Origin of the sequence: Haladaptatus sp. AB618 (assembly GCF_024136965.1) — an archaeon.
Classification (GTDB): domain Archaea; phylum Halobacteriota; class Halobacteria; order Halobacteriales; family Haladaptataceae; genus Haladaptatus.
The window spans coordinates 54,151-506,561 of the sequence record NZ_JAMYJX010000001.1 but is presented as its reverse complement, the minus strand read 5'-3'; the positions used below and the strand labels follow the sequence as shown (position 1 = coordinate 506,561).

Below are 452,411 nucleotides of genomic sequence, written 5' to 3'. Positions count from 1 at the left end.
CCTCTCAGCGTTGACGAATGCGATTTTGCCCGTTCTCGCGGTTGCGGCCGTCGGCTTTCTCCTCGGAACCGTTCGTGATATCGAAGTTAGCGCCTTGGGTACCGTCACGATTTACGTGTTGAACCCCGCGTTGGTCTTCTACAGTCTCACGACATCGTCGCTCGACGGGGGGACGGTCGCAACGCTCGGCGTCGGCGTCCTCGTCTTCACGGTCGGGATGGTCGTCGTGGCGGAACTCGTCGGCCGCGCACTCGGCGAGACCGAACCCGTCCTCGGTGCACTGGTTCTGACGAGCGCGTTTCCCAACGCCGGAAACTACGGAATCCCCCTCTCACAGTTCGCGTTTCACGATGTCGGACGGAGCACCGCCATCCTCTACATCGCGATGCAATCGGTGCTCACCTACACGCTCGGCGTCTACGTCGCCTCGCGCGGTGACGAAACGTCGAGCCTCGCCGCGCTCCGCGAGGTGTTCAAACTGCCGCTCGTGTACGCGGTTCTCGCGGCCGGGTTGGTCCGGTTTCTGGGTCTCGTTCCGCCGACCGACTCCGCGGTGATGAGCACGCTGAACCTGACCGGTAACGCCGCCATCCCCATCATGTTGCTCATGCTCGGCATCCAGTTGGCGAACACGGATTCGGGGGCGGCCATCGCGCGTGTCGGGGTATCGAACGCCCTGAAACTGGTCGTCGCTCCGGCGCTCGCCGTCGGTATCGTCTTCCTGCTCGGGTTTCAGGACGTCACCGTCGCACGCGTGTTCGTCCTCGAGTGCGCGATGCCTGCCGCCGTGACGCCGCTCATCCTCACTATCGAGTACAATCGAGGGGCGAGCGGAATCTCCGGGCCGGAGTACGTGAGCACCGCAATTTTTGTCAGCACGTTACTCAGTGTCCCCGTTCTGACCGTTCTGATCGCTATCCTGCAGTCGGGTGCGGTCGTCTAGGGGTTTATAGCGATTCGTTCCGTAGTGTGGACGAATGGCTTCAAGGGAGCCGCCAAACGCAGGACCATCGCTGGAACGGTTGCACTCGGTATTTCGGGTGTACGATGTCCGAACTGATGGCGAGCAGTTAGTTTACTATGGAGAGCCACTCGTCGCTCAAGAGCGTCTGATGCAGACGTTATGGCCGCTTTTCCGCGAGCAGGGGTACGAAGTCTCGCTTTCGACGCGAATGGGGGAGTACGTGCTGGTCGCCGAACCGATTCATCTCGGTCCGGACGGAATCCCGTGGAAGAACGTCGTTCTCTTCGTCGCCACCGTCCTCTCGACGCTCATTGCGGGTGCCTCGTGGTATCACGTTCACCCCTTTTCACAACCCGTGAAGGCCGTCCTGACCGCGTGGCCGTTCGCGTTTGCCGTGATGGGTGTACTGGGAACGCACGAACTCGGCCACTACGTGATGAGCCGCTACCACGGCGTGGACGCGACGCTTCCGTACTTCATCCCGATGCCGACCCTCATCGGGACCATGGGGGCGGTCATCCGGATGAAAGGGCAGATGCCGGACCGGGAAGCCCTGTTCGACATCGGTGTCTCGGGGCCGCTCGCCGGACTCGTCGCGACGGTCATCGTCACCGCCGTCGGTCTGACGCTCGATCCAGTTACAGTCCCGCAGTCGGTGATGAACAGCGCGAACCTCGTGGAAATTCAGTTCGGCTATCCGCCGCTACTCAAGGGAATCGCCTGGGTGATGGGTCAACCGCTCACGTTCGATAACCCCGCGAAATCCGTCAACCCCGTCGTCATCGGCGGCTGGGTCGGCATGTTCGTCACGTTCCTCAACCTCATTCCGGTCGGGCAACTCGACGGCGGGCACATCGTCCGCGCGATGATCGGCGAACGCCAGGAGAGCATCGCCGCGCTCGTTCCGGCAGTCCTGTTCGGTCTCGCCGCGTACGTCTTCTACGTCCTCGACGTGAGCAACGCCACCGTTCTCTGGGTCATCTGGGGATTCCTCTCGATGTTCTTCGCGTACGTGGGTCCCGCGACGCCCATCGACGACGGCGACCTCGACACTCGCCGGAAGATACTCGGGTTGCTCACGTTCGTGCTCGGCATCCTCTGTTTCACGCCGACGCCCATCAAAATCATCCCTTGAGCCGAGGACGCTCTACTCTCCGTCCGTCCGCCCGTGCGTGTACCCGCGGTCGGGTAACGGTTCACCATCGATCGTGATTTTCGGCTCCGAACCGTCGCCCCCGTCAGTGACTTCGCCGACGACCGAAATCGTCGTCGGCGCGGCCGTCCGTGCGTCAGCCAACCGCGATTCGGGAACGGTGAACACGAGTTCGAAATCCTCGCCGAAGAAGAAGCTCAAATCACGTTCGTCCCCCTCATCCGCCGCAACCTCCCGAACGCTTTCGGCGACGGGAACCGATTCGCCGTCGAGTTCGAAACCACAGCCACTGGCTTCGGCGAGTTGATGGACCGACCGCGCGAGGCCGTCGCTCGAATCCATCATCGCGGTCGCAAACGGGGCGAGTGCCCGTCCATCCTCGACCCGTGGCTGGAACCGAAACAGATCGTTCGCTCGTTCCACGTCACCCGCTTCGAACAGTCGAAGGGCCGCTCCGCTTCGGCCGAGCGTTCCGGTGACACAGAGCAGGTCGCCTCGGGTCGCTCCCGAACGCAAAACGGGGTCGTCAGTTCGACCGAGGACCGTCGTGGACGTGGTGAACTCCTCGAACGTGTCCAAGTCGCCGCCGACGTACCGCGCGCCGACGGACTTGCAGACGTCGCTCGCACCCTCGACGAAGGATTCCAGTTCCGCCGGTTCGAATTCGGGAGCCGCGTAGACGGCGACGCCAGCGACAGCGCTTGCGCCCATCGCCGCGACATCGGAGAGGGACGCGCCGACTGCTCGCCAGCCAGCGGTATATCGGGTCGTTCCACGCGGGAAGTCCGTCGTCTCGTGGAGCATGTCCGTAGTCAGCACGTGTCCGTCGATGACGGCGGCGTCATCTCCCGCGTCGGGGAGCTCGCCCGCAAGTAGCCGGAGCGCGGCGCGTTCGTCCATACACGTGGTTTGCTCGCGGCGGGGGAAAAAGCCGAACGGTCTTCGTTGGCTTCAAGCCACCCCCGCGAGATTAGGAACGTGATGCGTCTCGACTTGGGTGACATGCGAACGATAATCGTCGGCTTCGTAGCGGCGATTGCCGTTCTGCTCGTCATCTTTTCACTCGCTGGTATCAACGAGATTATGACGTCGCTCACGATGGCCGATGGACGAATCGTCATCGCCGTCGCCGTCGTCGCCCTAGCGTGGCTTTTCTCGTGGTCGATGTCGCTCCGTACCGTCCTCCGGGTTCTCGGGATTCGTATCTCCGTGCTGCGCGCGTTTTCGCTCTACGCCGGTGCGACGTTCGCCAACAACGTCACTCCGTTCGGGCAAGCGGGCGGCGAACCGTTCGCCGCGCTGCTCATCTCGCGGACGACGAACGCCGATTACGAGTCGAGTCTCGGCGCTATCGCCAGCGTGGACTCCATCAACTTCGTCCCGTCCATCTCTTTCGCGCTCGTCGGTGTGGCCTACTACGCGACAGTGCTCACGCTCGGACACGCCCTCGTGATGGTTGCGCTCACTCTCGTCGCAGTCGCCATCGCCGTCCCTATCGTCGCAATCTTCGGATGGCGGAACCGTAACCAAGTCGAGATGAAGATTGCCGACATCGTCGTGAGGGTCGTCGGTGCCTTGGCCCGGTTCGTGCCGCGGCTCACGCCGACGAGCAAAGCGGCGGTAGTTCACCGCCTTCGAGGGTTTTTCGACGCTATCGAACGCGTCGCAGGGAACCGTCGTGGCCTCGCGCTTTCGATGTTTTTCTCGGCGTTCGGATGGTTTCTCTCGGCGGTGTCACTCTGGCTGTCGTTTTACGCGCTCGGATACACCGTTCCGTTCGCGGCCGTTCTGTTCGTAATCCCCCTCGGAAGTATGGCCAGTATCACCCCACTTCCCGGTGGTCTCGGCGGAGTCGACGCCGTGCTGGTTATCCTCCTCGTCCCCATCGCCGGGGTCTCAGCGACGACGGCGAGCGCGGCAGCGCTGATTCACCGCGGGGCGACGTACTTCCTTCCGGTTCTCATCGGCGGTTCGACGACGGCGATGTTGGAAGCCGACAACGCGAAGACCGGCAGCATCAGGAGCGACTGACGGTAGGTCCCTACTCCGTAACGATGGCTTTAAACGCCGTCGCAAGGAAATCTGTCCTATGACGACGCTCTACGACGTTCCGGCGGATGCGCTTATCGACGCGCTCGCCGACGACCTCGAAGAACGATTCGACCGACCGGACTGGGCAGAATTCACGAAGACGGGTTCCCAACGCGAACTGCCTCCGGAACAGGAGAACTTCTGGTACATCCGCGCCGGAAGCCTCCTTCGCAAGGTCGCCATGAACGGCCCCATCGGTGTCGAGCGCCTCTCGACCGAATACGGCGGCAGCAAGGACGGCTCGAACCGCTACGCCGTCGCCCCGAGCCACCGATCGGACGGCAGCAAGAAGGTCATCCGAACCATCCTCCAACAACTCGAAGAGGAAGACCTCATCCAGTCCAATGAACACCGTGGCCGCGAAATCACGGCTGACGGTCGAAGCCTTCTCGACGACACCGCCGGGGAAGTCCTCTCCGACCTCGACCGACCGGAACTCGAACGCTACGCCTGAATACGTCCGTTTTTCCGTTTTTCATCTTCCCTCGTCCAGTCGTGGGTATTCGACTCCACATCACGGTGTCCGAGAGAAAACGTCCGTAATTGTTTTTGGTCGTGCGGGGTAAACAACCGATAAGAGATGAGTGGAAATCCCGACGACGAACGATTGGAAGAGCTTCGAAAGCAGCGGATGGAAGAGCTACAGGACCAACAACAACAGGAAGAATCCCAGCAACAGGCACAACAACAGGCGAACGCCCAGAAACAGGCGTTGCTTCGACAGTACTTGACCGACGGCGCGCGAAAGCGGTTGAACTCGGTTCGCATGAGCAAACCGCAGTTCGCGGAACAGGTCGAACAACAGATACTGGCGATCGCACAGAGCGGCCGTATCAACGGAAAAATAGACGACGCGAAGATGAAGGAGTTGCTACGCGAACTGAAGCCCGAGAAGACGAGCTTCAACATCAAGCGCCGCTGAGATGGAGCTCGGACTCCTCTACAGCGGTGGCAAGGATTCGACCCTTGCCGCACTCATACTGGACGACTTCTACGACATCACCCTCGTAACGGCTCACTTCGGCGTCACGGACGATTGGCAATACGCCCGTGACACCGCCGAGGCGACCGGTTTCGACTTCGAGGCGGTCGAACTTGACCGGGAGGTCGCGGACGAAGCCGTCGAGCGGATGGTCGATGACGGCTACCCGCGAAACGGCATCCAACACGTCCATCTTCACGCGTTGGAAGCCGTCGCGGCGATGGGGTTCGACGCGATTGCCGACGGCACGCGCCGTGACGACCGCGTGCCGACCGTCTCGCGTGCACAGGCCCAGAGCCTCGAAGACCGCCACGGTATCGACTACATCGTTCCGCTCTCCGGATTCGGCCGGGGTGCCGTCGACCGTCTCGTCGCGGCGACGCTCGACGTGGAGTCCGGGCCGAGCGACGAGATTCGGAAGGCCGACTACGAGGCCGAGCTTCGAACGCTCCTCGCCGATGGACACGGGGACGAGACCATCGCCGACGTGTTCCCTGCCCACGAACAGACCTACGTTACGGGATTCACCGGGGAACGTTAACCCCGGATTTCGAATATACTCCGAGGATACTCGATTCGAACAACGGCCCTGTTTTCCGGTACGATTTCCCAGCGAACCTCCGCAGAGGCGGTAACAACCGACGAACTAAAGGCTCGGCTCGTGTACCGACTGTCGATGCGCGCCTTTCGAGTCGCCTACGACGGTAGCCCGTTTTACGGATTCCAGCGACAGCCGGACGTCCCGACCGTCGAGGATACCCTGTTCGATTCCCTGTGTGCCCTCGGCGTCGCGGACAACGTACCGGAGGGGTACGCCGCCGCCGGAAGAACCGACGCGGGCGTGTCCGCCCTCGCACAGACGGTCGCCTTCGAGTGCCCAGAGTGGCTCTCCCCGTCGGCGTTCAACAGCGAACTCCCGGGCGAGATTCGCGTCTGGGCCAGCACGGACGTCGATCCGGCGTTTCACGCGACTCACGACGCCTACTACCGGGAGTACGTCTATCATTCACATGCGCCACGAGCCAACCTCGGGCTGGCAAAGGACGCATCGAGACGGCTCTCGGGCGAACACGACTTTCACAACTTGACCCCGGACACCGAGGGAACCGTCCGCGACCTCGATATCGACGTGCTCCAGGACGACGACTACCTCGTCTTCACGCTTCGCGCCGGCGGCTTCGCCAGAAACCTCGTCCGGCGTGTCGTCTCGCTGATTCACGCCATCGCGACCGGCGAGGAGGAGATGGCGAAGATAGACCGCGTGCTCGCGTCGGAACCGCTCGACGGGAAGGAAGGCGTTCCGTGCGCACCCGCCCATCCGCTCTACCTCGCGGACGTGGGCTACGATCTCGAATTCGCGGTGGACGGCGCGGCGACGAAAAGCCTCCACGACGTGTTCGGCGACCTCCGAGTGGAACGGCGGACGAGGAGCCGTGTGGCACGGGACATCTGTCGAACTATCGAGTAGATATATATACCGAACTCCCTTTTCTTTTCGGTATGGTCAATGATGGATTGCTGTGGGAAGTAACGGTAAATATCGTGCTGGGGCTGTTGGCGATGTTTTTGGGACGAACGCTCGGCGTGTTCGTGATGGGAGCGTTCGGATTCCTCGGAACCCTCGTCTTCGCCCTCCTCGCGCTCGCGTCGCTCGTCGGTGGCGTGTATCTCATCGTTCGCGGGCTTGCAATACTCGTCGAAGAGATCGTTCGGGCGGAAATCACGAACCGAGCCTAGTTCCAGCCGTCGGGCCAGATACCCGCCGCTCGCATTCCCTCCTCGTACTCCTGTTCACGGAGGTTTTCCACGATTTCGTCCGGCACCGGACGCGGAATCTCGCCGCGCGATGCGACCTCCCGGATCAACAACGCCGCCAGCATGGCGTGTTCGCGGAGGTTGCGGTCGTCGACCTTGTCCCGCGTGTCGGCGTGAGTGTGACCCCACCCGCGTCCCCGAAGGCCGGGTGCGCTGACGTCGGCTTCACTGTGGAGTTGGAGCGCCGGAACGCCTGCCTTCAGGAACGGCCAGTGGTCGCTGAACGGATGCACGCCCTCCTGAATCGAGATCGGTTGGTTCGCGTCATCGGAGACGGTTTCGATCACCGAACGCATCGTCTCGGAGCCGTGCATGTACGCCAGCATGTCACGGAACCGCCCGGCACCGTCGACGTTCACGACGGCTTTCGTCCGCTCCGTATCGAGCGACTCGACCAACGCCTGTGCGCCCAGTAGCCCGATTTCCTCACAGCCGACGCCCACGACCCGGACGCGCGTGTCGAGGTCCATCTTCGCGAGCACGTGGGCCGCCGCGACGACGGTGGTGATGCCACAGCCATTGTCGAGTGCTCCCTCCGCGATGTCGTGTGAATCCAAGTGGGCGACGACGACGACCTCCTCGTCGGTCTCGGGACCGAGTTCCGCCACGGCGTTGTGACTGGTTCCCGGTTCGGTCGTCGCGTCGACGACCAGCCTCGCGGTCGCGCCCGTTTCGGCGTACTCGGTCAACCACGCGCCGGTTTCCTTGCTGACGCCGACGGCGGGAAGCGCGGCTTCGTCCCCGAACGTGAGCGAACCGGTCGGCGGAAGTTGTCCCGGAACGTGGTTGTGGAAGATGAACGCCTCCGCACCCGCGGCGGCGGCGTGTCCGAACTTCTCCATTCGATGGATGAACCGGCTTCCGTCGGGCGTCGTCGTGCTGGCAACGGCGATCTTTCCGGCCACGTCGACCGCGTCTATCTCCTCGGGCATACCATGACCGACGTCTACCAGTTCTCCCTGCACGTCACCCGCCAGCGAGTACGGGAGCGCGATGGTTTCGAACGACCGTTCGATCGGGTCGGTGACGGCGAGTTCGGCCGACCCGCGGGTCCAACAGTTCATGTCGAACGCCTCGGTATGTGCGTTTCGTGCCCCGGCACGTTCGAACGCCTCCACGACTAGTTCCGCCGCTCGTTCCTCACCGGGATGGCCACCCATCCTGTTTTCGAGTTCGGTCAGTTTCGTCAGGAAAGTCCACGGATAGTCGTCCTGCCACATTTCGCCGAGCGCGCGTGCCGTCTCGTCGGTCATACAGCCACTGCGTCGTCATCGGTTAAAAACCTCGTTTCAGCGGAAATCCCCTCATTCCGGAATATCAACGTTTACGGCGGGGCTAGTCGTAGGTCGTGGTATGAGTTCTGTTCCCGAACGGAGCGATATCGACGCCCAATACAAGTGGGATCTGGAGAGTATCTACGCGACCGACGACGAGTGGGAGGACGCATACGAGGACGTGGAGGAGCGGCTAAACGAACTCGAAGAGTACGAGGGACAGGTCACCGAGGACGGCGAGACGCTCCTCACGGTACTTCGACTCACCGACGAACTCGGACGCGAAGTGTCGATGGTCGCTTCCTACGCTCGGATGCGAAGCGACGAGGACACGTCCAACCAGGAGTACCAAGCGCTCGCCTCGCGTGCCCAGTCGCTCGCGTCCCGTGCGGGAAGCGCGACGAGTTTCATCGAACCGGAGATTCAGTCGCTCGACCGCGAGGAACTCGACCGGATGATCGCGGAAACGGACGGACTCGAGGAGTACGAACACGCGTTGGACGACACGATCCGGATGAAAGAGCACACCCGCTCGGCCGAGATCGAGAACCTGCTCGCGGAGTTCGGCGAAGTCACCGGCGCCCCGAACGAGATTTACAGCATGCTTTCGAACGCCGACATGACGTTCCCGACGGTCGAAAACCCCGACGGGGAGTCGGTCGAAATCACCCAGAGCAACTTCACCAACCTCCTCAAAAATCAGGACCGCGAGTTCCGTCAGACCGTCTACGAGAACTACTTCGACGAGTGGAGCGACGTTCGAAACTCGGTCGGTGCGGCGTACAAAAACAGCGTCAAATCCGACGTGAAGTACGCCCGTGCCCGGAACTACGACACCGCACGCGAGGCCGCGTTGGACGGCCCGAACGTTCCCGTCGAGGTGTACGACAACCTCCTCGATACCGTCCGTGACAACCTCGACAAACTCCACAAGCACGTGGAACTCAAACGCGAGAGTCTCGGCGTGGACGAACTGCAGATGTGGGACGTGTACATGCCGATGACGGACACGGAAAGCCCGGACCTCGATTACGACCAAGCGATCGAGTACGTCGTGGACGCAGTGGGAGTGCTCGGAGACGACTATCAGTCGCGTGTCGCCGAGGGGATCGAATCGCAGTGGATCGACGTGTACGAGACGAAGGACAAGCGGGCGGGTGCCTACAGCGGTGGAACCTACGACACCCAGCCGTTCATCCTGATGAACTATCAGGACGACATCTCCTCGATGTACACGCTGGCACACGAACTCGGTCACTCCCTTCACTCGCAGTTGACGAGCGAGGAACAACCCTACGCGTACAGCGGGTACGAAATCTTCGTCGCCGAAGTCGCCAGCACGGTCAACGAAGCGCTGTTGACCCACCACCTCCTCGAAACGGTCGAAGACCCCGACCTCCGCCGACACATCCTGAACGAGTATCTGGAACGATTCCGTTCGACGCTCTACCGACAGACGCTGTTCGCCGATTTCGAACATCAAGTACACCAACTCGCGGAAAACGACGAGGCGCTCACGCCCGACAGGATCGACGGGGTGTACGGCGACCTGAAGCGCGAGTTCTACGAACCCGCCGTCGTCGACGACCGAATCGAGCGCGAATGGATGCGTATCCCGCACTTCTATCGTGCCTACTACGTCTATCAGTACAGCACGGGGATCAGCGCCGCCGTCGCGCTGGCTGACAAGATTTTGGAGGAAGGCGAACCCGCCGCGGAACGGTATCTCGACTTCCTGCGTAACGGGTCGCGCGAGTACCCGCTCGAACTGCTCCAGGGTGCGGGCGTCGATATGAGTTCGCCCGAACCCATTCAGCGCGCGCTGGACGTGTACGGTGAGCGACTGGACGAGATGGAAGAACTGCTCTAACGCGCGTCGTTTTTCCCACTCGTCAGCGCTTTTTTTGCGTGGAATTTCCCGGCAATCCGCGCCGATAGATGCAGCTATACCAACTTTGTGGATACCCCGCGACCCAAAGGCACTTTTAATGTGGCGCCTTACGGACGAACAACAAATGTCACGTAGTCCATCCGTTCCCGACCGTCCGACGCTTGAACTGGACCCGGACATGTCCGACGATGAGCGCCTGTCGGCGCTTCAAGATCATTTTACGGATATCACCAAAGTCAACGACAAACTGCGTGAGCGCGTCGATGCGGCCGCGGAGCGACACGACAACCTCTCCGAAGAGGTCGACAAACTACAGCGCGAAAACGAGATGCTGAAAACGACTTCGCTGTACGTCGCGACCGTCGAGGATGTTACCGACGACGGCATCATCATCAAACAACACGGCAACAACCAGGAAGTGCTGACCGAGGTGGCGGTCCAGATGCGGTCCGACATCGAGGCAGGGGACCGCGTCGCGGTCAACGATTCGTTCACCATCCAACGGGTGTTGGACACCGAAAAGGATGCCCGTGCACAGGCGATGGAAGTCGACGCGTCGCCGAGCGTCACCTACGAGGACATCGGTGGCATCGGCGACCAGATTCGGGAAGTTCGGGAGGCGGTCGAGGAACCGCTCGTCAACCCGGAACAGTTCGAGGAGGCCGGTATCGAACCGCCGAGCGGCGTCCTCCTCCACGGCCCACCGGGAACCGGGAAGACGATGCTGGCGAAAGCGGTCGCCAACGAAACCGACGCCACGTTCATCAAGATGGCCGGGTCGGAACTCGTCCAGAAGTTCATCGGCGAGGGTGCGAAACTCGTCCGCGACCTGTTCTCGCTCGCGGCCGAACGCGAACCCGCCGTCATCTTCATCGACGAAATCGACGCCGTTGCCTCGCGGCGCACCGACTCGAAGACGTCGGGCGACGCCGAAGTCCAGCGGACGATGATGCAACTGCTCTCGGAGATGGACGGCTTCGAGGACCGTGGCAACATCCGCATCATCGCGGCGACCAACCGCTTCGACATGCTCGACAGCGCCATCCTCCGCCCCGGTCGCTTCGACCGCCTCATCGAAGTGCCCAACCCGGACGCGGAGGGCCGTCGCCGTATCCTCGAAATCCACACCCAGCGCATGAACCTCGCCGACGACGTGGACTTCGACCGCCTGTCCGAGGAAACCGACGGCTTCAGCGGTGCGGAGATAGAGAGCCTGACCACCGAATCCGGCATGGTCGCCATCCGCGACGAGCGGACCGAAGTGACCATGGCCGACTTCGAAGACGCGCTCGAAAAGATGGAAGCCGGTGACGACACGACGGTCCCGAACCTGCGGTACGCCTACTAAGAACCCACCTTTTTATTGCGAGGGTCGCTCCGCGACCCTCGATAAAAATCTGGACCAAAAGCGCTCCTCACCCCCTCAGTCACTCGGGGACTCGCTTCGCGAGTCCCCATCGTTCCTTCGAGGGAGTCGTCGGCCCGGAAAATCTCCGATTTTCCGGAGATGATACTGGTCTCCGCGGTTGCGTCAATCGCTGATACTTGTCGCTCGTGTCGGTTGCCGATTCCCGTTGTTTGCGTCGGTTGCTGTTCTCTTGCGGTTGTCTCAATTGCTGATTCCGGCGGTCGTGTCCGTCCGAGAAACGACGACGGTTGTCGGATTTCATCTCGACGGAAAATCGACCTGCCATTCGAGAATTATTTTTCCCGCCTCGAAGGAGGTGTCTTTTTTACGTCCGACGGTGGGTAATTTCGTATGCGAGTTGATCTCGGCAACGCTCTCGACAGCGTCGCCTCGCCCGGCGTCTCGCGCGACACATTGTCCCGATTGGACGACCGCGTCGCGGACGCCCACGAGCGAATCGAAACAGGACGAGCGAACGACGAACACGGCTACGCGGCCCTGAACCTTCCGGAGACGACGAACCCGGAGGAGATTCGGACCGCAGTCGAACCGTTCGCCGACGTCGAGACGGTGCTGACGGTCGGCATCGGCGGCAGCGCGCTCGGCGCGGCGACGCTCGCGCACGGACTGGAGTCGGACGTGGACGCCTACTTCCTCGACAACGTGGACCCCGAACACGTCGCATCCCTGCTCGACCGGATTTCGCTCGCCGACACCGCGGTCAACGTCGTCTCGCGTTCCGGAACGACGGCGGAGACGCTGGCGAACTTCCTCGTCGTCCGCGACGCGATGGAGTCGGCGGGCGTGGATTGGACCGAGCAGACGTTCGTCACGACGGGCGCGGAGGGGAACCTCCGCGACCTCGCCGACCGTCACGACCTGCCCGCGCTCGACGTTCCCGACGGCGTCCCGGGTCGATTTTCGATGCTCTCGACGGTCGGATTGGCGTGTGCCGCGATCCAGGGCCACGACATCGAGGCGGTCCTCGACGGCGCGCAGGCCGAGGCTGACCGACTGTCAGGGTCGCTGTTCGAGTCGCCAGCGTACGCCTACGGGGCCATCACCTACGCGCTGGACGAACGCGGCGCGGGGATCAACGCGATGATGCCCTACGCCGAATCACTGGAGACGTACGCGGAATGGTTCGCCCAACTGTGGGCCGAAAGTCTGGGGAAGGACGGCGTGGGACAGACGCCGGTGCGTGCTCTCGGTGCGACCGACCAGCACTCACAACTCCAACTGTACCGGGCCGGACCCTCGGACAAGATGGTGACGTTCGTCCGCCCGACGGAACGGGAGGACCGTTCGATTCCCGAGACCGACCTCCCCGGTCTCGAATATCTGGGCGGGAGCAGCCTCGGAACGCTCCTGTCGGCCGAGTTCGAGGCGACCGAGGCGAGTCTCGCGGCGTCCGGGCAACCGAACGTCCGTCTGGAAATCGACCGCGTCGACGAGTACGGACTCGGCGAACTCTGTTACTGCTTGGAAGCGGCGTGTGTCCTCGCGGGCGAACTGTACAGCGTCGAGACCTTCAACCAACCCGCCGTCGAATGGGGCAAGCGCGCCGCCCGCGGCCTTCTCGGTGGCGGTGAGTTCGAGGAGGCGGAAGCGGTAGCCGAGAAATCAAGATTGGTTGTCGAATAACTCACGCGTTCACAAAGCATATACCGGACCACGGATTTTCATTCGATATCAACTGCGTCGTCCCCTAAACGGCGCGTTCCAGTATGAACAGACGAAAATCACTCTGTATGACACTCGTGGCATTTCTCACTCTCTCGCTCGTCACGGGTGTGACGACGGCCCACGGACGGTACGCCCCCGATTCGGTGGGGAGTACGCCGTTTACCCACGACAAAACACCGGCAAACAACAGTTCCGTTTCGATCCGGCACGAAGGGGAGTCGATCTCCCTCGACGCTGCGTCCAATCAGACGGTCCGCGGGAACACCACGCTCGATCCCGGGACGAATCTCGAAGTGCAAGTCCACGCCACGAAGCAGTTCTTCATGTCCGATTCGGTGACCGTGCAACCGAACGGCAGCTTCAACGCCTCGTTCAACTTCAGCGAATACGAACCCGGCACGGAGTTCGGCGTCTCCGTCGGTTTACCACGGAACAACTCGACGGAAATCGACGTGCTGGCGACTGCCGACGGGGTCCTCCAGCGACCGGAGAAATCGACCACCGGTTCGACAACCACGGGGAACACGACAGCCACGACGACCGCGACGACGGCGACGACACGGACGGACGCGACGATGGCATCGACCACGTCGAGCACCACGCCGACCGACCGAGCGATAAACGACACCACCGACACGGATTCCGTGACCGAAACGATGGCGAACGAACGGACGGCGAGCGACGGTCAGCCGGGATTCGGAATCGTGATCGCGCTGTTCGCGCTCGTCGGAATCGGTCTCGTCCGTCGAAACGCATAGCGGTCGGAGCACATTTACGACCCAACTCCTAGTTTTTCGCATGGAAGACGGTACCGCGACGAGTTCGGGCGAGTCCTCGAACCACCCCTCACACGCTCGGATGGTGCAAGCGGTGCTCCGAAGCGGTGCCCTCGGGGCGCTTGGTCTCTTCGCTATCTCCCTCTGGGCGACCGTGCTAGTCGCCCTGGCAGGGGGAACAAGCGTCGGCGTGATGGTACAATCCGCGCTGAGCATCGTTTCGCTCGGACTCGGAACCGGGACGATTGCGCTGGCCGTCATCGCCAAGCGTGGACTCGATTACGTCGATTTCGAGGTTCCGAGTAGGCGTGATATCGGCTACGCCCTCGCGGGGATCGTGGCGATATTGCTACTGACGTATCTCAGCTCCGCGCTCCTGTCGCTGTTCGGTGTCCAAGAGGCGAGTCACAGCGTCGAGCAGACGGCGAAAAGCGGGAATCCGGAGATACTCCTCCTTTTCATCCCGCTCTCGTGGCTCATCATCGGGCCGTGTGAGGAACTGTTGTACCGGAACATCATTCAAAAGTCGCTGTACGATACGTTTTCCGGCTACGGTGCCGTCGTCGTCGCGAGCGGTATCTTCGCGCTCGCACACGTCTTCGTGTACAGTTCGGGGTCGACGCCTGCACAACTGGGAGGGACACTCGCCACGATATTCCTCCTCTCGCTCGTGCTCGGGACGGTGTATCTCAAAACGGAGAACCTCACCGCGTCTGCGCTCGTTCACGGCACGTTCGACGCCATCGCTTTCGCCACGATATACCTCCAGTTCACGAGCTAACGGGTCAGTTCGGGTTTTTCCGCGTGAGAGGGCTGCCACAGATCGGACAGCGCTCTTTCTTCTCGTCGAACTCCCGACCACAGCCCGCACATTGGAACGACCAGTTTCGTTGTTCCTCGATGCCGTCCTGCGCGATGACTTCGACGGAAACGTCGAGTCGGTCGGAGACGTTCTGCATCGCGTAGTCGTCGGTGACGAGCGTTCCGTCGAGTTCGAACGCGGACGCGATGAGCCGGATGTCCGTGTCCGAGAGCACGTTCAAGTCGCCCGTGTGGTCCGCCGCGCGCCGGACTTTCTCGACGGCGTCGTCTCTCGGGATGTGAATGTGCATTCCCGAACCCTCCATCGCGTCGAACCGGAAGGCGTGTTCCCCCTCCAGTTCCTCCTGAACCATCGGAATTGACGCGGTCTGTTGGGTGGTGTGGTACTCGTTGATAAACGCTGAGGAATCTAGGATGTACATTTACCGCTGAACGACGATGTAATCTTTGACCGCCTGCACTCGGTTTACGGGCAGTTCGAAATGACCATCCTCGTTCATATCGAGGTTCACGGTGTCGGTGTCGAGCTGTTCGTCGGGTTCGACGACGAGACTCGACAGCCCCCCCCGTCTTCAGGTTCATGGTGATGTTGTAGAGCATTCCCAGTTCCGTACCGTCAGAACCCATGACGGCCTTCCCCGAGAGGTTTTCAGCGAGTATGCTCGGCATACGAGGTGATTACCGAGCGCTACTACATAAACTCCACGGGGAGGACTTGCCTCCCGACGAATTCGGATGAATGGAGTTCGAAGGCCACACAGGCGTGGCGATGGAGTTAAATGCCGTGCGGGGCTGTTCTGTGATAAGAACTTCTCCCGGGTGGTAGGTATGTCGGACACAGATACACACGAAACGGAAACTCAATCCCTCAGGACTCCCATCGTCGCAGTCCTCGGTCACGTCGACCACGGCAAGACCAGCCTGCTCGACAAGATTCGAGGCTCGACGGTCATTGAGGGTGAGGCGGGAGCGATTACACAACACATCGGCGCGACGGCCGTGCCACTCGACGTGGTGTCGAAAGTCGCCGGGAAACTGGTCAACCCGGACGACTTCGACCTGCCGGGGCTACTGTTCATCGACACCCCGGGACACCACTCGTTCACGACCCTTCGGTCGCGCGGCGGCGCGCTCGCGGACATCGCCATCCTCGTCGTGGACGTCAACGACGGCTTTCAGCCACAGACCGAGGAGGCCATCAACATCCTCAAACAGTCACAGACGCCGTTCGTCGTCGCGGCGAACAAGATCGACACGACGCCGGGGTGGAACCCCCAAGCCGATGCGCCAGTGCAGCAAACGTACGAGGCCCAAAGCGACCGTGCGCGCTCGACCCTCGACGGAAGCCTCTACGAACTGATCGGCGAACTCAGCGACGCGGGATTTTCGGCCGACCTCTACTGGCGCGTGCAAAACTTCCAGAACAACATCGGCGTCGTCCCCGTCAGTGCGGAAACGGGCGAGGGCGTCCCGGACGTACTCACGGTGTTGATGGGGCTGGCCCAGCGCTACATGCGCGAGGACATGGAAATCGACGTGACCGGACCGGGTGCCGGAACCGTCCTCGAAGTCAAGGAAGAGAAAGGGTTCGGGACCACCATCGACGTGGTTTTGTACGACGGTATTATCCGCGCCGACGAAACCATCGTCGTCGGCGGGAAGAACGAACCCATCGTGACGGACGTCCGTGCCCTGTTGAAGCCGCGACCGCTCGCCGAAATCCGAACCGAGGACCGATTCGAGAAGGTCGATTCCATCGCGGCGGCATCAGGGGTGAAGATCGCCGCACCCGACCTCGACGACGCGATGGCCGGGGCACCGGTCAGGGTCGTCCGTGACCGTGAGATCGACGACGTCATCGCCGAGGTGCAAGCCGAATTGGCCGAGGTCGAAGTCACAACCCAAGAGGAAGGGATCACGGTGAAAGCCGATACCCTCGGAAGCCTCGAGGCCATCGTGAGCACGCTCGAAGAGCAAGAGATTCCTGTCATGCGTGCGGAAGTCGGCGACGTCGCCCCGCGAGACATTCGCTTTGCGACGACCGCCGACGAGCCGAAACACCGGACGATCCTGGCGTTCAACGTGGACACGCTCGCCGAAGCCGCCGACGAGGCCGACCAGCGGGACGTTCGGATGTTCGACAGCGACGTGATCTACCAACTCATCGAGGAGTACGAGGAGTACGTGGACGAGATGGAGCGTGCCCAACAACAGACCGTCCTCGACAACATCACCCGCCCGGCCCGCTTCCGTATCCTCGAAGACCACGTCTTCAGACAGAACGACCCCGCCGTCGTCGGCGTGGAAGTCATGTCGGGAACCGTGCGGAACAACTCCTTCGTCGCCAAGTTCGAAGCCAACGAGCCGAAACGCGTCGGTAGCATCAAAGGCATCCAAGAACAGGGCGAGGACGTGGACGAGGCGCGCGCCGGAAGCCGAGTCAGCATCGCCATCGACGGACCGACCGTCGGCAGGCAGATAGACGAGGGCGACGAGTTGTGGATCGACCTCCCCGAAAAACACGCCAAGATTTTGGAACAGGAACTCTCGGACGACATCCCGGCCGACGAACTCGAAGCGTTGCAGATGTACCTCGACAAGCAACGAAAGCGCGACCCGTTCTGGGGCAAGTAAGGATTCAACGCGGTCGATTTCGGCCAAAGAGTTACGTTTTAGTTTTCGGCAGTAATACATCCTCCCGGAGGGATGCATAGTGAGTATACAGGACAAGTTCCAGAGTCGTATCGCTCGCTGGTCGATTTCGTACTACGACATCGTTCTGTTCGCCTTACCGGCCGTGTTGCTCGTCGGAGTGGTCGCTGAAGTCCTCCTTCCGGTACCGTCTCACGCAGGAATAACTGCTGCAGGTATCGTGTCGGCGCTCGTGCTCGGCGACGCGATGTTCAACCGGCCGCCTAGCGGGCGGTCGGTGTGACTTGGTCCTCGATGGCCTGTTTCACTTGCAACGCGGCACTGGCCGCGAGGCCGCGAGCGACTTCGTCGCGTTCTTCCTCGCCGATGAGTTCCTCATCGTCGAGTTCGTCTCGTTCCGGTTCGAACCCGGCGCTGACGATGTGACCGACCGGCGGTTGCACCGACACCGACGCCTGCGGCCCGGTCATGCTGTTCGTCACCTGCGAGCCGATGATGTACTCTTCGGGGAGATATTTGCGGGTCAAAGTGGCGATATCGGAGACGCTGTCCCGCAGAAGGCGGCGCTGTTTTGGAGTGAGTTCTTCGACATCCACGGACGCGCGCTGTCCGGCCTGCGTCACGTCGGGAATGCCAGCGTAGGGAGTATTTCCATTCATGCGGTCAACTACCCTCTGATAAGTTAGAGCACGGTATAAACCCGTCGCCCCCGGAAACTAACAAATCGGCTCGCTCCGTCCGTACACCGCGAGAACGACGGCAGTGACGTACGTCCCCGATTCGGCGTCCGCGGTGACGACCTTCGTCGTCTCGTCGGAGAACTCCCAGTCGCGCAGGGCACGGCCCGCTTCCAATCCGGCGCGGACCCGTTCCTCGATTTCCGTCGCGTCGGTGTCGCCGGACGCCTCGTAGAACAGTCCTGCGCCGTCGCTTTCGCTCCATCCGAGTCCGGCGGAGACGTGACCCGGCCCCGGGCGCGTCGCCCGCGCTTCCACGACGGTCAGACGGTTTCCGGCGGGGCCGAGGTCGGGCGCGGTGCCGACCGCTTCGACCGGCGTGTCGGCGGGGATGACCGACGATACCGAGACGAGATTGTAGTTGTGGACGTTGGCTTCGGCCAGTGCAGCGTCGTACGACGACATCTTCGTCGGTCCGCTCGCGGTTCCCCAGACGACCCGAATCGTGCTCATGGTCGGTGGTCGGTCCGTCGCGGGAAAGGGTCTGTCGATTAGCGTTCGACTTCGACCGAACTCCCGAGGTATTTCGATATCACTTCCGACACCGAATCCGCCTTGAACGTCGCCAAACCCGCCGCGATTTCCGCCTTCAACGCATCATAGTACTCCTCGTCGGTTTCGAAGGCGCGGTACTCGACGTTCGTCACGGGGACGCCGAGCGCCTCGCTCGTCAGCTTCCTGAAGTAGCGTTCGTCGCCGACGTCCCCCCGCCAGAGGTTGTCCCGGAAGAACCGCCACCCGTCCTCACCGGGTGGGTCGGCACGACGAAAGAGCCGCGTTTCGAACTCCTGGGGTTCGAGCGAGACTCCGGAAACGTCCGGTTCGAGGCGGAACCGAACCGCGAACACGTAGCGAGCGTCCATCAGCGCAGGTCGTCGAAGCGCTCGGCCATCTCGATGTCTTGATCCGTAATTCCACCCTCCTCGTGGCTGGTCAACCGAACCTCGACTTCCTTGTAGCCGATTATCATCTCGGGATGATGGAACTCCTCCTCGGCGACCTCCCCGACTTCGGATGCGAACGCGACGCCGTCCAAGTAGTCGTCGAACTCGTAGGTGCGAACGATTTCGTCACCGTCACGCTCCCAGTCGCTCGGTTTTCGATTCTCCACCTCGTCATCCGAGAGCAAGCTTGCCATACGTCGCCTCACGGCAGGGGTGTAAATAAAGCCTCTCGCCCCACCTTTTACGACGGTCGAACGTCAGCGGTCGCGTGCCGTAGCGCGCGACCGCTAGCTGTCTCCCTGTAAAAGCTGGACCAAAAGCGCTCCTCCTTCACTTCGATGGTTGACTCGCGCCGCGAGTCAACCACTCCATTCAGTCGTCGGCCCGGAAAATCGGAGATTTTCCGGAGAGATGCCAGTGATTAGCGGTTGTGTCATCGGCCGTTTTCGGCGGTCGTGTCGCCTGCCGATTCGAGAGGGAGAATCCTCTGTTCGCCTTCTAACGGTCGTGAAAATTCGGTAGCTCAGTCGTCGGCCGTCGATTCGAGGTGTTCGGTGACGAACGCGGGCGCTTCGTCGCGGAACTCGGGGTCGAACAGTTGGAGCGCGGTGTTGATGGTCGTCCAGTCGTCGTTCGCGGCGGCGTCGCGGAGGCTTTTCGTTGGGGGTGCGAGCATTTGTGAGATCAGCGCGTCGGCCATCGACTCCACGATTGCTCGTTGATCCTCGTCCAACCCCTTGGCTTCGAGGCGCGAGAGCGCGGTCTGCAGTTCGCGCTCCTTGACCCGTTCTGCACCCTCGTACATCCCGGCGATGACCTCGTCGGCCCGCTTTCGTTTGTACTGTTCGAGCAAGTTCTCGAACTCACGGTCCACCATTACCTCGACCGATTCGGCGGCGGCGCGTCGTCGCGCGCGGGTCTCGTCCGTCACGGATTCGAGCGCCTGCATATCGTGGACGGTGATTCCGTCGAGTGCCGAGACGGCCGGGGACACGTCACGTGGTTGGGCGATGTCCACGACCAAGGTCTCGCCACAGTCGTCGAGCAGGGTTGTGTCGAGGATGTGTCCGTCGCTTCCGGTCGCGGTGACGACGACGTCCGCGTACGACAGACAGGCCGGAAGCGCGTCCAAGCCGACGGCGCGGGTATCGGTCAGGTTCACGGCTTCGGCGATGGTTTCGGCGCGTTCGATCGAGCGGTTGGCGACGATGAGCGTCTCGACATCCGAATCGGCGAAGGCGTGGGCCGCGATGGTCCCCATCTCGCCCGCGCCGACGACGAGAGCGGTCGCGCCGTCCAATCCCGACTGGTCGGTTGCGAGCGCCACGGCGGCACTGCCGACCGAGACGACCCCTTCGTTGATCGCCGTCTCGGTCCGGGCGCGCTCGCCGACGTGGAGCGCCTTCGTCAGCGCCTCCTCCAGCGTCGGGCCGACCGCACCGATGGTTTGTGCCGAGGTGTAGGCGTCGCGCACCTGCCCGATGATCTGGTCCTCGCCGAGGACGAGCGATTCCAACCCCGCGGCGACGCGGAGGAGGTGTCGAAGGCTCTCCTCGTGGCTCATCTCGACGGCCACCTCGTTTACTCCGGGAACGAAATCGGCGAGCACCGCTCGGCCCGTCGACGGTGCGCCGGTGACGACGTACGCCTCGAACCGGTTGCACGTCTGCAACACGAACGCCTCCGATACCTCGGACTGCGCGGCGAGCGCGGCGACGGTGTCCTGCTGGTCGTCGTGGCAGGCGGCCGCCACGTCATCGAGGCTGGCCCGGTCGTGGGAGATGCGGATACCAGAGATGACGCCGGTACTCGGTGTCACTGGTTCTGCCCCCGGTGAATAGAAGATACACAGTTCATACGAAACACTCCGACGGTCTTATCACGTGATTAGAAAGGAACGTACGTAAAGCCTTCTAACTCGGCGTGGATATCTACCCTTCGACACCCGTGACCTCGAAGCCGAGGTCGCGGATGCCCTCCAGAATCGCCTCCTGGTCGGCGCTCGCCTCGTAGTAGAACACCATGTCGAACGTGCCGTTCCGAAGCAGTTGTTGACACTCCCAGACGAACTCCTCGCCGTCGAGGGTGAGCCCTTGGTGCTGGTTCGATGCGAAGTTCGTGTCGTCGGTCCCGGAGTAGACGTAGGTGTCGCGCGGGTCGTGACCCGCGTGTTCCGCGATGACGTCACCGATATCTACCGACGCTTGGTGCATCTGGATGTCCTCGTCGCTACCGAGATCGGTGTGAACGATGGCCCCGTTGAGTTGTATCTCTCCGGGTTCGAGCAGTTTCAGTGTCCGCTGATACAGGTCATCGTCGATGGCACTGTCCATATTCACGGATACGCGTCCCGGGTTATACGGCCTACGGTTGTCACCGTGGTTCAAAAATCGTTGTTTTCGCGCGGCAGCGTCAACTCCCGCGAGAATCAGTTACTACTGATACCGTTTACAGGCGCTGGACGTTCGTCGCGCGCGGTCCTTTGTCAGCCTGTTCGATGTCGAATTCGACTTCTTGCCCCTCTTCGAGGTCAGGGCCACCGACGTCTTCCATGTGGAAGAAAACGTCTTCGTCAGAGTCCTCTGTGTCGATAAAGCCGTAGCCACCGGTGTCGTTGAAGAAGTCAACCGTACCTTTCGCCATTGCGTTCTACCAAAGCAATCCCATACTTAAAAATCTATGCAACCACCAATGCGATATGTGAGCAATGCACATGGCCACCAGAGGACAAGGCTGATACCCGTTGGGTGAGTGGAAACGAACAAGACGATGTTGACGCGGCTTCGGCGACAATTGGAAACGGCGTACGAACGACAGTTACAACGCAGTGTTTCCGGTGCGCCGACACACGTCGCGGTCATTCAGGACGGCAACAGACGCTACGCCAGCAAGCAGGGCGACGAAGCGTCGGACGGTCATCGAGAAGGGGCAAAGACGACCGAGCGCGTCCTCGACTGGTGTGACGATATCGGCGTCGAGGAACTGACGCTGTACACGTTCTCCACCGAGAACTTCGAGCGGCCCGAACACGAACGCGAGGCCTTGTTCGACCTGCTTGAGGACAAACTGTACGAGTTCGCCGATGCTGAACGCGTTCACGACAGCGGCGTCTGCATCCGCGCAATCGGTGACGTTCCACAACTCCCCGACCGCGTCAGGGAGGCCATCGACTACGCCGAGCAACGAACCGGGGAGTACGACAACTTCGTCCTCAATATCGCGCTGGCGTACGGCGGCCGGAACGAGCTCCTCAGCGCGGCCCGCGACGTGGCCCACGAGGTCGAATCTGGGGACCTCGACCCCGACGAGATTTCCGTCGAAACCATCGAATCCAGACTCTACGCCCGGCCGCTCCGCGACGTGGACCTCATCATCCGAACCGGCGGGGACGAGCGAACCAGCAACTTCCTCCCGTGGCACGCCAACGGCAACGAGGCCGCCGTGTTCTTCTGTACGCCGTACTGGCCCGAGTTCTCGAAGATCGACTTCCTGCGCGCGGTCCGAACGTACGAATCCCGCGAACAGTCGTTTCGGCAGGCAAAGGTTCAGCGCGCGCTCGCGCTCGTGCGCGCCATCGGCGGTGTCGAACTGGATGAAGCGCGCTCGATCCTGCGGAAATTCAAGGAATACGTTCCCGATAGCGTTTCGATGGAGGAGATCGAGAGCGGGGAAGAGCGCCGAACGACCGAGTAGACGGACGATTGCTGACTACCCGTTTTTTCGATTCGTACTCCGTTACAGGGTATCGAACAGGGAGTCACCCAACTTCGAGAGCGATCCGATTCCGCCCGTCTCGACGTTTTTCGTCGTCGGCATCGGACCGGACGTGACGATGGGGGTACCGCTCACCCGCAGACGGGCGTCGTGAATTGTCGTCCGTCGACCGTTCTCTATCGTGATCCCGTCCCGATTGCCGAAGTGGTGTTGGACGGAAACCCCCGAAAACCGACAGCCGTCCCGTCCAGTGAGCAGAATGGCGGTTCCGTCCGGGGCCGCGCCGTAAATCGAGAGGTTCTCACAGGTGACGTCGTGGTTCGATGGAAGTGCTTGCATGCTCGGCATCGTGGTCGGGTCGTATTCGGTAGCCGGAGAACGCACGTTGACGGCCGGGACGCTGTGGTTGGTCTGAATCGTGGTGTTCGTGATCCGTGCGGTGCCGAACTGCTTTCCCACGACGATACCGCCGGAGCTGTACGTTCCACTCAAGTCGGTAATCTCGACGGTACAGTTGTCGATTTCCGCGTTCGTTCCCTCCTCCATCCAAATCCCGCGCATGTTCGGTTTCGCGTCCGGATTCCGCGGGTTATCGATTCGGACGGTCGCGCTTTCGACGCGCGCACCGCTCGTTCCCCCGCCGATGCGTATCTGGTCGATGCCGTTGTTCGCGTACGTCCCGCCCCGAACGAGCAGCGGGCCGGAGTGGGGGGACGCGTAGAGACCTTCGGTCCAGTGTTCGACCTGACAATCGACGAACCGTAGCGATCCCTCTCCCGTATGCGTGAAAATCGCGTTTCCGCCCCGTGATCCACCTCGCATGTGAACCCGTTCGACGAGCAGGGACGCCGACCGCTCGGGCACCTCCAGTTCGAGACCGCTCCGGGAGGACGTTCCGTGGTCACCCTCGAACCGGAGGTTTCGCAGGACGTTCCGGGAACCGGCGACCGAGAACGCGACGACCGGGGAGGCGTCGGGCTTCGTGTAGTCGAAGGTGAACCCGTCGAGCACGAAATTCCGAACCGGTTCACCGTACAGCCAGTTACCCTGGTTCCCCGCCGGAATGTGGAGCGTGGCGTCGTTTCCCACGAGTCCACAGTTCTCGTGGCGGGAGCAATCGAGGTTCGAAAGCCGGTACGTTCCGGGAGGGAAGTATAGCAACCGCCCGTCCCGTAGCGCCCGACGGACCGCCGCATCGACGGGTTCGGTACCCGTGTCGTCCACACCCAGCGTTCCGATATCGACGACTTCCTCGAACCGGTCACGATAGGGACCGACGACCGACTCCTTGCTCCGCCCGGAGTTCATGTCACATCCCGCAATCGTCGCCGCGAGGGCGACACCGGCCGCTCGGAGGTACGACCGTCTCGTAGTCCTGTCGCTCGGCGTTCCCATCCCAGTCGGAGTCACAGCGGTGCGCTATTTTACGGTTGCGGGGGTAGAGGAAGTCTACAACCGCGTTTCAGGGAGTAATCGGTCCCTTCGAAGTCGAAGCGTGATGCGCCGCGGAGTCACACGGTGCCTACCGTGGGAGCGATTCGTTCACGAATCCGAACACGACACCGGGACGAACACGAATCGGAAGTTACAGTCGTGGCAGGGCGTACGCCCCGACGAGAACGCCGATTCGGCTCACGGTGTACGCGATGGCATACAGCGTGCTCGCGGCGGGTTGCAGAACGAGTAAGAGAACGAACGTCCCGAACGTGAACGAGAAGCCAACGGTTCGAGCGGAACGGGAATCGCTCATCTCCTTCCCGATAGCGTCGATTCGTTGCATGAGAACGGGAACGGCCCCGCCGAGCACGAGGCCGATGAGGATTCCAACGACGGCGACGAACGTCAACGATGGAACACCGGTGTCGAGCAGTCGGACGACGTTCTCCAGATCGTCTATCAAGTAGGCGAGAAGCACGAAGACCACGAGCACCAGTACCAACTGGAAGACGTTCACGACGAACGAGGGGGACTCGGTGAGATCGAACTCGATATCGGAGTCGGCAACCCGGAAGAACCGAAGGGAAATGACGCCGGAGAGGACGACGACGACGCCGAGAACGATGTCCACACTATCGTCGGTGAGGACGCTGAACCCGACGAAGACCGCGCCGAGCAGAACCAACAATACCGACAGATACCGCGCGAGTCGTCTTGCTCGTGTGTCGTCCATAGGCGATTATGTTAAATTGAACACAAAAGATTTCGGATATCGTCGTTCGAAAACCGTTCTCGGAATGTGAGTCGGAACGCTTCGCAAAATCGGGGTTCCTACCGGCCGAACCGCCGCTGTCGGTTCTTGTAATCCAGAATCGCCCGCAGGTAGTCACGCTTGCGGAAGTCGCGCCAGTTCACGTCGGTGAAGTACAGTTCGGAGTACACCGACTGCCAGATCATGAAGTCGGAGAGGCGTTCCGCGCCGGTTTTGATGACGAGGTCGGGGTCGGCCGGGAACACCAATCGGGATTCGATTTCCTCCTCGCCGACCTCGTCGGCCGAGACCGTCCCGGCCTCCACGTCCTCCGCGACCGCACGCACCGCTTCCGCGAATTCGTGTTTGCCGCCGAGGCCGATGCTCACCTGAATCGGTGCGTCGGCGGGGGTGAGGTCTTCGGGTCCGCGAACCGCGATTTCTCGCGGTGCGCGGACGTTTTCGAGTTCGCGTTGAAGGGTCGGTACTGCGCCGGAATCCAGCACGCTCACGTAGACCGTGATGCGTTCCGCGCCGTAGTCGAACGCCCACTGGAGGAACGATTCGAGCGTTTCGTACGCGCCTTGTTCCAGCAAGTCGCGTTCCGTGATGACGACGGCTATGTCGCTCGGCGGGTCGGCGTTCTGACGGCGAACGCGGGCCATGAGGTACTGGTCGTAGAGTCCCACTGGAACGGAGTAACCACCATCGACGCATAAACGTCACGCCCCGCGCCGTTCGCTTCCTTCGAGAATATTAAGTGGCCCTCCGCGAAAACGAAACTCGTGACTTCGAGCATTCGGCGGGCGGCGGCGTTCGCAGGGGTTGCGACGCTATCGCTCGCCGCGTCGGTGCTGGTGGCGGCCGTAGCGGCGTTGTTCGCCGCGATCGGTGCAGTCGCGCTCGTCCTCGACGAAGGGACGTTGTTCGACCTCTTCGCGCGGCCGAGCGACCGGAACGAGGGACGCCTACGCGGATTGGCCGCGTTCTCCTTTGCAACTGCCGCGCTCGCCATGCTCGTCATGCTCGTCGGGTTGCCGACGAGCGTCTTCGTCGCAGCGGTCTGTCTGCTCGCGTACGGGAACCTCACGGAACAGGTCGTTCGAACGCGGAGCAGCGCGACCATCGCCGCGACCGCCGGGTTCACCACCGGCGGCTTCGTCGCCGCTGTTTTCGCGCAAATGATCGTCCGAGGTATTCAGGGGAACCCGGTCGGACCGGTACTGCCGGAACTCGTCTTTCTCGCGGCGAGCGGCGCGCTACTGGCGGGGTTGCTCCGCTCGGTTCTCTTCGAGCGGGACGACCCGGTAGTGATGTTTTCGGTCGCGGTCCTGCTGTGGCTGTTCACCGACCTCACGATGACGGTGACGAAGTGGGACATCATCCTCGCCATCGCCATCACGGTCGGCTTCGGCTACGTCTCGTGGGCGCTCGACACGGCGTCCGTCACCGGCATGCTCACCGGCATCCTCCTCGCGTTGCTCACCATCGTCCTCGGGGGCTACCCGTGGTTCGCCGTCCTCATCTCCTTTTTCGCGCTAGGGGGCCTGTCCACGAAGTTCAAATACGAACAGAAACGCAAAAACGGCGTCGCGGAAGCCAACGAAGGCGCTCGCGGCGGTGGCAACGTTCTCGGCAACGCCGCGGTGGCGCTGATTGCGGTGCTCGCGTTCGCCGCCAGCGATCGACTCCATGTCGCGGAAAGCGTCTTCCTCTACGCGTTCGCGGGAAGTATCGCGGCCGCCATGAGCGACACCCTGTCGAGCGAAATCGGCGGCGTGTTCGACAACCCCCGACTCATCACGACGTGGCGGCGGGTCGACCCCGGCACCGACGGCGGCGTGACGTGGCAGGGCGAACTGGCCGGAGCGACCGGGTCGTGTATCGTCGCCCTCATCGCCGTCTCCCTCTTCGGCTCCATCGGTTCGCTCGGCGGCGGCGTCATCGCGCTGGCCGGAATCGGCGGCATGACGGTGGATAGCCTCCTCGGTGCGACCGTGGAGGGAGAGGGACTCGGCAATCAGAGCGTCAACTTCCTCGCAACGCTTGCCGGGGGACTCATCGGTGCCGGGTTGGCGTTGGCGGTGGGCCTGGCGACGTGATCCGACCGGCGACGCCCGACGACCTTCCCCGACTCCGGGAAGTTCGGTCGTGGCTTTCCGAACCGACCCCGGAACTCCTCGAAACGACGATTTCCGAACCGGGCTCCGTCTTCGTCTCGACTGCTGCCAACGATCCAGTCGGATACATCCTCACCCTCGTCGGCACTGATGCGTACATCGCCGAACTCGTCGTGGAACCGGTACACCGCAGGGAAGGTCGGGCGAGACGGCTCCTCCAAACCGCGCTCGATTCGGCCCGTGACCGCGGTTGTGCTCGCATCTCGCTCACAGTTCACGAGAAAAACGAAGCCGCCCGGTCGCTCTACGAATCGATGGGGTTCGAACTCGTCGGGCGCGAATCGGGATACTACGCCGACGGCGGAGACGGGTTGCTGTTCGAGAACCCACTGCAGTGAAAAGGGAACGCTACTCCTCGTGGAACTGATCGGCCGTGATGATACGGACCGTCGTCGGTTTTTTGACGAACTCGCCTTCGTCGCGGGAGACTATCTGCTCGACGCCGCGCTGGGCGGCGACGTCGAGGACCCGCTGGCTGAGCGTGCCATCGAACACGACGGCGTGTGGCACCGTCTCCGACCCTTCGATGGCCGCGAACGTCTCGTCGGCCGGTGCTTCGGCCAGGATACCGAAGTCGTCATCGAGTAGTCGAACCGTCGCCGTCCCGTCATCGATGACCGCTCCGACGTGACTGCGAAGCGTCGTCGGTTCGTCTGCCGCGGCCGAATCGGTCGCTTCGGAGTCGGCCATCTCGGAATCCACCGTCTCGGAGTCTGCCGTCTCGCCCGTTTCCGACCCGTCAGGCGTTTCGGCCGTCCCGTCCGTTTCAGCGTCTTCGTCGGTTTCAGCGCTTTCCGTCGGTTCGACGATCGTGTCAGTTTCCTCGGTAGACGGTTCGCTCGTGGACGTCGTGTCCGCTTCCGAGGCGTTCGTTTCGGTGGACGATTTCAGCGGTCGAACGGTCGAAGATTCGTCTATTTCGGGTGCAGGAAGCGTGCTTCCGTCAGTCGCGGCCATCACCGTATCGTCCGCGTCGAAGCGGTCGAACCGACGTTTCCCTCGAAGGGACGCCATCACTTCGTCGCGCGAGAGATCCTCGACGGATTTTCCCGTCGGCGCGACGGCGACGTAGTCGATGTCGCCGACCTGATCGAGTTCCTTCAAGATCAGGTCGCCGCCGCGGTCGGCGTCGAGAAAGGCCGTGGTCGTCCGCGCCTGTGTGAGGTCGGCGACGGTGTCCGGGACGTTCGTTCCCTCCACCGCGATGGCGTTTTTCACGCCGTAACGGAGCAAGGTCAGTACGTCGGAGCGACCTTCGACGACGATGATGGCGTCGCTGTCGACGACGTTCGGCCCGGCCGGGAACCCTTCGTATTCGGTGATATCTTCGACGCGGATGCTCTGTCGGACTTCGTCCAGAATCTCCTGGCTCGTCATGACGCTGTCGTCGAACGACGACGACAGCAGGTCTTTCGCACGGTCCACGACTTCGCGTCGTTTCGCCGCCCGCACGTCTTCGATGCTCGCAATGCTGACGCTGGCGCGACACGGCCCGACGCGCTCGATGGTTTCGAGCGACGCCGCTAAAATCGCCGTCTCGACCTTGTCGAGGCTGCTGGCGATAGTGATGGTCCCGAACGACTGGCCGTGTTGGCTCTCGACGTGCACGTCGATTCGACCGACTTTCGAGGACTGTTGGAGGTCGCGTAGATCGAGGTCGTCTCCGAGCAAACCCTCTGTCTGCCCGAAAATCGCCCCGACGACATCACTGCGTTCTACCACCCCGTCGGCGGTAATGTCTGCGTGAATGAGGTATTTCGCTGTATCGTCCATGAGTGATGAACTGCCCTCCGGGAGGGCGTGATTGTACCGTCCATGAGCGTGGCCATGGATACGTCTCAGTGTGGCGCTCCAACGCCCAAATACCTGTCGTCACGGGGGTTCCCTCCTGCGATCCTACCACAAATTCGCGTGTAAAATCATCACCATTGATGGTCGGATTGATGATCGGCCCGCTACTCGTTCAACTTCCGGAGATGTTCCGCACCGTGAGCGAGCGACGCCAGCGGGTCGCTCGGCGCGTCGTGTTCGTAGACGAGCCAATCGGTCCCCGCGTTCCGCGCCGCGTTTACGCAGGCGGACAAATCGACGTCACCCTCGCCGAGTTCGACGGGTTCCCCGTCGAGCGTGTCCTTGACGTGAACCAACGGGGTACGATCCCCGAGCGAGTCGATGAGCGCGACCGGGTCCCGTCCCGCCGCCACGGTCCACCCGAGGTCGAGTTCGATTTCGAGTTCGGACTCGTCGAGGAAGACCTCGAACCCGGTCTTCCCACCGACGTCCACGAACTCGTGGTCGTGGTTGTGATAGCAGAGCGACGTGCTGTGGCCCTCCATCCGCGCCGCGAGTTCGTCCAGTCGCCGCGCCGTCCGCGTCGCCGCCTCCTCACTCTCGAAATGCGACGCGTCGAGATACGGCACGACCGCCCACTCACAGCCGATTTCGTGATAGATGCGCGCCGCCCGCCCCGGGTCGTCCTCCAACTCGTCGATGGGAACGTGGGCGGCGGCGACCTCCAACCCGGCATCGTCCAGCGCGTCGGCCACGTCCGCCGGGTCCGCGTCGCCGAGTCCTGCGAATTCCACGCCGTCGAATCCCACCTCGCCGACTCTCGCAAGTATTTCCGGGAGGGGTTCGTCGATCTCACGGAGCGTGTACAACTGAATCGCCGTTCGCATCATACGTTCCCGTGCGCGGGCCACGGAGTTAGTGATTGTTCCTCCCACGATGACGTGAGAGAGACTCCTGCAATCCAAACAGTCACGCCAGTAGACCCGACACGACTCCGAACTCCTGCTCCCGAAATCCACGAACGTTTTACCCGGCGACCCGAAGGGGTGGATATGTTGCTAACGCTGGAGGGACTGGACGGGAGCGGAAAGACGACCGTCTGGGAGGTGCTTCACGAGGAGTTTCCCGAAGCGGTGTTCACCCGTGAGCCGACGAACACGTGGTACGGCGATGCGGTCAACCGCTCGATAGGGGACGACGACGCCGACTCGATCGCCGAACTGTTTCTCTACACGGCGGACCACGCGGCCCACCTCGCGAACACCGTTCGACCCGCGCTGGAGGAGGGAAAACTCGTTATCTCCGACCGCTACTCCGATTCGCGGTACGCCTACCAGGCGGTCGCACTGGACGGGGCCGTCACTCGCCCGATGGAGTACATCATCGGCGTGCACCGACCGTGGACGCGGCCGCCGGACTGTACCATCTATCTCGACGTGGACCCGGAGACGGGCGCGGCGCGAAGCGGCGCGACGAACAAGTTCGAACAGGCCGGATTCCTCGCGCAGGTACAGTCGAACTACGAACGACTGATGGAAGCCGAACCGGGGCGGTTCGTTCGCGTCGATGCGACCAATTCGCCCGAGACGGTCATCGACAACGTCGTCTCGACGATCGAGCGCGTGCTCGACAAAGCCGACGAGTAGGACCCGTCAGACCGCGCCGCCGCTTCCGAAACCGGGATGGCGACGCTGGAATCCGATAAGCTGTTCGACACGATCCGCCTTCGCCAACAGGACTTCCTTCAGTTCGGGAGGGTTGCGAATACGGGTGTTGTCGAGCAACTCGTCGGGAATCACGAGCGTATTGTCCGGGATATCGTCCTCCGCGTGAACGGAGAAGTGTTGCTGATCGATTTTCATCACGAGTGGCCAGTCCAGTCGCTCGATACCTTCGCCGGAGGAGTACAGGGCTTTGTTGACGGATTCGTGATCGTCACGACACATGACGGCGTGATCACCCTCGTATGGCTCGACGTAGAGCCGACCGAGGTAGTATCCGCTGGAAAACGACTCGAACATGAGTGACAATAACACACAAGGAGGGATAGTTATATAGGAGTTATGCGGAAGCGTTATGTCGAACGGCAATCACTCGGGTTTTCGTTCCGTGGGTTTCGGGGACGCAACGGTGATAGCAGTTCTTTTAATAACTCGCTACGCGGGTAGAATATGGCAGTTCCCGAACGCTATGCCCGCTACTATCTCGAAAACGCTCCGAGTTTGGTGGTGCTTATCATTCTCAACCTCGCGCTCGTCCTCGTCGGCGTCAACTTCTACGTGGAGACGATGCCGGGCGTTCCGCTCTTTCTCTGGCCGTTGTATGCCGATTCGCCGACTGCAGTTGCACTGTTCGCCGCGTCGCTTTTCACCCTCCTGCCGAACCTCGGCAAGCGTCTTTCGGACTCCCCGCAGAACCTGCCGCTCGCGTATCTCAACACCATCGCGTTCGTCTGGCTCGTCCAATTCGGCCTCTGGACCTTCACCGCGCTCAACCTCGGCTTCTCGCACTACTACGCCCCACCGTGGACCGACCCGGGTATCCTCGACTACTGGGGCATCATCATCGCCCACCTCGCGTTCATCCCGGAGGCGTATCTCATTCCGAACTACGGAAAGACGACGAGAGGTGCGCTGGTGGCGGCATTCGTGTTGATGATGGCGAACAACGTTTTCGATTACGTGTTCGGTTACCACCCTCCGCTTCGCTACAAAGTCGGAATCGTACTACCGATTCTCTCCGTCGGAATTACGTTCCTGTCCGTCTTCGCCGCTTCACACGCTATGGACCGGTTAGAGTGATTGAGATGTCTTTTTAAACGTTCTTCCCTCCTCTCGATTCCTCGTTACGAGATGTGAACAGAACGAACGAATTACCCCCTTTTTAAGTGATGACTGAGTATTACACTGGTAGATGAACGCCCTTCGTGCCATCCTGTTAGCCGTCCTCATCGTTTGTGGATGTGCCGTCACCATCCCAGCGGCGGCGGCCCCGACGCCGAACACTCCGGCAGATGTCACCTCCATCCAACGGCAGCAACAAGCGAACAACAGTACGGTCCGAATGAACAACAGCACGCTCGGTGCCGAAATTTCGTCGTTCATGCAGGTCAGTACGTCCCAGGCCGAAGGCTCGGTCGATACCGGTCTCTGGGTGGCCAGGTTCAACCAAACAAAAAACAAATCCGCCCAGCAGGCGCTCGTTCGACATCGCGTCGACAACATGCAAAAACAGCTATCGGACCTGCGAGATAGGAGGCAAACGCTCGTCACGAAGTACAAAAACGACCGTATCAGCCAACTCAAATATCAATCCGAGATGAGCAGGCTGATCGGCGAAATCAGTTCGCTCCAACACTCCATCAAGGCGACACACCCCCGAGCCGTCACCGTCGGAGCACGGGTGAACAAGTTGAACAAACTGGACAAGCAGACGAAAACCGCAGGGGGTCCCGAAGCAAGGGAGATCGCCAAATCGATGCACGGCGTCACTTTCGACGAGGAGGATTCGATCCCCGGAGGGGATTCGAACAACACCACGCAGGGGACCGATACGGGAACGCAGATCGGCGCAGGGAATGGAAGTCTCAGCGGGAACCACACGGTCAACACTAACGGAACGGTCAGCACCGGAAGTGGGTCTGTCAGCGTTGGAAAAGGAAACGGACGAAGCAACGGGAATGGAAACGAGGGCGGGAACTGAAACGGAAACTAAAACGACCGCTGGATCGAGGAAATCGGACGCGATACCCTATATTTCACCTGAAATCGACGTTTACTACCGAGAGACACCCTTTTCCGTTCGGGTTGCCAAGATGAAGACGCGAATGGACTCCGCCGCGTTGCTCGATATACTCGGAAATGAAAACCGACGGCGTATCCTGCGGCTCCTCTCACACAAGCCTTGCTACGTGACCGAGATCAGCGATTATCTCGGCGTCAGTCCGAAGGCGGTCATCGATCACCTTCGGAAACTGGAGGAGGCAGGACTAGTCGAAAGTCGGACTGACGACCAGCGTCGCAAATACTTCAACATCTCACGGAACCTCCGACTCGAAGTGGACGTCTCTCCCTACGAGTTCGGAATGAAGAGCGCGTATCCCGCGAGCGCCAACCTCGACGTGAGTTCGTGCCAGTATCTCTCCTTGAACGTCAAATACCTCAACGAGCAGGTCGAGGACGAGGACGACGAAGACGGCGAGGATGTCGAGCAGATGAGCGACTCGGAGGCGAGCAAGATCGCCGACCTCGCGTCCGAGCTCAACAGTTTGGAGGAGTTGAAGAGCGAGTTATCGCTCGCACAACGCTGGGTGCACGGGCGGATGACGAGCGTTCTGGACTCGCTGAGCGACGCGGTGGACGGCAACGGCGAAAATCGGATTCGCGCGGAGATTTTGGCCGCGCTCGCCGCCGGTTCGGAGACCACCCGTGAGATCAGTCGGGAGGCGAACGCGCCGGAACACATCGTCGAGAACCACCTCGGGAGCATGGCGGAGCGCGGAGTCGTGGAACAGGACGGCGAAAGCTGGACGCTGTCCGGATAACGGATCGAATTCTACGCACGGACATCTAAGGAACCATTCCCGACGAGTGCACACGCCGTCGTATGGAATCACGAACCGGGTACGAGTGACGCGACGAAAACGAGTAACAGAATCGACCGACTACAGGTCCTTGGTCAAGCCATCGCGCAGGTCGCCGCCGAAGTACGCGCCGAGACCGCCAGCGACGAGACCGGCGACGAGACCGATGGCGAAGATGGGGAATCCGGCGACCGAGAGCGCGACGATGTTCTTGAGCGCGAAGACGACCCCGCCAGCGATGCCACCGGCGACCGCCGTCTCCACGATCTTCGAGTCGCTCGTCACCGCCCCGAGGACGAACGAGACGGCGAACACGGCGACGAGGCCAGCCACGCTACCGAGAATTGGGATGACGCCGCCGAAGAACATCGCCACGCCGAGGAGGAGCGTCGCAAGGCCGAAGTAGCGAACCGAGAACAGGTTCCCAGCGCGCTTTTTCGCTCGGGTCGTGTAGCTTTCGCTGCTCGTCGCCTCGGTCCCCTCCCCGCCGTCGATGTCGTTGAGGAGGTCTGAGACATCGGTATCGGTTTCGCGCGTCCGAGTGCGCTGAGTCATGTTTCCGAATTGACGCCGTTAGGTAATGTGCCTTTCCCCGAAACGAGTGGATTGAAGTCGAACGCCGCGCTACCCCGAGATATGAATCCGGGAGACCGCGTTCGCGTCGAGCGAGCGGACGAAACCTACGAGGGAGTTTTGCTTCCATCCACGACGGCGGCGAACCTCGTCGTCAAACTCGATGGTGGCTACAACGTCGGTATCGACCGCGGCGACGCGACCGTCGATGTGCTCGAATCGGGAGTGTACGACATCGAAGACAAGGAATCGGACGACTCGTCGGTCGTGGAGTTCGACCCCGACCTGCCGACGATTTCTCTCATCAGTACCGGCGGAACCATCGCCTCGACGGTCGATTACCGAACCGGCGCGGTGACGGCCCAGTTCGACGCCAAAGACGTGCTTCGTGCGGTCCCCGACCTCGCCGGACGGGCGAACTACCGCGGCCGCGTCGTGGCCAACATCCTCTCCGAAAACATGACGCCCGACGTGTGGCAGGAGTTGGCCCACGCGGTGTACGAGGAGATCGAGAACGGGGCGGACGGCGTCGTCGTCATGCACGGGACGGACACGATGCAGTTCAGCGCATCCGCCCTCTCGTTCATGCTCGACACGCCGGTTCCCATCGTGTTCACCGGCAGTCAGCGCTCGGCCGACCGACCGTCCTCGGACAACGTGATGAACGCGGTCTGTTCGGTCGAGGCCGCGAAAGCCGACTGCGCGGAAGTGCTCGTCTGCATGCACGGGAGCGAAAGCGACGACGTGTGTTCGCTTCACCGCGGCACGCGCGTCCGGAAGAACCACACCTCTCGCCGGGACGCCTTCGAAACCATCGGCGCGAAACCGCTCGGGGAAGTGGACTACAGCACCGATGACGTCACGGTCCGTTTCCGACGGGACTACGACGAACGCGGCGCACAGCAACTGGCGCTCGACGACGACATCGAAAGCGAAGTCGAACTCATCAAGTTCACGCCGGGCATGACCGTCGATTCGCTCGATTACGCCGAAGGCAAGGCCGGACTCGTCCTCGAAGGGACCGGATTGGGCCACGTCCACTCGGAGTGGGTCGACCGAATCGGCGAACTCGTGGACGACGGAACGACCGTCGTCATGACCAGCCAATGCATCGGCGGGCGCGTCTGTGATCGCGTGTACGACACGGGCCGCGACTTGCTCGATGCGGGTATCGTGGAAGGCGAGGACATGCTCCCCGGAACGGCGAAGGTGAAACTGATGTGGGCGCTCGCGAACAGCGATACGCCCGAGAAGACCATGCGGACGCCAATCGCGGGCGAGATCACCGAGCGGTCGGTACCATGGGAGTAAGCTGCATCGAACTCCGTGAGGCCACGCACGACGATTACGATGACGTCGTGGCGTTCACGGAGGACACGTGGTCCGACCGGGACAGCAGCGACTACATTCCACACGTCTACCACGACTGGATAGACGGCGACGACCGTTACACCGTGGTCGCCGACGCCGGGGACGCCATCGCCGGAATCGTCCAGTGTGTCATGCTCTCCGAGTGGGAAGCGTGGGGACAGGGAATGCGTGTCAACCCCGACTTCCGTGGCCAAGGCATCGCAAACCGCATGACGAGCGAACTGTTCGACTGGGCACGCGAACAGGGTGCGACCACGCTCCGCAACATGGTCTTCTCGTGGAACATCGCGGGACTCGGACAGTCACGGGCGACCGGATACGAGCCGATTACCGAATTCCGGTGGGCCTACCCCGAACCCGACGCGAACGCCGACCCGGCCATGACGGTGACCGACGACCCGGACGCCGCGTGGGGATACTGGACCAAAAGCGACGCGCGGTCACACCTTCAGGGCCTCGCCCTTGACTTCGAGGAATCGTGGGCGCTCTCGGAACTGACCCGCGACGACCTCGAACGCAGTGCCGAAAACGACGAACTGCTCGTCGTGCGGGAGAACGGAACGCGCGGATTCGCTAGCTTCTTCCGGGAGGAAGAGCGGAAAAACGAGGACGGCGAACCCGAACTGTGGGCCGAGTATACCATCAGCGCGTGGGAGGATGCCGACGCCGCCCGGTCGCTGTTCGCCGCGATGGCCCGCGACGCCGCGATGCGCGGCGCGGACAGGATACGAACGCTCGTCCCCGAAACGCCGCGGTTCGTGAGCGACACGGCCTACTGCCGCGTAGAAGTCGATGGGGAACCGGACTTCGTGATGGGAATGGATCTGACCAAGGACTACCGCTGATCGACCGCACCGGCTATTTTCGAGGCGATTTCCGTATCCCGTAACTCGTGTGCGATGCCGAGCGGCGAGATACTTATCTCCCCGTCCGCGAGCGCCCGGCGGTCGGTTCCGACCGGGTCCTCCAGCGGTTCGGGTCGGTCCGGCCGAAGCGGGTCGTAGAACTCGTCGACGAGTGCGATAGCATCGTGGTCGTCTCCGTCGAGGTCCTCGATTCGTACGTCGAAATCGTGTGCCGGGTACGTGATTCGAACGTTCGGAGAGCCGTCCGAAACGGGGGCATTGACGTTCAGATACGTCCCCGAATCGATGGCCTCGGCGTGTTCGACGAGCGCGCGGGTGATTCGGGCCGCCTGTGCGAAGTTTTCACGGTCGAGTCGGGGGAGCGCACCATCGACGGGGTCGTAGGCCGAAACCGCGATTCCCGGGATGCCGAGGAACGCGGCTTCCTTCGCGGCCCCGACGGTCCCCGAGCGGTCGAGTTTGTGTGCGCCGAAGTTCGGCCCGTCGTTACAGCCCGCAACGACGACGGCGGGATCCGTATCGAGCGTTCGGACACCGACAGCGACACAATCACAGGGAGTCCCGTGAACGACGAGACCACGCTCGTGGTCGTCCACTTCGACGGTGTGGGAGTTCGACCGGCCGACCCCGCTCTGGTCCTCCGCAGGGGCGACGAGAGTCACGTCGGCGACGGTCGAAAGTTCGTCGTACAGGGCGTCGATGCCGGGCGCATCGACGCCATCGTCGTTCGTCAGGAGAACGTCCACGCGCTACCCACCACTCACTGGGGGAAAGAGCGCCAGCTCGTCGCCCGGTTCGAGCGGGGTTTTCAAGCCGTCTTCGGAGAAGACGTCAGTCCCGTTTCGGAGAACGTTGATGTGGTCTTGGAGGCGGCCATCGTCGTCCAGAACGCGATGTTCGAGTTCCGGCCGCGGTGCGAGAAGGGCGTCCAACGCGTCGCCCACGGAATCGCCCGGCTCGGCGTCCACGGGCACCTCCTTGTCGCCGGCGATCTCGGCCAGATCCGCGAAGAGTTTCCACTGCATAGTCGGTACGACGGTCGGAGACGGGAAGTGAGTTTCTTTCCCACGAAAGACCGTGGAGAAGCCAGTGAGCGAATAGGACCACGAGGGCAGTGACGACCATCGAACCGGTTTGGTTCCGGTATCCTACATAAACGCCCGGGGAAGGCGATGACGACCGAGAGGATAGTAGCCATCGCCTACGGCATCGTAGGGACGCCCTGATTCGCGTCGAGAATGGACGATCACGGCGTTCGACCGGTGGGGCCGTGATGTCGTTGGCTCGGGAGCGGTCGGTCAGGCACGCTGACGGATATCATCACGAAAACGTCCGTTCCCGTTTCGTTGTAGCGGCGTCCCGTGAATACCGTTCCGTCGATGGATGACACATCGACCACCCCATTTATCCCACCGGGCGTTGCACCCATGGTCGTATGGCGGGGGGGTTCCGACGGCGGTTCACGTCGGCACGTGTCGTAGTGTGGTTGGTAATCGGGGTCGCGCTCCTCTCGATAGCGACGGGTCTCGTCACGACGGCGACGGGGTCGACCGGCGGTAGATTGTTCGGCGGACTGATTCCGGAGGCCGTCCGGCAAACGACGTCGTACACCGGAACCATCGTCGGGTTTCTGTTGCTCATCGCCGCGATGGGACTGCGGCGGGGGTTCCGCGCCGCGTGGTACTCGTGTGCCCTGTTGGTGCCGATCACCGTCCTTCACGGATTCTTACAATCGACGCCGTACTCGCTTCCGCTCGTCGCGTTCGCGCTCGTGACGGTGCCCGTGTTGTTCCTCGTCCGCGGGCGATTCCAGCGGCCGATAGAGCTCTCCACCGCCCAAATAGCCACCGCGGTCGCCGTCGTCGGGGCGCAACTGTACGGCACCATCGGCGCGTACGCGCTCCGCGGGGATTTCAACAACCTCAGAACGTGGTTCGACGCGTTCTACTTCACCCTGCTCACCGCCAGCACGGTGGGGTACGGGAGCATTCAACCGACAACTCCGGCTACCCGAGCGTTCGCGATGACCGTCGTCGTCTTCGGAACCGGCAGTTTCGCGGCGGCGTTGGGGGTGCTCTTTGCGCCCATCGTGCAGAACAGTTTCGCCAGCGCGCTCGGCAAATCACCGAACTCGAACATCGACCTCATGGAAGACCACTTGCTCGTCCTCGGCTACGGACACCTGCTCACGGAATCGATACTCGACGAACTCGGCGGCACGACCGAGTACGTGGTCGTCGTGGAGGACTCCGACCTCGCGGACGAACTCCGCGAGCGGAAGAAGGTCGTCGTCCACGGCGACCCGAGCGACGAGGACGTGCTCCGGCGCGTCGGCATCGACCGAGCGAAGTCGGTGCTCGTCGCCACGGAGGACGACGCCGCCGACTCGCTCGGGGTGCTGACCGCCCGGCAGTTGAATTCCGATATTCGAATCGTGGCGGCGGCCACCGAACGCGAAAACGTGAACAAACTGCGTCGGGCGGGAGCGGACATCGTCGTCAGTCCGACACTCATCGGTCGCATGTTGGTGCAAGCGGCGCTCGGTGGCGAGCACGTCGAGGAGATGGCCGAACAGTTGTCCGGCGACGCATCGAATCGAACGCTGACGGATTTCGAGCGTTAGCCCCGGTGTACGACCGCCACGTCGCACTCGATCTCCTGCAGTCGCTCGAACGTCGGTGGCGAGATGAACCGCGATGCGGCGCTCCTGTCGGTGCTCGCCCCGATGATGATGAGGTCGTAGTGGGAATCGTTCGCGGAGAGGAATTGTAGAATTTCGTGGCGGGAGATTCGCGTCTCGAACGACCCCGAAAACGCCTCGACGAGGTCGGCGAGGGTCGATTCCGCGCTTCGCCGCTGGGATTCGCGGTCGATGCAGGTGCAGACGCTCACCGTTCCGGTCTTCCCGGCTAGTCGCTGTGCGAAATCGAGCATCACGTGGGAAGTATCGCTCGCTCTCCGGACGGGAACGAGAATCCGTTTCCAATCGAGTCGGGTGGAATCAGTCGGCTCGGGTGCCACGCTGGGACGGTACACGATGGCGTCGGTTCGCCCGCGGAACAGCGTCCGGACGAACGACGAGAGTCCACCGTGTTCGTCCTCGTACGGAACGACGACGAGGTCACAGTTCTCCTCCCGGACGGTCCGCAGTATCGTCCGTGGCCGCGTTTGGTCGTCGCTCGCGACGATGACTTCGCAGGCGACACCCATCCGAGTTCGAATCCGTTGGGCCTGTCGTTCGAGGGCGGTCGCCGCTTCGTCCGCCGCCTGTGTCTCGGCCTCGTCGTCGGGTTCCATGACGAGCGTCTCCGTTTCGCTCGATTCCCCGCTTCCCCTCGCCTCCTCAATGGCGTCCTCGTCCACGATGTCCATGAGGACGACCTTACCGGCGTCGTGTGCCGCCGCCAGTTTCGCGGCGAACATCGCCGCCCCTTCTGCGTACTCGCCGCGCATCGGAACCAGAACGTGGTCGTCGCCGCTCGTGGACTGATACAGGTAGCGCGATCGTTTCTGGTACACCTCGGTGTGCCACACGCTGAAAATCGAGATGACGATGAGGCTCGAAATGATGACGCTGAGGACGTACGTCGGTTGGTGGACGCCGACGACGACGGCGAGTAACGCGGTCGAGAACGCCGCCGGGAGTTCGAGCGAGAGCGACCACGTCGTCACGAGCGTCAGAAACACGGCCAGTGCGGCGGTTATCGGATGTGCGTGTAACGGCTGTAGGTCGGGAATGTGGAGGTACGTCTCGGAGAAGTAGACCGAAAACCAGCCACACACCGCACCCGTTCCGAGACTGCCGACGAAGTTTCGAGGCGAAGCGTATCGTCCGTTCGGGTCGCTGAACAGGGTGTACGTTCCCGAAGCGAGCGGCGGATAGAGCAGAAACGACAGCATCGACACGCGGTCCGAAATCGCCGTGATCCCGGCGATGAGAAGCGGAAGCGCGAAGAGCGCGGTCAGGTGACGAAGGTTCGCGCTCGTCTCCAACCAGCGACGAAATTCCTCCGTCTCACGGCGTCTGGTCCGGCGAAGGCGGGACAGCACGCGCTCGTACATCGTCCGCAGCGATTCTCGCATCGGAGAAGAGTTGTCCACCCCGGGGCATATTCGTTTCTGCCAATTCGCCCCTGACCGAATCCGCTCCGTTCGTCCACCCAAGTCGAGAATCCGCTTCGTTCGTCCGCCCGAGTCGATTTACTTGTCCGTGCTGGTGTTGGGGAGTTTCGGGTCGGTGACGACCGGGATTTCCACCTCGTTGCGCGACAGTTCGGGCACGTTGTCGTAGGCGTCGAGGATGTCGCTTCGAGTGACGATGCCGACGGGGTGGTTGGACTCGTCCACGATCGGAATGCGACCGACGTCCAGTTTCTCCATGATATCGACGACGGAAAGCAGGTTCGCAGACGGCGGCACGGTCAGCACGTCCGTCGACCCGATCTTCTCGACCGGTGACCGGTCCTCGTCGGGCAGGTCGATCTCCTCACGGCCTTCGATGGTGTGGATGATGGAGTTCGTGAGTTCGGATTCGAGGTCGGTGAGCGTGATGATTCCGACGAGGCTTCCGTCCTCGTCCACGATGGGAAGCCCGTGATGTTTCGTCTGTTGGAACATCATGAGGGCGTCCTCGCAACTGCCCCCGACCGATAGCGTATCGACCTTCGTCGTCATCACGTCCTTTGCACACAAGTCCTCCAGGCTCCCGATACGTCGTTCCTGAACCGTGATACCGAGTTCGCGGAGCTTCTCGGTGAAGATCGTTCCACGGTTGAGCAGTCGTTGGGTGACGATACTGCCGATGACCGTGACGACGAGGAGCGGAAGGATGATGGTGTACTGCCCGGTCAACTCGAAGATGATGAGCGTCGCCGTCAGCGGCGCGCGTGCCGTCGCCGCGAACACGCCACCCATCCCGACGAGGGCGTAGGCTCCAGCCCCGGCGATTGCGAGGGCGGGGACGAACGCGAACGTGTGGGAGATATCGGTGAATAGTATGCTGAAGAGGATACCGAACCCGCCACCGACCATCGCGCCGATGTAGAGTCCCGGTGAGAAGACCCCTCCGGAACTGCCACTGCCGACCGAAAAGGAGAACGCCAGCAGTTTCAGCAGTGCCAGCGCGAGGATGACCTGCAGCGAGAGGTGGCCCGCGATGGCCGTGTGGATCGTCGTATATCCCACACCGAACAACCAATCGGCGGTCGTGATCGGCGTCTCGTGAAGGAAGACGGCACTCAAGAGGACGGTTCCCCCGAGGAGCAGGCCGCCGACGGCCGGTTTCACGTACTCGGGCACGTCGAGGCGGTCGAAGACGTGTTCGGTGCCGTAGAGGGTTTTCACGATGACAGCGCCGATGACTCCGATAATGAAGCCGAACACGATGTACAGCGGGAACTCCAACGCGGGCGTCAGCATGTGATAGTGAATGCCGTTTCCGTTGTTGACGCCGTGGACGAGGAACTCCTGAACACCGGGACTCGGGGTGAACTGGAGGATCGTCCGCGCGACTGCGGTGGACATCACGGAGGCCAGTACGACGACGATGACGTTCTGGAGGTAGTATTCGGCGAGCAGGATCTCCAGCGCGAACATGACGCCCGCCAACGGCGCGTTGAACGTCCCCGCGATCCCGGCCGCCGCCCCGGCGGCCACCAGGGTTCGGGTGTATTTCTGATCCATGAATCGACCGAAGAACGAACCTGCCGCGCTGCCGATCTGAATGATGGGCCCTTCACGGCCGAGCGATCCACCACTGCCGATGGCGATGGACGATGCAACGGTCTTGTACACGGATATTTTCGGGTCGATCTTCCCCCCACGGACGAGCATCGATTCCATGACCTTCGGCACGCCGCTGCCCTTGACCTCCGTCGTCGTGAGTTTGATGACGATACCGACGAGCAACCCACCGATGGTCGGAATCAAGAGCAGTTCGAGCGGGCCGAGAAACGAGAGTACGGCGTAGACGTTGGGGATATCGATGAGGTTGAACTGAACGCTGCCGGGGTTGAGCTCCTGTCCGAAGAAGACTTCCTGTGCCGCCCAGATACTCAGTCGAAAAAGAACAGCGCCGAGTCCGGCGATAACGCCGATGACGATTGCGATGAGGTTCATCCGGATTTCTTCGTCTTTGAGTGAGAGCCCGGATGAACTATCACCTGACTTCGAATTTGAGCTGGAAAGGATAGGTAATGCGCTCGATAACCCCATTTATGTGCCTATACTGAGCCAGGGGGGAATTCCCTTTCGGTATAGAGACGACGCGAGAAGTGGACAATCCTAAACGAAAGACGGCATTCGGTCGTACGCATCCAGCACGTCGCTCCGTGTGACGATACCGACCACGGTACCGTCGTCCACCACTGGCAATCGACCAATATCTAGCGATTCCATCCGGTCCACGACCGAGAGCAGGTTCGTGTCCGGGTGGACGGTACAGACGTCCGTAGTACAGACATCGCCGACCGTTTGTTCCGCCTCAGGTCTGTCGGTTTCCCCCTCCACACGCCCGGTCATGAACGGTTCGAGGTCGGTCAACGTGATGATACCGACGATGTGATCGTTTTCATCGGTGACCGGAAAACCGCCGTGGTCGCTGGTTCGAATCGTCGGTATCGCCTCCTCGATGGACAGGTCCTCCGAAAGCGTCTCGACCTTCGTCGTCATCACGTCGCTCGCACACAGGTCTTCCAAACTCCCGATACGCCGCTCTTGGACCGTGATTCCACGCTCACGGAGTTTTTCGACGTAGATGGTACTGCCGTGGAGAAGACGGTCCGAGAGTTCGTTGCCGAGAACGCAGACGAGCAAGAGCGGGAGGATGATGTCGTACTGGCCAGTCAACTCGAAGATGATGAGTGTCGCCGTCAGCGGCGCGCGTGCGGACGTCGCGAAGATACCGCCCATCCCGACGAGGGCGTAGGCACCCGGCCCGGCAGTTCCGGGCACGAACGCGTGGACGATGGTGCCGTACGTCCCGCCCAGCATTGCGCCGATGTAGAGGGAGGGAGAGAACACGCCGCCGGAACTGCCGCTGCCGACCGAGAGGGAAAAGCCGACGGCTTTCATCAGCGCGAGTACCAACAGCAACCCGATGCCGAAGTTCCCGAGGATACTGTGACGTATCGTATCGTATCCGACGCCGAACAGCCACGTCGCACTCCGAAGGTCGGAGACGCCGAACACGGCCGCCGTGATGAGTGCCGAAAGGCCGAGCAACGCTCCACCGAATGCGGGTTTCGTCGCGGCGGGAACGTCGAATCTGTCGAACACGTGTGCGGTACCGTAAAGCAGTTTCACGACGCCAGCACCGACGACGGCGACGAGCAGACCGAGTACGATGTACAGCGGGTATTCGACCAGCGGGGAGACGAGGTGGTACTGAATAGGCACCAGGAACGCACGAACACCGGGTTTCGGTGTGAAATCGAGGAACGCCCGAGCGACTGCCGTCGCCGTCACCGCACTCAACACGACCGCGATGACGTTTTGGAGGTAGTATTCGGCGAGCAGGATTTCCAACGCGAACATGACGCCCCCGAGCGGTGCGTTGAACGTTCCCGCGATTCCCCCCGCTGCTCCCGCCGCGACCAACGTCCGGGTGTAGGCGTGACGCTCCACGTACCGCTCGAAGAACGACCCGGCCGCGCTGCCGATTTGGACGACGGGTCCTTCGCGGCCGAGCGACCCACCACTCCCGATGGCGATGGACGACGCGACCGTTTTGTACACCGCGACTTTCGGGTCGATTTGGCCGCCGCGAACGAGGATGGATTCGAGCACTCTCGCGACCCCGGTTCCCCTGACCTCCGGCGACGTCAACTTGATGACGACGCCGACGATGAGACCGCCGACGGCGGGAAGCAGGAGGAACCGAACGGGACCGAGGGCCGCGAGGACCGAAAAGGCGTTAGGAACCGCAACGAGCGGGAACTCGACGCTGCCGGGATTGAGTGCCGGTCCGTAGAACAGTTCCTGGACGATCCAGATGGCGAATCGAAAGACCACTGCGCCGAATCCGGCGACGATTCCGGTCGCGAGGGACAGAACGAGCATCCGAAGGTCGCCGTCCAACGGGAACGACCGTAGGGACGATGGAGACAGGGACGGAACACCGTCCACTGCCGGGTCGTCGCCCCCTCGCCCTCCAGCCATGGACACCAACACGACGGGGAGTTGCTACACTCTTGTGGTCCGCCAGACGAAAAACGGCCGTACTTACGACAGCGAGACGACCGCGTCGAGCGTGATTCGGATCGCGCGCTCGACGTTGTTCTTCGCCTTCTCCGGCAGTTCGTCGTCCTCGGTGTCGGTTCCCTTCTGGGTCCCTTTCACGAGGTTGCCATCGACGGTACAGATGGCACCCGAGCGCATGCCCTTCCGGCGCGCGACGGAGAAGACGGCGGCCGCCTCCATCTCGACGGCGAGGATGTTCGCTTCCTCCCACGCTTCGACGTACTCGTCGGTCTCGGCGTAGAACGCGTCGTCGGACGCGATGGGACCGACGTGAACGTCCTCCTCGTTGCTCTCCGCGGAATCCACGAGCGCCGAGAGGACGTCGTAGTCCGGCACCGCCGGATAGGTGTCCTTCTCGTAACGGCGGGTCGTCCCCTCGTCCTTCGCCGCACCCGTGGCGACGATCATGTCGCCGATTTCGATGTCCTGCTGGAGCGCGCCGATGGTCCCGACGCGGATGACCGTCTCGACGCCGACGGCGTGCATCTCTTCGAGCGCGATGGTCGCCGAGGGACAGCCGATACCGGTCGAACAGATCGTGAGCGGAACGCCGTCGTACTCCGCGTTGACGACCTTGTATTCGCGGTTCTCGGCGACGACTTCCGAGGAATCACACTGGGCCGCGATTCGGTCCACGCGCCCGGGGTCGCCGGGGATCAGCGCGATGTCGTTCAGGTCGCCCTCGTCAACGAGCAGGTGCGGTTGCATTGCCATGGCCGAGGGTTTTCAGGTGAGATAGAAAAGGTTAGCTGTAGCGAGTGAGGATGTCGCGTTCTCGAAGTTCCGAGTACCCCTAACAAATACTGTTATGTATTTTGAATGAAAACCGGAATCCGATGTCACACTGCCCTGATTGCGGCGATGAGATAGAGAACTTGGCCAAAGGAAACGCGACCGCCCGCCACACGTTCAGCGCGGCGACGGTGTGGGAGTGTCCCCACTGCGGCGTGATCCTCGGCGTGAGCGACAACGGGTGAAGAAGACTTCTACGGCAAGTACCGAACGCTCACCGTTCCGTCCTCCGAGCGGATTTCGACGCGGTTGACTCCCAATCGGGCGGCGCGTGCGAGCGTCCCCTTGTCGTCCAGCACGTCAGCGACGGCGTGCTCGGTCTCCTCCGGCGGAACGGATAGAACGTGAATCTCGCCGATTCCGGCGCGTTCGGTTCGTTCGAGGTCGCCGACGTCCTGTTCGGCGGCGACCTCCCGTTCGTGGCTGGTCGGCGGTTCGTCGCTCTCGTGGACGGTGAGGGGCCGTCGTTCGTCGAGTTCGACGACTTCCCACGTCACTTCCATCGGCGGTTCCGGGGCGACGGTCGCCTCGACTGCGTCGTCCGTTTCGACGCCGGGGTTGGTCGAGAGGGTGTGTACCTGTCCGTCGTGAACGTCCTTCAGCACTGCCGACTCCTCTTCGGCGTGGGTGACGAGGAACGTGCTCGTCTTCTCGGTCATGGCGGGTGGTATGACGCGGTGCCTTTTCCGGGTTGCGCTCCCGTCCAACGGGACATCGCGGAACGCTCTCCGACGATTTGTCGATGGTTTCCGAAGAACGTTTGAAACGGATGGTTCTCTATAGCGGTATGAGCACTGAGAATGCCGCCGACTCGCCGGATGACAGCGCCGAGAGCGCCGCGACCGACGAGCGCCACGAGAACGCCCGACAGAACGTCGTCGCCGTGGACGGGGACGACAACGAACTGGACATCGTCAACCGACTGGACGCCCACATGGGCGACGGCATCCGCCACCGCGCCTTCACCGCCCTCATCTTCAACGAGGACGGGGACATCCTGCTCGCCCAGCGGTCGCCGACGAAGCGCCTCTGGGACACCTACTGGGACGGCACCGTCGCCTCCCACCCCAACCCCGGCCAGTCCCAGGAGGAGGCCACCCGCCAGCGCCTCGAAGAGGAACTCGGCATCTCGCCCGACCAATACGACGACCTGCGCGTGACCGACAAGTTCGAATACAAACGCTACTACCCGCAGGAGGGCGTCGAACACGAGGTCTGTTCAGTGCTCAAACTCACCCTGTCGGACACCTCGCTCGACCCCGTCGAGGAGGAGGTCGGCGGCCTGATGTGGGTGCCCTACGAGCGCCTGTACGAGAACCCGCGCTGGTACCGTCAGCTACGGTTGTGCCCGTGGTTCGAAATCGCCATGCGGCGAGATTTCGAGTAACGTCCACGGAATTTGTTTTTCGTTCCGTTTCGTCGCGGTGGTGAGTAGGACGACAGGGATTCCTTCCGAGAACGAGGTCCAAAGACGGTTGTGTCACGTTCACACACTCACCGAAGATAATTGTCAGGCTGCGAGGAACAGACTGGAAGATGGCTAAAACACGCGACCTCACCCCCGACGATGCGGAAGAACTCACGGAACTCTACGAGGAGTACGAGTGGTGGGAGGACCGCGAGGTGGACGACGTTCGAACCGCGCTCTCGAAAACCGAAGTCGTTGTCGGCGTCGAGTGCGAGACATCCGGAAAATCCGGTGGCGGCAACCTTGTCGCCGCCGCGCGGGTGTTGACCGATTACACGTACTACGCGAACGTGTTCGATGTCATCGTGCCGCGGACCACCGGGGCGAGGGGTTCGGTGAAATCCTGATGGAGGCGGTCGTTGACCATCCCGACCTCCAGAGCGTCGTCGGCCTGTCCCTGCTCTGTCGCCGTGGTCTAGTGCCGTACTACGAGTCGGTCGGCTTCGATTTGTTCGACCCGGAGATGGAAATCCCAGGGTGACGTCGAGAGGCTGGTTCGGATGACGTACGAACAAACCGACTGAACTGATGGCCGGGCGAGCGAGTCGCTCTCGACGGGAGAAAAATATCGAAAACGGAATTCGCTGCGTTCTCAGTTGCCGCGGCCCTGGAACTTCTCCTCGTCCGGGAGCGAGACGTTGGCCTCGCCCTTCATGCCCGAGCCGATGTCCTTGCTGATGTCGGCGAGCGCTCCGGGTCGTCCCAGTTGTTCGTCGCTTCCACGATGGCGTTGCCCATCAGTACGGGGTCCTCTGCACCGAAGATGCCCGAGCCGACGAAGATGCCGTCACAGCCGTGGTGCATCATCAGCGCCGCGTCGGCGGGCGTCGCGATGCCACCGGCCGCGAAGTTGACGACGGGGAGTCGTCCGGCTTCGGCCGTCTCGTGGACGAGTTCTGCAGGGGCTTCGAGTTCGCGGGCGATCATCTCGCGCTCCTCGTGGGTCTTGCCCTGAAGCTCCCGAATCGCGCCTTTGATCGTGCGCTGGTGGTGGACGGCTTGGTTCACGTCGCCGGTTCCGGCCTCGCCCTTCGTGCGGATCATCGCCGCGCCCTCGTTGATGCGGCGAAGTGCCTCGCCGAGGTTGCGCGCGCCGCAGACGAACGGCGAGGTGAACTCGCGCTTGTCGATGTGGTACGCCTCGTCAGCGGGGGTGAGGACCTCGGACTCGTCGATCATGTCCACGCCGATGGATTCGAGGATCTGAGCTTCCGTCGTGTGGCCGATTCGCGCCTTGCCCATCACGGGAATCGAAACCTCGTCGATGATCTCCTCCACGTCGGCGGGGTCGGCCATCCGCGCCACGCCGCCGCGCTTCCGGATGTCCGCCGGGACGGCTTCGAGCGCCATGACGGCGACCGCGCCCGCGTCCTCCGCGATGCGGGCCTGTTCGGGGTTCACGACGTCCATGATGACGCCGCCTTTCTGCATGCGGGCGAAGCCGCGCTTGACCAGTTCCGTGCCGCGCTTCAGTTCCTCGATGTCGGTTGGCTCTGCCATGGTGGACCCTAACGAAGCCGGGGGTTAAGACGTACCGATTGCGACACGGGGAAACCAGTCAAAACGCCAATCGAAGCCTCTTTGGGACGACAATTCCTCGCCGAGGGTATGACGAGCCTTCCGGCCCGCGAAACCCTCCCGCGGTACGTCGCGCCGCTACCAGAGTGGCTGGAGGATTTCGGCCTGCGAATGGCGTGGCCAATCGTTATCATCAATCTCATCGGCACCGCGTTCGGTTTCTGGTACTACGGCTTTCATCCGTACCCCTTTTCCGACCCGCTCATGACGTGGCAGTTCAGCGTCGAACCGGTGTCGATGTGGCTCTTCGTTCCGGACAGCCCGATGGCCACGCTGTTCATCGCGATATCGCTCGCCCTGTGGAAACTCGGGCGAAACAACGAGTGGATGAACATGCTCGCCTTCTTCGGCTGTCTCCAACTCGGCCTCTGGACGCCGTTCGTGCTGGCCGTGTTCCACAACGGGTTCCTCCAGGACACGAGCGGGCCGATGTACGCGTTCCTGTTCTGTAGTCACCTCTCGATGGTCGTGGAGGCGTTCCTCATCTATCGCTACAGTAGCTTTCCGGTCGGAGCCATCTCGTTCGCCGTCCTCTGGTACGGCTTCAACGACGTCGTGGACTACTTCATCCCCATCGTCGGAACGCCCCACCACACCGCACTGCCAGCACAGAAACTGATGGCGAACGGCTGGTTCAACCACCCCGTCCACACGCACCGAATCGCCGCGGCGGGCGCGGTGGTGATAACGTTGCTGGCGACGTTCCTGGCTCTCACGACGCGAATCGAGAAGTTGGAGTCGAGGGTGAAAGACTGAAGAATCGGAGTTATTCGTCGTTCGTGTGCGAGCGAACCCACAACTCCCCTATTCGTGAGAGTCGCGTGCGGTAGGATTTCCCCTCCTCTTCCTGTTCGATGTAGCCCTTTCCGCCCGGGCCGAGGCGGTCCACGTTGTAGATGACCTTCGACCGAAAGCTGTCGGTGTACTCCTCGTTCAGGTCGCGGGCCAGCGTCTGTGCGAGTTCGCTCACGCTCTCGAACTGGCCGTGCTCGCCGAGCGTGAACAGGATGAGTTCCTCGAACGGTTTGACGTTCGAGAACGACGCCACGGGGAGTTCCACGATGTGACCCGTTCCGACCCGTTTCGCGCCGATGGTCGTCCCGCGCTCGTCGAACTCCGAGAGCAGGTCGCGGGCGTGTTCGAGGTGCGTCTCGATGCGCTCCTCGTCCACCTCGCCGTTCAGCACGGATTCGAGCAGTTCCGTCTCCTCGCGCAGTTCCTCGGCGAGTTCCGTCTCCAGATATTTCTCGGGTGCGGTGTAGTAGGTGTGAATCTTCTCGCGGTCCTCCTGTCGCTCGACCATGATGGAGTGGGCCGCGGTGGCGAACGCGAAGCTCACCGTCCGGGGCATGGCGCTGACGTTCACCCACACCTCGCCGCCAGCGTCGAGTTCGGCGTTGATGCGCTCATAGGCCTGCTCGAACGCCGTGTCGTAGTCGTACACGTCCTCGATGACGACGCGTTCCGTTTCCGCCCCGAGCAGGTTTTCGAAGTCCTTGCCGAGTTTCCGGGAGAGGTTACGGGAGTACTCCACGTTCGCCTCGCTCCCCACCGCGCCCTCCAACAGGATGACCCGGTCAACGTCCAGTTGGTCGCGCACCAGCGGCGCGATAAGCCGGTCGTAATCGAACCCGACCGGGACGATGTGTGTCTGCATGGGCGGGGATTCTCGGGAAACGGGTTTAAAGTCGTCGTCAACGGGTCTCGGAAAGACGACTTCGAGTGCGGGACGGACGGCGTTGGAGGACCAAATTCGTCGGATTTCGTACCCGTCAGTACCAATAGAATTAGCTCCCCATAGTCAATAATCCCATACGAAGCAGACGAGGTATCCGCCGAAAGGCCAGTGTTCAAGGCACTGACCTCGTGTGCTTCGAGGCTATCGAAGCATGCCAAACAACGAAACTTCTGATGAAAAACGTATCGCCACCACACAAACCGTTCTCTGTCTCAAAGGCATTGACCGCGAGGATGTAGACGAGCAGTTGTTGGAACTGATCCACGAGCATTTCAAGCAGCGAGGGCTGCTCGTCCGGGATATCTCGGTTCACGCCCAGCGACGGTACGCGTCCGGTCGTTCGTGGCGTGAAACACCGTGAAGCGGGCTAGGAGATGCTAGAGGCGGCTGGATATTCTTTTTTGGTGCGAACTGGCGACACCGGTTCGAGCTCAGAAGCGACCAAGAAGGCCCAGAAAGCTCCCGACCGTCCAACTGGGCGGCGCGCGCGAGGGATGAGCGGAACGACTGTAGGGAGTGGAGCGCATCGGCTGGGGAGGGTGTGGCAGACGAGGTTCCTCCGGAACCTCGCAAGCGAGCGGGCACGGCCCGCGAGCAAGCGATGCGGTGGCGGTGTGGGGTGGGATTGAAAGGGGCCGCCCGCTCGCGTTTACCTGGTCGTCTCGTCAACCCCTCTTCCCGAGGCGAACGAAGTGAGCCGAGGGAAGATGTTGGCGAGCGGTCGCGAGCGGGCGGGGGCTTTCGAGGTCTGCTTCCCAGTAACTGCAATCGCAGAATTACCAAGTACGTCTATTCGGAGTGAACGGGATTTTGTGTGTCGTCGTGTTCGCAGAAGGTTGAACACGGATGGGACACCAACTCACGGTATGTACAGTGTCGTGGGTTGCAACGGCTGTAGCAACCTGTGGATCGTCGAGGGGCGGCCGAAGACGACGAGTTGCCCGCGGTGTGGAAAACAACGGCAGTTCCGGAAGTTGAAGAAGTTCGTGGAGACGGACGACGAGGACCACGCCCGGGAGTTGCGGGCGTCGATGCTCGCCAATCGGCAGGGACAGGGCGAGGCGTTCGCGGAACTCGACTCGTTTTCGGCGTTGGACGAACAGGCCGACGAGGCGGGGATGGACGACGAGGAGTTCCTCGACCATTCGGGACTGAACACGGAGGAGGTCGCCGCCGCCGGGGAGCGAACGAAGCGCCGGGGAAACAAAACGAGCAAGAAGCAAGTCGTGTTGGACGCTCTCGACGTGTTGGACGAACCGACCGAGGAGGAGATTCTCGACTACGCGAGCGAGCGACGGGTTTCGGGGGAGTACGTCGAGAAGGCACTCGTCAAACTCGCTCGGCGGGGAGAGATCAGCGAGAGTCGGGGCCGGTACCGCCGTATCTGAAATCGACTCCCCCTCTTCTTCATCGACGAAAGTCGGGACGGACCCGACTTACGGGAACGGGCCGCTCAGCGCTTTCCACACCGCGACGAGCAGTGTGACGACTGTGAGCAACAGCTTCAGGAACTGGAGGACATGATATGCCCGGGAGTCGGTTATCGGCGCGTCCCCGTCGTGGGAGGATGTTGCCATCGGGAGTCACCATTTGGTGGTACGGCGGGAGCCGTTCCCCCACACGCACCGACAGCACCTTCGAGGTCCCGTACAATAAATTTCTAGTATTTTTTTCTTGATTTTATGTTGTTTTTCGTGCCGGTCCGTCGGCAAGGAGTCCTTACAATCCGTTCTCAAAAACTGATAATAAAGTGCGATCCTACCGACGGCCGTCCACCGATCACCGACTTCGCCGAGTACCAACTTTACCGGCTACTAATTTTACCGGCTACCAACTTTACCGGCTACTAGTTTTAGCGACTACCAAATTTAGCGGCTACCGACCCAGTTCCTCGTGTGCGCTGGAGAGGTGGCGTGCGGCCAGCGCGGCGAGGAGGGAGAGTTCGCCCGCCAGCGCGCCGACGGTGATGATTTCGGCGAGGGCGTCGGCGTTGCTTCCGGCGGGGTCGCCGCCGCCGCGGAGACCCAACACGTCGAGCGCTTCCGCCTGGGTGGGGAGTTTCGTCCCGCCGCCGACCGTGCCGACCTCCAGACTGGCGATGCTGACGCTGGCGTACAGTTCGTCCTCGCGGGCCTGAACGGTCGTGATCGCGTTGCTCCCTTCGACCACCTGCGCGGCGTCCTGCCCGGTCGCGAGGAACGCCGCCGCCACGACGTTCGCGGCGTGGGCGTTGAAGCCGAGCGCCCCGGCCTTCGCGCTGCCGACGAGGTTCTTGCGCGTGTTCGCCTCCTCGATGGCCTCCGGCGTGGTGTGGAGTCGCTCCTCGACGACTTCACGCGGAATCTTCACGTCGGCCGTGACGCTCCGGCCTCGGCCCTCGATAGCGTTGATGGCGGCCGGTTTCTTGTCGGAACAGAGGTTGCCCGACAGCGCGACGAGGCTCGCGGGGGTCTCCTCCTCGACGAGCGAGGCGGCCTCGCGCGTCGCGATGGTCGCCATGTTCATCCCCATCGCGTCCTTGGTGTCGTAAACGAACCGCAGGAAGACGGAGTCGCCGACGACGTACGTCGTCACGTCCAGCAGTTCCCCGTGGTTGGTCGTGGATTCGGCGACCGCGGCGAGTTCGTCGCGGTTGTCCCGAACCCAGTTCACGACCGTCTCGGCCTCCGCGATACCCTGCACGCGGAAGACGGGAGCGCGGGTCATCCCCTGCTTCGTCACGCGGGCGTCCGCGCCGCCCGCGGAGTCGATGACGGAACAACCGCGGTTGACGCTGGCGAGGAGCGCCCCCTCCGTCGTCGCGAGCGGAAGGTAGTACTCGCCGTCGGCCGACCCGCCGTTGACGGCGACCGGTCCGGTCACACCCAGCGGAACCTGAATCGTCCCGACCATGTTCTCGATGGCGGTCTCGGCGTCCTCGGCCGGGAAGGCGTACTCACCGACCGTGTCGAGCGTCACGTCCGTCTCCGATTCGAGGAGTTTCCGGCGCGCCTCCGTCGCCGTATCGGCATCCGTGTGGTCTTCGAGTTCGTGCAGGCGCAGGTCTCCCGCCAATACCTGCTCCGCGAGGTCGTCTGCATCGGTCATGATTCGCCGGTTGTCGTTCCATCCCCTAACAGTTGCCCATTCAGTGCCGTTCCTTATCCATTCGGGGCCGTTCCATGCCCATTCGGTGCCGTTCCATTCCCCGAGTACGGCAGAACCGTTCCAAACCACCGCCAACGCTATGATTCAGCGTGGAATCATATTCCGTATGGAAATCAGACCCGCGACGACAAGCGACGCGGCCGACATCCGCCGAGTCGCACGCGCGGCGTGGCAGGAGGCCTACGACTTTCTCCCTCCCAAGGAGCACGATGCCGCGTTCAACCAATGGTATACCGTCGAACAGATCGAAGCCCGAATGGCCGACGACGAGGCGGAAACCCTCGTCGCCACCACGGACGACGAACTCGTCGGGTACGGTCACGCCACCGCACAAACCCACGCCGACAGCGTCGGCGAGGGCGAACTGACCGACATCTACGTCGACCCCGACCACTGGCGGACCGGGATCGGCACCGCCCTCCTCTCCGGGGTCGAGGACCGACTCCACGAACGCGGCCTCACCCGACTGAAAGCCCCCGTCCTCGCCGACAGCGAATCCGGAACCGAGTTCCTCGAATCCAACGGCTTCGAACGCATCGAGGAGCGCATCACCGACCTGTTCACCGGCGGGACGAGGGAACAGTACGTCTACCACCACCAATTCACGGGATAACGTTGCGCCGGAGGGATCTGGAACTGTAGTCGCGGTAAACTCGATCCTTTCGTAGCGACTTTCCACGGAGCTACCGGTACAGTCACGCGAATCGTGCGAGCGTGGCTCGGAGGGGGCTTTCGAGGGCTACACCCCACCAACGACGGCCGTGAGAACCGCCACTTGCTCAGACAAGCGACCCGCTCAAGTAGCTCGAATTCCTACGAAAGATACCATGAGCGACACCCAGTCCGGCCCGCTTCGGCCGGACAACCCCGACGCCGAAACCGACTTTCGAGTTGACGCGCCGTTCGACCCGGCGGGCGACCAACCCGAGGCCATCGAGCAGTTGGCGACGGGGTTCAACCAGGGGATGGAAAAACAGACCCTGTTGGGCGTCACGGGGTCGGGAAAGACGAACACGGTTTCGTGGACGATAGAGGAAATCCAGAAACCCACGCTCGTCATCGCACACAACAAGACGCTGGCGGCACAACTGTACGAAGAATTCAGAAACCTCTTCCCGGACAACGCGGTGGAGTACTTCGTCTCCTACTACGACTACTACCAACCGGAGGCCTACGTCGAACAGACGGACACGTACATCGACAAGGACGCGTCCATCAACGAGGAGATCGACCGCCTGCGCCACTCCGCGACCCGCTCGCTGTTGACCCGTGACGACGTCATCGTCGTCGCCTCGGTCTCCGCGATTTACGGCCTCGGTGACCCGCGAAACTACGAGGACATGCGGCTACGGCTGGAGGTCGGCGAGACCATCGAACGCGAGGAACTGCTCGCCCGGCTCGTGGACCTGAACTACGACCGAAACGACATGGACTTCACGCAGGGGACGTTCCGGGTTCGCGGCGACACCGTCGAAATCTTCCCGATGTACGGTCGGTACGCCATCCGCGTCGAACTGTGGGGTGACGAGATCGATCAGATGGTGAAGATCGACCCGCTCGAAGGGGAAGTCAAATCGCGGGAACCCGCCGTGCTCGTCCACCCGGCGGAGCACTACTCGATTCCGGAGGAGACGATGGCGGAAGCGATCGCGGAAATCGAGGGTGATTTGGAGCGACGAATCCGCTACTTCGAGCGCAACGGGGACCTGGTGGCCGCCCAGCGGATCGAGGAGCGGACCACGTTCGACCTCGAAATGATGAAGGAGGCGGGCTACTGCTCGGGTATCGAGAACTACTCGGTGTACTTCACCGAGCGGGAGGTCGGCGACGCGCCGTACACCTTGCTGGACTACTTCCCCGACGACTTCCTCTGTGTCATCGACGAATCCCACCAGACGGTGCCCCAAATCAGGGGGCAGTTCGCGGGCGACAAATCCCGAAAGGACTCGCTCGTGGAGAACGGTTTCCGCCTCCCGACGGCCTACGACAACCGCCCGCTCACGTTCGAGGAGTTCGAGGAGAAGAGCGACAAAACGCTCTACATCTCCGCGACGCCCGCCGACTACGAACGCGAGCAGAGCGAGCAGATCGCGGAGCAGATCGTTCGCCCGACGCACCTCGTGGATCCGAAAGTGAAGGTCGCGTCCGCGTCGGGCCAAATCGACGACCTGATGGATCGTATCGACGAGCGCATCGAGAACGACGAGCGCGTCCTCGTGACGACGCTGACCAAGCGGATGGCCGAGGACCTCACGGAATATCTGGAGGAAGCAGGCGTGGCAGTCGAGTACATGCACGACGAGACGGACACACTCGAACGGCACGAACTCGTTCGTGGACTCAGGTTGGGCGAGTTCGATGTGCTCGTCGGCATCAACCTACTCCGCGAAGGGTTGGACATCCCGGAAGTGTCGATGGTAGCCATCCTCGACGCCGACCAGCAGGGCTTCCTGCGTTCGGAGACGGCACTCGTCCAGACGATGGGCCGGGCGGCCCGGAACGTCAACGGCGAAGTCATCCTTTATGCCGACGAGGTGACGGACGCGATGGAGAGCGCGATGGACGAAACCCAGCGCAGGCGGCAGATTCAACAGGAGTTCAACGAGGAACACGGCAACACGCCCGAAACCATTCAGAAGGAGGTCTCGGAGGCGAATCTGCCGGGGAGCAAGACGGACACGGGCGGCATCTCACGGAGCGAACCGGAAACGGACGAGGAAGCGGCCGAGCAGATTCAGCAACTCGAAGACCGCATGGAGGAGGCCGCAAATAACTTGGAGTTCGAACTGGCCGCCGACATCCGTGACCGGATTCGCGCCATCCGCGAGGAGTTCCACATGGACGAGGAGATGGGCGGCGTCGAACCCGAGCGCGGGGAGTTCTGACCGGATTTTCTGCTTCATCGTTCACCGGGATTTTCACGAACATCAACCTTTTTCAGTGCCAACGGGTGTGTAGCAGTCACGATGTCACGATTACACCGAGCGACCGCACTACGTCGTTCGTCAGTCGATTCCAAGGAAGAATGCGGAATCCGATGCTGGAACTCCCCGAACGAAGGTGTTAGCTGAGATGTCGCTTCCGTTGGGATTCTCTCCGACCGGACTCGGCGTTTTCGTCTTGCTGACCTTCCTCATCGCGACGACGGTCAACACGTTCGCCATGGAGGCGGCGGTGCTGTTCACGCCCGCGTTCCTGTTCGTCTACCCGGAACTGGTGCCAGCGTTCCCCGACCTGGCGTTGCAGGGTGCCATCGGCCTCGCGCTGTTCGTCGAACTGTTCGGGTACACGAGTAGCGTCTCGGCCTACTGGTTCCGCGGGCAGGTGGATTGGACCGTCGCCAAATCCATTCTCTTGGTCAGCATCCCGATCGCAATCCTCGCGAGGGCGGTGTCCTACTTCGTCCCGTCCACCGCGCTCAAGTTGCTGTTCGGCGGGATGTTGCTCGTGCTATCGACCGTCCTCTATCTCTCACACCGGGACGGGAAATCGCTCGGTGACTTGGTCGATGAAAGCCGACTGTCGGGAGTGCTTTCCCGGGACTCGAATCGGATACGGACGGACGGGGGAGCACGAACCCCCCGGTTCGACCGCTTCGACCGCACCATCGCGGGCGTCGGCGGGGCGATGGCGGGCCTCGTCGGCATCGCCATCGGCGAACTCGCACAGACGCTGTTGACGGTTCGGAAGAACGTGTCCATCCGCATCTCCACGGGGACGAGCGCGCTCATCCTGCACGGGACCGTCGTCTCCGCGCTCGTCGCGAACCTCGTCCTCCTGCGCTACGCGCCCGAATCGCTGAGCGGTCACAACTTCACCGTCCCGTTCGAGTACGGTCTCGTCGCCGGGGTGACGTGTGCAGTCGGCGGCCAGATGGGGGCGTTCCTCAATAGCCGCGTTCCGGAGCATCGGACCGTCCAGACGATGATGGTCGTCTATTCGCTCGTCGGTATCTTCACGCTCGTCCGCGTGTTCGCCCTGGGGTGACCGGACGAGCGCTTTTTAGAATCAGTCCGATTCGGTAGCCGTCTTCCCACCCAGTTGCGAGGATTCGTCCATCTGGGTGTCGAGTTCGACCAGCATTTCGTCCACATCGTCCAGTCCCAGCAGTTCGCGCGTCTCCGTGTCGAACGTATTCGATTCGAGGAGGATGGTGTCCTCGCGCACGTCGCTTCCGGAGAGGTGTTTGCCGTAGCGACCCAACAGCGAGGAGAGTTCCTGCGGGAAGACGAACGTGGACGACTTGCTCTCGCCGACGCTCCGAAGCGTTTCGAGTCCGCGGTCGATGACGGCCCGCTCGCCCATCGATTCGGCGGACTTCGCACGGAGCACGGTCGAAACGGCGTCCCCCTGCGCTTCGAGGATTTGGCTCTGTTTTTCCCCCTGTGCCCGCGTGATGTTGGCCGTCTTCTCACCCTCCGCACGTTCGATGGCACCGCGGCGTCGGCCTTGCGCTTCGAGGATCATCGCACGGCGTTGCCGCTCCGCGCTCGTCTGTTGTTCCATCGCGCCGACGACGGAACGGCTCGGCATCACCTCACGCACTTCGACGCTCTCCACGCGAATCCCCCACTCGTCCGTCGGCGGGTCGATCTCCTCCCGGATTCGGGTGTTGATGACGTCGCGGCGCGACAGCGTCTCGTCCAGTTTCATGTCGCCGAGGACGGCCCTGAGCGTCGTCTGCCCGAGGTTAGAGACGGCGCGCTCGTAATCGTTGACGCCGAGAAACGCCCGCTTTGCGTCCATCACGCGAACGTAGAGGACGGCGTCGGCGATGACGGGCGAGTTGTCCTTCGTGATCGCTTCCTGTTTCGGCACGTCGAACACGCGGGTTCGCATGTCGAAACGGTGGGTCGCGCTCACGAACGGCGGGACGAAGTGAATGCCGGGGTCGAGGAGGCGTCGGTACTCGCCGAACACGGTCAGGACGCGTTTCTCGTACGGACCGACGATTTCGATGGCGCTGTTGACCGTGGCCGCCGCGAGGACGAGGATGAGAAGCCCCGCTATCGCCGTCGTGTCGAGAAACGGAAGCGCGAGAAAGAAGAACGCGACGAATCCGACGGCGAACAGGGACTTCCCTGCACTGGTCCCCGACGAGAGTTTGCCGAGGACGTAGAAGGGGTTGTCCATGTGAAAGGTTACGCCACGAGTCGCTTAACAGTTACGTGCTAACAAACCACATTGGTGGCGTGAATCCAACGACGCCACGGGGAAAATAGAAGTCCTACTCCGCCTCGACTGCCTACTCGGCCTCGACGGGTTCAATCGGCTTTGGTTCCGGTTCGTCCGGCGATTCGAGTTCCGCCAGCGTCTCGTCGATATCGTCCAACCCGAGCAGCGTTTTGGTTTCGGCGTCGAACTCCTTGCTCTCCAATTGAGCGCCGTCCTCGCGCACGTCGCTTCCGGTGAGGTGTTTGCCGTAGCGACCGAGCGTGGAGGTGAGTTCCTGCGGGAGGACGAATTTCGTCGATTTGCCCTCACCGATGGCTTGGAGCGTCTCCATTCCCTTCTCGATGACGGCGCGTTCGCCCATCGCCTCGGCGGATTTCGCGCGGAGCGTGGTGGCGACCGCATCACCCTGTGCGGTGATGATGTCGCTCTGTTTTTTCCCCTGTGCGCGGATGATGTTCGACGTCTTCTCACCCTCCGCACGCTCGATGGCGCTGTGTCGTTCCCCCTGTGCTTCGAGGATCATGGCGCGGCGTCTGCGTTCCGCGCTGGTCTGTTGTTCCATCGCCTCGACGACGGTGGGGCTTGGCATGACTTCCTGCACTTCGACGCTTTCGACGTGAACACCCCACTCGTCCGTCGGCGGGTCTATCTCCTTACGGATCCGCGCGTTGATTTCGTCGCGGCGCGACAGCGTCTCGTCGAGACTCATGTCGCCGAGGACGGCCCTGAGCGTCGTCTGCCCGAGGTTCGAAACCGCACGGCGGTAGTCATCGACTTCGAGATACGCCTGCTTCGCGTCCGTGACGCGGACGTAGATGACGGCGTCGGCCATCAGCGGCGAGTTGTCCTCCGTGATCGCTTCCTGTTTCGGCACGTCGAGCATGTGTGTCCGCATGTCGAAACTGTGGGTCGCGCTCACGAATGGCGGGATGAAATGGAGTCCCGGGCCGAGCAATCCCCGGAAATCCCCGAAGACGACGAGGGCGCGTTTTTCGTACGCACCGACGATTTCGACGGCGCTGTTGATTGCGACGACCACGAGTGCGAGCAGGAGGAAGCCCACGATTTCGACGCCGTTGAGCGTCGGGAGGAAAAAGAGGAAGACGAGGAGGGCGACGACTGCAAAGAGGAGTTTCGAGAGCCCGGAGCCTCCCGAAATCTTCCCCAGTTTGTAGAACGGATGGTCCATACTCGAACAGAGAGACACCAGTCGTTTAACATTTTTGTGTCATTCAGCATCATGGTACTGAAGGGGAGACGGTGGAGAAAGAAACGAAGTGGGGAAACCGGCCGTATCGGAACTGTCGAGGATGTATAATCCATTTCGGATTATGAAAACCCCGTTTCGAGAGATAGAGTTAAGCGTGGAACTGACGCAGTTCGTAGTGGAATGATAGTCGTCGAAAACAGGCTGTTCGTGGCAGATGAGTACGCAGACCAGTTCGTGGAACGGTTTCGAGACAGCATGGGCAAGGTCGAGAGTCAACCCGGTTTCGTCAAGTTCGAGTTGCTGACGCCCGCCAACTCCGAGACGGATTCGTACATCTCCCAGACCTACTGGGAGTCGATGGAGGATTTCGAGGCGTGGACCGACACCGACGCGTTCGCGGAGGCCCACGATGACCACCCACCGAAGGACATGTTCACCGAACCTCACGAACTCGAAATCCACGACGTGGCGTTCGAGCGAACGGCGGAGTGATCCGGTCTCTCACGGGAGAATATATCGAACTCACAACCGACGCCGCAGCGCGGTCACCGTCTTTTCGCCGACACCATCGACCTCGCGGAGTTCGTCGTCCGAAGCTCCCCGAATCCCCGCCAAGCTACCGAACCGACGGAACAGCTTTCTGCGGGTTTGCGGCCCGACTCCCGTGACGTCGTCCAGTTCCGTCGAAACGTCGTCCCGAAGCGTCTGGTGGTACTGCACCGCGAACCGGTGCGCCTCGTCCCGCACTCGCTGAAGGACGTGGAGTTGTGGCGCGTCGTTCGGCCAGTTGTAGGTCGTGGTCGGCGTGACGACTATCTCCTCGGCCTTGGCAAGCCCGACTGCGGGCACGTCCCATCCGACGTCGTCGAGCGCTTCGCGTGCGGCGTCGAGTTGTCCCGTTCCCCCGTCGATGAGGAGCAGGTCGGGGTCGGGCCGGTCGTCCCGACCCTCGACCGCCCGTTTCGCCCGCCAGCGGATCAGGTCGTGCATGTTCGCGTAATCGTCGTTTTTCTCCGTCAGTTTCTTCCGGCGGTAGTCGCCCTTCTCGGGCGACCCACCGACGAGGACGACGTTGCTCCCGACCACCGACGACCCCTGTGCGTGGCTCACGTCGAATCCCTCGATTCGTTCGGCCGAGGGGAGCGAGAGCGCGTCCGCGAGCGCCCGGAGTTCATCCGGGTTGCCCGACCCCCTGCGGGCGTTTTTCAACGCCAGATCCACGAGCGTCGCCTCCCGCCCCGCCCCCGGCACACGAACGGCGACGCCTTCGGTTTCCAACCACTCCATCACGTCGGCGTCGTCCGGACGCTCAGAAAGCAACAGCGCGTCGGGAAGGTCGCGCTCGGCGTAGAACTGCGGAATGAACCCGCCGAAGACTGCGGCCACGTCGTCCCCGTCCGGTACCGATAAGGAGTGGTGGTCACGGTCCACGAGTTGTCCGCGCTCGCTGTGCAGTCGGGCGACCGTCGCCCGTTCGCCCTCGACTGCGGCCCCGAGCACGTCCACGGTTCGCTCGTCGGTTTGTGAGGTAATCGCGTCGGCGTCGCCGCCGTGAAACGACTCGACGGCGTCGAGTCGGTCGCGGAGGTTCGCCGCCCGCTCGAATTCGTGACTCTGAGCGGCCGCCTCCATCTCGCGGCGGAGTGGGCGTGCGAGCACGTCCACCTCGCCGCCCAAAAACCGTTCGACGCTTTTCACGTCCCCGAGGTACGCCTCGCGGCCGATTTCCCCCGTACACGGCGCGGTACAGAGACCGATATCGTGGTCGAGACACGGCCGGTCGCGGTTGGAGAACTTGTGGTCCGAACAGCCACGGATACCGTACGTCTCCCGAAGCGCCTTGACGACCGTCTCGACCGTCGATTTGTTCGTGAACGGACCGAACACCGTCGCTCCGGCGCGGTCGGGGTCGCGGGTGATCTCGATCTGCGGGAACTCGTGCCCCGTCACCTGTACCAGCGGATAGGATTTGTCGTCCTTCAGGCGGACGTTGTAGCGTGGCTGATACCGTTTGATCAGGTTCGCTTCCAACAGGAGCGCCTGCGTCTCCGTATCGGTGACGGCGAAGTCGAGCGAATCCGCCCGTGCGACCATGTTCCCGATGCGGTTGCTCCGTGGGTCGGCGTACGACCGAACCCGCGCCCGAAGATCGACGGCCTTCCCCACATAGCGAACCGTGTCGCCTTCCAAGAATTGATACACGCCGGGTTCACGCGGTAATTCGCTCGCGTGCTCCCGGACGGTCGCCACGTCCATCGATTTCGATTAGTCGATGCTCGGCTTTGAACCTGTCCCTACCGCCGCCCGAATGCGACGAGCGGCGTCCTCGGCCTCGTTGCCATCGACGGGTATTCGAATCGGGTCGCGTCCGGCGCGTTCGATTATCAGTTCCTCCGAACGCGTAAAGAGGTAGAGAATCCCGAGGATGATGGCCACGAGCAGGAGCACCCCTCCAACCAGCAGCAGGATACTCGTCAGCAAGGAAAAAGCGTGGACCATCGTGCCGACCATCCCCTGGACGCCAGCGACGGCCTGTGCACTCGCCGTGTTCGTATCGCCGAAGTCGGTGAGTAGCCCGCTGCTGTCGAGTAAGTATCCACCGCCCACGAGGAGTAGGCCATAGATGAAGCTCCGAACACACCACGAGAGGTAATCAGGGTGGCCAGCGGCTTGCACACGGGCATCGAGGACGTTCGGTCGGTCCTCGTGGTCGAACCGTCGGTCCTCCCCTTCGGGCATGAACGCGAGAAGGCGATGACTCGTCACCGCGATTCGCGCACCCTCCAGTTCGATCTCCTCTTCGATTTCCTCGCCCGCAAAGAGCATGTCGAGCAGGCGGTCGTCGGACGCCTGTGACAGCGGGGACTGTCCCATCGTTTACCGGTCAATCAGGGAGATAAATAAGGTTGCGGCTATCGACACCTCGCCAGATACAAATTCGATACCCACGAACGGCCAGCCATGGACGAGGTTCGAGTGTGGTTGGTCGAACGGACGTACAGCGACCGCGACCTGTTGACGCTGGTGTACTCGACGCCCGACGGGGAATGGTATCTTCGCAAGGAACGAGCGGGGAGACTCGGTGGCGAAACGACCGCCGCAATCGAAGTCGAACGGGAACGACTGGCCCGGGTTACCGACGAAGCCGAGAGGGAACGATACGCCACGGAGGCGACACGAATCGCGGAAAAGCGTGACCCAGATGACACGGTATAGCACGGAGCAACACCGTTATGTGTGCGTTGGCGGAATCTGAACCGATGACCGCTATCCGATTGGACGACGTGACGAAGCGATATGGGGACGTCACGGCCGTCGAGAATCTTTCACTCGACGTGAAAGAGGGCGAAGTGTTCGGCTTTCTCGGGCCGAACGGGGCGGGGAAATCGACGACCATCGACCTCATTCTCGATTTTATCCGCCCGACGAAGGGTTCGGTCACCGTTCTCGGACACGATGCACAGACCGAGAGCATGGCGATTCGCAAACGAACCGGCGTTCTCCCGGAAGGGTTGTCCGTCTACGACCGCCTCACCGGAAGACAGCACATGGAGTTCGCCATCGAAGCGAAGAACGCCGACGACGACCCGGACGAACTGCTGAACCGGGTCGGAATCCCCGAGGCCGCCGACCGGAAAGCGGGGGGCTACTCGAAAGGGATGGCCCAGCGACTCGGGCTTGCGATGGCGCTCGTCGGCGAACCCGACCTCCTCATTCTCGACGAACCGTCGTCCGGTCTCGACCCGACGGGTGCCCACGAGATGCGCGAGATCATCGATGAAGAACGGGAGCGGGGCGCGACGGTGTTCTTCTCCAGTCACATCCTCGGGCAGGTCGAAGCCGTCTGTGACCGGGTCGGAATCCTTCGCGAGGGCGAACTCGTCGCCAAGGACTCCATCGAAGGGCTTCGAGAGAACGTCGGCGGCGACACCGTTTTCCGAGTCGAGACTGCCTCGCTCTCCGCCGATGCGATCGAGCGGGTGCGCGCGATCGACGGCGTCGAGAGCGTCCGGCGCGACGGGGAGACACTGCTCGTCGACTGTGCGGCGAACGTCAAGACCACAGTCCTCACCACGCTCGAAGACACGGGCACGCAGGTCGAGGACTTCGAAACCGAGGAGGCGTCGCTCGAAGACCTCTTTATCGCATACACCCGACAGGGGGCGGCGCCATGACGTGGCAATCCGTCGCCCGAAAGGACTTCCGGGACGCGGTTCGGTCACGATGGCTGTGGGTGTTGACGGGGCTATTCGTCATCGTGTTCGCAGTACCCCCGATCATCGCGTTCGTCCTGGATAACGGCGGGAACGCGGGACAGAACACCAATCAATACATCTCCCTGATGGAGCAGGGTACCGCGATTCTGATTCCACTCATCTCGATCGTCATCGGCTACGCGGCCATCACCCGTGAGCGCGAGTCGGGAACGCTGAAACTCATGCTCTCGCTTCCCCATTCGCGTGACGACGTCGTACTCGGCAAGGTGCTCGGACGGAGCGGTGTCGTCGGGATTTCCATCGTCATCGGGTTCGTCGTCGCCGCGGCAATTCTCCTGCTGACGAGCCTCCAGTTCAAGGTCGTCGATTACATCCTGTTCGCACTGCTCACGCTCCTCCTCGGTCTCGTGTTCGTGGGGTTGTCCGTCGGCATTTCGGCGACCGCCAAGACCGGCCGCCGAGCGATGATCGGCGCGGTGACGTTGTACATCGCCTTTCTCGTCTTCTGGAGTGGGTTGGCAAACCTCGTTGCGAGTCTCCTCGGAAGATACGCTGGGATGGGAATACCTGGACGGGTATCCACGATGCTGTTCATCCGACTTCTGAACCCCATAACGGCGTACAAGACGTTGGTTAATTCGTTGATATATTCGAGCCACGTCGACGCACGGATAGTGCTGTTCGACGGACTGATCCGAACTACCGTCGCGAGTGTCCTCGGTAACTCCCTCCCGATATACTTCAGCGATGCGTTCGTCCTGGTTTATCTCTTGTTCTGGCTGTTCATCCCCGTCGCAATCGGGTACTCGGTCTTCCGGCGCGCGGAGTTCTAACGCGCCACGCCTTCGTCTTCCAGCAGTTCCCAAAATTGGGCTTCCGACAGGATCGGCACGTCGTTTTCCTCCGCATCGTTCGGCTTCGATTGTCCGGGGTTTTCTCCCACAACGAGGTAGTCCGTGTTACCCGAGACGCTTCCCGTCGCGTTCGCACCGTGGCTCTCGACGAGGTCCGCGATATCCGACCGGGGTTCGGACAGCGACCCGGTGAAAACGAACGTCAAATCCGCGAGTTCGTCGCCATCCACGACTTCCTCCCGCTCCGGTTCGACGTGTTCCAACAGTTCCTCGACGACGCTTCGATTGTGCTCCGAGTCGAAGAACTGCCGGATGCCGGTTGCGACTTTCGGTCCGATGTCCGGGACGGCCTCCAGTTCGTCGGTACCGGCATTCATCACGGCGTCCATCGAGTCGAACTCTCGCGCCAACTCGCGGGCGGTTTCGCTCCCGACGCGTGGGATACCGATCGCCGACAGGAAATGTGCAAGCGAGGGGCGTTTCGACGCTTCGAGTTCGGCGAGCAGGTTGTCCGCACTCTTCTCACCCCAGCCGTCCAATTCGAGCAGCGCCTCCCGGTCGAGTTCGTACAGGTCGGGCAACGATTCGACCAAGTCTGCGTCGATAAGCTGGCTCACCCGTTCCTCGCCCAGCCCCTCGATGTCGAGTCCGTCGTCGCTCCCGTAGTACGCCACCGCCTGCCGAAGTTGTGCATCGCACGCGAGTCCACCGGTGCAGTAGGCGATCGGTCCGTCGCGTTCGACCGGACTGCCGCAGACGGGGCACTGGTCGGGGAGTTCGTAGTGGCCTTCGCTGTGTTTTTCGACCACTTCGGAGACGTAAGGGATGACGTCACCCGCACGCTTGACGCGAACCTCGTCATCGATGTTGATGTCTTTTTCCGCGATTTCGTCCGGATTATGGAGGCTAGCCCGTGAGACGGTTACCCCACCGACATCGACGGGTTCGAGTAGCGCAACGGGAGTGAGCCGCCCGGTCCGTCCGACTTGCACGGTCACGTCCATGATCGTGGTTTGCTCCGAGCGAGCCGGGAATTTGTACGCGTACGCCCATCGATACGAGCGTGCCGTCGTCCCGAGTTCGTCGCACTTCTCCCGATCGTTCACCTTGATGACGACCCCGTCGATTTCGTAGTTCAACTCCTCGCGCTCGGCCATCATCTCATCGCGGTAGTCGAGACAGGCCTCGATATCGTCCACGAGTTCGGTGCGGTCGTTCACCTTCAGCCCGAACTTCGGCAGCGCCTCGTACTCCGACCAGTGGGTCGGAAACTCCTCGCTCGCGTCGAGTACGTCGTAGAAGAAACAATCGAGGGGGCGCTCCGCCGTCACGGACGGATCGAGTTGCCGGAGCGACCCGGCGGCCGCGTTTCTCGGATTGGCGAACGGGTCTTCGCCGCGTTCGACCCGCTCGCGGTTGAACGCGGTGAACGCATCCAGCGGGAGATAGACTTCCCCCCGAACGGCGAGATAGTCCGGATAGTCACCTCGGAGATGGTGCGGGATGCTCGCGATGGTACGGACGTTCTCGGTTACGTCCTCACCCGTCACCCCGTCACCGCGAGTCGCGGCGCGCACGTACTCGCCGTCCTCGTAGACGACTTCCAGCGACAGACCGTCGAACTTCGGATCACAGACGTACTCCACCTCGTCGTACGCCCGATGGATTCGCTCGTCGAATCCACGCACGTCGTCGGCTTCACCGCTGGAGTCGATGGAGAGCATCGGGGCGACGTGTTCGACGCTGTCGAGTTCGTCGAGCGGTTCGCCGCCAACACGTCGGGTCGGACTGTCAGCAGTCTGGACGTCGAACGCCTCCTCTAACTCTCGCAGTCGCGTGAAGAGGGCGTCGTAGGTCCGGTCGCCGATGAGCGGGTCGTTTTCGACGTAGTAGCGATAGTCGTGGTGGCGGATCGCCTGGCGAAGCAGTGCGGCCTGTTCGCTGGCCTCGGCTTCGCTCATCTCGACGACGGGTTCGAAATCCGTCCCTGGCTCTTCGACGTACGGGTTCTCGTCCGCGCTCACCTCTGCCATCGCTCGAAGGTTGTTCGTCGTCCGGTAAATACCTCATCACCGCTGTTGGAGAGGAAACAAAGCCCTGCAGTGACAACCCCAGTATTCACACGGGTTCCTGTCGGACCTGAAGTCGATGACGGACTACAGCGTGCACGAACCGGAGTTCGACGGAACGACCGACGAAGACTGGAGCGCGCCCGAAGAGAGGGGTTTCGGTACGGACGACCTCTCGGATACCGCCAGTCACTTCGTTCTCTTGTCGTCCGGATTCGACGATTCCGACCGTTACGAAGTTTACCCGTGATTCTGACGCCGACCAGTCCGAAATTACAACAGTTCGGTGACGTTCTCGATGGCGTTTCGGCAGAACGGACAGCGATAGTTCGTCGAAAATCCGCTGGATTGGGCGACGGTTCTGGTTTCCAGTTCGTGAAACGCGATGTTCCGCCGACAGTCCGGACAGACAACTTTTGGCACGATTATTTCTATTCAACCGTAGCTACTTAACTCCAAGGTGCCACAACAAATATATATCAAATATTCGTAGCGTGCTGTTTCGAGAACGGTTAACCGGCGAAGAAAGAGTTCACACCTACAGGGAGTTCAGTATCAGTCCGTCTCGGACGGATTTTGAACCGAAAGATTGCGAACAGGCGGCACGACGGTTTGACGTGGAGGTGTGCCACACACCCGCCTCGGCCATCCACGGGGTAGTTTTCAGGAGATACGGACTCTGGGTTCGTTCCAGTATATAAACGTTCGTCGCGGTCGCTTGGTCTCGAATATCCGTAGTACGCGACGAAAACAACCCGTTCGTCTTGCGAGGCACAAAGCGCCTCGTCTCCCTCGCGGCTATTCCTCGAACCCGTCCTCGAAACGGAAGGTGCGCGTTGCACTTTTTTACGTCGTCGGGTCAGCAAAGCTGACCACTCCTCGCAAAAACCTGCACTAAAAACAACCCACTCGGTCGTATCACTCACGGCTCACTCCGTTCGCCGTTCGTCTTTCGAGGCGCAAAGCGCCTCGTCTCCCTCGCGGCTATTCCTCGAACCCGTCCTCGAAACGGAAGGTACCGTTGCGCTGGACGATTTCGCCGTCCACTTCGATGAACGAGTCCTCGCTCATGTCCACGATGATGTCCACGTGAACCGCACTCTCGTTCGGTTCCCGGTCGTCGGGGACACAGATATCGTAGGCCATGCCGACGGCGAGGTGGACCGTATCGCCCATCTTCTCGTCGAAGAGCATGTTGTAGGTGAATTCGTCGATGTCGCGGTTCATGCCGATACCGAGTTCGCCGAGTCTGCGTGCACCGTCGTCGGTATCGAGAACGCCCGCGAGGACGTCCTCGTTCTTGTCGGCGCTGAAATCGACGACCTCACCGTTCTCGAACTTCAGCCAGACGTTTTCGACGATGTTGCCCTGGTGGACGAGCGGCTTGTCGAACAGCACTTCTCCCTCGACCGAATCGGGGATCGGCGCGGTGAACACCTCGCCACCGGGGAGGTTGTTCTTGCCCTCGTCGTTGATGGTTTTCATGTCCGCCACGGACATCGTGAGGTCCGTCGTCTCGCCGGAGACGATACGAACTTCGTCGGCGGGGTCGAGGATTTCGACCATCTGCTCTTGGAACTCGCGCTGCTCGTCCCAGTCTTTGTTCATCGCGCTGTAAACGAACTCCTCGTAAGCGTCCGTGCTCATCTCGGCGAGTTGCGCGCTTCCGGGGGACGGGTACTGGGTGAGACACCAACGCGACGAGAGGATTTCCTGCTGAATCGGCTGGTACGCCTGTCTGTATGCCGCGTGGGTCTCGGCGCTAATATCGCTCATGTCGGAGGCGTTCTCGTGGCCCCGGATGTGAACGATGGCGTCCGACGCTTCGAACAACGCCTGTTCGTGCTCGGGGGTTTCGAGGGCATCCGCGTCGACCGAACGAAGGAACGCCGCTTGTTTCTTGTCCCGACGCCCGGCAGTGACGAGTGGGAACGCACCGCGCTCGCCGAGTGCTTCGGAGAGGGCAACCGCGAGGTCGTCCGAGACGGTCGGCGAGCGAACGACGACCGTATCGCCCGCTTCGATATCGAGAGAGTGGTCGACGATGGTTTCGGCATGGTTCCGAATTCGTTCGTCCATGTGGCAAAATTTCGTGGATACCGGAAACCGCTTTCGGTGTTCGCATCTCCGTCGATGAACTGCTTCTACCCTCGATTATTTGGTCGCCGCGGCGGAACGGTCGCGTATGATAGACCTGCGGAGCGACACGGTCACGAAACCGAGCGAGGAGATGCGTGCGGCGGCGGCCGAGGCCGAAGTGGGCGACGACGTCTACGGAGAGGACCCGACGGTCAACGAACTCGAATCCGCTGCCGCCGAACTTGTGGGGATGGAAGCGGCCCTCTACGTCCCGACCGGGACGATGGGCAATCAGATCGCGGCGCGCGTCCACACCGAACGGGGACAGGAGATACTGGTCGAACGCGAGAGCCACATCTACAAGTGGGAACTCGGCGGACTCGCCCAGCACTCGGCGCTGCAAGTCCGAACGCTCGACGGCGGCGACCGTGGAATTCCGACGCCCGAACAGGTTCGAGACGGCTACGTCGAGGCGGACGCACATCGACCCGGAACGGGATTGTTATCGCTCGAAAACACGCACAACAGCAAAGGTGGGGTCGCAATCGCTCCCGAGAAGATAGACGCCGCGGCGGAGGCGGCCCACGACCTCGGAATTCCGGTCCATCTCGATGGCGCACGGGTGGGTAACGCGGCCGTCGCCCTCGACGTATCACCGGCACGAATCGTGGAGAACGTGGATTCCGTGATGTTCTGTCTCTCGAAGGGTCTCGGAGCGCCCGTCGGGTCGATGCTCGCCGGAGACGAGGAGTTCATCGCGCACGCACGACGCGTTCGAAAGCTGCTCGGGGGAGGGATGCGACAGGTCGGTATCGTGGGCGGGCCGGGACTGCTCGCGTTGGGGAACGTCTCACGGTTGGCCGACGACCACGAGAACGCCCGTCTCCTCGCGGAGCGACTCGCGGACGTCGACGGCCTCTCGGTGCAACCACCCGAGACGAACATCGTCCTCGTGAACACCGAGCGAGCGGGACTCACCGCCGAGGAGTTTCTCGATCTGTGCGCGGACGAAGACGTCATTGGGTCGGCGTTCGGGCCACATGTCGTCCGATTCTGTACGCACTGGGACGTGGACCGTGAGAACGTCAAAACTGCCGCGGAGCGGATTCGAAACGCGCTCTGAGAGCGATTCGATTATCGCTGCCCTTTCTGAATACCTTCCTGAAATCCGGTCATGATCCGGCGGATGAACAGGTAGATGAAGAAGACGAAGGCGAGCATGATGACGAGAAGGCCGATGAAGAGCGGGTCGTGGAGTACCTTCCCGAAGATTCCGAGTGGTTCCATACCCCCCTGTATCAGTTGCCGAACCAAATTCGTTTCGCCGTGCCAGTGGCAAAGTTGATTGCCGAGCAGTTGCATACGCATAAATATGGCTGACCTCTTGCCCTCCAGTTCGGACGTGGAACCGCCGTCAGGTGGGTCCCCCCGAGTGCTCGGCGTGGACAGCGACGACGCGGACGATCTGCTCGGGGCGCTCTCGTCCGATACCGCGCGTGGTCTGCTCTCCGCACTGCACGACCAACCGGCGACGGCATCCGAACTGAGCGAGCAGGTGGACACCTCGCTACAGAACGCCCAGTATCACCTGAAGAAGTTGGAAGACGCGGACCTCATCACGGCCGTCGATACCATCTACTCCGAGAAAGGTCGGGAGATGAAGGTGTACGCACCGAGCGAAGGTCCGCTCATCCTCTTTGCCGGGCGGGAAGAGCAGACGACGGGATTGAAGGACGCGCTCTCCCGCGTTCTCGGCGTTGCCGTCCTGCTCGGCCTCGTGAGCGCCGGAATTCAGTACGCCGTTACGGAGGGACTGCTCGGTATCGGCGGAAAGGCGGCCGAGAAGACGGCCAGCGGTGGCGGCGGACAAGTGGGAACGTTCTCGACGGAATCGACCAACAGCGCGGGCCATGCGGCAAACGGCGTTTTGGCGACGATACCGCCGGGCGTGCTGTTCTTCGCGGGGGGAGCGCTCGTTCTCGTCCTCGGTGCAGTCGGGTGGTATTTCGTGCGGAACCGATAACTAAAACGCTTTTTTGAGCTTACCAAGAGTACATGATGACCAACCGCATACTCGGAAGTGGAGCCGCCCTGCTTCGGCCCTCCACTGGTACGCCATCAACTTACCAGCCCTCCTACACGGGGAACTCGGTTACGAGTTCTCCACTCATCTCGTAGACCCTCCCAGCGAAGCCCTTTCCCTCCGGTTCGAGTTCGATATGTGTCGGCCGATTTCCTCGTGGCTGTGCGTAACTGCCCGGATTGAGCAACAACATCTCGCCAGCCTGTTCCACGAGATGTCGATGCGTGTGTCCCGAGACGACCACGTCCGCATCGCGCTCCTGCCCGAAGAGCGAGAGTCCCGTACTTCCGCCGCGCCGACGATGCGTGAGCGCGAACCGAACCCCGTTTTCCTCGAACGTTCGCACGGCAGGGAGTCGGTCGGCGACCCCAGCCGTCGCGTTGTTGCCACGAACCGCGACCAACCGGGAGCTTTCGGCTTCGAACGCGTCGAGAACGGCTGTCGTCGTGAAATCGCCTGCATGAACCACGAGGTCCGCCCTTCGGACGGCTTCGAGCGTCCGTCCGGCCAGTTCGTGACCCGTCCTGCTGTGCGTATCGGAGACGATAGCGATCATGATTCGTCGTTGGTATCCCGTCGCCTTTCGTCTTCCGTCGAATCGAAGCGCGGCGCTCCGTCGTAAGGACTTTGACACCTCCTCGCCGCTAGTCGAGTAATGGCGAACAGCAAGTCCGTCGTGATAGCCGCCCTCCTCTCGAACGCGGCGATTGCCGTGCTGAAATTCGTTGGCTTCGTGCTTACACAGAGTCCGGCGATGCTCTCGGAGACGTTTCACTCCATCTCCGACACGGGAAATCAGGTCTTTCTCCTCATCGGAATCTGGTTTGGTGGACGAAAGCCGACGCGGGACCACCCATTCGGCTACGGCAAGGCACAGTTCTTCTACAGCTTTCTGGTGAGCGTCCTGCTCTTCGGTATCGCCGGTTGGGAGAGCGCAAAACACGGATACGACTCGCTTGTCCAGCACCACGAAACGGTCAGCGGGGGACTGGTTCACGTCCTCGGACAGTCGTTTCCACCGGTCTACGTGAACTACGCCGTCCTCATCGGAGCCATGCTGTTCGAGGGATATGCCTTCAGCAAAGCGTATCGCTCCACGAAACACGAAATCGAACGGCGCGATTGGAGCGGATTTCGGGAGGCGTTCCACAAGACGAGCAACGTCTCCACCCTGACGGCGCTCACCGAGGACACCGTTTCGGTCGCCGGTGCCGGGTTCGCACTGGTGGGTATCTGGCTGTCACAAGTCACCGGAAACCCGATCTACGACGCCGGTGCCGCGCTCCTCATCGGGTTGTTGTTGATGGGATTCGCCATCGCGCTGGCGTGGGAAAACAAACGGCTCCTCCTCGGCGAGAGCCTGCCCAAAGAGGAGGAAGACAGACTCCGCTCGGAGTTGGACGGGTGGGAGGGCGTCACCGAAATCATCGACTTCAGAACCGTCTACTTCGGTCCCGACCGCATCATCGTCACCGCCGACGTGGCGTTCGACCCGACGCTCGACACCGGGGAGATGGACGACTTGATAACCGACATCGAAGATGGGCTGTACGAAATCAACGATAGCGTCAAGAAAGTGTACATCGAACCGGAAGTGCAGGAGACGGCGGCGGAGTCGGTTATCTGAGACCGAGCATCTCTCCGATGGGCAAGGGTTTTTGAACTAAGACGCGAATATTCGGTATCGTGTCCACGACGAACGAGTACATGCGGTTCTTCCCGTACGACGCCCCCTACGACAACCAGCAGGAGGCGATGGACCGCATCTACAACGGACTGTCTCGCGGGCAGGACGTGCTCTTCGAAGGTGCGTGTGGGACGGGCAAAACCCTCTCGTCGCTCGTTCCCGCGCTCGAATTCGCCCGCGAGGAGGACAAGACGGTCGTCATCACGACCAACGTCCACCAGCAGATGCGTCAGTTCGTCACCGAAGCGCGCGAGATAACGCGCAAGGAACCGCTTCGCGCCGTCGTCTTTCGGGGGAAAGGGTCGATGTGCCACATCGACGTCGATTATCAGGAGTGTCAGGTACTCCGGGACAACACCTACGAGGTCGTCGACAAGGAACGCGACAAGAACGAACTCGAACAGCGACAGCGCGAACTGCTCGACGACATGCAGGAAGGCGACTCGACCGCCGCCGAGGCCCGTAGCGCGGTGATGGACGAACTCGAACAGATTCAGGACGAAGTCGAGAATCTCAAAGAGAAGAACATCTGCGAGCACTACTACAACAACCTCACCGCGGATAACGAGGAGTTCTATCAGTGGCTCTACGACGGGGTTCGAACGCCCGACGACATCTACGAATACGCCGAGCAACAGCAGTTGTGCGGCTACGAACTCTTGAAGGACGGGATGGAGGGTGTGGACCTGGTCGTCTGCAACTACCACCACCTGCTGGACCCGATGATCCGCGAACAGTTCTTCCGGTGGTTGGGCCGCGAACCGGAGGACGTCATCACAATCTTCGACGAGGCGCACAACATCGAGGGAACCGCCCGTGACCACGCCTCCCGAACGCTGACCGAGAACACCATCGACAGCGCGCTGGACGAACTTCAGGAGAGCGACGACTTTCGGAGCGAAGCGGGGTTCAACGTCCTCGCCGCGTTCCAGCGGGCGCTCAAAACGACCTACGACGACTCCTTTGGTTTCGGCGAGCGCGAATCGGTCGGCGAGAACTGGCAGGACGTGTCGGTCGCCAACGAGGACAAACGCGACGACCTGACGCTTGCCTTCCTACAGGAGTACGCCGGGAAGGGAATCGACGCGGAGTTGGACGACGCGCTCTCGCTCGCCAAGGAACTCGACCAGAAATACGAGGAGGCGTACAAGGAGGGCGACGCGACGACCCGAAAGGAGTGTCAAACCCTCCAAGCCGCCGCGTTCGTCAAATCCTACATGGACGAAGGGGCCGAACTCGGCCAGTATCCCGTCGTCGCGGTGCGCCGCGACGAGGGGACCGACGAAGTGTACGGACGGGCGGAACTGTACACCTGCATCCCGCGCGAGGTCACCCAAGCCCTGTTCGAGGAGGTGTACGCGACGGTGCTGATGAGCGCGACGCTTCGCCCGTTCGACGTGCTGTCGGACGTGCTCGGCCTGAGCGACCCCATCTCGCTGGCGTACGGGCTTCAGTTCCCGGAGGAGAATCGGCGAACGTTCGCGGCCGAGACGCCCGCCCTGTTCGCCAGCGAGCGGAGCAATCCCGAAACCCAGGACACCATCGCCGAGGTGCTGAACGACGCGATTCGGTTCACCGCCGGGAACACGCTCGTCTTCTTCCCGAGTTACGCCGAAGCCGAGCGGTACCGCGACCTCGTGCGGAACCGAACCGACGCGAACCTGTATTTCGACGAGGCCGGAACTCCCGCCGAGGAACTCCGCCAGCAGTTCACGGCGGACGGGAACGGCGCGCTGTTCACCTCGCTGTGGGGGACGCTGGCCGAAGGCGTCAGCTTCGACGGCGACGAAGCCAGAACCGTCGTCGTCGTCGGCGTGCCGTACCCGCATCTGGACGACCGGATGGACGCGGTACAGGACGCCTACGACACCGTGTTCGCCGACCGTTCCGGAAGAAATTCGGGTTGGGAGTACGCCGTCGAGATCCCGACGATTCGGAAGACGCGACAGGCGCTCGGCCGGGTGATCCGTTCCCCGGACGACTTCGGCGTCCGCATCCTGCTCGACAAGCGCTACACCGAGGGGAGCGTCCGGGAGATGGGCAAGTACAGCGTTCGAGAGACGTTCCCGCCGGAGGAACGGAAGGAAACCATCGACATCGACCCCGGAAAGCTCAAGTTCGCCATGCTGAACTTCTTCACCGACAAGGACGCGTGGGACGGCGAACCGCCGACGCCGCAGTAAAAGAGCGAACGAAGGTAGAAATTTTCAAGCCGGAAGCGAGATTCTCGCGGCGGCTTCTTCGTACTTTGCATCCCAGAGATGGAGTTCCGTGACGGTCCACGAAATCGGATCGGTTTCCCGTTCCGCGAGTTCTTGGGCCACCTCGATGTCGCCACCGCGCGCCAGCGTGACGTGAGGAACGTAGTCGTCGCCTTCCAATCCTTCGATGGTCTCGAACTCGGCGAGCAGTTCGCTATGAAGTTGTTTCAGACCGGGGCTTTCGACGGCGAGGTAGACGACCGGACCGTCACCACGCGCTGGCGTCTCGAAGTAGTCGATGCCCGAAACGTGCGCTTCAAACGCGGGCGTGCCGACGAGCGCGGTTCGGACCCGCATCGCCAATCGGTCGTAGTTTTCTTGATCTCCGAACCGTTTGACGACGAGCGTGTGCTGGTCGCGGACGCTGTCGAAGCCGTAGAGCGACGGACGGAGTTGCCCAGCGAGTTGAGCGATTTCGCCGGGAACCGGGACGTTGAGACTGTACACTGGTTGGTTCGAGACGCTTTAGTGGTATGAGGGTGGCGTTTGGCGTGAGAAAGAGAGGTCGTCGAAAGTCAGTCAGGTGGCAGTCGTGGTCGTCGTCGCTTTGGTGCCGTTCGTGCTGTCGTGATTTCTCCCTTCGGGATTCACCCAGAGGTCAGCTTTCCAGTGTTTCGTCTCATATCCGAGAGACAGAGTCCAGTGAGTGTGATTTATTCCCGGTTCGGTCGTCGCTGGGTGGTTGACCGTGATGTTCCCGACGGCTTTGTAGTGGAGATGGTCGGTGTCCTCGATATCGGAAATCGTGAGATAGGCGATATCCCCACGGCCGAGCGATTTCGGCAGTCGAACCGTTCCAATTGCAGTGGCGCTGTCGTTTATCAACGTGAGCGAAACGTTCGTTCCCGCCGGAATACGCTCACCGCCCTCGTGTTCGAGCGTGAACCTGCTCGCGCTTGTACGGACGGTCAGTCGGGGCACACCGTCTACCCATTCCGGCTTCGTCGGTGGATTCGAAACCAGAGAAAACCCGTAGTTGAAATCGACAGTCGCGGGACGCTTTCCGTCGGTGTGAATCGTTCCCGAGACATCGTGGATGAGACCGTCCTCGTCCACCAGTACGGTCGCTGAGAGTCTATCAGCGCCCGAAAACGTCGTGGAACCGTTGGATTCATACCGATACAACGTCGTTCCGTTTCGGGCTGTCGTTCCGTTCGCCACGAAGTCCGAACTGGCGATGAGCGATTCCATTCGTGAAGTGGTACGCTTCGTGATCTGCTGTCCCTGAGTGGACCTGGTGGAGAGATACCGACATTTTTCAGCGCCGCGTCGGCACTGCACGGTCATGTTGTCCGTGGAGTAACTCCGATACGATTCGGTTAGCTCCCGAGGTCCGAACGACCCGCCGCTCCCCTGTACCAGGGTTCGACCGCTACCAATGTGTACGGTCGTAGTCGTATTTTGCCACTTCACCGAAGCGGTTTGCTGGTTCGGCCGGACGCGAGCGTGCATCCGGTAGTTCGCCCCGCTGAGCGCCGCTTTGTGCGCCTTGACGAGTTGCTCGGCGTCGAATATCCACTGGCCGTTGGCTCCGGGTGGGTAGGATGCTGGGTGGTTGGCAGTTGTCTGTTGAGGATCCGATTGTGAGTCTGACCACGGCAGGAAGTTCGCACACCCGGCCGTAAGAACGAGGAGGGCGAGGAGGACGGGAGCAAGACGACGCATAGTCGACAATTCGTTCGATACGTAATAAATCTCGTTGAACAGAACCGCTGGCAATCGTTGCCGTCCCGAAAGGCTTTAAGCGGTATGCACCAGAAAGGTTTGATAATGTCGCGGACTCGCGCCACCGGGGTTTGCCCTCCGATGAGCGACGAGTCCGACCACGGCTCATTCTGCGTCCGACGACGACGACCGGGGCTTTTCTAGTCCCAATAATACCCATTCCACTCCGGCCGGTCGTTCGTTCAAAACTCACTCACGTGTGATTAACTCGTCTTTAGTCCATTTTCCACCTTTATTTCTCAGATTATTGAGAAGAATTTAAGTATCTGTAGCCCTTGGCAACTCATACAATGAAAACGGTTGCACTCGCCTTCTCGGGCGGACTCGACACGACAGTATGCGTCCCACTCCTCGAAGAGGAGTACGACTACGACGAAGTCATCGGCGTCACGGTGGACGTCGGTCAGCCCGAAGAGGAGTTTGCAGAGGCGGAGGAAACTGCGGAAGCACTGGATTTGGAACACTACGTTATCGACGCCAAGGATGCATTTGCGGAGCAGTGTCTGGATGCGGTGAAGGCGAACGCGACGTATCAGAGCTATCCGCTCGGAACCGCGCTCGCACGTCCGGTCATCGCAGAAGCCATCCTCGACGTGGCGAAGGAAAACGACTGTGACGCCGTGGCTCACGGCTGTACCGGCAAAGGGAACGACCAACTGCGCTTCGAGGCGGTCTGGCGCGCCTCCGATTTGGAGGTCATCGCCCCTGTGCGCGAACTCGGCCTGACCCGCAAGTGGGAGATGGGCTACGCGGACGAACACGACCTGCCCGTGGAGGGTGGCAACGAGGGCGTCTGGAGCATCGACACGAACCTCTGGAGTCGCTCCGTGGAGGGCGGCAATCTGGAGGACCCCGGCTACGTCCCGCCAGAGGAGATTTACGAGTGGACCGAACAACCGAGCGCGGAAACCGAACTCCTCGAAATCGAGTTCGAGGACGGCAAACCGGTCGCCATCGACGGCGAATCGATGGGTGCCGTCGAACTCATCGAGTACCTGAACGAGTTCGCCGGAAAGCACGGCGTCGGTCGCACCGACCTGATGGAAGACCGCATGCTCGGCCTGAAAGTCCGCGAGAACTACGAGCACCCCGCCGCGACGACGCTACTCAACGCCCACGAAGCGCTCGAAGGACTGGTGCTGACGAAGGAAGAGCGCTCGTTCAAGACGGGCATCGACCAGCAGTGGGCCGAGAAGGCCTACGAGGGACTGCTCTCCGCGCCGCTCGTGGACGCCCTCGACGGCTTCATCGACACCACGCAGGAGAAAGTCACCGGCACGGTCACGATCAAGTTCGAAGGCGGACAGGCCCGCGCCGTCGCCCGCGAGAGCGAACACGCCGTCTACTCCGAGGACGCCGCCTCGTTCAACACCGAGACGGTCGGCAAGATCGAGCAGGCCGACGCGACGGGCGTCGCCAAATATCACGGTTACCAGGCTCGCATCGCGAACGATGAGTAAGGGAGACGGAGCGGAGAGCGAAGAAAACCAACTCACCGGGGACGGCGACGTCGTCCGCGGCGACCGCTTCAGCGGCGGTCCCGCCCGCGGGTTCCTCTCGTCACTCGCCGCGGACGAACGCATCTTCGCGGCCGACCTCGACATCGACCGCGCGCACGTCGTGATGCTCGCCGAACAGGGGATCATCGAGGACGAAATCGCGGGCGACATCCTCACCGCGCTGAACGTGGTCGAGGTGAACGGGCACGACTCGCTCCCCGAAGGCGAGGACGTCCACGCCGCCATCGAGACGGCCGTCGTCGGAGAGGTCGGTCACGACGGCGGGAAGATGCACACCGCCCGCAGTCGGAACGACGAAGTGGCGACGTGCATCCGCTACCGCCTCCGCGAGGACGTGCTCGCGCTCCTCGAAACCACGCTCGCGCTCCGTTCGGCGCTCCTCGAAGTCGCCGAATCGAACGCGGAGACGGTGATGCCGGGATACACGCATCTCCAACCAGCCCAGCCCACGACCGTCGGGCACTTTCTCGCGTCCTACGAGCAAGCTGTTTCCCGCGACACGGCGCGTCTGCTGGATGCCTACGGGAGGATCAACCAGTGCCCGCTCGGCGCGGCGGCGTTCGCGGGAACGCCGTTCGACGTGGACCGCGAGCGCGTGGCGGAACTGCTCGGCTTCGACGCACTTCTCGACAACTCGATGGACGCGGTTTCGACCCGCGACTTCCTCGTCGAGACGATTGCGGCGGCGGCGAACCTCGCGACGACGGTGTCCGGATTGGCCGAGGACCTCGTGATCTACTCGAACCGCGGGTTCGTGGAACTCTCGGACGACTATGCGTCCACGTCGTCCATCATGCCACAGAAGAAGAACCCCGACACCTTGGAACTCGCCCGCGCAGTCGCGGGCGACGCTCACTCCGGACTGTCGGGACTGTTGACGACGCTAAAAGGACTGCCGCGCGCGTACAACCGCGACCTGCAACGTGCGACCCCGCACGCGTGGGACGCCCTCGACGCCGTGATCGACGCGACGGACGTCGCTGCCGGTGCGGTGGCGACCGCGACGTGGAACGAGGACGCACTCGCGGACGCCGCGGGGGAGGGCTTTTCGACGGCGACCGGCGTCGCCGACCTGCTGGCGATGTGCGGCGTGCCGTTCCGCACGGCCCACGAGGTCGTTGCGACGGCGGGAGCGGGCGACTACGATGCCCTCGATGCTGCCGCCGAGGAAGTGCTCGGCGCACCGCTCGCCGAGTTCGTCGCACCGGAGGAAGTCGAATCGGCGCTCGACGTGGAAACGAGCGTCGCCATGCGCGATTCGGTCGGAGGCCCGGCGGCCGAGACGGTCGTCGAAGCGCTGGCGAACGCGAGGGCAACGCTCGTGGCCGACGAAACGACGACGACCGAACTCGCCGAGTCGCTCGAAGCGGCCGGTGAAACGCTCCAGATGGAGGTAAACGACTATGCCTGAACTACCGCGACCCCCGCGTGGGGAATTACTTGATTACTAACTCAGAACCGCGGTATAAGCCTTCTACTCCCGTTAGACGGTAGTCCGAGCTTTTCTTTCATTATTAATAACGATGGATTTAAGTCCGATAGGACGATACGGAAGAGTACAATGGTAGAATGCGTTGAGTGCGGAGCCGATGTGGCTTTGCACGACGATCTGGAAACGGGTGAAATCATCGACTGCGGCACCTGCGGTGTCGAACTGGAAGTCATCGACGTGAACCCACCAGTCCTCGACCGAGCGCCGGAGCTCGAAGAGGACTGGGGGGAGTAAATTGCAGCGCGCAAATACGCACCATTTGCTGGCTCACGCTCACCACCAAGGGTGGTTCGCATGAATGTAGGCATCCTCTACTCCAGGATTCGCCGCGACGAAAAGCTCCTCCTCGCGGAGCTCCGCGAGCGCGGACACGAGGTGACGAAGATCGACGTGCGCAAGCAGACGTTCGATCTGACCGAGCCACCTGAGGCCTTCGAGGGGCTCGACCTCGTCGTGGACCGCTGTCTGGCGACGAGTCGGAGCCTCTACGCCACGCAATTCTGCGAGGCGTACGGGGTTCCTGTCGTCAACAGCCACGAAACCGCGGAGGTGTGTTCGGACAAGGCGAAGAACAGCCTCGCGCTCGCGGGCGCGGGCGTCCCGACGCCCGAGACGAAAGTCGCCTTCACGACCGACAGCGCGATGGAGGCCATCGAAAGCTTCGGCTACCCGTGCGTCCTCAAACCCGTCGTCGGGTCGTGGGGTCGCCTGATGGCGAAAATCGACTCGCGCAGTGCGGCGGAGGCGATTCTGGAGCACAAGGCCACGCTCGGCCACTACGAGCACAAGGTGTTCTACGTGCAGGAGTTCGTGGACAAGCCGGAGCGCGACATCCGCGTCGTCGCACTGGACGGGAAGCCGGTCGCCGCGATGGTCCGCCATTCGGATCACTGGCTCACGAACGCCGCGAAGGGCGCGAAGACGGAAGAATTCGAACTCGACGCGGAAGCGAAGTCGCTGGTTGAGAAAGCAAGCGACGCCGTCGGCGGCGGTCTCCTCGGCGTCGATCTGATGGAGACCGAGTCGGGCTACACCGTCCACGAGGTCAACCACACCGTCGAGTTCAAAGCGTTGAACGAGGCGGTCGAGACGGATGTCCCCGCCGCGGTCGTCGATTGGCTCGAAACGAAGGTTCCCGCGGAGGTGGTGGCCTGATGGCTACTGCGGCCGATTCGGAGACGGACACGAGCGCCGAGGCGCTCTCGGCGACCGTCATCGGAGCCAGCGGGTTCACCGGCGGAGAACTGCTCCGCCTGCTCGCCGGACATCCGAACTTCGAGCTCGCACAGGCGACCAGCAGGGAGTACACGAACAAGACGCTCGGGTCGGTTCACCCGAATTTACGTGGGTCCGACCTGCGCTTTTCGGAACCGAGCGACCTCGAGTCGGTGGACGTGCTGTTCGCCGCGACGCCCCACGGCGTCTCGATGGAGCACATCGATTCGTTCCGCGACGCCGCGGACACCGTTGTGGATCTGAGCGCGGACTTCCGCCTCGACACGGAAGGGGAGTACGACGAGTGGTACGACGGCCACTCCTGTCCCGAATATCTGGACGAGGCAGTGTACGCCCTTCCCGAACTGACACGCGAGGAACTGCCCGGCGCGGACCTCATCGCCGCGGGTGGCTGTAACGCCACCGCGACGCTGCTCGGCCTGTCGCCGCTGTTCGACGCGGGAATCCTCTTCGGAAGCGAGCAGGTCGTCGTGGATGTAAAAGTCGGCTCGTCGGAGGGCGGCGCGACGCCGAGCAAGGCGAGCAGCCACGTCGAGCGCTCGGGCATCGTCCGTCCCTACGCGCCGACGGGCCACCGCCACGAGGCCGAAATCGAGGGAATTCTGGGAACGAACGTGTCGTTCACCGCACACGCCGTGGACATGGTTCGCGGAGCCTCCGCGACCTGCCACGTGTTCCCCGATTCGCCCGTTTCGAAGGGAGACCTCTGGAAAGCGTATCGAGAGGCCTACGAGGACGAACCGTTCGTCCGCCTCGTCGCGGGCGGCGGCGGCGTCTATCGCTACCCGGAACCCAAGGCGGTCGCCGGGACGAACTACGCAGAGGTCGGGTTCGAACTCGACCCGACCAATAAACGCATCGTCGTCTTCAGCGCCATCGACAACCTGATGAAGGGGTCGGCGGGACAGGCGGTCCACGCCGCAAACGTCGCGCTGGGATTCGAGGAAACAGCCGGATTGGAATTCGAGGGACTACATCCCGTGGGAAGCCCATGACTGACGAATACAGCCGTGATGAACTGCTGGCCGCACACGACCAACTCATCGACAACGACAACGACGACGGACTCGTCACTGACGGCGGCGTGATCGAGGACGACGCTTCCCCCGTCGTCGTCAAAATCGGCGGTGCACGGGCGGTGAACCCCGACGGCGCACTGAGCGACGTCGCACACCTGACCGCCAACGGGCAGGACGTGGTGGTCGTTCACGGCGGTTCGACCGCCGTGGACGACACCCTCGAACAGTTAGGAGAGGAACCCGAGTACGTCGAATCGACCAGCGGCGTCATGGGACGGTTCACCGACGAGAAAGCGATGGAAGTGTTCGAGATGGTGATGCCCGGCAAACTCAACACCGAACTGACGGCGAGTTTGCAGGGTGAGGGCGTCCGCGCAGTCGGCCTGTCCGGCGTGGACGGCGCGCTCCTCACCGGCGCACGCAAATCCGCGGTGAGAGTGGTCGAGGACGGCAAGCGCAAGATTCGCCGCGGCGACCACTCCGGCAAAATCGAGTCCGTGAACACGGACCTGCTGGAAACGCTTTTGAATAGTGGCTACACGCCGGTCGTGACGGTTCCGATGCTGGCCGACGACGGAACGCCGGTCAACGCGGACGCCGACCGTGCGGCGGCGGCGGTCGCCGCCGCACTCGGCGGCGAACTCGTCGTCCTGACGGACGTGCCGGGACTGCTGGCCGACCCGGATGACGAGACGACGCTCATCGAAAAGGTGTCCACGCCGACCGAGTTGGAGGAGGCGAAATCCGCTGCGGAAGGGTTCATGACGAAGAAAGTCATGGCCGCCACGGAGGCGCTAGAAGGCGGTGCCGAATCCGTCGTCGTCGCGGACGCGAACAACCACGACCCGATCACGGCGGCGCGGAACGGCCACGGTACGCGGTTTACGCCTGCCGCACTGGAGGTATCGCCATGAGCGGGTTCGTCTACAACGAGAAACCGATCCAAATCGCGAGCGGCAAGGGACCGTATCTCTACACGGAGGACGGAACCGAATACCTCGACTTCGGCGCGAGTTACGCGGTTTCCCCCGTCGGCCACTGCCACCCGGAAGTGGTTTCCGCGGTGCAGGAACAGGCCGCCGAGTTGCTGTTCGTTCACGCATCGTATCCTAACGAGAGCCGCGACGAACTGTACGAGAAACTGGCGACGCTCGCCCCAGACGGCCTCGACAACGTCTGGCTCAACAACTCCGGAACCGAGGCGAACGAGGCGGCGCTGAAGTTCGCCCGGAGCGCGACCGGCAACTCGAAACTCGTCGCCGCGAAGCGCGGCTTCCACGGCCGCACGATGGGGTCGCTGTCGGTGACGTGGAAGAAGAAGTTCCGCGCGCCGTACGAACCGCTCGTGGACGAGGTGGAGTTCGTCACCTACGGCGACGAGGAGGAACTGGCCGACGTCGTGGACGACGAGACGGCCGCCGTCATCCTCGAACCCGTACAGGGCGAGGGCGGCGTCAACCCCGCCACGCAGACGTACCTGCAAACGGCCCGCGACCTGACGGCCGACGCCGGTGCCGCGTTGATATTCGACGAGGTGCAGACCGGACTCGGACGGACGGGGGCCTTCTGGGCCTGCGAACACGCTGGCGTCTCCCCGGACGTGCTCACGACGGCGAAAGGGTTGGCGAGCGGCCTCCCCATCGGCGCGACGCTGTGCGCCGACTGGATAGCCGACGGTGCCGGGTCGCATGGCTCGACCTTCAGCGGAAGCCCCGTCGTCAGCGCGGCGGCGAACGCCACCCTCTCGGTGCTCGTGGACGAGAACCTGCCGGAGCACGCCGCCGAGATGGGCGAATATCTCCGGCACGAACTCGAAGCGGCCGACCTGCCCGTGCGCGACGTTCGCGGACACGGCCTGTTGGTCGGCATCGAGGTGAAGCGCGGCGCGAATCGTCTCCTCAAGGAACTCGCGCTGTCACACGGGATTCTGGCGCTCCCGGCGGGACGGAGCGTTCTGCGCCTCCTGCCGCCGTTGACGGTGGAAGAAGAGCACATCGACGCCGTCGTCTCTGCGCTGACCGACGTGTTAGGAGGCGACGAATGATGGCAAATATGACCGAGGCGAATTCGGTCTCACCGGCCGCCGCGCGCGACCTGCTGATAGAACTAGTCGGGATTTCGTCGGTGTCGGGGAACGAAGCGGCGTGCGCCGAGCATCTCGCCGACTTCCTCGAATCCGAGGGGCGCGAGGTCTGGATGGACGACGTGGGCAACGTCCGTGCGCCCGGAAACGGGATTCTGCTCACCTCGCACATCGACACGGTTCCCGGCGACGTGCCGGTGAAGCTGGAGGACGGCATCCTCCACGGACGCGGAAGCGTGGACGCGAAAGGCCCGCTGGCCGCGATGGCGGTCGCGGCGGTCGAAACCGGCGCGAGCTTCGTCGGCGTCGTCGGCGAGGAGACCGATTCGCGCGGTGCGCGCCATCTCGTGGAGGACGCGGACGAGCCAGAATTCGTCATCAACGGCGAACCCAGCGGCTGGGACGCCGTGACGCTCGGCTACCGCGGGTTCCTCTCGGGAACGTACTCGGCCACGGTGGAATCGGTCCACACCTCACGGCCGGAGCCGAACGCGATTCAGTACGCGACGAAGTGGCTCTCGGGGGTCGAATCCGAATTCGACTCCGACGAGGAAGGTTCGACGGTGGAGTCGGTGACCGTGAAACCCGTCTCGTTCGACGGCGGACTCACGTCCGACGGCCTCGCGACGGAAGCGACCGTCGAGATCAAGTTCCGGATTCCGTCCGGGATGACGGCCGACGGGATTCGGTCGGTCGCCGAAGACCACCTCGACGTCGGGGCGGTGTCGTGGAACGAACCGATTCCGCCGACGCTTTCCAGTCCGCGGACGGAACTGGGACGTGCGTTCCGCGTCGCCATCCGGAACGAGGGCGGCGACCCGAGTTTGCTCCGGAAGACGGGAACGAGCGACGCGAACCTCTACGCCGAGGCGTGGGACTGTCCGGTCGTCACCTACGGACCGGGCGATTCGTCGCTCGACCACACGCCCGAAGAACACATCGAACTCGCCGATTTCGACCGCTCGATTGCGGTGTTAGAAGACATCTGCGGGAACCTGGAGGTGGCAGCATGACGCGTCACTTCCTCGATGTGGACGACATCTCGCCAGACGAGTTGGCGGAGGTGTTGGCGCTCGCGTCGGAGTACAAGGAAAACGGCTCGCCACCCGAACTCTCGGGACAGACGCTCGCCATGCTGTTCGAGAAGCCCAGCACGCGCACCCGCATCTCGTTCGAGACGGGCATGACGCACTTGGGCGGCCACGGCATCTTCCTCGGCCCGAACGACACGCAACTGAATCGGGGCGAACCCGTCTCCGATACGGGACGGGTGCTTTCGCGCTACGTGGACTTCGTCATGGGCCGCGTGTTCGAACACGAGAGCCTGGTCGGAATGGCCGAGCACGCAACGATTCCCATCGTCAACGGGCTCTCGGACGTCGCTCACCCGTGTCAGGCGCTCGCAGACTTGCAGACGATTCAGGAGCACTTCGGCGGCTTCGACGACCTCACGGTCGCCTGGGTCGGCGACGGAAACAACGTCCTCAACTCCTTCGCCATCGCGGCGGCGACGGTCGGGATGGACCTGACGGTCGCCACCCCGGAGGGGTACGAACCCTCGGAGGCCGCCCTCTCGACGGCGGCGAACCGCGGGCCGAAACCGAGCCTGACGAACGATCCGGACGCGGCCGTCGCTGATGCCGACGTGGTGTACACCGACGTGTGGGTCAGCATGGGCGAGGAGGACGAACGCGAGTCGAAACTGGCCGCGTTCGACGGCTTCCAACTCAACGAGGAGTTGCTCCCCGACTCGATGCCGGTCATGCACTGTCTGCCCGCCCATCGCGGCGAGGAAATCACGGGCGACGTGCTCGAAAGCGACCGCTCGCTGTCGTGGGATCAAGCCGAGAACCGGTTGCACGCACAGAAAGCGCTCTTGGCGTTCCTCGCGGACGCGAACTGATCGTTCATCGAGCGGGTAGCCTTTTCCCCGCGTCCCACCAACTATAGTGGGGGAACTGGGATATGACGAGACTCGGATTTGCGGGGGATGTAATGCTCGGACGGCTGATAGACGAACGACAGAGAGAGCGAAGCGTCTCCGGAATCTGGGGAAACATGGAGGACACCCTGCGCGAACTCGACGGCTTTTTCATCAACCTCGAATGCTGTCTCTCGGCACGGGGGACGCCGTGGACGGACACGTATCGGCCGTTTCACTTCCGAGCCGACCCCGACTGGGCGGTTCCGGCACTCGAATCGGTCGGCGTCGACTGGGTGAACCTGGCGAACAACCACATTCTGGATTACGGGCCGGACGCGCTCGCCGACACGATAGGATATCTGGACGACGCCGGAATCGCCCACTCGGGCGCGGGTGAAACCCTGGAAGCGGCGTGCGCTCCCGCGTTCGCCACCGTGGACGGGTTGGACATCGCGTTCGTCTCGTTCACCGACAACACGTCGGAGTTCGCGGCGGGACCCGACGAACCCGGAACGGCGTACGTGGATTTCGACGTTACCCACCCGCAGGCGGTTCGACTCGTCGGCAACTCGCTCGGGCGTGCACGGGATGCGGACCCTGATCTGCTCGTGGTGTCGCTCCACTGGGGACCGAACATGCGAACCGAACCGACAGTCGAGTTCCGGGAGTTCGCCCGATGGTTGGCCGAAGAGGGCGTTGACGTCGTTCACGGCCACAGCGCACACGTCTTTCAGGGCGTCGAAGTCGTGGACGAGACGCTCGTCTGCTACGACACGGGCGATTTCGTGGACGATTACGCGACCGACTCGGAACAGCACAACGACCGGAGCTTCCTCTTCGAGGTCGGTGTGGCGGACAGTGAACTGTCCGACCTCCGCCTGCGTCCCACCGAGATATACGATTTGGCGGTGCACGAGGCCGAACATTACGCGGGAACGTGGAGCGTCCAGCAGATGGACGCGCTCTCATCCGCCTTCGGGACCGAATTCCAGCGCGAGGACGACGACCTCCTCCTCCCGCTGTAGCCCGATTTTACGGGATTCGAATCGGAGACGAGACGCCATCGTTGCCACCGTCCGCGCCTTTTTGAACCCGGAACCCATCGGGTCCGGCAATGAACCTAACGCTCTCGAACCCGACGGCATCGGCCCCCGACAGTGCGGACGACGGCGTCTGGCTCGCCTGTATCGACTGCGAGTGGACCGGCGCGCCGTTCGACGAGATTCGCTATCGCTGTCCGGACTGCGACGGATTGCTCGAAGTTCGCTACGCCGACCACCCGACGTTCGATGATTTCGAGGGACACGGCGTTTGGCGCTACGCCGACGCCCTGCCCGTCGAATCGGGTGTCAGCATCGAGGAGGGCAACACCCCGCTGTACGAGGTTCCGACCATCGAGGACGAGACCGGCGTCAACGCGCTTCGAGTCAAACACGAGGGGATGAACCCGACCGGGAGTTTCAAGGACCGCGGCATGACCCTCGGCGTGAAAGTCGCCGAGAAACTCGGCGTCTCCCGACTCGCCTGTGCGAGCACCGGGAACACCAGCGCCGCGCTTGCCTGCTACGGCGCACGTGCCGGAACCGAGGTACTGGTGCTCCTTCCCGCCGGAAAAGTGGCCGCCGGGAAAGTCGCACAGGCCAGCCTCCACGGCGCACGAATCCTCGAAGTGGACGGCAACTTCGACGACTGTCTGGACATCGTCTCCGAACTCGCGAATCGCGGCGAGGCGTACCTGCTCAACTCGCTCAACCCGTTCCGACTGGAGGGCCAGAAGACCATCGGACTGGAGATCATCGAGCAGTTCCGCGACCAGACGGGCGACCTCCCCGACAGAATCGTCCTCCCCGTCGGCAACGCCGGAAACACCAGCGCGCTGTTCAAGGCGTTCCGCGAACTCGTCGCCGCCGGGGAACTCACGCCCGATGAGGTGCCCGTGCTGACCGGCGTACAGGCCGAGGGTGCGGCCCCGATGGTCGAAGCCGTCGAGAACGACGCCGACGAAATCCGCCGCTGGGACGAAGTCGAAACCATCGCAACCGCCATCCGAATCGGCAACCCGGTCAACTCCCCGAAGGCGCTTCCCGCGATTCGGGAAACCGGCGGCACCGCCATCGCCGTCACCGACGAGGAGATAACCGACGCCCAGCGCGCGCTGGCACGGGACGGTATCGGCGTCGAACCCGCCAGCGCCGCGAGCGTTGCAGGACTACGAAAACTCCGCGAAGAGGGAGCAGTTTCGGCGGACGAGAACGTGGTCTGTCTGACGACCGGCCATCTCCTGAAAGACCCCGACGCGGCCGCCGCGGCGGGTGTCGAACCGGAGTCGGTCCCGGCGGACACGGACGACGTGTTGGACCTGCTTCACCGGTAGTCTCGGTTTCACAGGTCGCTGTCTTCCGTGCCGTCCGACCCTGCCGATCGAAAGCACGCGAACGATCTCTCGTTTTTCGATTCCATCCCTGAACTATCCGTTTCGAATGATGAAACTATTCGCCGTCCCGGTTTAGAATGCTTGTATCCCGATAATTTGTCCCCAAATATGACCGTGCGATGATTTATCATCCAGAATACGAAAGATGAACAGCAAAGAAATAGTGAAATGCAAGTCACACCCTCTGTCGTCCTCTCGACATTATCGACAGTCGTCATCCTCGGCGTCGCCGTGTTCACGTGGCGGTATCGGTTTCGACCGGGTGCGATACCGCTGTTCGCGTTCACGATAGCCGCGGCTGTCTGGACGGGAGGAAACGCGCTTCAGGACGCGAGTACGACGCTGACGGGGAAATTGTTCTGGGTCAACGTCCAGTACTTCGGGATCGTCGTCATTCCGATCTCGTGGTTCGCCTTCGCATGTGAATACACGGGCCACGACGAGTGGCTAACGCGGCGCTCGCTCTCGATACCCGTTCTGTACGCGAGTGTCACCCTGGTACTCGTCTGGACCAATCCCGTTCATCACCTCGTTCGAGCGTCGAGCAAACTCGTTTTTACCGGTGGCGTCCTTCGATTGGATCGAACGTTCGGCCCGTGGTTCTGGTTGAGCGTCGTCTACTCGAATGTCGTAGACGGTCTGGGAACGCTGTTGCTCCTCCGGGGGCTGATACGGGGGCGTCGCTTCTTCTACGAGCAAGCGATCGTACTGATCGTTGGGACGATGGTGCCGTGGTCGGCGACCGTACTGTCCTACAACGGCCTGTTGGACATCGACCCGGAGGTGTTTTTCGCCGTCACCGCCATCGCGTTTGCCTACGCGATTTGGCACCACGGACTGTTCGATCTCGTCCCGGTCGGACGCTCGACGGTCGTCGAGGAAATCGCGGACGGGGTCGTGGTCATGGACGACACCGACCGTGTCGTGGACACGAATCCCGCGGCAACCCGACTGCTCGGCGTTTCAAGCGCCGACATCGGACGACGATTCGGCGACGTCTGTGCGGCGTTTCCAAAACTGGTCGACAGCTACCACGCACGGCGAGACCCGGAGGAACCGATCGTCGGAGACGTCGGTAGCGAACGTCGATACCTCGACATACATTCCTCGGAGTTGTCCGATTCAGGGACGAAACTTTCGGGAACGGTGCTCATCGTTCGGGACGTAACCGAGTTCGAACGGCAAAATCGGGACGTAGAGCGGCAAAACGAACGGCTGGAACGGGTCGGCCACACCATCGCTCACGACCTTCGAAACCCGCTCAACATCGCCAAGGGGTATCTCGACCTCGAACGGTCGAACGGGGACGGCGAATACTTCGACAACGTCGAACGCGCTCACGACCGGATGGAGGAGATAATCGACGACGTCCTTTCGATGGCTCGCCACGATCAGCCCGAACGATTCGAAACCCTCGACCTCGCACGAATCGCCGAGCGAGCGTGGGAGAACGTCGAGACGAAGTCCGCCATAGTCTCCATCGAGGTCGGTACCGTCTTCGTTCGAGCGAACGAGGGGCAACTGTCGAGCGTGTTCGAAAACCTGTTTCGAAACGCCATCGAACACGCCGGTCCGACGGCGGCTATCGAAGTCGGATGGATCGAAAACGGAAGAACGAGCGGCACGCTCTACGTCGAAGACGACGGGGACGGTATCCCACCAACCGAACGAACTCGCGTCTTCGAACACGGTTATTCGACCCGAGCGGACGGGACGGGTGCGGGGCTCTCGATCATCGCCGACATCGCTGAACGACACGGCTGGGAGGTGAGTGCGACGGCTGGTGACCAGCACGGCGCACGATTTCAGATCAGCGGCGTGCAGGTCGCAACGCCGAAGCAAGAACTCGATCGATAAAATCGATCTCGGGTCTACCACCGAAGTGCGCAGAAGCAGTGCGTCCCGTGGATTCGATCCGGAGACGATACGGTTGGGCGTTCAGGGCGATTTCGACCAGCGAGCCAACCCGAACACGATACTCGCGCTGACGAGAAGACACGCTAACAGTCCGGCAAACGCCGATTCGTACCCCGAGTTCCCCGCGACGTAACCGACGTACGTCGGCCCGAGGCTTCCGAAGCCGATGTAAACCGTCCGCGTCGCACCGAGGTCCCCACCCATGCTCCCGTTCGGAAATACGTCCATTAGGTGTGCCTGCATGGCCGGTGGGTAGGCCATCAATCCCGCCGCGAAGAGCGCCACGCTCCCGGCGACGGCGAGGGTGCTGTTCGCCATCACGAGGGCGGCGATACCGGCCGTCCCCACGAGGAGCGACCCGGCAGCGACGACGGGGCGGGAAATCCTGTCCCCGAGCGACCCCGAAATCGGCTTCACCAACGTTCCGACGATGAACAGCGCCGCGAACGCGCTCCCCGCGAGTTCGGGCGAGAAATCCTTGGCCTCCTGTAGAAACGACGGGAGGAATCCCGCGACGGACTGCCAGACGAACGCGTACAGCGAGTAGGCCACGAGGAGCGCCACGGTTCGACGGTTGGCAAAGCGGCGAGCGGTCGTCGTGATATCCGCCACGACCACCCGTCCAGCACCCTCGTCGATGGTCGGTCGGGTGTACGACTCCCGACTCCAGCGGTGGAGGAGGACGAGGGCCAGTACCGCCACCAACACGACGGGGACGAACGCGACCCGCCACGTTGCGACGGCGAGAACGGCCACCGCCAATCCCGCCGCGACGACGCCCCCCGAGTCGCCCGACGCGCCGTGAAGCCCGAACGCCTGCCCTCGGCGGGAGACGAACAGGTCGGAGATGAGCGCCCGTGCCGGTGTCGGATACAGTCCGGCACCGACGCCAGCGACGGCCATGCCGACCAGAAAGACCGCGTAGGTCGGCGCGCCAGCGACGACCGTGAACCCGACGGAGAGGAGCGCGAGTCCGGAGACGAGCAGGGTCTTCCGCGAGAAGCGGTCGGAGAGCCGACCGCTCGGATACTGGCCGAGTGCGTACAGCGCCCAGAGCAGGGAGAGCGCCATGCCAGCCTGTAGTTCCGTGATGTGGAGTTCATCCATCACGGTCGGGAGCATGGGCGAAAGGACGAGCCGACCGGCCTGAATCATCATCCAGCCGACCGAGACGACGAGCAGCAACCGTCCAGAATACCCCGTCACGAGTCGTTCCTCGTGCGAAGTTCGTTCGTCAGATGGGAGAGATTCGACGGAACTCACGGTTCGACGGTGGAATGGGGGCTACTTGAGTCCGGCTTTCTCGGCAGGGTGAACGGTCAGCAGGGTTCCGTTGCGATCACCATACCCGGTTCTGGTCCCGGTTTCGTATAAAAAAGTATCCGAAGATTCAGTTCCCGTTCAGCGCGATGTTCCGCACTTCGATGATGCGCTCGTCGGCTTCGAGCGCCTCCTTCGCCGCCGAGTTAATCTCGCTGTCGAGGTTGTACACCGACAGCGCCTCGCCGCCGTCGGTTTCGCGGGCGTTGAACATGCCCGCGATGTTGATGTCGTGTTCGCCGAGGACGGTACCGACGAACCCGATGACGCCGGGTTTGTCCTGATTGCGGGCGACGAGCATGTGGCCGTGCGGGATGGCGTCCACGCGGTAGCCGTCGATGCGGACGATACGCGGGTCGTCGTCGGCGAAGAGGGTCCCTTCGACCGAGATGTGTTCGTCGTCGCTCTCGACCGTGACCGTGATGAGACTCTGGAAGTCGGCGGCCTGGCGGGTCTTGCTCTCGGTGACTTCGACGCCACGCTCCTCGGCGATCTGCGGGGCGTTGACCGCGTTGACCTGCCATTCGAGCGGTTCGAACACGCCCTTCTGGGCGCTCGCGGTGACGAGGTCCACGGTCTCCTCCGCGATGTCGCCCTCGTAGCCGATCTCGATGCGCTCGATGCGCTCGTCCAGCAGTTGCGTGGCGATCTTGCCCGCCGTCTCCGCGAGTTCGATGTACGGACGGACGCGGGGGAACGCGCTCTCCTCGACGGACGGCGCGTTGAGCGCGTTGATCACGGGTTCCTCACGGAGCGCGGCGAGCACTTGGTCGGCCGTGCTGGTGGCGACGTTCTCCTGTGCCGCCTCCGTGCTCGCGCCGAGGTGCGGCGTGAGGATGACGTCCTCCACGTCGAGTAGCGGGCTGTCCTCGGGGAGTGGCTCCTGAGCGAACACGTCCAGCGCCGCACCCGCGAGGATTCCGTCGTCCACCGCTTCCGCGAGCGCGTCCTCGTCCACGACGCCACCGCGGGCGCAGTTGATGAGGTAGCCGCCCTCGACCTGCGCGAGTTCCTCGGTGCTGATGAGCCCCTCCGTCTCCGGCGTGAGCGGCGTGTGCACCGTCAGGAAGTCGGCACGGGCGAGACAGTCGTCCAGGTCCACCAGTTCCGCGCCGAGTTGTCTGGCGAGGTCCTCGCTGATGTACGGGTCGTACGCGACGAGGTTCATCCCGAGACTGTCGAGCTTCTTGGCGACTTCCTGCCCGACGCGGCCGAGACCGACGATGCCGAGCGTCTTGCCGTTCAGTTCCGTCCCGAGGTAATCTCCCTTCGCCCACTCGCCGTCCTTGAGTCGTGCGTGGGCCTGCGGGATGGAGCGTGCGGCGGCGAACGCCATCGCCACGGAGTGTTCCGCGGCGGCGCGCACGTTACCCTCCGGCGCGTTCGCCACGATGACGCCGTGTTCGGTGGCGGCCTCGATGTCGATGTTGTCCACGCCGATACCTGCGCGTCCGACGATGACGAGGTCGGAAGCGGCCTCGAACACGTCGCGGTTCACGTCCGTCCCGGAGCGGACGATGAGCCCGTTGGCGTCGGAAACAGCGTTCAAAAGTGCGTCGCCCTCTATGTCGTAGGCCGTCTCTACCTCGTAACCGCTTTCTTGAAGTCGATCAAGACCCGCGTCCGCGATCGGGTCCGTAACGAGTACCTTCATTGCTGGAGAGAATACACCCCACACCCGTTAACCCTTTCTCTCACAGCGAAGATTGCCAATTTATTTTCTTATTTTTACTTTTGAAAAAATACTGGTAATTTGGACCGTAATCGCTGTCAGGAAGGTTATTCGCTTCGTTCGTGTCCGCTCGATGTGGACCGTTCGGGATCGACACGTTCACACTCCCCGACAGGTTCGGCCGTTTCTCCGTCTTCACTGTTCTCATCGTTCCGGTCAGCCACGAGCCTCGTGGATTCGTCAGCGAAACACTCCCGACAGTAGTCGTTGTAACCGCTTTCGACCAGCGCAACCGGGACGCCATCGACGACGAGTTCCTTCACGAACCGCCGCCGAACGCCGTTCCCTCCGTGGGTGTCACAGACGTCGCACTCCTCGTCACCGAGCGAGAGTCGCTCCGCCACAACGCGGCGGCCGATACCGTACCGACCTCGGTCGTAGGCGCGTTCCGCCCGACTGAGACGATAGGACAGCAGCGCCGCCGGGACGAGAACGACGAGAGAGAGGAGGAGGGCCTTCCAACTCACGAACGACCTGACGACGACGCCGAGGAGCACCGCGAGCGAGGCGAATCCGACCGCGACGAGGACCCACTTCGCCAATCGGGTCGTGGCGTCGTCCGTCATCAGGCCGACGCGTTCGTCGAGTTGTTGGTCGTTCCCGACGGCGAATCGTCGTTCGACCCGCCGATGTTCCGCACGAACTGCGGGTAGCCACCGTCGCCGACCGGGATGTACACCGTATCGGTGTCGTCCAGTTTGTCGATGTACTGCTGCGTGAGGACTTTCTGGTCGAGCGATTGACTCAGTATCTGGTTCGCTTCCGCCTCACCGTTCGCCTCGATTTTCTTCCGGTCGGCTTCGAGTTTCTCGACTTCGAGTTCGTTCTCCTTCTGCTGGCGGCGCTGTTTCGTGATTTCCTTCTGTTCGACCGCCTGCTCGTACTGTTTGGGCAGGTTGACCTTGCGAATCTGAACCGCTTCGAGGATGAGGCCGTCACGGCTGAAATCCTTCTTCAGTGCGCTCTGTGCGGTCTGTTTCAGCTTCGTCTGGCCTTTTCCGGTGTAGATTTCGGTCACTGGGAGGGCACCCGCCTCGGTTCGGAGGACGGACCGAATGCTCGGGCGGATGAGTCGCTGTTCCGCGGACCCGAGCGTCCGGTAGTTCTTGTAGAACTTCACGGCCTGTCCCACATCCACGCGATACCGGACGGTGATGTCGATGTCCACGCGGAGTCCGTCCTCCGTCAAGACGGTGATGGAGTCGTCGGTATCCGCCTTACTCCCTTCGCCCTGTTGGCTGGACATCGTGTAGGACTGCGGGCGCGTGGAGAGCGACACGGTGTCCTGTGAAACCGGGTTGATGAAGTGGGCACCCGGTTCGAACACCGTTCCCGTCGCCGCACCCCACTTTTTGACGACTTGAACGTTCCCCTCATCAGTGGGCGTCCACGAGAGGAATCCGACCACCGGAGCGGCGATGAGAAGGATGACGAGGACGATGAGGAGGGTGTTGCCGGAGATGCTTCGAAGATCGATATCGGGGATGCTCGGTCCCGAGGAACCGTCAGGGTCTATCGGAATGTCACTATCGGAACTCATTCAGATGTAGCCACATATCTCGACAGACATGTTATAGCTCTTGGTGTTTGCCGCCAGGGACGTGAATCGAAGGGGAAACCGGTGGGTCGTGAAAGAAGTTGGACGACGCGCGTGAACTGCTGTCGCTGGTGAGATTGGGACGGTAAACCGTTCGGTCAGCCGACCGTGGCAATTTCCACGACGACCACACTCCTTTAACAACCAAAAGCGCGAACCACGATTCGAATGAAGCTAGTCGCGTTCGACTTCGACGGAACGCTTTCGGATTCGGAAATGACGGTCCTGCTCGGGAAACAGGTCGGTGCGGCCGACGAGATGGCCGACATCACCGCTCGTGCGATGAACGACGAAATCAGCTACGCGAAAAGTCTCCGCGACCGGGTGTCCCTCCTCGAAGGGTTGTCGCTGGAGAAGTCCGCCGACGCGTTTTCGGAGGTGACGCTCCGACCCGGCGCGGCCGACATCCTCGACGATTTGGCCGACAAGGAAACCCACGTCGCCATCCTCACGGGCGGGTTCGAACGCGGCGTCAAAGTCGCGCTCGACCGCGAGGGCGTGTCGGTGGACACCATCGTCGCCAACCGAGTCGTGGACGACGGCACGAAACTCACGGGAGAGACCGAGGGACCGCTCATCGAGGGGACGAAGGACAAGGCGCTCAGGTCGCTCGCCGAGGAACTGGACGTGGATATGGTGAACACCATCGCTATCGGCGACGGCGCGAACGACCTGCCGATGCTCGAAGTCGCCGGATTGGCCGTCGGCTTCGACCCCAAACCGGCCGTCGCACCCGCCTGCGATACCATCGTCACGCACATGAACGAACTGCACGACGTATTGGTCGATAAGAACGCTATCTGATCGATACCGGAAACGGAGATGTTGCAGTAGAAGTCCCGAGACACGTGATATTCCGTATCTCGCTATCTTTAATATCTCAGCGAGCGTCTAATACATTCGGTGATTGTCATGGAACGATACACTCCCTTCGAGGACATGGACCGAATGTTCGAACAGATGCGCGCCCGCATGTGGGGCACGAGCGACCTGCGGCAGGACCTACAAAGCCACTCCCACGGCGGCACGCACTTGGACCTGAAAGAGCACGATGGTGAATTCATCCTCGTGGCCGACCTCCCCGGATTCGAGAAGGAGGAAATCGAAGTCTCGTTCAACGACGACGCGCTGACCGTCGCCGGAAAACACGAGGTGTCGGGTGACGACTTCAGCCGTGCCCGCGAACTCTCGGAACGCGTGACCCTGCCCAAGTCGGTCGAAAAGGACGGCATCGAGGCGACCTACCGCAACGGCGTCCTCGAAGTCAGGCTCCCCATCGCCGAGAAGGAAATTGACGACGGCGACCGCATCGAGATTTCGGACTGATTTTTTCGGGCGTCACGGACGAGCGGCGGCACCGTCTTTCGGAGCATCCGCGACGAGATGGCGAAGCCGAGGTTCTCCCCGCCGACGATTCCGGCGGTGTTGACGCCGACGACCCGGCCGTCACAACTCACGAGCGGGCCGCCGCTGTTACCCGGGTTGATGGCCGCGTCGGTCTGGACGACGCCGGAAATCGTCGCTCCGTGGCGCGACGGCAGCGTCCGATCGACCCCGCTGACGACGCCCTCCGTGATGGTTCCCTGCAAGCCGAGCGGGCTACCGAGTGCGGCGACGGCTTGCCCGGGTTCGGCCTCTCCTTTTGCGATCGGGAGGGTATCAACGTAGGACGGAACGTTTCGAACCCGCAGTACCGCGAGGTCGCGCTTCGGTGCGGTGCCGACGACTTCCGCATCGCGCATCTGTCCGTGATTGAACTGAACGCGAAGCCGAGTCGCATCGGCGACGACGTGGTTGTTCGTGACGATGTAACCCGTCGAACCCGAGCGTTCGTAGACGAACCCCGAACCTTCGCCAGCGCCGCGCGGCGTTCGGACGCCGACGGAGACGACCGAGTCGATGCTCCGGTCGTAGAGCGCGGGGAAATCACAGGTCGCGGTCCGTCCTTCCGCCTGCGTTTGCGTATCCTCCACCTGCGTATCCTCCACCTGCGTACCCTGCACTTGCGTACCCTGCGCCTGCGCGGTCACGTTCGGAACGAACGCGACGCTACCGAGGGCGAGCGAAACCACGACGAGTGCGACGAGCGGCCGCGACGGTCGATTTCCCATCTCGAACGTTGGACGACACGAATGTTAATGAGTGCCACGGCCGACCCGGAGCGGGCCGCGTCGGGAAAGACAGCAGAAGAGAGGCTTCGATTCACTGTGCGAACAGGCTGGCGTGAACCGGCGCGAACCGTCCGACGTCGTTCGACAGGAACCGCCGAATCGGCGGACCGACGAGGTCGGGTTCGGCGAGGAAGGCGTCGTGGCCGTGGTTGCTATGGAGGGAGCGGTGCGTGACTTCGACACCGGCGCGTCGGAACGCGTCCGCGAGGTGGTCGGACTGTTCGACCGTGAAGTGCCAGTCGCCGGAGAACGAAACCACGAGCGCTTCCCCGTCGAACTCCGAGAGGGCTTCGGTGTCCGAGTCATGGCCCGCGGCGAGGTCGTAGTTCTCCATGGCGTTCGTGAGATGGAGATAACTGTTGGCGTCGAATCGCCGGACGAACTTTTGTGCTTGATAGTCGAGATAGCTCTCGACGTCGCGGTAGGAGTCGGTTGCGAAGTCGGCGGTTTGGCCGTCGTTCTCCTCGCCGCTGGACGGGAACGACCGGGGCTGACAATCGGCGAGGTCCCGGCCGAACTTCTCGTCCATCGATTCCTTCGAGAGGTAGGTGATGTGACCCAGTTGGCGAGCCAACGCGAGGCCTGAATCGGGGTGGTCGGGGTAGTAATCGCCGCCCTGCCACACGGGGTCGGACGTAATCGCTCGGCGTGCGACTGCCGACAGGCTGAGCAGTTGCGGGTCGAGGCGTGCCGCCGTGGCGACGGGAACCACGCGCTCGACGCGGTCCGGGTATCGCTTCACCCATTCGAGGGCGTTCATGCCGCCGACGCTTCCGCCGATGACCGCACGAAGTCGGTCGATGCCGATGTCGTCGAGCAGTCGCCGCTGCGCTCGCGTCCAGTCGCCGACGGTAACGGTCGGGAAGTCGGAGCCGTACGGTTCGCCCGTCTCCGGGTTCGTGCTCGCCGGGCCGGTGGTTCCGTAGCACGATCCGGGGACGTTCACGGCGATGACGAACTGCTCGTGGGTGTCGATGGGTTTGCCCGGGCCGACGACCTCGTCCCACCAGCCTTCGCCCTGTCCGTCCACCGACCCGGTGACGCGATGACTCCCGGTCAACGCGTGGCAGACGAGGACGGCGTTGTCGCCGGTGAACTCGCCGTGGGTTTCGTACGCGACTTCGAGTTCGGGAAGGCGCTCGCCGCATTCGAACTCGAACGAACCGAGCGAGCGTGACGATCCGTTCGAAATTCCGTCGGCCGACGAGGTTCCCGAATCGGTCATCGTGTCGGTTCCTCCGTTCGCGTCGTTGTCGCCGTCTCGATTGCGGCGTCGATGTCGGCGAGGATGTCGGCCGGGTCCTCGATGCCCACGGAGAGTCGAATCAGGTCGCGGGTGACGCCCGCCGCGCGCTGTTCGTCGGGCGAGAGTTGTGCGTGCGTCGTGCTCGCGGGGTGAATCACGAGCGTCTTCGCGTCCCCGATGTTGGCGAGGAAGGAGGCGAGTTCGACGTCCTCGCAGAACGTCTTGCTGGCCTCGAACTCGCCGAGGCCGAAGGCGATCATACCACCGAATCCGCCCGACAGATACCGCTCCGCGGTGTCGTGCGTGCGGTGGTCGTCGAGGCCGGGGTAGGCGACCCACGACACGTCCTCGTGGTCGGCGAGGTACTCCGCGACGATGGCGGCGTTCTCGCAGTGGCGGTCCATTCGAAGCGGGAGGGTTTCGAGTCCCTGCAGGGTCTGCCACGCGTCGAACGGGGATTGCTGGTTGCCGAGGCTTCGAACCGAGCGGAGTCTGGCGGCGGCGGCGAGCGGCGCGTCGGAGAAGTCCTCGGAGAAGTTCACGCTGTGATACGCGGGGTTCTCGCCGCCGATTTCGGGGTAGTCGTCCGCGTCCCAGTCGAAATCGCCGCCATCAACGAGGACGCCGCCGACCGTCGTGCCGCTCCCGTGGAGCCACTTCGTCGTGGATTCCCAGACCGCGTCCGCACCGTGTTCGAGCGGGCGACACAGCGCGGGTGTTGCGAAGGTGTTGTCCACGACCAGCGGGACGCCGTGTTCGTGGGCGATGTCGGCCACGCGTTCGAAATCCGGCGTGACGAGCGACGGGTTGCCGACCGTTTCGACGTGGACGAACGCCGTGTCGTCGTCGATTTGCTCCTCGTACGCCTCGTAATCGAGCGTGTCCACCAGACGGGCGTCGATTCCCCGGCGGGACGCGGTATGAGAGAAGTAGGCCGTCGTGCCGCCGTAGGTGTCGGTGGAGAGGACGACGTTATCGCCCGCTTCGGCGAGGACCAGCGTCAGGGAGTCCAGCGCGGCCATACCGCTCGCGGTGGCGACCGCACCCGTTCCGCCTTCGAGCGAGGCGATGCGGTCCTCCAGCATCTCGACGGTCGGGTTACTCAGGCGGGAATAGATGTGGCCGTCCCGCTCCAGCGCGTACAGTTCGGCGGCGTAGTCGGCGGTTTCGAACTCGTAGGACGTGGTTTGATAGAGTGGGGGCGCAACCGCCCCTGTCGCGGGGTCCGGACGTTGCCCCGCATGAACGCTCCGAGTATCGAACCGGGGCTGGTCGTTGCTCATGTGTAGTACGCATATTTCCCCAGAATTTTATAACCAATAGTTACGGCAACCTTTGCAGATCATGAGAACCCATGACATGGGGTGGGGAGCCAATCGTCCGAGCTCATTCGTATTTCGGGGTGAGACGCACGAGCAGTGCCGCGATGACGATAATTCCGCCGCCGAGGAAGAGGATAAGCGTCGATCCGTGCCCGGATATGGAAACGGCACCGACGAAGCGGGAGATTTCGATGACGAACAGGAGGATAACCGCCGCGGTGAGCCAGTTCAGCTTTCGACGTATCGCCGCGAGGTTAGGGTCCGGAGTGGGATCAGGATCCGGAGCGGATTCGGAATCGGGGTCGGCCATGCGTAAAGACGGTCGTCTTTTCGACATAATTCCATCGAAGCGATGAGTCCGATCGTCGCCGTCCGCAACCGTCACGAAAAGGCGAAGACCACGGACCGCCATCCGAGCACAATGAGCGCACCGGACATCCCCGCCGGATATCGACCGCCCGAACTGTTCACCTACCCGTCGAGATTCCTCGCGGTCGCCTCAATCCTCGCCCTCGTCGGTTCCGTCGTCGGGTTCGGTGCGCTCCTCTGGTTGTTGCAGGGACGGCCAGAAGGCGGTTCGATCACCTTCGGCCTCGTCGAACTGGTCGTCGCGTTCCTCGCAGTGGTCGGTACGTTCGTCATCCACGAAGCGATTCACGGACTCGTCTTTCGACTGCTGGGTTACCGCGTCTCCTTCGGGTTCGCTGCAGGCGTCCCGGCGCTCTACACCGCCGCGTTCGACCAGTTCGTCACGCGCCGGGACAACTTGCTCACCGGAATCGCTCCGCTCGTCGTCGTGACCGTCGTTGGGGTTCCCCTGCTCGCCGCGCCGATTCCCATCGCGCTGGTGACCTATCTCGTCCTCCTCGTCAACACCTCTGGCGGGGTGGGCGACTGCTACATGGCGTGGCGGCTATGGCGACTGCCCGACGGGACGCTCTGTTACGACGCCGACGTCCAGCACAGCTACCTCTTCCGCCCCGCGAACCCCGGGCCGTGAACGACACCGCTATAGCCCCCGAAAAACACGTACGAACCGATGCGAAAGCGAACGTTCACGTTGCTCGGTCTCGGCGCGTTCGCGCTCACCCTCGTCAGTTTCGTTCTGCTCGGCTTCGGACGACTTCTGCTCTCCTACCGAACCGCCCGTTACCTCTCCGCGCCGACGATGTTCCTCGCCTTTGCACTTCTCGTGGGACTGTTCGTCTACTCCGTGTTGGTGTACGTCGGCGTCGCTCAACTGGAGTAAGAAAACCATCGACGAATATCGAGACCCACCATCTCGCAACTGTAATCGAAAGCGACGAGTACGGACTGCCCACTCCCGCTCTCCGCTCGCTTGTGGCGGCGTAGGCCGAGGTTACTTAGTGTGTCCCGTTCGTTCGAGCGAGCATGGGAACGATGGATGGCTTGAACGTCACCGACTGTACGCGCTGTTCGGCGCTGGTCGAGTGTCGGAGCCAAATCGTCAACGGAGTCGGCCCGGAGGACGCGGACGTGTTGTTCATCGGGGAAGCGCCCGGCGCACGGGAAGACGAAGGAGGCGAACCGTTCGTCGGTCGGAGTGGGTCGGTGCTGGACGAGAAACTCCGCGACAGGGGGCTGTCGCGGGCGGACGTTCGAATCACCAACTGCGTGCGTTGTCGGCCGCCGGAGAACCGCGATCCGACGAAGGAGGAACTCGGGAACTGCCGGGAGTATCTGGAGCGGGAAATCGAACTCGTCGATCCGGAGGTCATCGTCACGCTCGGGAAGGTACCGAGTCAGCACGTCCTCGACAGGGACGTGGCCGTGACGAACGAAGCGGGGTCGATAGAAGCCGTCGAACTCGGCGGGGCGAAACGGGACGTACTCATCTGTCTGCACCCGGCGGCCACGCTCTACGACCGGAGTCAGGAGTCCACGTTCGAGAACGCACTCGACAAAGCGGCGACGATGGCGGGGTCGAACGGCGGCCAGTCGAACCTCGGCGATTTCTGATTTCTGACGGGGAAGGGTGTCGTCACTAGGGGGTGGGAAAATAACGGAAAGAAAACGATCACGGAGGCGAATGAAGCGTCGTGGCGGAGACGAATATCGGCGTTATCTATGGCGTAGTCGACTGAACCGGGGTCGGTTCAGTCGCACTTTTTGTGGTGTTTGTGCTTGTGGTGGTGCTTCTTCCCGTCGCGGCAATCGTCGTCGTCGTGGTGGTGGCGTTTCTTGCCGTCTTCGCAGTCGTCGCCCTGGTCGCCCTTGTTGCCGGAATTCGATTCGGCGTACTGGACGTTTTCGTTTCGCTGGTAGTTCAGCTGTTCCGCCGTCGCAGTCCCGTCGTTCGCGGAGAAGGCGACAGCGCTGTTCTGTTCGTTCACGTTCAGCTGCCTGATGTACTGTTCCTGCTCGACGTCGGAGAGGGCGGTCTGTTCGTTGACCTGTTTGCCGCCGTTGTCGTAGGCGACTGCCCACGAACCGTCGCCCTTCGCGTCCGTTCCCTTGGTCACGCCGTCGAGCTTGTACCAGCCGTCGTCGACGTTGACGGAAGTCGCCGACGCGATCTGTGCGTTGAAGTTGCCCTGGTAGCTCGCCTGCGTGGCCTTCGATTCGCTGTTACTGAGCGCGATAGCGACCGCGGCTTTCTGGGAGCTCCTGTTGAGCTGGCTGACGGCTTGGAACTGATCGATGTTGGATTCGGCACCCTGCTCGTTCGCCTGTGCCGACCCGTCCGAGCCCCGTTTCACGTCCGAATCCGAGTAGTCGCCGGTCATGTTGGCCGTCGCCATGAACTCGTCGACGAGTTTCGGGTCGAAGTTCAGCGCGGCGGCGCTCGCTATCTGCTGGTTCCGGTTGAACTGACAGCTCACCTGCCACGCTTTCGCCTTGCTGGTCTCGCCGACTGCGACTGCGACGGCGACGCCCTGTTGGTTGTAGTTCAGTTGATCGACTTCCTGTGACTGGTCGACGGACGAGTCGGCGTTCTGGTCGTCGCCGTTGCCGACGTTTGCCGCGAGGGCTTCGGCGTCCTGAACGTTCTTGTTGATCTGGAAGCTTCGCTGGTACGACCGGGCGTAGCTGCTGTCCTCGGCGAGAGCGATCGCGAAGTTCTGGCTGCTGATGTTGGCCTGTTCGACGTCCTGTTCCTGATCGATCTCGGCTTCCGCGTTCTGTTCGCTTTCGTATTCGTGGCCGCTGACGACCCAACCGGAGAAGTCGCGTGACTCCGTCTCGTGTGCGAAGACGATGTACACGTCCTTGAGGTCGGTGAACGTCCGCTGTTTTTCTTCAGCGCTCGCGTTGATCGACCACGCCTTCCCCATTTGCTGGTTCTTGTTGTGCTGGTAGGTGCGCTGAATCGCGCTGGCGTTCCCACCGTCGATCGAAATTGCGACCGCCTTCTGCTGCTGATTGACGTTCAACTGGGAAACGTCCTGATACTGGATGACATCCGATGAGGATTTCTGCGAACTCGAATGCACGTCGCTCTTGTGATCCGCGAGCCACGATTCGAGGTCCGTCGAGCTGGTGTCCACACCGAAGATGAGATAGACGTTGTCCCCGTTCGCGCGAACGGTGTCGCCCGATACGGCGTTCGCCACATCGGGGACCCTGCTCACAGCACCGGCAGTGATACCGGCAGCCGCGATTCCTTTCAAATAACCTCTGCGTTTGACGTTGTCGAGAGAGCGGTTGTTTCCTCGCATAGCGCATCCTGGTAAAACAGCGATTCACATTTCGTTATGAGCTACCTGATAAGAATACTACTCGAGTAGGAGCTCACTATAACCGAAATCGCGGCAAAAATTTCGTCCAGATGGATAGATATATGTCTATTAAATAAACGTATGAGGATCGTTACACGCCATCGATGGGATACGATAGCAAATCGAGCGCGCGTGAAAATGGTGAGTAGTGGCCCTCGGAAGTACCGTCGTCGGCGCTACGCTCGGTTCGATTAGTGGAGACGTGACGGGTGAGCGCGTCGTTTGCGGCCATCGCTGGTGGAGTCGAGGAGGGCAGGACGTGGAAGCGATGGAGTTCGACCCGGCGTCGTCACTCCCGCTCTTTTCGTCACCGAACCCCAAACGACCTCAGCGAACGACCGTCACCATCATCGGCGCACGGCGCATCACCCTGTCGGCGACGGACCCGAGGAGGATGTGTGAGATGTCGTCGCGTCCGTGGGTTCCGATGACGATGTGGTCGATATCGTTTTCGCGCGCGTAGGTGAGGATTTGACGGGCGGGCTGTCCCATCTTGACGACGCTTTCGATCGGAACGTCGTCCGCTTTTTCCCGTAATCCGTCGTGGAGTTCGTGGGCGCGGTCCCACTCCTTCTGATACCACTCCTGTGAGTAAGCGGGCATCCCCGCTTTGCCGAGCGGTGACTGGTATCCCGGTGACAACGGGTCGATGTCGAACGGATTGACGACGGTGATGAGGGTGAGTTCCGCGTCAGGTATTTCGAGTGCGTACTCGAACGCTTCTATCGATTTGGGCGAACCATCGAGCGGAACGAGAACGTGTTCGCTCATGGAACACGAGACGGCAGACGGGAGGTAAAACGATTTTCTCTGTCCCAATCAGGAACCGCATAAAAACGAACCCATCGATCGCGCAGAACAAAACCCATCAGGTGTGCAGGATGAACTCGAAGATGAGGAACGACCCGACTGCCGAAAGCGTCGGCGAGAGTACCCAAAGAAGGACGATACGGCTCGTCGCCGCCGGGTCGAACAAGTTCTCCGCGGCCAGTTCCTCGACGCTCTCCTCGCCGATAGGCGCGACCTGACCGGGTTCACCGCCGTCCCGCGCCGCGGGCGGTTCGGGTGCTTCCCCCTCCGCCATCTCGCCGATCGTCGGGCCGGGCGGCACCTCGGTTTCGCTCGTCTCGGCGATCAGTGCACCCGATGAAAGCTCGGCAACTGGCGTTTGCTCCCCCTGTATCGCGGCATCCGCGACCTCGGCGACCGTCACCGCTCTGCTCGCTCGTCCCCATCCGAGGCCGATGATACACGAGGTGGTGCTGACCGCGAGACTCGCCGGAATTCCAAGCCGTGAAAGGATCGTGATGATGGTCGCACCGATGAGCGAAACGATGAGCGCCGCCAGGATCGGCAGATCGGTAATCCCGTCGCTGATGGTGTCGAGCGTCCGCCGAGCGATGGTAAAGCCACCGAGACCGATCGCACCGATAGCCAGCAGGATTCCCTGACTCGCCGTGATCGATCCGTTCCCGATGAGCGGTGCGACGGCGTTCGCCGCGTTCGACGCACCCGCACTGAACCCCATGTAGCAGGCGATGATGAGCACCGAGGCCGCACCGCCAGCCTCGCGCCCACCGACGCCACTGCCCAGTTCGGGTCGCGGAATCGACCCCGAACGGTCGAACGTAATCAGCCCACCCTCGATTCGCGAGAACGAGAAGTGAGCGTCGAGATACGGATAGAGATAGCGGCCGACGATCAACCCGATGAGGAACGCCGAGAGCGGTGCGACGATCCACGCCGAAACGATGGTGAACATCAGCGATTCGTTGAGCGAGTTCGTCGCCAACCCCAACCCGACGATCGCGCCGACGGCCGTCATCGACGTCGACGCAGGGACGCCGAACAGGTTCGAGATGAGCAGTGCAAACCCGGCGAAAAAGAGGACGACGATGCTCGTCCCCAGCGTGAACTGGCTGGCCGGGACGATACCGTTGCTCATCGTCTCGATGACGTTCCTCCCGACCGTCCAACCACCCCAGAGCGCAAAGCCCGTGAAGAGTGCCGCCGCTCCGACCTTCCCGATGATTCTACTTCCGACCGCGGGACCGAACGCGACCCCGGTCGAGGAACCGCCGATGTTGTAGCCGACGAACACGGCGACGAACAATCCAACTAACAGTAGTACACTAACCACGCTGTTCCCCCCAATCGTACAACGGGAGCGAGGACTATCCCTTTTGCCCGTCCGAATCAGCGTCCAAACTCACGCACGAAACGCCGCCCAGCGGAGCATGTCGTCGAACGCCACGACCGACTCGTACCTGTCCGCGGGGTCCTCGGCCATCGCTTTCGAGATGATTTCGTACAGGTCCTCCGAGACGGGGTCGTCACGGAGCAACTCGAACTCCTGTGGACCCGCCTGTGCCAACATGACTTCCCTATGTTCCGGGTCGAGGGCACGGAGTGACCCTTCGTCCGGACTTTTTCCGGTCAGAACGAACGCCGCAATCGCACCGAGACGGTACACGTCGGTTCGTTCGTCCGCTTCCGTTCCCGCGACCTGCTCCGGCGCATCGTACGGCGACGGGTCGGCCGAGTCGCGGAACTCGACGAGTTCGGATCCGAGTTCCCAGTCGGCGACGAACGCGTCGTCACCGTCCAAGAAAACCGACGCCGGTGTCAGGCCCCCGTGAATCACGCCGTCGGTATGGGCGTCGTGAACGACCGTACTCGCCGCCGAAAGCGCGTCGAGTCGCTCCGGGAACGGCCGGTCGGAATCCGCGAGCGAACCGTCCTCGTAGTACGGCAGTTCGATGCTGTCGCCGTCGATTTCGAGCACCGGCACGACGCCGGGACGGTCGTTCAGTTCCGCCCACCGTTCGACCGCCGAGCGGAACGTCCCGGCGACCCGTGGCTCGGCCAGTTGTCGTTCGGCGACGAGTTTCGGCCCGTCGTCGGTCCGTTTTCTCACCCGATACGTCTCGGTGAACTCGTCCGCCGAAAGCCGTTCGAGGCGGCCGTACTCCAGTTCCGGTTCCGCGGCCGATTCGACGGCGGCCGCCGTCGAATCGTCGTCGTCGTTGAACCGTCGGTAGGCCGCGAACGCGGCCGTTCCGACGAGGATTCCGGACAATCCCAGCCCGGGAGCGGACGTGAGAAATTCGCTCGTCCCGTCGACGGCCGTGTCGAGCAGCGAGTGGTGGCGCTCGAAGGTGTAAAGACCGTCGTACGTCCCGAAGAAGACGTTGTCGTACGTGACGAGCATGTGCATGCCCCTCCTCGCCGCGGAAAACGACCACTTCAGGGAGCCATCTTCGGCGGAGAGGACGTAGAGCGTTTGCCCGATCATCGAGTATACCTTCCCGTCGCTGACCTCGGAAACGGTGGAGTAGTAGTCGGCCTGCGTCTCCGTCTCGAACGTCCACGCCTTCGTCCCATCCGTGTTTATCGCGGAGAGCACTCCATCTCCACTGACGCCGACCACCAACCCATCGGCGACGACGGGGTCGCTAGTGATGGAGTGGACATCGTCGTACTGCCACTCCACCGACCCGTTCTCCGGGTCGATGGCTCGTAGCGTCTCACCCCACAGGTAGACCCGTCCATCCTCGACGGTCGCGGTACCGCTGCCCTGCACCGACCACAGTTCGTCGCCGTTCTTGCGGTCGAAAGCGACGAACGAGCCACCCCTACGACAGAATATCCCCTCTTCGGTGACGGAGGACAAATTGATGTTCGAATTCTGTTGTTTCCATTGTTCGGACCCGTCCTCGGCCGAAAGCGCGTAGAGGCCGCTTTTCACTCGGAAATACACGGTGCCGTCGAGGAGGAAAATCTCGGAGGCGTAATCCCCCGTCACTTCGTAGGTCCACGCCTGCTTCCCGGAACTCGTGTCGAGCGCGACGAATCGCGCGTCCTGCTCCGCGAACAGATACACGTGACTGTCATCGACCTTTACCATGGAGGACGCGGCGGACACCGAATTGTGCCACTGTTCGTCCCCCGTCCGTAGGTCGAGCGCCACGAACCGCCGGGATGACCCGTCACCCCGTTCGAGTTGCGCCGAAAGATAGACCGTCCCATCCTCGACGACGGGAAGCGTCACCGGAAAAAAGTCGTCGTTGGACCATTTCACGGAACCGTCGTCCGCGTTCAACGCCTGAAGCGAATAGCGTGACCCTTTGCGGTTTCCGCTCAAGTAGGCGCTGAGAACGACGAGTAACCCGTCCTTCTCGGCGATAGGATAAACGAATCGAACCGCCTCTTCGTCGTCGGAAGACGAGTCGTCCGGATTCTCGGGAAACGTCCAGTCCGGTTTCGGTGCGTCCTTCGAGGACGTGGTGGTGCCTATCGTGGTCGTCGTCGTTTGAGCATCGCCGAGACCGACGGCCGTCCCGAGCGTTCCGGCGGTCGCCAAAAATCCGCGTCTGGAGAGGGAGGAGGGCGAGGGATTCATACACGAACCCAGTTGACGGAGTTATTTATAGTTGGAGATTTGGAACGAGTGACGTTAATTTTTGTTGCCGGAACCGAGCCAACGACTCGTATCTCCGAGTCCCCGTATCGTCTCGAAGAATCCCGAGCGTTCGTGTTCGCCCGGGCGGAGGCGGGCACGAATGCGTGAGGAGAGAAGTTCGACGGTCACGACGATGACGACGACCGTGACGAGTCCCGCCGCCGCCCGGGCGTACGAGGCGGAACTCACGGTCTGCAGGCGGAGGTGGATGTACATCCCCAGCCCACCGGCACCGACGACACCGAGGCTGACGGCGATTCGGGTGTTGATTTCGAGGACGTAGAGCGTCCACGCGATGAACGAGTTCGACACCTGACTGAGCATGCCGAAGATGACGACCTGCGGGCGCTTCGCGCCGGTCGATCGAATCGCTTCTATCGGCCCGTTGTCGATCTCTTCGAGTTCGTCGGTGAACAGCCGTCCGAGGTTGCCGATGGTGTCGGTTGCGATGGCGAGCACCGCGCCGTACGGGTTGATGCCCGTCAGCGGGATGTAGATGAGAACCCAAACCAACGCCGGAACCGCGCGGATGGTACTCATCGCCCCGCGGAAGATGAAGTTGAACGGGAACGGGGTCACACGCTCGGAGCCGAGGATACCGAAGATGAGCGCGAGCGGAAACCCGATCACGGTACCACAGAAGCCGACGAGAATCGTCACGAACGCCGCCGAAACCAGTACGGAGCCGCTCGAAACGGACGCGTCGGCGATGGTGCTAACGAAATACTGTGGATGTGTGAAACTGATCCAGATCGCACGAAGGCCGCCGATATCGTGCTGGTGAGTGTAGCTCGTGAAATCGACGAAGTTGGGTTTGAGAAACGCCCCGATGAAGTTGATCCACGTTCCGAACTGGCGAACGAGGTCCGCCAGCAGGAAGCCGAGATAGGTCATCCCCAAGCCGGTTATCAGAAGGACTGCAAGGATTCCCAAGCCGCCGGATATTCGCCGGATGCGCTGTTCGTGTTCGATTCGCTGTTTGATTTCGGTGATGTCCGTAGCCATGTTATGCGATGTTGTTGATGGCCGAATCCTCCGGTGATTCGCCGTAATAGATCCGGTCGACGTCTTCCATCGTCAGGTCGTCTTTGCTGCCGTCGAACACCACGTTCCCGTCCCGAAGTCCGATGAACCGCTCGCCGAACTCGCGGGCGATGTTGACTTGGTGGAGGCTCACGATGGAGGTGAGATTCCGTTCCTCCGCCGCACGCTTCATGTAGTGCATTACGTCTTGGGCGGCTTTCGGGTCGAGACTCGCGACCGGTTCGTCGGCGAGCAGGAGTTGCGGGTCCTGTGTGAGGGCGCGAGCGATGCCGACGCGCTGCTGCTGGCCACCGCTCATGCTGTCCGCTCGTTGATTCGCTTCTTCGAGCAACCCGACGGTTTCGAGCGACCGCAACGCCATTTCCTTGTCCTCCTCGTCGTACCGTGTGAAGACGCTATCGACCGTGTCGGTCCGGTTGAGCGCCCCGGTGAGCGCGTTTCGATACGCGCTCATGCTTTCGACGAGGTAGTGCATTTGGAACACCATCGCCACGTCGCTACGGGTACCCGAAACCCGGTCGTCGCCGATTCGAATCTCCCCCTCCGTCGGCCGTTCGAGGCCATTCAGAAGCCGAAGCAACGTCGATTTCCCCGCCCCGGACGGACCGAGAAGGATGACGAACTCCCCGTCGGGAATCTCGAACGAAACGTCGTCGAGCGCCACCGTTTCGCCACCGTAAACCTTGGTGATGTCCGATACCGTTAATGATGCCATATTAGTATTTGAACGAAGTCCTAAAAGCTAATAGTTTATTATCTACTGTCGTTGTTCGATTCTCGACAGGGTTAGTTCTTGAAGATGTCCTCGCCGTAGCCGAGTTTGTTGGCCACCTTGACGACGGGTTGGTACGTCGAGGCATCGACCTTCTTCACGCCATCGAACCAGATGTCGTCGTCGGTGTCCTTCTTGCCGTCCGCTCCGTAGTACATCTTGTCCGGTGCTTTGGTGAAGGCCTTCGTGATTTTCTCCTTCTCGTCGTCGGTGAGTTTCGGGGAAACCATGATCGGCGCACGCGGAATTTCGGAGCGAATATCGAGTTCCTTGACGCCTTCAACGTAATCGTTCGTGTCGTAGTCCCAGACGATGAACCGACCGACACCGGCGGCGTCGGCTTGGCCGCTTTTCAGCGCATTGTACGCCTTGTCGTGGGTGGTCCACGTCGGCTCGAAGTCCGCACCTTTCGGGTCACCCGGGGAGTCGGGAATGGAAAGTCCAGCCTCTTTGAGCATGGACAACGGGTAGAGCGACCCGCTGGCGCTCAGTGCATCGGCGAATGCGATTTTCTTGCCTTTCAGGTCCTTCAGCGACGAGATGTCCGAATCCTCGCGCGTGATGATCACGCTGTAGTACGTCCACGTTCCGTAGGCGTGGCGCTGAAGGATGATATCCGCGCGGTCGTTTTTGACGCCGAGTGCGGCGGCGAACGGACCGCTTTCCGCGACGTCCGCCGTCCCGCTGTCGAGCGCGGTGAGCGTCGCACTGTAGTTGGCGGCGTACTTCATGTTCACGGTGTCAACAGCGTCGATGTAGTTGTTCAGACGCTTTTTGATGGGCGTGTACTGTGCCATCATCTGTTCCTGTGGCTCGGTCGGAGACATCAGGAACTTGATTTTACCGTCCTTGTAGGCTTGCTTTCCGAAGGTTCCGATACACCCGGCCATGCCCGAAAGGCCGACGAGTCCCGCCGTACTCGCGGATTTGATGAACGTGCGTCGATTTACCATCTGAATACATGTTATTCTTTCTGTACTTGTAGGTTAAATCTTCCTATTCAAACCATTTGGCCCAACGGTGTGATACATAGTCACGATTAGAGGTCAAATTTCGCGCAAACGCGAAACAGTTTGTAGATCGAGTTGGTAGATGACGGTATGGAAGCCAGTACGCACGCAAAACAGCGTACCGCGTCCGTCGTCGTGGTCGATTACGGACTCGGAAACCTCCGGAGCGCCGTCAGCGGCCTCGAACGCGCGGGAGCGGACGTCGAGATTACCGACGACCCCGCCACGTTCGAGGCGGCGGACGGCATCGTCCTGCCGGGCGTCGGCGCGTTCCGCGAAGGAATGGAGAACGCCGGACCGTACCGGGAGGCGCTCGCCGATGCCGCGAACGACGGAACGCCGGTGTTCGGCATCTGTCTCGGGATGCAGATGTTGCTGACGACGAGCGAGGAAGCTGAACACGCCGGGGAAGGCGAAGTCACCGGACTGGACCTAATCCCGGGAACGAACGTTCGGTTCACCGGGGAACAGAAGGTACCGCACATGGGCTGGAACGAACTCTCCGTCGAACGTGACCACCCGCTAGTCGAGGGTGTCGACGGCGAGCACGCCTACTTCGTGCACTCCTACTACGCCGTCCCCGAAGACGACGACGCGATAGTGGCGACGACCGACTACGGGACGGACTTCCCGAGCGTCATCGCCGACGAGTCGGGAACCGTCTTCGGCACGCAGTTCCACCCGGAAAAGAGCGGCGAGACAGGGCTGAAAATCCTCCAAAACTTCGTGGATATCTGCCAGCAGTCCTGAGCGACAGAAGCTTACAGGAACTCGCGCACGTCGGAGTACCACATATCGTGGTGGTCCATCGCGTCTATCCGCTGCGCGATTTTGGCGGCGAGGACGTGCCAACAGAGTTCGGTCGGGTCGTCCGGATCTAGATTGTATTCGCTATCCCGGCAGGTACAGCCTTCCTCCACGATGTACTCGTCCTCGAACCCGACGACCACGACGAAGTCTCGATATTCCTTGACCCGCCGCTCGGACACCGCTTCGATGGCCTGCCGACCCCTGTCGTCGTGAACCGAGAGGATTCGGCGGACGACATCCGGCGTGAGCGACCCCACCTCGGCCAGTTCGGATTCCCACGCCTCGACGCTGTTCACAGTATCAACTCCGCGGGCGTCAGTGAACGGTCGATGGCGGTGGAAACCGAACGCACGGACCATCGGTTCGGAGGGGCGAAATAAACCGGTTCCGATAGCGACGACGAAAAGCGGCTGGTTAGCGTAGGATCGGCGGGCGTGGCTTTCGCCCAGTTTCTGCGATCCATCGGTTCACAGTACAGTTCCCGGAGGCTCATCTCCGACGTTCCCGTCGTCGCCCGTAACCCGCATTCCTTTTCGGGGCTGAACGCCGACTCGACGTATGAATGTCCGCGAAGGGAACGTCGAGGTGGAGGTCCCCGAACAGGAGGGGGACGCCATCATCGACGACGTGTTTTTCAACCCGGTGCAGGAGTTGAACCGCGACCTGACGGTCGCGGTCCTGCGAACGTACGTCGACCGAGAACCGCGAGCAGAGTACTACCTCGATGCGATGGCGGCCACGGGGATTCGGGGCGTCCGCGCCGCCGAAAACGGCTGGAACGTGACGTGTGCCGACATCGACCCGGACGCCATCGAACTCTGTCGGGAGAACTTCGAGCGCAACGACCTGCCGGGCGAAGTGCTCCACAGGAACGCCAACGCGCTCATGCACGAGGAGGTGTTCGACGTGGTGGACATCGACCCGTTCGGAACGCCGATCCCGTTCGCCGACGCGGCGTTCGCCAACACGCGCGATCTGGTCTGTGTCACGGCGACGGACACCGCGCCGCTCTGTGGCGCGCACTTCCACAGCGGGGTTCGAAAGTACGGCGCGACCCCGCGCAACACGGACTACCACGCCGAGATGGGCGTCAGAATCCTCCTCTCCGCGCTGGCCCGCACCGCCGCCCGGTACGACAAGGGCGTCACGCCGCTGTTGACCCACGCGACGAGCCACTACGTCCGAACCTACCTCGAACTGGACGAGGGCGCGACGACCGCGAACGGTGCCATCGACGAACTCGGTCACCTCTATCACTGCGAGGACTGTCTTCACCGCGAGCACGAGTACGGCCTCATCGCGAACCCACCCGAAACCTGCCCGGCGTGTGAGAGCAACCGCTTGCTGACCGCGGGTCCCGTTTGGCTCGGCCCGACCCACGACGCCGACTTCGTGGACGCGGTCGCCGAGAACGTCACCGAGGAGATGGGTACCGCCAAGAAGGCGAACAAACTCCTGACCCAACTTTCGGGCGAACTCCACCGACCGACCCACTACGACCAACACCGACTCTGTAAGGAGTGGACGCGCTCGGCCTCGGGCATGGACGAGTTCCTGGAGCGCCTTCGGGATGCGGGCTACGAAGCCTCCCGCACCCACTACGGCGGGACGACGTTCAAGACGCCCGCGAACGTCGCCGAGATTCGTGCGGCGACGCGACCATAGGTGACAGGTGAGCGGTAGTGGCCAACGCTTTTGGTTGAATTCGCCGAAGTACACCCCGTGAATATCGGAACTACGGCACGGGAAACCGTCGGTTACGCGCGTGAACAGGAAATCACGTTTCTCGCGGCGGGGATCGCCTACTACGCCTTCGTCTCGATCCTTCCGGCGCTGTTGTTGGCGCTCGCCATCGCGTCGTTCGTCGGCGGGGACGCGTTTGCGAATCACGTCGTCGGGACAGTCCAAACGCTTCTCTCCCCGAAGGCACAGGACATCGTTCAGAATTCGCTCTCCAGCGCTTCAGGACGTGGAAGCGCGACGGTCGTCGGTTCTCTCGTCCTCGTTTGGAGTACCCTGCGGGTGTTTCGCGGATTGGACGAGGCGTTTTCACGGGTCTACGGCGTGAACGTCGCGGAACCGTTCACCGAGACGCTGACCGATGCGGGTCTCGTGTTGGCCGTCATCGCCGTGGGGGTCGCGGGCGTCGCGGTGATCAACATCCTCCTTCCGTCCATGGCGTGGCTGCCGTTCGAGCGGACGCTCACGTCGATCGCCCTCCTGTTCGTGTTGGTTCCGGTGTTCTTACCCCTGTACTATTTCTTTCCCGACACCGACGTTACGGTCCGTGAGATACTTCCCGGAACGATATTTGCGACACTCGGCTGGACGGCGCTCCAAGCGGTGTTCAGCATTTACGTCGATTCAGCGGCGCAGTTCTCCGCCTACGGCGTTCTCGGCGGCGCGTTGTTGTTGGTCACGTGGCTCTACCTCGGCGGCATCGTCCTCCTGTTCGGCGCGGTCATCAACGCGGTTCTCGCGGGACGGCATTTCAGGAAAACTAAAGGCGTGGCAGGCACCAGGGAAAGACAGCAGGAAGTCAAAGGAGAGGACATGACCGACGATACAGAGCAGTCCGCACCGGACATCCTCGACCTCCGAGACGACGTGGAACGTCTACAGTCGGAGTTCGAGGAGTTCGAACACGATGTCGATGAGCGCACAGTTCAGAAATCCAAGTTGGAGTCGGAACTGAAGGGATACGTCCGGAGGCGGATGCGCCGTGGGCACGCGCGCGGATGGGGTCCGTATCTCGTTCTCCTGTACGGGACGGCGATGACGCTCGGCGCGTTCTGGTGGCTCAAAAGTTGGTGGGCCATCCTCGCCATGTTCATCATCTGGCTCTCGACGCTCGGGCTATACACCCTGATGATGCTCGTCGGGTTCGGCGTGAACGCCGCGATGGTCCCCGGACGCGTCGGCGGTCGGATTCAGGACTGGCGCTCGTAATCATGTCCCGTGGTTTGGGTGTGGTGGAGTTCTTCCATCAGGTATTACCGCATTGGATACCGCAGGTGTTCGCCTACGTCACCCAACTCGGTAATGCGGGGCTGTTTTTCGTCCTCGGTGCGCTGCTCTACTGGACCAACGACGACCGCGAGAAGTACGGATTCCTCCTCGCCGCGACGTTGGGCGCACTGTCGTTGACGCTCGCGCTGAAAGGGTTTTTCGCGCTGGCACGGCCGCCCGAGACGTATCACGTCGTGAATGCGTCGGGATACGGCTTTCCGAGCGGTCACGCGCTCGGTTCGACCGTGTTTTGGGTCCTTCTCGCGCTGACGTTCGACCGCTGGAGCAGAGCGACACGGTTGGCGGTTGCGGGCGTCATCGTTGCGCTCGTCTGCCTCGCACGACTCGTTCTCGGCGTTCACTTCACCGTCGACGTGATCGCGGGCGTCGGAATCGGCCTCGTCTATCTCGCCGTCCTCATCGGTGGCTTCAAGCGACGGCCGAGGCCGGCGTTCGCCCTCGCCGTCCTCTGGGCCTTCGCGGCGCTCTGTATCGTTATCCTCATGCCACCCGTCACTGCCGCACTCGCGGAAACCGACCTGGTGGATGCCGTCACCGCATTCGGCGGGACCATCGGGGCGTTGATCGCGTGGGAGTCGGTCGGACCACCGGACGGAACGGTGTCCCGTCCGACGGCCGTCGTGGGGCTTTTTTCCCTCGGTGTCCTCTCGTACATCGGACTCCGAGCATCGCTGCCGCTCGCCGCCATCTTCGCCATCAACGCGGTAGTACAGGGTGGAATCGTCGCGTATCCAAAAATAGTTGGACGGAGAGGGATTCGCGCTTAGAACTTCTCCAAGTACTTCTCTTTCTCCCAGTCGGAGACGAACACGCGGTAGTCGGCGTAGTCCGCACGCTTGGCCTCGATGAACTTCTCGGTGACGTGCTCGCCGAGTCCTTCGGTGACGACGTCGTCGGCTTCGAGCGCGTCGACTGCTTCGTCGAGCGAACCGGGGAGCGTCGTGATGCCGTACTCCTCACGCTTCTCGTCGTCGAACTCGTAGATGTCCTCGCGGACCGGTTCTCCGGGGTCGGCGTCGTTTTCGATACCTTCGAGCCCGGCCGAGATGACGGCGGCGAGCGCGAGGTAGGGGTTGCACGACGGGTCCGGACTCCGGATTTCGAAGCGCGAACTCGCGCCCGCAGCGTCGGGGACGCGGATGAGCGCCGAGCGGTTGGTGTCGCTCCACGCGACGTAGACGGGTGCTTCGTAGCCGGGAACGAGACGTTTGTAGGAGTTGACGGTCGGGTTCGTGACGGCGGTGAACGCCTCGGCGTGGTTCAGGATGCCGCCCATGAACTGGTACGCGGTCTCGGAGAGGTTGAACTCGTCGTCGGGGTCGTCGAACGCGTTACCGTCCTCGTCGAAGAGGCTGATGTGGCTGTGCATACCCGAGCCGTTGATAGCGCTGATCGGCTTGGGCATGAACGTCGCGTGAATGTCGTTCTGTTCCGCGACGGCGCGGACGACGGCACGGAAGGTGGCGATGTTGTCCGCTGCAGCGAGTGCGTTCTCGTACTTGAAGTTGATCTCGTGCTGACCGTCGGCGACTTCGTGGTGGCTGGCCTCGATTTCGAAGCCCATCTCCTCCAGCGTGAAGATGATTTCTCGGCGGACGTCGCTCGCCATGTCCTTGGGTGCGAGGTCGAAGTAGCCGCCCGAGTCGTGCGGGACGGTGGTCGCGTTTCCGTCCTCGTCCTTGTCGAAGAGGAAGAATTCGGGCTCGGGACCGATGCTGACGGTATATCCCATCTCGTCCGCACGGTCGAGGACACGCTTCAAAACCTGGCGTGGACCGCCGTCGAACGGCGTTCCGTCGGTGTTGACGACATCACAGATGAGACGTGCACTTGCGGAGTCACCGTTGGAGCGCCACGGGAGGACAGCAAACGTGGATGGGTCGGGTTCGAGACGCATGTCGCTCTCCTGAATGCGAACGAATCCTTCGATGGACGAGCCGTCGAACCAAATGCCCTCCTCGAACGCCTTTTCGACTTGGTGGGCCGGGATGCTGACGTTTTTCACCGTCCCAGTGATGTCGGTGAACTGGAGACGGACAAAATCGACGTTTTCGGTCTCGATTGCGTCGAGAACTTCCTGTTCTTCAGCGGATAACCCTGTATCCTTTTCGGTGGCAATATTTCCGTCTGTCATCTTTATAGACACCGTATGCAAATACATCCACCATTAAAACAGTATCGGTTAGTCAACTGTACGATTTAGACCTAGAATTGGATATTCGTTAAATTCTAATGGGTGGAGCGAGTTGGTTGGTGTAATGACGTACGAAAATCTGGATGCGAAACTCGTAAACGAACTACTCGGCGACGGACGAGCGAGTCTCCGAAGCCTCGCGGAGGAACTGGACGTCTCGGTGACGACGATTTCGAACCACTTGACCCACTTGGAAGAACAGGGGGTCATTCAAGGGTACTCTCCGCTCGTCGATTACGACGAGTTGGGATACGACGTGACGGCAGTCGTCCAACTGAAAGTCGAAGGGAACGCCCTGCCAGAAGTGACCGAACGGTTGCAAGACCATGATCAGATGATAAGTGTGTACGAGGTTACCGGGGACTATGATATCATCGCCATCGGCAAATTTACCGACACGGACGGAATGAACGAACAGATCAAGAAGCTGCTCATCGACCCCGATATCAAAGAGAGTAACACGAGCGTCGTGCTCAACGCTGCGAGCGAGCACGAACAGTTCAAACTAGACGAGTCCCGGTAACCGACCAATACTACTTAGACCCCGGGGCGAGTTCCACCGGTCATGAGCGTCATCGCGGAGTTTACGATACGTGCTCCGGACCTCGTTCTTACCGAGACGCTCGAAGCAGTTCCGGAAATGACCGTCGAACTCGAACAGCAGATGGCGAGCACGGCAGGGTCCGCGCTCCTCATCATTTGGGCAACCGGAGGGAGTTTCGACACGTTCAACGATTCCCTTCACGCCGACCCGACGATCGAGTCATACTCCATCGTCGAAGAGATGGACGTTCGGAAACTCTATCGGCTTCGACTGGAACGGGAGTCGATCCTTCCCGTCTATCCTACCTATCAGGAACTCGGTGCGGTTCCGATGGCGGGTCACGGCGCGTCGGGAACGTGGACGCGACGGGTCCGGTTTCCGGAGCGATCTGCCCTGGTCGAATTTCAACAGTTCTGCCGACGAGAGCACGTCGATTTCTCCCTCAAGCGACTGTACACGCCGGGCGACAACGATACGGCGTTTCACCTCACCGGGCCACAGCGCGAAGCCCTCGTCGCCGCCTACGAATCCGGGTATTTCGAAGTTCCTCGTGACGCCACCCTTACGAACCTGAGTTCCACGCTGGACATCAGCAAACAGTCCGTTTCGGAGCGTTTGCGACGGGCACAATCACGCCTCGTCGAGAACACCATCCTCGGAGAAAAGGGTAAACCACGATAGAACCGAGAAAAGTGTTTTTCTCTTTATTGTAGTAAAAAAGAGATTCGTGGCAGGATGAAAACGCGCAATAAAAAGCCTGAAATATAAGGCCAAGGTTCAGATCGATTCGTGCGAATACATTCTAGTACATAGATATCCAGCGACGGGAGATACCAGTAACTACGAATTCCACGATATTCCACCGATGCCCTCACTAGACAACGTCGATAGGCCCGCACCGTCCGTCATCTTCTCCACACTGGCGAGTGCACGACGCCGAGTCGTGCTTCGAGAACTCATCAAGAGTGGCCCATCGTTGACAGTAACAGCCCTCTCGGAGAAAATTTCGGACGAGAACCCGGATACCGACGCCAGGCGTATTTTTGCCCAGTTACATCACAGCCATCTCCCCAAGCTCGAAGATTCGGGAATGGTCACAGTCGAGGACGATGTCGTCACGCTCGGAAATTGCATCGAAGTCATCGAACCGTACCTGGTGCTGGCGGAACGATACGAATCGATGCGCGAAAAATAACGTTCGAAACGGGAGTTCGTTTCGATCGTCGAATGGGCAGTCGTCGCTTCTATGGGGTGAGGTTCGTTCCGAACCTCGCTTACATAGTCTCCGTCAGGCAGAGCCTGACGGGCTATGAAATCCGTTCTTCGGCCGAATTTGTCTCACGGGCACAGCCCGTTCGACAGTCGAGGTTTCTTCGAAACCTCTCTTACATAGCCTTGGCCGAGGTTCCCTCGGCCGTGCAATGAAATTTGTCCTTTCGTCGAAATTTACATTGCACCGCCCATACCGCCCATACCGCCCATGCCGCCCATGCCACCCATTCCGCCGGGGGCACCGCCGGGCGCGCCGCCTTCGTCATCGTCGTCGCTGACTTTGCCACCGGAGAGGTCACCAGCCGCGATGACGTCGTCGATGCGGAGGAGCATGACGGCCGCTTCCGTAGCGCTTTCGACCGCTTGCGTTTTCACGCGGAGCGGCTCGACGACGCCGTCCTCTTCCATGTCGACGATGTCGCCGGTGTATGCGTCGAGACCTGCGCTCGTCTGTCCACCGTCGTGTTTGCTACGGAGGTCCACGAGCGAGTCGATGGGGTCGAGACCCGCGTTCTCGGCGAGGGTGCGCGGGATGACTTCCAGCGTGTCAGCGAACGCTTCGACGGCCAACTGTTCGCGGCCGCCGACACTGTCAGCGTAGTCACGCAGGGAGAGGGCGAGTTCCGTTTCCGGAGCGCCACCGCCGGGGAGCACTTTGCCGTCTTCGAGCGTGACGCGAACGACACCGAGGCTGTCCTCGATTGCGCGCTCGACTTCGTCGACGACGTGTTCCGTGCCGCCGCGGAGGATGAGGCTGACCGATTTCGCCTCTTCGACTTCCTCGACGAAGATGCGCTGGTCGCCGCCGACATCCTTCTGAGCGACGCTTCCGGCGAAGCCGAGGTCGTCCTCGGTGATGTCGTTGGCGTTGTTGACGAGCGTGGCACCGGTCGCGCGTGCCAGTTTCTGTATGTCGCTCGACTTCGCACGGCGGACGGCGAGGATGCCTTCCTGTGCGAGGAAGTGCTGTGCCATGTCGTCGATACCGCCGTCGACGAAGACGACGTCGGCGCCGACGTCGACCAGCGAGTCAACCATCTCACGCAGTTGGGATTCCTCTTGGTCGAGGAACTGCTGGAGTTGGTCGGGGTCGGTGACGTTGACTTCCGCGTCGATTTCCGTCTCGGCGATTTCGAGCGCGCCGTCGACGAGGGCCACGTTGGCGTCCTCGGCGAAGTACGGCATGTTGTCGTGGACGCGCTCCTTGTCGATGATGACGCCGTCAACGAGTTCCGAGTTGTCGATGGTGCCACCGACGACCTTCTCGACTTTGATGTTGTCCGTGTCGACGCCGTCCTCGTCGGCGACGCTCTGCACGGCGCTAACGACGAGGTTGGCGAGGTGGTCTTTGGCGTTCTCCGCGCCTTTGCCGGTCATCGCCGTCGCGGCGATCTTTTCGAGGTACTCGGTGTCATCGGCATCGACTTCGATCGCGTTCTCTTCGAGGACTTCCTTCGCCTTCTCGGCGGCCTGACGGTACCCCTGTGCGAGGGTCGTGGCGTGGATGTCCTGTTCGAGCAGATCCTCCGCCTTCTGGAGGAGTTCACCAGCGATGACGACGGCGCTGGTCGTCCCGTCGCCGACTTCGTCTTCCTGCGTCTGGGCGACTTCGACGATCATGTTCGCCGCCGGGTGCTCGATGTCCATCTCCTTGAGGATGGTTACACCGTCGTTCGTGACGACGACGTCGCCAGTCGAATCGACGAGCATCTTGTCCATCCCTTTCGGACCGAGTGTGGTACGTGCGGCCTCTGCGACCGCTTTCCCGGCTGTGATGTTCATCGATTGTGCGTCCCGTCCGGAGGTTCGTTGACTGTCCTCGGAAAGAACGATAAGTGGCTGGTTGCCCATTGGTTGTGACATAGTCATCACATCCGTTGATTGCGATTCTATATAAATCTTTCCTTGGTGCTGTGAGAACGAGGCACACGAGCCTCTCGACGGCGAGTGCCACGGAGTGACACGAATTATTTATATGTGAAAAATCGGATTTAACCGCTGAACTGGTGGTATTCCATCCCTTGGCGCTTCATCTCGTTGCGTTTGCGTTCGAGGAAGGAGTACACCGAGCCGTGTGGTGCACCGTCGAGGAGCATCTCGACTGCGCTTCGAACGACTTCGACCTGCTGTGGTTGGCCGATGATGCCGAGCGTCGTTCCGTAAATGACGACGTTCGCACCCGATAGTTCTTCCAGCAATTGCCGTGTTCGACCGTTCTCACCGATGAGACGGCCCTTCTGTCGTTGAAGATCGTTTTTGTTACGCGCTGCAGCTTCGATATCCACGAGATCGAACAGCATCAAGTCGTCGTCGAGCAACGCAAGCGCCTCCTCGGGTGAGAACCCTCGACCGATGGCCTTCACGATGTCAGGTGCTTTCAACCCCTGAAGCGGGTCGCCGGTCTGTTCGACGCGCACGGAACCGTCGTCCGAGTCGATATCGAGACGCACCTCTGCACGGCTTTCGATTTCTCGCATCGTCTCACCACCCTGGCCAATGAGAACACCAATCCTGTCCTGCGGAATCGTCACGTGCTTCATAGAAAATTCTATCACTTGAGACGGTTTAAGCCCTTCCCCACGACCTTTTGACTGCCACCTTTTACGACGGTCGCAGGCGGGAACGACGACTGTTGTCGTCGTTCCCGCTGGCTCCCTGTAAAAGCTGGACCAAAAGCGCTTCTCCTTCATTTCGCTGCGCTCCCTTCAGTCGTCGGCCCGGAAAATCTTCGATTTTCCGGCGTCTCAAAATCGCGCCGCGATTTTGATGGCTCGAAAGACTGCAGGTCTTTCGGTGAGCGTGCTAGCGACTAATGGTCGTGTAACCGGCTGATTTTCGTGGTCGTACCGATTGCTGATTCTGACGGCTGTGAAAATGCGAGTTTCCGGCAGTTGTGTCATCGGCCGTTTTTGTGGAAAATCAGCGTTCCGTCTCGGCGTTCTCCCGAATCCACTCTTCGAGTTCGTCGCCCTGAATCTCCAGTCCCTGTCGGCGGAAGAACGAGGCGATGTTCACACAGTCGCGCGTGAGGAATTCGCCGCTGTTCGGGTGGTGGAAAGTGACGGCCTGTCCCACGTCGATGATGCAGAGTTCGCCGTTGCTGACGAGGATGTTGTACTCCGAGAGGTCGCCGTGGACGAGGCCCGCGTCGAACAACCGCCGCATGTACTCGCGAACGACCTCGAACGCGGTTTGGGGGTTTTCGAGGTGGGCGTCCGCGAGCGTGGGCGCACGCTTGCCGTCGTTCCCCATGAACTCCATCACCAACACGTTTCGCTGGACGGCGATGGGTTCCGGAACGCGAACCCCGGCCTTCCGAGCGCGATTGAGGTTGGCGGATTCCTTTCGTACCCACGCGAGGACGATTCGCTTTTTGTCCCCGCCGAGTTCCTCGAATCGCGGGTCGCCGACCAGATACTCCCGCATGTCGCGGAAGTCGCTGGCGTTGATGCGATAGATTTTGACGGCGACTTCGCCGTACTTCTCGTCACCGAGTGCGGAGTAAACCGTCGCCTCCTTTCCGGACGAAATCGGCCCGCCGAACGCTTGGACGTAGCCGTCTTGAACGAGTTTGTACAGTGCCGCCAGTGTCGCGTCGTCGAACACCGACTGCTCGACTTTGAACTGGTCGGAATCCTTGACCCGTTTTCTGAACTGGTTGAACTCCCGGTCACGACGGCGTGCGATGCGGTCCGCTTCGGTGTCGGAAACGTCGATTTCCTCCCACTCGTCGCCGGGGCTGTCCACGTTATCTGGGTCGAGTAATCCGTACTCCTCGTTCATCTACACCGGACTATGTGGAGGAACCGTAAAAGGATGGCCTGTTCGGTTAGTACGTTTCGCGGTGGAGAATTTCGTCGACCGAGCGGCGCGGGAGACGCTCGGGTTCATCGCCGCCGCTCGGACCGACAGCGAGCAACATCACCGGAATCTCGTCGTCCGGCAGGTCGAGGAACTCCGCGATGCGTTCCTGATCGAAACCGATCATCGGCGTGGCCGTCAACCCGCGTGCGTGCGCGGAGAGCATGAGGTTCTGGGCGGCGAGGCTCGCGTTCCGAATCGCGTAATCCCGACCCATCGCGTCGCCTTCGTACATCTCCGCCGTCTGTGCTTTCGTCTGCTGTGCGGTTTCCTCGTCCATTCGACCCGCCTCGGCCCAATCCTCGAAGACGCGGTCGGCCGTCTTCGCGTCCGTGTGGCCGACGACGAGGATGGCCGTTCCGGCGTCGCGGATGTGTTCTTGCCCGTAGGCGATGTCCACGACTTCGTCGAGTCGTTCGTCGTCCTGAACGGCGACGAACTCCCACGGTTGGAGGTTGTACGACGACGGCGCGATCGCCGCATCTCGGATAAGTTCTTCGAGCGTCTCGTCGGAGATGTCCTCGTCCGGGTCGTAGTTGTGACCCGACCGTCGGCTTCGAATCCCTTCGATGAGTTCCGGGAACTCCGCATCGTGTGCAACGTCTTCGGCAGTGATCTGTTCGGACATACAGGGACGGAGGAACCACGTATTTAACCGAACAGCGGAAACGGCCGTGCTTTCCGATTGCAGTATGATACCAGGAATCATAGAGTGACCGTAGTTGGTACTCTCGGCAACTGATTGCGGGTAAAACGCTCCCGATTCGGCTCAGTTTATGTGGCCTTCGCGTCGGAGTTGGTCGGCCTGTTGCTTCTCGTAGCGCCACGTGATGTCGGCCTTCTCGTCCTGCCAGTCCCACGGCTCGACGAGAACGATATCGTCCTCACGAATCCAGACGCGTTTTTGCATCTTGCCCGGAATACGGGCGGTTCGTTCCTTACCATCCGCACAGCGCACTTTCACCCGGTTGGCACCGAGCATGTTCGTGACTGTGGCGAATACCTCGTTGTCGTCCGGCATTCGGAGGTTATTCCGTCCACTGCTGTCACTCATGTCTCACCGTGTATATTCGGTTGGTATGCTTTTAAATCCGCTGTCCGTCGTCGCTGATGGAGACATGGAGGGCCGTCCGGAGACTCATCTCTCCAACTGTCGGTTTTAAGGCGGTGGCAGACACAATCCGGGCTATGCTCGGAAAACTCGGTACGAAAGGTATCGTGGGACTACTCGTCCTCATCGTCGGAATCGGCATCATCGCCGTTCAAAGCCTCATTATCGCCGCCGGAATAGCGCTCGTCGTCGTCGGCTTCGTGCTGACCGCGTGGGGACTGGTCTCGGGTCTGCTCGCCAATTTCGGAATGGGCGGAATGATGGGCGGCGGATTCGAGTAATCGACGGGCGATTCTCATTCCGGCAGCAGATAGTAATCAAGAGATTCCGTCGATATATCCGTTCTCAAGGGCTGTTCTCTTCTTTTCGAACACCGTACCTGATCGTAGAAGCCGGAAAAGCGGTCCGAATCGCATCGACGATAAACCCAAATCAGCGATATCAAATCGACATCACGGGAGAACGGGGTCCGAGTCGTAGCGTCGTTTCGGGGGAGGGGTGTGGTCGAAATGGTTCCGAAACCGTCGAGTCCGGGAGAACAAGACAACAGCAGACCGCAGATTACGCGACGAGGCTCGCCAACAGGTCGTGACCGTCTTCGAGCGGGGGACCGTGCCCGGGACACGCGTACCGAAACTCTTCGGTTCGTTCACAGAGTGATTCGATGCTTTCGCTGACTTGGGCGGTGTCGTAACTGGTGATCCTGCCGGACGAACGAAGACTGTCCCCGAGTCCGTACGCGAGGTCACCCAGAAACGCGGCGGAAAGGTCCTCGTGAAGGTAAACCACGTGGCCGGGCGTATGCCCCGGTGTGTGATACGCCCGAAAGTCGCCGATCGTCTCCCCGTCCTCGATGGAACGAATCGGAAGGTCGGGAAGCGTAAGTCGCCGGTAATACAATCGCTGTAGCGCCTCGATCCCGTGACGAGCGGTCCACGGCGGGAGTTGATCCCCGGCGACGTACGGTGCTTCCAACCGATGGATGTACACCGGTGCATCCAAGTCGGGCGTCAATCGCGAGAGCGTTCCCACGTGGTCGCCGTCGTAGTGGGTCAACAGAACGCGGTCGATATCCGCCAGTTCGAGACCGGCATCGTGAACGCCGTCCCGTACGGTCCCTTCGTCGCCGGGCCAACCGGCGTCCACGAGCGTAATGTCACCGTCGTCGACGATGTACACGTTCGGTTTGTCCCGTGTTCGACAGTCGACGTGGCGGACGCCATCCGGTAGGGATACTGTCATTGTTCGAGGCGAGACTTTCAGACAATATTATTCTTCCCCACCATCAGACAACGCCGAAACGGTCACCCCGCCACTGCCGTCCAGATACGGGATTTCGTATAGCGTCTCGGTGTTTATCGAAGGGAAGTAGTGAGGGAATCCACGACAGACGGTCAAAAGCGCTGCAATTAGAACGCGTTACTCGGCCTGTCGAATCTTCTCGCGACCCGGTGCGATGAGTTCGTCGAGGTACGTCGCCAGCGCGCCCTTCGCGTCGGCGGGGTGGAGTTCGCCGCTCTCCAGGTCGTCTTCGAGCGAATCGTAGTCGTCGTATTCGAGGTTGCCGCCGTACTTGTCGGGGCGTTCCACGACGACCTGCTCGAAGCGCGGGAAGACATGGTACTCGAAGATTTGGAGGACGGGGTTTTCGAGGTCGCCCTCGGGGTCGCGGGTCGGCGGGCAGAACGCGCCGTTGACCTTCTCCTCGATGTCCTCGGTCGAGTCCTCCATCGAGATGGTGACGCCCTTGCTGGAGGACATCTTGCCCTCGCCGGAGGAGAGTTCGGCGATGAGCGGGGTGTGTAGGCAGGTCGGCGCGTCGTAGCCGATGCTCGGGAGCGTGTCGCGGGCGAGCATGTGGACTTTACGCTGTTCCATCCCACCGATGGCGAGGTCGAGGTCGAGGTATTCGATGTCGAGCGACTGCATGAGCGGGTAGACCGCCTGTGAGACCTTCGTGGAGTCGCCGCTCTGGATTTCCGCCATCGCTCGGCTCGCACGGTTGAGCGTCGTCTCCAGTTCGAGCGAGTGGAGGTCGAGGACGTAGTCGTCGTCCATCTGGAACTCGGAGCCGAAACGGAACTCCGTGTTCTCCTCGTCCAGTCCGTAGGCGATGAACTGCTCTTTCATCTTATCCGCGGTCTCCTGAATCTCCTCGAACGTTCCCTTGTCGTTCAGGTAGGCGTGCACGTCCGCGAGCAGGATGACGACCTCGAAGCCGGCTTCCTGCAAGTCGATGAGTTTGTTGGCGGTGAGCATGTGCCCGATGTGGAGCACGCCGGAGGGTTCGTAGCCGACGTAGGCGCGCTTGCCCTCGGGGTCCGCCGCGAGTTCGCGCACTTCCTCCTCGGTCACCAACTCCTCGGCGTTCCGTGAGATTAACTCGTAGGCATCCATGCTCGGGAAAAGATGGTTCACCGGCTTTAGGGTTGCGTCATCATGCTACTGGCAATCGCACTCCCAACAGCCAAGTCGTCGGAAGAAAAACCCGGTGGTATGAACGGAAAACGGATCGGTCTCTGGATGACCGTCGTCGGCGCCCTCGCGCTGTATCCTGCCATTCGATTTCAGGAAGGAGTTTCGACGACGCTCCCGGAGTACGTGCTTCTGTATGCGACCGTGCTGGTACTCGGATTCGGTGTCGCCATCTGGGGATTGAGCGTCCTGCGAACGCTGACGACCGACTGGACGACGTAAGATCAGTTCCCGAGCGAGGACGACCCGCGACCGTCCGCTCGACTCTCAGCCCGATGTTCGCTGATGAGTTGGTCGAGTTGGTCGGCCTTTTCCTGTTTCTGGCGTTCCTCGGCCCGGTCGTGCCAGTCGTTGATGACGGCTTCGACTTCCGACTCGCGTGCGACGGCGAGTTCGTCTATCTCCTGAATCGTCACCTCGTCGGCGGGGCCGACCGGAACGTCGTGTTCGAACAGCACCTCGTCCGCCGCGTCGGAGATGCCACCCGCTTTCAGGACGACGCGGGGAGCGATGTCCGCCAACCGCTCGGCGGTCGAATGTCCCGCACCGCTCGCATCCCGGAGAAAAATCACGTCGCCGTCGACGAGACCGTAGCTTTCGTCGGCGGCGTCGATGGCGTCGTTGGTGAACTTCTCGACGGGTTTGACGGCGACGAGTCCGGCCTGCTTCTCCGACACGTCGCTGAAGTTCGAATGATCGAGTTTCCACAGTTCCTTGAGTCGCGCGAGTTTGCCTTCCAGTTCCTCGATCCTGTCGTCGCGGTCGTCGAGTTCGTCCTCCAATCGGTTGTTCTCGCGTTGCAGACGCGAGATTTCCCTGCGTTCGCGGGCGCTCTGTCGCTCCTCCCGGCGCGTGTCCGAGAGTTCAGTTTCCAACTCGTCGATCCGTCCGTCCTTTCGCTCGACTTTCTCGTTCAAATCGTCCGCGTGCGACTGGAGGCGTTCGACCTGCGATTCGAGTTGTTTGATGCGTTTCTCCTCGGGGGAGAGTTCACGGACGGTGTGTTCGGACTGTTCTTCCTCGGGTTCCGGGTCGTCCGACAAGTCCCGGAGGACGCTTTCGACGCTCTCGTCACCGGCGACGACGCGGGCGGTCACGTCACCGCGACTGATTCCCGGCGGGACCTTCCGAGCGATTCGCCCGAACTGGTCCTCGTGGCTGTCGTAGGCGAACAGCGCCGCCGCCATCGCGTCGCGCTGGTGGTCGTTGTCGTAGCCGTCTTCTCTCGTTCGGTGTTGCTTCTCGTCCACCGGCAGGTCCGTGTCGGGAGTCCATCCGGCCGCGTCGAAACTCCGGCGGAACTTCTCGACCGTCTCGGGCATCGGCGTCACGTCCGCCGCGATGATGACAGGCCGCCCGCGTTCGATGATCCACTCGATGACGTCGGCCGTGTCGGCGGTCCGCGTGCTCAACACGTCGAGCACGTTGCCGTCCAAATCGGTCATCGCCACCGCGGTCGTCGTACCGGGGTCGATGCCGACGATGACGTGATCGCGGCGCTTCGCCAGCGGTTCGAATTCGATACCGTCGCGGCGGAGGCGTTCGACTTCGACGCGGATGTCGCCGGAACGCCGAGCCGAGACCGGAATGTCGCTCGGCCGGGCCTCCACCTCGAAGATCGCGTTCGAATAGCCGCCGTACTTCTCGGTCACGTCGCGTTCGTAGTCGAGTCCGGCCTCCTTGAGCTTCGATTCGACTTTCCGGGAGTACTCCTTCACCGAGCCGTGAATCCGGCGGGTGTAGCGGTCGGCGCTCCAGCCACCCTTTCCGGTCGAACGCCCACGTGCGACTTTGACTTGTGTGGTGTTCGTGAACGCCGAGACTTCTTGGCCGACGTTCATGGCCGCGAGGCGGGCCGCAGCCTCCGCTTCGCGCATCGGTTTCTTGCCGTATGGAACGCCGTGGCGCGAGGCGACCCGGGAAAGCGGTTCGGGTCGCTCCGCACCCGTCACCTGCACGAGGCGGGTGTCGTCCGGCAGGGAGCCAAGGAAGTGGACGAGGGCGTTCTTGTCGGCGGCGAGTTCGTACATGTTATCCGTGGCGACGAACGTCGGTTCGTCGCGGTGGATGAGCCGCCGGAGTTTGCGGTAAGAGACGACATCACGGTCTATTCCCTCGCCGTCGTAGACGACGAGCGCGTAAGAGGGAGAATCACCCCGAACGTCCCCGCTTTGGATATCGACACCGAAAACGAGGGCGTCGAGGGCACTCGTTCGCTCGCTCACGATTCGTGGTAGGGTCTCTCGAAATATAAATCCGACGCGCAACACGAACGGCGGGAGGGACTAGACTGCGCTTGTGGCGAAATAATGAGTTTAGTTTTGATTCTATTTCGATTGCAGCTACTGAGAGGCAGACACCGAAAGCCCCCGTCCGCTCGCGCTTGCTTGGTCGCTTGCGCGGGCCAGTATTCGCGCGGGCGTTGTGGAGAGCGCGAATATCCCGCGCAATGACCGCGAACGGGCGGGGCTTTCGAGGACTTCATCGCAGTTGCTGCACTTACTCCACCAGAATCAACGAGCCGTGACTGAGCAGCTCACAAAAAACAGAAGAATTCTACCACTCGCTGTCCTCTTCACGGTGTTTCACGCCACGAACGACCGGACGCGTACCGTCGCTGGGCGTGAACCGAGATATCTCGCACGACCAGCCCCTTTTGCTTGAAATGCTCGTGGATCAATTCCAACAACTGCTCGTCCACGTCCTCGCGGTCGATGCCTTTGAGACAGAGAACGGTTTGTGTGGTGGCGATACGCTTTTCATTAGAAGGTTCGTTGTCCGACATGCTTCGGTAGGCTCCGAAGCAGACGGGGTCAGTGTTCTAGCACTGGCCTTTTGCGGCTTTACCCCGCATGCTTCGTATGGGATTATTGACTATGGGGAGTTAATTCTATTGGTTCTGATGGGTTTCGAATTCGAAAGAACGACCGCCGAAACGCCAGTCCCGCTACTCGTCCGGGAACGGAATCTCGACCGTATCCCCGTCGTCGGGGGCGAAGATTTCACCGTCGAACTCCTCGTGGGCCTCCTCCAAGTGATCCGAGACGTTCCCGGCGTACCGCGAGGAGACGTGGGTGATGGCGAGTCGCTTGGCATCGGCGCGGCGGGCGACGGTGGCGGCCTGCCGTGCGGTCGAATGCGCCGTTTTTGCCGCGCGGTCCGCCCGGTCGTCGGCGAACGTGGCGTCGTGAACGAGCAGGTCGGCGTCCTCGGCGGCATCGACGGCCTGCTCCGTGGGGCGGGTGTCCCCGGTGTACACGAACCGGCGGCCGGGACGGGGTTCGCCGACGACCTGTTCGGGACGTACGACGGTGCCGTCCTCCAACTCGACGGGGGTGCCGGAGTGGAGTTGTTGGAATTTCGGGCCGACGGGAACGCCCAGTTCCTCGGCGTGGTCGCGGTCGAAGCGGCCCTTCCGTTCGTCCTCGACCAGCGCGTAGCCGAGCGAGTTGGCGTCGTGGTCGGTTCGGAAGGCCCGAACTTCGTAGTCGTCGCGCCGGACGGCGACCTCGCCGGGTGCGACTTCCGTGATGTGGATGGGGAACGAGGGTTGATGGCCCGCCGTTCGGACGAGCGAGTCGATGGCGTCGCCGGTCCCCCGCGGCGTGTAGATCATGAGCGGGTCGTCGCGGTCGTTGAAGTCCCACGTCTGAATCAAGCCGGGAATTCCGAGGATGTGGTCGCCGTGGAGGTGCGTGACGAACAGATCGGAGATGGTGAATCCCGTCCCGAAGCGCATCATCTGGCGTTGGGTTCCCTCCCCGGCGTCGAAGAGCAAGCGGTCGCCTTCCCGGTTGACGAGAATAGAACTCGGGTTTCGCTCCGTCGTCGGCACTGCCCCACTGGTTCCGAGGAAGGTAACGCGCATCGACATCTACTCGCAATTCGCAGACGGACGATTAAACAGCCTTCGAAACCGCTTTCGAAGCCGTCCTCGTCGTTCGAAATCCCCGTTGTCGGTCGGAACGTAGCGGGTGAAATCCCGAATCGTGCCGCTTCGCCGCGTTTCGGGGGCGTTCGAGGGATCCTCCGCAACTTCGACTTAACCCGGCGAATCGGCGTCTTAACCCGTGAACGGTCGAACCGGTTTATCCGACATCTCGTCGTCACGTCGGACGCGGAATGGGAGAGATATGACACGAATCCCGAGAACAGTGAGTGCTGTACTCGTGTCCCTTCTCGTCGTCTTCGCCGGCGGTGTTGCGACATCGCTAGCGACGTCGGGCGGTGGTGGGGGAGCAAATACAGCACCGGAAACGCAGGTTACGAGCCTGAACGATGTCACTCAGATGAATACATCACAGGCGAACGTAACGATAGACAATCAACAAAGTGACGGCGAGACGATCGTCATCTCGTCCGTGACCATGGAGAAAGGTGGCTTCGTCGCCATCCACGACCAGAGCCTGCTCGACGGGAACGTCGTCGGCAGCGTGGTGGGCAATTCCGTCTACCTCTCACCGGGAACGCACAAGAACGTCACCGTGACGCTCGCACGTCCCATCAACGAGAGCCAGACGCTCATCGCCATGCCGCACATGGACACGAACTCGAACCAAGTGTACGACTTCGTCATCGGTAACGGGACCGTCGACGGACCGTACACCGCGAACGGCACGGTCGTCATCGACCAGGCGCTGATTTCGGTCGGCCAGCAAGGCGGAGCGGGGAACGCGACGAACGAGACGAACGCGACCGGACAGCAGTTCGTCTTCCACGTCAAATCGTTCTCCATCGCCGACTGGTCGTTCGTGGTCGGGACCGACCCGACCCCGGACCGAACCGAGGTCATCGAAGGAGTCCACCTGAAGGATGAGACGGTCCGCATCAACGCGACCGCTTTGCTCGAAAACAAATCGGCAAACGACGTCGTTCAGAACGGACCGAGCGTCTCGAAGGACGACCTGAAGCGGGCGTCCGAACGCGCCAAAGCGGCGGCAGCGGGCAACGCCAGTAGCGTTCGCGTGGTGCTCCGCGACATCTCGGTGCAGAACACGACGTTCGTCGTGGAAGCGCCGGGGAACGTGAGCCTTCCCAACCTCGCGCCCAACATGCCGGGCGGGCCAGGGATTCCGGAAGGACCGGCGTCGCCATCGAAGTTGAACGCGAACGTCACGTTCGACAACCAGACCAGCGACGGGCAGACGGTGACGGTCGATTCGGTCACCATGTCGGAAGGTGGCTTCGTCACCATCCACGACGCGAGTCTGGCGGACGGGAACGTCATCGGTAGCGTGGTCGGCACCTCGCAGTACCTCGGGCCGGGAACGCACAAGGACGTCACCGTGACGCTCGACAAACCGTTGACCGAGAGCCAGACGCTCATCGCCATGCCGCACCTCGACACCAACCGAAATCGTGTGTACGATTTCGTCACGTCGGGCGGCACTGCGGACATCCCGTACATCGTGGACAACAACATCGTCATTGACCCGGCCTACGTGACGGTGCAGGGCGGCGGCGCGACGACGACTACGACGGAACAACCGACGACTACGTCGACCACGACCGGTGCGACGACGACATCGGCCGCGACCACCACGTCGGCCGCAACGACGACCGCTGCGACCACGACGGCAACACCGACGACCACGTCGACCACGACGGCAACACCGACGACCACGTCGACCACGACGCAGGCCGGTGGTGCAACGACCACGTCGCAAGCGACCACGACCAGTGGAGGCGGCTGTGGCTGTGGTGGAGCGACGACGACACAGGCAGGTACCACGACGAGCACGCCGAGTACGAGTACGACGACCACGTCGCCAGCGACGACGACTACGGCACAGCAGACGACCACGCAGACCGCGACGAGCACGAGCGGGAACATGGAGAACGTCAACGACCTCGGTCCGTCGTTCGACGTGCAGAGTCTCAGCGCACCGGAGAACGTGACGGTCGGTGACACGTTCACCGTGAAGGCGACGATCAACAACCCGACCGACCAGACGCTCACGCAGGCCGTGGACTACCGAGTCGAAGGGAACGTCGTTCAACGGAAGAACGTCACCCTCTCGCCCGGACAACGGACGGGTGTGAGCTACGAGGTCGACAGCACCGGTGTCGATCCCGGAACGTACACGCACGGCGTGTACACCCGGAACTTCGGCAAGATTGCGACGATAACGTTCGAGTCGGCCGGTAACGCGACGACCACGACGACGTCGGCTGCGACGACGACACAGGCAGGTACCACGACACAGGCTGCAACGACGAGTGCAGGAACGAGCACGACCGCGACGACGACGTCGCAAGCGACCGCGACTGCACAACCGACGACGAGTGCCGGTACCGCGACGACGACGCAAAGTGAAACGACGAGCGCCGGAAACGCGACGATGACGCAGAGCGAAACGACGAGTGCTGGAAACGCGACGATGACCGAGCAGACGACGACCCAAGCAGGAACGACCAGCGCCAACGCGACGAATTCGAGCGTCATCGGTTCCGTCTTCGACGCCATCGGGAACCTGCTATAGGTCATCATCCGCTTCTTTTGTCGGGATCGATTCAGCGTGCGGCGCAACCGACCGATTCTTGTCCGGCGACTTCGTAGAAAACGCCAATGGAGTCGCCGCTGTGGACTGAAACGCACGCGCCGGACCTCGCCGACCTGCCCCAACCCGAAGTCCGCGACTATCTGGAGCGGGCGGTGAACGAGCCGATAAACCTCGTTATCCACGGCCCGGAGGGGAGCGGGAAGACCGCCGCCGTGCGAGCACTGGCCCGCGAGGCACACGACGACCCGGACAACGACCTCGTGGAGATCAACGTCGCCGACTTCTTCGACCGGACGAAGAAGGAGATTCGGGAGGACCCGCGGTTTTCTAACTTCCTCCAGGGGCAGACGGAATTCTCCAAGCAGTACCGGCAGGGGTCGGGGAAGAATAAGTACAAGCGCAACTGGTCGAAGCGCGAGATGATAAACCACGTCCTCAAGGAGTACGCGGGCTATGCGCCCTCCACCGGGAGCTACAAGACCATCGTCCTCGACAACGCCGAATCCATCCGCGAGGACTTCCAGCAGGCGCTTCGCCGGGTGATGGAGCAGTATCACGAGACGACGCAGTTCGTCATCACCACGCGTCAACCGACGAAGCTCATCCCGCCGATCAAGTCGCGGTGTTTCCCCGTCGCGATGCGAAAACCGACCAGCACGGAGATAGAGGAGGTCCTCACGAGGATTCTCGACGCCGAGGACGTCGAGTACGACGAGGGCGGCGTGCAACTCATCTCCGGCTACGTGAAGGGCGACGTGCGGAAGGCCATCCTCTACGCGCAACTGCTCTACGAACAGGAGGGCCAAGTCAGCAGCGAGGATTACGAAATCATCCGCAACTTCGGTATCAGCGGCCGCATCGGCGACATGCTCGACAAGGCCGAACGCGGCGATTTCAACGACGCTCGCAAGGACTTGGACGACCTGCTCGTGGACGACGGTTACAGCGGCGAGGAAGTCCTCGAAGCCATCATGGACGCCTTCCGGCAGAACCGCTACTCCGGCGACGAACTCGCCGAACTCGTCGTCCTCGCCGCCGAAGTGGACATGGACTTGGCACAGGGGACGAGCGACAGGTTGCAGATTTCCCACCTGTTGGCGGAGTTGGGGACGGCGTAGAGGCGAGCGAGGTCGGTCATTTTACGAGAGAAATCGTCCAAGCGATACTATCCGGACACTTCAGGTTCATTTTCCGTATCTGCGTTCCGACCTCGCTACCATTGGACACCGACGACGAGGAGGACGAACCACACCACCGCGATGACGGTGCCGACGGTGGCGTCAGAAAATCCGAACACGGTGAGAACGTCCATATCAGTGAGCGATCGTCAGGAAATAAATTCTTTCTGCCCGCAAAAACGTAACGAAGCTCGAAAAGAGCCGTTCAGTCCACGAGTCGCTCGATTTCCGTCACGAGGATGCCGCTGGCTCCGAGTTGTTTGACCTCGTTGATGGTCTCGAACACGTCCCGCTCGTCCACGACGGTATGGACGGCGACCTTGCCGTTTCCGGCGATGTCCATGATCGTCGGGCCGCCGAGACCGGGAATCACTTCGCGGATCTCGTCCAGTTTGTCCTCGGGCGCGTTCATCATGAGGTAGCGTTTGCCCTCGGCGGAGATGACCGACTGGAGCGCCATGGTGACCTGATCGACCTTGTCGTCGCCGACCACGTCGTCGCGGGCGAACAGTCGAACCGAACTCGCCAACACCTCGTCGATGATGCCGAGGCTGTTGACGCGCAGGGTCGTGCCGGTGCTCGTGATGTCGATGATGGCGTCGGCCATGTCGACGTGCGGCGTGAGTTCGGTCGCGCCGGAGACCTCCACGATTTCGGGGGAGACCTCGGTTTCCGCGAAATACTGCTTTGCGACGTTGGGGAACTCGGTGGCGACGGTCTTGCCTGCGAGGTCGGTTATCTCCTTGATGTCGCCCTCTTCGGGTGCGGCCAACACGAGTCGGCACTGGCCGTAGCCCAGATCGAGGAGGTCCGAGACGTTGCCGGGGTTTGCCTCCTGCATTTGGTCGAGGCCGGTGATGCCGAGGTCGGCCGCGCCGTCGCTCACGTACTCGGGGATGTCGGCGGCGCGGGCGAACAGCAGCGTCACATCCGGGTCCACTGTGTTCGCGTACAGCTTGCGGTCCGCACCGTCCACGACATGCAGCCCGGCGTGTTCGAGCAATTCCATCGACGGGTCGTGCAACCTGCCCTTGTTGGGGACCGCGATTCGCATTATCTCGGCTTCGGTCGGCCAGACGGATTACTCTTGCTTTCCCGGTTCAAACTGCAAATTGTGCCATACCGTACCGTATCACGGGGGAATCCAGCAGAGTCATGCGAGGGGGTGAACTATTTCGGCCCATGACGACGCTCAAAATTTCCGGTGGGAAGGTACTGCGACCGGACATGACCGTCGAACGCGCGGACGTGCTGGTGAATCAGGACGACGGAACGATCCTTTCCGTCGGCGACGTCGCGGACGCGGACGAGACCCTCGATGCGGAGGGAGGCCTCGTGATTCCGGGGCTCGTGAACGCCCACTGCCACGCCGCGATGACGCTCCTGCGCGGCTACGCAGACGACAAACCGCTCGACACGTGGCTCCGGGAAGACGTGTGGCCGGTCGAGGCCGAACTGACGCCGGAGGACGTCCGCGCCGGAACGGACCTCGGTCTGTTGGAGATGATCAAATCCGGAACGACCGGATTCGCGGACATGTATTTCGAGATGGACCAAGTCGCCGAAGCGGTCGAGAAGGCAGGCCTCCGCGCCCGAATCGGACACGGCGTGGTCACCATCGGGAAGGACAAGAAAGCCGCCCGCGAGGACTTCGAAACGAGTCTCAGCATCGCCGAGGAGTTCGACGGCGCGGCGGACGGCCGCCTTTCGACCGCGGTGAAGCCACATAGCCTGACAACGGTCGACGAGGAGTATCTGGACGAGTACATCCCACGCGCCCGCGAAGCAGGAGTTCCCGTGCACTATCACGCGAACGAGACGCGTGACGAAGTCGCGCCCATCGTCGAGGAACGAGGGGAGCGCCCGCTCGAATACGCCCGTGACAAGGGGATGACCGAGGAAGGGGATTTCATCGCACACGGCGTCCACGTCAACACGACGGAAATCGAACTGCTCGCGGAGACGGGCACGGGCGTCGTCCACTGCCCGGCCTCGAACATGAAACTCGCCAGCGGGATGGCTCCCGTACAGGCGATGCTGGACGCGGGCGTCACCGTCGGACTCGGAACCGACGGCGCGGCGTCGAACAACGACCTCGACATGTTCGGCGAGATGCGCGATGCGGCCATGCTCGGCAAACTCGCCGCGAACGATGCCAGCGCGGTCCCCGCCGAAGAAGTAGTGAAGATGGCGACCGCCGGAAGCGCGGACGCTATCGGCTTCAACAGCGGCCGAATCGAGGAAGGGGCGAACGCCGACCTCGCCGTCATCGACCTATCGGCACCGCACCTCACCCCGCACCACGACCTCGTCAGCCACCTCGCCTACGCCGTCAACGGGAGCGACGTCCGACACACGATCAGTGACGGGCGCGTCCTCATGGAGGACCGCGAGGTGCTGACGCTGGACGAGGAATCGGTCCGGGAGACCGCCGAGGAGAAGGCACAAGAACTGGTTGCGCGCGCTGCGGAGTGAATTCGGAAGGGCGTCTTTTTCGGAAGAGCGTCTCTCGGTTTTTCCTGCTGCCGACTCGATACCGACAGACCACGGGTGGAAAGCCAGTCCGCTTAGCGACAGAATGGTCAGTCCGGTGGAAAGTTTTACAGACATCAAGTAAAGAGTACTTTACATGGAAACCGCAGACGAACGCGCGGTCGAAATCGGTCGCCGAAGTTCTCGAACGGCGTACATCGCGCTATCGGCGTTGCTGTTGGCGGTCGTGGTGGCTCACGTCTACCAGCACGGCTTCGACAGTTTCGAGAAGGTTCGGTTCGAATTTCTCGCGTTTCTGCTCGGACAGGCCGTTTACTTCGGGTCGGGGCTGTACTACAGACGCGTGATGTAGCGATGGAAAACGACCTCAAAGTCAGGCGGGCGAAAGCCGACCTCACGCAGGCCGACCTCGCGGACGTGGTCGATGTCTCCCGCCAGACCATCAACGCCATCGAGGGAGGGCGATACGACCCCAGCCTCGAACTCGCGTTTCGACTGGCGGGATACTTCGGCTGTTCCATCGAGGACATCTTCGACGCGCCGGACGACTGATCGCTGGTGACGATCAGAACCCTGTTTTCTTCGGTACCGTTTTCAACGCGCTCGCCCATCACGAACGTATGGCAGACTACCCGCCGATAAGCGAGCAACTGGACGATTTGGAGTCCGCTCGCGTCGAGGGGCACCGCAAGATGGACTGGGCGCGCCAGCACATGCCGATCATGACGACGATTCAGGAGGAGTTCGTCGCCGACAAACCGCTGGAGGGGCAGCGAATCGGCATGGCGATGCACGTCGAGGCGAAGACCGCCGTCCTCGTGGAGACGCTCGCCGAGGGTGGCGCGGAAGTCGCCGTCACCGGCTGTAACCCGCTCTCGACCCACGACGACGTGAGCGCCGCGCTGGACGAGCACCCGAACATCACCAGCTACGCGAAGCGTGGCGTGGACGACGAGGGCTACTACGAGGCCATCGAATCCGTTATCGACCTCGAACCCACCATCACCGTGGACGACGGCATGGACATGGTCGCCGCCATCCACGAGGACTATCCGGAACTCATCGACACCGTCATCGGCGGCTGTGAGGAGACGACGACCGGCGTCCACCGACTCCGCGCGATGGACGAGGACGGCGCGCTCGACTACCCCGTCTTCGCCGTCAACGACACGCCGATGAAGCGCCTGTTCGACAACGTCCACGGGACCGGCGAATCCTCGCTGGCGACCATCGCCATGACGACCAACCTCTCGTGGGCCGGGAAGAACGTCGTCGTCGGCGGCTACGGCTACTGTGGCAAAGGCGTCGCGAAGAAGGCGGCGGGCCAGAACGCGAACGTCATCGTCACCGAAGTCGAACCGCGCCGCGCGCTCGAAGCCCACATGGAGGGCTACGACGTGATGCCGATGGCCGAGGCCGCCGAGGTCGGCGACGTGTTCATCACGACGACGGGCAACCGCGACGTCATCACCGAAGAGCACTTCGAAGTCATGAAGGACGGCGTCCTGCTCGCCAACGCGGGTCACTTCGACGTGGAAGTCAACCTCAACGACCTCTCGGACCTCGCCGTCGCCGAGCGAGACGCCCGCGACGGCGTCCACGAGTACGAGATGGCGGACGGCCGCCGACTCAACGTCATCGCGGAGGGCCGCCTCGTCAACCTCGCCGCACCCATCGCGCTGGGGCACCCCGTCGAAGTCATGGACCAGAGCTTCGGCGTGCAGTCGGCCTGTGTGCGTGAGATGGTCGAAAACAGCGAGAAATACGACGCTGGCGTCCACGACGTGCCCGACGACCTCGACAAGGAGATCGCCGAAATCAAGCTGGAAGCCGACGGCGTGGAGTTCGATTCCCTCTCCGACGAGCAGACGGAGTACATGGGAAGCTGGCAGCACGGGACGTAAACAGGAATAGAAGGGGATTTTTCTGCGTTTTCGTTTGTGGGGTTCGTATCGTTTCAGTTGTTGGATTGGGATTTTAGGAATTTCGCGTCCGATTACGACAAGTTGCTGAATTCGGTTCTTCTGCGATCACAGCGACGATGATGACAACCTCGAAAGCCCCCGCCCACTCGCGTTTACGTGGTTGCTGTGTGGCCACTATTTTGGCCGGGCGGTGTTGAGAGGCCAAAATATCCTGCACAGCAACCGCGAGCGAGCGGGGGCTTTCGAAGTCTTCATCACAGTTATTGAAATCGCATATGAATCAGAAACGTCTCGTCGTAGCGAACGGACGGGGGCTTTCTGGACTTTCCTCGGAGCTACTGCGACTCAAAGCTCGAATCATCACGCCGTCGGGTTCACTTCCACCGCGCTATCGGCCGTTTTATTGCCCGCGACCGCCGACCATCGACAACATGGCGAATCGGAAAGGCGACAGACGGGAGCGCGAACTCGTCAACAGGTTGGACGAGGTCGGATTTGCGGTCATGCGTGCTCCCGCGAGCGGGGGTGCGACCCAGCGCGAACTGCCGGACGTGCTGGCCGGGAACGGGAACGTCTTCTATGCGATCGAGGCGAAATCGAGTTCTGGCGACCCGATCTATCTCACGGGGGAGGAAGTCGAGGCGCTGGTCTACTTCTCGCAGAACTTCGGCGCGAAGCCGAAGATCGGCGTGCGCTTCGACCGCGAGGACTGGTACTTCTTCCACCCCGCCGACGTTCACCAGACGAAGGGTGGGAACTACCGGGTAAAAAAAGAGAAAGCGCTGGAGGACGGGGATTCGATGGACGACCTCCAAAGCGACGACGAAGACGAGGAATCGAAACACAGCGTCTCGGACATCCTACACGCGGTCGATCAAGGCGTTCTCTCGGTGGAAGAGGCGACGGAGATTTTGGAATAACGGTCGCTCCACAGTGGATTCGAAAATGCTGAAAAATCGATCCGACTACTCGGCGTCCGGGAAGTCGGTCAACTCGGACTGATCGTCCGGTCGTCCCGGCCGCTTGAGCCGCGAGCGCGGGAACGAGTAGCGCCGAAGGTGACGCGACTCGACCTGTTCGGGTCGAAGCCCCGACGGAATCGGGTAGAGTACTTCGACCACCGGGTCGTCCGCCGGGTAGCCCTCGTTCGTGGGATACTCGGCGACGGTGCAGTCGCGGCCCGGTACCTCGACCTGGTCGGCCCTGTAGTCGGTCATTCGAACGACGACCAGCAGGTCACCGCTCGCGCGGTCCACGACGGGTTCGCCGGGTTCGAGCCGACAGTGGTCACAGAAGTGCGGCCCGGCGGCGGCCGTCTTCTCGTCCACGAAGACGGACGAGTCACATCGGGTACACTCGACGGCCTCCTTTCCCGGCGGGGGTACGCGCCCCTCGTTGATTTCGATGGCGACCCGCCGGATGTGCTTGCACCGGACGCCCCGCATCATGTGGTCGGGGCAGGTACAGCGACCCCCGAGCAGGTCGACGAAGTACGTGTTGTCGCTCTGGCTTTCGACTTCGTACAATCCGCCACCGAGCGGCGTGACGGACATTCGCTCCGCTCTGGCGCGTTGTGAGCGTGGATTCGTCTCCTCCGTCTCTGCCAGCGGAGCCAGCGATACTTTTCTGGAAGCGGCTGTGTCTATCATGGGTGCTTCCTCCGTGAAACCCGGCGACGAAAATCAGCACGTTGCGACTCCTCAGCGGTGGTTTCGACGTATTAGGGTACGTGCCGAACGACCCTAAGGCTTTCACCTGTCAACGCAAACTGCGCCCGTTTCGGCGGAGAACTCAACGGTAATGACCCGTTGATATCCGAGATCGTGTCTCGAGACTGTCAAAATTGACGTGGAATCGGGGATTCACGACGACGGACGGGCGCGACCGAGAAGCGGAGAACTTTTGATGTAACCCCGGGAAATCCAGAGCATGGAACTCGAGGGCGATACGCTCCGCGACATCGTCGTCTCCGTCGTGTCGGTTGGATTCTTTATCGTAGCGATGTATATCGTCGGGTCACAGTACGATACCGGCGGTATTACTGGGGCGGGCGCGCTCGAAATCGTCGGCGTCATCGCGCTCTTCATTCTCGTCATGACCGGCGTCGGCTTCTGGTTGGCGAATCAGCACTAACGGTCGCGCCAGTCGGTCACGGTTCCGTTTTCGTCCAGCGCATCCTCGTAGTAGACGAGCGGATGCGTCACCGTTTCACAGCGCTGGTCCTGATTCACACAGTCGTCGTACGCCTGTAACGTCGCGCAACTCGGCGGCGCGAACTGCGTCGTTCGCTCGTCGCGGACACGCTCGATTCGAGCGCGCAGTCGGTCTCCTCGACCCGATTCTCGAACCTCACAGAGCGACAGTATCTCGTCCGCGTCGAGCCCGATGCTGGCGAGAAACGAGACGAGCGTGAACTCGGAGTGGGAGGGGAGCGTTTCCGCGTCCCGCATCCGGGAGAGCAGCGCCGTCATACACGGTGGGAACAGTTCCGGGGCGAGCGTATCGATATCGTGTGAAAAGTCCGCGTCGGTGAACGACGACTCCAATTCCGACAGTTCCTCGTCGAGTGCGGCCGCGATTTCCGAGGGGACCGAAAGCGGCAGATCCTCTGCGATCCGCATCTCCACTGCCGTCCGGAGCAGTTCGTGCAGTTCGGCCTGCGAGACGGTGACGACGCCGTCCGAAAGCTGGCGCGTGACGAGTCGCCAATCGTCACCGTAGTCACTCGCGAGGGAGATGTACGTGACAACGTTGACGCCGAAGTCGTCGCCGCGCGCGACGACGTCCTCCGAGAGGTCGAAATCCGTGAGCAACTGTTGGAGCGTGAGCGACGTTCCGCCCGTGCTCTTCAGGCCGTCGTCGGGCGTCTCGAAATCGGCGGTGAACCGTTCGTAGGCCGTCGTCGCCTCGGCGCTGGCGTACTTTTCCACTGCACCCGGCGCGTTGAGGAGCGACACCAACAGTCGGGCGATGGGATAGGAAAGCACCTCGGTCGATGTCGCCCACCGCCGTCCGTCGTCCGGGGCGCGCACGGTTCCATCGAGCAATGCTCGGCGCACGCGCTCCACGCCACGCTCGACGGCGGGGTGGCGCTCTCCCTCGCCCGCGATAACCGCCGCAGGGTCCAGGTTTGCGTCCCGAACCGCCTCGCGGGCGGACGCGAGGAACGGGTATCGGGCATGGAGCGAATTCATTGTTCGCCGTTTCGAGCGATGGCGGATAAACGCGACGGTCGCCGGTAACGAGGGATTTCTCGGACGAGGAAAACGGAAATGCCGCATTTCCGCGATTCGGTCGAATCCAATCATCTATTACCGACGCGTGAGTACGGAATTGCGTGCCACGTTTCGACTATCCCTGTCCCGACTGTCGGACCACGACGAACCTCCACGGCCCCGACTGCCGATTCGACGGGGAGCCGTGGACGAACATCGAAAAGGCGTACACGGACATCGTTTCGGTCCTATCGGCCGACTCCCTCCCCGAGGAGGAACTCCGCGAAACGGTTCACGGGCGGTGGGACGCTACCCACGCCGCCGCGCTCGACCGACTTCGACACGAAAAGCGCGTCGTAGAAAACGACGGTGCGCTCCGATTGCTCACCGGCGACGAGTTCCGCGAAACCGTCTCCGAACCGAGCTTCGAGCCGATGCGGACGATTTACGAGAAGGGGAGCGTGCCGGGATGTCACGACAACGCCGTCTTCGCCATGGTCGCGTGGTACGAGATGGTCGGCCTGTCGTGGCCCGAGACGCGTGAAAACGTGGTCGAGTGGCTGCACAAGAGCGGAACGTGGGGACGCGGCGGGTTCGAGGAGTCCACGCCCGAAGAACTGGTCGAGAACAAGCGTCACGTCTACGAGGTCGGCTACGGCTGGAAGGAGAAGGCGGAAGCGACGAAGGCCGTTATCGATCGGAATCTATAGAACGAGAGTCGTCGAGGCTGTTTTCAGTCGCTCTGGATACGCGGTGCGAGCATGTACGTCACTTGGCCCATGCCTTCCGCGATCTCGAAGTGAAGTTTGACGGGGAACTCCTCGCCGAGGTCGATGCTCACTTCGCCGTCGTTCGGGATGGCTTTGTTCATGTCCTTGAGATAGTCGAGACTGAACAGGGAATGGGCGGGTCCGGTCGTGAGATCGATGAGGTCGTCGCGATCGAGTTTCAGATCGACGTCGTCGGTGTCACCTTCCGCTTCGACGTAGAACAACTCGTCGTCCTCGTCCACGCCGAGGGCAATGTGGTCGGACACCATGTCGGCCGCTTTGACCGCACGGTCGATATCGGACCCTTCGACGACGATAGTAGCGGAGAGATCGAGGTCCGGGATGTCGGGTTCCTGGCGGATGGAATCGGGGTCGATGAGCGCGAGGGTGTACTCCAAGCCGTCGATTTTGATGTGGAGTTTTCGCGTCTCCTCGTCCAACTCCATCTCGATGAGTTGGTCGGAGCTAGCCATGCCTGCGACGCTTTCGAGGCGGTCAAGATTGACGCCGAGGATACCGCCGTTCGACTCGTAGGACTCGAACGCTTCGGCGTCGAGTTGGAGGTCAACCATGCCGACGTTGGCCGGGTCGACTGCTTTGATAGTGAGGCCATCCTCCTCCAAGTGGATTTTACATTCATCCACAAGAACGCCCACGGAATCGATTGTCGTCCGGAGCGTATCCGCGCTCACGATAGCCTTGAACATGTTGATAGGGGGTATGAAAGGGTGGCATAAAAGTCATCCGTTCGCGCGCGCGGCGTGTGCATACTGAGGGCGCACCACGCCATCGAACGGGGGACAATCATACCACCGCCACCTCATTATTACAAGATATAATATACAGATTTTTGATAAACTTTTTACGCTAGAAGGTACTCTGAAGAAATATGTCGCAGGAGTGGCGGCCAGAAGAATACACGCTCGACGAAGACGACCCTCGATGGGGAGTGTGCAACTACTGCAAGAAGAAGGTCTTCGTCGGCGGAAAGAACAAATCCGACCTCGTTCGTCATCAGGACGAGTGTGAATACCGCTGACGGGGGCGTTCCTCGTCGGCCAGTTACGATTTTTGCGACCGGTGGAACGCCACGGAGAGCGACGGACAACGAAGGGCGTAAACATCCTCGTAGACAACCCATTCCTAACAAATGGCCCGTAAAGACCACTACTACAACAAATCCAAGCAGCAAGGCTACCGCTCGCGGGCGGCCTACAAACTCAAGCAGTTGGACGAATCCGCACATCTCCTCCACGAGGGCGAGACGGTCGTCGACCTCGGGGCGGCCCCGGGTGGCTGGTTGCAGGTCGCCGCCGAGGAAGTCGGCGACGACGGAACCGTGATCGGTGTCGACCTCCAGCGAATCAAATCCATCGACGGCGTCGAGACCATCCGCGGCGACATGACCGAGGAGGAAACCCAACAGGAAGTCATCGACGTCGCCGGTTCGGCCGACGTCGTCCTCTCCGACATGGCACCGAACATGACCGGCGAGTACAGCCTCGACCACGCTCGGTCGGTGTATCTCGCCCGACAGGCGTTCGAGACGGCCCTCGAACTGCTCGATTCGGGCGGCGACTTCGTCGTCAAGGTGTTCCAAGGACCTGACTTGGACGACCTGCGCGACGACATGGAACCGGAGTTCGAGTACGTCCGAACGATGAGCCCCGACGCCTCGCGTGACGAGTCCTCCGAGGTCTACCTCGTCGCCCGCAAGCGCCTCACCGCACCCGTCAGGGCGGGCGACAAACTCGAAGTGACCATCGAAGGCGTGGGAAGCGAAGGCGACGGCGTGGCGAAGGTCGAAGAGTACACGCTGTTCGTGCCGAACACCGAGGAAGGGGAAACCGTCGAAATCCGCGTCGAGGACGTGAAGCCGAAGTTCGGCTTCGCCCAGCGACTGGACTAACGGTTCTCGCCGTCCATCACCGAATCACATCCATCTGTTTTTCAGTCCGCCGAACTCGGCACTCGACCGACGTTCGTTTGTGAACGCAGATAGCCCACGACGGCGTAGACGAAGGGCGTGTCGAGGAGTGCGACGAACAGCTTGAAGATGTACTGGCCGACGATGAGCGACAGGACGACGCTCGTCGGGATTTCCGGACCGATACCGGCGAATCGCGGAAGTGCGAAGAACGCGATTCCGACGAAGATGACCGTATCGATGGCCTGACTGGTCGCCGTCGAACCGATGTTGCGCGCCCAGAGGTGGTCGCCGTCGGTGAGTTCGCGGATTTCGTGGAAGACGATGACGTCCCAGTTCTGACTGACGACGTACGCACAGAGGCTTCCAATCACGATGTTCGTGCTCGCGCTGAGGACGGTCTGGAACTTCGTGGGGTCCACGCTGGACTGTGCGGCAGGTGCCTCGATGGTGGACCAGACGAGCACGAGCATGACGAAGATCATCACGAAGGCGACGTTGACGAGTCGCTGGGCCGCCTTCCGACCGTACACTTCGGCGTAACAGTCCGACGCGAAGAACGTCAGCGCGTAGGCCAGCGCCGCACCCGGCAGGACGAGCGCGTCACCCGTAACCGGGAGCGAGAGTGGAATCGTGAACTGGAGCACCTTCGCCGCCGTGAGCTGTGCCGTCACCAGCGCCGTCACGAACAACCCGGTGAGGACGAGTTGACCGGTTGCGAGCGCGGACCCCGGTTGCACTCTCTCAGTCATCTTCGAGTCGTCCGTGACGTTCGTCTATCTCGTCCAAAATATCCAGCATCTTCCGGATCGACGCACGAATGGCGTCGCTTCTGTTCACGAATTTACCGTCGTCGCCGACGTGGTCGTCCAAGTCGGCGAGCAGTTCGTCGGGTATCTCGACGCTTATCTTGCTCATACCGTGGTATTCCGTGAAGAATACTTAAGCGCACCGTCAGGCGCGCCGACCGCCGAGCGTCCCAACCCAGAGACCGCCGAGACCGATGAGGTAGGCGACCGAGAGAGGAATCGCGATGAGGAACAACGTGTACAGGCTGTCCGGGGTCACCAACGCGGCGATGACGAAGATACCGATGATGGCCGGACGCCAGTGTTCGAACATCGTCTCGAAGTTGAGGATGCCGCCCCAGTGGAACATGAACATCGTCACGGGGATGTCGGCGAGGAGGCCGATACCGACCGTGGTGAGGAAGACCAACCAGAAGAACGCCTTCACTCGGTAGTAGATGACCATGTCCGCGCGGTGGGCGTCCATGACCAACCACGAGATAATCTCCGGCGCGACGATGGTGTAGCCGATGTAGCTGCCGACGAGGAGACCGGCGAAGAGCGCACCACCCCACGCGAAGAACACGTTGCGGTTCCCGCGGACGAGTTTTCGCTCCTTCATCGCGGGCCATCCGTAGTACAGCACCATCGGGAGCACGGACACGACTGCCAGCAGCGTGCTGATCTTCACTTCGAAGATGAGCGCCTCGACCGGATGCAGAGTCACGACGTTGAGCAGTTGTCCGTTACCGGCGGCGGCCGTCACGGCTTCCGGGACGCGACTGGTGAAGTCCTTGTTGATGGTCCCGATACCACCCTGATAGAGGTAGACAAAGACGCCCGCGAGCACGAGCATGAACACGATGACGATGCGGAACATCTTCGACATGAGGCTCTGGGCGATGAACGCGAAGTCGTAGTAGTAGCCGCCGATGTCGTCCTCGGTCGTCTCGTCGTCGGTGAACGCGCTCGCCATTCCCGCCGTGGTACGCTGGAAGACGTTCCCCTCCTGCTCGGTACTCTGTTGTGCCACGTCCTCGGCGAGCGGTGCTTCCCCCTCGGGCGCGTCAGGATCGCTCTCACCCGTCTGAACCGCCGCATCGGCCTCCTTCGCTTCCTGTGCCGCGTCGTAGCGGTCGAGGATGGCCTGTGCCTTCTCGGGTTGGTCGGCATCCATCGCGGCGCGGGCGTACTCGACCGACTCGCCCTCGCCCATCTCGGCGAACAGTTCCGGCGGAGCGGCACGGACACCCGCCGCGTCGAGTTCGTACAGGTCGAGGCCCGTGGATTGACCGATTGCCGCGCTCTCTTCGAGGGAGGTGAACAGGAAGTAGAGCGTAGCGATAATCAGCGCGACGAGCGCAACCGCGACGGCGGTCAGGACGACGGCCGTTTCGCGCGGGACGCCGATGGCTTGTTGTATCGGCGGGAACGGCGCTGGACGGTACTTCGCCGGAAGTCCCGAAAGGAGTTGTTCGTTCACGAAGCCGATGCCGTTCTGCGTGATGAACAGGTACGTCGCCGCCGCCGCGACGAGCGTGATTCCGGCGATGTAGTTCCACTTGTCCCGAATCGCCGTTCTCGGACTCACCTCGTTGCTTCCCCGTTTGATAGTGACGAGGAACTTCGACAGGTAGAGGCTGAACCCGTAGAGGAGACAAAGCGGAACCGCCCACATCACCTGCGTGAACGGGTCGGGCGGTGAGGCCACGGCACCGAAGACGAAGATGATGAGGACGGCGTACCGCCACTTGTCGCGGAACGTCTCGTAGCGCACGATACCCGAGTAGCTCAGCGAACTCATGATGAGCGGGAGTTCCGCCGCGAGACCGAACGAAAGGGAGATGATGAGGACGAATTCGGTCCACTGCACGATACCGTACTTCGGCTCCAAACCGGCGTTCACGGCGTTCTTCGCGAGGAAATTGAACATTATCGGGAGGTAGACGGAGTACCCGTAAGCGATACCCCCGACGAACAACAAAACGCCGAGCAGGACCAGCGGAACGATTTTCCAGTAGGAGATGGACGTTTCGGGATACCAATCGTTTTCCCGAATAGAATCACGAGCGAGATAGAGCAAGGCGGGAATGGAGAGAACGACACCGGCGAACATGGCGATTTTCGCCTGCAAGAGGATCACGTCGAACGGCGTCACGGCGACGATCGTGACGTGATTCATGACCTTCTGTGACATCCCCGAGGTCGTCACGTCGCGCAGGAACGGCCACACCACCCACGACATGCTATAGAACGTCCCGATGAACCCGATAACGAAGACGATGAAAACCTTCTGGAGTTCCTTCTGCGCCGTTCTCAGTAGGCCGCCAATGGTTTCACGGCCTGAAGCAACCGTTCTCGCCGTATCCTCGCCGATGAGACTGTTCCCCGAGGTAGACATTGCTTGGGGATGGTAGCCCCGTGTCAGTTATCAATCTTCCCGTCTCGCGAGATGAAGAAAGCCTATAATAATACGGCTGCTTATCCTCGGGTGAATGGGCGAAGAATCGGATGCGACGGCAGGTAGTAATCTATCCAAGGTCCCGGCGTCGGAAGAAACGCCGGCGCCGCCGGATGAAGACCTGTACGAGCCAGAGGACCCGGAGCAAGCAGTCGAGCGGCCGAGTCAGCCGATGGAGGACGAGGAGATGCCGCTGGCCGACCACGTCGAGGAGATGATAAAACGGCTCGCCGTTGTCATCGTCATCGCGGCGGTCGTCACCCTTCTCATCCTCCCGACCGCGGACCACATCATCAACTTCCTCTGGTATCAGATCCTGCCGGTCGCGAAGGACACCCGACCACGAATCTACGCCCCGCTGGCGCTCGTGATGACGAAGCTCAAAGTCGCCAGCCTCGGCGGCCTCGTCGTGGCGCTCCCCGTCATGGTGTACGAGACGTACCTCTTCATGCGCCCCGGACTCTACCCGAACGAGCGACGCTACTACCTCGCCGCAGTCCCGACCAGCCTCGTCCTCGCGTTCGTCGGGCTCTGTTTCGCCGACTTCCTCATCCTGCCGGCCATCTTCAAATACTTCCTCTCGTACACGTCGAGCGCGGACGTCGGCATCGCCTTCGGGTTGACGAAAACGTTCAACCTCATCCTGATGATGATGGGCGTGTTGGCCATCGTTTTCCAGATTCCGCTCCTCATCATGCTCGCCATCATGATGGGACTGACGACACGCCAGTGGATGGCCAGCAAACGCCTGTACTTCTGGGGTGCGTTCGCCGGGTTCGCCTTCCTCTTCAGTCCCGACCCGACGGGAATGGCCCCGTTCCTCGTCGCGATTACGATGGTCGGGCTGTTCGAGGGAACTCTGCTCCTCCTAAAATGGACGGGCAGGTGACCGTTTGACACAGTTTTTGGCACACACACATTTCCGTGGAGATACACAATGAGAGCTTTCGATAGCTGTAATCGGTATATAACTAAGGGGATCAGTCCTCAATGTAGTGGTAGCGTTCGTACCTGCCCTTAGCTCGCGTGCCAGCAGCTACAGACCGCAGTTCGCGTGCCAGCAAACTGCCACCCTTTGGGTGCGAACGCCCGACGCTGCTTTCTATCGACTGTCAGTCCCCGAGTCTGCACTGAATTCGTCCTCGATCAGCGGTTCGCGTGTGTCAGATTCGTTTCCTCGGACATCGTTCGCTCTTCGATGTTCACTCGCCAGTCGCCGAGTGAACATCGCCCTCCGGGCTCACACTTCCAGTCCGATAACCGTGTAGGTCGAGCGTGACGTGGTCGAAACCGAGGTCCGCGAAGTGGTCGCGGGCGGCGCGAACGAACTCCTCGTCCAGCGCCCGCGACAGTTCCGCCTCGCCGAGTTCGATCCGGGCGAGTCCGTCGTGGTCGCGGACGCGAAACTGGGTGAATCCCCACTGGCGAAGGAGGGTTTCGGCGCGCTCGATGCGCGAAAGTCGCTCCTCGGTCACTTCCAATCCGGTCGGAATTCGGGAGGAGAGACACGCCATCGCGGGTTTGTCGGCGACCGAGAGGTCGTACCGCTCGGCGATTTCGCGCACCTCCGATTTCGAGATGTCGTGCTGGAGGAGCGGCGAGTAGGCGTCGAGTTCCTCGACGGCGCGGAGGCCGGGGCGGTGACCCGCGCTCACGTCGTCCGCGTTCGTCCCGTCGCAGACGACCCCGATGTCGAGTTTCGCCGCCGCCTCGAACATCGAACCGAGGCGCATCGTCCGGCAGTGATAACATCGCTCGTCGTCGTTCTCGACGAAGTTCGGGTCGTCCAACTCGCTGAACTCGGCGATTTCGTGGCGGATGCCGATCTCATCGGCGACTCGCTTTGCATCCGCGAGTTCGGCTTCCGGCAATGTTTCGCTCTTCGCGGTACAGGCGACGGCGTCGTCGCCCAGCGCGTCGTGTGCGATGGCGGCGACGACGCTCGAATCGACGCCGCCGCTGAACGCGACGAGGACGCCGTCACGGTCCGCGAGGTCGGCTTTCGCGGCTGTCAGTTTCTCCGAGAGGGTCGGCATACCTCGTGATTGTTGTGGACCGGCAAAAACACTTGGAGGGGGACAGTACATCGAATTCCACCGATCCGACTGCTCTCGGGAACGGACGACCGTCGATCGGTACGCGTCGGGAACGTTTTTTATGTATGCCGCAATATCACGGAGCGAATGGAGTTCGAGGCGGTACCCGGCGTCGGTGCGAAGACGGCCGACGCGCTCGCGGAACTGGATAACGCCGAGCGAGCGCTGGAGACCGGCGACGTCGCCACGCTCGCGCGAGCGCCGGGCATCACGGAAGGACGCGCCGCCGCCATCGCGCGCGGTGCCATCAGGATTCGACACGACGACGAGGGCGGCTTTCTCGCAACCGACAGGGCGCGCGAACTGTACCGCGACGTGCTTTCCTTGGTGCAAGCGCGCGCCGTCACGACGTACGCCGAGAAGCGCCTCGAAACGCTGTACCCGAGTTCGACGGCGTCACGAATCGAGGAAGTCCACGAGTTCACCCGCCGTGCGATGGACCGCACGCCGACGGCGGACGTACGCGACGCGTTGGCGGGCGTCGAACCGCTGTCGAGTCCGCGAGGGGTTCGAGTCAACGACCGCTGTCTGGCGACGACGGATGCCGAACGCTACGCGGAAGCGCGCGAGGCGGTCCCGGAACTGCCGATAGAGGTCGTGGAGGACACGCGGGAACTGGCGGAACTCGCACGCGGCTATTCGACCGTCGTCGCGCTGGACGAGGCGTTCACGGGCGTCGCCATCGACGGCGACGTTCGCGTCGAACCCGACGCGTTGGACACCCCGGCGGAACTCGTTCCCGAACGACCGCTGGCCTTCTTCGCCGAGAATCGGGAGACGTTACTCGCGGCCGCCGAGGTCCATCGCGTCGCGGGATTGGATGCACCGCTCGACATCGACGGACTCGAATCCGCGTTGGCCCGCGTCACCGCGGACGGCGGCGTGACGGGCGACGAGGAACTCTCCCGGTTGACCGACGCGATTTCGGATCTGGACGCCGCCGTCTCGATGGCCGAGAACGTCGCCAACGACCGACTCCGCGAGGCGATTCGGGAGCGGGACGTGACCATCGAGGGCTCCGACCTACTCTCGCTGGTCGAACGCGGCGCTGGGGTGGATTCGCTCCTCTCGCGCGAACTGACCGACGAGTACGACGATGCGGTCGACGCCGCCCGTGAACAACTGGTCGAGACGTTGGCGCTGGACGCGGGCGAAACCGAACTCGCGCGACAGGCGTTCTCGGACGACCCGACGTTTCCCGTCGAGCACGACGAGGGCGTGATTTCCCGGCTTCGGGAGCAACTGACCGCCGAGAAATCACGACGCGCGGCGCGGCACAAGCGCGAACTCGCGCGTGAACTCGCGGACGAACGGGAGGCGGCGAGAGAACTGGTTCGCGCCACGCTCGAACTGGACGTGGAGTTGGCCGTCGCGCGGTTCGCCCGCGACTTCGACTGCACGATGCCGGAATTCGACGGCGACGGCTTCGACATCGTCGGCGGGCGCTCGCCGCTCCTCGACGTGGCGTTCGAGGACGTGGAACCCGTGGATTACGGTGTGTCAAGCGTGGCACTGCTCTCGGGCGTCAACAGCGGCGGGAAGACATCGACGCTGGATCTGGTGGCGCTCGTCGTCATCCTCGCCCACATGGGCCTGCCGGTTCCCGCCGAGTCGGTTCGACTACGGCGGTTCGAGGAGCTGCACTATCACGGGAAGACGCAGGGCACCTTGGACGCTGGCGCGTTCGAGAGCACGCTCCGACAATTCGCCGCCCTCGCCGACGGGGAGACGGGCAGACTCGTGCTGGTGGACGAACTCGAAAGCATCACGGAACCCGGCGCGAGCGCGAAGATCATCGCTGGAATTCTGGAGGAACTCGGCGAGCGCGACGTGACCGGCGTGTTCGTCTCCCATCTCGCCGACGAGATTCGGGCCGTGGCGAACTACGCCGTCGCGGTCGATGGAATCGAAGCGAAGGGGTTGGTCGATGGAGAACTCGTGGTGGAGCGCTCGCCGGTCAAGGACCACCTCGCTCGTTCGACACCCGAACTGATCGTCGAGAAACTGGCTGACGGGGGCGAAAACGGCTTTTACGAGCGCCTGTTGGAGAAGTTCGACTAGAGGTCGTTGCCAACTACGGGATGTGACCCTCCGGAACGTACTTTCGGTTGGCTGGATAATTAGATGAATATGTCCTCGTCGCGGGTTTTTTGGGTCGCTCTTACGGTGTACGGAATCAGTGTCTCGATACGGTGGGTCGCCGAATCGCTTCCGGGAACCCTCACCGTCGTATCGCTCGTGACCGGCGTCGCCGCCCTCGGAATCATAGTCGGTGGCATTTACGGTACGCTTCGGCCGGACGAGGCGGGGGGACCCGCCGCGAAAAGCCCACTGACTTACTGTGCCGTTCTGGGGGCGGTGCTATCCACTGCTGGCCTCGTGTTACGGGTCCTGTGAGCGAGCGTGATTGACCGCTTCTCCTCGTTTCGACAGCCAGAACGGTTACCTATCAGCATACCGTTCCCGTTTGTGCCCCGAAACGGGGGGAGATTCATCATGGCACAAGAATTCGAATGTACGCAACAGGATTGTGACTTTATGGTACGGGCGAACGATGAGCAAGAAATCATCGATATGGTGCAGGAACACGCCCAGGAAAAGCACGGTATGTCGATGGACAGAAATGACGTCCAAGGTGCAATAGAGCAGATCTGATAGCTCAAACGCCTGTGTTCGACCTCTTTTGTCGCTGGCGAAGGATTAAGTAGCTACGGAAGCGTGGTGAAAGTGATGGCAGACGACCCCGAGGAGGGGATGTTGTCGTGGGACGAGTCGGTGTTCCGCGAGGAGCACGTCTTCGAAATCGACTACGTGCCCGAGACGTTCAAACATCGGGAATCCCAGACACAGGGCCTCCAATACGCGCTTCGGCCAGCAGTTCGCGGGTCGCGCCCACTCAACGTGATGGCGCGCGGGCCGCCGGGGACTGGCAAGACGACGTCCGTCCAGAAACTGTTCGACGAGCTATCGGCCCAGACGGACGTACGGACGGTTCGCGTCAACTGTCAGGTCGATTCGACGCGCTATGCGATTTTCTCGCGCATCTTCGAGGGTATCTTCGACTACGAACCGCCGTCCAGCGGCATTTCGTTCAAGAAGCTGTTCCGCCAGATCACGGACAAACTGGTGGAAGAGGACGAGGTGCTGGTCGTCGCGCTGGACGACGTGAACTACCTGTTCTACGAGGGAGAAGCGTCGGACACGCTGTATTCGCTTCTCCGCGCTCACGAGGCCCACAGCGGGGCGAAGATCGGTGTTCTCGTCATCTCCTCCGACCTCAACCTCGACGTCATCGAGGAACTGGACACCCGCGTGCAGAGCGTCTTCAGGCCCGAGGACGTGTACTTCCCGGTGTACGACCGCCAGGAGATAATCGACATCCTCGGCGAGCGCGTCAAGCGCGGGTTCCACGACGGCGTCATCGGCCCCGACGTGCTGGAGCGCGTCGCGGAACTCACGTCCGAGAGCGGCGACCTGCGCGTCGGCATCGATCTGCTCCGGCGGGCGGGGCTGAACGCCGAGATGCGCGCCAGTCGAACCGTGAGTTCGCAGGACGTGGAGGACGCTTACGAGAAGTCCAAGTTCGTCCACCTCTCGCACAGCCTGCACGCCCTGAGCGACCACGAGGTCACCCTCGTCCGCGTCATCGCCGAACACGACGGCGAGCAGGCGGGTGAGGTGTACGACGTGTTCCACGACCAGACCGACTTGGGCTACACCCGCTACTCGGAGATCATCAACAAACTCGACCAACTCGGCATCATCGACGCAACCTACACCAACGTCGATGGCCGCGGGCGGTCGCGGTCGCTGTCGCTGCGCTACGATCCGGAAGCCGTGTTGGCGCGATTGGACGACTGAAAGCGACGTGGTTGATTTTGATTGGAATGCCCTTCAGTGACCACCACCCAGAATCTCGATTCTCGCCGTCCTCGTGGCGCAGTCCTTAACAGTGCGCCGCACCAAGCGGGATGTAATGACCGACGAGCGAAGTCACAAATTCTCCGAGGGACAAGGCTTCGACGACCCGTACGATGAGTTCGACTTGGACCCGCCGGAACTCGAAGTGAATCCGGACGAGGTGGACCCGGTGGACTCCCGAGTCGTGACCGACCTCCTCGACCAGCAGGCGATTCCGCGGGACAGGGTTTCGGTTTCCGACCTCATGGAGGTCGGGCTGAGCTACATGCAGATCAACCGCTTCGAGCAGGCGACCGAGACGTTCGAGCGGGCGGCGCGGTTCGCCGACGAGGACTCCCTCGACGCACAGGAAGCCTGGGCGAACAAAGGCGTTGCCCACGCAGAACTGGAGGAGTGGGACGAGGCCATCGGCGCGTACCGCGAAGCGCTGCACATCGACGACGACAGCGAACACGCCGCGACGGCGGAGACGAACCTCGCGTACGCGCTCTGGGAATCCGGCCGAACGGAGCAGGCGCTCGAACACTCCGAGCGGGCGGTCGAGATCGACCAGCGGTTCCCGCAAGCGTGGTTCAACCGCGGGTTCTTCCTGCTCGAACGCGGGCTACTCGAAGATTCGGTGAACTGCTTCGACAACGCGATCCGCCTCGGCTTCCGGAACGCGCAGGTCATCGAGGAGAAGGCCCGTGCGCTAGAGGAGTTGGGCGAGGACGAGGAAGCCGAAAAGCTCGCCGAGGAAGCCGAGGAGATGCGACGGGAGGCCGAGGAAGAGTTGATCCAGGAATGATACTCAAGGAGCGCGACACGGGCGAAGGGCTGCTGGTCGCGGTCTGTGACGACGACGTGTTGGGCGAGACATTCGAAAACGGCGACCTCTCGTTCACCGTCAGCGAGGAGTTCTACGGCGGCGACGAGGCCGACGAGGACGAAGTCGTAAGCAGCCTCACGCGGGCCAACGTGGCCAACATCGTCGGCACCGACGCCGTGGCGCTCGCGGTGGACGCCGGGTTCGTGGACGAGACAAACGTCCTCGAATTCGACTCCACTCGACACGCGCAGTTCCTGCGGATGTAAGCGCGGAAAACCGGGCTGTTACTTCTATTCGACCAATCGACTAATCGAGATACGCCGGAACGTTCACCGCGATGAGACAGAGGAGGGAAGCGACGACCGTTCCGATGGCGACCGGTAGGTAGCCAGCGTGGAATGCCACTGTCAGAAACGTGTGAAAGAGGCCGACGAACAGGAGGGCGAGAAAGAGTAGATTGCCGACCAAGCGTCGTTTCGAAACCATAGCGGACCTATGAACTGAAGGGTCTTAACGTACGTTGCCAGCCGGAAGGCCGAATCAGATAGCGGTGGGGCTTGGGGAGACCGAAGAAGTGTTCCCACTCGAACTCCAATCAATACCTAATGGAATCACAGCAGTCCGACACGCTGGATGTCGAACGCATCCGGGAGGACTTCCCGATCCTTCAGCGGGAGTTCAACGGCAAGCAGGTGGTGTATCTCGACAACGCGGCGACGACCCAAACGCCCGACCAAGTCGTCGATACCATCAGCGACTACTACCGAAACTACAACGCGAACGTCCACCGCGGCATCCACCAGTTGAGCCAGGAGGCCTCCATCGCCTACGAGGAGGCTCACGACCGCATGGCCGAGTTCATCGGCGCGAGCGGGCGCGAGGAGATGGTGTTCACGAAGAACACGACCGAATCCGAGAACCTCGTCGCCTACGCGTGGGGACTGAACGAACTCGGCCCGGGCGACGAAGTCGTCCTCACCGAGATGGAACACCACGCGTCGCTCGTGACGTGGCAGCAACTCGCCAAGAAGACCGGCGCGGACGTGAAGTACATCCCCGTGAACGAGCAGGGATATCTCGACATGGACGCCGCCGCGGAACTCATCACCGACGACACGAAGATGCTCAGTGTCGTCCACGTCTCGAACACGCTCGGAACGGCGAACCCCGTCGGCGAACTCGCGGACATCGCACACGACCACGACGCCCTCATCTTCGTCGACGGCGCACAGGCCGTCCCGAACCGCCCCGTGGACGTCGAGGCCATCGACGCCGACTTCTACGCCTTCTCCGGCCACAAGATGGCGGGGCCGACCGGCATCGGCGGCCTGTACGGCAAGGAGCACATCCTGGAGGAGATGGAACCGTACCTCTACGGCGGCGAGATGATCCGGAAAGTCACCTACGAGGATTCGACGTGGGAGGACCTGCCGTGGAAGTTCGAGGCAGGAACGCCGAACATCGCGCAGGGAATCGCCATGGCCGCCGCCGCGGACTACCTCGACGACATCGGCATGGAGCGCATCCAGCGCCACGAGGAGGGACTCGCCGAATACGCCTACGACCGCCTGACCGAGGAGGGCGACGTGGAGATTTACGGCCCGCCGGGCGACGACCGCGGCGGTCTCGTCTCGTTCAACGTGGACGGCGTTCACGCCCACGACCTCTCCAGCATCCTCAACGACCACGCCGTCGCCATCCGCGCCGGAGACCACTGCACCCAACCGCTTCACGACAAACTCGGCGTCGCCGCCTCCGCGCGGGCATCTTTCTACATCTACAACACCCGCGAAGAGGTCGATAAACTGGTCGAAGCGGTGGACGACGCTCGGCAGTTGTTCGCGAGATAACCTCCGGATCGCGATTTTCAGTGACCGTATTCTCGTCCGTGAGATAGGTCTATGACCGATGCTAGCGGTAGGGTAGACGGGGAACCATGAGCCAATCACGTGTCTCACAGCTTGCTGTACCGGTTAATCGGAACGACCACATCGATGGAGTCGACGGTGCACCCGTCACACTCGTCGAATACGGTGATTACGAGTGCTCGTACTGTGAAGGTGCACAGCAGGCGGTGAAAGAACTGAGACGGACGATGGACGATCAAGTGCGGTTCGTCTTTCGGCATTTCCCGCTTTCACAGTTGCATCCGCACGCGGAGGAGGCAGCGGAAGCGGCGGAAGCGGCGGCGACACAGGGGAAGTTTTGGGAGATGCACGACCTGCTCTTCGAGGTACCGGATGAGATAGGGGAAACAGAATTGCAGGATGCCGCCGCAACCCTCGACCTCGATCTCGCTCGGTTCGACGACGACCTCGAACGACACGCGTACCGCGACCGAGTTCACGAAGATATCATTTCGGGTGCTCAAAGCGGCGTGATCGGAACGCCGACGTTCTTCATCAACGGGGAACGCTACGACGAGCAGTGGGACGCCACCCCACTTCGGGCGGCCCTCGAAGACGCGATGTAATCCCGTTCGAGTGAATCGAAAACAAGGGTTTCATGGCATCGTCACAACCATCGACAGGGGAGACGAACCATGACGGAAACCCTTCCCGAGGCGGTCCGACCCCGTGCGAAAACCTACTTCGAGAACGTCGCCCCCGCACACGACTGGCATCACGTTCAACGGGTCGCCAATCTCGCCGAAACGCTCGCCGCGGAGGACGACCCGGACAAGCGAATCCTCTTCTCGGCGGTCTGGTTGCACGACATCGGCCGGGGGCGCGAGGACCGCGGCGAAATCGAGGACCACGCCGAGTGGGGTGCCGAGGAGGCCGAAGGGATTCTCGCGGAGTTCGGGGCGACGGAGCACGAAATCCGTGCCGTTCAGCACTGCATCCGCGCCCACCGATTCTCGAACGACGTGGAACCCGAGACGCTGGAGGCGAAACTGCTGTCCGACGCGGACAACCTCGACGCGCTCGGTGCCGTCGGTATCGCGCGAAACTTCTGTTACGGCGGGGAACACGGCGAACCCATACACGACCCCGACCTGCCGCTCGACGACGACGAAACGCGGGCGGGTGCGACGTCGATGAACCACTTCCACAGGAAGATTCTCCGACTTCCGTCGCGGATGTACACCGACGCCGGTCGACGCGTGGCCGACGAACGACGGGCGTTCGTGGAGACGTTCATCGACAGGTTCGAGCGGGAAGTCGATGGAGAGTGTTGAGAATCAGTAGGACGCTCTAAAAGTTAGTCTGCGGGCGTCTCCTCGTCACCGCCTGTGGGGGCTTCCATGTACTCCGGTGTGTTCCGCCGTCCGCGATAGCGCGACCAGAGGGCGGCGGCCAGCGCCCCGAGACCCAACAGCAGGACGACGAAGGTGAAGATTCCACCGACGACCGGGATTCGGGAGAGGATTGCGACCACGAACAGACCGAGAATCAATCCAAGCCAGTGTCCACCCGAGTCGGCGAGCGAGAGCAACCAGACACCGAGTGTGAGCGACCCGTAGACGGACGCGATCCAGAGGAAGATGGCGAAGACGATGGCACCGAGAATCGAGATGGGAATCCCGATTACGGTGATGGCGAAGACGAGAAGGACGATGGGGACGAGGACGAGAAAGAGGATGCCGACCCCGATGGAGAACAACGGGTTGGTTCGGCCGTTGTCCGCGACGCTATCGGAGAACGTCGGGAACAGCGCCAGCAGCACGATTCCGAGCAGGAGATTCACGAAGAAGCCGTACACCGCGCCGACCCAACCGGGGATTTTCGGTATCGGCGAGGGACCGCCGTCGGTCAACGACTCGTCCTGCCGGACGGTTCCGCCGACGGTCGCGCCGCTTTGCCGGTTGAATTTGTTCACGTCGTACACGAGGTTGCCGCCGACGTTCGCCGAGTTGGCGAGCGTGAGCGTATCGCCCGCGACTTGAGCGTCGCCGTTGACCGTTCCCGCAATCAGGGTGTAACCCGAGGCTCCGTCGAGTGATTGTCCGACCGTCGCGCTTTTCGCGACGACGAGGTTGCCGGTCTGGGCGTCCACGTTTCCGTTGACGGTGCCCTCGATACGGACGTTTCCGGCGAACGCCGACACGTCGCCGTTGACCGTTCCGGTTTGGGCGACGAGGACGTTACCCGAAAACGCTTCGAGATTACCGTCGACGGTGCCGCGAATCACGACGGTCCCGGCGGTTGCGGAGAGGCCACCGCTGACGGTTTGGCCCTGTCCGACGACGACGGTTCCACCGGTTCGCGTCTGCTCCGTCGCCGCCGTCGCCGGTGCGATGGCGAGAAGGAGCACGAGGACGATGATCGGAACGAGTCTACGACGAGTTACGAGTGCGCACATGGCCCAAGGTGTCGATTTCCGGGAGAATAGTAATTGAGTCGTTATCCACGAGAATCGTGGATTTTCACGCCGGAATCGGCGGCCTAACCGACGGCCGTCACCCACCGGAATTCCGAACCGCCAGCGTAGATTCTCGGGGCCTTTAAGAACGATAGGTTCCTTTGCTGGACCATGAGCGAGGCCGACGCGGAAAGCGTCCCCGGACGCGGCACCATCTGGGTCGAGAAGTACCGACCACAGACCCTCGACGAGGTGGCTGGTCACGACGACATCACCGCTCGACTGACGAGCTACATCGAGCAAAACGACTTGCCCAACCTGCTTTTTTCGGGACAGGCGGGAATCGGCAAGACGACCTGTGCCGTCGCTATCGCCAAGGAGTTGTACGGCGATAGCTGGCAGAGCCACTTCCTCGAACTGAACGCCTCCGACGAGCGCGGTATCGACGTCGTGCGTGACCAGATCAAGAACTTCGCCCGTCACGACCCCGGTGCGGTGGACTTCCAAATCATCTTCCTCGACGAAGCCGACTCCCTGACCAGCGACGCACAGGCCGCCCTCCGCCGGACGATGGAGCAGTTCTCGAAGCGAACGCGGTTCATCATGTCGTGTAACTACTCCTCGAAGATCATCGACCCCATTCAGTCGCGGTGTGCGGTGTTTCGGTTCGGGCCGATTGCGGACGAGGCGGTCGCCGATCGAATCCGGTACATCGCCGACGAGGAGGGAATCGAAACCACCGAGGACGGCATCGACGCCCTCGTCTACGCGGCGGACGGCGACATGCGCAAAGCCATCAACGCCCTCCAAGCCGCCGCGGTCATGGGCGAACAGGTGGACGAGGAGAGCGTCTTCGTCATCACCAGCACGGCCCGCCCCGAGGACATCAAGGAGATGGTACGGCACGCCATCGACGGGGATTTCACCCGCGCACGCTCCATCTTGGACGAACTGCTGACCGAGCGCGGCATGGCGGGCGGGGATATCATCGACCAACTCCACCGCTCGATTTGGGACTTCGAGTTGGACGACGAGGACGCGGTTCGCGTCCTCGAACGCGTCGGCGAGGCCGACTTCCGCATCACCGAAGGTGCGAACGAGCGCGTACAACTCGAAGCGATGCTGGCGTCACTGTCGCTGAACTGAAAATACATATCAGAAAGGGTTGGAAATGTGAACAACCATTTCAATCGGGTTTTTTACCTCTCGGTACAACGGAGCCGATATGGTTCGCGCAGTCCCCACCGCTGTCGTTGCTCTCCACATCGATGACGAACGCGTGCGGTCGGAGGCGACACGATGATACCCGCCATCGAAACGGACGGGTTGACGAAGCGGTTCGACGATACGACGGTCGTCTCGAACCTCGAACTGACCGTTCCGTCCGAATCCGTCTACGGATTCCTCGGGCCGAACGGCGCGGGGAAGACGACGACCATGCGAATGTTGACGACGCTGACGCCGCCGACGAGCGGCACTGCCCGCGTGGCCGGTGAACCCATCACGGATCGGGATGCCGTCGTTTCGCACATCGGTTACATGCCCGAGGAGCCGCCGCTGTACGACGAACTCACCGCCTACGAGCAGTTGCAGTATATCGCCGGTCTCCGCGGCGTGGACGCCGACGACCGAATCGAGCGACTCCTCGACCGGTTCGACCTCCTCGACGACGCGAACGAACGCGTCGGGACGTACTCGAAGGGGATGAAACAGAAGACGGCGCTGATCCAGACCGTCCTCCACGAACCCGACGTCGTCTTCCTCGACGAGCCAACGTCGGGCCTCGACCCGCGTGCGGCACGGACGGTACGCGAGCTTATTTCGGAACTCACCCACGACGGGATGACCGTCTTCCTCTCGACGCACATCCTTCCGGTCGTGGAGGAACTCGCCGATACGGTCGGCGTGCTGTACGACGGGTCGCTCGTCGCCGAGGACTCCCCCGAGCGACTCACCCACCGGGCCGAGGAGGAACAGACGCTCGAAGACGTGTTCCTCGACGTGACGAGCGAACACCCCGCCGCGGCGTCGGTGGAACAATGAACTGGCCGACGCCCCGCCGGAGCGCCAGTATCGCCCGAATGGAGTATCGACGGAGCATCCGCGCCATCGCCAAAAATCCCGTGCAGATGCTCGCGTTCGGGGTTTTCCTCCTCCTGCCCGCTGGCGCGACCGTTCTCGGCGCGTATCTCGCGTACAAACTGGGTGGTGAGCTCCGAACGACATCGGCACCGATACTGATGGGCGCACGCGGTGCATTCGCCGTCGCGTGGGTCGGTCTCTCGGTGATGGTTGCCTCGCGCTCCATCGGGAAAACCGGACGTATCGACAACGAGGCGGGCATGCTGACGACGGTTCCCGCCCGCGACGTGGTCGGTGGTCTCCTCGGCGGGGAACTCATGCGGTTCGTCACCGTCGGTGCGATTCCCATTCTGGCGATCAGCGGCGCACTCAGCGCGTCGCTCGGGACGCCGCTTCCGCTCATCACCATCGTTCTCGCGCTGCTCGGGTTGACACTTCTGGCACTGCTCAGCGGCCACATCGTCGGTCTCCTGCTCAAGCTCGCACTCGCGCGCTCGGAGGTCCTCGCACAGTACAAATCGATCATCGCGGTCGTCGTCTTCGTTCTCTATATGGGAGCCATCGTAACGAACGCGTTCGGCGACATCATGACATCGCTCGGTCTGATACTCCAGAACGCGCCGACGGCGTGGCTCGGCGACTTCCTCGTGCTCGGCATCCCGGGAGCGTCCCCCTCGTTGGCACGGGTCGGTGGCGCGGTTGCCCTCCTGGTCGTCGGGGTTCCGATCCTATCCGCCATCGACGTTCAGTTGGCGACGCGACTCTGGTACGGCGACCGAGTCCAACCCGAGAACAAACAGTACGACGCCGACGAAACGAACGCCGATTTCCTCACCGGAATCGCGTCGAGACCGACGCGCTCCGTGGTCGAAAACGTGTGGCGGCGGACGAAACGCGCCCCGCTTCGACTCCTCTACGTGATTTATCCGATCTTCTTCCTCACCGGGCCGATTCAGGACGCCGTGCAGGCGGGCCACGTCACGGGGTCCCTTCCCGTCCTCGTCTCCTTCTACGGGGCATGGGCACTCGGCGGCGCGACGCTCAACCCGCTCGGTGACGAGGGAGCCATGTTGCCGGTGACGCTCATCTCGACCGTCGAGGGCAAACAGTTCGTCAAGGGCCACATGATCGCGGCGAGCATCGTGGGACTCCCGATCATCGTCGTCGCCACGGCGCTCACCGGGTTTCTGAGTCCGCTCGAACCGACGCGCTGGATTCTGTTGACGGGGGTGAGCGTGCTGCTCGGACTGGCGGGAATCGCCGTCGCGATCGGAATCGGCTCGACGTTCCCCCGGTTCGGCGAGGTCAACGTCACGAAAAGCCGCCGGGCGGTCGTCCCGAGCAAGACGGCCTTCGTCACGTATTCGGCCGTGCTGATGATCGGGTACGGCGGTGCCGTCGTCGCTATCACGCCCTCCACCGCCGCCTCCGTCGCCTCGATGGTTCACTTCCTCACCGGAGTTCTCGGCTACGCGCTGAAGGTTTCACCCGGAAGGGTTCGTCTCGTCGCCGGAGCGATTGCGGCAGTGCTCGGTGTCGTCGCACCTCCGGCCGCCTACCGCTACTCGATTCGACGGTTCGACTCGTACGTCCTCGACGGCGACGATTCAGGTATTGCCGCCCTCCGAGGATTGTTCGACCTGTTCGATCACGCCTGACAGATACCCCTTTTCGATGAGGACCGCTCGGGCCAGAACGGACGATGACGGTCGTATCTGGGGTCTCACACGGTTGCGGAACTGTTTTACGCCCCGGTGGGTGAAGAACTACCAACAATGAGCCAACTTGAGGAGGAGTATCGCCTCGATTATTTCGAGGAAAACGGCTTTGTGCGAAAGGAATGCTCCGAATGTGGAGCGCATTTCTGGACGCGTGACCACGACCGAGAGACGTGCGGAGAACCACCGTGTGAGGAGTACGGATTCATCGACAACCCGAGTTTCGACGAGACGTACTCGCTGGCGGAAATGCGGGAAGCGTTCCTGTCCTTCTTCGAAGACAACGACCACCAACGGATCGACCCGTACCCAGTGGCGGCGAACCGCTGGCGGGACGACATGCTACTCACTATCGCTTCTATCGCAGACTTCCAACCGCTGGTCACCTCCGGAGAGACGCCACCACCGGCCAACCCGCTGACCATCAGTCAACCCTGCATCCGGATGCAGGACATCGACAACGTCGGGAAGACGGGGCGACACACGATGGCCTTCGAGATGATGGCCCACCACGCGTTCAACGCCCGGGAGGACATCGACGACCCCGAGCAGTACGCGTACGAGGGAGAGGTGTACTGGAAGGACCAGACGGTCGAGTACTGCGACGAGTTCTTCGAGTCGATGGGTGCGAACCTCGATGAAGTCATCTACATCGAGGACCCGTGGGTCGGCGGCGGCAACGCCGGACCCGCTATCGAAGTCATCTACCGGGGCGTCGAACTCGCCACGCTCGTCTTCATGTCGATGGAGCAGGACCCGGAGGGCGAGTACGAGATGAAGGACGGCAACCGTTACAGCCCGATGGACACGTACATCGTGGACACCGGGTACGGGCTCGAACGCTGGACGTGGGTTTCACAGGGAACGCCGACGGTGTACGAAGCCGTCTACCCCGACATGATCGATTTCCTCAAGGAGAACGCGGGAATCGAACACACCGACGAGGAGGAGGAACTCGTTCACCGCGCCTCGAAGCTCGCGGGGCACATGGACATCGACGAAGCCGAGGACATGGAAGCCGCCCGCGACAACATCGCGGACAAAATCGGCGTCTCGACGACCGAACTCGTCGAGCTACTGGAACCGCTCGAAGCCATCTACGCGATCGCCGACCACTGCCGAACGCTCGCCTACATGTTCGGCGATGGCATCGTCCCGAGCAACGTCGCGACCGGCTACCTCGCCCGGATGGTACTCCGGCGAACCAAGCGTCTCTGTGACACCGCGGGCGTGGACGCACCGCTGGACGAACTCGTGGACATGCAGGCCGAGCGCCTGGGCTACCAGAACCGCGACACCATCCGTGACATCGTCCGGACGGAAGTCGAAAAGTACCGCGAGACCCTCGAACAGGGTGGCCGTCGCGTTCGCCGCATCGCCAAGCGACATGCCGAGGAAGGCAAGCCGATCCCGGCCGAGACGCTCGTCGAGTTGTACGATTCCCACGGGTTGCAACCCGACATGGTCGAGGAGATTGCCGACGAGTTCGGCGCGTCGGTGGCGATTCCGGACGACTTCTACAGCCTCGTCGCCGAACGACACGACAGCGGGGAAGCCTTCGAGGAAGAAGAGTCCGAAGACGACCGCTTCACCGACTTGCCGAAGACCGAGCGCCTCTACTACGAGGACCAGTACCGAACCGACTTCGAAGCCGTCGTCCTCGACGTGTTCGACCGCGAGGAGGGCTACGACGTCGTCCTCGACCAGACGATGTTTTACCCCGAAGGTGGAGGACAACCGGGCGACCACGGCACGCTTTCGACCGAGGAGAAGACGGTTCAGGTGTCGGACACGCAGGTCGAGAACGGCGTCGTCCTCCATCGGACCGACGAAGCCGTCGATAAGGGAGCCATCGTCCGCGGAAAGATCGACGCCCAGCGCCGCCGTAGACTGATGCGTCATCACACGGCGACCCACATCGTCGTCCACGCGGCCCGCCAGATACTCGGCGACCACATCCGACAGGCCGGTGCCCAGAAGGGAACCGACAGTTCGCGCATCGACGTGCGCCACTACGAGCGCATCGATCGCGAGACGGCCAAACACATCGAACTGCTCGCCAACGAGATCGTCATGGAGAACACGACGGTCCAGCAGGAGTGGCCCAACCGGCACGAGGCCGAGGAGGAGTTCGGGTTCGACCTCTATCAGGGTGGGATTCCCGGCGGAACGAACATCCGCCTCATCCACGTCGCCGAGGACGTGCAGGCCTGCGGTGGGACGCACGTCCGCCGAACCGGCGACGTCGGCGCTATCAAACTCCTGAACACGGAGCGCGTGCAGGACGGGGTCGAGCGACTCACGTTCGCCGCCGGTGACGCCGCCATCGAGGCGACACAGGAGACCGAGGACTACCTCCGAACGGCCGCCGACACGCTCGCGGTTTCGCCGTCCGAGGTGCCCGACACCGCCGAGCGCTTCTTCGAGGAGTGGAAGGGTCGCGGCAAGCAGATAGAAGACCTGAAAGAGCAACTCGCCGAGGCCCGCGCCAGCGGTGCGGGCGGCGGCGAGGAAATAGAGGTCGGTGGCACGACCGCCGTCATCCAGCGTATCGACTCGGACATGGACGAACTCCGTGCCACCGCCAACGCGATGGTCGAGGACGGTAAAATCGCGGTCATCGGCAGCGGTGCTGACGGTGCGCAGTTCGTCGTCGCGGTTCCGGACGGCGCCTCGGTGAAGGCCGGAGAAGTCGTCGGTGAACTCGCCTCCCTCGTCGGCGGTGGCGGCGGCGGCCCGGCCGACTTCGCGCAGGGCGGCGGCCCCGACGCCGACAAACTCGACGAAGCGTTGGAGAGCGCGCCCGACGTGCTCCAGCAAGTCGAAAACGCCTGAGATTCGACGGACAGTTTTTGTCGGGTGGTATCGTTGATGAGACGAATCGCAGTCCGTTGGGGATGGATCGTTTCTCTCGGTTCGTGTCGTGACCGGTCACTCGTCGAGTCGCACCATGACCTTCACCGCGTCGCGCTCGTCCATCGCTCGATAGCCCTCGGGAACGCCGTCGAGATCGACGGTCTTCGTGAAGATCGGCGATGGATCGAGGGTTCCCTGTAACACGTCGGCCATGAGTTCGTCGGCGTAGTTCCGAACCGGCGCGACGCCGCCCTTGAGCGAGACGTTCTTTCCGAACATCGTTCCGAGAAAGCCGGTCGTCTCGACGCCCTGCGGGACGCCGACGTAGCCGATGGTCCCGCCGGGGCGGGCGACCTCGGCGGCCGTTTCCATGGAGGATTCCGCGCCGACGCATTCGAGGACGTGGTTCGCACCGCCGTAGGTGAGTTCGCGCGCCTCCTCGACCGCCTCCTCGCCGCGAGCGGAGACGACATCGGTCGCGCCGAACTCCTCGGCGATTTCGAGGCGGTCCTCGTGGTGGCCCATCGCGATGATTCGCTCGGCCCCGAGGCGTCTCGCGGCGAGGACGCCACAGAGTCCGACCGCGCCGTCGCCGACGACGACCGCGGTCTCCCCCGCTTCGACACCTGCGCTGACGGCGGCGTGGTGTCCCGTTCCCATCACGTCCGTCAACGGCAGGAGGGATTCGAGGACGGTTTCGTCGTCGGCGTACTCGTCGGGAACAAGAACGAGCGTCCCGTCGGCGTGAGTTGCACGGACTTTCTCACCCTGTGCGCCGCCGTTGTCACCGCCCCAGCCGTCACCGTTGGCACACGACGTGTGGAGCCCTTTCCGACAGAACTCACACTCCCCACAGCTAATCGAGAACGGCGCGAACACGCGGTCGCCGGGTTCGACCGAACGGACGTCGTCGCCGACCTCCTCGACGATTCCCATCGGTTCGTGCCCGACGGGAGCGCCCTCCTCGTAGTCGCGGTGTCCGCGGTAGAACCAGAGGTCCGACCCACAGATGGCGGTGTGGGTGATGCGGACGATTGCGTCCGTCGATTTCTCGATAGCGGGGTCGGACGTTTCTTCGATTCGGATGTCGCTCGGGCCGCGATAGATGGCTGCTTGCATCGTCGAGTATCGATTGGTGTTCCGACGACAAGAGTACGGTGCTGCTCCGGAAGTCAGTTTGAATATCGTTCTCGTCCGACCCGATTCCGGCAGTCGAAATTAGCGAACCGGGAGTCAAATTTCGCCGGGAGTCGGTTCAATATCACCAAAAAGCCAAAAATTCCCCGTTACAGAGGTTTAGAAGGCGTTTTGTGGTGTGATTGATCGTCGTTAGAACGGCCAACGTCACGAGCGATGAATTCCATATTGCTATATGAAATCGTGCGTAGCGCGGATAATTTCGATCCCGAGCGTCGAACTCCCACAGTTGAAATCCATTGCAGTTATCACTACTTTCTTCATCGAGAACGGTCTTTACTTTCGTATGAATCGGCGGTCATTCAATCGTCTCTTCGCGCTGGGGGGTCTCTCACTCGTCTCCGGTTGCAGCCATCCCCTCCCACCGCCGAAGGGGAGGATCATCGAGCGGTCAGTGGTGGGGAAGTCCGGTGGTGGACAGACGCCACTCCTGAGCGTGACGGATGACGGCGATGGTCCATCCGTTGGCTCCGTCCTCCACGGCCGTTCTATCGGACCCGGTTTCGTGCTCGACGAGGACCTGAGGGGGAAGTTGGGGCGAAAGTACGGAGATATCGACTGCTATCTGAAGATACGCCACGAGGGGTACGACGGGGTACGATTAGCGCCAGCGGATGGCTCGGTGAAATGGTATTCGACCCCAATCGACCAGTTCAACACCGTCCAGATAGACGACTTCGCTATCCTCGCCACCACCATCACCGGCTCCATCGGGAGTTTTCATCGGGTCGTCCGCGACGGAACGGTCGTGGAAAAGAAACCCACGGACGGACGCTTTGGGACGATTTCACCCGGCGAAGACAGCAGATACGTCAAGCTGAAGCACGCGTTCGGGAAGACGACTATCGAGGTTTCGTACCTGAGTTCGTCGGAGGTCTACGACGAGATAAAAGTGGACGGGAGCTACACGTTCGGGGTGAAGCGGAAAACGTCGGAGGACGGAACGTCCTACTCGTATCTCGATTCGCTCGACCCCGGTCACGGATATTCGGTGCTGTAGAACCGAGTCGATGATTTCGAATCCGTCGATTAGGCGGCCGTCGACACAAAGAGTTGAGGGCTACGATGACTCGGCACTCCACCGTTCTTCGATGTTGCCGATCCGCCAGAAGAGGTAGGATGCGAGCCACGCGAAGACGAAGAGAGCGACGATGGCGTAGCCGACGTTTCCGGTATCGATGGACTGGGCAGCAGTCCAGAGGCCCCCCCGGAGGTCGAGACCGCTTGCGAAGACCTGGAGGAGTTCGACCGTACCGACGAACAGCGCGACGGCGACCGAGACGCCGGTAACGGTGAGGTTGTAGTAGATTTTCCTGAGTGGCGTGGAGAACGCCCAGTCGTAGGCGTAGAGCATGAACGCACCGTCGGCCGTATCGAGGAGCGACATCCCCGCCGCGAAGAGGAGCGGAAGGACGGCGATGGCAGTCGGTGACAGGCCGTCGGACGCCGCTCCGGCCGCAATCGCGAGCAGCGCGACCTCGGACGCAGTGTCGAAGCCGAGACCGAACAGCACACCGAGCGGGTAGACGTGCCAGCTTCGGCGCACGGCGTCGAAGTACCGGCCAGCGAACCGGCTGACGAACCCGCGTTTCCGGAGTTTCGCTTCGAGCCCCTCGGGGTCGTATTCGCCGTCGCGCATCCGGAGGAAGACCCGGAAGAGGTCGACGAGAACGAGGAGATTGAGCAACCCGATAGCGTAGAGGAAACTCCCTGAGACGAGCGCACCGATGAACCCACCGACCGTTTCGAGCGACGGGAGCGCCGTCCGAGCGGTGTCGGTTGCGACGGCAAGTGCGAGCGCCATCGCGGCGACGACCGTGGAGTGGCCGAGCGAGAAGAAGAAGCCGACACCGACGTGTCGGCGTCCGTCCTGGAGCGCGGCGCGCGTGGTGTTGTCGATAGCGGCGATGTGGTCGGCGTCGAACGCGTGGCGAAGCCCCAAGCTGTACGCGAGAACACCGGTTCCGAGGAGTGTCGGGTTATCCGGCGCGACGAGGAAGAGGACGCCCCATCCGACGAGGTGCATGAGCGCGACGACCCCGAAAAGCCCACCGAGTCGGAGCCGTTCGGCGGAATCGACGTTCGAGACTCGTGGTAGCATCATCACTGGTAGATCGAAGATCGGATACTTGTGTCGTCCGACTCGAATCGTTTACACGTCATAGGTATAGTCGAGTGTAAGTTCGTCCTGTGAGTGATGGTCGGTCCCGTGGTAGTGGTCGAGGAGCGTGTTTTCCGTCGTGGTGAGCGAAGCGTTGTTCGCCGTCGAAGGTAGGAGAGTTGCCCGTAGTCACCACATTTGACAGATTTCGAATAGATTAGCGTTTTCGTGGCAAATCTGCTCAAATCGCGGACCAAGAGCGAGCGCGAAAAAGAAGGTGGGGTGACGGATACAGTCGAACGGTGTCGGTCGGTTAGTCCTGACTGTAACCCTCCGGGTCGACCTCGAACGGACGAATCATCTCGTGATTCGCGTGTTCCATCATGTGACAGTGCCAGACGAATCGGCCGGTGATGTCACGAAAGAGACCGTCGGTTTCGCCGAAGTGTGCGACGATACTGGTGACGTCGCCGGACGGGGCGACGACCGTGTCGTGCCACCCGGTTTCCTGCTCGCGCGGCGGGCGATGTGAGGTCGTGGGCGAAATCGCGCCGGAGTCTTTGAACAGTTCGATGTCGAATCCCTGCCGGCCGAGCACTTGGAACTGGACGAGGTGGATGTGAATGGGGTGGAAGTCGTCGCTGACGTTGACGAGGTGCCACACTTCGGTCGTGCCGACGGTCGGACGTTCGGTCGCTTCGTGGCTATACCGAAGACCGTCGAGGAGCAACATGATCCGTCCGTGTTCGTCGGTGGTTTCGTCGAGAGTGAGCACACGCTCGCGGACGGCGTCGTCCTTCTCGATAGTCGGAACGGGTTTCGTACCGGCGTTCTGACCGTTTCCGAGACGGGGAAGCGGTCCGAACGAGTCCGGAACCGTGCCGTCATCGTTGACGTCGGTATCTTGCACGTCGAAGCGCATGATTTCTGGTAGCGGTGACTGGTTCTCGGACGAAGGATCACCGCCAACGTAGGGTGCCTTCGCGTCGTTGTGGAGGAGGAGGCTCTCGCCAGCGTAGTCGGAGAAATCGACGACCCACTGGCCGCGCTGGGCGCTGCCGAGGAGGAGACCGTCGGTGAGTTCGACGGGCTTGTTCATGTAGCCGCCGTCGCTGGCGACCTGAACGAAGTTCGGCCCGTCCTCTCCCGTGGGCTTGCCCGCATCGGCATCGTAGCCTTTCAGCGAGAGATGGTAGAATCGAGCGTTCGACGCGTTGAGCATGTGGAAGCGGTACTTTCGGGGTTCGACTTCGAACTTTGGCCACGCTTTCCCGTTGACGGTGGCGACATCACCGAAGAACATCTCGACGATACTCGGGGAGATGCCGCCCCGCTCGGGACCGGGGTAGAAGGCGGAACCGTCGTCGTTGAACGCGCGGTCCTGAAGGACGAGGGGGAGTTCGTACTTCCCCGAAGGTAGTTTGTCGGTGCCGCCAACATCACCCCGAATGAGGTAGAGTCCGGCGAGACCGGCGTAGACGTTCAGCCGGTTCGCGCCGAGCGCGTGGTCGTGATACCAGAGCGTCGTCGGAGGCTGGTGGTTCTGATACGTGTAAGTCTCGCCACCGTAGTACGGACCGGTGGTTTTGCCGTCGGGCGTGTACCACGCCTGTGGGTAGCCGTCGTTGACGGAATTAGCGTTGCTTCCGTGGACGTGGACGACCGAACGGACTTCCGGGTTCCCCTTCTGGGAAGGAAGCGTCGTATCGACTGGGAAGATATGCTCGTCGGGCAGTTTATCGTTCGCCCAATGAACGGAGATGGGCTTACCGCGTTCGACCTCGAAGGTCGGACCGGGGAACTGGCCGTCGTAGCCCCAGATGGTGGTATCGCCGAGGTCGGGGTGGAACGACTGTTTGGCCGCTTGCATCATCACCTCGTAGTGAGAATGGCCGTCTTTCTTCCCGGACGGTTGTTTGATATCGGGAATAGCGAGGTCCGTGACGAACTTTTCGAGGTCGGGAGACGAATGTGAAGAATCACTCGATGTACTCGTGTTCGACGAGTTACCGACGAGACCGTTACAGCCTGCCAGCAACCCGGTGGCGGCGAGCGCACTACCGCCTTTGAGAAACGTACGACGCAATGTTCCGTCACGGTCGGGGAGAGTCATTGACTTGAAAATATTTAGGCCCTCCTAAAACCCTATCGTTTTTTAGGTGTGCCAAAACAAACCGCCACAGAAAACGAATCGATGAGACGATAGCTTAAAGCTTAGGTTTGCCTAATCGCGGCACGATGGAACTGACGCGGCGTGACGTGCTCGCGGCACTCGGGGCTGTGGGCGTTGCCGGCGGCGCGGCCGTCTTCGTGGATTCCGAATCGAAATCGGGGACCCCACCACTTTCGGACCACGAGGTTGCGACGCTCGTCGCCGTTGCCGAAGTCGCATATCCGAGTACGATATCGGGAGTCGAATCGTTCGTCAGGAAGTACTCCGTCGCACGCGCGAACGACGACTCCGACTACCGGGCGGGGATACAGGGCGCACTCGGCGCGCTCGATGACGCGACGTCCGATTGGTTCGATGGAAAATTCGTGACGCTCGACGAGGATACGCGTTCGACTGCACTTCGGCAAGTGGGTGCGGTCGCGGGCGAACCCAACCCGGATGGCCTACGGGGCGAACGAATCCGCTACTACGTGCTGAACGAACTACTCTTCGCGCTGTACACCACGCCGACCGGTTCGAAACTGGTTGGACTGGAGAACCCGCCGGGATACCCCGGCGGGGATACGTCCTATCAGCGGGGGTCACAGTCGTGACCGACCGCGGCCCCCGTGCGGATGTCTGCGTCATCGGTGCTGGCCCGGCGGGTGCACTCGTCGCCCATCGGGCGGCCAAAGCAGGCTATTCGGTCGTCGTGCTGGATGCCGGGCCGCGCTTCGATTTCGAGGGGCGCTCCGAACGCGAGGAGCGCGCGATCAGACCCGGGAGTTCGAAACCACCGTGGAACATGGGAGAGGAAGGTGGCCACGGGAAGCGCGACGCCTACACCAGCAGTGGACCGAAGGAGTACCCGTTGAATACCGCGCGCGTGAAGGGCGTCGGCGGAAGTACCCTCCACTGGCAGGGGATGGTGATGCGTCTCCACGAGCGGGATTTCCGCCTGCACAGCGAGACGGGGATGGGGGTGGATTGGCCGCTCTCCTACGCCGACCTGCGACCGTACTACGCACGCGCGGAGCGTGCGTTCGGGGTTGCGGGCGCGAGCGACAATCCCTTCGCCCCACCTCGAACAACACCGTTTCCGCTTCCGGCGTTCCCGCCTTCCCATTCGGATGCGATGTTCGCCGAGGCCTGCGAGTCGCTCGAAATCACGACCCATTCGGTTCCGAACGCGCGGAATTCGGAATCCTACCGCGGACGGAGCGAGTGTCTGGGCTACGGCACCTGCAAACCGGTGTGTCCCTCCGGTGCGAAGTACGACGCAACCGCAACTATCGACGGTGCCGAGAAGGCGGGCGCGGTGGTCATCGACCGCGCGCCCGTCCAGCATCTCGAGCACGACGACGCGGGCGACCGGGTCGTCGCCGCGGTGTACGCGACTCCCGACGGGAAGACACATCGACAGGAGGCGTCCGAGTTCGTGCTCGCAGCGGGCGGTGTCGAAACCCCACGGCTCCTCCTGCTCTCGAAATCGCCGCAGTATCCGGACGGGTTGGCGAACTCCTCGGGACTCGTCGGTCGCTACTTTACGGATCACTTCTTCGCCGGCATCGGCGGTGTCGTGGACGAGCGGACGCGCCAGCACCACGTCGGCTTCAACACGACCGAGAGCCACCAGTTCTACGACCAGCCCGCCGACGGCTCGCGGACGGCCATCAAACTCGAATTCTGGAACTACGCTGGCCCGACACCCGCGGACATCGCGCTCTCTGGGAGCTCACTCGGCGACGACCTCCTCGACAACATCCGTGAGGAGTACGGCAATCACCTCGCGGTCGGCGCGCTCGTGGAGCAGGTTCCTCAGTACGAAAACCGCGTGACGTTGGACGACTCGAAGACGGACGACCACGGCAATCCGGTTCCGGAGATAGTGTGGTCGCTCGACGACCGAACGCGCCGCTCCATCGAGCGCGCGAACCGAATCCAACACCGCATCATGGACGAACTCGACGCGAACGTCCGATGGGTGATCGGTCCCGAAAAGACGGGGGCGGCGTTCCACCATATGGGAACGACGAGGATGGGCACGGACCCGAAATCGAGCGTCGTCGGTCCCGACATGCGAACGCACGATTTGGACAATCTTACGGTTGCAGGAAGCTCCGTCTTCCCAACGACGGGCGCGATGAACCCGACGCTCACCATCGCCGCGCTCTCGCTGTCCGCCGCCGACGAACTCCTCGACCGACTCGCGTAACACAACGACAGTGCTTTAGGCCAGCCTAAATAACGAGGGCGTATACGAGATGACCGACCCCGACATTTGCGTCATCGTCCCGACCGTCCGCGAGTACGAGTGCGTGCGGGCGTACGTGGCGAACGCCCGCGACCACGGTTTCGACACCGACCGCCTCTTCGTCTGTCTGGTCACCGAGGACGAGTGTGAAACCGACGCGATGGGTACGATGCTCGATGACCTCGATATCGACGGTGTCGTCTTCGACGGAACGGCACGTGACGAGTGGTTCGATACCCACGGGATCGCCGAGTATCGGGAATTGATTCCCGCGAAATCCCACGCGCAAACCTCCTTCGGCCTGTTGTTCCTCTGGGCCAACGACTTCGAGTACGGCGTTTTCCTCGATGACGACACTCTTCCACATCGTGACGTGGATTTCTTCGGAACGCACCTCAGCAATCTCGCCTACGAGGGTAACCTGCCCGAGCGTCGCTCGGACGAACGATGGGTGAACGTGTTGGACGATGCCGATGGCGACCTCTACCCGCGCGGTTACCCGTACGGGGCGATGGACGAGACGACGGAAGAACGGACGGTCGAAGTCTCGAACGTCGTGGTTTCGCAGGGTCTCTGGACGGGCGTCCCGGACCTCGACGCGGTTCGAATCCTGAACGATGGCGACCTCCGCGGGCGGGCGACGACGCGAACCACCCGGGAGGACTACCCCGAGGATTTCGTCACGGCACGCGGAAACTACCTGACGGTTTGCTCGATGAATCTCGCCTTCCGCCGGGAGATCGTCCCCGCGTTCTATCAGTTCCCGATGGACGACAACGAGTGGGGCGTCGGGCGCTTCGACGATATCTGGAGCGGTCTCGTGCTGAAGAAAGCCTGTGACGCTGTCGGGACGAGAATCTACAACGGTCGGCCACTCTGCCAGCACAACAAGGCTCCCCGCTCGACCTTCGATGACCTCGCGAACGAGGTGGCGGGGTTGGAGTTGAACGAACACGTGTGGAAAGCGGTGGACCGAACGACCACAGGAGTGACTCCCGACAGGTCGTCCGGTCGAGCGGCGAAGTCGCTCGACCGAGGGATCGGAAAGGAATCGTCGCGGAAAAGCGAGCGCGCGGGAGCGTACGCGACCGTCGCGCGAGCGGTCGCGGACGAACTCACATCCAGCGATTTCTCGATGTACAGGAACGGCGAGTTTCTGAACCACTGTGGAGAGTATCTCGGGAACTGGTTGGACTGCCTGAACGCACTCGCTCGTCCTCCCATCCCAACCACCCGGAGGAACTTTCGACAGGTATAAGTTATTTAGGGCAGCCTAAAACAATATGCGTAACCGATCTACTCCGACCCGTCGTCAGTTCCTCGTCGCAAGTACGATGGTCGGAACAACAGCGCTCGCGGGCTGTAGCGCTTTCTCGTCGGGAAATAGCGAGAAACCGACGATCTCAGATTTTCGCGGATCAAGTCCACTCGTGCAGGACCGGCCTGAACCGGGTGGCACTTCTATCGACGACCTCCCTGACCTCTCCGGAACTCTCACCCTCTACATCGGCGGTGGCGAGGGCGGTCTCTACCAGCAACTCGCCACCCTCCTCGAGCAGTACTACGACGACTTCAGCGTGAACGTGCGGTTCAGCGCGGCGAATCAGGTGCTCACCGAAGGAAAGAACGGACAGGTTCGCGCAGACGTATTTTGGGCGAACGATGCGGGGTCGCTCGGCGTCGTTGACGATGCGGGCCTCACCGCCTCCCTCTCCTCGAAGATCACGAAACAGGTCCCGAGCCGTTTCCACACCAAAACGTGGGTCGGCGTCGGTGGCGTGCGCGCGCCATCCCGTACAACACCAAGCAGTTCTCGAAAAGCGACATTCCGGATACGGTCTCCGAATTAACGGACACGTCGAACCTCGACGCGAAAATGGGTTGGGCACCCACCTACCCGGCGTTTCAGACCTTCGTCACCGCGATGCGAATTCTACAGGGCGAGCAGAAGACGAAAGCGTGGCTCAAAGGCATGAAAAATCGGGGCAAGGGCGGCATGGAGCAGTACAAAGACGAGTGGTTCGTCTCGAATGCCGTCGCCGACGGCGACATCGGGGCAGGCATCGCCAACCACTACTACGCGGTTCGTGTGATCTCCTCGCGGCAGGACGCTCCGCTCGACATCGCGTTCACGAAAGGTGACGCGGGTGCACTCGTCGATGTCGCCGGAGCGGAGGTCATGAAAGGAACGGATAAGCCCGACCTCGCCAACAACTTCGTCCGCCATCTGCTGAGCGCCGAGGCACAGGAGTTCCTCGCCACGTGGTCGTTTGCCTACCCGATGATCGACGGCGTGAAACCCGTCGAACAGCTACCGCCGCTCTCCAAACTCCATCCACCGGATCTCGATCTCACCAAACTCGCCAACGTACAGCCGACCATCGATCTCTTACGAGAAACGGGGGTTCTCGACTAGTGTCCGTCGGCAACCGAATTTCGGAGTTCGTGGATGGGGGTGGACAGGACGTTCCGCCGTACCCGGTCGCAATCCTCGCCGCGTTCGTCGCGCTGCTGGTCGTCTCGCCAGTCGTCTGGCTCGTCGTCCGTGCAGTGTCCGCGCCACCCGCGGCGTTCGCGCTCCTCATCGCACCGAGCACGCTCCAAGTGCTCATAAACAGCATCGTCGTGGTCGTCGCCGTGAGCGTTTTCTCCATCGGTATCGGCGTCCCACTCGCCGTCCTCACGGTACAGACCGACCTGCCGTTTAACCGATTTTGGACGGTGACGGCCGCGCTCCCGCTCGTCATTCCCGAGTACGTCGGCGCGTTCGCGTTCACGTCCGCCTTCGGACCCCACGGCAACCTCGCGGACTTGCTCGCACCGATCGGTATTCACTCGATCCCCGAAATTTACGGCCTACAAGGGACGGTACTCGTCTTCTCGCTGTTCACCTATCCGTACGTCTTCTTGACGACGCGCGCCGGCCTGCTCTCGGTCGATGGGACGCTCATCGAGTCGGCACGGACTCTCAATCACACGAAGATTGGGGCGCTCCGTTCGGTCGTCCTCCCGCAAGTGTTGCCGTCGATCAGCGTCGGTGTGCTCCTCGTCGTGCTGGACTCCCTCGCGGACTTCGGAACACCAGCGATCATGCACTACAACACGTTCATGCGCGTGATTTACGTCCAGTACAACAACCCTTCGGCACCGGGATTCACCGCGCTGCTGAGTTTACAGTTGCTCGCAGTCGTCGCGGTCGTCCTCGCATTGGAGTCGCGCGTCAGCGGAAACGCGAACACCGGAATCGGGGGGAGTGCAAGCGGGAGACCCGGACAGTTGCGCCTCGGGCGCTGGCGCTGGGTCGCTCAGTTGTACCCGGCGGCCGTCGCGCTCTTCGCGCTCGGTGTCCCGCTCGCGATCCTCGTTCAGTGGAACCAGCGCGCCGGAAACACCTACGGCGGGTTCACGTTCCACTGGACGTACGCGCTTAATTCGGTAGAGGTGGCCACGTTCGCGGCCATCGTCGCCGTCGTCGCCGCAATCCCGACCGCTTACTACTCGGCGCGGTCGTCCTCGGCCGTGGCAACTGTCCTCGACCGACTCTCCTACGTCGGCTACGCCGTCCCCGGCCTCGTGCTCGGGATCGCGCTGGTCTACGTCGGCGTGTCGTTCGTTCCGGCGCTCTACCAGACGCTTCCCCTGCTCGTCTTCGCCTACGTCGTCCGGTTCCTCCCGCAGGCGGTCGGCGCGGTTCGGTCGTCATTCTTGCAGGTCGACCCGAAACTCACGGAGGCAGCTCGGACGTTGGAGCAGTCACCGCTCTCGGTGTTCCACCGAGTCACCCTGCCGCTGGTCGCACCCGGACTGGCAGCAGGCGCGGCGTTGGTCTTCCTCACGACGATGAAGGAACTCCAGGCGACGCTCCTGTTGCAACCGACAGACTTCAGAACCCTGGTTACATACATCTGGATGGTTCAAGAGAACGGCTACTACAGCGAAGCCGCGGTCCCCGCACTCGTGCTCGTCGGGGTGTCCGCACTGTCGATGCTCGTAATACTCGCGCGAGAACGATACGGTGTCTAACCACTCTCCAACGATGTCTAACCAATCGCCCAAATCGATACCCACAGATGCAGCAACCGACCGACCAGCGTACTCCGAGGAATCCCCATCGGCGTCCGTGCTGGAACTCGATGACGTGACAAAACGGTACGGGCAGGAGAACGCCGTCACCGACCTCTCACTGACCGTTCACGAGGGAGAGCTACTCACGCTCCTCGGGCCGTCCGGGTGTGGCAAGACGACGACGCTCCGCCTGATGGCCGGACTGGAGCGCCCGACCGAGGGCGTCGTCAGCCTCGATGACGAGCAGGTCGCTGGCGACGGAGCGGCTTTCGTGGAACCCGAAAGCCGCGGCGTGGGCGTCGTCTTTCAGGACTTCGCCCTCTTCCCGCATCTCTCCGTTCGCGAGAACGTCGCGTTCGGTCTGACCGATTTGGACGAGGAGGAGACGGCCAACCGCGTCGATTCGCTCCTCGAACTCGTGGACCTCGACGGGATGGGCGAACGCTCACCCGACGACCTCTCGGGTGGGCAACAACAGCGGGTAGCGCTCGCGCGCTCGCTCGCGCCCGAACCCGCAATCCTCCTGCTGGACGAACCGTTCAGCAACCTCGACGTTCGTCTGCGGATCGAGATGCGCGAGGAAGTGCGATCGATTCTGAAGGAGGCAGGCGTCACTGCGGTTTCCGTCACGCACGACCAAGAGGAAGCGCTGAGCATCTCCGACCGCGTCGCCGTGATGAACGACGGCAGGATCGAACAAGTTGGCCGTCCGGGCGACGTCTTCGAGGACCCGGAATCGCGTTTCGTGGCGTCCTTCCTCGGGCAGGCCGGGTTCCTCTCCGCACACGTCGGGGGGACCGGCATCGAAACCAAGATCGCCACGTTCGACCACGACCTTCTCCGCGGGGCTACCGACCAGTACGTCGGCGCGACCATCGACGTGCTCGTCCGGCCTGATGACCTGCGCGCGACTCCCGCGAACGAGAATCACGCCAATGGGACGATCACGAAACGCCAGTACACCGGGCCGTCGTTCGTGTATCACGTCACGCTGAACAACGGCGACGAGGTGCGCTGTATGCACAACCACGCCGAGCGCTTCGCGGTCGGCGAACCGGTTTCGGTCGAACTCGTCGCGGACCACGCGCTCGCGTGGTATCCGACCGAGTAGATGACGCAGGCAGCACGGTCCCGAATACTGGCACTCGCACTCGCCGCCGCGGGCGGCGGAGTCGCGCTCGTTCTCGCGTTCGGTCTCTTTCCGTACCACACAATCAACCACGACGAAGCCGTCTACCTCGAACAAGCCAATCTCCTTTTGCATGGACAGCTCCTCCTGCATCCGCCAGTTGCGAACGCCTTCCGTCCGTGGTTTTTCGTCTCGTCTTCGCAGGGCCTCTATGCGAAGTACGCGCCATATCCCGCCGTGCTCTATGCCGTAGGGATGGCGGTCGGAATCCCCCGACTCGTACTCGGTGCCGTCGGCGCGGCCGTCGTCGGTCTCACGTATCTCGTCGGAAACGAGGTTGCCGACCGCCGGACCGGGTTGCTCGCCGCCGGATTCGTTCTCGTCTCGCCGCTGTTCGTCGTGGATACGGCCACGTTCCTCCCGTACGCGCCCGTCGCCGCGCTGAACCTCGGATTCGCCTACGCGTACTTCCGTAGCGAACGAACTGCGGAGTTGCGGTGGGCGCTGCTGGCGGGCGCACTGATCGGACTCTCCTTTTTCGCGCGGCCCTACACGGCCGTGTTGTTCGCCGCGCCGTTCGTGGCGCACGCGCTCTGGACACTGCGCCGGACACCCACGCGGGAGGTAATCGGCCGCCGCGTCGGAACCGCCGGACTCGGCGGTCTCGGGGTCGCTCTCGCACTGTTCTACAACTGGTCGATGACCGGCAATCCGCTCGTCTTTCCGTATCAAGCCTTCGCGCCGCGCGACGGTCTCGGGTTCGGCTATCACATGCTCCGCGGCTACGGCCACAACTACACGCCAAGCATCGCCTTTCGCTCCAACGCCGTCGTCGTCTGGCGGTTCGCCTCGCGCTGGGTGGCCGGAGGCCTCCTCGGGAGCGCAGTGGCCGCCATCGGTCTCGTTCACGTTCTCGGACGAACGCGAAGCGCACGAGGCAACGGGCAGTTGGAACGAAGCGACAAGCGTCGGAGTTCCGACGCTCGCTACTTCGTACTCGCCGGACTGTACCCGAGTGTCATCCTCGGAAACGTCTACTTCTGGGGGAACTTGAACCTCCTCGCACCCGACCTCGACCCGACACAAGGATTGCTCCACTACCTCGGCCCGTACTACCATTTCGCCCTGCTCGCGCCGACTGCGGTGTTTGCCGCGGTCGGCGTCCAGTGGCTCGAGGGTTGGATTCGGCCCCGTCTCGACGGCTTCGATTCCCGTGCGACCGTGGCCGTTGTGCTGGTCGCTTTCCTGCTCACCACGGCCGCGATCGGGGGCGCGCTAGCTGGCCCAATCGTGCGCAACGCCGACAACACGGCCCAGTACGGGCAGGGGTACGCCCCCTTCCGGAACGACGGCCCACCCGCGAACAGCGTCGTCTTCCTCCCGACGACGTACGGAAAGTGGCTCAATCATCCGTTCCAATCGCTTCGAAACGGTCCCGAATTCGACGCGAACACGGTGTACGCCATCGACGGCGTGAACTCGCTCGACGTGACGTCGGCCTACCCAAACCGAACCTACTACCGCTACGAGTTCCGGGGGACGTGGGTGCCGACGGACGACACGCCCGTCCACCCGGCACTCCGGCGCGTCCGCGTCACTTCGGGAACACCCATTACCGAGAAACTCACGGTTCGAATTCCGCGCGGTGCGGACTTCGCTTCTCTCCGGGTCGCCACGGGGGAGGGACACGCCTACTACGACCTGAACGCCTCGTCCGGAGTTCATACCATTACCCTCGTCGTGAACGAGACGGACGTCACCGTGAACGGGCGGGGCGTCAACCCTGCGAACGCGAGCACGAACGGACCGGTGACGGTTCCAGTGAACGCGAGCGACGACGTGACCGCGACCGTCTACATCGAAACCGCACCGAGTGTCGGATTCAGCTATGGCTCACGACTGCCCGTCGGTCTCCAAAACGGAACGCGGCGCGCACTCACGCCGTACCTCGAAGCGTGTACGGACCCGCAGACCTGCGGCAGCGGTGCGGCCTACCTCCCCGGACGCGTCCCCGACCAGTATTCGATAACTGCGACGCTACAAGGTGGCCCACGGAATCAATCGTCGTAGTCGTTCCTCGGCGCAGACGCGGAGGATCGATCCGGCGATTTCCGCGCCGCCAGAGAACGGATCGAGCGTCGTTTCGCCGCGGCGCTCGGCGTAGTCGATGGGAACTTCACGAACGTCGTACCCCCGCATCGCGGGGCGAAGCAGGAGTTCCGCGGACAACCCCGTGTTCTCCGTCCAGTCGATATCGACGAGCACGTCGCGGCGATAGGCGCGCATTCCCGTCGTTACGTCGTGAAGCCGCCGTCCGGCGAGGACGGACGCACCGAGCGCGAATGCGGCGTTTCCGAACCGGTTGACGACCGGCATGGTGTCCGCACCGTGGTAGAGACGGTCGCCGCTCACGACATCGAAGCCTTCGTTGACGTAATCGAGAAAGTCCGGAATGCGAGCCATCGGGTAGGTGTCATCACAGTCGGTGGTGACGACGACCGGACGGCTCGCGGCCGAGAGCGCCGTCGAGAGGGCGATTCCGTACCCGCGCGGCGGTTGTTCGATCACGCGTGCGCCGTGTCCGCGGGCGATCTCGGCGGTGGCGTCGCTGGAGGAATCCACGACGATTACCTCGGCGCGGTCGTCGGTCGCCGCCCCGATGGCGTCGAGGACGTGGGCGATGGCGTCCGCCTCGTTGTAGGCACCCATCACGACGCTCACGTCGCCGAGATCGTATTCGCTCATCGATTCAAGCGAGCGCTCGACAGTATTTCAGGGTTGCTAAAACCGCGTTTCCTGTGTTCAGAACGCGTCGAGCACGACGAACGAGAGATACAGTTGGCCGAGACCGGCCAGGATCATCAACCCGCCCGCGGCGCGTTCGAGGGTGTAGGAGTACTTCCCCAGTTCCCGCCACCAATCGACGCCCGCTGCCATCAGCAGCGTCACGCCGCTCAACGGGACGACGACGCCCAAGGCGTAGCTTCCGAACGAGAGGACGCGGCCCGTGAGCGGGAGCGTCAACGTCTGTGTGACGACGCCGAGGAAGACGGGTGCCACGCAACCGGCGGCGGCGAGCGCGTACCCGCCGCCGAAGAGGACGAACCCGGTGGTTGATGCGGGTCGTTCCGGCAGCGGGACGCGAATCGTCGGTTGCTTGCCGACGATCACGAGCACTCCAACGATGAGGAGGACGACCCCGGCGAGGGGTTCGAACCACTGGAGATACCGGACGAGTTCACCACCGGCGGCGATGACGGCGATACCAACGACACCGAGCGTGACGAGCGCCCCGAGCGCGGCACCCATGGCCGGAAGGAGCACCGACGAAACGGACTCCTCGTCGCGGTGTTGGAGGTAGTAACCGATGTAGCCGGGAAGCAACGGAAACGCACACGGAGCGAAAAACGTCGCGATTCCCGCGCTCGCCGCGAAGGCGATCGTCGGGAGGAGTGTCGAAGAACTCATCTTATCTATTGCTTTGCCGCCTCGATCTTTGAGCGCAGCGTATCGATGCTCGTCACACCGCGATCCGACCAGATGATGGTTCCGTCCGCATCCACAACCGCGAGGAACGGGAGACCGCCCGCGTTCAACGAAGACATGACCTCGCTGTCCGGATCGAGACCGAGCGTCCACTGACCGTCGTGTTTCTTCCACCACGAGCGAACGTCACCCTTCGTCAGCGTCCCGCCGATTCGCTCGTTCGTTATCGAGACGAACCGGACGTCGTCACCGTACTCGTCGTGTGCTTTCGTGAGCGCCCGCATCTGCTTTGCACACGGCGAACACCACGTCGCAAAGAGGTCGATAACGGTGACGGTGTCCGAAACCGGAACCTGTACCGACCCGGATTGGGAACCCGGTGCACGCATCGTCGTGACCTGCCTCGGCAACCCGCCGTCGTTGCCCGAAAGGCCGTTCAGCGCGACCCACGCACTGCCGCCGGTAATGCCGAGTCCGGCGAGTCCGGTGAGGAGACGACGTCGGTTCATCCTCGAACTTTTTCGAGATCGTCGATTATCTGTTTCTGCGGCGGATTCTGTCCACGGTACGATCGCTCGACGTAGCCCTTTTCGTTGGCCAACAGGACGAGCGCGGAATGGGTAAACATGTAATTGTCCTTCGATTTCTTGTGATTCTTCTCGAAGTGAACGCCGAAGTCGTCCGTGACGATGGTCCTCGCCCGTTTCTCCGACTGCGGACGAAGGAAGTGCCAGTCGTCGATGGACTGATCGATGTTCATCTGCTTCGAATATTTTTTCAACCGTTTGGCATCGTCACGCCGTGGATCGAACGAAATCGGCAGGAAGGCGACGTCCGAGGCGTATCCGTTCTGCTGTGCGTGTGTCTGGACGTTTCTGAGCGTCGAGACGAGCACCGGACAGATCGTCTTACAGTGCGTATAGATGAACGTGATGAGGCTCGGTTTGTTCACATCACGGAGCGATATTTTCTTGTCTTCGAGCGGTGCCGGAATCGTCAAATCGGGGATTTGCTGATTCCACGCGGGGTACGGAAGCTTCGAAACGTCATAATCCACGTCTGGTTTGCTCATCGTGACGTTCGGATGCGAGTCACCGCCGAACGACCCCAAACAGCCGGCCGCCGTGACCGCGATTCCTGTCGCCGAAAGTGAACGTAGATAGCCCCGTCGGTTCATAACCGAGGTTTGTAACCGGAGTATGAAAGGCAATCTGGTTCAATCATCGAAGGCCGAGCGATGAGCGTTCGAAATCGTCTCGAAGAAGTCACGTACAGCAGTAGAACCGCATGAGAGCGACTGAATCGTCGGCACCGGGCCAACGGAGTTCAGTACGTATCCGGTTCGTTGATGACGTCATCGAACTCGTGTGCCCCCGCCGTTGCGAGATAATGGGATATCGTTTCCTCCTCCCCGGATTCGTCCAATCGAATGGGGATATCGGTTTGCTGTGGTTCGGTGATCGTCGGTTGTCCGGTGATGGACTCGAACAGCGACGCGAAATGCTCGGATCGTTCGGTGCGGTTCATCACGATCAGTCCTGCATCCCGAACCCAAAGCCGGTGTGTGATTTGGGTCCCTCGTGCTGTGAGATGTGTAGTTCGAACGTCCCCTCGGGAGACATCGAGATGACCACATCCTCGACGATTCGGGCGTACTCGCTCACGTGTTTTCCGGCCCCGCTGATCCGCACCCGTTCTTCGAGTAGCCCGTCGTCCGCGAGCAGGTTGAGTTTGCGGTACGTGGTCGAGAGCGGCAATTCACATCGGTTCGAGATCTCGCTTGCCGAAAGCGCTTCGTTGCTGGTCACATCGAGAATGGCCTGACAGTCCGACGTATTGAGTACGGTGAGAAGATCCCGAACGGCGTCCTCGTTTTCGACTACCGTCCGTTGCTTCGGCGACTGCTCGAACGTTTCAACCGCACCGACGACGTTCTGTGATTGACTCATACTATTCGATCACGTGCTTGGAGGAACAATTAACAGCCACAGTACTCGGGGTACTTTATATACTGGTGCGAATCGTCCCGTCAGCGGTGGGCTACGGACGCGCGCTTTCGCGTCCACTCGCACGTTCGCGGGGCTTTGACGTGATATGGTCGGTAGCGGGACGCTGATGGTAAGCGACTCCGGACGAAAAGCACGATTCTCCTTCGAAGCGGTCGTTGAAACTCCAGAACCGGGATCAGTGATGTCCGGTCGAGGCGCTCTGTTCGGGCGTGTGTCTCGCCTCCGGCGAAGTGATCACCGTGAACAGCTTGTAAACCGCGTACAGCATGAACACGACGAGTCCGAGGGCGATGATCGTTCCGCGAACCTCAACTGGGAACGCGGGGGTCGTGACGACCTGTCCCGCGTCGTTCGTCGTCGCAATCGCGGAGGGGTCCCCGAGGAAGGTATCGAGGAATCCTAACACGACGGTTCCGAGCAGGATGAGCCCGCCGCCGAGGACCATTGCAATCTTGTCAACGATACTGAGTTCTGAGTGTGTTGTTGTCATGTCTTGTCGCCTCCTTAGCCGAGCAGGTACCGCATCCACGTGTGGTCGTTCACGAAGTCAGTTCCCTCGATGATGGCGTCGAGTCCCCAAATTCGACCGGCGCCGAACACGATGAGCTGCATGAAGAGGAGAATCCCCAGCAACTCGCCGGTCACGTAGCCGTTGGCGAAGTCGGCACCGCCGAGATAGAAGAAGAACAACAGGAACGCGCCGAAAAACGACGCGAGGCGGGTGAGAACGCCGAAAAGCACACCGAGACCGATCAGCAGTTCACCGAGCGGAATCATGACGTTCGCGAAGACGAGGAGCCATCCCGTGTTTCCGGCCCACACGAGGAAGCCGTGAAGCCAGTCCGGTGCAGCGGTCGTACCGTGGATGAGCCATCCGCTCGCGTCGAACGATTCCGCGGGACCGTACCAGAGATTTGCGAACTTTTCGAGACCCGCGGCGGTGAACCACCAGCCGACGAGAAGGCGCGTGAGGACGATCACGTAACTCGACCACTGACCCGAGAAGTCGAACGATACCTCCCTTCCGAGGAGACTTGTGTTGACGTTTTCTACCATCTGTCTTACTCCAGTTCGAGAGACGACCGTCGATGTACCAAGTGTAGCGCTAATTACCGTTTGGTGAGAAGAATTATCGTTTGGTGAGAAGACCTCGGTTCGTTCACAGTAGCGGGCGGACACGTGATTCACATCGGATCAGGAGAGACACCGCTTCGGCCGCGTTGTACGCGGAGAACTCCAATTCTCTCGCGTTCGGAAAGAGAGGATGGTATTTATTACGGGGAAGCGTAGTAGCGAATACGATGAGTAGCGAAGGGATAGACGAGTACATCTTCGCCTGTCCGGAGTGCGGGGAAACGTTGACCGTGAACGATTCGATGAGGGTCGCCCTCATCGGAAAGGGATGTGTCATCTGCGGGAGTGCCGTCACGGCGGACGCGTTCACGGAAGCGTCGATAGCGGACTCCTCGTGATACCGCCGCATCTGTTCTTTCGTGTGCGGACGTGATTTCGTCCGAAACGGACCGCGTCACAGGCAACTATTAATGGGACTCTCTCCATTCGGCAATATAAGATATGGCTTTGGATCAGCAGGTCGAGCTATCTACAGAGGAGACGGATACAATCCTTGGCGATCACGAAACCGGCGTGCTCTCACTCGCGCGCGAGAACGATCCGTACGCCATTCCGATTTCATACGGCTACGACGTCGAGAACCGGCGGTTCTACTTACGATTGGTTTCGACACCACAGAGCGAGAAGCGGCGCTTTCTGGCGTCCGCGCCACAAGCCCGACTCGTCGTGTACGACGAAAACGGGAATCTGTATCGAAGCGTCGTCGCAACCGGAACCCTACGCGAGATTTCGCGGGACGAGTTGACCGTCGAACATATCGAACAGTACGGCGAGGCGAAACGTCCGCTGTTCGAGATTTGGGGCGAATCGAAGCAAAATCTCGATATCCAACTCTACCAACTCACGCCGGACGACTTGAGCGGCCGTCAAGTGAGAATCGATCGGGAGAGCGACGTCGAGTAGATAGTAGAACGATTGGATAGTGGAGCGGTAGTTCAAAAAAGCGCCAACGCAAACCATCCCGCAAACAGCCATGTTACCTGGAATCCGAGCAACCGTGGAGTTTCGGACGCCGGAAGGGTGTCCGCTCGCCAAACACTCGGCGTTGGCGGAAGCCACTATCCACTCGGTCGCCGTAAACGCTCGACCCTCCGACGACACGGAACTCGTAACCGAATTTTCGATGGACGCGGAGTACGATCCGGAGGGGGATATCACGCCGATCTTCTCGCACGGGTCGACGCGACGGTATCGGTTCGTCCACGAGGACGGTGTGAACTGCCCGTGTGAGTGTTTGGGTCAACATGGCTGTCCGGTCACCCGCTACGATATTCGGGAAGGGACGCTGATATTGATTTTCTACGCCGATGGCTACGACCAACTACAGGACGTTATCGCCGATCTCCGTGAGCGTTTTCCCGACGTAGACATCAAACGGTTCGTTCGTTCTCCAGCGGGGGAACGGACTCGGGATCTCGTCTTCGTGGACCGGGGAAAGCTGACGGCTCGCCAACGACAGATCCTCCGAAAAGCGTACGAGATGGGGTATTTCGAGCGCCCGCGACAGGCGAACGCGACGGAAATCGCCGAAGCGCTCGACATCAATCCCTCCACGTTCAGCGAACACCTCGCGGCAGCGGAGTCGAAAATCCTCGGCGACTTGTTCTGATCCGCTGCGGGTCGCCCTCACCCTTGTCGCCGCTCTTCAACGCGCACTGGCGCTGGTGGCGCGTCGAATCACGACCAACGCGAGTCCGGCCAAGATGAGGTCGAGGACGATGAGGACGGCAATCGAGGGGAGGATGGTGTCCCACTCCCACCCGGTGATGACGAGCGCTCGCGCCGCATCGACGCCGTAGGTGATGGGGTTGACCGCGCTGATGTACTGAATCCACTGCGGCAACCGGTCGACCGGCAGGAACGCGCTGGAGACGAACAGCAACGGGAGTTGCAGGAAGTTCACGGCGATGATGGTCGATTCAGTGTCCTCGGTCTGAATCCCGACGACGTTCGAGAGCGCCGTGAACCAAATCGAGAACAGGATGCCGATGAACATCAACGCGAGCACGCCGAGGAATCCCGTGGCGATGTTCGCTCCGAGGGCGACACCGACCACGACGACGATGATTATCTGCACGCAGATACGGGCGACTTCGGCGAGCGTCTTCCCCAGGAACACCGCACCGCGATTCATCGGTGAGACGAGCGCCTTCGCGAACATTCCTGTCTCGATGTCGTTGACCAGCCCGATACCGGAACTCGCGGCGGCGACGAGCGACACCTGAATGACGATGGCGGGCAGGAGGAAACTGATGTACTTGATGTCCTGACCGGGTCCGCCGATAGCGCCACCCGTGACCTGTCCGAACACCTGCGAGAACAGGACGAGGAAGATGAGCGGCTGGACGATGGAGGACGTGACGATGAATGGATTTCGAACCGACTTGAGCAGCCACCGCCGCATGTTCACCCACGTGTCGCCGAGGAAGCCGTTCCCGGGCGCGAGTTTGTGGTGGTTGTCCGTATCGGTGCTCATAACATCACCTCCGTGCTCGATTCGACCGCATCCTCCTCTTCGACACCTTCGCCCGTCACCGCAAGGAACACGTCGTCGAGCGTCGGTGAGCGAACGTCGAAACCGTCGATTTCCACACCCGTCTCACGAAGCGCGACGAAGTAGTCAGGAGTGTTCGTTCGAATCATCGTGGACCCAATCGAGATGCCGTTCGTCGTCTCGGTGACGACGGCGTCGTCGAACACGTCACCCGATTCCGCGATACGGGTCGCCACGTCCACGTCGGACGGCGCGAGTTCGAGTTCGAGGATGTCGCCGCCGACCTCCCGTTTGAGTTCGTCCGGGGAGCCGGTCAGGTCGATTTCGCCGTCCTTGATGAGCGAAATGCGATCACACAGTTGGTCCGCTTCCTCCAAATACTGCGTCGTGAGGAACACCGTGGTTCCCTCGCGGTTTATCTCGCGGAAGTAGTCCCAGAGGCGGTTGCGCGCCTTCGGGTCGAGTCCGGTCGTCGGTTCGTCGAGGAAAACGACCGGCGGGCGGTGGACCAGCGCGGTGACGGCGTCGAGTCGCTTTTTCATCCCACCCGAGAAGGTTTTCGCCGACTTGTCCGCGACGTCCAGCAGGTCGGCGAGGTCGAGCAGTTCGTCCGCGCGCTCGCCGCGATCGGACTTCGGGATGCCGTACGCGGCCGCCATGTACTCGACGTTCTCGCGCGCGGTCAACTCCTCGTCGATACTCGTCTCCTGTGCCATGTAGCCGACCGACCGGCGGACGCTCTTCGGGTCCTCGGCCACGTCGTAGCCGTTCACCGTCACTGCGCCGTCGGTCGGTCGCAACAGCGTGACGAGCGTTCGAATCGTCGTCGTCTTCCCGGCCCCGTTCGGCCCGAGGAAGCCGAAGAATTCACCCTCCGGAACGCGCATGTCCACGCCGTTGACGGCCTCGGTACCGTCGGGGTAGACGACGTGAACGTCCTCGGCGCGAATCGCGTCGGTCATCTCGGACCCTCCGTCCGCTCTGGTTGGAGTGTAAGGATGTGTTTCATCACGCCCTTTGCTTTCGCTTCTGTAGTCATATACTATGGAGTCAGTAGTAGTGTATCGACTACAGAATTTGTAGTAATGGAATCTTCGGTGACTCAATCGCCATCGCCGTCGAGATCGTAGACCGACGCCCACTCGTAGAGGTGGATGAAAACCGGCGCGAGACCGTTGGCGGCGTCGGTCGGTTCGTACTCGACTCGCGGCGGTATTTCGTCGTAGGAATGGCGGGTCAACAGCCCCGCGTCGGTGAGTTCCGAGAGCCGTTTGGAGAGCGTCGTCGGCGACACGTCGAGTCGGTCTTCGAGGTCGGAGAACCGAAGCGGTCCCTCGTTCAGGGAGAAGAGGTGGAGGACGGGGAGGGCGTAGGCACGGCCGAGCAGCGTGAACAGTTCCGCGACCGTCTCCTTTTGCTCGGGTTCCCCGTACTCATCGAGTTCGTCCCGATACCGTCGTCCGCGTTCGATGATCGCCTCCGCGTCCGGAATGCCGTCGTCCATACGGTCGCTACGCATTCGGTAGTCATAGCGTTCTCGGCGGAACGACGACGAACGTTCGAGCGTTGTCAAAGTTGGCCGTTCGTAAACCAACCTGGTCGCATCGAACCGCTCAAACCGTTCTTGGAATTACTCACTGACGGCGACCGAGCGAGGAAACTGATTTCTGAACTCTTCCGGCCACTCCGTCTCCAATCGGTTCCACGAGCCACCACAGTCGTCCGTCCGGAAGAATCCTCGATTCGTCGCAGCGAAAAGCCGTCCCGGTTCGTTACGACTCGCGGTCAGCGTCGGTGGCGTAAGGCCAGTCTCGTCCGGGAGTCCGGACGTGCACCGCTTCCACGAGTCGTCCCTAATTCGACGATAGATGCCGGACGAAACCGCATCGAAATCGTCCGTTTGACGAGGGGCGGTCGATGCCGATACCAGCACCACATCCGGGTCTCCGACATCGACTGCGACACTCATCAAGTACTGTTTGTCGAGACCATCGTTCGGATACTGCCACGACTCGCCGTAGTCGTGGCTTTCGGCGTATCCCCTTCCGGGGCGTTCAGCACCGTCACCAGTCGCGGCGTACAATCGTCCGGGGGCGTTAGGGTGCGTACGAAGCGTGTGCACGTCCCGGGGTGAGTCGGGAACTCTATCCGACCACGTCTGCCCTCCGTCCATGGTCCGAACCACTGCGCCCTGCTCGACACACACGTACACTCGATCAGGAACCGTCGGGTCCGGTTCTATCCAGTGAGCGTTGTGAGTCTCCGGTCGAGGCGGGTAACTCCACTCCGTTGCCGAAGGAAGCTCATCGATTCCCATCCTCTCCGTCCACGTGTCACCGCCGTCGTCCGACCGGTAGAGTTTGGTCGGTTCGATTCCCGCCCAAATTCGATTCTCCGTATCGATTGCGAGCGCTGTTATCCGGCGAGAATCTATTTCTTCCCCGATAGCCACCCACGAACCTCCCGAATCCGAACTTCGAAAGAGACCGTCGTTCAACGTGCCGACGTAAATCCCGGAACCGGACGGGTCGGTAGCAACACAGAGCGGGGAGGTGTGTTCGAGGTAGCGGGTGAACTGCCACTTTCCGTTCCGTCGTGTGATTTCGATTACGCACTCCTCCATCGTCGCAAGGTACGAGGTCATACTTCCCACTTCACGAGATGATGGATTGGACACGACGGCGAACATGTTCTTCCTCTCCGAACATGTTCGACTATACGAGAACTGCTGGTTTCACGACGTTTGCTGCGAACTGTACCGGCCGAAGAAGTGTCGTATGATCTTCCCTTCTGCTCGATGGAGAACCACGCTCGCGGTGGATTTGCTCACGTCGAGGTCCGTCGCGAGTTCGGTCAACGAATACGTGCGTGGATGATCGTAATACCCTCGCTCTATCGCTTCGAGAACGAACCGTTGCTGTTGCTTGGTGAGTAAGTCTTCGGAGTCCTCTGACTGCACTATCGATTCGAGTTCGTACCGAATCGCTGCGTCGTCCAGCACATCACCGAGCGAGGACAGAAGAGAATGTGAGGTGAGCAACTCACAGAGTATCCACCCATCACGAAGCACGAGCGGGTACTGTACGAGGTTGCCGGAAGAGATGACGAGTCGATAAAACTCCGGTGTCGGAACGTCGATTTTCAGCAGGATCGACCGTTCGTGCACGCTCAAAATGTCGAACGCGGATATTTCGTTCGCAACGAACTGGAAGAAGGGTTCGACGCGGGATAACTCGACACCGACCAGTAACGACGACGTTTCCTCGGAGTGATGGCCGGAAAGTATCCAGAGCTCCTCGTCTCCGAATTGGGTAGACAGTTCCCGCAGGGGACCGGGAACGAGTTCTACGTTCAGTCGAACGCGAGCCATACGGACAGAACGGCGTTTATCGTCTATATATTCTGCCGCTGATTCAGCACCGGCCACGCCGGACAACGCCGTGTCCACCGACCGACCCGAACTCGGCATCCCAGATTTCATATCGCAAAATACGATTTATTTTCCGAATAGTGCGTAACTCCCTCGTCCGACGAGAACCATTCAGCGACGCCACAAAATTGCCGAAATCGGGCTCTGACCGAAATCCGGCCGGGAACGACGAGTCAAGAATCCAATCCGAGAACCGATTTCGCCGCGCGTTCCACGTCGTCCGTCGCCGCTTCCGGCGCGTACACGCCCAACCGCCACTGCGTTCGCTGTGACTCCTGCAATCCCTGCACCAATGGGGACTGGTCGGCCAGCCGCCTGATTTCGCCGTTGACGACCACTCGACTCGACGATTCGGGCATGCTCGGTTCGCCGAGCGTGTCGAGCAGGACGTGTTCGGGTTCGACCCCGGCCTTCGCGGCGATGTCGCGCTCGAACTTCCGAACCGACTCGTGGCTCGCCGTCACGACGTCGTCCGGGACCGCCCCCCATTCGGCCCACACCGCGCGTTTGAACAGGTTTCGTTCGGCGATTCGGTTCGCGATTGCCGCCGTCTCCTCGCAGTTTCGGAGCGCCGCGAGCAGTTCGGCGTCGGTGAATCGCTGGAATCTCTCGGACGATATCTCCGTCGAATCCAGCAGTCGCTCGCTCGTCCGTTCCAGCATCGCACCAGCGATTCGGGAGACGTGGTGGCGGTAGACGGTGGCGTTCATCAACGCGCGGGCGACGAGGAGGCTTTCCGCGGTCTGGACGTTTCCGTCCGCCAGCACGAGATTGCCGTCCGCGAACCGGAGTGCGCTGAGCAGGCGACCGTAATCCACGGTGCCGTAGGGAACGCCGGTGTGGTGAGCGTCACGCACGAGGTAGTCCATTCGATCAACGTCGAGTTCGCCCGCCACGAGTTGACCGAGTTCTCCCTCGCCAGCGACGAGCGCGGCGATTTCCTTCGGATTCAGGTCGTAGCGTTCGAGCACCGCGGCCAGTTCCCCGTGATCGAGCAGGTCCCCGACTTCGTCGTGATGTCTGTCCAGTCGCCGCTCGATGATGCCCTCGGTCTGGTGGCCGTAGGGGCCGTGCCCCACGTCGTGAAGCAAGGCCGCGGCTTGCACCGCCGTCGCTCGGCGGTCGTCGATTCCGAGGCGGTCCACAGCCTGTCCCGCGAGGTGGGTGACGCCGATGCTGTGTTCGAACCGCGTGTGGTTCGCCGACGGATACACCAACCGAACCGTACTCAACTGCTTGATGTGTCGCAGTCGCTGGACGGGTGCCGTGTCCAGCAACGCCGCCGCGACCGCCGGGAGTTCCACGTAGTCGTGAACGCTATCCTTGATCGCCTGCATGAGGGATGGAAGTTTTTTGGGAAACGGTAAAGCATCTGGTTTTTTCGGCGGCGAGTAGGATGGAGAAGGGATTTTGGCTCCGATTTGGTCCGTCTCGGCCAGTTCGTCCGGCCGAGTGGCGCGAGGGATGACGAGCGTCAGCGAGGAATCGGCTGGGGAGGTTCGTGGTGCGTTGCGGTATGGTGAGGCTCGGTTACTGAAATCCCAGCTACCCAACCGCACCGATTCGTAGCGAGTTCAGTCGGAGCGTTGCTCTGACGACGTCACGCGAGCACTGCGAGCGTGACCAAGAGGGTGCTTTCGGGGTCTGCTTCCTAGCAACTTGGTTGCTGTCGAAGTCGGACACGATACCACCAGACATCCAGCACATGTCCGTAGAAAACAGTAAAGGAGAGTCGATTATAGGGATAACCAACACCTATCTCTCGTCGCGTTCGAAACGGACGATTTGAAACGCACGAACCACCTACACTCGACAGAGATGCCTTTCGCGGAACACGATGGAACTTCGATCTACTACGAGACGGACGGGTCTTCGAAACACGATACGGTGGCGTTCGTGGGTGATGCGGCCTACGGCGCATGGCAGTGGGGGTGGCAACACGCCGCCGTCACCGGGCCGTTCGAGTCGCTGGTGTGGGACCACCGCGGGACGGGAAAGTCCGACGCGCCCGACGGCCCGTATTCGGTCGCGGAGATGGCGGGTGATTTGGATGCGGTGCTGGCCGACCACGGCGTCAGAAAAGCCCACCTCGTCGGTGCCGGACTGGGTGGGATGGTCGCGCTCCACTACGCGAAGGAGTTCTCGCGCGCGAAGACGCTGACGCTCATCGGCACGGCGGCGGACGGGTCCTCCCTCACGCCGGACGTTCGGGACAGCCTGCTGGCCGAAAAGACGCCCGACGCGCTTCACGAGTCGCTCCGACCGGCCGTGAGCGAGGAAGCGTTCGCGGCCGGACTGGAGGACGTGATGGAGTGGCGGCTCGCGGACGACGCCTCCCTCCCCGCTCAGCGTTCCCAGTTCGCGGCGCTGGAGGCGTTCGACGTGAGCGACGAACTGTACGAAATCACGACGCCAGCACTCGTTTGTCACGGCACCGACGACCGAGTGATCCCCGTGGAGGCCGGAAAGAAACTGGCCGATGGACTGCCACGCGGCGAGTTGGTGACGTTCGAGGACGCGCCACACCTCGTTCATGTCGAGCACTTGAAGGCGGTCAACGACGCACTGCTCGACTTCCTCGCCCGACACGCTGACGAGACGTTCGACTAACCGGTACGCGTCGAACCGAACCCGTTGCTACCGATCCCAAACTATTCGATCCGACACTCGTCGCACGTCCCGTCTTCGATATAAACCGAGAGTACCTGCTTTCCGCACTCATCACACTCGACGAGGACGTCCTCCGTATCGGTTTCACTATCCTGTGTCATTTTGTCCGTGAATGACATTGTAGGACTTGCTTATTAACCTATTTTATATGGTTCTGACACATACATGATAGGTTCGAGAAACATCGCTTCGACCCCGAACTGCTAACCCCTCTCGCGTCGCAGAGGGGGTATGTCGCTCGCATCGAAGCGACACGCCGATCGCTGGGGAGATCGGACGGCGATCGTGGACGGGGACGAGCGGGTTTCCTATGCCGAACTGGCAGCGCGCGTCGAGACGGCAGCGGGCCGACTCACTGCGCTCGAAGTCGGACACGGGGATAGGGTAGCTCTCGTCTCCAGAAATCGCGTCGAAGTCCTGGTTTTCCTGTTCGCCGTCCATCGCGTCGGCGGCGTGTTCGCACCCGTTTCACATCACTTGACACCGGCTACCGTCTCGGAACCGATGGCGCAAATCGATCCCGACCTCGTGCTGTTCGAGTCGGCACAGCGCGATCTCGTTCGGCAGTTCGACGCCCGTTCGTTCGAGGAGTTCGACCGCGTGACGCCGAGTGACGTCCAATCGGTCGAGTGGGATGGAAGCCGAAAAGACGAGTTGGACACCGCCCTGCTGGTTCACACCGAGGATGGAACACGAGTCGTCAGTCTGTCGAACCGGGCGGTGGAATGGAACTGTCGCGCGGCCACCGCTGGCTGGGGACTCGGCAGAAACGACTGTACACTCACCGTACGCCCGCTGTCGCTCCCGGATTGTTTGCTCGGCTTCGCACTCCCGCTCCTCACGGTCGGCGGCCGAGTCGTGCTCCGACGTGCGTTCGACCCGGCGGACGCGTTGTTCGCGATCGAGAGCCACGGCGTGACCTGTATGGAGGGCGGCCCGACCGAGTTCCGCGAACTGGTCGACGAAGGGTCGCTGACGAACCGCTCGTCGCTCGACTGGGCGGCGACCCGCGGCCACGTGCCGCCGGACGTGCGCGAAGCGTTCCCGGTTCCACTGCTCCGCGTCTACGGCCACCCGGAGACGGGCCCGAACGTCCTCCGCGAGTCGTCGGGATCGAAAGGGACGCTCTATCCGTTTCCGAGCTATGCGGTTCGAATCGGAGACGGGGCGAAAACGGACGAGGAGATCGGTGAACTGTTCGTCAGCGGTCCGGCGACGGCCAGCGGGTCCCTCGACGGCGAGGCGTTCGGCGAGTGGGTGCCGACGGGCGACGTGTTTCGACGTGGACCGAAGGACTCGGAGGGTTCGAACGAGTCGAACGGCTACGTCCTCGTCGCGGACGACGAAGCCATCGAAAGTGGAGCGGAACCGATCCATCCCTGGGCAGTCGAGACGGTGCTCGAATCACATCCGGACGTTCGCGCGGCGGGCATCGTCGAAACCGTCGCGGAGACTGGAGGGATAGCACCGAAGGCACTCGTCGTCGGGGACGTTTCGCCGGGTGAACTCAGGGAGTTCGCGGAGGAACGACTCGCGGCGCACGAAGTGCCACGATCCATCGAATCGGTCCCGTCGCTTCCTCGGCATTCGAGCGGCGAACTCGACCGGGGTGAGCTACGCCGACGGTTTGGGACGTGGAACTCCGAGGGCGGGTAGACAGCGGCGAAATCCCCGCTAACGAAACGCATTTGAGGGATCGAGTTGCTATCTGTAGGCGAATGAGTCGGCTCCGAATCGCATTTTTGAACGCCGCACACGGCGATACGAACACGCGGCGAAACTTCCGTCGCGAACTCGACGCGGACCTCGTCGAGTTCGACGCGACCGAACGCCACCTTCCCGACAGTTTCGACTTCGACGCGGCCGTCATCTCCGGGTCGCGCGCGTCGGTGTACTGGGACGAAGATTGGATTTCACCCCTGAAATCGTGGGTGGACGACGCCATCGAGACCGGAATGCCGATGCTCGGCATCTGCTACGGCCATCAACTGCTGGCCGACGTTCTCGGCGGCGACGTTCGTGATATGGGCGAGTACGAAATCGGCTACCGAATCGTCGAGCACACCGGCGAATCGGTGCTGTTCGAGGGAATCGACCGCGAGTTTACCGCGTTCACGACCCACTCGGACGAAGTCGCGGAACTCCCGCCAGGTGCGACGTCCATCGCGGAAAACGAATACTCGAACCACGGCTTCCGAAAGGGGGACGTGTTCGGACTCCAGTTCCATCCCGAGTACGATACCGACACCGCCGAGGAGGTCACGCGGGGCAAGGACCTCGCGGAGGAACGCCTTCAGAAGGTCTTGGACGGGATCAACGAGGAGAACTTCACGGCAGCCTGCGAGACGAAGCTCGTCTTCGAGAACTTCACGGAGTACGTTCGTGACGTGCAGGAACCCGCCGCCGACTGAGCTTCATTATCGATAGGGAGATAAATAGCCTGAATACTGAACCACCAGAGTAACCCTCGTCCGCCGTGTGTTAGTCCATATGGCAGACCAGACGACAAACGATGACGGTGGTTCTTCACGCGCCACCGCCTCGCCAGCGGGGCCGAGTACGGACGTCCCACCGCTTTCACAGGACGCCCTCTTCGACGCCCTCGCGTCCCGTCGAAGTCGCTACATCCTTCACAATCTGCGGTCGGAGGACGCGCCGGTCACCCTCGACACCATCGTAGACACCGTCGCTGCATGGGAGATGGACAAATCCATCGACCTCGTCTCCGACGAACACCGTCGCAACGTCCTCATGTCACTCCAGCACACCCAACTGCCGAAACTGGCGATGGCTGGGCTCGTCCAGTACGACGAGGAACGCGGTCTCATCGACAAAGGGATTCACGCCGACCAAGCCGACGCCTACCTCGACATCGCCGTCGCACGGGATGACGCGGTGCCGACGCCGGAATAATGCCATTTTGCGGATGACGTATTCCGTTCATAGCAACGCGTACGGTCGAACGTCGGTCAACAGCCTCGGCACCGTTTATTTCCGTCGTGCTTCCCCGGAGTAGGAGGGCTTTTTAGCCTCCCCTCCGGAGAGTTTTGCATGCTCGATTACGTGGAATTGGAGGCCGACCTCGGACAGGAAGAACGGATGGTTCGGGACACCGCCCGCGAGTTCGTGGAGGAGCACGTCAAACCGGACATCGGCGATCACTTCGAGGCGGGAACGTTTCCGGAGGAGATCATCCCCGAGATGGGCGAACTCGGCTTCTACGCGCCGAACCTCGACGGCTACGGCCTGCCGAACCTGAGCGAGACGGCCTACGGCCTACTGATGCAGGAACTCGAAGCCTGTGACTCCGGCCTGCGCTCGATGGCGAGCGTGCAGGGCGCGCTCGTGATGTACCCCATCCACGCCTATGGGTCCGAGGCCCAGAAGGACCGTTGGCTCCCCGACCTCGGCGAGGGGAAAGCGGTCGGTTGTTTCGGCCTGACGGAACCCGAACACGGGTCGAACCCGTCGAGAATGGAAACCTACGCCGAAAAGGAGGGCGACGAGTACGTCCTCAACGGCTCGAAGACGTGGATCACCAACTCCCCGATTTCGGACGTGGCGGTCGTCTGGGCGCGTGACCGCTCGGCCGAGGACTCGCCAGTTCGCGGCTTCCTCGTGGAGACCGACCGCGACGGCGTGACGACGAACAAGATCGGCGACAAACTCTCGCTCCGTGCGTCCATCACGGGCGAAATCAGCCTCCAGAACGTCACGATTCCCGAGGATTCCGTCCTCCCCGGCGTCACCGGGATGAAGGGACCGCTCTCCTGTCTCACGCAGGCCCGCTACGGCATCGCGTGGGGGGCGATCGGCGCGGCCCGCGACTGCTTCGAAACGGCCCGCGACTACGCGACCGAACGCGACCAGTTCGGCGGCCCCATCGCCCGGTTCCAACTCCAGCAGGACAAACTGGCCGAGATGGCGACCCAAATCACGACGAGCCAACTGCTGGTTCACCGCCTCGCCGAGTTGAAAGAGCGCGGCGACCTCCGTCCACAACACGTCTCGATGGCCAAACGCAACAACGTCCGGATGGCCCGCGACCAGGCCCGCGTCGCCCGCGAGATGCTCGGCGGCAACGGCATCACCACCGACTACCCGCCGATGCGCCACATGGCGAACATGGAAACGGTGTACACCTACGAGGGCACCCACGACATTCACACGCTGGTTCTGGGACAGGATCTCACCGGCATCGCCGCCTTCGAGTAGTACCTTTTTACTTCGGGTCCTCCTCGATGCGCTTCGCGCATCTCGTCGAACCGCTCGCAAAAATCTACGCTAAAAAGGCCGACGGCTCACTTCGTTTCGCCGTCGGTGAACCGCGCTCACTGTGTTCGCGCGGATGCTTGATTCCGAAGTTTGGTTGGTTTCTGGATAGGCGACTTTTTCGACGGTCGAGATCGCCCACCGTTCACCACGCGTCCTGCCGTTGTAGATAGAGAAACAGCAGGCCGACGATGAAGAAGGCGGCGAGAAACACGATGGTTCCTCCAATCGAAGTAGCGAGCGTTTGAAGTTCACCATCTCCGGTCATCAGCCACTCGAAAACCATCAACAGGAGGACCAGACCGAATACCGTCCGAAAGTCCGCCAACGTGAGTTCGGTCACGGGTCGAACAGTAGTTGGAAAAGTATTAAGTTGACCGACATTCATTTTTGAGCTGTCCATTTTTCGGTCGGAGCGACAGCGCCCGCGCACGAATCGGACTGCTCGCCTCGACCGGTCGTCGCACGTCACGCGACGAACATCATGCAAGAAGACGAACGAGACGTACGCGATGTACGTGAAAGACTCGTATCGCACGCAGAACAGTACGAAGTCGTCCGGAAGCTACACGACATACCGCCACACGTCACGCACGAGGTTCGGGTGGATGGAAAGCGAGCGGTCTGCAAACGGGCACGGAGTTCGGACGGTAATCCAGCCGTCGAAGCCGAGGTCATCCGTCACGTCGCAAGGAATACGTCGATTCCGGTCCCCGAGATTCTGGGAGTGGGTAGTGACTATTTCATCGCCGAATGGCACGACGAAGTGCCGGAGGAGACGGGCGTGGACGAGGAACGCGCCCGAGCCATGGGTGCCGGACTGGCGACGCTCCACGACGAAACGGCCTTCGAGGCGACGGGGTTCCTTCGGAACGACGACGGTGACCTCGCACTCGACGCCGACGAGACGTGGCACGGGACCGTCTGTGAGTTTCTCGCGTCCCGGCGCGAGTTCGTCGAACCGTTCGGCTACGGTGACGTGGCAACCGACGCGCTCGAATTCGTCCGGAAGAATCCGGGTCTGTTCGACGGGGCGGGCGACCCGGTCCTCTGTCACGGCAACTTCCTTCCGGAACACGTGGGAACCGACGGTGACGAGGTGACGTGTGTCATCGACTTCGAACACGCTATCGTCGCCCCGGGGGAGTACGACTACTGGCGGACGGCGCTTCCGATTTTTACGGGACCGAGCGGGACGAACGACGCGCTGGCCGAGGCCTTTCGTACCGGCTACGAATCGGTTCGTTCGTTACCGGCGGGATTCGACCGACGGCGGGAACTCTACTGGATGGTGAACGCCGTCTCCTATTTCCGGTCGCTCTTCCTCCAGCGCCAGCAGACCGGGCAAGAAGCGGCTCGGACCGCTCGCGGGTTCCGGGAGTACGTCTACGAGACTATCGACTCCTTGGAGACGAAGCCGTAGCGAGCGCTCGCGGGAGCATCCTCGTCTACCACGAATTTATACTGTCAGCACGCAATCAGCGTGCATGGACGGAATCGGCGAAATCGAGGCGATTCACATCGCGGACGAGTCGGCGGCGGAGACGGACGAAGTCGATGCGGTCGAAGCGGTAGCGGGGTCGGGACTCCGCGGCGACCGTCACTTCGACCCCGATACGTCCGGCGACGACATCACGCTCATCGAAACCGAAGCGCTCGACGCCATCGAGGCGGAGACCGGAATCGCGCTCGGACCCGGGGAACACCGTCGCAACGTGACGACGCGCAACGCCGCGCTGAATCACCTCGTCGGGAAGCGGTTCCGCGTCGGCGACGCGATTTGCGAGGGCGTCGAACTCTGTGAACCCTGCTCGCATCTGGAGTCGCTGACCGAAAAGGGAACGCTCGCGGCGCTCGTCCACCGCGGCGGGCTTCGCGCCAGTATCGTCGAATCCGGCGAAATTCGCGTCGGCGACGGCGTGACGCAGTTGTCGTGAAATCGGTTACGTGGATGGGGTGAGGACTGGACGGGGTAGTGTTGAAAAGTATTTCACGCGCCCGGACCGATGACGGGGCATGGACGCGGACGAGCGAGAGGTGTCCCCGGAGCAAGCGTTCTCACTGCTCGGAAACGACACCCGTATCGGAATCATTCAGGCCCTCTGGAAGGCGGACGAACCGCTGTCGTTTTCCGACCTCCACGACCGAGTCGAAATCCGTGACAGCGGGCAGTTCAACTACCATCTGAACAAACTCGTCGGCCTGTTCGTCCGGCAGGTGGACGGGAAGTACGAACTCACGTTTGCGGGGTCACAAGTCATCGGCGCGATTCTCTCGGGGACCTACACACAGCGTGCCGAGACGGAGCGGTTCGAACTCGACGCCAACTGCCCGGATTGCGGGACGGAACTGACCGCGACGTACGAGGAGGAACGTGTCACGATTCGCTGTGAAACGTGCGACGAGGATCGATCGACGTTCGGGTTACCACCGGGAGCGTTCGAGGGACGCGACGAGTCGGAGTTACAGAGGACGTTCGAGCGCTGGCTCCTCAACGTTTTTTCGCTCATGGCGGACGGCGTCTGTCTTCGGTGTTCCGGGAAGACTATCGGGTCGCTCATCACCGAGTCGGAGTATTTCTACAGCGACCAAGAGGTCGGCATCGAATTCGTCTGCGAGCGCTGTGGGGACCGCGCATCCGGCAATCTCGGGACGTATCTCCTCCGACATCCGGCGGTGGTCGCGTTCCACTACGACCACGGTATCGACCTCACCAAAGCGACCGTCTGGGAACTCGAATGGCTCAGCGGGGATAACGAACGTCTCGTCTCGGAAGACCCGCTCGTTGCCGAATGCATCGTCACACTCGACGGCGACGAACTCACGCTGACCGTGGACGAGGAACTCGCCGTTCACGTCGGGGAGTGACAATCATCTTACAGAACTCAGTTTCGGATATTTCCGCAACAGAACTGTATTTCTGGAATCATATATCTCGCTCCCCCTCCAGTTTCGTTTCATGCGCTCTCTATTCGAAAATCGGACCTTCAGTCGGCTGTTCCTCGGTCGGTTGATCACGAATGCGGGGGACAGTGCGTACGCCGTCGCGGCGATGTGGCTCGCGTTCCAACTCGGGGGGTCGTCGTTTTACACGGGACTGGCGGGCTTTCTCACCATGCTTCCCCAGACGCTCCAATTTCTCGCCGGACCGCTGGTGGACCGCTGGCGGATTCGGCGGATTCTCGTCGGAACACAACTCGCACAGGGAATCTTCGTCCTCACCATCCCGGTGGCCTACGCAATGGGATGGCTGACGGTGTGGGTCGTCCTCGTCGTGATGCCGATCCTCTCGCTGCTCAACCAGTTCGTTTACCCCGCGGAGCAGGCCGCCCTCCCCCGCGTCGTGGACAAAGACGAACTCGTGGAAGCCAACTCGGCCTTTTCGTTCGCCTACCAAGGGGTCGATTTCGCGTTCACCGCGCTCGGCGGCATCGTCATCGCGGCGATGGGCGCAATCGCCCTCTACCTCGTCGATTCGGTGACGTTCCTCGCGGCGACGCTCGTCTTTCTGGGAGTGAAAATACCGGCCGCGGAATCGCAGTCGGATGGTGAGGAAACGAAAGAGGAAGCCGAAAACGAAGACCCAGAGAATGTCACGTCCGCCCTCAACGACTATCTCGCCCAACTCCGTGACGGTATCGACTACGTTCGCGGATCGATACTCGTCTGGGTGCTCGCCGGAAGCCTCGTCGTCAACGCGGCTATCGGAAGCACACTTGCGGTTCTCCCGGCGTATGCGAAAGCACACGGCGGGTCGGATGCGTACGGATTTCTCCTCGCCGCAGTCGTCGGCGGAATGCTCATCGGGTCGCTCGCGGCGTCACCCCTCGAACGATTTTCACTCGCCACCTTGAGCATCGGCGGATTCGTCTTCGGTGGAATCGTGTGGCTCGCCGCAGTCGCCGTCGGGTGGTTCCCGGCGACACTTGGACTGTTTTTCCTGGCGTGGATTCCGGTTGGTGCGACGAACGTCATCTTCGCGGCGATGATCCAATCCGTCGTTCCGGAACACCTGATGGGCCGCGTCTCGTCGGTGCTTTCGAGCGCCTCCGTGGGTGCGATGCCCCTCGGATCGCTGCTCGGCGGCCTGGGCGGGGACACACTCGGAAACACCATCGTCATGACGACCACCGGATTCGGCTTCCTCTGCATCGCCCTCTGCTGGCTGGTCCATCCGCAACTTCGAGCGATCGCGACCCTCGACGACCTGGGTGGCGAGGAGTACGGACTCTCGACGGCCGCCGGGGCGGAACCGTCGGAATCCTTTTAGGTGAATCTCTCCTACCCAGATTCAACTATGAGCATGGGTTCGGACATGTACCGGCAGCAGATTCTCGACCATTATCGGAACCCGCGAAACTACGGGGAACTCGAAGATGCCCAGTTCAGCCACGAGGGAGTCAACCCCTCCTGTGGCGACGAACTCGAATTCGACGTCTCCCTCGAAGACGACGGCGAAACCATCGAACGCGTCGCGTTCCGCGGCGACGGCTGTGCGATCAGCCAAGCCAGCGCCAGTATGCTCTCCCAGAAGCTTCCCGGCATGAGTCTGGACGAGGTTGCGGCGATGGACCGGGACGACGTTATCGACATGCTCGGCGTCGATATCAGCCCCATGCGGGTCAAATGCGCCGTGCTCGCCGAGAAAATCGTTCAAGACGGTGCGGAGATTTACGAGGGCGAGCAGGAAGAAGGGCGGACGACGACGGAATAAGCGGCGGATTTGAAATAATCGACGGAGTTCCGATTTTGCGGTGCCGGGCGTTCGAGTTCGATGTGACGATTTGCGAGTGAGCGGAAGCTATCCCGGAATCGAGAAAGAAAAACAAGGGGGAGAACGCGTTTTCGAACCGCCCGATTATTCGGGCTTCAGACCGCCGTCCTGCACGCGCATGACGGCCTCGCCGTCGGCGAGGTTCGGCGCGTCCACGAGGCGGACGATACGCTTGTCGCCCTTCGACTTGCGGAGGTACATCCGGAACGTCGATTTGTGTCCGAGGATGTTCCCACCGATTGGCTGAGTTGGGTCGCCGAAGAACGAGTCGGGGTTGGACGAAACTTGGTTCGTCACCACGATGGCCGTGTTGTACAGGTTACCGACCTTGTCGATGTCGTGGAGGTGTTTGTTGAGTTTCTGCTGGCGGGTGGCGAGTTGTCCACGGCCGACGTATTCGGCGCGGAAGTGGGCCGTGAGGCTGTCGATACAGACCAGTCGGACGGGCCAGTCGCCGTCCTCGTGTTCGCCCGCGAGTTCCTGGGCCTTCTCCGCGAGGAGCATCTGGTGGTTGGAGTTGAACGCCTTGGCGACGTGGATCTTGTCGAGGATGTCGTCGACGAGTTCCTGCATCGCTTCCTCGTCGTCCGGCGTCCCCTCGATTTCGCGGTCGTCCATCGTGGCCTGAAGGGCTTCTTCCGGCAGGCCACGAACCATGTCGTCGATACGCTCGGGACGGAACGTGTCCTCGGAGTCGATGAAGATGACGCTTCCGTGGAGACCGCCCTGTTCACGCGGAAGTTGGACGTTGACGGAAAGCTGGTGGGTGATCTGGGATTTCCCCGCACCGAACTCGCCGTACACTTCGGTGATGGACTGGGTCTCGACGCCGCCGCCGAGCAGTTCGTCCACTTCGTCGATCTGCCAGCTGAGTTTGCCGATCCGCTCGCGTCGTTCGAGAACCTGCGAACCAGTCTCGAACCCACCGATGTCGGCCTCCTTCCGTGCGGCCTGAATGATGTCGGCGGACGTGCTCTCGCCGACGTCTGCGGTGTTGCTCAGTTCGCCAGGGCTCGCAACTGCGAGGCTCTGGTAGGAGTCGAATCCCGCTTCTCGGAGTTTCTCTGCTGTTGCCGGTCCAACGCCGGGGAGTGCTTCGAGGTCTACGTCTGCCATTGTAGTTCTCCCTTGTTCCCCTCATCATATAAATCCCCGTTAACAGCGGAGTGAAAGTGAAAATTGATGGCGGGAATAGGGGACAATCGAATTGGAAAGAAAGCCTTTAGATACGAAGAAGGAACCTCGTGCGAACTACTGCCACGGATGTTTGCCGGAGTGGTCAGGCCAGAGCGGATACCAGTACTGTTCGTCCGACTCGATTTCGAGTTCCCCGTCCAGGTTGCTCTGGAGTTTGAACTCGGCGGCCGAGTCGCGCTCGTGCCCGCGTTTCGGCGCGAACGGGTAGTAGGCACCACGGCGGAACGAGTACAGCCAGTAAACGTAGTTGCCGTCGTTCTCGAAGCCGAAAATCGCGGCGAGGAGGCGTGAGCCGTAGCCTTCCTCGACGAACGTGTCGGCCGCGAAGTGGAGGCTCGTCACGAGGTCCTCGGGGTCGTCGTCTTCGAGGACGAACCACGAGTACCCGTGGCTGTCGACGTGGGCGGTCGCCTCGGTTCCCGTCTCTTCCTTTCCGGCTTCGAGAATGGCGTGAACCTCGTCCACCGCGTTCTGGAAGTCGGTGCTATCGACTTCGGAGAAACAGAGCGCGGCCTGCCCAACCGATTCGTAGCCGAGGTCGGCTTCCATCGTGACGTAGGCCGTGCTCATGCCGAAGAGGTCCTCGGGGTCGGCCGCCCGGCCAGCATCCGTCTCGGCGCGGATGCCGAGCACTTCACGGATTCCATCGAGTAATCCCATATCGAGGCCTACGGAGGCGGGGAGGAAAAAGGGACGCGATACTTATGTCGCTGTTAATAAAGGTCCTCGCACCCGTCAGTGGAACCGATGGGAACGCATTCCCGACGCCGGTTTCTCGAACTGACAGGTGCTGGCACCGCCATCGCGCTCGCGGGTTGCTCCAACGGCCCGACTGAAGACGCGAAAGGTGCCTCCACATCCACCACGGAAACCGACACAACGACAGGAACAACGACGGAAGCGGAAACGACGGAGACCGACGAAGAATCGGAGGATATCACGATGAGTACGGTATTTCACTACAGCGACGGGGAAGAGCATCAAGGACACGCGGTGGCGAACGTCGCCAACCTCCTGAACGACGATTCGACGGACACGGAGACGATCGCGCTCGTCGCCAACGGCGGCGGCGTCAAACTCGTTTCGAAGGACTCCACGGTGGCCGACAAGGTCACCTCCCTCGTGGAGAAGGGCGTGAAGTTCAAAGCCTGCCACAACAGCATGAGCAAGTTCAATTATACGAAAAAGGACCTCCTTTCGGGTGTCGAAGTCGTTCCCGCCGGAGTCGGCGAACTCACCAAACTGCAGGCGAAGAAGGGATACGCCTACATCAAAACGCCGTAAGGCGTTAGTAGACGCCGAGAGTCGTTAGTACGACTCCATCTCGCGCTCCATGTCACGGAGGCGCTCGACGCGCTTCTCCGTGCTCGGGTGCGTGCTGAACAGGTTGCTGATGAAGCCTGCTTTTGCGGGGATGATGAAGAACGCGTTCATCTCGGAGGACTCGCGGAGGTCCTCCTTCGGAACCTTGTCCATCCGACCGTCGATGGTCAGCAGGGCCGAGGCGAGCGCCGACGGTTTGCCCGTAATCGTCGCCCCGCCGCGGTCCGCGGCGAACTCGCGGTAGCGCGAGAGCGCCCGGATGAGGAAGTAGCTGATGATCCACACGACGAGCGATGCGGCGATGGCGACGAAGACGGGAACCTGATTCCCGTCCCGACTGTTGCGGCCGCCGCCGAACAGCCAACCCCAGCGGACGATCATGAACGCGATGGTCGAGAGGAACGACGCGATGGTCATGACCATCACGTCGCGGTTCTTGACGTGCGCGAGTTCGTGGGCGAGCACGCCCTCCAGTTCCTCCTGATTCAGCGTCTGGAGGAGTCCCGTCGTCACGCAGACGGCGGAGTTCTTCTGCGAACGTCCGGTTGCGAACGCATTTGGAACACGCGTATCGGCGACGGCGACCTTCGGTTTCGGCAGGTCTGCCTGCTGACAGAGCCGACTAATGGTCGCGTGGAGGTCCGGATACTCGTCCTCGCTCACTTCGTGTGCGCCCATGCTCCACAGCGCCAGTTTGTCGCTGAAGAACAGTTGGCTGATGCCGAACACGACGGTACCGATGATTACCATGGTGAAGATGCCAGTGTTATTGAAGAAATGTGCCATCACTCCAACGAACACGATATACAGGGCGAACAGGAGGAACATCGTGAGGCCCATCCTCGCACGAAGTCCCCAATCTGCCTTCCATTCCATGGTTCAGTCTAGGTATTCCGACCGTTTAAACATTCGTTGTTGCGTGCGGGTAAGTAGCATACGAGGAAGGGGTGATTTTTATACGCGGTTAAATACGTACCAAAATAATAGAAGTATCACGTTTGTCAAGGCCGGAACGCTTACCCCGAGAGACGGGTTAGACGGTGTATGTTCTCGTTTGAACCGACGAGGGTACATCGATGACCGGAACGGTCGTCTTAGCTGGGAGCCTCGACCGTTCCGGCCGATGGCTCGCCACGCACCTCGCCGAGCAAGGGTGGGACGTTACTTGCATGAGTCTCTCCCGTTCAGAGTGGGAACTGGGGGGGTATCGAGGGCTTTCGTTCCGCTCGGCCGACCTGACCGAACAGGTCGAGACGGCGGAAGCCATCTCGACCGAAAATCCGGATGCGGTCGTTCACTGGGCCTCGCTTCCGTCGCCCGAACGCCACGCTGGAATGCGGATATTCGAGAACAACGTCGTCGGCGCGTACAACGTTCTCACGGCCGCGGGGAGGGCGAACGCCCGAATCGCGTGGGCGTCGAACGAGAGCGCCTACGGCTTCCAACTCGCCGGAAAACCGTCGCTTCCGGAGTACCTTCCGCTGGACGAGGAACATCCGCTCCGGCCCGAGGACCCGTACGGTACGTCGAAGGTCGTGGGTGAGCAAATCGGCGCGATGGTCGCCCGCCGCTACGACGTCCCGGTGGCGTCGATTCGCGGGTCGTGGGTCCAGTTCCCCGACGAGTACGACTGCCTCGACGCCCGAACCAACCTCGCCACCGGCGCTGGGAACTTCTGGTCGTACGTGGACGTTCGGGACGTTTCGACCGCCATCGAGCGAGCCATCTCGGCGGACTTCTCCGGCCACGAACCGTTCATCGTCTCGGCGGAAGACAACTACCTCGACGAACCCATCGAGCGGGCGCTGTCCGAGTTCTTCCACGACGTTCCCGACTCGTGCACCATCTCGGGGACTGATTCGGCGCTCTCGACCGCGAAAGCCCGGTCGATGCTCGGGTGGGAACCGACCCACTCGTGGCGCGATATGGTGGACGACGACGAGTTCGTCTTTCAGTGAGCCATCGTCAGTAGCTTCGGCATCTTCGGCGTCTTCGTCATCTTCAGGCTTAAAAGCGAGAACGACATAGAGCCGACAATGACCGATTCTCGCGAATTCTGCCCGAACTGTGGCGACCCCATCGAGGTCGATATCACGGACCGGGAGTATCCGACGTCCGCATCCCCGCGCGAGCGGAAGCTCTGTGATTCCTGTTATTTCGACCGCTTCGATCTCGTGGACGCCCCCGAGCGAATCGAGGTTCGGGTGTGTGCCCAGTGCGGTGCCGTCTATCGTGGCCGTCGATGGGTGGACGTCGGCGCACGCGACTACACCGATATCGCCATCGAGGAAGTGAGCGAAGCGCTCGCCGTCCACGTCGATGCCCGCGACGTGTCGTGGCAGGTGGAACCCGAACAGATAGACCCGAACACGATCCGGATGCACTGTTATTTCTCCGGGATGGTTCGTGACACGCTGATGGAGGAGGAAATCATGGTTCCCGTCATGATCGCCCGCCAGACGTGTACGCGCTGTGGGCGGATCGCAGGCGATTACTACGCCAGCATCGTCCAGGTTCGAGGTGTCGATAGGACGCCGACCGCGACGGAGGAAAAGCGTGCCAAGGAAATCGCCAACGAAATCGTCGCGGACATGGAGGCCACGGGCGACCGAAACGCCTTCGTCACCGAGATGGACGAAACGGACGACGGACTGAACATCAAGGTCTCGACCACCAACATCGGCAAGAAGATTTCGAGCAAACTGGTCGAGGAGTTCGGCGGGAGCTTTTCCGATGCGGAAACCCTCGTCACGGAGGACGAGGACGGCAACGGAGTATATCGCGTGACCTACGCCGTCCGCCTGCCGCCGTTCACCCCCGGCGACATCATCAGTCCCGACGACGACGGGCCGGTCCTCGTCAGGAGCGTACAAGGAAACCTGAAGGGCCGACGGATCACTACCGGCGAGGAGTACGAGGCCAAGTTCGGAAACGAGGATGCCGCCGACGCCAGCAAGTTGGGGAGCATCGACGACGCCGAGGAGACGACGCTGGTCGCCGTCACGGACGAACACGCGGTACAGGTGCTCGACCCCGAGACGTACCAGACGAAGACGATCGCCAAACCGTCGTACATGGACGAGGACGCGGAGATGGTGCCGGTGTTCAAGAGCCGAGACGGACTGTACGTGGTTCCGGATGCGTGACCTCGCCGTTCTCGTACGAAAGCCGAAGGCGGAGGATACCATCGCCGAACTGGAAGCCGAAGGTGTCTACGACGATTCCCGAAAGGTCCGCGAGCACGACGAAGAACTGGTCGAACTGCCGGTAACCGAGCGGCCGACCGAAACCGAAATCGAGGGTGTCATCGAACAGGACGACCCCGAACGGCGAGGGGCCGACCTCGAAGCGCTCCTTTCGGCGCGGGGGTGGACGGACGAGGAACTCCAGCGCGCACCCAAATCGTGGGCCGTCATCGGCAGCGTGATTCTCGTCCAGTTGGACGACTGCCCCCGCCCCGAAGATGTCGGCGAGGAACTGCTCGACCTGCACGGCGAGGCCGAAACCGTCCTCGCCCGGGGCGGAATTTCCGGGGAGCACCGGGAACCCGACGTGACTGTAATCGCGGGGACTGGGGACACCGAAACCGTCCACACCGAACACGGGACGAAGTACGGACTCGACCTCCGGAAGGTAATGTTCGCTCCCGGCAACCAGCACGAACGCGCCCGGATGGGCGAAATCGTCTCCCCCGACGAACGCGTCTTCGACATGTTCGCGGGAATCGGCTACTTCACGCTCCCGATGGCCCGCGCAGGAGCACAAGTGACGGCCGTCGAGCGAAATCCTGCGTCGTTCAAGTTCCTCGTGGAGAACGCCATGCTGAACGACGTTCCGGGTCGCATCGACGCCTACCGGGCCGACTGCCGGGAGATGACGGACGTGAGCGCCGAACGCGTCGTCATGGGCTACTACGACGCCCACGAGTATCTCGACACGGCGCTCGACGCCCTCGAACCCGGCGGCATCGTTCACATGCACGAGACGACGCCGGAAAACCGGTTGTGGGAACGACCGATTTCGCGGCTCGAATCGACGGCCGAGAGTCGTGGACGGGACGTGGAGATTCTGGATACTCGGCGCGTAAAAAGCCACAGCGAAGGCGTGTGGCACGTCGTGGTGGACGCGAAAGTCGAGTGATCCCCGACGCTCGTCACCGATCACGGCGGCGCGATACCGCCGTCGTTTCTGGTGAGCAAGTACAGCACGAACGATGAGAGCCAATGCGACCCGGCGTAGTCGTCGGTGAACGCCTGGTTCAAACCGCGTTCAGTATGCCGCTTGGCACTCCGCTCGAATACATCGGCGTATCGGTGTCCGTCGAGGGCTGACGCGAGTCCCGCCAGACACCACGCCTTCGAAACGTTGAGCCCCGCCAAATGCAGTGCGACACCTTCGTCCGGATTAGACGCCACGTGCACGGGTTCGAGAATCGTATCGTGGGGGGCGATAGTCACGTCCGGAAGGAAACGGTCGAGCCACGCCTCCAACTCGTAACGGCCGTAGACGCGTCGCATGAGGTCCGCTTCCGTCAGCGCGGGGGAGAGAAAATCCCATCCGAGGGGTTCGTACTCGACGGGGTAGTCGCGGTCGTCGGCGAAGAATTCGGTTGCCGTCTCGCAAACGGTCGCTTCCAACGACTCGTTGTCCGTCGTTCTCGCATAATCGAGAATACAGTGGAGGGCGAACGCGGAGTTTTGATGCGTTCCAACCCTGAACGGGCGTTTTTGTGGGAGGAACTCGGATTCGACGAGGGATACGGTCTCGTGTTCCAACGGCCCGAGAACCGACCCCCACTCGTTCGCGTCGTCGTCTTCCCACCGATACAACTCCGAGGCGAGGTGGAGGAGCCACGCCCACCCGTACGGTTTCTCGAAGGACGGGTTGTCCTCGAAGTATTCGACCTCCCGTTCGATGTTCTCGGGCGTAAACCGAGCGTCGATACGCGCTCTAATCTCGGACTCCGCGGGGTGGTCGTCGAACAGCCGAAGTTGGCGGATCAATGCCCAGTGGCTGTGTACCGACGAGTGCCAGTCGTAACAGCCGAAAAACACCGGATGTCGCTCCTTCGGTCGTTCGACCCCGTTCGGGGAGTCCACGGAACCGACGAAGTGGGGAAACTCGGTTTCGATCGACTCCAACGGATACTCGGAGAGGGTTTCCGCAGTATCCGTTCCGATCCAATCGCTTCTCCCCGAGAGGATCACGTTCGTCTCGACGGCGGCAAGTGGGTTCATCGATGCAGGGGGGTCTCTACCGTTCCGTATTCAATCGACCGATTGTGTGCTAACATTACTCAATCCCGTTCGGATGATGGAGAACACGCGGCTAAACGGGTTGCAGCGCCAGCAAAGGAACGGGGAAGAGGCCGCTCCGGAACCGATCGCCAACAACACTTATCAGATCGAGCACCATATGGCCGGTATGGATCGACAGAAGCTTATCTCGCTGTTCTTCGTCCTGCTGATGCTGGGCTCAGGAGTGGCGTACGCGGTCACCCTCATCTGAGCCAGTACCCGGCGGACCAACCGGTTTCGCCGCCCTCGTAGGCGACCTTCCACCAGCGGTAGCCGCCGGTGTCGACCGGACCGTCCACGACCGTTCCCGCGGTACCTTCCGGAACGGTTGCGAGTCGGGTACCGCTCGGTTCGTCCCTGACGCTCAGCCCGCTCGTGGTTTCGATTGTGGACCCCGAATCGAATCGGACGTAGAGGAGGTCGGTCGCGGACAGCCATCCGTGACCGCCATCGAAGTCGAGTTTGTACAACTGCTCGCCGCGGTGGACGTGGACGCTGCCGGTTGCAGTACCGACCGTCCCCGCCGAAACGTCACGCGGGCAGGAGTGACCGTCGACACCGTGGTGGACGGCATCGTCGGACAATACCACCGCGTGCTCGCCGGATTCGATGTCGTAGCGCCGGACGAATCCCTCGTAGCGACCCCAGTTCCAGAGCGACCCGGGGTCGGTGTGGCCGTTGGCACCGCCCCGTCGTGAGCAGTCGTCCGGGTCGGGAACCTGTACGTGCCCGATGATACCGCCCTCGCCGTCCATCGCGTCACAGGGCGCGATGTCGTAGCGTCGAACCCGCTTCGGGAAGTCGAATCTCGTGGCTTCCCAGCGGACGAGACGAGCGGAGACGTCGTACAGTTCGTCCGAAAACCGTGTTTCGTTTCGCCACCCGGAATGTTCGATGCCGACCGAATGCCGATTGTACGACCGGTTTCCGGCGTGCCACGCGGTGTTCGATTCGGCAACCTGCCGCGTGAGGTTCGCGGTTCGATGGTCAACGACATGGTGTGTGCTCACGTTCGATTTCGGATTTTGGAACCAGCGTATCGTACTATCGGCTTCGCGTTCCGCGACGTGGACGATGAACCACCGGATGTCGCGGTCGGTTTCACGGTTCGGTTTGGCGTAGTTCGATTCGTCTGCCGGTACCCGATCTACTGTCGGTTTCGTGGCCGCCGCTGGCAGTCGAGAGCCACCGTCTTCACCCACAGCACCGGAACGCCGTGTCTCGTTCATTCCACGCTGATTCGGAACAAAAGCGAATAAATTGACGACCTAGTATGAACGACGAACCGTGACGGTAGCGACCCGCATCACTCCGTGTCCCACACGTCCGCCATCGGACTCTTCTTTTTGCGGTCGGAGCGCCGTGAGCGCGAAGATTGGCGGGATTGGGAGTTCGACTGCGACTGATCGTCGGTCGATTGGCTCGGCGATTCGGTTCGATGTCTTCCGCCGCCGAGGCCGCCAATACTGCCGTCGCCGCCCGCATCGCCCGGGTCGAACTCGGGGAGTTCCGGGTACGACATCAGATCGACCTGTTCGGCGAACCAGTCGGGCATGTCGGTCCGGGCGCGGTCGAACAGTTGCAGGAGGCTGGAGTCGGCGAGGTACGTCGCGCCGTAGTCGTCCGGGGCGCGGATCACGCGCCCGCAGGCTTGAATCACGGTTCGGAGCGCGGCGCGGTAGTACCACGCCCACTGGCCGTGTTCGAGTCGGTGGGCGACCCGCGAGTCGCCGGTGTTCAGAAATGGTGCCTTACAGAGCACCTGCCAGCGGGCGAGGTCGCCCTTCAAATCGAGCGCCTCCTCCATCTTCACCGAGAGGAACACGTCCGGGTCGTCCGTCGCCTTCCACGAATCGAGGTCGGCGTCGCGCGAATCGCGGCCGTGGGCGCGCACTCGTCCGCCGACCCCGAAGGCGTCGAGGTGTTCGGCGAGTTTCTGCTGGATATGGTAGGAGTGGGCGTGGACGATTCCCTTCTCGTCCGGGTGCTCCTGCATGACGCGGACGATGGTTCTCGCGATCTTCGGGAGCGTGTCCTCGCGGTGTTCGTACGTCATCTTCCCCTGCGTCACGTCGTACAGCGGCCGATTTTCGACGGGGAAGGTGTGGCCGACGTCCACGAGGGCGACGCGGTCCGGATCGAGGCCGACCTGTCGGCAGAACGCCGCCTTGTTCAGGATCGTCGCCGAGAGGAGCGCGAACTTGTTCCCCCGCTCCCAGACGGTGTGGGCGAGGTACCGCTCGGGGTTCATCGGTTTGATGGTGATCGCGGTTCCCTTCCCGTCCGGTTGGTCCACGACCCACTCCGTCGCGCTGTCGGGGTTGCGGTAATCCTCAACGAACCAGTCCAGTTCCGAGACGAGTTCCTGAAACCGGTCGCGGCGGGCGACCTCCGCGGGCGTGAGTTCCGGTTGCGCCACGAGGTCGTCTTTTCGTCGCTTGAGGGTGCCGCCGAGTCGTTCCGCGTACTCCACCGCCCTGTCGAGACCCGTGATTTCGGGAACCTTCATATCGTCCCAGATTGGCACCGTCCGCGGGTTTATGTCGATGGCGGCGTACATCTCGGCCCATTCGGCGAGTCCGTGGGCCTCGTCGATGACCACCACGTCGCGCTTGCGGAACACCTCCGAACCAGCAGTTCGCATGAAGTACGCCAGCGTCATCGCCGCGATTTCCCGGTTGCTGGCGATGGCGCGGTCGGAGAAGTACGGACAGCGATGTCTCACCGAGCAGTCGTAGCCCTTCTCGCGGGCACAGGGCGCGCGATTGACCGGCGTGTCGTGTTCGCCCGGCAGGATGCAGGAGTAGTTTCGCTTCCCGCGGATGATTTTGAGGTCGTCCAGTAGGGAGTCCTCGGCCACGTCGTCCAACTGCGAGACTTGCGGCGTCGTGTAGTACGCCCCTGTCGAATCGCTCGGGTCGGCCTCGTCGACCCGCCGTGCACACCCCGCAATCGCCCGAGCGAGCAGGGACTTACCGCTCCCCGTCGGTGCGCGAACCAACACCACGTCGTTTTCCCCCTCGAACGCTTCCCGAATGTCCGATAGCGCCTCCTGCTGGTTGCCACGGAAGGAAGGTGCGGGGAACTCGTCTAAAATCCGCTCGGGATTCACTGTTGGTAGAACGACGAGGAGGGCCGTAAAACCTGCCGGTCTCGGGCAGGTTTCGCGTCACTCGCTCAACGCCACCACGTCTTCCGCCGACGGATAGTCCGGCAACTGTTCGATGCAGGCATAGCAGAGGAAATGCTCGCTGCCGTCCTCGAACTCCAGCGTCATTCCGCCAGTGGTCTTTGGACTCGCAGTCCAAAAGTTGCCAATCCCTCCCGCAATCGGCACGTCCGCCCCACAGCCGTCGCACTTGTCGGTACTCATTGGAACCAGTTGTGAGTCAGGGGCAAAGAGCGTTTGGCGTGGACGGTTCGGACGATGCGGTGGCGGGAACCAGAAACGGAACTCCGGGGGCCGTCATCGGTGTGCGTTGGAGTGCCACGGTACCGTCAGAACTATGACCGATGTGACTCGATTTTTTCACGAAGCGTTCTATGACTCATCGGTTCGCGTGTCGTCCGGTGTTCGAACCGCTCGCGCTCACGCCGAGGAGCGGGGCCCGATAGCCGCAGCACTCGGGTTTCGTTCCGCTACATCCCGTAGCCGCAGTTTCTCGACCGAACACACACGCATATGCCGATATCCACCGAGTCGTCGGCACGTCGCCGCGACTCACTCGTCAGCGTATCGTCGCTCGAACGAAAGACGCATCGCTCGCCGTCCCTCGGACGGTTCGAACCGGAATCGACGACCGTCGGAGGTGGTCGCGAATGACCACGGTGGACGCGGACGGGAATACAGCCGACGCGAGCGGAACGTCGGTGGACGCAAACGCCACGAACCCGTCGCTGTGGCGGAATCGCGATTTCCGACGGTTCTTCGCCGGGGAGTTCGTGACGAACGCCGGGGACAGCCTCTACACCGTCGCGGTCCTGTGGCTCGTCTTCGACCTCACCGGTTCGACCGTCCTCACGGGAATCGCCAACTCGCTGTTGTTGCTCCCGTGGCTCCTGCAGATGTTCGCCGGGCCGATAGTGGACCGACTACGGCTCAAACCCGTGCTCGTGGGGTCACAGGTGATACAGGGCGTCGTCGTCCTCGCACTCCCGCTGGCCGCGGCGATGGGATGGATGAGCGTCGGTGTCCTGCTCATGGTCGTCCCGATACTGACGCTGGCGAACCTGCTGATGGAGCCGATGCAGGCGACGCTGGTCCCCCGTATCGTGGCCAAAGGACGACTGTCGCGGGCGAACTCGGCGCTCGCGACCGTCACGCTCGGACTCGACATGGTGTTCGACGCCCTCGGCGGTGCCTTCATCGCCGTCTTCGGGGCGACGACGCTGTTCCTGTTCGACTCGGTCACGTTTGCCGTCGCCGGGATGCTGTTCGCGGGCATCACCGTCACCGCGGTGGACACCGCCGGCGAATCGGAAGGGGGCGACGAACCGCTGTTCGGCTCGTACGTCGCCGACCTGCGAGCGGGGGCCGACGTCCTCCGTGGAACGGTCTTCGTCGAACTGATACTCACGACCGCGGTGGCCAACCTGGCGACCGGCGTGACGCTCGCCATCCTCCCGGCCTTCGGCGACGGTCTCGGAGGTCCCGCGGTCTACGGCCTGCTACTCGGTGCGCTCGGCATCGGCCGACTCGTCGGGTCGGTAGTCGCGCCGCGTTTCGAAGGCGTCTCGTACGGGCGGTTGCTCCTCGTCGGCAATTCGCTGGGAGCGTGCTGTTGGTTCGCCGCGGTTTATGCGCCGTCGGCGGCGCTCACGGTGGTCCTCTTCGGAGCCGCGTGGATACCGGCGGGCGTCAACGGCGTGCTCACGGCGACGCTGAACCAGACCGTGTTTCCGGCCGACCGACTCGCTCGGATATCGTCCATCAAGGGAACCGCCTCGGGTGCCACGCTACCGCTCGGTTCGCTGGTCGGCGGCGTCGTCGCCGAGGTGATGGGAACGACGACAACGATGGGACTGGCGGCGTTCGGTTTCGGATTCACGGGGCTGTACATACTCGTACGGCCGCGACTCCGACGGCTCCCCGCCGTCGCGGATGCGAATCCCGCGGCGTTCGACGTGACGCCGGAATCGGGCGACGAGGAGTAGCGCGGCTGTTCCCTTCGAATTTTCGAGGGTCCTCGGGATGGTGTACGAAAAACCGCGAAAAACGGGGTCGTCCGTCTCAGTACGACTTGCTGGTGGACAGTGCGTCGCTGTCGTCGTAGACGTACACCGTGTCGCCGCCGTTGTTCCAGACTGCAGAGCCGGTCTTGCCCCAGTAGAGGTCGGTGCTCGTGTCCGACCCGGTGCCGGTGTGGAGCGTCACCTGCGCACCGGCGTCGAGGGTGAAGCCGTCGGGGAACGAGTAGGTGTGGGAGGCCTCGTCCTCGACGGTCCAGCCGGTGAGGTCGATGGAGCCGGTTCCCGTGTTCTCGAAGACAACGTACTCGTCGTCGAGGTTGTTGTTGTCGTTGCCGGACGCGTCCTCGTGAATCTGGGCGATCGAGATTTCGCCGTCGCCGCTACCGCCATCGCCGCCGCCGGTCGAGCCGTCGTATGCGTCGAACAGCGGGAAGGACGTGTCGAAGACCGTCGTCGTCGGGATACCCGAATCACCGTTGACGTTGTTCGTCCCGTCGGTGACCTGGTCGCCGTTGATGCGCAGGTCGGAACCGAGCGAGGACGCGAGACCGTTCAGGTTGGAGCGAGCGCCGGACGGTGCCGTCCCCGCGCCGATGAGAACGACGGCGCCGCCGTCCGCGATGAACGAGGTGAGCGCGTCGATTTCGGCGCTCGTGAACGCGCTGACGGGCGTGGTGACGATGATCGCCTGCCAACGCGAGAGGTCGAACGCGTCGAGATGGTTGACTTGGTCGAACGAGAGGTCGACGCCTTCGAGGTAGCGCCCGTAGTACGCCGCGTCGTCGTTCGAGAGGGCGTAGGAGGCGTCGAACTGACCGTGGCCACCGTCGATGAGGACGTCGCCGCTCCGGTCCGTGATGTAGTCGATGAGGTTGGTGAGGAAGACGAAGTTCTCGTAGTCGGAGGTATCGACGGCGAAGCCTTCGGAGCTCTCGTAACTCTCGTCGATAAGTGGGCTGCCGACCATGGCGACGTTGGCGTCCTCGTCCACCGCGGCGAGCGGGATGTCGCCGTCGTAGCTGTAGCCGCCACTCTGCGTGGCGGTGCTCTCGGCGGAGACCGGAACGCGGGAGTCGGCGACGCCGCCCGAGGCCGTCTTGACGCTCGCGGCTTGCGGGAAGAACAGGTCGTCCACCGCGCGGTTGCGGATCGTTGGAGCCTCGTCGGGTGCGCTTTCGCTCCACACGTTGAGACTATCGGACCGTGCGGTGTCCTCCGCACGCCAGAACTTGTCGTGTTTGGTGAGGCCGGAACCGTAGACGCGGGCGTAGCCCTGCTCGACTGCGTGGTAATTGTACAGGTCGTCGCGGTTTCCGTCGCCGTTCGCGTCGTAGTAGAGGTAGCCGAGAACGCGGTCGTAGGTGTCCCGAATCGGCTCGTTCTCGTCGAACGCGAGTTTGACGGTCTTCCCGCCGAGTTCGTCCTGTCCGAAGGTCTTCGCGTTGTCACCCCACGTCTGGAGGTAACTGAGGTCCTCGATACCCTCCCACTCCTGAATCCGCTCGGCGGAACTGTGCGAGGAGAGTTCGGGCGTGTCGATGCCGAGGATACGGATGCTCTCGGTCGTGCCGTCGGAGAACTCCACCGTCGCGGTGTCGCCGTCCGAGACCTTGGTGACGTCCACGGTGTAGGTCTTGGACTTGTCCAGTCCGAGTCCCTCGCGGTCGGTGAAGTAGTCGAAAGCGGTGTTGAACTGGCTCGTGAGCGGTAGGTAATCCGAACCGCCGTTGTTGGTCGCGTCGACGACTTCGTCGTCGTTGAACCGGAACGAGAGGCCGAGCGCGGACGCGATGTCGTTCAGGTTCGCGGTCGTGTCGTTGTCGTTGTAGTCGGATTGATCGTGGACGAACAGGACGCCACCGCTCGCGACGAAGTCCGAGAGGGCGCTCAACTCCGAGGACGAAAACGCGGTGGCGGGCGAGGTAATCACGGCCGCGTCGGCGCTCCCGAGGTCGGACGAGAGGCTGGACGTTGCCGTCACGGTGTAGCCGTTGTTCTCGGCGTAGCTCTCGAACTTCGAGAACGACGCGAGGTCGTAGTATTGGTCGTGGCCCTCGTCGAAGAGAACGGTGCCGGAACCGCCGAGTTGGGCGTCCCACGCGTTGAGGACGAACTCCTCGTTCCCGTGCTGCCAGACGGTATCATCCTCGACGAGCATCGAACCGAACGCGACGACGTTCGACTCGGTGGCTGTCAGCGGAATCGACGTGCCGCTGCTGTAGATGGTTGCGTCGCCGTTCGAGTCGGCATCATGGTTGCTGGCCGTGTCCTCTGCCCAGACGGAGATGATCGAGCTATCGGTCAACTCGCCCCCGGAGGAGTCGAGGAGGCTCGACGTCGAATGGAATTCGATTGCGGGAATTTGGCCCGAAGCGGCCCGTACTTCGGAACTACCCGTTGCGGCGATTGGTCCCGCTGCCGTTGCTGCTGCGAGTGCTGACATAAACGTTCGTCTTCGCATCGAGTGAACGAAAAAAGTGCAGGGACATAAATTATTGCATTTTCATGCGTTATTTTAACCCACTGCCACAAGAATATATACAAATATGTGCACAATATATTCCTACGTTTCACACGGTTCTAGACGCCATCGTCCGGAGCGTATTCGTCCATCATTCGGCTCGCTTCGGTGGCGTAGCGCTCGCGTGTTTCCTCGTCTTCGACCGTTCCTAACTGGTCGGGAGACACGTCGAGTGCGGCCGTGGTCTCGCGCGCAGCACCGGTGAAGCTCGTGAGCGCACGCTCCTTGCGGAAGTAGCGTTTTCCGTCCGGCGTCGCGTACACGAGGATGATCAGGTTCTGTTCGTCGTCCGAATACGTCCGTTCCGCGAGCCACACGCGCACTTCGTTGCTGGTATCCATATCCCCCATCGGTTCCGGGAGGAAATAGTTCCACCCGACGGTTTATGCTACTAACTACCGTACCGTGATCGGTATGGAGGTGAACTGCGAGGGATGTGCTGGATGCTGTATCGACTGGCGAGCCATCGCGCCGACTTCCTCGGACCACGAACGGCGTGGACCGCGCCGACCGTTGGACGAGACCTACAATCTCGTTCCCCTCATGCGCGAGGAAGTGGAAGCGTTCGTGGAGGCCGGACTCGGTGACGCCATGACGCCGCGCCTCTGGCACGACGACTCCGGGGTCGAAATCGGCGGCGAACGACTGGCGGCAATCGGGGGGAAACCCGCGTTCTTTCTCGGGCTTCGCAAGCCGCCGAAACCCGTCGAACCGTTCGAAATCGAGGAATCGGAGTGGCTGCCGACCTGTACCTTCCTCGACCCGGAGACGCTGCAGTGTCGGATTCACGGGACCGACCTGTATCCGATGGAGTGTGCGGAGTACCCCGGCCACAACTGCAAGCTGGGACAGCAAACCGAATGTGAGCGGGTGGAGGAAGCGTTCGGCGGGGAGCGATTGCTGGATTCGGAACCGCCGGAGGCGCTCTCCGGACTCCTCCTCGGTCCGCAGGCGATCGGCGAAAAGGTGTTCGTCTATCCGGACCCCGACGAGTTACCCCCCGTCGTCGATCGAATGCTCGCGGACGAGTTGACCGACGAGGACCGCGCCCACTTCGTTGCGAGCGCCGCCGCAAGCAGCCCCGGAACGACGGAACACAATCGGGCGGTGTACGAAACCGTACTGGAACGAGCGCGAGCGGCCGACTCGTGGGTCGGCCGCTCCATTCGGGAGTGGGAAGCGATGGCAGAGAACTCCGATGAACCCGACCCGTCGGTCGCGGAGCGGGTCGAAGCGGAGCGCGGCGCACCGTCCACTCTAGGCTGGTAAACAACTGCGAAGAAGAGCCGTTCTACTCGGATTTCATCTTCTGGAACTGCTCGAGCAGGTCTTCGGCTGAATCGCCGGAGTCGTATTCGACAGTCCCGTGATACTCAGATCGTACGTCATCGACGGTCGTATCGACGCTACTGTTTTTCCGCTCACGACGTTCGTGTTCTTCTTCGTCATAGGCACCCATTGACATGACAACCACACTCATACTTGGCGAGGAGTAGTTATTAATGTAACGGATAATCACATTATACGTTCACGATGGACTATCGTCAGACGGAAAGAGGTACCCGAAGAAACGGAGTGCGCGAACCGATGGAAAAGACGACGGAACTGAGAGTAGAGATGTATTCGTGACGACCGGTGTGGTGCATAACACGTAAACATTCTCGGTTACTAGGTCATCTTGTGGCAAGCCCGCTCCGCTTTCGCCGCTCTACGGAGCGGTGGGACGACGACCGCATAACGACGGAGTTGTATTCGCACCTCGACTCGAACCTCGGGGCGCGTTCGACGACACCACACTACGTGGAACCGAACGGCTTCGAGGCACGGCGTTTCGAGATGGATAACGGCGACGTGGCGCTGTTCGTCTGGAACGACGACCTCGCCTACTGGCTCGGGAACACCGAGACGCCGCCCGCACTCTGGCGCACGAACAAGTACACCTTCGACGAGATTCCGTATCCTATCGCGCGGTGGAGTCAACGCGAACTCCTCGCGGATCTCGCCGTCGAATCGCCGTGGCTGGCCGAATACGACTACCTCTCGTGGTTCTTCCTTCCCGTCTTCTTCTCGAAGGACGGCCGCGAAACCTCGCGAGCGTTTTTCCGTAAGTACGCCGCCGGATTCCCCGACGCGACGCGCGACCAGGCGCTCTCGTTTTACGAGCGATTTCTCAGTACGGGTGCGCTGGACGACTACCGATACACGATGGCGTCGAAACTCGGGACGAGCGAGTACTTCGACGAGAACCGTATGAGTTCGACGATGAGCGAGTTCACCGTCGCAAAGATACTAACCGACGCCGGGTACGCCGTCGAACCCGAAATCGAGGTGACGACCGGCCATTCGCTCGATTTCCGTGCCGACCCCGCCGACGGCAACCAATCCACGCTGGTCGAAGTGACCCGTCCACGTCCGCCGACCCGGCGGGCCGCGGATACGCCCGTCGCGGCGGTGCGCGAGACCGCGGAAACGAAGACGAACGGGCAACTGAGCGAGCACGGTGGCGGCGCGGTGTTGTTCGTGGACTGTACCGGATTCCGGGACGACGAGTGGGCCGCCGTCGTCGGCGAGCAACCGGGCGTCCGTCATCGACCCGCAGTCGTCTTCCGCGCTCGGCCGTCCGGACACATCGAAGCGTACGAAAAAGGGTCGGTGCCGCTGTCGCTGAACCGTGCGCTCGACTGGGTCTAGAACGAGACCTGGTCGGGACCGGACGTTCCCATCGTCGTCGGGTCGCGGTCGCTGTAGTACCGGCGACCGATGGCCTTGTGGCTGATGGCGTTGTACATCGCTTCTTGGGCCTGCTGTGGCGACTCGTACGTTTCGTCTCCGGTACGGCTGAACACCTCTTCGAGGGTTTCAGTCCCGTTGGGGAGGTCGATGACGTAGTCGCCGTGGGACGCGATCAACCGTTCCGTGTCGGTCGGATACTGATGTTCATCGAGCAGTTGGCTTGCCTTCTTGAGCGTCATTACGAACAGTTCTAAATCAAAGACCATTATAAACATTTCCGCCAAGGGGATACGGAGAATATAAGGATGTACAATCGGTATAGATTCGGCGCTTCGTCGCCGCCCTGTCCTGCAAAAGTCGCCGGTCGAACCACAAACACCTTCGTTCGAGCTACCGGAGGAAGGACATGAGCGTTTTTGCGGATCTGCACGTCCACACCACTAACTCCGACGGGTCGATGGAACTGTCCGACGTTCCGGCGGCCGCGCGGTCGGCGGACGTGTCCGTCGTCGCCATCACGGACCACGACCGACTACATCCGGAACTACCGACGCCGGTCAGCGTCATGGATGGGGTTACGGTCGTTCACGGCATCGAACTGCGGGTGAGCGCACCCGATGGCCAGCATCTCGACTTGCTCGGCTACGGCGTCTATCCGACACCGGAACTCGCCGACGAACTGGAGCGCCTGCAGGCTGACCGGAAGGAACGCGGACAGGCCATCATCGACTGCGTCGAAGACCGACTCGATATCGACCTCGGACTCGAATCGCGCGAAGGGCTCGGACGACCGCACATCGCTCGCGCCATCGAAGCACACCCGGAAACCGAGTACGACTTTTCCGGCGCGTTCGACGAACTCATCGGCGCTGGCGGACCGTGCTACGTCGCCCGGGACGTGCCGACGTTCGAGCGCGGCGTCGAACTGCTCTCGGACGCGAGCGGCCTCGTCGGCTTGGCCCACCCGTATCGGTACGACGACCCCACTTCGGCACTCGCCCTCACCAGCGAACTGGATGCCGTCGAGCGATACTATCCCTACGGACGCGAGGTGGATACGCGACCGTTGGAGCGGGCGATTGCCGACCACAACTTGGTGCCGACTGGAGGAAGCGACGCCCATGGGGAAGTGCTCGGGAAAGCCGGACTCTCGAAGGCGGAATACCGTCACTTCAGAAGCGCGGTCACGCTTTGAGCGGTCATTCGCAAACGGTGGGTTGACTTGTGTGGGGAACGTAGTCGCGGCCATGCGGTGTCATTACTGTGACCGAGAAGCGACGTTCGCGCCCGAAGTGGATGGCGTCCAGGTCGGCCTCTGTGATGCCCACTTCCGGGAGCAGTTCGAATCACTCTCGGATTCGGAGATGATGGAGAAGTTGCGGAACCAACTGGACATCGACGGGACCGATAGGGATTAGTTTTCGATTTTCGCGGTGAACAGCAGTTCGTCGTAGCGATAAAGGGATGCGGGTTCGAGCGTCGCGAGCGCATCGGTAGCCGAATCGGGCGACACACGGACACGGACGGTTCGAATACCGTCCCTGAAGAGATACGAGAGTCCGGTTCGAAGCGGGGCCGTCAAGTCGGATTCGCCGACCGCAACGGGGTGGGTGAGCGCATTCTCCTCCGCGGAGAGGATCAAGGACGCGCCACCACCGCTCATCGTGTAGATCGTGAGCGTGTCCCCCTCGTGTTCCGTGCCGAGAACGTCGACCGGCTCGAACGGGGATTCCGATTCGTCGAGATCGAGGTCGAGAACGTCGTCCGATTTTCGCCTCACCGTCGGACTCACGGTTGCCACCTACCAAATAAGTGGGGAGGGCTTCGAGGATTCATACAGGCCATTTGCGGCCGATATATAAATAGACAGTGGATAACACAAAGAAGAATTTTCGTTTCTTCAGGCGCGGCCAGCGTCCACGTCGATGGCATCGACGGGGCACACGTCAACACAGAGCATGCAGTCGATGCACTGCGCTTCGTTGGCCGGGTCTGCTTTCTCTTCGCTCTCCGGGTGGCCCGGCGTGTCGGTCCATTCGAACACGTCGACCGGACAGTCTTCGAGACACGCCCCGTCGGCGATACAGAGGTCGAAATCGACTGCGACGTGGGTACCGTGGATACCGAGCGTTTCCGGTTCGTCCACCGGACCCCATACGTCGTGGCCCTCGTGTTCGTCTACTTTTTCGCGGTTTTCGTGGAATTGTGGGTCGATAGCCATCAGTGTTTCACCTACACAGTTTAACGCGAAACAGGTACTTAAAACCAAGTACTTTACTTAAAGGTTTGCTCTCCCTTCATTTTTTAGGTTAGGCTAAAAACTGGCCGGAGAGGCTCCGAACAGCGAGAGTAGGAATTTGAGCGTGCGATGGGTTTAAATACCACAACGAGTCGGTAGGAGGTTTTACGGTATCACCGACGAAGAAACGCGCATGGAGAAAGTCCACGTCGAGGACGTAGCGGGACAGATGAGCGCGGCGGACGTTCGACGGCCGGTTTCGAAGGCGCTCGGAACGGAGGACATGGCCATCAACTACTACGAACTCGCACCGGGCGACAGTTTCGCGTTCGGGTATCACGCACACGACGACCAGGAGGAGGTCTTCTACATCCAGTCCGGCACCGCGACGTTCGAAACCGAAGACGGCGACGTGGTCGTCGAAGCGGGCGAAGCGATTCACTTCGCGCGCGGCGAGTTCCAACGTGGCGTCAACGAGGGCGACGACGCGGTCGTCGCCCTCGCGCTTGGCGCGCCGCGCGACACCGAAAACGTGGAGATGTATCGCGACTGCCCGGAGTGTGGCGAACGGACGCAGAACGAGATAGAGATGGTCGGCGACAAGGAAGCGCTCGTCACCATCTGTTCGGATTGCGGCGCGGAAACCGGTCGATTTCACTGATCGGTTTGGTAGTTGATTCTTCGGGAATACATTCATAAAACAGGGCAAGAAAGGACGATAGACGAATGGCTACACAACGAGAAGCGTTCAGTGTCTTCGTCGCCCTCCAATTCGTCGTCGTCTCCGCGGTACTGCTCATTTTGCTCCCGCTGAATGTCGTCGCGCCGATCATCCCGCTCTTTCTCGTGTTCTCGTTCGGTCTGTACAAATACCGTTCATGAATCGTGGGGGCGGAGCGTTTTACGGTGGGGTTCCACCGGAAACGGTAGCCTTCGTCTATCGGAATCCGGTTGCAAACGAAACACAACCGACGGGAAACCCCGGTGTAACTTTTCCACCGGAAACGGGGGGGTTCGTCACGGACTCACAAACCCCACCCCTGCGGGCGAAAACGACGGGCAAAAAGGGCAGTTTTCGAGGAGGGATAATCGGCGGACGACAGGCGTCAGACACGCGATTTTGTGGGTTTTTGCTACCCCACAGTTTCCGGTGGAACGGAGGAAGCGGAGGACGTCGAAAGTTCTGTTCGAGAGCGAAATCGTGGACTGATATCGACGCGAAAACGATGACGGATCGGGAGGGGTGGCGATGGAGCAAGGGAACGGCGACGGAGAGAAAGGAGGTAACGACGGAGCGAAAGTAGTGACGACGGAGCAATGGAGCGGCGACGAAACGGAAGTGACGCCTACCCCACCCTCGCTTCCGCGATACGGACCTTTTTCGCTCTCGCGTCCTTCTCCGAGTTCGTGATAGAGATTCCATCGCCAGGGTTGGGAACGTCTCAAAACAAGGATCCCGAGCAGTGTGCCGAGACGATCCGGACGGCACTCGACGTCGGTTATCGACACATCGACACCGCGCAGATGTACGAGAACGAGGCGGAGGTCGGCGACGGAATCGCCAGTTCGGACGTACCCCGCGAGGATATCTTCCTTGCCACGAAGGTCCTCCCAGCCAACCTCGCGTACGACGACGTGTTTTCGAGCGTGGACGAAAGTCTCGACAAACTCGGGACGGAGTACGTCGATCTGCTGTACGTCCACTGGCCGATGGAGGCCTACGACGCGGAGGATACGCTCCCGGCGTTCGACGAACTGTACGAGGGTGGAACCGCCACCGACATCGCCGTGAGTAACTTCACGCCCGAACTGCTGGACGAGGCCCGTGATCTGCTCGATGCCCCCATCGTCGCCAACCAGGTCGAGATGCATCCGCTGCTCCAACAGGAAGAACTGCGAGCGTACGCGGCGGACCACGACATGACGCTCGTCGCCTACTCGCCGCTCATGCGGGGCGATGTCGGTGACGTCCCCGAACTGCAGGACATCGCCGAAAAGCACGATTCGACGCCGAGCCAAGTCAGCATCGCGTGGTTGCAGGGACTGGGCAACGTCGTACCCATTCCGAAGGCGACCGGTGAGGACCACCTCCGGCAAAACCGCTCCGTCCCTGAACTCGACGCCGAGGACATGGACACTATCGCGGCGATCGACCGTCAAAAGAGAGTTATCGATCCGGACGCGGCCGCGTGGAACTGACTACTGGTTCCAGCGTGTCCACCACGAGCCTTCGTCGTCGCTACCGTGCCACTCGATGGTTATGTCCTGCTCCGAGACGTCCGCCGGGAGTTCGTAGGCGAGCCATCCGGCGAGACTCTCGCCGGAGGCGACGGTTCGGTCGCCGAACTTGTTCACCTTGTACTTTCCATCCTCCTTGGCGATGTGGTCCGTCGGTTTGATCTTCTTCCCTCCTGTATGGAGGACGAACTGATTGCCCATCGGAAGCGTCTGCTTCATTCGGAACTTGTTTTCGGCTTTCACCGTCACGAAGGCCCACTGGCTGCCGTCGCTGGCCTCCACGTCCTCCGACCCACCGCTGTCCGGTTTGTAGCGATAGTGGTCGGTGAGGGTGACATCCTGCACCGTCACGGCGATCTCGTTCGGACTGAGGAACGACTCGCCGAAGGAGAGCGTTTCGCCGACGATATCGATCGAGAACGTCTTCTTCAATTCCGCGATGTGGTAGTTGACCGTCGCCACGTACGGATACGTGAGCTTGGTGGACCACGTCGTCGTCTTCCCCGGCGCGATCTTGTCGGTTTGGATGTGTCCCATCTGCTGGGACCCCGGCGCGTTGCCTTCGACCGACACCGCGGATTCGAACGCCTTCGGGTTGTCACCGACGTTTTTGAGGGTGAGTTTGAGCGCGAACTGCTTGCCCATCGTGACCTTCTTCGGTACCTTCGCGGACACGAGTTGGAAGCCGTTGGCAGTGGTGATTCCACCACTGTCGGCGCTCCCGTCGTCGGTGCCGTCCGAAGTCGATTCGGTAGCGTTACCCGACCCGCCCTTCGATTTGTTCTTCGAGCTATCCCCATTCCCGCCGCTGTTCGGTCCGGAACCCGTACACCCCGCCAAGGCCCCCCCAGCGAGTGTCGCTCCGGACGCCGTCAGAAATCTTCTACGGCGCATGGGTAATTTATATACCACCTCCTAAATAAAGACTCGGGTAGGAGTTCGTTTACTGATAAATCAGGTAAGCGTTCGGAACGATAGCGTGTGGATTGCTGACACATGACTCCTAAACGGAGCAGTACTGCGGCCCGTATCTTGTTGCCAGAAATCGTATCCGAGCGACCCTCGAACGGACGTATATGCGAGAACGATCCTCGTCGCCATCGCGGCCATCGTCGCCATCGATCCCTCCGTCGTCGCCCCGACTCGTCTACGACGACGACTGTGGCTTCTGCACGTGGGTCGCCGAATATGCCGACGCACACGGCGAGTTCGAACTCGTCGGCTTTGCCGACCTCACGCCCGACCAACGCGCCCGCCTCCCACCCGACTTCCAGTCGTGCGCGCACCTGCTCACCGACGAGCGGGTGTACTCGTGTGGCGCGGCCATGGAGGAAACCCTCGCCCGACTCGACGACCCGTCGCGCTACGCGGTGGCGATGTTCCGGTACCTCCCCGAATCGACCCGCGAGCAGATTCGCGAGCCGGTGTACCGCTGGGGAGCCGACCACCGAGCTTGGTGGGGGAAGCTACTGAGTCGGTGATAAGAGGGGAGAAGGCGTTCGAGGTCCGCTTCCCAGTCGCTGGGATCGTAGAACAACCAAGTACGACTCATCGCTTCCCACCAACTCCGTTTCGCAGCATCACTTCCGCCCCGTGCTGAGGTTTAAATACCGAGACGGGAGCAACTCAGGACAACAGCCCTAAGCAGGGGGGAAACAGAGACAGAATGATGCCGGACTGGCGGACGATATTCGGACACGACGAGCCATACGACGAGCAGCGGGACGGTATCGAGACGGCCATCGAAACCGCCCGCGATGACGGCTTTACCGTCATCGAAGGTGCCTGCGGGACTGGCAAGACCATGCTGGCGCTGACGGCCGGACTGGATCTCGTCCGCGACCCGGACAGCCAGTACGAGCGCGTGTTCGTGCTGACGAGCGTGAAACAACAGCTCCGCCAGTTCGAAACCGACCTGAAGACCATCAACTCGAATCTGCCCGACGACTGGAACCCGATATCGGCGCTGACCCTCGTCGGGAAGGCCGACGTGTGCCCGTACAGCCGTGAAAATGCGGGCGACATCGACAGCCAGTCGGTGTACGACCGCTGTGAGGGCCTCCGGGAGCGCACCCGAGACCTGACCGGCGAAGGAGGTTCCGTCACGGCCCAAAATCTCGCCTCGCAAGCCAGAACCCAGCAGACGGGACTGGCCGACAGCGGCAAGGGCGGGGCCGCCGCGTCCTACCTCGAAACGGCGGGGGAACCGACGCCGTACCCGCCGCGGATGCCGGAGTACAACGACGTGGAGTACTGCCCGTTCTACGCGCAGTTCTTGGAGGACATGCCCGAAGATGGCGACCCTATCGAGGCGGTTCCGTTCGATTTCGAGAGCATGGGCCTCATCGAACCCGACGATTTAGTGGCCAACTCGGTGCAATGGGGCACCTGTCCGCACTCGATGATGGGCGCGCTGTTGGGCCACGTCGAGGTCGTCGTCGGAAACTACTACCACGCCTTCGACCCGGTGACGGCGGCGACGTTCACGGGGGCGCTCGTCGACGACTCGACGTTCCTCGTCTGCGACGAGGCGCACATGTTGGAACCGCGCGTCCGCGACCTCGTGAGCCAGTCGGTCGGCGATTCGACGCTCCGTGACGCCGAGTCCGAGCTCACGCGAGTCATTCAGCCCGTCAAGTTCGACGACGATGATTCGGGACACATGACCGCCGACGCCGACCTCGTCCGGGCGGAGCTCGAAGACGCGAGCGTCACGCTGTTCGAACTGGAGGAGACCCGCGAGTTCATCGGCGAACTGCGCGAGGAGATCGACCGGCGCGTGCGGAAACACCTGGAGCGCGAACACAAGGGGTGGCGGGCGAACATCACCGACCTCCCTGACGAAGAAATTCCGCTCCGTGATCCCACGGTACCACAGCAGGACGAAATTTCGGAGTGGGCGGAAAATCGAGGGTACAACGGCGGGACGTGGGCACGTGCGGAGGCCGTTGGGGCGGTCGTCGCCCGCATTCTCAATGAAGCCGAGGACGATGACAGGGAACGCGCCGCGTTGCCCGCCGGGCGTGCGCTGGGAGAGTGGTATCGCAACGATCACGAGAAGTACTTCCGCGAGATCGTCCTCGAACGGACGTGGAACGACCGCGAGCCCAACGACTCGTGGCGACGGGCGTACAACGCCCAACTCGCCATGCAGAACTGCGTCCCGAGCGACGCCATCGGTGAGGAACTCGGGAAGTTCGGCGGCGGGATCCTAATGAGCGCGACGCTCGAACCGATCGAGATTTTCGAGGAAGTGTCCGGACTCGGCCATCTGGAGAAGGACGGAAGACCGATCGTAGAACGGACCTACGGCTTGAACTTCCCCGAATCGAACCGGGAGAGTTTCGCGGTGGACGCACCGAAGTTCACCTACGACAATCGCGGCGCGCCGGGTGACGAGACGGGAACGCGGCAGGTGTACGCCGACGCGATCCGGGATGTGGCACGTTCGCCGGGCAACGTCCTCGTCGGCATGCCGAACTACGCGGAGGCGACGTGGGCCGCCGAACACTTGCGGAGCACGGTGGACAAGCCGGTGTTGCTGGACGAGAGCAGCGCGGATGAGGCGACCGAGAATCTGAAAGACGAGTTCTTCGGCGGCGAGGCGAAAGTGCTGGTTACGAGCCTACGCGGCACGCTGACCGAGGGCGTCGATTATCGTGGTGACCGGCTCCGAGCCGCGGTCGTCTGCGGTGTTCCCATCATCAACACTGCCAGCCCACGGACGAAGGCGGTTCGAACCGCCTACGAACGACAGTTCGGTGACGGGTTTACCTACGCGCTGACCGTTCCGGCCGTCAGAAAAGCCCGGCAGGCCCTGGGGCGAGTCATTCGTGGCCCCGACGAACGGGGAATTCGCGTGCTGGTCGACGGTCGATACGCCCGCGAATCGTGGAACAGCGTCAGGGAGTTCTTCCCGCCCGTCGAACGGGAGGAGTTTCAACCGGTCAGCCCGGACATGCTCTCGTTCGGGTTGGAACGGTTCTGGGACGACGACTGAAATACGGTTCCACAACACCTGTCGAATCGTGGACCGTCACCGTTCGCCTATCGTCGAATCGGTGGCCGTGTTCGAACTCCCGGTCGATTCCGTTCGCCGTAGGATGACGGCCAGTCGAAAATTTCCCGGCGAGAAACGGCGAATAACCGCCGTTTCGGGCGTATAATTTCGAGTTGTCGGACCGAACGGTCTGGGCGCTTTTTGGTTTCCGGAGGTGTTGCACGTTCGGAGGAATATATGACGGGGACACCGAAATCACAGCGTCGAACGCTACTGAAGGCGGCGGGTGCACTGACCGGAATAGGTGCGCTCGGACGGATGGCGATGGCGCAGGATACCAGCAACGACGGGACGACGTACCAGACGAGCACGGTCGAAACGTCGAATCAAACCAGTACGACGAACGGGGGCGGTGGCGGAGGAGGAGGAAATCAGCGGACCATCATCCTCGGAGCACGTGTCGGCCATTGGCTTGGGTTGGCACCGAAAGAGATCGAAGGGGGTCGAAATCCGACGCTCGGACTCATTCCGACCGAGCGGTACAGGATCGTCTGGATAAACCTCGATGGGAAGGAACACGAGTTCCAGATAATCGGGCAGAAAAACGGCGAGAACGGACAGGTACTCCATCGAACCGGCCGGTCATCGAAAGCGGGAGAGACACGTGTGTTGACGTTCAAGCCGACCGACAGAATCCGGCGGTATCGATGTCGGTTCCACCCGAACAGTATGCGAGGACGGATCGATCGATCGGGACAGTTCGGCGGTGGTGGCACGTTCACGACGGGGACGACGAACCGGGGGACCAATACCACCGGGACGACGGGAACCTACAACACCCGAACCACTGGGACGTACAACACCTATACGACCGAAACGTCCAATACGGGAACGACGGGAACGTACGACACCTACACGACGAACACGACCGACACGTACACGACGAATCGATAGGGGAATCCCGGGAGGACGACGGGATATCGGAACAAACTGTTTTTCAAGTGACCTGCGAGCGAGCAACGGCCGAGCGACCATCATCGACTGGCGGACGATTCGACGACGACCACGCCCGACACGACGGTTGCAGGCAAAACGGTCACCGATACCGACGGTGGTCAAACGTCCACGAGCACCAACGACGGTGGTCAACCCGGCTTCGGTGGGGTCGTCACACTCGTCGCGTTCGTCGTCGCGGCGCTCTTCGGCGTCCGAAGGGAGCACCGAGACCTTTTTTATCGTGATTCGACCAGTTCGGTGGACGCGCCGTCGATGACGTGTGCGTCGGCCGGGTCGAACCCGACGCGCATCTGCTCGCCGTCGGGAGCCTCGGGAACGCGAAGTGTGACGGTTTTACCCATCCAGTCGAGGTGGACGCGGAACGCCTCTCCGAGGAACTCGACGTCCTCGACGGCCGCCGTGAACGAATTTTCGCCGCCGCCCAACCGGAGCGCTTCGGGACGGACACAGAACGTCACGGCGTCGGCCGTCGAACCGGGAAGGAGGAACTCGTGGTCTCGGACGACGACGCGTGAACCGTTCGGGTCTCGTGAGACGGTCTTCCCGTCGAAGACGTTGTTCTCGCCGACGAACTCCGCGACGAAGCGGGATTCCGGTCGGCGGTACACGTCCTGTGGGCGGCCGATCTGCTCGATTCGACCGTCGTTCATGACGGCCACGCGGTCGCTGATGGCGAGCGCTTCCTCCTGGTCGTGGGTGACGTAGATGGTCGTGATTCCGAGGTCGGACTGAATGCGCGACACTTGAGTTCGCAGGTCGTCGCGCAGACGGGCGTCCAGTGCGCTCATCGGTTCGTCCAGCAGGAGCAACTCGGGACCGGGCGCGAGGGCCCGAGCGAGTGCGACACGCTGTTGCTGACCGCCCGATAATTCGTCCGGGTCGCGGTCCTCGAAACCGTCCAATCCGACGAGTTCGAGCAGTTCGAGCACACGCTCGTCGCGAGTTCGCGCTCCCGGCGGGTCGCGGAAACGGAGGCCGTAGCCGACGTTTTCCGCGACGCTCATGTGTGGAAACAGCGCGTAGTTCTGGAAGACGAGACCGATGTCGCGGTCCTCGGGCGGGACGCCTTCCATCTCGCGGTCGCCGAACCGCACCGCGCCAGCGGTGAGGTCCTCGAACCCGGCGATGGTGCGGAGCGTCGTCGTCTTGCCACAGCCAGACGGGCCGACGAGGGTGAAGAACTCGCCGTCCGCGACCTGAAACGACACGTCGTTCAGGGCCGTGACACCGTCGTACTCCTTTCGAACGCCGGAGAGGGAGAGTTCAACCACTTTCCCACCTCCCGCCGAGGCGGTCGATGATGACGAAACTGACGGCGGTGACGAGGAGGAGAATGGTCCCCATCGCCGTCGCCGGTCCCAACGTCTGTTTGCCGAGGAAGCGTTCGACTGCGACGGGCATCGTGTAACTGCTACTGCCCGTGGCAAGAATAACTGTCGAGTCGAACTCGCCGATGCTGATGGCGAAGGCGAACGCCGCCCCGGCGGCCAACCCGACCGCCACGAGCGGGAGTTCGATGTCGATGAGCGTCCGGACGCGGGTCGCGCCGAGCGAGCGGGCGGATTCGACGGTTCGCCGGTCGATCCCGGCGAGCATGGGCGAGACGTTTCGCGTGACGAACGGGTACGCGGCGACGGCGTGGGCCGCGACGATGGCCATCGCGCCGCTCACCTGGATTCGAGTTCCGGCGATGGGAATCCCGAAGACGAGGCCTCGGAGCATACCCAACCCGACCATCACGCCGCTCACCGCGAGCGGGGCCATCGCCACCGCTTCCACGATTCGGCTCTTTCGCGCCCGCGTCAGGACGGAGATGACGACGCCCATCGGGAGCGCGACGAACAGGGTTCCGATACCGAACGTGAGCGAGTTACGGACGGCGACGCCGGGTTTCGTCTGGAAGGACGCGCCGGACACCTGCCGCGTCACGAGGAACTGGTAATAGCGCAAGGTAAAGCCGGACGGGCCGGTGATGCTTTCGAGAACCGTGCTGACGAGCGGCCCGAGAAACAGCACGAGGACGACGACGAGATACAGTGCGACGCCGGTCCGTTCGAGCCTTTCGACGAAACCGGTATCACCCGAGAGGAGATGTTTCCGGGCGAGCGGTCTGCTGGCGCGCGAGGCGGCGGCTTGCCGAGCCTCGTACCGAAGATAGGCGTAGGTCAGGGCGAGCGAGAGAGAGGTTTCGAGGATGGCGAGAACGGCCGCCTGTGAGTAGTCGAGGCGCTGGACGAGCGCGTACACCCAGACTTCGACGGTCTGGTACTGGAACCCACCCAGCGCGAGGACGATGGGGAAGGACATGAACGTGAAGATGAACGTGAGAAGTGCGCCCGTGAGAATCGCCGGAAGCAACTGTGGGACGAGCACATCACGGAACGCCCGAAAGCGACCAGCACCGAGGCTTCGGGCGGTTTCGACTTCGCGGGCATCGACGCTCTCCCACGCCGCGTTCGTCACGCGGGCGACGAGCGGCGCGTTGTAGAAGGCGTGTGCGGCGACGATTGCGGGTAGATTGTACAGGAGGGAGTACGGTCCGAGACCCACGACGCCGACGACATCGTTGAACAACCCGTTCTGCCCGAACATCGCCACGAAGCCGATGGCGACGAGGATGGACGGCATGACGAACGGGAGGATGGTCAGCGAACGAATCGTCCGCCGCCCTGGGAACTCGTAACGCGAGAGGATGTACGCACCCGGGAGTCCGACGGCGACGCTCGCAATCGTGGAGAGGAGCGCCTGATACGCCGTAAATCCGAAGATGTCGAAGACGTAGAAGTGGTCGGTCAGTACGTCGAGAAACGCAGAAATGCCGCCCGCGTCGGCGAAGACGATGGCGACGGGATAGTAGAACAGAACGACGAGCAGGGCGCTGGTCGCGATTCCGAGAAGTGCGAGTGCGTGTCGTTCGAGCCAGCGCCCGGTATCCATCTACTTGCTCGCAATCTGGCGCGCCCACTCATCAACCCATCCTTCGAGGTTGCCCTTGAGTTGATCGTAGGAGTAGGTGACCGGTTCGTCCGGTTCCTTGGCGTACTTGTCGAACTCCTTTCCGAGGTCGGCCCAGTCGGTCGATGGGAACGCGACGTTGAGTTGCGCTATCTTCGACTGGGCCTTCTTGGAGAGCATGAAGTCGAGGAACGCGTCGGCCAGTTTCGGCGAGTCCGTGTCGGCGAACTTCGCCATCCCCTCGGGGTTGGCGTAGCCCTGTCCGTTCAGGAAGCCGATCTGGTGTTTCTTCATGTTCTCGCCTTCACGATGGGCGTACACCTGGTCAGTGGAGTAAGAGACGACGATGGGCCGCTCGCCGTTGGAGTACGCGGTGTAGGCCGCGTCCCACGAGCCGAGGATTTGGGTGTCGTTGTTCGAAAGCCGACTCCAGTAGTCGAGATACTTCTTCTCGCCCATCTCGTGGATCGTCCAGAGCAGGAACGCCCGCCCCGTCGCGGCCTGTTGGGCGTTCTCGGTCAGCAGCGTACCCTTGAATTTCGGCTTCGTCAGTGCGTCGAACGAGCCCGGATTATCGACCTTCGTTTCGTCGTACACGAGGCTGACGTAGCCGGTATCGTACGGAACGGCCCGTCCTTTCGGGTCGAAGTTCAGGCTCTTTTTGACGTGACCGTAGTTCGAGAGCGAGTCGGTGACGGGGGTGAACAACTTTGTCCCGCCCAGTTTCTGGTCGATGGTGATGAGTTGGTCCACGTTGAGACCGACGTACACGTCTGCGTCGATATCGACGTGCTGTGCCTTTCGCTGGATGTAGTAGTTGACCTCGCTGTCCGGAGTTTGCCACTTGAGCGTCGCCTTGGGATACTTCTTTTCGAACTCCTTTTTCAGCCACGCGCCGGGCGATGTACTCGGCGCGTCCACGAGCGCGCTGTACGTTGCGACGTTCAGCGTACCGCTGAGTTGGGTCTGTGACGTCGTCTTCGCGGACTTACCGCCGGTCGAACTCGTGGAACCGGAATCCCCGGAACTGCCGGAGTCGTCGGAATTCCCGAGACAGCCAGCCAGACCGGCAAATGCCGTCCCAGTCGCCGTGAGATAGGTTCGTCGTTTCATTACTCGGTTGTTACAGTCGGTGGTACTTAACGGACGTGATACAACGAGCGAACGAACGTCAGTTCGAGAGTCGTGAGCGCTATAATGAATCCCATAACGCTATATCAAATAGACGAGTCGACAACCGACGAACGGGACGAACGATTCCTCGTTCGCTTGCTGATGGTGGTTCCGAACCGATTCGAACTATTCGCCGCGGTTCGCGCTTTCGATTTCATCGACTGCTGACGGCGGTGATGTCCACGATGCGAGAAACGACCCGGTGGCACTGGCCAAACAGTGTTCGACGGTCTCGCGGACGCGGACCACGTCGCCGACGATAGTGACCGCTGGAGGTCTCACGTCGGCAGTTCTCGCACGTTCGATGACCGTATCCAAGGTCCCAGTAACGACTCGTTCGTCGGGCAGAGTCGCGCGCTCCACCATCGCGACAGGTGTCCCGGTGTCGAGTCCGTGCGAACTGAGCGCGGCGACGTTGTCGGAGAGACGGCCGACCCCCATCAGAATCACGAGCGTTCCGCCCGCCTCGACATTCGCGGCGAGCGCCTCCCAGTCGAGAGAGGTGTCGTCCTTGGTGGGGTCCTCGTGTCCGGTAACGACGGTAAGGGTGGACGAGCAGTTGCGATGGGTAGCTGGGATACCGGCAACTTCACCGGCGGCGATAGCGCTCGTCACGCCGGGGACGATTTCGAACCATATCCCGTGGCGTGCGAGATATTCCGCCTCCTCACCGCCGCGCCCGAAGACGGTCGGATCACCGCCTTTCAATCGAACGACATCGTTTCCGGTACGACTCTCCCGGACCATCGTGTCGTTGATTTCCGCCTGTGACGTTCGTTCGCCGTCGGCGCGTTTACCCGTGTGAACGACGGTCGCATGGTCGGGGAACGATTCGACGACCTCGTCGCCGACGAGCGAATCGTGAAGGATAACGTCCGCTTCGTCGAGCAACCGCCGGGCCTTGACCGTGAGGAGTTCCGGATCACCCGGCCCAGCGCCGACGAGATGAACGGTACCCGTGGTCGTACTCATGGTTTGGACCCCGCCGATAATGTCCGGTTAACAGTCATTTTAGACCAACCATCCCGCCATGCCGTTAAAGGCCATGTACAGCGAGAAGACCGTCACGAGCACTGCGATCAGCATCTCGACGTACAGCGTGGCTTTTCCCCACTTGTACCACGAGTCGTATTCCGTCATCAGTCATCACCTCCCGTAGACGCATTCGGTGCCGGTCCGTCGCCGAGCCACCGTTCGCGGGAGCCGATGCCGTGGTCGCCGATTCCCGACTGTGAGCGCATCGCCCACAGGTAAAACAGCATGATGGGAACGAAGAACACGACGGCGACGAAAGCGTATCCCACGTGAACGTTCGGCATGAGGCCGAACATGAGCGGGTAGACGATACCCCCGGTCGTGGAGATGCCTCCGATGAACCCCGACGCCGTCCCCGGACGGTCCGGGAAAACGAGGGGAACGATGGCGAACACACCGCCGGTACCGAAGCTCACCGCGATTCCGGAGAAGGCCAGAACGACCACCGACAGCGGAAGGACGCCGAGGAGACCCACGACGGTGAGCACGATCATCAATACCGTGATGAGTATGAGGGCGGTCAACAGCCAGTGAATGCGCGGCGAGTACGGCTTGTCAGTGGCGAGAATCGGATACGGCGTCCATCCGTTTCGCTGCCAGAGATCGGACATGTAGCCCGAGAACGGTCGCCACAACGACGCGTTGAACGACTGAACGGCGGCGAACGTTCCCGCGGCGACTTGGATGGACGACGTGTCGGTGAATCCCAAGTGTCGAATGGACGCCGCAAAGCCGTCCGCGTAGTAAGTCGGCAACCACGAGTTCATCGAGATTTCCAAACCGAACGACATCGCGTAGGCCAGCATGAGTCCGATCGCGGCGTACCGCGTCCAGACGTACATCGTGTCGCTGAAGGACGTGTTTTGTCGTGCGGCTTCGGCGGTCGCACGGTCCTTCGCGGGTTGGCCGCGCCACTTGTAGACGGCCGCGATGACGAGCGCACCGATTCCGAGGTGGAGGAAGGCATCGCCGAAGTGGGTGCCGTAGAGTCGTGGGAGTACCAGCGCGCCGACACCAGCACCGACGTTTCCGGTTCCGGCGTACAGTCCCTCCGCCGTTCCGATTTCGTGCTCGTCGAACCACTGTGCGACATGCTGGATACCGACGACGAAGCTGATTCCCGCCGAGGCGACGACGAGGCGCTCCACGAACAGCACTTGATAGCTCGCGGCGAACGAGGACGCGATACTCACCACACCGGAGTACGCGAGAATCATCGCGAACGTGTTGTGCGCGCCGAGACGGTCCGCCAACCAGCCCGCGATGACGCGTCCGGGCGGCGCGAGCCAGATGGCCGAACTCGCGAGCAAGGCGAGTTGGCCGGTCGTGAGACCGTAGAACGTCCCGATACTCGTGCTGAATGCGGCAGTGGAGAACCACATCAAAAACGCCCAGAAGAACCCGACAGTGGCGATTATCAACTGTTCAACCTTGTTAGTCATCTCCCGTCACCTCCGCTCGGTTCGCCACGGTACGCTCGTCCGGTCGCGGTGCAAGCCGTACCGCACACTGTTTGTAGTTCGGTTCGTCGGAACGAGGGTCGGTAGCGGGAAGTGTCAGTTCGTTCGTCCGCGGATGGTGAATCGAGAGCCAAACGACACCCCGTGGAACCGCCGAATTCGGGTCGGTTCGAACGGGGATTTCGGCTCGTCGAGAGGTGACGACGGCGGTTTCCCCGTGTATGTCGAGGGAGTCGAGCGTGTCCGGATGCACACGCACGAGCGGTGGGGCGTCCGCCTCCGGCGGTCGGGAGCGGACGCCGGTGTTGTACCCGTCGGCGGTCCGTCCCGTCGTCAGTGTGAGCGGGAATTCCTCGTTGGTCGGTTCCGGAAGGCCTCGATGGGTGGCGGTCGAGAATCGGGCGCGGCCGGTCGGGGTTGCGAACGACCAGTCCCCGTCGTCGTGGTAGCGGTAACCACCACTCGATGTCGGGTCGGGCGCGGGCCAACGGACGGCCTTCTCCTCTTCGAGACGGGGGTAGCTGATTCCCGAGAGGTCCGCCGACGTGCCCGCCGTAAGCGTGGTCAGTTCCTCGAACACGTCCCTCGGGTTCGAACGACCCATCAACCCGGGGACGACTCCTTCGGCGATGGCGATGATGATGTCGAGGTCGGTTCGGACACCCGTCGGCGTCCCCGTTACGGACCGAACGCGGGAGACGCGTCGCTCCATGTTCATGGTCGTTCCGTCCGTCTCGCCCCAGGTTGCGGCGGGGAGGACGACGTCGGCCAGTTCGACGGTCTCGGTTCGGAAGGCATCCTGCACGACGAGGAACGCCTCGTCCAGTCGCTCGCGGACGGTCCCCGCATCGGGCAACCCGGCGACGGGGTTCGTCGCAACGGTCCAAACCGTTTCGACCGGCCCGTCGTCGACGGCTTCGACGATTCCGACCGGACCGGGTCCGGCGTCGTCGGGGAGACGCTCCGTGGAGATGTCCCACGCGTCGGCGACGACGGCCTGTTCGTCGGGGTCGTCGAACGACCTGTGACCGGGCCACGTTCCCTTGGACGAACAGACGCGCGTCCCCATGGAGTTCGCTTGCCCGGTCAGCGAGAACGGTCCCGTTCCGGGGCCGAGATTACCGGTCGCCAAACAGAGGTCTATCAGGGCACCCGCCGTCGCGGTTCCCTGCGTGCTCTGATTGACGCCCATCCCCCAGTAGAGAAGCGTCGAGTCCGCGAACGCGTCGGCGAGTTGGTCTACGACGTCGAGGGCGACGCCAGCGGTCGTCGCTCCCTCCTCCGCCGTCGGGAGGTCGGCGCGGAGTGCGTCGAAACCGGTAGTCGCGGCGTCGATGAACGCGTCGTCTATCGCGTCCCGTTCGACCAGACGGGCCAATACGGCGCGCGCGAGGGCGAGGTCCCCGCCAGGGTCGGGTGAAACGTGTGTGTCCGCGACGGTTCCCGTCTCGGATTCGACCGGATCGACGACGATCAGCCTGCTGTCGTCGTTGGCACTTTCCTGAATCCAACGAAACATGACCGGGTGGGCGACGGCGGGGTTCGCTCCCCAGACGACGTGACTACGGGCGTCCGGGATGTCGTCGTAGGTGCATGGCGGCGCGTCGCTCCCGAAGGCGTCGTAGTAGGCCGTCACCGCACTGGCCATACAGAGGGTCGTGTTGGCGTCGTAGTACCGGGTTCCAAACCCGCCGCGGGCTAACTTTCCGAGGGCGTACGCGGCTTCGTTGGTCTGTTGTCCGCTCCCGAGAACGGCGAGGCCGTCCCGGTCGTGTCCGATGGTGGATGCGAATCGTTCCACCACGCGACCGAGGGCGACGTCCCACGTCGTGGGGAGGAGTTCGTCACCCTCCCGAATCAGTGGGCGCGTCAACCACCTGCCCTCTGGCTCCTTGCTCTCGCGGATACCGCGTTGACAGGCGAGTCCCTGGTTAACCGGATGGGCAACGTCACCGCGAACGATGTCGATGCCGTAGCCAACGTCGACGCTTTGGTTGACGTGACCACAGCCGACCGCACACCGCATACACGTCGTCGGGACAGTGTTTCTCATGTGAGCGTTGCCTCGTTGAAATTCGAGTTCGACCGAACGGCGGGTCGAAGGCGGTGAATGTGCTCAGTCATTACTGGAGATCGGTGTGCCGTCCGGTGCGGTCGGAGCCGGACTTTCGCCGTTCTCGAACGGGTACCAGGCCTGCTTTGCGTCGTGAAGACAGGGGTCCTCGTAGCTCGTCTCTTCGGGTTCGGCGAGTTCGATGATGGACTCGTGGCCGGTCGCATCGACCCACTCGCGGAAGGTCTGTTCTTCCTCTCGGAGTGCGACGAATGCTTCAACGAGGTTCGCGATGAGTCCGGGCACCTCGTCGGCCGGGACACGCTGGTGGACCCACTCGATGAACGACGGTTCGTCGCCGATTCCGCCGCCAACGCCGACATCCATCGCCTCGACCATTTCTCCGTCCTTTCGAGCGCGCATCCCCTGCAAGCCGATATCCGCTGTCATGGCTTGCCCGCAATCCGCGGTACAGCCCGAAAAGTGGATCTTCAGCTGTGAAACGTCGTCGGGAAGCTCGACGTTCGTCCGGAACCATCGAAGCATCTCGGCCGTCCGTGCCTTCGTCTCGGTGAGCGCGAGCGAGCAGAACTCCGTTCCTGTACACGCCATCGCCCCGCGAGTGAACGCCGTGGGTTCGGGCGTATGCGTTTGCAGCAGGGGTTCGGCGAGCAGGTCGTCGAGTCGTGCGTCGTCGACGTCCACGATGATCGGGTTCTGTCGTCGAGTGAGTCTGATTTCGCCGCTCCCGTACTCGTCGGCGAGGTCGGCGAGGTCGATGGCCTCGTCGGCGGTGACGCGTCCGACCGGGACGTTGAGGCCGACGTAGTAGTCACCGTCGGCTTGTTCGTGGACGCCGACGTGATCGTGTTTTCCCCGTTCGTCCTGCTTTCCGGCGTTGTACGTGTACTGATCACGCAGGTCCGTTCCGGCGTGATGGAGCGGGAAGTCGACCCGCTCGGTGAGTTCCTCGCGGATGTCGTCGGTTCCCCAGTCGTCGACGAAGAAGCGGCCACGATTTTTCCGTCGGTTCTGTCGGTTGCCCTCCTCGTGATACAGTTCGACGAACGCGCGGACGATTTCGTAGGCGTTATCGGGCGTGACGAAGACGTCGAGCGACCGTGCACGGCGGGGTTCGCGTCCGCCGAGACCGCCGCCAGCGCGCATGTTGAATCCCTTCACTCGCGTCCCGTCGATGAGCTTTCGTGCGGGTTCCAAAGCGACATCGTTGATGGAATCCTGTGCACAACCCTCCCGACAACCCGTCACGGAGATGTTGAACTTCCGCGGCATGTTACATAGTACGTCATCGTCGCGCAACTGTGACTGGATTCGGTCGAGCAACTCCCGGGTCTCGACGTACTCGTGTTCGTCTTTACCCGCGACGGGACATCCGGAGATGTTTCGCATCGTATCCCCACCGGAGGAGCGAGACGAGACGCCGACGGCTTCTAGCTTATTCCAGATTTCGGGGACGTGCTCCAACTTTATCCAGTGGAGCTGAATCGATTGGCGCGTCGTGAAATCCACGAACCCGTTCCCGAACTCGGGGTTCTCGGCTGGGCCGGTCGCGTACTCACGTGCGACTTCCCCGATGGCGCGCAGTTGCCCCGGTTCGAGGATGCCGCCGCAGTTGGTCAGACGCATCATGAAATAGCTTTCTTGCCCGGTTCGCTGGTGAAACAGGCCCCAGAATTTGAACCGCGAGAACCACGCATCACGCTCGTCTTCCGGAATCGACTGCCAACCGTTCTCGGCGAATTCGAGAATTTTGTCTCTTACCGCGTCACCGTACAACTCACCTTTCCATTCTTCCTTTTTATGAACCATATTCGTCGATCACCCTGAAATCTTCTACCTGTACGTCGGAGTATCGAACAACATTCGATTTCATCTGCTAATTCCGGACAAACGCCCACACAATAAGGATAATGGACATACACATAGTAAAAATCAGTATTCCTGAATGCAGAGCAATCGTCTACAAGGAGTATTATGTATTCTAGCGTTTTATTCGAGAGAATCTGGATGAACAGGCAGACTAAGATGGGCGAGTATAGTGGGATGGAAGACTAAGATGGGCAGGAATAGTGGGGCGATCGTCCGCGCGGACGGGAGCGAACGAAACGATCCTCAGTCGACCCCCACGGACACTTCGAGCAGATCCAAGTTGCTGCTGAAGTAGGTCGCATCGTCGCCGAACCGGTATCGATCGCTCGTCGGCAGATAGCGTCGGGAGAACAGAAAGACGAAGATGGGTGTCCGATGGAAATCGTAGGTGATGACGTAGCCGTTGTACTCGTCGGGTTGTGAAATCACCTGTGTCCCGTCCGGTGGTTCGTCGAGGATCGTCACTGTGATGATTGCCGGAAGCTGAGCGACGATTCGAAACGGGACGTTCGGGAAAAAGTCCCGGGTGAACACCAATACGTCCCCCGACGGTCTGGTTCGTTGGGGTCGAACCGAATCGTCTACTCGAGCGCTCCACCGCGGCATCCCTGCTTCGTGTTCGTTGTCCATGTATTCCTCCAGCGTACTGAAATCCGCCCGTGATGTCGGTACCGCTACGGCTCTTCCCGTGAATTACGTCACCGAAAAATGGGTACCGAACCGCTTGTTTCCCCCCGATACAACTCGAATCGGCTCGTCTCACCGCAGGTTGGTGCTAAGCAGGTTGAGCGTGCTGCTGAAGACAGACGCGTCACCACTGAACTGTCGGGTGTCGCCCTGGTTTAGGGACACACCTTGTGCGAACATGAACGTGGTTATCTGTCCCTGCCCGCCGCCACCGCCGCCAAGCAGGTAGCGGATGATGTAGCCGTTGTAGTTGTCCGGCTGGGTGATCTCTGGGACGTTGCCGCCACCCGGTTTTTCGAGCAGTCGAACGGTCGTCGATTTCTCCAGCGAGTTGACGACGCGGAACTGCACGTTCGGGTGGTAGTCGTAGGTGTACACCAACACGTTTCGGCCCTGTGCCGAGGCGCTCCCGGCACTGCCTAATCCCAACGCGAGCGCGCCTGTCGCGAGCGCGCCTTTCTTCATGAACGAGCGACGTTCTTCCGATTCGACGTTTTCTGCGTCTTGTTGTTCTCTCTCAGTCATCCCTTTTCCCCCCTCCCGGGGTGACAGGCTATAGGCCGGAGCCGAAGATAAATGGGAGCGACCGTTTCGGGTGCCAATGGAAAACTATCCCGGTTAGGTTCTCACGAGCAAGCACCCCTCACTATACGGGCATCACCGATACCGAGCCGTATTGGGCGTTACAACGACGGCAACGGGCGTTACTGGGATGGAAACTGACACGCATTTCGCTCTTCGTCAGCCAACAGATATAGGATAAATAGAAAGAATCAGTCCCGTTCGAGTTTCCCGTCGGCCTCCGTCCACTCGGTGAGACTGCCCTCGTAAAAGCCGAGGTCGTCGTAGCCGAGCGAAGAGAGGACGACGTAGGTGTGGCTGATTCGACGGGCGGTGTTGCAGTAGAGGATCACCCGCTTGTCGGGGGTGACACCGTTGGATTCGAGAATCGAACGGAGTTCGTCCGGTGACTTCAGGCCGCGGGATTCGTCGTCAACGAGGTCGAGCCAATCGACGTTGACGGCGCTCGGGAGATGGCCCTCGGCGAACTCGTCCGGGTCGCGTGTATCGACGAGAACGGAATCCGGGTCGTCGATCGCGGCTTCGACCTCCTCGCGGCCGATGAGCGGGGAGGATTCCGGTTCCCGTACGTCGTAGGAAACGGGAGCGGGAGAGGGAGCGTTGGTCGTCGTTTCGTGGTCGCGTTGCCACGCGCTGAAATCCCCGTCGAGGAGGTGGAGCACTTCGTGTCCGTACAGTTCGGCGGTGACGAGGAATCGCGCCGCGAACACCCCGTGCATGTCGTCGTACGCGACGACGGTATCGTCCTCGCTGATACCGACGTTGCCGAGGAGGTCGGACCACGTCTCGGCACCGGGGAGCATTCCCGCATCGTCCGCATCGGCCGAGCGAAATTCGTCGAACGGGATGTTCACCGCACCGGGTAGGTGACCGATTCCCTCGTATTCCCACGCGTCGCGGACGTCCACGACGTGGATATCGCCCAGTCGCTCGGCGAGCCAATCGGCGGAGACGACGACGTTCTCGTGCATTACCCCTCGATACCGACGCCAGCGTCTTAGCCCTCCGGGTTCCGTCGAAACCGGCATTCGACTGGAGGTGCCGGAATATTTTGCCGGTTGTCAGGTGCCGTTCATGCGCGATGAGCCACGGATAGCGGCAAAACGGGGATTCCCCCGCGAGATACCGGGTATTCTTGCCGGGAAGCTCGACAGAAGGCGGAACCTTCCGGCAGTAACAAGAATATAACCCGAGCGTAGAAAGGGGAACGTGCATGAGCAACAGTGACTACGCCAAGGACGTACTCGTCAGCGCGGACTGGGTGGAAGACCACCTCGACGAGTTCCAGAGCGACGATACCGATTACCGACTCGTAGAGGTCGACGTTGATACGGAAGCCTACGACGACGCCCACGCGCCGGGCGCAGTCGGCTTCAACTGGGAGACACAGCTCCAGGACCAGACCACGCGTGACATCCTCGAAAAGGACGATTTCGAGGACCTCCTCGGCAGTCACGGCATCGAGGACGACACCACCGTCGTCCTCTACGGGGACAACTCCAACTGGTTCGCGGCCTACACCTACTGGCAGTTCAAGTACTACGGCCACGAGAACGTGAAGCTCCTCGACGGTGGCCGCGACTACTGGCTCGAAAACGGCTATCCGACGACCGACGAGGTCCCATCGTACCCCGAAGTCGAGTACGATGCTCGTGGCCCATTCGAGGGCATCCGCGCCTACCGCGACGACGTGGAGAAGGCCATCGACCGCGGCGTCCCGCTCGTGGACGTTCGCTCGCCCGAGGAGTACAGCGGCGAAATCCTCGCGCCCCCAGGACTCCAGGAGACGGCCCAGCGCGGCGGCCACGTCCCCGGCGCATCGAACATCTCGTGGGCAGCCACCGTGAACGACGACGGGACGTTCAAATCCGCCGACGAACTCAGTGACCTGTACGAGAGCGAAGGCGTCACGAACGACCAAGAGGTCGTCGCCTACTGCCGTATCGGCGAGCGCTCGTCCATCGCGTGGTTCGCACTCTCGGAACTGCTCGGCTACGACAACGTCGTCAACTACGACGGGTCGTGGACCGAATGGGGCAACCTCGTGGATGCACCCATCGAGACCGGCAACTGAGTCGGCCACCAACGACGCACGTTTTCTTCGGACGATCCACGCCCGACAGTCACGTCTCAGGCGGTCGATAGCTCCCCACCGCTCCCGAGCGCTATTGAGAACAACTAGCAGGGGTTATTGAGAGCGGGCCGAATCTCAATAGTACGGCGTCGCCGGGACGCCCCCGAGGACACAATGACAGGACATTTCCATACTGTCGATACACGGTCCGAATCGAAACGGAACGCCGTTGACGAACGGTCGTTCGAACTCGCATCCGTCGTTGTGGAGTACGACGGACAACCGGACAGATGTACGATTTACCCGGAAGAGGCGACCCGCTTCGAACGGATGGCGAGTTGGATAACCGCCGACGCCGACGTGTTCGTCTCGTTGGACGATATGGACTGACCCGTTACCGGGGTCGGTGATTACAAGCCGCGCGCCTTCGTACCGTGGCGTATGAATTCCGAGGAATTCCTCGACGCCGTGCGAAAGGAAAACGAAACCGCCCTCTCCCGCCTGGGGTCATCAAAGTCGCTCTACGCCGCGACCGGCGGAGAGATGGAGCCTGACGAGGTGTTCGATGCCGCCGCCGACTCCGAGTATGCCGCCGCTCAGACGTTCGGCGGATGGGCCGACGACGAGGGAGACGAGGACGCGAGCGAACTGTTCGCCGGCATCGCGGAGGTCGAGAACGGCCACTACGAGCGCGTCTCCGGAAAGGTAGACGATCACGAACCGAACGAGACGCCTGCGTTGCACGAGTATCTCCGTGGATTGGACGACACCATCGAGCGCCTCGGCGGATTCGTCGGGCGCACGCTGGCGAGCGAGAAATCGAAAAAACAGCTGACTGGCTTCTTTACCGGAAAGGCCGACCCGAAGACGGCCCAGTTGTTCCGCGATTTGAACGGTGACCTCGACGAGCAGTTGAACGACACGCTCACGCTGTTAGACGAACGCTGTGATTCGGACGAGGACTGGGAAACGGCAAAAGAGGCAGCGAAAGACGCGATTACAGCGGCCTATGACGAGTACACCGAGTCACTGGAGTCGATGGGCGTGAATCCGAAACCAGTTTGCTGAGTTCGGAAAGCGGTTTTTCAGTTCGAACGCGGCAAGTCGAACGCCCGTGTGAGTACGCGTGTCCCGTCGGGGGCCACCAGCGCAACACTGGCGTGATAATCCGCGAACAGCGGCCTTTTCAAGTGGTGCTGAACGACGTGGTTAGCACAATACGGTTTTGGAGATGTTGTCGAACTGTTGCTGGCGGTGATGATCGTTAGTTCGCCGTTCGGAAGCAGTACGGGACCGTCGATTTTGTACATGCTCTCTTTCTCGAAGGCAACGCGGTAGCCGGAAAAGTCGACGCGTGTGTCACCAGTGTTGACGAAGGTGAACGATTCCTGCTGGACGTGGTCAGCGTTGCGGATGCAACTGTAATTGAGCTGTATGTTCTCCTTCGTCGGTTTCGTCGTATTCGTCGGTGTATTGTGTTCACAACGACTGGTTTTTGTCGATTGATGGGAACCAATTTTGGCGGATCCGGGGAGTTTGGAGGCACAACCAGCGGCTCCGGCAAGGCCGACGCTGATTGCGGAGAGAAACGCGCGTCGTTTCATGATAATTACTGGAAGAAAAGAGTCAGTAATAGATCTTGTGCTCGCTACGGGATAAAAGATCAGACGCCGCTGACGGTCTCACGGTGCGCCTCGACGTGGTCGTACGCGCTCTGGATACGCTCGGCGGTGTCTTCGTCCGCGTCCTCCTTGAGTTCCGAGAGGGCGTGCATGATTCGGGCGAGTCGGCCGTGGTCCGGACCCTGGTCGGCCTGAGCGAGCGACTGAAGCGTGTCGGCCTGTGATTCGAGGCGTTCTTTGACCTCGCCGGAGGCGTCGGCACTGGCGTGTTTCAGTTCCTCTGCTGCGTGTACCAGTTCTTCGCGTGGCATGCGGGAGAGTACGCGAGCGGGCACAATAGTGCTATGGGGGACGGCGATAGCTGACGGAATCTATGACGCGACGAGTCGGGCGGAGAGACGATGGAAACAGGAGGACAGTACATGAGCGGGCGACGAGTTTTAGCGTTTCAACGGCGTTCTAGTTCCATGGCGCGAAAGCGACATCACCGCTGTAACCTCTGTGGGCGTGACTTCGAGCAGGGCGAGACGCTACGAGAACACGTAGAGCGCCGACATCCCAAAGCGGACTACCACTGGTGGGTCGTCGTCGAGGAACCCGGCGTTCTACCGTTCGAAGACTGACGCAAGCAGGTATGAACGACGCGGAGCAATGAGTCACGGGAACACGCTCGGGCGACGTTTCGATCCGAGTGACGACAGATGACGGTACAACCGGGCGCGTTCCCGTTCGAAGATCGACTCGGGCGTAACCCAAGAGGAACCGAGTTCCCTCCTCCCGAATGTGGGGAACCACATCCGAATAGTTGTATGAGAGATGCGAACCTGTAATTGACCCTTCGAAAATCCAGTTTATTTAACGGGGCGAATGTCTCCCCCTCGGGCTAGCAACCTTTTTCCGCCGTGCACCGATTTCCACGAATATGAAAACGACGGGTGGAAGCGACGAAGCGAAGCGGAATGCGGGCGAGAACGCGGCGGAAGCAGTCGAGGATGGAATGGTAGTCGGATTGGGGACGGGCAGTACGGCGGCGTACGCGACTCGGGCGCTCGGACGGATGGTGGATGCCGGACTCGACATACGGGGAATCCCGACGTCGTTCCAATCGCGGCAACTCGCACAGGAGGAAGGGATTCCACTCACCGATCTCGATTCGGTCGAAACCGTCGACGTCGCCATCGACGGTGCCGACCAGTTCGCCGGGGGCGACCTGATCAAGGGCGGCGGCGGGGCACACGCTCGGGAGAAAATCGTGGACGGTGCGGCGGAGCGATTCCTCGTCGTCGCCGATCCGAGCAAGGCTGACGAGCGATTAACCCATCCCGTACCGCTCGAAGTGCTCCCTGCCGCGCGGACGACCGTCGCCGACGAGGTTCGCCGCCTGGGCGGCGAGCCGAGTCTGCGCGAAGCGGCGCACAAGGACGGGCCGGTCGTCACGGACAACGGGAACCTCGTCATCGATTGCGAGTTCGGAGCCATCGACTCACCGGCCGAACTCGCGTGTGAACTCTCGGCGCTTCCGGGTGTGGTCGAACACGGACTGTTCGTCGGAATGGCCGACGAGATACACGTCGGAACGGACGATGGTGTCGAAGTACGGCGATCATAGCGTCGAAGGCGCTATTTCGAGGAACGCCGTCGCTGGTCGGCGATCAAAAAATGAATGAAAGGATGTTTCCGATTTACAGGTCGCGGGGCTGGACCGTCTTTCGGTCGTTCTCCTCAGCACGTCGTGCGGCGTCCTCGAGAAGTCCTGCGACTTCCTCGTCGAGTGCGTCGTAGAAGTCCGAGGCAACGTTTTTGTCGTCGAGCGCTTCCTTCACAGCCGCTTTGACAATAAGGTCTGCCATACAGGATTCACGTTCCGTAGCCCAGTTAATAAAGCTTCCCAAATTATGCGGTGAACAGCCACGAGTCGAAGAATGTGACCTACTCTGTCGAGATAGCCACAAGCTTTAAGTGAAGTAGTATCGAGTGACCGAAGACGATAGAACGGAGTAGGAGGGCCACAAAGTCCCGAATATGCGCGAACTACTCGAATCGGTCGCGGACGGCGAAGTCAGTGTCGCCGAAGCGGAAGCGAAGTTGACCGGATACGCGACGAACGGTGCCGGACGGTTCGATGCCGCCCGCGAGACACGCCGTGGCGTACCGGAGGCGGTTCTCTGCGATGGAAAGACGCCGAGCGAAGTCGCCGAACTCTCCGCGACGGCCGTCGAAACGGCAGGCAGAGCGCTCGTCACGCGAGCGGACGAGGAACACACCGAAGCGGTCCGTCGTCGCCTCGACGCCGATCACCCCGACGCCACCGTAACGATTCACGACCGGGCGAACTTGCTCGTCGCACACGGACCGGAGTTCGAGGTACCGAACATCGACGCGACGGTCGGCGTCGTCAGCGCCGGTACGAGCGACGCGATTCCCGCCGGGGAAGCGGCCGTCATCGCGGCGGAGATGGGTGCGACCATCGAGGAACTGCACGACGTCGGCGTGGCGTCCATCGCCCGGATGCTGGACGAGGTGGACACCCTCCGCGCGGTGGACGCGCTCGTCGTCGCCGCTGGCCGCGAGGGTGCCCTGCCCACGGTCGTCGCCGGACTCGTGAACACGCCCGTCATCGGACTCCCCGTTTCGAACGGCTACGGCCACGCTAGCGGCGGCGAAGCGGCGCTCTCGGGGATGTTGCAGTCCTGTACCGTCCTCTCCACCGTAAACATCGACGCTGGCTTCGTGGCGGGCGCACAGGCCGGTCTCATCGCCCGTGCGGTCGGAGGGGCGCGGGAGGAGTAGGAAAAAGAGAAGAAGTGAGTTCGAGTATCAGGCGGACTGCGTTCGGTTGTTTCGAAGTTGACGATGGACTGTAACGGCAGTGAGCGCGAGGATAGCCACCAGTAGAACCCCAAGTCCGATGGTAGCGAAACGAAGTTCGAAGAACTGCGTCACGGCGAGATACGCCCAGAAGAGGGTGTAGCTGGACCACGTGGCGAGGACGATTCGGGGTTTTTCTTGGCGGTACTGGATGTAGAGCGCGACGAGTTGCGTAATGAAACTAAACGCTGCGAGGTCGAAGAGGAGGGAGTTCATCGTCCGTGCGGTGGGCCTCGTTCCGCATAATTATTATGATTCTAACCATTTTCGGAGGAAAGATGAGTAACCCGGTCACGGTCGGAGTGTGGAACGTTCGAAAGTGATTTTCTTCATCCCATTATTGTCAATCCATTTATACAATCAGAATTCGAACAGTTGTTTGTGCGTTGATCGGTCTCTCTGCGGGCGCGGTACTCGGACCGCTGTTCGTCCCGAATCCGACGGGACTGCTCGCGGCAGCGACAGCACTCGCCGTCACGCTGCTGGACGGTGGGGGTCTCCATCGTTCGAACTGGCGGCGTCGCTCGTCCGAGTAAAAACCAAACGCGAAAATCGACGAGTTCAGGCCGAGACCTGAATCTTCTCTTCAGCGCCGAGCGCTTCCACGACGAGTTCGGCCACGTCGATGATTTCGATGTCGTCCTCGTAGCCGCCCGTTTTTCTTCCGTCCTCGTACATCGTCATGCACATCGGGCAGGCGACGACGAACTTCTCGACACCCGCTCCGGCGTCGGTGTCTTCGAGCGCTTCGCGGATGCGCTCCTCGCTCGGCTTGGAGGTCTCCTCCAAATCCATCCAGAGGCCGCCACCGCCGCCGCCACAGCAGAACGAGTTGGAGCGGTTGCGCGGCATCTCGTCTAGGGTACAACCGGTGCCTTTTACGATTTCGCGCGGTGCCTCGTACTCGTCGTTGTAGCGTCCGAGGTGACACGGGTCGTGGTAGGTGACCGTGTAGTCGAGTTCGTTTCCGGAGAGTCCCAGTCGGTCGGACCGGAACAGTTCTTCGACGACCTGCGTGTAGTGGTAGACCGGCGCGTCGAAGTCGTCGGCCATCTCCGGATACTCGTTTTTGAACGTGTTGTAGCTGTGCGGGTCGGTACAGACGATTTTGTCGAACTCGCATTCGTCGAACGCGGCGACGTTGTCCTCGACGAGCATTTCATAGAGACCTTCCTCGCCGACGCGGCGCACGTCGTTGCCGTCGTTCTGCTCGTCCTCGTAGAGGATGCCGTAGGAGATGCCCGTCTCGTGGAAGATGGTGGCGAGCGAGCGGGCGACGCGGCGGTTGCGCTCGTCGTAGGACGGGTAGTCGCCGACGTACCAGAGGAACTCCACGTCCTCGTCGCGGGCGTCGGGAATCTCAAAGTCGAGTTCCTCGGTCCACTCGGGGCGGCGGCGTTCGGGGTCGCCGAACGCGTTGCCGTTCTGGAAGACGTTCATCATCGCGTCCTGCACGTTGGCGTCCATCTGACCGGATTCGGTCAGCCGACGATTCATCTCCGTGAAAGAGTTGAGATGTTCGATTTCGACCGGGCAAGCGTCCATGCAAGCCATGCAGGCCATACAGGATTCCATCGTGCTGCTGTCGATGACGCTGGTGCCGCCGTCGGCGATGATGGGCTTTTCGTCGGTCATGCCCGCGTCGAGGTTCTCACGGTACTGCTTCAAATCGAGAATCACGTCGCGCGGATCGAGCGGACGGCCGGACGCGTTCGCGGGACAGACCGACGAACAGCGGCCACATTTCGTACAGGCGTCCTGGTCGAGAATCTGTTTCCACGAGAAGTCATCGATGTCGGAGGCACCGATTTCGTCCGGGCTGGCATCGGAGGGAACGCCCGGGAGTCGTTTGCCCGCCTTCTCGTCGCGCGTGACGACGTTGGCGAACGACGACAGCATGTGGAACGGTTTGGCGTAGGGAATCGCGGCGATGAATACGAGCGCGATGAGGGCGTGGGACCACCACGCGACCGGATACCACGTCGTGGCCGCCTGTGGGGTGACGCCCGCCGCCGAGAGCACGTCCTTGACGAACCAACCGACGAAGCTCACCGTCTCGAAGTCCACGTTACGGGTGGCGCTGGTGCCGAGGATACGGACGCCTTCGGTCAGGTAGCCGCCGACGCCGAGCAGGAACAGCGTCCAGATGAATAGGTCGTCCTCTCGCCCCGTGTGTTTGCCCCAGAGGCGTTCCTTGTGGACCCAGTAGCGGCGGTAGAGCGCCATCGAGATACCGACGACGAACAGCAGCCCCATGGCGTCCATCACGAGCGAGTAGGCCAGATAGAAGCTGCCGACGAAGAAGGATTTCTCGCCGCCGAGGAAGTAGTGGGTGAATTTCCGGTAGCCGTCCATGTCGATGGCGAGGATCGTCGTCCCGATGAGCAGAGTTAGAAAACCCCACAGGATGAACGAGTGCATCAGTCCGCCGTACAGGTCGCGGTTGAACTGCTTCTCGTTCGTGATGACGGTTTTCGCCGCACGGGTCACCCGTCCCGGCAGGTCGTCCAACCGGTCGAACCAGTCCTCTTCGCCGTCCGTGTACCGCGCGAAACGGTTGTAGACGCCGTAGAGGAAGTAGACGACGGTCACGATAGCGAGGAAATAAAACACTGCCTCGCCCATGGGACCTATTCGCCAGAACGTTGGGCGCGTCGGACCCGCCTCCGAAAGCGCGAAGATTTCCATGTTTTATCAGGAGGAGACTACTTGCTTAAATCTTGCCACCCAACCGTCTCCACGCCGTCATGCGAGAATGGAAAACGTGTTGTGAGTTTATACGAACGCCCACACGAGAAGCGATATTGTCAGCAGAATAGCGGGTAGGTCACGCCACGAAATCGCCAGACGTGGGAGCGTCGGGTTCCACGCGAAACAGCGAGCGCGGAGCGCGAGCGAGAACGTGTCGGCACGGTCGAACGCCCGAGCCAGTCCCGCCGACCCGACGAGTTCCATCCGCTCGGCGAGCGAGCGTTCGGTGCCGAGGCGAGCGGCCATCGCGTTCCGAATGGCGCGCAGGTCGGACTGTAGGACGGGGAGAAACCGGAAGACGAAGGCGACGCCCATCCCCAAAAACTGGCCGACTCGACCGGGAAGCAACCACTGTATCGCCGCGCGTGACTCCCGAACGGGCGTGGTTCGGACGAAGGCCGCGCTCACGCAGAGGACGAGCACGACGCGATAACTCGCCAATGCGGGCGCGACGGCGTCCGCCGGAACGACCCATGGCGGGCCGAGCGTGAGCGCCGCGAACGCTGGCCCGCCGAGGAGGAACGGGAACACGTACCGAAACTCGCGAAGGACCCACAGCGGGGAGGCGGAAGCGCCGAGAAGGACGACGGCAACCACGACTGTCAGAACGCCCAACCCGAGCGGCGTCGTGTGGGAGAGTGCAACGAGAGCGAATATCGTCTGAAACAGGAGTTTCACGCGCGAGTCGAGGCGTTCGGCGAACGCGCCGCTTGAACGATACACCAGTGTCATGGAGTTTCGAATCTCGTGGTGTTCGAATCATGCCGTTCGAATCGAGGCGTGTGAATGCCGAGTCGTTCGAGGTCGTCCGCAATGGTTTCGGGTGGGCCGTCAACCGCGATGGTGCCATCGTGAATCGCAACCGCGCGGTCGGCGAGCGACCAGACATCGCGCAAATCGTGCGTGACGACGATGATTCCGGTTCCGCGGTCCGAGAGGGTAGCGAGGTGGGAGACGACGGAATCACGGGCGGGACCGTCCAGTCCGGTGAACGGTTCGTCCAGCACGAGGTGGTCCGGGTCCATCGCCAGCGCACCGGCGATGGCGACGCGCTGGCATTCGCCACCCGAGAGAGTGTCGATTCGTGCATCTCGACGGTCGTCCATGCCGACCGCGGATAAGGATTCTTGGACCCGATTCTCGATTTCTTCGTGGGAGAGACCCAAATTTTCGGGACCAAAGGCCACGTCCGCGCCGACAGTTGCCGAGACAAAGGTGTCCCGTGGATGTTGAAACACCATCCCGACGCGGGTACGAGCGGCAACGAGGTCGTCCTCGACTGGCGTCTCGTCAACCAGAACGGCCCCACCATCGGGCGAGAGGAGACCGTTGAAATGACGGACGAGCGTCGTCTTGCCGCTCCCGTTCGGGCCGGAAATCACGACGAACTCGCCGTCGGGAATCGTGAGCGAGATGCCGTCGAGCGCCGCCGTGTCGCCGAATCGATGGACGAGGTTTTCGGTTGTTATCATTCGAGCGTTCTCCGGACGTTATTCGGCCGTAACGCGGTCACTCCTGACGATACCGACTGCGGCAGCGATTTTGACCGCTTCGAAGGGGATGAACGCCACAGCGGAGAGCATGAACGCATCGACGAGGCCGTAGTTGCCGTAGTAGGAGAACCCGACGGTTCCGAAAGCGTAGATGATAACAGTTCCGACGACCATACCGCTGACGAGGCGGACGATGCTCGCGGACTTGGGGTCGCGGAGCGTCAACCCGTTATGAACGATTGCGCCGATGGCGAAGGCAGCGAAAGGGTACGAGATGAGGTAGCCACCGGTCAAACCCTGGAGTTCGGCCAATCCGGCGGAGCCATTGGCGAAGACGGGCGCACCGACGACACCCGCGACGAGGTAGAGGACGAGCGATGCGGACCCCCAAAGTGGGCCGAGAAAGATTCCGGCGAGGAAAACGCCGAGCACTTGCAGGGTGATGGGAATGTTCGGTGCCAGTGGGTTCGGAAACGAAACGTACGCGAACGCACCGATGATAGCGGCGAACATCGCGGTACGGGCGATGTTCCCGACCATCTGCTCGCCGACGAGTTCGACGGATTCGGTTTCGGTCGACATGGAAGACCATCTCCGGTCAACCGGTATTAGGACTTCGGTTGACGAGCGAGTGTGTTTCAAACGACAGAGATAAATATCATACACCGCCCAACAGGTTTTTATACGATCCAAGCATCAGCTACGCGCTATGGATAAGAAGACCGAGGAACTCCGTGACATGTTCCTGAATATGACGGACGAGGCGACAGTCACGGAACGGCAGGAGGAGGCGCACGGCTCACTCAGCACGGAGGAGAAGATTCAAGAGCAGCTACTCGCCGTCGTGACGGAAATGAGGGAGCGGTACGAGTTCAACACGACGCTCGACGACGAGCAGTTGGCGACGGTCGTTCGGCGATTCTACGCGGGTGACGACGACGAGGAAATCGCCGCCGAACTCGGCGAACGAGAAGAGTCGGTGGCCCGTGCCCGGATCGATCTCCATCTGTTCACGCTCTCGGATACCGAGACCCCGTTCGAGATCGAGCGTCTCCGAATGCTCGTCGACGACGACGTTTCGACGGCCGATTGCGCAGGGGAACTCGATGTCAGCGAGGCAACCGTCCGACACTATCAGCGCGTCCTCGAAGCCAAAGACGAGGCACGAGCGGTGAACCAACAGTACACAAACGAGTTCGAGAACATATTACAGGACCGAGAGATATCCGACAGAATGACAGGAGACATTCAACAAGACGGTTTGGACGACGCGACCGACGGCATGGAAACGAACGTTTCGTTTTAATTCGATTACAGCGGTTGTTCGGTACGCTTCACAAACCGAGAGTTACCACTGTGTGAGCTGTTCCGTGGAGTTGTGCCAGTACAAAAACGTCGCGCCAACGAGCGAGAACACGAACCAGCACGCCAGTAGCATATAAACTACCTTCATTGCATTGAATGGCGACGCCCGGCTATTAACAGTTGCCATTTCGCGTCCCAGTTCAACGGTCGATTACCACCCCGATAAACTCGCTACTCCTGTTCCGGAAGCTTCGTCAGTGTAATCGAGTCGGAAGCCGCATGTATGACGACATCGTCGTCCACGCTCATGTTGACGAGCTCCATTACGTCCGGCGGAATCGTAACCACTATCGAACCACCTGATTTTCGGAGCGTTCGTATACCGAGTGGGTGTGCTTGCTCTTCCTGTTCGTCGTCGTCCAGAAATCGGAGATGCGGAATATTCACCATCGATTCACCACCTTCTCCTGTAGACGCTTGGTCAGCAAAAGTACGACGTTCGTTTACGAAATCGTACTGTGTCAGATGGAAGTAATGGGGGACAGAGCGAGTCAGAAAAGGATCTAATTTCTTAAACGGACGACGGCGCTAAATGCGAAACTCCCCTTCGTCCACACGGGGGAAATAGTATGGCAACAACAGACCGAGTAGTTGAGAGAGAAATAACGTATACGCCACGAACGTACAAGGCAGGCGGCTTCCTGCTGATGTTAGCGGGGGTTATCGGCGCGATCGTTGGACTTGGACTCCTCATCACGAGTGCGGGTATTTCGCTTCTCGGGTTGAGTGGGCTTGGTGCTGCGACTGCCGGTGGTGTCGTCCTCGTGTTCTCGGTCATCGAGTTCGCGGGTGGCGCGTCGGCGTATCGGGGTCACAACTGGTACGGTAGCATGACTGCAGGCGTGCTGGGGTTGGTGACGTTCTTCACGTTGCCACTCGACCTCATGGGGACTTTCCTCATCGCGCTCGGTGAAGGCCAGTTCGACCACGCACAGGAAGAGCAGTTGCGGGAAGAGCATGTGCGAGAAGAGGAAGAAGTAACGCCGGTCGAATAATCACCCCGTCGTTCGGACGGAGTGACATCCATTTTTTCGAGCGATCAGTAAACGGCCATCAGCGACCGCTATTCTGCACCGGATTCGACGCCTTCCTCGATGGTTTCGTCGATTGTATCGTCATCCAAGCGCGAGATGCGGGCTTTCATGATACGGGTGTTTTCGACCTGTTCGACGTGGAGGCGAACCCCGTCGTAGTCGATGTCTTCGCCTTCCTCCACGAGTCTGCCCGCCCGGTTGAAGATGAATCCGGCGATGGTCTCGAACTCCTCTCCCTCCGGCAGTTCGATTCCCATCGCCTCGTTCACTTCATCGATGTTGACCTCGCCGCGGACGATGACGGTGTCCTCGTCGATACGCTCGATCGGCTCTTCTTCCTCGCCGTCGAGGATTTCGCCGACGATCTCCTCGACCATGTCCTCCATGGTGACCAGTCCCTCCGTCGTTCCGAACTCGTCGATGACGATGACCATCTGCATCCGGTTTTCGCGCATCTCCGTCAGCAGTTCGTCCACGTTCTTGCTCTCGGGGACGTGGAGGGTCGGCTGAATCAGGTTGCTGAGTTTCAGTCCGTCCGGCGTCGTCTCGCCGTAGTTCTTCTCCCGAACGAGGTCACGAACGGTGACGATGCCGATGACGTTGTCCAGACTCCCCTCGTACACCGGAACGCGTTCGTGACCCGACTGGACGAGCGTCTCGATGGCCTCGTCAACGCTCGAATCCTGGGGAACGGCGGTCATGTCGAGGCGCGGCGTCATCACCTCCTTGGCGATGGTGTTGTTGAACCGGAAGATGCGTTGGAGCATCTCGCGTTCGTCCTCCTCGATGACACCCTCGCGCTCGCCGGTCTGAATCATGTTCTGAATCTCGTCGCGGGTCACGTACGACGTCTCGATGGCCGATTGGCCGCCCGTGACGCTGTTAATCGCTCGCGTGAGATGGTCGAAGAGGATAACGAGCGGCATGAGAAGCGTCTCGGAGTACTTGAGCGGTCGGGCGATTCTGAGCGACCACGATTCCGTGTTCTCGACGGCGTACGATTTCGGGGCGATCTCTCCGAACAACAGGACGAGCGTCGTAATGCCGAACGTGGAGACGAGGACGGCCACACCGGGGTCGAAGTAGTAGCCAACGATGACCGTCGCGATGGACGACATCGCGATGTTGACGATGTTGTTGCCGACGAGGATCGTCACGAGCAACCGATGAGGGTCGCTTTTCAGAGATTTGACTATTTTCGCACCCGGAATGCCGTCTTCGACGAGCGCATCGATGCGGTGTTTCGCGAGCGAAAACATGGCAATTTCCGAGGAGGAGAAGAACGCAGACAGTAAGAGAAGCACGAAAATGAGGACGATCCCGCCCCACCGGACGATCGGTCCGTTGGGCTGAACGTCCAGCATACTATTTAGTGGCGCAGTCTGTGAGAGGGCGATGAGTGTCGGAGAGAGTCCCATTTGATAACCCATCTTGACCGTCAGCGGGATTAACTCTTTATCCTTTTCCCTCCTAAATATCGATCGAAACTGCCGAGAACGAAGACCTTACACGTGTTTCGGCCCAATCAGGGTGTATGAGCACCGAGGCGACAAATCCGGCCATCACGCTGTATCGACTGCAGGCGTGTCCGTACTGCGAGCGCGTGGTTCGAAAACTACAGGAGTACGACCTCCCGTACCAGTCGCGATTCATCGAACCCATGCACTCGGATCGAAACGTCGTCAAACGCATCAGCGGCAAACGAACCGTCCCGGCCATCGTGGACGAGAGCACGGGCGTAACGATGAGCGAGAGCGCGAACATCGTCCAGTACCTCGAAAATACCTACGGAGGGGCCGAATAATGCCTGACTTCGACGTGGTCGAACTCGGTGAAGCGGATCACCCGGAAGTCGGCGAGACGGTCCCCGATTTCACCCGCCCGCTGGTCAACACGGAGTTCTGGGAGAACGCCTCCCTCTCGGATATCACGGCCGACGGACGGACGCTGCTCGTCTTCCACAGCATGGACGGCGCGTTCCCGGCGACCTACGTGTGGAACGAACTGCGTGATCGCGCGTGGGACGACACATACGACGTGCAGATCGTCGGCCTGTCGATCTCGTCGCCGTACGAGCACAAGACCCTCATCGAGGAGCGCGAAATCGAGTACAGTCTGTTCAGCGACCCCGCGAACGATGTCGCGGAAGCGTACGGCATCGTGAACGACCTGGACGGGATGGAAGGCATCAGCGAACCGCGACCGGCGATGTTCCTGTTGGACGAGGACCGCACCGTGGAGTACGCGTGGGTCGCGACCGAATGGCCCGACTTCCCGGACTACGACGAAGTCGAAAGCGCCATCGAAGGATAATCGGGAACGGACGACGCTACGCTTTTTTCGTGGAACCCACAACGTCAGGTATGAACGACGAACGAGACGACACGCACGACGACGAACTCGACAGCGCGGCGCGTGCCATTCGGGATGGCGATCTCGTGGTCTATCCCACCGAAACGGTGTACGGTCTCGCTGCCGACGCAGTGGACTCGACAGCCATCGAGCGTGTGTTCGATGCAAAGCGACGAGCGCGCGAGAAACCGATTTCGCTCGCGGTTCCGGACGTGGAGACCGCACGGGAGTACGTCCGCCCGACGACCCGCGAAGCGGCGTTCATGGACGAGTTCCTTCCCGGACCGGTGACCGTGCTCTGTGAAAAACGGGATGTCGTTCCGGACCTCCTCACAGGTGGGCGCTCCCACGTCGGGGTTCGGATTCCGGACCAACCGCTCGCGCTGGAACTGCTCCGGCGAGTCTCACCCATCACCAGCACGAGTGCCAACGTGAGTGGTCGGGGAAGCGTAACACGGCTCGACGAACTCGACGACGAGATTCGAGATGCCGCCGCAGTCGTCATTGACGGCGGTGAAACCGGCGGGACCGGAAGCACCGTGGTGAACGTCGAACGGGGGGAGATCCTCCGCCGCGGCGAAAATGCCGACGCGATCGAGGCGTGGCTAGCCGCCGAGGAGTGAGCGAAGCGTTCTGGTTTTCACCCCGCATTCGGCCCGATACTCACAGGCGTCGCATTTCGACGTGTTCGTCAGCCGCGGCGGTGGGCCGTCGATGGCGCGGGCGGTGCGAAGAACGCGCCGATAGGCCGCTTTCCGGCGCGTCGAGAGGGCGATTTCACGCACAATACCGTGTGCCGGATACTCCACGAACGCGCGTTCGATCATCCGTTCGTACTCCCACGAGAGCGCCTTCGCGGCGGCGACGACTCGGACGCTCTGTGGCTCCCAAATACCCGTTTCGGGCGGGGTTCCGGTGAAGATCATCGACGGAACTGGCGGGTCGCCGTCGAGGACTTTGTGGACGATTCCGCGACAATCCTTTCCCTCGACGGGTCGGTTGCGTTCCGATGGGTCGGCGAGGATTTCCCAGTCTTCGAGGTGTGTTGCGCGTTCGAGATTTTCCCGGAACTGGGCGGGTGAGACTTCTAACGGGAGGTCTGCGAGTTCGGAAGTGGGCGCATCGACCAATCGGTCGTACTGATATGCGAGTTCACGTCGTTCAGTGACGATATCCGGGACGGTGATGTCGTCCGTCCGTCGATAGTAGAGTTTTCGCGGGCAGTACGTAGCGGCTTCCAGGTCGCTGAATGGAACCTTCGACACGGCGGTTCTGGCCCCGGTTTCGTATATAAACCTCGGGGTGAGGGAAAGGGGCAAGAGTTTGGAGGGTCTTGGTTCGTTCATGAGTGACTTCGATAAGGAAGCGGAGCGAGAGAAACTCCGCCAGCAGTACGAAAACGATAGGAAGGAGCGAAAGTCGACCCAGCGGATGAGCGAACTGCTGTTGCAAGGTGCGACGATGACGGGAAAGCACTGCGACACCTGTGGTGATCCCATTTTCCGCTACGACGGAAACGAGTTCTGTTCGACGTGCCAGCAGGCAGCGTCCGAATCGGCAGGGGAAAACGAGGAAACGACCGCGGATGACTCAGCCGTCGAGACCACGAGCCAGAACGTGAGCGAAATCGAAGCCGAATCGGCGGAACCAGACCAGCCACAACAGCAGGGTCAACCGGAGAATCAACCGCCGCATCCGACCCCACAGCGACCACCGTCTCAGCAACCGCCGACGCACCGAGCGCGACGTGCGCCGCCGAGTCAAGCGAGCGGAAACGAGGTGGACGAACGGCCGCGGCAACCCGAGCCACGAACATCAGGACGAACGCAGGCGACGGGTGAAGCGGGAGACCTCACCGAGGCACGGAACGCGTTGGTTCGAAAACTGACGACCCTCACGAGGGAGGCCGAAAGCACGAACGATGTAGGCTACTCGCGTGAACTGCTGGCCGCAACGCGAGAAGCGGCGGAGGCGCTCGCTGCGCTCGACCGGGCGAATCGATAAGTCGAACCAAAAAGCGTCGAGGCGAACGATTTTCTCAACTATCGTTCCACAGCGAACAGGAGTTGGTGCTCCGTACTGTCGACTTCCTGCACGAAGTCGAATCGCGTGACGTCCAAGGCGTATCCGAGGTCGAGGTCGAAATCCGAGTTCCTGAGTGAGTGCTCGTCCGCTACGTCGTGCTGTGGGTCGCCGTAGAGTTCCTGCTCGCTCGTCGAGCGGCTAATTTCGTGTTGCGGTTTTCCGTACCGCTTTTGGGCCTCCCACTCCTCCTCGTCATACTCCCTCATGGGACGGGGTAACATAGTTTACTCTCTACCGGGTAAATGGCGGTGATAGATTAAAGCGTAGTGACTGTTCAGGACGTTTATCCACGTTCATTCGTCCCATACGAGCGGGAAATGACCGGATTTAGGCCGTGCTGGCCGACTGTACGGATGTGGTCGGTGGACACCACTGCTGTCGGGTGGTAACCACCGGTTACGGGTCGTACGCCTCGGCCACGACCTCACGGATTCGGTCGGCGGTTATCTCGCCGACGCCCTGTGTCTCCATAAGCTCGCCTTTCGAAGCGGTCATGACCGCTTGTACCGACCCGAACGCTTCCAGCAAAGCACGAGCAGTGACTGGACCGATGTCCGCGATGGAGGCGACAACGTACTCCTGTTGTTCGGAAAGCGTCTTCGAGTGTTTGTCACCGTGCACCGAAACCTCACGCTGTGCGACCTCCTGCTCTCGCGTGGCGATGACTTCGAGCAAATCCGTCGTGTCCTTCTCGTCTTCGGTTCGGAGGACGCTCGCGCCGAAGTCGACTGCAAGCGAAGCGATTGCACCGCGAACCGCGTTCGGGTGGACGTTACGCTGTTCGTAGAGATCCTCGCCTTCGATGATGACGACGGGGCGGGCGTAGTGGCGGTTCATGTCCCCGACTTGCTCAAACATCGAGCGGTCGCTTCCGACGAGCGTATCAAGGAAGTCGCTCACCGATTTGCGCTCGACTGCGACCCGGTCGCTCAGAACGTAGTCACCGACGGCAAGCGTTTCGAGGCGAACGTCCACGCCGTCCCGCGCGGAGAGGTCACGGGCGATGTTCGCGTCGAGTTCGCGCTGATCGGCGACGATTTCGACGTTGTCGGAGTTGTCGCGTTTGCGTGCCGTCGCCACGACGCCGTCGGGGTCGGTTTCGGCGTCCGCGCTATCGTCGGTGTCGGCGTTTTTCTCCCCCGTGTCGTCCGCCGACTTCGTATCGAACTCCTGTAGTCCGTGGCTCACTTCCCTCGCCCCGTCCTCGTCGCCGCCGAACGACCCGAGCGTCTGCTGTGAGTCGTCCAGTTCCTCCTCGACTTCCTTGGCGACGCCCTTGAGTTTCCGCAGTTCGGCTTCCATCTCGTCCTCCCGACGCTTGGAGATCCAGAAGTACGCCTCGTCGCGAGTGTCCTCTGCGAGCAGGACGACGACTTGTCCCTGTGCCTGCCGACCTGTCCGTCCTTTGCGCTGGATGGAACGCACCGCGGTCGGGACGGGTTCGTAAAACAGCACCAGATCCACTTCCGGCACGTCCAGACCTTCCTCCGCGACGGACGTCGAGACGAGCACTTCGAACTCGCCAGCCCGGAAGTTGTCGAGCGCCTCTTGCTGTTCCTTCTGGGTCATTCCGTCGCTTCCGTCCTTGTCTCCCTGTCCGACGAACCGCCGGGCGTCGAAGTTTTCGTTGAAGAATTCCGTCAGCGTCTCGGCCGTATCGCGCGATTCGGTGAAGACGATGATCCGCTGGCCGCCATCCACGAGCGTCTGGGCGAGGTAGGTGTGTGCCTTGCGGAACTTGGGATGTCGGTCGTCGTACTGGGTCGCCTTCCGCATCGCCTCCTGTACCTTGGGGTCGGAGACGAACCGCTGGCTCGCCTTCGACGCACCGGATGAGCGGGCGGCGTTGCGTTGGCGTTCGAAATACCGGCGGAGGGATTCGACGCTCTGGGTCTCCGCGAGTTCGACCGCGCGGCGGAGTTTCATCACCTCCGCGTGTGCGGACATGCCCTTGTACCCCTCCGACTGGTCGTTGTTGATGAGTTTCTGCAACTCGCCGCGAACCTTGTTCAGGTCCTTTTGGGACACGTCAGGTCGCGTCGTGTTGATGACGCCGAGAGTTTTCAGGCGTTCCAACCGGTCCTTGATGACCTCGTTCAGCGCATCCCGGATTTCGATGATGTTGTCGGGGAGTTGTACGCGGACCCATTCCACGTCCGTGTCGTGGGTGTACGTCGAAACGTCGCTGTCGTCCTCAGTCATCACCTCGACTTCATGCAGGCCGAGGTTTTCACACACCTCCATGATCGACTCCTTGTCGCCGCCTGGCGATGCGCTCATCCCGGTAACGAGCGGGTCGTGTGCGTCCGAGTGGTAGCGCTCGGCAATGTAGTTGTACGCGTAGTCGCCGGTCGCGCGATGACACTCGTCGAAGGTGATGTGAGTCACCGGACCGAGGTCGATTCGCCCGCCGACGATGTCGTTCTCCACGACCTGTGGCGTGGCGATGATGACTTTCGCCGACTTCCACAACTTCGAGCGCTCGTCCGGGCGGACCTCGCCGGTGAACACGACGATGTCCTCGTCGGGTATCGAGAGGGCTTGCCGATAGAAATCCGCGTGCTGGTTCACCAGCGGTTTCGTCGGCGCGAGGAAGAGGGACTTGCCACCCACCTCGTTGAACCGCTCCGCCGTGACGAGTAGGCTAACCGTCGTCTTTCCCAACCCTGTCGGGAGACAGACGAGCGTGTGATCGTTGCGTGCGGTTCCGGCGAGTTGAATCTGGTAGAGTCGCCGCTCGATGAACGAGGGAGCGAGATAGGGGTGTTCCACGTAGTTCTGTTCCGTGTCCGTGGTCGCCATTCGTCGTGAGTTTGGTCGTCATTCGGTTAAAGGGTTCGTGTAGCGAGGTGAAAGTGGTCGGCGAAGGTTTATACGGGAAGACGGAACCACGACGACCCGAGAGGTGAGAGAATTAGAACAGCATCGGCAGATATCGAAGCGCGATGAAGATGGCCACGGCGGCACCGAGCGGAATGGTGAGGTTGTCGTCGATAACGTAGCCCGCGATGACGGGTTTCACGCCGTCCGCGAGGGTCGCCGCGATTGCGCCGAGTACGGCGGCGGGGAACGGCAGTCCGAGGACGGACGCGATGAGGAGACAGACGGCAAACGTGACGAGAAGGGTGTGAGCCGCTTTGATTCCCAGTTCACCGGATCCGATAAGGCCGCTGATAGGATCCGCGATGGTCAGCATGAGCATCGCCGGGATGGCGATTCGGGGTTCGAACACCAACGCAGTCGCCGTCATTCCGAAGAAGTACAGCGCGTACCCCGCGAGGTTGTCCTGTTCGTACGAACGCGTGAGTTCGTCGTAAATCTGCCAGTCGAGACCGACGAACAAGCGAAGGATTTCGAGGACGAGCGCGACACCCGAACCGACGAGGAGAAGCCAGCGCAGTTGCTGCCACGTCAGCAGGCCCAACAAGTACAGCGCCGGGAGTCCGGTTCCGCTGACGTGTACCAGTCTGCGCTTGACTTCGCCCGACACGGTTAGAGGTCCGAGAAGGCGCGGTCACCGCTCCGGAGTTCAGCGAGGAGATCCGGAAGGTCGGAGACGGCAACGCGGACCTGTTCGGTCGAATCCCGTTCACGGAGGGTCACGGTGCCGTCTTCCAACCCTTCGTAATCGACCGTCACACAGAACGGCGTGCCGACTTCGTCTTGTCGGCGATACCGACGGCCGATGTTACCCGAATCGTCGTAGGTAGCGTCGAAGCCGTGCGTTCTGAGTTCGGTCGCGATTTCCCGAGCCTGCTCGCCCATACCGTCCTTGTCCATGAGCGGGAAGACGCCGACCGTCGTCGGCGCGAGTTCGGGTTCGAGGGCCAACCGTGTTCGCGTCTCGCCTTCGATCTCGTCCGTCTGGTACGCGTGGTCGAGGACGGTGTAGAGCACACGACCGATACCGATGGACGGTTCGACGACGTGCGGCGTGATGTGCTCGCCGGATTCCTTGACTTCGTCGACGCTGAATCCGGTTTTCTCGACCGGAACCGTGTAGGAGTCGCCGTCGGCTTCGACGGTTACCTCGTCGCCGTCGAACGCGGTGCGGTCGCGTTCCGCGAGGGTCTGGAGCGCCTCGGCGATGTCGGCGGCCGCCCCGCCGAATTCGGGACCGAGATAACTCATGTCGGGGTCGACGGTCGCACGTTCGACCACTTTCGGTTCGTCGTACTGCCGGAAGAGGGTGAAGTCCTCGTCGGAGTAGGTGTCGTGTTTCGAGAGGTCGTAGTCGCTCCGGTAGGAGTAGCCGGTTATCTCCACCCAGTCGCCGTCGATTTCCGCTTCGGCGTCCCAACAGTCGCTCGAATAGTGTGCCCGTTCGCCTTCGAGGTGTTGGCGGAACCGGAAGCGGTCCATGTCCACGCCGATTCGCTCGTACCACTCTTGGCCGACGCCGAGGTAGTAGGCGATCCAGTCGCTGGCGATGATACCCTCGTCGACCGCCTCGCCGATGGTCGTGTAGATGTACTCGCCTTCGTCGGCGTTCTGCTCGACGGCGGAGTACAGCGTCACCTCGATGTCCTCGACCAGATGGAGCGGCGGTTCGTCGGTTTCGGGGTCGATGAAGTGTTCGAGTTCGGCTTGCGTGAACTCACGGACCCGAATGATGGATTTCCGGGGGCTGATTTCGTTCCGGTACGCCTTCCCAATCTGGGAGATACCGAACGGGAGGCTGTTGCGGGCGTACTCCTTGAGCCGCGGAAATTCCACGAAGATACCCTGTGCCGTCTCCGGGCGCAGGTAGCCAGGTTGGCCCGAACCGGGGCCGATGTCCGTCTCGAACATGAGGTTGAAATCCTCGACCGGTTCGCCCGCGAGCGGGGTATCACAGGTCGGACAGTGGAGGTCGTTGTCGGCGATGAGTTCGCCGACCTCTTCGAGCGGCAGGGCTTCCGCGTCCTCGATGTCCGTGTTGTCCTCGATGAGGTGGTCGGCGCGGTGGCTCTCGCCACACTCCGGGCACTCGACCAGCATGTCGTCGAAGCCGTCGAGATGGCCCGATGCCTCGAAGACGGGTTCGGGCATGATCGTCGGCGCTTCGATTTCGCGGTGGCCCTCCTGTACCTGAAAGCGGTCACGCCACGAGTCCTCGATGTTTCGTTTGAGTGCCGCGCCCTGCGGACCGTAGACGTAGAATCCCGATACACCGCCGTAGGCTTCCGACGATTGGAAGAAGAACCCACGCCGTTTGGCGAGTTCTACCAGATCCGTCATTTTAGCGCCTCCAACAAGTTCACGTCTCGGACGATACCGATGAGTTGGTCACCGCTGACGAGCGGGACCTGTTCGATATCGTTCGTGAGCATCGTCTGGGCGACCTCTCGCGCTTTCTTGTGCTTCGAGACCGTCACCACGTCCTCCGTCATGAACTCGCTGACGGGTGCGGACGGGATTTGGACGTTTCGCGTCGGGATGTAGCTGTTTCCGACCGATTTGATTCCTTCCCACATCCACGCGTCGTCCTCGTTCGCGATACTGCCGCCGGTGTCGTCCTCACCTTCGACCACGCGCGCGACTTCGATGATATCGACTTCGGTGAGGATACCGTCCATATCACCTTCTTCGTTGAGCGTGACCGCATAGGGCACGTTCGCGTAGTAGATTTCGCGTTCGGCGACCGTCAGCGGCGTCTCGACGTAGCAGGTGTTCACGTCAGGGCTCGCCAGTTCGCCGACTTCCGTATCGCCGTTGGCTTCGCTCTCGGCGATGGCTCGGACGACGTCGGTGACGGTGACGATTCCTTCGAGTTCGCCGTCCACGACTGGGACACGTCGGGTTTGTTCCTCCAACATCAGGGCGGCAACGTCCTCGATGGACGCGTCCTGTGTCGTTGTCGCGACATCCCGCATCAGGATGGCGAGTTGGTCTTCGTCAGGATTCTCGATGAGGACATCGCGCGATATGAGGCCACGGTACTGTTCGCCGTCATCCGTCTGTTTAACGACAGGGACGGAGGAAAACGACAGTTCCTGCAAGTAATCGAGCACGTCGTCGCGTGTGCCCGGAAGCTCGACAGTAACCACATCAGACCTGGGAGTCATCGCTTCGGCAACGTTCATACGCGCCGGATACGGTTTCACCCTTCTTGTACCCTACGAAGCGTGAGGGGTGAAATTCGGACTGAGACTCCGAAACCGGGACTTCAGCACCGGAAAAACGAGGCGGGAGCTATTCTTCGTGGTGATCGCCGACCGGCGACTCGACGACGTAGTTCTCGTACTTCTCCGGGTTCGGGAAGAACTTGGTGTAATCGTCGTGGCGGAACGTCCCGTGGACGGTACCGTCCAACGTCTGGACGTAGCTGAACATCTCGTCCTCGTTCATGGCGTTTTTCACCAAGCCGGGTGCGTGCATCATCTCGTAGGTTCCGGCGAGAAGGATCACCGTTTCGGTGTCGGGGTCGAGAAACTGTGTGAGCATGAACACACGCGAACTGACCTCCTTGCGGAAGACTCGATATTGTGGGAACGTCCCCGCTTCGACCGCCTCGCGGAGGTCGTCAGCATAGTTGTCCGGAATGACGTAGACGAACCCGAACCGGTCGGTGTCGCCAGCGTCCTTGTTTTCCGGGGCCGTATGAGTTGCAGCCACTTCGACGACGTTCCACCCGTCGGATTCGAGTTCGTCCGCCATCGCGTTCATGTCTTCGAGCGTCATCCCCCATGCGTCCTTCTCCGCGTCGGCGTTGGCCGCGATACGCTCGGCATAGTTTCCGCCTTCGTCACCGGTCTCTGGCATACAGCCATGTCAGGTTCCGAAACGGTAAAAACTGTTGTTACACGCCAACGCCGAAGACGGCTTCCATGAGAAACGACGCGAGGAGAACGAAAAGGCTGGCGATGAACAACTTCGCACCGGGTGAGAGGCGTTCCTCGGGCGGGATGGAGTACTGCGGGAGCGGCGGGACCCGCTGTACCGCCGACTGAAATCGGGTCTCCTCACGCGCACCGATGGCCTCACCGGTCTCCGTGTTCCGATCGACGTCGACGCGTCCCTCCGACCGGTCTACCTTCCACCGACGGGAGGGATAGAGCGCGAACGTGCCGTATCCGAACAGCAAGATACCGACGAGAAACAGGAAGTACTTCACGCCGACGAGATCGCTACCGAGCGTGAAACAGACGACAGCGCCGATAAAGAAGACCAACCCAGTCACCACGATCGCGTAGACGAGCGCGTCGATCGCCTGTCGAAACCGCCGAGGGGACTGGTCTGGTTCGGCCATTACCGCATCGTGTAGGGCGTGAATTCGTCCGGCTCCTCGTACGATTCGAGATGACGGTGACAGTGGCTGAAGCGACCGGAGTCGCTCACGACGTTGTCGCTGGGCGAGTCCGAGTCACAGACGCTTCCGAACACGTCGCGGAGATACTCGCGCGCTTGCTCTTCGTCGTTGTTCTCGATGTAGCCCGACGCTTCGTCGATGTGCTGTTGGACTTTCTGCGGCACTTCCACATCGGTGAACAACTCCTGTTGGATCTCACTGATGTCGGAGAACCGAGTATCCATGCCGAGAATCTCCTTCACCTGATCGGTCATCGAACGTTCGGCGCGGGAACGTTCGCGAACGACTTCGCGGAAGATTTCGATGTTGACCCAGAGGTCGTCGTCCATGTCTTGGAACTCCTCCGGTCGAATCTTCATCGGACAGCGTGTACTGAACGGACAGCCTTTCGGGGGGTCACGCGGACTCGGTGGAGTCCCGCGAAGCGTGACTCGCTCACCGCGGGCCGTCGGGTCCGGGTCCGGAATCGCCGAGAGGAGCGAAATCGTGTACGGGTTTTTCGGGTTCTCGAACAACTCCTCCGTCGGTCCGAGTTCCATTATGTGACCGAGATACATCACGGCGACACGGTCACAGATGTGCCGAACCACGGAGAGGTCGTGGGCGATGAACAGATACGTCAGGCCGAACTCGTCCTGCAGGTCTTCGAGCAGGTTGAGGATTTGTGCCTGCACGGAGACGTCCAGCGCCGAGACGGGTTCGTCCAGCACGATGAACTCCGGTTCGAGCGCGAGCGCGCGGGCGATGCCGACACGCTGGCGCTGGCCGCCCGAGAACTGGTGCGGGTAGCGGTAGTAGTGTTCGGGTTGGAGTCCGACGACGTCCAGTAGTTCACGGACGTGTTCCCGACGCTCCCGCGGCGTCTTCCAATCGTGAACGTCGAGCGGTTCGCGGATGATTTCGCCGACCGTCATCCGGTCGTTGAGGCTGGACTCGGGGTCCTGAAAGACCATCTGGCTGTTTCGTCGCCAGTTTTTGAGGTCTTTGCCCGACAGTTGGGTGATGTCGGTGCCGTCGAACAGCACTTCGCCGGACGTCGCTTCCTCCAGTTGGATGAGCGTCCGGCCGAGCGTCGATTTTCCACAGCCGGATTCGCCGACCAACCCGAGCGTTTCGCCGCGTTGAATATCGACAGAGACACCGTCAACAGCTTTGACGGGAGTCGAGTCGATGAGACCACCCTCGCCGTAGTAGGTTTTCAGCTCGTTGATTTCCACGAGCGTTTCGCCTGTCTCGACCGACGGGGATTTGCTCTTCTGTACTTCGCTCATAGTTTGTCCTCACTTTCGGTTGCCATATTGCGATGCACGTCGATGGCTTCTGATTGTGACACGTCTTCGGGATACAGGAGACACGCCGCAGTGTGCCTGTCCGCGTTCTCGTTGACTTCGACCGGGACCGGGTGAACCGAATCGCACGAGTCGAACGCCTCGGGACATCGAGGCGCGAATCGACAGTACGTGGCGGGTTCGTTCGGCGTCGGAACGTCACCCTCGATGGTGACGAGGCGGTCCGATTCGGGGGCGTTGCCCGGGATGCTTCGCAGCAGACCACGGGTGTACGGGTGTCGTGGGTTCTCGAACAGTTCCACGACGGGCGCACTTTCGATGATTTCGCCCGCGTACATGACGTTCACGCGGTCGGCGATTTCCGCGATGACGCCCATGTCGTGCGTGATGAACATGATCGCGAGGTCGCGTTCCTCCTGGAGTTCATCCAGCAGTTCGAGGATTTGGGCCTGAATCGTCACGTCGAGCGCCGTCGTTGGCTCGTCACAGATGAGCAGTTCGGGGTCACACGCGAGCGCCATGGCGATGACCGCCCGCTGACGCATCCCGCCGGAGAACTCGTGTGGGTACTCCTTGATGCGGCGACCGGCGTCGGGGATACCGACCGCTTCGAGGAGGTTGATCGCCTCCTTGGTTGCCGCAGTTCCGGTCATATCTTGATGGAGACGAAGTGCCTCCTTGATCTGGTTCCCGACGCTGTAGACGGGGTTCAGGCTCGTCAGTGGGTCCTGGAACACCATCGCGATGTCACCGCCGCGAATCTGTCGGTACTCCTTTTCGGATTTACCCGTCAGTTCCTCGTCCTTGAAACGGATGCTACCGTCGAGGATGCGTCCGGGCGATTTGATGAGGCCCATGATGGAGCGTGCGGTGACGCTCTTTCCGGACCCGGATTCGCCGACGATACCGACCGTCTCTCCAGGTCTGATGTCGAACGAAACGCCGTCACAGGCGCGGATGACCTCTTTGTCGGTGAAGAAGGCCGTCTGAAGGTTTTCGACCGACAGAATCGGCTCCCTGTCGGCGATGGACGTGGGTTGGTGGCTCGACGCCATTATGCACCACTCCCTCCTGTCGCGGCGACTTCAGCACCGCCGTCGTCACCCGTTTCGCTCTGTGGGTCGACCGCGTCACGGATACCGTCACCGAGCGCGTTGAACGCGGTGACGATGAGCACGATGAGTATACCCGGAATGAGCGAGATGTGCCACGAGGCGGTCGTCGTGTAGGTCTGTCCGACGCTTATTGCACGACCCCATTCCGGCGTCGGTGCGTTGATACCGAGACCGAGGAACGACAGCGCTGCGACGGAGATGATGATACCGCCGAGCGTCATCGAGGAGTAGACGAGCAGATACCCGAGGATGTACGGAGCCATGTGCTTCTTCATGGTCGTAACCGGGCTCTGTCCGAAGCTCTTTGCAGCGTCGATCCACTCCTGTTCGGATACCTGCATCGCGGGGCCACGCACTGCACGCCAGAGGAACGGCCAGCCAGTTGCGGCGAACAGCAGTGCGAACAACAGGCCGCCGTTGTAAATCTTCCCGAGCCACGTACCCTTCAGCACGTACGAGAGCAGGATGAGGAGTAGCAGGCGCGGAATCGACATTACCGAGTCACCGACGACGACGACCAAGAGATCGACGGCACCCTTGTAGTACGCCGTCAGGAGCGCGAACGCCGTTGCGATGAAACCGCTCACGATAATGGACGTGAGACCGATGAACAGCGAGACGCGAGCGCCGTGCATCATGAAGGTAAATAAGTCCTTACCGGTCGGTAACGTGCCGAACGGATGATATCGACCGTAGTCGTCGTAGGTCATCGGACCGACGTTTCCGCTTGAACCTTCCGATTGGGAACCCGAGTTGGCGTCACCGACGAGGGCTTCCTTGACCTGATTGGAATCCTTGTCGAGGTATTTGATCTGGTGGGAGTACGGATCCTGGATGTTACGTTCGAGGGTCGTCGGCCCGAGTGCGGGCGCGAAAATCGCCATCACGACGAACATGAAGACGACGACGAACCCGAACAGTCCCCACGTGTGGTTGCGGAACCGGTTGATCATGTCGTCACGGGGCGTCCAGTCGGCGTATCGATAGTGCTCTCGGAACGTGAGATAGCCGCGCCAAATCCAGTACAGGAATGCGAGCGAGTAGGCGTAAATGAGGACGACGCGGATGGCCCAGACGACTGCCGGGGACAATCCGAGAAACGTCCCTTTCCACCCACCGGACGGCGATTGCCATCCGGTGTTGTCGAAGATGCTCCTCGATAGCAGCGTCGGCAAGTCCGACAATGCGTCACCGAAGGTCGCAAACGGTGCGGCGATCGGTTTGAGGAACGCCAGTTTATTGACAAACGTGCTCCACGGAACTGCCATTATCATGCCCCACAGCGCACCGAATTCGAGTGCGAGGAGCACGAGGAATCCGGCGAACCAGAGGGCCGCCGGTCGTGGGTTGTCTGCGATACGTTCGCGGAGGGATTTTTCCTCTCGAATAGCGGAATTGGTACTCATGTTATGCACCTCCGTCGTAACCGACACGGGGGTCGATGATCGTGTACAGGAAGTCCTGTAGGATGTTTATCAGTACGACGATGAGGATGAAGATGAACATCATCGAACCGACGAGTGGCAAGTCGCCCTGAATGACTGCTTGGAAGAACAGGCGGCCGATACCGCTGATGTTGAACACGGTTTCGACGATGACTGAACCACCGATGAGCAGGAACGCCTCGCCCGTGATGATGGGAACGAGCGGGATGAGGGCGTTTCGGAAGATGTGCTTCCAGACGAGCGAGCGCGGCGGAACACCTTTCGCACGCGCCGTTTCGATGAAGTTGGAGTTCGCCGTCTCCAGCACTGCCGTTCGACCGATACGCATCTCGTTCCCCATCGATGCGGAACCGAGAACGATAGCCGCCGGTGCGATCTTCTTGATGGCGGCTAGCAGGTTATGCGGATTGGTCAACTCGTGATAGTCGTGGAACGGAACGCCGGTAACGGTCGTATGAACGAGCCAGTTCTGCCAGTTGAACCCGAACAACACGTCTTGTGAATGGGAAAGGACTGCCATCAGGATCAGCGCGAGCCAGAAGTTCGGCATCGCACGCCATACGATACCACCGAACGAAGCGAAGTAGTCACTTCCCGAGTTCGGGTTGAGTCCGGCGTAGAATCCGAGGGGGATTCCCACGAAGACGGCGATGAGAACCGACCAGAATCCCAACCAGAGGGTTCGGGGGGCATACGATACGATGAGTCCGTAGGCGGTTTGATCCGGATGGAGAACCCACGAACGGCCCAAATGGAACGTTGCCATGTTGATCATGTAGTCGACGTACTGTTCCCATAACGGCTTGTTAAGGCCGAGTTGATTCGATATCTTGTTGTACGCTTGCGGATCTCCTGTCGGACCGAGAATCGCCCCGACGGGGTCGAGAGGTCCCATTCGGAGGACGACGAACGTGATCGTCGTTCCGAAGATGAGAATAGGGATGGACAGTATTAGACGGCGAGCGAAGTAGCGCCATCGACTCATTTTGTCCAGTCCACCTCCCAGTCAAACGTTATCTTGTCGTGCGGTAGGTTGCACCCAATGGTAACCGCGTTCATGGCTGATACGGATACGTATTTCGCGTTCCACTCATTATGTCTTGCGATAGTATTTCACGGAAAATCACTAGTAGTGCCGCGGCTATCTGGACGTTTGGGAGAAAAATAAACGCCGAAGTTTGGTTATTTATTTCCGGCTGCTGAGTTCGACGTTGTTGTACATCTGACGGCTGTAGCCAGCACCGCCGAACTTTGGCGCGTCGACCCACTCGTAGGAGAAGCGCTCGGACAGACCGTGGTACATCGGCAGGAAGGTGACGTCCTCCCAGTTGGCTTCCTCCATCTTGATGTACGCTTCGTCGCGAGTCTTCCCTTCTTTCTTCGTCGGACCGGTGTTGTCCTGCACCGTCTCCCACGCGTTGGTCGCTTTCTTCGCGGCAGGGGTACCCGACCAGTTGGTGTAGGACTGTGGCGAATCCTGGGACGTGTCCGTCAGTGGCGGGTAGAGCAGTCCGAGGAAGTTGTCCGGGGCTGGCCAGTCCATGACCCACCCGAGCGAGTAGCCTTCGAGCTTACCCTGTCGACCCTGCTGGAGCAGCGTGCTGAACGGCGTCTTCTTGATCTCCATGTTGATGTGCGCCGTTTGGAGCAAGTCACGGAGACGCTTACCCAGCGCGGGCCACGTGCTGGAGCTCTGGTAAACGGTGAAGGTGAAGCTGAACTTATTGCTCTGGCTGTAGCCAGCGTCCTTCATGATCTGCTTCGCCTTTTCGATATTGCGCTCGTTGTAGCCGTACGGGTACTTGTTCTTCGCGTGCTTCGTGTAGGCCTTCGCACCACCGGGGTAGATCATCGGCGGCGTGAAGTGATACGCGGCCTTCCCGCGGCCTTTGAAGATCTCGTCGACGATTTTCTCCTGATTAGTGATGTAGGCGATCGCCTGTCGGACAGGCTTCGGGACGTTGTCCGTGTTGAAGCCCATGTAGTAGGTGTTGATCGTGGAGACGCCGAGGTAGTCCATCGTACTGCCTTCGACGGGACCGTACTTCCCGACGGTTCGACCGAGGTCGTCTTCTTTCGTGTTTTTGACCTTGTTCGAATCGTATTTCGATGTCGGGATGATACCGCTGCCGTACCCCATGTCGGCGTTCTTGTTGACGATACCGTAGGTGTAACTCGTGTCCGGGTCGGACGTGATGTTCCAGTGGATACCGTCGACTTTCGCTTTGTCGCCGTAGTAATCGTCAAACTTGGAGACTGCGGCTTCGACGTCCGTCTGCCAGTGGTCGAACTCGAACGGACCGGCACCGATGGGTTTCTTCGTCGCAAACTTCGTCTGTTTCACCTTGCCATCGTAGCCGTCGATGTCGCCGATCATGCCTTCCGGAATCGCCGCGAAGGACGTGTAGGCGAGCATTTCGAGCGTGGCGTGGAACGGCTTTTCGAGCGTGATTTCGAGCGTGTAGTCGTCCGTCGCCTTGATCGCGAGGGAGTCCGCCTTTGCGACGGTCAGGCTGTGTTCCTCACCGTCCGAATCCTTGTACTTCTTCGTCGTCTCCTCGTGCTTGATGCCGATGGAGTCGAGCACGAAGTACTGTCGACGGGAGTTCTTCGATTCGGCGAGGCGACGCCAGGAGTAGATGAAGTCCTTCGCTTTGACTTCCTTGCCGTTGTGGAACTTCACACCCTCCTTGAGTTTGAACGTGTAGGTCTTCTGGTCGTCGGAGACCTCGTGCGAGTCAGCGATCAGATTTTCGACGGCAATCTCGCCGTTCGGATAGTTCGTCAGGCCGTCGAAGACCTGCTGAATGACCGTCCCGGACGCCGTGTCGGTCGCCTTGACCGGGTCGAGCGTGGTCATCGTGGAGTTGAGCAACTGGAGCGTGTTACCGTTCCCGTTGTTTCCTCCACCGTTGCTGGTGCCGTCACCGCCGCCGTTGTTGCTCGTATTGTCGCCGTTACCGTTGTCGTCACCGCCACCAGTACAGCCAGCGAGCGCGGCAGCGGATGCCGCACCCCCGGTTGCCTGTAGGAACCGCCGACGGGTTAGGTTGTCAGTATCTGTCATCCATCAACGGCTTGTGTATCATAGTGGATAAACTTACCGTTTGAGATTGCCACCATTACGGTGTTAAACGGCGGGTTTATTGCACAGTTCGCCAGATTCGGGATTATATTCAACCCGGATTCTTTCGCTATTTTTGTCATAGAACATATCATTGAGAAATGAAAGACGGCGGTGAAATCGGCCGAGTAACGTTCTATTATTTTCGTTACAAACGCTACACCCACCCAGTCCAGTCATTTTTTCAGAAATTCATATCAGAAATAGTATTGAGTATCAGCGTTTCGGTGCGCTTATATTCCTTGGTACACACTCTCAAAGTATGACGCCGGATACGGCAGCAGTGTCGGTGTCGGTTGCAAACGACTCCGAGGTTATGGCCTCGGTGGACGATGACGGGAAGACGGAGCGACTCGTCATCGCAGATGTATCCCGCGAGGATGCATGGATTTGCATGCGAGTAACGGACACTGCATCCCTCCCCGACTGGCAGTAGTTCCCCAACAGTTTCGACCCTCAAACAGCCCTCTTTCCACGATCCCCGTTTTTGTGCCTACCGAACAGCTACAGGAAGTGGTAGGGATGCAGACAGGAAATGGGACCGTACGTCGGAAAGCTAACCGTACCGACGACCCGTAGGGCGAGGGGACGAGACTGAACCTTTTTTGTTCCCCACGCGGTTTCATGCAGACATGGACTATCGGGAGGTTGCCAGTGAACAGGAGTTCGTCGCCCGGCTCGGGCACGGTGCGGACTGGCGCGCCGAAATAGAATCGCTTGCCGACGACGAGGACGTCGACGCTGCGTGGTTCATCGCGATGGGCGCGGTGCAGGATGCGGACATCTGGTACTACGACCAGGACGAGAAAGAGTACCGGGAGGTTCAGTTCGACGAGCCGCTCGAAGTCGCGTCCTGTGTCGGCAACATCTCGCTACTCGACGGCGAGCGGTTCGCACACACGCACGCCGTCCTTTCACGACGTTCGGGACAGACGCTCGCCGGACACCTCGATTCCGCGACGGTGTTCGCCGGGGAACTGTACATGCGAACGTTCGAGGAACCGCTCGTTCGGGAACGCGACCAACCGACCGGATTGGACCTCTGGCTGTAGTATGCGGGACGAAGACCGACAGTACTTCGAACGGCTGGAATCGCGCCTCGACGAGGCGTTCGACGTGGCGGAGGCGGCCAAGGAACACAGCGGCGACCCGCAACCGGAAGTCGAGATTCCAGTCGCAAAGGACATGGCCGACCGTGTGGAGAACATCCTCGGCATCGAGAACGTCGCCGAACGCGTACGCGAACTCGAAGGACAGATGTCCCGCGAGGAGGCCGCCCTGGAACTGGCAAAGGACTTCGCGGACGGGAACGTCGGTGATTACGAGACCCGTGCCGGGAAGATCGAGGGTGCGGTTCGGACTGCCGTCGCGCTGTTGACCGAAGGTGTCGTCGCCGCGCCCATCGAGGGAATCGACCGAGTGGAACTCCTCGATAACGACGACGGCACGGAGTTCGTCAACGTCTACTACGCCGGGCCGATTCGCTCGGCAGGTGGGACCGCACAGGCGTTGTCGGTTCTCGTGGCGGATTACACGCGGGCACTCCTCGGGGTGGGAGAGTATCAGGCCCGCGACGACGAGATCGAACGCTACGCCGAGGAGATCAACCTCTACGATTCGGAGACTGGATTGCAGTACTCGCCGAAGGACAAGGAGTCGAAGTTCATCGCCAAACACATGCCCGTCATGCTGGACGGGGAGGCGACGGGCGACGAGGAGGTATCCGGATTCCGCGACTTGGACCGCGTCGATACCAACAGCGCCCGTGGTGGAATGTGTCTCGTCATGGCGGAAGGTATCGCGCTCAAAGCGCCGAAGATACAGCGCTACACCCGAAACCTGGACGAGATCGACTGGCCGTGGTTGCAGGACCTCATCGACGGTACCATCGGAAAGGACGACGGAGAAGAGGAGAAGGACGAGAGCGAGGGGGGAGAAGGCGAAGCGGACGACGAAAAAGCCGAAGAGGAAGGGGGAGAAGAAGCGGAAACCCACGAGTTGCATGGTCCGCCGCGCGTCGATGAAGCCACGAAGTTTCTCCGAGACCTCATCGCCGGACGGCCCGTCTTTACACACCCCTGCCGACCCGGTGGCTTCCGCCTCCGATACGGTCGGGCGCGGAACCACGGGTTCGCAACGGCGGGCGTGCAACCCGCGACGATGCACATCGTGGACGATTTCCTCGCGACGGGAACGCAGATAAAGACCGAACGGCCCGGAAAAGCGGGCGGCGTCATCCCCGTCGATACCATCGAAGGACCGACGGTCAAGTTGGCGAACGGCGACGTACGCCGAATCGACGACACCGAGGAAGCGCTCGAAGTTCGTAACGGCGTCGTGGAGATCATCGACCTCGGCGAGTATCTGGTCAACTACGGCGAATTCGTCGAGAACAACCACCCGCTCCCCCCCCGCATCCTACGTCTTCGAGTGGTGGGTACAGGATTTCGAACACGCCGGTGCGAACGTGCAGGCGATGCGTGATAACCCCCGTATCGACCTCGAAGACCCATCCCCCGAGGAAGCGCTCGACTGGGCGACCGAATACGACGCACCGCTCCACCCGAAGTACACCCATCTCTGGCACGATATCTCGGTCGCCGAGTTCGAGACACTGGCGGAGACCGTCGAAGCGGGCGAAATACGGGACGGAACCCTCGTCATTTCGAACACCGAGACGATTCGAACGGCGCTCGAACATCTCCTCGTTCAGCACAGGCAGGGAGAGGACATCGAGATACCGGTGTGGAAACCGTTCGTTCGATCGCTGGGGATCAGTATTGATGACCTTACGCGTGCGTGGGACACACTAACACAGGAAGCTCGCGAGTGGGGCGAGGACGAACCGGGGGACAACGCTATCCAAGCGGTCAACGAAGTCGCCCCGTTCGAGGTCCGTGAACGCGCACCCACGCGCATCGGGAACCGGATGGGTCGGCCCGAGAAATCCGAGAAACGCGAGATGAGTCCCGCAGTCCACACGCTCTTCCCGCTCGGCGAGGCCGGCGGCGACCAGCGCGACGTGGCGAAAGCTGCGACTCATACGGAAGGGATGTCCGGAAAGCGCGGACGAATCGAAGTCCAAATCGGACAACGCGAGTGTGAGGACTGCGGCGAGGAGACGTTCAAATGCCAGTGTCCGGAGTGCGGCGGCAACACGTATCCGGTGTACAGATGCCCCGACTGCGAAACGAGGGTCGAACCCGACCAAGCGGGCCGGGCAGAGTGCCCGCGGTGTGAAGTCGAGGCGACCAGCGTCGAGTGGCAACCCATCGAGATGAACGACGAGTTCCGGAACGCGCTCGAATCGGTCGGCGAGCGCTCGAACGTCTTCGATACGCTCAAAGGCGTCAAGGGACTCACCTCGGCGCACAAAACGCCCGAATCCATCGAAAAGGGCGTTCTCCGGGCGAAACACGGCGTGAGCGCGTTCAAGGACGGCACGATCCGCTACGACATGACCGACCTGCCGGTCACGTCCGTCAGGCCGTCCGAACTGGACGTGGAAGCCGACCAACTCCACGCGCTCGGCTACGAGGAGGACATCCACGGCGAACCGCTCCAACACGACGACCAACTGGTCGAGTTGCGTGTACAGGACATCGTCCTCTCGGACGGCGCGGCCGTCCACCTGCTCAAGACCGCCGAGTTCGTGGACCAACTCCTCGAGGACTACTACGGACTCGAACCGTTCTACGAGATGGACGAACGCGAGGACTTGGTCGGCGAACTCGTCTTCGGGATGGCACCCCACACCTCCGCCGCCGTCGTCGGCCGCGTCATCGGCTTTACCAGCGCGGCGGTGGGGTACGCACATCCGTATTTCCACGCGGCGAAACGTCGCAACTGCTTCCATCCGGAAACCAAGGTCTGGTATCGAGATGAGGACGAGGAGTGGCGATACGACGAAATTCGACAGTTGGTCGAGAAGCGATTGGAAGAGCCGCGAACGGATGATTTCGGCACTCTCGTCCAAGAACTGGATTGTGAGGTGTTGGTGCCGTCGATAGACGAGGATGGGAACGTCGTTCGAAAGCCCATCGAAGCGGTTTCGAAACATCCAGCACCGAACCATCTAGTCGAAATCGAAACTCGAAGCGGACGGGAAATTACGGTGACTCCCGACCATTCGATGGTTCAGTGGAACGGGAACTATCTCGAAGAAATCGAAGCACGAGATTTGGAGGTCGGTACTTCAGTTCCTGGATTCCTCGGCGGTGTGAATTCCGGTTTCTCGGCAGGAAGGGCAAATACAGGGGCAGTGGCGGACGGGGGTTCCTTCGAACGTGACGAAGTAACGCGAGTCGAAATCGTCCAGTCGGAGGTTTCGAACACCTACTGCGTCACCGTCCGGGATACGCATAATCTCGTCGCAAACGGAATTGCGACGAAGCAGTGCGACGGCGACGAGGACTGCGTGATGTTGCTGATGGACGGTCTGCTCAACTTCTCGAAGGAGTTCCTGCCGGACAAGCGCGGTGGGCAGATGGACGCGCCGCTGGTGATGTCCTCGCGCATCGACCCCTCGGAGATCGACGACGAGGCGCACAACATGGACATCGTGGACCGGTATCCCCGCGAGTTCTACGAGGCGACGCTGGAGATGGTGGACCCGGAGGACGTGGACATCACCATCGCGGAGGAGTATCTGGGCACCGACCGCGAGTACACCGGTTTCCGGCACACACACGACACCTCGAACATCGCGCTCGGGCCGGACCTCTCGGCGTACAAGACGCTCGGGTCGATGATGGACAAAATGAATGCCCAGTTGGAACTGGCCCGAAAGACGCGTGCGGTCGATGAGACGGACGTGGCCGAGCGCGTCATCGAGGGGCACTTCCTGCCGGACCTCATCGGGAACCTTCGTGCGTTCTCGCGGCAGGAAACCCGGTGTCTCGACTGCGGCGTGAAGTATCGGCGAATGCCCCTCTCCGGCGACTGCCGGGAGTGCGGCGGCCGGGTGAACCTGACGGTGCACCAGGGCTCGGTGAACAAGTACATGGACACCGCGCTACAGGTCGCCGAGGAGTACGACTGCCGCGAGTACACCAAACAGCGGTTGCGGATCCTGGAGCGCTCGCTGGAGAGCGTGTTCGAGAACGACAAGAACAAGCAGTCCGGAATCGCGGACTTCATGTAGAAAACGGTAGTTGGTTGTTTCGGCACTTTTGTGGTTTTAGACGGTCACTCGTTACGAAGGAGTGCTAATTTTACTATAACCGCAAGTACCGAGCGGCAATGAAACCGCAACCGTACCGCCACCGCTTCTGCACCGCCACCGCTACCGCCCCGCACCACACGCCTCCCCAGCCGATTCCTTCGCTCCCTGCGGTCGTCGCCGGCGCTTTGCGCCGGCTTCCAGCGGGACCGTCGGTCCCGCCCGGCTCACTCATCCCTCGCACGAACTTTCCGAGACGGTTCGGCCGGACCACTGGCCGAACCGTCTCGTCAGCGCGCGCCACTTGGATGGACGAAATTGTAGAAACAGTCTGGACGCGGTTGCAGAAACCGAAATCCTAACTCGCTCGTGCCTGTCCTGACCTCGAATAGCGTGATTCGGCGATGGCGAAGATGAGGGTGCTCGTCAGGCCGAGCAGGGTTCCGGCGGTGAGCATCCCGGCGAGGAATTCGAGCGAGGCGCGGCTGAGGAAGTACGCGCTGACGGCGTAGAGAACGCCGCCGATCGCGAGGACGTAGAACGGCGCGTTGAGGTAGCGCCACTTGAAATCGTCGGCGAGGTATTCGTCGGTGATCTGACCCAGACTGGAGGTGATCCCGGCGGCCGAGAACCAGACGACTGCGCCGTAGATGAGCGCCGCGAGGACGCGAAGCGCGCCCAGGCTGTTACCGTCGTTTTGGTGTTGGATGGAATCGAGGGTGTTGACGCCGCTGACGCCACCGATGACGAGCAGTGCGGCGGCGACGACGTAGGTGATGAGCGTCACGCGACCGGAGTAGAGGCTCGCCCGGGTTTTCTCCGCGAAGCGGTCGACCAAGCGTTCGAGGCCCAGACCACGGAAGAGGATGTAGAGTCCGAGAAGGGCGGACGTCCCGCCGAACACGGCCCCGCCGGGCATGCCGAGTCGGTCGGCCGCGAGCGCGAGGGGATAGATGAGCATCAGGATGCCGAGCGGGACCAAAATCGTCCCGCGGGTTTCGGGGTCGTCCAGCACCTGCTTGATGGTGTAGTACATCGACTCCAAGTCCTGTGCCTGCCGGACGACGACGCGACGGACGCCGTCCACGGGAATACGCGAACGGATGACCGGGATGACGCTCTCGTCCTGTGCTCCGTCGGTGACGATGACGGTCGTGATCTCCTCGCTGGTGTTGATGCTCGCCAACACGGTGTCCACTTCCTCGCCGACTTCCCGGTTGGCGCTGATATCGCTCCCCTCGTTGCCGGTGACGATAGCGACTTCGACGCTCTCGTCGGATTGGATTCGGTCGTAGAGATGGACGCCCTCGAACATGACGTTCACGTCGCTGTCCTCGGGGTCTGCGGTGGCGAGCGCGACGGCGGCGGCCTCGACCTCGTCCCGACCGACGACCGGCGTATTAAAGCCCGTCTTCCGGCCGAGATCGTCGTCGAGGTCCACACACAACACCAGCAGCATTGGCGATGTGTACGCGGCCGACGGTTAACTGTTTTCGGGAATGGCAAGAAAACGACGATCGAAGTCTCAAAATCGACGGAAATCGAAGTGACAGAAACAGTTCGAGAGCGTCCGAAAACGGTGTAAACAGTCGTTCGCTCGTTGGACGACCGACATTATCTCGTGTATAATTAACCCCCCTGGAAGGAGTGTTCGAGCAATGAGCGAAACGCCGACACGGCGTCGTCTCCTCCGAGCGGTCGGAGTCGCAGCGACGGCGACACTCGCTGGCTGTTCGTCCGGCGGTAAGAAGGAATCGACGAGTACCGGGACGCCCGACGGGAAACGAACGACGAAGGCGGGAGCCGGAACGGGAACGACGGAGACGGGATCCGGAACGGAGACGAGTACGAGCTCTGCGACGGACGAGGAAACGACGTCGGAAACCACCACTCAAGAAACGGGCGAGGAAACGACGACCGGAACGGCGCCGCCGGAGGGCGGTGGCGACGTTCAGTTCACCACCCAAAGCGGAGCGACGGTTCACGGGACGTTGGTGGGCGATGGTAGCTGTGGCATCGTGTTCGCACACGACAACGGCTTCGACAGGAAGGACTGGCTCCCGGAGGCGAAGGAACTGGCGAACAAGGGCTACACGTGCCTGCCAATCGGTCTGAACTTGGACGACACCAGCACGGCACCGGGGTACGTCCTCGCCGCAAGTCGGTACCTCCGCAAACGGGTCGGCGTGAAAAACGTCGTCCTCGTCGGTGCCGGTGCCGGTGCGGATGCGGTCGTTCGGGCGAACGCACGGGCAAAGTCGGGGACGATTGCCGGGACGCTCGCACTCGCTCCCGGGAGCGGTGTGGATTCCGCGGGCGAAATGCAGGGCTGGAAGCTGTTCGTCGTGGCCAAGGGTGACGACCGACAGTACGTGCAGACGACGAAGAAGATGCAGAAGGCCGCGTCGAATCCGAAACGCTACCAAACGGTCAATGGGAGCGCACACGGTCAGCACGTCTTCGAGGAGAACGAAAACGCGATGATGTCGATGGTGAACAGCCTGCTCATGACTGTCTGTGGCTGAGAGTAGTGTAATTCGCACGCTTTTTGAGGCTCGACGGGCAAAACGGTACAACGAATGATTTCCAAGGGCTGTGAACAGTGTGCCAAAGGTGGCAAGATGGTTCTCTTCGTCTACGGTTACTGCGACCAGCGCGACTGTTTTTACTGCCCCCTCGGTGAAAACCGGAAGAACGTCACCGACGTGTACGCCAACGAGCGACTCGTCGAGGACGACGAGGACGTGATTACGGAGGCAAAGCGCATGAACGCGCTCGGCACGTCCATCACTGGTGGCGAACCACAGGAGGCGATGAACAAGACCTGTCGGTACCTCTCGCTGTTGAAGGACGAGTTCGGCGAGGACCACCACACGCACCTCTATACCGGAATCACGGGTGGGCGGGAAAACATGCGTCGACTGTCGGAGGCCGGGTTGGACGAGATTCGATTCCACCCGCCGTACGAACAGTGGGGAGAACTGCACGGAACCGAATGGGAGGACATCCTCTACATCGCCCGTGAGGAGGGGCTCACCCCTGCGTTCGAGATTCCGGGAATCCGCGCCGAGGAGGAGTTCCTCGACTTCCTCGACGAGGGCGCGGCGGAGTTCTGCAACGTCAACGAGTTCGAGATGTCCCAAGGCAACTACCGCAGAATGCAGGCCGAAGGCTTCGAACTCCAGGAGGGCCACATGTCCGCCGTCGATGGCTCCAAGGAGCAAATCCTCGACGTGATGGGTGATCACCCGCGAACGTACTTTTGCACCTCGGTGTTCAAGGACGCCGCTCAGCACCGCAACCGCCTCAAGCGGATGGCCCGCCAGATTCGCCGCGAGTTCGACGACGTGACCGACGACGGCACGCTGATTTACGGGAAGACGTGGGTGGACGAGGGAGACTTCGCAGCACTCGGCGTCCCCGAGGAGTTCTACACCGTCAAATCCGAGCACATCGAAGTCGCGTGGTGGTTGCTCGAAGAGATGATCGAGGAAGGCGACGTGGAGAAGGGCGAAATCGTGGAGCAGTATCCGACGTACGACGGCCAAGTCGTGGAACGGACGCCGTTGGCCTGAGTTTCCCGCGAGCGACCGAAGGGAGTGAGAGGGATGTTTTTGATGCAGATTTTTGCGAGGAGCGGTCGGCTGTGCCGACCCGACGAAGTAAAAAGGTGCACGCGGCAAGTGGTCGAGCGAACGCCGTTGGCCTGACTACAGTTTCTTCTCCAGTATCGGAGCATCGTACGGACGGTTATCGAGTCGTTGCACGCTGACTCGTTCGTAGCCACATCGACGATACCAGTCTTCGAGGAAGGGGTGGTCCGAGAGCGTTCGAAGGCGAACCGTTCCCCATCCCTCCGACTTCACGTGTTCCTCCACCGATTCGAGCAGGGTCCTGCCGATTCCCCGCTCCTGCCAGTCGGGGCTGACGGCGAGGCGACCGATTTCGGGGAGTTCCCACTCGGGACGGGGAATCATTTGGACAGCGCCGATGAATTCCTCGTCGTGAGTGGCGACGAACACCGTTCGGCTCCGAATCCACTGTTCGATAGTTCCCTCGTCACAATCGAGGATACTCGACGGAAAACCGATCTTCGCGTTCTCCGCGTACGACCGGCGATACAGTTCGACCAACTGCGGGGCATCACCCTCCCTTGCACTTCGAATGGCCGGATTCACACTCTCTTCACTGGGCCACACCCACATTAATTCGACCGGTGACACAGCCGTGGAGATCGGCGATGTCTCCGGAAAATCGGAGATGTTCCGGACCGACGACCGACCAACGGGAAGGAAAGGCTTTTGGTCCAGATTTTGCCAGAGAGCACGGCTCTGCCGCGCTCTCGCACCAAAAGGTGGGGCAAGAGGTTGCGGAAGTGTTTAGGCACGCGCCGCTATAGCCTGAAGCATGCCGGACTGTCCACTCGCCGACCACTGCCCCAGTTTCGAAGAACGAATCAACGGAATGGGGTGCCACCACTACGGGGACCGCGGGGGCGCGGAGTGGTGCAATCACTACAACCAACCGATTCGGGAACTGAAAACCGCGCCCGTACAACCGGGCGAGGAAGTCGTCGTGGAGATCGACGACATCCACGAGAGCGGGTCGGGTGTGGGTCGAACGGAGGATGGATTCATCGTTCTCGTCGATGGCATCCTCCCCGATGCACGCGCCAAGGTGAAGATCACGAACGTGAAGGGAAATCACGCGCTCGCGGACCCGATCGAACGGTTGCCGATGGATCCGGAAGAGGAGGAGGAAGGGGACGAAGAGGAAAGGCCGAGTGCCAAAGACGACCGGCGGAAGAGCCGCCGTGAGCGGGAACGCCTTGGAAGTCGGGACAACTTCTGGGGCGGCGGATAACCCACGGGTGGACAGTCATTTGCGGGTGGGGGGCGTACGCCGTACCATGTCGGGGGAACAATGAGTGAGCGACTGGACGTCGATGAGATTCTCCGACGAGCGGGATTCGACGCGGAGACGAGTGTCCTGACACGACGACAAGCGGAAGTGCTGGTGTTCCGTGAGCGGGGCACAGCACAAGCGACCATCGCCGAGCGACTCGGTACTTCGCGTGCGAACGTTTCGAGCATCGAGGGGAGTGCACGGGAGAACATCAGCAAGGCACGCGAGACGGTGGCGTTCGCCGAAGCGCTCCGCGCACCGGTCCGGATCGAAGTCGAACCGGAGAGCGACCTGTACGACGTTCCGTCGTGGGTGTACGAGGCTTGCGACGAAGCGGGAGTGAAGGTGAACCAAGCGGCCCCGGAGCTCATGAAACGGGTGAGCGACGAAGCGGGGGAGGCGGTCAAAGGTCGGACGGTTCGGACGTCCCTCCTCATCGGCGTGACACACGACGGGGAAGTGACGGTTCGGAAATCCGCTCCCGAGGAGTTTTAGCGGTTCGTGCGGATTCGAAAATATGGACCTCGGACTGGAGGGAAACACGGCACTGGTAACGGCGAGTTCGAGCGGTCTCGGCTTGGCGAGCGCGAAGGCGTTGGCGCGGGAAGGAGCCAACGTCGTCATCTGCGCTCGAAGTGAAGAGGGACTGGAGGAGGCGAAAGCCGAAATCGAGGAACTCGGAGGCGGGGACGTGCTCTCGGTTCCGACCGACATCACCGATCCGGACGAAATCGAGGCGCTGATCGAACTGACCGTGGACGAGTTCGGCGGTCTCGATCACCTCGTCACGTCGGCCGGTGGGCCGCCGAGCGGGCCGTTTCTCGACATAACGGAACGCGACTGGTACGCCGCCTACGACTTACTGGTCATGAGCGTCGTCTGGTTGACGAAGCAGGCACACCCGTATCTCGTGGACAGCGATGCGGGAACCGTAGTCAACATCACGTCCACGAGCGTACGGGAAGCGATAGACGGCCTCGTGCTTTCGAACGCAGTTCGACGAGGCGTCATCGGGTTGATGCAGACACAAGCCCGCGAGTTCGCGCCGGATATTCGGGTCAACGCGGTGCTTCCCGGTTCGCACGAAACCCCGCGGATTCGGGAACTCGTGGAACAATCCCTCGAACGTGGCGAGTACGATAGCTACGAGGAGGGACTCGCCGACTGGGCGGACGGTATTCCGATGGAGAGGGTGGGAGACCCGAAGGAACTCGGGGACGTCGTGGCCTTCCTCTCCAGCGACCGGGCGAGTTTCGTGAACGGCGTCGCGTTGCCGATAGACGGCGGAAAACTGCGAAGCTAATGACGGAGGGAAAACTCACTGCAGAGCCGACGACCGTCCTCTCCTGGAGCGGTGGGAAAGATGCTGCCTACGCGCTGTTCGAACTGGGGAAGGTCACGGAGTTACTCACTTCGATCGGGGAGAACGGCCGGAGTAGCATCCACGGCGTCCGTCGGGAGTTGTACGATGCACAGGCCGATGCGCTCGGCGTGCCGATTCGGTACGTCGAACTGCCGATGGACTGTTCGAACGAAGAGTACGAGTCCAGAATGGCGGACCTGATGGCCGAGTACGAGTCACGGGGAATCCAGCGTGTCGCCTTCGCGGACCTCTTTCTCGAAGACATCCGGGAGTATCGAGTGGAACAACTCGCCGGGACGGGGGTCGACGGCTGTTGGCCGGTCTGGAACCCGGATACTGACGAACAGATTCGGGCGTATCTCGACGCCGGATTCGAAGCGACGGTGGTGACGGTCGATGGATCGAAACTCGACCCCTCCTTCGCAGGCCGGGACCTCGACGAGTCGTTCCTCGCCGACTTACCGGACGGCGTAGACCCCTGTGGCGAGAACGGCGAATTTCATACGTTCGTCCGGGATGGACCGATATTCGAGTCAGCCGTCCCGGTCGAGGTCGGGGAAACCGTGACGAAGGAAGTCGGCGACGGCGAGTTCCATTACTGCGATCTGTACTAGGACTCGATCGTCTCGGCGATTTCCTTCGCTTCGTCGCGGGCTTTCTCCTTCCCCGCTTGCTTTTTGATGAGGACGCTTTGGATTTCCCAGTCGTCGCTCCCGCTGCGTCGTCCGGTGCGGACCTCCGCTCCCTCGGAGATGTCCCGTGCGGCGTTGGCGGCCCAGTCGGGTGTGCGAATCGTATCGAATACGTCAGGGTCGCGAAATCGGACGTGGATGTACTCGTCCGCCGTTTCGACCGACTTGATCGATGGTACGTCAGCCATAGCGTCCCGGATACGGGGCGGACCGGCAGAAATCTGACGGCCGGGTCAAAATCGGTTTTCCTCCCGCAGTTTCGCCACGACTTCGCGTACGCGCTGGGAATCCGACTTCGGGACGACCAACACGCGGTCGTCGTAGGCCGCGACGACGAGGTCGTCCACGCCGACGAGGCTCACGTGCTTGTCCCCGGCGACGATGTTTCCCGTCGCGTCGATGGTGAGCGCATCGCCGAGAACGACGTTGTCCCCGTCGCCGAACCGGTCGAACGCGTCCCACGACCCGAGGTCGTCCCACTCGAATTCGGCGGGGACGACGTACGCCTCGTCGGTTCGTTCCATCACGGCGTAATCGACGCTCGTGGATTCGATGCGGTCGAATCCACCCGACGGGTTACCGTCTTCGAGCGCGGTGACGAGGGGTTCAAGCGGCGAGTCACGTGCGGCTTGGAGAAAGGCGTCCGGAGTCCATGCGAACAGACCCGCGTTCCAGTAGAAACCATCCTCGACGAACCGATTCGCCATCGATTCGTCGGGTTTCTCACGAAACTGAACGACGTCAAAGTAGCCGTCGTGTTCGGTTCCGGGTTCGATGTAGCCGTAGCCGGTCGCCGGACGGGTCGGTTCTATCCCGACCGTAACTACCCCCTTCGTTTCGACTGCAACCGACGCGGCACGACGAGCGGTCGTCTCGAAGTCGCCGGTGATGTGGTGGTCGCTCGGCAAGCAGAGAAGAACGCAGTCGCCGACCTGTTCGCGGATTCGATGTGCGGCATAGACGAGTGCTGGCCCGGTATCCTTCGGTTCCGGTTCGATCAAAATCCCGGCTTCGGGTGCGTGGTTTCGCACGAGGTCGGCGTGTTGCTCGGCAGTGCAGACGAAAATCTCGTCGGCGAAGCCTGCCCGACTCACGGTTTGAGAGAGGAGCGAATCGTCCCCGAGAAGGGGGAGAAACTGTTTCGGTCGATCGCTTCGACTCGCGGGGTACAGTCGCGTCCCGGTTCCTCCGGCCATGATGAGCGCGACGAGCGGGCGGTCCATGTTCCGAGCATCGCTCGCTTGTGTCTAAAATCGTCCTATCGAAAACGCGTGGTTAAAAAAGTGTGTTCAGGCTGCGCCGCGGGGTTCGGTCTCCGGAGACGCTCCCTCGCGCGTCTCGGTTCGGGTTCCCTGCGCCATGAACATCATCGAGATGCCGGTGATGAGCAGGTTCACGCCGAAGAGGAGGCCAAGCGCCCACGCCGCGGTGGCAGGCCATCCAACCCAGATGATCGCGGCGATGATCAGGGCGCAGATGCCGCTCACGACGAGTGCTCCCCAGCCACGGTCACCGCGGGACTGGAACGCCATGACGATTTCGAGGACGCCATCGACGACCAGGAACGCGGCCAGCAGGATGGTCAGCGTCGTCAGTCCGATGAGCGGGTTCGCTAGGAGCGAAATGCCCGCAACGGCGTAGATGACCGCGAGGACACCCTGCACGAAGAACCGCTTCCACCCTCCCGAGAAGGCGTGAGCCACGTGCACGAGCGCTCCGACCACCAGCAACGCCCCGAGCAGAATCGACAACGAAACCCCAGCAGCGAACGGCGCTAAGATGGCGAGGACGCCGATTACGGCGATAATCGCCCCTGCCCCCATCGAAGCACGCCACGATCGCTTGGTGGTGTCCGAAACTATCTCCCCACTGCTTTGTACTTCTGTGCTCATTTGATTTTCACCAATCACGTATTCGCCAGCCAAGGATATAAGTTGTGTTGGTTATTTGAAGAAAGTTCCAAGAGTCAGACCGTTTTCCCGAGATTTAAAGAGGTAGAGACGTTCAGAAGCCGAAGGCAGAATTTGGAGAACATAACAGACATCATATTTGTACGACAATCAGCCCATTGTACTGAGCCTCGGACTGGCCGTTTTTTCGGACTAACAGGCTAGATTTCCGTCAGGATAGTGTAGAAGAGCGGGAAATTCGACGTTCGACACCATCACCACGTTTCGACGGTTCCTTCGCGGATGTCCTCAAGACAACCCCGACACGCGGGGTGGTCGGGGTCGAAGCACTTCGGTCGTCCCTCCTTATCGATCGGTGTGGCCCGTTTATCGACGTGTCGTCGGCAGACGATTTTCGCTCGCCCGTGTTCGTCCCGCGGCAGGTCGGCGAGAACGGTATCGTGGGCGTTTCGGTACGCTTCCTTGGCCTGGCTCAGTTGGTGGTCCGCGGATTGGCGGGCCTCGGCGTACTTCTTGCCGACGTTTCGGAGGAAACGGTCGAAGCGGTCGTCCATATATTTCATTTGGGCAAGCGGGTTCAAATGTTGATTGGTGGAGCGAACCGCCATTGGCAATGGATTTCGAATTCGATCTACCGGACACCGAACAACTGTGTGGATTGTCGCGTGCGTTGAATCCTCATCCGTTACTTCAGTGGCGTTCGGGGACACAGGTTCGACGGTGACAGTAACGGTCGAAGCGTTCACTTTTCACTTCCGCTCTGCCCGCGTAACCTTTTATACCATCCCGCACCAACCACGGTATGTCTCCCATAGAAAAAGAAGTGGAGACGGAGCAACCATGACCGATGTGCGACAGCACGCAGAAGAAATTCACGAACAGTTCTCCGACCATCTGGACGTAACCGTTGACGACGTAGCCTCGCGTCTCGACAGTCTCGTCAACGAGTACAAAGTGCCCATGGAAGAGGCACGGCGAAGCGTCACCAGCCATTATCTGGACGAGGCTGGCCTCGAACGCGACGAGATTCGAACCGGCGGCACCAGCGACGTGCACGTCGAGGACATCGAAACCGACGAGCAGTGGGTGGACCTCACCGCGAAGGTCGTCGACCTCTGGGACCCCCGGAGCGATTCCGTGGGCCAAGTCGGACTCCTCGGCGACGAGACGGGCACCATCAAGTTCACCAAGTGGGCCAAATCCGACCTCCCCGAACTCGAAGAGGGGAAGGTCTACAAACTCGGCAACATGGTCACGGACGAGTACCAGGGCCGCTACTCGGTGAAACTCAACCGTACGACCACCATCGAGGAACTCGACACCGACATCGAAGTCGGCGACAACAGCACCGAGATGGAGGGTGCACTGGTGGACATCCAGTCCGGCAGTGGCCTCATCAAACGCTGTCCCAAAGAGGACTGCACGCGCGTCCTCCAGAACGGCCGTTGTTCGGAACACGGCGAGCAGGACGGCGAGTTCGACCTCCGAATCAAGGGCGTCTTGGACGACGGCCTCGACGTTCACGAGGTCATCTTCAACGAGGAGGCGACCGAGAACCTGACCGGCATCGAACTGGAGGAGGCCAAGCAGATGGCGATGGACGCACTCGACACCACCGTCGTGGCCGACGAAATGCGTGAGATGACGCTCGGCCACTACTACCGCGTGACGGGACCGACGATGGGTCGGTACCTATTGGCGAACGACGTCGAACTGCTCTCCGGACCAGTGGATGCGGAAGCGGCGCTTACCAAAGCGAGGTCGATGTAACATGAGTGGCGCACCAACACGAGAAGTCGCACGCCGCACCTTCGCGGCGGAGTTCAACGACGCGAATTACACGTTCAAGGAATCGGACGACGAGCGCGCACCGGTCTACTTGCTCCTCCCCACGGGCGAGCGAGCGAACCGAGTCTTCGTCGTCGGAACCCTCACCGAAAAAGAGGACGTCGGCGAGGACAGCGAATACTGGCGTGGACGAGTCGTGGACCCGAACGGGGACACGTTCTTCGTCTACGCGGGGCAGTACCAACCCGACGCCGCGGCCATGCTTCGAGAACTCGAAGCACCGGCCTATGTCTCCATCGCCGGGAAGCCCCGGACGTTCGAGATGGACGACGGAACGGTGAACGTCTCGCTTCGCCCCGAATCCATCACCGTGGTGGACGAATCGACGCGGGACCGCTGGGTGGTCGAAACCGCCGAGCGGACGCTCGAACGCATCGAAACGTTCGACGACGAGACGAACCGCTACGCGACGATGGCGAAAGAGCAGTACGAGCGACCCATCGACACGTACCGCGACAACGCGATTCAGGCGCTCGAAAGCCTGGATACCGGCGGCGCGAGTGGCGGAAACGACGACGGTGCCAACGATGAAAGCACCAGCGACGACGCCGGTGAGGTAGCGGGCGACAACGAACCGCCGATGCAGTAGCGCGGCGGGGAGTCCTCACCGAAACAACGCGGACAGTATCAATATTTCAGCGGTCGTCGGTCGTGCAGATACAGTCGAACAGCGCCGGGTATCGATATCGACTACACGCACACGGAATCAAATCATGCCTGACGAGCGAACTTCACCCAGCGGGGATTGGCAGGAGGTGTACGCGGAGATGGGAGCGGACACCTCGGTGGAGGGACCAGTCCATCCGTGCCCCAACTGTCGGCGAGAATCGACGCCCGTCTTTCGTCGCGTATTCGAATGTGAGGAACACGGGGTCTGGACGCTCGATAAGGAGGGGAATCCCCGTCACGGAACCAAGACCGAAGCCCGAATCGAGCCGGAAGAGACGGAGGGAGATTCGGGCGGAACGACGGCCGATTAATCCAGTGGCTCGGGGAGCGCGTCGTCCACGCGCTCGTCGAGTAATCCGGACCAGATCAGCGTCTCGGCGGCGGCAATATCCTCGTGGATGGGTCGGTCTTCGGTGAGCGGCGGCACGACTTCACGAACGGCATCGTAGGCCGCGCCGGTGCCGACGCCGTGTGAGAGGCCATCGGAGACGAATTCCGCGGCTTGAGCGCCGCAGACGAGTTCGATGCCGACGATGGAGAGCGTGTTCGCCACGGCACGGCGCGCGTTGTACGCGCTCTGGGCGCTCATGCTGACGTGGTCCTCCTGATTGCCGCTGACGGGCGTGTTGTCCATCGACGCGCGGCCAATGGAGCGGTTCTCGTTCAACAGCGCGGCGGCGGTGTACTGGGCGATCATGTAGCCCGAACGCAGGCCGCTGTGTTCGGTGAGGAACGGCGGGAGATGCGGTTCCTGAATGTTCGGGTTGAGCATGCGGTCCACTCGACGCTCCGAGATGGCCGCGAGTTCCGTGACGGCGTTCGTCAGGTAGTCGAGCGGAAGCGCGAGTGGGTCACCGTGGAAGTTTCCACCGGAAAGCACCGCGGCGTCGCCCGCACCGCTCGCGCGGCTATGCACGCTGTCGGCCGGGAAGATGAGCGGGTTGTCTGTCGCGCTGTTGAGTTCGATTTCGACGGCCGAACGCAGATGGGCGACGGCGTCCCGAACCGCGCCGTGAACCTGCGGCATGCAGCGAATCGAGTAGGCGTCCTGCACCCGGTCGCAGTTGCGGTGGGATTCGACGATTTCGGAACCCTCGGTGAGGCGCTTGATGTTCCGTGCCGTCTTCGCGTGGCCGTCGTGCGGGCGAACGTCGGCGATGACGTGGTCCGCGGAGGCGGTCGTTCCCATCGTCACCTCGGTCGTGAGCGCCCCGGCGACGTCCGCCGCACGGATCGCCCGTTCGGTGTCGAGCACTGCGAGCGCGGCGAGGCCGACCGAAAGCTGGGTACCGTTGATGAGCGCCAGGCCTTCCTTCGCCGCGAGGGTTATGGGCTCCAATTCGGCGGTTTCGAGCGCGTCCGCGCCGTCCAGTTTCTCACCGTCAACGGTCGCGGTTCCCTCGCCCATGATGACCAACGCGAGGTGCGCGAGCGGCGCGAGGTCGCCGCTCGCGCCGAGGCTCCCGCGGGATTTGACGACCGGGTGAATTCCCTCGTTCAACATCGTGACGAGTTGGTCCACGACGATTTCGCGGATGCCGGAATAACCCTTGACGAGGGCGTTGACGCGGCCGAGCATCATGGCTCGCACTTCCTCGCGGGTCAGTTCGCGGCCCGCTCCGGCGGCGTGGCTTCGAATGAGGTTCGTCTGGAGCGTCTCGATATCTTCTGGGGGAATCCGCTCGTCCACGAGTTCGCCGAAACCGGTGTTGACGCCGTAGACGGCTTCGCCGCTCTCGACGACCTCTTCGACGCGTTTTCGTGCGGTACGAACTCGTTCTCTCGCGTCTTCGGGGACGAATACGGTCGCGTCGTCGCGTGCGACACGTTCCACGTCCTCGGGCGTCAGCGATTCGCCGTCGATTTCGATTTCACTCATGATGGACCACCTCGCCGCCCTTCAGCACCGTTTCGACGGTGTTCACGCCGTAGTTGTAGGGAACGTGAACGTAGTTCGGCGCGTCGACGACGGCGATGTCGGCGGGCGTTCCGGGTTGGAGCGTGCCTGCTCCGTCCTGCATGTCGAGCGCCATCGCGGCGTGTTTCGTCCCCGCCACCAGCGCCTCGGCGGGCGTCATCCCCATCTCGACGCAAGCGAGCGACGTGGCGAAGCCCATGCTCTGGGAGTGGCAGTTCGGGTTGAAGTCGGTCGCAATCGCCACCGGTGCGCCCGCATCGAGGAACGCCCTCGCGTCGGCGAACTCGGCACCGAGACCGAACGCGGTGCCGGGAAGCAGGACGGGGACCACTTCCGCTGCCGTCAGCGCGTCGATGTCCTCTTCCGTTGCATACAGGAGGTGGTCCGCGCTCGTCGCGCCGAGTTTCGCGGCGAGTTGTGACCCGCCGATGTGCGCGAGTTCCTCGGCGTGGATTTTCGGCGTCAGGCCGTACTCCTCGCCGGTTTTCAGCACGCGGCGGGACTGCGGGACGGTGAAGACGCCTTCCTCGCAGAACACGTCGCAGAACTCCGCGATGCCCTGCTCCGCGACGGCCGGAATCTGTTCGTCCACGACTTCGTCCACGTAGTCGTCCGCGTCCCGGCCTTCCGGAATCGCGTGTGCGCCCATGAACGTCGGGACGACATCGACGGGGTGGCGGTCGTCGGCCCGTGCGATCACGTCGAGCATTCGAAGTTCGGTTTTCGTGTCGAGTCCGTACCCGGATTTCACCTCGACGGTCGTGGTTCCGTGGGCGAGCATCGTGTCGAGATGCGAGAGCAGGTTCGACAGCAGTCGCTCGTCGCTGGCCTCGCGCGTGGCGCGAACGGTTCGCAGGATACCGCCGCCGTCGGCGAGGATTTCTTGATACGTCTTGCCCTGTAGTTTCGCCTCGAATTCGTCCGAGCGGTCGCCAGCAAACAGCGCGTGGGTGTGGGGATCGACGAACCCCGGAATCGCGGTTTTGCCGCTCGCATCGACCGCATAGGTTGCGTTCTCCGGCGGGTATTCGCGGGTGACTGGCCCGTTCGCACCGATGCGTGCGACTTCGCCGTCTATCGCGGCGAGTGCGGCGTCCTCGTAAATCCCGAGGGAACCGTCCTCCTCGATGGTGACGATCTGTTTCGCGTCGTGGACGACTGCCGTGACCTCGTTTTCGTCGGATCGTGATGAGTCGGTCATTTGCCACCTCCGTACGTTGAAAGGAAGTGTGCGATCGCTCGTGCACCGGCCTTCACCGTCAGTTCGTCGTGGTCGAGCGACGGGGCACATTCCACGACTTCGAATCCGGCGACCCGGTCGTCGGCCGCGACGAGGCGGAGCATCCGGAACAGTTCTCGGGTGGAAATCCCGCCCGGCGTCGGAGCGCTGACGCCGGGTGCAAACGCGGCGTCGAGCACGTCCACGTCGACGCTGACGTAGATGGCGTCCACGTCGCTCATCGAATCCAGCGCGGTGTCGATGGCGGAAACCGAATCATCGCCGACCTCTTCGGCCGTGACGATTGCTCCCCCGCATTCGCGGACGTAATCGGCGTACGCCGAACTCGTCTCGAAATGTCGCGCGCCGACACAGGCGTAGGAATCGAGACCGGCATCGAACAACTGACGGTACGGAGTACCGCTGGTCGGATCGTCGCGCACCTCGCGCACGTCGAGGTGCGCGTCGAAGTTGATGACGCCGAGCGAGCCGTCTTCGAGGAGTGGTGCGGCGTTCGGATACGTGAACGAGTTGTCCCCGCCGAGGAAGACGGGCAACGTATCGGCATCGTGGAGTCGCTTCGCGAGGACGCCAGCCTTCCGCTGAAGCAACTCGGTGGTGACTTTCACACCCTCGTCGTCGAGCATGAGCATCACGTCGCCAACGTCGCCGACCGACTCGACCGGTCCGGCATCGAAGTGGTGGGTTTTCACGCCCGCGAGAGTCTCGCGGAGCGCCGCCGGGCCGTCCACCGCACCTTTGCGGCCGATGACGGCGTGGTCGAACGGTTCGCCGAGCAGCACCGCGTCGTACTGGGCGAGCACGTCGTCGTCCAGTTCTTCGATGGGTTCCACGATGTCGCCGAACTGCTCGTCGTTCGGGTCGGCGGAAGTCCCGCGCCATTCGGACGGTGGGTTCAATCCGGTCATGTCCGATCACGCATCGGAACCGCGACGTTCGATTTCTCGGCCTGTTCGAGCGCTTCGTCGTAGCCCGCGTCGGCGTGGCGAATGACGCCCATTCCGGGGTCGGTCGTGAAGACGCGACGGGCCTTTTCGGCCGCGAGGTCCGAACCGTCGAGCACGACGTGGTTGTTCGCGTGGAGCGCGTTGCCGATGCCGACGCCGCCGCCGTCGTGGACGGAGACGATGTCCGCGCCCGCCGCGCAGTTCAGCAGAGCGTTCAGAATCGGCCAGTCGGCGACGGCGTCGGAGCCGTCGCGCATGGCCTCCGTTTCGCGGTTGGGACTGGCGACCGACCCCGCGTCGAGGTGGTCGCGGGTGACGACGATGGGGGCCTCGATTTCGCCGTCCGCGACGAGTTCGTTGATGCGGAGGGCGAAGCGGGCGCGTTCGGTAAGGCCGTCGTCGTCGCCTTCGGCGGCAGAGCCGCCTCCGTTTCGATGCTCTTTTGGAGCATCGCTCGTTGCATAGCCCAACCAACAAACCCGCGAGGGAAGCCCCTGAAACTCGACCTCCTCCCGTGCGAGGTCGATCCAGCGGTGGAGTTGCTCCTTTTCAGGGAACAGTTCCACGACGGCCTCGTCGGTTCGGTGGATGTCGTCCGGGTTGCCCGAGAGCGCGGCCCAGCGGAACGGCCCCTTGCCCTGGCAGAACAGCGGACGGATGTAAGCGGGGACAAATCCGGGGAAGTCGAACGCGTGCTGCATGTCCCGGTGTTCTTTCACCTGCCCGCGGATGTTGTTGCCGTACTCGAAGGCGACCGCACCCGCGTCCTGAATGTCGAGGATACCCTGCACGTGACGGGCCATCGTGTCGAGACTCTCCTCGACGTACTTTTCGGCATCCTCATCACGGAGTTCGTCGGCCTCCGCGACAGTGTACCCGGACGGGTAGTAGCCCTCCAGTTCGTCGTGAGCGCTCGTCTGGTCGGTGATGACGTCGGGGACGAACTCCCGTTCCAGCATCCCTTCCAGCATGTCGGCCGCGTTGATGTGAACGCCGACGGAGTACGGTTCTCCGGCCTCCGCGGCGTCCTTTGCTTTCTCGATGGCTTCGTCCAAATCGTCCGTCTTCTCCATGCAATAGCCGGTCTCGATGCGGCGGTCGATTCGGTGCTCGTCCACTTCGGCGGCGATGCAGACGCCGTGGTTCATCGTCACGGCGAGCGGTTGGGCACCGCCCATGCCACCGAGTCCGCCCGTGACGACGATTTTACCGGTGAGGTCGCCGTCGTAGTGTTCGTCCGCGAGCGCGGCCAACGTCTCGTAGGTGCCCTGAATGATGCCCTGCGTGCCGATGTACGCCCACGACCCGGCGGTCATCTGGCCGTACATGATTAGGCCCTTGGCTTCGAGTTCGTGGAAGTGCTCCCAGTCGTCCCACTTGCCGACGATGTTGGAGTTGGCGATGAGAACGCGCGGCGCGCGTTCGTGCGTCGTGAACCGTCCGACGGGTTTCCCGGACTGAACCAGCAACGTTTCGTCGTCGTCCAGTTCGCGCAGTTCGGCCATGATGGCGTCGTAGGCGTCCCATGAACGGGCCGCCCGCCCCGTCCCGCCGTAGACGACGAGTTCCTCCGGTTTCTCGCCGACGTCCGGGTCAAGGTTGTTGTTCAGCATGCGGAGGGCCGCCTCCTGTCGCCATCCCCTACATTCGATGTCCGTTCCGGTCGGCGCGCCCTGATATTCGCGCCACTGTGCGCTCGGTTCGCCGATGTCGTGGTCGGCTTCCGTTCCTTCGTTCATTATGTATTGTAGTATGCACGCGAGGCGCAAATACCCAAGCCCCCGCTTACGGAGGGTTCTTTAAGTATATTCGGCGAAAATTGGGAGTGATGTACGAGGTGACGATGCGGATCGAACAGCCAAGCGTTCCGGCAGAAGCCACCGCCGGAACCGAGACGACCGTCGAGTTGTGGTGCAACGACCACTGCGACCTGTTGCACGTCAGCGGTCCCGACGGAGAAGCCACGTTGGATCACATCGAGCTACTCGTCGGGGTCCAAGAGCTACTGGTCGAAGGTGACGAACGACTGGCGATGACCGAGACGTGTCTGAAAGACCACGAGCGGGATACCGTCGAATCATTTCTCGCTCGCCACAACTGCCTGCTCGTCCCGCCGCTTCGGTACCTCGACGGCGAGAAGTGGTGTCGGATCCTGTCGCTCGATTCGTCGAACCTGACCGCGCTGTATCGTGACCTCGTGACCGAGTTTCCCGTGACCATCGAAGCCAAGCGAGAAATCACGGCGGTATCAGCCGAGAGGCCGCTCCTCACGCCCGAAACGTCGCTTCCGAGTCTCTCGCCCCGTCAGCAGGAGGCACTGATACTGGCGGTCGAGATGGGATACTACCGGATTCCACGCGAAACGACGACGGCCGAAATCGCGGACGAGATGGGCGTGGAACGACGGACGCTGGAGGAGCACCTTCGACGGGCGGAGAACAAACTCATCGGCGGAATGGCGTCGTTCTACTGAGCTCTCATCCCGCCAGCGCGATTCCCGCCTCGTCGAACCGCCGATTGACTCGGCGGAAAAACTTCGAGCGGGCCGCCACGAACTCCGCGTGTGTCGGGTCGTCTATCCAGAACGAGACTTCGACGGTGAGCCGTGAGTCGTTCATATCCGTGACGTGGACGGAGGGTGCCGGGTCGTCCATGATGTCGCCGTGACGGTCGGCTTCCTCCAAGAGAATGGCATCCACCGCATCGACGTCCACGTCGTAGGCGAGGGGGAACTCGTGGTGAACGCGAAGCGTGTCACCCGCGACGGGGTTCTTCACGGCGTTGGTCGTGAGGACGGAGTTCGGCACCGTGATGAGTTCGTTGTCGAAGGTACGCACGCGGGTCACTCGAAAGGTGATATCCTCGATAACGCCTTCGTTTTCGGACCACGCTATCCAATCGCCGATGTTGAATCGTGGGTCGTGACGATGAAGACGCCACCGACGAAGTTCGCAGCGATATCGCGGGTTGCAAACCCGACCGCGATGGTCAGTGCGGCCGCGAGCGTCGCGGATGCACCGAAAACGTCCACACCCGCGAGGTCGAGCGCGAGGAGTATCCCTGCGAACCAGATCACCGCACGAACGACGCGCAGTATCGCACCGCGGATGGTGCGATTGACACTTCGAACCCGGAGCATTCGTTCGACGAGCGGTTCCAGTACGACCCGACCGATGAGATAGAAGATAGCGAGCGAGATGGTGAATATCACTGCACTCCAGAAGTACTGCGGAAGTTTGTCCAGTAAGGCCGCGTTCTCGAGGGTGTTCCCCACTGGTCCACCCAATTGTCCGACGGGATGTTCCGACATATCGGATCATGAGGAACGACGCTTATCTCATGGTTACGGCCGTGTGGATGTCTGACAAAAGGTTAAATACCCTTACAACACTAATCTACACTGAGATGGGCAACAAAAACAAGACGATTTCCTTCAGGGTCAACGAGGACGCGTTCGAGACCCTGCGGGATATCGCCGAAAAGCGCGACATCTCGCTGTCGGCAGTGTTCCGCGATTACGTGGACCTGCTGGTCGCCCATGACGGAAAAGTCAAAGTCGTTCCCGAAAACCAGATCGGCGAGACGACCAACGAGGAGTCGTTCCCGCCGAAAATCGAGGTTCCGAAGAGCTTCGTTCGGGAACACGAACGTCTCGAACTGGAGGCGGAACACCTCCGCGAGCAACTTCAGGAACACAAGGAGTACGTCCGCCATCTCCAGACGATGGTGGACGACGAGGAAGAGGAGGTCATTCAGCTCGAAGAGTTGGACGACGAGATGGAGAACGACGAACCGTTTCGACTGGGATAACCGGGATTAGCCCGACAGCGACCGTTTCTTCTGGCGCGAGCGCTCCGACATCGAGCCGTCGCCCTCCACGTTGGCGAGTTCCTCGATGGCTTCGAGTGTCCGGACCGAGTCATCCAAGAACGACAGCACGTCGCCCGGATACGCGTACACCAGATAATCGTCGGTCATCACGTCAACGATGGCGTCCGGTCCGAGGCCACCCTCGCGCAGTTCGAGCAGGTACTGCATGAACTTCCGCTCCGGACAGCCACAGTACGGATTGCTCTGGCAGTCACAGTCCAGGAAGTCCTCGGCGAAGTCGAGCACGCGGTCCCGCGTCGCCTCGTCGAGTTTCTGGAGGCCCTCGCCCTGAAACAGGATATCGAGGGTCGCGCCCTTGAACGCCCCTTTCGGGATGTTCGTATCCAACTGCGAGGAGATCTGGCGATGGTTTTTGACGTAGATTTTGTCCGTGATAGCCACGCTTGTCGGGAACTATTCGGTTCCGCCGGATAAGCGTGTCGTCAACGGAAACGAAAGACAGGAGATATCGCACCGAGAGCGATTGCGATGAAAACGGAGAACGCGACAACAATTGCTAGGGAAAATGACCGCAACCGCATGCGGGCGGGCGGCCGAGCGGTTCCGGCCGCCCGCCCTTGCTCGCGGTTTTACCGTTCGCTGGCTCGGGTGCACGAACCGCGCATCCTGAAAGCGGGTGCGTAAATTCGATTCTGAGAGAAAAGTCGTCTCAGTGTTCCCGTGTGACGACGAACTGCGCGAAATCACGGAGGTAGTCCAGCGCAGCAGAATCGGGGGCGTCGACCCTGTCGAGGGCGGCCAGCGCGGCTTCGGACTGTTCGTGGGCGAGTTCGTTCGCCTCGTCGGCGCTGAGGTCGGTCACCTGCACGATGGATGGACGACCGATTTCCTCGTCCTGTCCGGTCGGCTTGCCGAGGTCGTCGGGGTCGGCCGTCGCGTCGAGCACGTCATCGCGGATCTGGAAGGCGATACCGACGCGTTCCGCATATTCGCCGAACGCATCGACCGTTTCGGGGTCGGCGTCGGCCGCCAAGGCTCCGAGCGCGGCGGCGGCGCGGAACAACGCACCGGTCTTTCGGCGGGCGAGTTCCATGTATTCGGGCTGGTTCGACGGCGTGGCGACGAGTTCCGAGGCTTCGCCCATACCGAGTTCGATCATCGATTCGGCGACGACCTCCATTGCACGTGGATCGGAGGAGAACAACTCGAACGCTTCGCCGAGCATCCCGTCACTGGCGATGATGGCCGGGCCGTAACCGTACTCCGCCCACGCGCTTTCGGTGCCGCGGCGCACGTCCGAGCGGTCGATGATGTCGTCCACGACGAGCGACGCGTCGTGAACGAGTTCGATACCGACGCCGAAATCGACGGCGTCCTCGGCGTCGCCACCCGCTGCTTCACAGACGAGCATGGCGACGGTCGGCCGGACCCGTTTCCCCCCCGAGAGTGCCGTGTGGGCCAATTGCTCCGACAGTTCACGTGGTTCGACCCGCTCTACGACCTCCTCCAACCGGTCTTCGACGAGCGTCCTGCGGGCCATCAGGTACTCCATTCGTCTGTGCTTCAGGACGGGGGACGCAAATACGTGACGGGTTCAGTCGGCTGTCATCACGGCACGGACCGACAAAAACGTCGGTTCACGGGACACCCGCTCGAACGTTTCGGGGGATTTCTCGCGGAATTTCTCCGTCGGTTGACTCTCCGCGATACCGTCGAGACGAAAGCGGGCGTTCAGCAGGGGGGTCAGTATCGCCGCCAGCGGTCGGCGATAGGTGGAGACCTCCACCGGGTCGCCGAAACTCGTCCACTCGTCGCTCACCATCTCGGTCTCGAAGTAATCGTCCGGGTCGAAGTACAACGTATCCGCGACCGGATGCCCACACGAGAACACGAGAATTCCATGGGGTCGGAGGACGCGACCCAGTTCGGAAAACAGCGACTCCCAATCCTCGACGTAGTCGAACGCCAACGAACTGTACACGAGGTCGAACCGGTTCGACTCGAAGGGAAGGGGTTCGCCGAAATCCGCTCGAAGAAATCGCCCCGCGTGGGCACGCTCCCGTGCGTGAGCGAGCATTTTGGGGCTTACGTCGATTCCGGTGACGCTCGCTCCGCGTTCGAGCAGATGCTCCGCCGTGATACCCGGACCACAACCAGCGTCCAGTACGTCGAAACCCTCGATGTCGGGAAGCAATCCCAGCGTCGTCGGGCGTTCGAGGTCGGCGTTGAACGGCTTCGTCGGTGCCCGTTTGGCGTACTCGTCAGCCAGTTTCTCGTACGTGGGAAGGGCCAACGGTCGCTCTTGCTCGTCGGTCATACCCGTTCCTCCGCGAGTGAGGTGAAAAGTTCGCTGGTCGGAACGACGATTCGAATCGACAAGTCGTATCGTTCATGACATACGTTAACAGCTATCGCGAGGAATTATTCTGGTGGGACCATCATACAAAATTCGAGCATGAGCGACGCTTCGAACGGGGAGTCCACACGATTCACCCACGGGCCGATACTGTGGCCGCTTCTCGCGTTGGCTCTCCCGCTCACCGCCACACAGTTGCTGCAAGTGGCGTACAATCTGACGGACACGTTCTGGGTTGGACGACTCGGTGCCGATGCGGTGGCGGCGCTGTCGTTCTCGTGGCCGCCGATATTCCTGCTCGTAAGCGTCGGCGGCGGGATGACGAACGCGGGAACCATCCTCATCGCGCAGAACACGGGCGCAGGCAACGATGATCGACTCGGGCACGTCGCCGGACAAACGGTCGGTTTCGTCGGGTTACTCTCGGTTGCCGTTTCGATGCTCGGCGTCGTCTTCGCCCCGGAGTTGCTCCACGCCATCGGGACCACGCCGGGAACGAAGGTCCACGAATTGGCCGTCACCTACACGCGAATCGTCGTCCTCGGCATGCCGTTCACCTTCGGATTTTACGTGTTCATGGCCCTACTCCGTGGCTGGGGAGACACGAAGACGCCGATGTATCTGATGGTCCTCAGCGTCGGCCTCAACATCGTCCTCGACCCGTTTTTCGTCCTCGGATTTACTGGCAATCCGCTGTTCGGATGGTTCGGTCTCGGTGGACTCCAGCGTTCGCTGTTTACCACCACTGGCTTCGGCGGGTTTGGGGTCATGGGTGCCGCGATAGCGACGGTTCTCTCGCGGGGAATCGCGGCCGTCATCGGATTCTGGCTGTTGTTCGGCGGCCGCGTCGGTCTGCATCTCGCGCTGGACGACCTCCGGTTGAAGTTCGAGACCGTCGAAAAAATCCTCCGAATCGGGGTTCCCGGAGCCATCGACCAGAGTACCCAATCCATCGCGGTCATCGTCATGACGGCGCTCCTCGCCACCGTCAGCACCGACGCCGTCGCGGCGTACGGTATAGGTACCCGATTCATCTCCCTCGTCTGGCTTCCGACGGTGGCGATGGGGATGTCCGTCGAGACCGTGGTCGGGCAAAACCTCGGAAACGGGCGGCGGGACCGCGCTCGACGCACGGTGTACATCGCCGTCGCAATCCTCGGGGTGGCCTTCCTCGTCGCTGGCGTGCTGACGTTTTGGTTCGCTCGCCCGATCGTCGGTCTGTTTATCACGGGGTCAGGCTCCGACACGATAATCGATCAGGGTGCGACGTTCCTCCGAATCGTCACGCCGACGTGGATCATCATGGCCGCCTACCACATGATGAACGGAGCGTTCTACGGGTCGGGGTCCACCCGGATGGCGATGGGAATCGCTGTGACGTCGTTGTGGGGAGTCCGTGCAGTCATCGCAGTTGTCGCCATCCTCGTCTTCAGCGTCGGTGCTGTCGGTGCGTGGTACGCCATCGCAGTATCGAACGTGACGGCGGCCGTCGCTGGCGCGTTCTTTTTCTTCCGCGGACGATGGCTGGAGAACGTTCTCGAAGACGGTTCGACGGAAGAGGCGGGTCCGAACGCCGAGTCAGGACAACTGACCGATTCGCAATAGCGAAGAATAACGACCGGTTCCCGTCGGTCAGCGGTCAACGACGAGCGGCAAAAATCTGCACCGTCAGAGCAAAGCTCTGACAAGCCATTCGTTCGCTTCGTCGCCGGCGTTTCGCGCCGGCTTCCAGCGGGACCAAGGGTCCCGCCCGGCTCACGAAGAGATCAAAAAACCGCGAAAACCTTAGCTGAACTGCTCGATCAGTTCCGGCACTACTTCGAACAGGTCGCCGACGATACCGTAGTCGGCGATGTCGAAGATGGGTGCGTTCGGGTCCGTGTTGACCGCGATGATGGTGTCCGAACCCTTCATCCCGGCGACGTGCTGCACCGCGCCGGAGATACCGATAGCGAGGTAGACCGTCGGTGTCACCTGCGAACCGGACTGGCCGACCTGCCGGTTCTTCGGGAGCCAGCCGTTGTCCACGATGGGACGCGACGAAGAGAGCGTCGCGCCGGTCGCTTCCACGAGGTCCTCGATGAGCGGGAGGTTGTCCTCCTCCTCGATACCGCGGCCGATGCTGACGAGGAACTCCGCCTCGCTGATGTCCACGTCGCCAGCGCCGACTTCCTCGAAGCCGGTGACGGTCGAACCGATGGCGTCCTCGTCGGGTTCGAAGTCGAACGCGGAGACGTCGGCGTCGCCGACGCCTTCCGCTTCGGGCCACTCCGCACCACGGGTCGTCAGGGCGAACTGGTCGCCCTCGACTTCCACCGTCGTCTCGACTTTCGAACCGTACATCTCACGCGTCGTCGTGAGCGTGTCGCCGTACTCGAAGCCGATGACGTCGGTGACGAGCGGCAGGTCGAGATGGTTGGCGACTGCGGGCGCGTAGTCCAGTCCGTTCACACTGTTCGGCATGAGGACGAACGTCGGTTCGAGGTCGCCGACCAGCGCCTCGATGGCCTGTACGTACACGTCGTGGTTGAATTCCTCGCCGTATTCGACGGTGTGAATCGCATCGACACCGGTGCGGTTCAGTTCGTCGGCATAGGAATCCACGTCGCCGCTGATGACGGCGAGGTGCAGGTCGCCACCCGCGTCGTCGGCGAGTTCACGCCCTGCGGAGATGATTTCGAAACTCTCGTCGCGGAGTTCGCCGCGTCGGTGTTCCGTGATGGCGAGCACGTCGCTCATTGGACGACCCCCTTCTCACGGAGCACGTCAGCAAGTTTCGCCGCCGTCTCCTCGGTGCTTCCCTCGAAGATCTCCGCGTCGCTCTCGCTCTCGGGTTCGTACATGTCGGTCAATGTCAAATCGCTCCCCACCGCGTCGGCGTTCAGACCGAGGTCGCCGAGCGCCTTCGGTGCGATCTCCTTGGACTGTGCCTGTCGGATTCCGCGCAAACTCGCGTAGCGCGGTTCGTTGATACCCGTCTGGATGGTCAGCACGGCCGGGATTTCGATGTCCGTCAGTTCCTCGACGCCACCCTCCAGTTCGCGGTGGACGTGTGCGACGCCATCGTCGGCATCCACGTCGAGACCGTTGACGACCGCACCCCACTCGAAGTCGATCTCGTCCGCGAGTGCGACACCGGTCGCGCCGAACGCGTCGTCACCGGCCTGCACGCCGGTCAACACGAGGTCGGGTTCCTCTTCCGCGACAACGGCGGAGAGGATTTCGGTCTTCGTCTCCACGTCGAGCAATCCGGCGTCTTCGAGTGCTTCGTCCCAGACGCGGATCGAACGGTCCGCCCCTTTGGCGAGAGCCATTCGAATCGTCTCTTCGGCGCGTTCCGGGCCGATAGTGACGGTTACGACTTCGTCGGCGATGCCCGCCTCGTTCAACTGGACACCCTCCTCGACGGCGTAGTCATCCCACTCGTTCAGGTCATATTCGAGGTAGCGGTCGTCTACCTCGGTCCCTTCCACCTCGAAGTCATCCGCGAGTTCGGCGACTTCTTTTACCGTTACAAGGACCTTCATAATCAATTCCTTTCCGGGTAGCGGGTAAACGTTTTCGAAACGGCTGACAATGCACACGCCGTACTAATCGGATTTTTTACCTATTGGGAGGGGGAGATCGGACGGCTACTCATCGGTATCGAAATCGGTGATGTCCTCTCCAGGGAGCGTGATGAGGTTTTCCCGACCGATTCGGAGTTTGTCCACACGCCCGCTCTCGTTCATCGCCGAGAGCAACTGGGAGACCTTGGCGTTCGACCAGTTGGTCTCCTTGACGATGGTCGCCTGTTTCATTCGACCGCCGTTCTGTTTCAACAGGTGTTCGACGCGCTCCTCGTCGGACAGCAAGTCGAGGTTCGGTTCCGGGTCGTCGTCCGGATCGGGTTCCGGCGGTACGGGCTGATCGACGGGGTCGGAATCCACGACGGGTTCATCGTCGTCATCGTCGCGCTGGAAAAACGCGTAGACGCCTGCACCGGTGAGACCGACGAGGGCCAAGAATCCGGCGGCATACTCGTAAGGGAACGAATTGGACGACTGCGGAGACGTCTGATTTTTCGTGTACGTCACATCAGGGGGGAGGGAGTTGCTATCTTCGGAACTACCCCTCACGAAGATGGTTTCGTTGTTCCGTCTGATGTCGTTGTCCTGTCGGATACTCGTGTAGTATATCCGGTATCCGTCGGGGTTCTCAAGAACGAGGTTCTGCTTCGGAGAGAGGGAACCGAGCCACGTCGAATCACCGTCGTCAAACATGAAGGCGTCGTGGAGATAGATCTTGTCGCCGTTTACTCGTGTAAAGTTCGTCCAGATGAAGGTAAGCACCAACGTTCCGGTGTCATTGTTGACAAAATAGTCCCGTTCCGAGTTCCGTATCTGCATTTGACGCCCCGTCGCTTCCTGTTCGCGCTTCGCAATTGCGCGAAACGTCTCCGTGGAGAAGCCGACATCGCCGTCGTTGAGATTATGATTCTCGAAATCACGACCCATCCGCTTGAACGCTGCCGTTTCGTTGTCGTTGTGAAGCGCAAACTGCATCGAAACGTTCCACTCGGCATCACCGTTAGAGTGAGGTTTGATTCGAATGGTCGTCCCATTTACCGCCGTCACGTTTACCGAGCTACGGTCCTGTATTACGTGGCTACTGCTGGCCGGATGGGTGTTGATATCACCCGCAACGACGGTTGGCCCCACGGCGAAGAGGGAGAGAAGGACCACGAGGAGGGCGAAGTGTGACCGCATATCCATGAGTGGTCAATCAGACAAGAAAATACTTTCCATCCGTACGACAAAACATCAGGACTCAATTTAAAAGATTTTCACTGATTTCGGATGTTTATCCAAGGACGAACAAATCCCATATGTATTTTAATGAGTAGTTGTATACGCAACTGTATGAATCGGGCGTTCCCCGTCATAGTCGCAGTCCTTCTCATCTTCTGTTCGCCTGCTGCGGCATTTGGAACCGGGATGTCGACGGCGGTAGCGAAGACGCCAAGCGCGAAAAATCCGGTGCAACCACCGGGGTTCAACAATACGGCCTACCAGTTGAGCATCGGAACGCCGGACAGAAGTGGTACGGACACCCCATCGTTGAGCCTCAGCACTGCCCTCGAGATGGATAGGAACGACTTAGAGACGCAAAAGCGAATGAATACGCTCGACGAGCGGTTATCGAACGTTAAATCGAGCGGTGAAAAGAAACAGATACTTTCTTGGTTCAAAGCGAACATTTCCGTGCGATTGTCTGCTCTACAGACCGAAGAACGGACGACGAGTCAGCGGTTCAATAGCCAGGAAATCGGTACGGATGAATATATAAATGATCTCGCGATGATCGAAGTGAAGGCGAACAATATAGAGGACGCCGTGAAACGCATGAAATCGGCAGCGAAGAGGGAGAACGTTGTTCGATTTCAACCCTACGAATGGCAATATTTGACCAAATTGATACCGTTGCGTAGTAAGATACGTGAAGCAGCGGTAGAGAGTTTTCACTACGGCACGTCTTCGGAGAGGATCTATGTTGCAACAACTTCGAACGGTGTTGCTCTCAGCAGTATCATCGGTAATCAGTACATCCGTGATGTGTATCGTGCTGATTACAGAAATACAAGTTTGATAAATCAGATGACGAGCAGGGAAGCAAACAATATCACGATTCACGAATATCCGTGGTCCACAAATAACAAAAACAAAATAAGTTCGCCCACGAAGTTCGTGTATGACAAGGCCGCCCAAACGAAGATAATATACCCCCAAGGTGTGATCGAAGCGTACCTCGACACCGGCACGAAGAAGATATACCGCGAGATACAGTACAAGTCACTCACTGGAGATAACCATGCCCCTTACGGAGCTTCCGTCGAAAACAACAGCACGAATCTACATCTCGTCGTCAATCGAACGTACTCCGGCGGACCGCTCCGAATAAACCTGACCGATTCGAAGGGCGATCCGGTCAACGGTCATATCGAAATCGGGGAGACGGAACTCGGGGATACCGGACCGACTGGAACGATATACACGATATCACCGAGTCGGGAATTCACCGTCACCGCGACACACGACTCCGAGACGGTGAAAGTGACACTCACCCCCTACGGAGTAACGAACGGGAGTTCCAATGGTGAAACGCCACGGAATGCTGGTGAATCGCCCTAAGGTTGAAATAGCAATACAGAACCACTGACTGGCGTGTCGAAACGCGCCGTCTCACCCGTCGTCGGGGTCGTCCTCTTGCTCGTCGTCACGCTCGTCGTCGCCGGAACCATCGGGGCAGTGGCGGTACATTCGATGTCATTACAGGAACCGAAACACGCTGTCATCGGGGTTTCGGCTACTGCGGCAACAAACCGGGTAGCGTTTACACACCAAGCAGGGGATTCGCTCGACATCGATGGGATCGAGATCGAGGTACGTGTGAACGGTGAATCGCTCTCCCATCAACCGCCAGTTCCGTTCTTTTCAGCGGACGGGTTTCGTGCCGGGCCGACAGGACCGTTCAACAGCGCATCCGATCCGACGTGGCATGTGGGAGAAACGGCGAGTTTTACACTCGCCGAAACCAACGCACCGTTACTCGAACGAGGGGACGAAGTCACCGTTCGGATCGTCGAAAACGGAACGCTCGTCATCGAAATGGAAGCGACTGCACGCTGAAAAATCCACGAATAATATCTATTCTTCAGGTACGCGCGCGACGGTCGTGATAGCGATATCGGGGTCGTAACTCGGACCCATCTCCCGGTGACGAATGTCCTCGTAGCCCGCTTCGTGGAACATTCGATCCGCCTCGTCGCGGTCGTAAAAGAGCATGATCGTATCGGCGACTTTCTGCATGACGCCCGTTCCGGGGTAGTTCGGACCGACAATCAAAACCTCACCACCGGGTTTGGTAACACGGCGGATATCACGGAGGGTTTCGACCGGGTCGGGCCAATATTCGATGGAACCGGACGACCAGACGATATCGAACGAATCGTCCTTGAACGGCAGTCGCTCGGCGTCCCCTCGGTAGAAGCTGACGGGGTCGTATTTGCCGATTTTTTCCCACGCCTTTCCCAGTTGGTGGATGCTCTGATCGAGACCGTGGACGTTGTCGGTATGTTCGAGGAGTCCTTCGGTTCCGAACCCGGTCCCGCAACCGACATCGAGCACTCGATCGTCAGATTCGATGTCGAGCATCGACAGCGCTTCGTCGCGCATTTCCTCGTTCCAGATGAACGGGTTGACCTGATCGTACACCTTCGAGAGGTATTTGTAAAAGATTCGTGCTCGACGTTTGTCTTCGAGAATACCCATTGTAATTGTGTTGCGGTTGGGACCGAACGATGATGAATCCCCACCATTTTCGCCCGACGGGGAGCCAAATGGTTCCGCAAGTAGTTTATAGCCTCTGGCGCAACCATTCGCGTGATTACCACATATGCCGAGACCGGACGTTCTAGAACGAATAAAAGAGGCCGAAACGGAGGCTGACGGCATCGTCGCGCAATCCGAGGAGGATCGCGAAGAGCGGATTTCGGAGGCGCATACGAAGGCGGAGGAGATCCGCTCGGAAGCTCAAGAAGAGGCCAACGAGATGGAAGAGAAACGACTCGAAAATGCGCGTGAAGATATCGAATCCGAGCGCAAACAGATCCTCGCAGAGGGCGAGAAAGAGCGAGAAGAGCTCGAAACTCGTGCCGAAGCGAACAAAGAGGAGGCGATAGAATTAGTCATCGACAGATTCAGGGAGGCGGTGCATGCTCAGACCTGAACGGATGAGCAAGGTCTCGGTGGCAGGGTCGCGGATGGTCATGCCCGACGTCATCGAAGCGATTCACGAACTGAATCTCGTACATCTGTCGGATTACGATGGGTCGTGGGAAGGATTCGACCCGGGCAACCCCGTCACTGGCGCGGACGAGGCATCCGACAAGCTCGTCACCGTTCGTTCGATCGAAAGTATTCTTGAGGTGAGTGGGGAGGACGCCGGTCCGCAACGAATCGTTACCGGCGAAGCCCTCGAAGAGGAACTCGAAGAGATTCGGGCACAGGTCAACCGCCTGGACGCCCGACGAAACGAACTCGAAGCGGAGCTACAGAGCGTCGAAGAACGGATAGACGCAATGAAGCCGTTCGCCAACCTCGGCATCGACCTCGATCTGTTGTCGGGATACGACCATCTTCAGGTCGCCGTTGGCGAAGGGGACGCGAACGAAATCGAACGCGCGCTCACCGAGTCGAGCGACGTTCAGGAGTACGAACTGTTCTCCGAGGAGCGGACGGTCGCCGTCTTCGTCTACCCGGAAGACGGGGCGGAAGACGCACTCGGCGAGGCATTGGTCGGTATCGAGTTTACGTCGTACGACGTTCCGGAGGCCTCGGGAAGCCCCGAGGAGTACGTCGCGGAGCTCAAACACGACTATCAGAAGGACGAATCGAAGCTCAACGGCGTCGAAAGCGAGCTAAATGACGTAAAACTCGATGCTGCTGGCTTCCTGTTGGCGGCCGAGGAAAAACTCGCTATCGAGGTACAGAAAGAGGAAGCGCCGCTTCAGTTTGCAACGACGGAGAACGCCTTCATCGCCGAAGGTTGGATCCCGTCCGACCGCTACGACGACCTGGTAACCGCCATTCGGTCGGCGGTCGGCGACCGCGCCGACGTCGACGAACTCGAACGCGCATCCTACCACAATCCGGACATCAACCACCACGTCGCCATGGACGGCGGCACGGAGGAGAACCCGCCGGTCGTCCAGGACAACCCTGACCCGACTCGACCGTTCGAACTGTTGGTCGAAACGATCAACAGGCCGCGATACTTCGAGTTCGATCCGACCATCGTGCTGTTCCTCACGCTCCCGATCTTCTTCGGATTCATGATCGGCGACGTGGGGTACGGCCTGGTCTACCTCGTGGCAGGCTGGTACCTCTTCACTCGATTCGACGGTGGATTCAAAAGCCTCGGCGGCATCGCGCTCTGGTCGGGTGCGGTCACCGTCGTCTTCGGGTTCATATTTGCCGAGTTCTTCGGCTTCCACTTCGCGCATATGCTCTATGGCCCCGGCGGTCCGCCGCTGGAGAAGGGGCTGACGCCGGAAACCGTCGAGTGGGCGCTCCTCTGGCTGTTCATGAGCGTCATCGTCGGGTTGATCCACCTCAACGTCGGATTCATCTTCGACTTCCGCGAGAAGATGGACTTCGGAATGAAACACGCGCTCCTGGAGGCTGGCTCCTGGATACTGCTCATGAACGGCGTCTGGCTCTGGATCCTCAGCAGGAGCTACAAAAGTTCGAAACCGGACTTCATCTACACGTCGTTCGACGCCCATCCGATTCCGCTCGGCTTCACGGGCTTCTCGCCCGAGGCCGGAATGGCGGGACTCGCAGTCGCCGTCGTCGGCATGCTCGCCCTCGTCGTCGCTGAGGGCCCCGTCGTCGCGCTCATCGAGAGCCTGAACGTTCTCACGCACGTGCTGTCCTACGCTCGGCTGGCCGCGGAGGTCATCGCCGAGGCGGGCATCGCGCTCGTCGTGAACCTGCTCGTGTTCGGCGCCTCCACCGATGGAGAGGCATACCACTTCCTCGTCGACAAAGCCCCATCCGCCGTCAGCCACGGCGAGGTCGTCTTCGGCGGCCTGTTCCACATGGGTATCATCGGGGTACTCTTCGGAATCGTCCTGCTGATCCTGGGCCACCTTGTCGTGCTAGCGCTCGGCATCGTCAGCGCAGGTCTGCAGGCCCTGCGGCTGGAATATGTGGAATTCTTTGGGAAGTTTTATGAGGGCGGTGGGGAGAAGTTCCAACCGTTCGGCTACGACAGATCCTACACCACAGAGGACTAAGTAAACCATGTACGAATTCATACTCGCATTCGCACACTCCGCTGTATTGCTCGCACAGGACGCTGCTTCCAACCAGCCCAATTTCCCGAAGGCTGGCGCCACGCTCGGCGTCGGTCTCGCCGCACTCGGCGCAGGCGTCGCAGAGGGTGGCATCGGTGCCGCCGCCGTCGGCGCAATCGCCGAGGACCGCGACTTCTTCGGTCTCGGACTGATCATGACGGTGCTCCCGGAGACCCTCGTCATTCTGGCGCTGGTCGTCGTGTTCATCGTATAAACTCCCTTCCCAATTTATGAGTTTGGAAACAGTAGTTGAGGACATTCGAGACGAAGCCCGCACGCGCGCGGACGAAATCCGCGCAGAGGCCGACGACCGCGCCGCCGAGATCGTCGAGGCGGCCGAAGCGGACGCCGATGAAATCGTAGCGGCGAAAGAACGAGAGATCGAAAACCAGATCGAACAGGAACGCGACCAGCGCCTCTCGGGTGCCAAGCTCGAAGCCAAACAGAAGCGCCTGAGCGCCCGCCGTGACGTCATCCAGGACGTTCGCGATGCGGTCGAGGACCGTCTCTCGGAACTCGGCGGCGACGAGCGCGAGAAGCTGACGCGCGAACTGCTCGACGCCGCAGCGACCGAGTTCGAGGACGAGGAATCGGTCCGCGTCTACTCGTGTCCGTCCGACGAGGAACTCGTCACCGGGATCCTGGACGACTACGAAAACTTCGAGCACGCCGGCGAGTACGACTGTCTCGGCGGCGTCGTCGTCGAAGGCGACGCGTCGAGAGTCAGAGTGAACAACACGTTCGACTCGATACTCGAAACCGTCTGGGACGATCAGCTAAAAGATATCAGCTCGAAGCTGTTTGACGACCAATGAAGGTTATTAGCAGCGACGCATCAAACTACGAGTACGTCAACGCGCGCGTCAAGACGCGCCGCGCCACTCTCTTCTCCGAGGAGGACTACCGCAAGCTCATTCGAATGGGCCCGGGAGAAATCGCCCGGTACATGGAGGAGACGGAGTACGAGGAGGAAGTGAACGCACTCGGCGCACGCTACGATGGCGTCAACCTCGTGGAGTACGCGCTCCACGCCAACCTCGCCAAGCACTTCGACGACCTGTTGCAGTGGGCCGACGGGAAGCTTTACGACCTCATCGCCCGCTATCTCCGGAAGTTCGACGACTGGAACATCAAGACCGTGATCCGTGGCATCTACTCCGACGCGGATCGAGAACTCGTCGAGGCGGACCTGATCCGCGCCGGCGAGTTCTCCAACCGCTTCCTCGACCGGATGCTCGACGCGACCACCATCGAGGAAGTCGTCGATCTCCTGTCCGATACGATGTTCGGCGACGCCGTCGAAGAAGCGTATCAGGATCACGAGGAGACCGGGCTGTTGATCCCGCTCGAAAACGCCATCGATCGGGCGTATTACGAAGCGCTGATGGACGGAATCATCGTCGGTCCGGACCGCGCGACGGACATGTACGTCGATTTCTTGCAAGCGGAAATCGACTTCCGGAACATCCGGAACGTCCTTCGTGCCAGCCGAAGCGGCGCCGACATCGACCCCGCGAAGTACTACATCTCCGGGGGACGGCTGTTCGACGCATCGACACTGGCACAACTCGCAGGCAATCCCGACGAACTGATCGCCCGGCTTCGTGACAGCCGTTACGGGGATAAACTGGACGAAGCGCTGGACGAGCTTGAGCGAGCCGACAGTCTGATTGGATTCGAGCACGCTCTAGATAAGGCGTTGCTCGAATACTCGGACCACCTTTCACACGTGTTTCCGTTATCCGTGTGTCCAGTGTTCGCTTACGTTCTCGCCAAACAGCGTGAAGTCGATAACATCCGTGCGATTGCACGAGGGCGCGAAGCGGGACTGTCAGAGGACCAAATCGAAGAAGAACTGGTACTACTATGAGCCAAGAGATAGCCGTCATCGGGAGCCCGGACTTCACGACCGGATTTCGCCTCGCAGGCGTCCGGAAGTTCGAAAACGTTCCGGATGACGAGAAAGCGGAGAGCTTGGACGACGCAGTTTCTCGCGTACTGACGGACGACGACGTGGGCATCATCGTGATGCACGACGACGACCTCGAACATCTCTCTCGGAACGTCCGGAACGACGTCGAGACGAGTATCGAGCCCACCCTCGTAGCGCTGGGCGGTGGCGCGGGAAGCAGCGGACTCCGCGACAAGATCAAGCGTGCGATCGGTATCGACCTTATGGACGAAGACGAACAAGGTGATAACGAATGAGCCAGGCAACAGACAGCGACGTCGTCCGTGAGGACGGCGTCATTCAGAGCGTGAGCGGACCGGTCGTTACCGCCACGGACCTCGGTGCCCGGATGAACGACGTCGTGTACGTCGGTGAGGAAGGGCTGATGGGAGAGGTCATCGAAATCGAAGGAAACGTAACCACGATTCAGGTGTACGAGGAGACCTCGAACGTCGCACCCGGCGAACCCGTCGAGAACACGGGCGAACCGCTGTCGGTCGAACTCGGACCGGGAATGCTCTACTCCATCTACGACGGAGTGCAACGCCCGCTCGACGTTCTCGAAAGCAAGATGGGCGCGTTCCTCGACCGTGGTGTCGACGCTCCGGGTATCGACCAGGAGAAGACGTGGGAGTTCACCGCAACTGTCAGCGAAGGTGACACGGTCGAACCCGGCGATATCGTCGGAACCGTTCCCGAGACCGAGAGCATCGAACACAAGGTGATGGTGCCGCCGGACTACGAGGGCGGCGAAGTCGTCAGCGTGAAGAGCGGCAACTACGACGTCAACGAGGCCATCGTCGAACTCGACAACGGCGAAGAAGTCTCGATGCAACAGGAGTGGCCGGTTCGTGAGGCGCGACCGAGCGTCGACAAGAAGACGCCCCTGACACCGCTGGTGTCCGGTCAGCGAATTCTTGATGGTTTGTTCCCCATCGCCAAAGGTGGGACGGCCGCGATTCCGGGACCGTTCGGGTCCGGAAAGACGGTCACCCAGCACTCGCTGGCCAAGTGGGCCGACGCGGACATCGTCGTCTACGTCGGCTGTGGCGAGCGCGGAAACGAGATGACGGAAGTCATCGAGGACTTCCCGGAACTCGAAGACCCGCGAACGGGCAAACCGCTCATGTCGCGGACGTGCCTCATCGCGAACACGTCGAACATGCCCGTGGCCGCACGTGAGTCGTGCATCTACACGGGAATCACCATCGCGGAGTACTACCGCGACATGGGATACGACGTCGCACTCATGGCCGACTCCACCTCGCGGTGGGCGGAGGCGATGCGTGAGATTTCCTCGCGTCTCGAAGAGATGCCCGGCGAAGAGGGATACCCGGCGTACCTCGCCGCCCGACTCGCCCAGTTCTACGAGCGCGCAGGCAAGTTCGACAACATCAACGGTACGGAAGGTTCGGTGACGGCCATCGGTGCAGTTAGTCCCCCAGGGGGAGACTTCTCCGAGCCCGTCACGCAGAACACCCTGCGTATCGTGAAGACGTTCTGGGCGCTTGACGCCGACCTCGCGGAACGTCGGCACTTCCCGGCGATCAACTGGGAGGAATCCTACTCGCTGTACAAGGATCAACTCGACCCGTGGTACGAACAGAACGTCCGGCAGGACTTCCCAGAGAAACGCCAGTGGGCGACCGACGTTCTCGACGAGGAGGGCGAACTGCAGGAGATCGTTCAGCTCGTCGGGAAGGACGCGCTGCCGGAGGACCAGCAGTTGACGCTCGAAGTCGCACGCTACCTCCGTGAAGGATGGCTCCAGCAGAACGCGTTCAACGACACGGACGCCTTCTGTTCGCCGGAGAAGACCTACCGGATGCTCGAAGCCATCGAGACGTTCAACGACGAAGCGTTCGCAGCACTCGAAGCCGGCGTTCCGATAGACGAAATCACGTCCATCGAGGCCGCCCCACGCCTGAACCGTATCGGCGTGACCGAGGACTGGGAGGACTTCGTCGAAGAGATCGAAGAGGACATCACCGAAGAGCTCAGGGAGAAATACTAATGAAAGAATACCAGACAATTACCGAAATCAGCGGTCCGCTGGTGTTCGCCGAGGTCGATGAGCCCATCGGATACGACGAGATGGTCGAAATCGAGACACCGGCCGGCGAAACGCTGCGTGGACAGGTGCTCGAATCGAGCGAGGGACTCGTCTCGATTCAGGTGTTCGAAGGCACCGAAGGTATCGACCGCCAATCGTCAGTTCGATTCCTCGGTGAGACGTTGAAGATGCCCGTCACCGAGGACCTGCTCGGACGCGTCCTCGACGGGTCCGGACAGCCAATCGACGGCGGTCCGGAAATCGTTCCGGACGAGCGACGTGACATCGTCGGCGCAGCGATCAACCCGTACGCACGGGAATACCCCGAGGAGTTCATCCAGACCGGCGTGTCGGCCATCGACGGCATGAACACGCTGGTTCGCGGACAGAAGCTGCCCATCTTCTCGGCATCCGGTCTGCCGCACAACGACCTCGCGCTTCAGATCGCACGACAGGCGAGCGTGCTCGAAGACGAGGAGGAAGGCGAAGAGAGCGAGTTCGCAGTGGTGTTCGGCGCGATGGGCATCACGGCCGAAGAGGCGAACGAGTTCATGGAGGACTTCGAGCGGACCGGTGCGCTGGAACGCTCGGTCGTCTTCATGAACCTCGCGGACGACCCCGCAGTCGAGCGGACGGTCACGCCGCGAATGGCGCTCACCACGGCGGAGTATCTCGCGTTCGACAAGGATTACCACGTGCTGGTTATCCTGACGGACATGACGAACTACTGTGAGGCGCTCCGTGAGATCGGTGCCGCCCGCGAAGAGGTTCCGGGTCGACGTGGCTACCCCGGATACATGTACACGGACCTTGCACAGCTCTACGAGCGTGCGGGCCGTATCGAAGGACGCAAGGGGTCCGTCACGCAGATTCCCATCCTCACGATGCCGGGCGACGACGACACGCACCCGATTCCCGACCTGACCGGGTACATCACGGAAGGGCAGATCATGCTCGACCGCGACCTGAACTCGCAGGGTGTCAAACCGCCGATCAACCCGCTTCCGTCCCTCTCGCGGCTGATGGACGACGGTATCGGCGAGGGGCTCACCCGTGGAGACCACTCCGGTCTCTCCGACCAGATGTTCGCGGCGTACGCGGAAGGTGAGGACCTGCGCGACCTCGTGAACATCGTCGGTCGTGAAGCGTTGAGCGAGGACGACAACAGGTACCTCGACTTCGCCGACCGCTTCGAGGACGAGTTCCTCAATCAGGGCTTCCACACGAGCCGTGACATCGAAGAGACGCTGGACATCGGCTGGGAGCTCATCTCGATGCTTCCGAAGACGAAGCTCAATCGCGTGAGCGAGGACGAAATCGAGGAGCACTACGTCGAGGAAGAAGCGGAAGAAGTCGCGGCGGACTAAACGCGGATACGCGGTTTTTTCTTTACGGCGGTAAAAATGATGTCGAGCGACGGAGAGATATCCAGTTCCGTGTCGCGGATATCGCCGCGGAGCGGCTTTCGACTGTAAAGAATTATCCCTTTCGAGTTTTTATGATCAACCAACATGGCCACGGACGTCAAACCCACTCGGAAGAACCTCATGGCGATCGAGGATCGCATCGATCTCTCCGAACGGGGTCACGACACGCTGGAGCAGAAGCGTGACGGGCTCATTATGGAGTTTATGGACATCCTCGACCAAGCACAGGACGTACGGTCCGGTCTGGACGAGGATTACGAGAGCGCACAGCAGACCATCAACATGGCTCGTGCGATGGAAGGGGACGTCGCAGTTCGTGGGGCCGCCGCGGCACTCCGTGAGCATCCCGAAATCACGACGGAATCGAAGAACATCATGGGCGTCGTCGTCCCGCAGATCGAGTCTTCGAAAGTCAAGAAATCGCTGGACGAGCGTGGGTACGGTGTCCTCGGGACGAGCGCCCGTATCGACGAGACCGCGGACGCCTACGAGGACCTGCTCGAAAGCATCATCCTCGCCGCCGAGATCGAGACGGCGATGAAGAAGATGCTGGACGAGATCGAGAAGACGAAGCGTCGTGTCAACGCGCTAGAATTCAAGCTCCTGCCGGACCTCTACGAGTCCGAGAGCTACATCGAGCAGAAACTCGAAGAGCAAGAGCGCGAGGAGATCTTCCGAATGAAGAAGATCAAGGCCAAGAAAGAAGAGAGCGAAAAGGAAGAACAGCAGGCCCGCGAACCGGAGCGAGCGGAAGGCGAAGTCGCCGTCACGAGCTAACTCGGCTATCTATCTTTCTACAATGCAATCCGGCCGATCAGCGGTGCGTTTCAGGTCGATGAAGTGGACCGAAAAGGAGCTTCAGTCATCGGGTTTCCATCCGAAATAGAGGCCTTTCGATAGCCGTCCGTTTCGTCGCTCGGGATGTCCAGTCGCCGTCTCTATCGCGCCTTCCGTGTCTCTCTGACGACGGACGAAACCGTAAAAACTGAAATCGATTATTCGACGTACGTGAACCACTCGTCGTGGTCGTCGGTGCGACGGTTCACGAGGTCGAAGAAGGCGGTCTGGAGTTCCTCGGTCACGGGACCGCGGCTACCGTTTCCGATTTCGACGTTGTCCACCTGCCGGATGGGCGTGACCTCCGCCGCGCTGCCGGTGAAGAACAGTTCGTCGGCGGTGTTGAGTTCGCCGCGACTGATGGTCGCGTCGTCGTGGACCTCGTAGCCCATCTCCTCGGCCAGCGTGATGACGCTGTTGCGGGTGATGCCGTCGAGGATGCTCTCGGAGAGTCCGGGGGTGAAAATCTCGCCGTCGCGGACCATGAAGATGTTCTCGCCGGGACCTTCCGCGACGTTGCCTTCCTTGTTCAGGACGATGGCTTCGACGTAGCCGTTGCGTCGGGCTTCCTCGCCGGCGAGGAGGCTGTTGACGTACAGGCCGGTCGTCTTGGCGTTCGTCGGAATCTGGCTGGAGGCGTGTTTGCGCCACGAGGAGATCATGACCTCGACGCCGTTTTCGAGGGCGTCCTCGCCGAGGTACGCGCCCCACGGCCACGCCGCGATGGTCACTTCGGTCGGGCAGTCGCCGGGACTGACGCCGAGGCTGTCGTAGCCGTAGTAGGCGATGGGCCGAATGTAACAGGAAGCGAGGTCCTGGCGGTCGACGAGTTCGAGGGTCGCCTCCGTGAGTTCCTCCGGGCTGTATTCGATTTCGAGATTGTAGGGTTTACACGAATCGTAGAGGCGCTGGAGGTGATCCTCCCAGCGGAAGATCGCGGGACCGTTTTCGGTGTCGTAACAGCGAACCCCTTCGAAGACACCCGTCCCGTAGTGCAGTCCGTGCGTGAGAACGTGGATTTGTGCGTCGTCCCAATCGACGAACTCGCCATCCATCCAGATCGTGTCCACGTCCATTTCGTCAAAGCTCATACGTACGACCCATTGGAGGCCACAGTAATGAGTTTTGGCGATTGTCTTCGGACGATTGTGTGGAATTACTCGCAGTGGGGTGAACGGTTCGAGTACCACGGGTGTGACGAAGTCGGGATGGAAGCGAAGTTGGACGAAACCGAAGTCGGAACGGGATCAAAATCGCGGCGTTTCGGTGGCACGAAGATAGATGAACAGTTGTTCAACTATTTGAATATGAATGGAGCGGACTCGACGATGAAAAACGTTCGAATCAGCCGAAAAACAATGGTTCAGTCGGTTCGCGTCCGACGGACCGTGCGATTCGGGATCAGGCGGGCCGTGCGGCGGTGCGTTCGTCCGAGCGACCCTTCAGCCAGGATCCGAGTGCGCCACCGACGGCACCGGGGATCGCGGCGACGATCACGTACACCACGCCGAAGGCGAACAGACCCATGGTCGGGATGAGACCGGCGGTCAACAATCCGGCGACGGTCAGGACGACGAGGGCGACGATGGCCCCGGCGGCGGTTGCGACGCCGCCGTTGAGCGCGCCGTCATCGAGTTTCGTTCCGGCCATGTAGCCAGCCACGAGACCACCGATGATGCCGGTCAGTCCAGCGCCCACGATGGGAAGTGTCATGTCCGTGAACGGGACAACTGCCCCACTGAGGAGGCCGACGATGATGGTCGCGACGATTCCGTACACGATTGCTCTTACTTTGAAGTCCATACAGAGTATATCGACTTACAAGGAGATTAACATTTTTCATAATTGACATACCTATTTCGAGATTACCGCAACGAGAGGGGAGAAATTTCGTTACGAGATGAAGAATTACGGTCTCATCCCGAGACGTGCGCGAAATGATCAACCGAGCGATTCGACAATCTCCGCCCCTTCGAGATACGGGAAGTCGTGGCGTTCGGCGTAGGCGCGGGCGTCGTCGGGAGAGAGCGCACTGCCGGTTTCGTCGTCGAGCATCTCACAGACGACGACGGCGGGGGACCGGTCGGCGGCCGCGCCGAGGACGATTCCGAGTTCGGTGTGGCCCTGTCGTTCGGCGAGCAGGTCAGGAGCGGCCTTGAGCAGGTGGACGTGCCCCGGAGCGCGGAACTCGGCCGCGAAGTCGATATCCTCGGGTGTCGCCGCCGCGGCCGCGAGTTCCCGAATCGTCAGCGAGCGGTCGTCGTCCGTGATACCGGTGTAGGTGTCGCGGTGGTTGACGGTCAACGAGAAGGAAGAGCGGGAGTCGTAACCGAGGTCGTGACCCTCGCTCGCCGGGTGCTCGATGATTTCGTCCATGTAATCGAGGTCGAACCGTTCGGCGACATCGTGGGAGAGGGCGACACAAATCAGTCCACCGGCGTCGTTGCGGAGGCGGGAGACCGCTTCCGGCGTGACCGCACCGGCGGGATAGATGAGATCCGTTTCACCTTCGCGGTCGGCCGCGTCGTGGACGAGAACGGGGGAACCGTCGCGGAACGCGGCGACCGCTTGCTCGACCGACGTGGCGACGGGGTGGCTCATTGGACCTCCTCGATGTGGACCGTGACGTGTTCGCCGTCGTCCAGTTCGAGTTCGTCGCGGAGTTTCGATTCCGCGATGAGTTCCAACTGGTCCTCGTCGTGATGGGTTCGTTCGGGAGAGATGACGTGCACCGGTTCGTAGGAATCGCCGTCCGTCGTCTCGATGGCGGCGGGATAGCAAACCGCGGGACCGTACGTTCGGTCGCCGTCTTCCCACGCATCGATCGGAACGGGGTCGAGCGCGTTCATCGCCGAGCGGGCGCGGACGCTTTCGTCCGTGAGTTCGACGTTCAACGTTCCCGGATAGGGTTCGTAGCCCAGTCGTTCGATGAACTGTTCCATGTACCCCGACAGCGAAATGTAGTGTTTCCCTTCACCCATCCCGCCCGTGACGGTTCCCGAGAGATCGACACCCGAGAGGTTCTCGAAGATGCGACGGTAATCCTCGTATTCGCGTTTCAGTTCCCATTCGCCGTCGTCAGTGATGGCGACCCACTGGCCGTTGCTGACGATTTCACGCGTGATGAGGCCCGCGTCGTCCAACCGCTGGAGGCGACGGGAGGCCGTCTGGTTGGACGCGTCGAGGCGGTCGGCGAGGTCGGCACACGACACTTTGACCTCGCTTTCGAGTGCTCCGTCGAGCGCGAGAAGCTTCAGCGCGGCGAGTTCGTCGTACCCGACCACGAGCGATGTCGCTGGCATACACGATACTCCGTGCTTCGTTCGTTTAAGCGTGCCGAAAATGGGATGCGTAACAGAAACGTTACGCAGTGAGACGCGATATCACTGTTCTGAGTGTTACGTAGCCAGCGACGACATCTAAGTGTGGTGGTTGCCGGGCCGGATTCGACTAATCGCAAACAAGGGTGGCATTGTCGTTTAAACTGTCGGCACTAGAAGCCAGCCACCTTAACTGTAAAAACGACGAAAAGCAACTCGACAACCCTGAGGGATTGGGGCGATCGTTTCGCGATGAGAGATATCTCCCAACGGTTGTCCGTGTACCACAATGTCACAGAACGATACCGAAGCGGAGCGGTACGAAACGAAGATACCGGCTCGGATGGATCGACTACCCTGGTCCCGTTTTCACTGGCTGATAATCATTGCACTCGGTGCGACGTGGTTGCTCGACGGTCTGGAGATCGGCCTCGTCGGAGCGATCGGACCGATGCTCACGAGCAAATCGACGCTGGGGTTGACGAGCGCACAGGTGGGTTATGCGGCGTCCGTCTACTTGATAGGGGAAGTCTGTGGAGCGATAGGGTTCGGGTGGCTCACCGACCGATACGGTCGCCAGAAGCTGTTCTTCATCACGATGGGGGTCTATCTCAGCGGTGTCGCACTGACGGCACTCTCCGTCGGGTTCTACAGCTTCGCGTTCTTCCGTTTTCTCGCCGGTCTCGGCATCGGCGGGGAGTACTCGGCCGTCTACTCGGCCATCGATGAATTGATTCCGGCCGACTACCGCGGGCACGCCGACTTGGCCATCAGCGGTAGTTACTGGATCGGTGCAGCCGTCGCGTCGGTGATCACGTTGTTCTTCCTGAATTCGGGCGTCGTTACCTCCGGAGCCAATTGGCGGTACGTGTTCGGCTTCGGCGCGGCGTTGGCGTTGCTCATTCTCGTTCTCCGACGGTACGTCCCCGAGAGTCCACGCTGGCTCATGATTCACGAGCAGCCGGACGCGGCGGAAGAGGTCGTCGAGGACGTCGAAGAGCGGGTCGAAGAGAGCACGGACGAGGAGTTGGAGGAACCGGACGAGGACGACTCCATGACCATCGAACCGATCGGGAGTATCTCCCTCGGAAACATCGTCAAAACGGTATTCGTGGACAACTTCCGACGTGCAGTCCTCTGTTGTATCCTGTTCATCACGCAAGCGTTCCTCTACAACGCCATCTACTTCACGTACGGTCTGATTTTACATCAGTTCTACAGCATCCCGAAGCCCGATACGGCGTACTACGGAATCGCCTTCGCCGCTGCCAACTTCATCGGCGCTATCGCCCTCGGTCGGTTCTTCGACACGGTCGGTCGTCGGCCGATGATTTCCGGGACCTACAGCGTTTCGGGGATACTGTTGGCTATCACCGGCTTCCTGTTCCTAAACGGGATGCTCACAGCGCTCACACAGACGATACTCTGGTGTGTGGTGTTCTTCTTCGCCACGGCGGCGGCGAGTGCGGCGTACTTGACGGTCAGCGAGATATTCCCGATGGAGGTACGTGCCCAAGCGATCGCCATCTTCTTCGCCATCGGGCAGGCAGCAGGCGGGGTCGTCGCTCCGGCACTGTTCGGGAACCTCATCGGCAGCGGCGAGCCGATAAACGTGTTTTACGGCTACTGTATCGCTGCCGGACTCATGCTACTGGGAGCCATCGTCGAATGGTTCTGGGGAATCGACGCCGCACAGAAATCCCTGGAGGAGGTCAGTACGCCGGTTTCGGCGTTCATCTCCGAGTCTAACGAAAGCGGCAGTCGTCCGAGTCCGGGAAACTCCGACGACTAACTGTCCGTTCGAGCGACGTTCGAACCCAATTTTCTGACGGCACGTACCGTCCTTCGAATTCGTCCGAGGATATAGATACAGAATGCCATAATTGAAATTTAACCGAACAGTGGCTAGTTTAAAGTGTGTTGTGATAATACGTAACAGATGCATGGCGTCAGAAGATAACACGACCCACATCGAGGACGGTCGAGAACGGCAATCAGAGGCAGGCAACGAACGACGGGAATCGAAACGAGGAAGCGAAGAGGCGAAACGCACGGAGTCGCGGCGGGCGAATCTGACGCGACGAGCGTTCGTCGGCGGGCTTTCGGTCATCGGCCTCGGTGTCGGACTCCCGGCGCTCGCAGGGAAGGTGACGGCCGCGGGAGAACCGGTTCACTTCCAGTACTTCCACGAAACGTGGTCGACCATCACCGACAACCTGTCGAAAGTCGCGGACAGGGGCTACGACGCGGTTTGGATACAGGCACCGCAGAAGAGCGACCTGACGTGGAGCGACCAGAGCGGGCGCAACGACCCACCGCTCGGCTATCAACCGGTCGATTACACGGTGTTCGACAGCGAGTTCGGGACGGAGTCCGAACTCCGGTCGCTCATCAGCGAAGCGCACGACCAGGGTCTCGAAGTGTACGTCGATTGCGTGATGAACCACATGGCGTCGGGACACGACTACGACTTCCCGCGCTTTTCCTACAACGATTTCCACCACGACGTTGGCTCCATCGACGACTGGAGCGACGATCATCAAGTCGAACACGGCGAGTTGCTCGGACTCCCCGACCTCGCGCAGTACGAATCGTCCACCTCGGAGTACGTCCGCGGCGAGTTGATGAACTACATGGAGAAAATCGCCGACGTCGGCGCGGACGGCTACCGCTACGACGCGGTCAAACACGTCGAGGAGAAATATTGGAACGACTACGCCAACCCGAAGGCGGACGACCTCGGATTGGCCCGCATCGGCGAGGTGTACGACGGCAGTATCGACTACGTGCAGGGCTACATCGACACGGGGATGGACGCGTTCGACTACCCGCTGTACTACGCCCTCAGTGATGCGTTTTCGAACGGGGATATCAGTCAGCTACAGGGTGCGGGCGTCGTCGAACAGGACCCGTACCACGCCCATCCGTTCGTCTACAACCACGACGTGGACTCGCCGACGCAGTACCACCTCGCCCACGCGTTCGTCCTCACCAGCGAAGGGGTGCCGATGATCTACAACCTCTACCCGAACGAGATTCTGGACGACAGCGCCATCAACAACATGGTCTGGGTGAAGAAGAACCTCGCTGGCGGCGAGACCTACTGGCGGCACGCCGACAGCGACCTCGCGGTGTACGAACGGTACAGCAACCTCCTCGTCGGCATCAACAACGGCGGCAGTAGCCGAACCCAGTCGGTGTACACCTCGTGGACGAACACCACCCTCCACGACTACAGCGGCACGGCAGGCAACGTGACGACGGGTAGCGACGGATGGGTTGACATCACGGTTCCGTCGGAAGGCTGGGTGTTCTACGCGCCGAACTGAGGATTCGGAATCAGGCGGAAGCGGCAGGCCGGTGACCCACAGAGCTTTTTCGGCAGATTTCGATCGGATACGTATGGAGAAAGTGAACCTCGACGACGCGTTCGGAAGCTTCGACGAACACTGGTCTCCCCGACTCGCGGCCGAACTGAACGGGCAGGCGGTCAAACTCGCCAAACTGGACGGCGAGTTCGTCTGGCATCAGCACGACGACGCGGACGAGTTGTTCCTCGTGACGAGCGGTCAACTCCGCATCGAGTTTCGGGAGGAAGAAAACGTGGTGTTGGACGAAGGCGAACTGCTCGTCGTCCCGCGAGGCGTCGAGCACCGACCGGTCGCCGATGAGGAAGTCGAGGCGTTGCTGTTCGAACCATCGGGGACGACGAACACGGGGGACACGGAGAGCGAGTTGACGAAGACGGACCTCGAACGGGTGTAGGCGGACCGAGCGCGGTTAGGACATCTACCCGCCCAGCGGCGTCCACGTCGTCGAATCGCGCTCCCAGAACTCGCTGTCTTTCTTGAGCTTCGGTACCCACGTGTCCTCCGTCTTCGAGAGCAGCGCGACCCGGGAGGCGGGAACGTCCTTCAGCACGTCGTGCTCGGGCATGTGTTCGCCCACCTGCTCGGTGAACTCGACGACATCCTCGTGGTCGAGCATCGCGGAGCGGTCGAGTCGGCCGCGCGAGTGGCCGACGTGCATGTACGCCTTGAGTTCGACGAAGTCCGGGTCGGCGCGCTCGTAGAAGGCGGCGTACCAGTCCGGGTTGGCGACGTTCTCCCCGCCGACGAGCGTGGTTCGGAGCACGGTCCGCGTGTCCTCCTTCCCGGCCAGCACGTCCATCGTGTCGATGAGGTTCTCCCACGCGTCGTCGTCCACGGCCCGGACGACGTGGTCGAACGTGGCGCGGTCCGCGGCGTCCACGCTGACGTACAACTGCGTCGGGTCGCATTTTTCGAGCATCTCCGGGTTCGTCCCGTTGCTCACGAGGAACGTCGTGATGTTCCGGTCGTGGAACGCCTCGATGAGTTCGGGCAGATAGGGGTAGAGGGTCGGTTCGCCGTCGAGCGAGATGGCGACGTGGCGCGGTTCCATCGACTCCTCGAACACCTCGCGCGGAACGTCGTCGTTGCCGCCGAATCCCGACAGCAGTTTGCGCTGGAGTCGGATGCTCGCGTCCACGACCGCTTCGGGGTCGTCCCACTCCACGTCACCCAGTTCGTAGGAGTGGCCGCGGTGGTCCCGCCAGCAGAAGACACAGCGCTCGTTGCATTTGACGACGGGCGTCATCTGGATGCAGCGGTGGGACTCGATTCCATAGAAGATGTTCTTGTAGCACTTCCCCTCACCGCGCAGGGCGTTGGCCGTCCACCCGCAGGTCTGGGCGGCGGTGTGGCTTTCGTGATGGTAGTTCGGGGAGTCCACCTGTTTGGGTCCGTCGTCGGAACCCGAAGAGTTCCGGTTGCTCGTCGAGGGTTCCTCGACGGTGTCGGAGTCGCTCATTGTGGGGAGAATGTCGTTCGAAGCTAAAACGTTCTTTCCTCTGTTGTCCCGTGACCGAACCATGGGGAAGAAAAATAACGGTTCGTGGCCGGTCGAAATGACCGTGACTACGACGGTGGGGAGATGTGATACAGGCTCTTGAGCGCCTCAGTGAACGCGGGACCGGAATTCGTGCACCACCGTATCGGGATGGACGGCCGACGAGAGGTCGGCCTCGTACACCATCGGCCACGGGAGGCCGCGGGTCACCCGCAACGTGTCGCCGTCGAGACGGACGCCGCGGATTCGACGCCACGGGACGAAGCTTCCGCCGCCACGACCGTCCGAGGCGATGACGAGGCCGTCGTCGAGTGCGACGAGTTCGACGGTGTGGTTCCCGACCAGTGCAGCGCCGATGACCGCACCGATGAGCGATCCGACGACCGACCCCGAAAGGAAGTCGAGGGAAAACGTCCCGGGGAGCACGAGATGGAGGACGAACAGGCCGATAGCGGACGAGACCATCGTGAGCGGCAGGTCGTACAGGCGTGATTTGACGCCGACGACGTTCCCGTGAATCGATTCGGTTCGGAGACGTATCGTGGCGTACCGTGACGAACAGGCGGCGAACGCGACGAACGCAACCACCCCGAAGAGGGACGCACGCAGGACGATTTCGTCGCTCGGCGTATTCCCCCTGAGCGCTCGCGTGATGAGCAGGGCGACGAACGGAAGCACGCCGACGACGGCGAGTAACCAGTGGCGTCGAGCGACCACTGCCTGGTCGATCTCCTCCGCGAATTGCTCGACGGCGACCCACCCGAGGAGCGTGAACAGGATTCCGATTTCCACGGCGTTCGCCGGGGCGTCGGGCCACAACCACGGCAGGGAGAAGGCGATGGCTGATCCGATGAAGAGACCGAGGACGGCGCTGAGGGACCGAAGTCGAGGAGGGCGGAGTCGCATGCAGAACAGTTGTTTTTCCAACTATATAATTCGTTCACTACGTCCGGGTAAAGATGAAGCGGGTCGGAGGATGGAACCGTCACAGATCGATAATTGATTGCCGTAATGAGAGGAGAAACGTGCGAGTTCGGGGGTCCGAGAACCGCTCTGTGTCCGACCCCGACGAGCACTACGAGTCGGAACCAGCATTCGTGGATACGCTTCGCTGGACAGTGCGATGAGTTCGATGTAGGGAGCGTACATTCCATGACAAGACATATGCTGATTCGATTACATCGTCCGAAAGATGAGTCGGGGGACGCTCACTAGACGCGGATTCATGGAAACAGCGGGAGCAAGCGTTCCCCTGTGGAACACCTCGAATCTAACCCGGTCGTACGCGCCGAGAGCGAAGACGATGTGGACGGCGGACGTCGATGAACAACTCATACAGCTCACGAGAACCGTCGGTGGGATTTTCTACGCGCAAACGGAGGACGCTGTTCACGCTATCAGCATCTTCGGAGAGAAACGATGGCGATACGAGAAAGAAGACAGATATTCGACCGTTTTCCCGACGGCTGAGGTGGCGTATATCGGCGACGGTGAGACGGTCTATGCACTCTCCGCGATGGATGGAAGCGAGCGATGGCACGAAGAGGGTGGCGACCCGGTCGGTCCGCTGACGCCGACCTCGATTATCACGGGAGGGAAGGAAATCGCCGCCCTCTCGCGGAAAACGGGAAAAGTGAAGTGGTCGGTAGAGCCGCCGAGCGGGAGTTGGCACTCTCACTCCGAGGGGGAGGATGGACACATCTACGCTGGAACGACCGACGGAGACCTCGTCGCGATTTCGACCCGAAACGGTACCGTCGAATGGAACGCTCCTATCTCCGGAGGAGACAGAATTTGGCCGTATACAGTCACCGACGGATTCGTGCTTGCATCGGACTACGAGACGGGAACCCTCTACGTGTTCGACGCTCGTACTGGTGAACCACAGTGGGCAATCGCGTCCAACAAGAACAAGATCGTATTCCCTGGAGCGATAGGGGGAGGAGCGGTGTATTACCCTTCCGGAATGACGCTTCAGGCGTACGCCGTAGCGGACAGAACCCCACGCTGGCACGCTGACATCGGGGCGAACAAATACCGACGAATCCGCTTGTTCGGGGAGACGGTGTACGTCGGAACGCACAAACGGTTGCAAGCGTACGCGACGACGGACGGAACCCTTCGCTGGCAGTTCTCGACCGACGACGACCACTACCATTTTCCAATGGGAACGACGAAGCATTCACTCATCGTTCACAGTAGGAGAAACGGAGGGAAGAAAAAGGACGAGACGACCTACGCATTGTCCCTCAAGGACGGTCACGTACGATGGCAGTACGACCATCCCACCCAGACGATGGGGGACCATCACATCGCTTACGATACGGTGTATTTCAGTACCCCAGATGGGACGATTCAGGCGATTACTAGCCCCGGAAAGTCCCAGTTATACGATACACTCCGCACCGTCGTCTCACCCATCGGATTGGCGACCAGTGGATTCCTCGGCGCGATGCTCCTCGGTGGCGGTTACCGACGCTATCGCACCGGTGACGCTGACGACGAACTCGAATCCGAAGAGGAAGCCGAGACAGTTCCGACGTGGAACGGCTACGAACTCCGCGACCGACTAGACGACGAAACCCATCTCGCTCGCACGCCGAACGACGAGAGCGTTCTCCTCCGGCGATTCCACGACGCACCGGAAGACTTCGAACGGGCCGCGGAAGAGTGGGCGAAGATAGATTTCGACGGCGTACAGTTGGTTCACGACTGGGGTATCGACCCCGAACCGTGGATCGCGGTGGAACGAGTCGAGGGACGAACGTTGGCCGAAGTCGGTGACTCGTTCGATCAGCGAGATATCGTCTCCACGGTCGCTCGAACGGCCGAAATCGTCCATCAAGCGTCCAAGGAAGGAGTCGGACACGAGGACCTCACAGCCGGGAATATCGTGGTGGATTCGGACGTCACGGTCACGAATTGGCGATTTACCGGAACCGACGAATCGGAGGGCGTGAGCGACGAAGAGATCGTTTCTCGACTCGGAAACATCGCCGAGTCGCTGCTGACCCGAAACGACGCGGAGATCTCTGAACCGCTCGCGGACGTGCTCGAAACGGCAACCGCCTCGAACCCAGACGAGCGCTACGAGTCGGCGTTGGAATTCGCGGACATGCTTCGCTGGACGGTGCGGAGCAACTGACGGCCCGTCCGGCGATTGCGAGCAAAGTTGATAGTTGCGCGAGACGATAGTACGCCTGGGACTGCGGGGGGAGATTTGCGTGGGGGCAACCGGATACAATCGACTGATGGGAGTGGCGGGTATCGCGCTTCGGCGGGTTCGCTCGGAGCTACGGGTCGCGTTCGTCGTCTTCGTCGCCGGGTTTCTGACGACGTTCTACGCGCTCCGGTACTGGATATGGCCCGCACTGGAGCGGCGACTGCTGGAATCGAAGGCGATAATCGTCGCGGTGACGCCGTTCGACGTCGTCCTCCTCCAGGGGAAACTCGGCCTCATCGTGGGGGGGGCTACTCGCGGCGCTGTTCGTCGTCTATCGGACCCGCCACAGTGAGCGTGGGGAATCGGTTCCCCTGCCGGGGACGAGGCGAACCCGAATTCTCGTGGGCGCGTTGGCAGTGGTTTTGTTCCTCGGGGGTGTGGCCTACGCCTACCTCGTCTTCCTCCCGTTGCTGTTCGATTTCCTCGTGAACAACGCGATTCAGGCCGGGTTTCAGCCGACGTACTCCATCGTGGATTGGACGCAGTTCGTCCTCCTGTTGACGGTGGTGTTGGGACTGACGGCCGAACTGCCGCTGATCATGGGCGGGTTGGTGTACGCCGATATCGTCTCCTACGACCTGCTGCGGAACCGCTGGCGGTACGCGGTCTTCGGCATCGTCGTCCTCAGTTCGATGGTGAACGGGTCGCCCGACCCGTTTTCCATGTCGCTCGTGGCGATTCCAATGACGACGTTGTACTTCGTCGGGTTGGGCTGTGCACGGCTGGTTACGAAGAGAACGGGAAACCGGAGCGGCGACTTCGGCCGTCCCGTCGAACTCGACCTCGCGGGGCTCGACGCCGCTGGGATTCGCGCCGCGCCAGCCGAAGCCTTCGAATCGCTCACCGAACACGAAGCGCTGAAATTGGCGGACGACGCCCTCGATGAGGGGGACCACGAGCGAGCGGCGGCCATCCTCGACCGGTTCGACGGGAAGGATGCGGGAAGCGTGGAATCGTCCGACGACGAATCGGCTGGCGACGGAGAATCGGCTGGCGACGAAGTGAGCACCCAGGGGACGAGCGGCGAGAAGGATGGGCTGACTACAGCAGTCGAGGGGACCGCATCCCGGATGGCGTCGGTGTTCACCGAGGACGGGACGACCGAGGAGGACATCGGCGGTTACTACTACGATATCAGGTTCATCCTCGGAAGTCTGCGGAGCAAATCGTTCCACGTCGCGGCGGTGTTCATGGCCGTCGTCGGACTGACGTTCACGTTCCTCTATGGGGGCGGTATCGGCGCGATAAAGCGGGATTTCCTGACGCGACTTCCGGCGGGTGTGAACCCGGACGCGTTGCGCATCGTCCTCCTGCATCCGGTCGAGGCGCTCGCGTTCGAGATGAAGGTGAGCTTCATCGCCGGGGCACTCGCGGTGCTCCCGATGGTGCTGTACTACGCGTGGCCCGCGGTCGAATCCCGGTTCGAGACTCGCGCCGACCGCGACGTGTTTCTGCTGTGGGGGGCCGCGTTGGCGGTGGGATTCCTCGGCGGAAGTCTCGTCGGCTACGGATACGTCGCGCCGGTGGTCATCTCCTACCTCGTCGCGGACGCACACGCGGCGGACATGATAATCGCCTATCGAACGGGCGCGTTCTTCTGGCTCGTGTTCGCGCTGACCGCGGGCGTCGGCCTGCTGGCCGAGATTCCGGTGACGATGCTGTTGTTCCATCACGGGAACGTCGTCCCCTACCGGACGATGCGGCGGCGGTGGCGGGAGGTCACCATCGCCGTGCTGGTCCTCACGGCCATGCTCCCGGGCGGACTGTTACTGATGTTGTTCATCGGTCTGGCGCTCATGGTCGCATACGGCGTCGGGTTGATCGTGCTGTGGCTGAATTCACTTGGTAACCGGTTGATGCGTGTCGTGACGACGTGAAGACGACACACGTGTTCGTTTCATGTTGCGAACACATTTGTACGATGAACTCGTTGAGGATGATAAATGGTTCCGATGGGCGATTATCCACCGGCGGTCACGGCGGTGCTGTTCTCGGCACTCGTCGCGGTCGTCGGTATGCTCCACTCGATGAGGACGATCAATGGGTCGGCACGAGGATTGCTGATCGTGTGGGTCGCGTATTTTATGCTGACGGTGCTACCGACGTACCTGCTGTTGCGATTCGGCCTCTTTCTGCCGACGATAGTGCTGGTCGTGATCGTCGCAGAGGCGTTGATACGGGGAGACAACGGAACGGAAGTCGAGGGGTTCTACCCGGGATTCATCGTCATCACTCCCGTCATTCTCCTGTTGCTCTGCCTTTTCGCGGGTATCGAGATCGTCCTTCGGAGTTTGGTGTGAGTTGGAATCGACGATAGGCCGTCGGACCTACGAAGACAGAAACCCATTTACTGGCCCACCAGAAACGAACGGGTATGTTCCTGACGTTCAGGGAAGAAGTCGAGGACGCCCTTCTCGCGGCACTCTCTAGCCTCGACCTTCCAACTGACGACCTCGGAATCGAGACGCCCCCGGAGGGTGTGGACGCCGTCCTCGCTTCGAGCGCGGCGTTCCGACTCGCCGGAGAGGTCGGCGCACCGCCACCGAAAATCGCGGCCGACATCGCGGACGAGATCGACGTCGACGGCTACGATCACATCGCCGCCGCCGTCGGTCAAGGACCGTACGTCAACTTCCTACCGAGCCGAGCCTACTACGACGAGACGGTCGAGACGGCACAGGACGACGAGTACGGCCGCCTCGAACCGACCGGCGAGAGCGTCGTGGTCGAGCACACCAGCGCCAACCCGACCGGCCCGGTGCACGTCGGCCGCGCGCGGAACCCGATCACCGGGGACGCCATCGCCCGGATTCTGGATTTCGCGGGCAACGACGTGGACCGTCACTACTACGTCAACGATGCGGGCCGTCAGATCGCGGTGTTCACGTGGGCCTACGAGACGTTCGACGAGGAGGACCTGCCGAAACCCGAGCGCGAGCGCGCCGACTACGACCTCGTACGCTACTACCGCAAGGGCAACGCCTACCTCGAAGAGGCGGACCCGGGGGACGTCGACGAGGCCGAAACGGAGATCGCGTCGATTTTGCAGGGTCTCGAAGAGCACGACGAGGCGACGTACGAGCGCATCAGCGAAGTGGTCGATACCGTCCTCTCGGGTATGTGCGTGACGCTGGATCGCCTCCCCGCCGAGTTCGACGAGTTCGTCAAGGAAACGCGGTTCATGTTCGACGGGAGCACCGACGACGTGGTATCCCGTCTGAAGGAGACGGAACACGCCGTCTACGAGAACGAGGCGTGGCAACTCGACCTCTCCGAGTTCGGCTTCGAGAAGAACCTCGTCTTCCTGCGCTCGGACGGAACCAGCCTCTACACGACCCGCGACCTGGCCCACCACGAGTGGAAACTCGACAACTACGACCGCGCCGTGACGGTCGTCGGGGAGGACCACAAGCTACAGGCCGATCAACTCGCCCAAGCGCTCGAAATCCTCGGCAACGACACCGACAAACTGACCACGTTCCACTTCTCGTGGGTCAACCTCCCCGAGGGTGGGATGAGCACCCGGAAAGGAACCGGCGTCGATATGGACGACCTGCTCGACGAGGCAGAGAAACGCGCCCGCGAGGAGGTAGAGAACCGCATGGACGACCGCATCCGTGACGACAACCTCACCCAAGCCGACATCGACCGCATCGCCCGACAGGTCGGCATCGGCGCGGTTCGCTACGACATCATCTCGAAACAACCCACGAAGACCATCACGTTCGAATGGGAGCGCGCCCTGGACTTCGAAGCCCAAAGCGCCCCGTACGTCCAGTACGTCCACGCGCGCTGTTGCGGCATCATCGACGAGGCCGGAGGCGAAATTCCAGCGGAAATCGACCCGTCCATCCTCGATTCCGAATCGGAAGCGGAACTCATCGAGGTCATCGCGCGCTTCCCCCACGTCATCGAGGAGGCCGCCGAGGATCTGGAACCCCACGCCGTCGCCACCTACACCCGCGAGTTCGCGGAGACGTTCAACACGTTCTACCGCGAATGCCCGGTCCTGACGGCCGAGGACGAGAACGTTCGGGACGCCCGTCTCGCACTCGTCGCCGCCGCGAGACACACCATCGCGAACGCGCTGGGCGTTATCGGCATCGAAGCACCGGAGTCGATGTAACTCCCGGCGAGTCCATTTCCTTCCTTCACTTCGGAAGAGCGAAGCTCTTCCGTGCTCCCGTTCGCAAGCTCACGGGAACTTCGTTCAGTCAGTCGATGGACTCGACGTAGTCCCCCTCGCGTTCGCTCGCGGGACTCCCGGGGAGTAGCCGCTCGAAATCGCGTTACACCACTTTTTGCGGTCGATAGTCGAAAACGGTCCATCCGCTCGCGGTGAGAAAATCACGTGCTCGTTTACCGGAACAGCGAACCGATTCGGCCGAACAGTCCGTCCGTTTCCTCGTCACTATCCACGTCGTCGTCACCATCGGTATCGTCATCGTCCAATTCCGGACGGACGGGTTCGTCCTGAAACGGGACGGCCTCTATTTCGTCCGCATCGTTCCGCTCCTCGGGTTCGGCTTCGACGATTTCGTCGGGAAGGTCGGTCGGCGTTTCCGTGTCGGGTGTCGTGGTCGATTCCGACGTATCACCGACATCGGGGAGAACGGTGTCGAAATCGTCCGTATCGTCCGCTTCAGCGATGGACTCACCTGGAGGTGTCGCGGTATCGACGGTCTGCTCGGGAGCGGCAGCGTCGTCCGTCGGGAGATCAGCATCGCCAGTTGGGATATCGGGGGTGGCGGCACTCTCCACGGATTCCGGCTCGTCTTCGAGCGGGGCCGCTTCCACGCTCGGTTCGGAACCGTCCGTGTCGCCGGTTTTGATGACTTTTCGGTCGATGAGGTCGTGGACTGGGTCGGGGTTCGACGCCGAATCGGATTCCGTTTCGGCGTCCTCGGTCGGTTGGTCCGAGGGTACCGAGTCGGACGGTGAGTCGGTAGGCACGGAAGAGACATTGGCAGATTCGAACGCGTCGGCGTCGGATTCGAACGCATCGGCGGCTTCGAGGTCGAGCGGTCGCTCATCGGGACTGGGGGACGCGTCCGACTCCTCGGAGGGAGTATCGTCGGTCGCTTCGGGGGTCGGCTCGGGCTCCGTAACTGGCGGTTCTTCGGGGGCGCTGGCCCCGAGTTCGAATTCGGCGTCGGCGAGCGAGGGAGAGGGTGGGGAATCGGAGACAGGGGTGGAGTTAGATCGTGAGGTGGGTTCGCCGGACAGTTCGGGGGAGTCCGTCGCGCCGGTGACGATATCCGCGAGTTCCCGGTAGGCCTTCGCGGACGGACTGTTCGGCGAGAACACGGCGAGCGGTCGTCCGGCGTCGAGACCCATCGGGACGGTTTCGTCGTCCGGAACGACGGTGAGAACGTCGTTATCGAGCGTCCCTTCGACGTTGTCGGCGTTGAGGATGTCGTTGCCGCGCTGGGTGAGCACCGCGCCGCGAACCGATCCATCGACGCGGGCCGTGAGTTCGGCTGTTTTGGCCGTATCGCGCACTGCGGCGATGTCCGGAGTGGTAACGAGCAGAACGTCGTCCGCGAGCGAGAGCGGGAGGATGGTGTCGTAGCTGATACCGGCACCGGTGTCGAGGAGGACGTACTCGTACTGTTCGCGCAGGTCGGCGACGACCTGCTGAAGCCCCGCCGTCTGTGACTGTGCGAACGTGTAGATATCGGTGCTGCTCGGAACGACGTCGATCTCGCCGGGGGCGTTGTAGATCGCGTCTTCGATGCCAGCGTCGCCCGAAAGCACCTCGTGGAGCGTCGCGCCGTCGATCTCGAAATCGAGGTAGCCGCCGACGTTCGCCATTCCGAGGTCGGTGTCCACGACGACGACCGAATACTCCGCCGCCGCGAGCATCGCCCCGAGATTGATCGCGGTCGTCGTCTTCCCCACACCTCCCTTGCCGCTTGCAACCGCCAATACTGTCCCAGTCATGGTCGTTATGTCAAACCGAACAACAGCACGTACATAAACCTAGTCCGTTGTTTAGCCCGAATTATAGCACAAACAACACGAAAGAGTTTGTGCTGACGTGGGACGTATCCGGAGCAAGAACCCCCATCCGTCGTGGCTTGGGTGACTCATGTGGAAAAGTTGTTCGAGATTCGACATTCGAATCCCGCGACGAACGGCAGGTCAAAACGCATAGTACGATTCGCTCCCAAAGGGCCTCCATGAACGAACCGGGTATCGACGTGCTGATGGACCAGTCCACCATCCAGCACCGCGTGGACTCGGGTGCGGTACCGGACTGGGCCGCCGCACACTACGAGAGCTTTCGAAACGGTCTGTTGGGAGAACGGAACGGGACACCGTTCCCGTGCTACTTCGGCATCGAGACCGAACAGCAGGGCGACGCGCTGTACACGTTCTGCCCGTCGATGACCGACAAGGACGCGCTCCTCTCGCTCGGTGAAACCATCGCGGAGTATCACGAGATATACGAAGACTACAGCAAGCGTGCGCCACTGACGGTATTCTTCGAACCTCCGGAGGAACAACTCCCGGAGGCTGGCTACCACGAATCCATGTGGCACATCCTGCAGTTCCTCCACGTTCACGACCCGGAACCGTGGCCGGAGGAAATCCCGACCGACCCGGAGGACAACGAGTGGGAGTTCTGTTTCAACGGCGAACCGATGTTCCCGACCTGTCGCGCGCCGTTCTACGAGGACAGAAAGAGCCGGTACTGCCCGGTCGGATTGGAGATCACGTTCCAACCGCGGTCCCTGTTCGACGGCGTGACGGCCGACACGGAGAAAGGACGGCGAGCACGGGAGATCATCCAGGAACGAATGGAGAGCTACGACGGGGTCTGTCCCCACGCGCAACTCGGCGACTGGGGCGTCGAAGGCGACCACGAGTGGCCCCAGTACCTCTTCTCGCAGGACGAGGAACAAGCGCCGGACGAATGTCCGATTCGGACGACTCGGGAACACCCGAAGAGCAGGGTCCTCATCGACGCATGACCGCCGAAACTGACACCGACACCGAATCCGACACCGACACCGACTCCGAGTTCCGATCCGAACTCGGCCTCCCGGACGACGCCGTTCTGCTCGCCATCGACTTCCAGCAGGGGTTCACCGACCCCGTGTGGGGCGAGCGTAACAACCCCGATGCGGAGCAACGAGCGGCGGAACTGCTCGATGCGTGGCGACGCGCCGACCGCCCCGTCGTCCACGTTCGGCACGACTCGACGGAGGAAAACTCGCCGCTTCGGGGCGATTCAGAGGGGTTCGCGTTCGTCCCGGAACTGGCACCTACGGACGACGAACCTGCGTTCGAAAAGCGCGTCAACAGCGGGTTCATCGGGACGGAACTGGAGTCGTGGCTCCGCGAAGGGGGGTACGAAACCGTCGTCGTCGTCGGCTTGACGACCGATCACTGCGTTTCGACCACGACGCGAATGGCGGAGAATCTGGGTTTCCGCGCGTTCCTCGTCTCGGACGCGACGGCGACGTTCGACCGAGTGGCACCCGACGGCACCGAGATATCCGCCGAGACGAACCATCAAGTCGCGCTCGCACAACTCGCTGGCGAATTCGCGACCGTCGTGACGACCGACGAACTGTTGGCGACGGTGGCGTGAGTACGGATCCGAAACGGAAAATCGCGGTAGCACGCCGCAAGCGAGGTCAAAGCTTACTTACCAGTTGGAGCGGCTAGAAGGGAGTAATGAGCCAGCAGGAAGGAGAACAGTCCGACAGGAAAAAGTACGAGTTCCAGAAGGTCATCGAGGACTTGAAACAGTACGAAGGCTCGGGGACCCAACTCGTCACTATCTACATTCCGGAGGACAAGCAGGTCAGCGACGTGGTCGCGCACGTCACCCAGGAGCACAGCGAAGCGAGCAACATCAAATCAAAGCAGACGCGAACGAACGTCCAGGACGCACTCACGTCCATCAAGGACCGACTGCGCTACTACGACACCTTCCCGCCGGATCGCGGAATCGTCATGTTCAGCGGTGCCATCGACACCGGCGGCGGCCAGACCGACATGGTCACGAAGGTGCTCGAAAGCCCGCCGGACCCCGTCGAGTCGTTCCGCTACCACTGTGACTCCCAGTTCCTCACGGAACCGTTGGAGGAGATGCTCGGCGACAAGGGCCTGTACGGTCTCATCGTCCTCGACCGACGCGAGGCGAACGTCGGGTGGCTAAAAGGGAAGCGCGTCGAACCCGTCAAGTCAGCATCGTCGCTCGTCCCCGGCAAGCAGCGCAAAGGTGGTCAGTCCGCCCAGCGTTTCCACCGACTGCGCCTCGAAGCCATCGACAACTTCTATCAGGAGGTCGCGGGAATGGCCGACGACCTCTTCGTCCCGAAGCGACACGAGATGGACGGCGTTCTCGTCGGCGGTCCATCGCCGACGAAGGACGAGTTCCTCGACGGTGACTACCTCCACCACGAACTCGACCAGAAGGTGCTCGGAAAGTTCGACGTCTCCTACACGGACGAATCCGGGCTGTACGACCTCGTCGATGCCGCACAGGAAGTGTTGGCCGACGCGGAGGTAATGAAGGACAAAAAGGAGATGGAGGAGTTCTTCCGCGAACTCCACGAGGGCGACCTCGCGACCTACGGGTTCGAGCCGACGCGCAAGAACCTCGTGATGGGGTCGGTGGACCGCCTGCTCCTCTCCGAGGACCTCCGCAAGGACGTCACCGTCTTCGAGTGTGGCGACCAGGAGGAGTACGAGTTCATCGACCGCCGAAAACAGGACCCGAGCCACACCTGCGAAGACGGGACCGAGGCCGAGATGACCGAACGCGAGGACGCCATCGAGTACCTGATGAACATCGCCGAACAGCGCGGCACCGAGACGAAGTTCATCAGCACGGACTTCGAAAAGGGCGAACAACTGCTGAACGCCTTCGGCGGCGTCGCTGGCATCCTTCGGTACTCCACCGGCGTGTAAGCCGGACTGCTTCCTGTTCTCTCTGTATCCCGTTCTCCTTTCATTCGCGTTTCGGCATCGTCGAGTAGTGCGACGTGGCGTCGATATCCGGGCGGTCGTCCGGCATCGTGGAGTACGAGAACGTGACCTGCATGTCCGGACGATTTCCGGGGGAAGAACTGCTGTCGCCGCGGTCGGACCCTTCGCCGGAAACCAACTCGCTCTCGGCGATTTGCCCTTTCAATCGCTCGCGGGCGGTCTCGATCCGTTCGCGGAACTCCTCGGCGTTCTCCTGCAGTTCGGACTGGAGTTTCCCTTCGGTCGCCTCCGACGCGATTTCGGCCGTGTCGCCGTCCATCTCGCCGAGTCCGCCGTTGTCGCCGTTGTCGCCGTCGTCGGTCGAATCGCCACTCGACAGAATATCCACCGCGTCGGCCAGTTCCGTTCCCTCGTTCCAGAGGTCCTGCATCTCGTCGGAACTCCAGAACTCGCGGAAGTTGACGGCTTTCACGAGTTCCTTCGTGTCGATGGCCGCCGTCGGGTCGCCGCTCTCGACGGCGTCCGGAACGTCTTCGAACTCGATGGCGTCGGGCAATTTGCCGACATCGACGGTGTTGACGAACGATTCGGCGTCGAACCCGCCGAGCACGTCCTCGGCTTCGTCGATGACGGTCCAGAGGTTCTCGGCGGCCGTGGTAACGTCCTCGAACCTCTCGGCGGATTCGAATGCGTCTTGAAGCCGCTCCAATGCTGTTTCGAGGCGGGTCGAAAGTCGCGTTCGCTCGTCGGAAGACTCACCGTTGAAATCGGTGAGGGACTTTTCGAGTCGGTCCGAGAGGTCGTCGAATTGGACGGTTGACATGGTGGATGGGGTGTGGGCGGCACGGAGTGCCTGACTACGGGTTCCGACGTGAAGAGGGATAAGCAGAGTCGCTAGTATTGAAACGCTGTACCGTAGAGTGGAAGGTTTCGAAATCCGTTACTCGACGGTTGGCCGCCTCATGCGATGTCGGGAAGCCGTCCGTATCGGCGTCGGTAAACGAGGAGATACGTGATCAGAAGGAGAATCACGAAGTAGACAGGCGTGTAGAGAACCTGCGTGAACGGGTCAGGCGGTGCGAGTACAACCCCGAGAACCATCGCGCCGATATAGCTGATGGTGAAGATACCCGCGAGACCCTGCCGTCGCGTCGGCGGATATCGTCGCTCGTTGGACGGGCGAACGACGAGGAGATAGTAGAGGGCGACAGGCCAGACTATCGATCCCAAAATTGCCCAATAAAGCGGGGATGAACTGCCGCGTGCGGTCGCATCCCATCGTAGCCAGTAGAAGAACGACACCAATCCGAAGAGAATTATCAGTAGGAGAGGGACGGCAGTGAGATAGACGATTTCGAAGAGAAGCATGACTATAGATTCGAGTTGGAGTACAAGTATTTTCTGTGCCGATTCACGATGGAGAGGACGCCGCTGTATGGCACCTGCTCGAAATCCCCTCCGGACGGGTCGTACTGGCTCGACTGCATAACCGAACCCACTTTATTGCCGGAAGGACTCACATCGCACATGAGCAGGTTCGCCGAAGTAGACGACCAGTACGAACCGCACTCGGTGGAGGACCGGGTGTTCGAGTACTGGGACGATGTGAACGCCTACGAGAAGACGAAGCAGGCGCGGGAGGGCGCGGAGCGATTTTTCTTCGTCGACGGTCCGCCGTACACCTCCGGCGCGGCGCACATGGGGACGACGTGGAACAAGTCGCTGAAGGACACCTACATCCGCTACAAACGGATGCAGGGCTACGACGTCACCGACCGGCCGGGCTACGACATGCACGGCCTGCCTATCGAGACGAAAGTCGAGGAGCGACTGGGCTTCGAGAACAAGAAGGACATCGAGGAGTTCGGAATGGAGAACTTCATCGAGGAGTGCAAGGAGTTCGCCAACGACCAACTCGACGCGATGGACGAGGACTTCAAGTCCTTCGGCGTCTGGATGGACTGGGACAACCCGTACAAGACGCTGAGTCCCGAGTACATGGAAGCCGCGTGGTGGGGCTTCCAGCGCGCTCACGAACGCGGCCTCGTGGAGCAGGGAATGCGCTCCATCAGCCAGTGTCCGCGCTGTGAGACGGCCATCGCCAACAACGAAGTCGAGTACGAGGACGTGGACGACCCGTCCATCTACGTGAAATTTCCTCTCTCGGATCAGGAAGGAAGCCTCGTCGCGTGGACGACGACGCCGTGGACCGTCCCGGCGAACACGTTCGTCGCCGTCGATGCCGACGGGGAGTACGCCGAAGTTCGAGCGACGAAGGACGGCGAGACCGAGACGCTGTACGTCGGCGCGCCGAAAGTCGAGGAAGTCCTGAAGGAAGGTCGCTACGACGACTACGAGGTCGTTGACGAACTGACCGGCGACGAACTGGTCGGCTGGGAGTACGACCACCCGCTCGACGACGAGGTTCCGAACCACCCGAGCGGCGAAGGGACGCTTCGAGTGTACGAAGCCGACTACGTCGAAGTGGACGGGGACGGTACCGGACTCGTCCACTCCGCACCCGGCCACGGTGAGGAGGACTTCAACCGGGGCCAGGAACTCGGCCTCGACATCTTCTGTCCCGTCGGCGGCGACGGCACGTACGGCCCGGAAGCGGGCAAGTACGAGGGGCAGTTCGTCAAGGACGCCGACGAGGATATCATGGCCGACCTCGAAGCGAGCGGCCACCTGCTCGCGTCCGGCACGGTCCACCACAGCTACGGTCACTGCTGGCGGTGTGATACGGGAATCCTGCAGATCGTCACCGACCAGTGGTTCATCACGGTGACGGACATCAAGGAGGAACTGCTCGACAACATCGACGACAGCGAGTGGCATCCGCAGGAGGCCCGCGACGAGCGCTTCCGCAACTTCGTGGAGAACTCGCCGGACTGGAACGTCTCGCGCCAGCGCTACTGGGGCGTGCCGATACCGATCTGGACGCCGGAAGGATGGGACGGGAACATGAACGACGTGGTCGTCGTCGGCACCCGCGAGGAACTCGCCGAGGCAGTGGACCAAGACGTGGACACCGAAGACGTTGACCTGCACCGCCCGACGGTGGACGACCTGACCATCACGAAGGACGGAACGACGTACACCCGCGTTCCGGACGTGTTCGACGTGTGGCTCGACTCCTCCGTGGCGTCGTGGGGCACGCTCGACTACCCGAGTAACCCGGACGACTTCGAGGAACTGTGGCCCGCCGACCTCATCATGGAAGCACACGACCAGACGCGTGGCTGGTTCTGGTCGCAACTCGGCATGGGCACCGCCGCACTGGACGAAGTGCCGTACGACGAGGTGCTGATGCATGGCTGGGCGCTCGCCGAGGACGGTCGCAAGATGTCCAAATCCATCGGGAACATCGTTTCCCCCGAGGAGGCAATCGAGCGCCACGGCGCGGACCCGATGCGCCTGTTCCTGCTCTCGCAGAACCCGCAGGGCGAGGACATGCGCTTCTCGTGGGACGAGATGCAGAACATGCAACGGAGCCTGAACATCCTCTGGAACGTGTTCCGGTTCCCGCTGCCGTACATGCGACTGGACGACTTCGACCCGAGCGAGGTCGAGGTGCAGGACGCCGAAACGGAACTCGTGGACGAGTGGCTTCTGTCCCGGTTACAGACCGTCACAGCGGAGATGACCGAGGACTGGGACGACTTCCGACAGGACCAAGCGCTCCGCACGCTGCTGGACTTCGTGGTCGAGGACGTCTCGCGGTTCTACATCCAGGTCGTCCGCGAGCGCATGTGGGACGAGGCCGACAGCGCGAGCAAGCAGGCCGCCTACGCGACGTTCTACCACGTCCTGAAGGAACTGGTCGCCCTGCTCGCCCCGTTCGCCCCGTTCATCAGCGAGGACATCTATCAGAACCTCACCGACGACGAGGGCGAGGAGAGCGTCCACATGCTCGACTGGCCCGAGGTGGACGAGTTCTGGCAGGACGAGCAGTTGGAGGAGGACGTGGCCGTCCTCCGCGCCGTCGAGGAAGCGGGCGCGAACGCCCGTCAGCAGGCCGAACGGAAACTCCGCTGGCCCGTCTCACGAATCGTCGTGGACGCGCGGGACGAGTCGGTCGTCCACGCCGTCGAGAACCACGGCGACCTGCTCGCCGACCGCCTGAACGCCCGCGAAGTCGAGTTGGTCTCGCCCGACGAGGGGTGGGGCGAACTCGCCTACAGCGCACAGGCCGACATGAGCGTGCTCGGTCCCGCCTTCGGCGGCGACGCCGGACAGGTCATGAACGCGCTCAACGAGGCGCGCGTCACGGAACCCGACCTCTCCGCGCTCGAATCCGCCGTGGAGGACGCGCTGGGCGAAGACGTGGAACTGGACGACGAGATGGTCGAGTTCGTCACGAAGACGCCCGACGACGTGTCCGGCGCGTCGTTCGACGTCGAGGGCACGGAACTCGGCGTCGTCTACGTCGATACCGCGCTCACGGAGGACATCGAGAGCGAGGGCTACGCCCGTGAAGTCATCCGCCGCGTGCAGGAGATGCGAAAGGAACTCGATCTGGACATCGAGGAAGCGATCAACCTCGAACTCGACGTGCGCGACGACCGCGTGGCCGAGTTGGTCGAGCGCCACATGGACCTCGTGAAGGACGAGGTTCGCGCCGAGAGCGTCGGCACGGTCGAGGACGGCCACCGAAAGACGTGGGACGTCGAAGGCGTCGAGATGGAAATCGCCATTGCGCCGCTGGCCGAAGCGGAAGCGTAGGAAACCGACCGCGAACGCAGGAGCGTTCGCGGGCGCGAGTGCGACCGTCAGGGAGCACGACGCGCTTTTGGTCCAGATTTTACCAGCGACCGAGCGGATGCGAGGGAGTGCAGCAAAAGGTGGATTGCAATCGCGCCGCTGGCCGAAGCGGAAGTGTAGGAGCCGATTACGAGAATCTGGTTCGCCACTCGACAACTGATTTTGTCCGAAACGGAACCGTCGATGAAGTAGAGAAAGTTATTACAGAGGAACGAGAATAGATTTTCACTCGATAACGAAGATACGGAGTTTTTTCCTAAATCATGATAATCGAAACCCTTTCCGATGGTCACGGACTCGAACTTATCGATCCACTCGATAAATCACGGTTCGTGCTTCGCACACCGAAGCCTGTTTCTCCGACGGAAGTGGATGCCGACGGTCTGGATTTTCCGGTCGAGAGAGCGGTCGAGGTTCAGACGAGTTCAATCGAGATGCACGCAAATAGAGGGGTTGTCATTCGAGATCTCGATGGGACGATTCGTTTTGATAGTAGCAACAATCAGTGTGGTGAGATATTGCCGAGAGACAGCTATGTGGTCGAACTATCAGGAAAGCCGATGAAGATCTACCTCTCGTTGTCTGGACCGATATCGTTCGAACGAAAAGGGTCGGATTCGGAGTTGTCGTTCGGTCAAGAACGAAGTATTATCATCGGAGTACGCTCGAAAGTACGGAAACCCCCAGGAACGATCACGGTCACGGACGATACCAACGATATCATGCGAGCGATGTCACTGTTCGGATCGGTGTTGAAGACAACAAGTTCGGAACGGTCGTATCCGACACTCCGTGGACATCCACCACTCATCGAACGCGGTAACGAATTCCACGTTTCATCCTCGGTGACTTCTGGAGAGACAGAAACGACGCTCGTCCTTCCACCGGAACGAGAGTACCTCTACCCGGCAACGTCACTCGCCTATTATCTCAATTCGTCAGTCGTTTCTGGAAGAAGTCCACGACTCATCGCAAAGGATTTCGAGTACGAATTGGGGACGGGCAATAGCTACGAAGAAACAATCGAGCGAATCCTTCGACAAGTATTCTTTTTGGACTGCCTGGTCCGAACAGATGGATTTTATTCAGTTGAACTTTATGAACGAGAAGTAATCGAACCACGGTTAGATATCGATTTGGACGTTCTTTTCGATACGTCACTGGAAGAACGCCTTCGAGCATATCTCGGCATCCCGTTCGATACGTTTGAACCAGTGATCTCCTCATGGCATCTCGCTGTCGATATGGTTCCAACCGTCGAAAACGTCGAAATACTCCCCTTCCTCGCGAACAAACTCGCATTCGTTCGAACGGCACAACCGCCATCCGAAAGGAAGGAAGAAACACCGGAATTGGTCCATGAATTTTACCGGGAAGGATTCTCGAAAAATTCTGCTAAAGCTAGTACCAAATCGAATCCTTCGGCCAAGATATTCGAGATGGAAGGTAAGTCGAACACGCGACAACGTGCGTGGGTTGGCCCCGGATATCCACTTCGATGGAGCAAACTGACCTACGATGGGCTTCATTCATACTCGACGAGAAGTCGTACCAACGAGGGTTCATCGACAGCGACCATAAATGTAACAATAGTATGTAACGATCCGATGATGCAAGACGAGAGTAATGTTGTTGATGATTACGAACTATGGGACCTTCCGCAGTTCAACGTCACAGTCCATCATCGGACGACAAAAGCTGAATTGATGGAACAACTCTCCACACAAACCGACTTCTTCCACTACATCGGCCACATATCGGATAAAGGAATTCACTGCGAAGATGGGTATCTCGATGTTCAAAACCTCTCAGAAGTGAATGTCAGGATGTTTCTACTGAATGCGTGTAACTCATACGAGCAGGGAATGGCCCTCCTCAAACGTGGTTCGACAGCAGGTATTGTCACTCTATCTAAAGTTAGCAACGCCACTGCGACGGAGATCGGTCGGTTGCTTGTTCGATTACTTAGTTCAGGATTCCAATTTCAGACGGCACTATCTCTGATTCACCGGATTCACTTGTTAGGGTATCGCTACATCGTGCTTGGTGATGCATATTCAACATTGTGCCAAACTCCTGGTATGACCTCATATGTGACTCATATTTCATCTTCTGATGGAGGAATGTTCGAAGTCAAATTGGAGATATATCCAGCAGGGGATTACCAGCGAGGAATAATTGTAGGAACAGCTGTTGAAAATACTCCTCGGCACTACTTACCTACCGGAGAAGTAGCGACGTTTGACCTCTCAAAAGGAGAACTAGAAGACTTTTTCATGGAAGAGAATGCACCGGTCGAAATCAACGGCGACATCTACTGGAGCGACGAACTCACCGCGGAGAAAGTGAGAGAACTGCTGTAATCGCCTTCGCTCTGCCAAAGCGTCCGACGCAACCAAGATGGGGTGTTACAATACGTTCGCAATGTCGGGGGCGACGGACACCTGACTCACGGCTCGTTCGATGGTGTCCGTACCGTAGACGGCCTCGACGCCCGCGTTTGCGAGTTTGAGGCGGGCGTTCCCGGCGAGCATGGGGTGAACGCAGGTGACGAAGACCCGGCCGACGTCACGCCCGTGGAGGAGCGAGACGGCCTCGCTCATGGTCGAACCGGTGGCGATGATGTCGTCCGTGATGACCACGTCACGGCCGGTCACGTCGGTGTCGCTGGGCGTCATTTCGACCTCGGTGCCGGAGAGGCGTTTTTTCTCGAAGTAATCGGTGACGCCGTCGCCGTACGCGTTGCGGACCGTTTCGGCGATGTCGAGTGCGCCCTCGTCGGGGGAGAGAAAGACGGGGTCGGTCAAGTCGTCGGGTAGCGGGTCCGCGAGGCGACCCGCGGCGTCGATGGATTCGGCGGGAACGTCGAAGAAGTCGCAGACGGATTCCTCGTGAGGGTTGACAGTGAACACGCGGTCGGTTCCGCTGCTGATGGCACGGGCGACTGCTCGGGCGGAAATCGGTTGCCCATGGTCGAACGCCTTGTCCTGTCGCCCGTAGCCCATGTATGGGAGGACGGTGACGACTTCCTCGGCACCCCATTCACGGGCGGCGTCCTGTAGTTGCAGGAGTTCGAGATGTGCGTCGCTGGAGACGGTGGAAGCGACGACGATGGCACGGTGGGCTTCGAAGTCCGGTGCGCTTGCGAGCAGTTCCCCGTCCGGGAACGACTGGTACTCCACGAATCCGAGCGGTTCGTTCAGCTCATCGGCGAGTGTGGCCGCCAAAGATTGCGAGGCAGACCCACTGAGTATCATACGAGCACACTGGATATGCCAGGTTAAACCGATTTTCACTCGTCGCCGAGGAGACATGGCAGTGCCTCGAATCGGGAGGCCGGAGGAGATACGGTGAGAAACGGACACCAACACATGAAAACTTACATCTATGACGAAATATTTGATATGCTAATATAATATATTATTTATGCAGGAGGGTAGTAGTATCGTTCGATGGTTTCGGTAACCCGGTTGAACATCGGAACGTCGCTTCCACTCGACGAGGACGAGTTGACACCGGCGGAGAAAGGGGTGTTGAACCTCCTCGGGGAGGGTCGTTGTACACCCGCCTACGTCGCCAGTGAACTAGCGATCGAATCGGGGACGGCCCGGTCGCTTCTCGATGGATTCCGCGAGGTCGATATCGTGCAAAAACCGTATCGTGGCCTGTACGAATTAACACTCGAAGAACCGGCAAACGACGGGAGATACCGAACCACCGAAACGGTTTTCGTGGACGTTCCGTTCGAAGACGACCAGTTCAGGCCGACCGAGCGAGGGATTTTGAATTTGCTTTCGAGGGGCCGTGCGACACCCGCATACCTCGCACAGGAACTCGACGTCACTCAAGAGTGCGTGAAAAACCGACTTCGGGACATCACCCGACTCGGTCTCGTCCGGCGCGTCCACCGAGGGTTGTACGCGCTGGATGAGGAGTAGCCGGGCGAATCGAATCGAGACTATCGAATTGAGACTACCGAACCGAGAGGGACGTGACGCCGGTCAGTCCGAGATGGCGATTTCGCCATCCATCACCGGAACGTACCAGAAACGTTCCGGAATCGGTCGCTGCGTACACGCCGTCACCGAACCCGATAGCCGCGACGGGGTCCGAAACCGGGAGGGAAACCTCCTGCCACTCGTCGCCGTCGCGTGAAACGACTTTTTCGGCGGTGGCGGCGTAAGCATCCTCCGCCGTCGCACTCACGACCCGAAACGAACCATCGAAAACGTCCATCCAGCCGTTGCCGAGTCGGTACAACCCGTCGGCGGTCGCGGCGAGTGGTCCGCCCGCTGCCGAGACGTCCCGCACGTCCGTCAGGCCGACGTGTTGAACACTGTCGGACGAAACCCGATAGACGCCGTCGGCGGCGGCGACCAGATTCCCGTCGATGGCCCGCACGTCGTCCACCGTCGCCAACTCGTTCCACTCGCCGTCGTACCGTGCGAGTCGGCCGTCGTCACCCGCCGCGAGGAGGTCGTCACCGTCGAATCCGACCGCGACGGCGGGTCCGAAGTCGAGCGGTGAGAACTCCGTATCGAGCACGTCTTCGTCCGTCGCTACCGCGAGAGCGCCATCGGTCGCCGCCGTATCCCGGGAGACACAGCGGTGTGCCAACGAAAACTCTCCGATGATGTCACCGGAGACCTCTACGCGGGCGACGCCCAGTTCGGTCCCGACGTACACCGTCGTCGTCCCCTCTTGGTCGCTGTACACCCGCTTTTCGTCGATACTGGTCATACGCGAATGATGGACACAAATCGGGGAAAGCGTTCGGGTTCGCCGTCGAAAGCGCGAGTGGTTGCGGCCCGCACAAGGATTAAATACCGTGGCGCGACTACGATCAGTCGAGCAACACGATGCTAGGTGACTGCTTTACACGCCGGGTTTGTACCCGCTAATCTAGTCACCACCATCGTCGTTTTCCCGCCCGTCTTCGAAGCCGAGAGCCGCGCGTCTCCGAACGCGCTTCCGGTCGGTCGAAGCGGGCCAGCGCTCTTTCGAAATCACGAGTCACAACCATGAGCCAACAATCACAGGGATCGGTAATCGTATCGCTTCCGGACGGATCGAAACGCGAATTCGAGAACGAACCATCGGTCGGGGACGTCGCCGACGACATCGGGCCGGGACTCGGCGAGGACTGCGTCGCCGGAATCGTCGACGGCGACCTCGTCGCCCCCGAATATCGAATCGAGTCGAACGCCGACCTGCGAATCGTCACGCCGGGGAGTGACGACTACGTTCGGGTGCTGCGACACTCCGCCGCGCACGTCCTCGCACAAGCGGTCCTCCGACAGTTTCCGGACGCAAAGCTCGCCATCGGCCCGCCGACGGACGACGGGTTTTACTACGACTTCGACGGCCTCGACATCGAGCAGTCCGACCTCGCGGCCATCGAGAGCGAAATGAGGGACATCGTCGCGGCGGAGTACGACATCGAGCGCGAGGAGGTGGTACCCGAGGAGGCGCGGGAGCGACTCGCCGACCAACCGTACAAACTCGAACTGCTCGACGACATCGTCGCGGACGGAGAGACGGTCACGTTCTATCGACAGGGAGAGTTCGAGGACCTCTGTGCCGGGCCGCACGTCTCCTCGACGGGAGCGGTCGGCGCGCTCTCGTTGCTCGAAATCGCGGGTGCCTACTGGCGCGGCGACGAGGACGAGGCGATGCTCACGCGGATTTACGGCACGGCCTTCGAGCGCGAGGCCGATCTCGAAGCGTTCCTCGAACGTCGGGAGGAAGCCGAAAAACGCGACCATCGGAAGATCGGGCGCGAGATGGACCTCTTCTCGGTGCCCGACCACTCGCCGGGGTGTGTCAACTTCCACCCGAACGGGATGGCGATTCGCCGCGAACTGGAGGAATACGTCCGCGAGAAGAACGACGAGTTGGGCTACGACGAGGTGAAGACGCCGGAACTCAACCACGCCGAACTGTGGAAGAAGTCGGGGCACTACGACCATTTCAAGGAAGAAGGGGAGATGTTCGCGTGGGAGCAAAACGGCCACGAGTACGGGCTCAAGCCGATGAACTGCGCAAATCACGCGTACATCTACGGGGAACAGCGACGCTCGTATCGTGACCTGCCGCTTCGCTTCTCGGAGTTCGGCATGTGCTATCGGAACGAACAATCGGGAGAACTCTCGGGGATGTTGCGCGTTCGGGGATTCACGCAGGACGACGGCCACGCGTTCATTCGCAAGGACCAGATTCGGGAGGAGATCGCCCGCACGCTGTCGGTCATCGACGGGATGTACGAGGTGTTCGGCTTGGACGCTCACCTCGAACTGGAGACGAAACCCGACGACGCAATCGGCGACGACGAGTTATGGGAGCGAGCACACGAGGCGCTTCGAAACGCGTTGGAGGACGAGGGACTCGATTACGAGGTTGCGGAGGGCGAAGGAGCGTTCTACGGGCCGAAAATCGCCATCAACGTTGAGGACGCCATCGGTCGCGAGTGGACGATAGGAACGGTGCAGTTGGACTTCGTGCAACCCGAACGCCTCGGCATCAGTTACGTCGGCGAGGACAACGAGGAACACCGGCCGGTGATGGTCCACCGCGCGCTCCTCGGGTCGATGGAGCGATTCATGGGCGTGTTCATCGAGCACGTCGCCGGGAAGTTCCCGCTCTGGCTGGCACCCGAGCAGGTTCGAATCCTTCCCATCACGGACGATGAAGCGGAGTATGCGGCGGAAATCGCGGACGAACTCGGCGCGTACCGCGTCGAAGTCGACGAGCGGGACTGGACGCTCGGAAAGAAGATTCGGGCGGGCCACGACGACCGGGTCCCCTACATGGTCATCGTCGGGAGCGACGAGGCCGAATCGGGGACGCTCTCGGTACGCGACAGGGAAGAACGACAGCGAGGAGGGGTCGAACTCGCCGAGTTCCGGAATCATCTGGACGGCGAGTACGGCGAAAAGCGGCTTCGGCCGGATTTCCTCGACTGACCCGATAGCAGCCGAACCAACATAGGTGTGCCTAAACGGCGGCAAACTATCATCGAAGTGTTCAAGGTTGCACGATGATGACTAGATGGGTATGAACCGAGCAGAGAAGGCCAATCTCCAACTACAGGCCGTCTCAGTCCTCCGAATGCTCAAGGAGACCCGAACCTACGACGAACTCGCGGAAGTCACGGAACTTCCGGCGGGTGATCTGAATCGCTACGTGAACGGCCACGTCCTGCCCAGTCCCGACCGTGCGGAAGCGGTCGTGGAAGGCGTCGGGCGTGAGCAACTCGCCGAAGAGCTACAGGCACGAACCCGACTCGACCCCGAAGGCTACGTAGACAACTCCGGGGTCGTCTTCGACCAGTCGTTCCTCGACCTCGTGGCACCCGTCGCCGTCGAAACGTTCGATTTCGACCTGCCCGACGTGGTACTCACGGCCGCGACGGACGGCATCACCCTCGCCGCAGCGATGGCGAGTTACTTCGGTGCCCGCTGTGCCTACGCGAAGAAGTCGAAGGAGACCGCCGTCGAGGAGTTCATCGAGGCGCGCCAGCGACTCGCCTCCGGTATCGAACTCACGTACTATCTCCCCTCCTCGGCCATCGCCCCCGGAGAAACCGTCCTCGTCGTGGACGACCTCATTCGCTCCGGCGAGACGCAGGAACTGCTCTTGGACATCGCCGAGGATGCCGACGCCGACGTCGGCGGCGTCTTCGCGCTCATCGCCGCCGGGACGGAGGGCATCGAACGGGCACAGAAGCGCACGGACGCGCCGGTCGGGGCGCTCGCGTCGTTCGAGTGAGTTCGTCGGTAACGAGCACCAATAATCACCGTTGTGTTAATTTTTCCCTCTCAAACCCGAATTGGAACTTGACATATGCATAATTGCGTATAGATGCCCAGATACTATGAGAACTGTTAAGTAGGTATTCGCGTTTATGCTCATTCGTGAATCATGGGGCTAAAGGACATCAACAGTAATCAGCAGGGATCCGGGATAACCGGCTTGCTGGCCGACTATTTCGGCTTCGAGGAGCACGACACCGACCTCGGAACGGAGGTCATGGCGGGAATAACGACGTTCCTGACGATGAGTTACATCGTCATCGTGAACCCGTCCCTTCTCGCGGACAGCCCAGATGTACCGATTCAGGACGGAATCAATATAGCGGGATATTCCTACGACCAGACGATGGCGATGCTCGCCGTCGTCACCATCATCGCCGCCGCGGTTGCGACGTTGACGATGGCTTTCTACGCGAACCGACCGTTCGCCCAGGCACCCGGCCTCGGCCTGAACGCGTTCTTCGCGTTCACCGTCGTCGGCACGCTCGGAATTTCGTGGCAGACGGCACTCGCCGCCGTCGTCGTCGAAGGAATCCTCTTCATTCTGCTCACCGCGATCGGTGCACGAAAATACATCATTCGTCTGTTCCCTGACCCCGTCAAGTTCGCCGTCGGGACGGGTATCGGATTGTTCCTCGCGATCATCGGTCTCGAAGCGATGCACGTCGTGGCCGCCGACTCCTCGACGTTGGTCACGCTCGGCCCCGTCGCGACCGACCCGGTCGCGGTCGTTTCGGTCGTCGGTCTCTTCATCACCTTCGCGCTCTACGCACGCGGAATTCCGGGTTCGATCATCATCGGTATCGGCCTGACGACGCTCATCGGCTACGCCTCCGAGTGGTTCGGCCTCGTCGCGCCGGGTACCCTCACCCCGACGATGACGGGTGCAACCTACGACATCACGCCCGTCGCCGGAGCGTTCGTGAGCGGCCTCGGCGCTCACGATTTGGCCTCCGTCAGCGGATTGTTCTCCTTCGGACTCATCGTCTTCACGTTCTTCTTCGTGGACTTCTTCGACACCGCCGGAACGCTCGTCGGCGTCGGACAGGTCGGCGGCTTCCTCGACGAGGAGGGCAACCTCCCAGACGTTGACAAGCCGCTGATGGCCGACGCCATCGGTACCACGGTCGGGGGCATGCTGGGAACCTCGACGGTGACGACGTACATCGAATCCGCCGCAGGTGTCGAGGAGGGTGGCCGCACCGGAATGACGGCGCTCGTCATCGGGGTTCTGTTCCTCCTCTCGCTCGCCTTCGTCCCGTTGGCCACCGCAGTGCCCCAGTACGCCTCGCACATCGCGCTGGTCGTCATCGGCGTCGTGATGCTCGGCAACGTCGTGGACATCGCGTGGGACGACATCACCAACACCGTCCCCGCCGGAATGACCATCCTGGTCATGCCGTTCACCTACTCCATCGCCTACGGCATCGCCGCGGGCATCGTCTCCTACCCCATCGTCAAACTCGCCGCGGGCAAGCGCGATGACATCCGACCCGGACACTGGGTACTCGCCGCCGCGTTCGTCGTTTACTTCTTCGTCCGGACGAGCGACCTCCTGAAAGGGAACGTCTGATCCGGGGTTCGCCTTCAAAACCAGCGGGTTTTCTCCTGAACACCACACTCTTATTTCTCACCTCCCTACGCGTTCGTATGCCGAACCTCGAACTGTACGAACTCAAGGGATGCCCGTTCTGTGCGAAAGTCACGTCCAAACTCGACGAACTCGGACTGGAGTACGAATCACATTCCGTCCCACGAAGCCATTCGGCGCGGACGGAAGTAAAAGAGATCAGCGGCCAGACCGGGGTTCCGGTACTGGTGGATGAAGAACACGGCGTCGAAGGAATGCCGGAGAGCGACGACATCAACGAGTATCTCGAAGAGACGTACGGCGCGTAAAACCGCATCAGTGACGAGAACGGGGACTCCCGTACCGACAAGCCACACGATCACGACGGAATGTCGGTCCGCGGACGGGATATCGATCCACGACGACCGCGGTCCCGTATCGAGCTTTTTCCGCGAGTTGCTTGTCGGAGGAGGTCAGTACAAATGCCAGTACAGACAGGATAATTGATATAATTGGCTCGAAAATACCGGACTATGCCGGTGTACGAACGGTCGGCGGCGACCGATTTTCGGGTGATCGACCGCTGGGATGGCGGTGTGAGTTGGCTGTCGCATCCGACCGAGGAGGGTATGCGCACTAGCCACGCGGTTACAGCGGACGACGGCGTCTGGCTCATCGACCCGCTGGACGCTCCGGAACTCGACGCGCTGTTGGACTACCTCGGGAGCGTCGTCGGCGTCGCGGTGTTGTGTAGTCATCACGCCAGGGACGCCGGTACCATCGCGGCCCGGCACGGTGTGTCAGTTCACGTTCCGCGCTGGATGGGTCGCGTCGGGGAGCGGGTCGATGCTCCCATCGAGCGATTCGAGACGACGTTCGGCGACTCGGGATTTCGTGTCCGTCGTTTCTAACCGCTCTTGCTGTGGCAGGAAGCGGTGGCCTACCGCGAGGAGGATGGGACGCTTATCGTTCCGGACCTGCTCGCATCCGGTCCGGGCTACACCGTGGGCGAGGAGCGAATCGGCGTCGTGCTCTCCCATCGGCTGTTTCCGCCGCAGGATGCGCTCGGCGAACTCGAACCGGAGCGTATCCTCTTCGGACACGGTAGCGTTTTCGAGGACGCGAGCGCCGCGCTCGACGATGCGCTCGACAATGCACGAAAACGGTTCCCCCGCGCACTCGTGAGTCAGTTCGGGACGAACGTGCGGTTGCTACTCGGCGCGATGAAGGACTGGATCGATCAGGCTTCCGCGCGTTCGCGGATCAGTTTCTGAAGTTCGTCGGCGTCGTCGAGGTCCTCGACTTCCTCGCGTTCGACCAGTGCAGTGCCATCCACGGTTTCCCGTCGCGCCTTGTCCACGAAGTAGACCGAATGGGTCCGTGCGACGTGGCTGATAGAACTCATGATCCGAGCGCGTTTTTCGGCCGTGCGGGTAAACGCCGAGTGACTCGTCAGAACGCGGTCCTCGCGGTCGTCCTCGCTGACCGTCCGGAACGGCGCTCTGCTCGTGGGGTGAACCGTGAACCCGACGCGTGTGAGCGTGGAGAACATGTCTTGATCGTCGGATTCGGCTTCCGGTTGGTCCGGTTCGTCCTCTTCCGTCACCTCGTCGGCACCGTCGAACACCTCGACCGGACTCGTCAGTTCGCGGTCGAACAACGCTTCCAGTTCGACGGCGACTTCCACGCTAGCGTTCATGCCGCCTTCGTACTTGGAGACGGTGCGACGCGAGACGCCGAGTTCGGAGGCCAATTGACCGAGGCTCCAACCGCGGTCCTGGCGCTCGTCGCGGAGGATGTCGCCGTCGATGTTGACGTACAGGCCGCCGGGTGCGGCGTAGACGAGCGGCGGGACGCCCTCCACGAACAGATCGACTGCCGTGTCCGGGCTGAACACCGGAACGCCGTGACGGAAGTAGACGACGCCGGGTTCGAGGTCCTGATTTCGTGTCCGAAGCCCGAGTACCAGCGGCGTCGCGTCGAGATACGTGCCGAGGCGGCGCATCTCGATGCCGGTTTGGGCGTCGAACGCGTCGATGTTGCCGAGGATCTTCAGCAACAGGAGGTCTGGTCCTCGTCGCGCTGCCACGTCGAAGCTCTTTGGTCGGATAGCACACCGGTCGCTAACTACGAAGCCCGCATCCTCTAACATCGCAGTCACGTTTCCGACCAGTGCAGACCGGGACATGGTGGGAGGTAAGTGACTCTCATATAAAGGCGTTTTGGCGAGCCATCCCGCCGCAGTCTGGCGATTGTGTAAATTGCCGGCAGTAGATTCAAATAGCATTGTTTCTTCGAAAACTGTTAATTCGCCACGCCGTAATCACCGGACGTGACCGTCATCGGTCTCGACGACACCGACTCCCGCGAACGCGGGATGTGTACGACCTACCTCGCGGCGCGACTCGCGAAAACGATTCGAGACGCCGGGGGAACCATCGAGCGACTGCTCCTCGTCCGACTCAATCCCGCCGTGAAACACAAGACACGGGGGAACGCCGCGCTTGCGATTCACACGGACTTCGATCCCGAACGCGCCTTCGCGCTCGCGCGTTCAGAACTCGATTCGGCCGCCGAGACCGACGACCCGCGGACGAATCCCGGCCTCGTCGTCGCGCCGCACGCTCCCGACGGGATTCCGGACGACGTCGCGGAATTCTCGCGGAAAGCGATTCGGGAGTTACTATCTCGGGAGGACGCCGAGCGACGGATCGACGCGGCGGGTTACCGACACGCCGGGTGGAAGAACGGCCGCGGAAAGATCGGCGCGCTGGCGGCCATCGGCGCGCACGCCGCGTTCTCCGAGTGGACCTACGAACACATCTCCTACCGCGAATCGGACCGCTGGGGAACGCCCCGCGAGGTGGACTTCGATTCGACCTTCGCGGCCGCCGATTCGGGGTATCCCGGCGTGTGGGACACCGTGGACCGCGGCACCGGCGAAGCGGTCTGTGTTCCGCACACGCCCTGTCCCATCCTCCACGGTATTCGCGGCGACGACCCGGACGAAGTCCGGCGAGTCGCCGAGCGAATCGGGGGCGAACCCGTCGTCAAAACGGCGCTGTTCGTGACGAATCAGGGGACCGACGCCCATTTGCAGGACGCCGAACTCCAGGAAATCGAGGACGATCGAGCCTACCGCGTGACCGGAACGGTCGCTTCGGAGCCGGAAACCCGACGTGGTGGCCACGTCTTTTTCACCATCGAGGACGGCGCGACCGAACAGTTGTGTGCCGCTTTCGAACCCACGAAGCGATTTCGGAATCACGTTCGGAACCTCCGTCCCGGCGACCGAATCACGGCCTGCGGCGAGGTCACCGACGAAACGCTCAAGTTGGAGAAGTTCGCCGTCAGGAACCTCGACACGACCGAACTCGTGACGCCGAACTGCCCCGGCTGTGGCCGCTCGATGAAGAGCGCGGGCGCGGGACAGGGCTACCGCTGTCGCAGGTGTGGAACGGATGCGGACGGGAAAGTCGAACGGGAAATCGAGCGTGACCTCGAACTCGGCTGGTACGAGGTGCCGCCGGAAGCGCGCCGCCACATCGCCAAACCGCTCGTCAGGGGCGGGTTCGACGCGCCGATTCACCCGGAGCGATAAGGATCCGAAGACCTCGGTTCACCGTTCGACGACGCTGGTCGAAACGACCGAGCCCTCGGCATCGAACGTCAGTCGGAGTTCGTCGTCGGCGGCGGGAATTCGGAGTCGAACACGCGGAGGGTCGTCGGCGAGAACGGTCAGGAAGTCCTCGTGAAGCGCCCAGTCGAGGTTCCAGAGGGGATGTGCGTCGAGCGGGGCGTCGCGTTCGGCGTGGAATCCGACGACACGAGGGTGATCGCGGACGAGACAGCCAACGGGGAGATTCGCCATCGCCCAGCACTCCGTGCAGGTGACGCGGAGGCGGTAGGGGACGTTTCCGGTGTTCAATTCGTGCCGGTCGTCGGTGAGCAGTCCGGCCATCTTCGACCCGCATTCGGGGCACGTTCCGGCGGCGGCGAGGGCGTTCCAACGGCGGGTCCACGCCTCGAACGCGTCGAGGAGGTCGTCGCGGCGCGTCGTCGGCGCGGGCGGGAAGGGGTTGTGGAGGATTTCCTCGTCGCAGCTTTCGCAGACGATACGAACCCGTTCCTGCTCGTAGCGGGCCGAAAGCGATGCCTCGCCACACTCGTAGCACGTTCCTGGCGCGTCGAAGGTGGCTCCGTCGGCCTGCTCGGTGAACACGCCCGCCGTCAGCGCGCTCACGACCTTGCGACCCGCGTAGGTCAACGCGTAGCCGTCCGAGGTTTTTCGGACGAACTGCCCGACGAGGCGCTGGAGATGGTAGTTGAAGTTGCCGCTGTCTCGGACGCCCACCCGTCGCTTGAGGTCGGCGTAAGGGAGCGCGGACTCGCCGTCGCGGAACGCCTGTTGAAGCTCGTACAGCATCGAAACACGGCGTTCGTTGCCGATCGCGGCGAGCGCGTCGGCAGGGTCGGGTCGCTCGTCGTCCATGGACGGCCGTTGCACCAGCGGCGATAAAATCCCGACGAAAGATGTCAATTCGCTATGTGCAATCGGTTGCGCGGAACGAACAGGGTGCTTGCGGACGAGCGAATCGATATGGGTCGGTCGCGTCGCACCGTCGGATGGAATATCGGACTCTACTACGTCTACAAGTCCACGAAAGCGGTGGAGTTCTATCGACCCATCATGTATCTCTACTTCCTCTCTCTCGGCCTCGATTTCACCGCAATCGCCGTGCTCGAAGGGATCTACAACGTCACGACGCTCGTTTCCGAGATTCCGACGGGCTACGTCGGTGACCGGGTCGGCCGCCGAAACAGCCTGCTCATCGGAACCGGAATCATCACGCTGACGCTCGTCGGCATTGGCTTCGCCGAAAACTTCGTCCATCTCGCGGCCCTGTACGCCTGCTGGTCGTTCGGCTACACGTTCCGGTCGGGCACCAGCGACGCGTGGCTGTACGATACCTTGACCGACGACCTATCCGAGGACCGGTTCGCACACGTCCGGGGGCGCGGGCAATCGGCCGCGCTGCTGGTCGGCGTCGTCGGGTCGGTCTTGGGTGGCTATCTCGCCCAAATCGACCTCGCGTATCCGTTTTTCGTCGCGGCGGGCGTGACGGGAGTCGGAGTTCCCGTCCTCCTCGGGATGGACGAACCCGCGAGTTACGAGGAGAGCGAGTCGGACGAACTCGGCGTCCGGGAGGCCGCCGGTGTCATCCGCGAAACGCTCTCCCACGAGCGACTGCGGGCGTTCGTCGTCTACTACTTTGTCCTCTTCTCGGCGGTGTCCTATCTCGTGTTCATGTACGTCCAACCCGTCCTGAAGACCGTCCTGCCACAGGTCGGTGTCGCCCCCGGGAACGTCGAGCCCATTTTGGGCTGGTTCTACGCGGCCATCAGCCTGCTCTCGGCGGGATTGAGCTACTACACCGGTGCGATTCGGGAGCGGATCGGTCTACGAACGTGGTTCCTCACGATTCCGTTCGTGGTCGGTATCGCGCTCGTCGCGCTCCGTATGATGCCGGTGTTGGCGATTCCGGCGTTCCTGTTCGCTCGGGGTATCGCGGAGACGACGCGGTCGCTCGCGTCCCAGTACGTGAACGACCGTATCGAGACGCTGGGGAGGGCGACCGTCCTCTCGTCGCTGGCGATGGTGAGTTCGCTGGCGGTGATTCCCTTCCAACTCGGAAGCGGCGTGCTCTCGGACGTGGCGTCGCCGCTCACGGCGCTGGCGGTGGCTGGCGGCTTCCTCATCGTCGGGTCGCTCGTCGTCATCGGCTGGGAAACGCCGGTGAAATCGGCCACCGGACACCGTGCAGAGGCGGAGTAGCACCCGTATTCGGAATCTCTTTGAAGGCAGAAATCCCATGCCCCCACATGAAGGTGTTCGGGTCGAGCGGGACGAGAGGGGTCGCCAACGACGAACTGACTCCCGAGTTCGTGCTCAAGATTGCGAAGGCTGCGGGAACGGTCTGGCGCACCGACCGCATCGCACTCGCACGGGATACACGAGCGACAGGCGACATGCTCGCCGACGCCGCGGCCAGCGGATTGGCGAGCGTCGGGGCGGACGTGGACCGACTCGGCATCGTGCCGACGCCCGGCGTGCAGTCGTACGCCGAAAGCGAGGGGGTTCCCGCGTTGATGATAACCGCGAGCCACAACCCGCCGGAGTACAACGGCGTGAAACTCATCGGCGACGACGGCATCGAACTCTCGGTTGACGACCTCGAACGAGTCGAAGGTAAGTTTCTCACCGAAGCGTTCGAGGAAGTTCGCTGGAGCGAGACGGGCCACAGCCACGTCATCGACGACGCCCGCGAACGATACGTCTCCCAACTGCTCGATTCGATAGACACGAACAAAATCGCCGACGCGAACCTCACCGTCGCCCTCGACCCCGGCCACGGTGCCGGTTCGCTCACCTCCCCCGAACTCTTCCGCCAACTCGGCTGCCGCGTCGTCACGACGAACAGCCAACCCGACGGCCACTTTCCCGGCCGCAACCCCGAACCCGTCCCCGGAAACCTCCACGACCTCGGCTTACTGGTCGAGGCGAGCGGTGCTGACGTCGGTATCGCCCACGACGGTGACGCCGACCGCGCCATCTTCTACGACGAGAACGGCGAGTACATCGAAGGCGACGCGACGCTCGCCGCGCTCTCGGCCGCCCAACTCGAACCCGGCGATGCCGTAGTCTCCGCCGTCAACGTCTCCCAGCGGCTGGTGGACGTCGCCCGCGAGACGGGTGCGACCCTCGAACTGACGCCTATCGGGAGCACCAACATCATCACCCGAATCCGAGAATTACGGGACCAGAACGTGTCGGTTCCGGTCGCCGGAGAGGGCAACGGCGGTATCTTCTTCCCGAACTATCGTCTCACCCGCGACGGCGCGTACACCGCCGCGAAGTTCCTCGAACTGCTGGTCGACGCAAGCGCGAGCGAGGTAGTGGCACCGTACGGCGGCTACCACAACGTTCGGACGAACATCAAGTACACGACGGACGCCGAACACGACGCGCTGCTCGCCGCCGCGGAGAAGACGGCGACGGATTCGAACGCCGAACTGAACACCCGCGACGGCTACCGCTTGGATTTCGGTGATGCGTGGGTGCTGGCCCGTCCCAGCGGAACGGAACCGATGGTGAGAATCTACGCCGAGGCGCACGAACGCCATCGTGCCGAGGAACTGGCGGCGGAGATGGAAGACACCCTTCGAACGGCCAAAGCGGACGTCTGATACCTCGTTCGATCGTTCAAACTCGAAACGCTACCGCGACGGATACGTATCGAGTGCGTCGCTCAGTTTTCCCCGTTCGTCCCGTAACCGCGCGAGCTCGTCCTCGACCTCGCCACTGGCGAGTTTGTCGCGTTCGTCGTCCGTCAACTCGGAGCGTGCTTCGGCTGCCGTTCGGAGTCGTTCGAAATCGTCCCGACGAGTGAGGTCCTCCACGTTACGGAGCCGTGCGATGGTTTCCGGCGGTGCGAATCGGTCCGCGACGCGAATCGCCTCCTCACACCACCAGCGGAGTTCGTTCGCGGAGGCGGGTGGCCAGTCGATGGTGAGTGGTTCCGGGTCGAGTCGGTCGAGATACGTCTCGTTCGTGGCGATGGCGCGTTTCAACGCGGCGGGGTCAGTGACGTAGTGGTCGAGCTTGGATTGGGAGTAGTGGGCGTATTCGAGCAGTTCGGGGACGGTGAGGTCCCCGCCGTCCCGACCGAGCAAGTACTCCCGAAGGGTTTCCGGCGGCGGCTGAAACTCGATGAGCGGATAATGTTCGGTCGCGGTGAGGAACTCGACCATTTCGCGGGATGTCGCGTCGTGTGTGAACTCCGAGAACGCATCGGTGATGGCATCGTTGGCGGCGTCGATTGGCTCCCGAAGCAGTTCCGTCGGGGCGTCCAGATCTGCGTCCCCGAGTTCCCGTAATCGTTCGAGGGACGCGATTCGTTCGTCCAGTTCCGCTACCCGCTGTGAAACGGTGTGTCGCGTATCCCTGTATCGCTCGCGTGCCGCCTGGCGTTCGTCCGACAGGGCGACGATTTCCTTCGCGGGTGTGAGCGCGTTTCGCGCCTTCTCGAAATCACGCTCGCTCAATCGGCGTTTGTCGATGGTCGTCTCCGCCCGTTCGAACGCCTCGCGTGCGGGCAAGTCGTCGGGCAACCCGTCCACGAAATCGCCGAACTTCCCTTGAAACTCCAGGAACGCCTCGAAATCGCCGGTCCCGGTCGCACGCGATTCGTAGCGGTCGAACAGGTGTGTCGCCCGGTGGTAGGCGTCGGCAACGGCGTTCATCTCCGCTTCGCCGTATTCGGCGATGGCGGCGTTTTTCTCCCGACACGCCTCGTCCGCGTTTCGGAGGTCGGTCAGTGGATCACTCATACACTTCGTCGGGATCGTACACCCGTTCGGCGACGATTTCGGTTTCCGCGGTCGGTTCGTCTCCGTCCCGATCGACGGATTCGATACTGCGGTAGAAACAGGATTCGTAGCCCACGTGGCAGGCACCACCGTCCTGCTCGACGCGGTAGAGCAACGTGTCGGCGTCACAATCGACGCGAACGTCCTTCACGTGCTGGAGGTGGCCGCTGGTTCCGCCCTTCTTCCAGAGTTCGTCCCGACTGCGGGAGTAGTAGTGGGCGAACCCGGTTTCGAGGGTTTTCTCGACGGCTTCGGGGGAGACGTATGCCAACATCAGAACATCTCCGGTGTCCGCATCCTGTGCGATTGCGGGAAGTAATTCGTTCTCGTCGAACGCGAGGGCGACTTCGGACGACTGGCTCATGCCTCCACGAACGTTTCGACGGGGAATAGGCTTTTTCTCTCGGGAAAGAGTGACCATCGATGATAGCTCCTTGAATCCTGCTGTCAGTCTTCGACCAACTGGGCGAAGTCGTCCATCGGAATGATTTCCATGGTTTGCATGTCCATTCCGTAGCTCTCCACCGCGATGCCCGCACGGAAGGCCGTATCGCGGTCGGGTGCCTCGAAGATGAGGAGGAAGTCGTACTCGCCGAGCACGGCAAAACTTCCATCGAGTTCGACGCCGAACTCCTCGAACTCCAACCGGATGTCGCCCCACGTCGACGCGAGTTCCTGCGCGTTTTGGACGCTCGTCCGGATGTCAACGAGTGCAACGTACTTTGCCATACCTGAGCGGACGGTGTGGGTTAGAAAAACGGTTATAGCCAATGTCTCGAAACGATCCCTTTCCAGAGGGTGAATTTCGGACGGAGGTAAGGTGTTTGCCGCCCGGTCACCACGTGCCTCCTCGGTTCGTTTCTCGTTGATTTCCATCGTCACCTAATCCGGTATAACGTAGTATACCGAACTGTATGCCAAATATCCCGTCGAACATTGCGGATTAATGTCGTCTGAGAGTTATCTTCGTCGTTCGAGACGGAGTGAACAATTGTCTGGCTTGAAGATGGTGAGTCACGATATCGGAGTCCGACGATGCTGGCGACGACAGATCGTTTCCTTCTGTCCGGTACGTCGGCTATCGTGGGAGAGAAACAATGACACAGGAGAACGAATCGGATGCGGCTCGGGGGACTCGCCGGAGTTTCCTCAGACGGGGAACACTCCTCTCCGGACTGCTCGTATCCGCCAGTTCATCGACGGTACTCGCACAGCCAACGACGAACCAAGGGACGACCTTGGAACCGATCACGTCGGGAACACAGGGGACCACACAGGGGACCACTGGAACGCAACAGGGTGGTGGAGCAAGTAATGGCCTACAGCAGGCGGCATTGAAAGGAGCGAAGCAGGGAGTCGCCAGCGCTGAAAACCAGGGGGCGAACGTAACGGCGGCGCAACGACAAGCCGCGATACAGGGAGCCACCCAAGGGGCGATAGTCAATCAGAACGTCAACGTCAACGTCGTCCAGAACGCCGCGTTCGGGTCAGCGAAAGGTGCGTTACTCGGCACGGTCAATCAGAACGTCAACGTCAACGTCGTTCAAAACGCCGCGGCCGGTGCTGCTCAAGGCGCGGTCAACCAGAACGCGAACGTCAACGTCGTGCAGAACGCCGCCCTCGGTGCGGCGAAAGGTTGTGTCAAAGGCGCGGCCGTCAATCAAAACGCGAACGTCAATGTCGTCCAAAACGCCGCCCTCGGTGCGGCGAAAGGCTGTGTAAAAGCCGGGATGGTCAATCAGAACGTCAACGTCAACGTTCTACAGAACGCTGCGGTTGGCGCGGCACAGGGTGGCGTGCGCGCGGTCGTAAATCAGAACGTCAACGTCAATGTCATCCAAAACGCGGTGCTCGGTGCGGCACAGGGTGCGGTGCAGGGAAGCATCAATCAGAACGTCAACATCAACGTCATCCTTAACGCCGCGGCTGGCGCGGCACAAGGTGGTGTCAAAGCGGGCGCCATCAACCAGAACATCAACATCAACGTCATCCTCAACGCCGCAGCCGGGGCGGCGCAGGGAGCCATCAACCAGAACATCAACATCAACGTCGTTCTCAACGCCGCGGCCGGGGCGGTGCAGGGCGCAGTACAGGGGGCAGTAAACCAGAACGTCAACATCAACGTCGTTCTCAATGCGGCACTCGGCGCGGCGAAGGGCGCACTCAACCAGAACGTCAACATCAACGTCGTTCTCAACGCCGCGGCCGGTGCAGCGCAGGGGTGTGTCCGAGAGGGCGCTATCAACCAGAACGTCAATATCAACGTCATTCTCAATGCCGCGTTCGGTGCGGCACAGGGTGCGACCACTGCGGCCGAGCAAAACCCCGGCGTCTCCGCGAAAGGCGTGAAAGCAGCGGCCTTGGGTGGTGCGACCGGGGCCGTCAAACAGGGGGCAGTCAACCAGAACGTCAACATCAACGTCATCCTCAACGCCGCGGAGAGCGGTGCACAGCAGGGGGTCGAAGCGGCAGCGAACGGTGCATCTCCACAACAAGTGCAACAGACGGCAGCAAGCCAAGCGCAGAGTGGTCAAGGGCAAGGACAAGGAACTCAGCAACCAGGCGGCGGTGGCGGTGGCGGCGGAACCACTAGCGGCGGTGGCGGCGGCGAAACCTCCGGCGGTGGCGGTGGTGGCACGTCCGGTGGCGGCGGCGAAACCTCCGGCGGTGGCGGTACCTCCGGCGGTGGAAACTCAACCGGATAACTACCCTATCATTTCCGAAACGTCGCGGTCACCACTTCGAATTTCGTCTGCAACCGTGCTCACGTCCGCGAACTCGACGTCGGGTTTCGTCCGCATGTGCTGGATCAGTTCCTCCAGTCGCGTCGTTCGGGGTGGTTGTCCGATGACCTGCGGGTGCATCGCCAGCGTGAAAATCCCATCCTCCATGTGCTCGTACATCCAGTCGAACTGGGCTTTCCAGAGGTCGAACACGGATCGCTCGTCGGCGAAGCCCCACAGGATCGACTGCTCCCAGACGAACATCAGCGCCGGGAAGTCCGCCCGTTTCCACGAAATCGGAATTTCGACGACATCGCTTTTGTCGCCGATTTGGAACGGTTTCTTCTGGGGAGCGCTCCAATTCTTCCGGAGATAGTACGGGTGAAAGTCGTTGCCCATCGCGCTCGAATCCCATTCGAATCCCAGTTCGTCGAGGATGGAGAGCGTGTTCTCGGAGAACTCCCACGCGGGCGACCGGAACCCGACCGGCGCGTCTCCGGTGATGTCCTCGATGTTCGTCATCGCCCGCTCGTACTCGTCCTTTTCGTCCTCCTTGCTGTCGAACGTGCTCGGGTTGACGTGTCGCCACCCGTGACACTGGATATCGTATCCACGGTCGTGCACCTCGCCGACGTGTTCGGGAAAGCTCTCGATGGTGTGACCGGGGACGAACCACGTCGCCGGAATCCCGTGTTTGTCGTGCAGGTCGAGGATTCTGGGTGCGCCGACCCAGGCACCGTACACCCCGCGGGAAAGCTGTGTGGGGGCGTCACCGGCCCCGAAGGTGTGAATCCAGACGGAGACGGCGTCGAAGTCGTAGGTCAGGCAGACGGTCGCTCGGGCCATAGAAGAGACATAACGACGGGTATCGCCTTACCTGTAGCTCATTTGTGAGTTTTTGTGGGCGGTTGGATTAGCGACGTGAGCGGAGAACGGGCGGCAGAAAACGGACGATGAAGAACGGACGGCAGAAGACGACCACCGCACAGGGAAATTCGGTCGAGCGTGCCGACTTATCCTTCCAGATGGATGGCCGGTCGCAGTGGCGTGGCGTGGCGTGCTTTGTCCTCGGGGTCGGGCACGTCGTCGCCCTCGCGGTAGACCTCGACGTCGGCGTCGAACTCGCGTTCGAAGAAGTCGCGGGCGTCGTCGTAGACGGCGACCTCGTCCACGTTCGTCAGCACTTCGGCCTGGTCGTCGGGGCGCTCGCGCACGTCCTCGACCAGCGTCTGGGCGAGTTGATTCACGTCGTCGCCCTTCTCGCGCAGGTCCGCGTCCTGCATGACTTCACCCATCACCGCACCGACGTTCGGGCCGTTCTCGACCACGGCCGAGAGCACTTTGCGCTTCCAGTCGGCGGCGACGTACACCCGAATCGTCACGGGGTCGGTGTTCGTCACGTCCACGATGTCGCGGATGTCGTCGGTCAACCCGGAGACCAGCGACTCCTCGATTTCCGTGACGGTGCTCTCGAAGTCGGCATCGGGGTCCGGCCACGTCGATTCGCTCATCGGTTCGCCCGTCAAGCGCTCGTGGAGTTCCGCGGTCATGAACGGAATGAACGGAGCCAACAGGCGCAGGCGGGTGTCCAGTACCTTGCGAAGCGTCCAGCGTGCGCCCGGTCGGTCCGTGTCGGTCCGCTTGCGGTACCACTTCAGGTGCTCCTCGAAACCGTAGAAGACGGCTTGGCTGGCCGTTCTCGTCTCGAAGCGGTCCAACGCGTCCGTGGCTTCGCGGACCGTTGCCTGTAGTTTCGACAGCAGCCATCGGTCGATGTGCTGCAGGTCACGTTCGCCTTCCGGGGCCGCAATCGTGTCGTTCGCGCGGTTCCAGAACCGCCGCAGTTGGTTCCCGGTGCCCTCGACCTGGTCGCTCCGCCAGTCGTAATCCTGCCACGGTTCGGCGCTGTTCATCAGGAAGAAGCGGACCGTGTCGGCACCGTACTTCTCGATGGCGTTCTCCGGCAGGACGACGTGGCCCTTCGAGGAGGACATCTTCTCGCCCTCCAGTAGGCCCATGCCCATCACGGTGATGCCCTGCGGCCAGTTCGCCGGGTCGAACAGTTCGGCGTGGTGGAACAGGAAGAAGGTCAGGTGGTTGCTGACCAAGTCGTTCGCGGAACAGCGGTAATCGACCGGGTACCAGTAGTCCCACTCCTCGCGCAGGGAGAGGGCGGTTTCGTTGGGATCATCCACTGCTTCACTCCCATAAAACAACGTGTCGAAGAACTCCCTGTCCATCTCCTCGACCGGAACGTCGGAAATTCGATGGGCGATGGTGTAGTAGGCCATGTAGATGGTCGAGTCCGACAGCGGTTCGATGACGAAATCGTCGTCCCACGGCAGGCGGGTGCCCAATCCGTAGTTACGGATGCACGGCCACTCGTTCAGCCAGTCGATGGTGTGGTCGTACTGCTCGCGGGTATTCTCCGGAATCGCGTCCAGTCCGGCGACTACCTCGTGGGCCTTCGCTTTCCACGCCTCGTCGTTGTACCGCAGGAACCAGGTGTCCTGTTCGGCGACTTCGACGGCCCCGCCACAGCGACAGACGACCTCCTCGCTGAACTCGTGCATCGTGCCGAACGACCCCTGTTCTTGGAACTCCTCTTTGAGGTCGTCGCGCACGTCTTCCACGATTTCCCCGGCGTAGTCGCCGTACATCGGACCCAACTTCCCGCTGTGGAACTCGCGGTTGTACACCTCCTGGGTGGCATCCTCCAAGGCGGGGTCAGATGAATCCTCGATACCGTGTTCCGCCACGGCGTCCTCCGCCGGGAACTCGCCGTAGCCTTCCACGTCGATGATGGCCTTCGGTTCGATGGCGTCGACTTCCGCAGGGTCGATGCCGTATTTCTCCATCCGGGCGTCGTCGGTGTCTCGCGGGCTCTGCCCGCTCGACTGTTCCGCGGCCCGTCGCCCCGCGCTCTTGGCCTCCTGCAAAGCTACCCAATCGTCGGGACTGTGGGCCGGGACGGACATCACGACACCCGTGGCGTTCTCGGCGTCCACGAAGTTCGCGGGCAGGACCAGTACGTCGTCACCCGTGATGGGATTCGTGACGTGCTCGCCGACGAGTCGCTCGCCGGTAAATCGGTCTCGGATTTCCACGTCGTGGGCCTGCAGTTCCAGTTTCTCGGCGGCGGATTCGGAGACGAGCCATATCTCTCCGTCAACGTCGGCTTCGACGTACTCCGCGTCCGGGTCGATGTAGGCGTTCGTCACGCCGTGAACCGTCTCCGGGCGCAGGGTCGCCATCGGGACCGTGATTTCAGAGTCGTCAGCAACCCAATTGAACTTCACGAGGGTGTACTCCTGGAACTCGGCTTCCTCGCCCTCCAGCAGGTCGTGGGTCGTGACCGGGTTCTGCTCGTTCGTGCAGTATTTGACGGGATGCAGGCCTTTCTCCAGCAGGCCGCGCTCTTTGAGCGTCTCGTACTGCCACGTGATGAACTTCGAGTAGCGCTCGTCGTTCGTCGTGAACTCGCGCCGCCAGTCGATGGAGAGGCCCAACGACTGCATGTTCTTCTTGTAACTGTCCTCGATGAAGTGGCGGGCGAACCCCATCGGCGTCTCCATCTCGGACAGGTCCTCGTCGGAGACGTTGTAGGTGTCCTGCAGCACGGACATCTGTTCGGGTTCCCGTTTTTTCAGGCGCTCCACCGCGCCGACGATGGGGGTGCCGGTGACGTGCCACGCGATGGGAAACAACACGTTGTCGCCCTGCAGACGACGATACCGCGCCCACACGTCCGGGACGGTGTAGGTTCGCGCGTGGCCGATATGCATTCCCCCGCTCGGATACGGGTAGGGGACCGTGACGAAGGTAGCCTCAGACTGGGATGGATCGACCTCATATCGACCATCTTCCGCCCACCGAGACTGCCACTTCGACTCGATTTCCCGTGGCTCGTAGTCACTCATACCCTATCGGAGACGTGCGACGGTAAAAGAGGTGTCTACCTGACAGATACACGAGAACACGGAAAATCGGAAGTGAACGGCGCTGCCAGATGACAACGTATAGAAGCCAAACGGAACAAAGGATGAACAACCCGGATTCTCGCATGAAAACACGACGACAGTTCGACCACACGGAAATCGAGCATCGATGGCAGGAGGCGTGGGACGACGCCGACGTCTTCCACATCCCGGACGAGGCGTCCGACCCGGCGTACGTCCTCGGGATGTTCCCGTACACCTCCGGCCAACTCCACATGGGTCACGTCCGTAACTACACGATAACGGACGCCTACGCCCGATACAAGCGCATGGACGGCGAAAACGTCCTCCACCCGATGGGGTGGGACTCGTTCGGTCTGCCCGCCGAGAACGCGGCCATCGAACGCGACACGAACCCGCGCGACTGGACGCTCTCGTGTATCGACACGATGCGCGAGCAGATGGCGGACATGGGCTTCGGCTACGACTGGGAGCGCGAAATCACGACGTGCCAGCCCGACTACTACCGCTGGAACCAGTGGCTGTTCACCCAGTTCCGCGAGGAAGGACTCGTGGAGCGGGAAGCCGCCGAAATCAACTGGTGTCCGTCGTGTGAGACGGTGCTCGCCGACGAACAGGTCGAAGGGGACGCGGAACTCTGCTGGCGCTGTGACACCCCCGTCGAACAGCGCGAACTCGACCAGTGGTTCCTGAAGATCACCGAGTACGCCGACGAACTCCTCGACGATTTGGACGAACTCGACGGCTGGCCGTCCAACGTCCGCCAGATGCAGCGAAACTGGATCGGCCGCCAGCACGGTTCCACCGTCGAGTTTGACGTCGAAGGATACGGTCCCGTCGAGGTGTTCACCACCCGACTCGACACCATCTTCGGCGTCTCCTTCTTCGCGCTCGCTCCCGGCCACCCCATCGCCGAGGAACTGGCCGCGGAAGACGAGGACATCGCACACTTCGTGGACGAAGTCGCCGACCCGGAGGGCGACGAACCGCAAGGTATCGCCACCGATCTGACCGCGACGAACCCCGCAACGGGCGAGGAAATTCCCGTGTTCGTCGCCGACTTCGTCCTCACGGACGTCGGGACGGGCGCGCTGATGGGCGTTCCGGGCCACGACTCCCGCGACCACGCCTTCGCGACGTCGATGGACGTGGACATCACCCCCGTCGTCGCACCGAGCGAGGACGACGTTCCGGACGTGAGCGAGGCGGCCTACACCGAGGACGGCGTTCTCGTCAACAGCGATGACTACGACGGCCTCGACAGCGACGATGCTCGCGAGCGGTTGGAAGCGGACATCGAGAGCGCCGCTCACGACGTCCAGTACCGCCTCCGTGATTGGGGCATCTCGCGACAACGCTACTGGGGAACGCCGATTCCGATCATCCACTGTGAGGAGTGTGGGCCGGTCAGCGTTCCGGACGAGGAACTGCCGGTCGAACTGCCCGAATTCGTGCAGACGACCGGAAACCCGCTGGACGCGGCCGAGGAGTGGAACCACGTCGAGTGTCCCGAGTGTGGTGGCGATGCGCGCCGCGAGACGGACACGATGGACACGTTCATGGACTCGTCGTGGTACTTCCTGCGGTACGTCTCGCCGCACCTCGACGACGCCCCGTTCGACACCGAGCAGGCGAACGACTGGATGCCGGTCGACCGGTACGTCGGCGGCATCGAGCACGCCGTCATGCACCTGCTGTACTCGCGGTTCGTGACGAAGGTGCTCTCCGACATGGAACTGCTTTCCCACCGCGAACCGTTCACGAACCTCGTCACGCAGGGGATGGTCCTGCTCGACGGCGACAAGATGTCCAAGAGCAAGGGCAACGTCGTCTCGCCCCAGCGCATCGTCGAGGAGTACGGTGCCGACACGGCCCGTCTGTTCACGATGCAGGCCGCCCAACCGGAGAAGGACTTCGACTGGACCGAGGAGGGCGTCAAATCGAGCCACCAGTTCCTCGAACGTCTCGCCGGGGCGGTCGAATCGTTCGTCGAATCGTCGCTCGACGGCGAGCACGACGAAGTCGCGGAGTACGTCGAACGCGAAATCGACGCCACCGTCGCCATCGCCAACGACGAGTTCGAGTCGCTGACGTTCAACGGTGCGCTCCGCGAGACACAGGAACTGACGACCCTGCTCACGCGCTACCGCGAAGAAACCTCGCCGCACGGCCCGACGCTCGAACGCGGCCTGCGAACCGTCGTCAAACTGTTGGCACCCGTCACCCCGCACATCTGCGAGGAACTGTGGGGCGACCTCGGTGGCGAGGGCTTCGTCGTCGAAGCCGAGTGGCCGGAACCCGAGATGGACCCGACAGAACTCGAACTGGCCCGTCAGTTGGTCGAGAACACCCAGGAGGACGTTCGCCACATCGTCACCATCGCGGACATCGACGACCCCGAACGCATCGACATCGTCGTCGCCGCGCCGTGGCAGTTCGAGGCGCTCGACATCGCGCGCGAGTCCGACGCCCCCAACGTCATCGGCGAAATCATGCAGGAAGACGAGATACGGAAGCAGGGCGACGACGCCGCGAAGTACGGACAGGAGCTACAACAGGAGCGCCAGTCGCTTCCGGAAACGCTCTCGCCGGAGCGTGAGCAGGTCGCGCTTCGACGGGCGAACTGGCTGTTCGAGCGTGAGTTCGACGCCGACGTTCACCTGTTGACGGCCGACGAGGCCGACGGCGACTTGGCGGCGAAAGCGCGTCCCGGTCGCCCCGCGATACACATCGACTGACGGACCGGCCCATCAGTCATGATTTTGTCAACTCGTTTCGTCTGGCAGAAACACCACCAAATCGAGTCCGTACACCGAGCCGTAAGCGACGAAAATGACCAGGATATGTGCGAGGATTTGAAGAACTGAAAACGTCGTTACGGTATCCGAGAGTCCCGAAGAGACGGAGATTAGGTTGGTCAGCATCGGGAGGAGGAATCCGAGGACGAGCAGCCAGATGGTAACCTCGATGCGCTTTCGCTGCCCGTCCGGATTTCGAACTCCCCAGAGGAATCCGGCGATGATCATGGAGAGGAGAAATACGATTGCAGCAGGCGTGCCGTCGATGAAATACGTCGCCCGTGTCGAGGAGAGATACCACGCGACGGACGCGAAGCCGATCAGAAAGCAGAAGAATCCCGTCACACCCCACTGAACCGCACCGATGACTCCTTCGGGAAGGTTCGAGCGAAATTCCATACGCGAACGTCACTGAGCGGAGACAAAAAACTAGCAACCGAACCCGAAACCGGTCCGATCAGTCCAGTACGACGAGTTCGTCGTCGAGCATCTCCTGCAACACTTCGCGCGCGTGGCCGTCGGGGTCCACGCCGGGGTAGACAGCCTGGACTTCGCCGTCCGCGAGGACGAACGTGGTTCGCTGGGTGAAGTCGTTCTCGATTTCGACGCCGAACGAGTCGGCGATTTCGCCGTCCGGGTCGGCCAGCAGGTCGAATTCGAGGTCGAACTTGTCGGCGAACGCGTCGTGGCTGTCCACGTCGTCGGTCGAGACGCCGTAGACGGTCGCACCGGCGTCGCGGTAACTCTCCAGTTCCGCGTTGAACTGCTTCGCCTCGATGGTGCACCCCGGCGTGTCGTCACGCGGGTAGAAGTACACGACCGTCGGCGCTTCGAAGGACGGGGATACCGTCTCGCCGTGCTGGTTCTGCGCGGTCACCTCGGGCGCGTCGTCGCCTGCGTCGAGCGTCATGTGCCGCGATTATGCCCGAGATAGCAAGGGAGTTGTGGTTGCTGTAAGTCCCGCCGTTTACCACGGGTCTACGGGTATCGGGACGGGCGGGAAGTCGCGGCGGACGATCAGTTGACTTCGATGTCGTGCGAATCGTCCTCGTCCATCTCCTTCGGGAGCGTGACGGTCAACACGCCGTTTTTGTACTCCGCCGAGACGCCCGTCTCGTCCACGGGTTCCGGAACGGTGAGCGTTCGACTCATCGACTGCTGGCGGCGTTCCTTCCGGAGGAAGTCCTCGTCACCGGCCTCGGTTTCGGCCGAACTCTCGGCCGAGATTCGAAGGCGGTCTCCGCGGAGCGAGATGTCGATGTCGTCCTTCTCGAAGCCCGGCAGGTCGGCGGTGACGACGAACTCGTCGCCACGGTCGGCCATATCGAGCGACATGCCGCCGGGTTGCCAGCCCATACCGCCCCCGCCGAACTGGTCACCCATGCTCTCGAACTGGCGGCCCATTCGTTCGAACAGTTCCTCTAACTCATCGAAGGGATTCTTTCGTCCGGCCATGATTCCGTCTCACCGTTCGACGTACGACGGCTTAAAAATTCACGCTGAAAGTTACGTCACCCGTCGATGACGTGTTGCGTGTCGTAGGATCCGAGTCGCCGCACCCATCCGTTCTCCGCAAGCGACTCGACTTCGGCGAGCGCGTCTTTGGCGCGTTTCTCGTACAGACCCGCCTCGAAGTCGAGATGGAAGACGTAGTCGCCGAGTCGTTCCCCGCTCGGTCGTGATTCGACGCGGGTGAGGTTGATGGCGCGGTCGGCGAACGGTTCGAGGAGCGAGAGCAGGAGACCGGGATAGTTCGAACCGGGATACACGACGAGCGAGGATTTACCGCCCGCGTCGGAGCGTTCGTCCGCGGGCGCGAGGACGAAAAACCGGGTCGCGTTCGACGTGCGTTCCTGGATGTCCTCCGCGAGGATGGTCAGTTCCCCGGCGTTGTCGGGGTGGGCGATACCGGCCACTGACGAGTCGGCGCGGGCGCGTTCGACGCCACGAGCGGTGCTCGTGACGGCCTCTCGTTTCACGTCGGGGTACTCGCGTTCGAGGTACGGCCGACATTGGGCGAGCGCCTGTGCGTGGCTGGCGACCGTTTCGAAGTCGGTACTCTGGGCCATCAAGGCGTGACGGATCGGCGTCACGAGTTCGCGGACGACCGCAACGTCGTTGTCCGCGAGGGCGTCCAGCGTCGCCGTGACGCTTCCTTCGATGCTGTTCTCGATGGGGACGACACCGCGAGCGTACTCGCCACCGGCGACCGCTTTCACGATGTCGGTGACGGATTCCAGGAATTCGACGTCGTCCGCGACTGCGCTGGCGGCCCGATGTGAGTAGGTACCCGCCGGACCGAGGGTTACTGCTTGCATGGCCAGGGGTTTCGAGTGGGGAGGCAAAAACGCGTCGGGGACGGTCAATTATGTCGACAACAGCGAATAATCGGAGATCACGGTCGTGTCGGAATCACGTGTGCTCGGCGGCCGTCGTTCGGTCCACGAGTTTGTACGCCTGACTCGGGTCGTCGTATTCGTCGTGATTCGGATACACGAAGGCCAGTTCTTGGGCTTCGAACTCCTCGAACCATTCACGCCACCCGACGGTCGCGAGTGCTTCAGTGTCGTCCATGTTCGGGAATTCGATTCGGAGGTATTCGATGCTGTGGGGGGTCATCTCGTCCGTCGCCGGGCGACCGTCGTGTTTTTCGACCCACTGCATTATCGTGTCGTGATTCGTCGTTACCGTTCCATGGTTCGTGTTGATCGTCTCGTTGAGCATGAGTCCTCGTGTCGATCGTTTGTTGGGGACGTTTCCGTGTCAGTTCCGGGCTTGCATACGCATGGAAACCATAATATTGGCCGTCAGATCACGATGAGAAACGAGTCGGCGGAACGCGTGACGGCGGTCGCTTTTAAGATGATGAACGGCGAACTCACACACATGGTGAGCGATTCAGGTGACGATCCGGACGTGGAGATCGATGTGGACCGACTCAAACTCGGACAAACCGTCTACGACGACAACGGAAACCGATTGGGGGACATCCGGGGCTTCGACGACTCCGGCTTTTACGTTACCATGCGGGAGGGCTACGAAGCACTCTCGGTGGAGCACGCCCGTGCGGGCCACGAACTCGGCGAAGCGGAGCTGATGTGGCGCTGCTCGAACTGCGGCGAGATGGGTGATCTGGACGACAACCTACCGGATACCTGTCCCAACTGCGGCGTCCCGAAGGAAGAACTCTACTACTGGACGGAAGACTGAGAGTCGAAAGACGGCTGAATTTTTCACCCTCGGATTCCTCGGTCGAGTATGAACGTGGTCGTGTTCGGTGCGGGGAGTCTCGGCAGTCTCATCGGCGGGTTACTCGCCCGTGAGCACACGGTGACGCTCGTCGCCCGCGACCCGCACGCGAGCGCAGTACGCGACGTCGGACTGACGGTGGGCGGCGAGTTCGATTTTCGAGTTCGGCCCGACGCGACCACCGACGGGACCGGTCTCCGCGCCGACTGCGCCGTCGTGACGGTCAAGGCCTTTCACACCATCACCGCCGCAGAGGAGCTAGCGACAGGCGAATTCGAGACGATTCTCTCGCTCCAAAATGGGATGGGAAACGAGGAAATCCTCGCAGAGCACCTCGACTGCCCAGTCCTCGCCGGAACCGCGACCTACGGCGCGGTGCTGTCCGAACCCGGCCACGTCGAGTGTACCGGGGTCGGTGACGTGGTACTCGGTGCACACCACGGCGGACGTTCGAACGCGGCGGACAGGGTCGGGGAGGCGTTTTCCGCGGCAGGCATCGAGACGACGATTGCCGAAGACATGCCCCGAAGGCTGTGGGAGAAGCTCGCAGTTAACGCGGGAATCAACCCGACCACCGCGCTCGCGCGGGTCGAAAACGGCGCGTTGCTCCGTGGGGACGCCGAAACTATCGCGGCGACGGCGGCCCGTGAAACGGCCGCCGTCGCGCGTGCCGAAGGCGTCGAGTTGACGGACGAGGACGCGGTCGGTGCGGTCACGGCGGTCGCGACCGCGACCACTGCGAACACCTCCTCGATGCGCCAGGACGTGGAAGGAGGGAAGCGGACCGAAATCGACGCGATAAACGGCTACGTCGTCACTCGCGGGCGGGAACACGGTATCGAGACGCCCGTCAACCGAACGCTCGCCGGATTGGTGAAAACGTGGGAAGGAAGAAAAGGCGGAAGCTGAACGTCACGACCGCATGATGACGAACAGCGACGCGATGCCACCGATGAGGAGCACGAACCAGTAACTCGCAAACCGGTAGACCATGGCGGCTGCCACGCCCGAACTCCACGAAATCGCCGGAACGAGTCCGACCATGAGGACCGTGAGCGCCGCCTCGACGCCCGCCAGTCCGCCCGGCGTCGGCGTCAGTCCGGCCAGCGTACTCGCCGGAACGATGAACAGCACGAGCACCAGTGGAAGTGGCAGGCCGAGCGCCCGCCCCGCGAAATACAGCGGCAGGGCGAAGAAGATCCAACCCGTGTACGAGAACACCAGCGCGAACAGCAGTTGGCGCGGTTCGCTCGCGATGCGCTCCAGCGAGTGATAGAACCGGTCGATACGTTGTCGAATCCCGTCGACCGTGATCCGTGACGTGCGGGTGGCGATGGGGGCAATGAAGCGGATCACGAGGTCTTCGACGCGCTCTCGATACCGCCAACCGGCGTAGGCGAGAGCTGGAATACCGAACGCCAGTATCACGAGTCCCTGCGCCAGCGTCTTCGCGTCGTCCGGAAGCGACGCGCGGATGAGCAGATAGCTCAACCCGAGCGCCGCGAAGTTGAAGAACGGCAGGAGGTTGAGCAGGTCCGCCGTCACGACGCTCGCGAGGCTGTCCTCGTAGTTCGCCTCCGTATCCCGCGAGAGGATGTAGGCGATGAACGGTTCGCCGCCAGCCTGTCCCAACGGGGTGACGTAGTTGGCGAACGTCGCCGCGAGGTAGGTGACGACGAGGCGTTTGAACTCCACCTTGATGTCGAGCACGGCGAGAACGATCTGCCACGCCTTGCCCCACGCGGCGAGGCCGATAAACGTCGAAAGGCAGGCGATCCACATCCACGTGTAGTCCGCACCCTGGAGGGCATGAAGCACTCGTCGCCACCCGGAGGCGACGACGATCAGGTAGATGAGGACGACCGCGACAACGAAGCCCAGCAGTAGCTTGCCGGTCCCGAACCGCTCCGACAGTCCTGCGGACAGCGCACTTCCGCCGTCCGGAGCCGACTTGTCGGTCACGTTAGTCGATGTAACCGAGGTCTTGGAGGCGGTCCTTGGCGTCGTCGCTCATATCGTCGAGCACGTCGTCACCGTCGGAGACCTCGTTCCACTCGCCGCCGACCGTCTCCTCGAACGCGGAGAGCGCGGCTTCGAGTTCGACCTCTTCCTCGGTTCCCTCGCCCCGGAGGTCGTTCAACTCGCCGGGGTCGTCGTCGAGTTTGTAGAACTCGTCCTCGATGCGCTCGTTGCGGATGTATTTGGCGTCGGGTCTGCGAGCAGCACGCATCCGCGAGTAAAAGCGCGAGTCCTCGTCCAGCGTGATGTTCGCGCTCTTCGCTTTCTCCTCTAGCTGTTTCAGTTCGACCACCGGTCGGTAGTACTCCACGAATGCACACTCGCCGTCACCCGGGACGTCCTCGGCGAACGCGCGGTAGTCCTCGTTGAGGAGCGACCGCGCCTCTTCGAGCGGCCGCGTCGAGTTCGACCCGGAGACGCCGGTGTGGTCGAGAATCGTGTGGTACACGTCGATGAGTTCGACCTGTTGGTCGCTCGTACCCGACTCCATCTCGGGGTGTTTGACCATCAGCGGGACGTTGATGAGCGGGTCGTAGATACAGAACTCGTGACCGTACAGGTCGTGTTCACCGTGCAGTTCCCCGTGGTCGGCACAGACGACGACCATGGTGTCGTCCCACTCGTCGTTCTCCTGCATCCACGAGAACAGCCGTTGGAGTTGGTCGTCGATGTGGCGAATTTCGGCGTCGTAAAGGCCGCCAATCGCGTCCCACTCCTTGTCGCTGATGTCGCGTGCGCCGCAGTTGTACTCCTTCGAGTTCTGGCACACCTTGGTGGAATCGACGTTGGGAGCGAACTCCTTTCGGTACTCCTTCGGCGGGTGATACGGAAGGTGAGCGTCCATCAGGTTGATGAACGAGAAGTACGGGCCGTCGGAGTCGTCGATGAACTCGATGGTCTGGTCGATGACCTGTGGCGTTTTCGAGTCCGCACCGTCGCCGCTGGCGAGGTACTCGTGAGCCACGTTGCCGAGGCTGACCAGTTTGTCCGCGACCTTCCGAAGCGACTCGTTGTCGTTCATCGTCTTCCACGCCTTCGCCATCGGCCCGGAGAGGAAATCGCCGGGCATCACTTCGAAGAAGTTGTCTTGGTCGTCGAAACCGTCCGTCAGATGGGTGTACGGCGTGATCCACGCGTTCGAGGAGTAACACGAGGTATCGTACCCCGCAGCGGAGAGGGTCTGTGCGAGCGTCGTCGCACCTTCCAGATACGGGTTCTCCTGGCTCGCGCCGTGTTCGCTGGGATACATTCCAGTGAACAAAGAGGCATGCACCGGAAGGGTCCAAGGAGCGGGGGAAACCGCCTGCTCGAAGACGGTTGCTTCCTCCGCGAACCGTTCGAGGCCCGGCGTTGTCGGGCGATCGTATCCGTAGACAGAGAGGTGGTCTTTACGCACCGTATCCATCACAACGAATACGACGTTTTGCGCCGTGGCGTCGTCGTTCGTCATACTAACGCCTGCTACAGCGTCCGGTGGGATAAATATCGTGATTCAGCCCATGGAATCGGCCGAAAACTAAAAATAGCGGAATTAGAACGGAGCCTGCGGGCCTTCGTCATCGTCGTCATCGCTGGACTCGCCGGGGAAGGATGGACTCATGCCGCCACCCATTCCGTCGCCACCGCCCATGCCGGTTTCGGCGATGACTTTGTTGATTTCCGGAATCTCCTTGATCATTCGGCTCTTGATAGCCTGAATCGTCATCGGGGAGATACCACAGCCACTACATGCGCCGCCGAGCATGATCGTAACTTCGCCGGACTCGCGGTCGATGTGCTGGATCGCAGCGCTACCGCCGTGCATCTGAATCTGCGGGAAGTTGCGGCGCAGGAAGTTCGTGACCCGTTCTTCGAGGTCGTCTCCGTCTTCCTGAGTTTCGGTGCTCATGTATCCGGATATGGGGTGAGCCTCCTTAGGCCTTTCCACTGTCTCATAAACCGAATCCGGCAGGAATCACCGCTGAACCGTGACTTTTCGGGGTTTTCAACGAGGTAGAAAACCGCAGCGTCGTTAGTTCTCGTCCGGATCGCTCGGTTCGAATCCAAAGACGCGTGCCAGTTCGTACTCCAACCGCTCGACGTACACCGAAAGCGTCTCTTCGAGTTTCTCGTCCTCCACGACAACGCTCCGCACGCGGTCGGTCGGGTTCTCGGGGAGGTCGATGCGAAACTCGCCGTCCCCCTGATAGAACGGTTCGCTCTCGTTCAGTACCTCTTGGTCGATGGCGTGGATGAGTTTGGAATCGTACCGCTCGTTCATGTAGCTGAAGGCGTTCTTGTACCCACGCTGGAGTTCGTTGAAGTAGTGGACGTACTTGTCCTCGAACTTCTCGGCATCGAATTCGGTCATAGCTGAACCGTGGGGAGCAGGAAGTAAAAATGCGGGCGATTCGAGTGCAGCAGTCTCCAAACCGAGAGGAATTATGTCATACGGAACAAACGTCACGGTATGCCCGAAGTCACACTCATCGACCGTGGCCGCGTCCGTGCCGACACCGCCTACGTCATCGACGGTTACTCGATGGCGAGCGCCGAAAATCCGAACCCCACCCACGAGTTGATCGATTTCGTCGTCTGGAACGCCGTCATCGAGACGGACGCCGGGACGTTTCTTTGGGACACCGGCTGTCCGGAAAACGCCGCCGAGTCCTGGCCCGACCCGTTGTACGGCGCGTTCGAAGCCTACGACGCCGAGGAGCACGCGCTCGAAGACGACCTTCAGAAGAACGGATACGGACTCGACGACATCGATGGCGTCGTGATGAGTCACCTCCACCTCGACCACGCGGGGCAACTCGACAGGTTCGAGGGGAGGGACGTCCCGGTGTACGTCCACGAGGAGGAACTCAAGTTCGCCTACTACTCGGCGAAGACGGACGACGGGTCGATTGCTTACTTGGCACCCGACTTCGACCGTGATTTGAACTGGGAAATCGTCCACCGTGACACGCACACGATTGCCGACGGCTTCGAACTCCATCACCTGCCGGGACACACGCCGGGCGTCCTCGGCGCGCGAATCGAGACGGAAGCGGGAACCCTACTTATCGCGGGCGATGAGGCCTACGTCGATGCGAACTACACAGACGAGGTGCCGCTCGGTCCCGGCTTGCTGTGGAGCGAGCGCGCGTGGCGCGAGAGCCTGTACACGCTGAAAGAGTTGGAGCGAGTGGATGACTGCGACGTGTTGCACGGCCACGACCTCGGACGGTTCGAAGAACTGGTGGGGAAATACTGAGGCTTCATGGGATGGAAAACGTCGAGCGGCAACGTTGGTGTGGTCTTTCGGGGTCTCAGTGTCTGTGATCGTTCTCGTGGGGATGATTTTCCTTGCGCCGGATCTCGTGGCGAGCATACTAATTAGGGTCTCGGCGAGGTTCTCTGGATCGGTATTAGGACCGCTGCCTCGGCTTCTGCGGTCCGTTAAAGCGCTTTCTTTGTGCTTTCGCACACAGCCTGTGCGGAGATTATAAAAAGATCTCCAATCCAAGTCCGGGGGAGTTCGGATCTTCAATGAATACGTGTGTCGGAGGTCCTGTTCTCAGGACACTGTCTGTATCCCCGGGGTCAACAGTACCTCTGAATGTCCCACCATCAATAGAATCTTGACCATAGTCGAAATAATTATGACTATCATTGGGTTCCACATCCCCATCGATGTCGATGGTGTAATTATATCCGGGCCAGTCCGGATTCTGGTCTCTCTGTACACCGATTGCTTGGTAGTAATCCGTTGGTGATGCTACGTCGATATCTATGTATCCGTAATCGTTATAGGTGACACTAATGCCAGTGATCCAATCGTCAGAATCCATCCAGAAGGTGTCTTGCCCTCCCTTACTAACCTGTCCACCCGCGTTGTTTCCCGCATTGGAAATGTAGTCATCTCCGTCAGCATAACTACCCTTTTCTACGTCGTCGAAGCCTATTTTGGTGAATATTTGATACTCCCAGTAATTACTATTGGAAAAAACCTGTATTTCACGTGAGTTATCTGCTGCTGCTGTGCCACTCGCGGCGATTCCACCGGTGATACCGATCCCAGCGGCCGCAGTCGATCGTAGGAATCGTCGCCGTCCAAGTTCTTTTTCACTCATTGTCCACTTGTATTCAATGATTTCATTATATTATATCTTTTGAAATGATGTAATATAAACACGCCCTCTGCCAACTAGGTCTTTTGGTAGATCACTTGCCGTGCCATGATGTCGCGAGTGTATTTCAGAAGCCTACGTCGATGCCACACACGACACGGGCTTCTCCGGTTCCGCGGGCGGATCATCAGGGGTTTCACCACCTGTACGGTAACGAGACGGAATAGAAATCGAACCGCTACCCGAGTTGCTCGCCGACAAGGTCGTCGGCGCGCTCGATGAACTCCTTTTCCGTGCCTTTCGGCACCGTCGCACCGGCGGCGACGTTGTGGCCGCCGCCGTCGCCGCCGACTGCCTGTGAGGCGGTTTTCATGACGACCGAGAGGTCGAGTCCCTTGCGGGTGAGGTGGGGCGTTCCGCGCGAGGAGACTTTCACGTTTTCGTCGTCCTCGTCGGCGAACGCGATGATGGGAACGTTGCGGTCGATACCGTTCGCGCCGACGGCCATCCCGGCGACGATGCCGACGATGGTCTCACGGATTCTGTCCTCCGCGTGGAACCACTGGACGTTCTCCTCCTTCGTCACGCCCTCGGACTGCACCCAACCGATGGCCTCCGAGAGGTTTCGTCGGTGGTTCTTCAGGAGCGTTCTGGCCCGCTCCAACGCGGCGTCACGGTTGCCGAGACAGACCGCGAGACCGACGTCCGCGCGGTCGTAGCGCGCCGTCGCGTTGAGCAGGGTGGAGAACTCGCTCACGTCGCGGAGTTCGGTTCCCTCGGGTTCCGCGGCGAGCGTGTACGTCGTGCCGACCAATCCGTCGATTTTGGTCGCCGAGACGCCCTTTCTCATGGCTCGCTTGACTAGCGCGCTGGCGACGGTCTGGCGTTCGTCGGCCGTCAAATCGACCCAGCGCCGCCAGTCTCCATCTTCCTTCAAGTCGATACCGACGCCATTGAGAAATCGGAGGGCGCCGTTCTGGTCGTTCGAGATACCGGGGATGTACACGTCCGTCGCGTACTCCAGGAGTTTCGGGAGGGGTCTGGTCTGCTTGCCGTACAGCGCGAGGTCGGTACCGGTTTCGACCACGCCCGCGTCGAGTCCTTCCTCGACGATACCCGTGTTCGCGCCGACGAGTTCACCGTCGGAAATCTGCATGTCGCCGACCGCACCGACGACGGCGAGGGCGGCGAGGTCGCGGTTGTCGCCGCCGTCGGGTTCGAGCGCCCGCGCGAGGACGTAACTCGCGCCAGCACCGGAGAGTTCCGAGGAGCCGTCCAGACCGAATAGAAGCGGGTTGAGGTGGAATTCGGTATCCACATCCGCTGGCTGATGGTGGTCGGCGATGACCGGTTCGAAGTCGCCCGCCGACTCGTGTTCCGCGATGATGTCGAGTTGGCCGCTCCCGAAGTCCGTGAAGAGGACGGTGTCGTAGTCGGTTGCCGCGATTGCGGCCAGTTCATCAGCGCCCAGTTGCTTGCAGAACACCGTCTCGAACGGCACCCCGGCGCGTTCGAGGGCGGACGACGCGATAGCGGCGCTCGTCAAACCATCGGCGTCGATGTGCGAGGCGAGCAGTATATCGTCCGCTTCGCGTACTCTGTCCGCACAGGCCGTCGCGCGGGCTTCCAACTCGGGAACCGGGCTACTCATGGGAACATCCTTGTCACGTTCTCGGATTTAAACTTGGGCCTCGCCGTTCGGTTCGTCGTGGAGGCGGGCGACGGCCTCCTCCGCTAATCGGTCGAAGGAAGCAGTGTCGGGGACGACATCGACGCGAACACCGTGCTCGCGGGCAGTGTCGTTCGTCGGACCGCCGATAGCACCGACGAGAACGTCGTCCAGTGCGTCCGTCACCTCGTCCCGGATGTCCCGGTCTTCGGCGGCGTCGAGGAAGTGTTCGACCGTGAGCGACGACGTGAACAAGGCGGCGTCGAGGTCGCCGTCGGCGGCGATTTCCGCCGAACGACCGGCCCCTTTTGGCCGGACGAGTTCGTACAGCACCGTCTCGTGGACGTCGGCACCGGCGTTCGCCAAGCCGTCGGTCAACACGTCGCTGCCGTGGTCACTGCGGGCGACTTCGACGGACTTTCCATCGACGCGGTCGGCGAGCACTGCGACGAGTCCCCGTGAGGAGAACTCGTCCGGGACGATATCGACGTCGTAGCCGTACTCGCGGAGCGTCGCGGCGGTACGTTCGCCGATGGCACAGACGGTCGCATCGCCGGGATTCCAGCCGTTCTTGTCGGCGAGTTCGACGCCCGTCTTGCTCGTCAAAACGACGAAATCGGCGTGGTGTGGCGTTTCGTCCGTCGGACGAACCGCCAGCATTGGGTCCGGAACGGGGTTCACGTCGAGCGATTCCAACAGTTCCACCGCCTCGTCGAGACGTTCGTCGTCCGGCCGGAAGACGGCGACCTTCATCGTCACTCACTCCCTTCGCGGGCTTCCGCGATGAGGTCGCGGGCACCACGCTCGGCGAGTTCGTTCGCCACCTGCTTCGCACCGGTGACGTGCGTTTCGACCGGCACGTCACGTTTGAGGGAGATGACCTCGGAGCCATCCTGACTGAACACCTGTACGTCCACGTGGACGTTTTCGCCTTGGATGATGCTGTGGACGCCGATCGGGGCGATACAACCGCCGTTCAACTCGCGAAGGATCGTTCGCTCGACGGTCGTCTCGACCCGCGTCCGTGGGTGGTCGAGGACGGTATGAAGGTCGTGGGCGAGTTCCGAATCCAACGTCATGACCGCCAGCGCACCCTGTCCCGGCGCGGGGACGAACTGCTTCGGCGGCAGTCTGTCGTACTCGACGTGATGGGCGAGACCGCTGCGCTGGAGTCCCGCCTCGGCGAGGACGATGGCGTCGTACTCCGTTTCGATGTCGCGTTCGAGCGCGCCGCGTCCGACCTCCGAGAGGTCGTTGAACCACTCGTCTATGTTCTTGTCGTACGGGAATTCGTAGCTGTCCTTCTTGCCAACGTGGCCCTTTCGTTCCTTTTCCTCCTCGGTTCGCTCCTCGTGTTCCGCTTGAAGAATCGGCGCGAGGAGTTTCTCGATTCGTGTATCGACGTTGCCGCGGAGCGGTTCGACGGTCAAGTCGGGACGGAAGTTCAGCAGTTGGGCTTTCCGCCGGAGACTCGACGTGCCGACGACCGCACCGTCGGGAAGCGCGTCGATCGGCTTGCCGTCGGGCGTCACGAGGGCGTCCTTCGCGCTCGCGCGCTCGGGGACGGCCGCGACGATGAGTTCGTTCGGATGCTCGGTCGGCATGTCCTTCATCGAATGGATTGCGCCGTCCACGTCGCCGTCCAACACCTGCTGGTCCAGATCACGGACGAACGCGCCGGTCTTTCCCAGTTCCGTGATGAGTGCGTCGTCCAGTTGATCCCCCGTGGTTGCTACTTCCACCAGTTCGACGGAGTACCGGCGGTCTTCCAGTGCCGCCTTTACCTCTCCCGATTGTCGAATGGCGAGGTCGGACCCTCGTGTAGCGAGACGGAGTTCCTTTCCTCGATGGCTCATATCCGACAGTGAGACCCCGACATTGAAACCACCTTCGCAACCCGTTTCGGCGGTCGTCTGTCGAAGTTGGTGAGGGTTGCACGAATATGAATCGGGGGCGAGGATTCGAGCGTCTCTTCGACCGGCGATGCCGACGAACGTCCGAACCACCTTCGATATGTCCGAATCGCGGACCAAATGCGTTGTTCGAAAGAGGTGATTAACTCACATAATCACACTACTCTTATGTTTCCTAGGTTCGTACGAAGTGAATACCATGAGTGGAGAGAAGTCACCAATCGACGAGGACGATTCGGAAGCCGATTCGAATACGACACGCGTTCGGTACGATTGGTCCTCCACGTCGCCCAGTATCGCCGTCGCAGAAACGATAGCGACGATAGAAAACCGTCCACAAAGCGAGCTTGAACCGTTGTACGAGCACGTCGATCCGGATTCACTGGACTCGATAGTTCGCCCGCAGGCGTCGGAGTTTGGTGGGGAAAGTACCGTCTCCTTCGAGTACTATGGGTACCACGTAACCATTCGAAGTGACGGGGAAGTTTGCGTGCGGCCGGACGGTTCCGAGCCGCCGGAATGAGATCAGTTATTCGTCCGCGATTTTCGGCTCTTCGGTCGAGAACAGCCCGGTTGCCATCAGTCGCCGAGCGATGACGACGATTCCGTTGTCGAATCCACGACCGAACACGGCCTTCTCTTCGATGACCGTGCCGGTATCCGTTTCGTGAGCCGAACTGACCAGAATCGTCTCCCCATCGACCAGCAGCATACTCGTGATGACCGTATCGTCGGACTCCCGAATCGACGAGCTTTCGAGCCACTCCAGCCCCGAAACGAAGACGGTGGCGTCCGGAATCTCTCGCCGGATTCTGTCGCGTATCGCGTCGTTCGGCGTGCCGATGAGGACACGGATGCCACTCGCGTACGTCTCTTGTAGCTGTTCGACCAAATCAGGAGTGATGGCTGCTTCGTGACCGATGACGAGGACGAGTTCTTCGTCAGCGGTGTCGATAAGCTGCCGCGTCCGATTCCGAACGGCCGACGCACCGTCCAGCGACCAAACCTCGTGAGTCGTTTCGTCGTCCTCGTCCGACTGCACGGGTTCGATTTCGTTTATCGACTCGACCAGCGTCTCCGTTCGCGACTCGTACTCCTGGCGGAGCGTTTCTGCGGCTTCCTCGATGGGAACGGCACGAAATCGCTGTGGGTTCGAATGCTGGATTTCGACGAGTCCCTTGCTCTCCAACACTCGAATCGCGTCGTAAACACGCGTTCGAGGGACATCGGAGATATCGCTTATCTCCTTGGCTGTCCCCTGTGGAAGTCGTGACAACGCCACGAGACACCTCGCCTCGTACTCTTTCAACCCAAGCTGCTGTAACAATTCGACTGCCTGCTGATGATTTGATTCGTCCTTCATGGGTCCCAACCATGTAACCGGAGTTTCCGGCTCTGCCCTCATTGTTTTACCGCCTCTCACAAGTCAGTTCCTGTCCAACAAGACGAACCCACCTGACAGAATCGTCGTCGTTCGGTTAACAGGGTAGTAGTTCAGTATGTATGAACATCTCGCACTCAAATATCGTTAAACACTCATTACATGTGATCGCACCGTGAAAAACGAGATTGGAGAGACAAGATCGAACGGGACGAGATTTTAATAACGGGCAGCAATACGCCACAATAAATATAAATTGAAGGCTAGCACGCCCTCATTCGAAGTAAAATTACATCACCGCACACATCAAATCTCAGATTGTTCACCCGGATAATCACAGTAAGGTTATACCAGGGTAGTACGAATAAGTAGTTGGCACGGAGTACGACAGGGTCCCAACCGATCGTTGCTCCGTGCTGTCTCTGTGACACCTGTGATCAACAGTCAGAGGGATTCACAGGGAGGGACAGAATCCAGATATTCCTCCTCGTACTCGGTTACGAGTTCGAGCAGTGGTTCTATTTCCGCAAACTTCGGTCCTTTCGTCACACGTTCGGTTTCCGTATTCCAATTTATATACCCGTAATCTTCCAGTTTGGGGAGATGTATGTGATACATCCGTGTCGCATGTCGTCGTTCCTCGGTTCGCTGAATAGCGGCCGTATTCGTCCGAACAGTCCGTGGCGTCTCGTTCGACAAAGCGAGCAACAGGTCGCGCCGTCGAGCGTCCGAGAGGATATCCAATTGTTCGTCCAACATTATCACGCGAGATGTCCTACTATTTCGTCGAGAATAAGCGGTCTAGAATTTCACGAAATTTGTTCGAATGATTAATCGGGTGACAGCGTTTCCAAATCACATCAATAATAGTGAGACTATAGAGTATTCGTTCACCTTTTTTGAGTTGATTCCATCGAGCATTAGATTGAAATTCCAAGGAGTAGTAAATGTCACATAACTGATAATCGCGAGCAGTACGTCGGGCAAATCACCCAGAAAGCGATCCTCCTCGGGCCCGACGGAAACGTGCTGGTAACGAGATCCGGAGACCACTGGGAGCCACCGGGTGGCCGGTTCGAATACGGGGGAACGCTCGTTGGGGAACTGTACCGCGAACTGCGGGAAGAACTAGCCATAGACGCCAGAATCGGACCGCCGGTCGATGCGGCGTACGGTGGGTGGACGGATGCCGAGACCGGGAATCCGATGGTGACGCTCGTCTACCGATGTGAAACCCGTGAGTAATCTTCTGACCGATAGGAAATTGGGAAAGTATCCTGGGGCTACAACGCTTCCTTGTACGCTTCCAGCGTCGCCTCGACGTCCTCCTCGGTGTGAGCGTAGCTGAGGAACTGGGATTCGAACTGGTTGGCCGTGAGGAAGACGCCCTCGTCGAGCATCGCGGGCCAGAAGAGGCGTTCCCAGCGCTCGGTCTCGGCGCGGTTCACGTCGCCCTTGTCCTTCGGGCAGTAGTCGAACCGGGGACAGTCGGGGTCCTGCACGCATCCCGCTTCGCACTGGCCCGACAGGTCGCGCGGCCCGTCACGGGTGAAGATGACCTTGAACATGCTGTCCATCCCGACGACGGTGTACTCGGGCGCACGGTCCGCGAGGATGTCGGTCAGCCCCGAGCGAAGTTGGTCGCCCAGTTCGCTGAGGTGGTCGTACACGTCGTGTTTCGCGGCATAGCGAAGGGTTTCGAGTCCGGCGGTCAACGAGAGCGGATGGCCGGAGTAGGTGCCCGCCTGGAACACGTCGCCGGTCGGCGTGAACTGCTCCATGATTTCGGCCCGGCCGCCGATGGCTCCGACGGGGAAGCCGCCGCCGATGACCTTCGCCAGCGTCGTCAGGTCGGGCGTGATGCCGAACTTGCCCTGTGCACACTGCAACCCGCCGATACGGAATCCGGTCATCACCTCGTCGAAAATCAGGAGGGAGCCGTGGTCCTCGGTCAACTCGCGGAGGGTCTCCAGATAGCCATCCACCGGCGGGACGCTGGCGCAGTTGCCGAGAAGCGGTTCGGTGAGGACACAGGCGATTTCGTCACCCTTCTCTTCGAACAGTTCGCGCGCCGCTTCGGCGTCGTTGAACGGGAGCGTGATCGTCTCCTCGGCGAACGCCGCCGGAATCCCGTTCGAACTCGGTTCCGAGGCCATTCCCGCGTTGCCCTGCACGAGCGTCGATTCCTGTGCGCCGTGGTAGCCGCCCTGCATGACGACGATTTTGTCGCGGCCGGTGTAGCCGCGGGCGAGGCGCACGGCCGAGGAAGTCGCTTCCGTCCCGCTGTTGACGAAACGGATCATCTCGACGCTCGGGACGTGCCGGGTGACGAACTCCGCGAGTTCCACCTCGACCTCCGTCGGTGCGCCGTACATCGGCCCGTCGGCGAGTTGGGACTGCACCGCCGACTGCACGGGGTCGGGCATGTCGTGGCCCAGCAGCAGCGGTCCGTAGCCCATCACGTAGTCGATGTACTTGTTCCCGTCCGCGTCGACGACGTGTGCCCCGTCGCCGCGTTGCACGAAGAACGGATACGGTCTGACGGCCCGAACGGGCGAGTTGACGCCGCCCGGCGTCACTGACAGCGCACGGTCGTACAGGTTTCGAGAGCGCTCGCGGTTCATGTTCGGCCGGTTCGGACTCCCACGTAAAATTTGTGTCGAGAGGTGCGCGGAAGACTGTCGTTCACTCGTTCTTCGCCGCCGCCGTTTTCGTGACGTCGGAGAATTCGAACTGCGCCCCGCCCGTCTCGCTGTCGGTCAGCGAGCAAGTCCACCCGTACACGTCGGACAGTTCCCGAACGAATGCCAATCCGAGACCCATCCCACCGTAATCCGACGCCGTCGTGTACCCCATCTCGAACACGGTTTCTTTGTCCTCGGCCGAGATTCCGATACCGTTGTCGGCCACGTAAAATCCGGTCGATAGCTCGCCGACCGTGACGGTCACGTCCGTACCCCCGTGTTCGATGGCGTTTTCGAACAGGTTCCGAAGCAGGTGTTCGAGGTACGTCTCGTCCGCCGATATCGTGGCGTCGATGAGAACGTCGAGCGACGCGTTCGACGACTCCACCTTCGTCCACGCGCTCTCCGCTACGGCCGCGAGTTCGACCGGCGTACTCTCGGGAATCGCCTCGTGACCCTGCGTGATGACCAATAGCACGTCGATGATGTCCTCGATGCGGTCGAACGATTCCGTGATGTACTCGACCGCCAGGGGAGCCGCCTCCGCCGGAAGCTCGTTGCAGTACATCTGGCCGATCATCAACGGATTGCGGAGTTCGTGGGCGATCATGCTCGCAAAGCTGTCGAGGCGCTTGTTCTGCCGTTCGAGTTGCTGTTCGCGCTCGTTTCGCTCGGTCACGTCGCGGACGACACCGGCGAGGTCGTGTCGAGCGTTCTCCCCTTCTGGAAGTCCCCCGACAGTCGCTTCGACTTCGAGTAGTTCCTCGGACGAGGTTTTCAGAACGGCATCGTACGTCTTCTTCCCGCCACGGTCCCTGAGAAGTTCGCGTTGGGCATCGATCGGAAGGTCGTCGATTCCCTTTTCGACGACCAGCGACGTGTGGGTGCCGAGGAGTTCCTCGCGGTCGTAGCCGACCATCTCGGCGTAGGTTTCGTTGACCAGCGTGAAACGGTCGTCCTCGTCGATGACGAAGATACCGTCGTTGATGGTTTCGACGATGGTCTCGTAGCGTTTCAGTTCCTTGCTGTACCGTTCGGCTTCGAGCCGTTGTTCCTCGGCGTTGAGCGCGCGGGTTTCGGCCCGCGCATCGGTGAATCCCATTCCGAGACCCGAGACGCTGGCGAGCGCCGTGAGGATGAGGATGTTACCCGGCCGCATGAGGTCGATGAGGAGCGCGATGAGTGCGACGATAGCGAGCATCACGACGATGCCGCTGAGACACCACTTGGCGACGGAGCCGAAGAGGTCGGGACGAACCTCGGTTCGGGGCAATCGATAGCTGGCGTAGAGGAGGATGAGCCCCGGGCCGACGACGAGGAGGAGGAATATCGAGACGATACCGGCTGTCCAATCGTGGGAAAACGGCGAAAATGGCATTCCGAGACCGGCAACGACGTACAACCCTCCGAGGACCGCGATGAGACGTCGCCCTGCGCGGCCGGAGATGGACCACGATTCGAGCACCATTGTGAGAAGTGTGATGGAACTGGGTAATTACCGTTGTGGTATGCACGTCGATAAGACGAAATATCGGGCGGTTTGGCGCAATCTATCCCCAATTGACGGGATTTACGGATTCACAATCGGATGAAAATACGTGCTGTCGGACGATTGCTGTCGGTCGATACTCGTGTGCATGTCGTGAACACGAATGGGATACGGTAAGCGGATGGAATACGGTAGGCGGATGGGGTCAGGTGGGAACGACTTCGAACTCGTTCCTACTGCTGACCTACTGCTGGAAATGATTTTGGAGGATTTCCAGCGTCCGTTCGCGGTCGTCCCAGTCCACGAACAGGGCGACGCTGGTCGCGCTGGTGATGAGGTCGTGGATGTTGATGTGCGCTTCCGCGATGGGATTAACGAGTTCGTGGATGATTCCCGGTTCGTTGGGGAGTTCGCCGCCCGTCACCCGAATCACGGCGATCGGGTCGTCGACCGTCACGCTGGAGAGCGATTCCTCGTCGATGACCTCCTGATGGAGGATGTTCTCGGCGCGTTCCGCTTCCTCGGTGTCCACGTAGAACGTGATGCTGTCCATGCCGCTCGCCACGGCGTCGATGTTGATGTTACCGGTACCGAGCGCGGTGGAGAGGTCGGCGAGGATACCCGGACGGTTTCGGATCGCACGCCCCGCCAGGGTCATGCAGGCGAGCGGCGACTCGCGCATGTCGATGAGGTTCTCGAACTGGCCGGTGACGTTCGTCCCGCCGGCCAGCAGGTCGCCGTGCTGGTAGTGGACGACGCGGACGTGAAGGTTGTCGTCCTTGTACGAGAGCGCCGATGGCGCGACGACCTCGGCCCCGCGGAACGAGAGGTTTCGAAGTTCGTCCACCGTAATCTCGCCGACGTTCCGCGCGCCTTCCACGACGCTCGGATCGCCGGTCATGACGCCTTCCACGTCGGTGACGATGACGACTTCGTCGGCGTCCATGTACGTGCCGAGCATCACGGCCGTCGTGTCGCTGCCACCGCGTCCGAGCGTCGTCACGCCTCCTTCCTCGTTCTCCGCGAGGAAGCCCGTGATGATCGGGACGACTCCGTCCATCTCCGCCGCGAGTTCGGCGGCGCGCGCTTTCGTCTCCTCTACGTTGACCTCTCCGCGCGTGTTGGTGATGACCGGCCACTGCTCGCTTCCGGGTTCGAGGAAGATGGCGTTCACGCCGCGCGCGGACAGGGCGGCTTTGAGCATTCGGACGCTCGTGCGCTCGCCCATGCTGACGATCTCTGCGCGGTCCGGTTCGTCCGCGTCGAAGTGGATTTCGTCGAGCAGTTCGTCGGTCGTGTTACCCATCGCGCTGGCGACGACGGCGATTTCGTGTCCTGCTTCGACGGCTGCTGCGACTGAGTCTGCGGCACGGTTGATGCGGTCTCCGCTTCCGAGGCTGGTGCCTCCGAACTTGGCGACTACACGCACCGAACCACCTCTTGTGGTCGGTTATTCATGCGCGGGCATAGCCACGGTGGGCAGATAACTGCTTGCATGTCAAGCATTTCTGCCAGTTACTCCTTTGACATGACGGGAGGGGTGATCACGACGGGCGGCACAGTCAGCGCACGATTCGCCGCTGCGCGTGAGGGAATTTCCCTGTGTCGGTCTCTGGTGCTCTGTACGATCACGAACCATGTTTTCAGGCTCGTCTAATTCGATAAAGGAGTTTCGATTTTTAGGTTGGCCTAAAACATAAATCGGTGCGGCGCGTCGTGAATCAGTTCGCCGCCATCGAAACGCTCGCCGTGTCCGTCTCGCCATCCCCGTCCGTGACGCGAACCGTGATCGACAGCGACCCACAGGAGGGAAGGGACACGTGAATCGAACGTCCCCCTTTCTCGTACGCACCATCCCCGTCGACATCCCACTCGAACCGAAGTTCGCTCCCCGTCGAAGCGGACGCATCGAGTTGGAGGACGTCGCCACCGTCGAGGTCGGTCGAGTCGGGACTCGGCGTGACTTCGATATACGCATCCAACGATGGGGACTCGGTTTCCTCGTCTGGGTTGTCGGGGGTGTCGTCCCCGCCGTCCGGTTCGTTGCCGTCCGGAAGTCCGGAACTCCCGTCCGGTTGCAGGTCGGACGACCCCAGCACGAAGAAGTTCGAGAAGTACGTGTACTCGTAGTCGAGCGTCGCACCGGCGGGATACGTCGCAACGTACAGTTTGCCGTTCGAAATCACGGGTACCCCGGCGGCGGGGGGGTTTTCGGGCGACGTTTGGAGGTCAGTGCTGTCGAGCGGGTACGTCCACTGTAACTCGCCGGTCGAATCATCGATAGCGTGTATGATACCCAGTTCGGAGATGTTCCCGCCGAGATACACCGTTCCGTTGCCCACGACCGGGTTGCTGAAGGATTTTCCCACCATGTCCGTCGTCCACGCCGTCTCCCCCGTCATCCTGTCGAGTGCTTTCAGGGTGGAATCCTCGGAAGTATCGACGAATATCACGTGCTCGTCGGTGATGACGGGGCGTCCGTCCCACCGGTTCTGTTCCGACGACTCGTAGTTCCACTCCAGCCGTCCGGAGTCCGGCGACCGGGCTTGTATCTCCACGCTGTCGTCGTCTCCGGTGAGATAGTTGGTTTGGGAGAAATAGACCATTTGTTCGGTTGCCGACGGGTTGCCGAGCGTCGTGTCGTCCGGGGATACACGCCATTCCATCGACCCGTCTGCGGCGTCCAACGCCGTTCCATCGCTCAGGAAAAGGGTTTCGTCGATGTAACTTAGTGCATCACCGACCTCCTCCGACAACCCGGAGACGCCAGCAGTTTGCCAGACGGTATTCCCGGTGTCGGGGTCGAACGCGTACGTCCCGTGTCGGTTCGAGCTGAATATCCGGTCATCGGTCACGATGGGAGGAGACCACACGTCGTGGTCCGTCCGTGTCCACACCGTCTCCCCGGACGTAACATCGAGCGCGTACATCCCCCCATCACCCGAGTTCGAGGTTTCGAAGTTCTTCGTCGCCACGTACACCTTGTCGCCATCGGTCGTGGGTGGCTTCGGACTCGGAATATCGGTTCGTTTCCACCGTCGCTCGCCGGTTTCGAGGTCGTATGCGCCGAGATATCCGGTGGTCTCTCCGGGCGTGTTGTCCGATGTAACGGCGAGATACACCAGTTCGTCGGTAACGATCGGCTCGACGTGGAACATACTGCCGTCCAAATCCATCTTCCAATCGAGTGTGGCGTACGGTGTCGGACCGTCGTCTTCGGTCGTTCCCGTTCGACTGGGTCCAGAGCGAGGTCCGGTCCATTGGTACGGTCGAATTTCGGAACCACCGCCCCCGGCGGAGGCGTATCCTCCGAACGCCGCGACACCCACCGTAGCACCGATCGTTTTCAACATCGTTCGTCGGTCGATTCCCGTTCGCGTGTGGGATTCTCCAGGCATCTGTCTCGAACGTTAATTCAATAATCGCACAAATTGTTATGAGGCCCCTGAACAGTATATTCCATCTTCAGGCAGAGTATAACAATAGATTCGATAGTGCTTATGCGAAGTATGGTGAGAGGAGAAATCAGAAACGAAGACGCACGACTGCTCGACCGACTCGATCGGAACCGACGTCCGACTGTCTGGGGGGCAATCCTCGAAGTTCTGCTGGGAGAGGGGATCTGATGCCGACCTACAATATCGTCGATCAGGGGGCAGACAAAAACGGAAACACGGCCATCGATCCGATTCTAGGCGACCTCGTCGGCAGCAATACGACGATCGTCTTCCCATCGGGAACCTACAAGCTCAACGGGATTACCATCGAGTCAGGGACCAACAACCTCGAACTCATCGCGCCGAACGGTGCGCGACTCGTTCCCGGTGTTTCGAGCGACAACACCCGTTGGTTCGACGTGTACTCGAACGGGTTCGTCCTCGACGGATTCGAACTCGATATGCGGAACACGCCGATTCCACCGTTCATCCGCATGAACTCCAATTCGGGTAACTGGGAACTCAGACGACTCATTACCCGTGGAAAAGTGCGGGCGGCCACCGATACCAACGTCGGATCGAACGATTCGAGCGACGCACGCACGTACTTCCGATTATCCTCCGCGGACGGAAAACGCGGGCTCCTGCAAGACTGCTATTTCAACGAGGGGGCGTGTGCCGCGGACGAGGCGAGCAACCGGCGTGCGATACTCGTCGAATCCGGGAAGGGGGCGCTCACGTTCAACCGTTGTTGGTTCGAGCTGTGGGGAGAGAACACGATTTACGCGAAGAAACCCGAAGGAAAACTCAAAATCCTGAACTGCTTCGTCCGCAACACGCAAAACGGTCTCCGCCTCGGGGGGAACACGGAAGTGAGAAACTGCGTCTCCATCAAGGACGGACAACATCCACGGTCGGCGTGGTCGGGTGGCTCTCTCCAACGCGGCGTGAGCTCCGAGGCCAACGTTCCCGCGAATTCGTCGGAGGGGATCAACAGTTACGACGGAACGCTCACCATCGCGGATTGTGATTTCTATCACCGCTACCAGTCGCCGAGTTGTGGCGGACCGATCACGGGACAGGTCACGTGTCAACGGATCGTCGTAGACGACGTCCGAATCAGCTACGAATCGACGAAGAACCACGACGCCATCTACACGTACGATAGCCAGATGTCCGATGGGACACCGGCAAATCTCGAATATCTGGAGTTCAAAGACGTCCAAGTACGCAACGACCACAACAGCGAGTACGCGATATACATCGGCCAAGCACCGGACGAATGGGGAACGGTGTCCGGCGTTCTCGGTGGGTCCGGTCCACAGACCAACTCGACCTACATTAGCAACCGGATGACCATCAACGGGAATCCCGACGAACCGAATACGACGCCGCCGTTGCCCGATCCACCGGCGCTCGGGACCGTTCCGCTGCAATCCGCGCAACTCGTTCGCATCGACAATACGGGCAAGGACTCGCCAACGACGTATCGGATTACGGCCGGAGAGAACGCCCTCCCCGCAGGCAACGAAGGTTCGACGTTGACCATGTCTTGGGGGGAAGACGGCGGGCCGAGCAGGCCGGGGAATTCGTCGGTCGCTACTGGAACAGTTCCGGCGGGAAAGATCCACTCGTTCTACGTGACCGGCGGTATCGTTTCGACCGAGTCGAGTGGACCCGCGGTGTGGACGGTCGATGGGGAACCGTACACCCCCGGCAGCGAAGTACCGCTGTTGACGAAAGCGATAACCAGCGGAAAACAGGAAAGCGTAGACCAGTGGCAACAGGCCACCTCGGCCGTACAACCGAGTGGCGTCGTCGTCGCGAAACCGCTGTCATACGACGGCGGGAACCCGGCGCACGTCCGTCTCCGAAACGTGGCGGATGGGAATTTCGAATACAAACTCGAAGAGTGGGAATACCTCGATGGATCGCATATCAGTGAAACGTTCCATTCGCTTTCGGCAGGGACGAACGAACAGGTGTTGCAACTGGACAACGGCAAATCGTTCAAGGTAAAAGGCGGACAAGCGGAGGTTTCCGACGCGAAGACGACCGTTTCGATGGGAGATTTCTTCGGGGGGGCGGCACCGGTCGTATTTGCACAGCCACAGACTGCCAACGGTTCCGACCCGGTCATCTCACGGCTGTCGAAAATCACCGGCAACTCGTTCGGAGTGAGACTTCAGGAGGAAGAGGGCCAAGACGGGCACGTGAGCGAGACGGTCGGGTACATCGCGCTCCAACGGAGGTCCGGGCGGATCGACGGACGGGTGTTCGAAGTACGGCAAACCGATGAGGGGATTACCGAGGAGTGGCAACGGATATCCTTCGGCAACAGGTACGATTCGCCGTTGTTCTACGCCGATATGCAGACGTTCAACGGCGGCGACACCGCGGAACTTCGGTATCGAAACCTCACTGGGAACGGTGTCGAGGTGAAGATCGAAGAGGAGGAGAGCGCCGATACGGAAACGGGTCACGTTCCCGAGACGGTCGGATACGCCGTCTTCGAAGGGTCCGTGTGAACCGTCTCGGCCTGCTCCACCTGTAGATCACGCTACATCACTGAAACTCGACGGCGAACCTGTCACCGTTCACTCGGCAGCGTCTGATTCCGACCGAGCGTTCCGATCTGAACTCGGTTGTTCGTCGGATTCGATGGCTTCCTCGGCCGATTCCATTTCCTCGATCGGGTCGAACGATATCAACCCGTCTCCGCTCGTGTACTCGTAGGCGACCCACTCGGGAATCGTCAACACGCCGTTCATTTTGCGGATACGGATCCGTTTGATGAGCACGTCGTCGACGAGCGATCCGTTCAACTGCAACTCGACGAGGCCGTCGATGACGTAGCTCATGTCGTGCGGAAACGCGTTCTCTTCCCCTGCGAACGTCGCTCCCGCAAAGACGGTGACGAACCTTCCTTTGCAGACGTCCGCGCGGATGTCCTTGACGAAGTCGTACGCTTGGACGGGCTGAACGAGCGTTCCGAACTCGGTCAGCGAGTCGATTGCGACGATACCCGTATCGCTCATCGACAGCGATTCGAGACAGTTGTCGAGTTTGTTTTGCAGTTCGCTCGTATCGCTCGGGTCACGAACCGTCGTCGTGACGGGCGCAGTGACGTGGTGCAGGAAGTGGTTCCACTCGTCCATCCGGGTGAACATCCGGTCGCGGTCGCTGACCCGGTAGGTGAAGCAGTCGAGAACGTGTAGCTGTCCGGATTCGAGATACGGAAGGACGTTCCACTCCAAGGAGAGGAACTGCTCGATGACCGAAATCGGCGGTTCGGTGAAGCTGACGACGATTGCCGGTTCACCGCGCCGAAGCGTCCGCCAGACGAGTTCGGTCCCGATGGCGTTGTCGCGCGTCCCACCTTCCCCGGACAGCAGGATGAACGAGTTGCGTGGCAACCCTTCCGGCAGATGCTCGTCGAGCGCCGAGATACCCGTGGTTATCTGACGAAATCCGTGATAGGTGGTGAACACGCGGTCGTTCGCTACCATCTCGTTCCGGCACGTCTCCGAACAGAATTCGTAGGTCGTCTCGCCGTGGGCCAGCGTTACCGTCTCGTCGAGACACGGCAGGCGACAGAAATCGCACGGTCTCCGGTCGGCGTTCCCGGATACATCACTCATAGTCACATGTTAGCATCCGAGCGAGATGAAACTACGCCCAACGGAACGGGAGAATTGGAAATCCAGTTCCCTCCAGGGGTTTTTTAGATTGGATAGGATACAGTAATCAAACATTACGAGAGTCAGGCTCCGTATTACGGACCACAAGGAACGAAATACGCATTGACGATGGTACACCGACCACGATCCGTTCGACCAGCGACCGGTGTCGTTCGTCCGGAGATGGGGGGCGTTCGGCTGAAGGGTTTAATGTGAGGGACGGAAACTATCCAACATGAACGTCCGAGACGCAGTGGAGGCTGACGGGGGCCGCCTCGCCGCACTAGCCGACGTTCCGACCGATGTGATGGCCGACGTGGTTCACGACCGGACGGTCCGCGTGGCAGAATCGGACGGGGACATCGTCGGCTTCGTCGGATACGAAGCCGACGAGAAGACGGTCCACGTTACCCATCTCTTCGGTGAGGAATCGGCCTGTGAACGCCTCCTCGACGAACCGATACGCTTCGCGGAGCGGGAAACCATGCCGGTCGAAATCCTGCTCCCCGAACCCGAAACCGTATCCGACACCATCGCCGTCGCCGAGGCGGTCGGGTTCGAGGAAACCGAACCCGGTCCGTGGTTCGACGGCCACCGTACCCGTCGATTTCGACTGGAGAATCCGACGACCGAACGAGAGTGAGTACGAGTAACACGTCAGAAACCACCATACGCGGCCCCCTTTCCGAAACGTATTTTAATCTCTCCCGTTTACCTCGATATGCGTGTCCGGGTTGGGGTAGTGGACTATCCTCCAGCCTTGTGGAGGCTGGGACGCGGGTTCGATTCTCGCACCTGGACCTTTTGCGAACATCAGACCGTGAGTGACTGGTTTCGAGTTCGGAACCAGCCGTGAGACACGAAGTCCAGCTATTTCGGCTTCCAATCCAATTTTATCGTGACCGTCTCGCGGTCACCACGGAGGACGGACGAGGATTCCCGAATTCCGATTTCGTAGCCAATCTTCTTCCGTGGCGAGAGCGTGACGGTCTTGTTGCCGACGTCCACGTTGGCCTCATCCTTGCCACGGAGTTGGTCCGCGATGGCCTCCAGTCGGTCTGCGGCTTCTTTGCGCGACAGCTTTTCCTCGTGGAGCGTTTTTTCGGACATCGCAAAAGACGTACTCAACCATCTCAGATAGCCGTTGTGGGCAAGAAGTTCTGCCATTCTCCGAATGTCCGATATCACGGGTCTCACGGCCTCTCGATTCGGAATCTTCCTATCCAGGATACTGCGTCCGATTTTTCGGCCAACCAAACAAATCCAATCATCGAAAATCCCTAATCACCCGGTAGAAATCTTAGGTCGGCCAAAAACGGCAGAAAGCCCTACAAGTGCGTAGTTCAAACGAATATACATGAACTGGGGACCGTACGTACTCGTCTTCGTCGCAGGACTGGTCGCGGCGTTCGGGACGAGTCTCGGGGCAGTTCCGTTGTTTTGGGTCGATGATATCGGGGACAAGCTCGACGTTGGCCTCTGGGGGTTCGCTGGCGGATTGATGGCGTCCGCGTCGGTGTTCGGACTGCTGTTCGAAGCGTACAAGAAAAACAGCGGGTGGCTGCTCGTCGGTGCGGGCATCGCCTGTGGAATCCTCCTCGTGATTTTCGCACACTACGTGGTGGACCACTACGGACCGGATTTCCAACCGGAAGACATCGCGCAGGGGGATTTCCAGACCATCCTCAACATCCTGCTGGTCCTGTTCGTCCACAGTTTCCCGGAGGGACTCGCCATCGGCGTCTCCTTCGCCGAACTCAATCACACGGGCGGGATTCACATCCTCGGGTTTACCGTTCCCCTCGTTGCCATCGCCATCACGGGATCACTGGCGATTCACAACTTCCCGGAAGGGTTGGCGACCGCGATTCCGATAAACGACGTGGACAGTATCGGAAACGGACGCATGTGGGGAGCCGCGTTCTTCACGAGTCTTCCACAGCCAATCGGGGCAGTCATCGCGTTCTACTTCGTCCGATTGGCACAGCAGTTCCTCGGGTTCGGATACGGATTCGCGGCAGGATCGATGCTGTACCTCGTCATCGGCGACGTACTGCCGGAAGGACTGGAGGCCGGTGAAAGCCTCTCGAACCCGACGTGGTACCTGTCGGCTGGCGTCATCGTCGGATTCGTCGTGTTCATCCCGCTGCTGTTCGTCCTCTAACGGACGAGCAGTCCGAGGGTTTCCAACCAACGGGTCACCTGCTCGAACACGAGGTAGTTGTCCGTGACGTGCCGCTGGGCGCTGTACGACCAGTCGTCCCATTTGTCGGCGGCTTCGAGCACCGAATCGAGCGTTTCGGCGACCGATGCCGGGTCGCCGGAATCCGGCACCAACCGACCGTCCTTGCCGTCACGGATTTGTGCGGTGATGCCACCGGTATCGGAACCCATCAGTACCGCCCGCTTCCACATGGCTTCCGTCACCGTGAGACCGAATCCCTCCTGGAGCGAGTTCTGGGCGACGACCGTCGAGCACCGCTGGAGGGCGTTGATGACGAGCGCGCTCTCGTGCTGGTCGGGCGGCATGACGATGACGGCGGCATCGTCCCGTAGTTCGGGATCGAGGGCGAGCCACTCCTCCTCCAAGTTTTCGAGCGCCGTCCGCCCTTCCGGGTCGTCGGCGACCGACGACGGGTCGGGACCGACGAGGAGGAGTCGTGCGTTCTCGATTCGCTCCCGATGGTCGTCCGAGCGGGAGGAGTCGGCCGCCGACCGGGCGTCGCGCTTCAGTTCGGCGAAGCCACGCAGCAGCGGGACGAACCCTTTGAGGCTGTCCCATCGCGAAATCTGGCAGATGGTCGGACGGAAGAGCAAGCCGATATCGGCCGGTTCCGTCGCGGGAGCGAACGAGCCGTCGGCCTGCAATCGCCGGGCGGGTTGGCCGAACTGCTCGACCGGGTGACCGGTGTCGATGAGGTCCGCCCGTGCCAGCACGGTGGCGACTTCTTGGGGCTTCATACGGCGGTTTTTCGCGCTGAACGGGTCTATTGCGGGAGGAATGATGTCCGCATCGGTTGCCAGAAAGTCGGGAACGTACGCTGGAAGCGTGAAGACGGTGCGATCGTAGTCGCTGATCCACGGCTTCAAGAACTCCCATGCAGTCCGTGATTTCTCCGAGTGCTCCTCGGATCCGATGTGACAGCGCCAGACGGCGGGAACGTCGAGTTCTTCGACGACCATCGCACCCGCCGCGAGCGGTTGTGGGTCGTGAACGACGAGGACGTCGTTCGGAGCGATACGATCCGCGAGTTCGTCGGCCACCGACCGACTCGTCGCCTCGTAAACCTCCCGTTCGTGGTCCACGAGTTCGGGGTTACCCGCACCGTGGAGCAGGTTGTGAATCCCCTTCGTGAACTCGAAGAATACGGGCTCGTCAACGTCGATGACCGCCCACTTCGCATCGACACCGAGCGCACGGGACAGGCTGACCAGTTTCGGCATCATCTCCGCCACACCCCCACCGCTTGCCGTCGAATTCACCATCCAAACGGTGCGACCGTCGAGCGCGGCGACGTCGTCGGTGACCGCGTTTTGCATCGCTTCGACGGAATTTCGCAGCACCGTATCCGTCGCGTACTCCGCCATCGTGTGTTCTACGTCGATGTCGATGAGCTGAATCATTGGTACCGCCAGGGCAGTATGTGAGATGACAGCACACCGTAAACGAGTTTTGTTCGGAATCTGTCAATCTGAATTACCGAAGCGAGCGCGCTCGTTCGGAGAAACGCAGAACGAGAGGGGAATTCGAGGAACATTCCGGCCAAGGTTAGGACTCGTGTTTATTTATCCAAATAGCGAGTGAATATACCATTCTGAGAGCGTTCGAATTTGCACCTAAAACCGCCAGAGAGCGTCCGAACCCCTCGGCGAAAGGCCAGAATGGCTTAGTAAAACCATCGGGATTCAATTTACGTTGGTTACCATGACAGAAACAGCCGATCAGGATGACACTTTCCGTGCCGACGAAGACGCCAACGAGCACGCCCGGAACGAAGGGCGATTGTTGACCGACGGTGGGGAGGAGGAAGAAAGCGAGGAAACGACCGAAGAAGGAAACGAAGAGGAATCGTCGGAGGGGAGCGAAGAGCAGTCCGAGGAGTCACAGGAGGGGACGGAAGAATCACAGGGGAACGGAGAAGGGGACGAAGGCGACTCGGAAGGGGACGGGGAGAACGGAGAGTACGGCTATCGGGAGGACGATGGGACGACGGTGTTGTATCTCGACCTCGAAGGGCTGTTTCTCGACCTCCTCGGTCTCGAAGTGGACCTCAACGAAGTCGAGTTGGACGTCTCCGCGGTCAGCGGTCCCGGTCGGTTGTTGGGGAACTTGCTCTCCGGCGTCGGGAACCTGCTCGGCGGTGGCTCGGGCGGGTTGCTGGAGAACCTGATCGGCGGGAGCCTCTTCGGGGGGCTACTCGGCGGCGACGAGGACTCCGACGAGGACTCCGAGGACGGTTCGGGTCGCGTTTCGTCGGCGATGGAGTCGGCCGGTGAGTCGATACGCGACGCGCTGTCCGACATCCCGCTCGACGAACTGCTCACGACGCTCCTCAAGGAAATCGTCGATCAGATGTTCGGCGACGACTCCGAGGAGGAGTCCGGGGACGAGTCCGGAGCATGAGCGACGAGAGTTCGTCGCTCGACGTCGGCGATGCCATCCGGAACATCGATATGGACGAGGTGTTCGCGGACACGTCGCTCGATGCTGGGGTGGCAGACGACGCCTCCGTCGAGTCGCTGGGTTCGACTATCGGGGAATTCGTCGGCCGCAACCTCGGTGCGTGGCTCGGCGGGGTTCTCGGCGGTCTGCTGCTGGACTCGCTCCTCGATACCCCATCCGAGAGCGAAGCGGACGACGGCGAGGAGACCGATACTGAAGAGCACGATGAAGCCGGGGACGAAACGAGCGATGAATCCGAGAGCGAAAGCGAAGACGACGCGGACGACGGTGGTGAGACCGAATGAGCGACACACCCGACCCGAAAGAAGCGATCACCGACGAACTGTCCGACCAGGTCGACGTCGGTTCGCTGGTGAAAGGCGAGAGCGTCGGCGACCAAGTCGACGGGCAATCGCTGGGGCGGTCGTTCGGCGAATCCGTCGGCGCGCTCGCGGGCCGCAAACTCGGCCGCGTCGCGGCCGGTCAGCTTCTCTCCAAGCTACCGTTTCAGGGAAGCGATGACGAGAACCCGTCACTGCTCGGCCGTCTCGCCAGCGCGTTCGTCGTGGCCCTCGGCAAGACGCTGCGCAAGCCGCAGTTTCGGGACCCTATCGAGAGTTCGCTTCGCGAGTACGTCGAAAAGCGGGAATCGACCGAAACGCTGGACGATGCGAAGGAGACCACCGAGGAAGTGGTGGAGTCGCTCGGCGAGGGTGAAGACGAAGACGGGGAGTCCGACGAAAAGGAGTCCGACGAAAAGAAATCCGATGAAAAGGAGTCCGACGAAAAGAAATCCGATGAAAAGGAGTCCGACGAGGGAGGTACCGATGCCGCCGATGTCGATTTGAACCCGGACGACGTGCAAGCCATTCGGGAGGAGACCTACCGGGAACTCCTCGAAACGATGGACTACTCCGAACTGCAGTCCGTCGCGAAGGAAGTCGACGTGAAGGCCAATCTAGGCCGCGACGAGATGGTCGATGCCATCGTCGAGCAGTTCAACGACGGGGAGGAAGACGAAGCGGCGGACGCGGAGGATGGCGAAGAAGGAGAAGGAGCGAACGAGAACGGCACCGGCGATGAGGAATAAAACGCACTGCGACCGAAGATACCCCACGAACGCCCACTGAAACGATGACAAACGACGACCCAGACCTCGAACGACGCCTCGAAGACGGGATGGAGGAGATCCGGTCGGCGCTCGACGCCGCCGACGGCGACGAGTTACCGAATGAAACGGCCGAATCCGTTCGCGAGCGTACCGATGCAGTCGCCGAAGCGGTGTCCGATGCATCGCTCGGCGAACTGCTCACGGCGTCCGGATTCGAGCACGACTCGGCGGACGTGACGCCAGCGGACCTCCCGATGCTGATGCAGGACGCCGACGCCGACGCAGTGCTCTCGCTTCGACACCTGTTGGAGATGGCCGACCTCTCGGACGAATGGTCGAACCTCGACGCGGAAGAGCGACTCGATCGCCTCGAACGTATCGGCGGGGATGGAACGAAGGACGACGGCAGCAGGAGCGTGAGCGACCTGCTGTCGTCGGTATTCTCGCTGGGAAGTTCGGACGAGACGGAAAACGAGGGCGACGTGGGAGCCAACGAGGAAGGGAGTGAGGACGAAGAAGGTAGTGAACACGAGGATGTGGAAAACGGAGAGTTCCTCTCGACCGAGGACGCCGTCGAGGAGTTCAGTTCCCTGTTCGGCAGGCTCAAAGGGGATGATGAGGAAGCGGAGGACGATGCCGACGAAGCGGAGGATGAAGAGGACGACGGTGACCCCGGTGGAGGCGGTGCGACGGACATGTACTCCACGATGCCGTCCTCCCGGTCGGACATGGACAGTCGAAAGCGACATTCGACGGTGCGGGGAAAGAACTGATTTCGACCGAATCGCGGGTTTTTCGGCTCGATTAGGCGAAATCCCCGAATCCCGTCTGTGCGTCCTCATCGGCGACGACTTCCTCCACGATGTCCGGCGAGTCGTTGGCCGGGTTGTTGACCGTCGTGGAGACCGGATAGGAGCGCATTTTTCGGGCCGGGAAGGGATTTAGCACGGATCGTCGTTCGTCCTCGTCGCCGTCGAGCCACGTCGTCTCCTCCTCGGGTGCGAGAATGACGGGCATGCGATGGTGGATTTCGCCGACGACATCGTTGGGTTCCGTGGTAACGACGGTGAACGAAGTTTTGTCGTCACCGTCTTTCCAATTTTCCCACAATCCAGCCATCGCGAACGGCTTTCCGTCCGTTCTGGTCATTCGATACGGTTGCTTTCCAGTCGGCGTCTTCTTCCAGTCGTAGAAGCCGTCGGCGAGAACGAGACACCGACGTTCGCGGTAGGCGTCGCGGAAGCTCGGCTTGTCCGAAAGCGTCTCGGCGCGGGCGTTGATGTGTCCGCCGCCGAACTCGTCGGCCCAGTGGGGAACCAATCCCCACGTCGGGAAGCTGATTTCCTCGGGCGCGTCGTTGCGGACGACGGGGTGTTCCTGCCCCGGCGCGACGTTGTACCGCGGACGGATTTCCCGGACCGGCGTGGCATCGAACCGGTCTTCGAGTTCGTCCTGCGGCGCGAAGAGCGAAAGGCGTCCACACATACCTACTACTCGGCGAGGAACGGGGATAAACGCGACGGCAAACAGTGTTCAGCGGGGATTCGAAGCCTACGATGGCTGTTCGCGGAGGGCGAACTCGTCCTCCGAACGCCCGCTCTTGTTGATGATGTTGAACGCGGTCATCAGGTCCGTTCGAGAGATGATTCCGGCCACGTCGCCGTCGCTATCGATGACGGGAAGCCGACCGATGTTGTTCTGCTGGATCGTTTCGAACGCGTCCATCGCGTCGCTATCCGCGGGAATCGTCTTCACGTCGGTAGACATCACGTCCCGAACCGTGTAGGCGTCGCGCTCGACTTGCTGCACGCTCCGGGCATCGTCCAGCGTTATCATGCCGACGAGTTCGCCGTTCTCGATGACCGGGTAGCCGGTGTGGCGCTGACGGAACATCGTTTCGAGGAGTTCGGCGATGGACGTGTCCGGCGAAACCGTGTGCAGGTCGTCCGCGGTCGTCATCACGTCACGAACCCGAACGTTGCGGAACGTCGCCGAGAGCACCGACTGTTGAGCCTCGCTGGTCGCGCCGATGTAGATGAAGAACGCGATACCGATGAGGATGATATTCCCGCCGAACAGGCCGAATATGCCCAACAGGATGGCGAACAGTTTGCCGACCTCGGCGGCGATTTGCGTCGCTTGTGCGAACGGGCGCGTTCGCGCGAGGAGCGCGCGCAGGACGCGTCCGCCGTCCATCGGAAACCCGGGAAGCAGGTTGAAGGCGGCGAGGACGATATTCATTAGCGCGAGGTAGCCGAGGACGAACCGAACGGCATCGAAGCCCGAGGGGACGGCGAAGAGCGCGGCAAACGAGAGAACGCCGAGGATGATACTGACGACCGGACCGGCGATGGCGATGAAGAACTCCTCGGACCACTCCTCCGGTTGGTCGGTGAGCCGCGCGATGCCGCCGAAGATCCACAGCGTGATGGAGTCGATGGGATAGCCGTAGTGCATCGAAACGACGGAGTGGCCGAGTTCGTGGAGGATGACGCCCGCGAACAGACCGATCGCAGCGGCGACGCCGAGATACCACGGCATCATTCCCGACGAGAGCGGGGCGGCGGTTAATCCGAGGCTCCAGAGGTCGTTCAGGATGGTGACCCAGTACGAAACCTGCGTTCCGATGAGCCACGCGAATATGGGGAGGATGAGCAGGAAAGTGAGGTCGAGTTGTATCGGAATGCCGAACGCGCTCCCGATTTTGAAACTTCTCATGGGGGAATATTGCATCTGAGACGCCTTAAACTTCGTCTCGGAGCGGGGAGAGACGTCCCGAAGTATTCAAGGGGGCGCTCTGGGGAGAAAAGAGCGTGAGCGGTTCCGAGTATTTCAGGCGAACGGCGGTAACGCGCCTCGCGGTCGAGGCAGACGACCACGAGCGACTGCTGTCGATGGTGCGCGAGTGGAAACGCGGGTGCCAGATCGCGGTCAACTTCGCGTGGGGGGTCTGTCACACGCGGAACGAAGTCCAGCAACTGGCGTACGAACCGTTGCGTGAGCGTACCGAGCTGGGAAGCCAGCACGCCGTCCTCGCCACCCACCGCGCCGCCGAAGCCATCAAGCGCGCGCTCGAGCGCGGTGACGACGCGGAGAAGCCGGAGTTCACCAGCCCGACCGTCGTCTACGACAGTCGGACGTTGACGCTGTTCGACGACGGAAACATCAGTCTGACCACGACCGGCGACCGGGTTCGCTGTCGCCTCGTGATGCCGGAGGGAAGCTACCAGTCGCAGTATCTGAACGACGATCGATGGGAACCGGCGAAGAGCACGCTTCACTACCGCGACGGGAACTTCGATTTGCATCTCGGCTTCCGACGCCCGCGTCCCGAAGTCGAACTGCCGACGGAGGACTCGACCGTCCTCGGCGTTTCCCTCGGCGTCGAAAATCTCGCCGTGACGAGCACGGCGCGCTTTTTCTCGGGTGGGGAACTCGCCCACCGACACGCCGAGTTCGCCGACCTCCGTGCCGATCTACGCGAGACGGACACCCGAAGCGCACGACGAACGCTCAGACGGGCCAGCGAACGCATGCAGAATTTTGCCCGGAACGAACTCCACGAGGTCGCGGGCGGTATCGTCTCTGAAGCCGAGGAACACGGTTGTTCGGTCATCGCGTTCGGCGAACTCGAAGGGACACAGGAGACGCTGGAGAAGGCGACTCGGTTCCATCGCCGGACGTTCGAACGGCTGTTCGAGTTCGTCGCGTATCGAGCGGCCGAGCGGGACACCACGGTCGTACAGGTGAATCCCGAATACACGAGTCAGCGTTGTACGTCGTGCGGATTCACACACCCACAGAATCGGGACGTGGAGAACAACCGGTTCGAGTGTCTGAAATGCGGCAACGAGGCCAACGACGATTACAACGCGGCGAAGAACGTCGGCTTCCGCTGCATCCGACGCGGCCCGCTCTCCTCACGGGGCGTCGGCGCGAAATACTGTGCGCTGGCATCCGGTCGAGTGACGCCCGACGGCGAGTTCGTGTCGAACGAGGAACTGGAAGCGGTGCAAAAACCTTAGCCCATCGCCTTCGAACGGGCGAGTATGTCCGAACCTATCGTGCGAAACGCGGACGACATCGACTACGAACCCGTCGGGGCCGCCGACGGCATGGCGAAAGGAGTGCTCATCGGCGAGGAACAGGACGCGCCGAACTTCGCCATCCGGCGGTTCACGCTCGAACCCGGCGCGACCGTGCCCGAACACACGAACGAAGTCGAACACGAACAGTTCGTGCTGGAAGGCGAGTACGTCGTCGGCATCGGTGACGAGGAGTACGAAGTCAGCGCAGGGGATTCACTGTTGATTCCGGCGGAAGTAGTTCACTGGTATCGAAACGAGAGCGACGAACCCGGTGCGTTCATCTGTGCGGTGCCGAACGGGGACGACGAGATTCAACTCGTCTAACGATAAACTCGTTTAACGATATTCGGAGAGAGAGATAACGGCGTCGATGGACGCCGATACCCACGCGGCGTCTTGCTGTGTATCGGTCATTCGAACGAGCGGTCGCTTTCGGTCGGAACCGTCTTCGATTTCGAGGACAACGTCCTCGTCGAAACGCCGTGGGAGTTCTTCTTCTTGCGTGCCTTTCATATGCTACCTTGCAGCGCTACTGCGCTCTGTCCACGGCTACCGGTCGGACCGGCTTTGTTATGAGCCGGTTGTGAAACGGTATTGAGCGAATAACGACGTTACAGTGCCGTTATTGTCCGATTGAAGGTCGGTAGGGTCACGTTTCTTCGAGTGATGCCACGGTCTATCACGGCGATTTTTCGATCGTGTGTCGCCGTGTCGTTCGAATCGCTGAAATAGCTCCGGTGTGTAGCATGTCTCGTGTCGAAGCAGGCCCAGCAGGTGGAGACGCTCTTCTGCCACGAGACGGACAGGGGCTATCAGGTGGTCGCCCGACGGGACGGTGAGCGACAGTTCCGCGCCATCCTCGAACTGAAGGAGACGGATGCGGGGCCACGGCCCGCCCGGTTTCTGTTGAAGGACGGATCGAGCGAAAAGCCGCGCAGTCCCGACGAGTTCGTCGAACTCGCGCGAAACGCGAACCGAATCCGAATCTCACAACAGACCTCGTCCGAAGCCCGGAACGAACTGAAGGAAATGCTCGACGGCTACCAACTGGACGCGAAGGCGGTGCGGACGTGTCGGTTGTGTGCCAACAAAGGACGCTATTCGCCGATCAACGGCGAGACGGCCATCGATACGGGCGACGAGTACATCTGTCCCGACTGTGCGACCCGCGAACTGGAGCGGGAACTCTCGTTCAGGGGGAACCTGACCGGTGCCGCACAGGACCGACTCGAAGACCTCCTGCTGGAAGTACAGGACCTGAAACGGATTACGAACCTGCTCAAAGGACGACTCGACCCGGACCTGACGAAGTTCGACGAGATAAGCGCGAACGTCGAGGACATCGAACTGGAGCGGACCGATTCGCTCAGCCTCCACCCCGGCATCCAGAACCTGCTCGAATCGCGATTCGATACCCTGCTCCCCGTCCAGAGCCTCGCGGTACAGAACGGCCTCCTCGACGGGGACGACCAACTCGTCGTCAGCGCGACGGCGACCGGAAAGACGCTCGTCGGCGAGATGACGGGGCTCGACCGCATGCTGAACGGGAAAGGCAAAATGCTCTTTCTCGTTCCCCTCGTCGCGCTGGCGAACCAGAAGCACGAGGACTTCAAGGAGGAGTACGGCGACCTCGCCAACGTCACCATCCGCGTCGGTGCGAGTCGGGTGCGTGACGACGGCAACCACTTCGACCCGAGCGCGGACATCATCGTCGGAACCTACGAGGGAATCGACCACGCGCTCCGCACCGGACGGAACCTGGGCGACATCGGAACCGTGGTGATCGACGAAGTCCATACCTTGCAAGAGCAGGAGCGCGGTCACCGTCTCGACGGCCTCATCTCGCGGCTGAAATACTACTGCGAGGAACGAGCCGAACAGCACGACGACTACGACGGCGCACAGTGGGTGTATCTCTCCGCAACCGTGGGGAATCCAAAGGATTTGGCCCAGGGGTTGCGAGCGAACTTGGTCGAGTTCGAGGAGCGCCCGGTCGCGCTGGAGCGCCACGTCACGTTCGCCAGCGGGCAGGAGAAACCGGTCACGGAGAACAAACTCGTCAAGCGCGAGTTCGACCGTGAATCCTCACAGGGGTATCGCGGCCAGACCATCATCTTCACCAACTCGCGGCGGCGCTGTCACGAGATTTCCAGAAAGTTGGAGTACAACTCCGCGCCGTACCACGCCGGACTGGATTACGGACGGCGCAAGAAGGTCGAACGCATGTTCGCGGAGCAGGACCTCGCGGCGGTCGTTACGACGGCCGCACTCGCCGCCGGGGTCGACTTCCCGGCCTCGCAGGTCATCTTCGACTCGTTGGCGATGGGAATCGAGTGGCTCACCGTCCAGGAGTTCCACCAGATGCTCGGCCGTGCGGGGCGACCGGACTATCACGACCGCGGGAAAGTTTACGTCCTCGTGGAACCGGACGGGAGCTATCACAACAGCATGGAGATGTCCGAGGACGAGGTGGCGTTCAAGCTCCTCAAGGGCGAGATGGAGGACGTACACACGCTCTACGACGAGAGTTCCGCGATCGAGGAGACGCTGGCGAACATCACGGTCGGCGGGAAGGCCGCGAAGCGTCTGAACGACCGGATGATCGGCGACGTCCCGACGAAGCACGCGCTCGGCAAACTGCTCGAATACGAGTTCATCCACGGCTTCTCGCCGACCCACCTCGGACGGGTCATCACGAGTCACTTCCTCGCGCCCGACGAGGCGTTCAAAATCCTCGACGGTATCCGAAAGGACAAGGAACCGTTCGAAATCGTCGCCGACCTCGAACTGTTCGGCGAGGACGAATAATCGAAAGCCAAACGAAACGCTTTACAGGGGGAGTGCGCTACTGAAAGGTACGGGATCGTGGGGTAGCTTGGTATCCTTTCGGCCTTGGGTGCCGATAACCCCGGTTCAAATCCGGGCGATCCCATTCTTGGACGGCTATACCGTGAGCGACTGCGAGGCGCAAAGCGCCTCGATGCGAACGGCAACGCCGCGAGGGATGCAAGAAAAAGAGTTGAAGCTTATGCTGTCCCTTCGCTCTTTCCAGTCTGTTCGCCGGATGAACTGGAATCAGTCACTTCTCCTTTCAGCATCGATTTGACCTTCTTTCTGAGGACGAGATAGCCGCCGACGGCACCGATACCGAACACGACGGCACCTTTCTTACCGAAGCGACGATAACCGAACTTGGCGGCCTTCTTGCCGACAGTGAGTGGTCCGAGTGGTCCAAACATGCCTGTGGGGGTTGCGTTCATGGGGAGGTGCCACGTGTGGTTGCACATGCAAGTTGTTTATGAAAGTCGGGTGTTCTGCGGCGGTAGTTATGCGAGATAGAATTGCCGGACGGATGATTGATAAAAACACCATATAACTTATACTTTGGTAATGTGTAATAGTGTCGAGTATGAGAATTGTTGGACCACGACAAGGGATCGATGAAGTCATCATGGGGTGGTTGAAGCGAAGGCTGCCGAGCGGCGAGAGGGGCGCGAGTGAAAGGAGCGAGGAGTCGGAGCAGGAAGAACGAGAGGGACGGCGGACGATGGAGGAATTCGCGTTCGAAACGGGTCGGACACCGGAGGCACACGTCGTGGAGTTGCTGGCGGCGCGGGACGGCGAGATGCGTCAGCAGGAGATCATCACCGAAACAGAGTGGTCGCGGTCGAGCGTGAGCCGACTGCTGTGCGGGATGGAAGCGGAGGAGGAGGTCGTTCGTGTTCGAGTCGGGACCGAAAACGTGGTATATCTCCCCGGATCGATTCCGAAGCTAGTCCGGGATTTCGAGTCGGTACCGGTGGCTCACGCTTGACGGTAATTTGCGAAACTTCTTACCCGATCGAGCACCAAAGACCCATGAATGGCTCGCGCGGAAAATACGGAACTGATAGATCGGTTCGAGCAGTTCTATCGGCGATACTACAGCGACCAGATCGGGGATCTGGCCCAGCAGTATCCCAACGAAAAGCGTTCGTTGCACGTCGATTGGGACGACCTCTACCGATACGATGCGGACATCGCCGACGACTATCTCGCCCAACCACAGCAGTTACAGGAGTACGCCGAGGAAGCGCTCCGTCTGTACGACCTTCCCGTAGACGTGAGTCTCGGGCAAGCGCACGTCCGCCTTCGTGGACTGCCGGAACACACGGATATCCGCGCGATCCGTGCCCGGCACGTCAACACGATGGTGAGCGTGCAAGGGATCGTTCGAAAAGCGACCGGTGTACGGCCGAAGATTCAGGAGGCCGCCTTCGAGTGCCAACGCTGTGGAACCCTTACCTACATCCCGCAAGCGGGTGGCGATTTCCAGGAACCACACGAGTGTCAGGGCTGTGAACGGCAAGGCCCGTTCCGCATCAACTTCGACCAGTCCGAGTTCATCGACTCGCAGAAGATTCGCGTCCAAGAGAGTCCGGAAGGGCTTCGCGGCGGTGAAACTCCACAGAGCATCGACATCCACATCGAGGACGACATCACGGGACAGGTTTCCCCCGGAGACCACGTCATCGTGACGGGAATACTCCACCTCGAACAGCAAGGGAGCGGCCAAGAGAAGTCCGCCGTCTTCGACGTCTACATGGACGGCGTCTCGGTCGAAATCGAAGACGAGGAGTTCGAGGACATGGACATCACCGACGAGGACAAAAAAGAAATTATCGAACTCTCGAACGAGGGAGACATCTACGAACAGATGGTCGATTCCATCGCCCCGGCCATCTACGGCTACGAGCAGGAGAAGTTGGCGATGATCCTCCAGTTGTTCTCCGGTGTGACCAAACACCTCCCCGACGGGTCGCGGATTCGTGGCGACCTTCACATGCTTTTAATCGGTGATCCTGGTACGGGAAAAAGCCAGATGCTATCATATATTCAACATATCGCGCCACGATCCGTCTACACCTCCGGGAAAGGTTCGTCCTCGGCAGGTCTCACTGCAGCGGCGGTCCGCGACGACTTCGGGGACGGCCAGCAGTGGACGCTCGAAGCCGGTGCGCTCGTCCTCGCGGACAAAGGTATCGCGGCGGTGGACGAACTGGACAAGATGCGTCCGGAGGACCGCTCCGCGATGCACGAGGGACTGGAACAGCAGAAGATCAGCGTGAGCAAAGCCGGGATTAACGCGACGTTAAAATCCCGCTGTTCGCTTCTGGGCGCAGCGAACCCGAAGTACGGGCGGTTCGACCAGTACGAATCCATCGGTGAGCAAATCAACCTCGAACCGGCGCTCATCTCGCGATTCGATCTCATCTTCACGGTGACGGACAAACCGGACCCGGATCACGACTCACGGCTCGCAGAACACATCCTCCAAACCAACTTCGCTGGCGAGTTGAACACACAGCGAACCGAAATCAACGCGCCGAACATCACGGAAGAGCAGGTCAACAGCCAGACCGAGGAAGTGGCTCCGGCCATCGACGCCGAACTCCTGCGGAAGTACATCGCCTATTCGAAATCGAACGTCTATCCGACGATGAGTGCGGAGGCACGCGAAGCGATTCGCGATTTCTACGTCGATTTGCGCTCGAAAGGTACGGACGAGGACGCCCCGATTCCGGTTACTGCCCGGAAATTGGAGGCATTAGTTCGGCTCGCAGAAGCGAGTGCTCGCGTTCGGTTGTCGGACACCGTCGAAGGGAAGGACGCGGATCGCGTCATCGAAATCGTTCGGTCGTGCCTGCAAGATATCGGCGTGGACCCCGAAACCGGGCAGTTCGACGCCGACGTGGTTGAAACGGGAACCTCGAAAACACAGCGGGACAGGATCAAGAACATCAAACAGCTCATCGCAAGTATCGAGGAGGAGTACGACGATGGCGCACCTGTCGATGTCGTCCTCGACAGGGCGGAAGAGATCAACATGGACCCGTCGAAGGCGGAACACGAGATCGACAAACTGAAACAGAAAGGAGAGGTCTACGAGCCATCGACGAACCACCTTCGAACGACGTAAGATGGACCGAATCTCCGCACTCAGAAATATAGAGAATGCACTTTCGGATTTCGAATCCGGAGAGGACGAGTTACGTGAGACGCAGCGACGAGTACTGACGGTCTTGCAAACGTACGCTACCGAATTCGAAGCAGAACGTGATCTGTCCGTGTATCGAGCGTGTGGCGACGAACGTGCAATGGGGATCACCGTCGTCGCGGAATCGAAAACGGAAGCAACCGAGCGGGTAGCCGAACTACTCGACGACGAGACGGTGGAATTCGATATCAAGGGTGTCAATAGCCGATAATATAGTATAGATGGAAAACTAGATAAACATGCTCTGGATATAGTAGAACAGTAACAACTGCGTGTGTGTGGAGGTGTATCAAATGAGACATGGTCGACAGATGTCGGGGAGTTTATCAAATCCATAATAATGCAGGTGGCTCTATGATACACGAGCGATGGTACGGGATGGACAACGTAGCGAGCACGCACAACGTCGTCGAGGACAACCCGAGATGAGTAGGGTTTCGGCAGCGCTCGATGACGAAGCCAGTATTCTCGTTCTCGCGCCCTCCATGCGTTCGGAAACCGACGAAGCATGTATCGACATGCTCACGGAGACACCGCCGGAACAGGAGGACGTCCTCTGGGTTAGTTTTACACGCTCACCGGATGCATGTCTACAGGATTGGCTCGCTCATGCGGGTGGTCGTCCCGCGAACCTCCGATTCCTTAGTGTCGGCGAGACGGTACGATCGGTTGCAACGTCGGCATCGATGGGGGAAACGCCGACCGACGCAGTTATCGACACGCTCTCGAATCCCGGTGATTTGACCGGGCTTGGTATCAAAATCAGCGAAGTGCTCCAACAATGGCACGGAGACGGTAACAAAACCGTTGCCTGTTTTCACTCGTTGACAGCACTGCTCCAGTATTCCGACGTTCAAACCGTCTACAAGTTTCTGCACGTCCTCACCGGTCGATTCACTACCGCGGACGTGACCGCACACTTCCATCTCGACCCGGACGCCCACGACTCACAAACCATCAATACGCTGAAAACACTGTTCGACGCCGTTGTCGAATTCGATGGCAACGAGTGGAACGTGAGAACTCGGTAGTTAATTTTAAAACACATCATCTACCAACGAATGGTGTGTTGCTGATAATTACGTACTCCCGTGCCGCTCGGCAGACACTCCGGAACGTCTGTACGACGCATGAAACGTGCGTCGTCAGACGATTTGGTCGGGCAGCGCTCCTGCAATCGACGGAGTTGGGTGCGTTCCTCGCGCTTCGGTTGTACGAGAAGCACGGAGCCGATGTACAACTGGAACGCACCGAACCGTTGAACGAGTTTCGTGACGTGCCGGAGACGGTCCGTTCGGCCGCAAGCGCGTACGAAAAGCGCGACAAGCCGAGCACGCCGTACGAGAAGTTCGCCGTGGGAACCGAACATCCGTCGCCGGATTCGATGCGAAACGCGGAATTATGAACGTCGAAACGGAGAAGAAGACGTTTCGGGGGCGGGCAATCGACCTCTCGGGAGGCTCGGTAGCGCCGGAGGACATCGTAGCGGCAGTTCGGTCGGGCACCGAAACGGGGGGAATCAGTATTATCTGTGGAGACCCGGGTCCGGTACACAAGTACATCGGTTGTATCGAGTCAGGGATGTCGATTCGTCCTCGACCAGCATTGGCCGCCGCCGCCCGTTCGCTCGGTGTGAACGCACCGCAGGACGAAGAGATAGAACACATCGAAGAACGGATGTACTCGCTCGATATCGGCGATGTCTCGCTTCGCCCGGAGCGGAGACGGGTTGCGGACGCGAGCGGATCGGAAACCAGGTTACGAGAACAGGTCGCGGCACTTCGTGGACGCGTACAGGCCCTTCGGGAGGTCGAGGGGGATTTCGATAGTGCTGAATCCGACCTCCAGAGAATGACGCGGGAGTTAGCCGAACTGGAGACGAAACGTATTGCCGCCGAGCAGACCCTCGAAGCGGCCCGAAAACGACAACAAGCCGCAAGGAATGCTCGGGAACAACGATTGCGTCTCCGCGACCGGAAGGAGAACCTCGAACGGAGTGCCCGTCGCCACTTGGTTCGACGGATTCACGAGCGGTTCGATTCAGCGATCAAAGCAGTTCCGGGACGTGGCCGAACGACCGATCCGGGAACGTTCGAAGGGGATCCAGTGACTGCCGCGCTTGCAATCGCTCGCGTGGCGCGAGTTCGAGCACCCATCGTGCTGGCGTGTGACCGCTTCGACACGTCAAAAAGCGCCGCTGAGTGTCTCGATGCTCCCGTACTACAGGTTTAAGAACGAAGACGGGACCAACCCGGGGCATGGTGACGCTTCACTGGACGGTAAACGAGGAGAACGGGAGGGTCGAAACCGTCACACTGGTCGAACTGGTGGTCGAAAACACGACGACGGTTCCCGTGAGAATTCGTATCGGGAACCGACTCGATGGTGAGATTCGACCGCCGCGACGGAACGGCGTTCCGGAAGCAGGGTGGGACGAAGGCGGGTTCGAAGGCGTCGTCGCGGCGGACGAACGGCGCGCCCTTGGCTACGCGGTAGCGACCGGTCCAAATCAAGATTCACCGCCTGCGGAAATCGTGTGGACCGAACGAGCGCCGAGGACGGAAACATCGGTGAGCGACACGGAGCGAGGGATGATCGATGGGGAACTAGAAATCGAACCGACAGCGACGGGTGTCATCCGAGCACTCGGTGATGCTCGACCACCTGCGGACGTGGTACCGATGCCACACCCGACGAAACTCCCCGACGCCGTCGAGGCGTGGCTATCGGGTATCGAGACGCGAACGGAGCGATACGAAGCCAACGAGGGAAAAATGGGGGCGAAGAATGTGAACGAGCAGACTCGTGAGCAGGAGTTGAGACGGAAACTCGAAGCCGATGGACGAACGCTCGATTCGGTTGCGAAACGGGTCGGTACAGTACGGGAACGGATTGCAGCAGCACGGGAGACGCATTCCGTCGAGAGGAAGATATGATCTTGGCGGTAACGGGAGGCAAAGGTGGCGTCGGGAAATCGACTGTCTCGTTGAATCTCGGAGCAGAACTCGGCGGTGTCGTGGTCGATGCCGACCTCGCAATGGCGGACTTGCCGACGTGCCACGGCCCGGATTTACACGACGTACTCGCCGGGCGGGCGGAGCCACTGGAGGCGATTTCGACCGTCGGTGGTGTGTCGATGCTCCCGTGTGGCCGCACGCTGGCGGGAGCGCGCGCATGTGACGTGACGGGGTTCGTCAGCGCGGTAGAGCAGGTCGCCGACGAATATGACCTCGTGATAATCGACTGTCCGGCAGGGATGTCGGCCGACGCGGGACTTCCGTTGGTTGCGGCGGATAGCTGTGTCCTCGTGACGGTTCCGCGACGGTTCGCGTTGGCGGACGCGGTTCGAACGAAGGTGCTCGCGCGGGAACTCGGTGCAGGATTGTGCGGCGTCGTACTGAATCGCGTGCGGAACGATCCACCGACCGAAATCGTCGAACGGACGCTCGGCGCGCCAGTGACGACGCTCCCGGAATCGACCGTGATTGCGGACGCACAGCGGCACGGCCGCCCTGTAGCAACCGCTACGCCGGAAAGCGATACAAGAGAACGGTTCGCGGAACTCGGACGGGTGATTTACTCCCGGAGGTCGTGATACGTCGAGCGGAGCGTGACGGGCGTTACGTCGGCGACTTCTGCGGCGGCACGTTGGGTGACACGTTCGTCACAGTTGCGGGCCGCTGCGTAGAGACACGCGGCGGCCACACCGCTGGGATTGCGACCGCTGATGAGGTCCTTCCGTTCCGCCTTCGTGACGAGCGTTTCGGCGCGTCGTTCGCTCTCCATCGAGAGGTCGAGTCGACTGGCGAATCGCGGCAGGTACTCGCGCGGGTCGATCGGACCGATGGGGAGACCAAGTTCTCGGTTCAGTGCGTCGTAGGCCGCAGTCAGTTCCGAGCGGTCGGCGCGGGCACGCTCGACGATTTCGTCCAGCGTACGGGAGACGGCCGACGTTCGGCACGTCGCGTACACCGCCGCAGAGGCGAAGCCCTCTATCGAACGCCCGCGAAGCAGGTCTTCACCTTGCGCGGATTCGAACAGCACGCAAGCGCGGTCGCGGATGTTCGCGGACAGTTGGAGCGCACCGACGAGCCGACGGATTTCGGTGAAGCCGTAGACGCGATTTCGCTCGGCCTTGGAGGAGATTCGGGCGCGGTTGTGCTGGCGACGCATGCGCATCACGCGGCGTCGTTTGCGGCCCGTCAGCCGGACGCTGCTGTTTTTGTATCCGATCTCGGTCGTCAGTCCCCGGTCGTGGCGGGAACGCGTGAGCGGCGCGCCAGTGCGCTTACGGTCGGTGTCGTCGTCGTCGAACGACCGCCACTCCGGGCCACGGTCGAGGTTGTCCTCGGCGACGACGAGGCCGCATTCGGTGCAGACGGTTTCCGAACCGCGCGTGCGGACTCGGCTATGACATTCGGGACACGCTTCAGTGAGGTGTTGTGTCGTACTCATCACAAGTGAAACTTCGTCCGAGATGGTATTTAAACGAACGTCGAATTCGGGAAACGAACCCGATTTGGACGGGAGGAACGTACCGGTTACCGGTACGTTGCGGGACGTAATTACCAAATATGATACTTGTCACAAACGTTAAAGTCGAGGGAGGGACGAGGAGTACACATGGCGCTGTCGGATATCGCCGCCGGGCTTGAGGTCACGGCCAAGCAGAAGAATCACGGCGTCGCAACCGTGGATGACACGGAACGGGACCTCCACGATCGGTTGGCGGCGTTCAGTGATGCGTTGCCGTGCGAGACGGAAATGGCGGTATGCATCGTGGAAGCACACGCTGCGGGAGCATCGGTCGGTGAAAGCGCTCGGCGTGCTGGTGTCGCCCCCATGACGGCGGCAAAGACGCTTCACTTGCTCGGCGTGAACGGGGTTTCCCCACTCTCGTCGATGGGTCACGAACTCGTTCGGGACTGGCTTTCAGCGAACCTCTCCCGGTCGGAAGCGTTCACGCTCTCGGGAGCGAGCGAAACCGAGTTCGCACTGGCGACGTTCATCGAAACGCACGAGCCGCTGGACGGAGCGGCGGAAACGGTCGAAAGCGCGTTGGCGCTCGACAGACACGCTAGCGTGGAAAAGAGGGACGTGTTAGCCGAGACGATGAGCGACGTCGGCGACTTGCTGTGAGAATCCGCTGGCGATCCGTTCGACGATGGAATTATTGCCGGAGTGACTCCGGAAGGTAGTCGTCCGGGTCGATGTCGAGCAATCCCTCCTCCGGAAATTCGACATCGAGCGACGTGTCGAACACGGCTTCAGTGGCAGCGACGATTGCAGGTGAAAACGAGGTGTCGAGTTCGGGCGCGCTCGCTGGAATCGATTCGACTGTGGTTGCGTCGTCCCTCGGAATCGTCGGAACATCACCCAAATAGTCCTCGTCCGGGGATTCGACGCGATTGGCGAGGATGGTGTCCGCGTCCGTGCCGAGGTCGGCGAGACGGCCGCGAATTCCCTGAACTGCATCCGCTCCGCGTCGGGACGCCGGGGCGACGACGGCGACGGTGTCAGCCGCGTTGACGGCCGCGACAGCTTGGTTCCCGGCGACAGGAGGAGTATCGATGATGACGTGATCGAAGTCGTCGCAGGCCCGTTCGACGAGTGTTTCCAACGCTTGAGCGGCGTCTACAGTTTTGGCGCGAGCGATGCGTTCGAAGGGTGCATACGCTGGACACAGTGAGAGCCGACCTGTGGTTTCGACCGGATGGTCGATGAGCGCGTCGGAGAACTCCCCGTCCGTTCCGTGGTCGTCGTCGATCAGCAGTGCGGTGATGTCGGTATCGATGCGATCGGGAACGTAGCGAGACAATCCTTGCGTGCCGAAGGCGGCATCCAGAATTACCACGTCGTGTCCGACGTGAGAGAGGATGGCGGCCGTTTCGAGACAGAGGCGTGTGGTCCCTGCTCCACCGGTCGCACCGACGAATGCGGCAGTTCGTTTCACGTGTTCGAATCGAAATATATCCGTAATGGTATAAAAAGATACAGTTATTGACTGCCGCTGATGTCGTCGGCGATCTCGTCTAGTTCATCGTCGGAGAGGTCCGGGCGGTCCCCCGCGACGGCGTGGATCGGCTTGCCGCCGTCGTCCTCGAACCGCGGGATGATGTGTCCGTGGATGTGCGGAACCTCCTGTCCCGATGCTTCCCCGTTGTTGAACGCGACGTTACTCGCATCGGCGTCCACTGCGGTCTCGACGGCGGGCGTGAGTTCGTGGAGCGCCGAAAAGAGGTCCATTGCTGTGTCCTCGGGGAGGTCACCCAACGTCTCGTAGTGGTCCTTCGTGATGACGAGCGTGTGGCCCGGCGCGAGCGGGTTCACGTCGAGGAACGCGAGGACGGAGTCGTCCTCGTACACGGTTTTACTCGGGATGTCTCCGGCGACGATCTGACAGAAGATGCAATCGTTCGGCATATCTCCCTAATTGTGGGTCGGGATGATGAAAGTTGAGGCTTGAAGGGATCAGTCCCGCAGTTGGAGCAGTTGTTGGCGACGCGATTCGATGTCGAAATTCGGTTGCAGTTCCGGGTCGTCAGCGAGTCGGTCGAGGACGAGCAGTGGATCGACTCCGTTCGCTTCCACGTAGTCGAACAGCGCGTCGATATGCTGACGATGGAGCGCGAGCGAGGAGAGGAAAGCGGTTGCGAGAGCCATCGCTGCGGCCGTGTTCGGGTCGTCCGGGAGTTCGTCGCTGATCGTGGCGTAGTTCGACGGTTCCGCTTCGGGGTCGTCGGTCGGTTCGAAGGCGAGACAACGCGTACAGAGGAGGACTGAATCCGATCGGAACGGAACGTTCTCACGGAGTTCGGACGGGACGGCGAAGGATCGTCGCTCGCCATCACACTCGGGACATTCCATACGAAACGACACTCGTTCGATCCCCAAAAGGATGGCAGATTTTACTCGACAGTGTCACGTTTCGAGACGAAGAGAGAACGGTGTCGTGGGACTCAGGGCGACGGCGGGGTTTCTTGTCTGTCACTCGCTTCGTCGGTGACGTTTATCGGAATCCCCTCGTTGCTGTTTTCGCCGAATCCGGCGCTGAGGATTCGGGTGAGGGCGTCCTCGACGGTTTCGTCCGTCTCGGTGATCTCGGACGGTTCGACTTCGATGACGAATCCGGTCGTGATGTTCGGGGCAGTCGGCAAGAAGAGGAGTTCGCGGCCGTCTTCGGCTTGTTTCCCGGTTTTGAACGCGGTCATGCGGAGACCGTTCCACGTCTCGATTTTGACGGGTTTCTGGAGTTGGTTGGTGTCGGAAAGCGCGGTTTCGGCGGCCATCTTCGATGCGTTGTAGACGATCCGAAGACCGGGGACACGGTTCATGATGCCGTCGATGGTGTTTTCCATAACGCTTCCCAGCGTCGTCCGCATGAGATAGCCGATGCTGAAGACGAGCGCGGTGAACACGGCGAGAACGATGCCGACGCGGACGAGAACGCCGGGAATAGTGATGGCTCCACCGAAGTAAGCGAAGCTGCTAAGGCCCACCAGGAACGGCAACCCGGCGATTTTCATGAACAGCCACGCGATGATATACGCAGAGACCAATAGGGGGGCCAAAACGATGAGACCGCTGGCGGCGTCACGTTTCCACGAAGACATTTGGGTGTAGCGTTTGGTTGCAGGAATATAAACTAGTTGCAACGTTTTTGACTATCTGCCGAGGACAGCACGCGCCGCGAACAACAGGTTCTCCTTACGTTCCATCACACGGCGGTAGAAATACGACATCCATTTGCCACCGTACGGAACGTACTGCCAGACTTCGTACTCCTGTGCGAGTTCGTACTGTGCGTCGTCGCGCACACCCATCAGCATCTGGATTTCGAAGTCCGTACCGTGTTCCTCGTGGAGTTCCTTCGCGTACTCTATCATCGCGGGGTCGTGGCTTCCGACGGCGATTCCGTCGTCGAACTCCTCGAACATGAACTCCAGATATTCGCGGTAGGCGGCGTTGACGCGCTCTTTTTGCTTGTACGCGAGTTCCGGCGGTTCGTCGTAGGCACCTTTTACCAGTCGGACTTTGCCGGGGAGGTCGGCGAGGCGTTCGAGGTCCTTTTCTGTTCGTTTGAGGTTCGCCTGCACACAGACACCGATGCCACCGTCGTGTTCGCGGGTGAGGTCTTCGAAGATGTCGAGGGTCGCGTCGGTCGTCGTGTGGTCTTCCATGTCTATCCAGACGAACGTGTCGTCGGCCGCGTCCGCGATTCGCTCCATGTTCTCGTGGTAGACGTTCGTACCGACGTCCAAGCCGACCTGCGACGGTTTGACCGAAACGCAAGCCGAGAGGTCCGAGCGCTCGATGTCTTCGAGCAGTTGAAGATACACCTCGGCGTCCTCGTCCGCCGGACCCCGTTCGTGGTAGTGCTCGCCGAGGAGGTTCAGGATAACGCTAACGTTCCGCTGATTCAGATCCCGCGTGTATTCCAGCGCCTCCGCTGGCGTTTCACCAGCCACGAACCGACTGGCAATCGGTGGTATCATGGCTTGTACTTTGAGCCCCCGTACCTTATCATTGTATATTGTACTCACGGCAACTACCGGAATCCACCGCCATCGATTCCGCTCCAGACCATGGAGACTTAAGACCCGGAGAGTATCTATCCCGATATGACTGGTTCCGGCGTGGACGTGTTCGAAACCATCGTCGTCGCGGTGTGGGCGATGTTGCCCGCCTACGTGCCGAACAACTTCGCAGTGCTCGCGGGCGGCGGTGCGCCTATCGACGGCGGACGGACGTGGAACGGCAAGCGACTGCTCGGCGACGGTAAGACGTGGCGCGGAACGGCCACGGGAATCGTCGCCGGAGCGATATTGGCGCTGATCCTCAACGCGATTCATTCCCCCGTGGCGAGTGCGCTGGGCGTGGCTCTTCCCGACCAATTTCCTCCCGCCGCCATCATCGCCCTCCCTGCGGGTGCGATGCTGGGGGACATGACCGCGTCCTTCCTGAAACGACGGACGGGACGGGAGCGCGGCGCGGCGTTCCCGGGCATCGACCAACTCGACTTCGTCGTGATGTCGCTCCTGCTCACCCTGTTCGCCGCGCCGACGTGGACCACGAAGACGTTCACACTCCCCGTCCTCGTCGTCGTGTTCGTGTTGACGCCGCTCCTCCACCTCGTGACGAACGGCATCGCGTACGCGCTCGGACTCAAGAACGAACCGTGGTAGGGACGAACCGACCGTGAGAGCGCCGGAAAAGTACTACTTTTAACCCGCCTCGCCGCCCCGACTCGCACATGGCGAATCAGGAACTCATCGAGGCCTTGCGTGCGGCGGACGCCGTCCAGTACGGCGAATTCGAACTCTCCCACGGCGGGACGAGCGACTACTACGTGGACAAATACCTCTTCGAGACCGACCCGCACTGTCTCTCGCTCATCGCGGAAGCCTTCGCGGAGCGCCTCGACGGGACGAAATTGGCGGGCGTGGCTCTCGGTGCGGTTCCGCTCGTGGCCGTGACGAGCGTCGAGACGGACACTCCCTACGTCATCGCTCGAAAGAAACAGAAGGAGTACGGCACGGCCAACCTCGTCGAAGGCCGACTGGACGAGGGCGAGGAAGTCGTCGTTCTCGAAGACATCGTCACGACGGGACAGAGCGCGGTCGACGCCGTGGAGGCCCTGCGCGACGCCGGTGCAGAAGTGAACAAAATCCTCGTCGTCGTTGACCGGGAGGAAGGCGGCCGCGAGAATCTGGCCGACGCGGACGTCGAGATGGAAGCGCTCCTCTCGGCGAGCGACCTGCTCGCCGGAAGCGATTCGGACGAGTGAACGACTCGGAGGAAGTGTCGCTTCGTCCGGTGAATCCGGCGAGGAAAGACGACCCTACTTGAATTGCTTTCGTATTGTGCCAGCCGATTTTTTAAGTGAACCACCAATGAAATCCCATGTCACTACGAAGCCACGCGAGCGTCTCGCTCATCATCTCCGGTATCGTCTCGTTTCTCATCGGTGCCGCCCCCGGCGGTTCCATGCTCTGGGGAGCGGGCCTCGTCGCCGCCGGTGTCGTCATCGGCGTGTTGCGACTCGTGTTTTGAAGCGGGACCGTCTCCGAAACGACCGCACGTCGTCGAAACGCGGCCAGAATCCCGTGACAATCGATGAAGAATTGATCTTTATCTGATAGATAGAACGGCCACGAATATCACAACCATAACACTCCAGACAAATCCGTTCACGAACCGCCGTGACAGCTCTCGTGGCGGTCTCGGTGGAACGACCACGAAAGATAATCCTTTTGCGCCTACCCCGAGAATCATCATGATATGGCAGACGAGGTTAAAAAAGGCTTGGAGGGCGTTGTCGTTGCGGAGTCAGCACTGAGTCACATCAATGGTGACGAAGGAAAGCTCATCTACCGTGGCTACACGATAGAAGACCTCGCTCGTGGCGCGAGTTACGAGGAAGTCTTGTATCTCCTTTGGCACGGTGAACTGCCGACTCGTGACGAGCTCGACGCGTTCAGCGACGAGATGTCCGAGGCGCGCGATGTGGACGATGGCGTCATGGAGACCGTCCGCGAACTCGCCGAATCGGACTCGGAACCGATGGGAGCGCTCCGTACCGCCGTCTCGATGCTGGCGACGTACGACCCCGACGATGCCGAAAGCGACCCGGCAGACCGCGAGGCGAACCTCCGGAAGGGTCGTCGTATCACCGCGAAAGTCCCGACCATTCTCGCGGCGTTCGCGCGCATCCGAAACGGGGACGAACCGGTCGAACCCCGGACCGACCTCGGACACGCGGCGAACTTCCTCTACATGCTCAACGACGAGGAACCGGACGACGTGCTCGCGGACGTGTTCGACCAAGCGCTCGTGCTCCACGCGGACCACGGCCTGAACGCCTCGACGTTCTCGGCGATGGTCACGGCGAGCACGCTCGCGGACCTGCACAGCGCCGTGACGAGCGCTATCGGAACGCTCTCCGGTTCGCTTCACGGCGGCGCGAACGCCAACGTCATGCGGATGCTGAAGGAGGTCGACGACAGCGACCGGGGTGCCACCGAGTGGATCGACAACGCACTCGACGAGGGACGACGCGTCGCTGGCTTCGGCCACCGCGTCTACAACGTGAAGGACCCCCGCGCGAAAATCCTCAGCGAGCAGAGCGAGGAACTCGGCGAGGCCGCAGGCGACACGAAATGGTACGAGATGTCCGTCGCCATCGAGGAGTACATAAAAGAGGAGAAGGGCCTCGCGCCGAACGTGGACTTCTACTCGGCATCGACGTACTACCAGATGGGAATCCCCATCGACATCTACACGCCCATCTTCGCGCTCTCGCGTGTCGGTGGCTGGATCGCACACGTGCTGGAGCAGTACGACGACAACCGCCTCATCCGCCCACGTGCGAAGTACATCGGCGACAAGGACCTCGAATTCGTCCCCATCGACGAGCGATAAGACGGGTCGACGATCGCTGACGACGCGCAGACATCACGCAGATATCGCGCCGGTTACCGATTTGCGGATACCTTTTCGAGATGGATGACTTCGACCAGTAACCACAGTGGTCGTCGCTCGGACGGCGAACCGTCAATGAGCGGTCGATGGTCACAGTGGTCACTCCCGAAGCAAGCGGTCTATCGGTATGGACGGTATCGTCGAGAACGGTTAATCGTCGAGAAGACTGTTGAGCATCCGGTCGACGTGGGCGACTTCTTCCTGGACGACACCGTGTCCCATCCCATCGAAGATGCGCTCGGTAACGGAACCGTCCAATCCCGTCAGTACCTCCTCGGTTTCGTTAACACGCTCCACGGGGATATGTGGATCACGGTCGCCACAGCCGAGGTAGACGAGAGTGCCGTCGAGCGAGCCTTCGTACTCGCGTGGTGTGCCTTCCGGTCCGATGAGACCACCGCTGAACGCTGCGACGCCACCGTACTCGCGTGCGTTCCGCGCGACGAACTCGCTCGCCAAACAAGCGCCCTGTGAGAACCCGAGCAAGAACGTCCGGTCCGACGATATCCCGGCGGATTCGACGTCGGAAGCTATCGTTCCGAGGAGTTCCAACGCAGACGAGAGATGTGGTTGGTTCGATTCGAGCGGTGCGAGAAACGACTGCGGATACCACGTGTTGTGTGCTGCTTGTGGCGCGATGAACGCGACTTCGTCGTACTCGAACTCGTTCGCGAGTTCGAGAATACTTCGAGCGGTTGCACCCCGACCGTGGACCAGCACCATCGCCGCCGTTGCATCGGGAAGCGGCGCACCCGAGGTGACGACGGGTTGCCCCGCGTGCGGGCCATCGATACCGGTCGTATCGAAATTCGAGTCGGTCATATGGGATGACTATTGTTCTCAATCGTCCTACCACTTTCCCTTTTTCAGATTTCGGTAGTAACCATCGTGAACGGCGAAGCTAGCCAGCAGGACTAACTCACGATTCTCCGTGGACCACCTCATGAGGGTATTCGTCTATGGGACGTTGACCGACCCCGACCGTGCAGGGGCCGTGGTCGAGCAGTTCGAATTCGTCGGAGAGGCCACACTCGTCGGGTTACATCGCGTCGAAGGGCGCTATCCGACGCTCGTCCCGGGTGGCGTGACGGAGGGGCGATTGCTAGAGACGAGCGACATCCAAGCCATGGACAACTACGAGGGAGTGTCACATGGTCTCTACTGCCGGGTTCAGGTTCAGGACGGAATCAACGTGTACGTGGGTGACCCGGCGAAACTCGACGTCGAAGAGCCGATTTCGTGGCCGGGGAATGATGCGTTCGAAAGCCGAGTTCGGCGGTTCATAGGGGAGCAAAATGTCCACGTGCGAACGACCAAATGATTTATGTACGACGACCGTCAGACGTCGGTGTCTGCCAATCGTCAGACAACGGGATCTCCTCGCTGCTTGCTACCGATTTCACTTTCACCCTACCCACCGTGTCTTTAAGTAGTCTGGGTGGTTCTTTTCGGACGCGGTTACACGCTCCGCGCTCCCATTCTTTCCCCTTTCAACCGGCGAGTGATGACGATACAGTGACATGGGAGTCATCACTATAAAAACGGCGTAAAACGAACGTCTCAATCGTCCACGGTACCGCTGATGTCCCGCACTGCGCGCTGGGTCATACCGTCGGTTGTGCGGTAGTAGTAGTACGCACCGAATCCAACCGCGGCGACACAGTTCGAGATGGTGACGGCCCAGAAGACGGCATGTACGTCGTAGTGAAGCCAGAAAACACCGATAACAGCGATCGGGAGGCGAATCACCCAGTATTTGATCATATCGGCGATCATCGTCGTTTTGGTCTCGCGGATACCGTTGAACCCGGCACTGAAGACATTCATCGCGCCGATTGCCCAGTAGCCGAAGACGAGGATTCGAAGGTAATCGACCGTGAGCTGGTACGCAGCCGGGGAGATATCGGGGACGAACAAGTTCGTCAGAAGACCGGGTATAAACCACTGAATCACGCCGATTATCGAAAGACCGACCACGGAGACGGCGACGCCGACCCACGTCGTCCTGTTCGCGCGCATGGGATTCTCGGCACCGATGTTTTGTCCGATGATGCTCTGAGCGGCTTTTTTGAAGCTACCCGCCGGGATGAACGCGATGCTGGAGATGGTCGCACCGATGGTGTATGCGGAGACGGCCGCAGGACCACCGACGGCTGTGACGACACCGATAATGAGAACGCGAACGGCCTGTCCAGCGGCCTGCTGACCGAACATGGGGATGCCGATATCCAATAACTCCCGGTACTTTTCCACTCGAACGACCATCGATTCCCGTGTGAGCGTGTAACCGTTCCGGCCACGGATCATCATGCCGAGTCCCAAGAGGAACGAACAACCGTATCCGATGGCCGAAGCCAACGCAGCGCCGGCGATGTTCCATCCATGGAAGTTCGGGATACCGGTACCGAAGATCAGAATCGGGTCGAGAATCACGTTGACGACGACTGCCATGGCGTTGATATAAAGCGCAGCGCGTGAGTCACCCCACCCGATAAACCCCGCCTCGATGGAGTCGCTCATCCCGATAAACGAAAAACCGAACGAGAAGACGAGAAGATACGTGAAGGCTTGCGACGCGACGTCGGGTTCGGCACCGAACAGATCGATAAAACTTCTACCGAATACGAATACGAGAGCGGTAAGGGAGACACCAAAGGCCAGTCCGAGTGATATGCCATGAAACGCTGCCCTTCTGGCGAGCGATTGTTCGTCCGCTCCGACATGCTGGGAGACGAGAACCTGTGTTCCGACGAATGAGATCATGAAAACCGAAAACAGGAGCGACGTCAGGGGGAAATTTATCCCGACAGCGGCAACTGAATTTTCTCCGAGTCGACCAAGCCAAAAAATATCGGCGATCTGTTGAACGACTTGGACGAGACTCTGCATAATAAGCGGTGCAGAGAGCAAGAGGAGGGCCCGTACCAGGGATCCCTCGGTGATTTCCTCCCGTGAAACATTTAGCATGGTTTATCCCGTTATATGAGTTATAAAATCTTGATAGTATTTATAGATATTGCAGCAAAAGGATATAAAAGAAGAACGCGGAGAGCCGAAATCGTTACTCGGTTTGTTGTGGTTCCGTCTGCTGTGCTGTTTGCTGTCGTGCCCGTCTGTTCGCACGACCGATTTTATAACTGGTGTAGATGAAATACAGTCCCGCGAGACCGACAACGACGTAGATGAGGTCCGCAACGATTTGAGCGACGTTGGGCAAGAACAATAGCCCCATCACCCAACGGACGACGTTGATTCGTGCGCCCGTCAAACCGGTGATTCCGAGGATTCCCCAATTGAGCGCACCGATGATGACGAGGAGCATACTGAACCAATCCAATCCGTTCGTCCGCATGCCGCCGCTGGACTGTGTGTCGCGATTCGTAGCCATAGCGAAACTACTAGGAAGAGCAAAGACATTGTTATTTGCTACTTGTCACACGGGTGTGCACGGTATTCGAACGTTTCCATCCCGAAAACGGAGAATAGACGGACACGATAGCCGAATACGCATGGTCCCCGGACGATACCCTATCCTTTTGTCGTGGGGGACCCAACCCGTTGGTAATGAGTGGGCGGCGCAAACCCGACTGGTTGAAGATGCGACCTCCGTCGGGACAGGAGTTCACGGGAATCAAACAAACGCTCCGGGAGCACGATTTGCACACGGTTTGTGAAGAGGCAAACTGCCCGAACCTCGGGGAGTGCTGGAGCGGAAGAGGTAGCGAGGGCGGCGGGACGGCCACCTTCATGCTGATGGGTCACAAGTGCACCCGCAGTTGTGGCTTTTGCGACGTCGACACCGGGGGCGGTGAACCGCTCGACCCGAACGAACCGGCAAACGTGGCGAGCGCCATCGCGGAGATCGGTCTCGATTACGTGGTGCTCACGTCCGTCGACCGCGACGACCTCGAAGGGCAGGGTGCCGAACACTTCGCACAGACGATTCGGGAGATCAAGAAACGCCATCCCGGAATCCTCGTGGAAGTACTGATCCCGGACTTCCAAGGCGAAGAGGAACTCGTTCGGAAGATAATCGACGCGGACCCCGATGTGATCGCGCACAACGTCGAAACCGTAGAACGCCTGCAAGGGCACGTCCGCGACCCGCGAGCGGGGTACGAACAGAGTCTCGGCGTGCTCGAACAGGTCACGCGCGAGTCGGATATCTACACGAAGACGAGCCTGATGTTGGGTCTCGGCGAGTACGACCACGAGGTGTATCAGGCGCTTTCGGACCTACGAGAGACGGACGTCGACATCGTCACGCTCGGTCAGTATCTCCAGCCATCACGGATGCACCTCGACGTCGAGGAGTACGTACATCCGGCGAAATACAGAACCTGGCAGGAAGTCGCCGAGGAGGAACTGGAATTCCTCTACTGTGCGAGCGGCCCGATGGTTCGGTCGTCGTACAAGGCAGGCGAACTGTTCGTGGATGCGATTCTCCGGGACGGGAAGAGTGTGGAGCAGGCGAGGAGGGAGGCCCGGAGGGCCTCCGTATAGTGAGCGGTGTAACCGCGAACCGCGAGGCTCAAAGAGCCTCGGTATGACGAGCGGGGGAACGACCCGCAAAGAGGACCCTGGGATTCGTTACGAATGGTGGTGGATAAGGTGGGAGATGGGGTACAAAACAGCACATCGACGGACACATCCGTGCATCTGGTAAATTTGGCCGGTACCATAAACGTCCAGCATTCTAGTTTAATTCGGGAAGAAATGGGAAATTGGGAAATTTTACTACACATTGGAGGACAAATCTTCAAAAATAGTGTGTGAAGGAATTCCTATGGGAAGTTAATTACGAAAACCCTATAATGCGTGCGAGAGTTTTTTCGCATATGTCAGGATGGGTTCGATCGTGAGCATCGTACACCAAGACCCCCAGGACCGAGTACAGATACTGGATGAAGACGGCACGGTGCTGGACGGGATGGAGGTGCCGGACCTCTCCGACGAGGAACTGGTGGAAATGTACCGCCAGATGCGCCTCGCCCGTCACTTCGACGAACGAGCGGTGAGCCTCAACCGACAAGGACGGATGGGGACGTACCCGCCGCTCTCGGGGCAGGAAGGCGCACAAATCGCGAGCGTTTCCGCGCTCTCCGACGACGACTGGATGTTTCCGAGTTACCGTGAACACGGTGCGGCACTCGTCCGTGGTCTCTCGCTCAAACAGACCATGCTCTACTGGATGGGCCACGAAGCGGGCAACCGCATCCCGGACGACGCCAACATCTTCACCGTCGCGGTGCCAATCGCCACGCAAATCCCGCACGCGACCGGCGCGGCGTGGGCCTCGAAGCTCAAAGGCGAAGACAAAGCCTTCCTCTGTTACTTCGGTGACGGCGCGACGAGCGAGGGCGACTTCCACGAAGGACTGAACTTTGCGGGTGTCTTCGACACCCCATCGGTTTTCTTCTGTAACAACAACCAGTGGGCGATTTCGGTGCCGCGCGAGCGCCAGACCGCGAGTGCGACCATCGCCCAGAAGGCACAGGCCTACGGCTTCGAAGGCGTCCAGGTCGATGGGATGGACCCCCTCGCCGTCTACAAGGTGACGAAGGAAGCCGTCGAGAAGGCCAAGAACCCCAGCGAAGGCGAACGGCGACCGACGCTCATCGAAGCGGTTCAGTATCGTTTCGGTGCCCACACGACCGCCGACGACCCGACCGTCTACCGTGACGACGACAAAGTCGCGGAGTGGAAGAAGAAGGATCCGATCCCGCGGATGGAGAAGTTCCTCCTGAACACTGGTCGATTGGACGAGTCGGACGTCGAGGAAATCGGCGAGGGCGTCAAACAAGACGTTGCTGACGCGATCGACGCGGCCGAAGCCGTCGAACGCCCGGACGCCGTGGAGATATTCAACAACGTCTACGCGGAGATGCCACGGCGGCTTCGCGAACAGATGGAATCGTTCAAGCATCTCCGAGAGCAGTACGGAGACGAAACGCTTCTGGAGGAGTAAATTATGAGTCAGGCAACTACCGAATCGGAAAATCTCACGCTCGTGCAGGCAGTCCGCGACGGGCTGTACACTGAAATGAAGCAGGACGAGGACGTCGTCGTGATGGGTGAGGACGTCGGGAAGAACGGCGGCGTGTTCCGCGCCACCGAGGGGCTCTACGATGAGTTCGGCGACGACCGGGTCATCGACACGCCGCTCGCGGAGTCCGGCATCGTCGGAACCGCCATCGGAATGGCCGCATACGGCCTGAAACCCGTCCCGGAACTGCAGTTCTCTGGGTTCATGTACCCGGCATTCGACCAAATCGTCTCGCACGCGGCCCGTCTTCGGACGCGTTCGCGCGGCCGATTCACCTGCCCGATGGTCGTCCGTGCGCCCTACGGTGGCGGTATCCGAGCGCCGGAACATCACTCCGAGTCGATGGAGGCGTTCTACAGCCACCAGCCAGGTCTCAAAGTCGTCATGCCGAGCACCCCGTACGACACGAAGGGGCTGCTCACCTCGGCCATCCGTGACCCGGACCCGGTCATCTTCCTCGAACCGAAGCTCATCTACCGCGCGTTCCGCGACGAAGTCCCGACGGAGTCCTACGAGGTTCCGCTGGGTGAGGCCGCAGTACGCCGCGAAGGGACCGACATCTCCGTGTTCACGTGGGGTGCGATGACCCGCCCGACGATGGAAGCCGCGGAGGAGTTGGAGGACGAAATCGACGTGGAAGTCGTCGACCTTCGAACCGTTTCACCGCTCGACACGGACACCATCGTCGAGTCGTTCAAGAAGACCGGCCGCGCGGCGGTCGTCCACGAGGCACCCAAGACGGGCGGCCTCGCCGGAGAAATCGCGGCGACGATTCAGGAGGAGGCCCTGCTCTACCAGGAGGCACCCGTCGATCGCATCACCGGCTTCGACACGCCGTTCCCGCTGTACAGCCTCGAAGATTACTACCTGCCCGAGCCGACGCGCATCAAGGAAGGCATCCGCGACACGGTGAACTTCTGACATGGTACACGAATTCAAACTGCCCGACGTGGGCGAAGGCGTTGCGGAGGGCGAACTCGTCAGCTGGCAGGTCGAGGAAGGCGACCCCGTTACCGAGGACCAAGTGGTCGCGGAGGTCGAGACGGACAAGGCCATCGTCGAGATTCCCTCGCCCGTCGACGGAACGGTCAACGAGCTACTCGCCGAGGAAGGCGAAGTCGTTCCAGTCGGCAACGTGCTTCTCACGTTCAACGTCGAAGGCGAAGAGGAGGAGGAAGCTCCGAGCGAGACCGAAAGCGAGAAATCCGAGGAGACGACGGAGTCGGCCGAAGAGTCCGAAGTCCCGGAGACCGAAGAGACGGAAACGCCGGACGGTCGCGTCTTCGCGGCACCGAGTGCCCGACGGCTCGCACGCGAACTCGGCGTCGATATCGCGTCGGTCGAAGGAACCGGCCCGAGCGGTCGTGTGAGCGAACACGACGTTCGAGCGGCCGCCGAAGACGAGACGGAATCGGAAACCGAGGAAGAGACGGAATCGGTCGAATCCGAAACGACGACCGAGACCGGAACGACCGGTGGCAGCGCCGCAACAACCACGACCACCGCGGCTCCTCCGGCACAGGTCGAATCGGCGGACCGCGAGCGCACGCTGGCCGCACCGGCGACGCGCCGCCTCGCGGACGAGCAGGGCATCGACATCAACGCCGTTCCGTCCACCGAGGAACGTGACGGACAGGCGTTCGTCACGTCCGAAGCGGTGCGGGAGTACGCCGAGTCACAGCAGCAGGCACAGGCCGCGGACGCCGCCGCAGTCGCGACGGGCGAGACCGGGCCGCGCGAGGAGCGCATTCCGTACCGCGGGATTCGGCGCACCATCGGCAAGCAGATGCAGAAGTCGAAGTTCACCGCGCCCCACGTCACGCACCACGATTCCATCGACGTGACGGAACTGGTCGAGACGCGCGCCGAACTCAAGGATGTCGCCGAGGAGCGCGGCATCAAGCTGACCTACATGCCGTTCATCCTGAAGGCCATCGTGGCCGCGCTGAAGGACTACCCGTACCTCAACGGCGCACTGGACGAGGAGAACGACGAAATCGTCGTCAAGAACTACTACAACATCGGCATCGCCGTTGCGACGGACGACGGCCTGATGGTTCCCGTCCTCAAGGACGTGGACAAGAAGGACATGCTCCAGATCTCCTCGGAGATGAACGAACTCATCGAGAAGGCACGCGACCGCACCATCTCGCGCGAGGAGATGCAGGGCGGCACGTTCACCATCACGAACTTCGGTGCCATCGGCGGCGAGTACGCGACGCCGATCATCAACCACCCCGAGGTCGGTATCCTCGGTCTCGGTGAACTCAAGAAGCGGCCGGTCGTCGTCGACGACGACGTCGAAGCGCGCTACACGCTCCCGATTTCGATGTCCATCGACCACCGCATCATCGACGGCGCGGTCGTCGCGTCGTTCGCCAACCAACTGCTCGAATACCTGCACAACCCGCGACTGCTCCTGCTGGAGTAGTCGGAACGGGCGCTGCTGGAACGTTTTTTGCAGTTACAGATAGCTACACGGACGTTTCACGACCGCTTTCGAACGCGACTCCAGCGACGAATCCAAACCACGAAAGTCCCAAACCGAGGGCCGCCACGGCGAGGTTCGGTGTCGGTTCGACGCCGTCCAGAAGCATGAGACAACCGAAGGTCGATGCGCCGGTAAACGCACCTTGAGTCCAGTTCGGACCGTCGTTCGTTCGAAGCGCCGACCAGTACGGGATTGCCGTCGCCGTCCCGACGGTGTACACGACTGCGATTCCGGCGAGCAGAATCGATGATTCGGGCGTCCGTGGTTGGAGGAGCGCGATACCGCCGGTCACGGCCGCTCCGAGACGAGACCGATAGCGTAGCGGGAAAGCCGGTTCATAGTATCAGTTGTTGTAAGCGGAGTATAATTTTTACCCGGATTGTCGAACCCGACGTGGAATCGTGGTGATTGCTCACGTTCGTCTACTGCTCGGAGCTAATCCACCTGATTTTTTACCCGGTACCTACTCTAGTCCGATAATGGTCGTCGGAGATATCTCGACTGGAACTGAGGTGCTGGTGATCGGCGCGGGACCGGGCGGTTACGTTGCCGCGATCCGCGCGGGACAACTCGGACTCGACGTAACGCTCGTGGAGAAGGACGCCTACGGCGGTGTCTGCCTGAACTACGGCTGTATCCCGTCGAAGGCCATGATCACGGCGTCCGACTTGGCCTACGACGCCAGTCACGCCGAGGACATGGGCATATACACGAAACTCGACGTGAACTACGGCGAGATGGTCGAGTGGAAGGACGGCGTCGTCTCCCAGTTGACCGGCGGCGTCGAGAAGCTCTGTAAGGCGAACGGCGTCACGCTGATGGAAGGCCGCGCCGAGTTCGCGGACGACGGATCGGTTCGCGTCGTCCACGAGGGCGAAGGACAGGGTTCGGAGACGGTCGAGTTCGAGCACGCGATCATCTCGACCGGCAGTCGCCCGATCGAAATTCCCGGCTTCGAGTTTGACGGCGAACACGTCCTCGACTCGCGGATGGCGCTGGCGATGGACGACGTTCCGGAGAGCATCGTCATCGTCGGCGCAGGCTACATCGGCATGGAACTGGCGGGCGTCCTCGCCAAACTCGGCTCGGACGTCACCGTGGTCGAAATGCTCGACTCGGTGCTTCCGGCGTACGAAGACGACCTCGCACGACCCGTGAAGAAGAAGGCCGAGGAACTCGGAATCGACTTCCACTTCGGACAGGCCGCAAAGGAGTGGGAGGAGTCGGGCGACGGTATCACGGTCAGGACCGAAGACGAGGACGGCGAAGTCTCGGAGTTCGGTGCCGAGAAAGTCCTCGTGGCGGTCGGTCGCCGACCCGTGACGGACACGCTCGACCTCGAAAGCGCGGGCATCGAGACGAACGAGATGGGGTTCATCGAGACGGACGACCGCGCGCGAACCGAGAAGGACAACATCTACGCCATCGGCGACGTGGCGGGCGAACCGATGCTCGCCCACAAAGCGAGCAAGGAGGGACAGGTCGCCGCCGAAGTCATCGCCGGTGAACCCTCGGCGCTCGACTATCAGGCCATGCCCGCCGCCGTCTTCACCGACCCCGAAATCGGCACCGTGGGTCTGACCGAGGACGAAGCCGAAGAGCAGGGCTTCGAACCCGTCGTCGGTCGGTTCCCGTTCCAAGCCAGCGGCCGTGCGCTCACGACGGGCCACTCCGACGGCTTCGTCCGCATCATCGCCGACGAACCGAGTGGGTTCGTCCTCGGCGCACAAATCGTCGGACCGGAGGCCTCCGAACTCATCGCCGAACTCGGGATGGCCATCGAGATGGGCGCGACGCTCGAAGACCTCGCCGCGACGATTCACACCCACCCGACGCTCTCGGAAGCCGTGATGGAGTGTGCCGAGAACGCGCTCGGCCACGCGATTCACACGCTGAATCGATAAGCGGAGTCGAGACGAACCGTCGGCATCGTCCGAACGACCGTCAAAAAGGGAGATTATTTTTCCCGGTTACTACGTCAGTTCTCGTGAGCAGTGGTTAACAGCCGTCAGAGACCGTGATGGCCGCGTCGTCGAGGACGGCCTTGCCGCCCATCGTGTACGGACCGTCCATCTCCCCTTCCGAGGTGATGAAGTCGTAGGTACCGTTGTCGTTGGTGTCGAGGTGCGGCATGGCGATGAGCGTGGTGTCGCCCTCGAGCATATCCATGTCGTAGTCGCCGCCCGGAACCCCTTCGTACAGCGAGATTTCGATGTCCTCGTGCATACCCGCGTCGAGTTTATCGGAGACGCCGATGACGCTGTCGAGGACTTTGCCGTCGAGGAGACTGCTGTCGTGGATGGTGACGAATCCGCCGTCCGAGAGGGTCGCCTCGTTCACCCAGACGCGCTTGCCGTCGGACTTCTGGTCGCGGAAGCAGACGTCCGCGGTCGGCTTCGTGTCCATCTCGACGGTGACCTTCGCGTCGTCGAGGACGGCCTTGCCGTCCTTCGTGTACGGACCGTCCGCCTTGCCCTCGCTCTCCACGAAGTCGTACTCCTCGTTGCCGTTGGAGTCGAGATGTGGCATGGCGATGAGCGTCCCGTCCTCTTCGAGCATCGACATGTCCGAGTCGCTGCCGGGAACGTTGAACAGGGAGACCGACACGTCCTCGTGTGACCCGGATTCGAGGTAGCTCGAAACGCCGATGACGCTGTCGAGGACCTCGCCGTCGAGCAGGCTGCTGTCGTGAATGGCGATGAACCCGCCGTCGGAGAGCATCGCTGAATCGACAGTGACCATCGTGCCGTCGGAGGTCTGGTCGTCGAAGGTGACCGACGCCATCGGGTTGTCATCGACGGTGATCTTCGCGTCGTCGACGACGGCCTTGTCGTCCTTCGTGTACGGGCCGTCGGTTTTCCCGCCGGACGAGACGAACTCGTACTCGCCGTTGCCGTTCGAATCGACGTGCGGCATGGCGATGAGCGTCCCGTCATCTTCGAGCATCTTCTCGTCGAAGTCGGCGCCGTCCACGTCGAACAGGTTGACTTCGATGTCGGTGTGCGCCCCGGCGTCGAGTTTATCGGAGACGCCGATGACGCTCTCCAGTGCTTTCCCGTCGAGCAGGCGGTCGTCGTGAATGGCGACGAACCCACCCTCGGGGAGCGTCGCCGATTTGACAGTCACCGACGTTCCACCCGTCGTTTGGTCGTCGAACGTGACCGCCGCCGACGATTTCATCGCGATCGCGGTACTACTGAGCGCAACCGCCGAACCCGCCACGGCGGCACCCGCCAAGAACCGCCGACGTGATGTCGCGCTCGAATCGCCCGTCCCGCTTACCTCATCCGAATCTGGTGCAGTCATGATTAGCGACGATTACTATTTCCGAAGATGAACAAAAGAACATTTTCGCAAGTCTCACCCAAATTCATCCGACATCTGTTCGTCCCGGGTAGAAGCGTCAAGAGACGGGTTTGGCATCGACGGGTCGGGCAGAACGAGGAATATCGTCTCGCCGATACCACGGTCATTCAGCGGTCGTTCGACGACCGCTCGAACGGTCCGTCGAAGTGTATCGATGCGTGTGAGAATGGACACCACCCCCTCCATTTCGATTGGAAATCGAAGGACGAACGGATCACGCGAACTTCCGAACGGTGACGTCGAGCGTGTCCAAATCCACGATGGGTGCGTATCCCGAGTCGGGGTTGATGTTCACGCTCTTCTGGAAATCGGTTTGGGACTGCCAGCAACCGGAGTTCATGGCGAGCACGTTGTGGTACTTGCCGAAGCCGAGTTTGTGGACGTGGCCGGTGTGGAAGATGTCGGGGACCTCGTCCATGACGAGATAATCCTTGTCCTCGGGTGCGACACGCGTGTGTCCACCGTACTGCGGCGCGACGTGGCGCTTTTTCAGGAGTTGGTACATCGCCTTGTGCGGTTCCTCGTAACTCGCCTTCTCGGCGGGCATCTCGGCGATGACCTCGTCCAGCGAGACGCCGTGGTACATCAGCACCGAGACGCCATCGATGGTCACCGTCGATGGGTTGCTCGTGATACGCGCGTCGTGGACGTCCATGATGGAGCGGAGTTCGTCGTCGAATCCCGGTTGTGGTTCGGCGAGGCGAACCGCGTCGTGGTTGCCGGGGATCATGATGATTTCGAGGTCACCCGGGACTTCTTTCAGATACTCCGAGAACTGTTCGTACTGCTCGAAGATGTCGATGATGTCGAGTTCCTCGTCCTGATTCGGATAGATACCGACGCCTTCGACCATGTCGCCGCAGATGAGCAGGTATTCGACGTGTTCGGCCTCCTCGGAGTGGAGCCAACTCGTGAACCGATGCCACGCGTCGGCCATGAACTCCTGGCTCCCGACGTGAACGTCGCTGATGAGTGCCGCTTGGACGTGGCGGTCGGCGGTCGATGGCCGATACGTTCGGGGAACGTCCGGGAAGTGAAGCGAATCCACGAACAGGATACCCGCGTCACCAGAGAGGGTTCCTTCGACGGCGATGGTCTCGTCCAGCAGGAGTTCGTTCACGACGCCCGCGAACTCCTTGTCCTTCATGATGAGACACGGGAACGTTCCGTTCGTGTCTTCGAGTTCGACCAACCAGTGACCGCTCGCCGTCGAGCGAATGTCGCTTATCATGCCGACGATGGCGGCGTCGCTGCCGCCGGGCATGCTGGCGACGGCGTTCGTCGGGCGGGCGTTCACCCGGCCACGAAGCTTACCCGAGAGGCGTTGAAAGCGGTCGCGGAACACCGTGACGAAGTCGTCGTATTCGCCGGTTCCCGTACTCGCGCCCGTCATGTCGTTGACGATGTCCACCGACTGCTCGGTGAGAGTTCGTGACATGGACCCCTTCGTTTCGACTGGAGAATCCGTCCCGTTTGCTATCGATTTGATGGACGAAGTTCCACCTGAAGCGGAGGGGTTGGTATCAGTTGACGAGGGGGCATCGAGAACGCTCCGGACGTGTCCGACGGAGAGTTTCAGGGCGTCTTCGGGGGCGGATTCGACTGCACGTTCGACTGCCGCTCCGGGGTCGGGAGCGGACGCGAGAAGCGTGACTGCCTCCAAATCAGCGTTGTACCCGCGGCTCGTGAGTTCCTGAACGATGCGAGCCGGGGTTTCCAGTGGCACATATCTGCAGAGACGCGGATGGGGGAAAAGAGTAGCGAACCAACCCAGAAGGTTGACAATCAGTGAAAGAATAGCATGCCGTAATGAGTCCCCCAGACGAGTCGTCGTCGGACGGTATGCGGGAATTCGGTCCGGACGAATCAGGACCGATGGCGTGGGTTCGCTGGTTCCGTGAAACGGACAACGGGACCGTCGTTTTTCTGCGTGAGATGTTGGAGAGTGCCGCCGTCGTCGTCGCAATCGGCCTCATACTGTTCGCGGTCAGCGGCGTGTGGCCACCGATGGTCGCCGTCGAGAGCGGCAGTATGCAGCCACAGATGTATCGAGGCGACCTGATCTTCATCATGGACCAGCACCGTTTCGCGCCGAGTGCGGCACACGGGAATACGGGCGTCGTCACTTATCAGGAGGGCCAGCAAACGGGCTACAAGAAGTTCAACGATTACGGGGACGTCATAATCTATAAGAGATTCGGAGAGAGCGATCGGACGCCGGTCATTCACCGCGCTCGCTTCTGGGTGAACAAGAACGAGAACTGGTACGATAAGGCCAACAAGAACTACATCGGCGGTGCGGAAAACTGCGAGCAACTGCGCTACTGTCCCGCACCGCACGCCGGGTTCATCACGAAAGGGGACAACAACGGCGCGTACGACCAAGTGTACAACATCAGCGACCCGGTAGAACCGAGCTGGATTCGTGGGACGGCCGAGTTGAAGATACCGTGGCTGGGACAGATCCGCTTGTTCTTCTCCCAAGCGGCCGTGCCGAACCCGACCGCCTCTCAGCACGACGGGACCAACTACTCGCCCGCGATGTCGAGCCAGCGCCCCCAGCAGGCGACGAACGCATCGCAGTCCGCGGCAGCCGTCTGATTTCCGACCTATTCCCGCCGATTTTTATATACTCTGAGCAACATTGAGCGTTCATGAGCGACGAGAGCGATCCAGAACCGTGTGATGACTGTGGAGGGCCGTTGCAGGACGCGCTGGCTCGAACAGTTCGATTGACAGTCGACCGCTCACAGATCAACAGCCAGCGCCTCTGTCCCGAATGCTTCGCGGATTGGATAGACCGCTACGAAAACGAGATGAAGCCGAGTTCCGATGCCGAGCCGAAGGATTCCGAAATCATCGTGGACTAACCCCTTCTTTTCGTGTCGAAACCGAATGACTGCGGTCGAAAACAACCGCTGTATTTCCTGACGAAGCCGACCACGGAACCGATAGGGAGCGGTCAATAGTCGAAAGAAGATGGCAATATCGATGGTTATCGGGATATCGCTGGTTATCGGGACAATCGGCGGTAGCTGGAACCCCTTCGTTTCCAGTGAAAAATCGACAGCAAGCGTCCGATTTTGAGCGTTTTTACCCCCGGACGAAACGCACCACAGTACGACAACAGTTGTCGTTATTCGTCCTCGGTATCCGACCCGGTTTCTCCGTTCTCGTTCTCGTCCTCGTCTTCCTCGGCGGCGGATAGGCCGTCGTCGCCGCGTTCCAGCGCCTTCGGCGCGTCGCTGTACTCGGAGTAGCCGTCGAACCAGCGCACGATCCGCTCCAGTCGGTCCACGATGTGGCCCGGTTCGCCGCTGCGTGAGAGTTCGTGGCCTTCACGCGGGTAGCACACGAGGCGCGTCTCCACATCGTTTTTCTTGAGCAGGAGATACAGCATCTCGGCGTTGTTCACCGGGACGCGGAAATCGTTGTCGCTGTGGATGAGCAGGGTCGGCGTCGTCACGTTCTCGACGTATGCGGCCGGGGAGCGTTCCCAGAGGAACTCCGGTTCCTCCCACGGCGTCGTCCCGAAGTCCCACTCGATGAGCTTGAAGGCGTCAGTCGAACCGTAGAAACTGCTGAGTTCGTACACACCGCGCTGGCTCACGGCACCCTTGAACCGGTCGGTGTGTCCGACGATCCACGAGGTCATGTAGCCGCCGAAACTACCGCCGGTGACGAACATCTCGTGTTCGTCGATGTAGTCGCGTTCCGCGATGAGGTCGACCCCGGCCATCACGTCGGTCATCGTCGCGTCGCCCCAATCTCGTTCGATGGCGGCCATGTGGTCCTCGCCGTAGCCCGTCGAACCACGCGGGTTCGACCAGAAGACGACGTAGCCCGCGGCGGCGAGCGTCTGGAACTCGTGCCACATCGTTCCGCTGGTGGACCACATCGCGTGCGGGCCGCCGTGAATCTCGACGACCAAGGGGTACTGCTCGTCGACGTCGAAGTCCGGCGGCGTGAGAAGCCAGCCCTGAATCTCGATGCCCGCTTCGGATTCGAAACTGAGTTCCTCCGGTTGGCTGACCGCGCGGTCGTTCAGGTAGTCGGCGTTCGCGCGGGTGAGCCGATGGGTTTCCGCCCCGCCAGGTGTCGAGACGAACAGGTCCCCGGGGTGGTCCCACTCGGATTTCGTGTACGCGAGGGCGTCGGAACCGATCGAGAAGTCGGTGATATGCCCGTCGCCGACGACTCGCTGTGGGTCGTCGCTTCCGTCTCCCGGGACGCGCCAGATGACCTGATCTCCCTGATCCGGAGTGCCGAAGTAGACCAGTTCCTCGTCCGGGTTCCACTGTGGTTCAATCGCGAGCGTTCTGTCCAACGATTCGGTGAGCGTGACCGTCTCGCCGGAGTTCCGGTCGAACACCTTGAGTTCGGTCTGTCGAAGCGTCGCGTTATCCTCGGGCGAGAAGGCGTAGGCGATTCGACCGTCTGCCGTCGCGGTCAGTGATGCGCCCCACGCGCTGGTTTGGAAGAGCGTCTCCTCCTCCTCGGCGTCAGTGTCGTAGGCGACGATGTCGACGATGATGTTGTCGTCCGGGTCGCCTTCACGCCGCGCACCGAAGTACAGCGTCGTCTCGTCGCCCCACTCCGGTCCCACGTGGTCGAAGTCACCGTCCGTGACCCGTGCGACGGAAGCGTCGTCCAAATCCGCGAGATAGACGTGACTCCGCTTGCCGTCGAAATAGTTCTCCGCTGCACGGTAGATTTTCCGGTCGATGACGCGGGGGTCGGGCGTTTCCGGTTCGTACTCCTCGCCGTCGAGCGAGATGTCTCGCCCCTCCTCGCGGTCGTCCTCGGTGTTCGACTGGACGAACGCGATTTTCGTCCCGTCGGGCGACCATGCCAACTGTGAGACGCCGCCCACCACGTCCGTCACCTGTCGGGCCTCGCCACCCCCCGTGGGCATCACCCACAGCTGCGGCCGGTCGTCGTCCGCACCGCGCGTGCTGACGAACGCGAGTCGGTCGCCGCTCGGACTCCAACGAGGGTTACTGTCCACGCCCTCGCTGATGGTGAACTGCATCGGTTCGTCACCACCGAGCGGAACGATATACACCGCCGCCTCATACTCCTCGTCGTCCTTCGGAACGGAACGGACGAAGGCTACTCGCTCGCCGTCAGGTGAAACTCGTGGATCGTCCACGCTGACGAGTTCGTGATACTCGGTGGCACGTATCGTTTCCATATCCCTCCCTCGAAATCCGGGACGAATATACTTTCGCTTCGAAATACCATCATGGGGAGATGTTCGTCGGTCACGAGACGGAGCCGTATGGAAAGAAGCGATGCTCGACGCTCGACGGGAACGATTTCCGAGAAAGTGCGCCCACGCGGCGCTCGTAGCATGGCACGCGACAAACGGTACGCGGGCGCAGATAAAGATACGCTTTCAGTACTGTTAGGTCTATCGCCATGGTACGATAGGGACGATATCTATTCGAGCCCGTCCCACTCGGTGTGTTTTAGAGCGAGTGACAGTTGTCGGGATTGTGGACAGAAAATGATAGTTTAGAGATAAGACTGAGAGAATAAAGACGGGGGAGGATTTGGTCGTCAGATGTACTGGGAGGCGACGTTCATCGCCACCGCGAACGCCTTGGGTCCGAAAATCGCGAGCAGCGATTCGAAACAGAGCGACCCGATGGCGGAGAGGACGATGAAGTTCCGATCCCGCATTTCGCCGAACCCGGCCGGAACGGTCAACATACCGCGGGTGAACGGGAGCGTGTTGCTCAGTGGAATCGCGACCGGGCCCCAGCGCTGAAACCAGTGGTCGAAGCGGTCGAGCGACGAATCGTCGATCCGGAACCACGGTTTTTCCAGGAGGTACTCGCGGCCGCCGCGTTTTGCGAGGAGGAACAGGGCATACTGACCGATGGTCGAGGCGACGACCGCGACGCCGACGATGAGAACGATCATGCGATAATCGCTAGACGAACTGGCGAGCACGGCGACGCCGATCGGGACGACGGTTTCGCTCGGGGCGAAGTACAGCATCATCGCCCCTTCTAGGATGAAAATGAAGAACAGGGCGAACAGACCGTACTGGTGGAGCCATCGTTTCGCGAGCGTCTCGTCGCCGAACAGGAAGAGGAGGATTCCGGCGACAGCCGTGAGCGCGACGCCGCCCGCGAGCAGGAAAACGCCATAATCGGCGACGAACGTTCGGAGCGAGCGTGAATCCGTGGTGAACGACATCAGTGCCAAGCCGAAGACGGAAAGGATGAGGAGGGACGGGAAGGTCGTCTCGACCGCGACGAGCGAGGCGATATGCATCAAAACGGATATTGACGGGATGGGCTAAATGCGTTGTGACCCGTTCCCGGAGCGACGCGGTTTTGGGGATTCCGCCGGTAGCATGGATATGGACCTCACCGACCGTCCACGTCGGCTTCGTCGTGACGGAATCCGCGAGTTGGTCAGCGAAACGACCCTCGACGCGAGCGACCTCATCGCGCCCGTGTTCGTCGATGCGACGACGGACGAGCGAGTCGAGATCGAGTCGATGCCCGGACACGAACGCGTGCCGATCGACGAAAGCGTCGCACGAGTACGAGAGGTGCTGGAGACCGGTGTCCGTTCCGTGATGCTGTTCGGTATCCCGGAGTCGAAGGACGAGCGAGGGAGTCGCGCGTGGGCCGAAGATGGCGTCGTGCAGGAAGCGACGCGCCGGATCACGGACGAGACGGACGCGATGGTCATCACCGACGTTTGTCTCTGTGAGTACACCGACCACGGCCACTGTGGAATCGTGGAGGACCACGCCGCCGACGACCCGCAACTCACGGTGAAAAACGACGAAACGCTCGACCTCCTGCAAAAGGTCGCCGTCTCGCACGCGGAGGCGGGCGCGGAGATGGTCGCCCCCAGTAGCATGACGGACGGAATGGTCGGCGCGATTCGCACCGGGTTGGACGAGGCGGGCTTTTCGGACGTCCCCATCATGAGCTACGCCGCCAAATACGAGTCGGCGTTTTACGGGCCGTTCCGTGACGCTGCGGACGGTGCTCCCGCGTTCGGGAACCGACGGCACTACCAGATGGACCCGGCCAACGCACGCGAAGCCATGCGCGAAGTCGAACTCGACGTCGAGCAGGGCGCGGATATCCTGATGGTCAAACCCGCACTGCCGTACCTCGACATCGTGCGGGACATTCGGGCGGAGTACGACCATCCGGTCGCCGCATACAACGTCTCCGGGGAGTACGCGATGTTGCACGCCGCGAGCGAGAAGGGATGGCTCGACCTTCAGGAGACAGCGTTGGAATCCCTGCTTTCGATCAAACGCGCGGGTGCGGACCTGATTATGACCTACTTCGCGGAGGACATCGCCGACGAACTCGCGTAGCCGAAGACTCCCGAAACCCCTAAAGCCGCGATAGAGAACGTTTTCGGCCGAATAACCCCAAATCTCACGCGCATCGAGCGAGTCGAAGTGAACGGAAACGGTCGGCAAATATTGAATGGTCGTGAAACGTTTGTCCAGAAGTGGAACAACGAGTACCCAATTTCCGACCGTCTTACAACCTTAAATCGATTGTATGCGATAATAAGAGCGACGTTTGTCCAATTGAAGCCCATATAATTCGAAAGTTTTGACAACCAACGTTATATGGAATACTCCTGCTCTGTTGTACCATGACACAGAACACAGACAGGCAAGAATATTCGATATTCCTGGACAGTCTTCCAGACGATCTCGTTATCATCCCGACAGAGGGTAAGACGGATGAGTGACCTCGAAGTCATCGCACAGGGAATCAACCTCCTCTGGGTGCTCATTGCGACGTTCCTCATCTTCTTCATGCACGCCGGCTTCGCCATGCTGGAAGCCGGTCAGGTCCGCTCGAAAAACGTCGCCAACCAGTTGACGAAAAACCTCCTGACGTGGAGCGTCGGCGTGATGACCTTCTTTCTCGTGGGGGCGGCACTCTCGAGTATCGTCGGTCATCTGACCGGGGCGACCGGAGCATGGTCGGTCGTCGGTGAGTTCGCCGCCATCCTCGCCCCGACCGACGTCAATACGTGGGTCGACTGGCTGTTCGGTGCGGTCTTCGCTATGACCGCCGCGACGATCGTCAGCGGTGCAGTCGCGGGTCGGTGTAAGCTCCGCACGTACGTGGGGTACACCATCCTTCTCGCGGGGGTCTTCTATCCCGTCGTCGTCGGGTTCACGTGGGCGGGTGGCTTCCTCTCGTCGCTCGGGTTTCACGACTTCGCGGGAGGGATGATCGTTCACGGGATGGGTGGCCTCGCCGGATTGACCGCCGCGTGGATCATCGGTCCGCGTCTCGGTCGGTTCGATGAGGACGGAACCGCGAACGTCATTCCGGGTCACTCGGTGACGTTCGCGGCCCTCGGAACGCTCATCCTCGCCTTCGGATGGTACGGGTTCAACGTCGGCACCGCCGCGACGGTGTTTTCGGTGAAAAACGGGACGATTTCGCTGGCCGCATTCGAAACGGTCGGACGGGTCGCACTCGTCACGACGCTCGGGATGGGAGCGGGGACGCTCGGCGCGGGAGCGGTATCCCTGATACGCACCGGGAAGGTAGATACCCTCTACGTCGCAAACGGCTTGCTCGCCGGACTCGTCGGTATCACGGCTATCGCCGACGACATCGTGTGGCCGGGTGCGATCATCGTCGGCCTGCTGGCGGGTGCGCAACTCCCGTTCGTGTTCGAGTTCGTCGAAAAACGGCTCCAAATCGACGACGTCTGTGCGGTGTTCCCGGTACACGGATCGGCCGGTATCCTCGGGACGTTGGTGTATCCGCTCGTCGCAGTCGGGACCTGGCAGAGTTTCAGCCTCGGAGCGGTGCTCTCGGGACTCGCAGTGCAAGCGACCGGCATCGCGGTGATCGGTCTTTGGATCGTCGGAGCGACCATGGTAGTCTTCGGCGGTGCACGAAAACTCGGTCAGGCGCGTGTCACACCGCACCACGAGAAGGAAGGGTTGGACGCGAGCGAACACGGTGTCGAAACCTATCCCGAGTTCGGTCACGAGGGCACGCATGGCGTCGTTCCCGAAAGCCTCCGCACGGATGGTGGACGACCGAACGGCGGAAAGATAAAGCTCGTTACGGCCATCGTTCGCCCCGACAAGTTGGGAGACGTGAAACGGGGACTCGCCGAAGTCGGTGCCCCGAGCCTCACCGTCACGAACGTCAGCGGACGGGGGAACCAGCCCGCCAAGCTCGGTCAGTGGCGCGGCGAGGAGTACGTCGTTGACTTACACCAAAAGGTGAAGGTAGAGTGCGTCGTCGCCGATATCCCCGCCGAGGAGGTCGCCGAGGCGATTCGTGACGCCGCAACCACCGGCGAACCCGGAGACGGGAAGGTATTCATCCTCCCCGTAGAGGACGCGTATCAAGTTCGGACGGGGAAACAGGGACAGGATGCAGTGTAGAGAGTATAGCGACGAGGCCGCTAGTTGAAAAAAAGATAGCGAGGAGAGAAAACAGCGGCGAGATAGAGAGAGGGAGCGACGAAACGCAAGATAGCGATTTGGGATTTTTCGAATGGGATACGGGATAAAATCCCCCGAACCGAAACCACGGAGCGAAACCGATCGAATTCGTTACTCCGAATCGAACGTCTTCTCGGCCCATTTCACGGCGAAGGACGCACCGTGTTCGCGATAGGCCTGCGTGTCGAAGACGGCGAACGGAGCGGGTGGTTCGATACCGTGTTTGACGGCGCTACACGCGAACTCGGCGGCGTCCGAAAAGTCAGTTCGTCCCATCGCCACCTCGCGGGTAATGCCTTCCAGTCGCGGTTCGATTCGCTGGCCCGCGTCCTGCCACGCCTCGAACAAACGGGGGTGGGAACCGTCCCAATCGGCAAACACCTCTCGCGTGTGCAAACCGATGTACGCATCACAGAGAGCGACGGCGAGTTGGTACGTGCTCGCCGCGTCGAGCGGAACCGCGTCGGCGAATTCGGCGTACTCTTCCTCGAAGAATTCGAGGAAATGCTCGGGCATGTCGAGTCCGACTTCGACCAGCGCCTCCGCGAGCAGGAAATCGATGAACTCCTCGGGAGACCCTTGCACCCGAGCTTTTACGAAGACGACGGGTGGGTCAGTCTGGTGGGTCCACGCCACGCTTCCGTCGCCGGGCATGCCGACCACGAGGTCGTTTCCGGCGAAGCGGCGTAGTAGCTCGGGAGCGTCGTCGGGTAGCCACTCGTCCGGTGCCGAAAACGGGCACAGTTCGTCCGTCAGGAGCGCGAGGTCGTCCCGTGCCGGAATCGGGAGCGTCTCGAAATCGCGTTCGCAATCCAAGACGAGCGCGTTCGGTGCATACTCCTCCCGCACCGCCGTCACGTCTTGGGGAATGGTACGTTCGCGAAACATCACGCCGCGAGCGCGTATTGTGCGACGAGCACGATCGAGAGTAGTATCGCCAAAAGGACGGTACCGAGGACGATTTTTGTCGGAGTGTTCATACCCGTTTGTTTCCACTCGAACGCTTAAAATCTGGCTACTCGGCGCGGTACCCCTTCATTTCCACTCCAGATCGTCGTCAGTCGCGTCGATTCCGTCTCGGTGTCGAATTCACGAGAAACGAACTTGCGGCGAACGAATGAGGTGTGAGAACGGATCGAACGGCCCATCGTTTCGAGTGGAGCGGAAAGGTCAGTGTGATGATTGGGAAGATGGTGTGGTAGTTGCTTTGGAAAAAAGAGGTTCGCTGGTTCAATACACCTTATGTGCCGACTTCGGTGTTCGCAACCGTCGAGGTAACGAGACGGGCGACCCCGGATTCGAGGAGAAGCAGCAGGTTGTAACAGAGCGTCCCCCAAAATCCGAGGATCAAAAAGCCCCAGTCGGACGGGAATCCCGGATTGAGTGTCGCCAAAATGCCGTAGCCCAACAGCAAGTTGCCGAACGTCGCGACGACGTGGACCATCGAGGCGACGATGAGTTGTTCGTCGTGATCCGAGTTCGGATCGGAAAACAGGTTCTCGAACGTCACGCTCGCCAGGATACCGAACGCTATCAGCGCACCGGCGACGTAACAGAAGATTTCCGGAATTCGCGGTGAGCCGTACTGATTCATCAGTATCGCGCCGCCGCCCCAAACGGTCAACGTGTATCCGTACGCTTTCGACTCCGAGAGGAGACTCCGAGCGAGTTGCTTGGATGGATTCATACAACCAGTGTCTATCACGCCCGTCCAAAGACGCCATCCCTGCTATTGCACGCCGTTAAATAGAATCAGCTATCGACCGGGCCGGTCCACGAGTCGGGAACCTGAATGACGTAGCGACCGTTCTCCCGCATGGCGATAATGTACTCGTCGCGTTCGTACAATTCCATCAGGTTGAGTTCGTACTGGCCCGGTTCGACCACCTTGATGCTCTCGAATTGGCTGTTGAGCTCCTCCCGGAGTTCGTCGAGACTCGGTTGGTCGTCGTCCTCGGGTGGTTTGATGACAGTCCCCGTTCCGTCAGCACCTGGACGCTCCGGAAGTTCGTCCTCCGGAACGATTTCGGAACGGGCACTCGCCTGTGCCCGATCCTCACTCGAATCGACGGTTGGATCGACTGGCGAATCGGACGGAGAATCGACTGGCGAATCAGACGGAGAATCGGACGGAGAGTCCGTTTGCGAATCGACGGTTGGATCGGCCGGTGAATCGGTCGGCGAATCCGCTGACGAATCGGACGGAGAATCGGTCGGCGATTTTTGAGGTGGCGTCGAACGTGCGGACGCGCTCGGCTGAGAGGGTTTCTGCTCGCGTTCGGGTTGTCCCTGTTGTCGCTCGTTAGCGCTTGAATCCGAAGGTTCAGAGCGGTTACGCGAACCGACCCATCCTTTGACGGTACTCGTCGCGCGGCTAACCGCGCCCGTCTCGGATCGAGGGTCGGTGGCGGTCGAGTCGTCGGTTACCGTCGAATTGTCGGTGGTAGCCGCCGCAGCCTTCGGGTTCGAACCCGTCGTGGAGGCCTTCGTTTCGCCTGGAGACGGGGCGGATCCCGACGGTTGGAACTGGAACTTGTTGCCACCACAATCGGGACAACCGGACAACATCTCCTTCGACCCGTCAGCGAACGTCCGTCCACAGTTCGTGCACTTGTGGGGCATTATTTGTGGGAGATAAGCGCGCTGATGAGATTCTCGTCCTTGTGAAGCGTCTCGATCTGGTTTGCGGGGCCGATAACCGTGAGTTTCGAATCGGTCGACTCACGACCTATCAACCGACCGAGTAAGCCACCATCGGATGTCTTCGAGCGCGGGTAGGTCTCGATTTCGATACCACTGAACTCGTCGGGGCTGATCTCGGTCATCGTCACCTCGATAAGCTTGCTCTCCTCGTCGGGGGAGAGCCCCTCCTCTAGGATAACGATATTTCCATCACGGACACCGTCCAGTATCATCCGGATCTTCTCCATACTGGTCTTCCCGGCCATCCGCTCACCACCGATGAGGTCGACTTGGACGCCGTCGTCTGTATTTTTCACTTCTGGCATTGAGATCACCCGAAGTACTCCGCGATCTTCGTGTACACTTCATCCATGTTATCACCCTCCAGTGCGGAGAGTGGAATCGTCTCGTGTTGCGGATACGCGTTGCGAATCCGCTGGACGCTCGAATCGTCGAGGTCAGTTTTGTTCGCGAGGATAAGCACCGGCAGATCCTGACTCTCGATGATACCGATAAGCATCGTGTTCACCTGCGTGAACGGGTCAGTCGAGCTATCGAGAACGTAGATGACGCCGTCGACATCCTCACGGAGCCAATGCATCGCTTCCGCGACGCCTTCGGTCGCCTCGCGGGAGCGACGGACGGCGTCCTCTTTGTCCATATCGTGGTCGAGGAACTCCTCGTAATCGACTTTCGTCGTGACACCCGGCGTGTCTACGATGTCGATGGTGACTTTCCGACCGTCGCGTTCGATTTCGACGTTTTCCTTCCGTCGTGCGCGCCGTGTTTCGTGTGGAACGTGGCTTTCCGGACCGACGGCGTCACCAGTCCAATCGCGGGCGATGCGGTTGGCGAGCGTCGTTTTTCCAGCGTTTGGCGGTCCATAGATACCGATCCGTTTCGGCTCTTCCGATGTGAAGAGCTTGTCGGTCACACGTGCAATACTTTGCCTGAGACCAGTAAACAATCCCATCCTTTTTCCTCCCAGACCCCAGTGTCGGTTAGTCGCTCTAGACAAACCGTTGTCGAGATTGAGCCGGACGTACGGGGCTGTTGCGCGTAGAACTTTACGCCATTCACTTAAACCTATGTCAGACAACTCTTGACACAATTCACTCACGGAAGTGGGAAAGAAATGGTGTAAAAAGGGCACGACGGGAAGGAGATTGCGAACGAAAAACGATGGAATCGACGGACGCGAATTGCCGGAATGGTTGATTTTCTATCCAAACAAAACCTATTCCATTCGAACAACTTTCTCTCCATTGTGGCCAAATGACAGCCGATATGGATTTTGTACGTGCACAAACCTCTGCTGTTGCTCTTGGTTCGGTTGTCCATGCTTGGTTCGGTCGTCCATGCTTGGTTCGATCGATCGTGTTGTTAGTGGTTCCCGCGCGTGGAAAATGATCGACACATTGTATTGCCATCACGAAACCTCTGACATCGGAAATTCGTCTACGGGATGTGGTTTCCACTGGAAATAGAGGGGTTGCGATACTTGTGGGGGGTGATGTAGGTGGTCCGGACGAAGCCGATTGATGCTGAACCCCTCTTCGGGTAATGAATCTGTCTTCGGGTCGACAACGACTCGTGCGTGGCGCATCCGACCGATCGCAATATGACGTGCCATGGTACCATTGGACGAGGTCAGACACTAGCCACGAAGACGGAAAGGACGAGAACGGCAGGAACCCGATCGTCATCTGGGTGAAACAGTGCGCTGGAGAGAATGGCGAAGGTGATGATTATTTGACGATGTGTCGGACACCCCCACCCCTTCGTTTCAGGTGGAAACGGGAAAAGGCGGGTGGTGGGGTGTCAGAACCTGGTAACTTACAAAGAATACCTTCCTCTAGAAAAGTAAAGACTCTAGTTTGCGGATATTGTTAGCTAGACGTTGTAATAAAGGTTCCTGTTCTAGACTAGCCCCTCCCCCCACCCACCTTCGACCGCGTTCCACCCGAAACGAAGGGGTGGGGGGGTCCATAGACACGTGTTATCATTGACCGTGAGCTGTGTTTTACCCTCTTTCGATCCATCCGACCCTTCCATTTCATGTCCTCTTCTCGATACTGCCTTTCCTTGCCACTCGATCCCTCTCCGCGTTCCACCCGAAACACAGGGGTTGCGGTTTGAATCGAGACTCATCACCGTTTGAATTCGATACCGATCTCCACGATTATCTTCGATACCGATCTCCACGATTATCTTCGATACCGATCCCACTCCTCTAACTTTCCTTCCTTTTCCAGTCGAAACGTACGGGTACGAACCCGTTTCCAAAAGGGAACCTCGAATTGTCCGCTTGGTGTCTCTATCTTTCCTTGTATCTCTCAACCGACTTGCCGATTCCTTTCCGTCGTTCAGCATCCATCCTTTTTCCAACCTCTAACCATTCTCCACCTTCACCTTCTCCCCTCCACCCCAGTTTGTTCCAATTCTGTTTATTTCTTCAACCTTGTTTTCCCATCTACCCTTCTAATCTACTCTTCTAATCCACCCTTCTAATCTACCCTTCCGACTACCCCCTCAAACTATCAACTCTTCTGTCTCTGGTCCCATTAATTCGAGCCGAAACGATGCCGTTTCAGCGTGAAACGGGCAAAAACCCCTTTTCGTCCATCATTCGATCGATGAGAAAGATTTTAGTACTGTGCTGTACCTCTTTTTCATCTGCATCAACTGGACGCGCTGTTGCTTCTCCGGGAAGTAAATCGGGACGCTATTCCCCGCTTCCTCCGGTCTCTCTCCGCACGGCGTGCAATTCCAGTGGAAACAAAGGGGTACACAGCCGACGTATGTCAGACGAAAATACAGACTCGCCGAACGAACGAGACGGCCACACGAGTCGTGGTTTCGAGGGTATCGATTTGGATGATGTCGTCTTGGACGACTCGGACGAGGACGGCAACCACGGCCTGTTCGACGACCTGCTCAGTGGCGAGCCGATTTTTGAGAACAAGGAAGTACTTCGACCTTCCTACACGCCACACGAACTACCACACCGAAAAGAGCAGATCAACCGCATGGCGACCATCCTCGTCGCCGCACTCCGCGGTGAGACGCCATCGAACATCCTGATTTACGGGAAGACTGGTACCGGAAAGACAGCGAGTGCCAAATTCGTCAGTCAGGAACTGGAACGCACGTCGCAGAAATACGAGGTACCCTGCGAGGTCGAGTACATCAACTGCGAGATAACCGACACGCAGTATCGCGTCCTCGCACAACTCGCCAACAAGTTCATCGAGAACAACCTCGCCGAAATCGAGGGCCGAATCGAAGAGCTACAGGATATCCGCGATGGCGTCGCTGCCGAGTCCCAACAACTCGAAAACATCGATTTCTCATCGCTTACGGAAATCGAGGATCGAATCGAGGAACTCGAAGCCGACGCAGAGGAAATCGAGCCCGTCCCGATGACCGGGTGGCCGACCGACCGCGTGTACAACACCTTCTTCGAGGCCGTCGATTATCAGGAACGCGTCGTCGTCATCATGCTGGACGAAATCGACAAGTTGGTCGAGAAATCCGGCGACGATACCCTCTACAACCTCTCGCGGATGAACTCGGAACTCGACAACTCGCGGGTGTCGATCATGGGTATCAGCAACGACCTGAAGTTCACCGACTTCCTCGACCCTCGCGTCAAATCCAGCCTTGGCGAAGAAGAAATCGTCTTCCCGCCGTACGACGCGAACCAACTCCGGGACATCCTCCAGCACCGTGCGGAAGTGGCGTTCAAGGAGGACGCCCTCTCGGACGACGTGATTCCGCTGTGTGCTGCGTTCGCGGCACAGGAACACGGTGACGCTCGCCGCGCGCTCGACTTGCTCCGGACGGCGGGCGAACTCGCCGAGCGTGACCAGGCCGAGCGCGTGGAGGAGGGGCACGTCCGGAAGGCACAGGACAAGATCGAACTCGACCGTGTCGTCGAAGTCGTCAGAACGCTCCCCACTCAGTCGAAACTCGTCCTCTTTTCGACCATCTCGCTGGAGAAGAACGGCGTCCACAACATCAACACGGGTGAGGTGTACAACGTCTACAAACACCTCTGTGAGGAAATCGACGCCGACATCCTCACCCAGCGCCGTGTCACCGATCTCATCAGCGAACTCGACATGCTCGGTATCGTCAACGCCGTCGTCGTCTCGAAGGGTCGCTACGGGCGGACGAAGGAAATCAGCCTCTCGGTCCCGATCGACGAAACGGAGGCCGTCCTCCAGTCCGATTCACGACTCGGCAATATCGACGACATCCAACCGTTCATGCAACAGGCACGGTTCGATAGCTAACCCCGCTACCGCCGTCAAATCTCGCGGTACAAAAATTTCGACTGCACAAATATCTCGCCGCACTCCCCTCGTTTCCACTCGAAACACTCCCCTTCGATCGTTTTATTTTCCAACTAACTAGTGACCGTCCGTCGGTATCAGACGATCTGTTCACCGTCGTCGTCGTACACCTTGATGGCATCCACTGGACAGACGCGGGCGGCCATCTCGGCGTCGAACTCCTCTCCCTCGGGAACGTCGCGGACGAAGATACCTTCCTCCTCTTCTTCACTGTCAAGCAGGTCAGCTTTGCCTTCCTCGCGGTTTTCCGCGAACTGATCCCATTCCGCGGTACACTGGAACATTCCCGTACAGGTGTTCCGGTCGTATTCGATCTTCATACGTACTCCTCCGATGTGTGCCCTCAAAGGGATGACGGAGCGGTCGCCGGGGGTGAGAGAAACCGATGCTCGTCGTTGATCGAAGTATCTTCCCACCGTACGCACCCGACAGTTTAAACGGTAAGACGCGCCAAACGATGGTAATGACCGGACTCGCACCGCGCACGCAGGGTGAGCGTGCGTGAACGTCGCCGATTTGACGGGCTTGCCGGACGGCGTTCCCGAACACTTCCAGGCACAAGGAATCGAGGAACTCTACCCGCCACAGGGGGAGGCCGTCGAGGCGGGAATCACCGACGGCGAGAGCATCGTCGCCAGCATTCCGACGGCGAGCGGCAAGACGTTCATCGCCGAACTCGCCATGCTTTCGAGCGTCGCCCGCGGTGGCAAAGCCCTCTACATCGTTCCCCTCCGCGCACTCGCCAGCGAGAAGAAAGAGGAGTTCGAGGAGTTCGAACAGTACGGCGTCTCCGTCGGCGTCTCGACAGGCAACTACGACAGCGACGGCGATTGGCTCGCCTCGAAGGACATCATCGTCGCCACGAGCGAGAAGGTGGACTCGCTCGTTCGGAATGGCGCGAAGTGGGTGGACGACCTCTCCTGCGTCGTCGCCGACGAAGTCCACCTCGTCAACGACGCTCACCGCGGTCCGACGCTCGAAGTCACGCTCGCCAAACTTCGACGCGTCAACCCGAACCTCCAGACCGTCGCGCTGTCGGCGACCGTCGGTAACGCCGAGGAGATGGCCGAATGGCTCGACGCCACCCTCGTGGATTCGACGTGGCGACCGATCGATCTCAGAAAGGGCGTCCTCTACGGGCAGGCGCTCCACTTCGACGACGGGACACAACAGGAACTGGCGCGCGGAAACGAGAAGGAAACCGCCGCACTCGTCCGAGACACGCTCGAAGACGGCGGGTCATCGCTCGTGTTCGTCAACTCCCGTCGGAACGCGGAGGCGTCGGCGAAACGGCTCGCGGACGTTACCAAGACCCATCTAACCGACGAGGAGCGTCGCGGACTCCTCGACATCGCCGATCAAATCCGTGACGTGAGCGACACGGAGACGAGCGACGACCTCGCAACTGCCATCGAGAGCGGAGCAGCGTTCCACCACGCGGGACTCGCCAGTGAACATCGGTCGCTCGTGGAAGACGCGTTCCGCGACAAACTCATCAAGGTCATCAGCGCGACGCCGACGCTCGCGGCGGGTGTGAACACTCCGAGCAGACGCGTCATCGTCCGCGACTGGCGTCGATACGACGGCGACATCGGCGGTATGCAACCGCTCGACGTGCTCGAAGTTCACCAGATGTTCGGGCGCGCGGGACGTCCAGGCCTCGATCCGCACGGCGAAGCGGTGCTCATCAGCAAGAGTCACGACGAACTGCAGGAACTGTTCGACCAGTACGTCTGGGCCGACCCG

At 61.1% G+C, this 452,411-nt stretch carries 460 protein-coding genes, 2 tRNA genes and 5 pseudogenes (2 of these 467 only partly in view); 240 read left to right on the top strand and 227 right to left on the bottom strand.

Going from position 1 to position 452,411, the window contains the following annotated elements; genetic code table 11:
* Together NKF26_RS02630 and NKF26_RS02625 are read left to right on the top strand one after the other, a co-directional pair.
* Positions 1-943, top strand: partial view of an AEC family transporter gene (locus tag NKF26_RS02630; protein WP_253225168.1) — the 3' portion only. 8 nt of this gene lie to the left of the window's left edge; only the last 943 of its 951 coding nucleotides appear in the window; its start codon lies off the left edge, out of view; the stop codon is at positions 941-943.
* Positions 944-977: 34 nt separating this feature from the next.
* A complete protein-coding gene (locus NKF26_RS02625; RefSeq protein ID WP_253225167.1) occupies positions 978-2,099 on the top strand; it encodes a site-2 protease family protein in 1,122 nt (373 codons plus the stop codon).
* Positions 2,100-2,111: 12 nt separating this feature from the next.
* Here the strand turns inward: NKF26_RS02625 and thiL are convergent, their stop codons facing one another.
* Positions 2,112-3,017 carry a thiamine-phosphate kinase gene (thiL, locus tag NKF26_RS02620; RefSeq protein ID WP_253225166.1) on the bottom strand — a complete coding sequence of 302 codons (906 nt, stop codon included), beginning with the start codon at positions 3,015-3,017 and terminating at the stop codon, positions 2,112-2,114.
* A gap of 81 nt (positions 3,018-3,098) precedes the next feature.
* Here thiL and NKF26_RS02615 point away from each other — a divergent pair, with 81 nt between their 5' ends.
* The 6 genes from NKF26_RS02615 (at position 3,099) to NKF26_RS02590 (ending at position 6,927) form a co-directional block, all read left to right on the top strand.
* A complete protein-coding gene (locus NKF26_RS02615; RefSeq protein ID WP_253233963.1) occupies positions 3,099-4,148 on the top strand; it encodes a lysylphosphatidylglycerol synthase transmembrane domain-containing protein in 1,050 nt (349 codons plus the stop codon).
* A 58-nt stretch (positions 4,149-4,206) separates the two neighbouring features.
* The gene (locus tag NKF26_RS02610) at positions 4,207-4,662 is read left to right on the top strand and encodes a 30S ribosomal protein S19e (protein ID WP_253225164.1); all 456 of its coding nucleotides are present in this window, start codon (positions 4,207-4,209) and stop codon (positions 4,660-4,662) included.
* Between the two features lie 126 nt (positions 4,663-4,788).
* A complete protein-coding gene (locus tag NKF26_RS02605) occupies positions 4,789-5,130 on the top strand; it encodes a DNA-binding protein (RefSeq protein WP_253225163.1) in 342 nt (113 codons plus the stop codon).
* 1 nt (position 5,131) lies between these two features.
* The gene (locus NKF26_RS02600; RefSeq protein WP_253225162.1) at positions 5,132-5,731 is read left to right on the top strand and encodes an asparagine synthase-related protein; all 600 of its coding nucleotides are present in this window, start codon (positions 5,132-5,134) and stop codon (positions 5,729-5,731) included.
* A gap of 135 nt (positions 5,732-5,866) precedes the next feature.
* The gene (gene truA / locus NKF26_RS02595) at positions 5,867-6,658 is read left to right on the top strand and encodes a tRNA pseudouridine(38-40) synthase TruA (RefSeq protein ID WP_253225161.1); all 792 of its coding nucleotides are present in this window, start codon (positions 5,867-5,869) and stop codon (positions 6,656-6,658) included.
* Between the two features lie 32 nt (positions 6,659-6,690).
* Positions 6,691-6,927, top strand: coding sequence for a hypothetical protein (locus tag NKF26_RS02590; protein WP_253233962.1), 237 nt, complete (start codon positions 6,691-6,693; stop codon positions 6,925-6,927).
* On the opposite strand, the gene NKF26_RS02585 is transcribed toward NKF26_RS02590, so the two are convergent.
* Positions 6,924-8,258, bottom strand: coding sequence for a M28 family peptidase (locus NKF26_RS02585; protein ID WP_253225159.1), 1,335 nt, complete (start codon positions 8,256-8,258; stop codon positions 6,924-6,926). The genes NKF26_RS02590 and NKF26_RS02585 overlap by 4 nt on opposite strands.
* Positions 8,259-8,358: 100 nt before the next feature.
* Here NKF26_RS02585 and pepF point away from each other — a divergent pair, with 100 nt between their 5' ends.
* From pepF to NKF26_RS02560, 5 genes are all read left to right on the top strand, one after another.
* The gene (gene pepF, locus NKF26_RS02580) at positions 8,359-10,149 is read left to right on the top strand and encodes an oligoendopeptidase F (protein WP_253225158.1); all 1,791 of its coding nucleotides are present in this window, start codon (positions 8,359-8,361) and stop codon (positions 10,147-10,149) included.
* A 145-nt stretch (positions 10,150-10,294) separates the two neighbouring features.
* Entirely contained in the window at positions 10,295-11,518 is a 1,224-nt protein-coding gene (locus NKF26_RS02575; protein WP_253225157.1) for a proteasome-activating nucleotidase, read from the top strand.
* A 411-nt stretch (positions 11,519-11,929) separates the two neighbouring features.
* Entirely contained in the window at positions 11,930-13,222 is a 1,293-nt protein-coding gene (locus NKF26_RS02570) for a glucose-6-phosphate isomerase (protein ID WP_253225156.1), read from the top strand.
* Between the two features lie 107 nt (positions 13,223-13,329).
* Positions 13,330-14,022, top strand: a complete 693-nt coding sequence (locus NKF26_RS02565) for a BGTF surface domain-containing protein (protein ID WP_253233961.1) — start codon at positions 13,330-13,332, stop codon at positions 14,020-14,022.
* Positions 14,023-14,062: 40 nt separating this feature from the next.
* Positions 14,063-14,821, top strand: coding sequence for a CPBP family intramembrane glutamic endopeptidase (locus NKF26_RS02560; RefSeq protein WP_253225154.1), 759 nt, complete (start codon positions 14,063-14,065; stop codon positions 14,819-14,821).
* A 4-nt stretch (positions 14,822-14,825) separates the two neighbouring features.
* On the opposite strand, the gene NKF26_RS02555 is transcribed toward NKF26_RS02560, so the two are convergent.
* Together NKF26_RS02555 and NKF26_RS02550 are read right to left on the bottom strand one after the other, a co-directional pair.
* On the bottom strand, positions 14,826-15,284 hold the full coding sequence (locus NKF26_RS02555) for an NOB1 family endonuclease (RefSeq protein WP_253225153.1): 459 nt from the start codon (positions 15,282-15,284) through the stop codon (positions 14,826-14,828).
* Positions 15,285-15,531, bottom strand: a pseudogene (locus NKF26_RS02550) (PRC-barrel domain-containing protein).
* A 159-nt stretch (positions 15,532-15,690) separates the two neighbouring features.
* On the opposite strand from NKF26_RS02550, the gene infB reads away from it, so the two are divergent.
* Both infB and NKF26_RS02540 read left to right on the top strand, forming a co-directional pair.
* A complete protein-coding gene (gene infB / locus NKF26_RS02545; RefSeq protein ID WP_253225152.1) occupies positions 15,691-17,496 on the top strand; it encodes a translation initiation factor IF-2 in 1,806 nt (601 codons plus the stop codon).
* A 79-nt stretch (positions 17,497-17,575) separates the two neighbouring features.
* Positions 17,576-17,797: a hypothetical protein gene (locus NKF26_RS02540; RefSeq protein WP_253225151.1), complete on the top strand. Its 222-nt coding sequence runs from the start codon at positions 17,576-17,578 to the stop codon at positions 17,795-17,797.
* Here NKF26_RS02540 and NKF26_RS02535 read toward each other — a convergent pair.
* The 7 genes from NKF26_RS02535 to NKF26_RS02505 all read right to left on the bottom strand — a co-directional run bounded on the left by NKF26_RS02535 (position 17,778) and on the right by NKF26_RS02505 (position 21,838).
* A complete protein-coding gene (locus NKF26_RS02535; protein ID WP_066140809.1) occupies positions 17,778-18,173 on the bottom strand; it encodes a DUF5811 family protein in 396 nt (131 codons plus the stop codon). The genes NKF26_RS02540 and NKF26_RS02535 overlap by 20 nt on opposite strands.
* Positions 18,174-18,230: 57 nt before the next feature.
* Positions 18,231-18,704: a pyruvoyl-dependent arginine decarboxylase gene (locus tag NKF26_RS02530; protein WP_253225150.1), complete on the bottom strand. Its 474-nt coding sequence runs from the start codon at positions 18,702-18,704 to the stop codon at positions 18,231-18,233.
* A gap of 38 nt (positions 18,705-18,742) precedes the next feature.
* Complete coding sequence (gene lwrS / locus NKF26_RS02525) at positions 18,743-19,114, bottom strand: LWR-salt protein (protein WP_253225149.1); 372 nt, start codon at positions 19,112-19,114, stop codon at positions 18,743-18,745.
* Positions 19,114-19,389, bottom strand: coding sequence for a 4a-hydroxytetrahydrobiopterin dehydratase (locus tag NKF26_RS02520; RefSeq protein WP_253225148.1), 276 nt, complete (start codon positions 19,387-19,389; stop codon positions 19,114-19,116). The genes lwrS and NKF26_RS02520 overlap by 1 nt, the downstream gene beginning before the upstream one ends.
* Before the next feature lie 329 nt (positions 19,390-19,718).
* A complete protein-coding gene (gene hemA / locus NKF26_RS02515) occupies positions 19,719-21,014 on the bottom strand; it encodes a glutamyl-tRNA reductase (RefSeq protein WP_253225147.1) in 1,296 nt (431 codons plus the stop codon).
* Positions 21,015-21,126: 112 nt separating this feature from the next.
* Positions 21,127-21,528, bottom strand: a complete 402-nt coding sequence (locus NKF26_RS02510; RefSeq protein ID WP_253225584.1) for a DUF5778 family protein — start codon at positions 21,526-21,528, stop codon at positions 21,127-21,129.
* Between the two features lie 115 nt (positions 21,529-21,643).
* A complete protein-coding gene (locus NKF26_RS02505; RefSeq protein ID WP_007976778.1) occupies positions 21,644-21,838 on the bottom strand; it encodes a cold-shock protein in 195 nt (64 codons plus the stop codon).
* 126 nt (positions 21,839-21,964) lie between these two features.
* Here NKF26_RS02505 and uppS point away from each other — a divergent pair, with 126 nt between their 5' ends.
* Positions 21,965-22,888: a polyprenyl diphosphate synthase gene (gene uppS, locus NKF26_RS02500; RefSeq protein ID WP_253225146.1), complete on the top strand. Its 924-nt coding sequence runs from the start codon at positions 21,965-21,967 to the stop codon at positions 22,886-22,888.
* A 42-nt stretch (positions 22,889-22,930) separates the two neighbouring features.
* Here the strand turns inward: uppS and NKF26_RS02495 are convergent, their stop codons facing one another.
* The 3 genes from NKF26_RS02495 to NKF26_RS02485 form a co-directional block, all read right to left on the bottom strand.
* Positions 22,931-24,319: a hypothetical protein gene (locus NKF26_RS02495; RefSeq protein WP_253225145.1), complete on the bottom strand. Its 1,389-nt coding sequence runs from the start codon at positions 24,317-24,319 to the stop codon at positions 22,931-22,933.
* A gap of 175 nt (positions 24,320-24,494) precedes the next feature.
* Positions 24,495-25,079, bottom strand: a complete 585-nt coding sequence (locus NKF26_RS02490; protein ID WP_253225144.1) for a hypothetical protein — start codon at positions 25,077-25,079, stop codon at positions 24,495-24,497.
* Positions 25,080-25,177: 98 nt separating this feature from the next.
* Complete coding sequence (locus NKF26_RS02485; RefSeq protein ID WP_253225143.1) at positions 25,178-25,786, bottom strand: undecaprenyl diphosphate synthase family protein; 609 nt, start codon at positions 25,784-25,786, stop codon at positions 25,178-25,180.
* A gap of 96 nt (positions 25,787-25,882) precedes the next feature.
* Between NKF26_RS02485 and NKF26_RS02480 the strand changes: the two genes are divergently transcribed.
* Both NKF26_RS02480 and NKF26_RS02475 read left to right on the top strand, forming a co-directional pair.
* Positions 25,883-27,199 carry a DUF92 domain-containing protein gene (locus tag NKF26_RS02480; RefSeq protein ID WP_253225142.1) on the top strand — a complete coding sequence of 439 codons (1,317 nt, stop codon included), beginning with the start codon at positions 25,883-25,885 and terminating at the stop codon, positions 27,197-27,199.
* Positions 27,196-27,615, top strand: coding sequence for a GNAT family N-acetyltransferase (locus NKF26_RS02475; protein WP_253225141.1), 420 nt, complete (start codon positions 27,196-27,198; stop codon positions 27,613-27,615). Before NKF26_RS02480 ends, NKF26_RS02475 begins: the two co-directional genes overlap by 4 nt.
* A gap of 10 nt (positions 27,616-27,625) precedes the next feature.
* Here the strand turns inward: NKF26_RS02475 and dnaG are convergent, their stop codons facing one another.
* Positions 27,626-29,050, bottom strand: a complete 1,425-nt coding sequence (gene dnaG, locus NKF26_RS02470; protein ID WP_253225140.1) for a DNA primase DnaG — start codon at positions 29,048-29,050, stop codon at positions 27,626-27,628.
* Between the two features lie 182 nt (positions 29,051-29,232).
* On the bottom strand, positions 29,233-29,958 hold the full coding sequence (locus NKF26_RS02465) for a sugar phosphate isomerase/epimerase (protein ID WP_253225139.1): 726 nt from the start codon (positions 29,956-29,958) through the stop codon (positions 29,233-29,235).
* Between the two features lie 162 nt (positions 29,959-30,120).
* Between NKF26_RS02465 and tmk the strand changes: the two genes are divergently transcribed.
* Positions 30,121-30,714, top strand: a complete 594-nt coding sequence (gene tmk, locus NKF26_RS02460; protein WP_253225138.1) for a dTMP kinase — start codon at positions 30,121-30,123, stop codon at positions 30,712-30,714.
* Positions 30,715-30,720: 6 nt separating this feature from the next.
* Here the strand turns inward: tmk and NKF26_RS02455 are convergent, their stop codons facing one another.
* Positions 30,721-31,089 (bottom strand): DUF5802 family protein, encoded by a 369-nt coding sequence (locus NKF26_RS02455; RefSeq protein WP_253225137.1) that lies wholly within the window; start codon positions 31,087-31,089, stop codon positions 30,721-30,723.
* Between the two features lie 150 nt (positions 31,090-31,239).
* On the opposite strand from NKF26_RS02455, the gene NKF26_RS02450 reads away from it, so the two are divergent.
* From NKF26_RS02450 to NKF26_RS02440, 3 genes are all read left to right on the top strand, one after another.
* Positions 31,240-31,869 (top strand): DUF1405 domain-containing protein, encoded by a 630-nt coding sequence (locus tag NKF26_RS02450; RefSeq protein WP_253225136.1) that lies wholly within the window; start codon positions 31,240-31,242, stop codon positions 31,867-31,869.
* A gap of 112 nt (positions 31,870-31,981) precedes the next feature.
* Positions 31,982-32,770, top strand: a complete 789-nt coding sequence (locus NKF26_RS02445; protein WP_253225135.1) for a hypothetical protein — start codon at positions 31,982-31,984, stop codon at positions 32,768-32,770.
* Positions 32,771-32,894: 124 nt separating this feature from the next.
* Positions 32,895-33,611 carry a metalloregulator ArsR/SmtB family transcription factor gene (locus tag NKF26_RS02440; protein WP_253225583.1) on the top strand — a complete coding sequence of 239 codons (717 nt, stop codon included), beginning with the start codon at positions 32,895-32,897 and terminating at the stop codon, positions 33,609-33,611.
* Between the two features lie 120 nt (positions 33,612-33,731).
* Here NKF26_RS02440 and NKF26_RS02435 read toward each other — a convergent pair whose 3' ends face one another.
* Positions 33,732-34,205 (bottom strand): hypothetical protein, encoded by a 474-nt coding sequence (locus NKF26_RS02435; RefSeq protein ID WP_253225134.1) that lies wholly within the window; start codon positions 34,203-34,205, stop codon positions 33,732-33,734.
* Positions 34,206-34,286: 81 nt separating this feature from the next.
* Between NKF26_RS02435 and gatD the strand changes: the two genes are divergently transcribed.
* Together gatD and NKF26_RS02425 are read left to right on the top strand one after the other, a co-directional pair.
* A complete protein-coding gene (gene gatD / locus NKF26_RS02430; RefSeq protein ID WP_253225133.1) occupies positions 34,287-35,534 on the top strand; it encodes a Glu-tRNA(Gln) amidotransferase subunit GatD in 1,248 nt (415 codons plus the stop codon).
* On the top strand, positions 35,525-36,439 hold the full coding sequence (locus tag NKF26_RS02425) for a GNAT family N-acetyltransferase (protein WP_253225132.1): 915 nt from the start codon (positions 35,525-35,527) through the stop codon (positions 36,437-36,439). The genes gatD and NKF26_RS02425 overlap by 10 nt, the downstream gene beginning before the upstream one ends.
* Here the strand turns inward: NKF26_RS02425 and surE are convergent.
* From surE to NKF26_RS02410, 3 genes are all read right to left on the bottom strand, one after another.
* Positions 36,430-37,206 (bottom strand): 5'/3'-nucleotidase SurE, encoded by a 777-nt coding sequence (gene surE / locus NKF26_RS02420; RefSeq protein WP_253225131.1) that lies wholly within the window; start codon positions 37,204-37,206, stop codon positions 36,430-36,432. The genes NKF26_RS02425 and surE overlap by 10 nt on opposite strands.
* Before the next feature lie 3 nt (positions 37,207-37,209).
* Positions 37,210-37,485 (bottom strand): ubiquitin-like small modifier protein 1, encoded by a 276-nt coding sequence (locus tag NKF26_RS02415; protein WP_253225130.1) that lies wholly within the window; start codon positions 37,483-37,485, stop codon positions 37,210-37,212.
* A gap of 221 nt (positions 37,486-37,706) precedes the next feature.
* The gene (locus NKF26_RS02410) at positions 37,707-37,850 is read right to left on the bottom strand and encodes a hypothetical protein (RefSeq protein WP_253225129.1); all 144 of its coding nucleotides are present in this window, start codon (positions 37,848-37,850) and stop codon (positions 37,707-37,709) included.
* Between the two features lie 45 nt (positions 37,851-37,895).
* Here NKF26_RS02410 and NKF26_RS02405 point away from each other — a divergent pair, with 45 nt between their 5' ends.
* Entirely contained in the window at positions 37,896-39,083 is a 1,188-nt protein-coding gene (locus NKF26_RS02405; RefSeq protein WP_066140751.1) for an NAD-binding protein, read from the top strand.
* Here NKF26_RS02405 and NKF26_RS02400 read toward each other — a convergent pair.
* The 4 genes from NKF26_RS02400 to NKF26_RS02385 form a co-directional block, all read right to left on the bottom strand.
* Complete coding sequence (locus NKF26_RS02400; RefSeq protein ID WP_253225128.1) at positions 39,080-40,543, bottom strand: HPP family protein; 1,464 nt, start codon at positions 40,541-40,543, stop codon at positions 39,080-39,082. The genes NKF26_RS02405 and NKF26_RS02400 overlap by 4 nt on opposite strands.
* A gap of 117 nt (positions 40,544-40,660) precedes the next feature.
* Positions 40,661-42,577, bottom strand: a complete 1,917-nt coding sequence (locus NKF26_RS02395; RefSeq protein ID WP_253225127.1) for a chloride channel protein — start codon at positions 42,575-42,577, stop codon at positions 40,661-40,663.
* A gap of 165 nt (positions 42,578-42,742) precedes the next feature.
* Positions 42,743-44,617, bottom strand: a complete 1,875-nt coding sequence (locus NKF26_RS02390; protein ID WP_253225126.1) for a chloride channel protein — start codon at positions 44,615-44,617, stop codon at positions 42,743-42,745.
* 63 nt (positions 44,618-44,680) lie between these two features.
* A complete protein-coding gene (locus NKF26_RS02385; protein ID WP_253225125.1) occupies positions 44,681-45,412 on the bottom strand; it encodes a nucleoside phosphorylase in 732 nt (243 codons plus the stop codon).
* 122 nt (positions 45,413-45,534) lie between these two features.
* Between NKF26_RS02385 and NKF26_RS02380 the strand changes: the two genes are divergently transcribed.
* Positions 45,535-45,675, top strand: a complete 141-nt coding sequence (locus tag NKF26_RS02380) for a phage terminase large subunit family protein (protein WP_253225124.1) — start codon at positions 45,535-45,537, stop codon at positions 45,673-45,675.
* A gap of 9 nt (positions 45,676-45,684) precedes the next feature.
* Here NKF26_RS02380 and NKF26_RS02375 read toward each other — a convergent pair whose 3' ends face one another.
* Positions 45,685-46,149 carry a DUF5812 family protein gene (locus tag NKF26_RS02375; protein ID WP_253225123.1) on the bottom strand — a complete coding sequence of 155 codons (465 nt, stop codon included), beginning with the start codon at positions 46,147-46,149 and terminating at the stop codon, positions 45,685-45,687.
* Between the two features lie 128 nt (positions 46,150-46,277).
* Here NKF26_RS02375 and NKF26_RS02370 point away from each other — a divergent pair, with 128 nt between their 5' ends.
* The 3 genes from NKF26_RS02370 (at position 46,278) to NKF26_RS24030 (ending at position 47,439) form a co-directional block, all read left to right on the top strand.
* A complete protein-coding gene (locus NKF26_RS02370; protein WP_253233960.1) occupies positions 46,278-46,877 on the top strand; it encodes an NUDIX domain-containing protein in 600 nt (199 codons plus the stop codon).
* 149 nt (positions 46,878-47,026) lie between these two features.
* The gene (locus NKF26_RS02365; protein WP_253233959.1) at positions 47,027-47,305 is read left to right on the top strand and encodes a hypothetical protein; all 279 of its coding nucleotides are present in this window, start codon (positions 47,027-47,029) and stop codon (positions 47,303-47,305) included.
* Complete coding sequence (locus NKF26_RS24030; RefSeq protein WP_256486534.1) at positions 47,305-47,439, top strand: hypothetical protein; 135 nt, start codon at positions 47,305-47,307, stop codon at positions 47,437-47,439. Before NKF26_RS02365 ends, NKF26_RS24030 begins: the two co-directional genes overlap by 1 nt.
* A 111-nt stretch (positions 47,440-47,550) precedes the next feature.
* Here NKF26_RS24030 and pdxS read toward each other — a convergent pair.
* Positions 47,551-48,458, bottom strand: a pseudogene (gene pdxS / locus NKF26_RS02360) (pyridoxal 5'-phosphate synthase lyase subunit PdxS).
* A 108-nt stretch (positions 48,459-48,566) separates the two neighbouring features.
* Here pdxS and NKF26_RS02355 point away from each other — a divergent pair.
* Positions 48,567-49,292 (top strand): DUF1405 domain-containing protein, encoded by a 726-nt coding sequence (locus tag NKF26_RS02355; RefSeq protein WP_253233958.1) that lies wholly within the window; start codon positions 48,567-48,569, stop codon positions 49,290-49,292.
* A gap of 10 nt (positions 49,293-49,302) precedes the next feature.
* Here NKF26_RS02355 and NKF26_RS02350 read toward each other — a convergent pair whose 3' ends face one another.
* Positions 49,303-50,193 (bottom strand): DUF6293 family protein, encoded by an 891-nt coding sequence (locus NKF26_RS02350; protein ID WP_066140725.1) that lies wholly within the window; start codon positions 50,191-50,193, stop codon positions 49,303-49,305.
* A gap of 232 nt (positions 50,194-50,425) precedes the next feature.
* On the opposite strand from NKF26_RS02350, the gene NKF26_RS02345 reads away from it, so the two are divergent.
* Both NKF26_RS02345 and NKF26_RS02340 read left to right on the top strand, forming a co-directional pair.
* Positions 50,426-50,635, top strand: a complete 210-nt coding sequence (locus NKF26_RS02345) for a hypothetical protein (RefSeq protein WP_253225116.1) — start codon at positions 50,426-50,428, stop codon at positions 50,633-50,635.
* 505 nt (positions 50,636-51,140) lie between these two features.
* A complete protein-coding gene (locus NKF26_RS02340) occupies positions 51,141-51,662 on the top strand; it encodes a DUF5817 domain-containing protein (RefSeq protein WP_253233957.1) in 522 nt (173 codons plus the stop codon).
* Positions 51,663-51,710: 48 nt separating this feature from the next.
* Here the strand turns inward: NKF26_RS02340 and NKF26_RS02335 are convergent, their stop codons facing one another.
* Both NKF26_RS02335 and hmgA read right to left on the bottom strand, forming a co-directional pair.
* Positions 51,711-51,851, bottom strand: a complete 141-nt coding sequence (locus NKF26_RS02335) for a hypothetical protein (RefSeq protein ID WP_190303700.1) — start codon at positions 51,849-51,851, stop codon at positions 51,711-51,713.
* A gap of 298 nt (positions 51,852-52,149) precedes the next feature.
* Complete coding sequence (hmgA, locus tag NKF26_RS02330) at positions 52,150-53,361, bottom strand: hydroxymethylglutaryl-CoA reductase (NADPH) (RefSeq protein WP_253225114.1); 1,212 nt, start codon at positions 53,359-53,361, stop codon at positions 52,150-52,152.
* A gap of 166 nt (positions 53,362-53,527) precedes the next feature.
* Between hmgA and NKF26_RS02325 the strand changes: the two genes are divergently transcribed.
* The 3 genes from NKF26_RS02325 to NKF26_RS02315 all read left to right on the top strand — a co-directional run bounded on the left by NKF26_RS02325 (position 53,528) and on the right by NKF26_RS02315 (position 57,408).
* The gene (locus NKF26_RS02325; protein WP_253233956.1) at positions 53,528-54,034 is read left to right on the top strand and encodes a GNAT family N-acetyltransferase; all 507 of its coding nucleotides are present in this window, start codon (positions 53,528-53,530) and stop codon (positions 54,032-54,034) included.
* A 214-nt stretch (positions 54,035-54,248) separates the two neighbouring features.
* Positions 54,249-56,306: an excinuclease ABC subunit UvrB gene (gene uvrB, locus NKF26_RS02320; protein ID WP_253225112.1), complete on the top strand. Its 2,058-nt coding sequence runs from the start codon at positions 54,249-54,251 to the stop codon at positions 56,304-56,306.
* A gap of 187 nt (positions 56,307-56,493) precedes the next feature.
* Positions 56,494-57,408 carry a sulfite exporter TauE/SafE family protein gene (locus tag NKF26_RS02315; protein ID WP_253225111.1) on the top strand — a complete coding sequence of 305 codons (915 nt, stop codon included), beginning with the start codon at positions 56,494-56,496 and terminating at the stop codon, positions 57,406-57,408.
* 21 nt (positions 57,409-57,429) lie between these two features.
* Here NKF26_RS02315 and NKF26_RS02310 read toward each other — a convergent pair whose 3' ends face one another.
* Entirely contained in the window at positions 57,430-58,554 is a 1,125-nt protein-coding gene (locus NKF26_RS02310) for an SPFH domain-containing protein (RefSeq protein ID WP_253225110.1), read from the bottom strand.
* Positions 58,555-58,666: 112 nt separating this feature from the next.
* Positions 58,667-59,785: an SPFH domain-containing protein gene (locus tag NKF26_RS02305; protein ID WP_253225109.1), complete on the bottom strand. Its 1,119-nt coding sequence runs from the start codon at positions 59,783-59,785 to the stop codon at positions 58,667-58,669.
* A gap of 201 nt (positions 59,786-59,986) precedes the next feature.
* Between NKF26_RS02305 and NKF26_RS02300 the strand changes: the two genes are divergently transcribed.
* Positions 59,987-60,298, top strand: coding sequence for an antibiotic biosynthesis monooxygenase (locus NKF26_RS02300; protein WP_066140705.1), 312 nt, complete (start codon positions 59,987-59,989; stop codon positions 60,296-60,298).
* Between the two features lie 30 nt (positions 60,299-60,328).
* Here the strand turns inward: NKF26_RS02300 and NKF26_RS02295 are convergent, their stop codons facing one another.
* Together NKF26_RS02295 and NKF26_RS02290 are read right to left on the bottom strand one after the other, a co-directional pair.
* Positions 60,329-62,062, bottom strand: a complete 1,734-nt coding sequence (locus NKF26_RS02295) for an excinuclease ABC subunit C (protein ID WP_253225108.1) — start codon at positions 62,060-62,062, stop codon at positions 60,329-60,331.
* Positions 62,063-62,071: 9 nt separating this feature from the next.
* Complete coding sequence (locus tag NKF26_RS02290) at positions 62,072-62,680, bottom strand: hypothetical protein (protein ID WP_253225107.1); 609 nt, start codon at positions 62,678-62,680, stop codon at positions 62,072-62,074.
* 87 nt (positions 62,681-62,767) lie between these two features.
* Between NKF26_RS02290 and NKF26_RS02285 the strand changes: the two genes are divergently transcribed.
* Genes NKF26_RS02285 through NKF26_RS02275 form a run of 3 tightly spaced genes read left to right on the top strand, consistent with a single transcriptional unit; the run spans position 62,768 to position 64,856 of the window.
* On the top strand, positions 62,768-63,022 hold the full coding sequence (locus NKF26_RS02285) for a hypothetical protein (protein WP_253225106.1): 255 nt from the start codon (positions 62,768-62,770) through the stop codon (positions 63,020-63,022).
* Between the two features lie 44 nt (positions 63,023-63,066).
* Positions 63,067-63,981, top strand: a complete 915-nt coding sequence (locus NKF26_RS02280; RefSeq protein WP_253225105.1) for an ABC transporter ATP-binding protein — start codon at positions 63,067-63,069, stop codon at positions 63,979-63,981.
* Positions 63,978-64,856, top strand: a complete 879-nt coding sequence (locus tag NKF26_RS02275) for an ABC transporter permease (protein WP_253225104.1) — start codon at positions 63,978-63,980, stop codon at positions 64,854-64,856. The genes NKF26_RS02280 and NKF26_RS02275 overlap by 4 nt, the downstream gene beginning before the upstream one ends.
* On the opposite strand, the gene ligA is transcribed toward NKF26_RS02275, so the two are convergent.
* Positions 64,853-66,910: an NAD-dependent DNA ligase LigA gene (ligA, locus tag NKF26_RS02270; RefSeq protein ID WP_253233955.1), complete on the bottom strand. Its 2,058-nt coding sequence runs from the start codon at positions 66,908-66,910 to the stop codon at positions 64,853-64,855. The two genes, NKF26_RS02275 and ligA, sit on opposite strands and share 4 nt — an antisense overlap.
* A 115-nt stretch (positions 66,911-67,025) precedes the next feature.
* Between ligA and NKF26_RS02265 the strand changes: the two genes are divergently transcribed.
* On the top strand, positions 67,026-67,196 hold the full coding sequence (locus NKF26_RS02265) for a hypothetical protein (RefSeq protein WP_253233954.1): 171 nt from the start codon (positions 67,026-67,028) through the stop codon (positions 67,194-67,196).
* A 23-nt stretch (positions 67,197-67,219) separates the two neighbouring features.
* On the opposite strand, the gene NKF26_RS02260 is transcribed toward NKF26_RS02265, so the two are convergent.
* The gene (locus NKF26_RS02260) at positions 67,220-67,369 is read right to left on the bottom strand and encodes a hypothetical protein (protein ID WP_190303699.1); all 150 of its coding nucleotides are present in this window, start codon (positions 67,367-67,369) and stop codon (positions 67,220-67,222) included.
* Between the two features lie 561 nt (positions 67,370-67,930).
* Positions 67,931-69,025, bottom strand: coding sequence for an aminopeptidase (locus tag NKF26_RS02255; protein WP_253233953.1), 1,095 nt, complete (start codon positions 69,023-69,025; stop codon positions 67,931-67,933).
* A 106-nt stretch (positions 69,026-69,131) separates the two neighbouring features.
* Between NKF26_RS02255 and NKF26_RS02250 the strand changes: the two genes are divergently transcribed.
* On the top strand, positions 69,132-70,148 hold the full coding sequence (locus NKF26_RS02250) for a low specificity L-threonine aldolase (protein ID WP_253225100.1): 1,017 nt from the start codon (positions 69,132-69,134) through the stop codon (positions 70,146-70,148).
* Positions 70,149-70,159: 11 nt separating this feature from the next.
* Here NKF26_RS02250 and NKF26_RS02245 read toward each other — a convergent pair whose 3' ends face one another.
* On the bottom strand, positions 70,160-70,312 hold the full coding sequence (locus tag NKF26_RS02245) for a hypothetical protein (protein ID WP_253225099.1): 153 nt from the start codon (positions 70,310-70,312) through the stop codon (positions 70,160-70,162).
* Positions 70,313-70,397: 85 nt separating this feature from the next.
* On the opposite strand from NKF26_RS02245, the gene NKF26_RS02240 reads away from it, so the two are divergent.
* Positions 70,398-71,048, top strand: coding sequence for a winged helix-turn-helix domain-containing protein (locus NKF26_RS02240; protein WP_253233952.1), 651 nt, complete (start codon positions 70,398-70,400; stop codon positions 71,046-71,048).
* A 112-nt stretch (positions 71,049-71,160) separates the two neighbouring features.
* On the opposite strand, the gene NKF26_RS02235 is transcribed toward NKF26_RS02240, so the two are convergent.
* Positions 71,161-71,664, bottom strand: a complete 504-nt coding sequence (locus NKF26_RS02235; RefSeq protein ID WP_253225582.1) for a metallophosphoesterase — start codon at positions 71,662-71,664, stop codon at positions 71,161-71,163.
* Between the two features lie 99 nt (positions 71,665-71,763).
* Here NKF26_RS02235 and NKF26_RS02230 point away from each other — a divergent pair, with 99 nt between their 5' ends.
* A complete protein-coding gene (locus tag NKF26_RS02230) occupies positions 71,764-72,735 on the top strand; it encodes a cation diffusion facilitator family transporter (RefSeq protein ID WP_253225097.1) in 972 nt (323 codons plus the stop codon).
* A 59-nt stretch (positions 72,736-72,794) separates the two neighbouring features.
* Positions 72,795-74,978: an ATP-dependent DNA helicase gene (locus NKF26_RS02225; RefSeq protein ID WP_369682113.1), complete on the top strand. Its 2,184-nt coding sequence runs from the start codon at positions 72,795-72,797 to the stop codon at positions 74,976-74,978.
* 24 nt (positions 74,979-75,002) lie between these two features.
* Here the strand turns inward: NKF26_RS02225 and NKF26_RS02220 are convergent, their stop codons facing one another.
* Complete coding sequence (locus NKF26_RS02220; protein WP_253225096.1) at positions 75,003-75,503, bottom strand: 2'-5' RNA ligase family protein; 501 nt, start codon at positions 75,501-75,503, stop codon at positions 75,003-75,005.
* Positions 75,504-75,575: 72 nt separating this feature from the next.
* The gene (locus NKF26_RS02215; RefSeq protein ID WP_253233951.1) at positions 75,576-76,721 is read right to left on the bottom strand and encodes a hypothetical protein; all 1,146 of its coding nucleotides are present in this window, start codon (positions 76,719-76,721) and stop codon (positions 75,576-75,578) included.
* A gap of 350 nt (positions 76,722-77,071) precedes the next feature.
* Here NKF26_RS02215 and NKF26_RS02210 point away from each other — a divergent pair, with 350 nt between their 5' ends.
* From NKF26_RS02210 to NKF26_RS02155, 12 genes are all read left to right on the top strand, one after another.
* On the top strand, positions 77,072-78,241 hold the full coding sequence (locus NKF26_RS02210; RefSeq protein ID WP_253225094.1) for an argininosuccinate synthase: 1,170 nt from the start codon (positions 77,072-77,074) through the stop codon (positions 78,239-78,241).
* Positions 78,234-79,712 carry an argininosuccinate lyase gene (gene argH, locus NKF26_RS02205; protein ID WP_253233950.1) on the top strand — a complete coding sequence of 493 codons (1,479 nt, stop codon included), beginning with the start codon at positions 78,234-78,236 and terminating at the stop codon, positions 79,710-79,712. The genes NKF26_RS02210 and argH overlap by 8 nt, the downstream gene beginning before the upstream one ends.
* Before the next feature lie 150 nt (positions 79,713-79,862).
* On the top strand, positions 79,863-80,027 hold the full coding sequence (lysW, locus tag NKF26_RS02200; RefSeq protein WP_066140665.1) for a lysine biosynthesis protein LysW: 165 nt from the start codon (positions 79,863-79,865) through the stop codon (positions 80,025-80,027).
* Positions 80,028-80,087: 60 nt separating this feature from the next.
* A complete protein-coding gene (gene lysX / locus NKF26_RS02195) occupies positions 80,088-80,948 on the top strand; it encodes a lysine biosynthesis protein LysX (protein ID WP_253225092.1) in 861 nt (286 codons plus the stop codon).
* On the top strand, positions 80,948-82,024 hold the full coding sequence (gene argC / locus NKF26_RS02190; RefSeq protein WP_253225091.1) for an N-acetyl-gamma-glutamyl-phosphate reductase: 1,077 nt from the start codon (positions 80,948-80,950) through the stop codon (positions 82,022-82,024). The genes lysX and argC overlap by 1 nt, the downstream gene beginning before the upstream one ends.
* Entirely contained in the window at positions 82,021-82,962 is a 942-nt protein-coding gene (locus NKF26_RS02185) for an acetylglutamate/acetylaminoadipate kinase (RefSeq protein WP_253225090.1), read from the top strand. The genes argC and NKF26_RS02185 overlap by 4 nt, the downstream gene beginning before the upstream one ends.
* Positions 82,959-84,092, top strand: a complete 1,134-nt coding sequence (locus NKF26_RS02180; protein ID WP_253225089.1) for an aspartate aminotransferase family protein — start codon at positions 82,959-82,961, stop codon at positions 84,090-84,092. Before NKF26_RS02185 ends, NKF26_RS02180 begins: the two co-directional genes overlap by 4 nt.
* A gap of 8 nt (positions 84,093-84,100) precedes the next feature.
* Complete coding sequence (locus tag NKF26_RS02175; protein ID WP_253225088.1) at positions 84,101-85,144, top strand: [LysW]-lysine hydrolase; 1,044 nt, start codon at positions 84,101-84,103, stop codon at positions 85,142-85,144.
* Positions 85,141-86,034 (top strand): ornithine carbamoyltransferase, encoded by an 894-nt coding sequence (gene argF / locus NKF26_RS02170; RefSeq protein ID WP_253225087.1) that lies wholly within the window; start codon positions 85,141-85,143, stop codon positions 86,032-86,034. The genes NKF26_RS02175 and argF overlap by 4 nt, the downstream gene beginning before the upstream one ends.
* Before the next feature lie 62 nt (positions 86,035-86,096).
* On the top strand, positions 86,097-87,080 hold the full coding sequence (locus NKF26_RS02165; RefSeq protein ID WP_253225086.1) for a CapA family protein: 984 nt from the start codon (positions 86,097-86,099) through the stop codon (positions 87,078-87,080).
* 89 nt (positions 87,081-87,169) lie between these two features.
* Entirely contained in the window at positions 87,170-88,429 is a 1,260-nt protein-coding gene (gene thrC, locus NKF26_RS02160) for a threonine synthase (protein ID WP_253225085.1), read from the top strand.
* 228 nt (positions 88,430-88,657) lie between these two features.
* Positions 88,658-90,346 (top strand): histidine kinase N-terminal 7TM domain-containing protein, encoded by a 1,689-nt coding sequence (locus tag NKF26_RS02155; protein WP_253233949.1) that lies wholly within the window; start codon positions 88,658-88,660, stop codon positions 90,344-90,346.
* Positions 90,347-90,427: 81 nt separating this feature from the next.
* On the opposite strand, the gene NKF26_RS02150 is transcribed toward NKF26_RS02155, so the two are convergent.
* The 4 genes from NKF26_RS02150 to NKF26_RS02135 all read right to left on the bottom strand — a co-directional run bounded on the left by NKF26_RS02150 (position 90,428) and on the right by NKF26_RS02135 (position 94,998).
* Positions 90,428-91,612, bottom strand: coding sequence for an MFS transporter (locus tag NKF26_RS02150; protein WP_253225083.1), 1,185 nt, complete (start codon positions 91,610-91,612; stop codon positions 90,428-90,430).
* A 184-nt stretch (positions 91,613-91,796) separates the two neighbouring features.
* A complete protein-coding gene (gene serA / locus NKF26_RS02145; RefSeq protein ID WP_253225082.1) occupies positions 91,797-93,380 on the bottom strand; it encodes a phosphoglycerate dehydrogenase in 1,584 nt (527 codons plus the stop codon).
* Positions 93,381-93,505: 125 nt separating this feature from the next.
* Positions 93,506-94,024, bottom strand: a complete 519-nt coding sequence (locus tag NKF26_RS02140; RefSeq protein WP_253225081.1) for a hypothetical protein — start codon at positions 94,022-94,024, stop codon at positions 93,506-93,508.
* Positions 94,024-94,998 carry a prohibitin family protein gene (locus NKF26_RS02135; RefSeq protein ID WP_253233948.1) on the bottom strand — a complete coding sequence of 325 codons (975 nt, stop codon included), beginning with the start codon at positions 94,996-94,998 and terminating at the stop codon, positions 94,024-94,026. The genes NKF26_RS02140 and NKF26_RS02135 overlap by 1 nt, the downstream gene beginning before the upstream one ends.
* Positions 94,999-95,223: 225 nt before the next feature.
* Between NKF26_RS02135 and serB the strand changes: the two genes are divergently transcribed.
* Together serB and NKF26_RS02125 are read left to right on the top strand one after the other, a co-directional pair.
* Entirely contained in the window at positions 95,224-95,859 is a 636-nt protein-coding gene (gene serB, locus NKF26_RS02130; protein WP_253225079.1) for a phosphoserine phosphatase SerB, read from the top strand.
* Between the two features lie 108 nt (positions 95,860-95,967).
* Positions 95,968-96,381 carry an Hsp20/alpha crystallin family protein gene (locus NKF26_RS02125; RefSeq protein WP_253225078.1) on the top strand — a complete coding sequence of 138 codons (414 nt, stop codon included), beginning with the start codon at positions 95,968-95,970 and terminating at the stop codon, positions 96,379-96,381.
* Here the strand turns inward: NKF26_RS02125 and NKF26_RS02120 are convergent.
* From NKF26_RS02120 to NKF26_RS02105, 4 genes are all read right to left on the bottom strand, one after another.
* Positions 96,297-97,166, bottom strand: coding sequence for a S1C family serine protease (locus tag NKF26_RS02120; RefSeq protein ID WP_253225077.1), 870 nt, complete (start codon positions 97,164-97,166; stop codon positions 96,297-96,299). The genes NKF26_RS02125 and NKF26_RS02120 overlap by 85 nt on opposite strands.
* Before the next feature lie 91 nt (positions 97,167-97,257).
* Positions 97,258-98,451 (bottom strand): homoserine O-acetyltransferase, encoded by a 1,194-nt coding sequence (metX, locus tag NKF26_RS02115; protein ID WP_253225076.1) that lies wholly within the window; start codon positions 98,449-98,451, stop codon positions 97,258-97,260.
* On the bottom strand, positions 98,448-99,755 hold the full coding sequence (locus tag NKF26_RS02110; RefSeq protein ID WP_253225075.1) for an O-acetylhomoserine aminocarboxypropyltransferase/cysteine synthase family protein: 1,308 nt from the start codon (positions 99,753-99,755) through the stop codon (positions 98,448-98,450). Before NKF26_RS02110 ends, metX begins: the two co-directional genes overlap by 4 nt.
* A 103-nt stretch (positions 99,756-99,858) precedes the next feature.
* The gene (locus tag NKF26_RS02105) at positions 99,859-100,104 is read right to left on the bottom strand and encodes a hypothetical protein (RefSeq protein WP_253225074.1); all 246 of its coding nucleotides are present in this window, start codon (positions 100,102-100,104) and stop codon (positions 99,859-99,861) included.
* A 42-nt stretch (positions 100,105-100,146) separates the two neighbouring features.
* Between NKF26_RS02105 and NKF26_RS02100 the strand changes: the two genes are divergently transcribed.
* The 3 genes from NKF26_RS02100 (at position 100,147) to NKF26_RS02090 (ending at position 101,774) form a co-directional block, all read left to right on the top strand.
* Positions 100,147-100,794 (top strand): DUF3267 domain-containing protein, encoded by a 648-nt coding sequence (locus NKF26_RS02100; protein WP_253225073.1) that lies wholly within the window; start codon positions 100,147-100,149, stop codon positions 100,792-100,794.
* A 39-nt stretch (positions 100,795-100,833) separates the two neighbouring features.
* Positions 100,834-101,043, top strand: a complete 210-nt coding sequence (locus NKF26_RS02095) for a hypothetical protein (RefSeq protein WP_253225072.1) — start codon at positions 100,834-100,836, stop codon at positions 101,041-101,043.
* A gap of 143 nt (positions 101,044-101,186) precedes the next feature.
* Positions 101,187-101,774, top strand: coding sequence for a uracil-DNA glycosylase family protein (locus NKF26_RS02090; RefSeq protein WP_253225071.1), 588 nt, complete (start codon positions 101,187-101,189; stop codon positions 101,772-101,774).
* Between the two features lie 137 nt (positions 101,775-101,911).
* Here the strand turns inward: NKF26_RS02090 and NKF26_RS02085 are convergent, their stop codons facing one another.
* The 8 genes from NKF26_RS02085 to NKF26_RS02050 all read right to left on the bottom strand — a co-directional run bounded on the left by NKF26_RS02085 (position 101,912) and on the right by NKF26_RS02050 (position 110,765).
* Positions 101,912-103,474: a hypothetical protein gene (locus tag NKF26_RS02085; protein WP_253225070.1), complete on the bottom strand. Its 1,563-nt coding sequence runs from the start codon at positions 103,472-103,474 to the stop codon at positions 101,912-101,914.
* A gap of 151 nt (positions 103,475-103,625) precedes the next feature.
* Entirely contained in the window at positions 103,626-103,766 is a 141-nt protein-coding gene (locus tag NKF26_RS02080) for a hypothetical protein (RefSeq protein WP_253225069.1), read from the bottom strand.
* A 95-nt stretch (positions 103,767-103,861) separates the two neighbouring features.
* Entirely contained in the window at positions 103,862-104,305 is a 444-nt protein-coding gene (locus NKF26_RS02075; RefSeq protein WP_253225068.1) for a universal stress protein, read from the bottom strand.
* 97 nt (positions 104,306-104,402) lie between these two features.
* Positions 104,403-105,674 (bottom strand): inorganic phosphate transporter, encoded by a 1,272-nt coding sequence (locus tag NKF26_RS02070; RefSeq protein WP_253225067.1) that lies wholly within the window; start codon positions 105,672-105,674, stop codon positions 104,403-104,405.
* A gap of 69 nt (positions 105,675-105,743) precedes the next feature.
* Entirely contained in the window at positions 105,744-107,936 is a 2,193-nt protein-coding gene (locus tag NKF26_RS02065) for a PQQ-binding-like beta-propeller repeat protein (RefSeq protein ID WP_253225066.1), read from the bottom strand.
* Positions 107,937-107,990: 54 nt separating this feature from the next.
* Positions 107,991-109,001, bottom strand: coding sequence for a phosphate/phosphonate ABC transporter permease (locus tag NKF26_RS02060; RefSeq protein ID WP_253225065.1), 1,011 nt, complete (start codon positions 108,999-109,001; stop codon positions 107,991-107,993).
* A 1-nt stretch (position 109,002) separates the two neighbouring features.
* On the bottom strand, positions 109,003-109,755 hold the full coding sequence (phnC, locus tag NKF26_RS02055) for a phosphonate ABC transporter ATP-binding protein (RefSeq protein WP_253225064.1): 753 nt from the start codon (positions 109,753-109,755) through the stop codon (positions 109,003-109,005).
* Positions 109,756-109,826: 71 nt separating this feature from the next.
* On the bottom strand, positions 109,827-110,765 hold the full coding sequence (locus NKF26_RS02050) for a phosphate/phosphite/phosphonate ABC transporter substrate-binding protein (RefSeq protein WP_253225063.1): 939 nt from the start codon (positions 110,763-110,765) through the stop codon (positions 109,827-109,829).
* Between the two features lie 147 nt (positions 110,766-110,912).
* Here NKF26_RS02050 and hisH point away from each other — a divergent pair, with 147 nt between their 5' ends.
* Positions 110,913-111,572, top strand: coding sequence for an imidazole glycerol phosphate synthase subunit HisH (hisH, locus tag NKF26_RS02045; protein WP_253225062.1), 660 nt, complete (start codon positions 110,913-110,915; stop codon positions 111,570-111,572).
* 11 nt (positions 111,573-111,583) lie between these two features.
* On the opposite strand, the gene NKF26_RS02040 is transcribed toward hisH, so the two are convergent.
* Complete coding sequence (locus NKF26_RS02040) at positions 111,584-111,928, bottom strand: hypothetical protein (RefSeq protein WP_253233947.1); 345 nt, start codon at positions 111,926-111,928, stop codon at positions 111,584-111,586.
* Between the two features lie 262 nt (positions 111,929-112,190).
* Here NKF26_RS02040 and NKF26_RS02035 point away from each other — a divergent pair, with 262 nt between their 5' ends.
* From NKF26_RS02035 to NKF26_RS02025, 3 genes are read left to right on the top strand one after another with little or no spacing between them, the layout of a single operon-like run.
* Complete coding sequence (locus NKF26_RS02035; RefSeq protein WP_253225060.1) at positions 112,191-113,297, top strand: tRNA (guanine(26)-N(2))-dimethyltransferase; 1,107 nt, start codon at positions 112,191-112,193, stop codon at positions 113,295-113,297.
* A 57-nt stretch (positions 113,298-113,354) separates the two neighbouring features.
* On the top strand, positions 113,355-114,581 hold the full coding sequence (locus NKF26_RS02030; protein ID WP_253225059.1) for a YhjD/YihY/BrkB family envelope integrity protein: 1,227 nt from the start codon (positions 113,355-113,357) through the stop codon (positions 114,579-114,581).
* Positions 114,582-114,601: 20 nt separating this feature from the next.
* Entirely contained in the window at positions 114,602-115,429 is an 828-nt protein-coding gene (locus tag NKF26_RS02025) for a phosphatase PAP2 family protein (protein ID WP_253225058.1), read from the top strand.
* On the opposite strand, the gene glnA is transcribed toward NKF26_RS02025, so the two are convergent.
* The gene (gene glnA, locus NKF26_RS02020; protein WP_253225057.1) at positions 115,426-116,796 is read right to left on the bottom strand and encodes a type I glutamate--ammonia ligase; all 1,371 of its coding nucleotides are present in this window, start codon (positions 116,794-116,796) and stop codon (positions 115,426-115,428) included. The two genes, NKF26_RS02025 and glnA, sit on opposite strands and share 4 nt — an antisense overlap.
* A 124-nt stretch (positions 116,797-116,920) precedes the next feature.
* Here glnA and lrp point away from each other — a divergent pair, with 124 nt between their 5' ends.
* The 3 genes from lrp (at position 116,921) to NKF26_RS02005 (ending at position 118,595) form a co-directional block, all read left to right on the top strand.
* Positions 116,921-117,379: an HTH-type transcriptional regulator Lrp gene (lrp, locus tag NKF26_RS02015; RefSeq protein ID WP_066140578.1), complete on the top strand. Its 459-nt coding sequence runs from the start codon at positions 116,921-116,923 to the stop codon at positions 117,377-117,379.
* A 42-nt stretch (positions 117,380-117,421) separates the two neighbouring features.
* Positions 117,422-118,081 (top strand): helix-turn-helix domain-containing protein, encoded by a 660-nt coding sequence (locus tag NKF26_RS02010; protein WP_253225056.1) that lies wholly within the window; start codon positions 117,422-117,424, stop codon positions 118,079-118,081.
* Between the two features lie 184 nt (positions 118,082-118,265).
* Entirely contained in the window at positions 118,266-118,595 is a 330-nt protein-coding gene (locus tag NKF26_RS02005) for an ArsR family transcriptional regulator (RefSeq protein ID WP_253225055.1), read from the top strand.
* Positions 118,596-118,846: 251 nt separating this feature from the next.
* Here the strand turns inward: NKF26_RS02005 and thsA are convergent, their stop codons facing one another.
* The 5 genes from thsA to eif1A all read right to left on the bottom strand — a co-directional run bounded on the left by thsA (position 118,847) and on the right by eif1A (position 123,587).
* On the bottom strand, positions 118,847-120,523 hold the full coding sequence (thsA, locus tag NKF26_RS02000; RefSeq protein ID WP_253225580.1) for a thermosome subunit alpha: 1,677 nt from the start codon (positions 120,521-120,523) through the stop codon (positions 118,847-118,849).
* A 140-nt stretch (positions 120,524-120,663) separates the two neighbouring features.
* Positions 120,664-121,212 carry a pre-rRNA-processing protein PNO1 gene (locus tag NKF26_RS01995; RefSeq protein WP_066140570.1) on the bottom strand — a complete coding sequence of 183 codons (549 nt, stop codon included), beginning with the start codon at positions 121,210-121,212 and terminating at the stop codon, positions 120,664-120,666.
* 379 nt (positions 121,213-121,591) lie between these two features.
* On the bottom strand, positions 121,592-122,455 hold the full coding sequence (rio1, locus tag NKF26_RS01990) for a serine/threonine-protein kinase Rio1 (RefSeq protein WP_253225054.1): 864 nt from the start codon (positions 122,453-122,455) through the stop codon (positions 121,592-121,594).
* Positions 122,456-122,501: 46 nt separating this feature from the next.
* Complete coding sequence (locus NKF26_RS01985) at positions 122,502-123,161, bottom strand: nitroreductase family protein (RefSeq protein ID WP_253225053.1); 660 nt, start codon at positions 123,159-123,161, stop codon at positions 122,502-122,504.
* A gap of 141 nt (positions 123,162-123,302) precedes the next feature.
* Complete coding sequence (gene eif1A / locus NKF26_RS01980) at positions 123,303-123,587, bottom strand: translation initiation factor eIF-1A (protein ID WP_066140559.1); 285 nt, start codon at positions 123,585-123,587, stop codon at positions 123,303-123,305.
* Positions 123,588-123,721: 134 nt separating this feature from the next.
* Here eif1A and NKF26_RS01975 point away from each other — a divergent pair, with 134 nt between their 5' ends.
* On the top strand, positions 123,722-123,925 hold the full coding sequence (locus tag NKF26_RS01975; protein WP_253225579.1) for a hypothetical protein: 204 nt from the start codon (positions 123,722-123,724) through the stop codon (positions 123,923-123,925).
* Between the two features lie 280 nt (positions 123,926-124,205).
* Here NKF26_RS01975 and NKF26_RS01970 read toward each other — a convergent pair whose 3' ends face one another.
* Positions 124,206-124,886 (bottom strand): MBL fold metallo-hydrolase, encoded by a 681-nt coding sequence (locus NKF26_RS01970; protein WP_253225052.1) that lies wholly within the window; start codon positions 124,884-124,886, stop codon positions 124,206-124,208.
* A 177-nt stretch (positions 124,887-125,063) separates the two neighbouring features.
* Positions 125,064-126,041 (bottom strand): tyrosine--tRNA ligase, encoded by a 978-nt coding sequence (locus tag NKF26_RS01965; RefSeq protein WP_253225051.1) that lies wholly within the window; start codon positions 126,039-126,041, stop codon positions 125,064-125,066.
* 99 nt (positions 126,042-126,140) lie between these two features.
* Between NKF26_RS01965 and NKF26_RS01960 the strand changes: the two genes are divergently transcribed.
* Positions 126,141-126,341, top strand: coding sequence for a hypothetical protein (locus NKF26_RS01960; RefSeq protein WP_066140546.1), 201 nt, complete (start codon positions 126,141-126,143; stop codon positions 126,339-126,341).
* A gap of 2 nt (positions 126,342-126,343) precedes the next feature.
* Here the strand turns inward: NKF26_RS01960 and NKF26_RS01955 are convergent, their stop codons facing one another.
* The 3 genes from NKF26_RS01955 to rnz all read right to left on the bottom strand — a co-directional run bounded on the left by NKF26_RS01955 (position 126,344) and on the right by rnz (position 129,993).
* Complete coding sequence (locus tag NKF26_RS01955; RefSeq protein ID WP_253225050.1) at positions 126,344-128,344, bottom strand: DUF460 domain-containing protein; 2,001 nt, start codon at positions 128,342-128,344, stop codon at positions 126,344-126,346.
* Positions 128,345-128,694: 350 nt separating this feature from the next.
* On the bottom strand, positions 128,695-128,904 hold the full coding sequence (locus NKF26_RS01950) for a hypothetical protein (protein WP_066140543.1): 210 nt from the start codon (positions 128,902-128,904) through the stop codon (positions 128,695-128,697).
* Positions 128,905-129,066: 162 nt separating this feature from the next.
* Positions 129,067-129,993, bottom strand: a complete 927-nt coding sequence (rnz, locus tag NKF26_RS01945) for a ribonuclease Z (protein ID WP_253233946.1) — start codon at positions 129,991-129,993, stop codon at positions 129,067-129,069.
* A gap of 415 nt (positions 129,994-130,408) precedes the next feature.
* On the opposite strand from rnz, the gene NKF26_RS01940 reads away from it, so the two are divergent.
* Together NKF26_RS01940 and NKF26_RS01935 are read left to right on the top strand one after the other, a co-directional pair.
* Positions 130,409-132,601, top strand: coding sequence for a hypothetical protein (locus NKF26_RS01940; protein WP_253233945.1), 2,193 nt, complete (start codon positions 130,409-130,411; stop codon positions 132,599-132,601).
* Positions 132,602-132,687: 86 nt separating this feature from the next.
* A complete protein-coding gene (locus NKF26_RS01935) occupies positions 132,688-133,740 on the top strand; it encodes an AAA family ATPase (protein ID WP_253225047.1) in 1,053 nt (350 codons plus the stop codon).
* Between the two features lie 265 nt (positions 133,741-134,005).
* Here NKF26_RS01935 and hisG read toward each other — a convergent pair whose 3' ends face one another.
* Positions 134,006-134,854, bottom strand: coding sequence for an ATP phosphoribosyltransferase (hisG, locus tag NKF26_RS01930; protein ID WP_253233944.1), 849 nt, complete (start codon positions 134,852-134,854; stop codon positions 134,006-134,008).
* Between the two features lie 128 nt (positions 134,855-134,982).
* On the opposite strand from hisG, the gene NKF26_RS01925 reads away from it, so the two are divergent.
* The 5 genes from NKF26_RS01925 to hjc all read left to right on the top strand — a co-directional run bounded on the left by NKF26_RS01925 (position 134,983) and on the right by hjc (position 139,138).
* Positions 134,983-136,275 (top strand): amidohydrolase, encoded by a 1,293-nt coding sequence (locus tag NKF26_RS01925; protein WP_253225045.1) that lies wholly within the window; start codon positions 134,983-134,985, stop codon positions 136,273-136,275.
* Between the two features lie 154 nt (positions 136,276-136,429).
* Positions 136,430-136,645, top strand: coding sequence for a hypothetical protein (locus NKF26_RS01920; RefSeq protein ID WP_253225044.1), 216 nt, complete (start codon positions 136,430-136,432; stop codon positions 136,643-136,645).
* Positions 136,646-136,647: 2 nt separating this feature from the next.
* Positions 136,648-136,845: a helix-turn-helix transcriptional regulator gene (locus tag NKF26_RS01915; protein ID WP_066140515.1), complete on the top strand. Its 198-nt coding sequence runs from the start codon at positions 136,648-136,650 to the stop codon at positions 136,843-136,845.
* Between the two features lie 68 nt (positions 136,846-136,913).
* Positions 136,914-138,197, top strand: a complete 1,284-nt coding sequence (locus NKF26_RS01910) for an adenosylhomocysteinase (RefSeq protein WP_253225043.1) — start codon at positions 136,914-136,916, stop codon at positions 138,195-138,197.
* Between the two features lie 452 nt (positions 138,198-138,649).
* Positions 138,650-139,138 carry a Holliday junction resolvase Hjc gene (gene hjc, locus NKF26_RS01905; protein ID WP_066140512.1) on the top strand — a complete coding sequence of 163 codons (489 nt, stop codon included), beginning with the start codon at positions 138,650-138,652 and terminating at the stop codon, positions 139,136-139,138.
* Between the two features lie 45 nt (positions 139,139-139,183).
* On the opposite strand, the gene NKF26_RS01900 is transcribed toward hjc, so the two are convergent.
* Entirely contained in the window at positions 139,184-139,867 is a 684-nt protein-coding gene (locus NKF26_RS01900) for an SWIM zinc finger family protein (RefSeq protein ID WP_253225042.1), read from the bottom strand.
* 280 nt (positions 139,868-140,147) lie between these two features.
* Here NKF26_RS01900 and NKF26_RS01895 point away from each other — a divergent pair, with 280 nt between their 5' ends.
* Complete coding sequence (locus NKF26_RS01895) at positions 140,148-140,351, top strand: transporter (RefSeq protein WP_066140509.1); 204 nt, start codon at positions 140,148-140,150, stop codon at positions 140,349-140,351.
* Here the strand turns inward: NKF26_RS01895 and NKF26_RS01890 are convergent.
* Positions 140,348-141,412, bottom strand: a complete 1,065-nt coding sequence (locus NKF26_RS01890) for a DNA primase large subunit PriL (RefSeq protein ID WP_253233943.1) — start codon at positions 141,410-141,412, stop codon at positions 140,348-140,350. The genes NKF26_RS01895 and NKF26_RS01890 overlap by 4 nt on opposite strands.
* Positions 141,413-141,555: 143 nt before the next feature.
* On the opposite strand from NKF26_RS01890, the gene NKF26_RS01885 reads away from it, so the two are divergent.
* Positions 141,556-142,143 carry a hypothetical protein gene (locus tag NKF26_RS01885; protein ID WP_253225040.1) on the top strand — a complete coding sequence of 196 codons (588 nt, stop codon included), beginning with the start codon at positions 141,556-141,558 and terminating at the stop codon, positions 142,141-142,143.
* Positions 142,144-142,166: 23 nt separating this feature from the next.
* Here NKF26_RS01885 and NKF26_RS01880 read toward each other — a convergent pair whose 3' ends face one another.
* Positions 142,167-142,910 carry a DNA polymerase sliding clamp gene (locus NKF26_RS01880; protein ID WP_066140502.1) on the bottom strand — a complete coding sequence of 248 codons (744 nt, stop codon included), beginning with the start codon at positions 142,908-142,910 and terminating at the stop codon, positions 142,167-142,169.
* 182 nt (positions 142,911-143,092) lie between these two features.
* On the opposite strand from NKF26_RS01880, the gene NKF26_RS01875 reads away from it, so the two are divergent.
* Both NKF26_RS01875 and NKF26_RS01870 read left to right on the top strand, forming a co-directional pair.
* On the top strand, positions 143,093-143,242 hold the full coding sequence (locus tag NKF26_RS01875; RefSeq protein WP_190303696.1) for a hypothetical protein: 150 nt from the start codon (positions 143,093-143,095) through the stop codon (positions 143,240-143,242).
* Between the two features lie 111 nt (positions 143,243-143,353).
* On the top strand, positions 143,354-144,112 hold the full coding sequence (locus tag NKF26_RS01870) for a 23S rRNA (uridine(2552)-2'-O)-methyltransferase (RefSeq protein ID WP_253225039.1): 759 nt from the start codon (positions 143,354-143,356) through the stop codon (positions 144,110-144,112).
* Positions 144,113-144,153: 41 nt separating this feature from the next.
* Here the strand turns inward: NKF26_RS01870 and NKF26_RS01865 are convergent, their stop codons facing one another.
* The 3 genes from NKF26_RS01865 to NKF26_RS01855 are packed head-to-tail and all read right to left on the bottom strand — an operon-like array spanning position 144,154 to position 147,319.
* Positions 144,154-144,882, bottom strand: coding sequence for a queuosine precursor transporter (locus NKF26_RS01865; protein WP_253225038.1), 729 nt, complete (start codon positions 144,880-144,882; stop codon positions 144,154-144,156).
* Positions 144,875-145,048, bottom strand: coding sequence for a ribbon-helix-helix domain-containing protein (locus tag NKF26_RS01860; RefSeq protein WP_066140492.1), 174 nt, complete (start codon positions 145,046-145,048; stop codon positions 144,875-144,877). Before NKF26_RS01860 ends, NKF26_RS01865 begins: the two co-directional genes overlap by 8 nt.
* A 36-nt stretch (positions 145,049-145,084) precedes the next feature.
* Positions 145,085-147,319 carry a twin-arginine translocase subunit TatC gene (locus NKF26_RS01855; protein ID WP_253225037.1) on the bottom strand — a complete coding sequence of 745 codons (2,235 nt, stop codon included), beginning with the start codon at positions 147,317-147,319 and terminating at the stop codon, positions 145,085-145,087.
* A 94-nt stretch (positions 147,320-147,413) separates the two neighbouring features.
* On the opposite strand from NKF26_RS01855, the gene NKF26_RS01850 reads away from it, so the two are divergent.
* Entirely contained in the window at positions 147,414-148,268 is an 855-nt protein-coding gene (locus NKF26_RS01850; protein WP_253225036.1) for a twin-arginine translocase subunit TatC, read from the top strand.
* A gap of 313 nt (positions 148,269-148,581) precedes the next feature.
* Here NKF26_RS01850 and larE read toward each other — a convergent pair whose 3' ends face one another.
* Complete coding sequence (gene larE / locus NKF26_RS01845; protein ID WP_253225035.1) at positions 148,582-149,415, bottom strand: ATP-dependent sacrificial sulfur transferase LarE; 834 nt, start codon at positions 149,413-149,415, stop codon at positions 148,582-148,584.
* Between the two features lie 147 nt (positions 149,416-149,562).
* Between larE and NKF26_RS01840 the strand changes: the two genes are divergently transcribed.
* The 6 genes from NKF26_RS01840 to NKF26_RS01815 all read left to right on the top strand — a co-directional run bounded on the left by NKF26_RS01840 (position 149,563) and on the right by NKF26_RS01815 (position 154,470).
* A complete protein-coding gene (locus NKF26_RS01840) occupies positions 149,563-151,536 on the top strand; it encodes an endonuclease MutS2 (RefSeq protein WP_253225034.1) in 1,974 nt (657 codons plus the stop codon).
* 69 nt (positions 151,537-151,605) lie between these two features.
* A complete protein-coding gene (locus NKF26_RS01835; protein ID WP_253225033.1) occupies positions 151,606-151,872 on the top strand; it encodes a hypothetical protein in 267 nt (88 codons plus the stop codon).
* A 99-nt stretch (positions 151,873-151,971) separates the two neighbouring features.
* Positions 151,972-152,130: a DUF1059 domain-containing protein gene (locus NKF26_RS01830; protein ID WP_082837713.1), complete on the top strand. Its 159-nt coding sequence runs from the start codon at positions 151,972-151,974 to the stop codon at positions 152,128-152,130.
* Positions 152,131-152,205: 75 nt separating this feature from the next.
* Positions 152,206-153,336: an ORC1-type DNA replication protein gene (locus NKF26_RS01825; RefSeq protein ID WP_253225032.1), complete on the top strand. Its 1,131-nt coding sequence runs from the start codon at positions 152,206-152,208 to the stop codon at positions 153,334-153,336.
* A 115-nt stretch (positions 153,337-153,451) separates the two neighbouring features.
* Complete coding sequence (locus NKF26_RS01820) at positions 153,452-154,183, top strand: tetratricopeptide repeat protein (protein ID WP_253225031.1); 732 nt, start codon at positions 153,452-153,454, stop codon at positions 154,181-154,183.
* A complete protein-coding gene (locus NKF26_RS01815; protein ID WP_253225030.1) occupies positions 154,180-154,470 on the top strand; it encodes a DUF424 domain-containing protein in 291 nt (96 codons plus the stop codon). Before NKF26_RS01820 ends, NKF26_RS01815 begins: the two co-directional genes overlap by 4 nt.
* 40 nt (positions 154,471-154,510) lie before the next feature.
* On the opposite strand, the gene NKF26_RS01810 is transcribed toward NKF26_RS01815, so the two are convergent.
* Complete coding sequence (locus NKF26_RS01810) at positions 154,511-154,690, bottom strand: hypothetical protein (protein WP_253225029.1); 180 nt, start codon at positions 154,688-154,690, stop codon at positions 154,511-154,513.
* Positions 154,691-154,809: 119 nt separating this feature from the next.
* On the opposite strand from NKF26_RS01810, the gene NKF26_RS01805 reads away from it, so the two are divergent.
* The 3 genes from NKF26_RS01805 to NKF26_RS01795 all read left to right on the top strand — a co-directional run bounded on the left by NKF26_RS01805 (position 154,810) and on the right by NKF26_RS01795 (position 157,385).
* The gene (locus NKF26_RS01805) at positions 154,810-156,054 is read left to right on the top strand and encodes an aminotransferase class V-fold PLP-dependent enzyme (protein WP_253225028.1); all 1,245 of its coding nucleotides are present in this window, start codon (positions 154,810-154,812) and stop codon (positions 156,052-156,054) included.
* 86 nt (positions 156,055-156,140) lie between these two features.
* Positions 156,141-156,677, top strand: a complete 537-nt coding sequence (locus NKF26_RS01800) for a DsbA family protein (protein WP_253225027.1) — start codon at positions 156,141-156,143, stop codon at positions 156,675-156,677.
* A gap of 69 nt (positions 156,678-156,746) precedes the next feature.
* Positions 156,747-157,385: an HD domain-containing protein gene (locus NKF26_RS01795; protein WP_253233942.1), complete on the top strand. Its 639-nt coding sequence runs from the start codon at positions 156,747-156,749 to the stop codon at positions 157,383-157,385.
* Positions 157,386-157,408: 23 nt separating this feature from the next.
* Here NKF26_RS01795 and NKF26_RS01790 read toward each other — a convergent pair whose 3' ends face one another.
* Positions 157,409-158,509 carry a polymer-forming cytoskeletal protein gene (locus NKF26_RS01790; protein WP_253233941.1) on the bottom strand — a complete coding sequence of 367 codons (1,101 nt, stop codon included), beginning with the start codon at positions 158,507-158,509 and terminating at the stop codon, positions 157,409-157,411.
* Between the two features lie 171 nt (positions 158,510-158,680).
* On the opposite strand from NKF26_RS01790, the gene NKF26_RS01785 reads away from it, so the two are divergent.
* The 4 genes from NKF26_RS01785 (at position 158,681) to alaS (ending at position 165,144) form a co-directional block, all read left to right on the top strand.
* Positions 158,681-159,655 carry a replication factor C small subunit gene (locus tag NKF26_RS01785; RefSeq protein WP_253225025.1) on the top strand — a complete coding sequence of 325 codons (975 nt, stop codon included), beginning with the start codon at positions 158,681-158,683 and terminating at the stop codon, positions 159,653-159,655.
* A gap of 153 nt (positions 159,656-159,808) precedes the next feature.
* Positions 159,809-160,552, top strand: coding sequence for an ABC transporter ATP-binding protein (locus NKF26_RS01780; RefSeq protein ID WP_253225024.1), 744 nt, complete (start codon positions 159,809-159,811; stop codon positions 160,550-160,552).
* Positions 160,549-162,249, top strand: coding sequence for a hypothetical protein (locus NKF26_RS01775; RefSeq protein ID WP_253233940.1), 1,701 nt, complete (start codon positions 160,549-160,551; stop codon positions 162,247-162,249). Before NKF26_RS01780 ends, NKF26_RS01775 begins: the two co-directional genes overlap by 4 nt.
* Before the next feature lie 117 nt (positions 162,250-162,366).
* Positions 162,367-165,144, top strand: a complete 2,778-nt coding sequence (gene alaS, locus NKF26_RS01770; RefSeq protein WP_253225022.1) for an alanine--tRNA ligase — start codon at positions 162,367-162,369, stop codon at positions 165,142-165,144.
* Positions 165,145-165,240: 96 nt separating this feature from the next.
* Here alaS and NKF26_RS01765 read toward each other — a convergent pair whose 3' ends face one another.
* Positions 165,241-166,284, bottom strand: a complete 1,044-nt coding sequence (locus NKF26_RS01765) for a zinc-dependent alcohol dehydrogenase family protein (protein WP_253225021.1) — start codon at positions 166,282-166,284, stop codon at positions 165,241-165,243.
* 364 nt (positions 166,285-166,648) lie between these two features.
* On the opposite strand from NKF26_RS01765, the gene NKF26_RS01760 reads away from it, so the two are divergent.
* Entirely contained in the window at positions 166,649-167,362 is a 714-nt protein-coding gene (locus NKF26_RS01760) for a hypothetical protein (RefSeq protein ID WP_253233939.1), read from the top strand.
* A gap of 60 nt (positions 167,363-167,422) precedes the next feature.
* Here NKF26_RS01760 and NKF26_RS01755 read toward each other — a convergent pair whose 3' ends face one another.
* A complete protein-coding gene (locus NKF26_RS01755; RefSeq protein ID WP_253225019.1) occupies positions 167,423-168,466 on the bottom strand; it encodes a HoxN/HupN/NixA family nickel/cobalt transporter in 1,044 nt (347 codons plus the stop codon).
* Between the two features lie 310 nt (positions 168,467-168,776).
* Positions 168,777-170,576 carry a multicopper oxidase domain-containing protein gene (locus NKF26_RS01750; protein WP_253225018.1) on the bottom strand — a complete coding sequence of 600 codons (1,800 nt, stop codon included), beginning with the start codon at positions 170,574-170,576 and terminating at the stop codon, positions 168,777-168,779.
* Positions 170,577-170,701: 125 nt separating this feature from the next.
* On the opposite strand from NKF26_RS01750, the gene NKF26_RS01745 reads away from it, so the two are divergent.
* From NKF26_RS01745 to NKF26_RS01715, 8 genes are all read left to right on the top strand, one after another.
* The gene (locus tag NKF26_RS01745) at positions 170,702-171,229 is read left to right on the top strand and encodes a gluconate 2-dehydrogenase subunit 3 family protein (RefSeq protein ID WP_253225017.1); all 528 of its coding nucleotides are present in this window, start codon (positions 170,702-170,704) and stop codon (positions 171,227-171,229) included.
* The gene (locus tag NKF26_RS01740; protein WP_253233938.1) at positions 171,226-172,830 is read left to right on the top strand and encodes an FAD-dependent oxidoreductase; all 1,605 of its coding nucleotides are present in this window, start codon (positions 171,226-171,228) and stop codon (positions 172,828-172,830) included. The genes NKF26_RS01745 and NKF26_RS01740 overlap by 4 nt, the downstream gene beginning before the upstream one ends.
* Before the next feature lie 49 nt (positions 172,831-172,879).
* Positions 172,880-174,127, top strand: a complete 1,248-nt coding sequence (locus NKF26_RS01735; RefSeq protein ID WP_253225015.1) for an alpha-1 4-glucan-protein synthase — start codon at positions 172,880-172,882, stop codon at positions 174,125-174,127.
* Between the two features lie 172 nt (positions 174,128-174,299).
* Positions 174,300-174,719, top strand: a complete 420-nt coding sequence (locus tag NKF26_RS24345) for a hypothetical protein (RefSeq protein WP_369682112.1) — start codon at positions 174,300-174,302, stop codon at positions 174,717-174,719.
* A complete protein-coding gene (locus tag NKF26_RS24340) occupies positions 174,629-175,285 on the top strand; it encodes an extracellular solute-binding protein (RefSeq protein ID WP_369682111.1) in 657 nt (218 codons plus the stop codon). The genes NKF26_RS24345 and NKF26_RS24340 overlap by 91 nt, the downstream gene beginning before the upstream one ends.
* Positions 175,285-176,892: an iron ABC transporter permease gene (locus NKF26_RS01725; protein ID WP_342766297.1), complete on the top strand. Its 1,608-nt coding sequence runs from the start codon at positions 175,285-175,287 to the stop codon at positions 176,890-176,892. Before NKF26_RS24340 ends, NKF26_RS01725 begins: the two co-directional genes overlap by 1 nt.
* Positions 176,893-176,905: 13 nt before the next feature.
* Positions 176,906-178,045 (top strand): ABC transporter ATP-binding protein, encoded by a 1,140-nt coding sequence (locus NKF26_RS01720; protein WP_253233937.1) that lies wholly within the window; start codon positions 176,906-176,908, stop codon positions 178,043-178,045.
* Complete coding sequence (locus NKF26_RS01715; protein WP_253225013.1) at positions 178,046-180,133, top strand: glycosyltransferase family 39 protein; 2,088 nt, start codon at positions 178,046-178,048, stop codon at positions 180,131-180,133.
* On the opposite strand, the gene NKF26_RS01710 is transcribed toward NKF26_RS01715, so the two are convergent.
* The 8 genes from NKF26_RS01710 to NKF26_RS01675 form a co-directional block, all read right to left on the bottom strand.
* Positions 180,101-180,808, bottom strand: a complete 708-nt coding sequence (locus NKF26_RS01710; protein WP_253233936.1) for a dolichyl-phosphate hexose transferase — start codon at positions 180,806-180,808, stop codon at positions 180,101-180,103. The two genes, NKF26_RS01715 and NKF26_RS01710, sit on opposite strands and share 33 nt — an antisense overlap.
* Before the next feature lie 57 nt (positions 180,809-180,865).
* Positions 180,866-181,531: a cytochrome c biogenesis CcdA family protein gene (locus NKF26_RS01705; protein WP_253225011.1), complete on the bottom strand. Its 666-nt coding sequence runs from the start codon at positions 181,529-181,531 to the stop codon at positions 180,866-180,868.
* Between the two features lie 5 nt (positions 181,532-181,536).
* Positions 181,537-182,058: a TlpA disulfide reductase family protein gene (locus NKF26_RS01700; protein ID WP_253233935.1), complete on the bottom strand. Its 522-nt coding sequence runs from the start codon at positions 182,056-182,058 to the stop codon at positions 181,537-181,539.
* The gene (locus NKF26_RS01695; RefSeq protein WP_253225009.1) at positions 182,055-182,726 is read right to left on the bottom strand and encodes an SCO family protein; all 672 of its coding nucleotides are present in this window, start codon (positions 182,724-182,726) and stop codon (positions 182,055-182,057) included. Before NKF26_RS01695 ends, NKF26_RS01700 begins: the two co-directional genes overlap by 4 nt.
* Before the next feature lie 149 nt (positions 182,727-182,875).
* Complete coding sequence (locus tag NKF26_RS01690) at positions 182,876-183,076, bottom strand: hypothetical protein (RefSeq protein WP_253233934.1); 201 nt, start codon at positions 183,074-183,076, stop codon at positions 182,876-182,878.
* 5 nt (positions 183,077-183,081) lie between these two features.
* Positions 183,082-183,498, bottom strand: coding sequence for a helix-turn-helix domain-containing protein (locus NKF26_RS01685; protein WP_253225007.1), 417 nt, complete (start codon positions 183,496-183,498; stop codon positions 183,082-183,084).
* A 235-nt stretch (positions 183,499-183,733) separates the two neighbouring features.
* Positions 183,734-184,048 carry a hypothetical protein gene (locus tag NKF26_RS01680; RefSeq protein ID WP_253225006.1) on the bottom strand — a complete coding sequence of 105 codons (315 nt, stop codon included), beginning with the start codon at positions 184,046-184,048 and terminating at the stop codon, positions 183,734-183,736.
* 14 nt (positions 184,049-184,062) lie between these two features.
* On the bottom strand, positions 184,063-184,614 hold the full coding sequence (locus NKF26_RS01675) for a DoxX family membrane protein (RefSeq protein ID WP_253225005.1): 552 nt from the start codon (positions 184,612-184,614) through the stop codon (positions 184,063-184,065).
* 245 nt (positions 184,615-184,859) lie between these two features.
* Here NKF26_RS01675 and NKF26_RS01670 point away from each other — a divergent pair, with 245 nt between their 5' ends.
* The 3 genes from NKF26_RS01670 (at position 184,860) to NKF26_RS01660 (ending at position 186,301) form a co-directional block, all read left to right on the top strand.
* Positions 184,860-185,030, top strand: coding sequence for a hypothetical protein (locus NKF26_RS01670; protein ID WP_253225004.1), 171 nt, complete (start codon positions 184,860-184,862; stop codon positions 185,028-185,030).
* Between the two features lie 103 nt (positions 185,031-185,133).
* The gene (locus NKF26_RS01665; protein ID WP_253225003.1) at positions 185,134-185,595 is read left to right on the top strand and encodes a pyridoxamine 5'-phosphate oxidase family protein; all 462 of its coding nucleotides are present in this window, start codon (positions 185,134-185,136) and stop codon (positions 185,593-185,595) included.
* Positions 185,596-185,665: 70 nt separating this feature from the next.
* On the top strand, positions 185,666-186,301 hold the full coding sequence (locus NKF26_RS01660; protein ID WP_256486488.1) for a helix-turn-helix domain-containing protein: 636 nt from the start codon (positions 185,666-185,668) through the stop codon (positions 186,299-186,301).
* A gap of 36 nt (positions 186,302-186,337) precedes the next feature.
* On the opposite strand, the gene NKF26_RS01655 is transcribed toward NKF26_RS01660, so the two are convergent.
* From NKF26_RS01655 to NKF26_RS01630, 6 genes are all read right to left on the bottom strand, one after another.
* Positions 186,338-187,168 (bottom strand): ABC transporter permease, encoded by an 831-nt coding sequence (locus NKF26_RS01655; RefSeq protein WP_066140401.1) that lies wholly within the window; start codon positions 187,166-187,168, stop codon positions 186,338-186,340.
* The gene (locus tag NKF26_RS01650) at positions 187,165-188,148 is read right to left on the bottom strand and encodes an ATP-binding cassette domain-containing protein (RefSeq protein ID WP_253225001.1); all 984 of its coding nucleotides are present in this window, start codon (positions 188,146-188,148) and stop codon (positions 187,165-187,167) included. Before NKF26_RS01650 ends, NKF26_RS01655 begins: the two co-directional genes overlap by 4 nt.
* Positions 188,149-188,288: 140 nt before the next feature.
* Positions 188,289-188,690: a helix-turn-helix domain-containing protein gene (locus tag NKF26_RS01645; protein ID WP_253233933.1), complete on the bottom strand. Its 402-nt coding sequence runs from the start codon at positions 188,688-188,690 to the stop codon at positions 188,289-188,291.
* Between the two features lie 126 nt (positions 188,691-188,816).
* A complete protein-coding gene (locus NKF26_RS01640; RefSeq protein WP_253224999.1) occupies positions 188,817-189,830 on the bottom strand; it encodes a hypothetical protein in 1,014 nt (337 codons plus the stop codon).
* A gap of 90 nt (positions 189,831-189,920) precedes the next feature.
* Positions 189,921-190,556, bottom strand: a complete 636-nt coding sequence (locus tag NKF26_RS01635; RefSeq protein ID WP_253224998.1) for a helix-turn-helix domain-containing protein — start codon at positions 190,554-190,556, stop codon at positions 189,921-189,923.
* A gap of 233 nt (positions 190,557-190,789) precedes the next feature.
* Complete coding sequence (locus NKF26_RS01630) at positions 190,790-191,953, bottom strand: HD domain-containing protein (protein WP_253224997.1); 1,164 nt, start codon at positions 191,951-191,953, stop codon at positions 190,790-190,792.
* A gap of 481 nt (positions 191,954-192,434) precedes the next feature.
* Between NKF26_RS01630 and NKF26_RS01625 the strand changes: the two genes are divergently transcribed.
* The 5 genes from NKF26_RS01625 (at position 192,435) to NKF26_RS01605 (ending at position 197,501) form a co-directional block, all read left to right on the top strand.
* Positions 192,435-193,226 carry an alpha/beta fold hydrolase gene (locus tag NKF26_RS01625; RefSeq protein WP_253224996.1) on the top strand — a complete coding sequence of 264 codons (792 nt, stop codon included), beginning with the start codon at positions 192,435-192,437 and terminating at the stop codon, positions 193,224-193,226.
* Between the two features lie 291 nt (positions 193,227-193,517).
* The gene (locus NKF26_RS01620) at positions 193,518-194,942 is read left to right on the top strand and encodes a class I adenylate-forming enzyme family protein (RefSeq protein ID WP_253224995.1); all 1,425 of its coding nucleotides are present in this window, start codon (positions 193,518-193,520) and stop codon (positions 194,940-194,942) included.
* 62 nt (positions 194,943-195,004) lie between these two features.
* Positions 195,005-195,697, top strand: a complete 693-nt coding sequence (locus NKF26_RS01615; RefSeq protein ID WP_253224994.1) for a type 1 glutamine amidotransferase — start codon at positions 195,005-195,007, stop codon at positions 195,695-195,697.
* A gap of 79 nt (positions 195,698-195,776) precedes the next feature.
* Positions 195,777-196,199: a hypothetical protein gene (locus NKF26_RS01610; protein ID WP_253224993.1), complete on the top strand. Its 423-nt coding sequence runs from the start codon at positions 195,777-195,779 to the stop codon at positions 196,197-196,199.
* Between the two features lie 138 nt (positions 196,200-196,337).
* Positions 196,338-197,501, top strand: a complete 1,164-nt coding sequence (locus NKF26_RS01605; RefSeq protein ID WP_253224992.1) for an acyl-CoA dehydrogenase family protein — start codon at positions 196,338-196,340, stop codon at positions 197,499-197,501.
* 202 nt (positions 197,502-197,703) lie between these two features.
* On the opposite strand, the gene NKF26_RS01600 is transcribed toward NKF26_RS01605, so the two are convergent.
* Complete coding sequence (locus NKF26_RS01600) at positions 197,704-197,901, bottom strand: hypothetical protein (RefSeq protein WP_253224991.1); 198 nt, start codon at positions 197,899-197,901, stop codon at positions 197,704-197,706.
* A gap of 141 nt (positions 197,902-198,042) precedes the next feature.
* On the opposite strand from NKF26_RS01600, the gene NKF26_RS01595 reads away from it, so the two are divergent.
* From NKF26_RS01595 to NKF26_RS01575, 5 genes are all read left to right on the top strand, one after another.
* On the top strand, positions 198,043-198,981 hold the full coding sequence (locus NKF26_RS01595) for an aminoglycoside phosphotransferase family protein (protein ID WP_253224990.1): 939 nt from the start codon (positions 198,043-198,045) through the stop codon (positions 198,979-198,981).
* A 64-nt stretch (positions 198,982-199,045) separates the two neighbouring features.
* Entirely contained in the window at positions 199,046-199,495 is a 450-nt protein-coding gene (locus NKF26_RS01590) for an MOSC domain-containing protein (RefSeq protein ID WP_253224989.1), read from the top strand.
* A 79-nt stretch (positions 199,496-199,574) separates the two neighbouring features.
* Positions 199,575-200,426: a helix-turn-helix transcriptional regulator gene (locus tag NKF26_RS01585; RefSeq protein ID WP_253224988.1), complete on the top strand. Its 852-nt coding sequence runs from the start codon at positions 199,575-199,577 to the stop codon at positions 200,424-200,426.
* A gap of 91 nt (positions 200,427-200,517) precedes the next feature.
* A complete protein-coding gene (locus NKF26_RS01580; RefSeq protein ID WP_253233932.1) occupies positions 200,518-201,828 on the top strand; it encodes an MFS transporter in 1,311 nt (436 codons plus the stop codon).
* Between the two features lie 27 nt (positions 201,829-201,855).
* On the top strand, positions 201,856-202,272 hold the full coding sequence (locus NKF26_RS01575) for an iron-sulfur cluster assembly scaffold protein (RefSeq protein ID WP_253224986.1): 417 nt from the start codon (positions 201,856-201,858) through the stop codon (positions 202,270-202,272).
* Between the two features lie 144 nt (positions 202,273-202,416).
* Here the strand turns inward: NKF26_RS01575 and radA are convergent, their stop codons facing one another.
* Both radA and NKF26_RS01565 read right to left on the bottom strand, forming a co-directional pair.
* Positions 202,417-203,448, bottom strand: coding sequence for a DNA repair and recombination protein RadA (gene radA / locus NKF26_RS01570; RefSeq protein WP_253224985.1), 1,032 nt, complete (start codon positions 203,446-203,448; stop codon positions 202,417-202,419).
* 135 nt (positions 203,449-203,583) lie between these two features.
* Entirely contained in the window at positions 203,584-204,189 is a 606-nt protein-coding gene (locus NKF26_RS01565; protein WP_253224984.1) for a hypothetical protein, read from the bottom strand.
* A gap of 87 nt (positions 204,190-204,276) precedes the next feature.
* Here NKF26_RS01565 and NKF26_RS01560 point away from each other — a divergent pair, with 87 nt between their 5' ends.
* Complete coding sequence (locus NKF26_RS01560; RefSeq protein WP_253224983.1) at positions 204,277-204,813, top strand: DsrE family protein; 537 nt, start codon at positions 204,277-204,279, stop codon at positions 204,811-204,813.
* A 24-nt stretch (positions 204,814-204,837) separates the two neighbouring features.
* Here the strand turns inward: NKF26_RS01560 and htpX are convergent, their stop codons facing one another.
* Positions 204,838-205,728: a zinc metalloprotease HtpX gene (gene htpX / locus NKF26_RS01555; RefSeq protein WP_253224982.1), complete on the bottom strand. Its 891-nt coding sequence runs from the start codon at positions 205,726-205,728 to the stop codon at positions 204,838-204,840.
* A gap of 200 nt (positions 205,729-205,928) precedes the next feature.
* Between htpX and NKF26_RS01550 the strand changes: the two genes are divergently transcribed.
* From NKF26_RS01550 to NKF26_RS01540, 3 genes are all read left to right on the top strand, one after another.
* A complete protein-coding gene (locus tag NKF26_RS01550; protein WP_253224981.1) occupies positions 205,929-206,810 on the top strand; it encodes an NAD(P)-dependent oxidoreductase in 882 nt (293 codons plus the stop codon).
* Positions 206,811-206,888: 78 nt separating this feature from the next.
* Positions 206,889-207,998, top strand: a complete 1,110-nt coding sequence (locus tag NKF26_RS01545; protein ID WP_253224980.1) for a 60S ribosomal export protein NMD3 — start codon at positions 206,889-206,891, stop codon at positions 207,996-207,998.
* Positions 207,991-208,992 carry a class I SAM-dependent methyltransferase family protein gene (locus NKF26_RS01540; protein ID WP_253224979.1) on the top strand — a complete coding sequence of 334 codons (1,002 nt, stop codon included), beginning with the start codon at positions 207,991-207,993 and terminating at the stop codon, positions 208,990-208,992. The genes NKF26_RS01545 and NKF26_RS01540 overlap by 8 nt, the downstream gene beginning before the upstream one ends.
* A gap of 20 nt (positions 208,993-209,012) precedes the next feature.
* On the opposite strand, the gene NKF26_RS01535 is transcribed toward NKF26_RS01540, so the two are convergent.
* On the bottom strand, positions 209,013-210,089 hold the full coding sequence (locus tag NKF26_RS01535; protein ID WP_253224978.1) for a DUF2891 domain-containing protein: 1,077 nt from the start codon (positions 210,087-210,089) through the stop codon (positions 209,013-209,015).
* A 73-nt stretch (positions 210,090-210,162) separates the two neighbouring features.
* Here NKF26_RS01535 and NKF26_RS01530 point away from each other — a divergent pair, with 73 nt between their 5' ends.
* Positions 210,163-210,360 carry a hypothetical protein gene (locus NKF26_RS01530; protein ID WP_253224977.1) on the top strand — a complete coding sequence of 66 codons (198 nt, stop codon included), beginning with the start codon at positions 210,163-210,165 and terminating at the stop codon, positions 210,358-210,360.
* On the opposite strand, the gene NKF26_RS01525 is transcribed toward NKF26_RS01530, so the two are convergent.
* The 3 genes from NKF26_RS01525 to NKF26_RS01515 form a co-directional block, all read right to left on the bottom strand.
* Positions 210,353-211,378 (bottom strand): N-acetylmuramoyl-L-alanine amidase, encoded by a 1,026-nt coding sequence (locus NKF26_RS01525; RefSeq protein ID WP_253233931.1) that lies wholly within the window; start codon positions 211,376-211,378, stop codon positions 210,353-210,355. The genes NKF26_RS01530 and NKF26_RS01525 overlap by 8 nt on opposite strands.
* A 77-nt stretch (positions 211,379-211,455) precedes the next feature.
* The gene (locus NKF26_RS01520) at positions 211,456-213,261 is read right to left on the bottom strand and encodes an ATP-dependent DNA helicase (protein ID WP_253233930.1); all 1,806 of its coding nucleotides are present in this window, start codon (positions 213,259-213,261) and stop codon (positions 211,456-211,458) included.
* Between the two features lie 57 nt (positions 213,262-213,318).
* The gene (locus NKF26_RS01515) at positions 213,319-213,522 is read right to left on the bottom strand and encodes a hypothetical protein (protein ID WP_253224974.1); all 204 of its coding nucleotides are present in this window, start codon (positions 213,520-213,522) and stop codon (positions 213,319-213,321) included.
* Positions 213,523-213,968: 446 nt separating this feature from the next.
* Here NKF26_RS01515 and NKF26_RS01510 point away from each other — a divergent pair, with 446 nt between their 5' ends.
* Complete coding sequence (locus NKF26_RS01510; protein WP_253224973.1) at positions 213,969-215,303, top strand: MFS transporter; 1,335 nt, start codon at positions 213,969-213,971, stop codon at positions 215,301-215,303.
* Positions 215,304-215,379: 76 nt separating this feature from the next.
* Here the strand turns inward: NKF26_RS01510 and NKF26_RS01505 are convergent, their stop codons facing one another.
* Together NKF26_RS01505 and NKF26_RS01500 are read right to left on the bottom strand one after the other, a co-directional pair.
* A complete protein-coding gene (locus NKF26_RS01505; RefSeq protein ID WP_253224972.1) occupies positions 215,380-217,782 on the bottom strand; it encodes a DUF4350 domain-containing protein in 2,403 nt (800 codons plus the stop codon).
* Between the two features lie 137 nt (positions 217,783-217,919).
* On the bottom strand, positions 217,920-218,201 hold the full coding sequence (locus NKF26_RS01500) for a hypothetical protein (protein ID WP_253224971.1): 282 nt from the start codon (positions 218,199-218,201) through the stop codon (positions 217,920-217,922).
* Positions 218,202-218,274: 73 nt separating this feature from the next.
* Between NKF26_RS01500 and NKF26_RS01495 the strand changes: the two genes are divergently transcribed.
* The gene (locus NKF26_RS01495) at positions 218,275-219,129 is read left to right on the top strand and encodes a YkgJ family cysteine cluster protein (protein ID WP_253224970.1); all 855 of its coding nucleotides are present in this window, start codon (positions 218,275-218,277) and stop codon (positions 219,127-219,129) included.
* A gap of 22 nt (positions 219,130-219,151) precedes the next feature.
* Here the strand turns inward: NKF26_RS01495 and NKF26_RS01490 are convergent, their stop codons facing one another.
* Complete coding sequence (locus tag NKF26_RS01490; protein ID WP_253224969.1) at positions 219,152-219,325, bottom strand: DUF5786 family protein; 174 nt, start codon at positions 219,323-219,325, stop codon at positions 219,152-219,154.
* Positions 219,326-219,540: 215 nt separating this feature from the next.
* On the opposite strand from NKF26_RS01490, the gene NKF26_RS01485 reads away from it, so the two are divergent.
* Complete coding sequence (locus NKF26_RS01485) at positions 219,541-220,551, top strand: DUF5784 family protein (RefSeq protein ID WP_253233929.1); 1,011 nt, start codon at positions 219,541-219,543, stop codon at positions 220,549-220,551.
* On the opposite strand, the gene NKF26_RS01480 is transcribed toward NKF26_RS01485, so the two are convergent.
* Positions 220,548-220,832: a DUF2795 domain-containing protein gene (locus NKF26_RS01480; protein WP_253224967.1), complete on the bottom strand. Its 285-nt coding sequence runs from the start codon at positions 220,830-220,832 to the stop codon at positions 220,548-220,550. The genes NKF26_RS01485 and NKF26_RS01480 overlap by 4 nt on opposite strands.
* A 167-nt stretch (positions 220,833-220,999) precedes the next feature.
* Here NKF26_RS01480 and NKF26_RS01475 point away from each other — a divergent pair, with 167 nt between their 5' ends.
* The gene (locus NKF26_RS01475; protein ID WP_253224966.1) at positions 221,000-221,788 is read left to right on the top strand and encodes a PHP domain-containing protein; all 789 of its coding nucleotides are present in this window, start codon (positions 221,000-221,002) and stop codon (positions 221,786-221,788) included.
* A 52-nt stretch (positions 221,789-221,840) separates the two neighbouring features.
* Entirely contained in the window at positions 221,841-222,011 is a 171-nt protein-coding gene (locus NKF26_RS01470; RefSeq protein WP_342764457.1) for a DUF6757 family protein, read from the top strand.
* On the opposite strand, the gene NKF26_RS01465 is transcribed toward NKF26_RS01470, so the two are convergent.
* Together NKF26_RS01465 and NKF26_RS01460 are read right to left on the bottom strand one after the other, a co-directional pair.
* The gene (locus tag NKF26_RS01465; RefSeq protein WP_253224965.1) at positions 222,008-222,373 is read right to left on the bottom strand and encodes a hypothetical protein; all 366 of its coding nucleotides are present in this window, start codon (positions 222,371-222,373) and stop codon (positions 222,008-222,010) included. The two genes, NKF26_RS01470 and NKF26_RS01465, sit on opposite strands and share 4 nt — an antisense overlap.
* A 120-nt stretch (positions 222,374-222,493) precedes the next feature.
* The gene (locus tag NKF26_RS01460; protein WP_253224964.1) at positions 222,494-222,814 is read right to left on the bottom strand and encodes a ferredoxin family protein; all 321 of its coding nucleotides are present in this window, start codon (positions 222,812-222,814) and stop codon (positions 222,494-222,496) included.
* Positions 222,815-223,025: 211 nt separating this feature from the next.
* On the opposite strand from NKF26_RS01460, the gene NKF26_RS01455 reads away from it, so the two are divergent.
* The 3 genes from NKF26_RS01455 to NKF26_RS01445 all read left to right on the top strand — a co-directional run bounded on the left by NKF26_RS01455 (position 223,026) and on the right by NKF26_RS01445 (position 225,031).
* Positions 223,026-223,493 (top strand): cupin domain-containing protein, encoded by a 468-nt coding sequence (locus NKF26_RS01455; protein WP_253233928.1) that lies wholly within the window; start codon positions 223,026-223,028, stop codon positions 223,491-223,493.
* Positions 223,494-223,558: 65 nt separating this feature from the next.
* Positions 223,559-223,714 carry a hypothetical protein gene (locus NKF26_RS01450; RefSeq protein ID WP_253224962.1) on the top strand — a complete coding sequence of 52 codons (156 nt, stop codon included), beginning with the start codon at positions 223,559-223,561 and terminating at the stop codon, positions 223,712-223,714.
* Positions 223,715-224,149: 435 nt separating this feature from the next.
* Positions 224,150-225,031: an aldo/keto reductase gene (locus NKF26_RS01445; RefSeq protein ID WP_342766294.1), complete on the top strand. Its 882-nt coding sequence runs from the start codon at positions 224,150-224,152 to the stop codon at positions 225,029-225,031.
* Here NKF26_RS01445 and NKF26_RS01440 read toward each other — a convergent pair whose 3' ends face one another.
* On the bottom strand, positions 225,032-225,964 hold the full coding sequence (locus NKF26_RS01440; RefSeq protein ID WP_253224960.1) for a DUF4352 domain-containing protein: 933 nt from the start codon (positions 225,962-225,964) through the stop codon (positions 225,032-225,034).
* A gap of 182 nt (positions 225,965-226,146) precedes the next feature.
* Between NKF26_RS01440 and NKF26_RS01435 the strand changes: the two genes are divergently transcribed.
* The 4 genes and pseudogenes from NKF26_RS01435 to NKF26_RS24335 all read left to right on the top strand — a co-directional run.
* A complete protein-coding gene (locus NKF26_RS01435; protein WP_253224959.1) occupies positions 226,147-226,551 on the top strand; it encodes a DCC1-like thiol-disulfide oxidoreductase family protein in 405 nt (134 codons plus the stop codon).
* A gap of 185 nt (positions 226,552-226,736) precedes the next feature.
* The gene (locus NKF26_RS01430) at positions 226,737-229,070 is read left to right on the top strand and encodes an ATP-dependent DNA helicase (RefSeq protein WP_253224958.1); all 2,334 of its coding nucleotides are present in this window, start codon (positions 226,737-226,739) and stop codon (positions 229,068-229,070) included.
* A 237-nt stretch (positions 229,071-229,307) separates the two neighbouring features.
* Complete coding sequence (locus NKF26_RS01425; protein WP_253224957.1) at positions 229,308-230,024, top strand: hypothetical protein; 717 nt, start codon at positions 229,308-229,310, stop codon at positions 230,022-230,024.
* An 87-nt stretch (positions 230,025-230,111) separates the two neighbouring features.
* Positions 230,112-230,276: pseudogene (locus NKF26_RS24335) on the top strand (hypothetical protein); the annotation flags it as partial.
* Between the two features lie 26 nt (positions 230,277-230,302).
* On the opposite strand, the gene NKF26_RS01420 reads toward NKF26_RS24335, so the two are convergent.
* The 11 genes from NKF26_RS01420 to NKF26_RS01375 all read right to left on the bottom strand — a co-directional run bounded on the left by NKF26_RS01420 (position 230,303) and on the right by NKF26_RS01375 (position 242,893).
* Complete coding sequence (locus tag NKF26_RS01420) at positions 230,303-231,358, bottom strand: ATP-binding cassette domain-containing protein (protein WP_253224956.1); 1,056 nt, start codon at positions 231,356-231,358, stop codon at positions 230,303-230,305.
* Positions 231,351-233,024, bottom strand: coding sequence for an iron ABC transporter permease (locus NKF26_RS01415; protein ID WP_253224955.1), 1,674 nt, complete (start codon positions 233,022-233,024; stop codon positions 231,351-231,353). The genes NKF26_RS01420 and NKF26_RS01415 overlap by 8 nt, the downstream gene beginning before the upstream one ends.
* Complete coding sequence (locus tag NKF26_RS01410; protein ID WP_253224954.1) at positions 233,025-234,155, bottom strand: thiamine ABC transporter substrate binding subunit; 1,131 nt, start codon at positions 234,153-234,155, stop codon at positions 233,025-233,027.
* Positions 234,156-234,341: 186 nt separating this feature from the next.
* Positions 234,342-235,187: a uroporphyrinogen-III C-methyltransferase gene (gene cobA, locus NKF26_RS01405; protein WP_253233927.1), complete on the bottom strand. Its 846-nt coding sequence runs from the start codon at positions 235,185-235,187 to the stop codon at positions 234,342-234,344.
* A 39-nt stretch (positions 235,188-235,226) separates the two neighbouring features.
* On the bottom strand, positions 235,227-235,355 hold the full coding sequence (locus NKF26_RS24025; RefSeq protein WP_255359047.1) for a hypothetical protein: 129 nt from the start codon (positions 235,353-235,355) through the stop codon (positions 235,227-235,229).
* Positions 235,355-236,692, bottom strand: coding sequence for an MFS transporter (locus NKF26_RS01400; RefSeq protein ID WP_253224952.1), 1,338 nt, complete (start codon positions 236,690-236,692; stop codon positions 235,355-235,357). The genes NKF26_RS24025 and NKF26_RS01400 overlap by 1 nt, the downstream gene beginning before the upstream one ends.
* Complete coding sequence (gene nasA, locus NKF26_RS01395) at positions 236,685-238,763, bottom strand: assimilatory nitrate reductase NasA (RefSeq protein WP_253233926.1); 2,079 nt, start codon at positions 238,761-238,763, stop codon at positions 236,685-236,687. Before nasA ends, NKF26_RS01400 begins: the two co-directional genes overlap by 8 nt.
* Positions 238,764-238,826: 63 nt before the next feature.
* A complete protein-coding gene (locus tag NKF26_RS01390; protein ID WP_253224950.1) occupies positions 238,827-240,593 on the bottom strand; it encodes a nitrite/sulfite reductase in 1,767 nt (588 codons plus the stop codon).
* 303 nt (positions 240,594-240,896) lie between these two features.
* Entirely contained in the window at positions 240,897-241,283 is a 387-nt protein-coding gene (locus NKF26_RS01385; protein WP_253224949.1) for a hypothetical protein, read from the bottom strand.
* Between the two features lie 129 nt (positions 241,284-241,412).
* Complete coding sequence (locus tag NKF26_RS01380) at positions 241,413-241,865, bottom strand: twin-arginine translocation signal domain-containing protein (protein WP_253224948.1); 453 nt, start codon at positions 241,863-241,865, stop codon at positions 241,413-241,415.
* 248 nt (positions 241,866-242,113) lie between these two features.
* Positions 242,114-242,893 carry a sulfurtransferase gene (locus tag NKF26_RS01375; protein WP_253224947.1) on the bottom strand — a complete coding sequence of 260 codons (780 nt, stop codon included), beginning with the start codon at positions 242,891-242,893 and terminating at the stop codon, positions 242,114-242,116.
* A 242-nt stretch (positions 242,894-243,135) separates the two neighbouring features.
* On the opposite strand from NKF26_RS01375, the gene NKF26_RS01370 reads away from it, so the two are divergent.
* From NKF26_RS01370 to NKF26_RS01360, 3 genes are all read left to right on the top strand, one after another.
* Positions 243,136-243,996, top strand: coding sequence for a sulfurtransferase (locus tag NKF26_RS01370; RefSeq protein ID WP_253224946.1), 861 nt, complete (start codon positions 243,136-243,138; stop codon positions 243,994-243,996).
* Between the two features lie 174 nt (positions 243,997-244,170).
* Complete coding sequence (locus NKF26_RS01365) at positions 244,171-244,386, top strand: hypothetical protein (RefSeq protein ID WP_253224945.1); 216 nt, start codon at positions 244,171-244,173, stop codon at positions 244,384-244,386.
* 51 nt (positions 244,387-244,437) lie between these two features.
* Entirely contained in the window at positions 244,438-245,064 is a 627-nt protein-coding gene (locus tag NKF26_RS01360; protein WP_253224944.1) for a rubrerythrin family protein, read from the top strand.
* Positions 245,065-245,081: 17 nt separating this feature from the next.
* Here NKF26_RS01360 and NKF26_RS01355 read toward each other — a convergent pair whose 3' ends face one another.
* On the bottom strand, positions 245,082-245,600 hold the full coding sequence (locus NKF26_RS01355) for a lamin tail domain-containing protein (RefSeq protein ID WP_253224943.1): 519 nt from the start codon (positions 245,598-245,600) through the stop codon (positions 245,082-245,084).
* A gap of 59 nt (positions 245,601-245,659) precedes the next feature.
* Positions 245,660-245,929, bottom strand: coding sequence for a hypothetical protein (locus tag NKF26_RS01350; RefSeq protein WP_253224942.1), 270 nt, complete (start codon positions 245,927-245,929; stop codon positions 245,660-245,662).
* 156 nt (positions 245,930-246,085) lie between these two features.
* On the opposite strand from NKF26_RS01350, the gene NKF26_RS01345 reads away from it, so the two are divergent.
* Together NKF26_RS01345 and rpiA are read left to right on the top strand one after the other, a co-directional pair.
* Positions 246,086-246,241 (top strand): hypothetical protein, encoded by a 156-nt coding sequence (locus NKF26_RS01345; protein ID WP_253224941.1) that lies wholly within the window; start codon positions 246,086-246,088, stop codon positions 246,239-246,241.
* 299 nt (positions 246,242-246,540) lie between these two features.
* Positions 246,541-247,227, top strand: a complete 687-nt coding sequence (gene rpiA, locus NKF26_RS01340) for a ribose-5-phosphate isomerase RpiA (protein ID WP_253233925.1) — start codon at positions 246,541-246,543, stop codon at positions 247,225-247,227.
* A 73-nt stretch (positions 247,228-247,300) separates the two neighbouring features.
* Here the strand turns inward: rpiA and NKF26_RS01335 are convergent, their stop codons facing one another.
* Positions 247,301-247,468: a DUF1931 family protein gene (locus tag NKF26_RS01335; protein WP_066140253.1), complete on the bottom strand. Its 168-nt coding sequence runs from the start codon at positions 247,466-247,468 to the stop codon at positions 247,301-247,303.
* A 172-nt stretch (positions 247,469-247,640) separates the two neighbouring features.
* Here NKF26_RS01335 and larB point away from each other — a divergent pair, with 172 nt between their 5' ends.
* Positions 247,641-248,408 carry a nickel pincer cofactor biosynthesis protein LarB gene (gene larB, locus NKF26_RS01330; protein WP_253224939.1) on the top strand — a complete coding sequence of 256 codons (768 nt, stop codon included), beginning with the start codon at positions 247,641-247,643 and terminating at the stop codon, positions 248,406-248,408.
* Between the two features lie 27 nt (positions 248,409-248,435).
* On the opposite strand, the gene NKF26_RS01325 is transcribed toward larB, so the two are convergent.
* On the bottom strand, positions 248,436-248,702 hold the full coding sequence (locus NKF26_RS01325) for a hypothetical protein (protein ID WP_253224938.1): 267 nt from the start codon (positions 248,700-248,702) through the stop codon (positions 248,436-248,438).
* A gap of 170 nt (positions 248,703-248,872) precedes the next feature.
* Between NKF26_RS01325 and NKF26_RS01320 the strand changes: the two genes are divergently transcribed.
* On the top strand, positions 248,873-249,022 hold the full coding sequence (locus tag NKF26_RS01320; protein WP_253224937.1) for a hypothetical protein: 150 nt from the start codon (positions 248,873-248,875) through the stop codon (positions 249,020-249,022).
* A 25-nt stretch (positions 249,023-249,047) separates the two neighbouring features.
* On the opposite strand, the gene NKF26_RS01315 is transcribed toward NKF26_RS01320, so the two are convergent.
* The 4 genes from NKF26_RS01315 to NKF26_RS01300 form a co-directional block, all read right to left on the bottom strand.
* On the bottom strand, positions 249,048-251,174 hold the full coding sequence (locus NKF26_RS01315; protein WP_253224936.1) for a (Fe-S)-binding protein: 2,127 nt from the start codon (positions 251,172-251,174) through the stop codon (positions 249,048-249,050).
* Positions 251,175-251,261: 87 nt separating this feature from the next.
* Positions 251,262-251,969: an energy-coupling factor transporter transmembrane protein EcfT gene (locus NKF26_RS01310; protein WP_253233924.1), complete on the bottom strand. Its 708-nt coding sequence runs from the start codon at positions 251,967-251,969 to the stop codon at positions 251,262-251,264.
* Positions 251,966-252,709: an energy-coupling factor ABC transporter ATP-binding protein gene (locus NKF26_RS01305; protein ID WP_253224934.1), complete on the bottom strand. Its 744-nt coding sequence runs from the start codon at positions 252,707-252,709 to the stop codon at positions 251,966-251,968. Before NKF26_RS01305 ends, NKF26_RS01310 begins: the two co-directional genes overlap by 4 nt.
* An 18-nt stretch (positions 252,710-252,727) precedes the next feature.
* Positions 252,728-253,312, bottom strand: a complete 585-nt coding sequence (locus NKF26_RS01300; protein ID WP_253224933.1) for a biotin transporter BioY — start codon at positions 253,310-253,312, stop codon at positions 252,728-252,730.
* Between the two features lie 127 nt (positions 253,313-253,439).
* On the opposite strand from NKF26_RS01300, the gene NKF26_RS01295 reads away from it, so the two are divergent.
* On the top strand, positions 253,440-254,036 hold the full coding sequence (locus NKF26_RS01295) for a conditioned medium-induced protein 4 (RefSeq protein ID WP_253224932.1): 597 nt from the start codon (positions 253,440-253,442) through the stop codon (positions 254,034-254,036).
* Between the two features lie 230 nt (positions 254,037-254,266).
* On the opposite strand, the gene NKF26_RS01290 is transcribed toward NKF26_RS01295, so the two are convergent.
* On the bottom strand, positions 254,267-254,485 hold the full coding sequence (locus NKF26_RS01290; protein ID WP_150123039.1) for an AbrB/MazE/SpoVT family DNA-binding domain-containing protein: 219 nt from the start codon (positions 254,483-254,485) through the stop codon (positions 254,267-254,269).
* 179 nt (positions 254,486-254,664) lie between these two features.
* Here NKF26_RS01290 and NKF26_RS01285 point away from each other — a divergent pair, with 179 nt between their 5' ends.
* The gene (locus tag NKF26_RS01285; protein ID WP_253224931.1) at positions 254,665-255,090 is read left to right on the top strand and encodes a hypothetical protein; all 426 of its coding nucleotides are present in this window, start codon (positions 254,665-254,667) and stop codon (positions 255,088-255,090) included.
* A gap of 68 nt (positions 255,091-255,158) precedes the next feature.
* Here the strand turns inward: NKF26_RS01285 and NKF26_RS01280 are convergent, their stop codons facing one another.
* Positions 255,159-256,493 (bottom strand): hemolysin family protein, encoded by a 1,335-nt coding sequence (locus NKF26_RS01280; RefSeq protein ID WP_369682122.1) that lies wholly within the window; start codon positions 256,491-256,493, stop codon positions 255,159-255,161.
* Between the two features lie 170 nt (positions 256,494-256,663).
* Between NKF26_RS01280 and NKF26_RS01275 the strand changes: the two genes are divergently transcribed.
* Genes NKF26_RS01275 through NKF26_RS01265 form a run of 3 tightly spaced genes read left to right on the top strand, consistent with a single transcriptional unit; the run spans position 256,664 to position 258,104 of the window.
* Positions 256,664-256,933 carry a glutathione S-transferase N-terminal domain-containing protein gene (locus NKF26_RS01275; protein ID WP_253233923.1) on the top strand — a complete coding sequence of 90 codons (270 nt, stop codon included), beginning with the start codon at positions 256,664-256,666 and terminating at the stop codon, positions 256,931-256,933.
* A complete protein-coding gene (locus tag NKF26_RS01270) occupies positions 256,933-257,442 on the top strand; it encodes a redoxin domain-containing protein (RefSeq protein WP_256486453.1) in 510 nt (169 codons plus the stop codon). Before NKF26_RS01275 ends, NKF26_RS01270 begins: the two co-directional genes overlap by 1 nt.
* Before the next feature lie 50 nt (positions 257,443-257,492).
* On the top strand, positions 257,493-258,104 hold the full coding sequence (locus NKF26_RS01265; RefSeq protein WP_253224928.1) for an L-threonylcarbamoyladenylate synthase: 612 nt from the start codon (positions 257,493-257,495) through the stop codon (positions 258,102-258,104).
* Here the strand turns inward: NKF26_RS01265 and NKF26_RS01260 are convergent.
* Positions 258,087-258,746, bottom strand: a complete 660-nt coding sequence (locus NKF26_RS01260) for a hypothetical protein (RefSeq protein ID WP_253224927.1) — start codon at positions 258,744-258,746, stop codon at positions 258,087-258,089. The two genes, NKF26_RS01265 and NKF26_RS01260, sit on opposite strands and share 18 nt — an antisense overlap.
* A 79-nt stretch (positions 258,747-258,825) precedes the next feature.
* Between NKF26_RS01260 and NKF26_RS01255 the strand changes: the two genes are divergently transcribed.
* Complete coding sequence (locus NKF26_RS01255; protein WP_253224926.1) at positions 258,826-259,485, top strand: Sjogren's syndrome/scleroderma autoantigen 1 family protein; 660 nt, start codon at positions 258,826-258,828, stop codon at positions 259,483-259,485.
* Between the two features lie 38 nt (positions 259,486-259,523).
* On the opposite strand, the gene NKF26_RS01250 is transcribed toward NKF26_RS01255, so the two are convergent.
* The 12 genes from NKF26_RS01250 to NKF26_RS01195 all read right to left on the bottom strand — a co-directional run bounded on the left by NKF26_RS01250 (position 259,524) and on the right by NKF26_RS01195 (position 273,773).
* Positions 259,524-259,772: a hypothetical protein gene (locus NKF26_RS01250; protein WP_253224925.1), complete on the bottom strand. Its 249-nt coding sequence runs from the start codon at positions 259,770-259,772 to the stop codon at positions 259,524-259,526.
* Positions 259,773-259,962: 190 nt separating this feature from the next.
* Positions 259,963-262,368, bottom strand: coding sequence for a DEAD/DEAH box helicase (locus NKF26_RS01245; RefSeq protein ID WP_253224924.1), 2,406 nt, complete (start codon positions 262,366-262,368; stop codon positions 259,963-259,965).
* A gap of 112 nt (positions 262,369-262,480) precedes the next feature.
* Positions 262,481-263,056: a dolichol kinase gene (locus tag NKF26_RS01240; protein ID WP_253224923.1), complete on the bottom strand. Its 576-nt coding sequence runs from the start codon at positions 263,054-263,056 to the stop codon at positions 262,481-262,483.
* A gap of 2 nt (positions 263,057-263,058) precedes the next feature.
* Positions 263,059-264,786, bottom strand: coding sequence for a glycine--tRNA ligase (gene glyS, locus NKF26_RS01235; protein ID WP_253224922.1), 1,728 nt, complete (start codon positions 264,784-264,786; stop codon positions 263,059-263,061).
* Entirely contained in the window at positions 264,783-265,631 is an 849-nt protein-coding gene (locus tag NKF26_RS01230; RefSeq protein WP_253224921.1) for a CBS domain-containing protein, read from the bottom strand. The genes glyS and NKF26_RS01230 overlap by 4 nt, the downstream gene beginning before the upstream one ends.
* A 109-nt stretch (positions 265,632-265,740) precedes the next feature.
* Positions 265,741-266,310 (bottom strand): hypothetical protein, encoded by a 570-nt coding sequence (locus NKF26_RS01225; protein WP_253224920.1) that lies wholly within the window; start codon positions 266,308-266,310, stop codon positions 265,741-265,743.
* 37 nt (positions 266,311-266,347) lie between these two features.
* On the bottom strand, positions 266,348-266,797 hold the full coding sequence (locus NKF26_RS01220) for a hypothetical protein (protein ID WP_253224919.1): 450 nt from the start codon (positions 266,795-266,797) through the stop codon (positions 266,348-266,350).
* Positions 266,797-268,128: an ABC transporter ATP-binding protein gene (locus tag NKF26_RS01215; RefSeq protein ID WP_253224918.1), complete on the bottom strand. Its 1,332-nt coding sequence runs from the start codon at positions 268,126-268,128 to the stop codon at positions 266,797-266,799. Before NKF26_RS01215 ends, NKF26_RS01220 begins: the two co-directional genes overlap by 1 nt.
* The gene (locus tag NKF26_RS01210; RefSeq protein ID WP_253224917.1) at positions 268,125-269,201 is read right to left on the bottom strand and encodes an ABC transporter ATP-binding protein; all 1,077 of its coding nucleotides are present in this window, start codon (positions 269,199-269,201) and stop codon (positions 268,125-268,127) included. The genes NKF26_RS01215 and NKF26_RS01210 overlap by 4 nt, the downstream gene beginning before the upstream one ends.
* Positions 269,201-270,667: an ABC transporter permease gene (locus NKF26_RS01205; RefSeq protein WP_253224916.1), complete on the bottom strand. Its 1,467-nt coding sequence runs from the start codon at positions 270,665-270,667 to the stop codon at positions 269,201-269,203. Before NKF26_RS01205 ends, NKF26_RS01210 begins: the two co-directional genes overlap by 1 nt.
* A gap of 1 nt (position 270,668) precedes the next feature.
* Positions 270,669-271,691, bottom strand: a complete 1,023-nt coding sequence (locus NKF26_RS01200; protein WP_253224915.1) for an ABC transporter permease — start codon at positions 271,689-271,691, stop codon at positions 270,669-270,671.
* 201 nt (positions 271,692-271,892) lie between these two features.
* A complete protein-coding gene (locus NKF26_RS01195; protein ID WP_253224914.1) occupies positions 271,893-273,773 on the bottom strand; it encodes an ABC transporter substrate-binding protein in 1,881 nt (626 codons plus the stop codon).
* 319 nt (positions 273,774-274,092) lie between these two features.
* On the opposite strand from NKF26_RS01195, the gene NKF26_RS01190 reads away from it, so the two are divergent.
* The 3 genes and pseudogenes from NKF26_RS01190 (at position 274,093) to NKF26_RS01180 (ending at position 278,973) form a co-directional block, all read left to right on the top strand.
* Entirely contained in the window at positions 274,093-274,266 is a 174-nt protein-coding gene (locus NKF26_RS01190; RefSeq protein WP_253224913.1) for a hypothetical protein, read from the top strand.
* A 196-nt stretch (positions 274,267-274,462) separates the two neighbouring features.
* Entirely contained in the window at positions 274,463-274,882 is a 420-nt protein-coding gene (locus NKF26_RS01185; protein ID WP_253233922.1) for a PPC domain-containing DNA-binding protein, read from the top strand.
* Position 274,883: 1 nt separating this feature from the next.
* Positions 274,884-278,973, top strand: a pseudogene (locus tag NKF26_RS01180) (DNA-directed DNA polymerase II large subunit).
* Between the two features lie 376 nt (positions 278,974-279,349).
* Here NKF26_RS01180 and NKF26_RS01175 read toward each other — a convergent pair.
* Positions 279,350-280,450: a DUF373 family protein gene (locus tag NKF26_RS01175; protein WP_253224910.1), complete on the bottom strand. Its 1,101-nt coding sequence runs from the start codon at positions 280,448-280,450 to the stop codon at positions 279,350-279,352.
* 199 nt (positions 280,451-280,649) lie between these two features.
* Here NKF26_RS01175 and NKF26_RS01170 point away from each other — a divergent pair, with 199 nt between their 5' ends.
* Together NKF26_RS01170 and NKF26_RS01165 are read left to right on the top strand one after the other, a co-directional pair.
* Positions 280,650-281,516, top strand: a complete 867-nt coding sequence (locus tag NKF26_RS01170; protein WP_253224909.1) for a S9 family peptidase — start codon at positions 280,650-280,652, stop codon at positions 281,514-281,516.
* A 54-nt stretch (positions 281,517-281,570) separates the two neighbouring features.
* Positions 281,571-282,566, top strand: a complete 996-nt coding sequence (locus NKF26_RS01165; RefSeq protein WP_253224908.1) for a radical SAM protein — start codon at positions 281,571-281,573, stop codon at positions 282,564-282,566.
* A gap of 135 nt (positions 282,567-282,701) precedes the next feature.
* Here NKF26_RS01165 and NKF26_RS01160 read toward each other — a convergent pair whose 3' ends face one another.
* Positions 282,702-283,169, bottom strand: coding sequence for a GNAT family N-acetyltransferase (locus NKF26_RS01160; protein ID WP_253224907.1), 468 nt, complete (start codon positions 283,167-283,169; stop codon positions 282,702-282,704).
* Positions 283,170-283,398: 229 nt separating this feature from the next.
* On the opposite strand from NKF26_RS01160, the gene NKF26_RS01155 reads away from it, so the two are divergent.
* The 4 genes from NKF26_RS01155 to NKF26_RS01140 are packed head-to-tail and all read left to right on the top strand — an operon-like array spanning position 283,399 to position 285,873.
* Complete coding sequence (locus tag NKF26_RS01155) at positions 283,399-283,854, top strand: TRAM domain-containing protein (RefSeq protein WP_066140146.1); 456 nt, start codon at positions 283,399-283,401, stop codon at positions 283,852-283,854.
* 60 nt (positions 283,855-283,914) lie between these two features.
* Positions 283,915-284,391, top strand: coding sequence for a Tfx family DNA-binding protein (locus NKF26_RS01150; protein ID WP_253224906.1), 477 nt, complete (start codon positions 283,915-283,917; stop codon positions 284,389-284,391).
* 22 nt (positions 284,392-284,413) lie between these two features.
* Positions 284,414-285,199 carry an SDR family oxidoreductase gene (locus NKF26_RS01145; RefSeq protein ID WP_253224905.1) on the top strand — a complete coding sequence of 262 codons (786 nt, stop codon included), beginning with the start codon at positions 284,414-284,416 and terminating at the stop codon, positions 285,197-285,199.
* Positions 285,199-285,873, top strand: a complete 675-nt coding sequence (locus tag NKF26_RS01140) for an ATP-binding protein (RefSeq protein WP_253224904.1) — start codon at positions 285,199-285,201, stop codon at positions 285,871-285,873. Before NKF26_RS01145 ends, NKF26_RS01140 begins: the two co-directional genes overlap by 1 nt.
* On the opposite strand, the gene NKF26_RS01135 is transcribed toward NKF26_RS01140, so the two are convergent.
* The 4 genes from NKF26_RS01135 to NKF26_RS01120 form a co-directional block, all read right to left on the bottom strand.
* Complete coding sequence (locus tag NKF26_RS01135; RefSeq protein ID WP_253224903.1) at positions 285,870-286,139, bottom strand: hypothetical protein; 270 nt, start codon at positions 286,137-286,139, stop codon at positions 285,870-285,872. The two genes, NKF26_RS01140 and NKF26_RS01135, sit on opposite strands and share 4 nt — an antisense overlap.
* A gap of 45 nt (positions 286,140-286,184) precedes the next feature.
* Complete coding sequence (locus NKF26_RS01130; protein ID WP_253224902.1) at positions 286,185-287,174, bottom strand: mannose-1-phosphate guanylyltransferase; 990 nt, start codon at positions 287,172-287,174, stop codon at positions 286,185-286,187.
* Positions 287,175-287,240: 66 nt separating this feature from the next.
* Entirely contained in the window at positions 287,241-287,843 is a 603-nt protein-coding gene (locus NKF26_RS01125) for an HdeD family acid-resistance protein (protein WP_253224901.1), read from the bottom strand.
* A gap of 272 nt (positions 287,844-288,115) precedes the next feature.
* On the bottom strand, positions 288,116-288,415 hold the full coding sequence (locus NKF26_RS01120) for a hypothetical protein (protein WP_066142338.1): 300 nt from the start codon (positions 288,413-288,415) through the stop codon (positions 288,116-288,118).
* A 286-nt stretch (positions 288,416-288,701) separates the two neighbouring features.
* On the opposite strand from NKF26_RS01120, the gene NKF26_RS01115 reads away from it, so the two are divergent.
* The 3 genes from NKF26_RS01115 to NKF26_RS01105 all read left to right on the top strand — a co-directional run bounded on the left by NKF26_RS01115 (position 288,702) and on the right by NKF26_RS01105 (position 290,689).
* Complete coding sequence (locus NKF26_RS01115; protein ID WP_066140124.1) at positions 288,702-289,631, top strand: replication factor A; 930 nt, start codon at positions 288,702-288,704, stop codon at positions 289,629-289,631.
* A gap of 1 nt (position 289,632) precedes the next feature.
* Positions 289,633-290,298: an RPA family protein gene (locus tag NKF26_RS01110; RefSeq protein WP_253224900.1), complete on the top strand. Its 666-nt coding sequence runs from the start codon at positions 289,633-289,635 to the stop codon at positions 290,296-290,298.
* 124 nt (positions 290,299-290,422) lie between these two features.
* Positions 290,423-290,689, top strand: coding sequence for a hypothetical protein (locus NKF26_RS01105; RefSeq protein ID WP_253224899.1), 267 nt, complete (start codon positions 290,423-290,425; stop codon positions 290,687-290,689).
* Here the strand turns inward: NKF26_RS01105 and hutH are convergent.
* From hutH to hutU, 4 genes are read right to left on the bottom strand one after another with little or no spacing between them, the layout of a single operon-like run.
* Entirely contained in the window at positions 290,686-292,257 is a 1,572-nt protein-coding gene (gene hutH, locus NKF26_RS01100; RefSeq protein ID WP_253224898.1) for a histidine ammonia-lyase, read from the bottom strand. The genes NKF26_RS01105 and hutH overlap by 4 nt on opposite strands.
* A complete protein-coding gene (gene hutI / locus NKF26_RS01095; RefSeq protein ID WP_253224897.1) occupies positions 292,250-293,497 on the bottom strand; it encodes an imidazolonepropionase in 1,248 nt (415 codons plus the stop codon). The genes hutH and hutI overlap by 8 nt, the downstream gene beginning before the upstream one ends.
* The gene (gene hutG / locus NKF26_RS01090; RefSeq protein ID WP_253224896.1) at positions 293,494-294,444 is read right to left on the bottom strand and encodes a formimidoylglutamase; all 951 of its coding nucleotides are present in this window, start codon (positions 294,442-294,444) and stop codon (positions 293,494-293,496) included. The genes hutI and hutG overlap by 4 nt, the downstream gene beginning before the upstream one ends.
* Entirely contained in the window at positions 294,441-296,222 is a 1,782-nt protein-coding gene (gene hutU, locus NKF26_RS01085) for a urocanate hydratase (RefSeq protein ID WP_253224895.1), read from the bottom strand. Before hutU ends, hutG begins: the two co-directional genes overlap by 4 nt.
* Positions 296,223-296,311: 89 nt before the next feature.
* On the opposite strand from hutU, the gene NKF26_RS01080 reads away from it, so the two are divergent.
* The gene (locus NKF26_RS01080; RefSeq protein ID WP_253233921.1) at positions 296,312-296,956 is read left to right on the top strand and encodes a helix-turn-helix domain-containing protein; all 645 of its coding nucleotides are present in this window, start codon (positions 296,312-296,314) and stop codon (positions 296,954-296,956) included.
* 4 nt (positions 296,957-296,960) lie between these two features.
* Here the strand turns inward: NKF26_RS01080 and NKF26_RS01075 are convergent, their stop codons facing one another.
* Together NKF26_RS01075 and NKF26_RS24330 are read right to left on the bottom strand one after the other, a co-directional pair.
* Positions 296,961-297,341 carry a mechanosensitive ion channel domain-containing protein gene (locus NKF26_RS01075; protein WP_253234114.1) on the bottom strand — a complete coding sequence of 127 codons (381 nt, stop codon included), beginning with the start codon at positions 297,339-297,341 and terminating at the stop codon, positions 296,961-296,963.
* Positions 297,342-297,373: 32 nt separating this feature from the next.
* Complete coding sequence (locus tag NKF26_RS24330) at positions 297,374-297,757, bottom strand: mechanosensitive ion channel domain-containing protein (RefSeq protein WP_253233920.1); 384 nt, start codon at positions 297,755-297,757, stop codon at positions 297,374-297,376.
* Positions 297,758-297,888: 131 nt separating this feature from the next.
* Here NKF26_RS24330 and NKF26_RS01065 point away from each other — a divergent pair, with 131 nt between their 5' ends.
* Entirely contained in the window at positions 297,889-298,293 is a 405-nt protein-coding gene (locus NKF26_RS01065) for a CopG family transcriptional regulator (protein ID WP_253224892.1), read from the top strand.
* A gap of 6 nt (positions 298,294-298,299) precedes the next feature.
* On the opposite strand, the gene NKF26_RS01060 is transcribed toward NKF26_RS01065, so the two are convergent.
* The gene (locus NKF26_RS01060) at positions 298,300-298,755 is read right to left on the bottom strand and encodes a DUF5814 domain-containing protein (protein WP_066140100.1); all 456 of its coding nucleotides are present in this window, start codon (positions 298,753-298,755) and stop codon (positions 298,300-298,302) included.
* 87 nt (positions 298,756-298,842) lie between these two features.
* Between NKF26_RS01060 and NKF26_RS01055 the strand changes: the two genes are divergently transcribed.
* Positions 298,843-298,998 carry a hypothetical protein gene (locus NKF26_RS01055; protein ID WP_253224891.1) on the top strand — a complete coding sequence of 52 codons (156 nt, stop codon included), beginning with the start codon at positions 298,843-298,845 and terminating at the stop codon, positions 298,996-298,998.
* Positions 298,999-299,023: 25 nt separating this feature from the next.
* On the opposite strand, the gene NKF26_RS01050 is transcribed toward NKF26_RS01055, so the two are convergent.
* Together NKF26_RS01050 and NKF26_RS01045 are read right to left on the bottom strand one after the other, a co-directional pair.
* Entirely contained in the window at positions 299,024-299,866 is an 843-nt protein-coding gene (locus tag NKF26_RS01050; protein ID WP_253224890.1) for a polyprenyl synthetase family protein, read from the bottom strand.
* A gap of 42 nt (positions 299,867-299,908) precedes the next feature.
* Positions 299,909-300,631 carry a class I SAM-dependent methyltransferase gene (locus NKF26_RS01045; protein ID WP_253224889.1) on the bottom strand — a complete coding sequence of 241 codons (723 nt, stop codon included), beginning with the start codon at positions 300,629-300,631 and terminating at the stop codon, positions 299,909-299,911.
* Positions 300,632-300,769: 138 nt separating this feature from the next.
* On the opposite strand from NKF26_RS01045, the gene NKF26_RS01040 reads away from it, so the two are divergent.
* Entirely contained in the window at positions 300,770-302,275 is a 1,506-nt protein-coding gene (locus tag NKF26_RS01040) for an MATE family efflux transporter (protein WP_253224888.1), read from the top strand.
* 180 nt (positions 302,276-302,455) lie between these two features.
* Here the strand turns inward: NKF26_RS01040 and NKF26_RS01035 are convergent, their stop codons facing one another.
* The 3 genes from NKF26_RS01035 to NKF26_RS01025 all read right to left on the bottom strand — a co-directional run bounded on the left by NKF26_RS01035 (position 302,456) and on the right by NKF26_RS01025 (position 305,418).
* Positions 302,456-303,409, bottom strand: coding sequence for an electron transfer flavoprotein subunit alpha/FixB family protein (locus tag NKF26_RS01035; protein ID WP_253224887.1), 954 nt, complete (start codon positions 303,407-303,409; stop codon positions 302,456-302,458).
* Positions 303,406-304,197, bottom strand: a complete 792-nt coding sequence (locus NKF26_RS01030) for an electron transfer flavoprotein subunit beta/FixA family protein (protein WP_253224886.1) — start codon at positions 304,195-304,197, stop codon at positions 303,406-303,408. The genes NKF26_RS01035 and NKF26_RS01030 overlap by 4 nt, the downstream gene beginning before the upstream one ends.
* 105 nt (positions 304,198-304,302) lie before the next feature.
* Positions 304,303-305,418, bottom strand: a complete 1,116-nt coding sequence (locus tag NKF26_RS01025) for a hypothetical protein (protein WP_253224885.1) — start codon at positions 305,416-305,418, stop codon at positions 304,303-304,305.
* A 153-nt stretch (positions 305,419-305,571) separates the two neighbouring features.
* Here NKF26_RS01025 and NKF26_RS01020 point away from each other — a divergent pair, with 153 nt between their 5' ends.
* Together NKF26_RS01020 and NKF26_RS01015 are read left to right on the top strand one after the other, a co-directional pair.
* Positions 305,572-306,840, top strand: coding sequence for a hypothetical protein (locus NKF26_RS01020; RefSeq protein ID WP_253224884.1), 1,269 nt, complete (start codon positions 305,572-305,574; stop codon positions 306,838-306,840).
* 33 nt (positions 306,841-306,873) lie between these two features.
* Positions 306,874-307,338, top strand: coding sequence for a type IV pilin (locus NKF26_RS01015; RefSeq protein ID WP_253224883.1), 465 nt, complete (start codon positions 306,874-306,876; stop codon positions 307,336-307,338).
* An 18-nt stretch (positions 307,339-307,356) separates the two neighbouring features.
* Here NKF26_RS01015 and NKF26_RS01010 read toward each other — a convergent pair whose 3' ends face one another.
* The gene (locus tag NKF26_RS01010) at positions 307,357-307,980 is read right to left on the bottom strand and encodes a methyltransferase domain-containing protein (RefSeq protein ID WP_253224882.1); all 624 of its coding nucleotides are present in this window, start codon (positions 307,978-307,980) and stop codon (positions 307,357-307,359) included.
* Between the two features lie 124 nt (positions 307,981-308,104).
* Between NKF26_RS01010 and ahaH the strand changes: the two genes are divergently transcribed.
* The 9 genes from ahaH (at position 308,105) to NKF26_RS00965 (ending at position 316,776) form a co-directional block, all read left to right on the top strand.
* Positions 308,105-308,437: an ATP synthase archaeal subunit H gene (gene ahaH, locus NKF26_RS01005; RefSeq protein ID WP_253233919.1), complete on the top strand. Its 333-nt coding sequence runs from the start codon at positions 308,105-308,107 to the stop codon at positions 308,435-308,437.
* Positions 308,424-310,508 (top strand): V-type ATP synthase subunit I, encoded by a 2,085-nt coding sequence (locus NKF26_RS01000; RefSeq protein WP_253233918.1) that lies wholly within the window; start codon positions 308,424-308,426, stop codon positions 310,506-310,508. The genes ahaH and NKF26_RS01000 overlap by 14 nt, the downstream gene beginning before the upstream one ends.
* 7 nt (positions 310,509-310,515) lie before the next feature.
* Positions 310,516-310,782, top strand: a complete 267-nt coding sequence (locus NKF26_RS00995) for a F0F1 ATP synthase subunit C (RefSeq protein WP_253224879.1) — start codon at positions 310,516-310,518, stop codon at positions 310,780-310,782.
* A gap of 16 nt (positions 310,783-310,798) precedes the next feature.
* A complete protein-coding gene (locus tag NKF26_RS00990) occupies positions 310,799-311,383 on the top strand; it encodes a V-type ATP synthase subunit E (protein ID WP_253224878.1) in 585 nt (194 codons plus the stop codon).
* Positions 311,380-312,438: a V-type ATP synthase subunit C gene (locus tag NKF26_RS00985; RefSeq protein ID WP_066140070.1), complete on the top strand. Its 1,059-nt coding sequence runs from the start codon at positions 311,380-311,382 to the stop codon at positions 312,436-312,438. Before NKF26_RS00990 ends, NKF26_RS00985 begins: the two co-directional genes overlap by 4 nt.
* Positions 312,435-312,776: a V-type ATP synthase subunit F gene (locus NKF26_RS00980; protein WP_066140067.1), complete on the top strand. Its 342-nt coding sequence runs from the start codon at positions 312,435-312,437 to the stop codon at positions 312,774-312,776. The genes NKF26_RS00985 and NKF26_RS00980 overlap by 4 nt, the downstream gene beginning before the upstream one ends.
* Positions 312,773-314,533 carry an ATP synthase subunit A gene (locus tag NKF26_RS00975; protein WP_253224877.1) on the top strand — a complete coding sequence of 587 codons (1,761 nt, stop codon included), beginning with the start codon at positions 312,773-312,775 and terminating at the stop codon, positions 314,531-314,533. The genes NKF26_RS00980 and NKF26_RS00975 overlap by 4 nt, the downstream gene beginning before the upstream one ends.
* A complete protein-coding gene (locus NKF26_RS00970) occupies positions 314,533-315,939 on the top strand; it encodes an ATP synthase subunit B (RefSeq protein WP_066140061.1) in 1,407 nt (468 codons plus the stop codon). Before NKF26_RS00975 ends, NKF26_RS00970 begins: the two co-directional genes overlap by 1 nt.
* 144 nt (positions 315,940-316,083) lie before the next feature.
* On the top strand, positions 316,084-316,776 hold the full coding sequence (locus NKF26_RS00965) for a V-type ATP synthase subunit D (RefSeq protein WP_066140059.1): 693 nt from the start codon (positions 316,084-316,086) through the stop codon (positions 316,774-316,776).
* Positions 316,777-316,994: 218 nt separating this feature from the next.
* Here NKF26_RS00965 and NKF26_RS00960 read toward each other — a convergent pair whose 3' ends face one another.
* From NKF26_RS00960 to NKF26_RS00945, 4 genes are all read right to left on the bottom strand, one after another.
* The gene (locus NKF26_RS00960; protein ID WP_253224876.1) at positions 316,995-317,927 is read right to left on the bottom strand and encodes a branched-chain amino acid transaminase; all 933 of its coding nucleotides are present in this window, start codon (positions 317,925-317,927) and stop codon (positions 316,995-316,997) included.
* Between the two features lie 310 nt (positions 317,928-318,237).
* A complete protein-coding gene (locus tag NKF26_RS00955; protein WP_253224875.1) occupies positions 318,238-318,639 on the bottom strand; it encodes a DUF5518 domain-containing protein in 402 nt (133 codons plus the stop codon).
* Positions 318,640-318,777: 138 nt separating this feature from the next.
* Positions 318,778-319,437, bottom strand: coding sequence for a 3,4-dihydroxy-2-butanone-4-phosphate synthase (gene ribB / locus NKF26_RS00950; RefSeq protein ID WP_253224874.1), 660 nt, complete (start codon positions 319,435-319,437; stop codon positions 318,778-318,780).
* Positions 319,434-320,138, bottom strand: coding sequence for a CTP-dependent riboflavin kinase (locus NKF26_RS00945; RefSeq protein ID WP_253224873.1), 705 nt, complete (start codon positions 320,136-320,138; stop codon positions 319,434-319,436). Before NKF26_RS00945 ends, ribB begins: the two co-directional genes overlap by 4 nt.
* A gap of 307 nt (positions 320,139-320,445) precedes the next feature.
* Here NKF26_RS00945 and NKF26_RS00940 point away from each other — a divergent pair, with 307 nt between their 5' ends.
* The 3 genes from NKF26_RS00940 (at position 320,446) to NKF26_RS00930 (ending at position 323,921) form a co-directional block, all read left to right on the top strand.
* The gene (locus NKF26_RS00940; RefSeq protein WP_253233917.1) at positions 320,446-321,948 is read left to right on the top strand and encodes an MFS transporter; all 1,503 of its coding nucleotides are present in this window, start codon (positions 320,446-320,448) and stop codon (positions 321,946-321,948) included.
* Positions 321,949-322,099: 151 nt separating this feature from the next.
* Positions 322,100-323,485, top strand: a complete 1,386-nt coding sequence (locus NKF26_RS00935; RefSeq protein ID WP_253233916.1) for an alpha-amylase domain-containing protein — start codon at positions 322,100-322,102, stop codon at positions 323,483-323,485.
* Between the two features lie 73 nt (positions 323,486-323,558).
* Positions 323,559-323,921 carry a cupin domain-containing protein gene (locus NKF26_RS00930; RefSeq protein ID WP_253233915.1) on the top strand — a complete coding sequence of 121 codons (363 nt, stop codon included), beginning with the start codon at positions 323,559-323,561 and terminating at the stop codon, positions 323,919-323,921.
* 24 nt (positions 323,922-323,945) lie between these two features.
* On the opposite strand, the gene twy1 is transcribed toward NKF26_RS00930, so the two are convergent.
* Both twy1 and NKF26_RS00920 read right to left on the bottom strand, forming a co-directional pair.
* Positions 323,946-324,986: a 4-demethylwyosine synthase TYW1 gene (gene twy1, locus NKF26_RS00925; protein WP_253224869.1), complete on the bottom strand. Its 1,041-nt coding sequence runs from the start codon at positions 324,984-324,986 to the stop codon at positions 323,946-323,948.
* 147 nt (positions 324,987-325,133) lie between these two features.
* A complete protein-coding gene (locus tag NKF26_RS00920) occupies positions 325,134-325,931 on the bottom strand; it encodes a hypothetical protein (protein ID WP_253233914.1) in 798 nt (265 codons plus the stop codon).
* A 286-nt stretch (positions 325,932-326,217) separates the two neighbouring features.
* Here NKF26_RS00920 and NKF26_RS00915 point away from each other — a divergent pair, with 286 nt between their 5' ends.
* From NKF26_RS00915 to argS, 5 genes are all read left to right on the top strand, one after another.
* Complete coding sequence (locus NKF26_RS00915; protein ID WP_253224867.1) at positions 326,218-328,170, top strand: PQQ-binding-like beta-propeller repeat protein; 1,953 nt, start codon at positions 326,218-326,220, stop codon at positions 328,168-328,170.
* Between the two features lie 79 nt (positions 328,171-328,249).
* On the top strand, positions 328,250-328,540 hold the full coding sequence (locus NKF26_RS00910) for a hypothetical protein (RefSeq protein ID WP_253233913.1): 291 nt from the start codon (positions 328,250-328,252) through the stop codon (positions 328,538-328,540).
* A 64-nt stretch (positions 328,541-328,604) separates the two neighbouring features.
* On the top strand, positions 328,605-330,125 hold the full coding sequence (locus tag NKF26_RS00905; protein ID WP_253233912.1) for a twin-arginine translocase subunit TatC: 1,521 nt from the start codon (positions 328,605-328,607) through the stop codon (positions 330,123-330,125).
* 75 nt (positions 330,126-330,200) lie between these two features.
* Entirely contained in the window at positions 330,201-330,548 is a 348-nt protein-coding gene (locus NKF26_RS00900; RefSeq protein WP_253224865.1) for a hypothetical protein, read from the top strand.
* A gap of 74 nt (positions 330,549-330,622) precedes the next feature.
* Positions 330,623-332,374, top strand: coding sequence for an arginine--tRNA ligase (gene argS / locus NKF26_RS00895; RefSeq protein WP_253224864.1), 1,752 nt, complete (start codon positions 330,623-330,625; stop codon positions 332,372-332,374).
* Positions 332,375-332,607: 233 nt separating this feature from the next.
* Here argS and NKF26_RS00890 read toward each other — a convergent pair whose 3' ends face one another.
* The gene (locus NKF26_RS00890; protein WP_253233911.1) at positions 332,608-334,191 is read right to left on the bottom strand and encodes an AAA family ATPase; all 1,584 of its coding nucleotides are present in this window, start codon (positions 334,189-334,191) and stop codon (positions 332,608-332,610) included.
* Between the two features lie 239 nt (positions 334,192-334,430).
* On the opposite strand from NKF26_RS00890, the gene NKF26_RS00885 reads away from it, so the two are divergent.
* From NKF26_RS00885 to prf1, 3 genes are all read left to right on the top strand, one after another.
* Positions 334,431-335,225, top strand: a complete 795-nt coding sequence (locus NKF26_RS00885) for a YqcI/YcgG family protein (protein WP_253224862.1) — start codon at positions 334,431-334,433, stop codon at positions 335,223-335,225.
* Positions 335,222-335,848: a cysteine hydrolase family protein gene (locus tag NKF26_RS00880; protein ID WP_253233910.1), complete on the top strand. Its 627-nt coding sequence runs from the start codon at positions 335,222-335,224 to the stop codon at positions 335,846-335,848. Before NKF26_RS00885 ends, NKF26_RS00880 begins: the two co-directional genes overlap by 4 nt.
* An 86-nt stretch (positions 335,849-335,934) precedes the next feature.
* The gene (prf1, locus tag NKF26_RS00875) at positions 335,935-337,176 is read left to right on the top strand and encodes a peptide chain release factor aRF-1 (RefSeq protein ID WP_253233909.1); all 1,242 of its coding nucleotides are present in this window, start codon (positions 335,935-335,937) and stop codon (positions 337,174-337,176) included.
* Between the two features lie 40 nt (positions 337,177-337,216).
* Here the strand turns inward: prf1 and NKF26_RS00870 are convergent, their stop codons facing one another.
* Together NKF26_RS00870 and NKF26_RS00865 are read right to left on the bottom strand one after the other, a co-directional pair.
* Entirely contained in the window at positions 337,217-338,017 is an 801-nt protein-coding gene (locus NKF26_RS00870; protein WP_253233908.1) for a hypothetical protein, read from the bottom strand.
* A 137-nt stretch (positions 338,018-338,154) separates the two neighbouring features.
* Positions 338,155-338,562 carry a hypothetical protein gene (locus tag NKF26_RS00865; RefSeq protein ID WP_253233907.1) on the bottom strand — a complete coding sequence of 136 codons (408 nt, stop codon included), beginning with the start codon at positions 338,560-338,562 and terminating at the stop codon, positions 338,155-338,157.
* A gap of 159 nt (positions 338,563-338,721) precedes the next feature.
* Here NKF26_RS00865 and ileS point away from each other — a divergent pair, with 159 nt between their 5' ends.
* Positions 338,722-341,919: an isoleucine--tRNA ligase gene (ileS, locus tag NKF26_RS00860; RefSeq protein WP_253233906.1), complete on the top strand. Its 3,198-nt coding sequence runs from the start codon at positions 338,722-338,724 to the stop codon at positions 341,917-341,919.
* Positions 341,920-342,221: 302 nt separating this feature from the next.
* Complete coding sequence (locus NKF26_RS00855; RefSeq protein ID WP_066139989.1) at positions 342,222-344,321, top strand: hypothetical protein; 2,100 nt, start codon at positions 342,222-342,224, stop codon at positions 344,319-344,321.
* A 45-nt stretch (positions 344,322-344,366) separates the two neighbouring features.
* Here NKF26_RS00855 and NKF26_RS00850 read toward each other — a convergent pair whose 3' ends face one another.
* Positions 344,367-345,215, bottom strand: coding sequence for a ribose-phosphate diphosphokinase (locus NKF26_RS00850; protein WP_253224856.1), 849 nt, complete (start codon positions 345,213-345,215; stop codon positions 344,367-344,369).
* Between the two features lie 195 nt (positions 345,216-345,410).
* On the opposite strand from NKF26_RS00850, the gene NKF26_RS00845 reads away from it, so the two are divergent.
* Positions 345,411-345,896, top strand: a complete 486-nt coding sequence (locus NKF26_RS00845; protein ID WP_253224855.1) for a helix-turn-helix domain-containing protein — start codon at positions 345,411-345,413, stop codon at positions 345,894-345,896.
* A gap of 34 nt (positions 345,897-345,930) precedes the next feature.
* Here NKF26_RS00845 and NKF26_RS00840 read toward each other — a convergent pair whose 3' ends face one another.
* Entirely contained in the window at positions 345,931-346,698 is a 768-nt protein-coding gene (locus NKF26_RS00840) for a hypothetical protein (RefSeq protein ID WP_253233905.1), read from the bottom strand.
* A 281-nt stretch (positions 346,699-346,979) separates the two neighbouring features.
* Between NKF26_RS00840 and thrS the strand changes: the two genes are divergently transcribed.
* From thrS to NKF26_RS24325, 5 genes and pseudogenes are all read left to right on the top strand, one after another.
* Positions 346,980-348,920: a threonine--tRNA ligase gene (gene thrS / locus NKF26_RS00835; RefSeq protein ID WP_253233904.1), complete on the top strand. Its 1,941-nt coding sequence runs from the start codon at positions 346,980-346,982 to the stop codon at positions 348,918-348,920.
* Positions 348,921-349,011: 91 nt separating this feature from the next.
* Complete coding sequence (locus tag NKF26_RS00830; RefSeq protein WP_253224853.1) at positions 349,012-349,725, top strand: phosphoribosyltransferase family protein; 714 nt, start codon at positions 349,012-349,014, stop codon at positions 349,723-349,725.
* A 153-nt stretch (positions 349,726-349,878) separates the two neighbouring features.
* Entirely contained in the window at positions 349,879-351,342 is a 1,464-nt protein-coding gene (locus NKF26_RS00825) for an NCS2 family permease (RefSeq protein WP_253224852.1), read from the top strand.
* Positions 351,343-351,419: 77 nt separating this feature from the next.
* Positions 351,420-351,668: a glutathione S-transferase N-terminal domain-containing protein gene (locus NKF26_RS00820; RefSeq protein ID WP_253233903.1), complete on the top strand. Its 249-nt coding sequence runs from the start codon at positions 351,420-351,422 to the stop codon at positions 351,666-351,668.
* A gap of 204 nt (positions 351,669-351,872) precedes the next feature.
* Positions 351,873-352,613: pseudogene (locus NKF26_RS24325) on the top strand (hypothetical protein).
* Here the strand turns inward: NKF26_RS24325 and NKF26_RS00805 are convergent.
* Positions 352,580-353,527, bottom strand: a complete 948-nt coding sequence (locus tag NKF26_RS00805; protein ID WP_253224848.1) for a transcriptional regulator — start codon at positions 353,525-353,527, stop codon at positions 352,580-352,582. The pseudogene NKF26_RS24325 and the gene NKF26_RS00805 sit on opposite strands and share 34 nt — an antisense overlap.
* Before the next feature lie 144 nt (positions 353,528-353,671).
* Here NKF26_RS00805 and NKF26_RS00800 point away from each other — a divergent pair, with 144 nt between their 5' ends.
* The gene (locus tag NKF26_RS00800; protein ID WP_253224847.1) at positions 353,672-354,940 is read left to right on the top strand and encodes a DUF1743 domain-containing protein; all 1,269 of its coding nucleotides are present in this window, start codon (positions 353,672-353,674) and stop codon (positions 354,938-354,940) included.
* Between the two features lie 18 nt (positions 354,941-354,958).
* Here NKF26_RS00800 and NKF26_RS00795 read toward each other — a convergent pair whose 3' ends face one another.
* A complete protein-coding gene (locus NKF26_RS00795; protein WP_253224846.1) occupies positions 354,959-355,831 on the bottom strand; it encodes a hypothetical protein in 873 nt (290 codons plus the stop codon).
* 198 nt (positions 355,832-356,029) lie between these two features.
* On the opposite strand from NKF26_RS00795, the gene NKF26_RS00790 reads away from it, so the two are divergent.
* The gene (locus NKF26_RS00790) at positions 356,030-357,175 is read left to right on the top strand and encodes an MFS transporter (protein WP_369682121.1); all 1,146 of its coding nucleotides are present in this window, start codon (positions 356,030-356,032) and stop codon (positions 357,173-357,175) included.
* Positions 357,176-357,222: 47 nt separating this feature from the next.
* On the top strand, positions 357,223-358,587 hold the full coding sequence (gene glmM, locus NKF26_RS00785) for a phosphoglucosamine mutase (RefSeq protein WP_253224844.1): 1,365 nt from the start codon (positions 357,223-357,225) through the stop codon (positions 358,585-358,587).
* A 30-nt stretch (positions 358,588-358,617) separates the two neighbouring features.
* Here the strand turns inward: glmM and NKF26_RS00780 are convergent, their stop codons facing one another.
* The 3 genes from NKF26_RS00780 to NKF26_RS00770 form a co-directional block, all read right to left on the bottom strand.
* Entirely contained in the window at positions 358,618-359,730 is a 1,113-nt protein-coding gene (locus NKF26_RS00780; protein WP_253224843.1) for a hypothetical protein, read from the bottom strand.
* On the bottom strand, positions 359,723-360,133 hold the full coding sequence (hisI, locus tag NKF26_RS00775; RefSeq protein ID WP_253224842.1) for a phosphoribosyl-AMP cyclohydrolase: 411 nt from the start codon (positions 360,131-360,133) through the stop codon (positions 359,723-359,725). Before hisI ends, NKF26_RS00780 begins: the two co-directional genes overlap by 8 nt.
* A gap of 83 nt (positions 360,134-360,216) precedes the next feature.
* A complete protein-coding gene (locus NKF26_RS00770; protein ID WP_066139951.1) occupies positions 360,217-360,498 on the bottom strand; it encodes a GYD domain-containing protein in 282 nt (93 codons plus the stop codon).
* A gap of 368 nt (positions 360,499-360,866) precedes the next feature.
* Here NKF26_RS00770 and NKF26_RS00765 point away from each other — a divergent pair, with 368 nt between their 5' ends.
* Positions 360,867-362,474, top strand: coding sequence for a hypothetical protein (locus tag NKF26_RS00765; RefSeq protein WP_253233900.1), 1,608 nt, complete (start codon positions 360,867-360,869; stop codon positions 362,472-362,474).
* Here the strand turns inward: NKF26_RS00765 and NKF26_RS00760 are convergent, their stop codons facing one another.
* Both NKF26_RS00760 and leuS (NKF26_RS00755) read right to left on the bottom strand, forming a co-directional pair.
* Positions 362,475-363,338: a polysaccharide deacetylase gene (locus NKF26_RS00760; protein ID WP_253233899.1), complete on the bottom strand. Its 864-nt coding sequence runs from the start codon at positions 363,336-363,338 to the stop codon at positions 362,475-362,477.
* A gap of 167 nt (positions 363,339-363,505) precedes the next feature.
* The gene (leuS, locus tag NKF26_RS00755; RefSeq protein WP_253233898.1) at positions 363,506-366,412 is read right to left on the bottom strand and encodes a leucine--tRNA ligase; all 2,907 of its coding nucleotides are present in this window, start codon (positions 366,410-366,412) and stop codon (positions 363,506-363,508) included.
* Between the two features lie 143 nt (positions 366,413-366,555).
* Between leuS (NKF26_RS00755) and leuS (NKF26_RS00750) the strand changes: the two genes are divergently transcribed.
* Positions 366,556-369,189, top strand: a complete 2,634-nt coding sequence (gene leuS / locus NKF26_RS00750; protein WP_253233897.1) for a leucine--tRNA ligase — start codon at positions 366,556-366,558, stop codon at positions 369,187-369,189.
* Positions 369,190-369,216: 27 nt separating this feature from the next.
* Here leuS (NKF26_RS00750) and NKF26_RS00745 read toward each other — a convergent pair whose 3' ends face one another.
* The 5 genes from NKF26_RS00745 to NKF26_RS00725 form a co-directional block, all read right to left on the bottom strand.
* Complete coding sequence (locus NKF26_RS00745; protein WP_253224837.1) at positions 369,217-369,648, bottom strand: hypothetical protein; 432 nt, start codon at positions 369,646-369,648, stop codon at positions 369,217-369,219.
* Between the two features lie 58 nt (positions 369,649-369,706).
* Positions 369,707-370,159 carry a peroxiredoxin gene (locus NKF26_RS00740; RefSeq protein ID WP_253224836.1) on the bottom strand — a complete coding sequence of 151 codons (453 nt, stop codon included), beginning with the start codon at positions 370,157-370,159 and terminating at the stop codon, positions 369,707-369,709.
* A 107-nt stretch (positions 370,160-370,266) separates the two neighbouring features.
* A complete protein-coding gene (locus tag NKF26_RS00735) occupies positions 370,267-370,704 on the bottom strand; it encodes an Hsp20/alpha crystallin family protein (protein WP_253224835.1) in 438 nt (145 codons plus the stop codon).
* Between the two features lie 56 nt (positions 370,705-370,760).
* A complete protein-coding gene (pheA, locus tag NKF26_RS00730) occupies positions 370,761-371,567 on the bottom strand; it encodes a prephenate dehydratase (RefSeq protein WP_253224834.1) in 807 nt (268 codons plus the stop codon).
* A gap of 94 nt (positions 371,568-371,661) precedes the next feature.
* Entirely contained in the window at positions 371,662-371,973 is a 312-nt protein-coding gene (locus NKF26_RS00725; protein ID WP_253224833.1) for a hypothetical protein, read from the bottom strand.
* Between the two features lie 162 nt (positions 371,974-372,135).
* Between NKF26_RS00725 and NKF26_RS00720 the strand changes: the two genes are divergently transcribed.
* On the top strand, positions 372,136-372,459 hold the full coding sequence (locus tag NKF26_RS00720) for a rubredoxin-like domain-containing protein (RefSeq protein ID WP_253225576.1): 324 nt from the start codon (positions 372,136-372,138) through the stop codon (positions 372,457-372,459).
* A gap of 48 nt (positions 372,460-372,507) precedes the next feature.
* Positions 372,508-373,407, top strand: a complete 900-nt coding sequence (locus tag NKF26_RS00715; protein WP_253224832.1) for a ketopantoate reductase family protein — start codon at positions 372,508-372,510, stop codon at positions 373,405-373,407.
* 3 nt (positions 373,408-373,410) lie between these two features.
* Here the strand turns inward: NKF26_RS00715 and NKF26_RS00710 are convergent, their stop codons facing one another.
* The 4 genes from NKF26_RS00710 to NKF26_RS00695 all read right to left on the bottom strand — a co-directional run bounded on the left by NKF26_RS00710 (position 373,411) and on the right by NKF26_RS00695 (position 376,867).
* The gene (locus NKF26_RS00710; RefSeq protein WP_066139925.1) at positions 373,411-374,460 is read right to left on the bottom strand and encodes a flippase-like domain-containing protein; all 1,050 of its coding nucleotides are present in this window, start codon (positions 374,458-374,460) and stop codon (positions 373,411-373,413) included.
* Position 374,461: 1 nt separating this feature from the next.
* Positions 374,462-375,967, bottom strand: coding sequence for a sulfatase (locus NKF26_RS00705; RefSeq protein WP_253224831.1), 1,506 nt, complete (start codon positions 375,965-375,967; stop codon positions 374,462-374,464).
* 81 nt (positions 375,968-376,048) lie between these two features.
* The gene (locus NKF26_RS00700; protein WP_066139919.1) at positions 376,049-376,405 is read right to left on the bottom strand and encodes a NifU family protein; all 357 of its coding nucleotides are present in this window, start codon (positions 376,403-376,405) and stop codon (positions 376,049-376,051) included.
* 123 nt (positions 376,406-376,528) lie between these two features.
* Entirely contained in the window at positions 376,529-376,867 is a 339-nt protein-coding gene (locus NKF26_RS00695) for a DUF5783 family protein (protein ID WP_253224830.1), read from the bottom strand.
* Between the two features lie 99 nt (positions 376,868-376,966).
* Here NKF26_RS00695 and NKF26_RS00690 point away from each other — a divergent pair, with 99 nt between their 5' ends.
* Positions 376,967-377,755: an N-acyl homoserine lactonase family protein gene (locus tag NKF26_RS00690; protein WP_253224829.1), complete on the top strand. Its 789-nt coding sequence runs from the start codon at positions 376,967-376,969 to the stop codon at positions 377,753-377,755.
* A gap of 229 nt (positions 377,756-377,984) precedes the next feature.
* Here the strand turns inward: NKF26_RS00690 and NKF26_RS00685 are convergent, their stop codons facing one another.
* The 4 genes from NKF26_RS00685 to hemC all read right to left on the bottom strand — a co-directional run bounded on the left by NKF26_RS00685 (position 377,985) and on the right by hemC (position 382,136).
* Positions 377,985-378,614 carry a hypothetical protein gene (locus tag NKF26_RS00685; protein WP_253233896.1) on the bottom strand — a complete coding sequence of 210 codons (630 nt, stop codon included), beginning with the start codon at positions 378,612-378,614 and terminating at the stop codon, positions 377,985-377,987.
* A 235-nt stretch (positions 378,615-378,849) separates the two neighbouring features.
* Complete coding sequence (locus NKF26_RS00680; protein WP_253224827.1) at positions 378,850-380,262, bottom strand: DHH family phosphoesterase; 1,413 nt, start codon at positions 380,260-380,262, stop codon at positions 378,850-378,852.
* A 27-nt stretch (positions 380,263-380,289) separates the two neighbouring features.
* Complete coding sequence (locus NKF26_RS00675) at positions 380,290-381,039, bottom strand: uroporphyrinogen-III synthase (RefSeq protein ID WP_369682109.1); 750 nt, start codon at positions 381,037-381,039, stop codon at positions 380,290-380,292.
* Entirely contained in the window at positions 381,036-382,136 is a 1,101-nt protein-coding gene (hemC, locus tag NKF26_RS00670; protein WP_253233894.1) for a hydroxymethylbilane synthase, read from the bottom strand. Before hemC ends, NKF26_RS00675 begins: the two co-directional genes overlap by 4 nt.
* A gap of 256 nt (positions 382,137-382,392) precedes the next feature.
* Between hemC and NKF26_RS00665 the strand changes: the two genes are divergently transcribed.
* The gene (locus NKF26_RS00665) at positions 382,393-382,716 is read left to right on the top strand and encodes a HalOD1 output domain-containing protein (protein ID WP_253224824.1); all 324 of its coding nucleotides are present in this window, start codon (positions 382,393-382,395) and stop codon (positions 382,714-382,716) included.
* A gap of 6 nt (positions 382,717-382,722) precedes the next feature.
* Here the strand turns inward: NKF26_RS00665 and NKF26_RS00660 are convergent, their stop codons facing one another.
* The gene (locus NKF26_RS00660) at positions 382,723-383,556 is read right to left on the bottom strand and encodes a TrmB family transcriptional regulator (protein ID WP_253233893.1); all 834 of its coding nucleotides are present in this window, start codon (positions 383,554-383,556) and stop codon (positions 382,723-382,725) included.
* Between the two features lie 942 nt (positions 383,557-384,498).
* Between NKF26_RS00660 and NKF26_RS00655 the strand changes: the two genes are divergently transcribed.
* On the top strand, positions 384,499-384,819 hold the full coding sequence (locus NKF26_RS00655) for an NUDIX domain-containing protein (protein WP_369682120.1): 321 nt from the start codon (positions 384,499-384,501) through the stop codon (positions 384,817-384,819).
* 38 nt (positions 384,820-384,857) lie between these two features.
* Here the strand turns inward: NKF26_RS00655 and NKF26_RS00650 are convergent, their stop codons facing one another.
* The 4 genes from NKF26_RS00650 to NKF26_RS00635 all read right to left on the bottom strand — a co-directional run bounded on the left by NKF26_RS00650 (position 384,858) and on the right by NKF26_RS00635 (position 391,145).
* On the bottom strand, positions 384,858-386,198 hold the full coding sequence (locus NKF26_RS00650) for a glutamate-1-semialdehyde 2,1-aminomutase (RefSeq protein ID WP_253224821.1): 1,341 nt from the start codon (positions 386,196-386,198) through the stop codon (positions 384,858-384,860).
* Between the two features lie 61 nt (positions 386,199-386,259).
* Positions 386,260-387,726, bottom strand: a complete 1,467-nt coding sequence (locus tag NKF26_RS00645; RefSeq protein ID WP_253224820.1) for an ATP-binding protein — start codon at positions 387,724-387,726, stop codon at positions 386,260-386,262.
* A 265-nt stretch (positions 387,727-387,991) separates the two neighbouring features.
* On the bottom strand, positions 387,992-389,176 hold the full coding sequence (locus NKF26_RS00640) for an aspartate kinase (RefSeq protein ID WP_253224819.1): 1,185 nt from the start codon (positions 389,174-389,176) through the stop codon (positions 387,992-387,994).
* A 292-nt stretch (positions 389,177-389,468) separates the two neighbouring features.
* A complete protein-coding gene (locus NKF26_RS00635) occupies positions 389,469-391,145 on the bottom strand; it encodes a PQQ-binding-like beta-propeller repeat protein (protein ID WP_253224818.1) in 1,677 nt (558 codons plus the stop codon).
* A 227-nt stretch (positions 391,146-391,372) separates the two neighbouring features.
* Here NKF26_RS00635 and NKF26_RS00630 point away from each other — a divergent pair, with 227 nt between their 5' ends.
* Entirely contained in the window at positions 391,373-393,712 is a 2,340-nt protein-coding gene (locus tag NKF26_RS00630; protein WP_253224817.1) for a hypothetical protein, read from the top strand.
* Positions 393,713-393,781: 69 nt separating this feature from the next.
* Here NKF26_RS00630 and NKF26_RS00625 read toward each other — a convergent pair whose 3' ends face one another.
* A complete protein-coding gene (locus tag NKF26_RS00625) occupies positions 393,782-394,825 on the bottom strand; it encodes an ATPase domain-containing protein (RefSeq protein ID WP_253224816.1) in 1,044 nt (347 codons plus the stop codon).
* A gap of 274 nt (positions 394,826-395,099) precedes the next feature.
* Between NKF26_RS00625 and NKF26_RS00620 the strand changes: the two genes are divergently transcribed.
* Both NKF26_RS00620 and NKF26_RS00615 read left to right on the top strand, forming a co-directional pair.
* Entirely contained in the window at positions 395,100-395,507 is a 408-nt protein-coding gene (locus tag NKF26_RS00620) for a hypothetical protein (protein WP_253224815.1), read from the top strand.
* 85 nt (positions 395,508-395,592) lie between these two features.
* Positions 395,593-395,665, top strand: a tRNA-His gene (locus NKF26_RS00615).
* A 69-nt stretch (positions 395,666-395,734) separates the two neighbouring features.
* Here NKF26_RS00615 and NKF26_RS00610 read toward each other — a convergent pair.
* Positions 395,735-395,974: an amphi-Trp domain-containing protein gene (locus tag NKF26_RS00610; RefSeq protein ID WP_253224814.1), complete on the bottom strand. Its 240-nt coding sequence runs from the start codon at positions 395,972-395,974 to the stop codon at positions 395,735-395,737.
* 247 nt (positions 395,975-396,221) lie between these two features.
* On the opposite strand from NKF26_RS00610, the gene NKF26_RS00605 reads away from it, so the two are divergent.
* Entirely contained in the window at positions 396,222-397,028 is an 807-nt protein-coding gene (locus tag NKF26_RS00605; RefSeq protein ID WP_253224813.1) for a ZIP family metal transporter, read from the top strand.
* Here NKF26_RS00605 and NKF26_RS00600 read toward each other — a convergent pair.
* A complete protein-coding gene (locus tag NKF26_RS00600) occupies positions 397,025-398,488 on the bottom strand; it encodes a glycosyltransferase (protein ID WP_253224812.1) in 1,464 nt (487 codons plus the stop codon). The genes NKF26_RS00605 and NKF26_RS00600 overlap by 4 nt on opposite strands.
* 301 nt (positions 398,489-398,789) lie before the next feature.
* Between NKF26_RS00600 and NKF26_RS00595 the strand changes: the two genes are divergently transcribed.
* The 4 genes from NKF26_RS00595 to NKF26_RS00580 are packed head-to-tail and all read left to right on the top strand — an operon-like array spanning position 398,790 to position 401,411.
* Positions 398,790-399,488: a hypothetical protein gene (locus NKF26_RS00595; RefSeq protein ID WP_253233892.1), complete on the top strand. Its 699-nt coding sequence runs from the start codon at positions 398,790-398,792 to the stop codon at positions 399,486-399,488.
* Positions 399,485-399,832, top strand: a complete 348-nt coding sequence (locus NKF26_RS00590) for a hypothetical protein (RefSeq protein ID WP_253224810.1) — start codon at positions 399,485-399,487, stop codon at positions 399,830-399,832. Before NKF26_RS00595 ends, NKF26_RS00590 begins: the two co-directional genes overlap by 4 nt.
* A complete protein-coding gene (locus NKF26_RS00585; protein WP_253233891.1) occupies positions 399,829-400,617 on the top strand; it encodes a hypothetical protein in 789 nt (262 codons plus the stop codon). Before NKF26_RS00590 ends, NKF26_RS00585 begins: the two co-directional genes overlap by 4 nt.
* 44 nt (positions 400,618-400,661) lie before the next feature.
* Complete coding sequence (locus NKF26_RS00580; RefSeq protein WP_253224808.1) at positions 400,662-401,411, top strand: hypothetical protein; 750 nt, start codon at positions 400,662-400,664, stop codon at positions 401,409-401,411.
* Positions 401,412-401,442: 31 nt separating this feature from the next.
* Here the strand turns inward: NKF26_RS00580 and NKF26_RS00575 are convergent, their stop codons facing one another.
* Together NKF26_RS00575 and NKF26_RS00570 are read right to left on the bottom strand one after the other, a co-directional pair.
* On the bottom strand, positions 401,443-402,123 hold the full coding sequence (locus NKF26_RS00575) for an SOS response-associated peptidase (protein ID WP_253224807.1): 681 nt from the start codon (positions 402,121-402,123) through the stop codon (positions 401,443-401,445).
* A 66-nt stretch (positions 402,124-402,189) separates the two neighbouring features.
* Positions 402,190-403,356, bottom strand: a complete 1,167-nt coding sequence (locus tag NKF26_RS00570; protein WP_253224806.1) for a M50 family metallopeptidase — start codon at positions 403,354-403,356, stop codon at positions 402,190-402,192.
* A 95-nt stretch (positions 403,357-403,451) separates the two neighbouring features.
* On the opposite strand from NKF26_RS00570, the gene NKF26_RS00565 reads away from it, so the two are divergent.
* Positions 403,452-404,663 (top strand): transposase, encoded by a 1,212-nt coding sequence (locus NKF26_RS00565; RefSeq protein ID WP_253224805.1) that lies wholly within the window; start codon positions 403,452-403,454, stop codon positions 404,661-404,663.
* A gap of 24 nt (positions 404,664-404,687) precedes the next feature.
* A complete protein-coding gene (locus tag NKF26_RS00560; RefSeq protein WP_253224804.1) occupies positions 404,688-405,050 on the top strand; it encodes a cupin domain-containing protein in 363 nt (120 codons plus the stop codon).
* 12 nt (positions 405,051-405,062) lie between these two features.
* Here the strand turns inward: NKF26_RS00560 and NKF26_RS00555 are convergent, their stop codons facing one another.
* Entirely contained in the window at positions 405,063-405,239 is a 177-nt protein-coding gene (locus NKF26_RS00555; RefSeq protein WP_253224803.1) for a hypothetical protein, read from the bottom strand.
* Between the two features lie 240 nt (positions 405,240-405,479).
* Here NKF26_RS00555 and NKF26_RS00550 point away from each other — a divergent pair, with 240 nt between their 5' ends.
* A complete protein-coding gene (locus NKF26_RS00550) occupies positions 405,480-407,534 on the top strand; it encodes a DEAD/DEAH box helicase (RefSeq protein WP_253224802.1) in 2,055 nt (684 codons plus the stop codon).
* 51 nt (positions 407,535-407,585) lie between these two features.
* A tRNA-Pro gene (locus tag NKF26_RS00545) sits at positions 407,586-407,658 on the top strand.
* A 94-nt stretch (positions 407,659-407,752) separates the two neighbouring features.
* On the opposite strand, the gene NKF26_RS00540 is transcribed toward NKF26_RS00545, so the two are convergent.
* Positions 407,753-407,986: a hypothetical protein gene (locus NKF26_RS00540; protein ID WP_223301715.1), complete on the bottom strand. Its 234-nt coding sequence runs from the start codon at positions 407,984-407,986 to the stop codon at positions 407,753-407,755.
* 149 nt (positions 407,987-408,135) lie between these two features.
* Here NKF26_RS00540 and NKF26_RS00535 point away from each other — a divergent pair, with 149 nt between their 5' ends.
* The 8 genes from NKF26_RS00535 (at position 408,136) to NKF26_RS00500 (ending at position 414,358) form a co-directional block, all read left to right on the top strand.
* On the top strand, positions 408,136-408,540 hold the full coding sequence (locus NKF26_RS00535) for a helix-turn-helix domain-containing protein (protein WP_253224801.1): 405 nt from the start codon (positions 408,136-408,138) through the stop codon (positions 408,538-408,540).
* A 48-nt stretch (positions 408,541-408,588) separates the two neighbouring features.
* Positions 408,589-410,685, top strand: coding sequence for a minichromosome maintenance protein MCM (locus NKF26_RS00530; protein WP_253224800.1), 2,097 nt, complete (start codon positions 408,589-408,591; stop codon positions 410,683-410,685).
* Position 410,686: 1 nt separating this feature from the next.
* The gene (locus NKF26_RS00525; protein ID WP_253224799.1) at positions 410,687-410,974 is read left to right on the top strand and encodes a hypothetical protein; all 288 of its coding nucleotides are present in this window, start codon (positions 410,687-410,689) and stop codon (positions 410,972-410,974) included.
* Between the two features lie 214 nt (positions 410,975-411,188).
* Positions 411,189-411,794 carry a hypothetical protein gene (locus NKF26_RS00520; protein ID WP_253224798.1) on the top strand — a complete coding sequence of 202 codons (606 nt, stop codon included), beginning with the start codon at positions 411,189-411,191 and terminating at the stop codon, positions 411,792-411,794.
* Positions 411,795-411,829: 35 nt separating this feature from the next.
* Positions 411,830-412,168, top strand: coding sequence for a hypothetical protein (locus NKF26_RS00515; protein WP_253224797.1), 339 nt, complete (start codon positions 411,830-411,832; stop codon positions 412,166-412,168).
* Complete coding sequence (locus NKF26_RS00510; protein ID WP_253224796.1) at positions 412,165-412,995, top strand: hypothetical protein; 831 nt, start codon at positions 412,165-412,167, stop codon at positions 412,993-412,995. The genes NKF26_RS00515 and NKF26_RS00510 overlap by 4 nt, the downstream gene beginning before the upstream one ends.
* 26 nt (positions 412,996-413,021) lie before the next feature.
* A complete protein-coding gene (locus NKF26_RS00505) occupies positions 413,022-413,699 on the top strand; it encodes a hypothetical protein (RefSeq protein ID WP_253224795.1) in 678 nt (225 codons plus the stop codon).
* Complete coding sequence (locus NKF26_RS00500) at positions 413,696-414,358, top strand: P-loop NTPase (protein ID WP_253224794.1); 663 nt, start codon at positions 413,696-413,698, stop codon at positions 414,356-414,358. Before NKF26_RS00505 ends, NKF26_RS00500 begins: the two co-directional genes overlap by 4 nt.
* Here the strand turns inward: NKF26_RS00500 and NKF26_RS00495 are convergent.
* Positions 414,340-415,218 carry a transcription initiation factor IIB family protein gene (locus NKF26_RS00495; protein WP_253224793.1) on the bottom strand — a complete coding sequence of 293 codons (879 nt, stop codon included), beginning with the start codon at positions 415,216-415,218 and terminating at the stop codon, positions 414,340-414,342. The genes NKF26_RS00500 and NKF26_RS00495 overlap by 19 nt on opposite strands.
* Before the next feature lie 168 nt (positions 415,219-415,386).
* Here NKF26_RS00495 and NKF26_RS00490 point away from each other — a divergent pair, with 168 nt between their 5' ends.
* Positions 415,387-415,902, top strand: coding sequence for a hypothetical protein (locus tag NKF26_RS00490; protein ID WP_253224792.1), 516 nt, complete (start codon positions 415,387-415,389; stop codon positions 415,900-415,902).
* A 31-nt stretch (positions 415,903-415,933) separates the two neighbouring features.
* Here the strand turns inward: NKF26_RS00490 and NKF26_RS00485 are convergent, their stop codons facing one another.
* The 5 genes from NKF26_RS00485 to NKF26_RS00465 form a co-directional block, all read right to left on the bottom strand.
* Positions 415,934-416,716 (bottom strand): AAA family ATPase, encoded by a 783-nt coding sequence (locus NKF26_RS00485; RefSeq protein WP_253224791.1) that lies wholly within the window; start codon positions 416,714-416,716, stop codon positions 415,934-415,936.
* A 44-nt stretch (positions 416,717-416,760) separates the two neighbouring features.
* A complete protein-coding gene (locus tag NKF26_RS00480; protein ID WP_253224790.1) occupies positions 416,761-417,186 on the bottom strand; it encodes an HIT family protein in 426 nt (141 codons plus the stop codon).
* 48 nt (positions 417,187-417,234) lie between these two features.
* Positions 417,235-417,630, bottom strand: coding sequence for a DUF6276 family protein (locus NKF26_RS00475; protein ID WP_253224789.1), 396 nt, complete (start codon positions 417,628-417,630; stop codon positions 417,235-417,237).
* A gap of 92 nt (positions 417,631-417,722) precedes the next feature.
* The gene (locus NKF26_RS00470) at positions 417,723-418,376 is read right to left on the bottom strand and encodes a DUF502 domain-containing protein (RefSeq protein WP_253224788.1); all 654 of its coding nucleotides are present in this window, start codon (positions 418,374-418,376) and stop codon (positions 417,723-417,725) included.
* Positions 418,377-418,427: 51 nt separating this feature from the next.
* A complete protein-coding gene (locus NKF26_RS00465) occupies positions 418,428-419,258 on the bottom strand; it encodes a proline dehydrogenase family protein (protein WP_253224787.1) in 831 nt (276 codons plus the stop codon).
* 126 nt (positions 419,259-419,384) lie between these two features.
* On the opposite strand from NKF26_RS00465, the gene NKF26_RS00460 reads away from it, so the two are divergent.
* The 4 genes from NKF26_RS00460 to citZ all read left to right on the top strand — a co-directional run bounded on the left by NKF26_RS00460 (position 419,385) and on the right by citZ (position 422,184).
* Positions 419,385-419,948, top strand: a complete 564-nt coding sequence (locus NKF26_RS00460; protein ID WP_256486397.1) for a CDP-2,3-bis-(O-geranylgeranyl)-sn-glycerol synthase — start codon at positions 419,385-419,387, stop codon at positions 419,946-419,948.
* 68 nt (positions 419,949-420,016) lie between these two features.
* The gene (pyrE, locus tag NKF26_RS00455; RefSeq protein ID WP_066139809.1) at positions 420,017-420,550 is read left to right on the top strand and encodes an orotate phosphoribosyltransferase; all 534 of its coding nucleotides are present in this window, start codon (positions 420,017-420,019) and stop codon (positions 420,548-420,550) included.
* A gap of 116 nt (positions 420,551-420,666) precedes the next feature.
* Entirely contained in the window at positions 420,667-420,816 is a 150-nt protein-coding gene (locus NKF26_RS00450; protein ID WP_190303682.1) for a hypothetical protein, read from the top strand.
* Between the two features lie 228 nt (positions 420,817-421,044).
* Positions 421,045-422,184 carry a citrate synthase gene (gene citZ / locus NKF26_RS00445; RefSeq protein WP_253224786.1) on the top strand — a complete coding sequence of 380 codons (1,140 nt, stop codon included), beginning with the start codon at positions 421,045-421,047 and terminating at the stop codon, positions 422,182-422,184.
* 210 nt (positions 422,185-422,394) lie between these two features.
* On the opposite strand, the gene NKF26_RS00440 is transcribed toward citZ, so the two are convergent.
* The gene (locus NKF26_RS00440) at positions 422,395-423,066 is read right to left on the bottom strand and encodes an alpha/beta hydrolase (RefSeq protein WP_253224785.1); all 672 of its coding nucleotides are present in this window, start codon (positions 423,064-423,066) and stop codon (positions 422,395-422,397) included.
* 121 nt (positions 423,067-423,187) lie between these two features.
* Here NKF26_RS00440 and NKF26_RS00435 point away from each other — a divergent pair, with 121 nt between their 5' ends.
* Complete coding sequence (locus NKF26_RS00435; protein WP_253224784.1) at positions 423,188-423,565, top strand: gamma-glutamylcyclotransferase; 378 nt, start codon at positions 423,188-423,190, stop codon at positions 423,563-423,565.
* A 239-nt stretch (positions 423,566-423,804) separates the two neighbouring features.
* Here NKF26_RS00435 and NKF26_RS00430 read toward each other — a convergent pair whose 3' ends face one another.
* Together NKF26_RS00430 and NKF26_RS00425 are read right to left on the bottom strand one after the other, a co-directional pair.
* On the bottom strand, positions 423,805-425,133 hold the full coding sequence (locus tag NKF26_RS00430) for an MATE family efflux transporter (protein ID WP_253225574.1): 1,329 nt from the start codon (positions 425,131-425,133) through the stop codon (positions 423,805-423,807).
* A gap of 172 nt (positions 425,134-425,305) precedes the next feature.
* Complete coding sequence (locus tag NKF26_RS00425) at positions 425,306-425,632, bottom strand: DUF378 domain-containing protein (RefSeq protein WP_066139794.1); 327 nt, start codon at positions 425,630-425,632, stop codon at positions 425,306-425,308.
* Between the two features lie 176 nt (positions 425,633-425,808).
* On the opposite strand from NKF26_RS00425, the gene lipA reads away from it, so the two are divergent.
* The 4 genes from lipA (at position 425,809) to NKF26_RS00405 (ending at position 430,721) form a co-directional block, all read left to right on the top strand.
* Positions 425,809-426,747: a lipoyl synthase gene (gene lipA / locus NKF26_RS00420; RefSeq protein WP_066139791.1), complete on the top strand. Its 939-nt coding sequence runs from the start codon at positions 425,809-425,811 to the stop codon at positions 426,745-426,747.
* 355 nt (positions 426,748-427,102) lie between these two features.
* Positions 427,103-428,212 (top strand): pyruvate dehydrogenase (acetyl-transferring) E1 component subunit alpha, encoded by a 1,110-nt coding sequence (pdhA, locus tag NKF26_RS00415; RefSeq protein ID WP_253224783.1) that lies wholly within the window; start codon positions 427,103-427,105, stop codon positions 428,210-428,212.
* A 3-nt stretch (positions 428,213-428,215) separates the two neighbouring features.
* Entirely contained in the window at positions 428,216-429,211 is a 996-nt protein-coding gene (locus NKF26_RS00410) for an alpha-ketoacid dehydrogenase subunit beta (protein ID WP_253233890.1), read from the top strand.
* A gap of 1 nt (position 429,212) precedes the next feature.
* Entirely contained in the window at positions 429,213-430,721 is a 1,509-nt protein-coding gene (locus NKF26_RS00405; protein ID WP_253233889.1) for a 2-oxo acid dehydrogenase subunit E2, read from the top strand.
* A 43-nt stretch (positions 430,722-430,764) separates the two neighbouring features.
* Here NKF26_RS00405 and NKF26_RS00400 read toward each other — a convergent pair whose 3' ends face one another.
* On the bottom strand, positions 430,765-431,073 hold the full coding sequence (locus NKF26_RS00400) for a hypothetical protein (RefSeq protein ID WP_253233888.1): 309 nt from the start codon (positions 431,071-431,073) through the stop codon (positions 430,765-430,767).
* A 187-nt stretch (positions 431,074-431,260) separates the two neighbouring features.
* On the opposite strand from NKF26_RS00400, the gene lpdA reads away from it, so the two are divergent.
* A complete protein-coding gene (gene lpdA / locus NKF26_RS00395; protein ID WP_253224780.1) occupies positions 431,261-432,685 on the top strand; it encodes a dihydrolipoyl dehydrogenase in 1,425 nt (474 codons plus the stop codon).
* A gap of 94 nt (positions 432,686-432,779) precedes the next feature.
* On the opposite strand, the gene NKF26_RS00390 is transcribed toward lpdA, so the two are convergent.
* Positions 432,780-434,087: a twin-arginine translocation signal domain-containing protein gene (locus NKF26_RS00390; protein WP_253224779.1), complete on the bottom strand. Its 1,308-nt coding sequence runs from the start codon at positions 434,085-434,087 to the stop codon at positions 432,780-432,782.
* A 274-nt stretch (positions 434,088-434,361) separates the two neighbouring features.
* Positions 434,362-435,873, bottom strand: coding sequence for a DNA-directed DNA polymerase II small subunit (locus NKF26_RS00385; protein ID WP_253224778.1), 1,512 nt, complete (start codon positions 435,871-435,873; stop codon positions 434,362-434,364).
* An 83-nt stretch (positions 435,874-435,956) separates the two neighbouring features.
* Here NKF26_RS00385 and NKF26_RS00380 point away from each other — a divergent pair, with 83 nt between their 5' ends.
* Positions 435,957-436,748 (top strand): S26 family signal peptidase, encoded by a 792-nt coding sequence (locus NKF26_RS00380; protein WP_253224777.1) that lies wholly within the window; start codon positions 435,957-435,959, stop codon positions 436,746-436,748.
* A gap of 53 nt (positions 436,749-436,801) precedes the next feature.
* Entirely contained in the window at positions 436,802-437,017 is a 216-nt protein-coding gene (locus NKF26_RS00375; RefSeq protein ID WP_253224776.1) for a hypothetical protein, read from the top strand.
* 266 nt (positions 437,018-437,283) lie between these two features.
* Here NKF26_RS00375 and NKF26_RS00370 read toward each other — a convergent pair whose 3' ends face one another.
* The gene (locus NKF26_RS00370; protein ID WP_253224775.1) at positions 437,284-439,341 is read right to left on the bottom strand and encodes a S9 family peptidase; all 2,058 of its coding nucleotides are present in this window, start codon (positions 439,339-439,341) and stop codon (positions 437,284-437,286) included.
* Positions 439,342-439,709: 368 nt separating this feature from the next.
* Positions 439,710-440,432, bottom strand: coding sequence for a DedA family protein (locus NKF26_RS00365; protein WP_253224774.1), 723 nt, complete (start codon positions 440,430-440,432; stop codon positions 439,710-439,712).
* Positions 440,433-440,520: 88 nt separating this feature from the next.
* Here NKF26_RS00365 and hemB point away from each other — a divergent pair, with 88 nt between their 5' ends.
* Together hemB and NKF26_RS00355 are read left to right on the top strand one after the other, a co-directional pair.
* The gene (gene hemB / locus NKF26_RS00360; RefSeq protein ID WP_253224773.1) at positions 440,521-441,504 is read left to right on the top strand and encodes a porphobilinogen synthase; all 984 of its coding nucleotides are present in this window, start codon (positions 440,521-440,523) and stop codon (positions 441,502-441,504) included.
* A 381-nt stretch (positions 441,505-441,885) separates the two neighbouring features.
* Positions 441,886-443,565: an ammonium transporter gene (locus NKF26_RS00355; protein ID WP_253224772.1), complete on the top strand. Its 1,680-nt coding sequence runs from the start codon at positions 441,886-441,888 to the stop codon at positions 443,563-443,565.
* A 171-nt stretch (positions 443,566-443,736) separates the two neighbouring features.
* Here NKF26_RS00355 and NKF26_RS00350 read toward each other — a convergent pair whose 3' ends face one another.
* The 5 genes from NKF26_RS00350 to NKF26_RS00330 all read right to left on the bottom strand — a co-directional run bounded on the left by NKF26_RS00350 (position 443,737) and on the right by NKF26_RS00330 (position 447,280).
* Positions 443,737-444,513, bottom strand: coding sequence for a hypothetical protein (locus tag NKF26_RS00350; RefSeq protein ID WP_253224771.1), 777 nt, complete (start codon positions 444,511-444,513; stop codon positions 443,737-443,739).
* 352 nt (positions 444,514-444,865) lie between these two features.
* On the bottom strand, positions 444,866-445,312 hold the full coding sequence (locus tag NKF26_RS00345) for a hypothetical protein (protein ID WP_253224770.1): 447 nt from the start codon (positions 445,310-445,312) through the stop codon (positions 444,866-444,868).
* A gap of 65 nt (positions 445,313-445,377) precedes the next feature.
* Positions 445,378-446,247, bottom strand: a complete 870-nt coding sequence (locus NKF26_RS00340; protein ID WP_253224769.1) for a Zn-ribbon containing protein — start codon at positions 446,245-446,247, stop codon at positions 445,378-445,380.
* A complete protein-coding gene (locus NKF26_RS00335) occupies positions 446,247-446,633 on the bottom strand; it encodes a DUF2073 domain-containing protein (protein ID WP_253224768.1) in 387 nt (128 codons plus the stop codon). The genes NKF26_RS00340 and NKF26_RS00335 overlap by 1 nt, the downstream gene beginning before the upstream one ends.
* A 5-nt stretch (positions 446,634-446,638) precedes the next feature.
* A complete protein-coding gene (locus NKF26_RS00330; RefSeq protein ID WP_231186207.1) occupies positions 446,639-447,280 on the bottom strand; it encodes an Era-like GTP-binding protein in 642 nt (213 codons plus the stop codon).
* A 1,828-nt stretch (positions 447,281-449,108) separates the two neighbouring features.
* Between NKF26_RS00330 and NKF26_RS00325 the strand changes: the two genes are divergently transcribed.
* Entirely contained in the window at positions 449,109-450,605 is a 1,497-nt protein-coding gene (locus NKF26_RS00325; protein WP_066139759.1) for a Cdc6/Cdc18 family protein, read from the top strand.
* 137 nt (positions 450,606-450,742) lie between these two features.
* On the opposite strand, the gene NKF26_RS00320 is transcribed toward NKF26_RS00325, so the two are convergent.
* Entirely contained in the window at positions 450,743-450,985 is a 243-nt protein-coding gene (locus NKF26_RS00320; protein WP_253224767.1) for a ferredoxin, read from the bottom strand.
* Positions 450,986-451,166: 181 nt separating this feature from the next.
* Between NKF26_RS00320 and NKF26_RS00315 the strand changes: the two genes are divergently transcribed.
* Positions 451,167-452,411, top strand: partial view of an ATP-dependent DNA helicase gene (locus tag NKF26_RS00315; protein ID WP_253224766.1) — the 5' portion only. It continues 1,014 nt past the right edge of the window; 1,245 of the gene's 2,259 nt are visible here — the first part of the coding sequence; it begins with the start codon at positions 451,167-451,169; the stop codon falls past the right edge of the window.

Bases quoted from the DNA above. Each gene is read 5' to 3' on its own strand.
- NKF26_RS02255 (WP_253233953.1), bottom strand. From the start codon at position 69,025: ATGGACGAACGAATTCGGAACCATGCCGAAACCATCGTCGACCACTCT.
- NKF26_RS00490 (WP_253224792.1), top strand. From the start codon at position 415,387: ATGGCGCTGTCGGATATCGCCGCCGGGCTTGAGGTCACGGCCAAGCAG.
- NKF26_RS01365 (WP_253224945.1), top strand. From the start codon at position 244,171: ATGACAGGACATTTCCATACTGTCGATACACGGTCCGAATCGAAACGG.
- NKF26_RS01755 (WP_253225019.1), bottom strand. From the start codon at position 168,466: ATGATGCTACCACGAGTCTCGAACGTCGATTCCGCCGAACGGCTCCGA.
- NKF26_RS01335 (WP_066140253.1), bottom strand. From the start codon at position 247,468: ATGGCAGACCTTATTGTCAAAGCGGCTGTGAAGGAAGCGCTCGACGAC.
- citZ (WP_253224786.1), top strand. From the start codon at position 421,045: ATGGCAGACGAGGTTAAAAAAGGCTTGGAGGGCGTTGTCGTTGCGGAG.
- NKF26_RS01615 (WP_253224994.1), top strand. From the start codon at position 195,005: ATGAGTCGGCTCCGAATCGCATTTTTGAACGCCGCACACGGCGATACG.
- NKF26_RS01300 (WP_253224933.1), bottom strand. From the start codon at position 253,312: ATGTCGACCGAAACCGAATCCGTCGAACTCGTCGGCGAGCAGATGGTC.
- NKF26_RS00525 (WP_253224799.1), top strand. From the start codon at position 410,687: ATGGACCGAATCTCCGCACTCAGAAATATAGAGAATGCACTTTCGGAT.
- NKF26_RS01115 (WP_066140124.1), top strand. From the start codon at position 288,702: ATGACCGATGTGCGACAGCACGCAGAAGAAATTCACGAACAGTTCTCC.
- NKF26_RS01380 (WP_253224948.1), bottom strand. From the start codon at position 241,865: ATGACTGAGAGAGAACAACAAGACGCAGAAAACGTCGAATCGGAAGAA.
- uppS (WP_253225146.1), top strand. From the start codon at position 21,965: ATGTTGACGCGGCTTCGGCGACAATTGGAAACGGCGTACGAACGACAG.
- serA (WP_253225082.1), bottom strand. From the start codon at position 93,380: ATGAAGGTACTCGTTACGGACCCGATCGCGGACGCGGGTCTTGATCGA.
- NKF26_RS00780 (WP_253224843.1), bottom strand. From the start codon at position 359,730: ATGAGTGATCCACTGACCGACCTCCGAAACGCGGACGAGGCGTGTCGG.
- NKF26_RS02245 (WP_253225099.1), bottom strand. From the start codon at position 70,312: ATGGAACCACTCGGAATCTTCGGGAAGGTACTCCACGACCCGCTCTTC.
- NKF26_RS00935 (WP_253233916.1), top strand. From the start codon at position 322,100: ATGGCGTCAGAAGATAACACGACCCACATCGAGGACGGTCGAGAACGG.
- NKF26_RS02415 (WP_253225130.1), bottom strand. From the start codon at position 37,485: ATGCAGTGGAAACTCTTCGCGGATCTGGCCGAGATCGCCGGCGACAAG.
- lysX (WP_253225092.1), top strand. From the start codon at position 80,088: ATGAATGTAGGCATCCTCTACTCCAGGATTCGCCGCGACGAAAAGCTC.
- NKF26_RS00915 (WP_253224867.1), top strand. From the start codon at position 326,218: ATGAGTCGGGGGACGCTCACTAGACGCGGATTCATGGAAACAGCGGGA.
- eif1A (WP_066140559.1), bottom strand. From the start codon at position 123,587: ATGAGTGACAGCAGTGGACGGAATAACCTCCGAATGCCGGACGACAAC.
- NKF26_RS01605 (WP_253224992.1), top strand. From the start codon at position 196,338: ATGCTCGATTACGTGGAATTGGAGGCCGACCTCGGACAGGAAGAACGG.
- NKF26_RS01530 (WP_253224977.1), top strand. From the start codon at position 210,163: ATGATGGAGAACACGCGGCTAAACGGGTTGCAGCGCCAGCAAAGGAAC.
- NKF26_RS00735 (WP_253224835.1), bottom strand. From the start codon at position 370,704: ATGGCCGGACGAAAGAATCCCTTCGATGAGTTAGAGGAACTGTTCGAA.
- NKF26_RS00450 (WP_190303682.1), top strand. From the start codon at position 420,667: ATGTCACTACGAAGCCACGCGAGCGTCTCGCTCATCATCTCCGGTATC.
- tmk (WP_253225138.1), top strand. From the start codon at position 30,121: ATGTTGCTAACGCTGGAGGGACTGGACGGGAGCGGAAAGACGACCGTC.
- NKF26_RS01125 (WP_253224901.1), bottom strand. From the start codon at position 287,843: ATGAGCACAGAAGTACAAAGCAGTGGGGAGATAGTTTCGGACACCACC.
- NKF26_RS00960 (WP_253224876.1), bottom strand. From the start codon at position 317,927: ATGAGCTTTGACGAAATGGACGTGGACACGATCTGGATGGATGGCGAG.
- NKF26_RS01970 (WP_253225052.1), bottom strand. From the start codon at position 124,886: ATGACAGTATCCCTACCGGATGGCGTCCGCCACGTCGACTGTCGAACA.
- NKF26_RS00880 (WP_253233910.1), top strand. From the start codon at position 335,222: ATGACCGCCGAAACTGACACCGACACCGAATCCGACACCGACACCGAC.
- NKF26_RS02445 (WP_253225135.1), top strand. From the start codon at position 31,982: ATGAACGCCCTTCGTGCCATCCTGTTAGCCGTCCTCATCGTTTGTGGA.
- thiL (WP_253225166.1), bottom strand. From the start codon at position 3,017: ATGGACGAACGCGCCGCGCTCCGGCTACTTGCGGGCGAGCTCCCCGAC.
- NKF26_RS02365 (WP_253233959.1), top strand. From the start codon at position 47,027: ATGGCTAAAACACGCGACCTCACCCCCGACGATGCGGAAGAACTCACG.
- NKF26_RS01400 (WP_253224952.1), bottom strand. From the start codon at position 236,692: ATGACTAACAAGGTTGAACAGTTGATAATCGCCACTGTCGGGTTCTTC.
- NKF26_RS01670 (WP_253225004.1), top strand. From the start codon at position 184,860: ATGAGTAGCGAAGGGATAGACGAGTACATCTTCGCCTGTCCGGAGTGC.
- NKF26_RS00325 (WP_066139759.1), top strand. From the start codon at position 449,109: ATGTCAGACGAAAATACAGACTCGCCGAACGAACGAGACGGCCACACG.
- NKF26_RS01350 (WP_253224942.1), bottom strand. From the start codon at position 245,929: ATGCCACGCGAAGAACTGGTACACGCAGCAGAGGAACTGAAACACGCC.
- NKF26_RS01225 (WP_253224920.1), bottom strand. From the start codon at position 266,310: ATGCCAGAGACCGGTGACGAAGGCGGAAACTATGCCGAGCGTATCGCG.
- hemB (WP_253224773.1), top strand. From the start codon at position 440,521: ATGGACCTCACCGACCGTCCACGTCGGCTTCGTCGTGACGGAATCCGC.
- NKF26_RS00390 (WP_253224779.1), bottom strand. From the start codon at position 434,087: ATGACTGCACCAGATTCGGATGAGGTAAGCGGGACGGGCGATTCGAGC.
- NKF26_RS02435 (WP_253225134.1), bottom strand. From the start codon at position 34,205: ATGACTCAGCGCACTCGGACGCGCGAAACCGATACCGATGTCTCAGAC.
- NKF26_RS02120 (WP_253225077.1), bottom strand. From the start codon at position 97,166: ATGGGAAATCGACCGTCGCGGCCGCTCGTCGCACTCGTCGTGGTTTCG.
- NKF26_RS02575 (WP_253225157.1), top strand. From the start codon at position 10,295: ATGTCACGTAGTCCATCCGTTCCCGACCGTCCGACGCTTGAACTGGAC.
- NKF26_RS01480 (WP_253224967.1), bottom strand. From the start codon at position 220,832: ATGACGCTCAAGAAGGCAAGCCAACTGCTCGATGAACATCAGTATCCG.
- NKF26_RS01850 (WP_253225036.1), top strand. From the start codon at position 147,414: ATGGGCGAAGAATCGGATGCGACGGCAGGTAGTAATCTATCCAAGGTC.
- NKF26_RS02075 (WP_253225068.1), bottom strand. From the start codon at position 104,305: ATGAGCGAACACGTTCTCGTTCCGCTCGATGGTTCGCCCAAATCGATA.
- NKF26_RS01985 (WP_253225053.1), bottom strand. From the start codon at position 123,161: ATGTCCGAACAGATCACTGCCGAAGACGTTGCACACGATGCGGAGTTC.
- NKF26_RS02080 (WP_253225069.1), bottom strand. From the start codon at position 103,766: ATGGCCGCAAACGACGCGCTCACCCGTCACGTCTCCACTAATCGAACC.
- NKF26_RS01830 (WP_082837713.1), top strand. From the start codon at position 151,972: ATGGCACAAGAATTCGAATGTACGCAACAGGATTGTGACTTTATGGTA.
- pheA (WP_253224834.1), bottom strand. From the start codon at position 371,567: ATGCAAGCAGTAACCCTCGGTCCGGCGGGTACCTACTCACATCGGGCC.
- infB (WP_253225152.1), top strand. From the start codon at position 15,691: ATGTCGGACACAGATACACACGAAACGGAAACTCAATCCCTCAGGACT.
- NKF26_RS01315 (WP_253224936.1), bottom strand. From the start codon at position 251,174: ATGGAAATCTTCGCGCTTTCGGAGGCGGGTCCGACGCGCCCAACGTTC.
- NKF26_RS00530 (WP_253224800.1), top strand. From the start codon at position 408,589: ATGGCTCGCGCGGAAAATACGGAACTGATAGATCGGTTCGAGCAGTTC.
- NKF26_RS00370 (WP_253224775.1), bottom strand. From the start codon at position 439,341: ATGGAAACGATACGTGCCACCGAGTATCACGAACTCGTCAGCGTGGAC.
- NKF26_RS02605 (WP_253225163.1), top strand. From the start codon at position 4,789: ATGAGTGGAAATCCCGACGACGAACGATTGGAAGAGCTTCGAAAGCAG.
- NKF26_RS01975 (WP_253225579.1), top strand. From the start codon at position 123,722: ATGCTCGGAAAACTCGGTACGAAAGGTATCGTGGGACTACTCGTCCTC.
- NKF26_RS00970 (WP_066140061.1), top strand. From the start codon at position 314,533: ATGAAAGAATACCAGACAATTACCGAAATCAGCGGTCCGCTGGTGTTC.
- NKF26_RS02400 (WP_253225128.1), bottom strand. From the start codon at position 40,543: ATGCGAGAATCGCTGCGGACGATGTACGAGCGCGTGCTGTCCCGCCTT.
- NKF26_RS02230 (WP_253225097.1), top strand. From the start codon at position 71,764: ATGGCGAACAGCAAGTCCGTCGTGATAGCCGCCCTCCTCTCGAACGCG.
- twy1 (WP_253224869.1), bottom strand. From the start codon at position 324,986: ATGAGCGACTCCGACACCGTCGAGGAACCCTCGACGAGCAACCGGAAC.
- NKF26_RS01650 (WP_253225001.1), bottom strand. From the start codon at position 188,148: ATGACCGACGCGATTCGCGCCGAGGACGTTCACGTCGTCTACCCCGAC.
- NKF26_RS00845 (WP_253224855.1), top strand. From the start codon at position 345,411: ATGGTTTCGGTAACCCGGTTGAACATCGGAACGTCGCTTCCACTCGAC.
- NKF26_RS02215 (WP_253233951.1), bottom strand. From the start codon at position 76,721: ATGCGTCGTCTTGCTCCCGTCCTCCTCGCCCTCCTCGTTCTTACGGCC.
- NKF26_RS00555 (WP_253224803.1), bottom strand. From the start codon at position 405,239: ATGAAAGGCACGCAAGAAGAAGAACTCCCACGGCGTTTCGACGAGGAC.
- lwrS (WP_253225149.1), bottom strand. From the start codon at position 19,114: ATGGACGCTCGCTACGTGTTCGCGGTTCGGTTCCGCCTCGAACCGGAC.
- NKF26_RS01890 (WP_253233943.1), bottom strand. From the start codon at position 141,412: ATGAATTCGCTCCATGCCCGATACCCGTTCCTCGCGTCCGCCCGCGAG.
- NKF26_RS01325 (WP_253224938.1), bottom strand. From the start codon at position 248,702: ATGAACTCCCTCCTCTTCGACCTCGCAGCGTTTAGTTTCATTACGCAA.
- NKF26_RS00590 (WP_253224810.1), top strand. From the start codon at position 399,485: ATGAGCGACGAGAGTTCGTCGCTCGACGTCGGCGATGCCATCCGGAAC.
- NKF26_RS01065 (WP_253224892.1), top strand. From the start codon at position 297,889: ATGGGCAACAAAAACAAGACGATTTCCTTCAGGGTCAACGAGGACGCG.
- NKF26_RS02565 (WP_253233961.1), top strand. From the start codon at position 13,330: ATGACACTCGTGGCATTTCTCACTCTCTCGCTCGTCACGGGTGTGACG.
- NKF26_RS00500 (WP_253224794.1), top strand. From the start codon at position 413,696: ATGATCTTGGCGGTAACGGGAGGCAAAGGTGGCGTCGGGAAATCGACT.
- NKF26_RS01785 (WP_253225025.1), top strand. From the start codon at position 158,681: ATGAGCGAGGCCGACGCGGAAAGCGTCCCCGGACGCGGCACCATCTGG.
- NKF26_RS01165 (WP_253224908.1), top strand. From the start codon at position 281,571: ATGATTTCCAAGGGCTGTGAACAGTGTGCCAAAGGTGGCAAGATGGTT.
- NKF26_RS00930 (WP_253233915.1), top strand. From the start codon at position 323,559: ATGGAGAAAGTGAACCTCGACGACGCGTTCGGAAGCTTCGACGAACAC.
- NKF26_RS01055 (WP_253224891.1), top strand. From the start codon at position 298,843: ATGAAAACGGAGAACGCGACAACAATTGCTAGGGAAAATGACCGCAAC.
- NKF26_RS01270 (WP_256486453.1), top strand. From the start codon at position 256,933: ATGCCTGACTTCGACGTGGTCGAACTCGGTGAAGCGGATCACCCGGAA.
- NKF26_RS00335 (WP_253224768.1), bottom strand. From the start codon at position 446,633: ATGCCAGAAGTGAAAAATACAGACGACGGCGTCCAAGTCGACCTCATC.
- hisG (WP_253233944.1), bottom strand. From the start codon at position 134,854: ATGCGAATCGCGGTCCCCAACAAGGGCAGGTTGCACGACCCGTCGATG.
- NKF26_RS00405 (WP_253233889.1), top strand. From the start codon at position 429,213: ATGGTACACGAATTCAAACTGCCCGACGTGGGCGAAGGCGTTGCGGAG.
- hutH (WP_253224898.1), bottom strand. From the start codon at position 292,257: ATGAGTGAAATCGAAATCGACGGCGAATCGCTGACGCCCGAGGACGTG.
- thrS (WP_253233904.1), top strand. From the start codon at position 346,980: ATGAGCCAACAATCACAGGGATCGGTAATCGTATCGCTTCCGGACGGA.
- NKF26_RS00635 (WP_253224818.1), bottom strand. From the start codon at position 391,145: ATGCCTGGAGAATCCCACACGCGAACGGGAATCGACCGACGAACGATG.
- NKF26_RS01450 (WP_253224962.1), top strand. From the start codon at position 223,559: ATGGCTACACAACGAGAAGCGTTCAGTGTCTTCGTCGCCCTCCAATTC.
- nasA (WP_253233926.1), bottom strand. From the start codon at position 238,763: ATGAGAAACACTGTCCCGACGACGTGTATGCGGTGTGCGGTCGGCTGT.
- NKF26_RS01855 (WP_253225037.1), bottom strand. From the start codon at position 147,319: ATGTCTACCTCGGGGAACAGTCTCATCGGCGAGGATACGGCGAGAACG.
- NKF26_RS02585 (WP_253225159.1), bottom strand. From the start codon at position 8,258: ATGACCGACGAGACGGCACGCGCGCTCGGCGAAATGTGGCAGGACGAC.
- NKF26_RS01800 (WP_253225027.1), top strand. From the start codon at position 156,141: ATGAGCCAATCACGTGTCTCACAGCTTGCTGTACCGGTTAATCGGAAC.
- NKF26_RS01170 (WP_253224909.1), top strand. From the start codon at position 280,650: ATGAGCGAAACGCCGACACGGCGTCGTCTCCTCCGAGCGGTCGGAGTC.
- NKF26_RS01645 (WP_253233933.1), bottom strand. From the start codon at position 188,690: ATGGACGACGGCATTCCGGACGCGGAGGCGATCATCGAACGCGGACGA.
- NKF26_RS01665 (WP_253225003.1), top strand. From the start codon at position 185,134: ATGGCTTTGGATCAGCAGGTCGAGCTATCTACAGAGGAGACGGATACA.
- NKF26_RS01935 (WP_253225047.1), top strand. From the start codon at position 132,688: ATGGAGTCGCCGCTGTGGACTGAAACGCACGCGCCGGACCTCGCCGAC.
- NKF26_RS01140 (WP_253224904.1), top strand. From the start codon at position 285,199: ATGACGGAGGGAAAACTCACTGCAGAGCCGACGACCGTCCTCTCCTGG.
- NKF26_RS01245 (WP_253224924.1), bottom strand. From the start codon at position 262,368: ATGGCGACCACGGACACGGAACAGAACTACGTGGAACACCCCTATCTC.
- NKF26_RS01865 (WP_253225038.1), bottom strand. From the start codon at position 144,882: ATGACTGAGAGAGTGCAACCGGGGTCCGCGCTCGCAACCGGTCAACTC.
- NKF26_RS01655 (WP_066140401.1), bottom strand. From the start codon at position 187,168: ATGAGCACCGATACGGACAACCACCACAAACTCGCGCCCGGGAACGGC.
- hisI (WP_253224842.1), bottom strand. From the start codon at position 360,133: ATGAGCCAGTCGTCCGAAGTCGCCCTCGCGTTCGACGAGAACGAATTA.
- NKF26_RS02530 (WP_253225150.1), bottom strand. From the start codon at position 18,704: ATGAGCACGATTCGGGTCGTCTGGGGAACCGCGAGCGGACCGACGAAG.
- NKF26_RS00410 (WP_253233890.1), top strand. From the start codon at position 428,216: ATGAGTCAGGCAACTACCGAATCGGAAAATCTCACGCTCGTGCAGGCA.
- NKF26_RS02280 (WP_253225105.1), top strand. From the start codon at position 63,067: ATGACCGCTATCCGATTGGACGACGTGACGAAGCGATATGGGGACGTC.
- phnC (WP_253225064.1), bottom strand. From the start codon at position 109,755: ATGGCATCATTAACGGTATCGGACATCACCAAGGTTTACGGTGGCGAA.
- NKF26_RS01250 (WP_253224925.1), bottom strand. From the start codon at position 259,772: ATGAGGGAGTATGACGAGGAGGAGTGGGAGGCCCAAAAGCGGTACGGA.
- NKF26_RS02510 (WP_253225584.1), bottom strand. From the start codon at position 21,528: ATGGACAGTGCCATCGACGATGACCTGTATCAGCGGACACTGAAACTG.
- NKF26_RS01460 (WP_253224964.1), bottom strand. From the start codon at position 222,814: ATGGCTATCGACCCACAATTCCACGAAAACCGCGAAAAAGTAGACGAA.
- NKF26_RS00660 (WP_253233893.1), bottom strand. From the start codon at position 383,556: ATGAAGGACGAATCAAATCATCAGCAGGCAGTCGAATTGTTACAGCAG.
- NKF26_RS01280 (WP_369682122.1), bottom strand. From the start codon at position 256,493: ATGCTGGACGTTCAGCCCAACGGACCGATCGTCCGGTGGGGCGGGATC.
- NKF26_RS00980 (WP_066140067.1), top strand. From the start codon at position 312,435: ATGAGCCAAGAGATAGCCGTCATCGGGAGCCCGGACTTCACGACCGGA.
- NKF26_RS00375 (WP_253224776.1), top strand. From the start codon at position 436,802: ATGAGCGACGAGAGCGATCCAGAACCGTGTGATGACTGTGGAGGGCCG.
- NKF26_RS00575 (WP_253224807.1), bottom strand. From the start codon at position 402,123: ATGTGTGGACGCCTTTCGCTCTTCGCGCCGCAGGACGAACTCGAAGAC.
- NKF26_RS01210 (WP_253224917.1), bottom strand. From the start codon at position 269,201: ATGGCGTCGAGCCACCAACCCACGTCCATCGCCGACAGGGAGCCGATT.
- lpdA (WP_253224780.1), top strand. From the start codon at position 431,261: ATGGTCGTCGGAGATATCTCGACTGGAACTGAGGTGCTGGTGATCGGC.
- NKF26_RS01940 (WP_253233945.1), top strand. From the start codon at position 130,409: ATGAATACATCACAGGCGAACGTAACGATAGACAATCAACAAAGTGAC.
- NKF26_RS02285 (WP_253225106.1), top strand. From the start codon at position 62,768: ATGGACGAGGTTCGAGTGTGGTTGGTCGAACGGACGTACAGCGACCGC.
- NKF26_RS02535 (WP_066140809.1), bottom strand. From the start codon at position 18,173: ATGAATGGAAATACTCCCTACGCTGGCATTCCCGACGTGACGCAGGCC.
- NKF26_RS01715 (WP_253225013.1), top strand. From the start codon at position 178,046: ATGACGCAGGCAGCACGGTCCCGAATACTGGCACTCGCACTCGCCGCC.
- NKF26_RS00365 (WP_253224774.1), bottom strand. From the start codon at position 440,432: ATGCATATCGCCTCGCTCGTCGCGGTCGAGACGACCTTCCCGTCCCTC.
- NKF26_RS01360 (WP_253224944.1), top strand. From the start codon at position 244,438: ATGAATTCCGAGGAATTCCTCGACGCCGTGCGAAAGGAAAACGAAACC.
- NKF26_RS02210 (WP_253225094.1), top strand. From the start codon at position 77,072: ATGAAAACGGTTGCACTCGCCTTCTCGGGCGGACTCGACACGACAGTA.
- NKF26_RS02100 (WP_253225073.1), top strand. From the start codon at position 100,147: ATGAGTCCGATCGTCGCCGTCCGCAACCGTCACGAAAAGGCGAAGACC.
- NKF26_RS01870 (WP_253225039.1), top strand. From the start codon at position 143,354: ATGGCCCGTAAAGACCACTACTACAACAAATCCAAGCAGCAAGGCTAC.
- NKF26_RS01950 (WP_066140543.1), bottom strand. From the start codon at position 128,904: ATGTCGGACAACGAACCTTCTAATGAAAAGCGTATCGCCACCACACAA.
- NKF26_RS01495 (WP_253224970.1), top strand. From the start codon at position 218,275: ATGGAGGTGAACTGCGAGGGATGTGCTGGATGCTGTATCGACTGGCGA.
- pyrE (WP_066139809.1), top strand. From the start codon at position 420,017: ATGGCGAATCAGGAACTCATCGAGGCCTTGCGTGCGGCGGACGCCGTC.
- NKF26_RS02455 (WP_253225137.1), bottom strand. From the start codon at position 31,089: ATGTTCGAGTCGTTTTCCAGCGGATACTACCTCGGTCGGCTCTACGTC.
- NKF26_RS01200 (WP_253224915.1), bottom strand. From the start codon at position 271,691: ATGAGTCGATGGCGCTACTTCGCTCGCCGTCTAATACTGTCCATCCCT.
- rio1 (WP_253225054.1), bottom strand. From the start codon at position 122,455: ATGAACGAGGAGTACGGATTACTCGACCCAGATAACGTGGACAGCCCC.
- NKF26_RS00945 (WP_253224873.1), bottom strand. From the start codon at position 320,138: ATGCCAGCGACATCGCTCGTGGTCGGGTACGACGAACTCGCCGCGCTG.
- leuS (WP_253233898.1), bottom strand. From the start codon at position 366,412: ATGAGTGACTACGAGCCACGGGAAATCGAGTCGAAGTGGCAGTCTCGG.
- NKF26_RS01000 (WP_253233918.1), top strand. From the start codon at position 308,424: ATGCTCAGACCTGAACGGATGAGCAAGGTCTCGGTGGCAGGGTCGCGG.
- NKF26_RS01620 (WP_253224995.1), top strand. From the start codon at position 193,518: ATGTCGCTCGCATCGAAGCGACACGCCGATCGCTGGGGAGATCGGACG.
- NKF26_RS02275 (WP_253225104.1), top strand. From the start codon at position 63,978: ATGACGTGGCAATCCGTCGCCCGAAAGGACTTCCGGGACGCGGTTCGG.
- NKF26_RS01640 (WP_253224999.1), bottom strand. From the start codon at position 189,830: ATGACCTCGTACCTTGCGACGATGGAGGAGTGCGTAATCGAAATCACA.
- NKF26_RS00350 (WP_253224771.1), bottom strand. From the start codon at position 444,513: ATGTTTCGCGAACGTACCATTCCCCAAGACGTGACGGCGGTGCGGGAG.
- NKF26_RS01110 (WP_253224900.1), top strand. From the start codon at position 289,633: ATGAGTGGCGCACCAACACGAGAAGTCGCACGCCGCACCTTCGCGGCG.
- NKF26_RS00995 (WP_253224879.1), top strand. From the start codon at position 310,516: ATGTACGAATTCATACTCGCATTCGCACACTCCGCTGTATTGCTCGCA.
- NKF26_RS02375 (WP_253225123.1), bottom strand. From the start codon at position 46,149: ATGACCGAGAAGACGAGCACGTTCCTCGTCACCCACGCCGAAGAGGAG.
- hmgA (WP_253225114.1), bottom strand. From the start codon at position 53,361: ATGACCGATGCAGACGACCTCGCGGAGCAGGTATTGGCGGGAGACCTG.
- hutG (WP_253224896.1), bottom strand. From the start codon at position 294,444: ATGACCGGATTGAACCCACCGTCCGAATGGCGCGGGACTTCCGCCGAC.
- NKF26_RS00480 (WP_253224790.1), bottom strand. From the start codon at position 417,186: ATGCCGAACGATTGCATCTTCTGTCAGATCGTCGCCGGAGACATCCCG.
- NKF26_RS00685 (WP_253233896.1), bottom strand. From the start codon at position 378,614: ATGAGTGAAAAAGAACTTGGACGGCGACGATTCCTACGATCGACTGCG.
- NKF26_RS01255 (WP_253224926.1), top strand. From the start codon at position 258,826: ATGAGTGACTTCGATAAGGAAGCGGAGCGAGAGAAACTCCGCCAGCAG.
- NKF26_RS01415 (WP_253224955.1), bottom strand. From the start codon at position 233,024: ATGGATACCGGGCGCTGGCTCGAACGACACGCACTCGCACTTCTCGGA.
- metX (WP_253225076.1), bottom strand. From the start codon at position 98,451: ATGACCGATTCGGGAACCTCGTCGGCCGACGGAATTTCGAACGGATCG.
- NKF26_RS01625 (WP_253224996.1), top strand. From the start codon at position 192,435: ATGCCTTTCGCGGAACACGATGGAACTTCGATCTACTACGAGACGGAC.
- NKF26_RS02615 (WP_253233963.1), top strand. From the start codon at position 3,099: ATGCGTCTCGACTTGGGTGACATGCGAACGATAATCGTCGGCTTCGTA.
- NKF26_RS01265 (WP_253224928.1), top strand. From the start codon at position 257,493: ATGAACGACGAACGAGACGACACGCACGACGACGAACTCGACAGCGCG.
- NKF26_RS01080 (WP_253233921.1), top strand. From the start codon at position 296,312: ATGTACGAGGTGACGATGCGGATCGAACAGCCAAGCGTTCCGGCAGAA.
- NKF26_RS00505 (WP_253224795.1), top strand. From the start codon at position 413,022: ATGGTGACGCTTCACTGGACGGTAAACGAGGAGAACGGGAGGGTCGAA.
- NKF26_RS01635 (WP_253224998.1), bottom strand. From the start codon at position 190,556: ATGGCTCGCGTTCGACTGAACGTAGAACTCGTTCCCGGTCCCCTGCGG.
- NKF26_RS01815 (WP_253225030.1), top strand. From the start codon at position 154,180: ATGATACTCAAGGAGCGCGACACGGGCGAAGGGCTGCTGGTCGCGGTC.
- NKF26_RS01695 (WP_253225009.1), bottom strand. From the start codon at position 182,726: ATGAACCGACGGGGCTATCTACGTTCACTTTCGGCGACAGGAATCGCG.
- rnz (WP_253233946.1), bottom strand. From the start codon at position 129,993: ATGTCGATGCGCGTTACCTTCCTCGGAACCAGTGGGGCAGTGCCGACG.
- NKF26_RS01760 (WP_253233939.1), top strand. From the start codon at position 166,649: ATGAATCGGCGGTCATTCAATCGTCTCTTCGCGCTGGGGGGTCTCTCA.
- NKF26_RS01385 (WP_253224949.1), bottom strand. From the start codon at position 241,283: ATGGACAACGAACACGAAGCAGGGATGCCGCGGTGGAGCGCTCGAGTA.
- NKF26_RS02085 (WP_253225070.1), bottom strand. From the start codon at position 103,474: ATGCGAGGAAACAACCGCTCTCTCGACAACGTCAAACGCAGAGGTTAT.
- NKF26_RS01445 (WP_342766294.1), top strand. From the start codon at position 224,150: ATGGAGCGGCGACGAAACGGAAGTGACGCCTACCCCACCCTCGCTTCC.
- NKF26_RS00745 (WP_253224837.1), bottom strand. From the start codon at position 369,648: ATGGAATTTCGCTCGAACCTTCCCGAAGGAGTCATCGGTGCGGTTCAG.
- NKF26_RS01995 (WP_066140570.1), bottom strand. From the start codon at position 121,212: ATGAAGCACGTGACGATTCCGCAGGACAGGATTGGTGTTCTCATTGGC.
- NKF26_RS01840 (WP_253225034.1), top strand. From the start codon at position 149,563: ATGGAGTTCGAGGCGGTACCCGGCGTCGGTGCGAAGACGGCCGACGCG.
- NKF26_RS00975 (WP_253224877.1), top strand. From the start codon at position 312,773: ATGAGCCAGGCAACAGACAGCGACGTCGTCCGTGAGGACGGCGTCATT.
- NKF26_RS01700 (WP_253233935.1), bottom strand. From the start codon at position 182,058: ATGAACCGACGTCGTCTCCTCACCGGACTCGCCGGACTCGGCATTACC.
- ahaH (WP_253233919.1), top strand. From the start codon at position 308,105: ATGCCGAGACCGGACGTTCTAGAACGAATAAAAGAGGCCGAAACGGAG.
- NKF26_RS24025 (WP_255359047.1), bottom strand. From the start codon at position 235,355: ATGACGGAATACGACTCGTGGTACAAGTGGGGAAAAGCCACGCTGTAC.
- NKF26_RS01965 (WP_253225051.1), bottom strand. From the start codon at position 126,041: ATGGATGCCTACGAGTTAATCTCACGGAACGCCGAGGAGTTGGTGACC.
- NKF26_RS00610 (WP_253224814.1), bottom strand. From the start codon at position 395,974: ATGTCCGAAAAAACGCTCCACGAGGAAAAGCTGTCGCGCAAAGAAGCC.
- NKF26_RS01510 (WP_253224973.1), top strand. From the start codon at position 213,969: ATGACCACGGTGGACGCGGACGGGAATACAGCCGACGCGAGCGGAACG.
- argC (WP_253225091.1), top strand. From the start codon at position 80,948: ATGGCTACTGCGGCCGATTCGGAGACGGACACGAGCGCCGAGGCGCTC.
- NKF26_RS00430 (WP_253225574.1), bottom strand. From the start codon at position 425,133: ATGCAGAGTCTCGTCCAAGTCGTTCAACAGATCGCCGATATTTTTTGG.
- NKF26_RS02570 (WP_253225156.1), top strand. From the start codon at position 11,930: ATGCGAGTTGATCTCGGCAACGCTCTCGACAGCGTCGCCTCGCCCGGC.
- NKF26_RS02155 (WP_253233949.1), top strand. From the start codon at position 88,658: ATGCAAGTCACACCCTCTGTCGTCCTCTCGACATTATCGACAGTCGTC.
- hemC (WP_253233894.1), bottom strand. From the start codon at position 382,136: ATGAGCCATCGAGGAAAGGAACTCCGTCTCGCTACACGAGGGTCCGAC.
- hjc (WP_066140512.1), top strand. From the start codon at position 138,650: ATGGCGAATCGGAAAGGCGACAGACGGGAGCGCGAACTCGTCAACAGG.
- NKF26_RS00625 (WP_253224816.1), bottom strand. From the start codon at position 394,825: ATGAGTGATGTATCCGGGAACGCCGACCGGAGACCGTGCGATTTCTGT.
- NKF26_RS01795 (WP_253233942.1), top strand. From the start codon at position 156,747: ATGACGGAAACCCTTCCCGAGGCGGTCCGACCCCGTGCGAAAACCTAC.
- pepF (WP_253225158.1), top strand. From the start codon at position 8,359: ATGAGTTCTGTTCCCGAACGGAGCGATATCGACGCCCAATACAAGTGG.
- NKF26_RS01685 (WP_253225007.1), bottom strand. From the start codon at position 183,498: ATGAGTCAATCACAGAACGTCGTCGGTGCGGTTGAAACGTTCGAGCAG.
- rpiA (WP_253233925.1), top strand. From the start codon at position 246,541: ATGAAAACGACGGGTGGAAGCGACGAAGCGAAGCGGAATGCGGGCGAG.
- NKF26_RS02110 (WP_253225075.1), bottom strand. From the start codon at position 99,755: ATGAGCAACGACCAGCCCCGGTTCGATACTCGGAGCGTTCATGCGGGG.
- NKF26_RS01050 (WP_253224890.1), bottom strand. From the start codon at position 299,866: ATGGAGTACCTGATGGCCCGCAGGACGCTCGTCGAAGACCGGTTGGAG.
- radA (WP_253224985.1), bottom strand. From the start codon at position 203,448: ATGGCAGACGTAGACCTCGAAGCACTCCCCGGCGTTGGACCGGCAACA.
- NKF26_RS02505 (WP_007976778.1), bottom strand. From the start codon at position 21,838: ATGGCGAAAGGTACGGTTGACTTCTTCAACGACACCGGTGGCTACGGC.
- NKF26_RS00940 (WP_253233917.1), top strand. From the start codon at position 320,446: ATGTCACAGAACGATACCGAAGCGGAGCGGTACGAAACGAAGATACCG.
- NKF26_RS01105 (WP_253224899.1), top strand. From the start codon at position 290,423: ATGCCTGACGAGCGAACTTCACCCAGCGGGGATTGGCAGGAGGTGTAC.
- NKF26_RS01010 (WP_253224882.1), bottom strand. From the start codon at position 307,980: ATGGGTATTCTCGAAGACAAACGTCGAGCACGAATCTTTTACAAATAC.
- NKF26_RS01195 (WP_253224914.1), bottom strand. From the start codon at position 273,773: ATGACAGATACTGACAACCTAACCCGTCGGCGGTTCCTACAGGCAACC.
- glmM (WP_253224844.1), top strand. From the start codon at position 357,223: ATGAAGGTGTTCGGGTCGAGCGGGACGAGAGGGGTCGCCAACGACGAA.
- NKF26_RS02625 (WP_253225167.1), top strand. From the start codon at position 978: ATGGCTTCAAGGGAGCCGCCAAACGCAGGACCATCGCTGGAACGGTTG.
- argS (WP_253224864.1), top strand. From the start codon at position 330,623: ATGTTCCTGACGTTCAGGGAAGAAGTCGAGGACGCCCTTCTCGCGGCA.
- NKF26_RS01285 (WP_253224931.1), top strand. From the start codon at position 254,665: ATGGCAACAACAGACCGAGTAGTTGAGAGAGAAATAACGTATACGCCA.
- NKF26_RS01575 (WP_253224986.1), top strand. From the start codon at position 201,856: ATGAGCATGGGTTCGGACATGTACCGGCAGCAGATTCTCGACCATTAT.
- NKF26_RS00725 (WP_253224833.1), bottom strand. From the start codon at position 371,973: ATGCTCAACGAGACGATCAACACGAACCATGGAACGGTAACGACGAAT.
- NKF26_RS00820 (WP_253233903.1), top strand. From the start codon at position 351,420: ATGCCGAACCTCGAACTGTACGAACTCAAGGGATGCCCGTTCTGTGCG.
- hisH (WP_253225062.1), top strand. From the start codon at position 110,913: ATGGAAGCCAGTACGCACGCAAAACAGCGTACCGCGTCCGTCGTCGTG.
- NKF26_RS02235 (WP_253225582.1), bottom strand. From the start codon at position 71,664: ATGATCGCTATCGTCTCCGATACGCACAGCAGGACGGGTCACGAACTG.
- NKF26_RS00355 (WP_253224772.1), top strand. From the start codon at position 441,886: ATGAGTGACCTCGAAGTCATCGCACAGGGAATCAACCTCCTCTGGGTG.
- NKF26_RS01150 (WP_253224906.1), top strand. From the start codon at position 283,915: ATGAGTGAGCGACTGGACGTCGATGAGATTCTCCGACGAGCGGGATTC.
- NKF26_RS02305 (WP_253225109.1), bottom strand. From the start codon at position 59,785: ATGGACCATCCGTTCTACAAACTGGGGAAGATTTCGGGAGGCTCCGGG.
- NKF26_RS02135 (WP_253233948.1), bottom strand. From the start codon at position 94,998: ATGAGTTCCGATAGTGACATTCCGATAGACCCTGACGGTTCCTCGGGA.
- leuS (WP_253233897.1), top strand. From the start codon at position 366,556: ATGAAAACACGACGACAGTTCGACCACACGGAAATCGAGCATCGATGG.
- NKF26_RS00920 (WP_253233914.1), bottom strand. From the start codon at position 325,931: ATGCGACTCCGCCCTCCTCGACTTCGGTCCCTCAGCGCCGTCCTCGGT.
- NKF26_RS00850 (WP_253224856.1), bottom strand. From the start codon at position 345,215: ATGATACTCAGTGGGTCTGCCTCGCAATCTTTGGCGGCCACACTCGCC.
- NKF26_RS01810 (WP_253225029.1), bottom strand. From the start codon at position 154,690: ATGGTTTCGAAACGACGCTTGGTCGGCAATCTACTCTTTCTCGCCCTC.
- NKF26_RS01435 (WP_253224959.1), top strand. From the start codon at position 226,147: ATGCGAGAACGATCCTCGTCGCCATCGCGGCCATCGTCGCCATCGATC.
- NKF26_RS01900 (WP_253225042.1), bottom strand. From the start codon at position 139,867: ATGATAGACACAGCCGCTTCCAGAAAAGTATCGCTGGCTCCGCTGGCA.
- NKF26_RS02250 (WP_253225100.1), top strand. From the start codon at position 69,132: ATGATAGACCTGCGGAGCGACACGGTCACGAAACCGAGCGAGGAGATG.
- NKF26_RS01690 (WP_253233934.1), bottom strand. From the start codon at position 183,076: ATGAACCGCACCGAACGATCCGAGCATTTCGCGTCGCTGTTCGAGTCC.
- lysW (WP_066140665.1), top strand. From the start codon at position 79,863: ATGGTAGAATGCGTTGAGTGCGGAGCCGATGTGGCTTTGCACGACGAT.
- NKF26_RS01675 (WP_253225005.1), bottom strand. From the start codon at position 184,614: ATGGTAGAAAACGTCAACACAAGTCTCCTCGGAAGGGAGGTATCGTTC.
- NKF26_RS02390 (WP_253225126.1), bottom strand. From the start codon at position 44,617: ATGGCTGGAGGGCGAGGGGGCGACGACCCGGCAGTGGACGGTGTTCCG.
- NKF26_RS01860 (WP_066140492.1), bottom strand. From the start codon at position 145,048: ATGAGCAAGATAAGCGTCGAGATACCCGACGAACTGCTCGCCGACTTG.
- NKF26_RS01390 (WP_253224950.1), bottom strand. From the start codon at position 240,593: ATGGTTCATAAAAAGGAAGAATGGAAAGGTGAGTTGTACGGTGACGCG.
- NKF26_RS01595 (WP_253224990.1), top strand. From the start codon at position 198,043: ATGCAAGAAGACGAACGAGACGTACGCGATGTACGTGAAAGACTCGTA.
- NKF26_RS01430 (WP_253224958.1), top strand. From the start codon at position 226,737: ATGATGCCGGACTGGCGGACGATATTCGGACACGACGAGCCATACGAC.
- NKF26_RS01925 (WP_253225045.1), top strand. From the start codon at position 134,983: ATGACGACGCTCAAAATTTCCGGTGGGAAGGTACTGCGACCGGACATG.
- NKF26_RS02265 (WP_253233954.1), top strand. From the start codon at position 67,026: ATGACGGACTACAGCGTGCACGAACCGGAGTTCGACGGAACGACCGAC.
- NKF26_RS01790 (WP_253233941.1), bottom strand. From the start codon at position 158,509: ATGTGCGCACTCGTAACTCGTCGTAGACTCGTTCCGATCATCGTCCTC.
- NKF26_RS01230 (WP_253224921.1), bottom strand. From the start codon at position 265,631: ATGAACGTTGCCGAAGCGATGACTCCCAGGTCTGATGTGGTTACTGTC.
- NKF26_RS00890 (WP_253233911.1), bottom strand. From the start codon at position 334,191: ATGACTGGGACAGTATTGGCGGTTGCAAGCGGCAAGGGAGGTGTGGGG.
- NKF26_RS00830 (WP_253224853.1), top strand. From the start codon at position 349,012: ATGAACCGAGCAGAGAAGGCCAATCTCCAACTACAGGCCGTCTCAGTC.
- NKF26_RS01720 (WP_253233937.1), top strand. From the start codon at position 176,906: ATGTCTAACCAATCGCCCAAATCGATACCCACAGATGCAGCAACCGAC.
- NKF26_RS02060 (WP_253225065.1), bottom strand. From the start codon at position 109,001: ATGGCTACGGACATCACCGAAATCAAACAGCGAATCGAACACGAACAG.
- NKF26_RS02095 (WP_253225072.1), top strand. From the start codon at position 100,834: ATGCGAAAGCGAACGTTCACGTTGCTCGGTCTCGGCGCGTTCGCGCTC.
- NKF26_RS00990 (WP_253224878.1), top strand. From the start codon at position 310,799: ATGAGTTTGGAAACAGTAGTTGAGGACATTCGAGACGAAGCCCGCACG.
- lipA (WP_066139791.1), top strand. From the start codon at position 425,809: ATGAGTGGGCGGCGCAAACCCGACTGGTTGAAGATGCGACCTCCGTCG.
- NKF26_RS00665 (WP_253224824.1), top strand. From the start codon at position 382,393: ATGAGTGGAGAGAAGTCACCAATCGACGAGGACGATTCGGAAGCCGAT.
- NKF26_RS02035 (WP_253225060.1), top strand. From the start codon at position 112,191: ATGAATGTCCGCGAAGGGAACGTCGAGGTGGAGGTCCCCGAACAGGAG.
- NKF26_RS00605 (WP_253224813.1), top strand. From the start codon at position 396,222: ATGAACTGGGGACCGTACGTACTCGTCTTCGTCGCAGGACTGGTCGCG.
- NKF26_RS01120 (WP_066142338.1), bottom strand. From the start codon at position 288,415: ATGGACGACCGCTTCGACCGTTTCCTCCGAAACGTCGGCAAGAAGTAC.
- NKF26_RS00435 (WP_253224784.1), top strand. From the start codon at position 423,188: ATGAGGGTATTCGTCTATGGGACGTTGACCGACCCCGACCGTGCAGGG.
- NKF26_RS01470 (WP_342764457.1), top strand. From the start codon at position 221,841: ATGCGGTGTCATTACTGTGACCGAGAAGCGACGTTCGCGCCCGAAGTG.
- gatD (WP_253225133.1), top strand. From the start codon at position 34,287: ATGAATCCGGGAGACCGCGTTCGCGTCGAGCGAGCGGACGAAACCTAC.
- NKF26_RS00595 (WP_253233892.1), top strand. From the start codon at position 398,790: ATGACAGAAACAGCCGATCAGGATGACACTTTCCGTGCCGACGAAGAC.
- NKF26_RS01775 (WP_253233940.1), top strand. From the start codon at position 160,549: ATGAACTGGCCGACGCCCCGCCGGAGCGCCAGTATCGCCCGAATGGAG.
- NKF26_RS01185 (WP_253233922.1), top strand. From the start codon at position 274,463: ATGGACTATCGGGAGGTTGCCAGTGAACAGGAGTTCGTCGCCCGGCTC.
- NKF26_RS00680 (WP_253224827.1), bottom strand. From the start codon at position 380,262: ATGAGTAGCCCGGTTCCCGAGTTGGAAGCCCGCGCGACGGCCTGTGCG.
- NKF26_RS02310 (WP_253225110.1), bottom strand. From the start codon at position 58,554: ATGGACAACCCCTTCTACGTCCTCGGCAAACTCTCGTCGGGGACCAGT.
- NKF26_RS01660 (WP_256486488.1), top strand. From the start codon at position 185,666: ATGTTACCTGGAATCCGAGCAACCGTGGAGTTTCGGACGCCGGAAGGG.
- larE (WP_253225035.1), bottom strand. From the start codon at position 149,415: ATGCCGACCCTCTCGGAGAAACTGACAGCCGCGAAAGCCGACCTCGCG.
- NKF26_RS01155 (WP_066140146.1), top strand. From the start codon at position 283,399: ATGCCGGACTGTCCACTCGCCGACCACTGCCCCAGTTTCGAAGAACGA.
- NKF26_RS02340 (WP_253233957.1), top strand. From the start codon at position 51,141: ATGTACAGTGTCGTGGGTTGCAACGGCTGTAGCAACCTGTGGATCGTC.
- htpX (WP_253224982.1), bottom strand. From the start codon at position 205,728: ATGGAATGGAAGGCAGATTGGGGACTTCGTGCGAGGATGGGCCTCACG.
- NKF26_RS00965 (WP_066140059.1), top strand. From the start codon at position 316,084: ATGGCCACGGACGTCAAACCCACTCGGAAGAACCTCATGGCGATCGAG.
- NKF26_RS01515 (WP_253224974.1), bottom strand. From the start codon at position 213,522: ATGAGTACCGACAAGTGCGACGGCTGTGGGGCGGACGTGCCGATTGCG.
- NKF26_RS01960 (WP_066140546.1), top strand. From the start codon at position 126,141: ATGAACGGAAAACGGATCGGTCTCTGGATGACCGTCGTCGGCGCCCTC.
- argH (WP_253233950.1), top strand. From the start codon at position 78,234: ATGAGTAAGGGAGACGGAGCGGAGAGCGAAGAAAACCAACTCACCGGG.
- NKF26_RS00715 (WP_253224832.1), top strand. From the start codon at position 372,508: ATGAACGTGGTCGTGTTCGGTGCGGGGAGTCTCGGCAGTCTCATCGGC.
- NKF26_RS00865 (WP_253233907.1), bottom strand. From the start codon at position 338,562: ATGCTTCTCTTCGAAATCGTCTATCTCACTGCCGTCCCTCTCCTACTG.
- NKF26_RS01370 (WP_253224946.1), top strand. From the start codon at position 243,136: ATGAGCAACAGTGACTACGCCAAGGACGTACTCGTCAGCGCGGACTGG.
- NKF26_RS02140 (WP_253225081.1), bottom strand. From the start codon at position 94,024: ATGACGGACGACGCCACGACCCGATTGGCGAAGTGGGTCCTCGTCGCG.
- NKF26_RS00475 (WP_253224789.1), bottom strand. From the start codon at position 417,630: ATGGAATGTCCCGAGTGTGATGGCGAGCGACGATCCTTCGCCGTCCCG.
- NKF26_RS01880 (WP_066140502.1), bottom strand. From the start codon at position 142,910: ATGTTCAAGGCTATCGTGAGCGCGGATACGCTCCGGACGACAATCGAT.
- NKF26_RS01145 (WP_253224905.1), top strand. From the start codon at position 284,414: ATGGACCTCGGACTGGAGGGAAACACGGCACTGGTAACGGCGAGTTCG.
- NKF26_RS00320 (WP_253224767.1), bottom strand. From the start codon at position 450,985: ATGAAGATCGAATACGACCGGAACACCTGTACGGGAATGTTCCAGTGT.
- hutI (WP_253224897.1), bottom strand. From the start codon at position 293,497: ATGACCGACTCATCACGATCCGACGAAAACGAGGTCACGGCAGTCGTC.
- NKF26_RS02090 (WP_253225071.1), top strand. From the start codon at position 101,187: ATGGGAACGATGGATGGCTTGAACGTCACCGACTGTACGCGCTGTTCG.
- NKF26_RS02555 (WP_253225153.1), bottom strand. From the start codon at position 15,284: ATGTACATCCTAGATTCCTCAGCGTTTATCAACGAGTACCACACCACC.
- NKF26_RS02005 (WP_253225055.1), top strand. From the start codon at position 118,266: ATGCCCTCACTAGACAACGTCGATAGGCCCGCACCGTCCGTCATCTTC.
- lrp (WP_066140578.1), top strand. From the start codon at position 116,921: ATGACGTACGAAAATCTGGATGCGAAACTCGTAAACGAACTACTCGGC.
- NKF26_RS01590 (WP_253224989.1), top strand. From the start codon at position 199,046: ATGGACGGAATCGGCGAAATCGAGGCGATTCACATCGCGGACGAGTCG.
- NKF26_RS00535 (WP_253224801.1), top strand. From the start codon at position 408,136: ATGAGAATTGTTGGACCACGACAAGGGATCGATGAAGTCATCATGGGG.
- NKF26_RS01560 (WP_253224983.1), top strand. From the start codon at position 204,277: ATGGGAACGCATTCCCGACGCCGGTTTCTCGAACTGACAGGTGCTGGC.
- NKF26_RS02315 (WP_253225111.1), top strand. From the start codon at position 56,494: ATGTCGCTTCCGTTGGGATTCTCTCCGACCGGACTCGGCGTTTTCGTC.
- NKF26_RS01035 (WP_253224887.1), bottom strand. From the start codon at position 303,409: ATGAGCGACGTGCTCGCCATCACGGAACACCGACGCGGCGAACTCCGC.
- NKF26_RS00440 (WP_253224785.1), bottom strand. From the start codon at position 423,066: ATGACCGACTCGAATTTCGATACGACCGGTATCGATGGCCCGCACGCG.
- NKF26_RS01410 (WP_253224954.1), bottom strand. From the start codon at position 234,155: ATGAAACGACGAACCTATCTCACGGCGACTGGGACGGCATTTGCCGGT.
- NKF26_RS01910 (WP_253225043.1), top strand. From the start codon at position 136,914: ATGGCAGACTACCCGCCGATAAGCGAGCAACTGGACGATTTGGAGTCC.
- NKF26_RS01190 (WP_253224913.1), top strand. From the start codon at position 274,093: ATGACGCCGGATACGGCAGCAGTGTCGGTGTCGGTTGCAAACGACTCC.
- NKF26_RS02350 (WP_066140725.1), bottom strand. From the start codon at position 50,193: ATGCAGACACACATCGTCCCGGTCGGGTTCGATTACGACCGGCTTATC.
- NKF26_RS01500 (WP_253224971.1), bottom strand. From the start codon at position 218,201: ATGGATACCAGCAACGAAGTGCGCGTGTGGCTCGCGGAACGGACGTAT.
- NKF26_RS02590 (WP_253233962.1), top strand. From the start codon at position 6,691: ATGGTCAATGATGGATTGCTGTGGGAAGTAACGGTAAATATCGTGCTG.
- NKF26_RS02010 (WP_253225056.1), top strand. From the start codon at position 117,422: ATGAGCGTCATCGCGGAGTTTACGATACGTGCTCCGGACCTCGTTCTT.
- NKF26_RS01895 (WP_066140509.1), top strand. From the start codon at position 140,148: ATGGAACTCGAGGGCGATACGCTCCGCGACATCGTCGTCTCCGTCGTG.
- NKF26_RS02600 (WP_253225162.1), top strand. From the start codon at position 5,132: ATGGAGCTCGGACTCCTCTACAGCGGTGGCAAGGATTCGACCCTTGCC.
- NKF26_RS00600 (WP_253224812.1), bottom strand. From the start codon at position 398,488: ATGATTCAGCTCATCGACATCGACGTAGAACACACGATGGCGGAGTAC.
- NKF26_RS00840 (WP_253233905.1), bottom strand. From the start codon at position 346,698: ATGACCAGTATCGACGAAAAGCGGGTGTACAGCGACCAAGAGGGGACG.
- NKF26_RS01680 (WP_253225006.1), bottom strand. From the start codon at position 184,048: ATGACAACAACACACTCAGAACTCAGTATCGTTGACAAGATTGCAATG.
- glyS (WP_253224922.1), bottom strand. From the start codon at position 264,786: ATGACGGATCTGGTAGAACTCGCCAAACGGCGTGGGTTCTTCTTCCAA.
- NKF26_RS01295 (WP_253224932.1), top strand. From the start codon at position 253,440: ATGGATAAGAAGACCGAGGAACTCCGTGACATGTTCCTGAATATGACG.
- NKF26_RS00650 (WP_253224821.1), bottom strand. From the start codon at position 386,198: ATGAACCGCGAGCGCTCTCGAAACCTGTACGACCGTGCGCTGTCAGTG.
- NKF26_RS00470 (WP_253224788.1), bottom strand. From the start codon at position 418,376: ATGTCTTCGTGGAAACGTGACGCCGCCAGCGGTCTCATCGTTTTGGCC.
- NKF26_RS00690 (WP_253224829.1), top strand. From the start codon at position 376,967: ATGCCCGAAGTCACACTCATCGACCGTGGCCGCGTCCGTGCCGACACC.
- NKF26_RS02240 (WP_253233952.1), top strand. From the start codon at position 70,398: ATGGCTGACCTCTTGCCCTCCAGTTCGGACGTGGAACCGCCGTCAGGT.
- NKF26_RS00900 (WP_253224865.1), top strand. From the start codon at position 330,201: ATGGGCGATTATCCACCGGCGGTCACGGCGGTGCTGTTCTCGGCACTC.
- NKF26_RS01580 (WP_253233932.1), top strand. From the start codon at position 200,518: ATGCGCTCTCTATTCGAAAATCGGACCTTCAGTCGGCTGTTCCTCGGT.
- NKF26_RS00520 (WP_253224798.1), top strand. From the start codon at position 411,189: ATGAGTAGGGTTTCGGCAGCGCTCGATGACGAAGCCAGTATTCTCGTT.
- NKF26_RS01440 (WP_253224960.1), bottom strand. From the start codon at position 225,964: ATGCGCCGTAGAAGATTTCTGACGGCGTCCGGAGCGACACTCGCTGGG.
- NKF26_RS00805 (WP_253224848.1), bottom strand. From the start codon at position 353,527: ATGTCCCGGTCTGCACTGGTCGGAAACGTGACTGCGATGTTAGAGGAT.
- NKF26_RS01425 (WP_253224957.1), top strand. From the start codon at position 229,308: ATGACGGGGACACCGAAATCACAGCGTCGAACGCTACTGAAGGCGGCG.
- NKF26_RS02440 (WP_253225583.1), top strand. From the start codon at position 32,895: ATGGACTCCGCCGCGTTGCTCGATATACTCGGAAATGAAAACCGACGG.
- NKF26_RS02175 (WP_253225088.1), top strand. From the start codon at position 84,101: ATGACCGAGGCGAATTCGGTCTCACCGGCCGCCGCGCGCGACCTGCTG.
- NKF26_RS02520 (WP_253225148.1), bottom strand. From the start codon at position 19,389: ATGGCAAGCTTGCTCTCGGATGACGAGGTGGAGAATCGAAAACCGAGC.
- uvrB (WP_253225112.1), top strand. From the start codon at position 54,249: ATGAGCGACACCCAGTCCGGCCCGCTTCGGCCGGACAACCCCGACGCC.
- NKF26_RS00570 (WP_253224806.1), bottom strand. From the start codon at position 403,356: ATGAGAAGTTTCAAAATCGGGAGCGCGTTCGGCATTCCGATACAACTC.
- NKF26_RS01765 (WP_253225021.1), bottom strand. From the start codon at position 166,284: ATGCAAGCAGCCATCTATCGCGGCCCGAGCGACATCCGAATCGAAGAA.
- NKF26_RS02295 (WP_253225108.1), bottom strand. From the start codon at position 62,062: ATGGACGTGGCGACCGTCCGGGAGCACGCGAGCGAATTACCGCGTGAA.
- NKF26_RS01915 (WP_066140515.1), top strand. From the start codon at position 136,648: ATGGAAAACGACCTCAAAGTCAGGCGGGCGAAAGCCGACCTCACGCAG.
- NKF26_RS01275 (WP_253233923.1), top strand. From the start codon at position 256,664: ATGAGCACCGAGGCGACAAATCCGGCCATCACGCTGTATCGACTGCAG.
- NKF26_RS01835 (WP_253225033.1), top strand. From the start codon at position 151,606: ATGTCCTCGTCGCGGGTTTTTTGGGTCGCTCTTACGGTGTACGGAATC.
- NKF26_RS00740 (WP_253224836.1), bottom strand. From the start codon at position 370,159: ATGACGCTCGACGCAGGCGACGACGCGCCCGAGGTGACCGCGCAGAAC.
- NKF26_RS01020 (WP_253224884.1), top strand. From the start codon at position 305,572: ATGAATCGGGCGTTCCCCGTCATAGTCGCAGTCCTTCTCATCTTCTGT.
- NKF26_RS00580 (WP_253224808.1), top strand. From the start codon at position 400,662: ATGACAAACGACGACCCAGACCTCGAACGACGCCTCGAAGACGGGATG.
- prf1 (WP_253233909.1), top strand. From the start codon at position 335,935: ATGAGCCAGCAGGAAGGAGAACAGTCCGACAGGAAAAAGTACGAGTTC.
- NKF26_RS02560 (WP_253225154.1), top strand. From the start codon at position 14,063: ATGGAAGACGGTACCGCGACGAGTTCGGGCGAGTCCTCGAACCACCCC.
- NKF26_RS00345 (WP_253224770.1), bottom strand. From the start codon at position 445,312: ATGAATCCATCCAAGCAACTCGCTCGGAGTCTCCTCTCGGAGTCGAAA.
- NKF26_RS00720 (WP_253225576.1), top strand. From the start codon at position 372,136: ATGGTGAGCGATTCAGGTGACGATCCGGACGTGGAGATCGATGTGGAC.
- NKF26_RS01710 (WP_253233936.1), bottom strand. From the start codon at position 180,808: ATGAGCGAATACGATCTCGGCGACGTGAGCGTCGTGATGGGTGCCTAC.
- NKF26_RS01780 (WP_253225024.1), top strand. From the start codon at position 159,809: ATGATACCCGCCATCGAAACGGACGGGTTGACGAAGCGGTTCGACGAT.
- NKF26_RS02050 (WP_253225063.1), bottom strand. From the start codon at position 110,765: ATGGTAAATCGACGCACGTTCATCAAATCCGCGAGTACGGCGGGACTC.
- NKF26_RS02395 (WP_253225127.1), bottom strand. From the start codon at position 42,577: ATGAACCTCATCGCAATCGTCATCGGCGTTATCGCCGGACTCGGCGCT.
- NKF26_RS02105 (WP_253225074.1), bottom strand. From the start codon at position 100,104: ATGGCCGACCCCGATTCCGAATCCGCTCCGGATCCTGATCCCACTCCG.
- serB (WP_253225079.1), top strand. From the start codon at position 95,224: ATGAAGCTAGTCGCGTTCGACTTCGACGGAACGCTTTCGGATTCGGAA.
- NKF26_RS01030 (WP_253224886.1), bottom strand. From the start codon at position 304,197: ATGAAGGTCCTTGTAACGGTAAAAGAAGTCGCCGAACTCGCGGATGAC.
- NKF26_RS00825 (WP_253224852.1), top strand. From the start codon at position 349,879: ATGGGGCTAAAGGACATCAACAGTAATCAGCAGGGATCCGGGATAACC.
- NKF26_RS01705 (WP_253225011.1), bottom strand. From the start codon at position 181,531: ATGAGTTCTTCGACACTCCTCCCGACGATCGCCTTCGCGGCGAGCGCG.
- NKF26_RS01735 (WP_253225015.1), top strand. From the start codon at position 172,880: ATGACCGACCCCGACATTTGCGTCATCGTCCCGACCGTCCGCGAGTAC.
- NKF26_RS01745 (WP_253225017.1), top strand. From the start codon at position 170,702: ATGGAACTGACGCGGCGTGACGTGCTCGCGGCACTCGGGGCTGTGGGC.
- NKF26_RS00795 (WP_253224846.1), bottom strand. From the start codon at position 355,831: ATGGACGACGAGCGACCCGACCCTGCCGACGCGCTCGCCGCGATCGGC.
- NKF26_RS02290 (WP_253225107.1), bottom strand. From the start codon at position 62,680: ATGGGACAGTCCCCGCTGTCACAGGCGTCCGACGACCGCCTGCTCGAC.
- NKF26_RS01175 (WP_253224910.1), bottom strand. From the start codon at position 280,450: ATGCTGCTGGTGTTGTGTGTGGACCTCGACGACGATCTCGGCCGGAAG.
- NKF26_RS02450 (WP_253225136.1), top strand. From the start codon at position 31,240: ATGGCAGTTCCCGAACGCTATGCCCGCTACTATCTCGAAAACGCTCCG.
- truA (WP_253225161.1), top strand. From the start codon at position 5,867: ATGCGCGCCTTTCGAGTCGCCTACGACGGTAGCCCGTTTTACGGATTC.
- alaS (WP_253225022.1), top strand. From the start codon at position 162,367: ATGAGCCAACTTGAGGAGGAGTATCGCCTCGATTATTTCGAGGAAAAC.
- NKF26_RS01355 (WP_253224943.1), bottom strand. From the start codon at position 245,600: ATGAAACGACGCGCGTTTCTCTCCGCAATCAGCGTCGGCCTTGCCGGA.
- NKF26_RS00985 (WP_066140070.1), top strand. From the start codon at position 311,380: ATGAAGGTTATTAGCAGCGACGCATCAAACTACGAGTACGTCAACGCG.
- NKF26_RS02185 (WP_253225090.1), top strand. From the start codon at position 82,021: ATGACTGACGAATACAGCCGTGATGAACTGCTGGCCGCACACGACCAA.
- ligA (WP_253233955.1), bottom strand. From the start codon at position 66,910: ATGGCAGAGGTGAGCGCGGACGAGAACCCGTACGTCGAAGAGCCAGGG.
- NKF26_RS02165 (WP_253225086.1), top strand. From the start codon at position 86,097: ATGACGAGACTCGGATTTGCGGGGGATGTAATGCTCGGACGGCTGATA.
- NKF26_RS00885 (WP_253224862.1), top strand. From the start codon at position 334,431: ATGAACGAACCGGGTATCGACGTGCTGATGGACCAGTCCACCATCCAG.
- ribB (WP_253224874.1), bottom strand. From the start codon at position 319,437: ATGAGCCACCCCGTCGCCACGTCGGTCGAGCAAGCGGTCGCCGCGTTC.
- NKF26_RS00790 (WP_369682121.1), top strand. From the start codon at position 356,030: ATGTATCTCTACTTCCTCTCTCTCGGCCTCGATTTCACCGCAATCGCC.
- NKF26_RS02125 (WP_253225078.1), top strand. From the start codon at position 95,968: ATGGAACGATACACTCCCTTCGAGGACATGGACCGAATGTTCGAACAG.
- NKF26_RS01305 (WP_253224934.1), bottom strand. From the start codon at position 252,709: ATGATAACAACCGAAAACCTCGTCCATCGATTCGGCGACACGGCGGCG.
- hutU (WP_253224895.1), bottom strand. From the start codon at position 296,222: ATGAACGAAGGAACGGAAGCCGACCACGACATCGGCGAACCGAGCGCA.
- NKF26_RS01540 (WP_253224979.1), top strand. From the start codon at position 207,991: ATGCGTGACCTCGCCGTTCTCGTACGAAAGCCGAAGGCGGAGGATACC.
- NKF26_RS00760 (WP_253233899.1), bottom strand. From the start codon at position 363,338: ATGGCCCGAGCGACCGTCTGCCTGACCTACGACTTCGACGCCGTCTCC.
- NKF26_RS02380 (WP_253225124.1), top strand. From the start codon at position 45,535: ATGTCACACTGCCCTGATTGCGGCGATGAGATAGAGAACTTGGCCAAA.
- NKF26_RS00955 (WP_253224875.1), bottom strand. From the start codon at position 318,639: ATGGACTTCAAAGTAAGAGCAATCGTGTACGGAATCGTCGCGACCATC.
- NKF26_RS00465 (WP_253224787.1), bottom strand. From the start codon at position 419,258: ATGATACCACCGATTGCCAGTCGGTTCGTGGCTGGTGAAACGCCAGCG.
- NKF26_RS01045 (WP_253224889.1), bottom strand. From the start codon at position 300,631: ATGACCGACGAGCAAGAGCGACCGTTGGCCCTTCCCACGTACGAGAAA.
- NKF26_RS01750 (WP_253225018.1), bottom strand. From the start codon at position 170,576: ATGACTCTCCCCGACCGTGACGGAACATTGCGTCGTACGTTTCTCAAA.
- NKF26_RS02345 (WP_253225116.1), top strand. From the start codon at position 50,426: ATGCCAAACAACGAAACTTCTGATGAAAAACGTATCGCCACCACACAA.
- NKF26_RS02385 (WP_253225125.1), bottom strand. From the start codon at position 45,412: ATGGCAATGCAACCGCACCTGCTCGTTGACGAGGGCGACCTGAACGAC.
- NKF26_RS01475 (WP_253224966.1), top strand. From the start codon at position 221,000: ATGAGCGTTTTTGCGGATCTGCACGTCCACACCACTAACTCCGACGGG.
- NKF26_RS01025 (WP_253224885.1), bottom strand. From the start codon at position 305,418: ATGCGGTCACACTTCGCCCTCCTCGTGGTCCTTCTCTCCCTCTTCGCC.
- thrC (WP_253225085.1), top strand. From the start codon at position 87,170: ATGAACCTAACGCTCTCGAACCCGACGGCATCGGCCCCCGACAGTGCG.
- NKF26_RS02405 (WP_066140751.1), top strand. From the start codon at position 37,896: ATGGCGGGGGGGTTCCGACGGCGGTTCACGTCGGCACGTGTCGTAGTG.
- NKF26_RS01215 (WP_253224918.1), bottom strand. From the start codon at position 268,128: ATGAGCGAAGTACAGAAGAGCAAATCCCCGTCGGTCGAGACAGGCGAA.
- NKF26_RS01525 (WP_253233931.1), bottom strand. From the start codon at position 211,378: ATGAACGAGACACGGCGTTCCGGTGCTGTGGGTGAAGACGGTGGCTCT.
- NKF26_RS00510 (WP_253224796.1), top strand. From the start codon at position 412,165: ATGAACGTCGAAACGGAGAAGAAGACGTTTCGGGGGCGGGCAATCGAC.
- NKF26_RS00695 (WP_253224830.1), bottom strand. From the start codon at position 376,867: ATGACCGAATTCGATGCCGAGAAGTTCGAGGACAAGTACGTCCACTAC.
- NKF26_RS01630 (WP_253224997.1), bottom strand. From the start codon at position 191,953: ATGCAGGCGATCAAGGATAGCGTTCACGACTACGTGGAACTCCCGGCG.
- NKF26_RS01290 (WP_150123039.1), bottom strand. From the start codon at position 254,485: ATGGTGAATATTCCGCATCTCCGATTTCTGGACGACGACGAACAGGAA.
- NKF26_RS02065 (WP_253225066.1), bottom strand. From the start codon at position 107,936: ATGAATCCCTCGCCCTCCTCCCTCTCCAGACGCGGATTTTTGGCGACC.
- argF (WP_253225087.1), top strand. From the start codon at position 85,141: ATGACGCGTCACTTCCTCGATGTGGACGACATCTCGCCAGACGAGTTG.
- NKF26_RS01205 (WP_253224916.1), bottom strand. From the start codon at position 270,667: ATGAGTACCAATTCCGCTATTCGAGAGGAAAAATCCCTCCGCGAACGT.
- NKF26_RS00855 (WP_066139989.1), top strand. From the start codon at position 342,222: ATGATAATCGAAACCCTTTCCGATGGTCACGGACTCGAACTTATCGAT.
- NKF26_RS00765 (WP_253233900.1), top strand. From the start codon at position 360,867: ATGACACAGGAGAACGAATCGGATGCGGCTCGGGGGACTCGCCGGAGT.
- NKF26_RS01825 (WP_253225032.1), top strand. From the start codon at position 152,206: ATGGCAGACGACCCCGAGGAGGGGATGTTGTCGTGGGACGAGTCGGTG.
- NKF26_RS00425 (WP_066139794.1), bottom strand. From the start codon at position 425,632: ATGGCTACGAATCGCGACACACAGTCCAGCGGCGGCATGCGGACGAAC.
- NKF26_RS00705 (WP_253224831.1), bottom strand. From the start codon at position 375,967: ATGACGAACGACGACGCCACGGCGCAAAACGTCGTATTCGTTGTGATG.
- NKF26_RS01505 (WP_253224972.1), bottom strand. From the start codon at position 217,782: ATGTCAGCACTCGCAGCAGCAACGGCAGCGGGACCAATCGCCGCAACG.
- NKF26_RS02610 (WP_253225164.1), top strand. From the start codon at position 4,207: ATGACGACGCTCTACGACGTTCCGGCGGATGCGCTTATCGACGCGCTC.
- NKF26_RS01135 (WP_253224903.1), bottom strand. From the start codon at position 286,139: ATGGCTGACGTACCATCGATCAAGTCGGTCGAAACGGCGGACGAGTAC.
- NKF26_RS00870 (WP_253233908.1), bottom strand. From the start codon at position 338,017: ATGTCAACCGTCCAATTCGACGACCTCTCGGACCGACTCGAAAAGTCC.
- NKF26_RS01545 (WP_253224980.1), top strand. From the start codon at position 206,889: ATGACCGATTCTCGCGAATTCTGCCCGAACTGTGGCGACCCCATCGAG.
- NKF26_RS02335 (WP_190303700.1), bottom strand. From the start codon at position 51,851: ATGGCAACATCCTCCCACGACGGGGACGCGCCGATAACCGACTCCCGG.
- NKF26_RS02425 (WP_253225132.1), top strand. From the start codon at position 35,525: ATGGGAGTAAGCTGCATCGAACTCCGTGAGGCCACGCACGACGATTAC.
- NKF26_RS24030 (WP_256486534.1), top strand. From the start codon at position 47,305: ATGGAGGCGGTCGTTGACCATCCCGACCTCCAGAGCGTCGTCGGCCTG.
- NKF26_RS01805 (WP_253225028.1), top strand. From the start codon at position 154,810: ATGGAATCACAGCAGTCCGACACGCTGGATGTCGAACGCATCCGGGAG.
- NKF26_RS02325 (WP_253233956.1), top strand. From the start codon at position 53,528: ATGGAAATCAGACCCGCGACGACAAGCGACGCGGCCGACATCCGCCGA.
- NKF26_RS00495 (WP_253224793.1), bottom strand. From the start codon at position 415,218: ATGAGTACGACACAACACCTCACTGAAGCGTGTCCCGAATGTCATAGC.
- NKF26_RS01550 (WP_253224981.1), top strand. From the start codon at position 205,929: ATGACCGGAACGGTCGTCTTAGCTGGGAGCCTCGACCGTTCCGGCCGA.
- NKF26_RS01535 (WP_253224978.1), bottom strand. From the start codon at position 210,089: ATGAACCCACTTGCCGCCGTCGAGACGAACGTGATCCTCTCGGGGAGA.
- NKF26_RS01375 (WP_253224947.1), bottom strand. From the start codon at position 242,893: ATGCACGAGAACGTCGTCGTCTCCGCCGATTGGCTCGCCGAGCGACTG.
- thsA (WP_253225580.1), bottom strand. From the start codon at position 120,523: ATGGGCAACCAGCCACTTATCGTTCTTTCCGAGGACAGTCAACGAACC.
- NKF26_RS02490 (WP_253225144.1), bottom strand. From the start codon at position 25,079: ATGGACGACACACGAGCAAGACGACTCGCGCGGTATCTGTCGGTATTG.
- NKF26_RS00560 (WP_253224804.1), top strand. From the start codon at position 404,688: ATGTCCGAACCTATCGTGCGAAACGCGGACGACATCGACTACGAACCC.
- NKF26_RS01310 (WP_253233924.1), bottom strand. From the start codon at position 251,969: ATGACACTGGTGTATCGTTCAAGCGGCGCGTTCGCCGAACGCCTCGAC.
- NKF26_RS00330 (WP_231186207.1), bottom strand. From the start codon at position 447,280: ATGGGATTGTTTACTGGTCTCAGGCAAAGTATTGCACGTGTGACCGAC.
- NKF26_RS01345 (WP_253224941.1), top strand. From the start codon at position 246,086: ATGGCGCGAAAGCGACATCACCGCTGTAACCTCTGTGGGCGTGACTTC.
- NKF26_RS02300 (WP_066140705.1), top strand. From the start codon at position 59,987: ATGATAGTCGTCGAAAACAGGCTGTTCGTGGCAGATGAGTACGCAGAC.
- NKF26_RS01610 (WP_253224993.1), top strand. From the start codon at position 195,777: ATGGCAGACCAGACGACAAACGATGACGGTGGTTCTTCACGCGCCACC.
- NKF26_RS00700 (WP_066139919.1), bottom strand. From the start codon at position 376,405: ATGAGCACCGAAACTCAGGAAGACGGAGACGACCTCGAAGAACGGGTC.
- NKF26_RS00380 (WP_253224777.1), top strand. From the start codon at position 435,957: ATGAGTCCCCCAGACGAGTCGTCGTCGGACGGTATGCGGGAATTCGGT.
- NKF26_RS01130 (WP_253224902.1), bottom strand. From the start codon at position 287,174: ATGGACCGCCCGCTCGTCGCGCTCATCATGGCCGGAGGAACCGGGACG.
- NKF26_RS00770 (WP_066139951.1), bottom strand. From the start codon at position 360,498: ATGGCAAAGTACGTTGCACTCGTTGACATCCGGACGAGCGTCCAAAAC.
- NKF26_RS01820 (WP_253225031.1), top strand. From the start codon at position 153,452: ATGACCGACGAGCGAAGTCACAAATTCTCCGAGGGACAAGGCTTCGAC.
- cobA (WP_253233927.1), bottom strand. From the start codon at position 235,187: ATGAGTACGACCACGGGTACCGTTCATCTCGTCGGCGCTGGGCCGGGT.
- NKF26_RS00585 (WP_253233891.1), top strand. From the start codon at position 399,829: ATGAGCGACACACCCGACCCGAAAGAAGCGATCACCGACGAACTGTCC.
- NKF26_RS00630 (WP_253224817.1), top strand. From the start codon at position 391,373: ATGCCGACCTACAATATCGTCGATCAGGGGGCAGACAAAAACGGAAAC.
- NKF26_RS00620 (WP_253224815.1), top strand. From the start codon at position 395,100: ATGAACGTCCGAGACGCAGTGGAGGCTGACGGGGGCCGCCTCGCCGCA.
- NKF26_RS01490 (WP_253224969.1), bottom strand. From the start codon at position 219,325: ATGTCAATGGGTGCCTATGACGAAGAAGAACACGAACGTCGTGAGCGG.
- NKF26_RS00540 (WP_223301715.1), bottom strand. From the start codon at position 407,986: ATGAACGCAACCCCCACAGGCATGTTTGGACCACTCGGACCACTCACT.
- NKF26_RS02180 (WP_253225089.1), top strand. From the start codon at position 82,959: ATGAGCGGGTTCGTCTACAACGAGAAACCGATCCAAATCGCGAGCGGC.
- NKF26_RS01455 (WP_253233928.1), top strand. From the start codon at position 223,026: ATGGAGAAAGTCCACGTCGAGGACGTAGCGGGACAGATGAGCGCGGCG.
- dnaG (WP_253225140.1), bottom strand. From the start codon at position 29,050: ATGGACGATACAGCGAAATACCTCATTCACGCAGACATTACCGCCGAC.
- NKF26_RS01040 (WP_253224888.1), top strand. From the start codon at position 300,770: ATGAGCGACGCTTCGAACGGGGAGTCCACACGATTCACCCACGGGCCG.
- larB (WP_253224939.1), top strand. From the start codon at position 247,641: ATGCGCGAACTACTCGAATCGGTCGCGGACGGCGAAGTCAGTGTCGCC.
- NKF26_RS02370 (WP_253233960.1), top strand. From the start codon at position 46,278: ATGAGCACTGAGAATGCCGCCGACTCGCCGGATGACAGCGCCGAGAGC.
- NKF26_RS02465 (WP_253225139.1), bottom strand. From the start codon at position 29,958: ATGATGCGAACGGCGATTCAGTTGTACACGCTCCGTGAGATCGACGAA.
- NKF26_RS01565 (WP_253224984.1), bottom strand. From the start codon at position 204,189: ATGGGATTACTCGATGGAATCCGTGAAGTGCTCGGCATCCGCGCCGAG.
- NKF26_RS01920 (WP_253225044.1), top strand. From the start codon at position 136,430: ATGGAAACCGCAGACGAACGCGCGGTCGAAATCGGTCGCCGAAGTTCT.
- NKF26_RS01875 (WP_190303696.1), top strand. From the start codon at position 143,093: ATGTCGCAGGAGTGGCGGCCAGAAGAATACACGCTCGACGAAGACGAC.
- NKF26_RS00460 (WP_256486397.1), top strand. From the start codon at position 419,385: ATGACTGGTTCCGGCGTGGACGTGTTCGAAACCATCGTCGTCGCGGTG.
- NKF26_RS00645 (WP_253224820.1), bottom strand. From the start codon at position 387,726: ATGGTGCTCGAATCGTGGTCCATCTCCGGCCGCGCAGGGCGACGTCTC.
- ileS (WP_253233906.1), top strand. From the start codon at position 338,722: ATGAGCAGGTTCGCCGAAGTAGACGACCAGTACGAACCGCACTCGGTG.
- NKF26_RS00340 (WP_253224769.1), bottom strand. From the start codon at position 446,247: ATGCCCCACAAGTGCACGAACTGTGGACGGACGTTCGCTGACGGGTCG.
- NKF26_RS01585 (WP_253224988.1), top strand. From the start codon at position 199,575: ATGGACGCGGACGAGCGAGAGGTGTCCCCGGAGCAAGCGTTCTCACTG.
- NKF26_RS02355 (WP_253233958.1), top strand. From the start codon at position 48,567: ATGACGAGCCTTCCGGCCCGCGAAACCCTCCCGCGGTACGTCGCGCCG.
- NKF26_RS01220 (WP_253224919.1), bottom strand. From the start codon at position 266,797: ATGGCCGAACCAGACCAGTCCCCTCGGCGGTTTCGACAGGCGATCGAC.
- glnA (WP_253225057.1), bottom strand. From the start codon at position 116,796: ATGACAGACGGAAATATTGCCACCGAAAAGGATACAGGGTTATCCGCT.